Here is a 363,528-nt window from a genome sequence, read left to right as displayed (position 1 = left end):
TTCTGGTCCCGCTCCTACTTCGCCGGCTCGTGCGGCGGCGCACCGCTCAGCATCGTCCGCCAGTACATCGAAGGCCAGAAGCGGCCCACCTGACCTCACCGAGGAGGCGCAGCGAACTCCGGCGCTGCGCACCTCCGACCCGAGCACGCGTTTCCCTCCCCGGCTGAAGCCGAGGATACCCACCCAAGATCACGGATGGATCTGGCCCGCGGCGAGGTAGTTGGCGGCCCGCCAGTGAGCGTCCAGGGTGCGCAGTTCGTCGTCGGCCGGCGGGGTTGCGGTCCGGTGGTCGGCGTGCGGCATGGGTGACTCCACGAGTGGTCGGGAGCTGGTTCGTCGAACGGACGGGCCGGCGCGATCGCCGCCGTGGCCGACGAGCCCGCGCGGGGGCCGGCGGGGGACGCGCGGACGGGCGCCGGCCGTGGCCGGTCAGTCGTGTGCGACGACGGCGACGGGTGCGCTGGCGTGGTGCAGGACGGCGTGGGTGACGGAGCCGATGCGGACGCCGAGCGGGTTGCGGTGGATCCTCCGGCCCACGACCACCAAAGACGCCTCCCGCGAGGCTTCGACCAGCAGAGCGGCGGCGGAACCCGAGCGGGAACGCTCCACCACCTCGACCGCGGGATACTTCTGCCGCCACACACCCAGTACCTGGCTCAGGGCACCGGCCCGCTCCCGCGCGTACTCGTCGTACGGATCCACCTCGGCGGCCATGCCGGCGACGGGGGTGAACGGCAGGTTCCAGCCGTGGACGAGGTGCAGAGGGGCGGCGCGGTAGGCGGCCTCCTCGAAGGCGAACCGGAGCGGCTCGTCGGACGGGTGCTCGGTGTCGAGCCCCAGTACCACGGGACGGAACCGGGTTGCCGCCGACGGGATGCCCACGGGGTCCTTCTCGTGCTCGTCGGCGGCCTGCTCGCCGGTACGCACCAGGATCACCGGCCGTACGGCGCGGGCGACGACGGCGAGCGACACCGAGCCGAGCAGGAACCCGCCGACTCCGCCCAGCGCACGCGACCCCAGCACGAGCAGTTCGGCGTCCTCGGCCACTTCCGCCAACACGTCGGCGGGCCGTCCGGCGCGGTGCTCGGCGGTCACCTCGACACCGGGGTGTCGCAGCCGAAGGCCCTCTGCGGCCTCCCGCGGAATCCTCGCGATCCAGTCCTGCCGGGTCTCGGTGCCCAGCAGCGGGGCCCGCATCAGGACGTCGGGTACGGGCTCCCGGACGTGGACCAGCGTGAGCGGCAGGCCGCGCAGCCGGGCCTCGCGGGCCGCCCACTCGGCGGCGGCCCGGCTCTCGGACGAGCTGTCGAGACCGACGGTGACGGGGCGGGGCATGGTCTCCACCTCCCGAATCGTGGATCACGGGGCTCGGGAATGTTCCGAATCCGCTTCCAGCCTGGTGCCGCGGAGCCTCGGGGTGGAGGGGCCGTAGGTCCCCGGCCGGGGGCCGACCGGTGTCGGCGAACCCCCCGGTGAGCACTGTCACCCGTTCAAGCGGGGTGGCCCGTTCAAGCGGTGTCGCCGTTCAAGCAGTCTCGCCGTTCAAGCGCTGTCACCCATTCAGCTGTCACCCATTCAGGTGTGCGGGACGACGGCCACCGGGCATCGGGCGTGGTGGAGCACCGCGTGGGTGACGGAACCGATGTGCGGGCCGAGACGGGTGTTCCGCGTCCGGCGCCCCACGACGAGAAGGGAGGCACATGCGGAGGCGTGCACCAGTTCGGCGGCGGCCCGCCCCTCGGCGACGGTCTCGGTCACCAGAACCCGGGGGAACTTCTCACACCACGGGCGGAGCGCCGCCAGCAGGACCTGGTCCCGCCCGGTGAGCGGTTCCCCGGCGGGAGCCGTGTCCGGCGGGCCGTCATCGGCGTGGGCCGGGACCACGCCCATGGCGTGGATCACGCGCAGCCCGGAGCCGCGGCGGCGGGCCGACTCGAAGGCGAACCCGAGCAGCTCGTCCGAGAGGTGCTCGGTGTCCAGCCCGAGGACGACGTCGCGGTAGGGGGTCTCCGGGATCTCCTCGGGCGAGACGCCGTCCAGAGCGGGCAGATGCTCGTCGGCGTTAGTCTCACCTGCACGGACGAGCACCACGGGGCACGATGACCGGGCGAGGACACGCTGGGACACGGACCCGAGCGCGAACCCCGCGATCCGGCCGAGGCCATGCGATCCGAGCACCAGTACCTCCGCCTCCTCGGCGACCGCGAGCAGGACGGTGACCGGGGAGTCGGACAACAGCACGTCCTCCACTCGCAGCCCCGGGTGCGCGGCGCGCACGCTGGCGGCCGAGCGCCGCAGGGTGCGCTCGGCGACATGGCGGCGCGCGGTGTCGGCGGACACAGGGGGCACCGACCCCGGCTGCCCCCTCCAGGCGTGCACGAGGCGCAGCCCCGCGCCACGGCGCAGGGCCTCCCGGGCGGCCCAGTGGGCGGCCGCGAGGCCCTCGGCCGTCGCGTCGACACCCGCGGTGACATGCTGAGCCATGGTGCGCACCTCCAGCGCATGGCCTGGACGGCCCGACAACCGGGCCGAGGGCCGGGCGGTCCGTGACCGCAGCGGGAACGCGGCCCCACGCCGACAAGCGTCGGTCTCCCTGCCCACCGGGGGGCGCTCCTTCGAGGACCAGCATGCTCCGTGCGCAGCGCACCGACCACCGGGAGAAGCCGATGCGGGTGCGTGAGGAGGAAGGCATGGTGGGGGCACGGGGCCGGTCGGCCCTAGTGCTCGCGGTCATCCCTGGGTGACGATCGTGGCCGAGGGCGGTCCGCAGCCCGTTCGTCGCAGCGAGAAGGAGAGGTCCCGATGGCCGAGGCGCTCACCTTCACCGAGCAGAACCCGATCCGGGTCTTCCTGCTGGACGACCACGAGGTCGTCCGACGCGGCCTGGCCGACCTGCTGGACGCCGAACCCGACATCTCGGTGGTCGGTGACGCCGATACGGTGGAGCACGCGCTCGCCCGCGGCCCGGCGCTGCGACCGCACGTCGCGGTCCTCGACGTACGCCTCCCGGACGGCGACGGCATCACCGTCTGCCGCGAGTTGCGCAGCCGGATGCCGGAGCTGGCCTGTCTGATGCTGACCTCGTTCGACGACGAGGACGCGCTGCTCGACGCGATCATGGCCGGAGCCTCGGGCTATGTGCTGAAGCAGATCAAGGGTTCCGACCTGGTCTCGGCGGTACGCACCGTCGCCTCCGGGCAGTCCATGCTGGACCCGGCGACGACGGCACGGCTGATGCGCTCGCTGCGCGCCGAACCCGACGAGCAGCCGGCGGTCGCACCGGAGCTGGCGAGCCTGTCGCCGCGCGAGCGGGAGATCCTCGCGCTGATCGGAGACGGGCTTACCAACAGGGAGATCGGCCAGAAGCTCTATCTGTCGGAGAAGACGGTCAAGAACCACATCTCCCGCCTGCTGGCCAAGCTGGGTGTGCAGCGCCGGGTCCAGGCCGCGGTCCTCGCCTCCCACCTCGCCACACCGGCGCCCGGGGGCGGCCCCGCCCGGTGAACCGGGGGCGTGCGGCACCGCCGGGGCGCGGGGGCCGCCGGGTGCGACGGGCCGTCAGTCCTGTTCCGGCCATACCGGGACGTGCCACACCAGCCGCGTCCCGCCACCTTCGCGGCGCTCACCGACGGTGAGGCTGCCGCCGAGGGCGACGGCCCGTTCCTCCAGGTTCCGCAGCCCGCTGCGGCGGGCCCCCTGCGGCACCCCGCAGCCGTCGTCGGCCACCGTGAGCGTCAACGCACCCGCGGCGAGCCGAAGATGCACGTCCACATGGCCCGCCCCGGAGTGCCGGGCGGCGTTGCTCAGGGCCTCACCGAGGACGGCGATCACCTGGTCGGCGACGTCGTCGGGAACATCGGTGTCCACGAGTCCCTCGATCCGCAGCGCAGGGGTGAAGCCGAGGGAGGCGGCCGACGCCGCCACCGTCGCGGACATCCGGGCCCGCAGACCCGTCTGCTCCTCCGCCCGGCTGCCATGGGTACGCAGCCCGAAGATGGTCGACCGGATGATCTTGATGGTCTCGTCGAGGTCGTCGACGGTCCGCGACAGCCGTTCGGCGGCCTCGGGGTGGTCGACGAAGCGCTGGGTGCTCTGCAGCGTCATACCGGCCGCGAACAACCGCTGGATCGCGAGGTCGTGCAGATCGCGGGCGATGCGGTCACGATCCTGGAGCAGCGCGATCTGCTCGGCGTCCCGGCGGCGCTCGGCCAGCTCCAGTGCCAGCGCGGCCTGCCCCGCGAACCCGAGCAGCGGGCCGGCGTCGGTGTCCGTGAACGGGGTACGGCCCGCCGTGCGCCCCAGCAGCAGCACCCCGAGGGACTTGCCGCTGGCCACCAGCGGCACACCCAGCACGGGCCCGAGCCCGGCCCACAGGTCGGAGTCCCGGACGATCCGGGCGTCCTTCTGGATGTCCGCGCTCACCACCGGCTCGGTCGTGCTCAACGCGGCCTCCACGAAGCCGTCCTGTCCGGACACCATGAGGCCCCGCCGCCGCTCCGCCCCCAGACCGACCGCGAGCAGCGGCCGCAGCACGGATTCCCCGGCCACCCGCTCGGCGATCATCCCCACATCGGCGGAGACGATCCCCCGCGCCTGTTCGACGATCATCTCCAGCACGTCCGGGCCCGGGGCGCCGGACAGCAGGGCGCTGGTGACCTGGGAGCTCGCCCTGAGCCAGCGCTCGCGCAGCCGCGTCTCCTCGAAGAGCCGGGCGTTCTCGACGGCGACGCCCGCGGCCACCGCCAGCGTGGACAGCACCGCCTCGTCCTCCGCGTCGAACCCCGCGGCACCGCGCTTCTCGGTCATGTAGAGGTTTCCGAAGACCTGGTCGCGCACCCGGATGGGCACACCGAGGAAGGAGTGCATCGGGGGGTGGTGGGCCGGGAATCCGTAGGAGGCCGGATGCTCCGAGAGCTCGGCGAGGCGCAGCGGCTCGGGATGCCGGATCAGCTCCCCGAGGATGCCGTGCCCGCTGGGCAGCGCCCCGATCTCCGCCCGCCGCTCCTCGCTGATGCCGACGGTGTGGAACTCCGAGAGCATGCGGTCGTCACCGATCACGCCCAGCGCGCCGTACTCGGCGTCCACGAGGGCCACGGCCGCCTCGACGATGCCCCGCAGCACCTGCGGCAGGTCCAGTTCCCGTCCGACGGACAGCACGGCCTCCAGCAGGCGGTGCACCCGGTCCTGGGTGCCACGCGCCGCATCGATACGGGCCTGCAGCTCGTCCAGCAGCTCGTCCAGCCGCAACTTCGGCAGATGCTGCTCCGACCGCCCCGGCCCTTCGCCGCCCATCGCTTCCTCCGACCGCATCACGCAGACAAAGTGCGGACCGCCAGCATCTCTCGAACCCTCACGATACTTGCTGACGGCCTGCCCGAAGAGCACCACTCCGTGACCCTTTGGCCAGAAACAGCCGAGCCGAGGTGCCGTCGCCGCCCGGCGGGCGCGTTGCACCCAGGGACCTGACTGCTTTGCACCTAATGTGCTTGGAAGATGACCATGACCGGGACCTGGGAGGTGTGGTGGCGCAGACGGACGGCCCGGCGGACGGGCCGGGGCGAGGGCGCGCGGCGCGCGCCGTCGTGCTGGGCAGCCGGCCGTCGCACTCCGTACGCGCCCCCCGGCGCGCCCCGTCCGCCCCCACCACGGCGGCCGAGCGCACGGTCCCCTGGCTGCGCGTCGCGGCCGCCTACGCCTGGCGCCTGATCCTGGTCGGGATCGTCGTCTACGGCGTCTTCACCATCCTCGGACGCTTCCAGCTCATCGCCGTGGCCCTGTTCCTGGCGCTCGTCATCACCTCGGTGCTGCGGCCCGTCGCCGATCTGCTGAACCGGTGGCTCCCGCGGTCCCTGACGGTCGCCGTCGCCCTGATCGGCAGCATTCTCGTCCTGTTCACGATCCTCGCCCTGGTGGGTGACGCGGTGGCGGGCGAGTCGGCGAAACTGGCCGACGAATTCCGCGGCGGCATCCGGCAGATCGAACGTTGGCTCGAACGCCCACCGTTCCGGCTGAGCCCCCGCAAGCTCTCCGATCTCCAGCAGCAGATCGTCTCCTACCTGTCCGCCCACCGGGCGAACCTGCTCAACAACGCCATCAGCGGCCTCAGCAGGATCGTCGAACTGGTCACCGGAGTCGCGCTCGCGCTCTTCTCCTCGGTGTTCTTCCTCCACTCCGGCGAACGGCTGTGGCGCTGGACGCGTGACCAGTTGCTGCCCCGGACCGCACGAGCGGCGTGGGACCGGGCGGGGCACGCGGCCTGGCGGACGTTCGCCGGGTACACCCGGGGCATCATCATCGTCGCCGGCAGCAACGCCGCACTCGTCGGTATCGCCCTGTTCGCGCTGCGCGTACCGCTGGCGCTGCCGCTCACTCTGCTGGAGTTCTTCGCGACATTCGTGCCGCTGGTCGGCTCGCCGGTCGCGCTCGCCGTGGCCACGGTGGTCGCTCTCGCCGGCCGCGGCCCGCTCACTGCGGCGGCCGTGCTGCTGCTCATCGTCGTCATCGGCCAGATCGAGGGACATCTGCTGCACCCCCTCGTGATGAGCTGGGCGGTCCGTCTGCATCCGCTCATCGTCGCCGTGTCCGTCATCGGGGGCAGCATCGTCGCGGGCGTGGTCGGGGCCGTCGTGGCCGTCCCGTTCATCTCCGTGGTCTGGGCGGTCATGCAGGCGCTGCGGCCCGCGCCCTCGTAGCGTCCGGACCTCCGGCAGGGGGCGGGCCCCACCGTCGCGTGCCACGCTGGCCGGAGGGGGCGAGGTGCGCCGGCCGGACAGCACGGGAGGCGATATGGGCCCCGACGAGCCGACCAGGGCGGAACACGCACAGGCACAGGGACAGGAAGAGGGACAGGGACGGGGACGGGGACACCGCCGGGAACCCGGAGGCGCCGGCGGGCTGGGGCGCAGGGGCTTCCTCGGAGTGTGCGCCGGCCTGGGGCTCGCCTCGGCCGCGGCCGCCGGCTGCGACACGGCCCCTTCCGCGGACCGGCGCTCCCGGGGGACCTCGTCGCGGCCCGAGACGGAACAGGGCCGCACGGGGACCGCCGACTGGCGCATCCACTCCCCCGGTCCCGCCGCATCCATCGCCGGTTACGCCGAACGGGTGAGTGTGACACCGGGCGAGGAGTGCCGTCTGTACGTGTCGACGACCGCGTCGTCCTTCCGTGTCTCGGCCTTCCGCGTCGGCTGGTACGGCGGGGCCGGAGCCCGGCTCGTCTGGTCCTCGCAGCGCATTCCGGGCCGCGTGCAGTCCGCCCCCCGCCTGCTGTCCGGCACCCGCACGGTCCGCACGGACTGGCGGCCCACCCTGACGTTCGGCACCGAAGGCTGGCCGGAGGGCGCGTACCTGCTGCGACTGGACGCGGACAACGGTCATCAGCGCTATGTCCCGCTGATCGTGCGCTCCGTCCGGGGCGCGGGCCGGACCGTCCTGATGCACGCCCCCGCCACCTGGCAGGCGTACAACCGGTGGGGCGGCTACAGCCTCTACAACGGGGAGTCCGGCGCGTATGCCACCCGGTCCCTGGCCGTCAGCTTCGACCGGCCCTACGACTCCGACGGTGCGGAGAAGTTCCTGGTGTACGAGCGGGCGGCGGTGGTCCTGGCCGAACGGATCGGCATCCCCCTCGCCTACACCACAGGCCCGGACGTGCACCGCGACCCGGCAGTGCTGAGCGGGGCGGCCGCCGTCGTCTCCCTGGGCCACGACGAGTACTGGACCCCGGAGCAGCGCCGGCATGTCACCGAGGCCCGGGACAACGGCACCAACGTCGCCTTCCTCGGCGCCAACACCTGTTTCCGCCGGGTCCGCCTCGAACAGGGCGACTCCGGGCCCGGGCGCACGGTGGTCTGCTACAAGACCGACGTCCGGGCCGACCCCTGCTACACCTCCCGTCCCGCCCTGGCGACGACCGACTTCCGCGAGGCTCCGTCGGCCGACCCGGAGTCGTCGCTCACGGGCGTGCTCTACGAGGGGTATCCGACGGACGCGCCGTACGTCGTACAGACGGCCGACCACTGGCTGTACGAGGGAACGGGTGTCCGTCCCGGGGACGGCTTCGCCCACCTGGTCGGCGTCGAGTACGACCGGGTCATCCCGGGTTCGCCCGTCCCCGCACCGCTGGAGATCACGGCGCACTCCCCTCTCGTGTGCGGCGGCCGGCGCAGCCACAGCGACTCGGCCTACTACGCGGTCCCGAGCGGCGCCGGCGTCTTCGCGACCGGCACCATGCGCTGGGTGGAGGCCCTGATGGCCGGCACCCCCGACGGCGGCCGCGACCACGGCATGGACGCCCGCACCCGCACCTTCGTGACCCGCACGACGGAGAACCTCCTGCGCGCCTACGCGCTGGGTCCCGCCGCACGGCACCGCCCCGTGCCACGCCCGAACGCCGGCGAGGTGTACCGGGGCCGCCGCTGAGGGGCCGTCAGGGCCGGGTCACCACGCTCCCCGCCGGACCAGGTGGCGGCGGATCCTCCCGGTCGGCGTCCGGGGCAGCGACGGAACGAAACTGACGCCCCGGGGCACCTCAGGGGCGGCGAGGTGCTCGCGGGCCAGGCAGATCAGGTCGGCCTCCAGGCCGACGGGGATAGGGGTGACGGGCACGACGAAGGCGCGCAGCCGGGGCGCACCGTGGTGGTCGGTGACGGCGGCCACCGCGACCTCACGCACCGCCGGATGCGTGCGCAGCAGTTCCTCGACCCCCAGCGGGGAGACGGCGATGCCGCCGACGGTCTCCAAGTCGTCCGCGCGGCCCAGATGGGTGAAGGTGCCGTCGGGTTCGCGGCGCGCCCGGTCCCGGGTGCACAGCCAGCCGCCGACGAGGGCGCGCCCCGTCTCCTCGGCCCGGTTCGGGTAACCGGGCGTCACCGTGGGCCCCCGGACCCACAGTTCTCCCTCCTCGCCGTCCGGCACCGCATTCCCCGCGGGGTCGCGCACCTCGACCTCGTAGCCGGGCACGGGGCGGCCGACGGTGCCCGGGCGGTTGTCGTCGACGCCGTTGGCGCAGAAGGCGTGTCCCGCCTCGGTGGAGCCCAGCTGCTCCAGGACGGGGGCGCCGAGCAGGGCGGTGACGCGGCGGGCCAGTTCGGCGGGCAGGTGCTCGCCGGACGAGACGGCGGCCCGTACGGACGCGAAGCATGCCTCGTGCCCGTCCGCCCGCTCCTCGACGAGGGCCGCGTACTGGGCGGGCACCGCGTACAGCAGGGTCACCCGGTGCCGTGCGACGAGTTCGTCCACGGCGGCCGGATCCGGACGCCGGTCGGCCAGCACCGCGGAGGAGCCGGAGAACAGCGGGAAGACGAAGGCGTTGCCGAAGCCGTAGGCGGAGAAGAGATGCGCGAGGGACAGCGTGACGTCGTCCGGGGTGAGGCGCAGCAGTCGCCGTGCGATGAGGTCGTGGTACGCCTTCGGGTCACCGTGTCCGTGCACGACCGGCTTGGGACGGCCGGTGGTTCCGGATGTGTACTGGATGTAGAGAGGGGTGTGCGCGTCGACCTGGTGCGCGAGGACGGTGGGCGGGGCGTCCCGGGTGAGCTCGGCCAACCGGTCGGCGCCGAGGCGGACGCGGCGCGGGAAACGGTCGCCGAGGCCGGCTCCGGTCAGGCACAGCAGGGGTTCGCTGTCCTCGGCCGTGAACTCGAGGTCCGGCGGGGTGAGCCCCGGGTTGACCAGGACGGCGACGGCGCCGAGGCGGGCGACGGCGAGGAAGGCGGTGACCCAGGCGACGGAGTCGGGGAGGGCGAGCAGCACCCGGTCGCCGGGGCCGACGCCGTGCTCGGCGAGCACACCGGCCGTCCGGGCCGCGAGGTCGTGCACCTCGCCATGGGTCCAGCGGCGGTGCCTCTGATGGAAGGCGGGGCGGCCGGTCCAGGCGCGCCGCTCGGCGAGTGCGGCGAGCTGGGCCGCGAGGTTGCCGGGGGCCTCGGCGCCGGCGGGGGTCAGGGCGGCCCTGGGCGTGGTGACGGTCATCGGGCCGCCTCCTCCTCGGTGGCCGGCGCGCTGGTGTGCTCGCGGTGGGCGCGCATCGCGGCGGCGGTCTTCAGCAGCATCTCCTCGTACTCGGCGCCCGGGTCGGAGTCGAGGACGATCGCGCCGCCGGCGCCCACGTGCATCAGGCCGCCGGCCAGTACGGCGGTGCGGATGACGACGCCGAGGTCCGCGCCGCCGCTGCATCCGAAGTAGCCGAGGGCCCCGGAGTAGACGCCCCGGGCCTCGGTCTCCAGCGTGCTGATGATCTCCATGGTCCGCAGCTTCGGTGCGCCGGTCACCGAGCCGGCGGGGAAGCAGGCGCGGACGCAGTCCACGGCGTCCGTTCCCTCCCGCAGACGGCCCTCGACGGTGGAGACCAACTGGTGCACGGTCGCGCAGGTCTCCGTGGCCATGAGCCGGGCGACCCGTACCGTCCCGGTCTCGCAGACCCGGCCCAGATCGTTGCGGAGCAGGTCGACGATCATCAGGTTCTCGGCGCGGGTCTTGTCGTCAACGGCCAGCGAGTGCCGCAGCCGTGCGTCCTCCGCCGGGTTCGAGCCGCGGGGTGCGGTGCCCTTGACCGGCCTGGCCTGAGCGACGCCGTCCCGGGTGATCCGCAGGAAGCGCTCGGGGGACGAGCAGGCCACGTCGAGGTCCCCGAACCTCAGGAGAGCCGCATACGGCGCCGGGTCGACGCGGCGCAGCACCCGGTAGAAGCCGTGGGCGTCGTCCGGTGCGGGCAGCCGGGCGGCGTTGGTCAGGCAGATCTCGTAGCTGGTGCCGGCCTCCAGTTCACGCCGGCATGCCTCGATGTCCGCGAGATAGGTCGTACGGTCGCGCACCAGCCACGGCTCGGCGGCGCCCGCGTCCGGCTCGGCCGGGTCCGGGTCGTCGGCGGGCTCGCCGGAGGAGACGAAGGTGAGCTGGGCCATCGCGCCGTCGAGCCAGTCCGCGGCCTCTCGGGTGGCCCCCGGGTTGTCCTCCGCGACGCACACCGCGTAGGTGGCGCCTTCCTCGTGGTCCACGGCGATCAGCCGGTCCGCGAACAGCCAGCAGGCGTCGGGGGTTGGGGCCCGGTGCCGGTTCGGCGAGCCGCAGTCGGCCTTGGTCTCGTAGCCGACATAGCCGACGTAGCCTCCGGTGAAGTCGAAGGGAAGGCCCGTCGCGTCGACATGACGGGTCGCCAACTGCCGCTTGAGATAGTCGAAGACGTTCGCGCGGACCCGGCGCACCGGCCGTCCCTGCCGCTCGATCTCGCAGACGCCGCTGTCGACGTCGTAGCGCACGAACTCGGCGAGCGGGCCGGTGCCGTCCCCGAAGAAGGAGAAGCGGGCGAGGCCGGGCTCGACGCGTGAACTGTCCAGCCAGAAGGCACGGGGGGCGTCGGCGCTCATCCGGGCGAAGGCCGCCTCGGCGTCGACGGCCGTGTCGAGCCGGCGGTAGTGCAGCCGGTGGGCGGGACGGACGGTACGGCGGGGGCGGGGCGCGGCGGCCGCGGACGCGGGGATGGTGGTGTTCTTCGTACGGGGGCTGCGGGCCCGCTCGGCGGTCAGATTGCGGAAGTTGACGAGCATGCGGTGGCCGTAGTCGGTGAGCACCGACTCCGGATGGAACTGCACGCCCCACAGGGGGCGGTCGCGGTGCCTGAGGCCCATCACCACCCCGTCCTCGGCCCAGGCGGTGGCCTCCAGGGTCTCGGGCAGCGGCTCGGCGACGGACAGCGAGTGGTAGCGCACCGCGGTGAAGTTCTGCGGCAGACCCTGGAACAGGTCCCGGCCGTCGTGCCGGACCGTGGACAGGTGGCCGTGCCGGGGCCGCGGCGCGGGCGTGACGCTGCCCCGCTCCCCCACCGCGATGCCCTGATGGCCGAGACAGACCCCGAGCACGGGTATGCGGGACCGTGCGATCACTCTCGCGCCGATGCCGAAGTCCCGCGGCTCGGCCGGGTGTCCGGGTCCCGGCGACACCACCACGTTGTCGAACTCCGCCAGATCCGGAAAGGCGTCGGCGGGGGTGTCGTTGAGGACGACCACCGGTTCCTCGCCGTTGACCTCGGCGATCAGCTGGAACAGGTTGTACGTGTATGAGTCGTAATTGTCGATGAGCAGGGTCTTCACCCGCCCACCTCCCTCGTGTCGGTCTCGGGCCTGCCCGGGGCCGCGGCGCGGTCGTCCGCAGCACGGCCCACTCCCCGAGTGGAAGTCCGCCTCGCGGCCCGGCACCACCTGATGAGCGACGGCGGCGGTAACGGGATCCCTGAGGTCACACCGTCGAGTACGCAGGGACGGCGGGCCCTGTTCAAACCCCGGGTGGGCTCAGCAGATCCTCGGCAGTTGCTCCCCGATCGGCAGGTCGACCACCCGGGTGCCGCCGAGGCCGGTACGGGCCACGACCATGCCCGGATGGTCCGCCACCGCCTCGCCGATGATCCTTGCCTCCGCGCCGAGCGGATGCGCCCGCATCGCCTCCAGTACGGCGTCGGCGTGCCGGCGCGGCACGAACGCCACGAGCTTGCCCTCGTTCGCCACGTACATCGGATCGAGGCCCAGCACGGCGCAGGCGTTGGCGACCGCCGGCGGGATGGGGACCTCGCGCTCGGTGATGACGACACCGGTGCCCGAGGCGGTCGCGAGCTCGTTCAGGGCGGCCCCCAGTCCTCCCCGGGTGGGATCGCGCAGCACATGCAGGTCCGGGGTGACGGCGAGCATGGCGTCGACCAGTGGGCCGAGGGCCGCGCAGTCGCTCTCGATCTCCACACCGAACTCCAGGCCCTCGCGAACGCTCATGATCGCCACACCGTGGACGCCGATCGGGCCGCTGACGATCACGACATCGCCGGGGACGACCCGCTGCGGCCGCAGGTCGACGCCCGCCGGGATCAGCCCGATACCGGCCGTGTTGATGAAGATCCCGTCGCCGTGCCCGGCCTCCACGACCTTGGTGTCGCCCGTCGCCACCTCGACCCCGGCGGCCCGCGCCGCCGCGCCGAGCGCGTCGGCGACCCGGGCGACCGTGTCCAGTTCGACGCCCTCCTCCAGGATGAAACCGCAGGAGAGGTACGAGGCCCGGGCGCCGCTCATCGCCAGATCGTTGACGGTGCCGTTGACCGCGAGGTCGCCGATGCTGCCGCCGGGGAAGAACAGCGGCCGCACCACGAAGGAGTCGGTGGAGAACGCCAGGCGCAGTCCGCCCAGCGACAGCGCGGCGGCATCGCCGAGCTGTGCCAGGGTCTCTCCTCCGAAGGCGGGCGCGAAGACGTCCCGGACCAGTTCCGCGGAGAGCGCCCCGCCCCCGCCGTGGCCCATGACGACGCGGGACTGGTCGTACAGCGGAGCGGGGCAGGTCCAGGACGCCGGGTCCACGGACGGCATGCGCAGATCGGTGGTGTCAGACAACGGGGGTCGCCTCCCGGGGCGCGGGGGTGATGTCCAGGCGCCGGTAGAGGTAGTACGCGGCGCAGGCGCCCTCGCTGGAGACCATCGTGGCTCCGAGCGGGGTGCGCGGGGTGCACAGAGTGCCGAACGCCTCGCACTCGTGCGGTTTGATCAGGCCCTGTAGGACCTCTCCGCTGCGGCACTCGGCGGGTTCGCGGGTCCGGATGCCGTCCACCGAGAAGCGGTGCTCGGCATCGTAGTCGCGGTACTTCGGGGAGAGCCGCCAGCCGCTGCCGGGGATCACACCGATGCCGCGCCAGGAGCGGTCGGTGACCTCGAAGACGTCCTCCAGCATGGCCTTGGCGGCCGGGTTGCCTTCGGCGCGGACGGCACGCGGGTAGGCGTTGTCGACGGTGTGCTCGCCACGTTCGAGCTGGGCCACGGTCCGGCGCACGCCCTCGAGGATGTCCAGGGGCTCGAACCCGGTGACCACGATCGGGACGCGGAAGCGCCGCGCCAGTTCCGGGTACTCGTCGACGCCCATCACGCTGCACACGTGCCCCGCGGCCAGGAAACCCTGGACGCGGCAGCTCGGCGACCGCATGATCGCCTCGATGGCGGGGGGCACCCGCACATGGGACACGAGCATGCTGAAGTTCCGGATACCGAGCTTGCGGGCCTGGTGGACCGTCATCGCGTTGGGGGGCGCGGTGGTCTCGAAGCCGATACCGAAGAACACCACCTGCCGGTCCGGGTTCTGCTGGGCGATCCTCAGCGCGTCGAGCGGGGAGTAGACGACCCGGACGTCGCCGCCCGCCCCCCGCACCTGGAACAGGTCCCGTCCGGTGCCGGGCACGCGGAGCATGTCGCCGAAGGAGCAGAAGACCACCCCGGGGCGGGAGGCGATCTCCAGCGCCTTGTCGATGACCTCCAGCGGGGTCACGCACACGGGGCAGCCCGGACCGTGGATCAGCTCGACCTCTGCCGGCAGCAGTTGGTCGATGCCGTGCCGGATGATCGAGTGCGTCTGGCCGCCGCAGACCTCCATCAGCGCCCAGGGCCTGGTCACCGTGGCGTGGATCTCGTGGAGGAGCCGGCGTGCCAGCTCCGGGTCCTGGAATTCCTCGATGTACTTCACCGAAGCGCCTCCTCGCTCCCGGGCGGGAGCGTTCCGTTCGCCTCCGCCGCCGTTTCCCAGGGATCGCCGAACTCCTCCTGCAGCATGCCGAGGGTTTCGAACAGTTCGAGCGTCTGTTTGGCCGACTCCTCGTCGAGGCGCTGCAGGGCGAAGCCGACGTGGACGATGGCGTACTCGCCGACCTGGATGTCGGGCAGGTACTCCAGGCACACCTCCTTGACGACCCCGCCGAAGTCGACGGTGGCCATCCGGGTGCCGTCGCGTTCCTCGATGTCCAGCACTTTGCCGGGTACCGCCAGGCACATGGGCCTCTCCTCGCTGTGGATGGTGCGTCGCCCGGCACCGCCGGGACGGTAGGTCAGTCGGGGGCCGCGGTCCGCTCCCCCGCGCGGGCTGCCACCATGAGCTGGCCGAGGGCCAGGCCGCCGTCTCCCGGGGGCACCTGGTGATGGCGCAGCACGGTGAAGCCGTCGGCGCTCAGGGACCGGGCGCAGGCCGAGGAGAGCAGGGAGTTGAGGAACACGCCGCCGGTGAGGGCGACCGTGTCCGCTCCGTGCAGCTCCCGGGCCCGTACGCACATGCCGTGGACTAGGGCCGCGACAGCCCGGTGGAAGCGGACCGCGACCAGTTCCGCCGGTGCGCCCGCGCGCAGGTCGTCGACGATCGCCGCGATCACCGGCGCGGGATCCGCCCGCACCGGGCCGCCGTCCGGCTGCGGGGGCCCGAGGGCGAACGCGTAGGCCGCGGTGTCCCCGGCGGGTGCGCGCAGCGCGGCCGCCTCCAGTTCCACGGCGGCCTGAGCCTCGTACCGGGACCGGTGACGGACGCCCGCCAGGGACGACACGGCGTCGAAGAGCCGACCCATGCTGGAGGTTGGGACGCAGTTCAGGTTGCGCTCCAACTGCCGCCGGAGCACGCGGCGTTCGTCGGCCGGGCAGGCGGCCGCGCAGGGCAGGTCGGGCGACCAGTCGATCCCCGTCCGGCGCAGCTGCGCGAGGGCCGTGCGGTACGGCCGGTGCACCGCCGCGTCGCCCCCGGGCAGCGGCGCATACGCCAGGTGCCCGAACCGGGTGAAGCCGTCGTAGTCGGCGAGCAGGAACTCCCCGCCCCACACCGCCCCGTCGTCAGCCGGTGCCGTCGAAGGCGACACCGAGGACCGGGACGCTGCCGTCGAGCCCGTGTTCGGCCATCGCGGCGGCGACATGGGCGTGATGGTGCTGGACACGGACGACGGGGCGGCCCGCCGCGTTGCGGACCGCCCATCGGGCGGACCGGTAGGCGGGATGCCGGTCGGCCGCCAGGAGCCGCGGCCGCACCGGGGTGATCGACTCCAGTTGCGCCACGGCGCGTTCGAAGGCCCGCTGGGTGGCGAGGTCGTCCATGTCGCCGATATGGGCGGAGAGCCAGGCCCGGCGGCCCGCGCCCAGGCAAAAGGCGTTCTTGAGGTCGCCGCCGACGGCGAGGGCCGGGCGCACCTCGAGGGGAAGGGGCAGCGGCAGCGGCGCGTAGCCGCGGGCACGGCGCACGAGGAGCGGCCGTCCGTCGCACACGCGCACCACGGAGTCGTCGCAGGGCACATGGATCGGCCGGTCGTGGGTGAGCCAGGCGTCGGCCAGGTGGGCCAGGCGCTCCAGCGCCTCCGCGTCATCGGTGACGATGGGCTCGCCGGAGAGATTTCCGCTGGTCATGACGAGCAGGCGGGGGCCCTCGGGGTCGCCGGGAAGGCCGAACAGCAGGTGGTGCACGGGGGTGTACGGCAGCATGATGCCGAAGTCGGGGCTGCCGGGCGCGACGCCTTCGGCCGGCCGGAGGCCCCCGGGCACGGTCGGGCCGTCCGTGCGGCGGCGCAGCAGCACGATGGGCCGGGTGGTGGCGGTGAGCAGGGCGCGCTCCTCGGGGTCGAGCCGGACGAGGGGCTCGATGTCCTCGACGCTCGCAGCCATGACCGCGAAGGGCTTGTCCCCTCGGGCCTTGCGGTGCCGCAGCCGTTCCACGGCCGCGGGATCGGTGGCGTCGCAGGCGAGGTGATAGCCGCCCAGGCCCTTGACCGCCAGGACGGCGCCGCCCGCCAGGAGCCGCCGGGCCGCGGCGATCGGATCCCCGTCGGTGACCGGGCTCGGCTGCCCGGCTTCGTCGGCTCGGCGGACGAGCAGAGCGAGCCGCGGGCCGCAGTCCGGGCAGGCGACCGGCTGGGCATGGAAGCGGCGGTCGGCCGGATCGGTGTACTCGCGGGCGCAGCCGGCGCACATGGGGAAGCCGGCCATGGTGGTCTGGTCCCGGTCGTAGGGCAGGCCGGTGACGATGGTGAACCGCGGGCCGCAGTGGGTGCAGGTGACGAACGGATGGCGGTGGCGCCGGTCGCGGGGGTCGGCCAGCTCGCCGAGGCACGCGGCACAGGTGGCCGTGTCCGGCGGGATCAGGGCCCGGGTGGGGCCGTCCGCCCGGGAGGCGAGGATGGTGAAGGCGGAGTCGCCGGTGGCGGGCACCTCCTGGTGGTGGACGGAGTCCACCCGGGCCAGCGGAGGCGCGTCCACGGCGATGCGGTCGCAGAACCGGGCGACGGCAGCCGGGTCACCCTCGACCTCCACGACGACGCCCTCGGGGGTGTTGGTCACATTCCCGGACAGGTCCAGGGCGGTGGCCAGGGCGTGAACGTACGGCCGGAAGCCGACCCCCTGCACCACGCCCTGGACGGTGACCCTCCGGCGCAGCGGCGCGTGGACCGTGACGGCCGCCGGGGGCGGTCCGCTCACGGGCGGGGCTGCGCCATGGCAGCGGTGCCGTTGGTGTGGTCCGCGTCGTCGGCCGAGTGGTCGTGCGCGAGGTCGGTGTGGTCGCCGGCGTGCTCATGGGTGTGCGGGTGCGGCTCGCGGGCCATGACGGGGCTGTGGACGGGAGCGCCGGCGGCGGCGGCCAGGGCCCGGTCGAGCAGAAGTCCCACCCCCAACTCGCGGCGGGCCGAGGTCAGCAGCACCTCCACCCCCGGGTTGACCCGTTCCACGTTCGCGCGGAACGCCGCCTCGTCGAAGCCGACCGCCTCGGCGATGTCCGTCTTGGTCACCACGACCAGGTGGGCCAGTCCGAACGCCGTGGGGTACTTGAGGGGCTTGTCCTCGCCCTCGGTGACGGAGGCGAGCACCACGCGCAGCGTCTCGCCCAGGTCGTAGGAGGCCGGACAGACGAGATTGCCGACGTTCTCCACGAACAGCAGCCGGACCGGGGTGGGCAGCCACCCCTCCAGGTGGCCCGCCAGCATTCCGGCCTCCAGATGGCACAGACCGTCGGTGAGGATCTGCCTGACCGGGACGCCCGAACGCGCGAGGCGTTCCGCGTCGTTCTCGGTGGCGAGATCGGCCGTGAGCGCCGCGACCGGCACGGCCCTGTCCCTGGCCTCGACCAGTTCGCGTTCCAGAAGGGCGGTCTTGCCGCTGCCGGGGCTGGAGAGCAGGTTGACGACGGTGGTGCCACGGGCCGCGAGTTCGGCGCGCAGGGTGTCCGCGGCCCGGTCGTTCTTGGCGAGTACGGCCTGGTGCAGGTCGACCACACGGCACATGGTTCAGCGCTCCTCGGGGATGGGTTCGCGGGTGGGTGCGGGCGTCCGGCCGTCCTCCCAGCGCACTGCGACGATCTGCAGTTCACGGCCGGACAGCAGATCGGTGCTGCCCCCGTCGCAGCGCGGACAGCTCAGCAGCGGCGGCATGCCGACGGCCCATTCGTGTGCGCACGGTGCGCAGCGGGCGCGTCCGGGCACGAAGTCGGTGACCAGTTCGGCACCCTCAAGGACGGTGCCGGCGCAGGCCAGCTCGAAGCAGAAGGACAGGGCTTCGGGTACTACGCCGGCCAGCTCGCCCACCTGGAGCCGCACCTCACGCACCGCCGTGATGTCACCGGCCCGCCCGGCCGCCTCTTCCACCTGGCCGATCACCGCCAGCGCGATGGACATCTCGTGCATGGGTCTCCGTCCCGGCGGGAGGCCGGGGAGCCGCCCCAGGGGACGGAGCGTGCGCGGCCCGCCGACGTCCATTAGAGGTGAGGCTCCCCCGCCTCCCGGACCGGCACGCCGGTGCCTCGGGGGCCGGTACACCGTTCGCCGCAACGGCCGGACCGGCGGGCCGATGGGGACCGGTCCGGTCAGAGTGCGGTGTCGTCGACCAGGGCCTCGGGCGCGGGGGCGCCCGGTGCGTCGGCGCGCAGGATCTCCTCGATCAGCCGGACGGCCCTGGGCACCGCGTCGGACACCGCCGGGCTGAGGCCGATGCGCTCCTCCACGGAGGCGGGCTCACATCCCACCACCACCGTGCGCCGGGGCGGCTGCCCGCCCGTTCCGGCGCAGAGTGTGCCCAGCAGGGCGAGGACGGCGTCGGGGGTCATCCGGTGGCCGTCCATCGGCGCGGCGGGCACACCCTCCGCCGCGGCCTCCTCGTGCTCGATCACATACAGGGTGCCGGGGTCCCCGCCGCGCGCGGTGGCGTCCACCATGACCAGGGTGTCGTAGCCGTCGAGGAGCTGGTAGGCGAGGTGCACTCCGCGCACCCCGATGTCCAGGACCTCGACGTGTCCGGGCAGCCGGCGTCCGCCCAGCGCGCGGACGGTCTCCACGCCGAAGCCGTCGTCCCCGAGGAAGACGTTCCCGATGCCGGCCACCAGGACCTTGCCGTGGGCGGTGTCAGGGCTCATTCCTCGTCCTCCAGGGGTGTCACCTCGTCGGTCCGGAAGTACAGGAAGCTCCCCTGCTCCCGCCGGATGTCGGCGCCCGGGTCGTCCTCCACCGTCACCGCCAGGTGCACCGAGCCGTCCACGTCGTGCAGCACGGACTCGACGGTCGCGATACGGCCGCGCAGGAACAGGTCCTGTGCGTCGGTGCGCCGCAGACCGGGGTGGAGCCGCACCCGGCTCCCGGCGCGCACGGGCCGGCCGTCCACGACGACCTGGCCGGGGGCCGGGTCGACGGCCGCCCCGTCCGCCGGGCCCCACCGGGTGTCCGGGCGCACGATCCCGTACTCGTCGGGGAAGCCCTCGTACGACGTGCCGGCCTGCTGCGGGGTCGCGGCCGGATGGTCCCCGAGCATCACCGGCGAGGACAGCACCACGTCCGCACGGCCGGGTTCACCGGCGAGGACGGGCCAGGTGTGGAGATTGCGGCAGGCGGCGATCGCGTCCTTCGCCCATTCGGGGGGATCCGTCATCGACAGGAACGATCCGGAGCCGAGCCCCAGCAGGAGGTGGGTGGCCACCAGGGAGCGGGGCAGCGCGGCGCCCCGGTCGGCGGCCTCGCCCTCCTCGGGGACCCAGGGGCTGGTGTTCTCCACGACGGCGGTCAGCCGCAGGACCCGGAAGGGGCCGTCGAGCCGGCGTGCCGACAGCCGCAGCGCTCCGCTGATCTCCTCGTACCGGCGCAGCAGACGGCCGGCCGTCCGGCCGTCCCCGTCGAGGACCGGCTCGCTCTCCTCCTCGGCCGGGCGGGCGAAGGCGACCGTGACGCCGTCGCCGTCGACGAGTTCGGCCGGTGTCACGACCGCTTCGACGCGCTCCTCGGTGCCCTCGTCCCGGGGGACGAGCACGCGGCCGTCCAGCGGGAGTTCGGCAACCGTGGTGAAGGTGCCGTCGTCGAGGGCCCGCTGCACCGTGCGGCGCCGGACGCGCAGGAAGCGCAGCTCGACCGCCAGGGTGGCGTCCGGCCCGGTTTCCATCAGGCACTCGGTGTGCTGGAAGTCGTACTCCTCGCGGTCGGCGCCCCAGGCGGGTGGTACGAGTACCCCGGACTGCCGGCGCAGCCGGTGCTCGCCGGCGGAGCCGGGATACGGGTGCAGCGCACAGCCCTCGAAGAGGACGGTGTCGGCGACCCGCCGGGCCAGTGCGAGGCGTGCCTCCGTCTCCGGGGCGAACACGGTCACGCTCACGGAGCGGTCCTTTCGGGCGTCGGCGGGCCGCTGAACGCGGCGCGGAGGCGGCGGTCTCGCGCGGCGCGGCGAGGGAGGGGCCGCCGATTCCCGTCCCTCGTGGGTCCTGCCATCAGTCGTGTGGCCGTGAGGTGGCGCCCTCGGCGGGCGCCGCGTCGACCGCGCCCCTCGACCCGGCCGGATCCCTCGCTGTCCGCATGCTCGCGGCGACGGCGAGATGCGGGGGCGTGCACGACGGTGTCTCCTTGCGGACGAAGGCCCGCCGCAGTGCGTGGTAGGGGGCACCCGGGTGGTGGAAGATCCGGTGCATCCTGGCCAGCTCCCGCTCCCGGAAGGCGGCCAGCGGTTCCTTGCTCTCCTGGCAATCCAGTTCCGACTTCTTCATCGCGATCCGGGAGCGCGTTCCCGGATGTGCCGCCAGCCGGGCCGCCAGCCGGCGGACCTCGGCAGTGAAGTCCTGCGGCCCGCACTCGAGCACCTGGTCGACGAGTCCGAGCCGCCGGGCCGTCGCGGCGCTCACCGGGAGGGCCTCGTGCAGGAGCCGGTCGGCCATCGTGGCGCCGACGCGGCGGGGCAGCGTGTACGTCCAGTACTCGGAGCCGTACAGGCCCATCAGCCGGTAGTGCGGGTTGAGGACGCAGCCCGCGCGGCACCAGACCTCGTCGGCCGCGAGGGCGAGCATCACGCCGCCGGCCGCCGCGTTGCCGCCGAGCGCGGAGACGACCAGCCGGCCCGTGGTCCTCAGGACCGCCTCGACCAGGTCGTCGATGGCGTTGATGTTCGCCCAGGACTCGGCCGCGGGGTCGTCGGCGGCCTCGATGACGCCCAGGTGGATGCCGTTGGAGAAGAAGTCCCGCCAGCCGCCCAGCACCAGCACCGAGGTGGGGCGCGCGCAGGCGTCCCGGTAGGCGGCCAGCAGGCGGCGGCACTGGGTGGTGCTCATGGCGCCGCCGGGGAAGGCGAACGAGAGGAAGCCGACGCCGCCCTCCTCGCGGTACCGGATGTCCGTCCAGGCCGGCCACGGGGCGTCCGGGGCCACCGGCAGCTCGGGCAGCGGGGGCAGCCGGCCGCCGAGTGCCCGGACGGCGGGGAGTTTGACCGGGCGCGGCTGCCCCGGAACGCGCCGGCGTCGCAGTTCGGGGATCCACACGGCACCGTCCCTGGTGGCCCGGCAGATCGCCCCGGCCCTGGTGGCGAGCAGTTCCCCAGGGGCCCCGCGCAGGCCCTCCTCGGGGTGGCCGCCGTGCAGGTACCACTCCTCGCCGAGCAGCACGTCGAGCACGCCGGGCTGGGAGTCGGCGGACCGCAGTTTGCGCACGACGGTCCACGTCGCATCGGTGTCCCAGTCGATCCGCCTAACGCTCTGGTCCAGGTACGGGCGGCTTCGCGCCGGGCCCTGCGCGAGCGGGGTGTAGGTCCCGGAGGCGAAGCGCTCCACGGCCAGCAGAACGGCCGCGAGGGCCGCGTCGGCGATCTCGCCCCGGTACAGGTCGCTCTTGGACACCGGTGGCACGGGGCACGCGACGGACGCCCACACGGCGCCCGCGTCCATCTCGTCCTCCGCCTGAAAAACGGTCACACCCCACCGAGTCGCGCCTTCCAGGACGGCCCAGTCCAGGGAGGACGGCCCGCGGTCTCCGACGGGGCCCGGGTGGACGACGAGGCACGGGTAGGCGCTCCACACCTCCCGGGGAATGGCCGTCTTCAGCATCGGCGCGAGCACGAGGTGCGGCGTGTGCCGCCGTACGGTGTCCGCCAGGGGGACCCCCGGCAGGGCGAGTTCCACCGTCACGGTGTGGCCCCGGTCGCGCAGCTCGGCGTGGACGCGCTGGGTGAGGCTGTTGAACGCGGTGGCCACAAGCAGGATGTGCACGGCGGACTCCCGACGGACTCCCGGCGGACGGTGCGGGCGGAGTTGCCCGGCCGACTGTGATGGTCGGCCACGGCCGCCCCGGGGTTCCGCAGACTGGCTCCGAAGTCACTCGAAAGTGGGCGTGGCGCGCCCACTCGGCGGCGAGAGCGGCAGGCCCTCTCCCGGCGTCGCGCTCGGCCCGCACCGGCGTCCTGTTCCACCTCCCGTCCGCCTCGCAACCGGGGAACGCACCGTCACGGTGTGTGCTGCTCTCGCCTCCCGCGCCCGGGAAGTGTAGACATGGCACATGGTCCGACTCCTGTGTCGAACCGGCTCCCGGTCGTCCCGTCGTCGTAGCGGTCTGCGCGGCCCCCAGGCGCAGAGCTGCGTCGACCTGCCCTCACCGGGTGCCCCGCAGCCGCCGCACCCTGCGCCGGCCGGGGAGCAGCGGGAGACGGACCGGCGGCGCCCGGGTGCCCTCTCGGCGCTGCGGTCGGCGCTGACCGGACGCAGCGTCGCGGGACAGGTCTTCGTGCTGCAAGTGGTCATCGTGCTGCTGCTGGTGATAACCGCGGTGGCGGCGCTGCTCCTTCAGGTGCGGCGCGACACCGCCCAGGAGGCCCGCAACCGTTCCCTCGCCGTCGCCGAGGCGTTCGCGAACGCGCCGGGCACCCGCGAGGGCCTGTCCAGCCCCGACCCCACGGCCGTACTGCAACCCGCCGCCGAGGCCGCCCGCGCCACGGCGCATGTGGACTTCATCGTCGTCATGAACAACCAGGGGGTGCGCTACACCCACCCCGTGCCGGAGCGTATCGGCCAGCAGTTCGTGGGGAACATCGAGCCGGCGCTGGCCGGTGACACCGTGACCGAGGAGATCGACGGCACCCTCGGCCGGATGGTGCAGGCCGTCGTTCCGGTCAAGGCGGTCGACGGCAGAGTCCTCGGCCTGGTGTCGGCCGGTGTCACGAAGGAACACGTGGGCGGGGCCGCGGACCGGCAGCTGCCGCTGGTGCTGGGCGCCGCGGCCGTCGGGCTGGCCCTGGCCACGGCGGGGACGGCGCTGGTCAGCCGGCGGCTGCTGCGCCAGACCCATGGCCTCGGGCCGAGTGAGATGACCCGGATGTACGAGCATCACGACGCGGTGCTGCATTCGGTCCGCGAGGGTGTGATCATCCTGAGCGGCGACGGTGATCTGCTGCTCGCCAACGACGAGGCGCAGCGTCTGCTCGCCCTGCCCGACGACGCAGAGCGACGGCATGTGACCGACCTGGGACTGCCCTCCGACACCGCCGCTCTGCTGGCCTCCGGACGGGTCGCCACCGACGAGGTGCGGCTGGTCGGGGACCGGCTGCTGGCCATCAACCAGCGGCCCACGGACCGGGGGGGAGGTCCGCCCGGGAGTGTGGCCACCCTGCGTGACTCGACGGAGCTGCGCGCCCTGTCCGGCCGGGCCGAGGTGGCGCGCGAGCGGCTCACCCTGCTCTACGACGCGGGTGGGGCCGTCGGGACGAGCCTGAACGTGCGGCGCACGGCGGAGGAGCTGGCGGAGCTGGCGGTCCCCCGGTTCGCCGACTTCGTCACCGTGGATCTTTTCGACGCGGTGCTGGACGGTGAGGAACCGGAAGCGGGGTCCCCGCTGTGCCGCACCGCGTCCTGCGGGATACGCAACGACGCCCCCCTGTACCCGCTGGGGGAGCGGATCCAGTTCGTTGCGTCCTCTCCGCAGGCCCACAGCCTCCGCAGCGGCAGGGCCACGCTGGAACCCAGGCTCGGGGAGGCGCCGGGCTGGCTCGCGCAGGACTGGGACCGCACCACGTCGGTCGTGGCGTACGGCATCCACTCGCTGATCACCGTGCCGGTGCGGGCGAGGTCGCTCGTTCTGGGCGTCGTGAACTTCTGGCGGTCCGAGAAGCCTGAGCCCTTCGACGCGGAGGACATGGCCCTGGCGGAGGAGTTGGTGGCCCGTGCCGCGGTCGCCATCGACAACGCCCGCCGCTACACGCGTGAGCACAGCATGGCGGTGACGCTGCAGCGCAGTCTGCTGCCGCGGAGACTGCCCGAGCAGGGCGCCCTGGACATCGCCTACCGGTACCTTCCGGCGCACGCCGGGGTGGGCGGCGACTGGTTCGATGTGCTGCCGCTGTCCGGCGCCCGGGTGGCGCTGGTGGTGGGCGACGTGGTGGGACACGGCCTGCATGCGGCGGCCACGATGGGACGGCTGCGCACGGCGGTCCACAACTTCTCGGCCCTCGATCTGCCGCCCGACGAAATCCTCGGTCTGCTGGACGAACTGGTGGCCCGCATCGACCAGCACGAGACGGCCGACGACGGGAGCGCGCCCGTCACGGGCGCGACGTGTCTGTACGCGATCTACGACCCGGCGACGCGGCGCTGCGCCATCGCCCGCGCGGGACATCCGCCGCCGGCCGTGATCCCGCCCGACGGCCGGGTGCACTTCCCCGACGTGCCGGCCGGTCCGCCGCTGGGGCTCGGCGGTCTGCCGTTCGAGACGGCAGACCTGGAGCTGGCGGAGGGCACCCGGCTCGTCCTCTACACGGACGGGCTCGTCGAGGATCGGGAACAGGACATCGACGTCGGACTTGACCTGCTGAGCACCGCCTTGAGGGAGGCGGGGCCGTCGCCCGAGGACACCTGCCGGGCGGTCCTCGACGCCCGGCTGCCGTCCCGGCCCAGCGACGACATCGCCCTGATCGTCGCGCGCACCCGGGCCCTGACGGCCGAACAGGTGGACGAGCACCATGTGCCGATGGATCCGGCGGCCGTCGGGGAGGTACGCGCGGCGGTGACACGGCGGCTGGCGGAGTGGGAGCTGGAGGAGCTGACGTTCACGACGGAGCTGATCCTCAGCGAGCTGGTCACCAACGCGATCCGTTACGGCAGTCCCCCGGTCCAAGTCCGGGTGGTGCGCGGCCGCAGCCTGATCTGCGAGGTCTTCGACGGCAGCAGCACCTCTCCGCATCTGCGCTACGCGGCCATGACGGACGAGGGCGGACGCGGCCTGTTCCTCGTGGCGCAGCTGGCGGAGCGCTGGGGGACCCGTTACACGCCCAAGGGCAAGGTCATCTGGGCCGAGCAGCCGCTTCCCTGAGAAGGGCGGCGGCCCGACACGGTCCCGGCCGATCCGGAGGGGCAGCGGCCTGGCGCGGTCCCGCCCGACCTGGAGTCCGGCTCTGCGAAGTCGTCCGACCCTACGAACCTTTCGCTTGACGGGTACCCATCACCGGTGACTTCTGATAGGAAACCTTCCTATCAGTGCAGCCACTCCCCACCCCTCTTGGAGTCCCCGTGGTACATCCCTCCCCCGACGCCGCAGGCCCGAGGGCCGCGTCCCGGCGCACCGTTCTCGCTCTCATCGGAGCGTCCCTGGCGGCCGTGCCGCTGCTGAACTCCCCCTACGCCTCGGCGGCTCCCACGGCCGCCAGGGCCGCGGGGCTCGACGACCCGGCGAAGAAGGAGATCGCCATGGAACTGGTCTCCAGCGCGGAGAACTCCTCCCTCGACTGGAAGGCCCAGTACAAGTACATCGAGGACATCGGTGACGGCCGCGGCTACACCGCCGGCATCATCGGCTTCTGTTCCGGCACCGGCGACATGCTGGACCTGGTGCAGCTCTACACCGACCGCAAGCCCGGCAACGTACTCGCCAAGTACCTGCCCGCGCTGCGCCGGGTGAACGGCAGCGACTCGCACGCGGGTCTCGACCCGAACTTCCCCAGGGACTGGCGCAAGGCCGCGCAGGACACGGCGTTCCAGCAGGCGCAGAACGACGAGCGCGACCGGGTGTACTTCAACCCCGCCGTCCGGCAGGGCAAGGCCGACGGGCTCGGTGTGCTCGGGCAGTTCACGTACTACGACGCCATCGTCATGCACGGCGACGGTGACGACCCGACGAGCTTCGGCAACATACGCAGGCGCGCGCTGCGCACGGCGAAGCCGCCGGCGCAGGGCGGCACCGAGGTGGCGTACCTCAACGCCTTCCTGGACGCGCGGGTGTGGGCCATGAAGCAGGAGGAGGCCCACAGCGACACCAGCCGGGTCGACACCGAGCAGCGGGTCTTCCTGCGCAAGGGCAACCTGAACCTCGACCCGCCGCTCGACTGGAAGGTGTACGGGGACAGCTACCACATCGGCTGAACCCGGGCACCTACCGCAACAGGGCCACGGTCAGCGGCCGGAACCCCACCCGCGACCGTGCGCCGTCCGCGGCCCAGGTCACCTCGACGCCGTCGTCGCCGGCCACCACCGCGGCGACGGCGTCCGCCGACGGCCCGGGCCCGGGCCGTCGGCGTGAGAGCGGCCAGGCACACATACACCGACGTGCCGCCCGCCGCCCCGCTCAGCCGGGGCACCCGGGCCCAGCGGGTGCAGGCCGTGCCCTGGGGCGCGGGCACCGGCTCGGGGCCCTCGTCCCAGCCGTACAGCCCGTGCAGCGCCGACAGAACAGGCTCCCGGGGGCCGGTGGCCCAGCATGACGGGCCGGGTTGTACGACCGCTCGCGTTCTGTCCGCTGCGGCCGGGCTCCTGAGGGGGCGTCAAGCGTCCAGATCGTCCGCGTACCGGCGGAAGCCGTGGCGCTCCCTGTGCAGATCCCACAGGGCGTCCGCCAGTACGGCAGGATCCTTCCTGGGATGGCCCGGGATGATCGCGCCGGGCACGACCAGCTGGGCGACGTGGATGCCGTCGGCGGCGAGCACATCGTGGAGCAGATGGCCGTAGGCGCTCTCGGCGGCGAAGGCGATGGACGTGCCGGCGCGGTCGGGGTGCGGGACGGCCGCGGTGCCGCCGTTGACGAAGAGGACGGTGCCACGGCCTAGAGCCCGCATCCCGGGCAGCACATGCCGCACGGCCGTCACGGGGCCGTACACCGAGAACTCCACCGGGCCCAGCAGGTCCTCGGGGCCGGTCTCCAGGACGGGCCGCATGAAGTCCGGAGGCGGGAGGGGGCTGTACTGCAAGACCTCGACCGGCCCCAGAGCCGTGGCCGCCGCGTCCAGTGCCGCCGCCAGGGTCTTCCGGTCGCGTACGTCGGCGGTGAAGCCCCGGGCCCGCACGCCTTCCTCGGCGAGTTCCGCGGCCAGGGCGTCGAGGCGGGCCCGGTCGCGGGCGACGAGGGCGACGTCGTGTCCCTCGCGGCCGAACCGCCGCGCGACGGCGGCGCCGAGACCGAAACCCGCTCCGACGATCGCGATGGTGGTCATGGTCCGGTCCTCCGCCTCCTCCATGGACGACGGTCCGCCGCCACGGCGACCGCCCGGCGCCCCTCGGCCTGGGCCCCCACCCACTGCACCCCGTGCGCACCGCCGTCCGCAACCCGTCGTGCCCCGGCGCGCCCGAGGTCGCCGACGGTCGCGCGTAGCCTGGACTCATGGTGGCGAGGACCGCCGAACAGCATGTCGTCCTGCCCGTGGCCGAGGCGCGGTGGCTGAGCCAGACCTTCGTCCACTGGCCCTACGAGCCGTGGATCGTGCAGGACCTGCTGCCGTCGGGCCTCACGGTGGACACGTACGAGGACGCTGCGTGGGTCGGGTTCACGCCCTTCGTCATGTCGGCGCTGCGGCCCGGCGGTCTGCCGCCCCCGCGGTGGTCCTTTCCGGAAACCAACCTGCGCACCTACGTGCGCCGCCCCGACGGTCTGGACGGCCTGTGGTTCCTCTCCCTGGACGTCGGCGCGGCCGTCATGCTCGCGGCCCGGGCCATCGGCGCGCCGTACCACCTCGGCGCCCTGACCGTGCACGTCGGGGACGGCCTCGTGCGGTACGCCGGGGTCCGCCGCGGGGGTTTCCCGTCCTACGGGCTCACCGTGCGGCCCGGTGCACCGGTCGCCCCCGGCGCCCGGGACGTATGGCTGACCTCCCGGTGGCGTGCCTTCACCCGCACCGGCCGCGTGCTGTGGCAGACGGCCGTCGACCACGAGCCCTGGCCGTTGTACACAGCCGACGTGGTGGACCTCCGCCAGACGCTGACGGCGGCGGCCGGTCTCCCTGCGCCGTCCGGCCCTGCGGTGCTGCACTACGCTCCGCGCGTCCGCGCGGTGCGGTTCGCGCCGCCCCGTCCGTCCCCTGCGGGACCGCTGAGCGCCGTGTGCGCCACCGTGCGACGACACCGCTAGCCGGGCCCGCCGTCCCGGCCGGGGACGTCCGGTCCGCCCATCAGGGCCTCGTCCGCCTGGTCGAGCGCGTCCGCCGACGCATGGACCCCGGCGCGCACCCGGTCACGCGCGGCCGCTCCCAGGGCCACGGCCCCCGCCACGTAGACGCAGCCCAGCAGGGCCGAGGCGCGCGGGCCGGGCAGTTTCGACTCCAGTGCCCGCAGCGCGGTCTCGTGCGCCGACCACAGCGCGAGGACGCCGCACACACCGGCGGCGCCCAGCAGCGCGCCTCCCGCGCCGATCCGCCGCAGGGCGGCCCTGACCTCACTCTGTGCCGCGAGGATCTCGTGACGGACCAGCTGCGCGGTGTCCTGGGCCAGTCGCGCCGCCGCGTCGCCGACCCGGACCCTGCCGTCCGACGAGTCGTCGCCTTGCACCTGCATAGCCGCCGCCTCCGCTCGCTGCCAACCGGTTGCCGGGTCCGCCGACATCGAGAGCGACGGCCGGAGTCCTCTCCGCAGTACCCCGTCATGCCGCCCCCTCACTCACCCGTATGCACCCAATACGCGCTTTACACACCAAAAGGTGTGATGGTTGTAAACCAAAGCACGACCACTGTTAGTCATCGAGGAGCCACGGTGAGCGACTCTGACCAGGGGCGCGGAAGCGCACATGAGGCGGGTTCCGCGTTCGAGGAGGCCTGTGCCGTGGCGGACGCCGTCCTCTACGAGGGGTATCTGCTCTACCCGTACCGAAGGTCCTCCCCCAAGAACAGAGTGCGCTGGCAGTTCGGCATCCTCGCGCCGCGGGCCTGGGCCGAGGCACACGGCCCGGTGGCGCCCGGCCTCTCGGGGTCCGTGGAGTCCTGGCGGCAGCAGACCGAGTGCCTGATGCGGGCCGGACCCGATGCCGTGCTGCGGGTGCGGGTGCGCTATCTGCAGACGCAGGAACGGAGCGTCGAGCGCCGGACCCAGGACGGCCGCCATGTGCCCGTGGACGGCATGGAGGCCGCCGGCACCGTCCATCTCGCCTTCGACGAGGCGGTGCCACGGGAGAGGGACCTGCTCGTTCCGCTGGTGGACCTCCTGGCGGCGGAGCGGGGGTTCGACGTCGGGGCCCCCGGCGGCGAGGAGACCGAGCAACTGCCCGAGGACGTGGGACGCCTGGTGCGCCGACGCCGTCCCGTTCAGGCGCGGACGACGCTGGGTGCCGAGCGGCTGCCCGGACCCGGCTCGCTGTACCGGCTGCGGGTGTGCACGGAGAACACCGGCCGGTCGACGCCGGCCGGCGCGCGGCGTGAGGAGGCCCTCGGCCATGCCCTCATCGCGGCGCACACCCTCATCGGCGGCGCGGGGGTGAGCTTCTTCTCCTCCATCGACCCGCCCGACGAGGTCGCGGCGCTCGTACGCGACTGCCGGAATCTGCACACCTTCCCGGTGCTGGCCGGCGAGGAGGGATCCAACGGCCTCGTACTGTCGTCGCCGATCATCCTGCCCGACCATCCGCAGGTGGCGCCGGAGAGCCCCGGCGACCTGCACGACGCGGCGGAGATCGACGAGATTCTGACGTTGCGGACGCTGCTGCTCACGGACGAGGAGAAGCGGGAGGCACGCGCCACCGATCCGAGAGCCGCCGGGATCCTGGACCGGGTGGAGACCATGCCGCCGGAGGTGTTCGCGCGGCTGCACGGAGCCATCCGCTCCCTGACGCCCGCCGCTGTCCCGGATGTCCCGGACCAGGAAGGGGTGTCATGGACGCCATCGAGTTGCTGAAGCGTGACCACCGGATGGTCGAGCAGCTGTTCCGCGACTACCACTCCGCCGCTTCCGGCGGCCAGCGCCGGGCCGTGGTCGAGACGCTGGTCCGCGAGGTGTCCCGGCACGCCGCGGTCGAGGAACTGATGGTCTATCCGCTGGCCAAGAGGGCTCTGCCGGGCGAAGTGCAGGAGGTCGAAGAGCACCTGGCCGAGCACATGGCGGTGAAGAAGACGCTTCTGGCCCTCGACAAGCTGTCGGTGGACGACCCCCGCGAGAGCGAACTCGTCGAGCGGCTGCGGCAGGAGATCGAGGACCATGTGCGCGAGGAGGAGGGCGAGCTGCTGCCGAGGCTCCGCGACGCCGTGTCCCAGACCGATCTGGACCGGCTCGGGGAGCTCCTCGCCCAGGCGAGGCAGACCGCGCCGACCCGGCCGCATCCGCACGCACCGGACGAGCCTCCCGCGCTGTCGCTCGCCGGGCCGGTGGCCGCGGCCTACGACCGACTCCGGGACCGACTGCAAGGGAGGCCGAGGACATGACCGTCGAAAGCGGGACCACGGAGGTCAGCCAGCAGCCCACCAGGGCTGAGGACAGGCAGGGGTTCGACGAGGTCCATATTCTGTGGATCTCCGAGGGCATGAGCTGCGACGGCGACACCGTGTCGATGACGGCGGCGGGCCAGCCGGGGATCGAGGACGTCGTCCTCGGACTCGTGCCGGGCCTGCCGAAGGTGAACCTGCACAACAAGGTGCTCTCCCCCAGCCTGGGCGGCGAGGACTTCCTCGCCCCCTACCGGGCGGCGGCACGCGGCGAGCTGGAACCGTTCGTCCTGGTCATCGAGGGTTCGATCCCCAACCAGAACATCATCGAGGGCGACGGCTACTGGACCTCGTTCGGCAACGACCCGGAGACCGGCGACCCTCTCACCCTGAACTGGTGGATCGACCAGCTCGCCCCCAAGGCCTGGGCGGTCGTCGCCGCCGGCACGTGCGCCACGTACGGCGGGATCCACGCGATGGCCGGCAACCCCACGGGCTCCATGGGCCTGGCCGACTATCTGGGCCGGGACTTCAAGTCGAAGGGCGCGCTGCCGATCGTCAACGTGCCGGGCTGCCCGATCCAGCCGGAGAACTTCATGGAGACGCTGATCTGGCTGCTGTACCACGCGGCCGGATCGGCGCCGCCGCCCCCGCTGGACCACATGCTGCGGCCGCAGTGGCTGTTCGGGAAGACGGTGCACGAGGGCTGCGACCGCGCCGCGTACTACGAGCAGGCCGACTTCGCCCGGGACTACAACTCGCCCAAGTGCCAGGTAAAGGTGGGCTGCTGGGGTCCGGTCGTCAACTGCAACGTGCCCAAGCGCGGCTGGATGGCGGGCGTGGGCGGCTGCCCGAACGTCGGGGGTGTCTGCATCGGCTGCACCATGCCCGGCTTCCCCGACGCGTTCATGCCGTTCATGGACGAGCCGACGGGCGCCACCTTCTCGTCCGCTCTCATCCGGCCCTACGGGGCCGCGATCCGCAGGCTGCGCGGCCTCACCAACATCGCCGTCAACCGCGAGCCCCGGTGGCGCCACAACAAGGCCGCGTTGACCAGCGGCTACGACCCCTACTGGCGCCCCTGAGAAGGGGCGAGCACAAGAGCGAGGAAGGCTCGGACATGACGGCAACCGAGGCGCGGGGCACAAAACGCAAGCCCGCGCAGATCGTGGACATGTCGTGGGATCCGATCACCCGGATCGTCGGCAATCTCGGCATCTACACGAAGATCGACTTCGCCAACCGGGAGGTGGTGGAGTGTCACAGCACTTCATCGCTCTTCCGGGGCTACTCCGTCTTCATGAGGGGCAAGGATCCGCGCGACGCGGGCTTCATCACATCACGCATCTGCGGAATCTGCGGTGACAACCACACCACCTGTTCCAACTACGCGCAGCAGATGGCCTACGGCGTCAAACCGCCGCCGCTCGCCGACACCATCGTCAACCTGGGCGAGGCGGCCGAATACATCTTCGACCACACCATTTTCCAGGACAACCTGGTCTTCGTGGACTTCTGCGAGGCCATGGTCAAGGCCACCAATCCGAGCGTCCTGGCCCGGGCGGAGCGCACCGAGGCCCGCAGTGGCAGCATCCACGGCTACCGGACCGTCGCCGACATCATGCGCGCCTTCAACCCCTTCGAGGGCGAGGTGTACAAGGAGGCGCTGAAGGTCAGCCGGATCACCCGGGAGATGTTCTGCCTGATGGAGGGACGCCACGTGCATCCCTCCACGCTGTATCCGGGCGGGGTCGGCACGATGCCGCAGCCGACCACGTTCACCGACTACCTCTCCCGGCTGATGCGCGTCCTCGACTTCGTCAAGAAGGCCGTCGCGATGAACGACGACGTCTTCGACTTCTTCTACGAGGCGCTGCCCGGCTACGAGGAGGTGGGCCGCCGCCGGATCATGCTCGGCTGCTGGGGCGCCTGGCAGAACCAGGACGTGTGCGACTACCGCTACGAGACGATGAGCGAGTGGGGCCGGGCGATGTATGTCACCCCCGGCGTCATCGTGGACGGCAAGCTCGTCACCAACGACCTCGTCGACATCAACCTCGGCATCAGGGTCCTGCTGGGCAGTTCGTACTACGAGGACTGGGCGAACGAGGAGCCGTTCGTCACCCGTGATCCGCTCGGCAACCCCGTCGACATGCGCCACCCGTGGAACCAGACGACGGTCCCGATGCCGCAGAAGCGCGACTTCGACGGCAACTACAGCTGGGTGATGAGCCCGCGCTGGTACGACAAGAACTCCGGTGAGCACCTCGCCCTGGACACCGGCGGCGGCCCGCTGGCGCGTCTGTGGTCGACCGCGCTGAACGGGCTGGTCGACACGCCGTATGTGAAGGCCACGGGGCACAGCGTGCGGATCTCGCTGCCGAAGAGCGAGCAGCTGCCGGAGATGACCCTGGAGTGGGAGATCCCCAGGTGGAGCAACACTCTGGAACGCGACCGGGCCCGGCCTTACTTCGTCGCCTATGCCGCCGCCATGGCCTTCCAGTTCCTGGAGCAGGCGATGACGGCCGTCCGCGCCGGTGAGACCAAGGTCTTCGAGAACTACGAGGTGCCCGACGAGGCGATCGGCTGCGGCTTCCACGAAGCGGTACGCGGTGTGCTCTCCCACCATCTGGTGATCAAGGACAAGAAGATCGCGAACTACCACCCGTACCCGCCGACCCCCTGGAACGGCAGCCCCCGGGACATCTACGGCACCCCCGGCCCGTACGAGGACGCCGTCCAGGGCCAGCCGATCTTCGAGGAGAACGACCCGGACGACTTCAAGGGCGTCGACATCATGCGCACCGTGCGCAGCTTCGACCCCTGCCTGCCCTGCGGTGTGCACATGTACCTCGGCAAGGGCAACACGCTGACCAAGCTTCACTCGCCCACCTATGGGGCGGCTCATGCCTGAGACGCCCGAGAGCACACGGCTCGACGAGGCGGCGGTCGCGGAGCGGCTGTCGCGGATCGACCGGCTGCTGGAGCAGGTCCAGGGCGCTCCCGGCCCGATGACCGGCGCCGCGATCGAGGCGGTGCAGGCCCTCACCGAAATCTACGGCGAGGCCCTGGCCCGGGTGCTGGACGGTGCCGACGACGGTCTGGCCGACCGTATGGCCGGTGATGAGCTCATCGGGCACCTCCTGGTGCTCCACGGCATCCATCCGGAGCCGCCGGAGCGCCGGGCCGCGCGCGCCGTCGCCGGTCTGCGGCCGGCGGTGCGCGAGCGCGGGGGTGAGATCGAACTGGCCGCCGTGGAGGAGGGAGTGGCCCGGGTACGCGTCTCCGCCAAGGGGTGCGGCACCTCGTCCGCGGCGCTGGAGGAGGCGGTCCGCGAGGCCGTGCTCACCCTGGCACCGGAGCTCTCCGGTGTCGAACGCGCACCGGGGGACGAGGGGCGCCGGACCGCCTTCGTCCCGGTCGAGTCGCTCACCCTGCGCCCGGCCTCCGCCGGGGGGCGGTCATGACCTCCGGCGCGCTGGCCCGTGTCATCCGCTCCGCAGCCGACCGGCGACCGGACGCGGAGTTCTGTGACCTGTGCGGCGCAGAGGCCCCGTCCGGACACCGGCATCTGTGGGACACGGTCGAGGAGGCGGTGCTGTGCGCGTGCCGGCCCTGCTCACTGCTCTTCGTCGAGGAGGGGGCGAGCGAGGCTCGCTACCGGCTGGTGCCACGGCGCAGAGTGCGGCTTCCCCCGGTGGACACGCAGGGGCTCGGTGTCCCGGTGGGGCTGGCCTTCTTCGTGCGCCACGCGGACGACACGGTCAGCGCGCACCTGCCCAGTCCCGCGGGAGCCGCCCGTTGGGAGGCGGACCCGGCGGCCTGGCACGACGTCGTCTCCGGCTGCCCTCCGCTCGCCACCATTGCATCGGAGGTGGAAGCGTTGCTGGTGAACACCGCCCACTCCGCGAAGGAGTACTGGATCGCTCCGGTCGACGACTGCTTCCGGGTGGTGGCCATCGTCCGACGGGAGTGGCGGGGCCTGTCCGGCGGGAGCCGGGTGTGGCCCGCCGTCGAGCAGTTCTTCGCGGAGCTGACCGAACAACCGCAGTAACGGCAAGGAGCAGACGATGGGAAACATCCGTGTAGGCAGACCGCAGGTGAGTCCCGATACGCCCCGGCACGTCACCGGGCTGCACCAGGGCAACAAGGGCCCGCACAAGCGGCAGACGGGCCACCACAAGGACGGCACGGCCGACGCGCGCCGCTCGACCGGTGTCCACTGGAAGGCGCACAACGCGATTACGAAGACCATGCCGAACCTTCCCCCGGGATGACACGGCATCCGTGGCCGCGCCCGGTGCGGGCGCGGCCTCCCGGACGAGAGGAGTTGGGAATGACGGCCAAACGGGTGCTGATCGCCCAGGGGCTGCTGCTGGGAGCCGCGGCGCTGACGCTGCTCGCCAGGGAGATGCCCGGGCTGGTGCGTGAGCTCAGGATCTGGCGGATGGTGGGAGTCCGCGCCGGCTCCCGGCACGCGGGCTGAACGGCCCGCCGCCGGACCTCGCGAGCGTCACCGCGGACCCCCTCCGGACGCGCCCCACCGTGACGGGGCGCTCCGTCGCCATGCCCTGGGACCCTGCGGGTGCCGTCGCCGTGCGCGGTGGTGAGCGGGTCACAGGCGGCGACGGGCGTCGCGTCAACTGCTGTGCGGAAAGGGGGTTGGGCGGTGCTGTCCCCCGAATGGCCCTCTCTGCCCCGCGCGGACGGCTCGGACGGGGTCTCCTGGAAGGGGAGAGGCATCCGTCAAAGGAGCCGATCATGTATGAGATGTGTGCGGGTCCCGAAAGGCCCGGCGGCGTGCTGGTGTGGCACGTCATGGTCAAGCAGTCCACAACCACCTTGTGCGGCCAGAGACTTGTGGAGACGGTGGACGCGGCCGGCGCCCAGCGGGCCGGTCACTGTTCGGCGTGCATGGCGTCGTTCGCGAAGTTGATGACGGCCCCGCCCGAAGCCGGTCCCTCGGCCGTCGCGACCCACTAGGTACCCGCCGTCAGGGCGCGGACCCCGGGGGGAGGCGGCCGGCCAGTTCCTCCCCGGACCCGACCCACACCGGTTGCCGCCGGTGGATCGCCTCGGCCACGAGGTCCGCGGGTTCGTCGGCCGGCCGGATGCGGCACAGCGGGGCCACGCACTCCGGGGGCAGCCCGACGCTCGCGTCCACGACCAGGACGTCCGTACCGGGTTCCGGCAGGACGAGCACCCCGGCATGCGCGCCCAGGCTGTCCACGGTCCGGGCCAGCATGTGATCCAGCAGGTCCCGGACGGTGGCCGTCTGCACGTCCTCGCCTGTGCCCGTCGCTTGCACTCACTTCGGGAGTGTGCGTGTTCTGCATGCCAGGTCCCGTCGTCGACATTCCGTCGTCCGCCCGTAGGGCGGGGCAGGCGGGAGTTCGACGACAGGACCTGGGCGGGGCGCGCGCGGTCGGTGCCCTGCGGCGTCACGTCAGGAGTGGTCGGGGGGCCGCACCCAGCCGAGGGAGCGCTCGACGGCCCGCTGCCAGTACTCGTACTCCTCCTCCCGCCGTCCGGGATCCATGTCCGGCACCCACTTGGCGGCCGTGTGCCAGTTGCTGCGCAGGACCTCCAGGTCCGGCCAGTAGGTGGCCGCCAGCCCGGCGGCGTAAGCGGCACCGAGGGAGACCGTCTCGGCGACCATCGGTCGTACCACGGGCACGTCGAGTACGTCGGCCAGGAACTGCATCAGCAGGTTGTTGGCCGTCATGCCCCCGTCCACCTTGAGCTGCCTCAGGGCGAGCGAGGAGTCGGCGTTCATGGCGTCGACGACCTCCCGCGTCTGCCAGCCGGTGGCCTCCAGCACGGCCCGGGCCAGGTGGCCCTTGGTGATGTAGGAGGTGAGGCCGACGACGACGCCGCGGGCGTCGCTGCGCCAGTGGGGTGCGAACAGACCCGAGAACGCAGGGACGATGTAGCAGCCGCCGTTGTCCTCGACGGTGCGCGCCAGCGTCTCTATCTCGGGTGCGCTGTTGATCAGGCCCAGCCGGTCGCGGAACCACTGGACGAGCGAGCCGGTGACGGCGATGGGGCCCTCCAGTGCGTAGACCGCGGGCTGGTCATCGATCTTGTACGCGACGGTGGTGAGGAGTCCGTGCCGGGACCGTACGACGTCGGTGCCGGTGTTCATCAGCAGGAAGCTGCCGGTCCCGTAGGTGCATTTTGCCTCGCCCGGCGAGAAGCAGGTCTGTCCGAACAGAGCCGCCTGCTGATCACCCAGGGCGGCCGAGATGCGCACGCCCGGGAGCACCTCGCGGGCCTCGCCGTAGACCTCGGCCGACGCCCGGATCTCCGGCAGCATCACACGCGGTACCCCGAAGAAGTCCATCAGCTCCCGGTCCCAGGTCAGCGTCCGGATGTTGATCAGCATGGTGCGGCTGGCATTGGTGGCGTCGGTGATGTGCAGGCCGCCGTCCGCGCCACCGGTGAGGTTCCAGATGAGCCAGGTCTCCATGGTGCCGAACAGCACGTCGCCGTCCTGGACGCGGCGTTCCAGCCCGTCGACGTGGTCGAACAGCCAGCGGATCCGGGGCGCCGAGAAGTAGGTCGAGGGCTGGAGACAGCAGCGTTCGACGAAGAACTCGTCCCCCGGCCGGTCCCGCAGTCCGTCGACCAGCCCGGCCGTACGGACGTCCTGCCAGACGATCGCCCTGCCGAGCGGAACCCCGGTGCGGCGGTCCCAGAGCACCGTGGTCTCCCGCTGGTTGGCGATGCCGATGGCGGCGATCTGACCCGCGTCGATATCGGCGTTCGACAGTGCCTCCGGCACGATGCGCTGCAGATTGTGCCAGATCTCCATCGCGTCGTGCTCGACCCAGCCGGGCCGGGGGAAGTACTGCTGGTGCTCCCGCTGGGCAACCGACACCAACCGCCCCCGGTGGTCGAACAGAATGCAGCGCGTGGATGTGGTGCCCTGATCGATGGACATCACATACCGTTCAACCATGATCGGGCCTGCCTTCCGATGCGTCATGGCGGTGCGGGACCTACCAGCGGGCCGCGCCGAGATCTCTGGAAATCGCCCGAGAGGCCTCCCGGAGCAAGGTGATGAGGGCCGGCTGGGGCCGGCCTTGGGTGTCACAGAGCCGCTCGACCGGCCCCGACACGCCGATCGCTCCCACGACGAGGCCGCCCTGTCCCCGGATCGGCGCGGCGACCCCGGCTTCTCCCATGCTCATTTCCTGCACCTCGGCGCCCCAGCCGAGGTCCCGGACCTCGGCGAGCGCCCGGCTGAGCTCATCGGGGTGGACCAGGGTGTGCCGGGTGTACGCCTCGAGACCGGCTTCAAGCAGCGGATCGACCGGGGCGGCACCGAACGCGAGCAGGACCTTGCCGAGGGAGGAGGCGTGCAGCGGCAGCAGGGTGCCCACGTCCAGGGTCTGGAGGGTGTCGTCCGGCCGGAACACGTGGTGGACGACGAGCACCTTGCCCTCCAGGGGCGTGCCCAGCCGGACGGCCTCCCCGCTGCGGGCGGCCAGGGCGTCGGCCCAGTTGATGGAGCGGGAGCGCAACTCGTTGACGTCCAGGTAGCTGGTGCCGAGGTGCAGCAGCGCGGCTCCGAGCTGGTACTTTCCCGTGGCCTCGTCCTGTTCCACGAAGTCCACGTGCTGGAGGGTGCGCAGAATGCCGTGGGCGGTGCCCTTGGCCAGTCCCAGCGACGACGCGACCTCGCCCAGTCCCAGACGCCCGGAACCGCCGGCGAGCAGACGAAGAATCGCCGCCGCCCGTTCTATGGACTGGACCGGGCCGGCCATGAAGCGATCATAGTCCGGTTTGCCGCGATTCAGCATGCCGTTCGACAATGCCGACCCTTGTTCATTGACGCGCCGCGTTTGTCTCCATAGCGTGCGCTGACATCCGGTTTCAACGACCGGCCGCGTTTTCGGAGAGGAGGGCCCATGACAGCAGTGCAGCTCGACACCGCGCCTTGCGAGGGAGTCGAATACGTCTTTCATCTGCCCTACGCGCCCAGGGCCGTCTCTGCCGTACGCCGACGTGTGCGCGCGGTTCTCACCACCCTGCAGCTGCCCGCCGATGCCGCCGAGAATGTGCTTCTGGTGGCGTCGGAGCTGCTCACCAACGCGTTGGTGCACGCACTGCCGCCCGCGACACTGCGGCTCAGCCGGGTGCTGGTGGACGGGGACGCCGCCGTGCGCGTCGAGGTGACCGACAAGGGGCCCGCCAGGCCGTCGGGGATCCCGGGCCGTCCCGTCGACCCCGACGAGCACGGCCGGGGCCTCGGGATCGTCACCACGCTGTCGGCGCGGTGCGGCGTCCATCTGCACCCGGACGGCACCTGCCGGTGGGCGGAGGTGCCCGCCGGGTGAGCGCGGCCGGCGCGGGCCGGCCGCCGGGAGTGCTCAGCTGGTCCGCGGGCCGCCCGCGGCGAGCGCCGGAAGCAGCCGCTGAGCGTTGTCGCGGTTGATGCAGCGGCGCTGATGCGCGTCGAGGGCCGGGTCGTCGTCGAGCGCGGGAGCGGTGACCCCGGTGACCAGGTGGGAGGGGGTGGGGGGCCAGTCGCTGCCGTACAGGATCCGGGACGGGCCTACGGCGGACAGCAGGCTCGGCGTGGCGGAGGGGGACATGGGGCCGGCGGTGTCGTAGTAGAAACGATGCAGGTAGTCGCGTACCCGCGCCGGTTCCACCTTCGGTGTCAGATGACCACTGAACACTTCCACGCGGCTGGCGATGTAGGGCAGGAAGCCGCCCCCGTGCGGAAGGATGAAGGTGAGCTTCGGGTAGCGGTCCAGTGTTCCGTTGAGGATGAGGCTGAGGGCCGCGCGGGTGGTGTCCATCAGGAAGTCGCAGACGAACGGTGGTACGCCGTCCAGTTCGGTGTCCCCACCGGGGACCTCCATGGGATGGGTGCTGATCACAGCCGAGCGTTCGTTGAGTTCCGCGAGAAGCACGTCCTGGGACGGATGACCGAGATGCACCCCTCGCACACTGGTACGCGCGCTGACCCCGACCGCCCCGAGCTCGTCCATGCCATGGCCGACCGACCAGAGCGAGAGCTCCGGACTGTCGAGAAAGACAGGGGTGTAGAACGCGAAGCGATCGGGGTGAGCGCGGACGAGGTCGCTCGCCGCCTGGAGGGCGACGCGCGCGCTCTCCTTGCGGGCCTTCGGTTCCTGGAGGCGTCCCAGCATGGCCACGGTGAGCACGCTGGTCCGGATGCCGGCCCCGTCCATCAGCGCGAGGGCGCTGCCGACGTCCCACCGGGTCCACGGGGGCAGGTTCCCGCGGCGGACGATGTCGTTCTTCTCCGCCCAGTCGATCCATTCCGGCGCGGTGTAGTGGTGGTGCACGTCCACTCGTGCCCGGCGCGCGTCACCGTCCGCCGGCGTACCGGATTCCTCGCCGGTCGCCGGGGCGGGGTTGGTGGCCGTCTGCAGTGAAGTCATGGGCGGGGCCCCGTTTCTGTCGTCGCGTCAGAGCGGTTGCGCTTGCGGACGGCCGGTCCTTCAGCGCCCGAGAACCTGACGGAGAACGCCGGTCAGCGTCTCTTCCCCGTCCGCCGGCTGCGCATCGGCCCGCCAGGCCACGAAGCCGTCGGGGCGTACGAGGACGGCGCCTTCCGGAGTCGTGCCGTGCACCGAGGCCCAGTCCGCGCCGTCACCGGTGTCAAGGTCGAACTCCGCGCCTTCGCCGACGGTGTACGCCTCGAGCGGCACGTTGAGTCGCGCGGCCACCGTGCGGGCGGCGTCGCGCCACCCCGGACGTGCGCAGAGCAGGACGAAGGAGCGCTCGTACATGTCGATGGTGGACAGCGTCTCCCCGTCACGCGTGACCCACATGTGCGGCGCGCGGGTTCCCGGGTCGGCGCGCAGGCACAGCCGGTCCGGGATGAGGGGCTCGTCCACCGCCGCACCGACCACCGCGCCCGAGACGTACCGGTAGCCGAGCGCCGTGGTCATCAGGTCGGCGGCGTCGTTCGATGCCGTCCTCGCCGAGTAGCCGGGGTGCTGCTCGCGAGCCGCCTGCACCGTGGCCCGTGCACTGGTGACCTGGGCCACCGGCCGGCGCTCGGGTTCGTAACTGTCCAGCAGCGCGGGGCCCGCCCAGCCGCGCAGTACCGCGGCGATCTTCCACGCGATGTTGTGCGCGTCCTGGATGCCGGTGTTGGAGCCGAACGCGCCGGTCGGCGGCATCTCATGGACGGAGTCACCCATGAGGAAGACGCGTCCGTCGCGATAGCTGTTCGCGACGCGGTCCGCCGCGTGCCAGGGTGCCCTGCCCGTGATCTCGACGTCCAGGTCACGCACGCCGGCCGCGGCCCGGATGTGCTCGATGCACCGGTCGTCGGTGAAGTACTCCATGGTCTGTCCGCGCTCGGGGAACCAGGGCACGTGGAACACCCACTGCTCCTCGTTGTCCACGGGCAGCAGCACTCCCTCGCCGGCGGGGTCGGTGACGTAACACACCACGAAGAGCTGGTCCCCCGCCACCTCACGCAGTCTCTTGCTGCGGAACGTGACACTGATGTTGTGGAACAGGTCACCGGATCCGGAGTGTTCGATGCCGAGCCGCTGACGCACAGGACTGCGAGGGCCGTCGGCGGCCAGGAGGTAGTCCGTGTTCACGGTCCAGGTCTCACCGGACACCCTGTCCTGCACGATGGCCCGCACCCCGTCGTCGTCCTGGGTGAAGGACAGCAGTTCCGTGTTGAAGCGCACGTCTCCGCCGAGGTCCCGGGCGCCTTCCAGCAGCACGGGTTCCAGATCGTTCTGGCTGCAGGCGCAGCGGACCGTCGAGCACACATCGGCCTCGGGCGCCCTGCCCGTGATCCGCGCCGAGAGCCAGCGCCGGTTTCCGCTGTGCAGCGTGTCCACCTGAAGGATCCCGTGGTTCTTGGACAGCGTGGCCGCGGCCTTCCGGATGGCCGGCTCGAGACCCGCGGTCCGGAAGAGCTCCATCGTCCGCATGTTGTTGCCGCGGCCGCGCGGATGTGCGGACGTGGCCGCATGACGCTCGACGACACGGTGCTGGATGCCGAGGCGTCCGAGGAAAACTGAAGCGGAAAGACCGACGAGAGATCCCCCGACGATCAGGACGGGCACATAGTCGTTCCCGCGATTTTCCATCGCGTGTTTCTCCTCTGCGGTCAGCATCTCCGTAAGACGGCGGCCGAGGACTTTCGTGGCTCGCGCCCTGTTCTTGTGCCACGCCATGGCGGGCGATACGCAGCAATCACTCGTACAGCGGCAACGACTTCCGTCGGACGCCTGGCCCATGGCCACTTCGGGCGAATCGCGTTTACGGCCGCGATCCCAGAGGGGATTGGTTGACCCTAAACTCGCAGACCTGCTGTCCCGTGGCCGGGGCGGGAGTCTCCAGAAAGGCCGAGAGAATGACTCAGCTCGACGAACGGGACACTACGGACGCCGCGGAACAGGCGGCCTCGGCGGCGTCACGCGGCTCGGCCGCGTATCGCGCGAACCCCTATCCGGTCTACGCGTGCCTGCGCGACTCGGCCCCGGTGTGCCGCCTTTCCCCTCCGCACGGGGTGGACACCTTTCTGATCACCCGGTACGACGACGCCAAGGCCGCCCTCACGGACCCGCGCATCAGCAAGGACATGTACGCGGCCATGGACGCGTACCACACCATTTTCGGCGACTCGTCCGTCGCGCTCGACGACAACATGCTCTTCTCTGACCCGCCCAAGCACACCCGGCTGCGCCGCATCGTGAACAGCGCGTTCACCCCGCGTCGTATCGAGTCCCTGCGACCGCGCATCCAGGAGATCACCGACGAACTGCTGGATCGCCTGTCCGCGGATGGACCCGTCGATCTGCTGCCGACCTTCGCGTTCCCGCTGCCGCTCATCGTGATCTGCGAACTCATCGGCATTCCCGAGGAGGAGCGGGAGGAGGTACAGAAGTGGTGCGCCGTCGTGGCGCGCACCGGGTTCAGCAAAGAGGACAAGGAAAAGCTGGCGGTGGCGGAAGGGGCGCTGCGGGACTACTTCGCCGACATCATCGCGCGAAAGCGCCGGGAAGCGACCGACGACCTTCTCGGCGCGCTGATCCGGACGCAGGACGAGCAAGGGGCCATGAATGACGGCGAGTTGCTGTCGACGCTCTGGGTGCTGCTCTTCGCCGGGCACAAGACGACCGCGTACCTCATCGGCAACGCCGTCTTCAATCTGCTGACCCATCGCGACCAGCTGCGGGAGGTCCTGGCCGATCCGGAACTGCTGCCGAACGCCATCGAGGAGGTGATCCGCTACGAGGGCTCGGTGGAGAACGCCACGTTCCGGCATGCGCTCGAGGACATCACCATCAGGGACACCGTCATTCCCAAGGGCTCTCTCGTCCAGGTCGCGGTGGCCTCCGCGAACCGGGATCCGGAGAGGTTCGAGGCGCCGGACACCTTCGACGTGAAACGCCAGGGCCTGCAGAGCGCCCATCTCGGCTTCGGCAGTGGTCCGCACTACTGTCTCGGTGCGCCGCTGGCCAGGATGGAGATGCGCATCGCGCTGACCTCGCTGTTCGAGAGGTTCCCGGACATCGAGCTCGCGACGTCCGCACACGAGGCGGAGTGGCTCAAGGTGCCGTTCCCCGCGTTCCGTGGACTGGAGAAGCTGCCCGTCGTACTGGACCCGTCACGGCTCCTCGCCGACTGAGGCCGGTTGGGGCGGCGGCTCTCCCGGGCGGTGTCGCCGCCGCCCCCCGGCTCTACGGCGGTCCCCGGACGGTGAACGGTCGCGCTCACCCTTGGTGGTCGTGCCGGGCGGCCGTACCGCCCACCGTGGGCAGGCCCTCACTGGTCACGAAGTAGAACACGGGCAGCACGACGAACACCGCGAGGGCCAGCAGCGGTGTCACCAGCACCCCGGCCGCTCCCGCGAGGACGTAGGCCAGCGCCCCGGCCCAGGAGCGCAGCAGGCCGTGGCGCACATAGGTGGGTTCCACGTCGTGGGCCGTCAGTTCGGGGTGCCGGGCGAGCCGGTGGTAGAAGGCGGCCCAGCTCAGGCACATCGCCGCGGCGAGCCCCGCGTACAGGGCCACGGCGACCCGGGCGTCGGTGCCCGCCGTGTCGGCCCGCAGCGCGTCGGCGACCACGACCGTGGGGAAGGACAGCGCCCCGGTGGTGAACAGCAGGAACAGGTTGGCCGCGTGCAGTCCGCGGTCCATGCGGGCGATCCGGACGAAGGCCTGATGGTGGTTGAGCCAGACGACCGCCACGTAACTGAAGGAGGCGAAGTAGCCGAGGTAGGCCGGCCATTGCTCCGCCAGGGCGCGGCCCAGCGTGCCCGGCTGGTGGGGCGGATCGTTGAGGCCGAGGACCAGAAGGGTGACGGCGATGGCGAACACGCCGTCGCTGAAGGCTTCGGCGCGCGTGGTCTCCGAGCGGGAGAACTTTGCTCCGCCTGTGCGGGGAGCTGACACATCGGCTCCTGACGGGGTCGATCACTGGGGCGGTGGGGTTCCCGCGCAGTCGGACGATACCTGTTACCCGCACGGAGGGCCGTCCACCGTTCCACCGGCGGAGAGCGGCCACCGTGCAACGCACGCATCGGCTGGGCGGCTCCCCCGGGCTGCCGGAGGAGCCGCGGCGGTGACGGGAGCGCTGCGTCACTCGCCCGGGGCGAGGGTGTGCGCGAGAAGGCGCGCGGTGTCGCGGATCAGCGCATCGTCCACCGGCGCGTCCTCCGAGGGCTTCGACGACAGCACGGCCAGCACGATCGGGGTCTTCCAGGTCGTCCAGGCGACGCCGATGTCGTTGGCGGACGCGTAGCGTCCGGTGCCCGTCTTGTCCGCGACGATCCAGTCCCGTGGCAGCCCGGCGCGGAACCGCCGGACGCTGGTGGTGTTGCCCTTCAGCCAGGTGACGAGCTGCTCGCGGTCGGGATCGTCGAGGGCGCGCCCCAGTGTCAACCGCTCGTAGCTCCGGCCCATGGCCTCCGGCGTGGTGGTGTCGCGCAGGTCGCCGGGGATGGCGGAGTTCAGGTCGGTCTCCCAGCGGTCGAGCCGGCTCACCCGGTCGCCGATCGAGCGGAGGAACCGGGTGAGGCCCTGCGGTCCGCCGATCTGGCGCAGCAGGAGGTTCCCCGCCGTGTTGTCGCTCTGCTGGATCGCGGCCGCGCACAGGTCGCCCACCGTCATGCCGGTGTCGAAGTGCTGTTCGGTGATCGGGGAGTTCGGCAGTCGGTCGGCCGGTGGATAGTGGATCACCTTGTCCAGCGGTGCGCAGTGGGCCTGGTCGCGGAGGATCGCCGCGGCGGCGACCGTCTTGAACGTCGAGCACATCGCGAACCGTTCCTGTGCCCGGTAGGACACGACCTGTCCGGTGCGTACGTTGCGGGCGTACACGCCGAGGCGCGCGGCGTACTGCCGCTCGAGGTCCTGTAACCGGCCTTCCATGCCGCGCGGTCCGGAGTAAGCCGCCGCGGATGCGGACGACGCCATCACGGCAGGGGTGAGCACGGCTGCCGAAGCGGCGAGGCCGGCCTTGAACAGGCCGCGCCGCGGCAGGGGGCTGACGCTGGTCATGCGCAGAGATCTCCCAGGTGTGCGTGGTCGATACTTCGGAGTTTCGATCTTCGACGAGGGACAGCGAAACAGCTGTGCCGCCTCCATGTCCAAGAGTGAACTGTGAGCGTGGCATGACCTTTTGATATGAATTGCAGGGTGGATCTGCTCGCGCACCTCGAGGCGTATGTGGCGGCGGTCGACGAGGCGAGCTTCACGCGCGCCGCCGACCGGCTCGGGATCGCCCAGCCGTTGCTCAGCCGACGCATCAAGACACTCGAAGCACACTTCGGCGGCCTGCTGTTCGACCGCTCGCGGCGGCAGGTCACGACGACCGAGCTCGGGGTGCTTCTCCTGCCGTACGCCCAGGACGTGCTGGACCGGGCCCAACGGCTGCGGCACGTCGCACGGTCGGCCCGGGAGTCGGCGGTGTGTGCCGTCGGGGTGCCCGCGGACTGCGGCCCGGCGGCCCTGGCGCGGGTGATCCGTGCCGGTGCCGAGCGCGGCACGACGATCGGCGTGCGGGAACTCCCGCCGGACGAGCGGGTGTCGGGTCTGGCCGATGGATCGCTGGAGTACGCGCTGGTCCGGGTTTCCCCGGAGCACGCCGCGCTCCGAGTGCCGCTCGGTCTGGCGTCCGCGCCGCCCGCACACGCGCCGGAGGGGGCGTCCCGCGACCCGGCCGGTACCCGGCGCCGGCGACCGCGCCCGGTCCATCTGGAGGACCTGCGGCCCCGACGCGGGCGCGGCACCACGCGCGAGCAGCGGGTCCCGGTGCCGATCCTCACGCTGGCGGAGGACCAGGTTCCGTCCGCACAGGACCGGCTCGGTCGCGCGGCCGCCCGCGCGGGGCTGCCGGAAGGCCTGGTCCGTCCGGCCGGACCGATGGCGACCGCGCTCGCCGAGACGCTCGCCGGGCGGGTGACGCTGCTGTGCGCCGAGCCGTTCGCCCGGCGGCACGGGGCCGGCTGGGCACCGCTGGGCGACGGGTCGCTGCACCGGGGTTGCGACGTGGACGCGGCACGGCGTCAGCAGGGCGGGGCGGACGTGCCGGGCTGGCTGGTCACGCTGCTGGCGGCCGCGGCCGGTGCCGCGGCGACCCGGCCGGCCACGGCACCACCGGGCGCCATGGGCGGGGAGGCCCCGTCGCGGCTGGCGGCGCGCGGATGAGCGCCCACCCGGCGTACCGCCCGGCCTATGTGGGTGACGGTGGCCTCCTCGATGTCGCCGAGGCGATCGCCGCGGACTGGGCGGCCCTCGGTGTCCGCGGATCGTTCCTGGCCCGCAGCATCGACACGGGCGAGCAACTCGGCTTCGACGTGGACGAGCCGGTGCCCCTCGCCTCGGTGGTCAAGGTGCCGCTCGCCCTCGTCGCGCTGGACCGGATCGCGACGGGGAACCTCGACGCGGCACGGCAGGTGACCGTCGACCCGGCGACGAGCAGTGTCGGGCCGACCGGACTGGCGGCGTTCCGGCATCCGGCCACCGTGGCCGTCGGCGACCTCCTTCTGCTGATGCTCTCGGTGAGCGACAACGCCGCCGCCGAAGCGCTGCTCGACCTCGTAGAGGTGGAGGAGGTCGACGCACGTCTGCGCGCGTGGGGGTGTCCGGGCCTACGGGTACGGCATCGGCTCAACCGCATGTACGAATGCGCCGCCGGCGCCGTCGGCGACGACTTCTCCCCGGCTCTGGAGTTGGCCATCCATGACGACCGCTCGGGGCGGCACACCATCGAGACGCTGGATCCGGCCCACGCCAACATCGGCACCGCCACGTCACTCGTCGACCTGCTCCAGCGCGTGTGGCGGGACGAGATCGCCCATCCCGACGCCACCGCGGAGCTGCGCCGGCTGATGGAGACCCAGGTGTTCACCCACCGGCTGGCGAGCGACTTGCGCGCGGACACGCTCCGGGTGAGCGGCAAGACCGGGACGTTCCTCCACCTGAGACACGAGATCGGCGTGGTGGAGTCCGAGTCCGGCGACCGGGTGGCGGTGGCCGCGCTCACCCGCTCCGACCGCCGGGCCGGACTGGCACCGGACATCGACCTCGCGATCGGGATCGGTGCACGCCAGGCCTTCGAGGCGTTGCGCCGCAGAGGTGGGGGGCAATCCGTGACCCCGGGGCACGGAAGTCGCCGTCCGTGGTCCTGAGAATCACACCGACCCGGCGTTGCTCGGGGGATGCGGCGGACGCATCGGCACCGCAGCCGCCGGGGCCGGCAGCGGCGGCAGCGCCGGCTCTTCCACCCACGCCGTGAACAGATCGTCCAGGGGCCGGCCCGCGCAGCGGGCGGCATGCGCGGTGAAGGCGCCAGTCCTCACGACCCCGCCCCGGTGGGCGGCCGCCCAGCCGCGCAGCATCCGGTGGAACGTCTCCTCGCCGACCGCGCAGCGCACGGCGTGCAGCACCAGCCCGCCGCGTTCGTAGAGACGGTCGTCGAACATCCGCTTGCGGCCCGGGTCGGACAGCCGCAGGTCCTGTGGCAGCGAGGACAGCTTCCGGTGTGCCGCCGCGGCGAGTTGGGCGGCCGTGGGGCCCCCCGACCGCTCCGACCAGAGCCACTCGGCGTACTTCGCGAAGCCCTCGTTGAGCCAGATGTGCCGCCAGTCGGCGACGGACACGCTGTTGCCGAACCACTGGTGCGCCAGCTCGTGCGCCACCAGCCGCTCCGAACCTCGTGCGCCGTCGACGTGGTTGGAGCCGAACAGCGACAGCCCCTGCGCCTCCACGGGGACATCGAGTTCCTCCTCGGTCACCACCACCGCGTACTCGCCGAATGGATACGGGCCGAAGAGTTCCTGGAACAGCTCCATCATGGCGGGCTGGCGCGCGAAGTCCCGGGAGAACTGCGGGAGCAGACGGGCGGGGAGGTGCCCGTACTGCGGCACACCGTCGTCGCCCGGATCGCCGAGCAGCACGGTCTGGAACCGGCCGATCACCAGTCCCACCAGGTAGCTGGAGGTCGGTGCCGGCTGCTCGTACACCCAGGTGGTCGTCGACGCCTTCGTCGTCCGCGTCAGCAGGCGCCCGCCCGCCACCACCGAGTACGCCGACGGTGTGGTGACGGAGATCTGGTACGACGCCTTGTCCGCGGGGCGGTCATTGCACGGGTACCACGACGGCGCTCCGACCGGCTGGCTCGCCACCAGCGCCCCGTCCTCCAGCTCCTCCCAGCCGATCCCGCCCCAGGGGCTGCCGACCGGCTTCGGATTGCCCGACCAGTGGACCTCGACGGTGAACGCGGCACCCGCCCGGATGGGCTTGGGCGGGCGGATGCGCAGCCGGCCGCCGCGGTGCGTGTAGTGCGGCGCCCGGCCGTCGACCCGGATGCGGCCGATCCGGAAGTCGGCCAGATTGAGCTGGAACTCGGTGAGCGGGGCCCGGCCCGCGATGGCGCCCAGCCGGGCCGTCCCGGTGAGCCGGTTGGGGCCGGGGCGGTAGTCCAGCGTGAGCTCGTAGCGGTTCACCCGGTAGCGGGGGTCGCCGCTGGCCGGGAAGTAGGGGTCCGCCGCCTCCACCTTCTGCTGAGGGCTCACTGCTGCTTCTGCTCCCTGCGCTGTGCTCGTACGTCGTGCGGGTGCCCCGTCACCCGGCCCGGACCGAGTCACGTCGCTCGCTTCCGGGGACGCCATGCCTCGATCGGGTTGCCCAGCCAGCGGGTGTCGTCGGGCACCGACTCCGCCGCCATCACAAGCGAGGCGGGACCCAGCGTGGTGCGGGCCCCGACCGTGCTGCCGGGCAGGACGATTCCGCCAGGACCCAGCGTGGCGCCCGCGCGGAGGATCACAGTATCCGTCCGCAAGATCCGGTCATGGAAGAGGTGCGTCTGCAGCACACAGCCACGGTTGACGGTGGACCCGTCCTCCAGCGTCACCAGATCCGTCTCCGGCAGCCAGTAACTCTCCACCCACACACCCCGGCCGATCCGGGCGCCGAGTGCGCGCAGCCAGAGCGTCATCAGCGGCGTGCCCGGCACCGCCCCGGCCAGCCACGGCACGGCCACCACCTCGACGAACGTGTCCGCCAGTTCGTTGCGCCAGACGAACGAGCTCCACAGCGGGTGCTCCTCGCTGCGGTGCCGGCCCACGAGCAGCCACTTCGCCACGACGGACACGGCACCGGCGGCCAGTCCGGCGGCGAGGAGCACCATCCCGCACAGCGGCCACGCCCAGTCGCCGAGCGCGCTGAGCGCCGCGGCCGTCAGCACGGCGAGTGCCGAGGAGCAGAAGACGGGCACGATCCTGCACAGTTCCACCAGCCCGCGCGCCCAGAGCAGCCCGGCCGACGGGTCGTAGGTGCGGCTCCGGTCGCCGTCGGCGGCCGTGCGGGGCAGCTTCACCGGCGGCAGTCCCAGGTAGGAGCTGCCCTTCTTCGCCTTCTTCGGGGTCGCCGACAGCACCCCCACCAGCCCGCCGTCCGGCACGCTCCGGCCCGGCGCGGTCATCCCGGAGTTCCCGAGGAACGCCCGCCGCCCGATCTCCGCGCGCCCGATCCGCATCCAGCCGCCGCCCAGTTCGTACGGTGCGGTCAGCGTGTCGTCCGCCAGGAACGCCCCGTCGCCGACCGTGGTCAGACTCGGCAGGGCCAGTACGGTCGACACCTCGGCGCCCCGGCCGATCCGCATGCCCAGCAGGCGCAGCCACACCGGGGTGACCAGCCCGGCGTACAGCGGGAACAGCGTCTCGCGCGAACGGTCCATGAGCTGGGTGACCGTCCAGGCCTGCCAGCCGATCCGGCTGTGTGTCGGATAGGTGCCCTCCCGCAGCCCGAGACTCGTCAGCCGTACGGCGATCAGGAGCAGCAGCGCGTACGTCAGCCCGAAGGCGAGCGTGGCGGGAACCAGCGCCACGGCGGCCCCCCGCAGGGCCCCGCCGAGACCGGCGGCCGGATCGACGAACAGGTGCGCCACGAGGAGCGCCGCCGCCCCCGCCGGCACCGGCAGGGCCGTCAGCGAGAATCCGCTGACGCCGTACATGGCCCGCCACCAGGTGCCCCGCGGCGGCCGCTGCTTGGGCCAGTTGCGCTTGGCCTTGCCGAGCTTGACGGCGGGCGCGCCGGCCCAGCGCTGTCCGGTCGGGATCTGCCCGGCGACGGCCGAACCGGGTGCCACCTCGGCGCGCTTGCCGACCCTCGCGCCCGGGAAGAGCATGCTGCGCGTGCCGACCACGGCGTGCGCGCCCACCTTGACCGGGCCGATCTCCAGCTCGTCGCCGTCCAGCCAGTACCCGGCCAGATCCACCTCGCGCCCGACGGAGGCGCCCCGGCCCAGCTTGAGCATGCCGGTCACCGGCGGAAGGGAGTGCAGATCCGCGTCCGGGCCGATCCTGGCGCCCAGCGCCCGTGCGTACCGTTCCAGCCATGAGCCCGTCAGCGAGGTCGCCCCGCTGAACTCGGCGAGCCGTTCCGCGGTCCACAGCCGCAGGTGCACACCGCCTCCGCGCGCATGGCGGCCGGGCTTGACGCCCCGCAGCAGCAGCCGGGCCCCGCCCGCCGCGATCGCGAGCCGCCCCGGCGGGCTGAAGAACAGCACCGCGCCTGCCGCGACGGCCCACCACGAGGTGGTCGGCGCCCACGGATACGGACCGAACCAGTGCAGTATGTTCCCGAACGCGGCCAGCGCCACGGTCCAGCGCAGCCCCAGCACCGTGAACAGGGGGACGAGCACGAGGAGTTGCAGTGCCCCGGCCCGCTTCGGAACGGGCCTGACCACGCGCTCGGCGCCGTCGTCCTGTGCCGACTCCTCCAGATGGCGGGCCAGTTCGCGCAGGGTCGGCCGCTGGTAGATGTCGAGGACGGCCACGCTGGGGTGGCGGAGACGCAGACGGGTGGTGAGCTGGGCGGCGGCCAGGCTGTTGCCGCCGATCGCGAAGAAGTCGTCGGACGCGTCGGCCACCGGGATGCCGAGGACCTCGGTCCACTGCTCGGCGAGCCAGGCCTCCGTGCCGTAGAGCCGGGCGGCGGGGCCTTCCAGGCCCTCCAGGGGCCAGGGCAGCGCATTGCGGTCGACCTTGCCGGAGGTGCGGGTCGGCAGGTCCTCGACCGGCGCGAGCAGCGGGACGAGCGCGGCGGGCAGTTCGGCGCGCAGCCTGTCGACGGCCGCCGCGTGGTCCCACCCCTCCTGGGTGACGACATATCCGACGAGGAGCTGATTGCCGCTGCGGGCGGTCCGCACCGCGGCGGCGGCGCCGGCCACCCCGGGCAGGGCCTGGAGTGCGGCATCCACTTCGCCGAGCTCGATCCGCCGCCCGCCGAGCTTGATCTGCTCGTCGGCGCGCCCGAGGAAGATCAGGCCCTCGGGCTCGGCCCGGACGAGGTCCCCGCTTGCGTAGGCGCGCTCCCAGCCGAGGGACTCCAGGGGTGCGTACTTCTCCGCGTCCTTCTGGGCGTCGAGGTACCGGGCGAGCCCGACCCCGCCGATCACCAGCTGTCCGCTGCCGCCCATCTCCACCGGCCGCCCGGCGTCGTCCACGACGGCCAGCTCCCAGCCGTTCAAGGGCAGTCCGATGCGGATCGGCTCCTCACCGGTGAGCAGTGCGGCGCAGGCCACCACGGTCGCCTCGGTCGGACCGTAGGTGTTCCAGACCTCGCGTCCCTCGGTGACCAGCCGTTGCGCGAGTTCCGGCGGGCAGGCCTCGCCGCCGAAGATCAGCAGACGGACGTCGTTCAGCGTCTCCGGCTCCCAGAGCGCCGCCAGGGTCGGGACGGTCGAGACGACGGTGATCTCCTGGTCGACCAGCCAGGGGCCGAGGTCGGCCCCGCTGCGCACCTGCGAGCGCGGTACGGGTACCAGGCAGGCCCCGTGCCGCCAGGCCAGCCACATCTCCTCGCAGGAGGCGTCGAAGGCCACGGAGAGGCCCGCCATGACCCGGTCGCCGGGCCCGATCGGCTCCTCCTTCAGGAAGAGGTCCGCCTCGGCGTCCACGAACGCGGCGGCGCTGCGGTGACCGACGGCGACGCCTTTGGGCTTGCCGGTGGAGCCGGAGGTGAAGATGATCCAGGCGTCGTGTTCGACGCCTGGGCGGGCCGCGGGGACGCCGGACGGGTCGTGGACGGTCAGCCGGTGCCCGGCGCCGACGACCGCGCGAACCTCCGCCTCCCCGAACACCAGATCGGCCCGCTCGTCCGGGTCCTCGGCGTCCACCGGGACGTAGGCGGCTCCCGCGGCGAGCACGGCCAGGATCGCCACGTACAGGTCGTTGGTGCCGGACGGGACGCGCACCCCGACCCGGTCGCCGAGGCCCACCCCGGTGTCCGCGAGGCGCCGCCGGAGGGTTTCGACCTCGGCCGCCAGGGACCGGTAGGTCAGGCAGCGGCGGCCGTCGTCGAGGGCCGGTTCGTCGGGGTACTCCCGTACCGTGGCCTCGAAGACGTCCACGAGGGTGCGTGACGGGGCGGCGGGGGCGGCGGAGAAGCGGGCGCGATCGCCGAACTCGGCGCGCACCTCCGCGTCGGACAGCGCGAGTGCGGGGCCTTGCTGGAGGGCTGCCATCAGGTCCTCACGTGTCGTTCCCGGAACGCTCCGGGGCGCTGGTGGGCCCGCAGGGATGCCTGGGGATCTTCCGGTCCAGCTCCAAACAAGCGGGCAATTTTAGTACGGGGAGGGACACGGGCCGGTCCGTACGCCCTCCGAGGGACTGCCCGGAGTGCCCGGAAGCGGAGATTCCGGTGTCCTGACGGTGTCCTGACGTGGGGATGTGTCACCGTGACGAGATCTGCCCCACACCCACGCTTCCGGCCCGCTTCAGGCGAGGCTGCCCTGTTCGCAGACGTGCCGGGCGACCTCGCGGAGCTTGACGTTGTGCTGCTGGGAGTAACGGCGCAGCACGTCGAAGGCCTGCTCCTCGGTGAGGTGGTGGCTGCCCATCAGGATGCCCATGGCTTCACCGATGACGTGGCGGGTGGCGATGGCCTCCTGGAGCTGGGCGTGGGTGCGGGCGCTGGAGAAGGCGACCGCGGCGTGGGAGGCCAGCAGCCAGCCGGCCGTCTCGCTGGCCTCGGAGAACGCGCCGGGCGTGCGGGAGTAGAGGTTCAGCGCACCGAGGTCCTCGTCCTCGGTGAACAGCAGGAAGCCCATCATGCTCCCCAGCCCCAGCTTCCGGGCCTCGGGGACGTAGGCGGGCCACCTCCGTTCGCCGGAGAAGTCGGCGATCCGGAAGACGCGCTCTCCCACGGAGCTGCGGGCGGCGTCGAAACAGGGGCCTTCACGGAGGCGTTGCTGGAGTTGGTCGCTGTCGACGACCAGCTGGTCGGTCGGGGCGAGGCTCTGCACCTGGTTGCCACGCAGGACGAGGATGCCGGCCGCGTCGCAGCCCTGGACGAGTCCGGTGGCCGAGGCGGTGATACGGCCCAGCGTGGCGTTCACGGATTCCTGCGCCAGGAGGTCACGCGCCATGGTCGCCATCTGCTGGGCGAACGCACGCCAGTCCATGCCGTCTCCCTCTCACGCGCGCCCGTGAACCTCACCACACACCTACCGTCTCACCGGTGAGACGTGGCCGGGGACATACAGGGGAGCTTCCGGCGCCGCGTCACGCGATCGGCCCGTGGAACATGCCGGCGCGGCCGCTTTGCGCGGCTGGCAGCCGTCAGCCGTCACACCGCCGCGCCTCCGCGCAGGACCGGCCGTCCGGGAGATGCACCTTCGCCCACTCCCCGAGCTCTTTGAGCGCCGGCTCCAGCGCGGCCCCCGACTCCGTGAGGCGATAGCAGACCCGTAGTGGCGGGCCTTCGTCGACCTCGCGCACGACGAGCCCGGCGGCGCCGAGTTCCGTGAGGCGGTCGGAGAGCATGCGTTCGCTGAGGCCCGGAATGGCGCGGCGCAGGGCGGCGAAGTTCGCCGACTGCTCGATCAGCACGGCCACGATCGGGCCGGTCCAGCGTTTGCCGAGCAGCTGGAAGACGCGGGTGATGCCGTCGTCCACCTGCTTGCACGCTTCGGTGCCGTGGCTCTGTTCGACCGTCATGCCCGCCAGGATACTGCGCCCCCGTACGGGGGTGAAAAAAAGTAAGCACCTATGTTATCTATAGTCGAGTACGAAAGCTTAGGGCTCAGAGGCCCGCCACCGGCGGGTGCCTCTGCCCTCCGTTTACTGGGAGATCCCGATGGCCACCCTTCTGCACATCGATTCGTCCGTTTTCCCGGCTTCCGCCTCCGCGTCCCGGGCGGTGACGGACACCTTCCGCAAGGTCTGGGAAGAGCAGCACCCCGGAGGCGTGGTGATCTACCGGGACCTCTCCGCGGACCCCGTAGCGCACATCAGCGCCGACGCCCACACAGCCGGGTTCGCCGACCCCGCCGCCCACACACCGCAGCAGGCCGGCGCCTTCGCCGAGCGCGTGCAGCTGATCGAGGAGCTGGAGCGGGCGGACGCCGTGCTGATCGGCGCCCCGATGTACAACTACTCGATCCCCTCGACCCTCAAGGCCTGGCTGGACAACGTGATCCTGTTCGGCCGCACCGCAGGCGAGAGCCCCTCCGCCAAGGGCACCCCGGTCACCGTGGTCGCCAGCCGCGGCGGCTCCTATGCACCGGGCACGCCGAGGGAGCCGTTCGAGTACGTGCAGAACTATCTGACGGCGGTTCTCGCCGACACGCTCGGCCTCGAGCTCGACTTCATCGTCCCCGAGCTCACGATGGCCCCGCACAACCCGGCCATGTCCGAGCTGGTGCCCCTCTTCGAAGCCTCCCGCGAGCGCGCTCTGCAGGCCGCGGCGACCAAGGCCAAGTCCCTCGCCGAGCGCCTCACCGCCTGAGCGGGCCGGATCACGCAAGCCGCAGTCCCGTCTCAGCCGTCCCTTCCTCGGTGAAGGGCGGCCGAGGCGCGCTGCTCCTCGCCCGGCGATTCCGGGTAGAGGACGATGCCCAGGCAGAAGCTGACGGTCGCGTCGCCGAGCGTGAGGGCCGGCTGCGAGGCGATCGGCGGGCCTCCCTGGTGGCACAGCCCAGCAGGAGGAGCAACAGCGAACCGGCGGCGAAGCCATAGGCCTTCCAGGCCAGGAAGAACGCCGCCGCCCCCTCCTAGGACATGGTGTTCATGGCGGACTTGACCAGCGCGGCGGTCAGCGCGTCGCCGATCGCGGCCGCGGCGGCCAGGCAGGCCGCGCGCCGGTCCGAGGGGCCGGCGCAGCCCGGCCGGCGCGAGCAGGGGCTCCGGCGCCACCCACGACGACGAGCGCCGGCACCCACCCCCGCACCCGGAAGACCGCGCTGCCGGCCAGGAGAGCCGGCGGAAGCTCCAGGATGAACAGCGGCTGGACCGCCGCCAGAGTCCCCGCGTTCAAGGCCAGCGCCCGGAAGAGCGCGGCGAGACGACCCCCGGGATGCCCCCGAACCAGACCGGGCTGTGCAGCAGCTGCCGAACACATGACACCCCTCGGCGGGGGGCGCCGCCCGGGACGCCGGCTGTGGAACCTTTGGGTCCGCAGCACGTGTCTCACCGACGTCCCGGGAGGGCGCACTAGGCGATGACCATCAGCAGGTCGCCGCCCTCCACCTGCTGCACGGAGTCGACGGCCAGGCGGCTCACCGTTCCGGCGACGGGCGCGGTGATGGCGGCCTCCATCTTCATCGCCTCGATCGTCGCCACCGTCGCGCCCGCCTCCACCTTGGCGCCCGGCTGCACGGCCAGGGTGACGACCCCCGCGAACGGTGCGGCGACGTGCCGGGGGTCCGACTTGTCGGCCTTCTCCGCGGGCGGAAGGTCCGAGGCGACCGAGCGGTCACGGACCTGGAGGGGCCTGAGCTGGCCGTTGAGCGTGGCCATCACCGTGCGCATGCCGCGCTCGTCCGCCTCGCCGATCGCCTCCAGTTCGATGAGGAGGCGTACGCCGGGTTCGAGGTCGACGGAGTGTTCCTCGCCGGGGCGCAGCCCGTAGAAGAAGTCCTTGCTGGGCAGGACGCCGGTGTCTCCGTAGGCCTCGCGGTGGGCCTGGAACTCCTTGGCCGGTCCCGGGAACAACAGCCGGTTGAGAGTGGCCCTGCGGTCCTTGTCCAGGCCCTCGCGGTCCTCCTCGGTCAGTTCGGCGGTCGGCTTGGCCTCGGCGCGGCCCTTGAGGGCCTTGCCGCGGAACGGTTCGGGCCAGCCGCCGGGCGGGTCGCCCAGCTCGCCGCGGAGGAATCCGACCACCGAGGCCGGGATGTCGTAGGCGCCCGGCTCGGCGGCGAACTGCTCGGGGGTCACGCCCGCGCCGACGAGGTGCAGCGCGAGGTCGCCGACCACCTTGGACGACGGAGTGACCTTCACCAGACGGCCGAGGATGCGGTCGGCGGCCGCATACATGGCCTCGATCTCCTCGAACCGGTCGCCGAGACCCAACTCCCTTGCCTGCACCCGCAGATTGGACAGCTGTCCGCCGGGGATCTCGTGGTCGTAGACGCGCCCGGTGGGCGAGGCCAGTCCCGCCTCGAAGGGGGCGTAGATGCGGCGCACGGCCTCCCAGTACGGTTCCAGGTCGCAGGCCGCCCGAAGGCTCAGCCCGGTCGGGCGCTCGGAGTGGTCGGTGGCGGCGACGATCGCGGACAGGGACGGCTGGGACGTGGTGCCCGCCAGGGAGGCCACCGCCCCGTCCACGGCGTCGACGCCCGCGCCGATCGCGGCCAGATAGGTGGCCAGTTGACCGCCGGCGGTGTCATGGGTGTGCAGGTGCACCGGGAGGTCGAACTCCCGCCGCAGCGCCGTCACCAGCCGCGTGGCCGCGGGTGCCCGCAGCAGCCCCGCCATGTCCTTGATCGCCAGGACGTGGGCTCCGGCTTCGACGATCTGCTCGGCGAGCCGCAGATAGTAGTCCAGCGTGTAGAGCTTCTCGGCCGGGTCGGACAGGTCGGCGGTGTAGCACAGGGCGACCTCGGCGACGGCCGTGCCGGTCGCGCGTACGGCGTCGATCGCGGGCCGCATCTGTGTGACGTCGTTGAGCGCGTCGAAGATGCGGAAGATGTCGATGCCGGTGCGGGCGGCCTCGTCGACGAAGGCATCGGTGACCTCCGTCGGGTAAGGGGTGTAGCCGACGGTGTTGCGGCCGCGCAGCAGCATCTGCAGGCAGATGTTGGGCACGGCCTCGCGCAGCCGGGCCAGCCGCTCCCAGGGGTCCTCGGCCAGGAAGCGCAGCGCCACGTCGTACGTGGCGCCGCCCCAGCATTCCAGGGACAGCAGCCCGGGGAGGGTGTGGGCCACGACGGGGGCGGCGGCCAGCAGGTCCTTGGTGCGGACACGGGTGGCCAGGAGGGACTGGTGGGCGTCGCGGAAGGTGGTGTCGGTGACGGCGACTTCGGTCGACTCGCGCAGCGCGCGGGCGAATTGCTCCGGTCCGAGTTCGGTCAGCCGCTGCTTCGAACCGGCGGGCGGCCGGACATCGGACGGGACGTCCGGCAGCTTCGTCGCGGGGTCGACCAGGCGCGGGCGCGCGCCGTGCGGCTTGTTGACGGTGACGTCGGCGAGGTAGGTGAGCAGGCGGGTGCCACGGTCCGCGGAATGGCGGGCCGTCAGCAGGTGCGGGCGTTCCTCGATGAAGGAGGTGGTGACGTGTCCGGCCCGGAAGTCGGGGTCGTCGAGGACCGCCTGCAGGAACGGGATGTTGGTGGCCACGCCGCGGATGCGGAACTCGGCGACCGCGCGGCGGGCGCGCCGCACGGCGGTGGCGAAGTCACGGCCCCGGCAGGTCAGTTTCACCAGCATCGAGTCGAAGTGGGCGCTGATCTCGGAGCCGACGAACGCGGTGCCGCCGTCGAGCCGGATGCCGGAGCCGCCGGGCGAGCGATACGTGCTGATCGTTCCCGTGTCGGGGCGGAACCCGTTGGACGGGTTCTCACTCGTGATCCGGCACTGCAGGGCCGCGCCGCGGACGTAGACCGTGTCCTGGGAGAGGCCGAGGTCGGCCAGCGACTCCCCCGAGGCGATCCGCAACTGCGCCTGCACCAGATCGACGTCGGTGACCTCCTCGGTCACGGTGTGCTCGACCTGGATGCGCGGGTTCATCTCGATGAAGACATGCCGGCCGTCGCGGTCGACCAGGAACTCGACGGTACCGGCGTTGCGGTAGCCGATGGTGCGGGCGAAGGCGACGGCGTCGGCGCAGATACGGTCCCGCAGCGCGGGGTCGAGGCCGGGAGCGGGGGCCAGCTCGACGACCTTCTGGTGCCGGCGCTGTACCGAGCAGTCGCGCTCGTAGAGGTGGATGACGCCACCCTGGCCGTCGGCGAGGATCTGCACCTCGATATGGCGCGGGTCCACGACGGCCTTCTCCAGGAACACGGTCGCGTCCCCGAACGCGGACTCGGCCTCGCGGGAGGCCGCCTCGATCGCCTCCCGGAGCTTCGCAGGCTCCTCCACCCGCCGCATGCCGCGCCCGCCACCGCCGGCGACCGCCTTCACGAACAGGGGGAAACCGACCTCCTCGGCGGCCGCGAGGAGTTCGTCCACGTCGTTGGAGGGACGCGAGGAGCCGAGCACCGGCACTCCGGCGGCGCGGGCCGCGGCGACGGCACGGGCCTTGTTGCCGGTCAGCTCCAGGATCTCGGCGCTCGGGCCGATGAACGTGATCCCGGCCTCCTCGCAGGCGCGGGCCAGATCCGGATTCTCCGAGAGGAACCCGTATCCGGGATACACGGCGTCCGCCCCAGCCCGGCGCGCGGCGCCCACGATCTCCTCGACCGACAGATAGGCGCGCACCGGGTGGCCCTTCTGGCCGATCTCATAGGCCTCGTCGGCCTTGAGGCGGTGCAGCGAGCCGCGGTCCTCGTAAGGGAACACCGCCACCGTTCCGGCGCCCAGTTCATAGGCCGCGCGGAACGCTCGTACGGCGATCTCACCACGGTTCGCCACCAGTACCTTGCGGAACATCAACGGTCCCTTCTCATGTGTGCGCCGGGTCGGCGCGTGCAGAGCGTTGCCATGCCGACACCGGTGCCGGGCCCGCGCCCGGAGTGCGACCGGCCGGTCCATCATCTGCCCGTCATCGACGGTCACGTATCCATTCCGGCGACCGCTGGGACGACATCCACGTTGCCGGAAGCCGCACCTCACCTGCGGTAGGTCGGCCACGTTGCCGGTCGGGAAACGGTGGCACCCTACTCGAACACGGGGCCTGGAACAGTGGCAGGATTCCGCGCGTGATCAATAACACGAAGGTGAACTGCCGTCCCCGGGGGAGGCGCACCCTGTGGTTCTTCGTCGGGCTCGGTGCGTCCGGGGCGGTGGCGGCCGTGGTGCGCGTGGCGTATCGGGGCAGGGTCCTGGACGTATGGCCGGGGCTCGGTCTGCTCCTCGCACTGATGGGTGTCGCGTCGCTGCACTGGGTCGTCGCGCAGGTGAGCGCCGACGCGTACGGCCTGCACTCCCGGACGCTGCTGCGCCGGCGGAGCGTGCCCTGGGGCGACGTCGCCGACCTGCGCGTACGTCTGCGGCATGCGAACACCTCCCGGATCCATGACAGCCGTCGCGTCATCCTGGTGCTGCGCGACGGACACAAGAGGCTTCTGCCCCTGCCGCGGAGCTGGGCGTCCGACGACCCGGACTTCGACGCGACGCTGGAAGCGCTCCGCGCGCTTCACCGCCGCCACGGAGCCCCGGAGTCGAGCCACCTCTCCGTCGTGTCGTACCGCACCGCCGGGCACGGCTGGCTCGGTTCGCTGGCCCTGTGCGTGCTGCTGCTCGCCGGCGCGGGCGTCAGCGCCTGGTGGGTGCCCCGCTCCGCGTCGGACGAGCGGGCCTGGCAGTCGGCCACCCCGTGCGCCGCCGAGACGCCCGGCACGGACCGAGGGGGATCCCGCCTGCTCGAGCGAGACCGAGAGCATGGGAGAGACTGCCTGTCCACCGTGCCGGCCGTGATCGCGCGGGTCGAGGCCCGTCAGCCCAAGCAGCGCAGCCTGCTGTATTTCACCGGCAGCCGGCCGCTGGAGCGGCTCGAGGTGTCCTATGAGGCCGCCGAGGACTTCCAGGCGGGCGACAGGGTCCAACTGACCGTCTGGCGCGGCCGGGTGACGAAGGTCTCGGGAGAGGGCCATGTGTGGCGCGAACACATCACCACGCCCGGGGAACTGGCCGTCATCGCGGCCCTGCTCACCCTTGCCGCGGGCTACCCCGGCGCCCTGCTCCTGCTGCGCCTGCGCGGGCGGCGGCTGCCCGACGACGAGGTCCTCCCGTCGGCCCTTCCGTTCGCGGCCGTGCTCGCCGGTACCGCCCTGTGGCTGCTGCCGCTGTGTCATCTGCACCCCACGGCCCCGCTCTCCTCTCCCGTGACGGCCACCTGGGCGGCCGTGGGCTCGCTGGCCACCGCGGGCCTGTTCGTCTGGGCCTGGCGCGCCACCCGGGTCCGTATGCCCGGGTCGGCCGGGACCGGAGCGGCCGGAACGGCCGAGGAGTCGGCCGAGGAGTCCGCCGAGGGGCAGGAGGAGGTGTTCCTGGCCGCCCGCTTCCTGGAGGACACCGACTACAACCCGCACGGCTTCGGCACCCACATCGTCATCGGCGGCGGCGACGGGCCCGCGGTGACGCCCCACCCCGGACCGGGCCGGTTCGCCGCGAGACGGATACCGGTGGAGCGGCTCACCGTGAAGAACGTACGGCGCGTCCGGGGCGGCGACGGCGACACGGTCTCCAGAAGCTGGCACATCGCCGAACTCGACGACGCGGGCGAGCCGGTCCGCCTCGCGGCCGCTCCCGCCGACCTGACCCGCATCATCCGCGAGCTCGCGGTCCGCCCTCCGACACCGCCTGCTGTGACGCACCACACACAGCAAAGGGCAAAGTGATGCTCAGCACGGTGATCGATCCGCGGGATGCTCCCGTACTCCTTGGCGGACAAGTCGTTCGCGTCTGGAGGCAGTATGCCCATTTCCCGGAACCTGGCAGGAAGCGTCTTCGTGGCCGGTGCGCTGGGCCTGACCCTCACCGCCCTCGTCTACCCGGCCATGCTCGGCGTCCAGACCACGTCCAGCTCCCCGGATCGTGTCATCGCCAACACCCGCTACGGGCCCCTCACCGAAACGGATCGCGACTTCGTCGTCAAGGTGCGTTCCGCCGGGCTGTGGGAGTACCCGCTGGGCGAAATCGCGCTCAAGAAGGGCTCGACGCCCGAGATGCGGGAGGCCGGCAAACACCTGATCGTCGGCCATGCCGGGCTCGACGCGATGTGCCGCAAGATCGCCCCCGAACTGGGCGTCACCCTGCCCAACCAGGCCACCCCGCAACAACAGCAGTTCGTGGCGACCTCGAATGCCCAGTCCGGCAAGGAGTTCGACTCGACGGCGGCCAACATCATGCGTGTGACCCACGGCCAGATCTTCCCAGCCATCGCGAAGGTACGCGCCACCACGAAGAACACCCTGGTGCGTCAACTCGCCGACCTGGCCAACGACACGGTCCTCGACCACATCACCGTGCTGGAGAAGACGGGGACGGTCAATTTCGACCAGGTCCTCTTCCAGCAGAGCACCCCGCCCAAGCTCCCCAAGGACCAGCTCACCCCGCCCCCGCCCCAGCCCGGCGCACCGATGGTCGTCCTCACCCCACGCCCCGACCTGAACGTGCACACCGCCTCCCCCACGCCCAGCCCGGCGGTCGGCTGACACGCGCGACGGCCGACGCCGTCCCCTCCCCGGGCGCAGGGCCGCCGCGGACGCGAAACGGCCTCTCCTTCGCGATCGTCACGGTGCGGCGTCGTGGCCCGGGGCCGGCCGATGCTCGTCGGCGCGGGCGGCACGGCGCACCCGGCGCAGTTTCCATGCGAAGGCTCCTGCGGAGGCGCCGAACAGCACACCGGTGATGGCCAGCCACCGCCCGAGGTAGACGCTTTGGGACAGTCCGGTGGCACCGGAGTAGGGGGCGGAACGAGCGAAGATGAGGGGGAACCAGACGAGCAGGAGCACTCCGGACAGGAAGGCGGGGACGCGCAGGAAGTTGGTCCATGGCAGTCGCGGTACGCGGGTGGTGCGATGTCGCAGCACGGCGGGAGCCGTCAGGTCGGCGAGCGAGTACAGCGGGAGCAGGATCAGATCGTGGACGATCGCCGCGCCGACGAACCAGACCGCCACGGCGAGCGGCCGGACGGCGAACAGACGCACCATGGCGTAGGCGGTGAGAGCGAACGAGCAGATCAGGACGAGCAGGTGCAGCGGATGGGAGCCGTACCAGCGGATGAAGCGTGCCATGGTCACGTCCTGAAGGTGAGCCGGTGCACCCACTTGGTGTTGTTCACCCCGGGGTTGGCCGGGACGATGACGCGGGCCGGGTAGCCATGGTCGATCGAGAGGTCTGCGCCGTTGACGCGCAGAGCGAGCAGCGATCGAGGGTCATGGATCTGATTGCCTCGCAGCACCACCGAGCTGTAGGGGCCGGGCGGCTGGACGGATTCCACCAGGACGCTCGATGCGTTCGGCAGCCCGGCCAGGGCGGCCAGATCCGTGAGCCGCAGGCCGCTCCAGCGCTGGTCGGGGGTGGACCATCCCTCCACGCACGCGATGGGCAGCGCGGCGTTGTGGTGGCGCATCACAAGGAGCTGCTCACGGGTGAAGACCAGGGCCGGACCGCGGCCGAGGACGTGCAGCCGCCAGTCCCGGCCGATGTGTGCGGAGGTGACACCGACGGCCGCGGCCGTCTTGTTGATCTGGAAACCGTTCGGGCCGCTGCCCGGGACGCGGTTGTGCGGCGCGAGCAGGGCGCTCTCGCGCAGCCGGCCGCCGATGCTCTGTCCGGCCGTGACCACGAGCAGGAGCAGCGATCCCGCTCCCACCATCCCGACCGCACCACGACGGGTCATGGTGGGTGCCTGAGGGGCGGTCGGGACCAGGCCGTCGGGGTCGGGGGGCTCGGGCCGGGTATGGGCGAGGTCGGTGCGCAGCTCGCCGGCCAGGCTGCGTGAGCGCAGGGCGCGCCGCATCCGGCCGAGCCGGATGCCGGCATGGACGACGAAGGCGGCGATGAACACCCAGGCCCCGTAGAAGTGCAGGGTGTAGAAGGAGCCCGGGAACACGTAGAAGAGCTGGACGTTGAAGATGCCGGTCACGAACTCGAAGATGACCCCGCCCACCAGTATCAGCAGGGAGAGCCGTTCCAGACCGTGGGCGACGGTCCGCACCGGCGGCCACTCGAACAGCTTGGGAATGACGGACCACAGCTTGGCCAGCAGCACAGGCACCAGCGTCACACCGAGCGTGACGTGCACACCCTGGGTCAGCCGATACAGCCAGTACGGGTGCGTGGGCCAGTCGAAGAGGTAGAAACCCAGTACCCCCTTGTCCGGGGTCTGATCGTTGAGCGGGCCCAAATCCGGGTTGTACGCGGCATAGGAGAGCATCCCGGTGATGAAGATCAGGGGGATGCCGATCAGCAGAACCAGGCCGAACACGGACGTCAGCCAGGGACCGCGGATCGGGCTGCGCCAGAACTCGGGCCGGAAGGGCCCCGGCGGTGGGGGCGTCTGCCCGACCCGCCGCGCGACGGCCCGGACACCGGCGGCAGCCCGCTCGATGAGAGCCGCTGTGGTGGCGCGGGCGCGTCTGAGGCGTTCCCGCGCGTGCCCCTCGTCCGCAGGGGGCTTCGGCCCGCCGGACGCACGCGAGGCCGGCGGCCGTCCGTCATCGCCCATCGGCCGTCTCCTCCGTCTACGGGCGCCTCAGGGCCGCCGAGCGCATGGCGCCGTCAGCGCCAGGCACGGTGAGCCCCCGCACACTCTCAAACTGGCACAGGTGCGATGGGCCGGCCGCGTCCGGCGTATACACGGATGTATGCCGCCAGCCGAACGGCCGAACCGGCGCTCGGCACCCGTCACGGATCCTCGGGCCACCGCCTCATGATGGTCGGGTGCGACGGCTCAGCGAACGGCACCACGCCTTCGCCGGGCCAGACCGCACCCGGCTGAGCTGGGAGCTTGCCCGGTTCGTTGTGGTCGGTCTCGCCTCCACGGTGGCCCGGGCGCTGCTGCACCGGGCCGGGGGCTGCACTGGTCTTGGCCCGTGGCGTCCTGGTGACCGGTATGCGCTTCCCGGTACTGCGGCTGGTCGGCTTCCGGCGCCGCCGCTGATGCGGCGGCGCCGTACGGGGTCGGTGCCCCGGCGCGCCCCGCCGTGGCGGCCGGTCCCTCAGGCTGGCCCTCGACGCCGGGCCGACGCTGTGCGTCCACAGGATGCAGCACCCGGGCTCCCGGGTTCGGCGAGCGACTCCCCGGGATGCGGCCGGCGTCCTGGATACGCGTCAGGTGCACGTCCGGCACCCGCCACGGCGCCGCTCCAGGAGCTGCCGTGCCGGGGCAGCCCGCAGGCAGACCCCGAGCGCGACGCACACGGCGGCCGTGCCGTACACCCACGCCTGGAGAGTGAAGCCCGGCAGCAGTCGGCCACCGAGGTAGAGGACGGTGCCGGCGGCGGTGACGGTCAGCCACTCCCAGCGGCCGTCGAGGGCGACCAGGCCGACGACGAGGAGCGAGTACCAGGGGTAGCTGGGCGAGACCAGCAGCAAGGCGGTTCCGGTCAGCAACAGGGCACCGCGCCAGGGGCGGGCCGGGTCGCCGCGCCACCATATGTACAGGGCGGTCAGCGTGAGCAGCACGATGACGGCCGCTCCCGCGGCCGCGTCCGGCAACAGCAGCCGCAGAAGCGCGAACCGGTGCACGTGCCCCGGCTCGTAGCCCTCCTCCTGGAGGTAGCCGGGCAGATAGCCCAGGACGCCCGTACCGGAAGCGACGACATAGGGCAGGTAGGCGAGAGCGACAGCGGCGAGCAGGGCCGAGACCACGCGCACCACGCGCGCCGGGTTGCGTTGACCGGACAGAGCGCCGGGCAACGCCAGAACGGGCAGCAGTTTCACGGCGGTCGCGGCGCCGAGGAGTGCGCCGCGGCGGGCCCCCGCGCCGGCGGTCCCGAGGGCGAGCACGGTGAGCAGGACGCCGAGGGTGTCGACATGGGCGTTGTTGACCGCTTCGAAGGGGACGGCCGGACACCACCCCCACAGCGCTGCGCGGGCCGGGGCCCGGGCGGGGTCACCGCGTCGGCGCAACACGAAGAGCAGGGCGAGGGTGGTGCCGAACGCCAGGACGGCGCCGCCGACCTGCAGCGGCTTGTGGCGGCTGTCCGGTGGTGAGAGGACGTGGACGGTGAAGAACCACACCTCGGCGACGGGCGGGTAGATGGTGGGCACGGTAGGGCGGTTGATGCGGACGCACAGCCCGCTGTCCGTACGGGTCAGTCCCCACTCGTGGCAGGAGCCTTGGGTGGGGAACAGCCAGTCGTCACGCAGCCGGGCGAGTTCGGGTGCCGCGGGCGGGTGGGCGTACGGGGATACCCCGGCGGCCTGGACCCGGCCGTCCCAGGCGTAGCGGTACATGTCGTTGCTGGTGCGGGGCGGTGCGGCGAGTGCGGCCAGGGCCACGGCGGCCGCACCGGCCAGGACCAGTCCGGTGGCGGCGCGCGCCGGGGCTTTGCGTACGGCCCACACCGCGGCGGCGAACAGCACCCAGGCGACGGCGTACCGGGCCAGCAGGCGGCCGGGGTCGCTCTGGTTGTCGCCTGCGCGCACCGTCTCGGCGACGACGATGGTGAGTGCGGCGAGGAGAGCCGCGGTGACGATGGTGCTGATGCGGGCCGTTGTTCGCTTCATAGGTGCGGCGGGCCCGCTGGACGGCGACTGGGTGGATCGACCGTGTGGAGCTGCGGTGTCGCTCATGGGTGTGTGGGCCCTCCGGCGGCAGTGGGGTGCTCGTCGCGATGCCCGGGCTTCGGGCTGTGCAGTTCCACGAACGGGCGGCCCTCGGCCGTCCACCGGCCGGTCAGGACCCATCCCGCGGCGTCGGCGGCACGCAGCAGGGCGGTGGTGCCGAGGCGGGCCCACGGAAAGGGGCGGCCATGGCGGCCGTGGGCGTCCTCCACGCGTACGGTGAGGCGCTCGTCCACGTCGTGCGGGACGGCCTCCGCCAGCAGGCGCCCACCGGGTGCGACCACGGCGCGGAGGCGGACGAGCAGGGCGATCGGGTCACCACCGATACCGACGTTGCCATCCATCAACAGGGCGGTGCTCCAGTGGCCTTCCCCCGGCAGGCGGTCGAAGACGGACCGGCGCACGGCAGCACCCCCGCGCTGTCGGGTCCCGGCCACTGCGGCCGGGCTGACGTCCACGCCGAGCGCCCGCACGCCCCGGGCAGCCAGGGCCGCCACCAGACGTCCCGGTCCGCAGCCCACGTCGAGAACCGGGCCGGAACAGCGGTGCAGAATGCCGGTGTCGGCGGCGTCGGGCGCGACGCACCAGCGCTCGACGTCCAGCGGCAGCAGGTCCCCTTCCCCTCCGGCGTTGCCCGGGCGGGCCGGTGGTGACAGGCGGCGCAGGTAGAGCGGGCCACGGCCGGTGCGCAGGGCGTGAGCGTAGGGGTCGTCCGTCCACGCCTCGCCCGGCTCCGCGGGCCCGTGCCGATCGGCGGGACGGATCTGCGTGGGCAGCCGGGCGGGCCGTGCGGCCACGGTGTGGGGTCTCGGTCGGGCCGCGGTCTGTGTCATCCCCTCGGCGAGGGCGGCGTCCGTACCGCTTGCCGTACCGCTTGCCGTGCCGCTCACCGCCCGGCCCCCGCGAGCGAGTTCAGGGTGGCGGCGAAGCGCGAGCCCGGCGGGCAGCAGGCGGCGACCTCGGCGGCGTCGGCGGCGGTGTCCACATCGCGCAGCACCGGCAGGTCGCTCACGCTCAGCCCCGCCTCGACGAGTCGGCGGCGCTGGATCGCCCCGGTACGGTCGGTGGACATCGGCACCCCGCGCACGAGGGTCGCGGCGTGCGTCGGGTCGGCGAAACCCAGCGCCCAGAATCCGCCGTCCGCGGCCGGACCGAACCAGGCGTCGTGGCCGTCGCGGCCGACCGTCGCGACGAGGTCCGCGGTCAGTTGGGGGGTGTCCATGCCGACCAGGAGGGCCGGTCCACGGTCGCAGTGGGCGAAGGCGGTGGCGATCCGCTCGTCCAGGCCGCCGGACCCCTGGGACACGAGGTCGAAGCCGGGCGGCAGCCAGGGACCGGGAACACCGTCGAGTACGAGGACGCGGCGCCGTGCAGGGGCCTTCAGCACCGTGTGCAGGGTGTCGGCGAGGGCGGCCTCCGCCAGGGAGGCCGCCTCCTGCGGCGTGTAGGGCGGGGTGAGCCGGGTCTTGACCCGCCCCGGGACGGGGTCCTTGGCGATGACCAGAAGCGTGACCGGGCCCGTGGCCGGAAGCCGGGCGCTCATCGTCCGGCTCCCGGGGTGATCGCCGCGGACGCCGGGTCGGTGGCGGGCCGCTCGGCGAGTACGGCGCGCATGTCCCGTACCGCCTGCCAGGTACCGCGCCAGGTGCCGGTGACCTTCGAGCGGCCGGTGCGCGGGCGGTAGGGCACATCCCTCTCCGCGACCCGCCAGCCCGCGTCGGCGGCGCGGACCACCATCTGCAGCGGGTAGCCGGAGCGCCGGTCGGTCAGGTCCAGGGCGAGCAGGGGCTCGCGGCGGGCGGCGCGCATCGGGCCCAGGTCGTGCAGGCGCAGTCCGGTACGCCGGCGGATCAGGCGCGCCAGCTCCAGGTTGGCCAGGCGGGCATGCAGGGGCCAGGCGCGGGGTGTGACGGGCCTGCGGCGGCCCAGCGCGAGGTCGGCGGAACCGTCGAGGACGGGCCCGGCGACCGCGGGCAGCAACGCGGGGTCGAGGGAGGCGTCGCAGTCGCAGAAGCAGACGACGTCGGCCGTGGCGGTGGTCAGGCCCGCGTGACAGGCGGCGCCGAAGCCGCGGCGCGGTTCGTGGACCACATGCGCCCCGAGGGCGCGGGCGATGTCGGCCGAGCCGTCGGTGGAGCCGTTGTCGACGACGATCGCACGCCAGCGCGCGGGGATGCGGTCCAGCACCCACGGCAGGGCCTCGGCCTCGTCGAGGCAGGGAAGCACCACGTCCACAGGAGCGGGCGAAGAGGGGGATGTCTCGATCACTCCACTCACCCTACGGGGATGAAATGGACAAAAGGGATTTGGTGACCTTACGGATCGCTGACGCCCGCCGCCACCCCCGTCGGCGGCCGGACGCCGGTGCGAGACTCGGTGGCGTGAAACGCGTACTCGTCGTGGACGACGACCCCACCGTCTCGGAGGTCGTCGCCGGCTATCTGGACCGGGCGGGCTTCGCCGTCGACCTGGCCGCCGACGGTCCCGCCGCCGTGGCCCGGGCCGCCGCCGAACCCCCCGACCTGGTGGTGCTGGACCTGATGCTGCCCGGCCTTGACGGACTGGAGGTGTGCCGCCGCATCCGTGAGAACGGCCCGCTCCCTGTGATCATGCTGACGGCGCGTGGCGACGAGGAGGACCGCATCCTCGGCCTGGAGGTCGGTGCGGACGACTACGTCACCAAGCCCTTCAGCCCCCGCGAACTCGTGCTCAGGGTGGAGTCGGTGCTGCGCCGCGCCGGAGCACTGGCCGCCGACCGGGCCGCGCCGGCCGAACCCTGGCTGCGCGCGGGCCCTCTCGCCCTCAACCCCCACGCTCGCCGCGCCACCCGCCACGGCGCCGAACTCGCCCTGACCATCCGGGAGTTCGACCTGCTCGAGTTCTTTCTGCGCAACCCGGGACAGGCGACGAGCCGTGAGGAACTGATGCGACGGGTGTGGGGATGGGAGTTCGGTGACCTGTCGACCGTCACCGTCCATGTGCGCCGCCTGCGCGAGAAGATCGAGCATGACCCGGCGCACCCCCGCCTGATCAGCACCGTGTGGGGCAGGGGCTACCGCTTCGACCCTCCCCCGGCGGACGGAGCCGACGATGGTGCATGACACCCTTCTCATCGCGCTGTACGCGGCCATCGGCGCGGCCGGCGCCGGGCTGCTGGGCACGGGCGCCCTGCGACTGCTGCGCAACCGCTCACTCGCGCTGTCCCTGGCCGTGGTCGCCGCCGTGACGGTCGCGGCGATGCTCGCCGGAACCATGCTGGTGTCCTGGGCCATGCTCCTGTCCGACCACGATCTGTGGGTCGTGACGATGGTCTGCTCCATCGCGGCGGTCGTCTCGCTCGGGGTGGCACTGGCGCTCGGCCGCAGCGTCGTCCGCGGCAGCAGAGCCCTGGCCGAGGCGACCCGCGCCCTCGGCGACGACGGCCACTTCACACCGCCCACCGCCGCACTCACCTCCGAACTCGCCGAGCTCAGCGGCGAACTCGCCGCCACCAGCGCCAAGCTCGCCGCCTCCCGGGAGCGGGAGAAGGCCCTGGAGGACTCCCGCCGCGAACTGGTCGCCTGGATCTCCCACGACCTGCGCACCCCGCTCGCCGGGCTGCAGGCCATGACCGAGGCCCTGGAGGACGGCATGGTCGACGACCCGAGCGTCTACCACGCCCGCATCCGCGCGGAGGTCGAGCGCATGAGCGGCATGGTGGGCGACCTGTTCGAACTCTCCCGGATCCAGGCCGGCGTCCTGGCCCTGAACATCACCCGGATGTCGGTCTACGACCTCGTCGGCGACGCGCTCGCGGGGGCCGACGCCCTGGCCAGGGAGCACGGCGTACGGCTTGTCGGCGACGGAGTCGAGCCCGTCCCGGTCCACGTCGACGGCCGCGAGATGTCGCGCGTCCTGGCCAACCTGCTCGTCAACGCGATCCGCCGGACGCCCACCGACGGCACGGTCGCGGTCTCCGCCCGCCGTGAGGTGGACAGCGTCGTCGTGTCGGTGACCGACGGCTGCGGTGGCATTCCGCCGGAGGACCTGCCCCGCGTCTTCGACACCGGCTGGCGCGGCACCGATGCACGGACCCCGCCGGGCGGAGCAGGTCTGGGGCTGGCGATCGTGCGCGGGATCGTGGAGGCGCACAAGGGGCGCGCGGCGGTGTCCAATGTGTCCGGCGGCTGCCGTTTCGAGGTCCGTCTGCCCGCGGCCGTCTGAGGAGCCCCCGGGAAAAGACCGGGCCCTGCCGGCAGGGCCCGGTCCTTCGTCTTCGCCGGGACCGGCATCCGGCCGCGGGGATACTCAGCCGGCCCGCAGCGGGGCCGTCGCGAACTCCGCCATTCCCTCCGTGAAGGCGACTTGCGGCTTCCAGCCCAGGTCGTCGCGCAGCCTGCGCGAGGAGGCGGTGATGTGGCGGACGTCGCCGAGCCGGTACTCGCCCGTGACCACCGGGGCCCGTCCGCCGTGCGCCTCGGCCAGGGCGGCGGCCATCTCCCCCACCGTGTGCGGTTCGCCGCTGCCGACGTTGTACGCCCTCGCGGTTCCCGCCGGCAGATCGGGCAGCCCGTCCAGAGCGGCGAGATTGGCCCCGGTGACGTCGCGTACATGGACGAAGTCCCGCCGCTGGCCGCCGTCCTCGAATACGCGCGGCGCCTCACCGCGCTCCAGCGCGGACCGGAACAGCGAGGCGACGCCCGCGTACGGGGTGTCACGCGGCATCCCGGGCCCGTACACGTTGTGGTAGCGCAACGCGGCCACCCGCCCGCCCACCGCGCGCGCCCACGCGGCGGTGAGGTGTTCTTGCGCGAGCTTGGTGGCGGCGTAGACGTTGCGCGGATCGAGCGGGGCGTCCTCGGCCACCAGTCCGGGGGCGAGCGGCTCACCGCATCGGGGGCAGGGCGGTTCGAAGCGTCCTGTCTCCAGGTCGGCCACGGTGCGCGGCCCCGGCCGTACGGCACCGTGCGACGGGCACTCGTAGCGCCCCTCTCCGTAGACCACCATCGAACTCGCCAGCACCAGACGCCGTACCCCGGCCTCGGCCATCCCGGCCAGCAGCACCGCGGTGCCCAGGTCGTTGCAGCCCACGTAGGCGGGGGCGTCCGCGAAGTCCTTGCCGAGCCCGACCATCGCCGCCTGATGGCAGACGGCGTCCACTCCCTGCAGGGCTGCGGCCACGGCCGCCGTGTCGCGGACGTCCGCCTGTCTGAAGTCCACCCCCTCGGGGACCGGCGGCGGCGTGCGGTGCGCGGCGGGCAACAGCGCGTCGAGCACGCGCACCTCGTGCCCCGCGTCGGTGAGGGCGGTGACGACATGCGAGCCGATGAAGCCCGCACCTCCGGTGACCAGGATCAACATGCCACCGACCGTACGGCCCCGGATCCGCCTGGCGACCGTACAACGCCGGGATGTCAGGGGTTCGTAAGCCTTCCCGCCGCAGGCCGGGCGTTGTCGGGCGCCGAGGCAACCACCGTCAGCAGGCCGAAGCCCACGGCGAAGCCGAGCATGGTGAACACGCCCCGTGGCCAGAAGATGTGGCTGTCGACGAACGACCAGCACGCCGTCAGCACCACCGCGGCACCGGGCAGCACCCGCACACCGTGCCGCCGCACGAGAACGGCACAGGTGGCGACGGCGGCGACCGTCAACGCGTACACGCCTGCCCGGCCCAGCTCGTCGCCGGTCGCGAACAACCGCCCCACCGCACTGTGCGTGTCGCTGCCCGCCACCGTACCGGCGGAGATGCCGGCCACCGCGTCCAGTCCCGTGTAGTAGGCGGCGTAGCAGAAGCAGCCGGCCCAGGCGAGTACGGTCAGGGCGCCGTCGACGTCGCGGCCCGGCCTGCCCCACAGCGGCACCAGCAGACCGAGTATCAGCAGGGGGAAGGCGGGCAGCAGGACGATGTGCAGAGCGGCCCAGTGACCGGCCGTCGCCGCCGTCAGATGACGCGGATGCATCAGACCCGCCGCGGCCAGCAGCAGCGGCGGCGCGGTCACCAGTGCCGTCGTCCGAAAGATTCGCATCGCGCCACCGTACGAGCCCGCCAAGCCCGCCACCGCCTCTCCCGCAGCTGCGTAAGACACCCGTAAGACGGCCCGCCGGGCCGGAGTGCGGGCGAACCTACTTGGGTGGTCGACGACGGCTGCGGCGAGTTGCCCGCGCGGCCGGCAGGAGGGCCGTGACCACCGCCACCGCCAGCAGCGTGAGCAGCCAGTTTCGCGGGTAGTCCAGCGGCAGAACCGAGGAGTTGGCCGGCTTCCCCGGGCGCAGCATCACCGGCAGGGCGACCGCCGTCAGGGCGCCCGCGACCAGCAGTGCCCTGCGAACCGGCCCACGCACACCTCCGCGGACGAGCACCCACCCGATGAGCAGTACCAGGGGTGCGATCAGGGCGTCGTGCAGCACCACCGCCCCACCGAGCCAGACCAGGGCACCGCTCAGGTCACGCACGTCCAGCAGCAGGGAGACGCCGACGCCCATCAGCGCCAGACCGGCCACGGCCGTGAGCAGCCGCATCACGCCCACCCTCATGACAGCACCTCCAGCCGACCCACCCACTTGGTCTGGAGGACGCCGGGACGGTTCGGGGCGATCAGGCGTGCCGGATAGCCGTGATCGGGGGCGAGTTCCCGGCCGTTCAGGTGCAAAGCGAGCAGGGTCAGTGGGTCGCGGGCGTACTCGTGCCCCATCTCGGAGACTCCGTATCCGCCCCGCGTCTGCAGGGACACCACTCGGACGCGGGCGTGCGGCGGGGCGCCCGCGAGCGCCAGGAGGTCCATGACTCGTACGCCCGTCCAGTGTGCCGACTTGCTCCACCCCTCCACACAGGCGATCGGCAACTCCGCCTCGTGCTGCGGCAGGCCACGCAGTTCGTCCAGCGTCAGCGTGAACGGCCGCGGCCCGGCCACCGTCAGGCGGTAGTGCTCGGCGGAGATCCGTCCGACTCCCGCTGCGGCGGCGGTGCGGTTGACCGGCAGGCCCTGCGGGCCGTGGTCCGGGTGGCGGGGTGCGAGCAGGGTGAGGTCCTTCAAGGGGGTGAGGGACTGGCCCACCGTGGTCACCGTGACCGCTCCGGCCGCGGCCACCACCGCGGCCAGCAGGGAGCGGCGGTCGGGCCCGTCCTCCTCCGGCAAGGCCAGGGTGCCCGGCGACCGCCGGCTCCAATGGGCCCGGATCTCGGGGGCCTTGACCGCGATGTGCAGTACGAGCGATCCGGCCACCAGCCAGGCCACGGCGTAGTGCACCGGCACGAAGGAGAACGGCCATGGATACCACTGCGTGGTGTTCAGCAGGCCCGTGGCCACTTCGAAGACGGCCGCCGCCACCAGCACGGCCACCGACAGCCGCTCCAGGGCGTGCCTCACCGACCGCACCGGCGGCCAGACGAACAGCCTCGGGTACACCGCCCACAACTTGGCCAGAAGCAGCGGAATCGCCGCGATGCCCGAGGCGACATGCAGCCCCTGCGTCAGCCGGTATCCCCACACCGGGCGGCTCGGCAGGCCGTCGGCCGCCCATGCCGGCGGGTGCTGCATCACATGACTGATCAGACCGGTGACGAAGCACACCACGAAGGCGACGCCGAGCAGCCGCCCGATCGAGGTCGCCGTGCGGGCGTCGTGCAGCCTGCCCTTGAACACCGGTGGGAAGAAGCGCGATCTCATGCCTCCCATCACAGTCGCCGCAAGGCCGCCGCGGAACGCCCGAACCCCTTACGGAAGCCGGACATCTGCGAGCGGGAAGGCGTCCGGGCCGGGCTGGACGCGCCGCGGAGGCCCGGAGCTGCTCGGCGGGGATGAGAACACGGTGGCCGGTGAACCGGCGGGCCAAGTGCCGCAAATGTGGGGCAAGTGAACACCGGACCCGGCAGATTGTGAAATGCGCCACACCAGCTGCGGCAACTATGCGCCCAGCTTAGTAGACACCGCACCGGCGACATATGAGACTTGTCCGCATTGGCCTGGGTCCCTATCGCACCTCGCCCCGTGGGCCGCCCCATCGCCGGCCCTTTCGCTCCTCTTCGAATCCCGGAAGTTCCTGACGGAGCGGCAGGCTCTTCGCGCCTGCCGTCGAGGCCGGGGCGGCACGTTCCCACGCCCCCGACAAGGGCCGCGGCTTCTACGAAGCGAGGTAGTAGAAACGCCCTTTGCACCTGTGTACGGCCGTCCCAAGAATGACGACGCCAGCCGCACAAGGGGCGTCCGCGACTACCGGGTGAGGTCACGCATGGGTGAGCACCGCAAAGAGAAGCGTTACCGGCGAATAGTCATCGCCGCCATCGCTGTGGGCGCCGTGGGCGTGCCTCCCGTGGCCATGGCCTGCGTCCACTGGCGCGACAGCGGAGAACATCGGTCACGCGCCGGGAGGCATGCGGCCGATGCCGCGTGGAACAACGCCGGCCGTAACGTCTCCGGAAATCCGGACGAGGCCACCCCGTGGTGGACATCGAAGACTGCGACCGCCCTCGCGAGCACCCCGGCGAAGCCCGCACCGAAGAAGACGGCCGCCCCGAGGAAGACAACCGCACCGAAACCCAGGGCCACCGCCCCCAGCCCCGTCAAGACCACCGCCTCCGCGACGCCCGCCTCTCCGAGCGCCCCGAAAGCCACCGCCACGGCGTCCGGCACCGTCGCCCGCATCGTGCAACTCGTCAACGCCGAGCGCAGCAAGGCCGGTTGCTCGCCGGTGACCCTCAACGCGACCCTGACCAAGGTGGCCCAGGCACACAGCGAGGACATGGCCTCGCACCGGAACATGTCACACACCGGGTCCGACGGCTCCTCCCCAGGCGACCGGATCACGCGTGCCGGCTACAGCTGGAGCACCTACGGCGAGAACGTCGCCTACGGTTACGCCACTCCCGAGCAGGTCATGGCGGGATGGATGTCCAGCCCCGGCCACAGGGCCAACATCCTCGACTGTGCGTTCAAGCAGATCGGCGTCGGACTCGCACAGCCCGGCGACTACTGGACCCAGGACTTCGCAACCGCCCGGTAGCCGATGTGGCAAGCTGTCCTCGGCCGTGGGCGGGCAAGGCGGCCGCGGCGGCCTCGAGGGGATCTCAGCGTGCGACAGGACGGCTTCCGTGCCGAGGAGATCGACACCAGCAGGCCGCATCCCGCACGCATCTACGACTACCTGCTGGGCGGCAAGGACAACTACGCCGTGGACCAACAGGCCGGCGACGAACTCGCCGCCGCCGCACCCGAGGTGCGGATGGGCCTGAGGGCCAACCGTGACTTCCTCCGGCGCGCCGTCCGTCATGTCGTCAGCGGCGGGGTCCGCCAGATCCTCGACATCGGCACCGGGCTGCCCACCTCACCGAATGTGCACGAGGTCGCCCACGAGGTGGCGCCCGACGTGCGGGTCGCGTACGTCGACAACGATCCGATCGTCAAGGCACATGCGGACGCGCTGCTCGGCGGATTGGGCGCGACCGGCGTCGTCCTCGGCGACCTGCGCGACCCGCGGGCCATCGTCGGCCATCCCGGCGTCCGCGAAGTCATCGACTTCGGCGAGCCGGTCGCCCTGCTCCTGGTGGCCGTCCTCCACTTCCTCACCGATGCGGAGCGGCCCGGGCAGGTCGTCGCCACCCTGCGGGACGCGCTTCCGGCCGGAAGCTTCCTGGTGCTTTCGCACGCCACAGGCGACTTCGCCGACCGCAGTGACGCCCAGGCCGTCTACAACAAGGCCACCGCCACCCTGAACCTGCGGTCGCGCGCAGAGGTCGAGCGGTTCTTCACCGGCTTCGAACTCCTGGAACCCGGCCTGGCCCAGGTCCCGTTCTGGCGCCCGGAGACCCTCCGCCGGCGGGATCCGAGGAGATCGGCTTCTACGGGGGCGTAGCGCGCAAGAGGGCCTGAACCAGGCCGGCGCGACTGGCGGGGCCGGTGGCCGTCCACGCCGCCCTGCCGCGGCGCTCCCGCACCGCCGGGGTCACCAGCGATATGCCGAGCCGCTCCGGTACGACGAGTCGCTCGCCCAGAAAATCGAACACATGATTGAATTCGGCCATGCGACCGATTCCCGACGACCTCGCCCAGGCCCTTGAGGAGTGGCACGCCACCTACCGCCGGCTCGCCGCACGTCCGGGCACAGCCCTGCGGCGGCGCCTCCTCCGGCTGTCGACCGGGGTGATGTTCCACCCGCACTGGGAGAACGGCCGTGGAGCGGCTGCCCGGTCGGCCCTGTACGCCGCCGGGCGGGGAGGAAAGAGCTGACGATGAGCGGGCTCATCCCCTGGAGGGATGGTGCGCGCCATGTCCCTGCTGCCGCCTGACCCGTCCCGGCTCCGGGCGATCCTTGACCATCTCGACCGGCAGATCACCGAGAACGAGACCGTCGGCATCTATCTGCGGCTCCAACGCGACGCCGTACGAGAGGCCCTCGCCCGCACGGACCGCGGACCGCGGCAACGCGGGCCGCGTGTGAAGGACGCGACGACGCTGCCCGGCTTCGCCCTTCCACCGCCGAAAGCCGGATACGTCGTACAGCAGAAACGCACCCCGAACGGGCCCGAGCCCGCCCTGATCCACCTGACCGGCTGCACGATGACCGAGGGCACGGTTCACCCGGTCAGGGCCGACGAGGCGCGGGCCGCGCTCACCGACCCGAACGTCACCGCGTGCCACTTCTGCCGCCCGGACAGCGAGTTGGGCATCGACCTGGCGTGAGCACACGGCCCGCGGCACTGCGGTGTGTGCTCATGGCCGGCCTCTCCGTGCGGGTCAGGCGTGCAGATGGGGCAGGCGCCGCTCCAGCCACGCAGGGAGCCACCAGTTGGCACGCCCGAGGAGGAACATGCTGGAGGGGACGAGGACGAGGCGGACGAGAGTGGCGTCGAGGACGACACTGACGGCGAGACCGAGAGCGAGCATCTTCACCACGACGGTGGGTGAGGCGGTGAAGGAGAGGAAGACGGCGGTCATGATGAGGGCCGCGCTGGAGATGACACGGCCGGTGGCCGCCAGCCCGGTCCCGACGGAGCGTGTGTTGTCGGCGGTGGTGTGCCAGACGTCGGCGATACGGGAGAGCAGGAAGATCTCGTAGTCCATCGAGAGCCCGAAGACGATGGCGAACATCATCATCGGGACGTAGGACTCGATCGGCACCGGTTCGTGCAGGCCGAGCAGGCTGCTGCCCCAGCCCCATTGGAAGACGGCGGTGAGAACGCCGTAGGAGGCGGCGGTGGTGGCCAGGTTGAGCAGGACCGCCTTGAGCGGGATGACCAGGCTGCGGAACACGGTCATCAGCAGCAGGAAGGCCGCGGCGAGGACGGTGGCGATGATGACGGGCAGGCGCTGCCGGACGGTGTCGCGGAAGTCGACCTGGGCGGCGGTGGTGCCGGTGACGTAGCCGCGGGCGGTGGTGCCGCGGAGGGCGTCGGGGAGGGTGTGGTCGACCAGGGTGGTCACCAGGGAGCTGGTGGTCTCGTCCTGAGGGCCGTGGGCAGGGGTGACGGTGGCCGTCAGAAGCCTTCCGTCCGGGCTGGGCCGGAGGCTGGTCGCATCGGCGACATCCGGCGTGTTGTGCAGGGCCTGCTGCACGGTCGTGGCCAGGCTCGACGCGCGGGTCCGGTCGGCGCCGAGATCGATGACCACGGCCAGCGGCGCGTTGGCGCCGGGACCGAACCCGGGCCCGGTCGCGTCGGCGACGAGATCGTAGGCGGTGCGGCTGGTCGTGCCCGAGGGGTCGGCGCTTGCGTCGACGTGGCCCAGGCGCATGGACAGGGCGGGAACGGCGAGGAGAGCCAGCACCGCAGTGCCGGCGGCGAGGTATCGCCAGGGGTGCCGGGCGACGCGGGCGGCGTAGCGGTGCCATCCGTCGCGGTCACCGGAGGTTTCGGCGACCGGCCGGCGCAGTGCGAACCGGTCGATGCGGCGGCCGGTCAGGCTGAGAGCGGCGGGGACCAGGGTGACCGCGGCGGTCGCGGTGATCACGACGGCGATGGAGGCGGCGAGACCGAGCTTGCCGATGAAGGACAGGCCGCAGGCATAGAGGCCGAGCATGGCCACTACGACGGTGATGCCTGCGACCAGGACGGCGCGGCCGCTGCCGGCGGTGGTGCGGGCGGCGGCGGTCACCGGGCCGTGACCGTCGATCAGGTCCTGCCGGAACCGAGTGGTCAGGAAGAGGGCGTAGTCGATGCCGACGCCGAGACCGATCATGGTGGCCAGGGTCGGCGCCGCGGTGGCGAAGGACACGGTCCCGGCGACGATGCCGACGACTCCGATGCCGGTGCCCACCGCGATCAGGGCGGTGATCAGGGGCAGCAGTGCGGCGAGGATGCTGCCGAAGGCGAGGAGCAGCACCAGCAGGGCGGCTGCTATGCCCACCAGTTCGCTGAGCCGGTCGTTGGCGGGCTGCCGGGTGACCGGGTCGAGGTCGCCGCCGTACGAGACCTGCAGGTGCGCGTCACGGGCCGGCTCCGTCGCCCGGTCCAGTTGCCCGGTGTAGTCGTGGCCGAGGGTCTTGGCCTGCACATCGAACCGCACGGTGGTGTACGCGGTGTGTCCGTCCTCGCTGACCACCAAAGTGGAGGCGGACGTCACATGGGGCAGCTTCCCGAGACCGCTCACCGAACGGCTCACCGACGGCCTGGACATCACGGCTTCGGTGTCGCTGTGGAAGACGACGCGGCCGCTGGAGCTGCCGGCGCCGGGCGAGTGGGCTGCGAGCAGGTCGGCGCCGGTGCTGGACTGCGTGCCCCGCAAGGTCACCTGGTCACTGAAGACGGGTGCCGCGACATGCCGGCCGGCCAGCGCTGCCGCCAGGGCCAGCAGCCAGCAAGCGATCACCACGACGGGGTGGCGGGCACACCACCCGCCCAGCCGGGTGAGCCTGCCGACGGGTTGCTCGGGGGCGGGCGATATCGGTGTCTCGAGGTCGGGTTGCGCGCGCACGGCAGGCTCCAGCGTCCGGTCGGAGGGGTTGCTGGAGGCGACGGTAGACCAAAAGTGTCACGACTGCCATTTGTCATGAGTGACAAGTTATGCTGATGTCATGCCCACCGATGAACCCGCGCCCGCCCCAGGACTGCGGGAACGCAAGAAGGACCGGACCCGACAGCAGTTGCGTGCCTGCGCCGCCCAGCTCTTCGCCGAACAGGGCTTCGCCGACACCACCGTCGCCGAGATCGCCGCCTGCGCGAACGTGTCCACCCGCACGTTCTTCCGCTATTTCGACAGCAAAGAAGACCTGCTCCTGCCCGACGGGATCGAACTCTTCAGCGCCGTCGAACAGGCCCTGGCACAACGCCCGTTGGAGGAACCACCGCTCGACGCGGTCTACAACGCCCTGCTGGCGGCAGCCGCCCTCTTCCGGAGCACCAGTCTGACCGCCCTCACCCACCCCCTGGACGGAACCGAACAGCTGATCGCGGCTCGGCTGATCCAGGTCTTCGCCGAGTTCGAGGAGCGCCTGACTCGTCTGGTCCTCGACCGGCTTCCCCCCGAGACACCGGACGCCGACCTGCACGCCGCGGTGGTCGCCGGCGCCGCACTCGGAACCGTCCGCGCCATCCTGCGCACCCAGCGCGGCCGCCGCGCCGCCGGCACGCACCGGCCGGCCGTCCTGCTCCCTCAGGCTTTCGAGATCCTGCGACAGATCGGACACACCGCTCCATGAACCGCCGACGCCTCCTGCTCGCCGTCACGACGGCCGTCGTGGTCATAGCGCCGCTGACCGGCAGCGTCGTGGTCACGGACCGCACCGAGCAGCGCATCAGCCGCGCCGCCGCATGCCGCCTCGCTCCCGTCGGCCACGTCAGCGCCACCCTCGACAGCCCGCTGGCGTCGGTGAACCTGCTCCGTGGAAGCGTCGGCGACGTCGACATCCACGCCAGCGGCCTCAAGCGCCGCGGCATGTCCATGGCCCTCGACGCCCATCTGCGTCAGGTCACCACGAGCGGCGCCACCCATGGCGGTGACGCCACCCTGACCATCCCCTACGCCGAACTCGCCAAGCGCCTCCCCGGCAACGGCAGTAACGGCACATCATGGACACCCGGCACGGACGGCAAAGGGCTGACCCTCACGGGCAACGCCGGAAGCCTGGGTGTGCCGGTCACCGTCCACACCGACATCACGCTGGAGGCGGGCAATCTCGTCGTCACGCCCACCGAGCTCACCGCGCTCGGCCGCACCCTTCCCCTCGACGCCCTGCCCGGCGCCGCCGACGGCACCCCACTGGCCCAGCGCCTGAAGCCGCGCACGGTCCCTCTTCCCGCCCTCCCCTCCGGAGTACGGGCCACCAGCGCGCAGGCGGGGGAAGACGGCCTCGCCCTCCGGCTCGACCTGACCCCCGGCGTCACCCGCTCCCACGCCAAAGCCACGGACGGCTGCGCGGCGGTGTGACGCCGGTATGACCCAACCGCCTTCTCAGAACGCGGAGTTGGCGAACCAGTGGGCCAGCAGCTGCTCGTCTCCCTCGTGAGCAAGGGCCTCCGCCTCGTAGGGCAGGCGGCCGTAGACGAGCAGCAGCAGGTCGGCCGCGGTTCCCTGGACGGTGGCGTCGGCGGTGCCCACGGTGGGGTCAGCGGTGTCGAGCCCGAAGCCGTCGGGCCGCAGGCGGACGAGCCAGGCGTCGCCCCCGTCGGTGGTGCGGAAGCGGATGGTCTTGTCGGCGCCGCGCAGGTTGGCCAGGTGGGGGGCGAAGAAGGTGGCGTAGGGCAGATTGACGAGGAACTCATCGATCCCGTCGACCGCCACCGGGCGGTCGATCGCGGGCCGGAGGCCGAGTGCGACCTCGGCGTCGACCCGGTGCACCAGGGTCTCGAAAAGCATCCGGCGCGCCCAGAAACGGGCGTGCTGATCGGCTCCCCACGCCCACATCGGCAGGTTCGGGTCGGTGACTGCGAAGGCGTCCGCGGCCACGGAGGCGCTCTCGGCCAGCCAGTCGGGGTATCCGTCCTCCCGGTCCGGGAGCCGGAGGTCCACTTCGCGCGTGCGCGGGGGCTCCTGGATGCGCGCCCGCAACAGGACCGAGAACCAGCGCTGGACACTGCCTGTGTGCTTGACCAGGTCGGCCAGTGTCCAGCCAGGGCAACTGGGCACCTCCGTAGCCAGGTCGGCGTCCTTGACCGCCGCGACGAACCGGGCGGTCTCCTCCGCGACCGCCGAGCGGTGGTCGACCGGGCTGGACTCGGAGGCGTGATCGGTGTGGTCAGACATCTTCATCGTGACATCCTTTCGGAGAAACCGCGGGTGCGCCCGACGACGGGTCACACGAGCTCGACACCGGATTCCGCTTCTGCAGGCGCCGCCGTCCCGGACTCCGTTACCTTCCTCAGCACGGGCGTACGAGGCGCCTGCGCCGACTTGATTCCGACCAGGGCAACGGCGACGACCAGGCCGAAGGCTGCTCCGGCGATCGCGAAGCTCATCGTGAACTGGCTCTCCTGGGGCAGGGCCGGCATTCCGTCCGGGAGCGGGATGGTCTTCGACGCCAGCAGCGAGGTGATCACCGCGCTCGCCACGGCGCTTCCGACCGAGCGGGAGATGGAGTTGATGCCATTGGCGATGCCGGACTGGTGGGCGGGGACGCTGGCGACGATGAGCGCGGGCATGGCGGCGTAACCGAAGCTGATCGCCAGCCCGATGACCATGCCCGCGCCGATCACGGAGGCCGTCGCATCGTGCGCGACGCTCAGCCAGGTGAAGCCGACCACGCCGAAGCAGGCTCCTACGGCCAGGGTCAGGCGCGCGCCGAGCCGGCGCACCAGTGCGCCACCGAACTGGGCACCCACGAGCGAGACCAGCGTGGTGGGAAGCAGATACACGACGGACGCTCCGAGCACGGAAGCGCCGAAGCCGTAGCCCGCGACGTCTTCGGGTATCTGGACGAGATACGAGACGCCGATGAACTGCGCGAACATCGCGAAGCCCAGGAGCAGCCCGGCCAGGTTGGTGAAGAGAACGGGCCGGTGGGCGAACATCTTCATGTCCACCATGGGTTCCTTGACCCGGTTCTCGGCGACGACCCACACAGCCGCCATGGCGACCGCCCCGACGAAGCAGCCGAGCGTACGGCCGGACGTCCATCCCCACTCGTGCCCCTGCGAGACAGGCAGAAGCAGCAGCACCAGCAGCGTCGCGAGGGTGACCGCTCCCAGCCAGTCCGTCCGCCCGCCCGTCGTCGCCCGGGAAGCGGGCACCGTGAACAGAACACCTGCCAGCGCCACCACCGCGAGCACCACCGCGAGCCAGAAGACCCGGTGGTAGTCGGGGTCGGAGCCACGGGTCAGAAGCCCCGCGCCGACCAGGGCGAGCCCGCTGCCGAACGCGAGCGTGCCACTGACCAGGGCCATGGCGCCGTGCAGCTTCTCCGGCTTGATCTCTTCGCGCAGCACGGAGAGGGCGAGCGGAAAGATGGCGGTCGCCGCTCCCTGCATCACTCGGCCGACGATCAGCCATGTCAGCGAGGTGGTGGTGGCGGCGAGCACCGAGCCGGCGATCATCACCAGCAGAACGCCGACGAGGGTGGGCTTCTTGCCGTGCTGGTCGCCGAAGCGGCCGAGCAACGGGGTGAAGACGGCAGCCGACAGAAGTGTGGCGGTGGTCACCCAGCTGACGTTCGCCGTGGTGGCGTGCAAGTCGCTCTGGATGATCCCCAGGATCGGGACGACCAGGGTCTGCATCATCGAGACGACCATCGCGGCAAGGCCGAGCACCAGGACGACCGCGGTGTCGGCCGAGGGCCGCCGGGCCGCCGCATGCTGCGCATCAGACACGGAATCTCTTCCCTAAGTGAGACCTCGACGAACTACTTAAGAACGTCGAAGCTTGAGATCTTCAAGTAATACCGAGACCGTAGCCAGCGATATTTGAGATCGTCAAGTTTCCGGGGGTAAGGTGACGCGCATGACAGGATCCGCCCACGTCGGCCCCGACCAGCTCATGGAGCTGCTCTCGGCGTCGCTGGCTGCCTACTACGGCGACTTCACGGTCGCCGCCGCGAGCGAGAACCTCACGGCCAGCCAGGGCAAGACACTCAACGTGCTGCGCCGCGGGCCCGCCTCCATGAGCGTCCTGGCGACCACGCTGACCTGTGACGCCTCCAATATGACCGGGATCATCGACCGGCTGGAGAAGCGCGGCCTGGTGCGCCGCGAGCCCAATCCCTCTGATCGGCGCGTCAAGAACGTCGTCCTGACCGCGGAGGGCGAGCGGGTCATCAACGTGATCCGCGGGAAGATGCACCACACACTCGACGGTCTGAGCAGGCTCGACGAGCAGGAGCGGGACACCCTGTACGCCCTGCTGGAGCGCGCCTTCTCAGCGCAGCCCGCAGCCACCCGCCCCTGAAAGCGCCTGCGGGCGGGCCCCCAGGGGCGAGGGGCTCCACCACGGTGGTGGTACGGGGCGAAGCCGCCCGCAGCGAGACGGCAGCCCGCGGCACGCACGAGCTGCCGCCAGCGTTCTCAGGTGCCGGCAGGCTCGACGAGCAGGAGCGGGACACCCTGTACGCCCTGCTGGAGCGCGCCTTCTCAGCGCAGCCCGCAGCCACCCGCCCCTGAAAGCGCCTGCGGGCGGGCCCCCAGGGGCGAGGGGCTCCACCACGGTGGTGGTACGGGGCGAAGCCGCCCGCAGCGAGACGGCAGCCCGCGGCCGACACGGGCTGCCGCGAGCGTTCTCAGGTGCCGGCAGGCTTGCCCGGACCGGGGACGGTGCGGAAACGGAACGGCTCCGGGTCGCGGTCGACCTGGATGAACCAGCACTCCCCGGTGCCGTCCCCGGTGAGGATCCGCAGCACCGTGTCCGCCACGACCTGAGCCGGGATGATCGGCAGCCCCTGCTCCGAGAGCATGTCACGCAGCGGATCGATGATCCGCGACTCGGCGAACCCGGGGCAGACGGCGTTGAAGCGCACGTTCTCCGCGGCGAGTGCCGGTCCCAGGGAACGCGTAAGTCCCACGACCGCATGCTTGTTGGCCGCATACAGGGGGTCGAGCGGTACCGCCGCCAGACCCGCGAGGGACGAGGTCGCCACGATCGCCCCTCCGCCGCGAGCCCGAAGCGCGGGCAGGACCGCATGGGTGCCGAAGACCACGCCGTCGAGGTTGGCCCCCATCGCGCGGCGGTAACGCGCCGGGTCGAAGTCCTCGCCGACGCCGCACCCGGTGGCCACCCCGGCGTTGAGCAACGCGATGTCGACGCCGCCGCACTGCTCCCGGGCGAAGTCCACCAGCGCACGGTTGGCGTCGAGGTCGGAGACGTCACAGGCGCGGAAATGCCCGCCGACCATGTCGGCCACCTCGCGGCCGCCTCGCACGTCGAGGTCCGCGACTACCACCCGCGCCCCCGCCTTGCCCAGCGTCAGCGCCATGGCCCGGCCCAGTCCGCTGGCACCCCCGGTGACGATCGCCACCTTGCCGCGCAGCGCGGAGCCGTCCGTCTCTCCGGGCCGGTCGGCGGCCCTGCTCTCGCCGGAGATCACGCCAGCTCCAGAACGAGCTTGCCCACGTTCTCGCCGCGGAAGAGCATCTGCAACGTCTCGGGGAAGTCGTCCACACTCCCCCGCACCACGTGTTCCTTGACCCTGATACGGCCGGCGCCGATCCACGCGGAGATCTCCTGCGCGGCCTGCGCATAGCGCTTGGCGTAGTCGAAGACGACGAAGCCCTCCATGCGGGCGCGACGCACGAGCAGCGAGAGGTAGTTGGAGGGACCCTGGACCGGCGTGGCGTTGTTGTACTGGCTGATCGCACCGCAGACCACGACGCGCGCGTGCATCGCCAGCCGGGTCAGGGCGGCGTCGAGAATGTCTCCGCCCACGTTGTCGAAGTACACGTCGATGCCGTCGGGGGCCTCCCTGCGCAGCGCTTTTCTGACGTCTTCGGCGCGGTAGTCGATCGCCGCATCGAATCCCAGTTCGCCGGTGAGCAACGCGCACTTCTCCGGCCCTCCGGCGATGCCCACGACCCGGCAGCCTTTGGCCTTCGCGATCTGACCCACGATGGTGCCGACGGCGCCGGCCGCCCCCGACACCACCACGGTCTCGCCCTCCTTCAGGGCCCCGACCTCCAGCAGGCCGAAGTAGGCGGTCATGCCCGGCATGCCCAGCGCGCCCAGATACGTCGAGGCCGGGGCGAGGGTAGTGTCGACCTTCATGGCGCCCCTGCCGTCGGAGACCACGTACTCCTGGACTCCGAACGTGCCGACCACGTGATCACCGGGCCGGAAGTCGGGATGGCGGGATGCGGTGACCTCGATGACCGACCCGGCGCGCATGACCTCGCCGATGCCCACGGGCGGCAGGTAGGAGGGACGGTCGTCCAGCCAGCCCCGCATCGCCGGATCCAGGGAGATGACGCGCGTCCGGCCCGCGAAGCGGCCCGGGCCCGGCTCGTCGACGGGACCCGAACAGTGCTCCCAGTCATCGGGTTTCACCTCGCCCACGGGGCGGGCTGCCAGACGTATCTGGCGGTTGGTCACAGACATCGCGCCTCCTGTCGTTCGCGGCTTCGCCGCAGAGTACCGACCAGTAGGTATGTCACGTGTGTGAGGTTTACCACACACCGGATCGCGTGCATTCCAGTCAGTCGGCATCGTGCGCCGACGGCCCCTGTTCCTCCCGCTCCCCCGGTGACCGGTGACCAGTGACCGGTCACCGGGGGGCGGTCCCCAAGGATCAGGGCATGGACCGGGACCGCCCCCGCCGGATCACTTCGTGAGCGGGCCGAACTCCTCACGGGTGTCCACCGGCTTGCCGAACAGCTGCCACCGCTCGCCCTTGAACCGCATCAGCTGCATCGTCTCCAGCGGGAAGGCGTCGCCGGGACCCGTGGACATGGTGACTCCGGGCAGCAGCATGCCCACCTTCACGTCCTTCAGATTGCGCACGGCGTCCCGCAGCCCCTCCCTGGTCGGACACTTCATGGCGTCCAGGGCCTTGTGCAGGCTGGAGGCGACGGCCCAGCCATAGGCGTTGAACTGGTTGGCCGGGTCGGCGTCGGGCGCGTACCTGTGCAGGGCGTCCCTGTACGTCTTCACCTCCGGGTCATCGGCCCACTGCGGGTCGGCGGGGTCCTTGAAGTAGGTCGCCGAGACCACGCCCTGGACGTTCTTGAACCCGACGGGCTGGAGCACGGCGGCGGACGAGGCCACGTTGTTCAGGATGTGCAGCGGGTTCCACTCGGTGTCCTTGGCGTCGGCGGCAAGCGCCTGGCTGCCGAACTTGGGCGTGGTGACGTCCAGGAGCACGTCCGCCTTGGAGCGGGAGAGGCTCGCCATCTGTGCGGACACGGAAGGGTCGGTGACCTCGTAGCTCTCCTCGGCGACCACCTTGACGCCACTGCCGGCGACGGCCTTCTTGAACCCGCCGAGCAGGTCCTTGCCGAAGTCGTCGTTCTGGTAGAGGACCGCGACTTTGGCCTTGGGCCGCTCGTCCTTGAGGTACTTGGCGTACACGCGGGCCTCGGCCACGTAGTTGGGCTGCCACCCGATGGTCCATGGATGCCTGTCGTCCGTGCCCCAGACGGAGGCGCCGGTGGCGACGAAGGGCTGCGGCACCTTCTGCCGGCCGAGGTAGTCCCACACGGCCGCCGTGGAGGGGGTGCCCAGGGTCTGGAACACGGCGAAGACCTTCTCCTGCTCGACCAGCCTGCGGGTCTCCTCGACGGCCTTGGGCGGTTGGTAGCCGTCGTCACGGACGACGAACTCCACCTTGCGGCCGTCTATGCCGCCCTGGGCATTGACGTACTTGAAGTAGGCGGCCACACCCTTGCTGATGGTGCCGTAGGCGGAAGCAGGTCCCGACAGCGGGTACACCCCGCCCAGCTTGATGGTCTTGTCGGTGATGCCGGTGGTCTGCTGGCCCTTGCACGCGCCACCGGCGGCGGTGCTCTGGTCGTTCTGCCCGCGCTGGCTGCTGCAGGCGGTCGCGGTGAGAAGGGCGGCGGTCGCGGCCGCGGCCGCCCGCAGAGCGGTCGTCTTGCGCATGTGATTCATTCCTTTTCCGTGCGGGGCGGTGCGCCCACGGGGTCGGCATCGACAGCTGCGGGTTCCGCGGGGGTGAGGACCGCGGCGGGCCCGGGTTCGGCCAGGGACTTCGGGTTCGCGCCAGGTGCGGACGGGGCCCCGGGCGTTCGGTCGAGGGTGGCGGCGCGGGTCGCCCGACGGGCGAGAGCACCCCGGACACGGCCCGGCAGACCGGCCAGTCCCGTCGGGGCCGCGAACATCACCGCGATGATCAGCAGGCCGAACACCACTCCCGGTGCCGCCTCGCTGACGTCCTGGGACACGCTTGGCACGTACATCACGAACGCCGCCCCCAGCAGGGGCCCGTACAGCGAGGCGAGCCCGCCGACCACCAGTCCGGCCAGCAGCGTGATGGACAGAACGAAGCTGAAGGAGTCGGGCGAGACGAAGCCGATCACCCAGGTGTACAGACATCCCGCGACGCCAGCGAACATCGCGCTCCAGGCGAAGGCGAGGGTCTTGTGCAGGGACAGCCGCACGCCCATGACCTCGGCGGCGCTCTCGTTGTCCCGCACGGCGAGCAGTGCCCGGCCGACCCGGGACCGCAGCAGGTTGCGGGCGAGCAGCAGGACGACCGCGGTGACGGCGAGGACGGCGAAGTACATCCACTGGTCCTCCGCGAGCCCGCTCCACGCGGGCGGCTCCAGTTTGTCCACGGTCAGGCCCATGGAGCCGCCCGTCACCGATTGGAGCCGCTTGAGCAAGGGCGGCAGGAACACCGCGAACGAGAGGGTGACCAGGGCCAGGTACAGCCCGCGCAGCCGCAGCGCCGGCACCCCGAACCCGAGGCCCAGCACGAAGCAACCGGCGGCCGCGACCGGCAGTGTGGCCAGGTGGCCGGTGTCGTACCGGTCGAGCATGACCGCCGCCGTGTAGGCCCCCGCCGCGAAGAACGCGCCGTGCCCGAGCGAGATCTGCCCGCCGAAGCCGACCAGCAGGTTCAGGCCGGCCAGCGCCACGGCGTACAGGAGGACCATGGTCAGCTGGAAGACCTGGAAGGGGGCGAAGTAGAACGGTGCGCCGACGGCGGCTGCCGCCGCGAGCAGCCCGGTGAGCGCGGCTCGCAGCCGCCGGGCCCGGTCGCTGCCGAGTGCCGCGGTGATGGTGCTCATGCGCGCTCCACCGCCGCCCGTCCGAAGAGGCCCTGGGGCCGCACCAGCAACACCGCCAGAATGATCACGAGAGGGACGCCCACCTTCAGATCGGCACCGATCACGTCCACGTATGCCCCGGTCAGCGTCTCGGCGACGCCCACGAACAGGCCGCCGACGACCGCGCCGACCGGACTGTCGAAGCCCCCGAGGGTGGCCGCGGCGAACGCGTAGATCAGGACTCCGCCCATCATGTTGGGCTCCAGGAACAGCACGGGGGCGACGAGCACACCCGACAGCGCGCCGACCGTCGCGGCCAATCCCCAGCCGAGCATCAGCACCCGGCCCACCCGGATGCCCGACAGCCGGGCGGAGGAGGGGTTGCAGGCGACCGCCCGCATCACGAGGCCGACGGAGGTGTGCTGGAACAGCAGATAGAGCAAGCCCATCACGACGGCCACCACGCCGATGATCCCGAGCGTCGACCAGTCCACGCGCACCCCGGCCATCTCGATCCCCCCGTCGGGGAACGGCTGGGGGAAGTCCTTCACGGTGAACGACCAGATCAGGCCGGCCATCGCGTTGACGAAGATGAAGAGGCCGACCGTGACGATGACCACGGTCAGCTCGGGCGCGCCCTGCACGGGGCGGATGACGATCCGCTCGACCAGCATGCCGCCGGCGAAGGACACGACGAGGGTGACCGGCAGCGCCAGCCAGAACGGCATCCCGGAAGCCACCAGTTGCCAGGCGACGTACGTCGAGAGCATGGCCAGCTCGCCCTGCGCCAGGTTGACGATCCCCGTGAACCGGTGGATCAGTACCAGGGCCAGCGCCAGGCTGGCGTACACCGCGCCGGAGCCCAGTCCCTCCACCACTTGCCGGAGAAAATCGGTCACGGCGTTCACCCGGCCTTCCGGGAGCGGACGGAGACGCCGAGATACACCTCGGCGACCTGCCCGTCCTCCCGGATCTGTGCGGCGGGTCCGGACAGCACCAGGCGGCCCGCCTCCAGTACGTGGGCCCGGTGCGCGATGCCCAGCGCGAGCTGGGCGTTCTGCTCGACGACGACCACGGTGGTGCCTTCCTCCTCGTTGACGGCCCGGATGATCTCGAACAGCTCACGGGTGACCAGCGGCGCGAGTCCCAGGGACGGCTCGTCCAGGAGCAGCAGCGAGGGACGCAGCATGAGCGCCCTGCCGATGGCGAGCATCTGCTGCTCCCCGCCGCTGAGGCTGCCGGCGGCCTGACGCGACCGCTGGCGCAGTCTGGGAAAGTAGTCGTGGATCCTCTCCAGGTCGGCCGCCACGGCCGCACGTTCGGCACGGCCCCGCCGCCGGGGACCGGTGCGAAGGTGGGCGCCGACGCGCAGGTTCTCCTCGACCGTCAGGTCGTTGAAGGTGCCCCGGCCCTCGGGCACATGGGCCACGCCGATCCTGGCGGTCTGCTCCGGCGAGCGGCCCAGCAGTTCCGTGCCGTTCAAGGTCACCGAGCCGCGGCCGCGGACCATGCCGCACAGCGCCCGCAGCGTCGTCGTCTTGCCCGCGCCGTTGGGTCCGAGGATCGCGCACACCTCGCCGCGGGCGACACGGAAGTCGAGGCCTTGGAGCACGCGGGCCTGACCGTATCCGGCGTGCAGGCCCCGGACCGTGAGGAAGTCCGGCTCCGCGCCCGGCGTCGCCTCGGTGCGGTCGGTGGTGGGCTCGCTCATGCGGCCACCCCCAAGTACGCCTCGACGACCGCCGGGTCACGCTGGATGTCCTCCGGCGAACCCTCGGCGATCTTGCGGCCGAAGTCGAGACAGACCACCTTGTCGCACAGTCCCATCACGAACCCCATGTGGTGTTCGACCACCACGAGCGTGAGGTCGAACTGCCGGCGCACCGAGCGGATCAGATCCGCGAATCGGTCGACCTCGCCGTGACTGAGCCCGTTGACGGGTTCGTCGAGCAGGAGCAGCCGGGGTCGTACCGCAAGCGCCCGGGCGAGTTCGACCCGTTTGAGCGTGCCGAAGGGCAGCCCCGAGGCGGGGTGGTCGGCGACGTCCGCCAGGCCGAGCTGCCGCAGCAGGTCGTCTGCCTGATCACGTAGTTCCCTCTCCTCCCGCCGGACGCGGGGCAGCCGGAGCGCCGCGGCGAGATGTCCGGTGCGCCCCCGGCTGTGGGCGCCGACCATGACGTTCTCCCGGACCGTGAGCCGCGGGAACAGGCCCAGGTTCTGGAAGGTGCGGGCGATGCCTCGCCCGGCCACGGCGTGCGGCGGAAGGGCCAGCAGGTCCTCGTCCGCGAACCGCACCTCTCCCGCATCGGGAGTGCAGCGCCTGGTGAGGCAGTTGAACAAGGTGGTCTTGCCGGCTCCGTTCGGCCCGATGAGCCCTACGGCGGTGCCCGGCTCGACGGTGAACGCGACACCGTCCAGTGCCGTGATCCCGCCGAAGCGCACGGTGATACCGTCGACCGTGAGCATGAGTGACGCCCCTTCCGACGTGCTGGGGGGTGGGCGAGCGTCACAGTAGGTGGGGGCGTTCCAGGCGCACATTGGGTGTGAGCACCCAACTTCTCGGTCGCCGGGCTGTGCGCCGCGCACAGGTTCCGGGAGATGTCTCACGCCGGGCCTGTTGACGGAGCACGAAACGGCGGCGACGATCGGCGCCATGCCTCGCGGCCTTCCCCTGGGCACCCCCCAACTCTCCGAACCGCTCCGCCGGGAGCGGCACCGCATCCTGCACGCCGTCCACGACCGGGTCGAGGAGGTGGCGGAGACCGCCGTCGATGTGATGCGCGCGGAGATCCCGTCGTACGCACTGCAGGACGAACGGTTCTTCGACGACGTACGAGAACAGGTGCTCGAGCACTACCGGATGCAGCTGGCGGCGCTGGCCGGCGACCGGGACATCGCCCCGGAGGACCTTGTCTTCAGCCGCGCGGCAGCCATGCGCAGAGCACGCGCGGGGTTCGCCCTGGAGGACTGGATCAGTGCCTTCCGGGTCGGTCGGCAGGTGCTGTGGGACGCGCTGCTGGACTGCGCAGGCACGTCCGCCGAGGCCCAGCAGGCCGCGCTGTCCCTCGTCACACCGCTGATGCGGTACGTCGACTACGCCAGCACCCATGCCGCGCAGGCCTACGTGGAGTACCAGCAGCACGTGGTGGCGGACGCGGACCGGGAACGCCGGGATCTCCTGGACCAGCTCCTGGCCGGCGTGGCACCGACGCGCGGTCCGCTGTTCGCCGCGGCGCAGGCGTACGGCGTCGGACCCCGCTCCGCGATGATGGCGGTCGTGGCGGTGTGCGTCGGCGACACGCGCACCGGGGACCTCGTCTCGGCCGAGAACGGGTATGCCACCAGCGCGTCGATCAGCGTCGCCGGGCCCTGGGCCGGCAGAACCCTGGTCGTCGTGCGCCACGGCGAGGTGGTGGCCGTGCCCGTGGTCCGGGCCGGCATGAACGCGGAGGACATCTGCGCCCACTTCGAGGCCGTGCAGCAGCGGCTCGCGCGGGAGGGGACCATGCTCTCCATGGGCATCAGCACGGTCGCCCGGGGCGCGTCCGAACTGCCGCGCGCCTACCAGGAGGCGCGGGCCGCCCTCGATCTGGTGTCCAGCGGGGGCGGGGTGGCGGCGCTGCCGCGGCTGTCGCCGTTCGAGTACCTGGCGCTGCGCGCCGACGATCTCGCCCGCCAGCTGGTCGATCCGCGCGTGCGTCTGCTGCTGGAGGAGGACCGCAGACGCGGCGATACGCTGGCCGCGACCATCCGGGCCTTCGCGGAGGCGGACCTCAATCTGCGGCTGGCCGCCGACCGGCTGCGGGTGCACCACAACACGGCGCACTACCGGTTGCGCCGGATCGAGGAACGCACCGGCCGCAATCCGCGCCGGATCGCCGACCTCCTGGAACTACTGGTCGCCCTCGCCATCCGCGACGGGGCCGCGGAAGGGGATTGCCAGTGAGCGGCGTGATGAGGTCTGCCGGGGCGGCACGTCGGCTGCCGGGCGGACAGGGGGACCCGGGCGTGCCGGAGGGGGACACCGGGCAGAACCGAACGGTCCGGCGTGCCCTGCTGGACGCCGCGCTGGAGGTGTTCACCGAGCGTGGTTACACCGACGCCGGACTCACCGAGATCGCGGCGCGCTCCGGCATCCCGGTGGGCAGCCTCTTCCAGCACTACGGCGGAAAACGCGGGCTCTACCTCGCTCTGTGGGAGGAGTTCCGGGAGGAGCAGGAGCGCCGGACCTCGGCCACACTGGCCGCCGAGCGCAGCCGTGGAGTGGACGACCCCATCGCCCTCTTCGTGGCCGGAGCCAGGGCATACCTGGACGGCGCCTGGGACAACCGGCGGCTCGGCAGTCTCTTCGCACAGGACGACGGCCCCGCGGGTTTCGACGCGCTGCGCCGCCAGTGGGACCGCGCGTGGGTACGGCGGAACGCCCGGCTCCTGGAGGTGGACGAGCGGCGACGTGCCGGCCGGGTGCGGGTGAGCGTGCTGACCACCGTCATCGGAGGGGCGGCGCGCGAGCTGGGTGACTGCGGGGACGAGACGGAGGCCCGGGAGATCGTGGACGAGGTGTGCGGCATCCTGATCCGTCTGTCGGTCAGGCGCTGATCCCGAAGCGTTCGGCGAGTTGGCGGCGGGTGTCGGTGGCGCTGGTGTGCAGGACACCCCCGATTCCGATCCGTGCCGCTCCGTCGAGGTTCTGCTGCAGATCGTCGATCATGACTGCCTCCTCGGGGCGGATGCCGAGGCGTTCACATGCCAGCGCGTAGATCCGCCGGGAGGGCTTGCGGATCCCGACCTCGGCGGAGATGACGACCACATCGGCGACGGCGGTGAGGTCGACGCGGTCGTAGGTTCCGGTACCGAACGCATTGGACACCAGCGCAACGGGGTGGCCGGCGATTCGAAGATCAGCGAGCAGCGCGAGCATGTCCTGGTCGATCGACATTCCCGTTTGCATCCGGGCCGTGAGCCCCTCGGCCGTGACATCGGCGCCGTGGGCCCGGAGACGCTCGGCGAATCCTCGCTCGAAGGCTTCGGTGTCGATACGACCGCACTCGTGGTCGGCCAGGAGGGTGCGTGACGGCTGGTCCCGGCCGAGGAGGTCCAGCGGCAGGCGCGGGTCGACGCCGAGAGAGGCGCCGAAGTCGGTGAAAGCCTGCAACACACTGGAGGTGATGACCCCGCCGAAGTCCACAAGTACCGCGGTTCGCTTCTCTGCCACCAGGTCGGACACGGTATACACGCCTCTCTCTCGGGGTCGGCGCACGGGAATGCCGAGTTCGGGCGACAGGAGTGCTCGCCGCCTTGACAACCCGTTACGCTACCTGAAGGCTACCGACCAGTCGGTATGGGTAGGTGGATCGTGACCAAGCTGAGCATCTCCTCCGCCGCGGGCGTGTTCGACGCGATCGTGGCGGGCCCACCCGAGGGCCGCCCGGTGCTGCTTTTGCACGGCTTCCCGCAGACGGGGCTGGTGTGGCGACGGCAGATCGCGGCGTTGGCCGCGCACGGCTACCGGGTGGTGGCACCCGACCAGCGAGGGTACTCCCCCGGCGCCCGCCCCCAGCGGCCCGAGGACTATCGCATCGGCCTTCTCGTCGACGATGTGGTCGCGATCACCGAGGAGTTGGGCTGGGCGGCGTTCGACCTGGTCGGCCATGACTGGGGAGGCGCGGTGGCCTGGTGGACCGCTCACGCCCACCCCGGCCGCGTACGCACTCTGACAGTTGTCTCGACCCCGCACCCCGGCGCACTGGCCACCGCCCTGCGCACCGACCAGGATCAGCGCAAACGCTCGCACTACATGATCGACTGGCGCGAAGCACCCGCGACCGAAGAACGCATGCTCGCCCACGACGCCCAGGAGCTTCGCGGCCTCTACGCCGGAAAGGTTCCGCAGGACAGCGTGGAGGCCTACGTACGGCACCTGTCCCAGCCGGGCGCTCTCACCGCGGCGCTGAACTGGTACCGGGCCGGCCGTCCGGACGGCGCGATCGGCGTCATCGGCGTGCCCACGCTGTACGTCTGGAGCACCGAAGACATCGCGTTCGGCCCGGCGGCCGCACAGGAGACCCGGCGGTGGGTGGACGGGCCGTACCGGTTCGAGATCCTCCGGGGCGTCAGCCACTGGCTCCCTGAAGAGGCGCCGGAGTCGCTGAGCAGCCTGCTGCTCGAACACCTGCGAGCGCACGGCGAGTACGGAACCGCAGTGAACCCCCTGTCCGCCGACCCCCCGCAGAGGTGACCCCGTGAAGTCAGCGCGCGCGGCCTGGCGCCGCCTCGAGCCCGTGCACGGCATGATCTACTTCGTCCCCGAGGGAAGGCGACGGTACGCGGACCTCGGACTGAACGGACGCGCCGGGTACTTCGCCTCCCGGAGCGCCGCGTTCGGCCGGGCATCCGCCGAGCTGATCATCTCGACCTTCTACAACTTCAACCCCGATGCCGTACGGCAGGCGGTCGACGGAGTCTGGGACGCTACGACACCGCAACAGGTGCTGGACGCGCGGTACGCCGCGGCGGGCGAGGCCCTGCGGCGGGCGGGTATCCACGAGCTTCCCGGCTTGGACGAGGTCCTGGACCTGACCCGCCGGGCCGCCGAGGCCGCCTGCGAACATGCGCAGGGCCGCCCGCTGTTCGCCGCCCATGCCGCACTGCCCTGGCCGGAGGAGCCGGTACTGCGGCTGTGGCACGCCCAGACGCTGCTCCGGGAATTCCGCGGAGACGGCCATGTCGCGTGCCTGCTGAGCGAGGGCGTCGGAGGGCTGGAGGCCCTGATTCTGCACGCCGCCACCGGTGAGGTTCCGGTCGGCTTCCTCAAGGCGAGCCGCGCATGGCCCGAGGAGCAGTGGACCGGCACCCAGGAGCGCCTGCGCGAGCGAGGTCTGCTCGACGGCGACTCCCTCAGCCCGGAGGGCGTACGCCTGCGCGGGCACATCGAGGACCGCACCGACCGCCTGGCCCTTCCCGCCTACGCCGCCCTCGGGGACGTCGGCTGTGAGCGTCTCTGCGAACTCGCGAGCCCCTTCGGCCGCGCCGTCGCCGAAGCCGGCCTTCTCAGACTCGGCTGACCGGGTGCGCCGCGTCTGAGACGAGCCGACCGGCTGTGAGCTGCCTCACCCGGCAGTGTCGGTTCCCGCGCGCAAATCGCCTGGTCGGCGCCCCTCTCCCCCATCCGGCGACCGCCTGTTGGCCGGATACGTCAGTAATCTGTCATTGCAGCCAGTGGGATTCCCGATACAGGCTGTGACCGTGTTAGAGCGACGTGTTGTGGTGGTGGTGTACGCGGGCGCGATGGCGCTGGACATCACCGGTCCGATTGAAGTGTTCGATACCGCAAACCGGCTCCTTCCCCCGTCGGCGGGCCCTTACCGGGTCGAACTGGTCTCCGCCGACGCACCACTGGTGCGCACGAGTTCAGGAGTGAGCGTGGAAGCCTCGCCCCTGGAGGCGGGGCGGGGACCGATCGACACGCTCCTCGTGCCGGGCGGATGGAGTCTCAGCGAGGCGCTCCGGGACCAGACGCTGGTCTCCTGGATCGGCCGGGCGGCGGCCCGGTCGCGCAGGGTCACCTCCGTATGCGGCGGATCGTTTCTGCTGGCCGAGGCGGGCCTTCTGGACGGCAGACGCGCCACCACGCACTGGGCGTACTGCGAGGCGATGGCCCGCCGCTATCCGGACGTGAAGGTGGACGCTGAGCCGATCTTCGTCTGGGACGGCCCCTTCGTGACCTCAGCAGGCGTGTCGACCGGGATCGACATGGCGCTGGCGCTGGTGGAGGCCGACCACGGTGCGGCCCTCGCGCTGGAGACGGCGCGGTTTCTGGTGCTGTTCCTCAAACGGCACGGAGGGCAGTCCCAGTTCAGCGCCGTCCTCGACGCCCAGTTGGCCGATCATCCGCCGATCCGCGCGGCACAGGAGTGGATTCTGGACAATCTGCACAATCCATTATCCGTGGCCGACATCGCCCGGCGGGCCAACATGAGCCCGCGAAACTTCGCCCGCGTCTTCAGGCGCGAAGTGGGCACGACCCCTGGCCAGTACGTCGAGCGGACGCGTATCGCCCGCGCGCGCGAACTGCTGGAAACCACCGATCTGACGATCAGCCAGATAGCGGGCCGCTGCGGATTCGCCGCCCCGGAGACCTTCTTCCGCTCCTTCGGACGGACCCTCGGACTCACCCCGAAGGAGTACCGGCACCGCTTTCAGGTCATCTCGCCCTCCGGTCTCATCGACCGGCACCACGAGACGCACAGGAGTCCCGCATGACCACCACGACCTCCGACCTGCCCGAGGCGGGGACGGTACGCCTGGTCGACTACCTGGCCGGGGAACTCGCCAGGGCGGGCGTCACCCACGTCTTCGGCGTCGGCGGCGCGAACATCGAGGATCTGTATGACGCCGTTCACCGCGGCGGCAGGGTCCGCGGCGTCGTCGCCAAGCACGAGTTCTCCGCCGTCACGATGGCCGACGGATACGCACGAACCACCAGGCGCCTGGGCGTCGTTGCCGCCACCTCGGGCGGAGGGGCGATGAATCTGATACCGGGCCTGGCCGAGGCGTACGCCTCCCGGGTGCCCGTGCTGGCCCTGGTGGGCCAGCCGCCGACCGGCCAGGACGGCCACGGGGCTTTCCAGGACTCCAGTGGCAAGGGTGGTTCCTTCGACGCCCGGGCGGTCTTCACACCGGTCTCCCGGTTCTGCGCCCGGGTCGAGGACGCGGACTCGCTCATGGAGTTGCTGCCCCGGGCGATGGCGGCAGCACAGGGCGAACCGCCGGGTCCGGCGGTGCTGCTGCTGCCCAAGGACGTACAGCAAGCGCAGATCCGGTTACCCGGCCGCGGCCCGGTGCCGGCACCGGGCAGTCCGACGCCGGGCGTGCCGCTTCCGGTGTCGATGCCCACGCCCACGGTGTCGGCGGCACGGCTCGACAGCGCGGCCCTCACCGCCGTGTCGGACACCCTTCGCGGGGCTGACCGCGTCCTCGTCATCGCCGGTGAAGAGGTCGCCGCCGCGGACGCGCGTGCGGAACTGGCCGAACTGGCCCGCCGCCTCGGGGCGTGGGTGGCGGTCACGCCCGACGCCAAGGATGTCTTCGACAACCGTGATCCCCGGTTCGCCGGAGTGGCCGGGGTGATGGGCCATGCCAATGTCGAGACGTGTCTGCGGCGGGCCGACGTGTGCGTGCTGGTCGGTACCCGACTGCCTCTTCTGGCGCGCGGCGGCCTGGACCAGGCCCTGGCCGCCACCGAAGTCGTGTGCCTCGGTCCCGAGCCTCCGTTCGTGCCGGCCGGCACACTGGGCGGAAACCTGCGGGACGCGCTGCGCGCGGTGACCGGCCGACTCCCGCCGCGCTCACGTGCCTGTCCCCGGCACGCCGGTCCCCTCCCCGTAGTGCCGATGCCGAGCCCGGTTTCCCAGGCCCGCGGGCGAACCATCCCCTACGCCCAGGCGGTCGCCGCGGTGGAGGCGGCACTCCCGGGGGACGCGCATGTCTTCGTGGACGCGGGGAACGCAGGGGCCAGCGCGGTCCATCTCCTCCCGGCGCCGCGGCACGGCCGCTTCGTGGTCGCGGTCGGCATGGGCGGCATGGGCTACACCTTCGGTGCCGGCATCGGCGCCGCGCTCGCCACCGGGCGACGCACCTATGTACTCGCCGGCGACGGGTCCTTCTTCATGCACGGGATGGAAGTGCACACGGCCGTGGAGCACGCCGCGCCCGTGACCTTCGTCATCTTCAACAACAACGCCCACGCCATGTGCGCGGTGCGCGAGGAGTTCCTCCAGAACGGCACCCGCGGTGACGACCTGTTCGGCCGGACGGACATCGCCGCCGGGGTGGCCGCTGCCTTCCCGTCCCTCGACGTCACCGGAGCCGATGACCCGGCGCAGTTGCGCAGGGCACTGCTGCGCAGCAACACGAGCACCGGCCCGGCCTTCGTCGCGCTGGACTGCGACCCGGGGGAGATCCCTCCGTTCCTTCCCTTTCAGTCCTTCACCCGAGCCACCGACAGCACCGAACGCCCCCACAGCAAGGAGAATTCAGATGAGCGAGGAGTCGTCCACGTTGGCTGACATCCCCGGCCTGATGCGGTTCGAGAACGCCGGCAAGGAGGAGCTGACCGCCCACTGCATGGAGCTCACCCACGCCGTCTACCCGCACCATCAGGTCTACGGGCGGTACTGCACCATCCACGAGTACGTCGACTGCCCCCCTGAGCTGACCTACGACTACCTGCGCCAAGGCCACCACCTGGAGGAGTGGACCTACAGCCTGCGGAACTTCGCGCCCGCCGGCACGCCGGGGCTGTGGGTGGGGCACGACCTGCTCGAGGAGGACACCCGGATCTACTGCAAGGTCGTCGCCAACCCGGAAGCCATGACCGTGGACTACCACTGCTCCTGGGACCAGGGAGAGCAGCTGTGGATGATCTACCTGATGCGCGTCGTGCCGGCCCGTCTGGTGCTCGACAAGCCGGGATCGGTGATCACCTGGACCAACTGCCGGCACCCCTACTACGACGCCAACCCGCACCCTGAGATGACGCCCCGCCCGGACCGGCCCTGGGTGGGCGACTACTGGGACCTGTTCTACGCGGGGCACACCGTGGAGATGAACAACCTCAAGGCGATCCTGGAACACCGCCACCGCAATGGTCTGCCGGTCGGCGTGGCTCCGGCGACGGCGGTGGCGCGATGACCACGGTCAGTCTCACGGACGTCGCAAGCTATCTCCCCGGTGAGCCGGTACCCGCGGAGTTCTACACCGAGTACCCCGGAGCCGAGGACAAGCTCCGCAACCACCCCATGTTCAAGGTGCCGTCGTCACGGCATCACGTGGCACCGGACGAGACCAACGCGGACATGGTCGAACGAGCGGTACAGCCTCTGATCGAGCGGCACGGCAGGGAAGAGATCCGAGGTGTCGACGTGCTGTTGGTGCACAGCCAGTTGCCGGACCTGCCGTTCGTGGGCGCCGGCACCGAGGTGGCACGCCGGCTGGGCCTGAACCCGGAGTGGCTCGTGGACGTGGCCAACGCCGGCTGTGCGTCCTTCGTGTACATGCTGAAGCTGGCCCGGCAGATCCTCACCACCACCGATGCGAAGACGGCGCTGATCTGCAATGCGCAGAGCGCCGCCGGTCAGTGCTTCACCCAGTCCGAGGTGCGCGGGCTCGCCCAGGCCGCGATTCCGGGCGACGGTTGCGGCGTGGGATATGTGACGACGTCGGCCGGCACGCCGGTTCTCGACGTGGAGACCCGGCACATCGGCGAGTACGCGGGGGACATGACCGTGGCGGTCGACGACGGCCGCAAGTACTGGGAGCCGGGAAAGTCCCAGCTGCGGATCGGATTCACCGACTCCAGCCTCGCCAAGGTCCTCGCACGCGGAAACCGGCTCGTCCCCGAGGTGGTCACGGACCTGTGCCGGCGGATCGGCGTGGCAACCACCGACATCGACGTCCTGATCACCAACCAGCCCAACCGCACCTTCCTGCGGAACTGGCGAGAGGCGTTGCAACTGCCGGCCGAACGGCACCTGAACACCTTCGAGCAGTACGGGAATCTGTTCGGAGCGGCGATCCCGATCACCCTGGACCGCGCCATCCGGTCACGGCAGGTCGAGGACGGCGACCTGGTGGTGCTCGGGGGTTTCGCCCACGCGGGCGACTTCGCCGGTGCCGTCGCCGTCCGCTGGCAGGGCGGCGGGGATGCCTGATGGGCGTCCCCGTGCTGCACCGGCTGGCCCTCAACGAGAGCCCGTACCCTCCGCTGCCCTCGGTGCGGAAGGCGATGCAACAGGCCGTCGCACAGGCTCACCGGTACCCCCAGTTCTATCCCGACGACCTCACCGAGCGGATCGCCGCATGGTGCCGGATGGCCCCGGACCACGTCGTGGTGGGCAGCGGATCGGTGGGCGTGGCGCTGCAGTTGCTTCAGGCGGTCGTCGAACGCGGCGATGCGATGGTCTACGCCTGGCGGACCTTCGACGCGTATCCGCTGCTGGCCGCCATGGTCGGCGCCCGGCCCGTTCCCGTACCCCTGTCCCCGGACGGACACCAGGATCTGGGCGCCCTGCTCGCGGCGCTCGACGACCGTACCCGGGTTGTGGTGCTGTGCAATCCGCACAACCCCACGGGAAGCCTCGTCACCGCGGACGATCTGTCGGCGTTCCTGCGACTGGTGCCCCGGCATGTCACCGTGCTCCTCGACGAGGCGTACGTGGAGTTCGCCCGCGGCGCCGACCTGCCGGATACGCCCGCGCTCCTGCGCGCACACCCCAACCTGCTGGTCCTGCGTACCTTCTCCAAGGCCTACGGCCTCGCCGCCCTGCGGGTCGGCTACGGACTGGGCGCCTGCGACCTGGTGGCGCGGATCCGTCGGCAACAGCTGCCCTTCGGGATCAACGCGGTGGCAGCGGCGGCGGTGGAGGCCTCACTGCGGGCCGACAGCGAGTTGCGCTTACGTGTGGACACCCTCGTCGCCGAACGCGAACGGCTCCGGCACGCCCTGCTCGACCTCGGCTGGCACGTACGCCCGGGCCACGCCAATTCCGTTTGGCTCGCCGCCCCCGATCCGATCGACGAGGGCGCCGCGGCACTCACCGACGCCGGTGTCCAGACGCGCCACTACCCCGGCGAGGGACTCCGGCTCACCGTCGGCAGCCACGAGGCCAACGACGCCGTGCTCGCCGCGCTGGCGGGAGTGAGGCGATACGAGGCGCCGGGCGGACGTGCGTCGACGGCACGCCGGACGGGATGCCCGCCCCGTACCTCCGTGGCCCGGTGAGCGCACAGCGGCCTGGTGGGTGTGCCGTCGCCCGCACGGCGGCTGCCGGTCCGGCCCGGCGTCCTCGAGGTCGCCCGCCCGGGTTCTGAGGCAGGCGGAGCAGTTCGGCGCATGTGTGGTCGCCCCGCCGGGGCGACCACACGCGAGTCCGACTACAACGTCGACGGCTGCGGGTGGGTCGGGGACGGGGCCGGGACGGGGTGGGCCGCGACCGGGGCCCGGAAGCCCTTGATGAGCATGACCAGGGCGAGGCAGACCTCCCAGGCGAACACGGGGACGGCCGCGAGCGCGGCCCAGACCGAGATCTGGTCGATGAGGCCGAACATCTGAGCAGCTCCCGAGGCGAAGACCAGCGGACCGCCGATGAGTCCCAGCACGGGGATGAACCGGGGCACGAGCCGGGACCGGTACAGCAAGTGGGCCAGGAGCACGGTGTTGGTTCCGCACACCAGACTCGGACCCACCAAGAAGGTCCAGTTGTGGAGGGCGACCATCGCCTGCCCGAGAGGGACGGCGCCCGAATGGGGGGCGAGATCGCGGCGGAGGGTCACCAGGGCGAGCATCGGTACCACGCCGACGGCGACGACGCCCGCTTCCAGGGTGCGCAGCCCGACATAGCCGAGCGCCACTGCTTCGCTCGTGCGCTTGACGACGGGAAACAGCGTGACGGCGGTGCCGACGATCGACAGCGCCAGCACCACCTCGAGAAAGGCCCCGAGGATCACCGGCGCCTGTGCTCCCGAGCCGGTGATGAAGCGGGGGTGGTCGAGGGCCGGCCCGTACAGGACCAGTGCCGTCACCGATGTGATGTGGGTGACGAGGAACAGGACACCGGCGACGGCGGCGCTTCTTCGAGTGGATGTCATGGCGACCTCTCGACGGTGGGCGAAGGTGTACGGCGTACACCTCCGGAGCCAGCGAGGCTAGGTGTACGCTGTACACCGTGTCAAGCGACCGAGCGCCCCGCCCCGCACCGGCCCAGTCGGACGCCACTGCCGAAGCCGCCCGGCCGGCCGGCCGGGCACGACTCAGCCGGGGCCTCGTCCTGCGCACCGCGGTCGCGCTCGCCGACAGATCCGGCATCGACGCGGTGAGCATGCGCCGGCTGGCGCAGGAGCTCGGGGTGGTGCCGATGGCGCTCTACAAGCACGTGGCGAACAAGGAGGAGCTGTTCGACGGCATGGTCGACGTCGTCATCGGGGAGATCGCCCCGCCCTGCGAGGACTCCGGCTGGAAACAGGCGGTCCGACGACGCGTCCTCTCAGCGCGGCAGACCCTGCTCCGTCATCCATGGGCGCCGCAGGTGATCGAGTCCAGGACCGCCCCCTCACCGGCGGTCCTGGACCATATGAACTCCCTCATCGGCACCTTCCGCGCCGGGGGACTCTCCGCCGACCTCACACACCACGCGATGCACGCGCTCGGCAGCAGGATGTGGGGCTTCACCCAGGAGGTGTTCCCCACCGCTCCGCCGCCCGCCGATCCGGAACTGCGCGAGATCGTGTTCCGCGACCTCGCCGTGCGCTACCCGCACATCGTCGAGATCGCCACCGCGGGCGCCCACGACCCCGGCTCCGTCGTCGGCAGCACCTGCGACGACCAGTTCGAGTTCGAGTTCGCCCTCGACCTCCTCCTCGACGGAGTCGATCGGCTCCACCAGCGGTCCTGGAGCTCCGCGCAGGCGCGCGACCGTGACGGGTGAACCGCGAACCCGAATTCACGGGTGGTCATGGTGCCGGTGGACCACTGTGGCCACCCGCCGCATCCGGTAGCCGCCGTCGTCAGCCCGTCGGCACGGTGCCAGGCAGGCCGAGCGCGGCGGACACATGGCGCCAGATGGAGGTGAGCGCGCCGTCCAGCGTGACCGTGGGATCGCGCAGCATCAGGCGGATGCCGTAGCCGTCGCTCAGGGACAGCACAAGCGTGCAGAGGTCGTCCACGTCGGTCGGCGTGAACTCGCCGGACGCGATGCCACGGCGTACCGCGTCGGCCACCCAGGCGTGCAGCTGCGCGTACAGGTCCACGGCATAGGCCCGGGTGGCCTCGTCGCGCAGCGCCCGGACCCACAGTTCCTGCCAGAGCCGCCAGTCCTGGTGCAGTTCCGGATCGGTCGGCAGCAGGTTGCGTACGATGCGGGCCAGGATGACGGCCGCAGGAGCCTCCCCCGCGTCGCGTTCCACGTCGACGGCGGTGTTGGCGAAGGAGTGGGTCATCGCCTCGGTGAACAGCTTCTCGCGCGTGTCGAAGTGGTAGTGGAGCAGCGCCGTGGACACGCCGGCCCGCTCGGCGACCATGCGCATCCGGATCTTCTCGAAGCCGATCTCGGCGATGACCTCGCACGCCGCGGTCAGGATGCGCTCGCGCGTGTCAGCCGTGCGCACCTTGGTCGACACCCTACGGCTCCCCTCGTTCGGTGGTCGTACGCCATGGCCATTTTCCCTCACGGCCGGCCCAGCGGTATCGCCGCCCCGGGACGGGGCTTTGCGTACGTGTGGAAGCCGCGCCCCGACTTCCGTCCCAGCAGGCCCGCCTCCACCATGCGGGACAGCAAGGGCGGTGGTGAGTACAGCGGCTCGCGGAACTCCGCATAGAGCGACTCGGCGATGGCGCGCGTGGTGTCCAGGCCGATCAGGTCCGTCAGGGCCAGCGGGCCGAGAGGGTGCGCACAGCCGAGGACCATGCCCCGGTCGATGTCCTCGACGGTCGCGCTGCCCGACTCCACCATGCGGATGGCGGCCAGAAGGTACGGGACGAGCAGCGCGTTGACGATGAATCCGGCCTTGTCCTGGGTCCGGACGACCTCCTTGCCGAGGGTGCCCGTCACGAAGTCCTCGGCCCGTGCCGCGGTCTCGGCCGAGGTGAGAAGCGACGGGACGAGTTCGACGAGCCGCAGGACCGGTACCGGGTTGAAGAAGTGCACGCCGACGACGTGGTCGGGGCGGCTGGTCGCGGTGGCCAGCCGGATGACCGGGATGGAGGACGTGTTGGTCGCGAGGATGGCGTCGTCGCCGGTGATCACGGAGTCGAGGCGGGTGAAGACGTCGAGTTTGAGGTCCTCGTCCTCCGCCACCGCCTCGATGACCAGGTCGTGGCCCTCCAGGGCCTCGATCTGGTCGACCACCGTGATCAGGGCCGTGGCCGCCTCGCGCCGCTCGGCGCTGAGCCTGCCGTGCGCGGCGGCCCGGTCGAGTGAGCGGGTGATGCGCCACAGGCCCGCCCGGGCCGCCTCGGCGTCGCGTTCGACGACCGTCACCGGCACGTCGGCACGCGCACAGACCTCGGCGATGCCGGCCCCCATCAGGCCGCAGCCGACGATTCCCACGCGCTCGATGTCGGTCATCCGTCTTCCCTTTCCCGTCCGGGCTGTCTCGGGCCGCCTGGTCCGGCGGATCAACCGACCGGCAGGTCCAGAACGCCCGTGCCCCGCTTGATGAGTTCGTTGGCGATGATCAGCCGCTGGATCTCGGAGGTGCCCTCCCAGATCCGGTCGACGCGCAGTTCGCGGTAGAGCCGCTCGACGGCGTACGAGCGGTCGTAGCCGCGCCCGCCGTGGATCTGCACACAGCGGTCGATCACGCGGCCCGAGGCCTCGCTCGCCGAGAGTTTGGCGATGGCCGCCTTGGCGTGCAGCCTCTTGCGGTCCTCGACCGAGGCCTGGTCGATCTCCCAGGCGACCTGGTGGGTGTAGGCCCGGTTGACGGCGATGTCCACGGCGCAGTCGGCGAGCATGCCCTGGATCAGCTGGTACGAGGCGATCGGGGCGCCGAACTGCTCGCGCTCCACCGCCCAGTCACGGGCCAGCTCCAGTGCCCGTTCGGCCGCGCCGATGGTCCGGGCCGCGATCATCAGGCGCTCCTCGGTGAACCAGGAACGGGTGATGTCGTAGCCCTCGCCGATGCCGCCGAGCACGGCGTCGTCGCTCACCTGGACGTCGGTGAAGGTGAACTCGGGGTGCTCGTAGACGAAGGTGTGCATGAAGCGCGGCACGCGTGTCATCTCGATACCGGGGGTGTCCTTGTCGACGAGGAACAGCGTCGGTGCGCGCTCCGGGCCGGCCGCGGCGAGCACGATCACGAAGTCGGCGTGGTCGCCGACGGTCACGAACCACTTCTCGCCGTTGAGCACCCAGCCCCGGTCGTTCTTCGTGGCCGTGGTGGCCGGGTTCTGCGGGTCCGATCCCGCGCCGGGCTCGGTGACGGCGTAGCAGTCGCGCCGCTCGCCCCTGATGACCGGGACGAGGAAGCGCTCGCGCTGCTCGGGGGTGCAGAACCTGAGCGCGTTGGCGGGCCGCCACACCATGTCCCACAGGGCGCCGGTGAGCCGCCCCAGCTCCTCCTGCACGGTGACCTGCTCGGCGATGGTGAGTCCGGCGCCGCCCCATTCGGCCGGCATGTTGACCGCCTGGAGGCCGGACTCGAGCACCGCGTCACGGATCTTCGCGTGGACGTCGGAGGGCAGGCCGTTGTTCTCCTCGCACTGCATCTCGTAGGCGGCGATGAAGTCGGTGAGGGCACGTGCGTCGGCCTTGAGCCGTGCCTGGCGCGGGGTGAGGCGGAAGTCCATGGATGTCCTCGCTGTTCGGTGCGGGTTCGGGGGTTCCCGGCGGGAGTTGGTGGCGGGGGTTCAGTGCGTCGGCAGGGCCAGCGCGCGGGTGCCGCGCTTGATGAGCTCGTTGGCGATGATCAGGCGCTGGATCTCGGAGGTGCCCTCCCAGATCCGGTCCACGCGCAGCTCGCGGTACATGCGCTCGACGGGGAAGGTGCGGTCGTAGCCGCGTCCGCCGAAGATCTGCAGACAGCGGTCCGCGACCCGGCCGGCGGCCTCGCTGGCGGCGAGCTTGGCGGTGGAGGCCTTGGCGTGCAGCGTCTTGCGGTCGGTGTCCGGCTGATCCGCCTCCCAGGCGACCTGGTGGGTGTACGCGCGGTTGACGGCGATGTCCACGGCGCAGTCGGCGAGCATGCCCTGGATCAGCTGGTACGAGGCGATCGGGGCGCCGAACTGCTTGCGCTCCACGGCCCAGTCACGGGCGAGTTGCAGGGCGCGCTCGGCCGCACCGACCGTGCGTGCCGCGATCATCAGGCGTTCGTCGGTGAACCACTCCTTGGTGAGCTCATAACCGTTGCCGACTCCGCCGAGCACGTCCTCGTCCGCCACGAACACGTCGGTGAAGGTGAACTCGGGGTGCCCGTTGACGGCGGAGTGCATGAAGTGCGGGACCCGTGTCATCTCGACGCCCGGCGCGGTCCTGTCCACGAAGAACAGCGTTGGCAGCCGGTCGGGTCCCGCGTCGGCCTGCACCAGCAGGAAGTCGGCGATGTCGCCGCAGGTGACGAACCACTTCTCCCCGTTGAGCAGCCAGCCTCCCTCGGTGCGGGTGGCGGTGGAGGTGCCGGAGGACGGGTCCGAGCCCGCGCCCGGCTCGGTGACGGCGAACGCGTCGAACTTCTCCGCGCGGATCACGGGCAGCAGGTACTTCTCGCGCTGCCGCTCGTCGCCGTACGCGAGGACGTTGGCGGGCCGCCAGGGGATGTCCCACAGGCAGTTGGTGACCTTGCCGAACTCCTCCTCGACGATGACCTGGTCGAGGAGGCTCAGACCGGCTCCGCCCCACTCGGCCGGCATGTTGATGGCGTAGACGCCGGCCTCCATCGCGGCCCGGGTCAGTTCGGCGACGAGCTGCTGCGGCAGGGGCCCGCCGGCCTGCTCGGACTGGTCCTCGTAACGCATCAGCAGCCGGGCGTACTCGGCGGCGCGACGCTTCAGGTCGGCCTGCTCGGGGGTGTAGCGCATGTCCATGGGGGCCTCTTCGGTCGGGGGAACGGCGTGCGGCTGGGTCAGGCGAGTACGGCGCGGGAGTCGAGGGCGAGGACGCCGCGGGGGCGTACGAGAAGGGGGTTGACCTCCAGCTCGGCGATCTCCGGGTGGGCGGCGGCGAACGCCGTGATCGTCTCGACGGCCGCGGCCGCCGCGGCGACGTCGACGGGCGGCTTGCCGCGCACCCCGTCGAGGAGGGCGGCGGTGCGCAGTCCGCGCAGCAGGTTCAGGGCGCGGTCGGCGGGCACGGGTGCCAGGGTGAAGGCGACGTCGTGCAGTGCCTCGGCCAGCACTCCGCCCAGGCCGACCATGGCGACGGGGCCGAAGTGCGGGTCCCGGTTGACGCCGACGATCAGCTCGATGCCGTCGGTCAGGTCCGCCATGGCTTCCACCGAGTAGGAGGGGGCGCCGAGCCGCGCGTGCATCTCGCGGAAGGCGGTGAGCAGTTCGCCGGGTCCGGCCAGGCCGAGTGCCACTCCGCCCGCGTCGGACTTGTGCAGCAGATGGAGGGCCTTGAGGACATAGGGCCCGGTGAACTCCTCCGTCACGGCCAGCAGTCCGGCCTCGTCGTGGATCTCGCACGCGACGGGGAAGGCGAGTCCTGCCTCTTCGAGGGCCCTGCGCGTCTCCATGTAGCCGCTCTCGCCCAAGGGGAGTGCGGGCCTCGGGAGAGGCAGGACGCCGGCGCGCGGTGTGCCGGGTGCCGTCGCCGCGAGGGCGCGGGCGGCGTCCTCGGTGGCGGCGAAGACCGGGATGCCGGCCGCGGCGAGGGTGCGGCAGCTCGGGGATTCGGGATACATGGACTGCACCACCAGCGGCTTCGCCGTGGCGCGGTGCCGGCCGGCGATGAGCCGCGCGGCCGCCTGCTCCCCGTCCGCGAGCACCGTGCCTCCGCCGCCGAGCCCGCCCTCGGCTGCCGCATAGCCGCCGAAGTAGCCGGTCATCAGGACGGCGTCGACCTCCTCGGCCGCAAGCAGTGCGTCGACGGTCTTCACGTAGGAGCCGGGGTCCTGCTCGCCCATCCCGGCGAGGTCCACCGGGTTGGCGACGGCCGACTGCTCCCACAGGGCCTCGCGCAGGTGCTGCCGGGTGGGCTCCCGGAGTTCGGGCACGGTCAGACCGGCCGCCTCCACGCAGTCGGCGGCGATGACACCGTGGCCGCCGCCGTCCGTCAGCACGGCGACCCGTCGGCCGGCCGCCCGGCGTCCACCGTTCAACGCGGCCAGCCCGACGGCCAGTTCGCGGGGGGTGGCGACGAGTTCCACACCTGCGTCTCGGCAGGCCGCGGTCACCACGTCGGCGGAGGTCGTCAGCGCCCCGGTGTGCGACTGGGCGCTGCGCGCCGAGGCGTCGCCGCGTCCGGCGGTGAGCAGTACCACGGGTTTCCCGGCCTCGGCGGCCGCCTCGGCGAAGGCGCGGCCGTCGGCGAAGTCCTCGGCGTAGACGGCGATGGCCCGGGTGCCCTCGTGCCGGGCGCAGTCGGCGAGCAGGTCGACGAGGGTGACGTCGGCCTGGTTGCCGAGCGAGACGAAGCGGGAGAAGCCGAGTCCGTGCGAGGCGAAGCGGAGCTGGAGTTCGAGGGCGAGGTTGCCGCTCTGGCTGAGCAGCGCGATGCCGCCGGGCGTGAAGGTGTCGGAGGCCAGGAAGAGGTCGGTGGTGTTGTCGGCGATCCCCAGACAGTTGGGCCCGACCATCACGGCACCGGCCGCGCGCACCCGCTCGGCGACGGCGTGCTGGCGTGCCCGCCCCGCGTCACCGGTCTCGGCGAAGCCGGCGGTGATGGCGACGATCGCCCGGGCACCGCACCGCAGGGCCTCGTCGACGGCGTCCTCGAAGCCGGCGGCGGGCACGGAGACCACGGCCAGATCGACGGGCTCGCCGATCGCGGTGAGGCTGGGGGCGGCGGTTCGGCCGAGGACCGTGCCGCCGCGCCGGTTGACCAGGTGCACGGGCCGGCGGCCGTCGGCGCGGATGGCCTGGGCGGCGATGGCGTGGCCGTATTTGGCGGGGTCGTCGCTGGCTCCGACGACGGCGACGGACACGGGGTCGAAGAGTGCCGACAGATCGCGTCCCATGTCACTTCACCAGCCGCAGAGCGGAGTTGGGGCAGGCGGCGACGGCGGCAGCGGCGGCTTCCTCGCCGTCCTGCGGGACGGCGCTCTCGCGCACCTGCGCATATCCCCAATCGTCCAGTTCGATCAGCTCGGGCGCGGGTTCCTGGCACAGGCCGTAGCCCTGGCAGCGGGTGGAGTCCAGCAGGAGTTTCATGGTGCGGTCCTTTCGGTGCGCTGGGTGAGGGTGCGGGGCGAAGGCCGGGCCTCGGGTCAGGGGACCGGAACCGTGAATCGGCGCCCGTCCTCCGGTGTCCCGCCTTGACAGGCGGCGCAGACGGAGCCGCTGTGGGCGTGGACGCGGTCCGGGAAGTGGGCGAGAAGGGTGCCGACGACGCGGGCGGCGGCGTCGAGCAGCCCGCAGGCCCCGCGACCGGGCAGTTGCCGGGACCAGCGGTGCAGCTTGTCGGCCGTGTCGCCGCCGGCCTCGCCGCGTGCGACGGCCGTGAGGGTTCCGGCCAGCGCCCGGGTGCCGGCGACGCAGACACCGCACTGCCGGGCGCTCTGCGCCGCGAGATAGGCGGCGGCTTCGGTGGCGACGGCGACCGGGCAGTCCCGGGGGTGCAGGAAATGCAGCGCTCCACAGCCGAGGGCGGCGCCGGCCGTGTTCAGGCGGTCGTGGTCGAGCGGCAGGTCCGTCCAGCCGTGGCCGTACAGGCCACCGAACAGGCCGCCCAGCAGGACCGCCCCGGCTCTGCCGTGCCCGCACAGGTCGGCGAGGACCTTCAGATGCGTACCGGCGGGCACCTCCACCAGGGCGGCGGCGCCATCGCCACCCGAGAGGGTCACCAGATGGGTACCGGCAATGGCAGCGGCGGCGTCGGGACGCGAGTACATCACCGCGACACGGGCCAACGTCTCGGCGTTGGCGACGAGGGTGGGGGCGCCACCCACACCGCTCTGGAACGGGCGCGGGGGTTTCGCCGTGGGGAGTGCCGGGCCGCCCTCGATACGTCGTACGACCGCGGTCTCCTCCCCCGCCACGTAGGTGTGCTCCGCGCGGACGACGTCGATGCGCAGATGGGGGGGACACTCGGCCAGTGCCCGGCACACGGCCCGCTCGGCGTGGGCGTCGGAGAGATACACAAAGCCGCGCTCGGCACCGGTCATGGCCGCGGCCAGCCGGATGCCGTCCAGCACGACGTGCGGCCGGTGACGCAGCAGCCACCGGTCCTTCACCGACCCCGGTTCGCCCTCCTCGCCGTTGGCCACGACCACGGGCGGGCCGGGTGCGTCGCGGACGGCGCGGAGCTTGACCGCGGCGGGGAATCCGGCCCCGCCGCGGCCGCGCAGGCCCGCCGCGGCGATCCGGTCGAGCAACCGGTCGGTCACGGTCAGTGGCGCGTAACCGCCGGCGGCCAGATAGGTGGAGATGTCCTCTGTGCCGCCGGGCATCCGGGCACCGGAGAGCAGCGGGTCGAGGAGGCCGGGCCGACCTTCGGGGAGGAGGGAGAAGACGCCGGTCATGCGGTGCTCCTGGGCTCGGAGTGGCCGAAGGGGGGCTGGAGGCAACAGGGGTCCGAAGGCCCAGAGGGGCCGAAGGGGCCTGAGGGATCGGTGCCGTTACGGGATCTCAGCCGCGCCAACGCCCCTTCCAGATCCCGCCGCTGTGTGGCCGTTCGTGCATAGCCCGCCCCGGGCAGGCCGATCAGCATGCGGTGGTGATCGAGGACGACCTCGCCGGCCACCAGCGCCGCCCGTGGGTCGGCGGTGGCGGATCCCGCGGCGGCCTCGACGACCAGGTCGGTGACTTCCCGCAGGTAGCGCAGCCAGCCGCGCTGGGTGCCGCGCAGCACCAGCCGTTCGACGCGGTGCCGCTCGGCGGCGACGAGGGCGGCCGGCGGGCGGGCGTCGGCCGGGGCCCGCAGGGCGGCCACCGCGGTGGGCAGTTCCTGTTCGGGCTCCGGTGTGAGGCCGAGCCATACGAGACTTCGGCGAGCGCTCATGCGTGCCTCCGGGTTCGCACCGTTTCCGGGTCGTGGCCCGGGGAACGGGGGTGGCGCGGCAATGACGTGGTGGGGATGCTCCGGTGCCGTGACGCGCGGTGCGAGGAGCTGTGTGGGTGTCCGGATCCGGACGCCCGGTGTGACGCGGACGGTGATCCGCGGGCTTGCGGCGTACGTCGGGGGGCTTGCGGCATACGTCTGGGAATCCGTCTGCGGGACCCGGGCCATCCGCCTGCCACGACACTAACTAACTAATTAGTCAGCTCACAAGTCTTGACTTGCCCCGGCAGCGAGCCCACTCTGACTAACCAATTAGTCAGCCGGATGCGCGGCAGGTCCGGGTAGTCGCACCTGCCGCCTTTCCGGGCACAGCCTCACCGCCCATCGCCGCCGCCGCGGCGCGGAGGAGGACCGTATGCACCCCCCGACCACCCGGGCAGCCGGCGTCGTCGCCCCTGTTCCGCCGGGGCCGCCCCTCGAACGCCCCGGGGAAGCGCTTCCGGCGCGCTACTACACGGATCCGGCCATCTCCGAGGCCGAGACGGAACGCATCTTCGCCAAGTCCTGGCAGCTCGTCTGCCACGAATCCGATCTCCCCGGCCCCGGCGCACGGCTGACCGCCACCGTCGCCGGCCGGGAGGTGCTCGTCGTCCGCACCGAGGACGGCGGCCTCGCCGCCCACCTCAACGTCTGCCGGCATCGCGGCACCCGCCTGGTCAGTGCCCCCGAACCGTCGGGCAAGGCGATCCGCTGCCCGTACCACGGCTGGACCTACAAACTGGACGGACGGCTGGTCGGCGCCCCCGAGGCGCGCCGGATCCCCTGCCTCGACAAGCCCCGGCTCGGCCTGTTCCCGGTCAATGTGGAGTCGTTCCTCGGCTTCGTCTTCGCCAACCTCGACATGGAGGCCACTCCGCTCGCCGAGAGCTGCGCCGGGCTCGCCGAGGCCGTCGGCCGCTATGCCGGGCCCGGCCTCGTGCCCGTCGGCAAGCACCGTATCCACGACCTGTCCGGCGGCGAGGAGCAGAACGCCAACTGGAAGGTGATCGTCGACAACTACCTCGAGGGCTACCACGTCCCCGTGGCCCACCCCGCGCTCATGCGTCTTCTCGACTACCAGGCGTACACGGTGGACGTGCGGGAGAACTACGTACTGTTCGAGTCCCCGCTGCGCGACAAGCCCTCCTCCAACTGGACCGAGCGGCTCTACCAGCGGCTGGCGACCCCGATGCCGGGCCTGACCGAAGCCGACCGGCGCGTGTGGCGCTACGCCGTGATCTACCCGAACACGCTCATCGACTTCTACCCTGACCACGTGCTCGCGTGGACCGCCCTGCCCACCGCCCAGGACCGGGCGGCGATCCCCGGCGCTTTCTACACCCGGCACGGGGAGAGCGTCCGCACCCGGCTGGCCCGGCGGCTGAACATCCACATCGGCTGGGTCACCAACGACGAGGACGCCGAACTCGTGGAGCGTGTCCAGGCCGGCCTGCGTACGCCCGGCTTCGAGCCGGGTCCGCTGTCGCAGCGCGAGGCCGCCGTCGGCTGGTTCGCCCGCCGGGTCCGGGACGACCTGGCAGGGGACGCATCGTGACGCCCGCCGGCCAGGCGGCCTCGCCGCGCCCGCACGCCGTACGCCTCCCGTCGTCCTTATCCGGCACCCGCTGACCCACGACGCACGCACCCTCCCCAGACCGGTCTTCACTACGGAGTCAGGGCCTCCGTGAGCCGACCAGCCGGTCCCGCCCTGGAGTTGCGCCGTTCCTCGACGGAGAGGACGTCCGATGTGCCCCGAAGTACTCCCACCGACCCGACGCGCCGCACTGCGAGCGGGTGCCTGCGGCCTGCTCGGCGCCGCAGTCGGTGGCTGCGGCTTCATGCCCCCCAAAACGCCCGACGCCCAGCAGCTCGCCTCGGTCCGGGCGCGCGTCGACGGTGACCTCGTCTACTTCAACTGGGCCGACTTCGTCGACCCGTCCGTTTTCAAGGGATTTCAGAAGGAGTACGGCGTCAAGGTCATCCAGTCGAACTTCGACTCGATGGAAGGCATGGTCGCCAAGCTCAACGCGGGCAACCGCTACGACATCATCTTCCCCACCGCCAAGTGGGCCCAGCGTCTGGTCCGCGGCGGCCGGCTGCGCCGTATCGACCACTCGCAGCTCAGCAACGCGCACGCCATATTCGGCAGGTACGCCTATTTCGCCGACCCCTGGTACGACCCCGGCTCCGCGCACACCGTTCCCTTCACCGCCTACAAGACCGGCATCGGCTGGCGCCGGGACAAGATCGGCGAGCTGACCGGATCCTGGAAGGACCTGTGGAACGACAAGGCCAAGGGCAAGGTCTTCCTGCTCGACGACCGGGACGAGGTGCTCGGCATGGGCGCCCTCGAGCTCGGCCTGAAGGTCAGTACGGGTGACAGGGACGACCTCGACCGCATCACCTCCCTGCTGGGCACCCTGCGACCGCGGCTGCGCGGCTTCTCCAGCGACAGCTACAACAACCTCCTCAACGGCAACGCGGTCATGACGCAGGCCTGGAGCGGTGACATGGCCGCCATGCTCAACCAGGCCAAAGACCCCTCCGTGTTCGGCTTCGAGGCCCCCAGGGAGGGCACTCCGATCAACTCCGACTGCTACGCCATCCCCTGGAACGCCCCGCACCCGGGCACCGCGATGCTGTTCATCGACTACATGCTGCGGCCGGAGAACGTGAAGAAGAACATCGAGTACATCGGCTACCCGATGCCGGTGGCCGGCTCCGAAAAGGTCTACGCCGAGCTGGTCAAGCCCTTCCCCGAGTGCCTCGTCACCGAGGACGACCTGAAGGCGGACCTGTTCTTCCGCAACGGCAGCCGCGCCGCGGAGGATGCCCGCGACACCGCCTGGACCCATGTGAAGGCGGGCTGACATGGCACTGCTCCGCTTCTCCTCGCGCACCCGTCGGCGCGGCGCCGACGGCAGCCGCATGTGGACCTGGTTCATGCTGCCCGGCACCTTGTGGATGACCGGGTTCCTGATCGCCTCGCTGGTGCTCGTCGCCGTCCTCGCCGTAGGGACCACCGACGACCTCGGCAATCCGCGGTTCGGCTTCGACCTGTCCGGCGTACGCGCCCTGGCCGACCCCGCCTACACCGAAGTCCTCGCCCGCTCCTTCGGCTACGCCCTGCTGACCTGCGCGATCTGTCTGCTCGTCGCCTACCCGGTGGCGTACACCATCGCCCTGTACGGCGGCCGCTACAAGCACGCGCTCATCGCCGCGATCGTGGTGCCGTTCTTCGCGAACTACCTGGTCCGCATGTACGGCTGGTCGGTGGTCCTCTCCGACGACGGACCCGTGCTGCGCGCCCTGCGCGCGGCGGGACTGGCCGACGGGAGCACGAAGATCCTCAACACCGGTGCCGGCGTGGTCGCGGGACTCGTCTACGGCTTCGTCGTCTTCATGATCATCCCGCTGTACGCGGCCCTGGAACGCCTCGACGTCTCCCTCATCGAGGCCGGCCGCGACCTGTACGGCGGCCCGGTCCGCACCTTCTTCTTCGTCACGCTGCCCGCCACCCGGCAGGGCGCGACGGCCGGGCTCGTCCTGGTCTTCCTGCCCGCCATGGGCGACTTCGTCAGCGCACAGCTCATGGGAGGACCGGACCAGATCATGATCGGCAACCTCATCCAGGACAAATTCTTCCAGGGCCAGAACTGGCCACTGGGCTCGGCGCTCACGATGCTGCTGATGCTGGTCCTGCTGATCGGGATGTTCGGCTATCTGCGCCGTACCCGCAAGGACGAGGCGGAGGCCCGCCGATGACCCTGCTGCGCCTGCCCTCAGCCACCGCCCCCGCCCGTCCCGCCGCCCGGAGCCGCTCGCGGCGCGGCCGCGCCGACCGCAAACCGCGCGTCCTGATCGCCGTCACCGCCATGTTCTTCGCGCTGCTCTACCTGCCCATCGCGGTCGTGGCCCTGTTCTCCTTCAACTCCAAGAAGTCCCTGACCGTCTTCGGCGGGTTCAGCCTTCGCTGGTACCGCGCCTTCGTCCACGACGACGTGATGATCGCCTCGTTGGGCACCAGTCTGCGGATCTCCCTGGTGGCGATGGCCGGTTCGGTGGTCCTCGGCGTCGCGCTCGCGCTCGGCCTGGTCCGCTGCCGTACCCGGCTCGGCTCGCTGGCCGGGCTGATCATGCTGGTGCCGCTGATCACGCCGGAGATCGTGACCGGGGTCGCGTCGATGCTGCTGTTCAAGGGACTGGGCGTGGCCCTGTCCACCGGCACGGTGATGCTCGCCGAGATCACCTTCTCCATCTCCTACGTCACCGTCATCCTCCGCTCCCGGGTCGCCGCGCTGAACCCGGAGGTGGAGGAGGCCGCCATGGACCTCGGCGCCACCCGCTGGCAGGCGGTACGCCTGGTCACCCTCCCGGCCCTGCTGCCCGCCGTACTGGCCAGCGCCGTACTGATCTTCGCGCTGGTCTTCGACGACTTCGTCCTCGCCTACTTCACCACCGGCGTCGACCCCCAGCCGCTGCCGGTGCGGATCTACTCGGCGATCCGCTTCGGGGTCCAGCCCACCATCAACGCGGTCGGCACGCTGATGCTCGCGGGATCCGTCGCCCTGATCGCCCTGGCCCTGTTCATCCCGCGCCTCTTCGGCCGCCGCGGCGGCCTCGACATCCTCTCCGGGGAGTGACTTCCATGGACGCGACCCCCGCCGTCCGGCTCGACGGAGTCTCCAAGCAGTTCGCGGACTCCTACGCCGTCCACCACCTCGACCTCGACATCGAGGCCGGCCACTTCTTCTCCCTCCTCGGCCCCTCCGGCTGCGGCAAGACCACCTCGCTGCGCATGATCGGCGGATTCAGCGACCCCACCGAGGGCTCGGTGCTGCTCGCCGGTGAGGACGTGACCGCGCTGCCGCCGAACAGGCGCAACGTCAACACGGTCTTCCAGAGTTACGCCCTGTTCGACCATCTGAGCGTCACCGACAACGTCGCCTTCGGGCTGAAGCGCAAAGGAGTCGCGAAGGCCGAGATCCGCCGGCGCGTCGGCGAGATGCTGGAACTGGTCCAGCTCGACGGCCTCGCCGACCGCAAGCCCCGTACCCTCTCGGGCGGCCAGCGGCAGCGCGTCGCTCTGGCCCGCGCGCTCGTCAACCGGCCGGCCGTGCTGCTCCTCGACGAGCCGTTGGCCGCCCTCGACCTGAAGCTGCGGCGGCAGATGCAGGTGGAGCTGAAGCAGATCCAGCGCGAGGTCGGCATCACCTTCGTCTTCGTCACCCACGACCAGGACGAGGCGCTGACCATGTCCGACCGGATCGCCGTGATGAACGAGGGGCGCATCGAACAGTGCGGCACCCCCGAGGACGTCTACGAGCACCCGGCCAGCCGGTTCGTCGCCTCCTTCATGGGTACGTCCAACCTGATGACCGGCACCTACCGGGCCGGCGAGGTCGCTCTCGACCAGGGCCCGGCCCTGCCGGTCGGCCCGCGGACCGGCATCGCGGAGGGAGCCGCCGTCAGCGTCTCCCTGCGCCCCGAGAAGATCTGGCTGTCCGACTTCGAACCGGGCATGGCGACGCTGAGCGGGGTGATCCGCGAGACCGTCTACAGCGGCCCGACCACGACCTACCTCCTCGAACTCGCCCCCGGTGTCACCCTGTCCGTGCTGGAGCAGAACACGGCCCGCGCGCGCATGGAAGACCGCTGGAGCGGCGGCGAGACGGTGGAGTTCGGCTGGCGGCCGGAACACTGCCTGGTCCTCGCCTGACCCCACCCGCCTTCCCCTCACGAAAGCGACTCCGATGCATCACGACGTGATCGTGCTCGGCGCCGGGCTCGCCGGGCTCGCCGCCGCCCGGGACCTGGCAGCCGCCGGCACCGACGTGCTCGTCCTAGAGGCCCGGGACCGCGTCGGCGGCCGGGTCGAGCAGACCCGTACCGCCGACGGCCGTACCGTGCAACTGGGCGGCGAAGTGGTCGGCCGGGGCCACACCGCGTACGTGCAACTCGCCAAGGAACTCGGCCTGGAGCTGGTACCCAGTTACGTCGCCGAGCCCGGCCTGATCACCCGGTCCACGCCCGAGGGCCTCTCGGCCGGCGATCCACCGCACTGGTTCGGCCCCGCCGACATGGCCCGGCACGAGCAACTCGGCGCGGAGTTCAGCCATCTGGCCGCCACCGTCGACCCCGACGACCCCTGGTCGCATCCGGAGGCGGCGGCACTTGACCGGCTGTCCGTGGCCGACTGGCTGCGCTCCCGCCACGCCACGCCCGCCGTGGTACGCCTGTGGGACATCGGTCAACTCGCCCTGGCAGGAGGCTCGTACGAGCGCATCTCGCTGCTCGCCGCACTGCGCAAGAGCGCGGCGGTCCCCGGCTCGGGCACGGGCGACTACGACTACGACGACTGGGAAGGACTGCGGCTGGCGGAGGGCTCGGCGACGCTGGCCGAGATCATGGGCCGCGAGCTGGGACCATGCGTCCGCCTCGGCTCGCCCGTCGCCGCCGTGGACATACGACCCGGTCGTTGCACCGTCCGTCTGGTCACCGGCGAAGTCCTCACCGCGACGGCGGTGGTGAGCGCCCTGCCGGTGGGACCGCTCCGTTCCGTCTTCGTCACCGGCGTGAGCGAGGACCGCCTGGCGTCGCTGCACCGCCAACGGCACGCCGTGGCCGCGAAGTTCGCCGCCGTCTACGACCGTCCCTTCTGGCGTGCCGACGGTCTGAGCGGCCTGTCCGAGGCCGAGGGGGTCCTGGGCAGCACCTGGCCGCAGAACGAGGGCGTCCTGTCGGCGCTGATCCCGCCCGAGCGCTACGGCGTCCTGCTGGGCACCCCTCCCCCACTGCGCACTCCCGAGCTGCTGGCCGAGATCGCCGCCATGTTCGGCGACCAGGCACTCCGGCCGACCGCCTGCCACCTGCGGCTGTGGGGCACCGACCCGTGGACCCAGGGGTACGTCACCCAGTGGCCGCCGGGCGAGGTCATGGCGGTCGGCCCGCTGCACGGCACCCACGAACCACCGTTCTACGTCTGCGGCTCGGACCAGTGGGTCGCCGGATACATGGAAGGCGCCGTCCGCACCGGCCGCGCCGCCGCAGAGGAGGCACTGCGCCGTGGCTGAGTCCGCTCCCCTCACGACGGTCCTGAACCACATCGGCGGCAAGGAACTGCCGGCAGGATCCGGGGCCACCCTGCGCCTGACCGACCCCGCCACCGGGCTCCTGCACGCGACGGCCCCGCTGTCCGGCGCCGAGGACGTGGACGCGGCCTGCCGGGCGGCTCAGGAGGCCCTTCCCGGCTGGTCGGCCACGACTCCGGCGCAGCGGCAGACGGCCCTGCTGCGCATCGCCGACGCGGTGGAGCGCCACGCGGGTCCACTGACGGATGCCGAGGTCGCCGACACGGGCAAGCCGCGCGTCCTGTTCCTGGCGGACGAACTACCCGCCATCGTGGACGTACTGCGGTATTTCGCCGGAGCCGCGCGGAACCTGCCGGGCGCCGCGGCCGCCGAGTACACCCCGGGCCGCACCTCCGTCCTGCGCCGAGAGCCGGTCGGCGTCTGCGCTCAGATCACCCCCTGGAACTACCCGCTGATGATGGCCGTGTGGAAGATCGCACCCGCGCTCGCCGCCGGCAACACCGTCGTGCTGAAGCCCTCCGACACCACGCCGTCCTCCGCCGCGCTGCTGGCCGGGCTGGCCGCCGAGCACCTGCCACCCGGCGTGCTCAACGTCGTGTGCGGGGACCGTGACACCGGGCGCTCCCTCGTCGCCCACCCGCACGTCCGGCTGGTGGCCGTCACCGGAAGTGTCGGCGCCGGACAGGAGATCGCCGCCGCGGCGGCCGCCGATCTCAAGCGGCTCCACCTGGAACTGGGCGGCAACGCACCCGTGCTGGTCCATGAGGACGCCGATCTCGACGATGCGGTGGAGCAGTTGTCGGCGCTGGCCTTCTACAACGCGGGGCAGGACTGCACGGCCGCCACGAGGATCCTGGTCCACCAGCGGATCCACGACGCCTTCCTGGCAGCCTTCGCCGAACGGGCCGAACGGCGGACCCCCGGAGCTCCCGACGAGGAACACACCGACTTCGGTCCCCTCGCCAACGCCGCCCAACTCGCCACGGTGGGCGGGCTGCTGGATCGGCTCCCGGCCCACGCCGAGGTGATCGCCGGCGGCACGGCCCTGGACCGCCCCGGGTTCTTCCACCGGGCCACAGTGGTATCCGGGGTCCGGCAGGAGGACGAGATCGTGCAGAGCGAGGTGTTCGGCCCGGTCGTCACCGTCCAGCCCTTCACCGAGGAGTCCGAGGCCTTCCGTATGGCGAACGCCGTCCCCCAGGGGCTGGCCGCGAGCGTGTGGACCCGCGACCACGACCGCGCCATGCGCGCGAGCCGTGCGCTGCACACCGGCATCGTCTGGGTCAACACCCACGGCACCACAGTGTCGGAAATGCCGCACGGCGGCGTGCGCCACTCCGGCTGCGGCAGCGACCTGTCCCTCATCGGCCTGCTCGACTACACCCAGGTCAAACACGTCATGCTGTGACGGACAGGGCACGAGTCCTCGCGGCTCATGGCCGCCGGGCAGGTCCGGTCGAAAGACCGCTCCTCAGCCGTCGTACGGCATGACCTTGGTGACCTTGCCCTGGGGGTTCGCCCGGAGATACCCGGACTGACCGTAGGCGTTACTGAGGTAGACGGACATCCCGGCAGGGCTGTCGAACACGTCGTCCGGCGGGTTCAGCACCAGGTAGCGGGTGCTCACATCGTCGACCTTCAGCTTCCGCTCGCCTTCGGACAGCAGGTAAGGCAGCTTGTCCCAGTCGAAGCCGTCCAGGCTGACGGACTTCGTCCCGCCGCTGAGCGAGCCGCTGATGATGCCCTTCTGTACGCCCTCGCCGGGACGGTAGGTGTACGAGTCGTACTTGGCGTCGCTGCCCTTCACCATCAGATCGGCGGAGACGTACCCCGGATAGACCGTGAGAGATCCGAACCGGGTCCGACCGGTCTCCTCCTTGAGCGCGTTGATCGCGGTGCGGATGCCGGCCGGAGTCAGCAGGTTCGTCGTCGTGCCGGTCCGCCCCTTCGCCGAGGGCGTGACCTCGACGGGGGCCGAGCCGACGGACGAGGGCGACTTGGCGGCGGGATCGCCGGACGTGGAGGACCCGGAGGATCCGGACATGTGGGAGCCTCCGTCCGGTATCAGCGTCCAGACGAGGACTCCGGCGAGCGCCACTCCGGCCACGGGCAGGGTCACCAGCGCCCAGCGCCGGCCACGGTCCGGCCGCACGGGCACGGTGAGGGACACGGGGCGCGCGCCCTGTGGGCCGGGGGACGTCGTCGGCGTGGCAGGTGCGGCGTAGGGTCCCGGGGGCATCGTCGGCGCGGGCCCGAATCCCGTCGGTGCGGATGCGGGGTGGGGAGCCTGTGTCGCCGGCGGCGCCTGCAGCCGGTAGGAGGCGGGCGCCTCGGCCTCGCGGGCGGCGCCGTCCAGCATCCGCTCCAGCTCCTGGGCATCGGGCCGTGCCGCAGGGTCCCGCACGAGCACCCGTGTCAGGACGTCCCGCAGCGGACCCGCCTTCACCGGCGGCGGGATGTCATCGCTGAGGACGGCGGCGAGCGTCGCCAGTGTGGTACCCCGGCGCAGCGGGTGGTGGCCCTCGACGGCCGTGTAGAGCATCATCGCCAGCGACCACAGGTCCGACGCGGGGCCACCGTGCTTGCCGGAGACACGTTCCGGCGCCATGTAGTCGGGTGTGCCGATGACCGACCCGGTGGCGGTGAGGGCGGTCGACTCGCGGATCGCGGCGATGCCGAAGTCGGTGAGCACCGGACGGCCGTCGGTACGTAGCAGAACGTTGGCCGGTTTCACGTCGCGGTGCTGGATTCCCGCCTGGTGTGCGGCGCGCAGCGCGGCCAGCACCTCGCGTCCGATGCGCGCCGCTTCGCCCGGGTTCATCGGCCCGCGCGCGAGGCGGTCGGCCAGGGAACCGCCGGTGACGAGTTCCATGACGATCCATGGGTAGCTTCCCGGGCCGCCGTCGACCACATGATGGATGGTCACCACATTGGGGTGATCGACACGGGCCAGCGCACGCGCTTCCCGCAGGACCCGCTCCCGCAGCAGCCTGGCGGCCTCGGGGTCGTACTCGGCGAGATCGGGATCGGGTGGCCGAACCTCCTTGACGGCCACGTTCCGATGCAGCACGAGGTCCCTGGCGCGCCAGACCATGCCCATGCCGCCGCCGCCGAGCCGTGCCTCCAGCTCGAACCGCCCGTCGACAACGCGTCTACCGCTGTTGTCGCTGCCTGCTCCACTCATGCGCGGGAGCTTAGTTGCCGCGGCCGGGTGAGGTGGCGCGGCCCCCGGCCCTTCCGAGTCGCTCCGGCTTGCGGGCATGCTCGTGTGAGCCCTGTATGCGCCCCGGTCCGCGCAACGACAATGCGCCATGCCCGTGGACGGTTGGCCGGTTCGTGCCTCCCGTCGGTCAACGCCCCAGGAAGGCAGGTCGGCTGCGATGCTGTTGCGACTTCCCACCACCGTGTCCGAGGCGCAGGAGTGCCTGGTCGAGGGAGCCGTGCCCGTCGGCGGGGCGACACTGGTGTGGGCGGACTGGCAGCGGGACGGGTTCCCCGAGCTGGCCATGTCGCTGCGCGGTCTCCCGGAGGCCAATGTCGTCGGGGGCGGGGCGCTGGGGGCCGCCGTGGTGCTGAACCGGATCGACGAGCGGGTACCGGACGTCATCCGCCTGGCTGCCGCCGCGGTGGGGACCGGCGCCGTACGTCGGACGGCAACGGTAGGCGGCAATCTCGTGGGCAGCGCGCTGCGCTGTCTGCTGCCGGCGGCTCTCGTGCTGAATGCGCGTGCGTCCATACTGGGCCCAGAGGGCGTCCATGAGGCCGACCTGGCCGAGGTGGTCGCGAAACGCCCGCTCCTGCTGAGCATCCACTGGTGCGAACCCGTCGCCAGCGCCTACCGCAAGCTGCCCGCCGCAGCGGGCGGACCTCCGCCGCTCGTCGTCGCCACCGCTCTGCACGCCGAGGGCGCCGGCAGCTTCCGCCTCCGTGCCGCCGTACGCGACGGGTACGACGTCATCAGCGAGAGCATCCTGTGCGACAGCGGCGGCAGCGACAGCGGCGGCGGCGAAGAGGCGCTGCGCGCCCTGCGCAGGACGGGGCTGGGCGATCTCCCCGGCGACGCATGGGAGATCGTCCGCCGGCAGGCCACAGACCTACTGCGCCCCTTCGGCGTTCGGTGACGACGTCGCCTGCTCGACGGGTCGGCCGGCAGTCCCGCGAGCCAGCAGCAGGAGGGCGTCGACCAGGTCTTCCGCCGGGCTTCCCGTGGCCAGACGGCGGAGTTGCAGACCCATCACCAGGGCGACCGTGGTGGCCGCGAGGCGTTCGGCGTCCGGTACGCCCAGCGCGGTGAGGATGCGGGTGGCGAGCCGGTCGTAGGCTCTGAACGCCTCCGCTGCGGCCTCCCTCAGTCGCTCGTCGCGCCCGGCGTGGATGTACAGCTCGAAGGGCGCGAGATGGGCGGTGTCGAGCGCTGTCCCACACGCGACCTGGCCGGCCAGGGACGCCGCGTCCTCGACGTCGATGGCCTCGGTCTGGCACTGGTCGGCCAGTTCGGTGAAGTACCGGGCCTCTTCGCGTACGAAGTACAGCAGACTCTCCCGCAACAGGTCGTGCTGGGTCTCGAAGTGGTATGTGACCGAGCCGAGTGACAGTCCGGCTTCCTTGGCGATCCGCCTGTTGGTGACCGCCGCGACCCCGCCCTCACCGATGATCTGCAGGACGGCGGTGATGATGCGCTGACGCGTCGTGGCGGAGGTGGCGGTGTTCGGCATGCCGCTCATTGTTCCATCCGCCTGCTGGTGGACAGTCCCCGGCGGCCCTCCCTATTGTTCGTTCGAACGAACAGATCGGGAGGGTAGTCGTGCACATTGCCGGAGCAACTGTTCTACTGACCGGAGTCACGGGCGGTATCGGTGGCGCGCTCGCCGCCGAGCTGTCGGCTCGCGGGGCGCACCTCGTTCTCACGGGCCGACGGCGCGAAGCGCTGGAACCGCTCGCCGATCGCTACGGCGCGCGGACGATCCTGGCCGACCTCGGCGACGCCGACGATGTGCAGCGCCTGGCGCAGGAGGCCGCCGGTACGGACGTCCTCGTCGCCAACGCGGCGCTGCCCTCCAGCGGCGACGTGCTCGACTACACGCCGGAGCAGATGGATCGGGCGCTGGCGGTGAACCTGCGCGCGCCCGCCATGCTCGCGCGACTGCTCGCTCCCGCCATGGTGGCCGCCGGGCGCGGGCACATCTGCTTCGTCGGTTCGCTGTCGGGGATGGCGGCCACCAAGTCGTCGTCCCTGTACACCGCGACGAAGTTCGGGCTGCGTGGCTTCTCGCTGGCGTTCCGCCAGGATCTGCACGGCACGGGCGTCGGCGTCTCGATCGTCCAGCCGGGCTTCGTACGGGAGCTGGGCATGTTCGCGAACACCGGGTCGGCGACGCCCGGCGGCGTACGCACCGTCGCGCCGGAGCGGGTCGTCAAGGGCGTGATGCGCGCGATCGAGCGAGATGTCGCCGAGGTCAATGTGGCCCCGCTGGAGCTGAGGTTCCTCACCAAGATCGCCTCCCAGTTCCCGGGGTTCTCGGAGCGCGTGCAACGGCTGGCGGGGGCGGAGCGGACTCTGGACACGATCGTGGCGGCACAGCGGTCGAGCCGGTGAGCAGGCGACCGTGAGCGTGGTGTCCCGTGCCGGGATCCGGGATGCGGCATAGGACGGTGGAGCCCACCGCTTCACGCCGCATCCCGGCCGTCAATGGGCCCTGAACGGATCTCGGTTGCGTCCCGGCGTCAGAGTTTGGCGCCGAAGTCCTGCGTCCACCAAGGACCTCCCGAACCTTTGTGGATGCCCACCCCGATGTTCTTGAACGAGCAGTTGAGGATGTTGGCGCGGTGGCCGGGGCTGTTCATCCAGGAGTCCATCACCGCCTGCGGGGTCTGCTGGCCCCGGGCGATGTTCTCCCCGTACGTGGACCAGCGGTAGCCGGCGGCGGTGATGCGCTGCCCGGGATCGGCACCGTCCGGGTTGGTGTGCTCGAAGAAGTTGCGGGCGGCCATGTCGTCGGAGTGGCCCTGGGCGGCCTGCTCCAGTTGCGGGTCCTCCGTCAGCGGACCGCAGCCGGCGGCCGCCCGCTCCTTGTTGACCAGGGCGACCACCTGCGCAACGGTGCCCGACGGGGCCGCCTGCGGAGTACTGGCCGCACTCTGCGTCGGCCGAGCGGATCGCCGGGGAGCCGGCACGCTCTTCCGGGTGGGGTGCGGGCTCTTGGAGGCGCTCGCCTTCTTCGATGGCGACGCGGACGGCGAGGGAGACGTGGAGGCCGACGGCGAGGTCTCGACGGCGCTCGATTCCGAGAGGTCCACTGCTGGTGCGCCTGCGGTGCGCGCGGCGGTCGCCGTCTGGGACCCGGTCCCGGAGTCCGTGCCGAAGTACCAGAGGCCGCCGCCGGCCACACAGGCCGCCACGACGGCACCGCCGACGGCCCGGCGCTGGATGCGCCGACGCCGACGGGCCTCGCCACGGGAGGTCGCCCGGCCCCGCGCGGCACGGTGTCCGACCCCCGGGGTCGATCCGGCGTTGCCCTCGGACGCGTGGAGCCGGGACGCCGAGCCGGCCGGGGCCATCCCGTCGGAGACGGAGCGCACGCTCGCGAGCAGCGCGGAGGACGGCGCAACCAGCGCAAGGCCGACGAGCAGCCCCTCTACGGGCAACAACCCGCTCCACAGGCCGGAGCAGCGCGCACAGCCGCGGGCGTGCCGGGCTATTCGCTTGCGCCACAGCGCCGAGGGCCGGCCGTCCCAGGAGGCCGACATGCCACGCAGTTCCTCGCACGGCGGCTGAGCGTCGAGCGCCCGCACGACCACGCGGGCGGCCTCCAGTTGCGCCTTCATCCGCTGCACCCGGACCGCCGTGTGCTGAGGGGACAGCTCGAGCGCGGCGGCGACCTCCGCACGGGTCAGCTCGCCTGCGCACTCCAGCCACCACAGCGACAGCAGCCCTCGATCGTCCGCCTCCAGCCAGCGTGTCGCGCGCGCGGTCTCCTGGCGCTGACCCGACAGCTGTAGCTGCACCATGGTCAGGTCCACGAAGTCGGCGCCCGGATCGGCGAGGTCCTCGGCCTCCTCCACCGCGACCGGGGCGAACTGCCGGTCCTGCCAGTGCTTGCGGACCTGGTTCATCGCGATCGCCACGAGCCAGGAGCGGAAGCTCTCGGGCGTACGCAGACCGCCCAGCGCGTCGAGGGCACGGAGCATGGTGTCCTGCACGACGTCGTCGACATCGGCCGAGCCGTTCAAAGCCCGCCCCACGATGTTGTAGACCAGCGGAAGGTACGCACTGACCAGGGCGTCCTGAGCCTCCGGGTCGCCCGCTCGCGCAGCGGTCACCAGTGCCGCCGACTCCACCGTGTGCTGTGTGCTCATCAAAAGCTTCCCTGTCCTCGACGCCGAACGTTTCTGTCCGATACCTGGGAGATCGCTCGATGAGCCACGGATAACAGTTCTTCGGACACTCGTTCCACGAGAGGTTGACCCCACCGTCTCAGCGACGCAATGGGAGATGTCACATCGGGGATGACAGCGCGCCGCTGCAGCGGAGCAGCGTGGGCTAAGGGTGCCCGATGGTATGGCGACCCTGCTGCCCGAACGTCCCAAGTCGCAGGCCGTGCCCGGGGAACGGCACCGACCCCGAAACGTAATCCACAGTGGGCTTACCGGCATCCCAACCAGTCGGTATCGTGCGCGAACCAACCTCCCCTAGTGCAACTGCACGACTCCGAGCCGTAGCGGAAGGCCAGGCGATGACATACGCCGACGAGAACCGGTACCCACCCTCAGCAACAGGATGGCCGCTGCCCCACACCGCGCCCCAGTCATACGGACCCGACTCCTACGGGCGCGACCCCTACGGGTACGACTCCTACGGGCACGACGCCGCTCCGTACGGGTCGTACGGCCGAGCCCCTTGGGACCAGTCGTACGAGCACGAGACCGACCGGCGGCGTGCCGACCTCGCCACCCTGCGTTCGGCCTACCGCCTGCTCCGCCGGATCTCGACACTCACCGCACTCGGCTCCTTCGTGGTGTACGTCGTACTGTCCTGCTATGCGCCGGGTCTGATGGGGGCCAAGATCACCGGAGAGCTGAGCCTGGGAATGGCCCTGGGCGTCCTGCAACTCGTCGTCACCTTCGCGGCGGTCTTCTGGTACGGGCGCAGCGCACAACGCTCCGTCGATCCGTTGGCCCGCACCGTCAGGGAGCGGGTGGCCCGCACCGGCCGGAACGCGGGGGTGGCGGGATGAACGACTTCAGTTCCGGGACCCAGGCCACCGTCCTCATCCTGTTCACCACACTGGTCACCGTCACGCTGCTGATGTGCGTGATGGCGGGACCGGACCGCGACGACCTGACGAACTTCTACACCGGTTACCTGTCGCTCACTCCGCTCAAGAACGGCCTGGCGATCGCGGGCGACTACATCTCCGCGGCCACGGTACTGAGCACCGCCGGCATCATCGCGCTCGCCGGGTACGACGGCTACGTCCTTGCGGTCAGCACCGCCCTGTCTCTGGTGCTGCTGATGTTCCTGATGGCCGAACCCCTGCGCAACGCCGGCAAGTTCACCATGGGCGACGTCCTGGCCCGCAACATGCCCGGACGGGCGGTGCGTATCGCCGCCTGCGTGGTGACGCTCTCGGCGACCCTGCCCTTCCTGGTCGTCCAGCTCTCCGGGGCCGGGTCGCTGCTCACCTTCATTCTGAACATCCCCCATCTGGCGGGTGCCAGGACGGTGTGCATCGTCATCGTCGGCAGCCTGATGATCATTTATGCGGCGATCGGCGGCATGAGAGGCACGGCGCTCATGCAGATGATCAAGATCGTGCTGCTGCTCGGCACCAGCGTCGTCGTCGCCGCTCTCGTACTGAACCGCTTCGACTGGAGCCCCGGCGACGTCCTCAGAGCCGCCCAGGCCGGCAGCGGCGCGGGCCCCGCCTATCTCCGGCAGGGCCTTCAGTTGGGCACCTCGGCCGTTGACCGGCTGGACTTCGCCAGTCTCCAGATCACCGTGGTCCTCGGTGTGGCCTGCTTGCCGCACATCACGATGCGTCTGTACTCCGCGCGGGACGTGCCGGCCGTGCGTCGCTCCATGTCGTGGGCGGTCGGCACGGTCACCACGTTCTGCCTGCTCGTGATCATCATGGGGACGGGCGCGGCGGCACTGGTGGGATCGCGATACATCACCGCGGCCGACCCGCACGGCAGAACGTCGGTGCTCATGCTGTCGCAGGTGCTCGGCGGCGCCCGCGGCTCCCTGGGCGCGACGATTCTCTACTCGGCCGTGGCAGGCATGGTCTTCATCACCCTGCTGTCGTCGGTCGCAGGCATGACCCTGGCCGCGGCCTCGTCGCTCGCCCACGACCTGTTCGCCCATGCTGCGCGGCGCGGACAGGCCGAGCCGCGTACGGAGATGACGGTGGCGGCGTGGACGAGCGTGGCCGTGGGGACCCTTGCGATCGCGCTGTCCACCCTGGTCGAGAACTGGGACGTCGCCGTGCTGACCACTCTGGCCGTCTGCATAGGCGCATCCGCGGTGGCACCCGCACTCACCTATTCCCTGTTCTGGCGAGGATTCACGCGCACCGGCCTGCTCGCCACCCTCTACGGCGGCGCGGCCTGCGCGCTGCTGCTCATGGTCTTCTCCAAGGCCGTTTCGGGCACGCCGGCCGCCGTCTTCCCGCACGCCGACTTCCACCTGTTCCCCATGCAGTCCACCGGACTGGTCTCCATCCCGTTCGGTTACCTGGCGGGGTGGCTGGGCAGCCGTCTGGACCACCGGCGCCGCGCCGCCGACAGCCGCGAGCACCGGCGCCTGTACGAGGAGAGCGAGGCCCGGCTGCTCGCCGCGGCCGAATGACCACGACGACGGGGCGGGCTACACCAGCGGGCTGGGTGCCGCCGCTGTAGCCCGCCCATGGCCCCCAGCCGGACCGAACGGTCCGCCAGGGCCCGCGTCGGTTCCTCCCCGACGCGTCACCGGATGAAGCAGGTTCACTGACGCAGGGGCGGGGAGGTGAGGCACCATCACCTCGCCCGGTGACGACGAGACCCTCGCGACCCGGGGGATTACGGCGGCCGTGGCGGTCCGCTCGTGCCGGGCCTCGTGGATGTCCCCAGCTCGCGCGCCGCCAGGGCCCAGCTCAGCTCCACCGCGGTGTCGGGAGCGTGAAGGCTGGTTCCGGTCAGCTCCTCGAAACGGCGCAGCCGGTAGCGGACGGTGTTGACATGGACGTGTGCGCTGCGGGCGACTTCGCGGATGTTCCGTCCCCTCTCCAGGTATCCCCGCACCGACTCCTCGATGAGCGCGCCGAACTCCCCCTCCGCCTCCAGCGGGCGCAGATACCGGTCGAGCAGCAACTCGGCGATGTCCGGTTCGGCGACGACCGCCACCCGCCAGGACAGATCGCTCAAGTCGTACACGCCGCGCAGACCGTACGCACGGGCGGCTTCCAGCAGCCTGCCGGCAGCACGGAAGGAACGGTGTACCGCGGCCAGGTCCGTCGACGGGCCGAGCCCCGCCGTCACCTCCAGCTCACCGATGTCCGGCTTTGCCTCGACGACTCCGGCGACAGCCTCGTCCAGCACGGTGAGCAGCGCACCTCGCCCGCTTCTTCGAGCGTGGGACTCCAGGGAGCGTTCCAGCACGTCCGGACCGGCGCCGCCGTTCGGGACAGCCCTGATGGCGCGGTACGGCCGCGACAGGTCCAGACCGTAGATCGCCGCACCACTGTGGATCTCCGCCGCGCTCAGCGTCCCGTGGAGCAGTCCACGCAGGAAGTCGGCGCGGCGGCGGGCGTCGAACAGGGCGGAGGCGACCTCCGCCTGCCGGTGGACGGCGGCGATCTGCAGGCTCGCGACGTCCGCGAGTTCCCACAGGCACTTGGTGCGGTCGACGATGAAGCCGGGGTCCAGCCCCCGTTCGGTCGCCTCGGCGATGAACAGATCCCGTATCGCGCTCAGCGCCCGGCGGAAGGCGCGGAGCCCGTCGCCGAGCGGCACACCTCGGGCGACCCGGTCCCGGGCCACATCGGCTTCGCCGAGGTCCTCCGGCGCGGGAACCGTCCCCTCTCGCACCACCGCGAGAGCCCGCTGGAAGTGCCGATGCCAGATCTCGTCCAGGAGTTCGCGCGGGACCGCGCGGTAGGACGGGATGTGGTCCGTCAGCTCCGTGTGCAACCGCCCGGCCACGTGCGACTGCTGCGCGGTCATCGCGGCGATGACCCGTTCGAGGGGCACCGCCGCGCTCGACTGCCCGGGCATGGCCTCACCTCCGCCCCTCCGGAACCGGCCGTTGTGCACCTGCACAATACGCCGCCCTCCGGCCTTGGCCGGGGAGCCGTCGACAACCCCCCGCCTGCGAAAGCACAGTGGCACGGCGGCGGAAGGAGCCCATCGGTGCGCACCGGGCAAGGCGCCGATCGACTGTGCTCAGACCCGCCCGAGCCCTACCGACCCACCCTGCCGAACAGTGCGGAGACCGCCATGACAGACGAGTACCATCCCCGCCCCCGACACGCCGCCCCCGACACCGGCCCGCGCCTCGCGCCGCTGCCCGAGGACGGCTGGGACCCGTCCGTCCGGGAACTGCTCGCCTCGATTCCCCGGGACGCCGACGGCCACCTCGCCCGCATCTTCACCACCTTGGTGCGGCACCCCGGCCTCTTCCGGCACTTCCTGCCGTTCGGCAGTCACCTGCTGCGCAACGGCCGCCTGCCGGACCGGACCCGGGAACTGCTGATCCTGCGCACCGCATACAACACCCGGGCCGGTTACGAATGGGGGCGGCATGTACCGCTGGCCAGGGCCTCCGGGGTCACCGAGGAGGAGATCCGGCGGATCGGCGCGGGCCCGGACGCCCAGGGGTGGGCGCCGTCCGACGCCCGCCTGCTGCGTGCCGCCGACGAACTGCACCGGGAGGCGTGCGTTTCCGCTGCGACCTGGTCATCGCTCGCCGCCGACCACGATGAGGCACAGCTGATCGAAATCACCATGCTCGTCGGTCAGTACCACATGGTCGCCTTCTTCCTGAACTCCGCCGGTACCCGGCTCGAACCCGCCTACGCCACGGAAACCCTGCCCGCGCCCACCGGGGCCGGCGCGGACACGGTGGAAGGGGTACGAGGCGATGCCTGAGCCCCGGCACACCGCGACGCGCCCGGCCGGCCTCCTGACCGGCCGGAACGTACTGGTCATCGGCGCGGGCACCCGTCCCAGCGACGATCCGAAGGCCCCGGTGGGCAACGGACGGGCGGTGGCCGTGCTCGCCGCTCGTGAGGGAGCCTCCGTGGCCTGCGCCGACGTCTCCCCTTCCGCCGCGGCGGCCAGCGCCGCCCTGGTCGTTGAGGAAGGCGCCCGTGGCCTGCCCCTGGTCGGTGACGCCACGGATGCCGGCCAGTCCTCGGCCATGGTCGCCGATGCCCTCCGAGAACTCGGCGCGCTCGACGCGATGGTGGTCAACGTCGGTATCGGCCTCGGCGCGGGCCTGGCGAACACCTCACCGCAACAGTGGGAACGCGTGCTTTCACTCAACCTGACCGCCCCCTTCCTCGCCGCCAAGTACGGCTTGCCCGCGATCGCCGACGGGGGCTCGATCGTCTTCGTCGGTTCCGTGGCCGGGCTGCGTGCCGCCACCGATTCGCCCGCATACGACAGTTCCAAGGCGGGCCTGTTCGGACTCACCCGCCATGTCGCCAAGGAGGGTGCGCCGCGCGGGATCCGCGCCAACCTGGTCGTCCCCGGCCTGATCGACACCCCGATGGGCCGCGAGGCGTCAGCCCGGCGGGCGTCTCGTTCCGCCTCGTTCACCCGCATACCGCTCGGGCGCCAGGGCACCGCCTGGGAGGTGGCCGAAGCCGTCACCTTCCTGCTCTCCGACCGTGCCTCCTACATCACCGGGCAGAGCCTGGTGGTGGACGGAGGGTTGAACGCCGTCTGAGCGAGTGGCCGCCGGTCCGCTCCGCGAGCCGAGGGCGGTCCCCGCGGGGCAGAGGTCGGCCACTACGCCGCCTCGCTTCTCCTGGGCTGGTTCTCCCGTTCGCAGTGCCCGGCGCGGTCCGGGCGCCGAGCCGAGCGGACCGGCGGCCCGCCCGGCTACCGCACGGCCCCGTCCCGGCGCGGACGACGACGGCCACTCCCCCGCCGGACACCGACGGCCACTCCCCCGCCGGACACCGGCGTCACGCCGAGACGCTGTCCGGTCGCTTCGCGGTCGGCCACCCGGAAACGATAGAAAGGGGATATGCGTCGAGTTTCGGGCCGATCCGGGCATGAGGCGTCTGATGAGTCCATGCGGACTCCTCGGCCCGGTCCGCCCCGTCAGGGAGGAGAAAAGCGGCGCTCACGCTCGCTGCTGAGCGTGCACAGCCTCGCCGGCCAGGTCTTCCTTCTGCAGCTGGCGGTCGTGGTGCTGCTTGTCGCCGCCACCCTGGTGGTGCTCGTGGTGCAGGCTCGACGCGACGTCATGGCGGACGCCCGCAACCGGACGCTCACCGCGGCGCAGACGTTCGCGAACTCCCCGGGGCTCGTCGCCGCACTGAACAGCGCGAACCCGACCGCAGTGCTGCAGCCGCACACCGAGGCGGCCAGGAAGGCCGCAGGCGTCGACGCCATCATCGTGTACGGGCTGAACGGGGTCACCCTCACCCACAGCGACCCCGGTCAGATCGGGAAACGCATCATCGGGCCCTACGCGAAGGCGGCCACGGGCAAGCCGTTCACCAGTACTTTCAAGGGCTCACTGGGGCTCTCGGTGATCTCGGCGGTCCCCGTCAGGGGCCCCGACGGCTCGGTCGTCGCCATCGTCTCCGTACCCGTCACGGTCGAGAAGGTGCAGCACAGGGTGAACCGGCAGCTGCCGTTCCTCTTCGGCGGCGCCGCCACGGCCCTCGGCTTCGCCGCCGTCGGGTCCGGTCTGGTGAGCCGGCGGTTGCGGCGGCAGACCCATGGTCTGGGGCCGACCGAGATGACCCGGATGTACGAGCACCACGACGCGGTCCTGCACGCCGTGCGGGAAGGGGTGCTGATCATCGGCGGTGACGGCCGGCTGCTGCTGGCCAACGACGAGGCACGGCGGCTGCTGGACCTGCCGACGGACGCGGAAGGGCGGCACATCACCGGTCTGGGCCTTGATGAGGATCTCGCCGGACTGCTGGCCTCCGACCGCCCCGCCACCGACGAGGTGTACCTGGCGGCCGACCGGCTGCTCGCGGTCAACAAGCGGCTCACCGCTCCTCACGGACCCGTCGGCAGCGTGGTGACACTCCGGGACACCACCGAGCTGCGGGCCCTCTCCGGCCGGGCCGAGGTGGCGCGCGAACGGTTGAAGTTGCTCTACGACGCCGGACTGCGGATCGGCACCACGCTGAATGTGAAGCGCACGGCCGAGGAACTGGCCGAGGTGGCGGTGCCCCGGTTCGCCGACATCGTCACCGTCGAACTGCTGAACCCGGTCCTGGAGGGCGAGGAGTCCTCCGGTACGGCCCCCGTGATCACCGAGTTGCGCCGCAGCGCCGTCGCCGGCCTGGACACGGACGATCTCCTGCACCCCGTCGGCGAGCTGATCCCGTTCATCCCGGTCCACCCCGTCTCCAAGGCGATGGCCGAAGGCCGGCCGGTCCTGGTCGAGGACCTGAACGCCTCCGACGGCTGGCGCGCCCAGCACCCCGAACGTGCCCAGCGGATCCTCGACCAGGGCATCCACTCACTGCTCGTGGTTCCGTTGCGGGCCCGCGGCATGGTGCTGGGAGTGGTCGACTTCTGGCGCGCGAGGGGCTCTCCGCCGTTCGAGGAGGAGGACGTGTCCTTCGCCGAGGAGCTGGCCGCGCGGGCGGCGCTGTGCATCGACAACGCCCGCCGCTACACCCGCGAACACACCATGGCCGTCACCCTGCAGCACAGCCTGCTCCCGCGCGGGCTGCCCGAACAGTCCGCCCTCGACGTGGCCTACCGCTACCTGCCGGCCCAGGCCGGGGTGGGCGGGGACTGGTTCGACGTCATCCCGCTGTCCGGCACCCGGGTGGCGCTGGTCGTAGGCGATGTCGTCGGCCACGGCCTGCACGCCGCGGCGACCATGGGCCGGCTGCGTACCGCCGTGCACAACTTCGCCAGTCTGGACATGCCCGTGGAGGAGCTGCTGGGCCGGCTGGACGAACTGGTGGCCCAGATCGACGCCGAGGAGGCCACCGCGGAGGACGGGCAGGGGACGATCACCGGGGCGACCTGCCAGTACGCCGTCTACGACCCCGTCTCCGGGCGGCTGGCCCTCGCCACTGCCGGCCATCCGGGACCGGCGGTGGTCCGGCCCGACGGGTCCGTCCACTTCCCTCAGCTGCCGGTCTCCCCGCCGCTGGGTCTCGGCGCCGGCCTGCCCGTCGAGACCGCCGAGCTCACCGTGCCCGAGGGTTCCCGGCTGGTGCTCTACACCGACGGACTGATCGAGGACCGCACCCGCGACCTGGACGCCGGTCTGGAGGCGCTGCGCAGTGCCCTGACAGGGCCCGACCGCACGCCGGAGGCCACCTGCACGGCGGTGATGACAGCCATGCTGTCCGACCGGCCCAGGGATGACATCGCGCTGCTGGTGGCCCGCACGCGCCGGCTCGGACCGGCGCAGGTCGCCCAGTGGGACGTGGCCCGTGACCCGGCGGCGGTGGCCCCGGTGCGCACCGCCTGCGCCCGCCGGCTGACGGAGTGGGGCCTGGAGCAGGTCGCCTTCACCGCGGAGCTCATCCTCAGCGAGCTGATCACCAACGCCATCCGCCACGGCGGCGAGCCCATCGCCGTCCGGTTGCTCCGCACGGTGCCGATCAGCGGCACCGCCGCGGGAACCCTGATCTTCGAGGTCTCCGACGGCAGCAGCACCTCGCCACGGCTGCGCCGGGCGAAAGTCACCGACGAAGGCGGCCGCGGACTGTTCCTGGTCGCTCGGTTCGCCGAACGCTGGGGGACCCGCTACACGCCCACCGGCAAAGTCATCTGGGCCGAACAGTCTCTCCACGACGGCGCCACGCCGGAGGCGGAAGGAGCCGGCGAGACCCTGCTCGGCCAATGGGACGACACGGCACTGTGAGGAGAGCGTTCAGGTCCCCTGCCACTGCGGTCGCGCACGCCGCGTTCCGGCCCGGGCGTGGCCGGGGGCGGGGCGGGCGGAGGCCGCGTTCCGCCGGAGGAAAAGCGCTGATCGCACGCTTCCCGGGCGGGATTCCGCCATCGAGGCGGCGGGTAGCCTGACCTCGATGACCACGTCGCCCTGCGCAGTGGACCCACCTGCGACAGCTTCCGCAACTCCACGACCGGCCACGGCGGCATCGGGCATTTCTCCGGTGGTCCGACGCATCCTGTAACAAGCAGACATCCTTGGTGACGACCTCGTCCCGCCACTCCTGGAGCAGTCGTGACTACACCCCGTGCCCGAGCAGCGGCCGTCCTGGGCTGCTTCGCTCTCGTGGCACTGGGGCTGAGCGCCTGTGAGAACACGCCGGCCGACAGACTCGCCAAGCCCGCGGAGGCCACCTCCGCCGAGCACGTGGGCGGCATGCGCGCACTGATCGCCGCAGCGAAACAGGAGGGCACGCTCAGAGCGATCGCGCTGCCGCGTGACTGGGCCGACTACGGCAGCCTGATCGACGGATTCGAGAAGAAGTACGGGATCAAGGTCATGGACGAGGATCCGCTGGGCCACAGCAACGACGAGATCGACGCCCTGCGGACCAGGGGGAACCGGCCGACTGCTCCCGACGTGATCGACGTGGGCGATACGTTCGCGCGGAACGCGGCGGCGCAGAACCTGCTCGCGCCGTACAAGGTCGCCGCTTACGACTCCATCCCCGGTAATCAGAAGGACCCGAAGGCCCGCTGGTACAACAACTACGGGGGCTACATCTCCATCGGCTGCGACGCCAATCGGGTCAAGCCCTGTCCGGAGACCTTCGCCGATCTGCTGAAACCCGCCTACAAGGGCAAGGTGGCACTCGAAGGCGACCCGCCCCGATCGGCTACCGCCTTCGCCAGTGTCTACGCGGCCGCGCTGGCGAACAACGGGTCGTTCGACAACGTCCAGCCCGGTCTCGACTTCTTCGCCAAACTCAAGAAGAACGGCAACCTGATCCCGCTCGACTCCAACTTGGCAACGGTCGAGGGCGGCCGGACCCCCATCAGCATCAACTGGGACTACATCAACCTCAACTACGCCGACCAGCTCCGCGACAAGGGCGTGAACTGGCAGGTCGCGATCCCCTTCGACGGCAGCTTCGCCCAGTACTTCGCGCTGGCGATCAACAAGAACGCCCCGCACCCGGCGGCTGCCCGCCTGTGGCAGGAGTACCTCTTCAGCCCAGAGGGCCAGAACTCGCGGCTGCGCGGCTACGCTCGCCCGGTGCTCATGGACGCCATGAGGCGGGACGGCACCCTCGACAAGGCCGCCGCCGCACGACTGCCGACGGTTGAGGGAACGCCGCAGTTCCCGACGGACGCGCAACTGGAGAAGGCGAGGGAGACGGTCACCCAGGGCTGGGAGAAGGCCGTCTCCGGCTAGGTGTGCTGTCCGGACAGGTTGGTGACGCGGCCGGCTGGGGCATGACCGCAAACCGTCGCCGGGTCGCGCGGCCCGTGATGAAGGAGATCTGCCGTGTGCGGCCTCCGATCACGGGCGGCGGTCGGCAAGGACGCAGAACTCGTTCCCCTCTGGGTCGGCAAGTACGACCCAGCTCTCATCGCCCTGGCCGACATCGGCGTGTCGAGCACCCAGGTCGAGCAGGCGACGGACCTCTTCATCCTGCTCCCTGTCGGTTGGGTTGATGTCGAGGTGGAGCCTGTTCTTGACGGTCTTGCCCTCGGGCACGAGCGCGAATGTCAACGTCGGTGGCACCGGGCCAAGGCGCTTGTTGCCTCCAGGCACCACAGGGGAGCCGATTGTGACAATTCCGTCGCCTTCGTCTTGCACCTCGTAGTCAAGGACCGAGCACCAGAACCGGGCGAGACCGCGGGGATCGGCACAGTCGATCGCAAGCTCGGTGAACTTACTGGTCATGTCGGGACCTCCCGGTCAAGCAGCGGGTCCGCCAAAGGCCACACGCCGACGATTTCCCCCGCGACGGAGATGATGGAGATGAGGGGTGAGGCGGGCGATGGTGTGGTGCCCGCCTGCCCGATCGCCGTCCTGGCAAGATAGCGGCATGGAACGTGTGCTTGGAATCGGTGGATACTTCCTGCGGGCCGCCGACCCGGCGGCCCTGAGCGCGTGGTATCGCGATTGCCTGGGCCTGGACGCCGATGAGACCGGCCTGTGGCGTCAGGGAGCCGGGCCGACGGTGTTCGCGGCGTTCGAGTCCGATACCGACTACTTCGGGTCCCGCGCCCAGCAGACCATGCTCAACTTCCGGGTCCGGGACCTGGACGCGATGCTCGCTCAATTGCGCGCCAAGGGAGCGGACGTGGCCGAGGAAACGCAGGAAATGGACGGTGTCGGTCGATTCGGCTGGGTCACCGATCCCGAGGGCAATCGGATCGAGCTCTGGCAGCCCGCCTGACCGCCGCGTCTTCACGCAGGCGGTGACGTGCTGGTGGACCACCGGGTTGCCGAGGTGTGACCGGTGGTCAGGCCCGGCCGGCCGCCTGGTCCCGGCCTGCGTCCAGGGCTGCGCCCTGGGGAAAACCCCCGGCAGTTCAGGGGGGCGGGCCTAGTGTGCATACGGGGGCTGGCAGGCTTCTTCGGGTGGTACGGCGATCTCCAGAATTTCCAGCATGACGATCTCCCCCGATGCCTCCGTTGCAACCCGCCACTCCGCCGTTGATGCGGGCACGTCGCGCCCCGGTGCCGGCAGCGACTTCGCCGGACTGTCCCAGCGGATCGCCGAGGCCGGCCTGCTGAAGCGGCGCCCCGGCTACTACACGGTGCGGCTCGGTCTCGTGATCGGGTTGTTCGCTGCCGGCTGGGGTGCGTTCTTCGCCCTCGGCGACACCTGGTGGCAACTGGCGATCGCCGCCCTTCTTGCGGTGGTGTTCGGACAAATAGCCCTGGTGGCCCACGACCTGGCCCACCAGCAGATCTTCCGGCGGCGCCGGCACAGCGAGATCGGCGGACGGCTGTTCGGCAACCTCGCCATCGGCATGAGCTACGGCTGGTGGATGAACAAGCACACCCGCCACCACGCCAACCCCAACCATGAGGAACTCGACCCGGACGTCGCCCCGGACATCCTGGTGTGGTCCACCGAACAGGCCCGCGCCAGCCGGGGTCTTGCCCGCCACCTCGGTGGTCACCAGGCACTGCTGTTCTTCCCGCTGCTGACACTGGAAGGCTTCAACCTGCACGTCGCGAGCGTGCGGGCGCTGCGCTCACCGCTCATGAAGAACCGGCTGCTGGAGGGCGCTCTGCTCCTGCTGCACATAGCCGCTTTTCTCTCCGCCCTGTTCCTGGCGCTCTCACCGGGCAAGGCGGTGGCGTTCCTCGCGGTGAACCAGTGCCTGTTCGGCGTCTACCTGGGCTGCACCTTCGCACCCAACCACAAGGGCATGCCGACGATCACCGGTGGGCGGCAACTCGACTTCCTGCGACGCCAGGTCCTGACGTCCCGCAACGTGCGCGGCGGCTGGTTCACCGACGTGATGCTGGGCGGACTCAACTACCAGATCGAGCACCACCTGTTCCCGAGCATGCCCACGGTCCATCTGCGCCGGGCCCAGGTGATCGTGCGGCGGTACTGCGCCGAGATCGGGGTGCCGTACCACGAGACCGGACTGATCCGGTCCTACCGCGAGGCGCTGACGCACCTGCACCGCGTGGGAGAGCCCATCAGGCGGCAGCGCAGGGCGTGAACAGCGGCAGGAACGTGCCTCGGCAGCCTGAAGATCGGGCGCTTCGGCGCGGAGAATCCGGGTCCGTCGAGGCAGACCGCCACACAGCCGGCACTCGTGCGGCGACCCGGTGTCGATACCAGGTGCCTTCCGCGGCGAAGAACCTGCAGCCGGCATCCAGAGCCCGAGTATTGACTCGGAAGGCGGCACTGGCGATCCTCATGGCGCAGAGTTTGTGTAGGACATGACAAATCAGTGCGCGGGCGCCTCCGGGCCCTGACCTCCTTGCCGGTCGGCCGCGCATCCCGCCGACCGAGGGACGTGGGCCGTGGCCATGACGGGACTCCCGTACCGCCGACGCAAAGGCGTCACCGTAGTGTCGCTGTTCCTCCTCGTACTGGCCGTCGTGCTCGGACCCACCCCGAGTTCGGCGGCCGGAAACGAGTGGTGGGTCCCGAGCGCGCGACCGACGCCGGACTCCCAGATCAACGTCACCGGCGAGCCGTTCGCGGGCACCAACGCCAAGGGCGAGGTGCGCGGGTTCGTCGACGCCCATGACCACCTCTTCGCCAACGAGGCCTTCGGTGGGCGTCTCATCTGCGGCAAGACGTTCTCCGAGGCCGGGATCGCCGACGCGCTCAAGGACTGCCCCGAGCACTACCCCGACGGCTCGCTGGCCGTCTTCGACTTCATCACCAAGGGCGGTGACGGCAGACACGACCCGGTCGGCTGGCCCACGTTCAAGGACTGGCCCGCCCACGACTCGCTGACCCACCAGCAGAACTACTACGCGTGGGTGGAACGGGCCTGGCGCGGCGGCCAGCGGGTGCTCGTCAACGACCTCGTCACCAACGGCGTGATCTGCTCGGTGTACTTCTTCAAGGACCGCAGCTGCGACGAGATGACGTCCATCCGGCTGCAGGCGAAGCTGACGTACGACCTGCAGGCCTACATCGACAAGATGTACGGCGGCACGGGCAAGGGCTGGTTCCGGGTCGTCACCGACAGTGCGCAGGCCCGCGAGGTCATCAAGCAGGGCAAGCTGGCGGTCATCCTGGGAGTGGAGACCTCCGAGCCCTTCGGCTGCAAGCAGATCCTGGACATTCCGCAGTGCGACAGGAAGGACATCGACGCCGGCCTGGACGAGCTGTACGCGCTGGGCGTGCGCAGCATGTTCCTGTGCCACAAGTTCGACAACGCGCTGTGCGGAGTCCGCTTCGATTCGGGCGGGCTAGGAACGGCCATCAACGTCGGGCAGTTCCTGTCGACCGGCACTTTCTGGAGGACCGAGAAGTGCACGGGCCCGCAGCACGACAACCCCATCGGCTCGGCCGCAGCGCCGGGGGCCGAGGCGAAACTCCCGGCAGGTGTGGGCGTCCCCTCGTACGACTCGGACGCGCAGTGCAACGTGCGCGGGCTCACCGACCTCGGTGAGTATGCCGTACGCGGAATGATGAAACGCAAGATGATGCTGGAGATCGACCACATGAGCGTCAAGGCCGTCGGCCGCGCGCTCGACATCTTCGAGTCCGAGTCCTACCCAGGCGTGATCTCCTCGCACAGCTGGATGGACATGAACTGGACCGAACGGGTCTACGCCCTCGGCGGTTTCATCGCCCAGTACATGCACGGCTCCGAGGGGTTCGTGGCCGAGGCCAACCGCACCAAGGCGCTGCGGGACAAGTACGGCGTCGGCTACGGCTATGGAACGGACATGAACGGTGTCGGTGGCTGGCCGGGTCCCCGCGGAGCCGACGCGCCCAACAAAGTCACCTACCCGTTCCGCAGCGTCGACGGAGGCTCCCTGATCGACCGGCAGACCACCGGTGAGCGCACCTGGGACCTGAACACCGACGGAGCCGCTCACTACGGCCTCGTCCCGGACTGGATCGAGGACATCAGGCTCGTCGGAGGCCAGGGCGTGGTGAACGACCTCTTCCGGGGTGCCGAGTCCTACCTCGGCACGTGGGGAGCGACCGAGCGGCACCAGGCGGAAGTCAACCTCGCCAAGGGGGCGCCGGCCACAGCCGGTTCGACGGAGTGGAACCCGTTCATCAGCTATGCGCCGAGCCGCGCCGTCGACGGCACACGGGACACCCGCTGGGCCAGTGGCTGGAGCGACAACCAGTGGCTGCGGATCGACCTGGGCTCCGCTCACCGGGTCGGACGGGTCACGCTCGACTGGGAGCGCGCGTACGGGAAGTCGTACAGCATCGAGCTCTCGACGGACGGCGCGAACTGGCGGACGGTCTGGTCGACCACCACCGGCGACGGCGGCCTTGACACCGCTCGTTTCACCGGCACACCGGCGCGCTACGTCCGCATCACGGGCACGGAGCGTGGCACCAGGTGGGGATACTCGCTGTACGAGGTCGGCGTCCACAGCACCTGACGCCGGTTTCACCGGCCCGCGGCGGGAGCCCGCCCGCAACCGGGCTCCGCCGCCGGTGCGGACGTGGGTGTCAGGCCTGATGGCCGATCACAGTGCGGGGCCCGCCGCATCGCGGAACGCCCCCGTGCCCTTCGCGGCGCGGGGGCCGAAGTGGAGGAGCTCCCAGAGCGTCCGACCTCGAGCGATATCGGTCCGGCCGGCGTGTGTGTGCTCGACGGTGACGTCGCCGATGAACCGGTGGTAGGCACCGGCGTTTCCCAAGTCCAGCAGAAAGGCGTCCTTGCGGTGCTGGAAGGTCACCGCGTACGAGGCGGACTCGGGACCGGTCCGGTACGTCAGCCGCTTCGCGACCGGCACTCCACTCTGCTCGTTGACCACCATGTCGTCCTCGGAGAAGGTCAGGCTGTCCGGGCCGACGGCGGAGGCAAGGACCTTGCCGGATTCGGCGACCAGGAATGCCGGCATCTCCGCCTTGTCGTAGGCCTCGTTGGTGACGAACATCAGCGTGACGACGGTGTAGTCACCCACGCAGGCCCGGCCCCAATACCAGTGGTCGAGCACTTTCCGCGGGGCGACGTTGCCCCAGTTGTGGTCGTGGTAACCCACACCGGTCAGCCGCTCGGTGCGGCCGCCGCGGACGAGGGTGACGTCTGCCGCGTTCCTTGTCGCGACCGGCAGCCAGGCGATGTAGTGCTCCTCGTTCTCGCCGAAGAACACGTGTCCCGTCTCCGGGCGCCACGGCGGTGCCTCCGGCGTGAGCGTGATGTCGGCGACGACGTCGTCGATCTCGACGTGGACCGTATAGCCGTCTTCCGGACCGCCCTTGAACGTGCCGGCTCCGATCTTCACGTCGCAGCCGTGCGTCGACGCCCGGAACGCACCGGGCTCCTCGGTGCACATCTTGTCGATCCTGGTGCCGTCGGGGAGGGTCAGGGTGAGCAGGACGAAAGGAGTCAGCGGCGACTTCGGGGAGACGTAGGGCGGCTTGGTGTGGAACTCGACCGTCAAGGTCGATCCGTCCTCCAGATGGGCATCGCAGTACCACCACTCCCAGGTGCCCTCGGCGCCGCCCGTACGCAGGCCGTCCTCCCACGGTTGGATGACTCCCGGGGTGATACCGAGCCGCTCATAGTGCTCGGGTCGATCGCCGATCACGGCGCGCATGAGTTTCCTCCGATGTGTGAATGGGTCTTCCTTCGCTGCGTCGCAGGGTCAAGCGCCGGTGAAGACGGGCGCGCGGCGCTCGATCAGCGCGCTGATGCCCTCCCGTGCGTCGCCACTCGCCAGCAGACGCCGTCCGGCCTCGCGCAGCCGCTCCGCCGACTCGGCGCTCGGTTCGGCGAAGGCGGCACGGGCGTCGGCGAGGGTGGCCTGGACCGCCAGCGGCGCCTGTTCGGCGATGCGCCGGGCGAGCGCCACGGCCCGTTGCAGCTGCCGGCCCGCCGGTACGACGTCCTGCACCAGGCCGAGGCGCAGGGCGTCGGCGGCGTCGAACTGGTCACCGGTGAGGAGGTAGCGCATCGCTTGACCCCATCCGAGGCGCTGCGGGAGCCGTCGGGTGGCGCCGCCGAGCGCGATGATGCCGCGGCTGACCTCCTGCTGCGCGAAGACGGCGTCGTCCGCAGCCACGCAGAGATCGGCGTTGAGTACGAGTTCGAGTCCGGCGGTGAAGCAACGACCGTGGACGGCCACGACGACCGGCTTGGTGGCGGGCTCGCCCCAGATTCCCCAGGGGTCCCTGCCGCCTTCCGGAATGATGGTCGTGTCACCGGCGGCGAGGCGCGGGGCGAGCGATACGAGGTCGAGGCCACCGGTGAAATGCCGGCCCTCGGCATGGACGACACCGACGCGCAGGTCCGGGTCGTCCGACAGTGTCGCGTAGGCCGTGGACAGTCCGGCTATCACTTCGGCGTCGAACGCGTTGGCCTTCTCCGGACGGTTCACGGTGATCAGGAGAATCGGTCCGTCGCGGCGAACCAGGACCTTCTCGCTCCTGCCCGCGTCGTCCGTACTGCGGTGTGCTCCTGTGGTGGGCATGGCGCACACCGTAGGAGGCCCCGTATCAGCGATCGCGACACTGGGCGTAGCGTTCGCGACATGAAGGTCGGAGTGATAGCTCTTCCCGGGTGCTGGGACTCCGGGCTCACCACGGTCCTGGACGTCCTGCGCACCGCGGACGCGGCTCGTCGCCATGTGGACCGGGACATTCCGCGCATCACGGCCCGGACGGTCACCGAGGGCGAGGAGCCGGTGCCGACGGCGGGCGGCCTCCTCGTACCGGCCGGCCTGACGCTCGGCGACGCCGAGGCACTGACCGAGTTGGACGTGCTGGTGATCCCCGCCACGGCGCCCAACGATCCCGCCGGTGTCGTCGGCACGCTCGCGCAGGAGGAGGTACGGCGGCTACGGGGGGTGTTGCGCGACTGGGCGATCGACGGCCGCGAGCTGGCAGCCGCCTGCACCGGCACCTTCGTCCTGGCGGAAGCCGGGCTGCTGGACCACCGGCGGGCCACGACCAGCTGGTGGCTCGGCGACCTCTTCCGGCAACGCTATCCAAAGGCGGAGCTCGACATGGGCCGGATGGTGGTGCGGGATGGCCCGATCGCCACCGCCGGGGCCGCCTTCGCGCACATCGACCTGGCCATGAGCCTAGTCTCGCGGGTCAGCCCGCAGCTCGCGGAGTTCACCGCGAGGACACTCCTCATCGACGACCGCCCGGCACCCAGCGTCGAGGCGGCGCGGGGCCACCTGGCCTCTGTCGACCGGTACGTGACCGCGTTCGAGGAGTGGATCCGCGCCAATATGGAGCGGGACGTCGGTGTGGCGGACGCGGCCGCCGCGCTCGGGACCACGCGGCGCACCCTGGAGCGCCATGTCCGGAGCCGGCTGGGCCTCTCCCCGTATGCCCTGATCCGGCGGCTGCGTGTCGAGCGTGCGCAGCATCTGCGGCGTACGACCGGCCTGAGTCTGGATCGGATCGCTTCCATGGTCGGCTACCGCAACGCGGCGAGTCTGCGCTCCGCGCTCCGCGCGGCAGCCCGGCAGGCGACGGACGCGGCACGCTGAGCAGACACGAGAGGAAACCTTCCCGTGCCCGCCGCGGTGACCTCCCGCTCCGTCATCGCCCTGGGCGCCGGAACTCGGAATGCCGCTGTGTGTGGACGCGCAGCACAGGCCCGCCGGCAGCCGCCGAGCGACGTGCGGGCGTGCCGCGCGGCGGGGAGGAGGTCCGAGCCTCGCGCTCACCGCCCTGGCTGGATGCAGTACGCCGGCCCGCCGCCTGGTCACTGCGCCAGGCGCCGGGCCGAGAGGATGGGAGTCCGACTGGGGTGTGCCCCCACCACGGAGCGCCTTGCGCACTGGAGTCGCTTCAAGGCGCCCCGGGTGGCCGACAGGTCGGTGGTCGGTCAGGGCAGGCCGGCGGCGTCCAGCCCGGAGCGCAGCAAGCCGAGCAGATCGGCCAGCGCTGCCCGTGGGTCCGGTTCGAGTGTGACGAGCATCGCTGCGTCGACGACGAATCGGGCCACTGCACGCGTCCGCAGGTCGGGAGCCTCCAGGCCGCGGTCGGCCGCGAGCGCGACGGCCAGGGTGTCCGCGTGCCGTAGCCACATCTGCTGCCAGTAGGCGCGCAGTGCCGGGGTGCCATGCACAAGCGCGAGGAACGCCTCGAACTGTTCCCGCTGCTGCGGTTCCGCCCATGGCAGCGACAGCAGGTACTCCTGCACCGCGTCGAGCACGTCACGGCCAGGGGAGCGCTGACTGACGGCGGCGACGAGGCCCGCGGCGATCTCCGGCTCCAGGTCGAAGAGCAGCGCTTCCTTGCTACGGAAGTAGGAGAACAGAGTCGGCACCGAGACCTCGGCGGCATCGGCGATCTCCGCCACGGTGACGGCGTGGTAGCCGCGTTCGAGGAAGAGCCGCAGGGCCGCGTCGGCCAGTGCCCGGCGGCTGCGGGCCTTCTTACGCTCCCGCAGGCGAGGCGCTGGGCGGTCCGGTTCGGTCACGCGTCGAATCTAGCAGGTTCCAATAGCACCACAGATTCTTAAGTGGCTTAAAAACTTCAGTGGTTGAAGTGCCGTCAGCCGTTGTGCTTCACTCGTGCCGCCGGCCCCGGGGTCGGTCCACGGACCGGATGGGTTCCGAAGGGTGTGATCAGCCGTGTCCATGCGCTCGCCCCCGACGGGTGACACGTGGCAGCCGCCCAGTGGTGAAGAGGCCCGGAAAGTCGCCCGGTCGGCCGTTCAACACGAGCCGAACCCGCCGAAGACGGAAGCAGGAGCCTCGAAACGAGGGGACACCCTGCCTGACAGTCGGGCTGCGGTGAAAGGCGCAGGCGGGAAACCGGGTCGAGGCTCGGCGGCGCCCGTTTGAATTCCGTCCGCCATCCATTGCGTCGGTCCGAGGTCCGACGGCAACCCGGCCGGCCCTCAGGAGGGTTCCGCAGCGAGGCCACCCACGATCTCGTGCCCGCCGTCCGGCAGCGCGGCCCTCGAAATACCCCGCTCGCGTGCACGCTGCTCCGCGACGGATGCGGCATGTGGCAACCGGCCGCTGCAACCCGGATGTCAATCGCCGCCTGGGCGGACCACCGCCCACTGCCGAGGCACCGTCACGGCGAAGGAGGAACCCCCAGCACCTTCCGCTATCACCCGACTCGCGAAAGGAGTATCAGATGCAGTGCGATGGAGATTCTCGCGGGAATCGGCTTGAATCGCCCAGGTCATCCTGCGATGTGTGCGGCAGCGGAATTCGCCGAGGCTCCGCTGATGACGTAAGGAGCAGGAAGAAGCGTCCGCGATACTGCTCGAACGCCTGCCGTCAGCGGGCCTACCGCCAGAGGCTCAAGGGCGACGGAATGAGCGCTTCCACTGCGACCGGAATAGCGCGTTTGAGCAGTTTCATCGGCCGGACCGATGAGCTGGTGGAGCTGAAGCGGCTGCTGCGCGCCACGCGACTGCTGACTCTGACAGGGCCCGGGGGCGTGGGCAAGACACGCCTGGCCTGGGAGATGGCTGCGCTTGAGCAGCGCGGCGGACGCTGTCAGGTCAGCCTTGTCGAACTGGGGTCGGCGGCAACGGGGGAGCAAGCACGGCAGCGGATCATCGAGGCGCTCGCGTCGGCCGGGGAGCCGCATGTCCTGACGGTGGGGGCAGGGGGCGCGGTGGGCTCCGACCGTGATCGGCTTCTGGTGCTCGACAACTGTGAGCATGTGCTCGACGCCTGCGGACGGGCCCTCAGCACGTTGTTCCCTCGCCATCCGGGCCTGCGGGTCGTGGCCACCAGCCGCGAACCATTACGGTTGCCGGGCGAGACGGTGTACTCGGTGGGCGGTCTCTCCCTGCCGGATTCCGATGGTGGCGGATCACTCGCAGGCCTGCTGCGCTCGGACGCCGTCCGGCTCTTCGTCCACCGGGCGCAGGCCGTCTCCTCCGAATTCCAGCTCACCGAGGACAACGCCGTACACGTCGCCGCGTTGTGTGCCAGGCTCGACGGGCTGCCGCTGGCCCTCGAGCTGGCGGCCGGCCTTGTGCGGGCCTTTCCGCCAGGTGAGATTCACCATCGGCTGGACGACCGCTTTTCCCTTCTGACATGCGGATGGCGTACGGCGGATCGGCGTCACCAGAGTCTTCGCTCGGCCATCGAATGGAGCTATGACCTGCTGACGAGTCAGGAGCAGAAGCTGTTCCGGTCACTGTCGCTGTTGCCGGGCGGGTTCGGGCCGGATGCCGCCGCGGCCGTCGCCACGGACGACGACATGCCCGCGTCGGCCGTGCCACGGCTGCTGGCCGGTCTCGAGGCCAAGTCCCTCATCGTCCCCTGTGCCGGCCCGACGGGTTCCGCCCGGTTCCGAATGCTGGAGTCCATCCGGTGTTACGGGCACGAACGGCTCCGTGCCGAGGGCGAAGAGGCGCGGGCCTACGAGCGTCTCGTGGACTGGATGGCGGAACTCGCGCGTCCGTTCCGGGAGGCAGCGCTCACACCTGCCCGGACCTGCCGGGTGCTGGACGAGGAACGCGACAACCTCACATGTCTTCTGCAGTGGTTGAGCGTGGGAAGCGACCCGCGCCAGCTCCTCCTCGCCGGGGCACTGGCCCTCGTGGACATCAACCGGGGGTATGCGGGCGAGTCCCGGACGATGCTGGCGGGCGCGTTGGAGCGTACGGGCCCGGGAGCGGGCGACCGCAGCATCGCTCTGTGCATGCAGGCGCTGCTCACCGCGTGGGAAGGGGACGCCGGCGAAGCGGTGCATCTGGCGCTCCAGGCAGTGACGCTCGAGCGCCGGCGCCCGCACCGCCGCGATCATCTGCTCTGCCGCTTACTGCTGGTGCTGAGCCTGGCCCGGACACAACGAGGTGACCAGAGCTCGAGGGCCGATCTCGAGGAGTGTGTGGAGATCAGCCACCGGGTCGGCGATCGCGTCATGACCGGGTTCTGCCTGAACCTCCTCGCCTGGCAGCTGCTTCGCGGCGGCGATACGGTGCAGGCGGAGCGGCTGGTGGACGAAGCCCTCCCGATCCTGCGGGGCGAGGCCAATCCGGTCCTGCTACGAGTGATCCTGCACACGGCCGGTGTCCTTGCCCTGGAGCGGGACGACCTCGATGCGGCGGAGGCGTACTTCGACGAGGCGCTGGGTGACACGGACCACGTGAGCGACACGGCTCACCTGGGCGCAGCCGGCCCCGCGCTCTGGGGCCTGGCTGTCAGCGCAGTGAGAAGCGGGCGATTCGAGCGGGCGCTGCGGCTGTTCGCGGCCGTCGAAAGGCATGGCGCGTCCGCGGCCCTCGTCATACCTCCCTGGTTCCGGGCACAGGTGGAGGAGGCGGCGGCCACAGCGCTCGGGGCGCTGCCCAAGGCACGGGCCGAGGGTGCGCTTGCGGCGGGGCGCCGGCTGGGTCCGCGGGAGATCGTGGACTACGCGCGCGACGGACGGCGGGGAACTGCACCCGGTGGGGACGACCCGCTCAGCCCGCGCGAACGGGAAGTGATCGCCCTGGTGGCCGCCGGACTCACCAACCGGCAGATAGCGGCCCGGTTGTATCTGTCGGTCCGCACCGTCGAGACACACGTCCGCAATATCCGCAACACACTCGGCCTGCGTTCCCGCACCCATGTCGCCGCATGGTCCGCAAGGCGGGCGCAGGCCGTGCCCACGCACGCCGAAGGAAAGGCCGGGGCCGGGTTCGTGGCGTGACGGCGGTCGTCGACCGGGGATCGTGTCCGCCGTTTCGCCGGTGAAGAACCGGACCCGAGTCAGATGCGCCGGGGCGAGGACTGCACGGCGGTCGGCGGATTCATGAGCTGAGTCGAACGCCGGAGGATGGGAGCGGTTGCAGGCCGATGTCTCGGCACGACGGGGCGGCAGGGTGAGGCCGATGTCCGCGTGACGTCTGCGTAACGGTGGGCATTGCCGATGCGGCGGCCGTCCGGGACGAGGAATCTTGGTGCGCAGGACGATCCCATGGCGGTGACCGAACGGCAAGGCTCCGCCGGCGGATTCGGCGCCGCCTTGTCCGTGCGATCACAGGCGTGTGGGGGTGGTCGCGCCGGAAGCGGATCGTTCTCCCCGTCCAGGCACTCTCCGAGGAGTTGTCGTGCGTATTGTCATGTCCGCATCCCGTATCGCCGTGGCCACCGCAGCCGTGGTGGCCGCCGTTTCGGCGGTTGTCCTTCCCGCCACCTCTGCCGGCGCCGTGACCGCCGAGCACGCGGCAGTCTCGGCCGACTTCGTCGTGAGCCAAGCCCAGTTCCAGCAGATGTTCCCGAACAAGAACCCCTTCTACACCTACGCCGGGCTGCGCAACGCGATGAACTCCTTCCCCGCTTTCGCCCACACCGGCAGCGACACGGTCAGGAAGCAGGAGGCGGCGGCCCTCCTGGCAAACGTCAGCCACGAGACCGGCGGCCTGCGTTACACGAAGGAGCAGAACCCCGCCAACTATCCGCACTACTGCGACGCGAGCCGGCCGTACGGCTGCCCGGCCGGCCAGGCGGCCTACTACGGGCGCGGACCGATGCAGCTCAGCTGGAACTTCAACTACAAGGCGGCGGGGGACGCGTTGGGCGTCGACCTGCTGCACAAGCCGAACCTCGTCGAGACCGACGCCACCATCTCGTGGAAGACCGCGCTGTGGTACTGGACCACTCAGGCCGGTCCCGGCTCCATGACGCCGCACAAGGCGATGGTCAGCGGCGCCGGATTCGGCGAGACGATCCGCAGCATCAACGGCGCGCTGGAGTGCAACGGCCAGAACCCCGCCCAGATGCAGGACCGGGTCAACCTCTACCGGCAGTTCACGCAGACCCTGGGCGTCACCCCCGGTGACAAGCTGACCTGCTGAACGTGCCGGTGGTGACCACGGCCCGTCACCACAACACACCACCCGCGCCCACCGGGGCCACCGCGGGCAGGCGATGCCCTTGACCCGGAGGCCGGCACGGTAACCGGCCTCCCCACCGCCTTGCTGCGGGTTGCCTTCCCGCGCCGTTCGGAATCCGCTCGATGACGTCTTACGACGAGGAATCATGCGCAGAACACCTCTGAAAATCCCCCTGCGACTCCCCTTGACCACCCTCCTCACCGCCCTGGTCGCCGCGGTCGCCGCAGTCCTGATGCCGGCCACGCCGAGTACCGGCGCGGGCACGGCCGTTCCGCGCTCCGCCGCACCGGTCGCCGCGGCGGCGGTCAACCACACGGTCACGTTCGTCAACAACACCGGCAGGAAGATCTGGATCGGCAGCGATGTGAACGCCGACGGGTCCAAGAACTTCACCAGGCTGCCGGTCCTGGAGGCCGGCCAGTCGGCGACGGTGACCGTTCCCGAGACGACGGCGCCCGGCCACTGGCGCGGAAAGTTCTTCGCACGCATGGGATGCACCGGGACGCCGGGCAGCACCTTCCACTGTGCGGTCGGGGACTGCGGCAAGTTCGCCGACCACTGCGCCAAGGACACCGGAGAACAGCCCACAAGCCTCGCGGAGTTCAACTTCGACCCCGAGGACGCGATCGCTCCCTGGTACGACGTGAGTTACGTGAACGCGTTCTCGGTCCCGATCACGATCGCCCCCCGGAACGTGGGCTCCGGCGGTGGCGGGTGCGACACGATGGGCTGCGCGGAGAACCTGCTGCCGAACTGCCCCACGGCCGATCTGACGCGCTGGGCGGACGGCAAACCAATGCTGTGCACCAATCCCGACCGGGACGCCAAGACCGCCTACAGCGACATGATCGCCTCCCATTGCCCGAAGGCCTATGGGTGGTCCCGGCAGGACCAGGAGCCGGGCAACAAGGTGATGCAACAGTGCAGCAAGTGCAGCGGCTTCCTCGTGACCTTCCACCGCGCCTCGTGACCGCAAAGGCAATCCGGCCCTCCTGACCGTGAATGCCACTTGACGAGAAGGCCGGACGACAGAGGAAGAAGCCGTGCGAAAAATACCCAAGATACGCGGACTCGCCGTGATTCTGGCGGTGCTGGCCCTGCTTGCGACCGGCAATGATGCCGCCACCCCCACTGACCCGGTGAACGCGTCCTCCGCCACGGTGAAGAAGAAGGGCGTCAGCGCCTGGAACTTCACCGGTGTCACCAGGACGCTGACCGACTCGAAAGCCGGTTGGTTCTACACCTGGTCCTCGGGCAGGCAGCAGATCACGCCCCCGCCCGGTGTCGAATTCGTGCCCATGATCTGGGGCAAGGACTCGGTGACCGACGCGGAACTGGGCGAGGCCGAACAGCAGGGGAAGACGCTGCTCGGGTTCAACGAACCCGATATGCCGGGACAGGCGAACATGACCGTGCCGCAGGCACTCGCACTGTGGCCCCGGCTGCAGTCGACCGGCATGCGGCTCGGAGCACCCGCGGTCGCCACCGGCGCCGACCGCGCAGACGGCTGGCTCGACCGCTTCATGAAAGGCGCCGCCAGCCGTCACTACAAGGTCGACTTCATTCCCGTGCACTGGTACGGCGGGGACTTCGACACCCCGAATGCGACCGCCCAGCTGCGCAACTACCTCCAGGCCACCTACAACCGCTACAAGAAGCCGATCTGGCTCACCGAGTATGCACTGATCGACTTCTCGACCGGCACGCCCAGATATCCGACGCAGGCACAGCAGGCCGCGTTCGTGAAGCAGTCGACCGCCATGCTGCAGGGGCTGCCGTTCGTCGAACGGTATGCGTGGTTCACCCTCTCCACCAGCCGCGGTGACGGCACCGGGCTCTACAACGGTGCGTCGGCCACCGAGGTGGGCGCCGCCTACCGCGCGGCCGGCTGAGAAACAGCCCCACCCTGCATCCGACAACAGCCGTGCCGGCTCTCGCATGCCGCCACGGACAGGAAGCACATCGCTCCCTTCACCGATCCACCACGACGTCGAACAACGCCATACGAAACGAGGAACGAGCATGAGCAAGCGCACACTCTACGCCCCGCTGACCACCGGAGCCGTCACATTGACCGCCATACTGGGGCTCGCTCCGGCGAGTTCGGCTGCGCCCGCCACCCCGCAGGCCGACAACTGCTGGGCGACGCACTACGGTCCCATACCCGCCGGAGCCCTCACTGCCAGCGGCGAGGTCTTCGACAACAACAAGAACACGGCGGCGACCTCGCTGACCCGCAATCCCCAGCTGCCGTTCGGGACCCGCGTGCAGGTCACCAATGTCGCGAACGGCAAGTCACTCGTGGTCCGCATCAACGACCGCGGAACCTTCCAGCAGACGCCGCAGGAACCGAAGTGCCTCGACCTGACCGACGGTGCCTTCAGCCGGCTCGGCGGCAGCCTCAACCCCGACGCAGGCCACATCGTGGTCAAACAGAAGGTCCTGAACTGATCCCGGGCTCTCAGATCCGCTGCGACCAGATCAGCCATGCCCTGAAAAGCAGGACCTCATGACCGCCATCAGGCAGAAGACAGCAGCCGGACTGGCCACACTCGCGGCCGGCTTCGGTCTTGTGACCCTCGCCGCGTCCGCAGGGGTGGCCGCTCCCACCGCGCCCGTCATCAACCCCTGCAACGCACACCAGATCAGTCCCGGGAGCCACCTCTTCGTCCGGCTCCAAACCGGTGACGAAGGGCTCTGCTTCACCGGCCAGGGCACCACGACGGACGTCCGGAACCTGACCCCGTTCGAGGCGATCGACCTCAAGCCCGCGGACGGCAAGCTCATGCAGGTGACCCTCACATACGTCACCGCGATGGGTGAACAGAAGGACAAGACCCTCAACCGTGAGGGCCAGGTCTTCAGGTTCCCCGGCTACTCCTTCCTCAAGAAGGTCGTCATCAAGCCCCTTTGATGACCGGCGGCACCTGACGGGCGGGGGCCTGACCGGCGGTGCCGGATCCCTGGCGGCCCACACATTCCGATACGCCACCCGAGACACCGGCGAACCGCGGGTTCTCTCCGGCCGGCACGGAAACCACTCGGCGCGGCCGTGAAAGACGGCGGCGGCCGCGCCGAGTACCGCCCACCCGCCGTGCGCCGCCTGGGCCTTCGTACCGCCCGACGACGCGGGGCTCCGACTCCCCGACAACGTTCCGCTGGGCTGCAGTGCCCCGCCCTGGTTTGGAGACAACCATGTCAGTCCCCCGACACCTTGTGACGATCCTTGCCGGTGCGGTGGCGTCCGCCGCGCTGCCGGCCACTCCCGCGTCGGCGGCCGCCGGCCCTGCCTCGATGCGGTCGGAAGTCATCAGGCTGACCAACGCCCAACGTATCCAGGCCGGTTGCCCGGCGCTCACTAGCGACACCGCACTCACCAAAGCCGCCCAGAGCCACACGGCCGACATGGCGGACCACGACTTCGTCGACCACACCGGCTCCGACGGCAGCAGCCTTGTGGACAGGGCCCAGGCGGCCGGCTACACCGGCTGGAGCGCCCTGGCCGAGAATGTCGCCGCCGGGCAGACCACCGCGGCCGACGTGGTCAACTCCTGGATGAACTCCCCTGGCCACCGGGCGAACATCCTCAACTGCTCGCTCAAGCAGATAGGCGTCGGCTACGTGACGAAGCCGGGCAGCACCCATGGCACCTACTGGACCCAGGACTTCGGCGCGAAGTTCTGAGCCGGCTGTGCAGTCCCCCTTCCCTCGGGGGCCGCGACTCGGAGACATCCGTCCGACGTCGCCTCGTGGGCGGTCGGCACGGTCGACCGTTACGCGGGGAGCGGGTCCTCCGGCCACCGGAGGCAGACGGAATCGGCCGCCTGCGCGAAGGCCAAGGGGCCGGGGGGCCGGGGAGCGTCACCGCCTCGTCGGCATCGACTCGCTCCGCAACGCCGACGGGAGGCTCCCCCAGCGGCAGTGGCCGGTGCCCAACCAGGCGGAAGGGTGACTCCGCCGCGTTCAGCGGGATGATGAGCTACCAGGGCACCGTCCGTGCGCTGTCCAGCCGCACCTGCAAGGGGGCGCGGTGACGCGGGGGCTTCCCCGTCGTTCCCGTTGAGGTTGATCGCGATGCGCAGGGCGCCTTCGACCGGCACCCGATACCGCTGTGCGGCCTTCTTCGACACGCAATCCATGCCGCTGGACGAGCCGGTCTGCCTGAGCCCCGACAGGCCCACCGCTCCTGCGCCACCAGCGACCCGAGCTGCCCCGGCTGCCTCGCGGAGACACGGACCGCGAGGCAGCCAGGCGCGCGATCGGTGAGTCAGCCTTGGACGACGAACGTCTTGGCCTTACCGGAACGGCTGGAGCAGGACTGCTTCTCCTGAGCGGTCATCTTCCTGGACTTGACGACCACCGCGTTGCTCTGACCGTCCGTCCCGTTCGGGGCAGGCCCCGTGACTACGTCGGGGACGAACCAGAAGTAGTGGCCCCACTTCCGGTCGTCGTAGTGCGTCTGCCATGTGCCGGAGACGGTCTGCATCACCTGCGCACGGGAGATCCAGCCCACTTCACCGGGTTTCACCGTCATGTTGACGGAGCTGGTCTCCGAGTGCGTGCTCGACCAGGTGTGGCTGTAGGTCGCCGTCACGCTGAGGTCGATGATTCCCGCTACCTTGCCGCCGGCGGTCACGGATACGCCCGCCGAGTCCGTGGAACCGATTGTGTCGGACCAGGTCATCGACTGGGTGGCGGGCGACGAGCTGCAGTTGTAGAGCGAGTCGGAGACCCGGTGGAAGTCTCCGAGATACGCCTGGCCCAGCTTGGGGTCGTTGAAGGTGCACTTCCCTGCACCCGAGTCGCAGTCGGCTATGAGCTGTGCCCGGGTGGGCTGATCATCGGCCGAGGCCGGAACGGCTATCGCCGCGACCATGCCCAGGGCAGCCGCCGAGAGCGCCAGCATCCTTCCGCCGTAGCGCATCCTGCGGTTGTTCGCCATAAATGTGCCTTTCGCTGTGCATGAGGGGGGTCGGCGATCGCAGGGAGAGCGACTGACCAGTCACCGCGACCACCGCCGGTTGCGATCCAACAGACGCAACAACTGACTTATCTACACCACCAGTTGCTGAAATCCCAGCCGTGGGCGACCTTCTGCCTGTTACGGTCAGCGGCTCTTCAGCGGTCTCTCATCCGTACCGGGCGGCCACTGCCCGCTTGCGGCCCTCCGGTGGTCTCGTCGTGCCGGCGCCCGGATGGTGACGGACGTCGCGAGACCAGTCGGAGGTGGACGCCTCGTGCTCCGCGAACCAGGATTTCCCGGGCTCGGCGAGCAAGGACCAAGACTTCGCCGGCGGTGCTCATGCCCCGGCCGTGCGACGGGCCACTGACGCCGGTAGTCGACGCGGATGCACGGGCCGTTCGGCCGTACCGCCCTCGAAAGGGGCTGCTGCCCCCGGCGATGCGGAGACCTGTACCTGCCAACGCCACAATGCGGCATTCGATGCGTCCGGCAAGAGGGACGAGGAGTGCCTCTCGGCAGCGGACTGGCCGGCATGGCCTTGGGCGCCACTCGTCTCCCCTGGAAGGACCGGGTCGGCAGGAGGCCCGTCACCCTGGTCGGTCTGGCCGTCGCGGCAGGCGGTATGACGGTTTCCTCGGCCAGCGACCGCGGTGGTGTGCCCGCCGGCTCCCCGAAGGCTGCAAACACGCACCGGTGTCGCAGGTTCAGCGCTCCATTAGGTGCCAGGCCACGGCCACACAACTGTCCGCATCCGCTTGTCACGTCAGCGGGGCGATCATGATGATCAGAAAAAGCAGCCTTTTCTCGCCTGTCTCAGAGGCCGAGAGAGTCGTCAACCATTGAGCCTGACCCCAAACCACTTCGGACATCGAGTTCCTGTTGCGCGGGGTGTTCTGCGTGTTCTCGTGGTGGTGCGGTCTGCGGTGCGCCACCATACGGATGCCGGCACGTGCTCGACACCAGCAAGGCAAAAAACTCGAGAGTAGCAGCCAGCAGAAGGAAACACCGAGACAGGAAGAAGGACGGACGTGTCCCGCAGCGAAAGCGAGAACCCAGTAATCCCCTCCCCGACCCCCACACCGACTCGCCCCAAGACGAATCGGGACTGGTGGCCGAATCAGCTGGACCTCCAGGTTCTCCACCGGCACTCGCCCCAGTCCAATCCGATGGGCGAGGACTTCGACTACGCAGAAGAGTTCGCGACCCTCGACCTCGACGCGCTGAAGCAGGACGTCTTCGAGGTGATGACGACGTCACAAGACTGGTGGCCTGCCGACTACGGCCACTACGGTCCGCTCTTCATCCGGATGAGTTGGCATGCCGCGGGAACGTACCGCATCGCCGATGGCCGGGGCGGCGCCGGCGCCGGTGCTCAGCGTTTCGCCCCCCTCAACAGCTGGCCGGACAACGCGAGCCTCGACAAAGCACGCCGTTTGCTCTGGCCGGTCAAGCAGAAGTACGGCCGGAAAATCTCCTGGGCCGACCTTCTGGTCTTCGCCGGCAACTGTGCCATGGAATCGATGGGTTTCAAGACGTTCGGGTTCGCCTTCGGGCGAGAAGACATCTGGGAACCCGAGGAAATCTTCTGGGGGCCCGAGGACACGTGGCTCGGAGACGAGCGCTACAGCGGCGACAGGGAACTCGTCGGCCCTTTCGGTGCCGTGCAGATGGGCCTGATCTACGTCAATCCGGAGGGGCCCAACGGTAACCCGGATCCGTTGGCCGCCGCCCGGGACATTCGCGAGACATTCGGGCGGATGGCAATGAATGACGAGGAGACGGTTGCGCTCATCGTCGGCGGCCACACGTTCGGCAAGTGCCATGGCGCGGTCGATCCCTCGTACATCGGCCCAGAACCCGAGGCGGCTCCCATCGAGCAGCAGGGCCTCGGCTGGAGGAACACATACGGCAGCGGCAAGGGCGCGGACGCCCTCACCAGTGGGCTCGAGGGCGCGTGGACCTCCGAGCCGACGAAGTGGGACAACAGGTACCTGGACAACCTCTTCGGGTACGACTGGGAACTCACGACGAGTCCTGCCGGTGCGAAGCAGTGGACTCCCACGGATCCGTCGGCCCAGGGCACTGTGCCCGACGCTCATGATCCGTCGAAGAGGCACGCTCCCATGATGCTGACGACGGACCTCGCGCTGAAGGTGGATCCGATCTACGGGCCCATCGCGAAGAGCTTCCACGAGAACCCGGACAAGCTGGCGGTGGCGTTCGCCAAGGCGTGGTACAAGCTGCTGCACCGCGACATGGGCCCCCTCTCGCGTTACCTCGGCCCGTGGATTCCCGAGCCTCAGCTGTGGCAGGACCCCGTCCCCGACGTCGATCACGACGTGGTCACGGCCGAGGACATCGCCGCCCTCAAGGGCAGGATCCTCGCCTCGGGACTGTCCATCTCCCAGCTGGTCACCACCGCTTGGGCGTCGGCGGCGAGCTTCCGCGGCACCGACAAGCGTGGCGGGGCCAACGGGGCACGGATCCGGCTCGCGCCGCAAAGGCACTGGGAGGTCAATGACCTGCCCGAGGTGACGGAGGTCTTGCAGACCCTCGAGCAGATCCGGCACGACTTCAACCTCTCACAGGCCGGCGGAACGAAGGTTTCGCTCGCCGACCTGATCGTCCTGGGCGGGTGCGCGGCCGTCGAGCAAGCCGCCAAGAACGCCGGGCACGACATCACAGTCCCGTTCACACCGGGGCGCACGGACGCCTCCCAGGAGCAGACCGACGTGGAGTCGTTCGCCGTGCTCGAACCCACCGCAGACGGGTTCCGCAACTACCTCCGGGCGGGAGAGAAGCTGTCTCCGGAGACTCTCCTACTGGACCGCGCCAACCTGTTGACCCTGACCGCTCCCGAGATGACGGTTCTCATCGGCGGCATGCGGGCCCTGAATACCGGCTTCCAGCGAACCCCACACGGCGTCCTGACCCACCGGCCGGAGACATTGACCAACGACTTCTTCATCAACCTGCTCGACATGGGCACGGAGTGGAAGGCGTCGGCCTCGGCTGAGGACGTATTCGAAGGCCGAGATCGTGCCACGGGCGAGGTCAAGTGGACCGCCACCGCCGTCGACCTCATCTTCGGTTCGCACTCCCAGCTCCGAGCCGTCTCGGAGGTCTACGCGTCCCGGGACGCGGGAGAGAAGTTCGTGCGTGACTTCGTGGTCGCATGGGACAAGGTGATGAACCTCGATCGGTTCGACCTCGCCTGAACCCGACGTCCCGGTCGGCCGCTCATCGGCCGACCGGGACATCCTCGCCCAACTGGTGAGAGGAAGTGGCGCACATGGCCTCCGGATCTGTACGCAACCGTCAAGCCGCGCCTGCCGACGTCATGGAGCCCGGTTTCGCTGCTTCCGTACCCGGCACGAGAAGAAAGCTCCGCGGCAAACCAGCTTCCTTGGATGAAGGCCCGGTGGCGGTTGCGAGCTTCATCCGCGGGACCTTCTTGCAGCTTCTGGTTCCTGCCTCGCGTCTTGAGCGCGTGGCAGTTCGGGCAGAGCGCGATCATGACTTCGGGGATGTCCTGCACAGTCCTGGCCAGGCCGAAGCCGACATCGCCCGGCGCCTGGGCATCTGGGCGGTGCAAGGCAGCGACGCGCCCGGCGGGGCACGAGCGGACCTGGCGGCTCGACTCCGCAGGGCGGATCGTAGGCTTCGGCCATGAACGAGATCCAGGCCGCAACCCCCCGTCAAGCCTTCGAGCTGCTGATGGCCGGCAACCAGCGATTCGTCGCGGGAACCCCCGAGCACCCGAACCAGGACGCCGCCCGCCGTACCGAGCTCGCCGCGTCCCAGCGCCCGTTCACCGTGCTGTTCGGATGCTCCGACTCCCGCCTGGCCGCCGAGATCATCTTCGACCGCGGACTGGGTGACCTGTTCGTGGTCCGCACCGCCGGCCAGGTCATGGGACCGGAAGTGATCGGCAGCATCGAGTACGGCGTCGACATACTGAACTGCCCCCTGGTCGTGGTCCTGGGCCACGAGGCGTGCGGTGCCGTCGGGGCCGCCTGCGCCGCCCTGGAGGACGGGGTCGCCCCGGCCGGATACGTGCGCGACGTCGTCGAGCGGGTGACACCCAGCGTGCTCTCGGCCCGGGCCGCCGGTCGCGTGAAGAGCGAGGAGATCCTGGACGAGCACATCCGGCACACCGTCGACCTCCTGCTGGACCGCTCCCGGCTGCTGGCCGAGAAGGTCGCCGCCGGACAGGCCGCCGTGGTGGGCCTGTGCTACGGCCTGGCCGACGGCACCGCACGCCTCGTCGCCACCCGCGGCCTCGGCGTACCCGCCGTCACGGCACCCTGACTGCCGCAGCGCCCACAACATCCAAGGCGGCCACGGCCGTCCGTTCCGGGAGGCGGCGACCACGGATGCGACTGGTCACTTATGAGGGCCGGGGACCGGCGGCGCGGCGGAGCCGGTTGGCGATCGCCAGTCCCAGCCCCTCCTCCACCGGCACGGACGCGATGATGAGGTCGCACCCCTGCTGGTCGAGCTCGCGCAGGAACCCGTACAGTCCGTGTGCGTATGCGGCCATCGAAGAGGGGACCGTCACCACGGCGTGCGCCTTCACCGGAGCGTCGGCGAGGAAGGCGGGAAGAAAGACGCCCACCCGGTGCCCCAGCTCCTGGGCCAGCCCCGCCTCGGCGACGACCTTCTCCGGCTCGACGAGGACGACCCGCGCCCGCGGCGCGTAGTGCGACGGATGCTGGCCCGGCACCCGCACACGGCTCGTCGAAGGAACCTCAAGCGGGCACCCCAGCACCGCTTCGAGGTCCTCGCGCGTCACCCCGCCCGGCCGCAGAATGCTCGGGGCATCACCCGTGACATCGACGATGGTCGACTCGACGCCGACCTCGCAGGGGCCGCCGTCCAGCACGAAGTCGACGGCCTCACCGAGCTCGGCACGGACATGGTCCGCCGTGGTGGGGCTGACCGAGCCGAAGCGGTTGGCGGACGGGGCCGTGACACCGCCGCCGAAGGCCGACAGCAGCGCGAGCCCGACGGGGTGGTCGGGCACGCGCACGGCCACCGTCTCCAAACCACCGGTCGCTTCGAGGGGCACGCGGGGACCGCGCCGCAGGACCAGCGTGAGCGGCCCCGGCCAGAAGTGCTCGGCCAGCAGACGCGCCGTCGCAGGCACGTCCTCGACCCAGTCATCCAGATACTCCGCGCCGCCAAGGTGGACGATCAGCGGGTGGGAGGACGGACGTCCCTTGACCCGGAAGATACGCGCAACGGCGGCGGGGTCCTCGGCGTTGGCGCCCAGACCGTAGACGGTTTCGGTCGGGAGGGCCACCAGGCCGCCAGCGCGCAGCACACCGGCCGCCTTCTCGATATCACTGGTACTTGCCGTCACGCTGGCAATCCTCCCACTGTTCCGCCTCTCTCCTTTGTGTGGAGACCGGTCCAGGCTCATGGAGCGACGACCCATCGGGCGGCATCGCGGGCAACGCGAGTGGCGGCGTACTGCGTTCCGGCGACGAAGCGCATCATGGGGCCGAACATCGGGGCGGCCAGCGAACCAGTGACGTACAGCCCAGGCACGGATGTTTCGAACATACTGGTCAGCTGAGGGGCCTTGGAGCCGGGCACGCAGACGATGCGCCGCCGTAGCGTAGGGGCGAGAAACGCGAGCGCGTCGATGTCGAGGCGGTAGCCGGTGGCGGCCAGCACATGGTCGACAGCCAGACCCTCCGAACCGCCCGGCCCGGCCAGGCCCAGGAGGGCCATGGAGCCGGACGCCTCGGCGCGGGTGACGCGGCACGAGGTGCGCACCGGCACGACATCCTCGACCCGGTCGCGCAGCCACCAGCCGCCTGAGGGCCCCAGCGCCCGGCGGAACAACAGCAGCCGGGCGGCCGCGGGGAGCCACCGCACCCCGCCTGGTGCCCGGCAGACCGCGGCGAGCATCCAGCCCGTCCCCAGGGGTGAGGCGGGCTGCGCAAGCCGCTGCGGCCAAGGCCGCCTCGGCTGCGGAACCGACCCCCACCGAACGCGCCGCTCCCGCACGAGCACCTCCACCTGGGCTCCGGCCTCATGCAGCAGCGCGGCGCTCTCCAGCGCGGACTGGCCTCCTCCGACGACCGCGATCCGCTGTCCGGCATACCGCGACAGGTCGCTGTGGTGGCTGGTGTGCGACACCAGGGCCCCGGCTCCCGCTCCTTCCGGCGCGAGGCGCAGCAACTCCTTCGGTATGGATGCCAGGCCGTTCAATCCGGTCGCCACCACGACGGCCGCCGCCGTCAACTGCCGGCCGTCGTCGAGTCTCACGGCGAACCCGGAAGAGCTTGGGGCGCGGTCGACGCCGGCGACCCTGGCCGGTTCCACGTCGCCGACGTACCGCTTCTGGAACCACTGCCCGTAGCGCACGAACACGTCGCACGGGATCGGCGTCAATTCCGTCAGCTCCGACTCACCGTGCACCCTGCGGAAGTCCGCCAGCCGTCCGCCCGGCTCGGGTGCAGACAGGTCGGTGGCGTCCGGGGTCGACTTCAGGAACATCCCCGTGGCCATGGCATGCCGCCAACTGCCCATCACCTCCCCGAAAACCCGCACTGCAACCCCGGCGGCCCGCAGATGAGCGGCCACCGACAACCCGTACGGGCCAGCCCCGATCACCACCACCGGAAGCCCTCCGGGCCCGCCGACCACCCGCTCGTGAGCAGGGCGCTGCCCCGGAAGCGACTGCGTCACACATCCCCCCACCGATCAGCCCACCGCCCTCCCCAGGGCAGCGCGACACCTCGGAACGCCACGGCGGCCAACGGACCACCGCACGCGATCCCCCTCCCGCGACCGAGTGTTACCCATCATCCGCAGCCCGACCAGGATTTCAGCACACCTTGACCGAACCTAGCCAAAGCACCTGGGATCCTGGGAAACGTAATGTCCACGGACCTTGCAGGCGCTTCGCGCGAACTCGCCGCCGCACTCCGCGCCGCCCTGTACGGAGCCCTGGAACCTTTGGCCCGCGCCATCCCTCCCGCACCCTGAGTGACATGCGCAGCGGCCCCGCCTGGGCGGGGCCGGGGGGTGCTCGATGCGTGAGCGTCGCTCTCGGACCTGGCCGCTCTTGTCTGTGCAGGTCATCAGGCGCTGCTTCCAGCGGCACGTGGCTGCCGGGCCGCGACTGGGGCGTGCCCGCATCTTCTCAGCGCCTGGTGCAGGTTCGAGTCCCACCGGAGGGTGTCACTGAGCGCTTCGGCCGGCCAGTTGAGCGTGGACCGTGGGGCAGCTGTAGCCCCTGGTTTCGTCGCTGAGGAATGCGGGGCGCTACGAACCGCTCGGGCCGCCGGCGTTCTTGACAATCACTGTGTCGCCGACCCGGCTGAAATCGTAGAAGCGGTGGGCGTCCGCCGTGCTCAGGTGGATACAGCCGTGGGAGGTATCCGCCTGGCCGATGGCGTGGTCCCAGGGCGCAGCGTGGACGAACACACCAGCGCTGGTCAAGCGCACCGCCCAGTGGACCGTGAGGGCGTAGTAGTTGGGATCACGCGGATTGCACGTGATGTTGGCGCTGCACGAGGTCATCCTGATGACCTCGTTCTTGCCCAGCACATGGAACGTTCCGGACGGCGTGCGGAAGTGGGACTTTCCGAAGCCCACAGTGAAGGTCATCACCGTCCGGCCGTGATCCGTGACGGTCATCCGGTGAGTCGCCTCGTCGATCGTCGAAACGTGGCCCGCGGAGGAGGGCTGGGCGGGACCGGCGCCCAGCGTCAGGACGGCCGCCAGGGCACCGACCAGTGCGAGCCGGGTGGCTTCACGGAGGCGTGAGCTTGAGGCTTGGCGTCGGCGTGCCATATCTGATCACCACCGCTCTCGTGCATAGACCAGCATATTCTCCTCTGTTCCTCGCATCGAGGTGGCCTCGGGATGCTTTCACGCGACAAATCAAACAGGTGATTGAATTCGAGGATGCGGGGCCGGGAGGGGGGCCGGTGATCTTGATGCCGGACCGGCTGATCGCATGGCTGGTGCATAAAACCGGTCGAGGTCAGCTGACCGCCTTGGCCGCCGCTCTCGCCCTCGCCGCGGCCTTGCCTGATGTGAGAGAAGTCGGGATCGGTGTGAGACTGGGCGCGGAAGGGGTGATCCCCGTGTCCGACCCACCGCACGCGTCCGCCGGTCCGGACACCACCGTCGACGAGAATCGGCTGGAAGAGCTGATCAGCAAGGCGCAGACGGCTCTGCCGGTCGAACTGTCCGCCCTGGCGAACGAGTGCGCCTCGGCCCTCGGCCTGGACACCGCGCTGGTCTACCTCGTCGACCTGCAGCAACGGCTGCTCATCCCGCTGGACGAGGCCTTGGAGCCGCTGCCGGTGGACGGCTCGGCGGCCGGCTGGGCGTACCGTACGGTCTCCCCGCGGCTGACCGACGCCGACGACGGCTCGATCGTCTGGGTACCTCTGGTCGACGGCGCGGAGCGGCTGGGCGTGCTGGCGGTGCGGACCGCCTCGCCCGACGAGGTACGGCTGAGCCGCGGCCGGATGCTGGCCCATTTGTTCGCCATGCTGATCACCTCCAAGCGCGCCTACAGCGACTGGCTCGCCGCCCGCACCCGCACCGCGACCATGCGGTTGCCCGCCGAAATGCTGCGGGCCTTCCTGCCACCCCGCACCATCGGCAGCAGCAGGTGCATCTCGACCGCGGTCCTTGAACCGGCGTACGACATCGCCGGCGACGCCTTCGACCACTCAGTGGTCAAGAACGTGCTGCACACCATGATCCTCGACGCCATGGGGCACGATCTGACCGCCGGCCTGACCACGTCGGTCGCCATGGCGGCGGCGCGCAACGCCCGCCGGGGCGGTGGCGACCTGGCCGACGTCGTCGGCTCCGTCGACCAGGCGCTCGCCCGGTGGCTGCCCGACCAGTTCTGCACCGCCGTGGTGTGTCGGCTGGACGCCGAGACCGGGGTGCTGCGCTGGGTCAATTGCGGTCATCCCCCACCGCTGCTGATCCGTGACGAGCGGGTGCTCGCCGGGGCGCTGGACAGTCCCCCACAGCCGCCGATCGGCCTGGCCGGCCCACTCGCCCCGGCAGCCCGGCACGTCCACGAGACGACCCTGGAACCGGGCGATTGCATCCTGCTCTACACCGACGGTGTCGTGGAGGCCCGCGACACGGGCGGTGCGGAATTCGGCCTCGACCGGTTCACCGACTTCATCATCCGCTCCTCCGCCGCCGGACAGGCCCCGGCCGAGGTGCTGCGGCTGCTCATCCACGCCATCCTCGATCACCAGCGCAATCAGTTGAGGGACGACCTGACCATCATGCTCTTCGAATGGCGCCCGCAGCACTGACGCGTGCTCAGCCACTCCTCGGGGCCGTCCGCGCGGTCAGCACGGTGTATGACGGACGTTGTTCCGCCCGAGCGGTACGTCCTCCTCCCGAGCCGTTCACCCGTATTCCACGGCCGCGTCCAGCAGCCAGTCCGTCAGGTAGGCGGCGAAGGAGGAGCGCACCAGTACCCAGAAACCGGCCCTGGCTTCGTCGCGGGCGACCAGGACGACCTGCGTACGCGCCAGCATCGTCTGGGCGCAGCGGCCGGGGCCGAAGGCGCGCGGGTGGAGGTCCAGTGGGCAGCCGTGGGACAGCAGGTCGCGGGCGCGGGGTCCGGTGACCAGGATGGTGGTGCGCTGGGCGGAGACGTCGATGACGGAGACGGGGCCGTCCCCGGCTGCCATGCGGATCCGGCTCTCCAGATCCCGCTGGGCGCCGGGCCGGCCGACCACCAGCCATTCGTCGGGGCCGAGCCACACCGCGGTCAGGTCCGCGGCGCGCACGACGGTGTTGGGTTCCAGGGGGAGTTGGAGCCCCAGGGCGAGTCCGACGGCGTCCGCCGCCGGGCTCTTCCCGTCGAGGCGGACGTTCACCTGGGCCAGGAAGGGGAGTTCGGCCAGGCGGACCGCACCCCCGGAGGAGCGCGTCGCGGCGGCCAGGCGGTCGGCGGCATGCGCCAGAGGGCTGTGCTGCCGTGCGGTCAGGGCGGTGTCAGCCATCGCGGCGGGCTCCCTCGGGGTCGTAGAGGACGGGGCTTGCGACGGTCACCGGAAGCATCCGGTCGCCGACGGGTACGTACAGGCGTTCACCGATACGGTCCCGGCCACCCTTGATCAGGGCGAGCGCGAACGTCCGGCCGAGCGCCGCGCTGCGGTAGCTGGAGGTGACATGGCCCAGCATCGGGACCGGCGGGGCGGGCAGTTCGCTGTCGGCGACCAGGTGGGTGCCCTCGGGGAGGAAGACGGCCGGGTCCACGGGGAGCAGGCCGACGAGGTGCTTGCGGTCGGGGCGGACGGTGTCGGCGCGGGCGTAGGAGCGCTTGCCGATGAAGTCGGGCTTCTTCTTCGACACCGCCCAGCTCATGCCCAGGTCCTGCGGGGTGACCGTGCCGTCGGTGTCCTGACCGATGATCGGGTAGCCCTTCTCGGCGCGCAGGACGTGCATGGTCTCGGTCCCGTACGGGGTGATGCCGTACGGGGCACCGGCCTCGTACAGCGCCTGCCACAACGCGAGGGCGTCCCACGGTGACACGTTGATCTCGTAGGCGAGTTCACCCGAGAAACTGATCCGGCACACGCGCGCGTCGATGCCCGCCACGGTCGTCTCCCGCCACGCCATGAACGGGAAGTCGTCGTTGGCCAGGGCGAGTTGCGGCGCAAGTGAGCCGAGGAGCCGGCGGGAGCGGGGACCGACCAGGGCGACGGTGGCCCACTGCTCGGTTACGGAGGTGCAGTGGACGCGCAGTTCGGGCCACTCGGTCTGCAGCCACTCCTCCATCCAGTCCAGAACGGCCGCCGCGTTGCCGGTGGTGGTGGTGACCAGGAAGCGCTCCTGGGCAAGCCGGATGACGGTGCCGTCGTCGAAGACCATGCCGTCCGGGCGGCACATCACGCCGTAGCGGATCATGCCGGTCTTCAGGGTGCTCATCATGTTGGTGTAGAGCAGGTCGAGGAAGGCCGCGGCGTCCGGGCCCTGCACGTCGATCTTGCCGAGGGTGGAGGCGTCCATGAACGCGACGCCCTCGCGGGCGGCACGGCACTCGCGCAGCACGGCGGTCTCCATGTCCTCGCCGTCCTGCGGGTAGTACCAGGGCCGCTTCCACTGACCGACGTTCTCGAAGAGGGCGCCGTGCTCGGCATGCCAGCCGTGCAGGGCGGTCGTGCGGATCGGGTCGTGCAGCGCGCCACGGTCGCGGCCAGCGAGGGTGGCGAAGGAGACGGGCGTGTAGGGCGGGCGGAACGTCGGCAGGCCGAGCGCGGAGATGTCCACGCCGAGGAGTTCCGCGACGACGCCGCTCGCGAGAACGCCGGCTGTCCTGCCCTGGTCGTTGGCGGTGCCGGCCGTGGTGTAGCGCTTGGTGTGCTCGACCGAGCGCAGGCCCGCTCCGGTCGCGCGGGCCAGGTCGTCGACGGTGACGTCGCGTTGGAGGTCGACGAAGCGGGGTGCGCCGGCCGGTGCGGGAACGGCGAAGACCTGCATGGACGGCGACTGCGGCCGGACGGCGACCGCGGGCAGTGCGGGAGCCTCGGCGGTGTATCCCTCGGCTTCGACGGCACGGAGGCCTGCCGCCGCGCCCTGGGCGAGCACTGCGGCGAGGTCGAAGGTGCCGGCCGCGCTGCCCGCGACCTCCAGCGCCTGACGGCAGGTGTCCGGGACGAACGTGCCGAGCACCTCGTCGTGGCGGAGCCTGCCGCCGGCCTGGCTGAACAGGTGCGCCACGGGGTTCCAGCCGCCGGAGACCAGCAGGAGGTCGACGGCGAACTCACGCTGCCCGGCAAACTCTCCGTACGGGGCGACCGTTACGGCGGTGAGGCGGGCATCGCCCTCCGTGCCGGTGACCGCGTGGCCTGTCAGCACCTCGATCCCGGCGGACCGGGCGCGATCGGCCCACTCCCCCGGTGCGGGGCGCGTGTCGACGATCGCCGCGATCTCGACGCCCGCTGCCGCAAGGTCGAGGGCGGCGGGGTAGGCGCTGTCGTTCGTCGTGAAGACGACGGCGTGGCGGCCGGGGGCGACTCCGTGGCGGTTGACGTACGTGCGGGCCGAGGCGGCCAGCATCACGCCGGGGCGGTCGTTGTCCCCGAAGGCCAGCGAGCGCTCGTGGGCACCGGTGGCGAGGACGACTCGGCGGGCACGGATGCGCCAGACGCGTTCGCGGGAGACGTTCTCGGGGGCTTGGGCGCCCAGGTGGTTGGTACGGCGTTCGACGGCCAGGAGGTGGTTGTCGTCGTAGTAGCCGAAGACGGTGGTACGGCGCAGGACGCGCACCTCGGGGGCCGCGTCCAGCAGGGCGGCGGTGGCCGAGACCCAGTCGAGGTGTTCGGCCGTGCCGAGCAGGCTGCCGCCGGGCTCCGGCTGGTCGTCGGCGAGGATGACGCGGGCGCCGCTGCGTGCTGCCGCGGCTGCCGCCGCGAGGCCGGCCGGGCCGGCGCCGACGATCAGCAGGTCGCAGTGGGCGTGTACGGCGTCGTAGCGGGCGGGGTCCGGTTCGGTGGCGAGGCGGCCCTGGCCGGGCAGGCTGCTCGCGACCAGGCCGTCGTACAGCTCGACGGTCGTCGCCGGGAGCATCGGCTCGGGGAAGGGGGCCTCGATCTGGACCACCGCGTTCGGCTCCTCGACGCCGGCCGAGAAGATGCCGCGGGGACGGCCGAGCTTGATGCTGGTCGCTGCCGCGATGACGCCGTTGGCAAGGAGGGCGGAGGCGAGGGTGTCGCCGCGGAATCCCTCGTACCAGATGCCGTCGAAGGTGAAGGTCAGGGGATGGTTGCGGTCGATTCGGCCACCGTCGGCCAGGCGGAAGGGCTGAGTCTCCCCCGTCCCGCCCCTTCCCGGGTCCGACTGGCCCGTCCCCTTGACCGCCGCCGGGGGCTGCGCCGCCGGACTCCCGGCGCCCTGGACGGGCTCGCCCTGGAACTCCCCCAGAGGGGGTACCCCCGGACGGGCGGCTGGACCTGTCGGCCTCGCCTCGAACGTCGCCGGACGCGACTCACCCGTCCTGTACACCGCGAGAATCTCGTTCGTCGCCGTGTCCCGCACCGCGTTGAACCACCGGCGGCATCCCGCCGCGTGGCTCCAGCGCTCGGCGAACGGCCCCTTCGGGTTGTCGCGGAAGAACAGGTACCGCGCCCACTCCTCGTCGGTGAGGGCGGCCGGGTCCTCGGGGTAGGCCACGTGCGCCTGGCCACCGTAGTGGAACTCGGCCTCGTCGCGGGGCCCGCACCACGGGCAGGGGATGAGCAGCATGTCGTTCGGCTCCCTTGAGGATCCCTAGTGGGCCACCGCGGCCGCGCCGTGCTCGTCGACGAGCGCGCCGGTGGTGAAACGGTCGAGCGAGAAGGGGGCGTTGAGGGCGTGGGGGGTGTCGTGGGCGATGGTGTGGGCGTAGACCCAGCCGACGCCCGGGGTGGCCTTGAAGCCGCCCGTTCCCCAGCCGCAGTTGAGGTAGAGGTTGTCGACGGGGGTGAGGCCGACGATCGGTGAGGCGTCGGGGCTGACGTCGACGATGCCGCCCCAGGTACGCAGCACGTGGGCGCGGGCGAAGACCGGAAAGAGCTCCAGGGCCGCGGACATCTGTTCCTCGATGATGTGGAACGCGCCGCGCTGCGTGTAGGAGTTGTACGCGTCGATGCCCGCGCCCATCACCAGCTCGCCCTTGTGCGCCTGGCTGACGTACACGTGGACGGCGTTGGACATGACGACCGTCGGGTGGACGGGCTCCAGGAGCTCGGAGACCAGTGCCTGCAACGGGTGACTCTGCAGCGGGAGTTCGATGCCCGCCATCGCCGCCAGCACCGAGGTGTGGCCGGCCGAGCAGAGGGCCACCTTGCCGGCCGCGATCGGGCCCAGGGTGGTCCGGACGCCGACCACGCGGCCCCCGACCACGTCGAGACCCGTGACCTCGCAGTTCTGGATGATGTCGATCCCGGCCGCATCCGCCGAGCGGGCGAAGCCCCAGGCCACGTAGTCGTGTTTGGCGATGCCGGCGCGCGCCTGGTAGGTGCCGCCGAGGACCGGGTAGCGCACGTCGGGTGAGGTGTTGACGATCGGGCAGACCTCTTTGACCTGCTCGGCGTCGAGCCATTCGGCGTCCACGCCGTTGAGTCGGTTCGCCTCGACGCGGCGCACGCTGTCGCGGACGTCCTGGAGGCTGTGGGCTAGGTTCAGCACGCCGCGCTGGGAGAAGAGGATCGGGTAGTCCAGCTCCTCCTCCAGCCCTTCCCACAGCTTGAGAGCGTGTTCGTAGATACCCGCACTCTCGTCCCACAGGTAGTTGGAACGGATGATCGTGGTGTTGCGGGCCATGTTGCCGCCCGCGAGCCAGCCCTTCTCCAGCACGGCGACCTTGGTGATGCCGTGGTTCTTCGCCAGGTAGTGGGCGGTGGCGAGGCCGTGCCCGCCGCCGCCGACGATCACCACGTCGTACGACCTCTTCGGTTCGGGCGTGCGCCAGAGCCGGTCGGGGTGGTCCGGGAGGTCGGCGCCTGGGGTGCTGGGGCTCATCGGGCGTCTCCGGCTTCCGAAAGGTGCGGGTAGAGCGGGTGCCTGGCGGCCAGGGCCTCGGTGCGGGCGCGCAGCGCGGGGACGTCGGGCTCGGGCCGGAGGGCCAGGGCGATCACGTCGGCGACCTCGGCGAAGTCCTCCTCGGTGAAGCCGCGGGTGGCCAGGGCGGGGGTGCCGATGCGCAGGCCCGAGGTCACCATGGGCGGGCGTGGGTCGAAGGGGACGGCGTTGCGGTTGACGGTGATGCCGATCTCGTGGAGCAGGTCCTCCGCCTGACGGCCGTCCAGGGAGGAGCCCCGGAGGTCGACCAGGACCAAGTGGACGTCCGTGCCGTCGGTCAGCACCTTGACGCCCGCCGCTGCGGCATCCGGCTGGGTCAGGCGCTCGGCCAGGATGCGGGCGCCGGCCAGCGTGCGGGCCTGGCGCTCGGCGAACTCGGGCGACGCCGCCACTTTGAAGGAGACCGCCTTCGCCGCGATGACGTGCTCCAGTGGGCCGCCCTGCATTCCGGGGAACACCGCCGAGTTGATCTTCTTGGCCAGGTCGGGTTCGTTGGTGAGGATGACGCCGCCGCGGGGACCGCCGAGCGTCTTGTGCGTCGTGGTGGTGACCACGTGCGCGTGCGGGACGGGGCTGGGGTGGAGCCCTGCGGCGACCAGGCCCGCAAAGTGGGCCATGTCGACCATGAGGAGGGCACCGACCTCGTCGGCGATGCGGCGGAAGGCCGCGAAGTCCAGCTGCCTCGGGTACGCCGACCAGCCCGCGATGATCATCTTGGGGCGGTGCTCCTTGGCGAGCCGCTCCACCTCGTCCATGTCCACGAGGTGGTCCGTCTCGGCGACGTGGTAGGGCACGACGTCGAGCATCTTGCCGCTGTAGTTGAGGCGCATGCCGTGGGTGAGGTGTCCGCCGTGCGCGAGGTCCAGGCCGAGGACGGTGTCGCCGGGCTGGAGGAGGGCGAAGAAGACGGCGGTGTTCGCCTGGGCGCCCGAGTGCGGCTGGACGTTGGCGTAGCCGGCGCCGAACAGGGACTTGACGCGTTCGATGGCCAGGCGCTCGATGACGTCGACGTGTTCGCAGCCGCCGTAGTAGCGACGGCCGGGGTAGCCCTCGGCGTACTTGTTGGTCGCGACCGACCCCTGGGCCTCCATCACGGCGGACGGCGCGAAGTTCTCGGAGGCGATCATCTCCAGGGTGGACTGCTGGCGGTGCAGCTCTGCGCGGAGGGCGGCTTGGACCTCGGGGTCCAGCTCCGCCAGGGGTGTGTTCAGCGCGTTCATACCGTGTTCGCGTTCCTCTCGGCGGCCTCGACGACGTTGGCGAGCAGCATCGCCCGGGTCATGGGGCCCACGCCCCCGGGCATCGGCGCGAGCCATCCGGCGACCGTGGCGGCCCCCGGGTGCACATCGCCGGCCGGCCCGTGGTCGGTGCGGGTGATGCCGACGTCCAGGACCGCCGCGCCGGGGCGCAGCATGTCCTTGGTGATCAGTCCGGGCGAGCCGGCCGCCGCGACGACGATGTCCGCCTCGCGCACGTGCCAGGCCAGGCCCTTGGTTCCGGTGTGGCACAGGGTGACGGTGGCGTTTTCGGAACGGCGGGTCAGCAGGAGTCCGAGCGGACGTCCGACCGTGATGCCCCGGCCGATCACGCACACGCGCGCTCCGGCGAGCGGCACCTCGTACCGGCGGAGGAGTTCGACGATGCCGCGCGGGGTGCACGGCAGTGGTGCCTCGACGCCGAGGACGAGCCGGCCGAGGTTGACGGGGTGCAGTCCGTCGGCGTCCTTGGCGGGGTCCATGCGCTCGAGTACGGCGCCCGCGTCCAGGTGGCGCGGGAGCGGGAGTTGCACGATGTAGCCGGTGCAGGCCGGGTCGGCGTTGAGTTCGTCGACGATGTCCTCGACCTGCTCCTGCGTCGCGTCGTCGGGCAGCTCGCGGCGGAGGGAGGCGACGCCGACCTGCGCGCAGTCCCGGTGCTTTCCGGCAACGTAGGCGTGGCTGCCCGGGTCGTCGCCCACCAGGACGGTGCCGAGGCCCGGCTGCCATCCGGTGGTGGCGGTCAACTTGGCCACGCGATCGGCGAGTTCGCGGCGGATGGCGGCTGCGGTCGCCTTGCCGTCCAGCAGTTGTGCGGCCACCGGCGGTGCTCCTTTTCCAGGGCTAACCACGGAGACGGGACATGGTCGGGTCGAACAGAGGCTCCTCGGCGACGACCGCCTCGACGCGCTGGTCGAAGTAACCGATGTGCACGGTGGTGCCCGGGGTGGCGAGCTCCGCCGGGAGCCAGGCGTAGGCGATGCCCTTGCCGATCGTGTAGCCGTAGGCGGCGCTGGTGACGTAGCCGACCGCGCGGTCGCCTTGGTACACCGGCTCCTTGCCCATGACGACGGACCGGGGGTCGTCGATGGTGAGGCAGGTCAGCCTGCGGCGGACGTCGGCCCTGCGGCGCTCGAGTGCCGCCTTGCCGATGAAGTCGTCCTTGTCGAGCTTGACGGCGAAGGCGACGCCGGCCTCGTAGGGGTCGTGCTCGTAGGTCATGTCGGTGCCGAAGGACCGGTAGCCCTTCTCCAGGCGGAGGCTGTTGAAGGCGCCGCGGCCCGCGATGATGCCGCCGAGCGGCCGGGCCGCGGCCCAGAGGGTGTCCCAGAGCTTCTGGCCGAGGTCGGCGGTGGTGTACAGCTCCCAGCCGAGTTCACCGACGTACGACAGGCGCATCGCGGTGACGGGGACGCTGCCGATGTGGGCGCGCTTGGCGCGGAAGTACTTGAGGCCTTCGTTCGAGAAGTCCTCGTCGGTGAGGGGCCCCAGCACCTTGCGGGCGAGCGGGCCCCACAGGCCGATGCAGCAGGTCCCGGGGGTGATGTCGCGGGCCTGGACCGTGCCGTCGGCGGGGAGGTGGCGGGTGAACCAGTCGAGGTCCAGGTTGCCGTTGGCCCCGACCTGGAAGAGGTCGGGGGCCAGGCGGGCGACGGTGACGTCGCTGCGGATGCCGCCGTCGTGGCCGAGGAGGAGGGTGTAGGTCACCGAGCCGACCGACTTGGCGACCTTGCCGGTGCACAGGCCCTCCAGGAAGTCCGCGGCACCCGGGCCGCTCACCTCCAGACGCTTGAGGGCCGTCATGTCGTACATCGCGACCGTCTCTCGGGTGACCTGGGCCTCCGCGCCGACGATGGGCGACCAGTAGCGGGCGGCCCAGTCGTTGGGGGTCGGGATGGTGCGGCTCTCGGTCAGCGGGGCGTTGGCCTCGTACCACTGCGGGCGCTCCCAGCCGGCCGCCTCCAGGAAGAAGGCGCCGTGTTCCTGCTGGCGGGTATGGAAGGGGCTGGTGCGGATGGGGCGCGGCTTCCCGGACGGCTGGAGCGGGTGGAGGATGTCGTAGACCTCGATGAAGTTCTGGCAGTCGCGGGCCAGGACGTACTCCGGGGAGAGCTGGTGCGGCTCGAAGCGGTTGACGTCGCACTCGTGCAGGTCGAAGGAGGAGCAGTGGCCGTCGACCAGCCATTCGGCGACGGCCCGGCCGACGCCCGCGGAGTGGGTGACCCACACGGCCTCCGCGACCCAGAAGCCCTTGACGTCCGGTGACTCGCCGAGCAGCGGGTAGCCGTCGGTGGTGAAGGAGAACAGGCCGTTGATGCCCTCCTCGACCTTGGCCTCCTTCGTCGCGGGGAGCAGCGACCGGGTCTCGGTCCAGGCGTCCTCGAAGTCCTCCTCGGTGAACTCGAGGACGGACGGCATCTCCTCGGCCTCGTCGACGGAGAGGATGTCGTCGGCGGAGACGGGCATCGGGCGGTGGCCGTAGTAGCCGATGCCGATGCCGTCGAAGCGGTCGCGGTAGTAGAGGTCGGCGTCCTGGTGGCGCAGGATGGGGCGAACCGCCTCTTCCGTCTGGCCCGCGAGGGCCGGTACCGGTCCGGTCCAGGCGAGCTGGTGGGCGAGCGGGGTGAGTGGGAGGTTCATGCCGACCATGCGGGCGATCTTCGGGCCCCAGATGCCGGCGCAGCACACGACGATGTCGGCGGGGATCTCGCCTTGGTCGGTCAGGACGCCGGTGACACGGCCCTCGTTCTGCCGCACGTCGAGGACTTCGTGGCGGGCCAGGAAGCGCACGCCGCGTTCGGTGGCCCGGCGGATCTGCGCCTCGACGGCGAGGACGGCCTTGGCGAGGCCGTCGGTGGGGACGAGGAGGCCGCCGAGGATCTTGTCGCGGTCGACCAGCGGGTGCTGCTCGACGCACTCGTCGGGGGTCAGCAGGCGAGCCTCGATGCCCCAGGCGGTAATCCAGCCGTGCCTGCGGTGGAGTTCGGCGAGGCGCTCTGGGGTGGTCGCCACCTCGAGACCGCCGACCTGGAGGAAGCAGGGCTTGCCGTCGACGTCGAGGGAGCAGAACTTCTCGACGGTGTAGCGGGCCAGCTCGGTCATGGTCTTGGAGGGGTTCGTCTGGAAGACCAGGCCCGGGGCGTGCGAGGAGGATCCCCCCGTGGCCGGGAGTGGGCCCTGGTCGACCACGGTCACTTCGGTCCAGCCGCGTGCGGAGATCTCGTCCGCGAGGGCCGCTCCCACGACGCCCGCTCCGATGATGACCACTCGGGGTCCCGCCATCGCCCAACCTCCGAACTCGAAACCGGTCCAGTTGCTGTCTGCGCAACTTGGTTCAGGTTGCGCAACTCAATGTGCCTGCCTCCGAGGAGGGGTGTCAAGGGGGCGCATGGCGTCGGTGAACAGCGCGAAAGACCAACGGGCCCGGCAGGCTGCACTGGCAGCCTGCCGGGCCCGTTCAGGGGATTTAGGGGTCGCCGACGCGTCACCGCTCCACGGCAGGAGACGGTGACGGCGGCAGCGACCGGGACGTGTCCCCGCCCGCTACTTCAGCCAGGCGTCGACCTTGTCGCGGTTCGCCTCGACCCACTTCCTGGCGGCCGCTTCGTCGGACATCTTGTCCACCGCGATGTACTTGGCCACGGTGTTCTGCTCGTCGTTGGTCCAGTTGAACTTCTTGACCAGGTCGTACGCCGGGCTCCCGGACTTGGCGAACTTCGCGCTGACGATCTTGTCCAGGTCGTAGACGGGATAGTCGCAGGCGACCTTCGCTGCGTCGGCGTCGCAGCCCGTCGTGTACTTGGGAAGGTTGACCTTCACCAGCGGCACCTCGGACAGGAACCACTGCGGCTCGTAGAAGTAGCCGATCACCCACTGCTTGTTCTTCTCGGCCGTCCGGAAGGCCTGGATGAGCGCGGTCTCGCTGCCCGCGTACACCACCTTGTAGTCCAGCTTCAGGTTCTTCACCAGCGCCGCGTCGTTGGTGACGTACGACGGGTCGCCGTCGAGCAGCTGACCCTTGCCGCCCGACTCGGAGGTCTTGAACTCGGACGCGTACTTGTTGAGGTTCTTGTAGTCGGTGATGTCCGGGTGTGCCTTGGCCAGCCACGGCGGCACGTACCAGCCGATGATGCCCTTGTTGCCGGTCTGCCCCGCCTCGACGGCGGTCTTCTGCCCGGTGATGTACTTCTTCTTCAGATCGTCGTGGCCCCAGTTCTCCAGGACGGCGTCGACCTCGCCGGTCCCGAAGCCCTGCCAGGCGATCTCCTCCTTGAGGTCCTTCTTTTTCACCGTGCAGCCGAGGTCGTGCTGCGCGACGTACGCGACGACCGCCGCGTCCGCCTCGTAGCCCACCCACGGGTTGACGGCGAGGTTGAACGTGCCGCACTTGCCGCCCGAGCCCTTCGAGCCCGCGGAGGAGGTGTCACCGACCTTCGCCCCTCCGCATGCCGTGAGGGTGAGGCCGAGGACGGCCAGGCCGGCCGCGCCGGCTCGCCAGTGTCTTGCCATGGTGTCCTGCTCCTTAAGCCCTGGTGCGTCGCGCCGCAGCCTGAGTGATCCGGTCGAACATGACTCCGAGCAGTACGATGGCGAGTCCCGCCGCCAGCCCCTTTCCGTACAGCTCTCCCTGCGAGAATCCGGCCACGACGTCGTAGCCGAGGGCGCCGGCCCCTACCAGGCCGCCCACCACAACCATCGACAGCACGTAGATCAGCCCCTGGTTCGTCGCGAGAGTCAGGGCGCCGCGTGCCATCGGCAGTTGGACCTTGGTGATGATCTGCCAGGTGTTGCACCCGGCCGAAGTGGCCGCCTCCACGGTGGACTCGGGAACGTTCCGCACACCGTCCGCGATGATCTTGATGGCGACGGGCGCCGCGTACACGACGGCCGCGACGATCGCGGTGAACCGGGTGGCGCCGAAGAGGGCCAGGAACGGCACGAGATAGACGAACGGCGGCATGACCTGCGCGGCGTCCAGGGTGGGCCGCACCAGCCGGTCCACGAACAGGCTGCGTCCCATCCATACGCCGAAGACGGCGCCGAGCAGCATCACCAGCACCGTGGCCACGGCGGTCGAGGCGAGTGTCGTCATGCCGTCCGACCACAGGCCCGTGCCGACGAGCAGCCCGACGCACACGGCGGCGGTCACGCCGGCGCGCCATCCGCCGAGCACCGCGCCGAGCGCGACCAGAACGGCGCCGACGAGCCACCACGGGGAGTCGGTGAGCAGCGTCTGGAACGGGTTGAGCAGGCCGTTGGTGATGGCGTCCCGAAGGGCGTTGGTCAGGCCCGAGAGATGGTCCTGCAGCCAGAGTGTCGTGGTGTCGGCCACGCTCGCGATGTGACTGCCGGTGGTGCCGTTGCCGGGGAACTCGGCCGCCCAGACGAAGGTGTGGGACAGGTAGACCAGTACGGCCACCGCGACCCCGCCCGCCACCAGCAGCGGCCTGCGCCACTTGAGGAGGCGGCCGCTCCGGCGGCGGGCCGCCTCGGCGCGTCCGGCCGCCGCCGTGGTGACCCGGTCGAGCACGATGGCCATGACGACGATGGCGAGGCCGGCGTTGAAGGCGGTGCCGACGTCGAGTGACTGCAGGGCCTGCACGACGGTCTTTCCGAGGCCTGGCGCGTCGATCAGGGCGGCGATGGTCACCATGGCCAGGGCGGCCATGATGGTCTGGTTGACGCCCATGACCACCGTGCGCTTGGACATCGGCAGCAGCACTTTCAGCAGTTGCTGCGACCTGGTCGTGCCGAGCGAGTCCGCCGCCTCGACGGTGGTCTCCGGTACGGAGCGGATGGCGTGCGCGGTGATGCGGATGGCGGGCGGTGCCGCGTAGATCACCGTGGTGATCACGGCGGAGGCTCCGCCGATGAGGAAGATCAGCGTCAGCGGAGCGAGGTAGACGAAGGCCGGCATCGTCTGCATGAAGTCCAGGAAGGGCGTCATGATCCTGTTGAACCGGTCGGAGAGCCCCGCCCACACACCGAGCGGAATGCCGATGAGCAACGCCACGAAGACCGCCGACAGGGTCAGCGCCAGCGTGTCCATGCTCTCCTGCCACAGGCCCTGCAGCCCGAAGAAGGTGAAGCCCGCCACCGCCAGGAGGGCGACCCGCCAGTTGCCCACGGCCCAGGAGACGTAGCCGGTGAGTCCGACGACGCCGAGCCAGCCGATCTGCGGGACCGGGCGGCTGCCGGTGGGCTGGGAGATCAGGGACTGGACGAACGTCACCAGGTTGTCGATGGCCAGGCGGATCTCGTTGAAGAAGTACAGGAAGAGCGGGTTGGAGTTGCGGTTGGCTCCGATGGTGTCGTTGACGTCGTTCAACCAGTGGTGCAGACCGGTGAGGTCGGCGGCGGCGAGGGTCAGCGTCTGCCGGCCGCGCAGCACGACGAAGAGCACCAGCCAGGCGACCAGGATCGCCGCCGACGCCATGCGGCGACTGACCTTGCGGGCAGCCGGCGCGGCCGCCGCCGGCTGAACCTTGTCGGCCTTCTCGGGCTTCTCCACGGCTATGGCCATCACACGCCGCCTTCTTGTCCGGCCACCACCGCGAGAATCTCCTCATCGCCCACGATGCCGAGCAGCTTCCCGTCCTCGACGACCTTCACCGGCTTCTCGGCGGCGAGCACCGCACGGGTGGCCTCGCGCACCACGACGTCCGGGCCGAGCTCGGGGCCGTCGAGGGCATCGTCCGGCTGCGCGGGGCGCATGATCCAGCGCAGGGTCAGTACGTCGCCGCGCGGCACATCCTTGACGAAGTCCCGTACGTAGTCGTCGGCGGGGGCGCCCACGAGTTCGTCGCCGGTGCCGCACTGGACCATCTTGCCGTCGCGCATGATCAGGATGCGGTCGCCCAGCTTCAGCGCCTCGGAGAGGTCGTGGGTGATGAAGACCATGGTCTTGCCCACCTCGTGGTGCAGGCGGATGACCTCGCTCTGCATGTCCCGGCGGATCAGCGGATCGAGCGCGGAGAACGGCTCGTCGAAGAAGAGGACGTCCGGGTCGCCGGCGAGGGCGCGGGCGAGACCGACGCGCTGCTGCATGCCGCCGGAGAGCTGGTCCGGGTAGGAGTTCTCGTATCCGGCGAGACCCACCAGTTCGACGACCTCCAGGGCCCTCTTGGTGCGCTGGGTCCTGCCCATGCCACGGATCTCCAGGCCGAACGCCACGTTGTCGACGACCCTGCGGTGCGGCAGCAGCCCGAAGTGCTGAAAGACCATGGAGAACTTGCTGCGCCGCAGTTCGCGCAGCCGCTTGGGGTCGGCGCCCCGGATGTCCTCGCCCTCGAAGACGACCTCGCCCGCGGTGGGTTCGATCAGCCGGGTCAGGCATCGCACCAGGGTGGACTTGCCGGAGCCGGACAGACCCATGACGACGAAGACCTCACCGGGTGACACATCGAAGTTCACGTCGCGCACGGCGGCGGTGCACCCGGTGCGGTCCATGAGCTCCCGGCGGGTGAGTCCGCACAGTTCCTCTGAGTCCGGTACCTGATCGGCCTTCGGCCCGAACACCTTCCACAGCCGGCGCACGGAGATGACCGGGGTGCGGTCCTGGGGGTCCTGGGACGTGTCGCGCCGCTGCGACACCTCGGTCTGTGCTGGGGTCACGATCGACCTCTTTTCGGCGTTCAGCCGCGGAACCAGTGCTGCGGCCGGGGTTGGATGTTCTGCCAGACGTGCTTTGGCTCTCGGTATTCGTCGAGTCCGGTCGGTCCCAGTTCCCGGCCCACGCCCGAGTGCCCGAAGCCACCCCATTCCGCTTGCGGCACATAGGGGTGGTAGTCGTTGATCCACACCGTGCCGTGACGCAGCCGCCGGGCGACCCGTTGGGCCTTGCCCGCGTCCTGTGTCCAGACGGCTCCGGCGAGTCCGTACTCCGTGTCGTTGGCGATGCGGACGGCGTCGTCCTCGTCGTGGAAGCGCTCGACGGTGAGCACGGGGCCGAAGGACTCCTCGTGCACCACGCGCATGTCCTGGCGGCACTCGTCGAGGACGGTGGGCGGATAGTAGAAGCCGTTCGCCAGCGCGGGGTCGTCGGGGCGCTCGCCGCCGCAGCGCAGTACGGCGCCCTCGGCGAGGCCGGCGGCGACGTACGCCTCGACCTTCTCCCGGTGCTGGGCGGAGATCAGCGCCCCGGTCTCCGCCTCGGGGTCGAAGGGGCCGCCGAGGCGGATCAGCCGGGCGCGGCGTACGACCTCGTCGACGAAGGCGTCGTGGAGGGAGTCCTCGACGATCAGCCGGGCGCCGGCCGAGCAGACCTGCCCGGAGTGCAGGAAGACGGCGGTGAGCGCGAAGTCCACGGCGGTATCGAAGTCCGCGTCCGCGAAGACCACGTTCGGGTTCTTGCCGCCGAGTTCCAGCGCGACCTTCTTCACCGTGGCGGCGGCGGTGGCCATGATGTGCCGCCCGGTCGCCAGGCCGCCGGTGAAGGACACCATGTCGACGGCCGGGTCCTCGCAGAGCGGGGCGCCCACTTCGGGGCCGCTGCCCAGGACGAGGTTGGCGGCACCGGCCGGGAGCCCGGCCTCGTGCAGGGCCCGCATCAGCAGGATCGAGGTGGAGGGCGTCAGCTCGCTGGGCTTGAGGACAACGGTGTTGCCCGCGAGGAGGGCGGGCGCGACCTTCCAAGAGGCCTGGAGCAGGGGGTAGTTCCAGGGGGTGATCAGTCCGCAGACGCCGACGGGCTCGTAGGTGACCCGGCTGAGGGCGTCGTCACGGCCGGTGTCCACCACCCGGCCGGCGCTGGTGCCGGCGATGCCGCCGTAGTAGCGGAAGCAGGAGACGACGTCGGCGATGTCGTACTCGCTCTCGACCAGGCGCTTGCCGGTGTCGAGCGACTCGGCGCGGGCGAACTCCTCGGCGTCGCGCTCGATGATGTCGGCGGTGCGCAGCAGGAGCGCGCCGCGCTCACGTTCGGGGGTGTGCGGCCAGGGGCCGGTGTCGAAGGCCCGCCGGGCCGCGGCGATCGCGGCCTCGGTGTCGGCCCGGGTACCCTCGGGCACCTTCGCGACGAGCGTGCCGTCCGCCGGACAGCGGATCTCCCGGTGACCGCCGGCCACCGCAGCGCGCCATTCTCCGTCCACATACAGATCTGCCACGCGCCGAGCCCTTCGAATGGAATTCGTTGCGCATTGTGCATTGAATTGCTTGTGGTGGAACACCCTGGCCGAATGAGCTGACGTACGTCAAGGGGTTGGCGGATCCCGATTCGGTCATCGCGGCAGATGCCCCGGCACTCTTGACCGCGGGCGGCGCGGACTCCAGTCTTGTTGCGTATCGCTCACCACGTTGTGCAATACGCACCAAGGGAGGCTCCATATGTCCCCTCGACCGCACCCCGGCCGTGAGTACGTCCTCACTCTCTCGTGTCCGGACACGGCCGGACTGGTCCACGCAGTGAGCGGCTTTCTCGTCAGGAACTCCGGCAACATCCTGCAGAGCCAGCAGTTCGATGATCGACTCCAGGACCGTTTCTTCATGAGAGTCCACTTCGACGTTTCCGATCCGAACGTCGATCTGGAAATACTGCGTTACCGATTCGGCCCGGTCGCCGAGGCCCACGGGATCACCTGGACCCTCCGGGACGCCGCGACCCCGACGCGGACGCTGATCATGGTGTCGAGGTTCGGCCACTGCCTCAACGACCTGCTCTTCCGCTGCCGTAGCGGCGCCCTCAACATCGAGATCCCGGCCATCGTCTCCAACCACCGCGACTTCGAGGGGCTGGCGGAGACCTACGGCATCCCCTTCCACCACATCCCGGTGACCAGGGACGCCAAGCCCGAGGCGGAGGCGCGCCTGCTGGAGCTGGTACGTGAGCTGAACGTCGACCTGGTGGTCCTGGCCCGCTACATGCAGGTCCTCTCCGACGACCTGTGCAAGGAGCTGGAGGGGCGCGCCATCAACATCCACCACTCGTTCCTGCCGAGCTTCAAGGGCGCGAAGCCCTACCAGCAGGCCTACGAGCGCGGGGTGAAGCTGGTCGGCGCGACGGCGCACTATGTGACGCCCGACCTGGACGAGGGCCAGATCATCGAGCAGGACGTGATCCGGGTGGACCACTCCCTGGACGCCGACGATCTGGTCACGGTGGGCCGCGACGTGGAGGCACAGGTACTGGCCCACGCGGTGAAGTGGCACACCGAGAGCCGCGTCATGGTGGACGGGAACCGCACGGTGGTCTTCCGCTGAACGACACATCGACGGGGGGCGGGGCCGGAGTCCGGCCCCGCCCCCCGTTTCGTGTCCGCCCTCAGCCGCCCAGCCGGTCCAGCAAGGCGCGGCGCCATCTCTCCGTCTCGGCGATCTGGTTGAACGTAAAGACATGCAGGCCTGCCACTCGTGCCGAGGGCCGGGCGAGCGCCTCCGCGCAGCGGTCGAGCAGCCTCTCGGGCACGTACCCCCCGGGCGTCGCGAACCGCAGGAACCAGGACGCGTGCTTGGTCAGGAAGCGCGTGGACTCCCCCACCCCGATCTTCGTCGCCATGGACAGCAGCTTGGCGCGCTGCACCGGTCCGGCGACGCCCACGTGCACGGGCAGCGTGACGTCACGGCGCCGTATACGGGCGATCCAGTCGCCGAGCACACGCGGATCGAAGCACAGGTTGCTGACGATGTACGTGGCGTGCGCGCGCTTGTCCCACATCGCCTGGATGGTGATGTCGTCGTGGATGAACGGATGACTCTCCGGGTATCCGGTGATCCCCAGGTGCGCGAAGGGCCCGCCCAGCTCGTCCAGCCGGCGCAGCACGGGCAGCGCCCCGCCGTACGGCCCGGCCGGCGGGTCGGCGTCGCCCGCCGGGACGAAGACGTCGTCGACGCCCACCGTGCGCAGCCGCTCGACGACGTCCTTCAGGTGCGTGTCGTCCCGCAGCAGCCGCGCGGGCACATGCGGGACGACACGGTAGCCGTGTGCCGTAAGCCGCTCGGTGAGGCCGAGGGTCGGTTCCAGGCCCTTGACCGGCGAAGCCGTGACCGTGACCACGATGTCGCGCGGGACATGGGCGAGGACCTTCTCCTCGGTCGCCTTCGCCGGCAGCACCTCGTAGCGGACGCGACCCAGCAGCGCCCGCAGGGCCTCGGCGCCCAAGGCCTACCCGGCCTGCTTCCGGGCGTCGCGGTGGCGGTAGTACGCGGCCTTGGAGGGCGCCTCCGGCTCCTTGCCGAGGATCAGGTCGGCCGCCTTCTCAGCGATCATCATCACCGGCGCGTAGATGTTGCCGTTGGTGACGTAGGGCATCACCGAGGCGTCGACGACCCGCAGCCCCTCCAGGCCGTGCACCCGCATGCTCAGCGGGTCGACGACCGCCATCTCGTCGGTGCCCATCTTGCAGGTGCACGAGGGGTGCAGGGCCGTCTCGCCCTCCTTGGCGACCCACGCGAGGATCTCCTCGTCGGTCTCGACGGAGGGTCCGGGCGAGATCTCACCGTCGTTGTAAGGGGCGAGCGCCGGCTGGTTGAGCAGCTTGCGGGCCACGCGGATCGCCTCGACCCACTCCCGGCGGTCCTGCTCGGTGGAGAGGTAGTTGAAGCGCAGTGCCGGGTGTTCCCGCGGGTCCTTGCTCTTGATCTTCACGGAGCCGACGGCGTCGGAGTACATGGGCCCGACGTGCACCTGATAGCCGTGGCCGCCCGACGGCGAGGAGCCGTCGTAGCGGACCGCGACCGGCAGGAAGTGGAACATCAGGTTGGGGTAGTCCACGTCCTCGTTGCTGCGGGCGAAGCCGCCGGCCTCGAAATGGTTGGTCGCGGCCGGACCCTTGCGGAAGAGCCACTGGAGCCCGATGAAGGGGGCACGCCACTTCGCCATGTACGGCTGCATGGAGACGGGCTGCTTGCAGCCGTACTGGACGTACACCTCCAGGTGGTCCTGCATGTTCTCGCCGACGCCCGGCAGGTCGTGGACGACGTCGATGCCCAGGGCGGACAGCTCGGCGGCATTGCCGACGCCGGAGAGCTGGAGCAGCTGGGGGGAGTTGATGGCGCCACCGCACAGAATGACTTCATCGGCGCGGACCTGCCGGACCGGGCCCCGGCCGCGCTGGTACTCGACGCCCACGGCCCGCTTGCCCTCGAAGAGGACCTTGGTGACCAGGGCGCGGGTGGTGACGGTGAGGTTGGGCCGCTTCATGGCGGGCTTGAGGTACGCCTTGGAGGCCGACAGCCGACGCCCGCGATGGACATTCCGGTCGAACTTCGCGAAACCTTCCTGCCGGTAGCCATTGACGTCGTCGGTGGGGGCGTAGCCCGCCTCCTGGGTGGCCTTGAGGAAGGCGCCGAACAGCGGGTTCGTGGCGGGGCCGCGCTCGAGGACGAGGGGGCCGTCGTGGCCGCGGAACTCGTCGTCGGGGTCGGCCGCGAGACAGTTCTCCATCCGCCGGAAGTAGGGCAGGCAGTGCGCGTAGTCCCAGGTCTCCATCCCGGGGTCGGCGGCCCAGCGCTCGTAGTCCATGGGGTTGCCGCGCTGGAAGATCATGCCGTTGATGCTGCTGGAGCCGCCCAGCACCTTGCCGCGGGCGTGGTAGATACGCCGGCCGCCCATATGGGGCTCGGGTTCGGACTCGTACTTCCAGTCGTAGAAGCGGCTGCCGATGGGGTAGGTCAGCGCCGCGGGCATGTGGATGAACACGTCCCAGGGGTAGTCGGACCGGCCCGCCTCCAGCACGAGGACCCGGTTTCCGGGGTCGGCCGAGAGCCGGTTCGCCAGTGCGCTGCCGGCTGATCCACCGCCGACGATGACGAAGTCGTAGTGCAGGGGAGCCATGGTGCCTCGTCTCGCTCGCGCCGTCGATACGCGGGGCATGCTAATACGGGTATCGCTATACGCACTAGGTTGCGAACCACGCAACCTGCAAGGTCTTCGTTTCCGCGGGGTTACTTGCTAGTGCGTTGTTTACTGCGCGTATAGTTCCGCTATGAGCAACTACAGCCCGGACACCGAAACGAACAGCTCGCAGTCCGGCGGGGTGCAGTCCGTCGACCGGGCCATCAGCGTCCTCGAGATCCTGGCCCAGCGCGGCGAAGCCGGCGTGAGCGAGGTGGCCGCCGAGATCGATGTTCACAAGTCGACCGCGTTCCGTCTGCTCGGCGCCCTGGAGGCGCGCGGTCTCGTGGAGCAGTCGGGCGAGCGTGGCAAGTACCGGCTCGGCTTCGGCATCGTACGCCTGGCCGGGGCGGTCACGGGACGTCTCGACATCACTCAGCAGGGCCGTCCGGTCTGTGAGCGCCTCGCAGAGGAGATCGGCGAGACGGTCAACATCGCCGTCATGCAGGAGCACTACGCGATCAACCTCTATCAGGTACGCGGCCCGGCCGCCGTCGCCGCGCACAACTGGGTCGGCGAGCTGACCCCGCTGCACGCCACCTCCAGCGGCAAGATCATGCTGGCCCACCTGCCCGCCAAGGAGCGCGCCGCACTGCTGGCGGATGCGGGCCTGAAGAAGGTGACCCCCCACACGATCTCCTCCAAGGCGAAGCTCGAGAAGAACCTCGCCGAGGCCCGGGAGCGCGGCTACTCCTGGACGCTGGAGGAGCTGGAGATCGGGCTGCACGCCATGGCCGCGCCGATCCGTGACCGGGAAGGCCAGGTCATCGCGTCGATCAGCGCCTCCGGGCCCTCGTACCGGTTCACCGAGGAGCGCATGCACGAGCTGGCTCCGGTACTGGTCAAGGGTGCGGAGGAGATCAGCCACCGCATGGGGTACCTGGGCTGAGGGCACCGGTACACACCCCGCCGAGCGGCCCGCGTGCGCCGGCGCGGGCCACGGGCGCCCCACCCCTGCTCTACTGCGGCTGCCCCGTACCGAGACGCTCGTGCACCCAGTCGTGGAAGGCGCCGATGTGGTGCTCACTGGGCACGAGCACACCGCCCTTGGCGTACAGCCGCGAGCTCATGCCGGGCTGGGTGCGCTCGCAGGCGTCGAAGTCCTGGCGGTTGACCCGGTCGAAGAGCTCCACGGACCGGCTGACGTCCTTGCCGCTCTCCACCACGCCGGGCAGGTAGAGCCAGTCGCACTCGACGACCGTGCGGTCGACGGCCACCGGGTACATGCGGTGGAAGATCACATGGTCGGGCACGAGGTTGATGAAGACCTGCGGCTTGACCGTGATCGCGTAGTACCGGCGGTCCTGCTCCTCGGACACCCCGGGGATGCGGTCCAGGCCCTCGGAGCCGTCGACGGTGAAGCCCTGGATCTCCGCACCGAACTCGGCGCCGTGGCCGACGTAGTACTGGGCGGCGTAGCCGTCGGCGAACTCGGGCAGGACCTCGGTGAGTTCGGGGTGGATCGTGGCGCAGTGGTAGCACTCCATGAAGTTCTCGATGATGAGCTTCCAGTTCGCCTTGACGTCGTAGACGATCCGCCTGCCCACCGAGAGGTTCGCGATGTCGTAGCGCTCGATCGACTCCACGTCGCCGAGGCGGCCGACGACCTCGCCGACGACGTCCTCCTCGAAGGCGGGCGGGTCCTCCGCCAGGCAGACCCAGACGTAGCCGAGCCATTCACGGACGGCCACGCTCACCAGGCCGTACTCGGTGCGGCCGACGTCGGGCATCTTGGTGAGGTTGGGTGCCGCGACCAGCTTGCCGTCGAGGTCGTAGGTCCAGGCGTGGTACGGGCACTGGAAGGCACGCTTGACCTCGCCCGTCCCATCGGTGCAGAGCTTGGCTCCGCGGTGGCGGCAGACGTTGAAGTAGGCGCGGACCGAGTTGTCCCGGGCCCGGGTGACGAGGATGCTCTCGCGGCCCACGTCGACGGTGCGGAAGGCTCCGGGCTTCGGCAGGTCCGATGCCCGGGCAACGCAGAACCACATCGCCTCGAAGATGCGCTCCTGCTCCTGGGCGAAGATGCCGGGGTCCGTGTACGCGGAGCCGGGGAGGGTGGCGATCAGGCTGTCCGGCAGGTTTGTCGAGGTCAACGCTGCACTCCTCGGGAAACGTCGTGGAAAGGTCAGTCACGCGCCGGGAAGAGCGACTTCGAACGGCGTTGTGTATGAGGCAACGCTGCGTGTTATATGCAACGCAGCATGAGATGTCGCAGGCACGGTGTCAAGACGCGGCGGCGGTGAACTGCTTGCGCCAGCGGGTGAAGAGCCGCGGTTGGTTCATCCCGAGCACGGCGACCGGCCTGCCGGCCCGCCGGTAGACGGCCAGGAAGCTACGGTCGTCGGTCGTACCCTCCTCGACCGTCACGCTGTCGGCCCCGGCGGCGTGGCCGACGAACTGGATCTTCACGCCGTACTGATCGGACCAGAAGTACGCGGGCCGGGGCGCGCCCGGTTCCGTTGCACCGTGCGCGAGCAGCGTGGCCACGGCGGCGTCGGGCCGTTCCAGCGCGCCGGTCCAGTGCTCGACCCTGCGATGGATGCCGGTGTGCGGGTCGTACCAGTTGGCGCAGTCGCCCACGGCGACCACCCCGGCCAGACTGGTGCGGCCGTCGGCGCCGCACTTCACGCCGTTGTCGAGTGCGACACCGGACCCCTGCAACCACTCGACGCAGGGACGCGCGCCCACGCCGACGACGACGGTGTCGGCCGGAACGCTGCGGCCGTCCTCCAGCAGCACGGCATCCACCCGGCGCTCCCCGCTCAGTCCCTTGACCCCCACTCCGCACAGCAGTTGCACGCCGTGGTCTGTGTGAAGAGCGGAGACGATGCCGCCCATCGCCTCGCCGAGCGGTCCGGCCAGCGGTGTCGGCGCCGCCTCGATCACGGTGACCTCGAGGCCGAGAGCGTAGGCCGTGGAGGCGACCTCGGCGCCGATGAAGCCGCCGCCGATCACCACCAGCCGTCCGCCCCGGGCCAGTTCGTCCCGCAGGGCGCGGGCGTCGTCGAGGGTGCGCAGCGCGTGGACTCCGGCGAGGCCCTCAGTGCCGGGCAGGGTGCGGGCGGCCGCGCCGGTCGCTATGACCACGCCGTCGGCGCGTATCTCCCGGCCGTCGGCGAGCCGGATCGCCCGCTCGGTGCGGTCGAGTCCGGTGGCGCGGACGCCGAGCACCCACTCCGCCCGGAGGTCCTCGTCGTCCCTCTCCAGTGCCAGGTCCGCTTCGCCGATGGCACCGGCCAGGAACTCCTTGGACAACGGCGGCCTGTCGTACGGGCGGTGGGGCTCGTCGCCGATCACGACCAGCCGGCCGTCGTACCCCCGTTTCCGCAGCGAGCGCGCGGCCGAGAGCCCGGCCAGCGAGGCGCCCACCACGGCCACGGTCCTCACGCGGGGCCTCCGGCCAGGCGGGAGGCGATGCACGGCGGCAGGTTGGGCGCCTCCGTGGACAGCCGCACATAGACCGTTCCGTCCTCGACGACGACCTCGTGTGTGCGGACCGGGAGCTTGGCCGGCGGGGCGTCCACGGCTCCGGTCCTCAGGTCGAACTTCGAGGCGTGCAGCGGGCATTCCACCTCGCAGCCCTCCAGCCAGCCGTCCGCAAGCGAGGCGTCCTGGTGGGTGCAGGTGTCGTCGATGGCGAAGAGCTCGCCGTCATCGGTGTGGAACACCGAGACCGGCGGGTCGATGTCGAGCCGGTGGGCCTCGCCTCGCGGCAGATCCGCGAGACGGCACGCGGGAATCATCATGACACCTCGGTGCGTATAGCGAAACGGATTGCGATTAGCGCAACGTCAGTCTGGGGCCGCGCCAAACCCTTGTCAAGGCGTCCAAGCGTCGGTTCGAGGCGGCTTCGACGGCGGTTCTCCACGCACGCCGAAGCACCCCCAACCACTGAGGTGAGCAGGGAGAACAGGCGCCGGACAGGGGGCACGACGGCCTCGCCGCCGGCGGCGGTGCACAGGACACCGTCACCGGGGCGAGGCCGTCGCCGGGCGGTCAGAAGCCGCGGTCGATCCACTCCTGGAGATGCGGCGCCTCGGCGCCGATGGTCGTGGTCTCGCCGTGACCGGTGTGCACCACCGTGTCGTGCGGCAGCGCGAGGAGACGTTCCCTGATCGATTCGATGATGGTGGGGAAGTCGCTGTACGACCTTCCCGTCGCCCCGGGACCGCCCGCGAAGAGCGTGTCGCCGCTGAACAGAGCGGCAAGTTCCGGTGCGTACAGACAGACGGCTCCCGGGGCGTGGCCCGGGGTGTGCAGCACGGTCAGCCGGACGCCCGCGACCGCGACGGTCTGCCCGTCGGCCAGCTCGCCGTCCGGCGTCCGGTCGGGATGGGTGTGTTTCCACAGCGGCAGGTCGCCGGCGTGCAGCAGGATCGGGGCGCCGGTGCGGGCGGCCAGATCCGGTGCGGCGTCGATGTGGTCGTTGTGCGCGTGGGTGCACACGATCGCGCGCAGAATGCGTCCGCCGAGGGCCTGGACGATGGCGTCGGCGTCATGAGCGGCGTCGATGACGACCGCCTCGCTGTCGTCACCGACGATCCACACGTTGTTGTCGACGGCCCAGGTACCGCCGTCCAGGGAGAACGTCCCCGAGGTGACGAGGCGTTCGATGCGGGCGCCTGCCATCAGAGGATCACCACGGAACGCAGGACGTCACCGTGGTGCATGCGCTCGAAGGCCTTCTCGACCTCGTCGAGCGCGATGGTCTCTGTGACGAAGGCGTCCAGGTCGAGGCGGCCCTGCAGGTAGAGGTCGATGAGCATCGGGAAGTCGCGGGAGGGCAGGCAGTCGCCGTACCAGGACGACTTCAGCGACCCGCCCCGGCCGAACACGTCCAGCAGTGGCAGTTCCAGCTTCATCTCCGGGGTCGGTACGCCGACCAGCACCACCGTCCCGGCGAGATCGCGGGCGTAGAAGGCCTGCCGGTACGTCTCCGGACGGCCAACCGCCTCGATGACGACATCGGCGCCGAACCCCCCGGTCAGCTCGCGCACCGCGTCGACCGCGTCGGTCTCCTTGGAGTTGACCGTGTGGGTCGCGCCCAGCCTCTTCGCCGTGGCCAGCTTGCGGTCGTCGATGTCCACCGCGATGATCTTCGCCGCACCCGCCAGATTCGATCCGACGATCGCCGCGTCGCCCACGCCGCCGCAGCCTATGACCGCCACGCTGTCACCGCGTCCGACGTTGCCGGTGTTGATGGCCGCGCCTATGCCCGCCATCACCCCGCACCCCAGCAGTCCGGCGGCGGCCGCCGACGCGGCCAGGTCCACCTTGGTGCACTGCCCGGCCGCCACCAGCGTCTTCTCGGCGAAGGCTCCGATACCCAGAGCCGGCGAGAGTTCCGTGCCGTCGGTCAGGGTCATCTTCTGCTTCGCGTTGTGCGTGCTGAAGCAGTACCAGGGCCGTCCGCGCAGACATGCACGGCACTGGCCGCACACCGCGCGCCAGTTCAGGATCACGAAGTCACCGGGCGCCACGTCCGTGACGCCCTCGCCCACCGACTCCACCACCCCCGCCGCCTCGTGCCCCAGCAGGAAGGGGAAGTCGTCACTGATGCCGCCCTCGCGATAGTGCAGATCGGTGTGGCAGACGCCGCAGGCCTCGATCTTGACCAGTGCCTCACCCGGGCCGGGGTCGGGCACGACGATCGTTTCCACACTGACGGGGGCGCCCTTGCTCCGCGCGACGACGGCACGGACCTGCTGAGACATGGCCACTCCTCGGCTGACAGAGGGTCGAGATGTTGCCTATTACGGTACGCATCTCGTCTTTCGCAACACAGCATCGCGGAGAGCACAGCAGCGGTCAAGAAGCCGTCACGCGATACGACGCATGGCCGCGCAGGGGTCGGCCGAGCGAGGGCGGACCGCGTCGGCGAACACCTCCCCCGCCGGGCCCGTGCAGCCCCTTGCGCTGGGGCAGCTTCCGAAACAACGGCCGGGGCGGCCGGCCTTTGCGGCACAGGCCCCGGCGAAGAGACGGCCAGGCCCGCTCTCCGCCGGCCTCACTCCCGCCGGTTCACCGCTGTGTTCGGCCCGTCGGGCAGTGGCAAGTCCTCCCTGCTGCGCGCTGGCCTCATCCCGCGCCTGCGCAGCCCGGAGGCGACAGGTCCGCAGCCGGCCGCCGTACGCGTCCTGGATCAACGAAGCACGCGACCGCCTGCGTCTTCATCGACAGCTCACCGAAGCCGCACGGACGTGGGACGGCCTCAACCGTGATCCGGGCGCGCTGTATCGCGGCACCCGACTCACCGCGGCCGAGGAGGTCTTTCGCCTCACGGACGTCGAGAGCGATCTCACGTCGGTGGAGCGTGACTTTCTCACCTGCAGCTCCACAGCCCGCCGTCACGAAGAAGAAGCAGCCGGCCGCACCACCCGGCGCTTGCGCCAGTTCACTGTGGCCTTGTCGATCCTGCTCGTGCTCTCCCTTACCGCGGGACTGATCGCGTGGCAGCAGTTCCGGGCCAGCGAGCATCAGCGGCACGAGGTGCTCACCGCACAACGGATCGCCCTCTCACGCCAGCTCGCCACAGAGTCGGACGGTCTCCTGGGGACCAATCCTGACTTGGCCTCGCTCCTGGCGGTCAAGGCCTACCAGACCAGTCCGACAAAGGAAGCCACCGCCAGCCTCATGGCCGCCGCAGCCCTTCCACTCCGGCGCCGTCTGACCGGGTACGCCGTGGCAGTGGAGTCAGTGGCGTTCAGCCCGGACGGCCACACCCTCGCCAGCGGCGACGGCGATGGGAAGGTTCGGCTGTGCGACGCGATGACGGGCAAGCTGCGTACCACCCTGAGAACTCCCGGCGGCGTGGAGTCGGTGGCGTTCAGCCCCAACGGCCGCACCGTGGCCACCGGCGAGTTCGATGGGAAGGCCCGGCTGTGGGATACGGCGACGGGCAAGTTGCGCACCGTCCTGAGAACTCCCGGCGGCGTGGAGTCGGTGGCGTTCAGCCCGGACGGCCATACCGTGGCCGGCGGCGGGTTCGACGGAGTGCGGCTGTGGGACGCAACCACAGGCAAGGTACGCACCACCCTGACCGGGCACACCGACACCGTGGAGTCAGTGACGTTCAGCCCGAACGGCCACACGCTGGCCACCGGCGGGGACGATGGGAAGGTTCGGCTCTGGGACCTCGCGACCGGCCGACTGCGCACCACCCTGACCGGCGCATGGCGCGGTTCGAGGCCTCAGACAGACCCGAAAGGGGACTCCGAGGCCGTGGAGTCGGTGGCGTTCAGCCCGGACGGCCACACCCTCGCCAGCGGCGGGGACGACAACGACAGCGCAGTCCGGCTGTGGGACGTGGCAACCAGCGGTCTGCGTACGACCCTGACCGGGCACCCCGGCGGCGTGGAGTCGGTGGCGTTCAGCCCCAACGGCCGCGCCCTGGCCAGCGGCGGGGACGATGGGAAGGTCCAGCTCTGGGATGTCTCTCTTTCTGATCCTCTCTCCGCGATGAGGAAGATCTACCAAGCAGTCCACAGGACCTTCACTCGAAGTGAGCGCTCAATGTACCTGGCGGGCCAATCCTCCGGCACGCCCGCTTGAACTACGCCATCCGGTCGGTATCACGGGGGTACAACCGAGGTCCGCCTCGCAGCCCCCGCGACCACGACCTTCTTGGGGGACTCGCACTCGCGCCGTCCCTTGTGGTTCTCGAACGCCCACGACCGGGCCGGACGCTAGGAACCGGGCTCCGTCCCCGGCGGGATCGTCGGCTCCACCGCGCGACGCAGTGCGCGAGCGGCCTGGGAGTGCGGTTCGATCCTGTCCAGCGCGTCGGCCAGCCGCTCGTAACCTCCGGTCTGCTTCTGGCAGGCCCGGGCGATCTCGTAGAGGAGAGGACGCAGCGGGATGGACAGGTTCACGGAGCTCACGTCGAGCCCGGACTCGGCTAACCAGACACCGCGGACCGACGGTTCCCGCAACGAGACCGCCTGTGCCAGAGCGTCCACCACAGCACGTAGGGGCAGTATCCCCTCGCCGGGAAAGACGGGGTGCGCGGCAGTGCCGGGAACACCGGGAGGGTAGACGGGTCGCCGCTCGGACTCCCGTAATGGGGCGGCGGCCACCCTGAGGAGGACCTCCCGGGAGGCCACCTCGTCCGGTCCGCCGATGCGGACGTCGGAAATCTCGCGGAGTCGGCTGGGTAGAGGCCGTTCCAGGCCGGGGTGAAGGAGGATCGGGAAGAGACGCCGCCAGTCGGACGACCCGTCGGAGAGCGCCTCGTCGAGGAGGGTCTCCGTCATGTCGCCGGTGGTGAGGTACTCCTCGGAGAGGAGGACGATCACTTTTCGGGCGCGCCGCAGTGAGTTCCGTAGGACATGGACCGTGTCTCTGCTGTCTGGCGAAAGCACGTGCGCGTCGACGTCGTAACCGGCACGCCGGAGGTGGTACGTCACCCAGCGTCCCCACGCGGCGTCGGCCTCCGCGTCCGCGTGGCTGACGACGATGTCGACGGGCCGCAGCACGCTGCGGCCGAACAGCGGGACCACGGTCCGGGCGGCTTCCGCGGAGATGACGGGGATCTCCGGGCGCGTCACGGCCCTCGCGACCTCCAGGGCCACCTCGCGCACCAATTCCCAGTAGTCATCGCCGGCCGGGCCGTCGGCGGGCACCGTGTGGAACAGGCCGTGCTTCTCGTACATGCTGCCGAACGCCTGACTGACGTACTGGTATTCGTCTACGCCATCGGGCCACGGCTTGGGGCCACGCCGCCAGACCAGGCCGATCAGGTGACGGGCTCTGCCTCCCTGGCGCTCGTGACGGCGGATGCGTTCGACGAAGACCGCCCACTCGCGTCCGCACCAGTCGCTCCCGAAGTAGCTGGCCGAGTAGAGGGCGATCATGCAATGGGCCCTGCGGGCGGAGTTCCAGATCCGGGGACGCCACCGTTCGCTCGGCTCGATGTCCTCCACATCCATGAAACCCGCGCCGGGGTGGTCCTTTCCCAGGAGGCCGCGGACCTCGGACTGGATGTCGTGGTGGAACCGCTGCACCCGGCTCCGCAGTTCGTCCTGCTCCGAGTAGCTGAGGAAGTACCAGCAGGGACTGTCTTCCGTGTCGGCGGCGGGGTCGTCGGCGTGAAGGCGGTCTCGCCCCGGCGGGAGCGGCCCGTTCACCGACGGTCCCGCAGGCGCTCGATCTCCTCTACGATGCGGCGGGCCTCCTCCAGCCCACTGTTGTCGGGCTCCAGCATCTCCAGTGCGCTGACCGCGGCCGACAGCGTTCCCGGCGTGGTGCTGCACAGGCGGACGACGCCCGTGAGGTGGGTCCGCAGCGTCGGGTACTCGGCGAACGGCAGCGGCGTCGACGTCAGATCATTGATCAAGTCGGTCCACAGCTTGCGCGACGCGGTGTCGGCGAGCAGCGGTGACTCCGCGAGGGTGGCGACCAGCCGGCTCTGCAGGACGGCCGCCCGCCCGGCCGCTCCTGGAGCTGCGCCGGGGTAGGAGGGCTCGTGGTTCTGCTGCCGGGGACGCCTCAGGACGTACTGCAGGATCTCACGAGCCGCCTCCGCGTCCAGTCCCTGCAGGGCGGGTGTGAGCCCGACGCGCAGCACGTCCGGCACCATGCCGGGATCGACCGGCTCCACAAGGAGGGGGGCGAGGCGTCCGTGCGCGGTGGCTGCCGCCACCTCGCTGGACGACCAGTCGGAGTGCGCCCACGAGGGCGAGGCCAGGTAGCGCGGGGAGAGCAGCGTGATGACCACGTCGACGTGCCGCAGGGCGTCCTCAACCTGGCGCACGTAGCTCTCCCCGTCACCCACCGCCCCCGTGCTCTGGCGGACGTCGTGCCCCCATCCTGAGAGCTCCCAGGCCACCCACTCCGCCCAGGAACGATCGTCCGAGGCGAAGCTGATGAACACTCTGGGTTGGTCGCTCGCGGCTCCAGACGGATGAGGGATCGGGGCGACGGGAGTCCAGGCCCGCGTGGAGGCGTCGCCGGGGCTCGCGCCGGGATGCGTGCCACGCAGGGTGCGCTCGGCGCGGGGCGAGGAGAGCACATACCACTCCGTGACCGCAGTCTCCTCGTTGTTCGGGGACCCTGGCGTGTGCGGAGTGTCCCGGTCGCCGAGGGCGGCCAGTACCTCCACGAGCCGGGAGGCCGAGGTGATCGTGTCCGGGTGGTCCTCGCCCAGCACCCGGCGCCGCCGGAGCAGTACCTCCTCACCCAGCACGCGCGCCGCGTCCCACTCACCCAGGGCGGCCAGAGCGTCCACGAGCCGGGAGGCCGAGGTGATCGTGTCCGGGTGGTCCTCGCCCAGCACCCGGCGCCGCCGGACCAGCGCCTCCTCACCCAGCACGCGCGCCGCGTCCCACTCACCCAGAGCGCTCAGGTTCTGCACCAGATCCGTCGCGGCGTCGAGCGTTCTGGGATGGTCCTCGCCTAGCACCCTGCGCAGGCGGGCGAGGGTGTCCTCGTTCAGCGTCCGGGCCGCTTCCACATCGCCCGACTCCACCAGCCGGCCCGCCAGGTTCATGGCGCTGTCCAGAGTGTCGGGATGGTCCTCGCCCAGAACGCGCTGCCGCCTGGACAGGGTGTCCGCGTCGAGTTCCCTGGCCCGGTCGTGTTCACCAGCCTGGCTGCAGGCACGGGCCAGGTAGGTAGCGGTCCACAGCACATGGACGTCATCGGGGCCTAGTTGCCCGCCCCAGACCGTGAGGAGATGTTCGAGACGGGGCAGCGCGGTTTGGACCTGGCCGCGATCCATCAGGTACCAACATGCCTCGCGCGCCGCGGAACGACCCTCCGCGGTGGTGAGAGCGGCGGGATCCGCGGCAAGGAGATGGGGGAGCACGGCAGGCCAGGCACGTTGTGTCTCCTGATCGGTTGCGTCGTCGGGAGTGGCGGCGACCAGCAGCGCCTCGGCCGCGTACGCGGCGGCCTCACGCTCGTCCTCACTCATCTGCGCACGGACGACCGCGTGCGTCAGCGGGTGCACCTGCACGGACCCGTCCTGCACCCGGGCCAGCCCGGACTGAGCCAGCGCGCGCAGTACCTCCTGCATCTCCAGTCGGCTGTCCAGGACGGTTCCAAGCAGCGGCACATCGGGGTCCACGCGGGCGCAGGCATGCAGCGGGAAGGGTTCGGGTGCCAGGAGTGCGCACGCCCGCAGCAGTGCCGCGGCAGCCGGATGGGCGGTCCTCAGGCGCTCTGTACTCAACCGGATCTGCCCGGCCAGCGACACCGGGTAGGTGGCCGGACGGCCATGCTGCAGCACGGTGTCGACGCTGGCCTCGAACAGGTTCAGGAACCTGTCCACGCTGATCCCGTCCCCTACCAGCGCCGCGGCCTGCGCCAAGGCCAATGGCAGGTCCTCCAGCGCCTGCGCCAGCCGGCCGGCGTCGTTCACGGACAGCTGCGGAACGCGCGCCCGGAGCAGCGCGACCGACTCCTCACGCGCGAAGGTGGCCACGTCCACCGGCACGGCCCGGCCCTCCCAGTGCGGATTGCGGGACGTGATCAGCACGTGCCCGCCGCCCTCCGGTAGGTACGCGTCGACAGCCTCCGGATCTTCGGCGTTGTCGAAGACCAGCAGCCACCGTTCGCGCGTGCGCAGCTCGTCCGCGAGCGCGTCCATCGCGTCCGCGACGGGTGTGCCCTTCTCGGCCGCACCGGTCTTGACGGCCAGTGCCGCCAACCGGTCAGGAATCAGCGCCGGTTCCTCCGCGCTCACCCACCAGGCCAGTTCGTACTCTCCAGCGAATCGGTGCGCGTACTCCACGGCCAGTTGGCTCTTTCCCACACCCCCACGTCCGCACAGCACACGCAGTGCCCCCCGTGGCCCGGCCGTCAGAGCCTCTCGCAGCGCCACCAGCAGCGCGTCCCGCCCGATGAAGTCCGGATTGCGCCGCGGCAGGTTCCACACCCGGGGCAGCCGCCCGGGCAACTTCGGTCCCGGGCGCGGCGCGGAGACCGAGCCGGGGAACGCGGGAGGCGCTGTGGGCCGGCGCCGGGGCCCCATGACCGCGGTGAGCAAGGTCTCGCGCGCCGCATCCTCGTCCAGCCCTGCGAGGGAGGCCATTACAAGCGTCCGCAGGATCGGCGGCACCGCCGTGCCGTCGATGCGGATCGGCACCAGTCGCCGCCTGGCGGCCAGCACGGCTCCCCACTCCGCCGTGGTGAACCGGTCCTGATCGAAGTAGGCGGCAGAGAACAACGCCACGATCCGCCCTCGGTCGATCGCGCTCTGCATCTTGAGGACGAAGTTGTCGCCGGCCGCCCAGTCCCAGCGGTCCAGCTCAACCGACCACCCGGCATCCAGCAGTTGCCAGCCCACCCACTCCGCCCAGGCCCGGTCCGGCCCCGCGTAGCTGATAAACACGCGCTGGCTGTCGTCGTTCTCGGTCATCCCCGCCCGTCCCCGCCCACGACCTGCGATCAGGACAACGACCCTAAGACGGAAGGGTCCCGACAACCTCCGCTTCACAAGAAACAGAAGGCATGACTCCGGTTGCAGGCCCACAGCCCCGACCGGGCAGAGTTCGTCATTCGCCTCGACCAGCCCGACCCCGTCGAGTACTGCCGGTGACCACCCACCAGATGCCGATGCTCGAGAACGTCATAGGGACGCGCCAGGAGCTAAAGTAACCGCCGTGCTGCCCGTGCGGCTGCTGCAAGTACCCAACTCGCCTCAGCCCCTCCCCGTTCGTATTGGGCAGCCGCCGTACCGACACCCAGACACGGTCCACCTACCTGCCCCGCCTCCGCGCGCTCTCTATGGAGCACCAGCCTGCGCGATGCAGACGCCTTCACAGTCCTGATGGCGGCCGGGCCCGGGGCGCGTGGCGAACCCTTCTCCGAAGGAGGGTTGCCGAGAATCTGCGCGTCACGTGGGGTGCCCCCCAACCGACAGGGGGGAGAAACGCCGTCCGTGTCGCTATGGCTGCTCGACCAGGTATTCCACTTCTGACACGAGGGACTCTCCGTAGCGCATCGCCGACCCCAGCACGCGTAGTCGCGCGTACTGCTCCTGGGAGAGCTTCGCGCCAACCCGGTGCCCGGTCTCGGAGATTGCTCTCAGCAGCAGTCGGAACGCCAAGTCGGGCGTGCAACCGGTGGCGCACCGGACCAGGGCGTGCCGGATGCCGTCCGGCAGGATTCGGGCCTGGTCGATCTCGGCCAGGACCGCGTCCAGGATGTCGGCACCGTGCTCGGTGTCGGCGCCCGGGGGCACCGCGACGACGTCGCTGAGCGGTCTGACCCGGGGCAAGGACGGCAAGTGGAAGGTGTTCTCCTTCGCCGAGAACGGCGCCACGGCCGACCCGAACGCCATCAGGAACGCCATGGACGACCTCGCCGCGACCGTCAACGGCTGCTGCGCGTAAGCGTGCCGCTTGTCAGACGTGGCCACCGCACCACCCGGAGGCTACAGCTCATTCCGGGAGTCCGTCGGTGGCCACCAGCGACGCTGAGGGGAAGCTCAGAGGCCACCCAGCTTGGTTACCGGCCGACCGGGTTGACGTAGGTACCCGGGTGGGTGGCTCCGTCCTGCTTGAGGATCTGGCCGCCGAACGGCCACTTCAGGGTGAAGTGCGTCGTCTCGTTCGGCGGGGTGACCAGGAACTTCGCCGGAACGAACTTCTCGTTCTGCGGCGTGGACTTGGCCACCGGGAGCAGGGTGATGCTGAAGTCCACCGTGTCCCCCTGCCTCAGGGTCAGCTTTTCGGGCTTCTTGGAGGAGCGCGCCAGCGACCAGGTGCCGTCGGTCTTCTGAGCGCCGACCATGTCGACCCCGGCGAAGCCGGACAGGGTGCAGGTGTGCTTGCTCCGGTTGGTGAACCAGATGTACGCCTCGGTCTGCTTCGCGGTCTGCCCCATCTCCGGCTTCGCGTCATCCCCCATGGCGAAGCCGGCCTTGAGGTCGGCGGTGTGGCAGCGGGTCGGCTCGGCCTTGGCGGGGGCGGCCGAGGCCGGGATGGCGGCAGCGGCAGTGCCGGCGACGACGACGGCCGCAAGGGCCACGGCGGTCAGCTTGCTCTTCATAGTGTTTCGGGTTCCCCTCGAATACGAATCGGCACGCGAGGTCAGTGCGCGCCTACGCGCCTGAAGACGTGCAATGCCTGGGGGGAGGTTCGGTGTGCCGGGGAGCCTTTTCCCGCCATTCGGGCTTCCCACTGTGGCCGCGAACCTCGCCTCTTCCCCGGTCGTCTTCGGTGCGTCCGAGGACCGCCGCCAACTCCCCCACTGCAACAGCCCGTCCATGGCAATGGTCAGCATCCCGACGACGGCCCAGAACTCGGTAGTGGCCCCTGCACCGCCGACATGGTGGCCGCACGCACTCCCGCGCCCAGAACTATGGTGTCCCACCACATACGCCTCTGACCTGCCCGTTCCTACGGTGTGGCGACACGCAAACGTCCCCCGTCGAACGCCAGGAAGTGGTGCCGATGTCGTCGCCCGCAAGCGCTCCGCCAGCCCCGACCAGCCTCCCCCGCATCGTCGCCGCCAGCCTCATCGGTACCACCATCGAGTGGTACGACTTCTTCCTGTACGGATCCGCCGCCGCGCTCGTCTTCAACAAGCTGTTCTTCCCGGACTCCGACCCTCTGGTGGGCACCCTCCTTTCGTTTCTGACGTACGCGGTGGGGTTTGCCGCGCGGCCGCTCGGTGCTCTGGTCTTCGGGCACTACGGTGACCGGCTCGGGCGCAAGAAGCTGCTGGTGCTGAGCCTGCTGATGATGGGCGGGGCCACCTTCGCCATCGGTCTGCTGCCGACGCACGCGACGGCCGGCACCGCCGCCCCCGTGCTGCTCACCACACTGCGGCTGGTGCAGGGGTTCGCGCTCGGCGGCGAGTGGGGCGGCGCCGTACTGCTCGTCTCGGAGCACGGCGACGCACGGCGGCGCGGCTTCTGGGCCTCCTGGCCGCAGACCGGGGCGCCGGCCGGCCAGCTCCTCGCCACGGGTGTGCTGTCCCTGCTGACCGCCGTGCTCTCCGACAGCGCGTTCGGCACCTGGGGATGGCGCATACCGTTCCTGCTGTCCGGAGTGCTGGTGGTCGTCGGCTTGTGGATTCGTCTGTCTGTCGATGAATCGCCTGTATTCCAGCAGGCTTTGGAGCAGGCCGAGGCCCGGAAGGCGGCCAAGGACGCCGACGCGGAGAAGCTGCCGCTGGTGTCCGTTCTGCGGCACCACTGGCGGGATGTGCTGGTCGCGATGGGCGCGCGGATGGCGGAGAACATCAGCTACTACGTGATCACCGCCTTCATCCTCGTCTATGCCACCACGTCGGCCGGCGTGTCCAAGCAGACGGCCCTCAACTCCGTGCTGATCGCGTCCGCGGTGCACTTCGCCGTCATCCCGGCGTGGGGCGCGCTGTCGGACAGGATCGGCCGCCGGCCCGTGTATCTGCTGGGCGCGGCCGGAGTCGGCCTGTGGATGTTCCCGTTCTTCTCGCTCATCGACACCGGCGGCTTCGGCAACCTCGTCCTCGCCGTGACCGTTGGTCTGGTGCTGCACGGGGCGATGTACGCACCCCAGGCGGCCTTCTTCTCCGAGATGTTCGCCACCCGCATGCGGTACTCGGGTGCGTCCATCGGCGCCCAGTTCGCCTCCGTGGCGGCCGGCGCCCCGGCCCCGCTCATCGCCACCGCACTGCTGTCCGACTACGGCAGTTCCACGCCGATCGCCCTCTATGTGATCGCGGCCGCCGTGCTGACGCTGGTCGCGGTGGGCGTCGCGAAGGAGACACGCGACCGCGATCTGGCGCGGGTGGACGACCCGGCGGACACCGCATCCGCGGGGACCCGGACGGCGGATGCCCGTACCGCCTGATCCCCCGGTTCCTCCCTCCGGTCCCGTGCGTCGCGGCGTACGGGACCGGTGCGCGTCCGGGTGGGGGGATTCGACGGGTCGGCCCCCATGCGCGGTGCGACCGGGGGGCCGTCCGCGGGTCCGGGGTCAGCCGTGGGGCGCCGACGACAACCGGTGCAGGCGCAGGGCAAGCTGTATCTCCAGGGCGCGGGCCGGGCACTGCCAGTCGTCGCCGAGGAGCCGGCTCACCCGCTCCAGTCGCTGCGCCACCGTGTTCACATGGACATGCAGCCGGTCCTTGGTACGGGCCGGGCTCATCCCCGACTCGAAGTAGGCGTCGAGGGTGCGGACGAGATCGGTCCCCCGCCGGTCGTCGTAGGCGACGACCTGGCCGATCGTACGCTCGACGTACCCCGCGATGTCTCTGTCCCCGGCGAGCAGCAGCCCCAGGAAGCCGAAGTCCTCCGCCGCGGCACCGTCGCCCGCCCGTCCCAGCAGGCGCAGGGCCTCCAGGCAGCGCTGCGCCTCCGTGTAGGCCGCGGCCACCCTGTCCGGGCGGGCGGCGAGGTTCTCGACGGGGGCGGAGGCACCGACGGTGACCGCTTCGTGGACGGCGGTGCCCAGCTGACGGGCCGTGCGGCGGGCCAACCGGGTTGCGGTGGCGCCGCCTTCCAGAGGCAGCAGCAGGACCGTACCGCCGTCGCGGGCGGCCGCGAGCCCGTGACGGGTGGCCGCGAGGTGGGACGCGGCGGACGCCAGACGGCGGCGGGCGGCCGCCTCCTGGTCGGCGTCGGCCGCTGCGCCGTCGAGGCGGGCGGCGAGCACGACATGGGTGGCGTCGAGATCGGCGCGCAGCCGCGAGGCACGCTCGCGCAGGACGCGTGGGTCGCGGTCACGGGCGTCGAGGAGGTCGTCCAGCAGCTCGCCGCGCACGCGTTGTTCGGCATCCACTGCCGAGCGACGGGCGAGCAGCAGCAGGGAGGTGACCATTGCGGCACGCTCGAGGGTGCGCTGGTCGACCGGGTCGAGTCGTGGATGGCCGCGCAGTACCAGCGCGCCGAGCAGTTCGCCGCCGGCCGCTACGGCGGCGACCCAGTCGTCCCCGCGCCGAACCGCATGACCCTCGGCGCGGGACGCTTCCAAGGCCGCGGCGGGGGCGGCGTCCGCCTCGGCGAACTCGACCGTGCCGTCGAGGACTTGGGAGACCGCCGCGGCGACGTCCTGGACGCCGCCGCCGCGCAGGACGAGTTCGGCGAGCCGGTCGTGCACATCGGAGGCCCGCTCGATGACCGCGCTGCGGTCACGGATGATCTCGTTGGCGCTCGCGAGCCTGTCGAGGGCCGAACGGGTCTCGGTGAGCAGGTTCGCGGTGTCGATGGCCGCGGCGGCCAGCGCGGCGAACGAGCCCAGGAGGGCGATCTCCTCCCGCTCGAACACCCGGGCACGCCGGTCGGCCGCGAACAGCACCCCGATGACCTGCGGGCCGATCATCAGGGGCACACCGAGGATCGCCACGAGCCCTTCGTCACGGACACCGGAGTCGATCGTCCGTGTGTGCTGGAAGCGGCCGTCCTGGAAGTAGTCGGGCGTCACATAGGGGCGGGCGGTCTGCGCGACGAGTCCTCCCAGTCCCTCGCCCATGCCGAGGCGCAATTGCTGGAAGCGCGCGGCGACCGAGCCTTCGGTGACCCTCATATAGGTGTCGCCCGCAGCCTCGTCGTGCAGGGTCAGATAGGCGACGTCGGTGCTCAGCAGCGACCTGGCGCGCTGGACGATCGCCGAGAGGACGGCGTCGAGGTCACGCAGGCCCGCCAGGTCGTGGGCGGTCTCGAAGAGTGCGGACAGCTCGGCTTCCCGGCGGCGCCTGCCCTCCATCTCCGCACGCACACGCAACGCGAGACGCTTCGCCTGTTCGAGCGCGTCGATGCGCTCGGGAGGCAGGCCCTCGGCGCGGGCGAGCAGCACCGGCTGCTCGTAGGCGTCGGCCGACGCGCCCCGGGCCAGGAGCTCCAGGAACGGGGCCTCGTCATGGGTGCCGGGGGGTGCCGCGGACTGTACGTGATCGCGTGACATGCCCCCAGGATGGCCCACCACAGGGCCGGCTCCACCGGCCCTGTGGACAACTCTTGGCATGCTCCCGCTCAGTGGGCGGTCCAGCCGCCGTCGAGGACCAGCGAGGTACCGGTGATGAAGGAGGCCCCGGGGCTGCACAGATAGGCCACCGCCTCGGCGACCTCCTCCGGTTCGATGAGCCGTTTGACGGCCGTGTCCTGGAGCAGCACCTCGGACAGCACGCGCTCCTCGGGGATTCCGTGCGCCCTCGCCTGGTCCGCGAGCTGCTTCTCCACGAGGGGTGTGCGCACATACGCCGGGTTCACGCAGTTCGATGTGACACCGTGGGGCGCGCCCTCGAGGGCCGCGGTCTTGGAGAGCCCTTCCAGCCCGTGTTTGGCGGCGACGTAGGCCGACTTGAAGGCCGAGGCGCGCAGCCCGTGGACCGACGACACGTTGACGATACGGCCCCATCCCTGGCCGTACATATGGGGCAGTGCTCCGCGGATGAGCCGGAACGGCGCCTCGAGCATCACCGTGAGGACGGTGTGGAAGACATCGGGCGGGAACTCCTCCAGCGGCCGCACCAGTTGGAGTCCCGCGTTGTTGATCAGGACATCGGTGCCGGCGGCGGCGAGTTCGGCCGCGTCGAGGTCGGTGAGGTCGAGGCCGTGCGGCTCGACGGTGCCCGGAAGGCCGTCGGCCGCTTCGGCGAGGTCGTCGAGGCCGGCGGCGTCCCGGTCCACCGCTCTCACCTTGGCCCCGGCGGCCGCCAGCCGCAGCACGCAGGCGCGGCCGATGCCGCCGGCGGCACCGGTGACGAGGGCGGTGCGACCGCCGAGATCGAGCGAGAGGGCGTGGGGGGCCGACAGGGGGCGGGGCTCGGTCATGTGTCAACCCTAGACAGCGCCCCACCCACGCCTCATATGGTCAACACCCACACTTCACAAGAGATTAGTGGGGTCAAACCATGTGGGTGCGTCCGACAGCGCTTGCTTGATCCGCAGCAACGCGAGCTCGTCCATCGCCGGCAGCGCGTCCACCGGGAACCAGTCCACGTCGAGCGACTCGTCGTCATTGACACGCGCCTCGCCCCCGACGGCGCGGCAGCGGAACGTGATGTCCATGTACTGGCACGTGTCGCCGTTCGCGTACGTCACCGGGGTCAGCGCCTGGACGAGGACGACCCGCTCCGCGACGCACCGCACGGCCGTCTCCTCGTGCACCTCGCGCACGGCGCAGGCGGCAGGTTGCTCGCCCGGGTCCGGAATGCCGCCGATCAGCGACCACCGCCCGCTGTCGGCCCGGCGCCCCAGCAGGACTCGGCCGTCGTCGTCGAAGACCACGGCGGTGACGCCGGGGAGCCAGAGCAGCTGATGGCCCGCGGAGGCGCGGATGGTTGTGATGAATTCGGGAGTGGCCATGGGGAGACCCTATGGGGCCGGTGCAGAGATCTTCGTGTCCTCCGGGCGGACATCCTGGACGGCGCGGTCGCGGCGGCCGCGTGCCGCCGACGCCATCGCCCAGGCGAGCCCGCCCAGCGCGATGACCACGAGCACCGCCTCGGGCAGGGTGCCGAGCCGTGTGGCGGGGGTCTCGGAGGAACGCAGCGGCACCTTCTGGACCAGCGAGTCGGCCACGAACATCCCGGTCCGCTGGGTGATCTTCCCGTCCGGCATGATGACCGCGCTGACGCCGCTGGTCACCGGGACGGTGACGGTCCGGCTGTGCTCGACCGCGCGCACCCGGGACATGGCGAGCTGCTGGTAGGTCATCTCACTGCGGTCGAAGGTCGCGTTGTTGCTGGGCACCGAGATCAGCTGCGCGCCGTCCGTGACGGTCGAGCGCACCGTCCAGTCGAAGGCGGCCTCGTAGCAGGTGACCAGTCCCACCTTGGCGTCCGCCATGCTGAACACGCCCGGCTTGTGGCCCCGGCTGAAGTCCTGGCGCACCATCGACGTCCAGTTCTTGTTGATGGCGCCCAGCAGCGGGCGCAGTGGGAGGTATTCGCCGAACGGCTGGACCTGCCGCTTGTCGTAGCTGTCGACCGGGCCCTTGTCCGGGTCCCACAGGATCTGCTCGTTGTAGAGCTTGCCGTCACGCTCGACGACACCGCCCACCGAGACGGGTGCGCCGATCGCGCGGGCGGCCCCGCTGATCACCGCGGCGGCATCGACGTTGGCGAAGGGGTCGATGTCGGAGGAGTTCTCCGGCCACAGCACCAGGTCGGGCCGCGGGACCTTGCCCGCCTTGACCTTCTCGGCCAGGCGCTCGGTCTCGCGCGCGTGGTAGTCGAGAACGGCGCGCCGCTGGGCGTTGAACTCGAGCCCCGAGCGCGGCACGTTGCCCTGGATGAGGGCGACGGTCGCGGTGCCGTTCTCGGCCTTGTCGCTGACCAGGGAGCGCGCGGCGACGGCGCCCACCACGGGAACCGCGACACTCAGCAGGGCCACGACGGCGGCTCCGCGCCGAAGGACGCCGGCATTGCGCCGCCCGTCCGCGACCACGCGTACGGTCTCGGCGAGACCGAAGCCGCACAGTACGACGGCGAAGCCGAGCACCGGGGTGCCGCCCACCGCCGCGAGCGGCAGGAAGACGCCGTCCGCCTGGCCGAAGGCGATCTTCCCCCAGGGGAAGCCGCCGAAGGGCACACGCGCGCGTGCCGCTTCTCCCGCGATCCATATGGCGGCCGCCCACACTGGCCAGGCGGGGAGCCGGGAGGCCAGCGTGATGCCCGCGCCGACGAGCGCGACGAAGGCGGCCTCCACCGCGACCAGAGCGAGCCAGGGGCCGGAGCCGACCTCGACGCCGGTCCATACCAGCAGCGGGAGCAGAAAACCGAGGCCGAACAGATAGCCGAGGCCGAGGCCCGCCTTCCAGGTGCGGCCGCGCAGGGTCCAGCCGAAGACGGCGAAGGCCGGGAGGGCCAGCCACCACAGGCTCCGGGGCGGAAAGCTGACGTAGAGCAGCACTCCGGAGAGCGCGGCTGCGGCGGCCGGAAGGAGGCGCCGTACCCGGCGGGCACCACGGGGTGCGGGTGCGGCCTGGGGTTCGAGCTGTTCCGGCTCGCCCACGGGAGTTGCGGTGACGGTCACCCGGGGAGTCTACGGCGCGTGACCAGGCCCCGGACAGCTCGGTCCATACGGCTCCCCATGGCTTCCGCCTACATTTATCCGTTTTGCTCCACCCTCCTGCTGCAACGTTTCTGCGCAACTCGTCCACAACCCGGCGCATCACCCGTTACGGTGTGCGCGGGCCTCTGACGTGCGGCCGCACACGGCCGGGACGTGGGGCCCGGCACAAGGGGGCGGCGGGGTGGGATCCACGGGAGGGGCGGCGGGGTGGGATCCACGGGGACGGAGTCCGCGGCCGGGGTCGCTGACGCGGAAGACGAGAGACGAAACGTTTCGGATGCGGCGGGCGTCCTCCTGCTCGCCGCATGCGCGGCCTGGTCGCTGATCACGGCCGCCGCGCACGGCGGGCGGCCCGAGGGCATCCTCCTTGCGGTGCTGGCAGTCACCGCCGGCTACGCCTCCGGGCGCATCTTCGGGGCTCTGCTGCCGGTGGCCGCACCAGCCGTGGGCGCCCTGCTCGGTGTCGGGTTCGCCATCGCCGCACCGCACGCGATGCCGGGCCCGCAGCCCCTGGCCCCGCTCGGACACAGCGGCGCGGTCGCCGCCCTGCTGACGCTCTCCTCGGGAGCGGCGTGCTGCGCGGCATGGGCGGCCCGGGGCCCGGCGCCGCAGTTCGCGCTTCGCCTGTCCGTCCCCGGGATCGCGGGGGTGGCGGCGGCACTGGGCTCAATGACGGGCCTCGTCGCGTCCATCGGCGTACTGCTGTACTCGCTCACCGCGGACCGGACACGCCATCGCGCCCGGGTTCTGACCGTGTTCGCGCTCGTGGCGACCCTGGTGACCGCGGCGACCTGGGCCATGGCCGGGAACGTCACGCCCGGCGCCCCCTCGGCGCTCCTCGAGGACCAGCTCGGCGGGCACCGAGTCCTGCTCTGGCGCGACGCGCTCACCCTGGCCCGCGAGCATCCGGCGCTCGGTGCGGGGCCCGGGCTTTTCGGCGAGCTGAGCCCCGTGGCCGCCCAGTCGCTGCTGCCCGACGGCAAGCCCCATTCCGCACCCCTGCAGCAGGCCGCGGAACAGGGACTGATCGGGCTGGCACTGCTCACGGCCGTCTTCTGCTGGTTTCTGCACGCCCTCCGGCGCACACAGCGGCCCACACCGATCGCCCTCACGGCGGGCGCGGCTCTCACCGCGCTGGCGGTCATCGCATCGGTCGGCGACGCGCTGAGCTTCACCGCGGTGACGGCCGGCGCGGGCATGCTGGCCGGAATCGCGACGGCGCGACCGCTGTGGGACGGCGAGGGGCCGGGCGGACAGCACCCCAGGAACCGTGCGGAGAGCAGCCGATAAATAGGGAGTGACCAATGGATAAGGAGTAAGGGGATAGATAAGGAGTAGGGGGAGGCGGCAGGGTCCCCGTTCAGTGCGTGGCGCCCGGCAGGCTCGGATGCAGCCGGGCCCGGATGACCCGTACCGCGGACTCGGCGTTGTCCACGGTGATCGTGAAGGTGTGGCCGTCCCACAGGCGCAGAACGACGCCCTCACCACGTCGTACGACGACGGCCGTGCCCTTCTCGGGGCGCCAGCGGTAACCCCAGCCGCCCCACTGACGCGGAGTGACCCGGGGGACGAATTCGGCTCCGGCGACGAGCGAGAGAGGGATGCGGCGGCGCGGAACACCGATGTGGCCGCAGCGCACCTCGAGACACTCCTTGTCGACCTTCACGGCGACATGCACGAAGGCGAGCGTGCCGAAGAGGACCAGCAGTCCGGCCGCGATACAGCCCACGACGGACATGACCAGCGGGAGGATGCCGGACGACCACGCGGAGTCGACGGCGAGCTCGATCCCGAGCGCCATGCAGGCGGCACCGACGAGCGCCGCGAGCCACTGGGCACGGTTCGTCGCGCGTCCGGTCCAGATCTCCGACTGCGGGGCCCTGTCACCGTCCAGGTGGTCCCTCATGCCTTGAGGGTACCCATGTTTCGGAGTGCGGGCATGGTGTTGCACAGCGTCACCGGTCCGGGTAACGGCCGACGAACGCGAGCCGGGCCCGGGCCGTCCTCACCCGGCCGTGCTGACCGCCTGCAGGAGCTTGCCCTCGTGGTACGCCAGCGCCGCGGCCGGCAGCACACCCTGGCGTCCGCTGAGCAGCACCGTCAGTCCGGCACCCTCGGTGGCCTGCGGGGCCACGTCCGCGCCGAGGCGGCGCAGCGCCTGCGCGGCGACGGCGCCGGCCGAACCGTGCAGAACGAGGGGCGGACGGTCCGGCTGCTGCACGGCGGCGCGGATCCGCTCGGCGACCAGTTCGTAGTGGGTGCAGCCCAGGACCAGGGTCGTCACCTCGGCCGGCGTGCGCGCCGCGGCCGCGGCGACGGCCGCGTCGATCGCCGCGTCGTCAGCCTTCTCCACGGCGTCCGCGAGCCCGGGGCACGGGACCTCGGTGACCTCCACTCCGTCCGCGAACTCCCGGATCAGTCCGCGCTGGTAGGGGCTGCCGGTGGTGGCGGGCGTCGCCCAGATGGCGACCGGTCCGCCGCCCGCCGCGGCCGGCTTGATCGCCGGGACCGTGCCGATGACCGGCAGACCGGGTTCGAGGAGGGCGCGCAGCGCGGTCAGGGCGTGAACGGACGCCGTGTTGCAGCCGACGATGAGGGCGTCGGGCCGCTGGGCGGCGGCAGCCTCGGCGACGGCCAGGGCCCGCTGGGTGAGGTCCTCGGGGGTGCGCGGCCCCCAGGGCATGCCGTCGGGGTCCAGCGAGAGCACGAGATCTGCGTCGGGCCGAAGACGCCGCACCGCCGCGGCGGCCGGCAGCAGTCCGATTCCGGAGTCCATCAGCGCGATCTTCACCCGGAAACCATAGACGATGGGCCCCGACGGCCCTTCCCTTGGGGCAGACTGCGACGGGTGAGTGCCCTTGTGTGGATCGCCCTCGTTTCACTGGCCTCCTGGTTGTGGCTGCTCGTCGGTCAGGGCTTCTTCTGGCGTACCGATCTACGGCTGCCGCCGCGCCGGGAGCCGGAGTCGTGGCCGTCCGTCTGTGTCGTCGTACCGGCGCGGGACGAGGCCGCGGTCCTCCCCCGCAGCCTCCCGTCGTTGCTCGGGCAGGACTATCCCGGACGGGCCGAGATCTTCCTGATCGATGACGGCAGCTCGGACGGCACCGGAGAGCTCGCCCGGACACTGGCCGAGCGGCATGGCGGACTGCCGCTCACCGTCGGCTCCCCCGGCGAGCCTCCCGCGGGATGGACGGGCAAGCTGTGGGCCATGCGGCACGGAATCGCTCTCGCACGCGCGCGTGCCCCCGAATACCTTCTTCTGACGGACGCGGACATCGCGCACACGCCCGACAGTCTGCGGGAACTGGTGGCGGCGGCGCGGAGCGGCGGTTTCGACCTGGTCTCGCAGATGGCCCGGTTGCGGGTCGACAGCATGTGGGAGCGGCTCGTCGTGCCCGCCTTCGTGTACTTCTTCGCACAGCTCTACCCGTTCCGGTGGATCGCGGTGCGGGGATCGCGGACCGCGGCAGCCGCGGGTGGCTGCGTGCTGCTGCGTACCGAGGCGGCCGAGCGCGCACGGATTCCCGACGCCATCCGGCAGGCCGTGATCGACGACGTGGCGCTCGCACGGGCGGTCAAGGCCGAGGGCGGCCACATCTGGCTGGGGCTGGCCGACCGGGTCGACAGCGTGCGTCCCTATCCTCGGCTGCACGATCTGTGGCGGATGGTCTCGCGCAGTGCCTACGCGCAGTTGCGGCACAGTCCCCTGCTGCTCGTCGGCACGGTGCTCGGACTCGCGGTCGTCTACCTGGCGCCCTCAGTCGCGCTCGTTGCGGGACTCGTCAAGGGGGACATGGCGGCGCTGGTGGCCGGCGGGCTCGCGAAGCTGGTGATGACGGCGACGTACATCCCGATGCTGCGTTACTACCGCCAGCCGCTGTGGCTCGCGGTGCTTCTGCCGGTCACCGCCCTCCTGTACCTCCTGATGACGGTCGATTCGGCCGTGCAGCACCACCGGGGGCGCGGTGCGGCCTGGAAGGGCCGTACCTACGCCCGTCCCGACGCGGCGCTCGACGAACGGTGAGCGGCCGGGGCGGACGGGCCGGTCACTTCCTGCCGGGGGTCCACTTCATGCCCCAGCCATAGGCGCCGTCGATCGTGCGCTGGGGACTCACGCCCCGCTCGGTCACCAGATAGCGGGCCTCGCGCTGAACGACCAGATCACCTCCGGTGTTCGTGATGAGGGCGAGCGCACACACGGTCGAGGGCACCGTGCACTCGTCGAGGAAGAACTCGATCGGGGCGCCGTGCTGCGGGCGGAGCGTGACCGTGGCGTGCAGGTCGGCGAAGGAGCGGGCGCCCTGGTAGATGGTGACGAAGACGAGGATGCGCCGGAAACTCTGCTTGTGGTCGAGATTGACGGTGAGGTTCTCGCCGGTCTCCACGGCCCCGGTTCGGTCGTCGCCGTCGAGGTGGATGTACGGCGGCCGGTGCAGCGACCCGAAGGCGTTGCCCAGGGCCTGGACGACCCCCTTGCTGCCGTCGGACAGCTCGTAGAGGGCACACAGATCCAGGTCCAGGTCCGCATGCTGGGCCACCGCCCGGCCGCGCTTGCTGCCCCATCCCGAGAACTGTTTGCGCATCTGCCAGTTGAGGTTCACCCCCAGGGTGCCGGAGGTGCCGCCCTGCTTGGCCAGCGAGACCGAGGGGGCCTGCTTGGTGAGTGTGACCTTGGTGAGGCGGACCGGGGCGGACGGGGTGGACGGGGGGTCCTGAGGCGGGAACGGCGCGCCGTAGGCGCCCGAAGGGGCCGGGGCGGTCATCGGCGGTGAGGGCGGGGCCACCGACGGGACCGGCGCGGTGACCGGCGGGGCGGTGTGCTGCGGCTCGTCCACCGTGATCCCGTAGTCGGTGGCGAGACCCTCGAGCCCGCTGCTGTAGCCCTGTCCCACGGCCCGGAACTTCCAGGAGCCCTGGCGACGGTAGAACTCGCCGAGCACGAAAGCGGTTTCGACGGTCGCCGTGGGCTCGAAGCGCGCCACCTCCGTGCCCTGCCCGGCGTCGAGCACCCGGATGGAGAGACCGGGCACCTGCCCAAACGTTCCGCCGTCGGTGGAGGCGGCGAGCACCACCGTCTCGATCGCGGGCTCGACGCGCGCGAGGTCGACGAGGAGCGTGTCGGTCACCTGGCCATCCAGGTCCCGCTTGCCCTCGTGGCGCACGGCCCCGGAGGAGTGGGCAGGCTGGTTGTAGAAGACGAAGTCGCCGTCGGTGCGGACCTTCCCGGAGAGCAGCAGGAGCGCCGAGGCGTCCGCGTCCGGGACGCCCGGTCCGGACCGCCAGCCCAATTCGACGCGCAGAGCCGTCGCCGGCACCTGAAGGTTGGATCCTTTCGGCATTGACATGTCCGCCCCCATCGTGTGTCGCTCCGCCGGGAAGGGATCCGGGCGGTCGGTCGCATCCGTCCCGGCCAACCTATTCTTCCGGGTGCCCAACTCCCACAACCCCCACCGAAGACCGGTGCTCAACCGCCGGTAACCCCCACGGAACTCGGTCTTTACGCGATCCGAACCACGAATGCTGCCCTTTTTTGCCGAGTTCGCTCGCATTGGGGATCCGGCGTCACCCCGGGCACGGAAAACAACCCTCTTATCGGTCTCCCCAACCAGCACATCGTGGGCTTACCTTATGTGCCATGACCTCCCCCCGCTCCACCTATGGCGGCGGTTACTACTCCGCGTCGCCCTTCCCGGACACTCCGATCTACGACAGGCTCGTCGCCGAGCGGGGCACCCCGCAGATCGCACCGATCCGGGTCCCCTCCGCGTACGACACGCCGGGCAGCAACCTGCCCGCTCTGCCGTCGGCGCTACCCGCGCTGCCGGCCGGACCGTCCTACCAGGCCCCGGCCTACGGCTACCCCCAGACCCCGCAGCCCGCGCCCCTGCAGCAGGCCCCGACCGCGTACATCCCGCAGCAGGCGGGCCCGCGCGGCTATCCGGGCCCCCAGCAGATGCAGCCGCCGCGCCCGATGGCCGCCGGCACCGGCTACGAGGCGATGCGCCCTGCGGCGCCGCGCCCGGCTCCGGCGCCCTACCAGGATCCGTACAACAACGGACAGCAGTACCGCGGATACTGATCCACCTCGTACGTGAGGCCGTCGATGCGCGATGGCACGATGGCCTCATGTCGACACCAGTGCTGCACTCGATTCACGTCCACCCGGTCAAGGCACTGCGGGGTCAGGACCTCCCCGAGGCCGAGGTGGAGCCATGGGGGCTGGCCGGGGACCGGCGCTGGGCGCTGATCGACGAGGCGGGCAAGATCGTGACCCAGCGCGAGCGGCCACGCCTCGCACTGGCCGCCGCGGCATCCCTGCCCGGCGGCGGTATCCGGGTGTCCGCCTCCGGCCGGGAGCCGCTGAGCGTTCCCGTGCCCGAACCGGTCGGCACGACGACCGCGGCCTGGCTGGGAGAGAAGATCGAGACCGTCCCGGCCACCCCCGGGGCGAGCGAGTGGTTCAGCGCGTACCTCGGTGAGCGCGTGACCCTTGTCCACCTCGACGACCCCGCGCACCGCCGACCCATCGACGACCCGCCGTACGGTCTCCCGGGCGAGACCGTCACTCTGGCCGACAGGTATCCCCTGCTGCTCACCACGCTCGCCTCCCTGCATGCCCTCAACTCCCTGATCGCGCAGGGAGATCACCCCGACGAGGGCCCGCTGCCCATGAACCGGTTCCGGCCGAATGTCGTCGTCTCCGGCACGGCGCCCTGGGCGGAGGACGACTGGGAGCGGATCGCCATCGGCGAGGTCGAGTTCCGGGTCGCCAAGACGTCCGGGCGCTGTGTCGTGACGACGACCGACCAGGCGACCGCCGAACGCGGCAAGGAACCCCTGCGCACCCTCGGCCGGCATCGGCGCATCGGCGGCAGGCTGATCTTCGGCCAGAATCTGGTGCCTCTGACGTGCGGCACGGTGCGCGTCGGCGATCCGGTCGTACTCCTGGGATGATCCGCGCCGCGAGCGCGGTCCGTGATGCGTCCCGTGGACGGGAACCCGGACAACCGGCGCGGTCGTTGAGTCTGTGTGAGACATTCATGAGAGGCCTGTGAGGGGCGGGGTGGGGGACCACCCTCTCTCTTCACCGGCCGCGCACAGAAGCGGCGTGCACGGGGGTCATGACGGACGCTGAAGGGGGTGCGGGACGGTGCGAGCAATCGGCGGCCTGTGGCGCTGGCGGCGCAACCCGCTGCGCCGTACGACCGATCTCGTCGAGGCCTGGTTGGCGCTGGTCGCCCTGGTACTGGCCCTTGTCGCCGCACCGGTGGCGGGAGTCGTGATCGGGACCCTCGCGCAGAACTCCTTGCAACGATCGGTACGGGAGCAGCACCGCACCCACCATCTGGTCACGGCCACCGTCGTCAAGCGACTCAACCGCGCCCCGATGGAACCGGATCCGGAGTCGCCCACGAAGCGGCAGAGACAGAGCCGCGTGCTCGCCGACTGGACCGCCCCCGACGGCACCGCGCGGCGCGGCACGGTTCTGGCGGACCTCGACTCCCCTCACCGGGGAGACCACTTCGCCCTCTGGACCGACGACCACGGCCGAATAATGGCCCGCCCGTTGGACAGCGCCACCGCGACGACGCAGGCGGTACTGGCGGGCTTCGGCACGTCCGCGGCGACCGTGGGGCTCATGGAAGGCGGCCGCCGCCTGATCGTCTGGCGTATGGTCCGGCGCCGGTACGCCCGCTGGGATCAGGCATGGGACAAGGCCGGGCCGGACTGGGGCCGTACCGGAACGGGCAGTTGACGGCCTGCGGGCTCCGGTCAACCAGCCGCGTCCACGCACGCTACGGTGGACCGACCGGGCTGTTCGGCTGCCCGGCATCTTCGCGAGAACCCGCGTGAGCAGAGGTGGGGGCACAGCAGCGCCATGGCACAGGGCACGGTCCAGGTGACGCACACCGGCACCTCGCGGTGGCGGCGCCGCACGGGTGAGTACGCATCGCTCGCCGCCGCCCTGGAGGCCGCGGGCGACGGCGACGTCCTCACCGTCGCTCCCGGCACCTACCGGGAGAACCTCGTCGTGCAGCGGGCGGTGACGCTGCGCGGTCCCGAGGGCTCCCCCGGCTCCGTGCGCATCGCGCCGGCGGACGGTGTGCCGCTGACCGTGCGGGCCTCCGCCGTGGTCCAGGACCTGCATATCGAGGGCCAGGACGCGGCCGCCCCCGCGCTTCTGGTGGAGGGGGGCGCCCCGGAGCTGGCGGACATGCGGATCACGACACGGTCCGCGGCCGGCATCGAAGTCCGCGGCGGCGCGCGGCCCACGGTCCGCCGCTGCACGGTCGACAACCCGGCCGGCATCGGCATCGCCGTCGTCGAAGGCGGCGGCGGGGTTTTCGAGGAGTGCGAGGTCGTGGCGGCCGCCCAGTCCGGCGTCGCGGTCCGCGGCGGTGCGCACCCACGCCTGGAGCGCTGCCGGGTGCACCACACCTCGGGCGCGGGTCTGTCCGCGACCGGCGAGAACTCCACACTGGAAGCGGTCGGTTGTGAGGTGTACGAGGTCCGGGGCTCAGGGGTGCAGATCACGGGGCATGCCACGGCCCATCTGACGGACTGCGACGTACACCGGACCACCGCGGACGGCGTCACGCTCGACACCGACGCGGTGCTGACACTCGCCGACTGCCGTATCCACGACATCCCGGAGAACGCGGTCGACCTGCGTTCCCGTTCGGTGCTCACGCTCACCCGCACGACGGTGCGGCAGTTCGGGCGCAACGGCCTGTCGGTGTGGGACCCGGGCACCCGCGTGGACGCCAACCAGTGCGAGATCTTCGACAGCACCGGCGACTATCCGGCGGTGTGGGTCAGCGACGGAGCCACCGTGGTCCTGGAGGCCTGCCGGGTGCACGACGTGCCGGATGCCCTGTTCGTCCTCGACCGCGGCTCACGCGCGGACGTCGTGGACAGCGACCTCACCCAGGTACGCAACACCGCGGTGTCGGTGAGCGACGGCGCCACCGCGCAGCTGGACGACTGCCGGATCCGGGACGCGGCGACGGGTGCCTGGTTCCGGGACCACGGCAGCGGCGGCACGCTGTCGGGCTGCACCATCGACGGCACCCAGACGGGCGTGATCGTCACCAAGGGCGCCGATCCCACCATCGAGCGGTGCACGGTGACCTCGCCTGCGGAGGCGGGCTTCTATGTCTCGGCCGGCGGCCGGGGCACCTTCCTGAACTGCCGGGTCACGGGCAGCGGTGGCTACGGCTTCCATGTGATCGACGGCTGCCGTGCCACGCTGAGGAAGTGCCGCACGGAGCGCTGCGCGCGCGGAGGCTACGAGTTCGCGGACGGCGGCCCCGGCGCGCCCGGTGGCGGCGGCGCGATCGTAGAGGACTGCACCAGCGACGAGAGCGCCGGACTGAGGCCGGTGGTGGCCCAGGAGACCGCCGTGCAGCCGACGGCCCAGTCGGCCGGTCTGCTCGGGGCGATCCCCGGCCAGCGCACCACCGAACAGGAGCCCTTCGTCCCGGCCGCCCCCGAGCCGGGGAAGCCGGCGCGCACGTCGAAGGCCGTGCTCGGGGAACTCGACGCGCTGGTGGGCCTGGAGAGCGTCAAGCGCGAGGTGCGTGCGCTCACCGACATGATCGAGGTGGGGCGGCGTCGGCAGCAGGCGGGTCTGAAGGCGGCCTCCGTGCGGCGGCATCTGGTGTTCACGGGCTCTCCCGGCACCGGCAAGACGACGGTCGCCCGGCTCTACGGCGAGATCCTGGCGTCGCTCGGTGTGCTGGAGAAGGGCCATCTCGTCGAGGTGTCGCGGGTCGACCTGGTAGGCGAGCACATCGGCTCCACCGCCATCCGTACCCAGGAAGCCTTCGACCGGGCGCGCGGCGGAGTGCTGTTCATCGACGAGGCGTACGCGCTGTCTCCGGAGGACTCCGGGCGCGACTTCGGGCGTGAGGCGATCGACACGCTGGTGAAGCTGATGGAGGACCACCGGGAGGCGGTCGTGGTGATCGTCGCCGGCTACACGGCCGAGATGGAGCGGTTCCTTTCCGTCAACCCCGGTGTGGCCTCCCGCTTCTCACGGACGATCACCTTCGGTGACTACGGGCCCGAGGAGCTGCTGCGGATCGTGGAGCAGCAGGCAGAGGAGCACGAGTACCGGCTGGGCCCGGGAACCACCGAGGCGCTGCTCAAGTACTTCACGGAGATCCCCAAGGGGCCGACGTTCGGCAACGGGCGCACCGCACGACAGACCTTCGAGGCGATGGTGGAGCGGCACGCCGGCCGGGTCGCCCAACTCGCGGAGCCCACTACGGAGGACTTGACCCTGCTCTACCCGGAGGATGTGCCGGAACTTCCCTGACCGGCGCCTCCGGGGCCCTCGTCGTCCGGACCGGGAGCGGCGGATCCGGACTCGGCCGGCTCCGAGGGCTCGCGCCCGCTTCCCTCAGGCGGACCAGGCGGGCCGGAGGGCGCGCTTGCAGGATCTCCGCCCGGACCCGGCGACGGGCCGGGGGGACGCGGGCCGGGCAGTCCGGGCCGCAGTCGCGCCAGCAGCCGTGCGCGTTCCTCGGCGAACGCCGGGTCCGCCTGATAGTCGCCGTGCCCGAGAATCGGCGCGGGCAGCGGATGACGTGCGCTGCGGCCGTAGGCGAGCGGGTCCCGGAGCGGTGCGCGGTCCACCTGCGGGCCGCACTCGCCGGGCAGCCGAATCGGCCCGCCGATCGGGTCCGTGGGGCGGTGGAGATTGCGCCAGCAGTCGACGTCGCGGTGCAGGGAGCTGAGCGCGGCCGGGCCGAAGTACGCCGGGAACCAGCGGCCGTACAACCGCTCGAGTGGTGAGCCGTAGGTCAGCAGGCCCACCCTTCTGCGCGCGGAGGGCTTCAGCTGCCAGGCCGCGGCGGCCGCCAGCACGCTGCCCTGGGAGTGGCCGGACACCACGATCCGCCCACCGGTACGCCGCGTCCAGGTGGCCATCCGCCAGGTCAGGTCCGGTACGGCTCGCTCGGCGTAGCAGGGTGGGGCGAAGGGGTGGGCGGCGCGCGGCCAGAAGGTGCCGACATCCCACAGGATGCCGACGGTGCGGCGCGCGGAGGTGTCCTTGTAGGCGCGGCGGCCCCAGGTGACGAAGAGGAGGAAGCCGACACCGATCAGCCAGGAGCCGAGCGTCTGCGCGGTCTCGGCGGCGCCCCGGACGAAGGGGGCGCGGCGTGCGCGGCGCCCGCCGGCGTGTCGTCGGTGGCTGAGGCACCCACCAGGGCGACCGTGCCGAGAAGCAGGGTCATCGCGGACATGACACCGACGACGAGCGGGGCCCGGTCGGTGAGGGTGGCCATCGCGCGGGTGCCCGCGATGCGCAGGGTGCGGGCCGTGTCCGTGGGCTCGCCCGGGTGGTCGCGTTCGACCTCGGCTGCTTCGGCGCGCCGAAGCAGCCAGGTGCCCCTCGCCAGCCGGCCGGCCAGGCCCAGCAGGACGAGCAGCAGCGGCGGGATGGTGGACGCCTGCCAGGTGAGCAGGACCGGCGGGCCGTCCAGCGAGTGGCCCGTGCCGTCCAGCCAGTCGGCGACGCGCTGGGCCACTCCGCCGGACATCACCCCGCCGAGCGCACAGGCCAGCAGCGCGACGGCGGGTCCCGCCAGTCCGCGCACCGCGGTGCGCGTGTCGGGGTGGGCGCGGTACAGGACGTGCGCGACGACGCCGAGCGCCAGGACGAGAAGGCCCTGCGCCAGGGTCAGCGCGCCGAAGGCCGAGGCGCCCGGCAGCCGTCCCTCCGACCGCCGGCCGGGACGCGACCAGCCTGCGTAGACCATGGCCACGGCGAGCAGCGCCAGCGCGCCTGCGGGCAGCAGTCGCACCACCGCCCGGTCGAGTTGCTGGTCGAGCCGGCTCTCGGTGCGTCCCCGTCGGCACACCACCGCCACCACCAGCACCGCGAGGGCGACCAGAGCGGCCTGGAGCAGAAGACCGAGTGAGCGCAGCGCGACCTCGCCGTGGCGGTGGTCGCCGTGTGCGGCGGAGACGGTGAGCGCGGCGGCCACGGTGAGAAAGCCCGCGGCGGTGTGGGCGGCGCGGAGCCGGGCCACGAGGCGGCGCCCGTACCAGAACCCTGGGCGGCCGAGCGCGGGGCGGCGCGACTGCTCGTCGGGCTCCGGCGGGCGAGGGATCGGCCGCTGGGACTCGTAGGCGCACCATGTGCGGTGCGACAGGTACCAGAGCAGGCCGGTGAGCGCCGTGGGCACCAGGGCCGCCAGGGCCAGGCGCCGTCCGGGCGCGCTCCACCAGCCGCCGTCGGAGCCGGCAGGAGTGAGAAACCCGAGCCAGGCGTGTCGGCGGGCGCATGCGCGGGCGCCCGCGCACTGCCAGGCCGCCAGGTCCATGGCCACCTCGCAGGCGGCGGCCACCAGAAGCACGGTCAGGGTGAGCCCGATGAGCCGCACGATCAGCCCGTACAGACGGATGGTCAGCGGCCGGTCCCTGGTCGTGGGCCGCATCCAGTGGGCCAGGTTCGCCACCATGAACGGCAGCAGCAACAGCCACAGGGCGCGTGTGGCGTTTCCCGAGGTGAGATTGCACCAGACGTACGCCTCGGGCACGGGGCGGCCGTGCCGGTTGCCCGGCTGCCGCTCCGCATCGGCGTCGTCGGCGCGCCGGTACACGGCGGCCGTGTCGTCGCCGGTGATCCGGACCGCTCGTGGATCGCCGAGCATCTCGTCGGGCGTGGTGCCGCCGACGCCGTGGACCAGGAGTTCCAGGGCCGTCGCGGCCTCCGCGGACGCCTGCCCGGCGGCGTCGCGTTCCCCCTCGTGTTTCCGTGCACGTTCCACTGTTCCGCACTTCCCCCGTGCCGCGTACGGTGTGTCCGCAGGCAGAGGATCTCCTCCTGCGCGGCGGTGCACACCCGTTGTCACGGAATCTCCCCGATACGTGTGACGACGAGGCCGGCGGACGGCAGCGTCCGGGGTGCGGCGCACCGGCGCGTGCGGGGGACCGGCGGACGGGAATGTCCGTGATGCGGGCGGTGGCGCCTGCCGTGACCACCCGTGCGAGGATGAGACGTCCTGGGCGCCGGTGACGGGAGAATGGCCTCGTGGCAGCCGGTACGGACGGCCTTTCGGCAAAGGTTCGGGTGAATTCGGGATGAAGGAGAACGGAGCGGACGTGAGTGAGAATCAGAACCTCCTCGCGGAGCAGCGCCGAGCCCTGATCCTGGAGGAGGTACGGCGGCGCGGCGGCGTCCGCGTGAACGAGCTCACCCGCAAGCTCGGTGTCTCCGACATGACGGTCCGTCGTGACCTCGATGCGCTCGCCCGCCAGGGCGTCCTCGAGAAGGTGCACGGCGGCGCGGTGCCGGTGGTGGAGGCGAGCACGCACGAGCCGGGTTTCGAAGCCAAGTCGGGTCTGGAACTGACGGCCAAGGAGGACATCGCGCGGGCCGCGGCGGAGCTGGTCACACCGGGCACGGCGATCGCCCTGTCCGGCGGTACGACGACATATGCGCTGGCCCACCACCTGGTGGACGTGCCCGAACTGACCGTCGTCACCAACTCGGTGCGGGTGGCGGATGTCTTCCACTCGGCTCAGCGCACCTCGGGACCGCGGCAGGGTGCCGCCACCGTCGTGCTGACCGGCGGCGTGCGCACACCGTCCGACTCGCTGGTGGGGCCCGTGGCCGACCAGGCCATCGCCTCCCTCCACTTCGACGTGCTGTTCCTCGGCGTGCACGGGATATCGGTGGAGGCGGGTCTGTCGACGCCGAACCTCGCGGAGGCGGAGACCAACCGGCGGCTCGTGCAGTCCGCACGGCGGGTCGTGGTGGTCGCCGACCACACCAAGTGGGGCACGGTGGGCCTGAGTTCGTTCGCCGCGCTGGAGCAGGTCGACACACTGGTGACCGACGCGGGGCTGCCGTCCGAGGCGCGCTCGGAGATCTCGGAGCATCTACGGCGGCTGGTGGTGGCCGGGGAGACCGGGGACGCTACAGACATCTGACGGTACGCCGGTTAGGGTGACGCCGCCCCGGACCGACCCGTGTCCGCGCGGGGCGCCGGTGCCCTTCGAGGAGGTTGTCGCCCATGGCTCGCCGTCTGCGCCCGGTGGAACTCGACTTCACGCGGACCGCTCCCGTGCGGCTGGTGTTCGCCCGGGAGATCGCCGCGCCCCCGGAACAGGTCTTCCGGGCCCTTGCGGAGGACGTCTCCGGCTGGAGCCAGTGGTTCGCCGCGGTGACCTCGGCCCGCCCGGTCGACGGGGGCGCGGGCCGCGAGGTGCGGCTCACGGGCGGCACCCGCTTCCGGGAGACGGTCGTCGCGGCCGCGCCGCACGAGGTGTACGCGTACCGGGTCGACGAGACCAATGTGCCCGGCATCCGCGCGCTCCTGGAGGAATGGCGGCTGGCCCCCTCCGGCACGGGCACCCGGGTGCAGTGGACCTTCGCGGCCGACGGGCCGGCGGTCTTCCTGTTTCTGCTGAAAGGGGCACGCGGGGGGCTCGGGCGCGCGTTCGGGGGCGCCGTGAGGGCCCTGGACCGCAGGCTGGCCTCGGGGGGTGGCGCGCCGGGGTCAGCCCGGCCACACCCCGGTCGCCAGCAGTGACGTGATCGCCGCCGAGTACGGCGCGATGTCGAGTCGCTGCTCGGCGAGCCACGCGTCCGAGTAGTACTTGTCGAGGTAGCGGTCGCCCGGGTCGCACAGCAGGGTGACCACGCTGCCCGTGCGCTCCTCGGCCACCATCTCCGCGACGATCTTCAGTGCGCTCCACAGCCCGGTACCGGTCGAGCCGCCCGCCTTGCGGCCGATGGCCCGCTCCAGGGCCCGTACGGCCGCGATGGCGGCGGCGTCCGGGACCTTCATCATCCGGTCGATGGCGCCGGGCACGAAGCTGGGCTCCATCCGGGGCCGGCCGATTCCTTCGATGCGTGAGCCGCTGTCACAGGTGACGCCCGGATCGCCCGTCGTCCACCCGGCGAAGAAACACGAGTTCTCCGGATCGGCGACACAGATGCGGGTGTCGTACCCCATGTAGTGCACATACCGCGCGATGGTCGCCGAGGTGCCGCCGGTGCCGGCCGTGGCGACGATCCACGCGGGCACCGGGAACCGCTCCAGCTCCAGCTGGCGGAAGACGGATTCGGCGATGTTGTTGTTGCCGCGCCAGTCGGTGGCCCGTTCGGCGTAGGTGAACTGGTCCATGTAGTGGCCGCCGGTCTCCGCCGCGAGGGCGGCCGAGGCCTCGTACATCTTGCGCGGGTCGTCCACGAAGTGGCACTGCCCGCCGTGGAATTCGATGAGCCGGCACTTCTCGGCGCTCGTCGTGCGCGGCATGACGGCGATGAAGGGCACGCCGATGAGCCCCGCGAAGTACGCCTCGGAGACGGCCGTCGAACCGCTGGACGCCTCGATCACCGGGCGCCCCGGACGGATCCAGCCGTTGCACAGTCCGTAGAGGAACAGGGAGCGGGCGAGGCGGTGCTTGAGGCTGCCGGTGGGGTGTGTCGACTCGTCCTTGAGATACAGGTCGATGCCCCAGTGGTCGGGCAGCGGGAAACGCAGGAGGTGCGTGTCGGCCGAGCGGTTGGCGTCGGCCTGCACCTTGCGCACGGCTTCTTTGAGCCACGTACGGTACTCGACGTCGCTGCGGTCGACGTCGAGCGTCTCGCCGGGGCGGGTGATCTGGGGGGTGCTCACGGCGGGGCTCCTTAGCGGGGTGTACCCGAGGCCGGGTTCACACGGTCGGACGCCTCGCATCATAAACACCTTTGACACACCTTCTCACCTGCATAAACGCATCTTTGAGCAGCCCAAAGGCGTCCCTTGCGCCGCCCTCTGCGCGGCGGCGGAAAACGGTGGGGGCGCATCCGAGCGAGTGCGCCGGTTGACCGGCGCCACCCCGCCGTGCGCACTGGTGCATGGCGCCGGGTGCGGGCAGACTGCACGGCGGGGAACGCCGGTCGGTGCAGCCTGGCGTCACCGGGGCACCGGCCTGCGCGGAATCGGGTACTCGATCCCGACCGGACTCGATCAGCGCCACGCCGGATTGCGACCCGCGCGGGATCCGAAACGGGCACAGCCGAACGGACGAGGGGGCAGGGCATCATGGCGGAACCGGAGTTCACGGCCACCGGTGTGCGGATCGGGAAGCGACTGCGGTCGCTCACCCGGGCCGGGGAGGTCCGGATCAGCGACGGCAGGCTGCGTCTGCTCACCAGTTACGGCAGCGTGATCGACAGTGCGCCGGTGCAGACGGTTCGCGCGTCGAAACCCTGGTTCGCGCCCGAGGACCGGGCTCTGGCGGACCTCAACGGCACCCGGTATTCGCTGACCCTCGGCGAGCACGACCCCGCTCCGGGGCAGCCGGGGCCGCCGTCGGCGCGGCGGTTCATCGAGGCGGTGCGCAGGGCGGCCGGGCGAGGCGGCTGACCGGGCGCGAGTTGCGGTGTATCACCCGTTGGGTCACGCTGGTCTCACATCACTCTGGGTTTACCGGCGATCACGCTGAAGAACCAGCCCGCCGGTACGACAGCGGGCGGCGCACGAAGCCGTACCGCACCAAGCGGCCGGAGTACTCAGCCGGCACAGCAGGCGGCGGGTACGCCCAGCCCTCCTGCTGGATCCGATCTCCGTCTTCTTCCGGACCTCAATTCGGGGAGTCGCAGCCGTGATCAGCCAGCCAAGCAGGCACTGCACGGTGGAGCTCCAAGCCCTGCCGTCGCGGATCGGCCAGGTCCGCAGAATCGTATCGGCGCAGTTGCGCTACTGGCACCTCGATCCCTTGATAGAGCGGGCATCCCTGGGTGTGACGGAGCTGTTGACCAACGTCCACCTGCACGCACAGCCCGACAAGACGTGCACCGTGGAGATGGAACTGCTGCTCGACCGGCTCACGGTCTCGGTGCACGACCACGACCCGCGCCTGCCGGAACTGCGCGCGTCGGATCCGACCGCCACCAGCGGACGCGGCCTGGCGATAGTCGCCGCGATCGCCGACAGCTGGGGCGTGCGACCGGACGGCGACTCGGGCAAGGTCGTCTGGTTCGCGCTGCCCGCGCCGTCACCGGCGCCGACCCGCCCGCTCTTCGGCCTCACGCCGTACGAGAGGGCCCTCGAGGCGCCCGCCCGTGCGCTCGCGGTCGACGAGCGCAGGGCGCGACACGCTCCCGCCCGGTCCGCCGTTGCCGGCTGACCGGGCGGTGAGGTCCAGGACCGCGCGCTGCCGCCTCGGGTCCGGACCTCCTGCCGCACCGACTGCGCTGCCGGGATCTCCGCGACGGTCTTGCGATACACCGACCACGCCATCTGCGGGCAACTGTGCAGTCCTTCGCAGCGGAGTAGCAGCATGACGGTCTGTGGATACATGCCGACGTCGGACCATCGGGGCCGGCCCATCTCGCGGTCGATGTAGCAGAACAGGGCGGCGGGCGCGCCGAAACAGTCCCAGTTCGCGAAGCGGCCCGCTGACGCGTCTCCCAGTCCTCACGCGCAATGCCGAGTGCGCTGTAGCGCTCATGGCCGAAGGCGGATCGGCGCTCGTGGTAAGGGGACTTCGGTGTGGCCGGGTACATCTCGTACTCCCGCTCGTCCCAGGGGTGCCCTGCGGCCACGCGTTCGCCGACGCGCCTCTTGAGCTCGGCCAGCGGCCGGCCGGTCAGCACAGATACGCCAGGGCTGGAGGTTCGACCCGGACGGCGCCCAGGCCGCGGCGGAGAGCACGCGCTCCGGCACCTCCCTCGAGACTTGCCGGCTGGTGAATCCACGCACCGCTCGTCGGCTCGGGACCGCCTCATACACGTCCAGGATCATCTACCTCCCTCATCTGCTCCGTGTGACCACTCGTGGACAGACAACGGAAAGCCGAGTCCGCCCACCCGTACTGGCGCGTCCAACGCTGTGCGCCTGCGGTCGAATGATGCGACGTCGACCGGCGGGTCCCACCGGAGAGCCGCGCCGCACCGCCGATGCGGAAGGCGTCGAGCCCGGCGGCGCGCGAGGCGGGCAGTCGGCGAGGTGGGCGACGGGGTGGCTCTTTGCGTCTGCGCTCAGAGGGTGAGAGGGTCAGGAGAGCCAGTCGGTGTAGCGGGTGGGGGCGAGGTGGGCGTGCTCGTCGGTGAGGACGTCGCCCTTGACGACGGCGAACATGCCGGCGGTGGGGTCGGTGACGACCGTGCGGTTGTCGCCCTTGTGGGACAGGGTGATGCGGCCCAGCTCGTCCAGGGAGAAGATCTCGGGGCCGGCGATGTTGCGAATGCTGTTCAGCGGGGCGCCTGCGGCTACCCGTGCCACCGCGTCGGCCACGTCCTTGGCGGCGATCGGCTGGATCGGCGTGGCAGGCAACCGGACAGTGTCGCCGTCGGCGGTCCAGGACATGACGGCGTCCATGAACTCCATGAACTGTGTCGCCCGGACGATCGAGTAGGGGACCGGGCCGGCCGCAAGGATCCGCTCCTGGAGCACCTTGGCCTTGTAGTAGTCCAGCTCCGGCACCTGGTCCGCCCCGACGATCGAGAGGATGACGAAGTGACCGACGCCGCCCTTGTGGGCCGCGGCCAGGAGGTTGTCCATCGAGGTCTGGAAGAAGGCCGGGGAGGCTTCGTCGAAGGTCGGGGAGTTCGTCAGGTTGACGACGACGTCGGCTCCCGCCACCGCCGCGTCCAGTCCCTGGCCGCTGATGACGTCGACCCCGGTGGACTTCGAGTGGGGTACCGCCTCGTGCCCGGCGGCGTTCAGGTCAGTGACGACCTGCGATCCGATCAGCCCGGTACCGCCGATGACTGCGATCTTCATAGTAGGGTGCCTTCCTCAAAATTATGTGGGCAAATATGACATATAGGGCGCCATGCGGATGGGGCAACATGCACCTCGATCGACCGAGGAGGGGCGGCGTCAGAGACCGTCGACGAAGGTGACCGTCTCGTCGAGCGGGGCCCGGCCGGTACGGCCGTCGCATGCCGTGGCGTCTTCGAACCCGATCGACATGCCGCAGAAGAGGATGAGCTCGTCCGGGGGTGACAGGACCTCCGCGACGGTCCTGTGAAACTTCGCCCAGGCCATCTGCGTACAGCTGTGCAGCCCTTCGGCGCGCAGCAGCAGCATGACGGTCTGCAGATACATGCCGACGTCGGACCATTGCGGCCGGCCCAGGTCGCGGTCGATATAGCAGAACAGTGCAGCGGGCGCGCCGAAACAGCCCCAGTTCGCCGAAGCGGCCCGCTGGCGCCCCTCCGTGTCCTCGCGAGCGATGCCGAGGGTGCCGTAGCGCTGCTCACCGAAGGCGGATCGGCGCTCACGGTAGGGGGACTTCAGTGCCGGTGGGTACTGCTCGTACTCCGGCTCGTCCCAGGGGTCGCCTGTGGCAAGGCGCTCAGCGGCGCGCTTCTTGATCTCTGCCAGCGCCACGCCGGTCACCGCGTAGGTGTGCCACGGCTGGAGGTTCGACGCCGACGGCGCCCAGGCCGCGGCGGAGAGCACGCGCTCCAGCACCTCCCTCGGGACATCCCGGTCGGTGAATGCGCGCACCGCCCGTCGGCTCGCGACCGCCTCGTAGACGTCCACGATCATCCGACTCCTCACCTGCTCGACGCCCCCACTTCCGTTACAAGCGAGATAGTATCACTCAATACCATCTCGTGTATAACTTCCGTGAGCACGAATCCCCAGACCTTGGTTCCCAGCCCCGGGCACTGCACTTTGGAGAAGTCCATGGCCACGCTGCTACACGTCGACTCATCCGTCTTTCCCGGCGAGGCGTCCTCGTCCCGTTCGGTCACGGCCGCCTTCCGCAGGACCTGGGAGGAACAGCTCCCGGAGGGCACGGTGATCTACCGCGACCTCGCCACCGACCCTGTCCCGCACATCACTGCCGACGCCTGGTCCGCCGGATACGCCGCCCCCACCGAGCGCACCCCGGAGCAGTCCACCGCGTTCGCAGCGCGCATGAAGCTCATCGAGGAACTGGAGCAGGCGGACGCCATCCTGATCGGCGCCCCCATGTACAACTTCTCGATCCCGTCGACCCTCAAGGCGTGGCTGGACAGCGTCCTCCTGCTCGGCCGTACCGCCGGCGAAGCCCCCTCCGCCCAGGGAACCCCGGTGGTCGTGGTCGCCAGCCGCGGCGGCTCCTACGCGCCGGGCACCCCACGCGAGGGCTACGAGTTCGTACAGAACTACCTCGAGGCCACCCTCAAGGGCACCCTCGGACTGGATCTCGACTTCATCGTCCCGGAACTCACCATGGCCCCCCGCAACCCGGCCATGTCCGAACTGGTTCCCCTCTACGAGGCCTCCCGCAAGCGCGCCTTCGACGACGCGACCGCCAAGGCCAAGGAACTCGCACAGCGCCTCACGGCGTAACCCCTGGCCGTAGACGCCGTGTGACGTCCTGGGCCGAAGCGTCACACGGTGTCTACGTCAGCTGCCATGCGTGCGGTGGTGAACAGCAGACCGCCGGCCGGATATACCGCGCGACGGCGGTGCAAACTGCGAGCGGCCCGGTCCCCGTCGGCGACGCCTGACCGACGCCTGACCGACGCCCGTAGCCGGGGCCGGCACATCGCGACGATGCCTGCGGCCCTCAGAGCCGGGTTCGTTGCGAAAGCCGCATGAGGCGAAGTGCGCCCACGTGGCAGGCAACCAGTGCGCGGGCGCGCTTACGCCTCGCCGCCTGCGGGATAGGCGATCCGGGTCAGCAGATCCGTCAGCTTCTCGGGCTCGCCCGGACTCAGGTCGGCAACCAGACGCTCAGCCAGCGGCTCCGCCGTCACATGGGCTGCATCGAAAATCTCCACGCCCTGAGGCGTGATTTCCACCGCCCGCGCTCGCCGGTCCCCTGGAACGTTCTTGCGTACAGCCAGCCCCCTACGCTCCAGATCGTCCACAATCCTCATGATGGCCGCCTTGTCAGACCCTGTCGCGGCCGCCAAGTCCCGCTGCACCGTGGGCCCACGGTCGACGAGCACGATCAGCACGGCAAAGTGCCGCAACTCGATGCCGAGCGGCCGAAGCGCCTCCTCCATCACGGCGGCCGCGCGCCAGTGCGCCCGGCGCAGCAGCAAGCCGAGAGCGAAAGGCGAGGTGTCCCCGGGGCGGTCGGTCACGCGCGAGGGGGTGGTTCCGGGAGAGACGTCGGCGGCCATGAGGCCAACATTACGCCACCCACTCATTCGATACGGTATCGCCTGAAACTAAATATGGCTCGTCTGCCACGCGGCATGCCAGTTCCCGGGCCTCCGATGTCGCGTCAGCCCGGACTGTCACAGCGGTATTCCGGGCCCTCCCCGGCGCGGTGGCGTTGGTGACCCCGCAGCTGATCTACGCGGACGTCAACGCGGAGTTCTCGCGCATCCGGGGCAGGACCCGCGAAGTCAAAGCCCGGAACCGTTGGTGCGGGGCGTCCCGCAGTGACCGGGTCCCACATGAGACGAGTTCCTAGAGCCCTGCCAGTGCCGCCGGCGGGTCGTCGAGCACCGGCTGCCACGCCAGCTCGGCCGCACCCACCAGGCTGTTGTGGTCGAGCGTGCACGGGAGGATGGGAACGCCACCGCTGCGGCCCCACAGGCTGCGGTCGGCGACGACGGCGCGCAGCCGCTCGGGGTCGGCGTCGAGCAGAGTGCGGTGCAGTCCGCCGAGGATGATCCGGTCCGGGTTGAGGATGTTGACCAGTCCGGCAAGTCCTAGGCCGAGACGGTCGATCAGGACCTCGACGGCGGTGCGGACGGCCGGGTCGGCGGGATGCCCGTCCTGGATCAGGTCGTTGGCCTGTTGGAGCAGCGACACCTCGGGGCCCGGGTCGCGGCCGGCCGCCGTCAGGAAGGCCAGCGGATCCGCCTCCACGTCCAGACAGCCGCGGCTGCCGCAGTGGCAGGGGCGCCCCTCGGGGTTGACGGTGAGGTGTCCCACCTCCAGCGCGAGCCCCGAACTCCCGGTGTGCAGCCGCCCGTCGAGCACCAGCGCACCGCCCACGCCCCGGTGGCCGGTGGCCACGCACAGCAGGTCCCGGGAGCCGCGGCCCGCGCCGTGACGGTGTTCGGCGAGCGCCGCGAGGTTGACGTCGTTGGCGGCGAACGCCGGTCCGGTGATGCCCGCGGCGCGCACCTGCTCGGCGAAGATCTCCCGGACGGGCGCGCCCGCCGGCCAGGCCAGGTGCAGCGGGTTGAGCGCGAGCCCCTCCGGTTCGGCGACCGCGGACGGCACGGCGAGCCCCGCGCCCACACAGCGCCGACCGGTTTCGCGCAGTAGCTCGGCGCCCGCCTCGACCACCGAGCCGAGCACCTTGGCCGGGTCGGCGTCGACGGTCTCGCAGCCGGGCGCGGTGGCGACGATCCGGCCGCCGAGCCCGACGAGCGCGGCCCGGAAGCCGTCCGCGTGCACCTGGGCGGCGAGTGCCACGGGCCCGTCGCCGGCGACCTCGAGCCGGTGTGAGGGCCGGCCCTGCGCACCGGAGGCGGCGCCCGGATGTGCGTCGACCCGGATCAGACCGAGTGCCTCCAGTTCGGCGGCCACCGCTCCGGCGGTGGCCCGGGTGACGCCCAGCTCGGCGGTCAGCACGGCACGCGTCGGCGCACGTCCGGTGTGCACCAGCTCCAGCGCGGGGCCGAGCGCACCGCGCCCCCGGTCCAGCCGCGTCCGTGTGTTCCCTTCCCCTGCCGTCCGGGGGGCCGCCTTGCCAGTCATGAGGGCGAGTCTCCCATGATCCGCTCCGGGTCCGGCCCGAGGCCACCGACCCGCAGAGTGATGTTCAGCCGGCCCGTCAGCCCGAGCGAGGGCGGTGCCGTGCCCGGGCGGACCCGCGGCACTCCGTGGTACGCGAGCCGTGCCGGGCCGCCGAAGACGAACAGGTCTCCGCTGTGCAGCTCCACGTCCGTATAGGGGCGCGCCCTGGTCTCGGTGTTGCCGAAGCGGAACACACAGGTGTCGCCGAGGCTCAGCGACACCACGGGGGCGGCGGACTTCTCGTCGCTGTCGCGGTGCATGCCCATGCGGGCGTCCGCGTCGTAGTAGTTGATCAGGGCGATGTCGTAGGGCTCGGACGGCACGGCCCCAGGGCCGAGGGCGGCCTCGACCGCCTCCCGGGCCAGCACCGCCAGCCAGTCCGGGAGCGGCTTGACGGGGGCGCCGTCGCCGTCGACGACGGTGCGGGCGTAGCCGTACGGGTACCAGTGCAGGCCGAGACACACCTGGCGGGAGGTCATGGTGCCACCGCCGGGGGTGCGCACGGTCCGCAGTCCCGCGGGCGGCCGGGCCCACTCCCGGCAGGCTTCGAGGAGCCGGTGCTGCCGGTCCGCGTCCAGCCAGTCGGGCACGTGCGCCGCGCCGGGTGCGACCTGTACGCGGCTTCGCGGGAACAGCTCGGCGTCCATGGCCCCATCATCACGTATCCGGCCGGAAGGGCGGAGCCGCGCCAGGGCCTCGGGCGAGAGCCTGGCCGCCGTCCCGGCCGGCGGGATCCCCGACTGGGCCGCGGCACTTCGGCGGTGGGCGACGGCTCGGCAGGCGGCGGCCGCGGACAGGCGTCGGACGGCGGCCGAAGACGGGAGGCGACGGCGGTCGCGGACAGGCGTGGGCGGCGGCCGAAAACGGGCGTGGACGGTGACCGGCGACAGGCGCTGAGCTGCGGCTCCGCTAGCCTGGACGCACGATGAACGACCGTATGACCACGCCGTGGGGCGCGTACACGCTGACCCGCTTCCCCGAGGATCCCCGCGACCGGCTGCGTGCCTGGGACGCGTCCGACGCGTATCTGCTGCGGCATCTCGCGGCGAGCGGCACCCCGCTCGGCGGTGCGGTCGTGGTGCTCGGCGACCGGTGGGGCGCGCTCACCACCGCGCTCGCCAAGCACCGCCCGACGCAGATCAGCGACTCGTTCCTGGCCCGCGAGGCGACCCGCGCGAATCTCGACCGCAACGGCGTCGGCCCGGACGCCGTACGGCTCCTGACGACGCAGGACGCCCCGCCGTCCCGGATCGACGTCCTGCTCGTGCGGGTCCCGAAGAGCCTCGCGCTGCTCGAGGACCAGTTGCACCGGCTGGCGCCCGGTGTGCACGAGGGCACGGTGGTCGTGGGCACCGGGATGGTCAAGGAGATCCACACCTCGACGCTGAAGCTGTTCGAGCGGATCCTCGGCCCGACCCGTACCTCGCTCGCCGAGCAGAAGGCCCGGCTGATCTTCTGTACCCCCGACCCGGCACTCGAACCGGGCACCAACCCGTGGCCGAACCGGTATCGACTCCCCGACGGCATCGGCGCGTTGTCCGGCCGCACCGTCACCAACCACGCCGGTGTCTTCTGCGCCGACCGCCTCGACATCGGGACCCGGTTCTTCCTCGGGCACCTTCCGCAAGGCCGGGGCGCCGAGCGCATCGTGGACCTCGGCTGCGGCAACGGAGTGGTCGGTCTGGCGGCCGCGCTGGGCGACCCCGGAGCCGAGGTGCTGTTCGTCGACGAGTCGTACCAGGCGGTGGCCTCGGCGGAGGCGACGTACCGGGACAACGCGGAGGGGAAGGCGGAGTTCCGGGTGGGGGACGGCCTGTCCGGGGTGCCCGCCGGAAGCGTGGATCTCGTCCTCAACAACCCTCCGTTCCACTCCCATCAGGCGACGACGGACGCCACAGCGTGGCGCATGTTCACCGGGGCGCGGCGCGCCCTGCGGCCGGGCGGCGAACTGTGGGTGATCGGCAATCGCCATCTGGGCTACCACGTGAAACTGCGCCGTCTCTTCGGCAACGGCGAAGTCGTCGCGAGCGATGCGAAGTTCGTGGTCCTGAGGGCCGTCAGGGCATAACGGGGCATGCGGCCGACCCGAGGTGGATGACCGTCTCCCGCACCGGTGGGAACGCCACCGGTGCGGCCCTGTCAGGACTCGTGCACGGGTGAGTGCTCGCCGCCGTCCCCGAGCACGGTGATCAGGCGGGCCACGGTCCGCACCATCGCCTCTCTTCCCACGCCGAGATAGCGGCGCGAGTCGGCCGCCTCGGGGTGCGCGGCAAGGAACTGCCGGATCGCGCCGGTCATCGCGACGTTCAGCGCGGTACCGATGTTGACCTTCGCGATGCCGCCCGCGACGGCCGCCTTCAGCTCCTCGTCGGGCAGCCCGGAGGAGCCGTGCAGGACGAGCGGTACGTCCAGCGCGGCACTCAGCCGCTTGAGCAGGCCGTGGTCGAGCGCGGCCGTGCGCGTGGTCATCGCGTGTGTACTGCCGACGGCGACGGCGAGGGCGTCGACGCCGGAGTCGGCCACGAACGCGGCGGCCTGACCGGGGTCGGTCCGGGCGCCGGGAGCGTGCGGGTCGGGCGGCGGCTCACCGTTCTTGCCCCCGACCTGCCCCAACTCCGCCTCGATCCAGAGCCCTTGGGCATGCGCCCAGTCGGCGGCGGCACGCGTGACGGCGAGGTTCTGCTCGTACGGCAGCCGGGCCGCGTCGTACATCACGGAGCTGAACCCGGCACCGGGCGCCTGCCGGAGCAGGCCGTCGCTGTGGACGTGGTCGAGGTGGAGGGCGACGGGCACCGCGGCGCGTGCGGCGGCCTCGGCGGCCGCACGGGCGAGAGGGAGCAGACGTCCGTAGCGGAACTTGACCGCGTTCTCGCTGACCTGGAGCACGACCGGGGCGTCCACGTGTTCGGCGCCCGCGATGACGGCCTCGACGTGCTCGAGGGTGATGATGTTGAACGCGGGCACGGCACGGCGTGCCGCGGCGGCAGCGGCGATCAGCTCACCGGTGGCTGCGAGGGGCACGGCTCCTCCTTCTCACCGGGACCGCTGCTCGGGGCCCGGACCCGGACCCGGACCCGGACCCGGACCCGCGCTCGGACCCGGACGCGCGCCCGGACCCGCGTTCGGGGTGAGGACCACCGAGCGGGTCAGATGGCGCGGCCGGTCGGGGTCGAGCCCCCGGGCGGTGGCGAGGGCGACGGCGAGGCGCTGGACGCGGACGAGTTCGGCGAGCGGGTCGAGTTCACCGGCCACCCACAGTCCGCCTGTGTCCCGCACCTGCCGGGCGAGCCCCTCGGGCGCCTCGCCGAGCATCCAGGTGGCGGTGCCGCGGGCGGTGATGCTGATGGGGCCGTGCCGGTACTCCATCGCCGGATAGGCCTCCGTCCACGCCCGTGCGGCCTCACGCATCTTCAGTCCGGCCTCGTGCGCCAGCCCGACCGTCCAGCCGCGGCCCAGGAAGGTGAACTGTGTGCAGTCGGCCAGCCCCTCGGGCAGCGGGGCCCCCAGTGCGGTACGGGCGTCGGCGGCCACGGCGTCCGTGTGCAGGCCGAGGTGGGCCCGCAGCAGGGTGAGCGCGGAGGTGGCGAAGCGGGTCTGGACGACGGACCGCTCGTCGGCGAAGCCGAGCACGACCACGTCGTCGGCGGACTCCGTCACGGGCGTGCGGGGGGCGGCGGTGATCGCGGTGATCCGGGTCCGCCCCCGGAGCCGGCCGAGGAGGTCGAGCACCTCGGTGGTGGTGCCGGACCGGGTGAGGGCGACGACCCGGTCGTACCGGCGGCCGTGGGGGAACTCGGAGGCGGCGAAGGCATCCGTCTCGCCTTGTCCGGACCGCTCCCGCAACGTGGCGGCGGACTGCGCCATGAACAACGACGTCCCGCATCCCACGATCGCGACCCGCTCCCCCGCCTCCGGAAGCGCCCTTTTGTGCGCCGCCGCCTCCGCGGCTGCGCGGGTCCAGCACTCGGGCTGGCTGCTCAGCTCGTCCTCGACATAGGTCATGCCCACCCCTTCCAGAGGCGCACGAGCGCTGTGCGATTTCCTGCAAGATATAGGCAGCTTTCAAACAGGATCAAGCATTCGGACGGGAGTGCCGGTGCGCTAGTGTCACGGCAGCGGCCGAGGATCGGAGGCCGGGGAACGGAGACACGCGGATGTCGCGCGACGCCCGCTGGAAGGCACTGCTGGAGCTGCTCGTGGAGCGGGGCCGGCTGGATGTCGAGGAGGTCGCGGCCGAACTGCGGGTCTCCGCCGCGACCATCCGCCGCGACTTCGACCAGCTCGCGGAGCAGCAGATGCTGGTGCGCACCCGGGGCGGTGCCGTGGTGCACGGCGTCTCCTACGAGCTGCCACTGCGCTACAAGACGGCCCGCCGTGCATCGGAGAAGCAGCGCATCGGCCAGGCGGTGGCGCATCTGGTCGCTCCGGGAGAGGCGGTGGGCCTCACCGGAGGGACGACGACCACGGAGGTGGCCCGCGCCCTGGCGGTGCGCGCGGACCTGGCGACGGGCTCCCCCGCGCTGACCGTGGTCACCAACGCACTGAACATCGCGAACGAGCTGGCCGTGCGCCCCCAGTTCAAGATCGTGGTCACGGGCGGGGTCGCGCGCCCGCAGTCGTACGAGCTGATCGGCCCGCTCGCGGACGGGGTGCTCGGCCGGATCACCCTGGACGTGGCCGTGCTCGGTGTGGTGGCCCTCGACGTCACGCATGGCGCGGCGGCGCACGACGAGGCGGAGGCCGCGATCAACCGGCTGCTGTGCGAGCGTGCCGAACGTGTGGTCGTCGCGGCGGATTCCAGCAAGCTGGGGCAGCGCGCGTTCGCGTGGATCTGCGGAGTGGAGTCGGTGGACACGCTGGTCACCGACACGGCGGCGGGAGCGGACGTGGTGCGGCGGTTCGAGGAGGCGGGCGTGCGCGTGGTGACGGTCTGACGCACGCCGGGACGGACCCCGCGAAGGACCCCGCATCCGCCCGCTCCGCTCCTCATGCCCCCTCCCTCCCCCACGCCTAAGCTGGGACCTGCAGTCGGGCGTGCCGGGTGCTCAGGGAGGCTGTGATGGCCGAGACACCGCGTGATGCATGCGCGCCCGGAGGCTCCCGGTACCTGCCGATCGCCGACCACGGGCTCATCGGTGACCTGCGCACCGTCGCCCTGGTGGGCACCAACGGCACCATCGACTGGTACTGCTGCCCGGCATTCGACTGCCCGAGCGTGTTCGGGTCGATCCTGGACGCGGAAAAGGGCGGGTCCTTCGAGCTGACCGCGACGGTGCCCGGCCGGACCAAGCAGTTCTACTTTCCCGACACCAACGTGCTGATCACGCGGTTCTTCACCGAGGACGGCGTCGGGGAGGTACAGGACTTCATGCCCGTCGGCGAGGGATGTGTCGAGACCGAGCGCCACCGGCTGATCCGGCGGGTGCTGTGCGTGCGCGGCTCCATTCCGTTCCGGGTACGGGTCGCCCCGCGGTTCGGGTACGGGGCCCAGCCGCACATCCTCCGTCTGCTCGGCGACGTGGCTGTCTTCGAGTCCGAGAGCCTGACACTGGCCCTGACCGCCACCATCCCCCTGGAGGGCGACGCCTGCGACGTATGGGCGGAGTTCAAGCTCGCCGAGGGAGAGTCTGCGGTGTTCGCACTGGACCAGCTCTGTGACTCGCTGCCTCCGCGCATGTGCGCGCGCCTGGAGGCGGAGAGGCAGTTCGCCGGCACCGTGGCGTACTGGCGGCACTGGCTGTCCGCCTCTCGCTACCGCGGCCGGTGGCGCGAGATGGTGCACCGCTCCGCCCTCACCCTGAAGCTGCTGACCTATGCTCCGACCGGCGCGATCGTCGCCGCCCCCACCACCAGCCTGCCCGAGCAGCTCGGTGGCGAACGCAACTGGGACTACCGCTATGTCTGGGTGCGGGACGCGGCCTTCTGCGTCTACGCGCTGCTGCGGCTGGGGTTCACCGGCGAGGCCGCGGCGTTCATGACCTTCGTGACCCGGCACATCATCCCGGGGGACGGCGGGCCGTCCGGACCGCTGCAGATCATGTACGGAATCGACGGCCGGACCGACCTGCCCGAGCGCGAACTCGACCATCTGGACGGCCACCAGGGATCCGCACCGGTGCGTGTGGGCAACGCCGCCGCCGACCAGCTCCAGCTCGACATCTACGGGGCCCTCATCGACTCCATCTATCTCTACGACAAGTGGGCCCAGCCCATCTCCAGCGACCAGTGGGACCAGGTCTGCGCCCTGGTGAACTGGGTCTGCGACCACTGGGACCAGCCCGACGAGGGCATCTGGGAGACCCGCGGCGGCCGTAAGAACTTCCTGTACTCGCGGCTGATGTGCTGGGTGGCGATCGAACGGGCCATCCGGCTCGCCAACCGCCGTGGCCTGCCCGCCGATCTGCCCCGCTGGCGGCAGTGCCGGGACACGATCTACCGGCGGATCATGCAGCGCGGCTGGTCCGACGAACGCCGGGCCTTCGTCCAGCACGAGGACGGCGACGTGCTCGACGCGGCGCTGCTGATGATGCCGCTGGCCAAGTTCATCGCGCCCACCGACCCCAAGTGGCTGTCCACACTGGACACCCTCACCCAGGACCTGGTGTCCGACTCGCTGGTCTACCGCTACGACCCACAGGCGAGCCCCGACGGCCTGCGCGGCGACGAGGGCACGTTCTCCATCTGCTCGTTCTGGTACGTCGAGGCGCTGGTGCGGGCGGGCCGCCTCGACGAAGCGCGGCTCGCCTTCGAGAAGATGCTCACCTATGCCAACCATGTGGGCCTGTACGCCGAGGAGATCAGCCACGCCGGTGAGCAGCAGGGCAACTTCCCGCAGGCGTTCACGCACTTCGCGCTGATCAGCGCGGCGTTCAATCTGGACCGGGCCCTGGGCTGAGCCGGCCGTCTTCGAACGCGCTCCCTACGTGGGGTCGGCGTAGCGCAGCAGTACGCCCACCCCCTCGCGCAGCCGCAGCTGCTGCTCGGGCACCACGACCAGTTCGGCCCTCGTGCCGACCAGGGCACGGGTCAGGGCCGCGTCGGCGCGTTCCTCTCGGACGTCCTCTACGCCGTAGGAGCGCAGTTCCTGTTCCGAGAGGGAGAGTTGTCCCGGTTCCGGACCGACCCACAGTCGCAGCGTCGACTCGGGATGGTTGTTGAGGAACAGGGCCTTGACCCGACCGCGCTGCAGGGCTGATACGGCGGCGGAGAGGCCCTCGGCCGACGCTCCGTCGCGTGCCTGCTGTGCGAGGAAGGCGTCCAGCAGGGCCCGGTCGTGCGCCGCCATGCGTCCGCCGAAGAGGCTTTCGAGCCGGTGCTCGAGCAGCGCCCGCCCGGGCTGGGACTCACCGGCGCCTTCGACCGTGGTGACCTGGCCCTGCAGGAAGGCGGGGAGCCGGTTGACGAGGATGCCCCGGGCCCAGACGTCTCCCGCGACGACCACCGACTCGCCGTCGATGCGCCGTACGTGGCCCTCGAGTTCCCGGCCGATGACCTCGGCGGCGTGCAGCCAGTCGGCCACGGGGACCTCCTCGTGCAGACGGTATCCCGACATGACCTTGGTCAGAGGCCAGATGCCGGCCTCGGCGTCGATGCGCACGGTGCCGCCGGCGTCGGTGGAGTGACGGCCGCCGTAGTGGACGTGAACCGCGAGGTACGGGATGCCAGGCGCGTGCTGGACGATCAGCGGCATGGTGTCCGGCAGGGTTCCGAAGCGTGCCGTGTCCCGTGCGGGAGGGGCGGGCAGCTCATCCATCAGGGCCAGCCGGCCGTGTGCCGTGAACACGGCCTGCCCGTGGGTGCCGGGGACGTCCGTGTCGCAGCCCACCATACGCGCCACCGTGGTGATGGAGTCCTGATCCGCTCCTTCGGACATCAGAGCGTCCCGCAGATGCCGCCAACGCAGTTCCACGGCGGCGTCGGGGTCGTCGATGTCGCGAGAAGTGTCCAGATAGACCGACGCGAAGGGGCCGGGCTGTTTGTACAGAGGTTCCAGAAACGAAAGTCTCATGGTTGCTCCCCGGCACCCCGTCGGCGCCTCCGGGCGGGAGGCCGCGCTCTCACGACGCCTACAGGCAGGGCCGTCGCCGTTCACCTCCGCGAGAAGTCCACTGCGATCACCTTCCATGGTGCATGCCTCCCCCCGACCGGGCGACTCCGTCGCATCGTGCTCGGGGACGCCGGTTCGAAAGCCCGGCCTCTTCGGTGGCCGCCGTCACTCCGGGACGACCAGCCGGCCGGTCTCCCCGGGCTGGAGCCGCACGGCGCGGTCCGGCAGCCGGATGTCGATGGGAGAGCGGTCGGACGACGGCACGGCGATCTCCAGTCGGCCCCGCTCCAGCCGCAGCCGCACTCCCCAGTGCCCCTGGTACCGGATGGCGAACCCGTACGACGACAGCTCCGGCAGCGGCACGGGATCGAGCCACAGGGCTCCGGACCGGGTCTCGAGCCCGGTCAGTCCGCGCTGGACGAGGTCCAGGGTGCCCGCCATGGCGCCGAGGTGGATGCCCTCCCCGGTGGTGCCGCCCTGCACGTCGGCGATGTCGCCGCGCAGGGTCTCCTGGCAGAACGCCCACGCCTCGGCGCGCCGGGCCCGGGCCAGGACCCAGCCATGGACCAGGCCGCTGAGTGTGGACCCGTGGCTGGTGCGGGCGAGGTAGTAGTCGACGGTGCGGCGCCAGTTCTCCTCGTCGAGCCGGTGGCCCAGGCGTCGGAAGAGGGCCTGGAGTTCGGACGGGGCGAACAGATAGCCCAGCATCAGCACATCGGCCTGCTTGGACGCCCGGTAGCGATTGACGGAGTCGCCCTCCGCCTCCAGGATCCGGTCGAGTCGCCGGATGTCGCCGTACCGCTTCCGGTAGCCGTCCCAGTCGAGTTCGGCGAGGTCTCCGTAGCCCTCGAACTGGCTGATGACGTCGTCGTGGAACGGCACGTGGAGCGTGCGGGAGACCTGCTCCCAGCGGTCGAGTTCGCCGCCGTCCAGGCCGGTGCGCTCGACGAGCTCGAGGCGCCGGGGTTCGGGCAGGGCGTGCAGCAGCTCCAGGGTGCGGGTGAGCACCCAGGCGGCGGTGACGTTGGTGTACGCGTTGTCGTCCAGGCCCGGCTCGGACGCGCCGGGATAGGCGTCGTGGTACTCGTCCGGGCCGACCACGCCACGGATGCGGTGCCGCCCGAGGGTTCTGTCGTAGGTGGCCGAGTCCGCCCAGAACCGGGCGATCTGCAAGAGCATCTCGGCGCCCTTGGTGTGCAGGAACTCGCCGTCGCCACTGGCCTCGCAGTACTGCCACACGTTGTACGCGACGGCGGAGCCGACGTGCCGCTGGAGCCGGGTGTGGTCGGGCAGCCAGCGCCCTGAGCGCGGGTTGAGGTGCAGCTCCTGGGTCTCCTCGCGTCCGTCGCTGCCGCTCTGCCACGGGTACAGCGCCCCGCGCCGGCCGATCGCGCGGGCGGCGGCCCGGGCGCGGTCGAGGCGGCGGTGGCGGTAGTGGAGCAGGGCACGGGAGACCTCGGGGAAGTGCAGGTTGAGGTACGGCAGCACGAACAGCTCGTCCCAGAAGACGTGCCCGCGGTAGGCCTCTCCGTGCAGGCCCCGGGCGGGTACGCCGACGTCGAGGTCGGCGGTGTGCGGCGAGAGGGTCTGCAGGATGTGGAAGAGGTGCAGCCGCAGCACGCTTCCGGCCTCCCCGGGGATCTCGAGGTCGGCCCGCCGCCACAGCAGGCGCCAGGCCGTGCGGTGGCTTTCCAGCAGCGCGGCGAAGCCGGGGGCCTGGCGGACACGGTCGATCGCAGCCCGCAGCGGGTCGCTGATCGCCGGGTCCCGGGAGGTGTGCAGGGCGACGGTCTTGTCGACGGTGACGGTCCGGTCGGGCACCAGATCAAGGCGCAGTCCCTGGACGACGCGGGGGAACGGATGCCCGGTGACGACGGGCACGTCGGCGGTCAGCCTGCCGGCCAGGCCGATCCGGATGTCGGAGGTGCGCGTACGACAACGCAGCCAGACCGTGTCCGCGGCGTCGGCACCGGTGTGCACATGGGTGAGGTGGCGGCCGTCCAGGTCTCGGTAGCGCGCCACACCGGCATTGGTGACGCCGCCGTCCAGTGCGGCCTCGACCTCCAGCGCGACGGCGCCCCCCTCGGCCGTGAACTCGGTACGGAAAGCCGCCACATGGGGGTCGGCCATGTGCACCAACCGCTGCTGGCGCACCCGCAGCGCTCGCCCGTCGCCTAGCCCGTACCGGGTGCGACGCTCCAGCAGTCCCGTGGACAGGTGCAGGACCTGACCGTGGTCCAGCACGATCCCCGTGTCCGGAGTGATCCACGGCCGCCCGGGGAGGCGGAAGCACAGCGGCAGCCAGTTGGGAAGGTTGACCATGTCCTCGTTCTCGACCCGGCGGCCCGCCACGAGTGAGGTGAGCCTGTTGTAGCAACCGGCCACATAGGTGCCGGGGTAGTGCACCTCGTCCGCGGTGCACTCGGGGAGGGCCCCGCGAGTGGCGAAGTAACCGTTGCCGAGCGTGCACAGGGACTCCCGCAGGCGTTCCTCGACAGGCTGATAACCCTCGTACTGCCAGGTCCAGCCCGTCACTGCGGCGCTCCTCCCGCGAGCGGTCCTCCAGGGCGTACGACGGTGTCGGCACCGGCACCGGTCTCGCGCCGGAGCCCGGGCCGCCGCGCGATCCGCCGGCAGCCGTCATACGGTGTCGCCACGTGGCCTCGAACCGCCTGGTGACCGGCAGTCGGGCAGGGAGGGTGATCGTGAAAGTCCGGGCGGGCGGGCGCACAGTCGAGGAGAACCGCGCGCAGTCTCGAGGATTCCCGGCATCCGGCGACCGCGGAGGCCACGGACGCCCACCGGGCCGCCGGGGCGGTCGCCCTCGTCACACGGTGACCCGGCGCCCGGTGATGCCAAGCGGCTCGATACGGATCCACAATTCACGCTGTCCGCCCGCCCAAGGCATGCTGTACGCCTGCTCCTCGAGCCGCTGTACGGTCTCGGGATCCGTCACGGCTTGGGCGTGGCCGCTCACCAGGACGCTCCAGCCCTGGCTCAGGGCTCCGTCGAGGTGGTCGACCTCGAAGGCCACTTGAGAGCCCGAGGCCTGCGCGGGTACCGCTTGGGGGTGCGTCCTGAAGACGAGCGCCCCCTGGACGACGCTGTAGTTCACGGGGACGATCACCGGCCCTGAGGCGGTGTCCATGGCGAATCTTCCCACACCGTGCGTCGAGAGCAGCTCCCGGCACTCCTGCGCGGTCAGTTCCGTGAACTTCGGGCGTCTGCCCGCCTGCCCCAGGCCCTGCGGAAGATCGACGTCTCCGCCGGAGAGGTCCCGGACGGTGGTCCGGAGCGCCCCGGCCAGCCTCAGGAGGGAGGCCGCGCCGGGCGCGGCGGTGGGCTGCTCCTCCAGGTACTGGAGGTAGCTGGAAGCCATACCGGCCCGGTCGGCCGCTTCCTCTCGGCTCAGTCCGAGTTCCTCTCGGCGCAGGGCGATCCGGCGGCCGAGGTCGCCCGTAGGACGCCCTCCTCCGGTGTTCGACGCCTCCTGTGCGGCCATGGCCCGTCACCTCCGCTCAGGGTCTGCGCAGCCGGTCGTCGGCGATGCCGTGCGGCAACCGCCCGGGGGACGGCAGGCGGGAGTCATCGTAACGGCAGGTGAGCTGGTCGATCACCGTGACCACGCCGTCGATCTGCCTGGTCATGGAGACGGCGATCTCCGTTTCGCTCTTTCGCTCCAGCCGGCCGGTGAGGGTGACCACGCCTTCGACCACGAAGACATCGATGGTCCTGGGTGGCAGCCGAAGCGTGCGGGTCAGCACTTCCTCGATCACCTCGCCGCGGATCTCCGCGTCGGGCCGCAGAAAGACCTGGAGCAGGTCCCGGCGGGTGACGATACCGACAAGCCTTTCCTCCTCGTCCAGTACGGGCAGCCGCTCCACATGCCGCTGCGCCATGGTCCGCGCGGCTTCGGCGATGGTCTCCTCGGCGTGGACGGTGACGGGAGGCGCGGTCATCAGCTGACCGGCGGTGAAGGCCCTGGACTTCGCGGCCTGTCTCCGGGCCCTGGGCGTCAGCCCGGCGAACCGGAAGCGGGGCCTCGGCTCGTCCGCGTCCAGGGCTTCCGACTGCCTGGTCACCAGGTCCGTCTCGGAGATGACGCCGATGACCTTGTCGTCGTCGTCCACGACGGGCAGTCCGCTGATCCGGCGTTCCGAGAGGAGCCGCGCGACCTCCTTGAACGGAGTGCGGTACTCGGCCCGGACGACATCCATGGTCATCACGGAGCCGACCTTGTTGTGTTTCATATCCGTTCCCTCCTCTCCCTCCTCAGCGGAGTCGGCGCAGATACGGGTCCTGGTGTCTGCGGGGAAGCAGGCGTACGCGTGTGAAGGTTTTCCGGTGACATCTCGGCGTAGAACGCCCACAACCGCTCGTGATCGCCCGGTTGCACGGGCCGGATGCACACGCTGCTACCGTCCGCGAGCGGGTCGCGGACCAGAGGGGCAGCTGGGCGTGTCGTCCGTCATCGCATATCGCCTCCCAGCCCCTCGGCTCTCAGCTCTCAGCTTTCGGCTTTCGGCTTTCGGCTCTCGGCTCTTTCGAGGATGCGGCTGTTGCGATCGTGATCACATGGGCTGCCCGGGGTGGGACGGGGGCCGGTCGGCCCTCAAATCGGCTGGAGATTCCGCACGGCGTCTTCGGAGACGCGATTCGGAGCGGGCCTCAGGGCATGCGCTCGGCGAGGACGAGACCGCACGTGCAGGGCCGGTCGGCCCATGTGTTCACGCGACCGGTCGCCGAGACTGGTGACGAGACCAGGGAGCGCCTCGTCATCGGCCGGCGACCCCTCACCCACCCAGCTCAGTGGCGGTCACCATGTCCGATGTCACCACCACCGACTTGTACGAAGTGACCATGGCCCTGTCCTATCTGCGGGAAGGCATGCGCGCCCCGGCGACCTTCAGCCTCTTCGTCCGTGATCTGCCGCCCGGCCGGGGGTTCCTGGTCGCGGCGGGCCTGGAACCCGCACTCGACTTCCTGGCCCGCTACCGCGTGGAACGCGCGGACGTCGAGGAATTCGCGGCAGCCCTGCGCCGGCCGCCCGAGGACCTGGAGCCGCTGCTGGGGCTGGCCTTCGAGGGTGAGGTGCGTGCCGTCCCCGAGGGCCACGTCGTCCTCGCGGGTGAGCCGCTGCTGGAGGTGACCGCGCCGCTGCCCCAGGCACAGCTCGTCGAGACGTACCTGCTCAACCTGCTGTGCCATCAGACGGCGGTGGCGTCCAAGGCCGCCCGCTGTGTCCTCGCGGCGGCCGGACGGCCCGTCGTGGACTTCTCCCTGCGCCGCACCCACGGCCCCTGGGCCGGTCTGCAGGCGGCCCGGCTGGCAGCATTGGTGGGCTTCGCGGCCACCAGCAACGTGGCGGCGGCCGGCGCCCTGGACTTTCCGGCCTCGGGCACGATGGCCCACTCCTACGTGGAGGCGTTCCCCGGCGAGGAGGAAGCGTTCCGAGCCTTCGCACGCACGCATCCGGGACCGGTCACGTTCCTCGTCGACACCTACGACACCGAGGCGGGAGTCATGGCCGCCGCCCGTGTTCTGCAGGAGATCCGGCGAGGGCCGGGGTGCGCCGTCCGCCTGGACAGCGGGGACCTCGGCGAGCTGGCCCGGCGGGCGCGGGCCCTGCTCGACGCCGCCGGACTGGCCGACGTCCGCATCGTCGCCAGCGGCGGGCTCGACGAGTACGCGGTCGCGGAGCTGGTGCACGGCGGGGCCCCGATCGACGCGTACGCGGTGGGCACGAAGGTGGGCGTGGCGGCGGACGCGCCGTACCTGGACGCGGCGTACAAGCTCGTGGAGTACGACGGCCGCCCGGTCATGAAGCTGTCCACGGCGAAGGTGACGGCCCCGGGCGGCAAGCAGGTCTTCCGCCGCCCGGGACAGCCGGATGTCATCGGGCTGCGTGAGGAGGACCCGCCGGACTCGGCACAGCGGCTGCTGCGCACCGTCATGCGCGACGGCCGGCGTACGGGGCCACCCGACCGGTGGGAGTACGCGTGTGCGCGCTGCGCCCACGACATCGCCGATCTTCCCGCCCCGGCCCGCAGAATCGACCGCCCGGAGCCCTGGCGCCCGGTCGTGTCACCGGCGCTGGAAGACCTGACGTCGCGGGTGCGCGGGGAGATCGCACGACGGGTCCGCCCGGAACACCTCGAAGTGCCCGTTGGCGGCGGGCACTCCGGTCGCAGGCTCTCAGCCTCGCTTCCACCGTCGTCCCGAAGCGCCCACTCCTCGCCGCGTCCCGGGCCCTTCGGGTGATTCGCGGCATCTCCGGGTGTCGCACGCCGTCGCGGGGCTGAGGGGGGAACACCTTGATGTCTGACCGATCGCACGACGTCGCGCGGGCCGCCACCGCCGGCCCCGGCAGCGTGCCGATGTCAGGAGGACTCCGTGGAGATGCCCTTCATCACCGAGTGCGCGGTGGAGTCGTGCTCGTACAACGTCGGTGCCGCATGTCATGCGCTGGCCATCACCGTGGGTGATCCTCCGCACGCCCAGTGCGACACATTCTTCGTCACCGCCTTCAAGGGCGGCGATCCGGCTGCCGCAGGACAGGTCGGAGCGTGCAAGATGACCGATTGCCGGCACAACTCGCGACTCGAGTGCCAAGCGGCCGGCATCGCTGTCGGCCCGGGGCGGCAAGGCGCCGACTGCCTGACCTACAGCCCACGCTGAGGAGGCTGGGGATGCAGGTCTCCGAGGCGATGAGCACTCCCGCGGCTGCCGTCCCCCTGCGGACCTCTCTGGGAGAAGCGGCCCGGCAGATGGGCGAATACGGAGTCGGTTCCGTACTCGTCGTCGAGGGCGGAACACTGCGCGGCATCGTCACCGACCGCGACCTGGCGGTGCGGGGGCTCGGCCGTGGCCTGGACAGCGGAACCCCGGTCGAGGCGGTGATGTCGCCGCGGGTCATCACCGTGGGCATGGCCGACGACGTCGACGTGGCGTATCGGATCCTCCGCCGGTGCGGTGTGCGCCGCCTGCCCGTCGTCGACGGGCAAAGGGTCGTGGGCATGCTGACGGTGGACGACCTGTTGCTGGACGTTTTCCAACGACTGGCCGATCTGCTCGGCCCGGTCGCCTGGAGCATCCTCGAAGAGCCTCCTGGGCCGCCGTCGACGGACAGCCCTTCCTATGGCACGTGAACCGACCCGAGCAGGCGGCCCAAAGGACTCCGGTGCCTGGATTGCGACACCGACAGGGTGCCCGACGTGGGGGATCGCAACGGCCGGCAGTCCGGTGACGGCATCCGCAGGTGCGGCGGTCATCGGGATCGGCAACGAGTACCGGCGGGACGCCGCTGTCGGGCACGCAGTGTCCGACACCGGACGCCCCGCTGCGCTGAGCGACCGCCGGACGCCTCAGCACCACCCACGGGCTCGGTCTCGTCGAGACGGTGCACCCCGCCCGGATGCTGGGGCGCTGCCCCGGGCGTCTTGTCATATACGCGGTCGAAGGAGCCGATCGATCCCTGGGAGCGGGGCTGACGGCCGCCGTCGCCTGGGCGGTGCCGCCGCTGGCGGAGGTCATCGAGGCGGAGACGTTGTGCACCGGCCGAGGCCGCACGCCATGGGAGGGCCGCCGACTGACGCGGCAACGTTCAGCCGCCACACCGAGGCTCGGCGATCCAGGGAGCGATCGAGGAGGATCTGCGCGTGCTCGTCCAGTCCGCCCTGACCCGGGGACGGACGTCCGACGCCGAGCTCGCCCGCCTGTGCGAACGCGCCATCCGCAACCACGACCCGTGCATCTCATGCTCGGCCCACTTCCTGGACCTGGACATCGAGCGCGTTTCGGGCCGTTCACCAGGCCCGGACGGCCGTGAAACCACGGTGCAACCGCCGTGAAGCCAGCCACCGGCACGCTCTGCGCATGACCTCACACACCGCCGCCGGCCCCGCTTCCACAGGCTCCTGCCCCGTCCACCTGACGCCCGGGCTCGTCGAGGACCCCGTCGGCGCCTACGCGGACTTCCGCAGTCGCGAGGAGCTCCCCGAAGTGGTGCTGCCGGGCCTGACGACCCCCGTGCGGCTCGTCACCCGCTACGCCGATGTCAAGGCCGCCCTGACCGAACCCCGGCTCGTCCGGGACCGGTCCAGGGTCCCCGGCGGAGCCGACGGCGCCGACCCGCAGGCGGAACTGGTCGAGGCCGCGCTCGGCGGCTTCCCGGCCGAGTACGTCAGGTATGTCTCCGGTCATCTGGCACTGCTGGACGGCCCGGAGCACGCCCGGTTGCGCACTCCGCTGACCCGGGCGTTCACCGCCCGGCGCATCGCGGCCCTGCAATCCTTCGTGGAACGGACGGCCGAGGATCTGCTGCGCGGGCTCGCGGAGCGGGGCGAGGCGGATCTGCTGGGCGAGTTCGCCTATCCGCTGGCCACGGTCGTCGTCTGCGAACTCGTCGGCGTGGACGAGCCCGACCGGGACCGGGTGTGCGCGTGGATCCACGACTTCGCGTACGGCGACGGCAGCCGCACGGTGGACGGGCTCGTCGGCATCGTGGAGTACACCAAGGAGCTGATCGCCCGACGGCGGGCCGAACCCACCGAGGACCTCGTCTCCGCGTTGATCGGGGCGGGCCGGGACGGCGGGGAGCCGCTGACCGAGGACGAGCTGGTGTCGGTGGTCTTCCTGCTGATCAGCACCGGGATCACGCCGCCCGCCCTGTTCCTCGCCCATGCGGTTCTCGCCCTCTTCGACCACCCGGAGCAACTGGCCGCGCTCCGCTCCGATCCCGCACTGCTGGAGCGCGCGGTTCCCGAACTGCTGCGCCACGTCAGCCTCGTACGCATCGGCGCCTCGCTGTACGCGACCGAGGACTTCGAGTTCGCGGGGACCGCCCTGAGGAAGGGGGAGACGGTGACCGTGGCGCTGCTCGCCGCCGACCACGACCCGCGAGAGTACGGCCGGGCACCCGAGCGCCTCGACGTCTCCCGGAAGTTCGGCCGCGGCGAGGACCATCTCGCCTTCGGTCACGGTGCCCACTACTGCCTGGGCGCCGCCCTGGGCCGTCTCGTCACCTCGGTCGTGCTCGACCGGGTGCTGATCCGCCGCCCGGACACCGCCCTCGCGGTGCGGCGGGACGATCTGGAGTTCGGGCACTGGCCGGGCGACGGGTTCCACCTGCTGCGGCTGCCGGTGCGGTTCTGAGGGCCGGGGCGTTGTCCGTCGAACGCGGCACGTACGTCCCCTCGCCGGGGCTCCGTCCGGCACACTCGGCCGCATGGAGACTGCCGAGTTCATAAAGGCCCTGGACCGGGAGGGGCGGCTGCTGGCCGCCGCCGCGGAGGAGACGGGTACGGGGGCGGAGGTGCCGACCTGCCCGAAGTGGCGGGTGCGGGATCTGCTGCGGCACACCGGGATGGTGCACCGCTGGGCGGCGGCGTTCGTCGCCGAGGGGCACACCGCGTACCACCCCGACGGCGGGCTGCCGGATCTCGACGGCGCGGCGCTCGTCACCTGGTTCCGCGAGGGGCACCGCCATCTCGTCGGCACCCTGTCCTCCGCCCCGCCGGACGTGCGGTGCTGGCACTTCCTGCCGGCGCCCTCGCCCCTTGCCTTCTGGGCCCGGCGGCAGGCGCACGAGACGGCCGTGCATCGCTTCGACGCGGAGTCGGCGCGCGGCGGGACGCCCACCGCGGTCGGCACGGACTTCGCGCTCGACGGCATCGACGAGCTGCTGCTCGGCTTCCACGCCCGCGACAGGAGCAGGGTCCGCAGCGAGGTGCCCCGGGTGCTGCGGGTGCGGGCGACGGATGCGGACGACGCCGTGTGGAGCGTACGCCTGTCGGCCGGGCCGCCCGTGGCCGAGCGGGAGGGCACGGGGAACGCGGACTGTGAAGTGGCCGGGCCCGCGGGCCGGTTGTATCTGGCGTTGTGGAACCGGCTGCCCTTTCCGGACGTGACGGGTGACGCCTCGGTCGCCGCCCTGTGGCGCGAGAGGTCCGCCGTCACCTGGAGCTGAGCGCAGGGCTCAGTCCGTCAGCATCCTCGTCAGCACGGCGCGGTGCACCGGCAGCGCTTCCCGGTGCACGGCGCGCCCCTTGGCCGTGAGAGCCACGCGTACGCCACGCCGGTCCTCCGCACACATGGCCCGCTCGACCAGCCCGTCCTTCTCCAGGCGGGCGACGAGCCGCGACAGAGCGCTCTGGCTCAGATGGACCCGCTCGGAGATCTCCTGGACGCGGTAGGCGTACGTGCCGTCCGGAACCGAGTCCTCGGACAGCAGGTCGAGCACCTCGAAGTCGCTGGCACACAGGCCATGAGCGTGCAGTGCGCGGTCGAGTTCGCACTGGGTGCGTGCGTGCAGCGCCAGGATGGCGCGCCATCGGTTCACGAGCGCCCGCTCGGCCTTGCTCACAGCCGCCATGGCCGCACCGTAGCAAAGAACCCGCTTTGTTGCACCCGAATTAAATGCGCTTGCATTGAATGCATACGCATGCAAGTCTCTGGGGCATGACCTCTCCGCTCACCACCCCCGCGTCCGAGGGACGCTGGACTCCCCGGCTGTGGGGCACCCTGCTGGTGCTCTGCGCCGCGATGTTCCTGGACGCACTGGACGTGTCGATGGTCGGCGTCGCCCTGCCGTCCATCGGTTCCGATCTCCATCTGACGACGTCGACCCTGCAATGGGTCGTCAGCGGCTACATCCTGGGATACGGCGGACTGCTCCTGCTCGGCGGACGCACCGCGGACCTGCTCGGCAGGCGCCAGGTGTTCCTGGTCGCCCTGGCCGTCTTCGCGGTGGCCTCTCTGCTGGGCGGGCTCGTCGACTCGGGGCCGCTGCTCATCGCCAGCCGCTTCGTCAAGGGCCTGAGCGCCGCGTTCACGGCACCGGCCGGCCTGTCCATCATCACCACCACCTTCGCCGAGGGCCCACTGCGCAACCGGGCCTTGTCGATCTACACCACCTGCGCGGCCACCGGCTTCTCCATGGGCCTGGTGCTCTCCGGTCTGCTCACCGAGGCCAGCTGGCGCCTGACCATGCTGCTGCCCGCGCCGATCGCACTGATCGCCCTGCTCGCGGGCCTGAAGCTGCTGCCCCGCAGCGAACGGGAGAAGGACCACAACGGCTACGACATCCCCGGCGCCGTCCTCGGCACCGCGTCGATGCTGCTGCTCGTCTTCACCGTGGTCCAGGCACCACAGGCCGGCTGGGCGTCCGCCCGTACGCCGCTGTCCTTCCTCGCCGTCGCCGTTCTCCTGACGGTCTTCGTCGCCGTCGAGCGGCGCTCGGCCGGCCCGCTGATCCGGCTGGGCGTGCTGCGCTCGGGCACCCAGATCCGCGCACAACTCGGCGCGATGGCCTTCTTCGGGTCCTACGTCGGCTTCCAGTTCCTGGTCACGCTGTACATGCAGTCGCTGCTCGGCTGGTCGGCGCTGCACACGGCGCTCGCCTTCCTGCCCGCCGGGGCGCTGGTGGCCGTCTCCTCGACGAAGGTGGGCGCGATCGTCGACCGCTTCGGGACCCCGCGGCTGATCGCGGTGGGCTTCGGACTCATGGTCGTCGGCTATGCGCTGTTCCTGCGCGTCAGCCTGCACCCCGGCTACGCGGCCGCCATCCTGCCGAGCATGCTGCTGATCGGCGCGGCCTGCGCACTGGTCTTCCCGTCGCTCAACATCCAGGCCACCAGTGGCGTCGAGGACCACGAGCAGGGCATGGTCTCCGGTCTGCTCAACACCTCGGTCCAGGTGGGCGGCGCCATCTTCCTGGCCGTGGTGACGGCGGTGGTGACCGCCGACGCGCCCGCGCACCCCTCGCCCCAGGCCGTGCTCGACAGCTACCGGCCCGGTCTGATCGTGGTCACCGGCATCGCCCTCGTGGGCCTGCTCATCACCCTCCCGGGACTGACCGCGCGCCGGTCGCAAAGGTCCCTGGTGGTGGCCGGGTCCCTTCCGCAGGAGGTGGACGCGGAGCCCGTGGCGGCCCGCGACTAGGGGGAAACCTCCCCGTGTGCGCCCGGCACGGCTTTCTTGCCCCGCCGGGCGCACGCCTGTCTGACTCGACGCATGGAGAACCACGGGGGACGTTCACCTGCCGCCCGGCCACGGCGCACCCAGGCCGAGCGGGATGCGATCACGGTCGAGATCGGCTACGCGCTGTGCAGTGCCGCGCTCGCGGCGGCCCTGCTGTTCGGGGCCGTGGCGGGACCGGTGTTCGCGTTCGGCCTGGCGGGCGGTGCACGGCGCACGCTCTTCGCCTCCGGTGCCGTCGCGGCCGCCGTGCTCTTCGTCGCCCGGGTCGTCAGCGTGCTGGTGCGCTTTGGGCGAGGCGCCGGGAGTCAGCCCAGCCAACCCGGTCGCACCAGCCCCGACTCGTAGGCAAGCACCACCAGTTGAGCCCGGTCACGGGCACCCAGCTTGACCATGGTGCGGCTGACGTGGGTCTTCGCCGTGAGCGGGCTGACGACCAGCCGGCGGGCGATCTCGTCGTTGGACAGGCCCATCCCGACCAGGGCCATCACCTCCCGTTCCCGCTCCGTGAGGGCGGACAGTGAGGTGGCGGCCGCGGGCTGTCTGGAACGGGCGGCGAACTCGGAGATCAGCCGCCTCGTCACACCCGGCGAGAGCAGAGCATCGCCCTCGACCACGGCCCGTACGGCGCGCAGCAGTTCGTCCGGCTCGGTGTCCTTGACGAGGAAGCCGGACGCCCCGGAGCGGATCGCCTCGAAGACGTACTCGTCGAGTTCGAAGGTGGTGAGCATGACCACCTTCACCGCCTCCAGGTCCGGGTCCCCGGTGATCTTGCGGGTCGCCACGAGCCCGTCGACCAGCGGCATGCGAACGTCCATCAGTACGACGTCGGGCCGCAGCTCGCGCACCCTGCGCACCGCCTCCTCGCCGTCGGCCGCCTCCCCCGCCACCTCGATGTCCGGCTGGGCGTCCAGCAGCGCCTTGAACCCCGCCCTGACCAACGACTGGTCGTCGGCGAGCAGTACACGGATCATCGGTCCTCCCGGCGCTCGACGGTCCCCCCGGAGGACGCCCTCAGGGGCAGCACGGCGAGCACCCGGAACCCTCCGTCGGCACGTGCGCCCGCCTCGATCGTGCCGCCGAGCGCGGCAGCCCGCTCCCGCATCCCGGCCAGCCCGTTGCCGCCGCCGCCCGCGTCGGCGCCGGTCGCGGGCCCGTCGTCGTCGATGCGGAGTCGGAGCGCCCCCGCCCCGGTGCCGACGTGCACGCGCGCCTGCCGCGATCCCGAGTGCCGTACCACGTTGGTGAGCGCCTCCTGGACGATACGGAAGGCGGCGAGATCGGTGCCCGGGGCGAGCCGGGGCGCCGCGCCCTCGACGGTGACCGCCAGCCCGGCGCTCGCGGCCTGCTCGACCAGTTCGGGCAGCCTCCCCAGCCCGGGCGCGGGCGCGCGGGGCGCGTCACCGGACGTGCGCAGGGTGTCGAGCACCTGGCGCACCCCCCCCCCGAGCGCCTCCTTGCTGGCAGCCTTGATCGTGGTGAGCGCCGTGCGCGCCTGCTCCGGGTCGGAGTCCAGCAGCGCGAGGCCCACTCCCGCCTGGACGTTGATCACGGAGATGCTGTGCGCGAGGACGTCGTGGAGTTCGCGGGCGATGCGCAACCGCTCCTCGTCGGCGCGCCGCCGCGCGGCCTGCGCCCGTTCGGCCCGCTCGCGCGCCCACTGCTCGCGCCGGACGCGCACCAGTTCGGCGACCGCCACGAACGCCACCACCCAGGTGGCGATGACCGGCTCCTGTACCCAGGAGGCGGCCGCGTCCCCGGGCGGCGGCAGCCACCGGTACAGCCAGTGCGACACGAGGACATGCCCGGCCCAGAACATCCCGACGGCCGTCCACGCCGCCACGCGACGCCCGGCGACGAGGGCGCCGAAACAGCCGACGGCGACGGTGAGGAAGACCGGGCCGTACGGGTATCCGGCGCCCAGATACACGGTCGCGGCGGCGGCCGTCACGAACGCGACGGGCACCGGACGCCGCTGCCGCCACAGCAGTGCCCCCGCGGCCACGAGCAGCAGCACATGGGCGAAGACATCGAGGTGTGCGCGTTCGCCCTGGCGGTCCTGGGCCGCGAGATGGGTACCGACGACCACCAGTACGGTGAGCAGCAGGGTGGAGCGCCAGGGCAGACGGGAGCCGCGGGCCTCGTCGTCCCGGCGGCTCCCCCACGGCGGTCCAGCTCTCCACGGCGATCCCGCTCTCCCGGGCGGTCCGGGCGACCACGGCAGTCCGGGCCGACGCCGCGGGCCTGCTGCGCTCTGCTCCTCCATGACGTTCACGCTAGACGCAGCCGACGGCGGGAGACGTCCGCCGGGAGAGGTGATCACGTGTACTCCCCGGGGAGTACCGCCCGGCGGCTCCGGGAGGCGGCTGCTACGGGAAGACCAGGCCCACACCGTGAGCCAGCCGGGCCGCCGCGTGCCGGAAGAACTCCTCCCGGTCCTCCACGACCCGGTTGAACTGCCCGAACACCTCGAATCCGACCAGCCCGAACAGCTGCGCCCAGGCGGCGACCCCGGCCGTCACCACCTCGGGCGGCAGATCGGGGGCCAGGTCGTCGGTCATGCGGCGGGCTTCGGGCTCGAGTTCGGCGGGCAGCGGGGTGCGGGCCACGCCGCGCTGCCGGTGGGCGTCGCGCACGATGCCGAACAGCAGCACACCCACGCGGCTGGCGGCCGGGATGGTCGTCTCGGGCGCGGAGTACCCGGGCACGGGCGAGCCGTAGATCAGCGCGTACTCGTGCGGATGCGCGAGCGCCCACCCGCGTACGGCCTCGCACACGGCGACCCAGCGCTGCGCGGGGGCCATGTCGCCGGCCCTCGCGTCCGCGGCCTCGGCCGCTTCCCCGAGGGCGTCGTAGGCGTCGATGATGAGCGCGGTGAGCAGGTCGTCGCGGCTGGGGAAGTAGCGGTAGAGCGCGGACGAGACCATGCCCAGTTCACGGGCGACGGCGCGCAGGGAGAGCCTGGGCGCACCCTCCGCGGCGAGCTGTCTGCGGGCCTCGTCCTTGATGGCGGCGGTGACCTCGGTCCTGGCGCGGGCGCGGGCTCCTCGGGGGGTGCTCATGTCGGCAGTCTGCCACGATTCCGGAGCAGTGCACACAACCGAGAGCACCGCACTGATCAGTGAGCACTGCTCTTGCAATGGATCACCGATCTCCCCCAGACTGTCGTTCAGCGAGAGCAGCGCTCACAGTTTTCCGCCCCTGGAGGATGGTCATGTCCACGCACGTCCGCAAGCCCGGCTGGTTCACCGTCAACGTCTTCAACCGCGCCGTGGCCTGGGTGACCCGCCGCGGCATCAGCGTCTGGGGCTCCCGGGTTCTGGCGGTCCGCGGCCGCAAGAGCGGCGAGTGGCGCACCACCCCCGTGAACCTGCTGACCGTGGACGGACAGCAGTACCTGGTGGCGCCCCGGGGCCATGTGCAGTGGACCCGCAACATGCGCGCGGCCGGGGGCGGCGAACTGCGTCTCGGTAAGAACGTGGACGTGTTCACGGCCACCGAGGTCGCCGACGACGACAAGGTCCCGCTGCTGCGCGCCTACCTCAGGCGCTGGAAGGCGGAGGTCGGGGTGTTCTTCAACGGTGTCGGCCCCGACTCCCCGGACGAGGAGCTGCGCCGGATCGCCCCCGACCACCCGGTCTTCCACCTCACACTCGGGAACTGACCTCGCCCTCCACGGGCTCCCGGTCCAGCGCGGTCAGGGCGCGCTGGGCGATCGGGCGGGTGCGGACCATCTCCGCCAGGGAGGAGGACCCCTGGGTGATGTCCTTGAACGCCTTCCACGCGGGGCGGAAGCCGGTCAGTGCCGCGTGGATGAGACCGGGGCGCCGCTCGAACACCGCCAGCAGCCGCTTGCCGACACTCATCTCGACACCCAGGCCGGCCTTGATCGCGAACGCGTAGTTCAGGGCCTGGCGCCGCGTGTCCACGGCATCGTGCGCCTCGGCGATCCGGACCGCCCACTCCCCGGCGAGCCGCCCCGACCGCAGCGCGAAAGAGATGCCCTCACGCGTCCACGGCTCCAGCAGCCCCGCCGCGTCCCCGCACACCAGCACCCGCCCCCGCGACAGCGGCGAGTCGTCGGCACGGCAGCGGGTCAAGTGCCCCGAGGAGATGCTCGGTTCGAAGCCGGCGAGCCCGAGCCGGGCGATGAAGTCCTCCAAGTACCGCTTGGTGGCCGCGCCCTCACCGCGCCGGGAGATCACACCGACCGTCAGCGCGTCACCCTTCGGGAACACCCAGCCGTAGCTTCCGGGCATCGGACCCCAGTCGATGAGCACCCGCCCCTTCCAGTCCTCGGCGACGGTCTCCGGTACCGGGATCTCCGCCTCCAGGCCCAGGTCCACCTGGCCGAGCTTCACCCCGACATGGGCCCCTATCCGGCTGGCGCTTCCGTCCGCGCCCACCACGGCATGTGCCAGCAGCGTCTCGCCGCCCTGCAGCACGACGGCGACCGTGCGCCGGTCGGGCACCGCGGAGCCGTGCTGCTCGACCCGGGAAACCGTCACGCCCGTCCGCAGTTCCGCGCCGGCCTTCTGCGCGTGCTCGACGAGTTGCCGGTCGAACTCGGGACGGTTGATCAGCCCGAACAGCATCTGCTTGGAGCGGCGGGTGCGGGTGAAGCGGCCGTTGTTGGAGAAGGTGACCGCGTGCACCCGGTCACGCAGCGGCAGCTCGAAGCCGGGCGGCAGGGCGTCGCGCGAGGGGCCGATGATGCCGCCGCCGCAGGTCTTGTAACGGGGCAGCTCCGCCTTCTCCACCAGCAGCACGCTGCGTCCGGCGACGGCCGCCGCGTAGGCGGCCGAGGCTCCCGCGGGCCCTGCGCCCACCACGACGACGTCCCACACCCGCTGCACGCCGTCCGCCGAAGAGTTCTCGCTGCTCACGATGGTCTACTGCTCCCGATCAAGCCGACTGCCGCACCTGTCCCCCGCATCCTACGGCGGACGTCGTCGCAGGCCACTGTGGGAGGATCGGCGGCGTACGTGCACGGCACACCGGTACACGCGGACCCCCGCGTGATCATCCGTACACAGAACCACACACCTACACAGCAGTACCCGTCGGTGCCACGTCGCACCTCAAGGAGCGTTCCCATGTCGTCGAATCCGGTCGCCGAGACCATCGCCTCGCTGATGCCCAGGGCGAAGGACGAGCTCACCGAACTGGTGGCCTTCAAGTCGGTGGCGGACTTCGGCCAGTTCCCGAAGAGCGAGAGCGAGGGCGCCGCGAGCTGGATCGCCCAGGCACTGCTCGCCGAGGACTTCCAGGACGTGGCGCTGCTGGACACCCCGGACGGCACACAGTCGGTGTACGGGTATCTGCCGGGCCCCGAGGGAGCGAAGACGGTCCTCCTCTACGCCCACTACGACGTGCAGCCGCCGCTCGACGAGGCCGGCTGGACCACACCGCCCTTCGAGCTGACCGAGCGCGACGGCCGGTGGTACGGGCGTGGCGCCGCCGACTGCAAGGGCGGCGTCATCATGCACCTGCTGGCGCTGCGCGCACTGCGGGCGAACGGCGGCGTGCCCGTCCATGTGAAGGTGATCGTGGAAGGCTCCGAGGAGCAGGGCACGGGCGGTCTGGAGCGGTACGCCGAGGAACACCCCGAGCTGCTGTCGGCCGACGCCATCGTCATCGGCGACGCGGGCAACTTCAGGGTCGGCCTGCCGACCGTCACCACCACCCTGCGCGGCATGACCCTGGTCCGCGTCCGCATCGACGCGCTGGAAGGCAATCTGCACTCCGGCCAGTTCGGCGGCGCGGCCCCGGACGCGCTCGCCGCGCTGATCCGCGTCCTGGACTCGCTGCGCTCGGAGGACGGCTCGACGACCGTCGACGGGCTCATGGGCGACTCCGGCTGGGAGGGCCTGCGGTACGACGAGGAGCAGTTCCGCAAGGACGCCAAGGTGATCGACGGTGTGGAGCTGATCGGCTCCGGTCCGGTCGCCGACCGCCTCTGGGGCCGCCCCGCCGTGACCGTCCTCGGCATCGACTGCCCGCCGGTCGTGGGTGCGACCCCGTCCGTGCAGGCCAGTGCCCGCGCGCTGATCAGCCTGCGGGTGCCCCCGGGCGTGGAGGCGGCCGAGGCGACGAAGCTGCTCCAGGCCCACCTGGAGACCCACACACCGTGGGGCGCCCGGGTACAGACGGAGCAGATCGGACAGGGGCAGGCATTCCGGGCGGACCCCTCCGGGGCGGCGTACTCCGCGATGGCCGAGGCGATGGCGGTCGCGTACCCGGGCCAGGAGATGCAGTACGCGGGGCAGGGCGGTTCCATCCCGCTGTGCAGCACCCTGGCGTCGCTCTATCCGCAGGCCGAGATCCTCCTCATCGGTCTGAGCGAGCCGGAGGCACAGATCCACGCGCTGGACGAGAGCGTGTGCCCGCAGGAACTCGAGCGCCTGTCGGTCGCCGAGGCCCTGTTCCTGCGCAATTACGCGGCGAGCTGATCGGCTCCGCCCAAGGCAGAGGGCCCTCGAATTCACCGAGGGGCCGGGGGCCCTCTTTACGGTCGTCCCCATGGACGTCATCGAGCTCCTGCCGCGTCTGCATCTGCTGCGCTTCGCGGTAGGTCAGGCCTATCTCCGGTGCGACGACGGCGGGGTTGATGCTCATCGACTCCGGTCCGAAGGGCTGCGGTGCGGCGATCGTCGAGGCGATCACGGCTCTGGGGCAGGACCCTTCGCAGGTGCGGCGGATCGTGTTGACCCATTTCCACGAGGACCACGCGGGCGGGGCGGATGAGATCGCCGCACGCAGCGGCGCGGACGTGTTCGCTCACCACAGCTGCGCGCCGATCGTCCGCGGCCGGAAACCCGGCCCGGCGCCGGTCTTCGAGGACTGGGAGCGTCCGCTTCACGCGGCGGCCGCCGCGCTCCTGCCCCAGGGCGACCCCCTCCGTCCGGACCGCGTCCGCGATGTGTCGGACGGCGACGTCCTCGGCTTCGGCGGCGGGGCCCGGGTCGTCCACGTCCCCGGCCACACCCACGGCAGCATCGCGCTGCATCTCGCGCATCAGGGTCCGCTGTTCACGGGCGACGCGGTCGCGGTGTCGCCCGTCGACGGCGGCGTACTGCTCGGAGTGTTCAACCTCGACCGGGACCGGGCCGTGCGCTCGTTGCACCGTCTCGCGGCGCTCGATGTGGAGGTGGCCTGTTTCGGGCACGGTGACCCGGTCCTGGGACGGGCCGGGGACGCGCTGTGCAAAGCGGCGGACAGGTACGACGCCCCGCGCCGAGGACACGGGACGGCTCGTCAGCCGACCGGGACACCCGCCTCCAGGTACAGCGCCGCGCCTCGTTCCCGGGCCCGCAGTGCCCAGCGGAGGCGTTCGTAACGCACAGGTGGAAGGAGATCGGCCGCTTCCGCCTCCGTGACGAACCGCCAGGCACGCAGCTCCGGCCCGGGCAGCAGCACGCGCTGGGCTTCGGCGCCGTCGAGACGGCCGCCGTCGAAGAGGAGGCGCAGTCCGCCGTAACCGGGGGGCACGGGGCACTCCCAGTCGACGACCAGGAGGCGGGGAACCTCCTCGAGCGTGATCCCGGTCTCCTCGGCGACCTCACGGATGCCGGCGCGGGCAGGGGCCTCGCCGGGCTCGACGACCCCGCCTGGGAACTCCCAGCCGGCCTTGTAGGTGGGGTCGACGAGCAGCACGCGGTCCTGTTCGTCGAAGAGGAGCACACCGGCGGCGAGGGTCTCGGAGGTGGGCTCGGGGGTCTGCACGATGTCGCTGACGGGCGCGTCGCCGGTGCGCACGGCCTCGGAGATCCGCAGGGCGCTCTCGTACGGGGTCAGTGTGCTGGTGTCGACAAGGTGGGCGTCGGCGGCGAGCCAGGCGGCGAGGGCGGCGCGGTAGGGCTCGATGTGGTCGTAGGACCACTGGCGGATCCGCATCTCGCCGTCGGGCAGCTCCGGTGGCACCTCCCGGTCGGCTATCCGTTCGCGCAGGATCGTTTCCGCCGGGGCGAGCAGCACATGACACACGGAGATGCGCCTGGCGGCGAGACCGCCGAAGATCTCGTCGCGGTACTCCTGGCGCAGCAGGGTCATCGGAACCACGAGGACACCGCCGAGTTCGGCGAGCATGGCCGCCGCGGTGTCGATCACGAGCCGTCTCCAGATCGGAAGGTCCTGGTAGTCGCCGACCTCGGCGAGGCGTTTGGGCGGCAGCAGATGCGTGAGCGCTGCGCCGATGACCTCCGGATCGAAGAGCGTGCTGTTCGGGATCAGCTCGATCACTTCCCGTGCGGTGGTGGTCTTCCCCGCACCGAACGCGCCGTTGATCCAGACGATCATTCATACTCCAGGACGGAAAGGCCGCCGAACGGCGGCGGTCATCTGACAAGAGATCATCTGGGAGAGGCGTGGGAAATGGCGCCGCCCACAGTCCCGCCCCCACTACTTCCTTCTCCCACACGCCCTGCAGATACTCCACGATCCGCCCCTCCATGGCGACCGTCACTTCCCTGTGGACACCCCCACGGCCGGCGGCACGCTCCTCTGCGCCGCCCCGAATCGGGTACCCATGGTTACGGTCGACGTGGGTGCCCAACAGCGGCTTACCGGCCATCGGGACGAAGGGCCCGAGGCCCTAAGGGGAGGCGAGGAGCGCCTCATGCACCTCAAGTGGCGACGGCGGTATCAGGCGGGTTCTCCACGGGTCGTACTCCGGTGCCGCGAGAACGCCTTGACGGCGCGGTGAACGACAGCGACCGGGGCGCAGGGCACGCCGCACGGCCCAAACGGGACGCCCTGCGCAACAAGGACGACGGATCGGCCTCTTCGTCGATTTCCCGGTCACCAGGCACGGTCTCACCGCCGTGCTGCACTCCGGCGAGGCCGGTTTCGAGACGCTGGACGCCTGCTTCCCCGACCGGCTCGTGCCCGTGTGTGCCCAGCTGATCGCAGCCGCAGCCGTCGATCCGCGCCCGGGCCGCATGCCGCGGCGCCGGCGCCCCTGTCGACAGGGGCGCCGGCGCCGCGTCTTCGGCTCCCCCTCAGCCGTTCTGGCCCAGGACGCCGTCGTCCGTGGCGAGGCCGTCCTGGTCGATCGTGTGGTCGACCGTGCTCAGGGTGTCCTTGACGTTCAGATCGCCGACCGTGTCGCGGTCGGCCGCGTGGGAGGGGGTGACGGCCGCCACGACGAAGCCGGTGGCAAGCGAGGCGAGGGCGAGCATGCTGCGCTTCTTCATGACCGGTTCAACTGCTTCCACCGGCCGCAGGTCACGCCCCCTCGACCGGTCAGTACCCCGGAGCCCAGTCCAGCAGCTCCGGCCAACCGCCCAAGGAACCCTCCGCCCTCCCGTGGAGGTAGTTGCTGCCCCTCATGCTCTCCCGCAGCGAGGCGGGCGTGCTCTCCTCACGGAACAGCGCGTCGAGCCAGGCCGGTTTGGGCTTGAGCTGGGCCGCGGCCGACACCACGGGTGCGCAGAAGGCCGGTTCGCACAGCATGTGCCGTATCCAGCGTTCCTGGTCGACGGGTGCCAGCCGGGTGCACAGGTCCCCCAGGAAGACCGCCCAGGGCCGGGCGATGTCGCGCTTCCACTTCACGTTCTCGGGCTGCACCCGGTGCATGGCCTCCACGATCGTCGCCGTCAGGCGGGCCGCCTCCACGGGGTCCTCGGAGACGAGGCGCTCCATGAGGAACCCCAGGGACCGGAAGATCTCACTCACCGTCCCACTGCCGAGATTCGACCGCACGTCGTACCCGGCGCGCTCGGCCAGGCAGAGCGCGAAGGCGACGATGCCTTCGGCGCGGTGGAGTGCTCCGAGATGGGCGTGCGCCTGGGTCAGCAGCATGCGGGCCTTCGACTCATGGCTGATGACCTGCTCGGTCGCCCGGGACGGCGGCTGGGACCGTGCCGCCCGGCCCGCCTTGAGCAGCGGTCTGAGGGCGCGCAGCAGCACCGCGGGAGCGTTCGTGTCCCAGACGCGGGCCGGGACGGTCACCGTGGCCAGCTCCAGGAGGGCGTTGCGCAGATCCTGGGCCGCCGCGGCCTCCCAGGCCCGTACGATCTCGTCGGTCGTCGGGTGGTCGTCGAAGCCGAGTTCCAGGTGGACCTTCCAGAGGATGAAGCCGTGCCGGCGGATGTCCGGTGTGCGGTCGGCGACAAGACGGTGCCGGTACTCGATCAGTGCCTGACGATGCGAGGGCGAGAGCCATTCCCGGACCGGAGGGGCCTCGTCGGCGTCGGACCGCACGGCCTTCGCCATGTCCCCCAGCGTCTGGTGGAGCACCTCCGGGCATGCCGCGGTCCGCGCGTAGACGATCAGGCGGTCGATCAGTTCGGGGTGGTGGGGCACCGCGTACTGCAGCCGGCCGACCATGTTCTCCAGCGCGGCGCGCCCTTGCCTCGTGCCGCGCAGCGTGTCCTGGACCTCCCGGTCGCCGACGAGGGCGGTGAGGGCGGTGCGTGCCTCGGCGTGTCCGGCGGTGGCGGCGGAGATGAGGAACGAGCTCAGGCCCGTGTTGCTGAGCCACAACGACCGCTCCGGGTCGGCCGGCCCGGGGCGCGCCTCGGGCAGCAGCGTCAGGAGGGTCTTTGCGGGCAACCGCGCCTCCTGCAGGGCGTTGCGCCACAGCCACCTCTCGTCCTTGCCGCCCAGCGGCGCGTTCTCCTCGCACGGCAGCGCCCGCAGTGCCTGCGCGCAGCGTCGGCGCGCCTCGAGGGTGAGGGGGCCTTCGGTCTCCGGCGCGGCCTCCGTGTCATCGACGGTGGTGCGCGGGTCCTGCCGGAAACGCTCCGCCCGCCCGATGAGCGACTCCGTCAGGACGCCGTAGCACACGGCCAGTTGGTGCGCCGGGTCGCGGGTGGACAGGACCACGTCCAGGTAGTCGGCCGGATCGACGGCGAGTCCGCTCAGTACGGCGGCCGTGTGCATACGCAGCGTCGTCCTCAGCGCCAGGACGTTCGTGCGGCGCCGGCGCCCGTCCACCGCCGTCCGGTGCCCGTCGATCCCCAGCCATCTGCGCAGTTCCGGGAAGACCTCCTCGGCCCTCGGGGCGCTGTTGAGGAAGAGACTGCCGAATGCCCGCTCGAAGGGCACGGTGTCCTGTTTGTCCGGATGGAGGTGTTCGAGTCCCTCCATGAAGGTCTTGACGGATATCCGGACGAGCCGTGGCGGAAGGGGCCAGCGGGCCATCCGCACCAGCAGGTCGGTCAGCAGGGCGAGCCTGCCGGTGCCCACGGCCGTCCGCCAGAATGCGGCGGCCAGAACGACGGCGCGTTCCTGGTTGGCCGGCACTACGGCGTCGAGCAGCCGAAAGGCGGCCTTTTCGTTGTGGTGAAGCTCGTTGGCGGGCAACGAGTGCAGCCACTCGAAGCAGCCTTGGCTCCGGGTGAACGCCTCGACGGCCACGGCGTCCTGGGTCGCGAGCCGCACCAGCGCCTCGATCACGCCCTTCCTGACGCGTTTCCTGTCCCGCTCCCCCGCCCACAGCAGGGCCAGGTCGTCCAGTGGCCGGCGGAGGTCCGGGTGGGTCACGGACGGCAGCAGCCGCAGGAACCGGTCGATCAGCGGGGTGTCGGCGCGCTTCAGCGCGCCCGGCACGTTCTCGCGCACCAGCGGGCCGGGTTCCTTGAGCTTGGCGTACACCCGCAGCCCCATGCCCAGCAGAGCGGGATCGTCGGCGGCGAGCCAGTCGGCGAGTGCCGCGTCGGCCCGGTCCTTGGAGAAGGTCTCGCCACCCGCTTCGGGAAGCCGTCCGGCCATCAGCAGGACCTCGCCGGCCACCTCGCCGAAGTAGAGGTCCGCCGGGTCGCGGGCGACCCTCCTCATCAGATCGTCGACGGCCGAGCTGCCACAGGCGAGCACGCCCCGGGCCGCCGCGTGCTCGAAGAAGGTCTGGTGGAAGAACCAGAGGTACCCGGTCTGCTCCCGGATGGAGAGCACCCCCCGGGAGCGCAGCGCCTCCACGGCCGACGGGACGTCGGGGCCGTCCGGTACGGCGGATCCCCGAGTGCGGGCCAGCTGGGCCTCGATCCCGTCCTCCAGCACGGCCCGCCGGACATCGAGCCGGCTCGAGGCGAGGATCAGTCGCGCGGCGGCCCTGGCGTGCGCGGACAGGTCGGCCGAGGGGAGGGCGGTCGAGGTCCGCCAGGCCCGCTGGTCGCTGACCACCCGGCGCTTCCAGAACCGGTCGTACAGGTGAGGCGTGTCCACGTCCTCTTCGGGCACGGCGGGCGCGTACAGCTCGAACAGGAGGCGCAGGGCGAAGGGGTTGGCGCACACCTCCCGCAGCGCGCGGCCCAGCGAGGCGGCGTTCGTGACCCGGTCGACGACCTCTTCGGTCGACGCGGCCCCGTCCAGTCCGTCGTAGAAGCCGCGGGCGTAGCTGCGGACGGCCTCGGGCCACTCGCCGGCGTCGTAGGACGCGAGGACCCTGGTCCTGACGTCCACTCCCGCCCGAGCCGCGGCGGTGGTCAGGCGCTGGGCCTCCACGGGGCGGCAGGTCAGGAGCGTGGGCAGGGCCAGACGGTCGGCGGTGCGCACCAGGTCGGCGACGAGGGCGCAGGCGTCGTCACTGTGCATGAGCAGGTCTACGGTGTCGACCAGGAGAACCGTCCCCGGTTCCCGTCGGGCCGCCTGCTCGACGGCGCGCAGGACCACCTCGGGCGCCAGAACACCCCTGCGCCGGGCGGAGGAGCCGCCGTGCCGTGTCTCGTAGAGTCCGGACAGCAGGCTGCTGGCCCGGATGAACAAGGGACGCTGTCCCTGTTCGGCGAAGCGGCGGTGGATGCTCCAGACGAGGCTCGTCTTGCCATAGCCCGCCTCGCCCACCACCGCCGTACATCCTGGGCTCTCCAGGGCCGCGATGACGTCCTTCTCGATGGTGCGCTGTACATACAGCCCATGGGAGAGCAGCAGGTCGTGGCCCAGGGGATGCACGCCGACGATCTCGGCCTCGGCGGCAGCGGCCTGCGAGCTGTGCCATAACTCCGCCAGCTCCGGTGGGTCGCCGCCCTGTCGGCCGCCCGGCGACGTGTCGCGCGGCGGCAGCACCGGCCGGGGTCCGAGCTCGGGCTCGAGCTCATACGGCTGCTCGAGCAGATAGCGCAGGAGTTTCTCGGCGCCCCCGCGGGCGAGAGGATCGACCAGGAAGGGCGGTACGGCCGCGGCCAGGAGGTAGGCGGGCAGCTCGTCCGGCGAACGTCCCGGCAGCACGACGGTGAGGACGCGGCGGTGCCATGTGCGGGGGTGCCGGTACACATAGTTCTCGAGCAGGCCCGTCTCCCAGGCGACCCCTCGGCCGACCCCCGGTGCCTCGGTGCCTTCGGCCCGTCGTTTATAGGCAGGGGAGGCGATCACCAGGACGAAGTCCGCCTCCTCGGCCTCCTTCAGCATCCAGCTGGGCCAGTTCTGGCGCTGTTCGGCGGCCACGCGATCCAGCTGCGCGTCCACATGGTTCTTCCGCAGCAGGACGTACAGTTCCCGCACCTGCTCGGCGTGGGCCCCGCCGTCGTCCTCGTGCGCGTAGGAGATGAACACCCTTGGCGCGTCGGATGGTTCGGTACGCGTCATGAGCAGGCACCCTACCGCTCACGACCCCCTTCCCGTGCCCCGCCGAGCGCCGGGTCCCGGCGTCGACACGACCCTCAAGCCCGGTCGCGCCCATGGGGCAGGAGGCTCTGGACCCGCCCCGCGGCATCCTCTTCCCGAGCGCCTTCCAGCAGGAGGCAGAGCCCCTGCCCGGCTCGTACCATGCGGGGGCCGAGCGGCAGTCCGGAGGATTCGGCCCGGTGACATCCCTGGACGACGTACTCGGCCGCCGCCTCGTCCTGGTTCAGGAGCATCATCAGGCGCGCACGGGCCCACAGCAGTTCCGCGTGCGCCAGTGCGTCGGCAGGGTCCTCGCTCGAGGCCATCTGCTCGCAGAGGCGAATCACCTCCCCGAGTCTGGCCCCCGCTTGGCGGACGAGGCGTACGAGATGCCGCCTGAGGTCGGGGGATTCATAGCTGGTGAAGACCTCCAGACCCCACGTGGCCGCATCGCGCAAGCCCTTGAGGAAAGAGGAATCCAAGGCAACGCGTACTTCCGCGGAGGCATCGCCCAACCTGAAGACGAACTCGCCCAGGACCGATTCCGTGCTGCCCAGCGCATGCGTGGGCGATGCGAATTGGATGACGCGACCTTTGACTTTGATGGGACGCTCGTCACCGGAGCGATACAGAGAACCCTCCACCATGGGGAAGAGTATCCCGACGTCGAGATCGTAGTGCCGCGGCACGGGCTGCCACCGCAGAAGGGCGAATTCCAACGTGTAGGACCGGCGCTCCTGAGGACGGAACACGGCGTCCAGTTCGTCCATCAGAGATGCCGGATCAGCCACCACGCTCCCAGAGCCACGGCCAGGGCCACGGCCAATGCCCCCAGCGCCGACAGAACTCGGCGTTTCGTTCCAGCCTGGGCGATGCTGTCCCGGCGCGGCGCCGGGACGCGGGCTTTTCCCAGCTGTTCGACCACCTCCAGCTCACCCTCGTGGAGGAGGGCGGCCACCTCGCCGGACAACGACGACGCCGCGCGACGCGCGCCGTCGGCGGTGAGCAGAGCGTGCGTGGTGAAGGCGTATCCGGTCTGCTCCTCGGCCAGAAGGCGCCGGGCGCGTGCCATGAAGGCCTCGCTCGCCGTCGCGTCGTGGACGCTGCCCGCCCACGACCCGGGAATGTCCTTCCCCGCCTTGTCCTCTTCCGACCCCTCGGCGGCTTGTCTGAGCGTGGCGAGCAACCGGTGTTCGACGTCGTCGTGCGCACCCGTCATGAGCGCGTCCACGAGATCCCCGGGAAAGGCTCCGTCCAGGGCGTCACCCAGGCGGGTCCGTTCACCGTCGTCCAGTCCGCACCGCACCATCCACAAGGCGAGTCCGTGCTCGCGGTGCGCATCCTCCACCACCACCGTGTGCCGGATCCGTGTGCCGAGCACGTCGGTGCGCCGCGACGGGATGCCGCTGATGAGCAGATTCGCGCCGCCTGCCTCATTCCGGTGGACGATGACCTCCTCGCTTTCCAGGAGGACCCAAGGGGTGAGCGCATCCCACCACGGCTCGGCCGGGGCCTCACCGAGAAAGGCGTAGTCATGTTTCCGCATGGTGCCGCGGGTCATCAGATAGGCGCGCATCGGGCCGCTCACCACTCCTCCACTCGCTCGTCGGCGGGCCGCTGGGCCATGCGTTTCAGTACCGCTGTCAGCTCTTCCTGGTGCCGCGCGGCATCGGCCATGATCTGTTGGCTGGACAGGCGGGTGCTCCTGTTGGCCAGCGCCTCCCCGAAGAGGTAGTAGTCCAACGCCCCCCAGAACCCTTTGGTCTCGAGCTTGCGCCCCAGCGCCAGTTCGTAGACGCCCCTGGCCGCGTCCGCTCGCCGCTGCTCCGCGGCGTCCTGGCCGGAGACCACGCATCGGCACAGCTCCCGCATGACGGTTGCGGCGGCCTTGGGCCGTACTTCGGGCGGAATCTCCCGGAATCGGTAGTGCCCGCGAAAGTCCAGGGTCCGGTCACCGTCGTCGTCCACCTCGACCCACTCCGCCTCCATGAGGTCCACGCAGCCGTAGGTGTCGATGGGCGAGTAGACCACCCGTACGCTGCGATCCTTCGCTTCCTCCTGGACCGCACCGACGATCGTCTTGTACTTTTCCCGGACGAGTTGCCGCAGTCTTCCCGCTTCTCGCCCTTTGCCACCGTTGTCATCGAAGTACTTTTCGCATTTCAGCGGCGCGAGAAGGAGTACGGCCGGCTCATCACGGTGCTCGGGCCGGTTGCGGGCGCGTGCCCATTTCCGGGCCGAGGCCTCGACGTCCTCGAGGCCGAGCAGGTCCGCCACCGCCCGGCGCTGCGCCGGAGTGACCGCTTCCATCAGCACGGCGGCGTCTACGGGCACCAGCAGCATCAGGCTCTCGGTGATGTGCCTCTCGCACTCGGCCCAGCTCTCCTTGGCCTGGGGGACTTGCGCCCGCTTGGCGGGGTCGAGCCAACCGCCCGGGTAGTCGAGGATGCTGAACGGGATGCCCGGCCTGCTGTCCCCGAATGCCTGAAGGCTCACTTGATACAGGGCCTTCCCCTGGCTGCCCCTCAGGGACGCCGCGTCGAACTCGCGCGATTCGATGGCTCGCCGGAGTTCCTTGCGGTTCTGGCGGACCCGCACCTCGGTTGTCTCGTCCAGGACGAGGCTGATTCCGCTACCGGCCAGCATGGATTCCGTCTCGGCAAGGACGGCGGTCAGCAAGGTCGTCTTCCCGACTCTGGACGGGCCCACCATGGACGCCTTGAACGACAGCGTCATCGTCGGCTCCCCTCTGCCGCGGGGTGCCGCGGATCCACGTCATCGATCAGGCGGCGCAGTTCCGCCACCAGGCCGCGCACACGGCGCACTTGAACCGTCACCGCTTGAGCCCCTGCGCCGTCGGAGGGCCACATGCGGTCCTGGAACTGCCCCACGAGACGTCTGAACTCCACCTCGGACTGCTCCGAGCGCACGAAGGAGTCCTCGAACTGCTCGCCGTACGCGAACAGCGCCTGGGCCGCGGTCGCCGGCTCACGGGCGAGGACCGCTTGAGCGTCGTAGGCGGCCTGCCGGGCCAGTTGAGTGATCCTCTCCAGCAGGAGTTCGGCGCCCTCGGCGGTGCGGGGCACCGCGAGCAAGGTGGTCGGACCGTCCGCGCCCGCCGGATCGTCCGGTTCGGGGAGGAGTACGCCGAGGGCACGGCGCAGATGGGGCAGCACCCGAGTGTGGTAGTCGAGCCGTACGTCCAGCGCGGAGTCGAGCGTCCCGGCCAGCACAGGGCAGGGGTCGTACGCGTCGTGCAAGACGCGGGCGAGGGCCTGCAGGTATCCCTGGGGCCGGACGACGTCCGCGTCGTGGGAGGCGTCACGGACGAGGAGCGCCAGCTTGGAGCCCAGTGCGTCGACCAGGCCCGCCCAGTAGTCCTCCCGACGTTGCGTCAGCACGTCGTCCACCGCGGCGAAGCGGCGCGCCATCTCCACCCGCACCCGGTTGAGCTCCGTGGATGCGAAGGGCAGCGACGCCCGGTCCACACGCAGGCGGTTCAGCGCCCGTTCCCGCCACGCCTCGGCGCCTTCGCCGAAGCCGTCGAGCGCCCAGGAGCGGACGTCGTCGTGCACCTCCGCGACACGCTCGAGGAACTCGGTGTCGTCGAAGTCGTCCGCGGCACGAGCCTTGAGGGTGTCGACCCATGCCTGCAGCGAAGCCGCCACTTCCTCACGCAGCCGTTCGGCGCGGTTGATCGTCTGTTCCGCCGATGTGGGCACCGCCAGGGTCCGGAGTACGGCGGTCCAGGCAGCCAGTTCCGTCGCGATCGCGTCCGTGCGTTCACGGCACACCGCGATCGCGTCCGCGATCACCGCCTCGTCCATGCGCGGCAGAGCGGTCGCCAGGTGCTCCAGAACCGGTCGCAGCACCCGGTCCCGGACCACGTCGCGGTCGGCGCCGTCCTCGAGCACCACCCAGTAACCGCGGTGCTCCTCGTTCCCGTTGAGCCGTTGCGTCAGGTCGTCCTCAAGGGCGCGGATGTTCTCGGGAAGACACATCCCCGTGTTGACCAGGATCATGGTGAAGTCGCGTACGTCCGCGACGGTGCAGACGCTCGCGATGAGCTGGAGGGCGCGGGCGTCCTCCTCCGCCCACATGGCATTGGTGTCGGTCGGCCGCTTGACGACGATGACGAAGTCGACGTCGTTGCGCAGGCCGTCGAGATGGTGTGCCTCGGCCTCGGGGACCAGTTCGCCGAGACCGGGCATGTCCACCAGACCCAGCGCTGTCACTTCGTCGATCGGGAAGGCACAGGTGATCGCCGCGTCCCGTACGGCAAGGTACGGCCGCTTCACCGGCGGCGCCGCACCACCCTCCGGATAGGCCACCCACTCCCTGATGTCCGAGAGGTCCACCGTCCGGACCTCGCCGGTCAGACAGTGCCGGTAGGTGCCGAGCGCCTCCTGTGCCTCACGGACGCGGGCCAGCATCGGGGCCAGCCGGGGCTGGTCCGCCTTGCCCGCTGCGTCAGCGGGCGGCGGATAGTCATAGAGCGCGAAGGCCGACAGGTCACCCGGCGCGGGGTCCAGGCCCAGTTCGGCGTGGTAGGGAGCGATCACCTCCCTGAGGAACGACCTCTCGGTGTGCATGGTCAGCAGTGCGCCGCGGTCGGTGGCCGAGTGGTAGATCCGGCTGCGCACGGCGGTGACCGGCTGGCCGCGGCCACTGGGAATCTGCTGGTCGTCGAGCCCGGACAGCGACTGCAGCACCGTGCTCTTGCCGTTGCGGGCACGGCCGCTCACACCGATGTTGACGGTGTTGCGGCCGACCCTGCTGCGCACCCCGGCCAGTACGTCCAGGCAGTCCTGCACCGCTCGCTCGATCGCCTCGGTGTCGAGCGAATCCAGGGCGGCGTGCGCCGGCCCCTGAGGACCGGCCGCGCCGGCACTCCTGGTCGCGTCACGCAGTTCCCTTGCCAGTTGCCGAATCCGGGTCCACCGCTCCATCTGCTCGTCGACCACGGGCAGATGCTCCCGCCGTCGACGCAGCACGGCATCGAGACTTTCCTTGATATCGCTCACGGACGAGCCGCCCCCCTTACGCAACCCGTGTACGCGCGTACGTCCCACAGGCGCACCGGCTCCATGCCCCCACAGCATGGCCGTGATCGCCGGATCGCCCCCGAGACGGCCACCGTAGGAGAGACGCCGGGCCGGCCGCAGCGAAATCGACGTGCTACCGCCGAAGACAGCCGATCCGGTCATAAAGAGCGAACTTCAGGACTGAGGGAGGCTCAACTCGTATAGGAAACTGTCAAGTAGTGGGCGGCAACGGTCAGGATCGGTCATGTCGACCATGCGGGAGTGCGACGTTGACGAAGTGTCACCATGCGGGGCCCGACGGTTGGGGCCGTCACGTCGCGACGCCCGCCGCCGGCACGCTGTTCCGGCCCCCCAGGGCCGCCGCGGCCGCACCCACGAGTCCCGCGTCCGTACCCATCAACGCGGGTGCGACGGTCAGACCACGTACGAAGGAGAGCGTGGCGTAGTCGGAAAGGGCCCTGCGCAGGGGCGTGAACAGCGCCTCGCCCGCTTTGCCGACTCCCCCGCCGATGACCGCGATGTCGATCTCGACGAGTGTCGCCGTCGCGGCGATCCCCGCGGCCAGCGCCTGTGCGGCCCGTTCGAAGGAGGCCACGGCCACCGGATCGCCCTGACGCGCTGCAGCGGCCACCGCGGCGGCCGAGGTGTCGCCGTCGGGGCCGGGCCGCCAGCCGCCCTCCAGGGCGCGGCGCGCGATGTTCGGCCCGCTCGCGATCCGTTCCACACAGCCGCGCGAACCGCAGGGGCACGGATCTCCGTCCAGGTCGACACTGATGTGCCCGATGTGGCCCGCGTTGCCGGTCGGGCCCGGGTGCAGCCGCCCGCCCAGGACGAGACCGCCACCGACCCCGGTCGACACCACCATGCAGAGGGCGTTGTCATGGCCGCGGGCCGCGCCCTGCCAGTGTTCGGCGGCCGTGATGGCCACGCCGTCGCCGATCAGCTCGACGGGCAGGCCGCCCGTCGCCGCGCGGACCCGCTCGACCAGCGGGTACCCGCGCCAGCCCGGCACGTTGACGGGGCTCACCGTGCCCGCGGAGGCGTCCACCGGCCCCGCGCTGCCGATCCCGACGGCACGCGCTCTGCACCAGAGCGGGGAGAGCGTCAGCTCCGCGATCACGTCCGCCACGGCGCCCATCACGGTGTCGCCGTCCTCCTGCGCGGGCGTCGCGCGCTGCGCGCGCACCAGGATCCGGCCATGGCCGTCCACCAGTGCCCCGGCGATCTTGGTGCCGCCGATGTCGAGGGCGGCCACGAGGTCGGTGTGCATCAGTGTCAGCGCTCCCAAGGCTTGAGTCGTACCGGAGTGGTGCCGGACCGGACGCACCGCGGTGGTCACCGCGCGGTCCGGGCCCCCGGCCGGGTACGGGCAGGAGGCGCCCCTGGGGGAAGGCGCAGGCCGGAGATTGCGGTGGACAGTGTCTCCCGCATCTGACAACGTTGTCCAGGCTCTATGCTCGACGCCACATCCTCATACAACCCCATGGACCGACGCATCCCCGTGGACGACAGGACAGGACAGCGCATCGTGCCCGAGACCGCCCGCAGAGGAGACCGCGTGTCCGGAACCCGCTACGGCAATCGCCCGACCATGAAGGACGTGGCAGCGCGAGCGGGAGTCGGCCTGAAGACGGTCTCCCGTGTCGTCAACGGCGAGCCCGGGGTCACTCCTGACACCGAGCGGCGGGTCCAGGAGGCCATCGAGGCGCTGGGCTTCCGGCGCAACGACAGCGCGCGGGTCCTGCGCAAGGGCCGTACCGCGAGCATCGGTCTGGTTCTGGAGGATCTCGCGGACCCGTTCTACGGACCGCTGAGCCGCGCGGTCGAGGAGGTCGCCCGAGCCCACGGCGCCCTGCTGATCAACGGCTCCAGCGCCGAGGACCCGGAGCGCGAGCAGGAGTTGGTGCTGGCGTTGTGCGCTCGCCGGGTGGACGGGCTGGTCGTCATCCCGGCCGGTGGCGATCACCGCTATCTGGAGCCCGAGCTGAGGGCGGGCGTCGCCACGGTGTTCGTGGACCGTCCGGCCGGGAGGATCGATGCGGACGTGGTGCTGTCCGACAGCTTCGGCGGCGCCCGTGACGGGGTGGCCCATCTCATCGCGCACGGCCACCGGCGGATCGGCTTCATCGGTGACATGCCGCGCATCCACACCGCGGCCGAACGGCTGCGCGGCTACCGCGCCGCCATGGAGGACGCCGGGATACCCGTCGAGCGTTCCTGGATGTCCCTCGGCGTCACCGACCCCCAACGGGTGCGCCGGGCCGCCGAGGAGATGCTCTCCGGTCCGGCTCCCGTGACCGCGATCTTCGCCGGCAACAACCGGGTGACGGTCACCGTCGTGCGCGTCCTGGCCGAGCACGACCGTCCGGTCGCCCTGGTCGGCTTCGACGACTTCGAGCTGGCCGATCTCCTCAAGCCCGGCGTCACGGTCGTCGCCCAGGACGCCGCCGCCCTCGGCCGCACGGCCGCCGAGCGGCTCTTCCGCCAGCTCGACGGCACGCTCGTCACCCCGGAGCGCATCGAACTTCCGACCCGCCTGATCACCCGCGGCTCGGGCGAACTGCCGCCCGCGGACTGACGGGTGGCGCACGAACGACGGCAGCCCGCCCGACGTGGTCCAGGCGGTGCCGGTGGACGGGTGGGAGCCGGCGCCGCCGGAACCCCCGCCTCGGCACGGTCCTACGGGGCCGACGCCGTGAGGTCGCCCCGCCGCGGCATCGCGAAGCCCTGCAGATCCGCTCGGGTCAGGCCGGTCGCCCGGGCGACCTCGGCCACGTTGAGCGCGCCGCAGTCCAGCCCGTGCAGCAGATACCCGCTCAGCGCCTTGGCGGTGGCCGGCTCGTCCATGACGTCGCCGCCGGTCCGGTCCACGTACCGGACCAGCCGTGCCGCGGCCTGTTGGAAGCCCTCGCGGTAGAAGGCGAAGACGGCCGCGTACCGGGTCGGGAGGTGGCCGGGATGCATGTCCCAGCCCTGGTAGTAGGCGCGCGCCAGCGCCCGCCGGGTGAGCCCGTAGTGCAGCCGCCAGGCCTCGTGCACCTTCTCGGTCGGGCCGACCGGCAGGACGTTCGTGGAGCCGTCGCACACCCGCACTCCGGTGCCAGCGGCCGCGACCTGCATGACCGCCTTGGCGTGGTCGGCGGCCGGGTGGTCACTGGCCTGGTAGGCGGCGGACACGCCGAGACAGGCGCTGTAGTCGAAGGTGCCGTAGTGCAGCCCCGTGGCGCGTCCCCCGGCGGCCTGGATCATCCGCGCGACGGTGGCCGTGCCGTCGGCGGCGAGGATGGCCTGGCTGGTCTCGATCTGGATCTCGAACCCGATCCTTCCGGGCTCGAGGCCGTGCGCCTTCTCGAACTCCTCCAGCAGCCGCACCAGGGCGGTGACCTGCTCGGGGTAGGTGACCTTGGGCAGGGTGAGCACGAGGCCCCGGGGCAGGCCGCCGGCCTCCATCAGGCCCGTCAGGAAGATGTCGAGCGTGCGGATGCCCCGGTCGCGTACCGGCGCCTCCATGCACTTCATACGGATACCTGTGTACGGGGGCGCCGTGCCGTCGCGGTGGGCCTGCGCGATCAGCCGTGCCGCGCGTGCGGCGGCCTGGTCCTCCTCGGCGTCCGGCCGTGCCCCGTAGCCGTCCTCGAAGTCGACGCGCAGGTCTTCGACCGGTTCGCGCTCCAGCTTCGCGCGCACGCGGTCGTGGACGGGCTCGGCGAGGTCGTCCGGGAGGCCGAGCACGGCGGCCAGCGCCGCGGCGTCCGGGGCGTGTTCGTCCAGGGCGGCCAGGGCCCGGGCGCCCCAGGAGCGGACGGTGTCGGCGGCGAAGGCGTCCCCCGGGACGTAGACCGTGTGGACGGGCTGACGCGTGCCCGGGTCACCGGGGTAGCGGCGCTCCAGCTCGGCGTCGACCGGGCCGAGAGAGGCACTGATCTCCTCGTGTACGGCACCCCCGAGGCTGGTCGCCACCCGCTCCTGCCGGCCCTGGCCCATCCCGCACCCTCCCACTTTCCGCTTCACGGAATCAACAATCCGTTGAACGAAGCTATCCGTGGCAGTTGCCGTGGGTCAACACCTTCCGGGCAGGGGCCGACGCCCGTCGGATACGCGAGCACCCTCTCCTTCAGGTGCGACACTCCGCGCGCCTTTGCCGTGTTCACGCCCATCTCATCCGGCTCTGTCACACTACGGGGCGCAGGGCTCGTCCGGCACCCGCCACAGAAGGAGCCTCCCGTGCCCCACCTCAGCCGCGTCACGCGCCGCCTGGGACTCAGGACCGCCCTGGCGGCCGCAGCCGCCCTGCCGGCGTCCAGTGCGGCACCGTCCCCGCGGGGTGCCCAGGCCGCGGCCCGGCACGACCGCCATCTCGAGGTCATGTCGTTCAACCTGCGGTACGCGAGCGCCACCGAGCCCCACAGCTGGGCGGTCCGCCGCCCGGTGATGCGCGCGCTGCTGTGCCGCGAACGGCCGCATGTCATCGGCACCCAGGAGGGCCTCTACCAGCAGGTGCGCGACATCGCGACGGACCTCGGGCCGGAGTACGCGTGGATCGGCACGGGCCGTGCGGGCGGCAGCCGCGACGAGTTCGTGGCCGTCTTCTACGACAGGCGCCGGCTGACCCCGGTCGAGTACGACCACTTCTGGCTCTCCGACACGCCCGATGTGATCGGCTCGAACACCTGGGGTGGCGCCTGCATCCGCATGGTCACCCGGGTCCGCTTCCGCGACACCCAGCCGCCTGCGCGGGAGTTCTACGTCCTCAACACCCACCTGGACAACAAGAGCCAGTACGCACGCGTGCGTGCGGTGTCCCTCATCGCCGATCGCATCGCCGGACTGGACCGCTCCCTGCCGCTCGTGGTGACCGGCGACTTCAACGCGGCAGCCCACAAGAACCCCGTCTACGACACGCTGCTCGGCGCCGGTCTCGTGGACACCTGGGACACGGCGGTGGAGCACACCGCGCCGTACGGCACGTTCCACGGCTACCGTCCGCCACGGCCGTACGGCGATCGCATCGACTGGATCCTGGCCACGCCCGGAGTGACCGCGCACTGGGCGTCGATCAACACCTTCGCGCCGGACGGCCGGTTCCCCAGCGACCATCTGCCGGTGCAGGCGTCCCTGACCCTGGGATGAACGAGGCCCCCGCGACCGCAACGGTCCCGGGGGCCTCGTACCCGCGAAGTCGCTCAGCCCTTGCGGGCCTTGACCTCCTCGGTCAGCTGCGGCACGACCTCGAACAGGTCGCCCACCACGCCGTAGTCGACCAGGTCGAAGATCGGGGCCTCGGCGTCCTTGTTGATCGCCACGATCGTCTTCGAGGTCTGCATACCGGCGCGGTGCTGGATCGCACCGGAGATACCGGAGGCGATGTACAGCTGCGGCGACACGCTCTTGCCGGTCTGGCCGACCTGGTTGGTGTGCGGGTACCAGCCCGCGTCGACGGCGGCACGCGAGGCACCGACGGCCGCGCCGAGGGAGTCGGCGAGCGCCTCGATGATCGCGAAGTTCTCCGCGCCGTTGACACCACGGCCACCGGAGACCACGATCGCGGCCTCGGTCAGCTCGGGACGGCCCGTCGACTCACGCGGCGTGCGGCCGGTGACCTTGGTGCCGGTCGCCTTGGCGGAGAACGTCACCGCGAGCTCCTCGACGCTGCCGGCGGCCGGGGCGGCCTCCACGGCGGCCGAGTTCGGCTTGACCGTGATGACCGGGGTGCCCTTGGCGACGCGGGACTTGGTGGTGAAGGAGGCGGCGAACACCGACTGGGTGGCCACCGGGCCCTCCTCGCCGGCCTCCAGGTCGACGGCGTCGGTGATGATGCCGGAGCCGATGCGCAGCGCCAGACGGGCGGCGATCTCCTTGCCCTCCGCGGAGGACGGCACCAGGACGGCGGCCGGGGACACGGCCTCGTAGGCGGCCTGCAGCGCGTCCACCTTCGGGACGACCAGGTAGTCGGCGTACTCGGAGGCGTCGTGGGTGAGCACCTTCACCGCGCCGTGCTCGGCGAGCGCGGCGGCCGTGTCGGCGGCACCCGTGCCGAGGGCGACGGCGACCGGCTCGCCGATGCGCCGGGCCAGGGCCAGCAGCTCCAGCGTGGGCTTGCGGACGGCACCGTCCACGTGGTCGACGTAGACGAGAACTTCAGCCATGGGAATGGATCTCCTTGCGGATTGCGAAGTCAGGGGCGGTCAGGCTGAGGAGCCTTAGATGAACTTCTGGCTCGCGAGGAACTCAGCGAGCTGCTTGCCGCCCTCGCCCTCGTCCTTGACGATGGTGCCCGCGGTGCGCGCCGGGCGCTCGGCGACGGCCTGGACCGCGGTCCAGGCGTTCTCGAGACCGACCTCCTCGGCCTCGATGTCCAGGTCCGACAGGTCCCAGGACTCCACCGGCTTCTTCTTGGCCGCCATGATGCCCTTGAAGGACGGGTAGCGCGCCTCGCCCGACTGGTCGGTGACCGAGACGACGGCCGGCAGGGACGCCTCCAGCTGCTCCGAGGCGGCGTCGCCGTCACGGCGGCCCTTCACGGTGCCGTCCTCGACGGAGACCTCGGACAGCAGCGTCACCTGCGGCACGCCCAGGCGCTCGGCGAGCAGCGCCGGTACGACACCCATGGTGCCGTCGGTGGAGGCCATACCGGAGATCACCAGGTCGTAGCCGGCCTTCTCGATGGCCTTGGCCAGCACCAGCGAGGTGCCGATGGCGTCGGTGCCGTGCAGGTCGTCGTCCTCGACGTGGATCGCCTTGTCGGCGCCCATCGACAGGGCCTTGCGCAGCGCGTCCTTGGCGTCCTCCGGGCCCACCGTCAGCACGGTGACCTCGGCGTCGTCGGCGTTCTCCGCGATCTGGAGCGCCTGCTCGACCGCATACTCGTCCAGCTCGGAGAGCAGACCGTCCACGTCGTCCCGGTCGACGGTCAGGTCATCGGCGAAGTGCCGGTCGCCAGTGGCGTCGGGCACGTACTTCACAGTGACAACGATCCTCAAGCTCACGCCGGCTCTCCTACTGCATCGTCATTTCTGGGCTGCCTTCTTTCAGGCAGCATAGGCGCCTGAAGCGGCCGATCCCGGTCGGGGCGACCCCGCGCTCCGAACGAAATATTACTCGTCAGTACACCCAGTACCTGCCCGCTAAGCAAGCGCTTTGAACTGTGACCTTGGCAACGCTGTGTAACCGGCCAGTAGGTTCAGTCACGCAGCCGGTTGAAGCGCCCCTGGTGGTAGAGCAGCGGGCGACCGGCGCCGGAGGGGTCGCCGTGGACGACCTCGGCGACCACGAGGCGGTGGTCACCTGCGGGCACCCGGGCCACCACGCGGCAGACGAGCCAGGCGAGCACGTCGTCCAGGACGGGGACTCCCATGGGGCCCTCGCGCCAGCTGGTGGGTGGGCCGAAGCGGTCGGCACCACTGCGGGCGAAGGTGCTGGCCAGCCCCTCCTGGTGCTCGCCGAGTATGTGCACGCCGACATGCCCGGCCTCGGAGACGGCGGGCCAGCTGGAGGCACCGATGCCGATGCCGAACGAGACGAGGGGAGGCTCGACGGAGACCGAGGTGACAGAGGTGGCGGTGAAGCCGACCGGGCCGCCGTCCCTCCGGGCGGTGATCACGGCGACCCCCGCCGCATGCCGGCGGAAGACCGCGCGCAGGAGGTCCGGGGAAGCGATCCGAGCGGGGTCGAGGCCGGGCGTTGCCGTCATGGAGTTGTCCTTCTGCGAGGTGACGTGGTGGCGGATCCGTGGCTGCTCAGCAGGCCGGACAGCGGGCGCTCGCGGTGCGGGCCAGGTCCACGTGGACACGCTGGAAGAGAAGGAGTTCCTGGGGCATACAGTCAGACTGACGATAGGTGGTGGGCGCAGTCAAGCGCGTCCCGGGATCCGGGAGATGCGTCACCGGCCGCCGCACCGTCGCCTCCACCCGGCCCCGAGCGGCCCGGCAGCCTCGGCCGGGGCGTCACACGGCCTCGCCCAGGGCGGCGATCACGTCCGCCTTGCGGGGCTGCCCCGTCGCCCGCCGCACGATCCGCCCGTGCGCGTCCAGCACGAGCACGGTCGGTGTCCTCACGATGCCGAGCGCGCGGACGAGTTCGAGCCGCTGCTCGGCGTCGATCTCCACATGCGCGACCCCCGGCACCATCCCGGCGACCTCCGTGAGGACCCGCCGTGTGGCCCGGCAGGGAGCACAGAAGGCGCTGGAGAACTGCACCAGCGTCGCCCGCCTCCCGAGCCCCTGGCCCAACTCGGCCGCCCCGAGCCGCCGTCCGTCGTCCCGCCCGCGCACTCTCACTCTCCCGCTCAGCCGTCGGTGCCCCGCTCCTTGGGTGCCCGCCTGGGTGGCACCCCGACGCACCACGAGTCCGGTCGTCCTCGATTGCAGCGTTCACAGGACTGCAAGGATTCCCGGGCTCTCCATCTTCGCCTCCGTGACCGGCATGTGGCGGCACGCAGGGAACAAGAGCATATGAAAAGCCCATGACGGGGCATACGGCTGACGTGATGAGGATCTCGCCGCGCGCGGGCACCAGGACTGGCCCCACGTTCGTTCTTCGGGCACGATCTGCGAGACGCCGTAAACCTACGGCTGCGTAACTTCCGCCGGGAGCCCCTGCCCAGGCTGACAGAAGGGTCCACCCCGCCCATGGCTGAGCTCGTATACCGTCCCGTCATCGGTCTCGCCCTCACGATGTTCAAGGCATGGGACCTGAAGATCGACTGCAAGGGATCCGAGAACATCCCGCGCTCGGGCGGTGCGGTGCTGGTGAGCAATCACATCAGCTATCTGGACTTCGTCTTCAACGGCCTGGCGGCCCTGCCGCAGAAGCGCCTGGTGCGCTTCATGGCCAAGGAGTCCGTCTTCCGGCACCGGATCTCCGGCCCGCTGATGCGCGCCATGAAGCACATCCCGGTGGACCGCAAGCAGGGCGAGGCCGCCTACGCGCACGCCCTGGACTCGCTGCGGTCGGGGGAAATCGTCGGCGTCTTCCCCGAGGCGACCATCTCACAGTCGTTCACCCTGAAGGGCTTCAAGTCGGGCGCGGTGCGCCTGGCCCAGGAAGCGGGCGTCCCGCTGGTCCCGATGGCGGTCTGGGGCACTCAGCGGCTGTGGACCAAGGGCCACCCGCGCAACTTCAAGCGCAGTCACATCCCGATCACGATCCGGGTCGGCGAGGCGGTCGAAGCCTCGCGGGACACGTATGCGGGTGTGCTCACCCGTCAGCTGCGCGAGCGCGTCCAGGAGTTGCTGGAGGCCGCCCAGCGCGCCTACCCCGGGCGCCCCAAGGGTCCGGAGGACACGTGGTGGGTGCCGGCCCACCTCGGCGGTACGGCGCCGACCCAGGAGGAGCTGCGCACCGCCGAGGCCCGCTGAGACCGATCAGGCGGGGGCGTGCACGGTGATCCGCGCCCCGGGGCTGAACTTCTCCAGCAGTTCGGCCAGTTCGGCGCCGGCCCGCTCCACGTCGGCCACCGGCATCGGCGTGAGGCTCTCCAGCAGGAAGACCCCTGAGGCCGACTCCTCGGTGAGCCGGGTGCGGGGCCCCTGGCGCCAGTTCCAGCGGCGGCAGGTCACACCCGCCTCGTCGCGCCAGACCACCTCACCCGGGTCCGGGTGCTCGACGGTCTCCTCGCCGCCCGCTACGGTCACGAAATCCTCGTCGCCCGTGGCCCTGACGAGGTGCATGGCGCCCTGGACGAGATCGAGGTCCTCGCCGCCGACCGGGATCAGATGGGCCACGCTGACGGCGTTGTAGACGTCGACGAGCACATTGATCCTCGGCAGTCCAGCGTCCGACAGGGCTCGCCTGGCAAGCGCCTCGGCCGAGTTACGGGTGCGGGACGGCTTGGTACCGAAGGCCGTGTACACCTCGCGCCAGGCCGCCATGTGCGGATCCTCGTGCGGAGCACGTCCGTCCAGTCGTACGGCGAGGCGGCGGGCCGCGTCGTCGAGCAGCGCGGACGTCTCCTCGGTGCTGGGCCCGTTGACGAGTCCGTCGGCCTCGATCGCCAGGTGCGTGAAACCGGGAGCGAGGGCGCGCACCCCGTCGGACACGGTCAGGGAGAGAGTCATCGCCTGCCTCAGAGTGCGGTGGGGAGCGTCTTCCAGAGGGTCTCCCGGTCGGGGGCGGCTCGGAGGGCACGCAGCACGGCCGGGTGGGGTTCAGCATGCAGGACGGGATAGTCCATTTCGTTGGACTTCTCGTCGGGGGTCCAGGCCAGTCGCTCACCGTGGAGGGAGAACCGGGCGTCCACTCCCGGTTTGTTCCCGCGGGGATCCTGCCGGTGCCAGGCGCCATGGAACCGCACGGCGACCAGTCCGTGCACGAGATGACCGACGTCGTCGTCGTGCACCAGCCGCTGGTAGCACAGCGCCGTCGGGATGTCCTCGGCACGCAGCAGCGCGGCCAGGGCGTGCGCCTTGGCATGGCAGATACCGGTGCGGAGCCGGAATACGTCGGAGGCGCGCCAGGTGACGCGCGGATCGCCGCTGTCGGCGGAGTGCGGAATGGTGTCGCGCACGAACTCGTAGGCCGCTTGCGCATAGGCATACGAGTCCGCCACCTGTCCGGCCAGCTGGGCGGCCGCTTCACGCACCACCGGATGGTGGTGGTCGATGACCTCGTCGGCAGCCAAGTAGGCGGATAGGTCGGTCGTTTGCTGGATCAGCTCCATGTTCGCAGAGCATAGGAATGCGACCGACCGATGGTCAATGACCTTTCGATCAGCCGCATACCTATGCATCAAGCGAGGTGCCGCCGAGAGGACGCCTAGCGCGCCATCTCCTCCTTCAGCGCGGCCAGGAACCGGTCCACGTCGTCCTCGGTCGTGTCGAAGGCGCACATCCAGCGCACGACACCGGCGGCCTCGTTCCAGAAGTAGAACCGGAACCGCTGCTGAAGACGCTCGCTCACGTCGTGAGGGAGCCTGGCGAAGACCCCGTTGGCCTGCACCGGGTAGAGGATCTCCACCCCATGGACGGCCCGCACGCCCTCGGCGAGCCGCTGCGCCATCTCGTTGGCGTGACGGGCGTTGCGCAGCCACAGGTCCTTGGCGAACAGAGCCTCCAGCTGCACCGACACAAAGCGCATCTTCGACGCGAGCTGCATGGACAGCTTGCGCAGATGCTTCATATGGCTGACGGCGTCCTGGTTGATCACGACGACCGCCTCGCCGAACAGCGCGCCGTTCTTCGTCCCGCCGAGGGAGAGAATGTCGACGCCGACCGCGTTGGTGAACGTGCGCATCGGCACGTCGAGGGAGGCGGCCGCGTTGGCTATCCGGGAGCCGTCCAGGTGCACCTTCATGCCGCGCGCGTGGGCGTGCTCGCAGATCGCGCGGATCTCGTCGGGCGTGTAGAGGGTGCCCAGCTCGGTGCTCTGGGTGATCGAGACGACCTGCGGCATGGCACGGTGCTCGTCCTCCCAGCCGTGCGCCTGCCGGTCGATCAGCTCGGGCGTGAGCTTGCCGTCGGGCGTGGGCACGGTGAGCAGCTTCAGGCCGCCCATGCGCTCGGGGGCTCCGCCCTCGTCGACGTTGATGTGCGCGCTCTCCGCACAGATCACCGCGCCCCAGCGGTCGGTGACGGCCTGCAGCGCGACGACGTTCGCGCCGGTGCCGTTGAACACCGGGAACGCCTCGGCCGTGGAGCCGAAGTGACTGCGGATGATCCGCTGGAGGTTCTCGGTGTAGACGTCCTCGCCATACGCGACCTGGTGCCCGCCGTTGGCCACGGCCAGGGCGGCGAGCACCTCCGGGTGGGCCCCGGCGTAGTTGTCACTGGCGAAACCGCGGACCTCCGGGTCGTGACGGCGACGCGCGTCGGTCTTGGGAGGGTTCACGGCTTCTCGGTCAGCCACAGACGTTTTCCGTTCACTTCCGCGGCGGGCTTGCTCCAGACGTCGGTGATGGCCTCGGCCAGGTCCTTGACGTCCGTGAAGCCCGCGAACTTCGCGTTGGGACGGTCGGCGCGCATCGCGTCGTGCACCAACGCCTTCACCACCAGGATCGCAGCCGCCGACGTCGGGCCCCCCTCGCCCCCGGCCTTGCGGAAGTAGTCGGCCATGGCCAGCGTCCACGCCTCGGCGGCGGCCTTGGCGGCGGCGTAGGCGGCGTTGCCCGCGGCGGGCTTGGTCGCGCCCGAGGCGCTGATCAGGACATAGCGTCCGCGGTCGCTGCGCTGCAGCGCCTCGTGGAACGCCAGGGAGGTGTGCTGCACGGTGCGAACGAGCAGCAGTTCGAGGAAGTCCCAGTCGTCGAGGCTGGTCTTGGTGAAGGTCTCACTGCCGCGCCAGCCGCCGACCAGGTGCACCAGTCCGTCGACGCGTCCGAAGTCCTTCTCGACATGGGTGGCCCAGTCACGGGTGGACTGGAGGTCGAGCAGGTCCACCGTGTCCCCGGTGACGGTGGCGCCGCCGAGGGCGTAGCGGGCCGCGTCGACAGCCTCCGCGAGCCGCTCGGGGTCGTTGTCCGAGGCGACGACGGTCGCCCCCGCCTCGGCAAGCCTCAGCAGTGTCGCCCGGCCGGCGGCTCCGCCCGCGCCCGCCACCGCGATCACCGCGCCACTCAGTGGCCCGTTCCCGTTCCGCATCGTCCTCGCCTCCCGAACAGCGTCCGCCGCATCAGCCGTACCCACGGCGCGGGCGCTCACGCGGCGACTCGCTCGGCGGTCTCCGCGGTGATGCCCTTGGTGGAGGCGATCACGTTCTTGAGCTTCTTCTGGAGCGCCTCATAGAACATGCTCAGCGGAAACTCGTCCGGAAGCACGTCGTCCACCAGCTTGCGCGGCGGCTGGGTCAGGTCCAGGGCCTCGGGACCCTTGGCCCACTTGGAGCCGGGGTGCGAGGCGAGGTAGGTGGAGACCAGCTCATAGCCGGCGAACCAGTGCACGAGCTTCGGGCGGTCGATGCCGTCCCTGTAAAGGTTCTCGATCTCGGCGCACAGCTGGTTGGTGACCTGCGGAGCGCGCTCCCAGTCGATGGAGAGCTTGTTGTCCGTCCAGCGGACGACGTCGTGCTTGTGCAGGTAGGCGAAGAGCAGCTGGCCGCCGAGGCCGTCGTAGTTGCGCACGCGGTCGCCGGTGACCGGGAAGCGGAACATGCGGTCGAAGAGCACCGCGTACTGCACGTCACGGGCCTGCGGGACGCCGTCCGCCTGGAGCTTCACGGCCTCCTTGAAGGCGGTGAGGTCACAGCGCAGCTCCTCCAGGCCGTACATCCAGAACGGCTGGCGCTGCTTGATCATGAACGGGTCGAACGGCAGATCGCCGTGGCTGTGGGTGCGGTCGTGGACCATGTCCCACAGCACGAAGGCCTCTTCGCAGCGCTTCTGGTCGTGGACCATCGCGGCGACGTCCTCGGGCAGCTGGAGGCCCAGGATGTCGACGGCGGCCTCGGTGACCCGGCGGAAGCGGGCGGCCTCGCGGTCGCAGAAGATGCCGCCCCAGGAGAATCGTTCCGGCGCCTCGCGCACGGCGATGGTCTCGGGGAAGAGGACGGCGGAGTTGGTGTCGTAGCCCGCGGTGAAGTCCTCGAAGGTGATGCCGCAGAACAGCGGGTTGTCGTAGCGGGTGGCCTCCAGCTCGGCGAGCCACTCCGGCCACACCATGCGCAGGACGACCGCTTCGAGGTTGCGGTCGGGGTTGCCGTTCTGCGTGTACATCGGGAAGACGACCAGGTGCTGGAGGCCGTCCCGGCGGTCGGCGGCGGGCTGGAAGGCCAGCAGCGAGTCGAGGAAGTCGGGCACCTGGAAGCCCTCGTCGGCCCACCGGCGCAGGTCCTTCACGAGCGCCTCGTGGTAGGCGACGTCGTGCGGCAGCAGCGGGGAGAGCGCCTCGACAGCCGCCACCACATCGCCGACGGCCTCTTCGGCGGCCGCACGCTCCGGGGCGCCCTCGGCGGCGAAGTCGATCGAACCGTCCTTGGCCTGCCATGGCCGGATCCGTTCCACGGCATCCTTGAGCACGGGCCAGGCCGGGTGGTCCACCACCTTGTCTTCCGGAGGAACCTGCCCCTCCGAACCCACCTGCACAAGAATTTCCGTCATGACCCATCCTCCACGGAAGAACCTTAAGTAAGGACACCGTATGCGGGGACGGTTTCTTCCAGCAAGAGGGGGATCGGGAAATTATCCTGCCCATCCCCACCCTCACCGCTCTTTTTCCTGTCGGCAACCAAACCAAGCGTGACATCCGCCATACGCCCTCCGCCACCCGGAGCCACGGACCGCTCGCGGGCGGCCGTACTGCTTTCGGCCATACCGGTGAAGCGAAGGGCTGGGAGGAGGACCGGGCCCCGGTTCGTCAACAGCGGCGTGACGCGCCCACCCGGGAGTGACACCCGGTCGGCCCTGCGGGTCCGGATTCGCGCCACGCCGTGCGCCCGTCGACCCGTGCAGGAGCGGGTTCACCGCACACCGGGGCCGTTAGGCTGCGCCCAGCCGCGACGGTGCGGGAACGCCTCGCGGCAGCCGAGCCGCCGTCGACGGAAGCGAGTTGAACCTTGAACTTCCTCACCATCGGTCACCGCGGAGTCATGGGTGTCGAACCCGAGAACACCCTCCGGTCCTTTGTTGCCGCGGAGCGCGCGGGCCTCGATGTGATCGAGCTCGATCTCCATCTGAGCAAGGACGGCGCTCTCGTGATCATGCACGACGCCGAAGTGGACCGTACGACCGACGGAGCCGGCCCGATCGCCGAGAAGACCGTCGCCGAGTTGCGCGCACTCGACGCGGGCCGCGGTGAGCGGGTCCCCGTCTTCGAGGAGGTCCTGGACGCGGTGAAAACACCGCTCCAGGCGGAGATCAAGGATGTGGCGGCGGCCCGGGCACTGGCCGAGGTGATGCAGCGCCGGGACCTCGTCGGCCGGGTCGAGGTCTCGTCGTTCCACGCCGAGGCGATCACCGAGATCGCCCGGCTCGTACCCGGTGTGCGTACCGCGCTGGTCGCCAGCCGCTACGGCACCGACGTGGTGGAGGACGCCGTCGCCGCCGGTGCCCGGACGGTCTGCCTCAACATCCGCCGGCTGACCCTGGAGGTCGTCGAGCACGCGCGGAAGGCGGACCTGAGGGTCATCGGCTGGGTCGTGAACACCCTGGACCACCTGCGGCTGGCCCGGGCGCTGGAACTGGACGGCGCGACCACCGACTACCCGGAGATCAAACGCACCGGCCGCTTCACCGCCTGAGGGGCCACCGCCGCGCCGCTCGCCGTACGCCCGCCCGGCCACCGGGCGGACGTCGGAGCCGGATTCAGTGCAACGGCTTGACCAGCAGCTCGAACTCCAGGTCGTCGCGCTGCGGGATGCCGAAGCGCTCGTCGCCGTACGGGAAGGGGCTCATCCGTCCCGTACGGCGGTAGCCGCGCCGCTCGTACCAGGCGATGAGGTCGTCCCGCACGGAGATGACCGTCATATGCATCTCCGTCACGCCCCAGTCGTGCTGGGCCATCCGCTCCGCCTCGGCGATCACCGTCTTGCCGAGACCCGCGCCCTGGAGTGCGGGGCTGACCGCGAACATGCCGAAGTAGGCGTGCTCCCCGCGGTGTTCCAGCTGGCAGCAGGCGACGATCGCCCCGTCGCGCTCGACCGTGAGCAGCCGGCTGTCGGGCGACTTGATGACCTGCAGCACGCCCTCGGGGTCGGTCCGCTGCCCTTCCAGGATGTCCGCCTCGGTCGTCCATCCGGCCCGGCTGGCGTCGCCGCGGTACGCCGACTCGATCAGCGTGACCAGCGCGTCCACGTCGGCCTCGGTGGCGTCGCGGAAGGTCAGACCGGTCGTGGCGGTGGCGGCGCTGTCCATGGGCTGCTTCTCCGATTTCAGTGGCGCGGCGCGGGCACCGACGAGCGTAACGCCCCCGCTAGGCTCCGTTTGCATGGTCCACGTATTGAACAGCCGCGTTCTCCTGCGCCCCACCGACCCCGGGCGTTCCCGCGCCTTCTACGGCGAGAAGCTCGGGCTCGCGGTCTACCGGGAGTTCGGTACGGGACCGGAGCGCGGTGTCGTGTACTTCCTCGGCGGCGGCTTCCTGGAGGTGTCGGGGCGCGGTGACGCACCGCCTTCCCCGGCGCTGAAGCTCTGGCTGCAGGTGCGGGACATCGCGGTCGCGCACGCCGAGCTGGCCGACGCGGGCGTCGAGATCGTGCGACCGCCCGTGAAGGAGCCGTGGGGCCTGATCGAGATGTGGATCGCCGACCCGGACGGCACCGAGATCGTGCTGGTGGAGATCCCCGTGGACCACCCGCTGCGCCACCGCCCCGGGATCTGATGCCGCCGGCCGGGCGGCGGCATAGCCTGCTGAGGGGGAACGCAGGGCGGGAGGCACCCCATGAAACTCGAGAAACCGGTGACCGGCGGACCCTGCTGGGCGGAGCTCGGGACCAGCGACCTGGAGGGGGCCAAAAGGTTCTACACCGAGCTGTTCGGCTGGCGTCCCGAGACGGACCCCCGGCAGGAGGCGGGCGGATACACGGTCGCCCACCTGGGTGACGCGGCGGTCGCGGCCCTCGCCCCGCTGTACCGGCAGGCGCAGCCGGTCGCCTGGAACGTGGCGTTCTCCGTGGACGACGCCGACGGGGCGGCCGATGCGGTCGGGGCGGCCGGCGGCACGGTGCTCCTGGGGCCGGTGGACGTCCACGACGCGGGCCGCTTCACGGTCGCCCTCGATCCGGGCGGCGCGGCCTTCCAGATGTGGCAGCCGCGGTCCTTCGCCGGTGCGGGACTGTTCAACGCCCCGGGTGCGCTGGGCTGGGTGGAGCTGCTGACCCGCGCCCCCGAGAGGGCCACCGACTTCTACAAGACGGTCTTCGGCTGGACCGTGCACCCCTCCGCGGACTACACGCAGTGGGGCGTCGACGGCGCCGACTTCGGCGGCATGGTGACCATGGGCGACCGATTTCCACACGAGGTGCCGGCACACTGGCTGCCGTACTTCGCGGTCGAGGACGTGGACGCCATGACGTCCGTCGCGACGGAGGCGGGCGGGCGCGTCCTCATGGAACCGGCCTCGGTGCCGGACGGCCCACGCATCGCCGTTCTGAAGGACCCGCAGGGCGCGGTGTTCGGCATCTACGCGGCCGGTCAGGAGGGCTAGGGGGTTTCGTTCGGGTGGGTTCGGGTCGGTTCGGATCGGGCCGTGGCGTCCGGCGCGGTGCATCGCAGGGCGGAGGGCAGCCCGCGTACTGGACCTAACTCGGGTGGTCCGGCAACGCGGCAAGGCGCCGTGCCGGGCGTCGTGGACCCGGGCTGATCCAAACGAACCGCCCTGGGCCCGCACCTCGCGGGAGCTGCGGGGACGACTTCGCGTGGAGTAGCCGGAAGCCGCCGATGGGGAGGCCGTCGGGTGTGCCGGGGCCTCCGCGGACCCGAGCGGGCGGGCGCCCGGACCCGGGTGCGCGCTCAGCCGCGCGGCGCGCCGAGCCGTCCCTCGAGCTGGACGAGCAACTCCCCGAGCAGCGCGGCGAGTTCCGACTGCTCGCGGTCGTCGAGGCCGGAGAGGACGGCCGTCTCGTACAGGAGCTGCTCGGGCAGGACGGAGTCGACCAGGTCGCGGCCCGCCTCGGTGAGGCGGAGATGGGCGACGCGGCGGTCCCGGTCGTCGCCGCGCCGCTCGACCAGGCCGCGTTCGGTGAGCTGCTTGAGGCGCTTGGTGACGGCGGCACCGGAGGAGAACGTCTCGCGGGCGATCTCGCCGGGGGTCAGCTCGTGGCCCGTGCGCCGCAGGGTGCCGAGGACGTCGAACTCGGGCCGGGTGAGCCCGGCGCGGCGCAGCGGCGCGTCCTCGGCCTGCTGGAGCAGGGCGGCGCACCGGTTGACGCGGCCGATGATCTCCATGGGGCCGGTGTCGATGTCGGGGCGGACGGCGTGCCACTGGCGCACGACGGCGGCGACGGTGTCGCTCGCCCCGCCGCGCCCGGCCACTCCCCCGGCCACGGGCTGCCCCGTCGCGGCACCGGCGGCCGTCCGTCCGCCGGTGTCGTCGCCCGGTGCCGCCGCCCGTCCGTTCCCTGCCGTCATGCGCGTGCGCCTTCCGAGGTGTGCAGTCCCTGCCGTCGTACCGTCGCGGCGAGCGTACGGTGTCCGGCCTGTTCGGCGCGCAGCACCCGCTCCTCCGGCAGGGCGCGCTGCCACCACTCGCCGGCCGCCGCGTCGGCCGCGGCACGCAGGTCCACCACCGCGGCGGCGAGGCCGCGGCGCGCGGCCTCCAGGGCTCCCGGTTCGGGGTGCTCCGCGGCCACCACACCGGCCGCGCGCACCCGGGCCCGCTCCAGGACCGCAAGGGCGGTTTCGATGCGGTCGCCGGCGCGCCGGTTGGTGACGACGACCGCGGCGACGAAGCCGGCGAGCGCTCCGACCAGGGTGTCCAGGACCCGGTCGGTCATCAGCGCGCCGGGCTCCTGATAGCGGGAGAACTCGGTGATGAGCAGGGCCATCGGGGTCACGCAGACGCTGCCGAGCCAGTAGTTGCGGCTGATCAGCGCTTCGGCGCCGAAGTTGAGGGCGAGGCCGCACAGCACGAGGGCCGGCCGGCTCTGGTGGGCGAGCGGGGCGACGGCCGCGAAGAGCAGGACGCCGACGAGGTTGCCGACGACGCGCTGGATCCCCCGGCTCCAGGTGAGGGTGACGTTGGTCTGGTAGAGCGAGGCGGCGGTGACCAGGGCCCAGTAGGGGCGGCCGACGCCGAACGCCAGCGAGGCGTATCCGGCGAGGGCGCAGCCGAGGGCGGTGCGCAGGGCGAGGGGGGCCAGTGGGCCGAGCCTTCGGTGCACCGGGCGCGGCGGGCTGTCGAGTTCGGCCTCCACGCCGAGGAGTTCGTCGGCGGCCTCGCCGAGGTCGTCCGGCTGCGGGACCGGCCCGGTGCCCCGCACGGCACGGGCCCAGTCCCGAAGCCGGCCGGGGTCGCTGTCGGCGGGCGCCGCGAGTGCGACCTCGGCACGGACGACAAGCCGCTCGAGGGCACGCCGCGGTGCCGAACGGGCCCCGGTGGACAGCAGCGAATGCCAGGCGCCGTGTACGGCGGCCGCGGCGCCGGCGCGGGCGGCGGCCGTACGGGTTTCGGCGAACGCCGCGGCCGCGGTCAGCGCGTGCGCGGTGGCCCGGCGCTCGGGTCCGTGGGGCCGCAGGAGGCCGGGGGCCATGCCGACGATCCAGGACCAGGCGCCCGCCGCGGCGGCGAGGCCGAGATGGCCGGGCACGTGGGCGAGGGTCCCCGGGACGAACAGGGACGCCGAGCTGATGAAGGTGAAGATCACATTTCCCGGCGGCCCGATCCGGGTCGCGTCGCACAGCACCTTCTGCACGGCCGCGAGCAGGGCTCCCACGGTCACCAGCACCACCGCGTTCGTGGTGAGCGAGGCGGCGAGCAGGGCCACGGCGAGGCCGCCGAGCATGCCGAGGACGACCAGGACGAGGGTACGGGCACGGGCCGCGTACGGGCGGCTGTGCCCGTAGAGCGCGCAGAGCGAGCCCGCCATGGTGTAGGCCGCGAGGTCGAGGCGGCCGAGGGCGAGCAGGATCAGGTTCGGCGGCGCGACCGCGGCGACCACGCTCAGCGCGGGTTTGAACCAGATCTCCGATGGCTGCCCTAGGCGCAGGAGGCCGGACAGGGGAAGAGGGCGCACACGGGAGGTTCTCGGGGTCGCACTGCTCATGGCCATAAGTTTAACAGGTGTTTTACTAGTAAAAGGACTGCACGCTCGGGCGTCCTCACCTGTGTCGCGTCCCCCGCGCTCCCCCGCCGTACCCCTGTGCGCTCGCTTGCGCACCGTCGGTGACGGGCATGCCCCCACCGTCCGTCGCTGAGTCGAGCGGGGAGGTGCGCAGTGCACGGACCGGCTTCGCCCGGCTGGCTGCTGGTCGCGCTGTGCGCGGCGACCGGGGCCTACTGTCTGCTGCGCATGCGCAGCACCGTCGAGGAGCAGCGCCGGACCGCGGGAGGCGAGGCGCTGATGGGGTTCGGCATGGCGGTGATGGCCGTGCCCGCGGCGGTCGCGACGCCGCCGCGGGGGTTCTGGTTCGCCTACGCCATCGTCTTCGGCGGGGCGGCCCTGCGGGCCCTGTGGGAGGCCCGGGAAAGCGCCCATCATCTGCACCATCTGATGGGAGTCGGCGCGATGGCCTACATGGCGGCCGCGATGGCCGCCTCGCCCGGACACCACGGTCATGGAGGCATCCCGCCACTGACCGGGGCGCTCGTGCTCTACTTCGCGGTGTACGTGCTGTGGTCGGGGATGGGTCTGGTGCCGGTCGCCGCGGTGGCCACGGCCGGCGGCGCGCGCCCCGTGGGCTGGGGCGACCGTCCCGAACTCGCGCGGGTGTGCCGACTGTCCATGGCCATCGCGATGCTGGCGATGCTGTTCGCGCTCTGAAGCGTGCGACACGCGGGCGCACCGTGCCGACGCCGGCCGGCGCGACGGAGCCGCTTGGAGCTGCATGGAGCCGCACGGAGCCGTTCACCGGTCTGGCACGACCCAGCGGTACCGAGCCCTTTACGGGCGGTTCGACCAAACCGTGGTGTGCGTCACTTTGCCGGGACAGTACGTATCCCGTGCCGCCGCCCGGCTCATAGGCTTCGGCCCATGATGGTCCCCGCGGCACTGCTGCTGCTCGGCGCCCTGACCGCCGTGCTCGCTCCGCGGCTGCTCGCCCGGGCGGACTGGCCGGACCGGGAACCGGTGGTCGCCCTGTGGGTGTGGCAGTGCGTGGTGGCGGCCGTACTGGTGTGCTGCGCGCTGTCGATGACCCTCAGCGCGGCCGCGGCCTGGGCTGCCGTGCGGGGTCACGTGTTCGCCTCCGCCCCACACGGTGTCGTGGACGCCTACGCGCTGGGCACCGGAAGCCCGTGGGCCGCGACGACCGCCGTGATCCTGGCGGGCGCCGGGGTGTGGAGCGCTGCGATGCTGGTACGGGAGGTCGTACGGGCACAGGCGCGCCGTCGGCGCAGCCGGGCCGAACTGCTTGTCCGGGCTCCGGAGTTGCCCGGCGAGGAACCCGGGACCGACCGGCTGGTCGTCCTGGAGGGTGAGCGCCCGGACGCCTGGTGGCTGCCCGGGACCACGCCCCGGCTGGTCGTCACCACGGCCGCGTTGCGCCGGCTCAAGGGCAGGCAGCTGGACGCGGTGCTCGCCCATGAGCAGGGCCACGCGCGGGCCCGGCACGACTGGCTGCTGCACTCGTCGGCCGCACTCGCCAACGGGTTTCCTCAGGTGCCGGTGTTCGCCGCGTTCCGCGACGAGATGCACCGGCTCGTCGAACTCGCCGCGGACGACATGGCCTCGCGCCGCCACGGCCGCCTCACCACCGCCCTCGCACTCGTGGAACTCAACGAGGGCCGGGGGGTGTTCGGGCCCTGTCCCACGCCGGGGACCCATGTACCCCAGCGTGTCCACCGTCTCCTCACTCCCCCGGACCGGCTGCCGGCGGCGCACCGGCTCAGGCTGACGGCGACCGCGGCGCTGGTTCCCGTGCTTCCGGTCCTGGTGGCGTTCGTGCCGGGGCTGCGGGCTCTGGGGTAACCGGCGCGCGGGGCCGGACACCGGCCGGCCCCGAGCCCCCCCGCGTCGGCACGAGCGCCATGTGCCTCCGGTGCCTGTCGAGTCAGCACGTTCCGCACGACAGCGGCCCTGGACCTGTGCAGAGGCGTGCCTGACCCGTGCAGAAGGGTGCTTGACCCATGCGGTTGGGTCGCGAAGGATCGGCCCCATGGCGATCAAAGGTGTGCTGTTCGACTTCTCCGGGACCCTGTTCCGCATCGAATCGACCGAGTCGTGGCTGCGCGCCGTGGTGACGGAAGCCGGACTCGCCCTGCCGGAGGGGGAGTTGGCCCGCGCGGCCGAGCGGCTGGAGTCGGCGGGCGCGCTGGCCGGCGGCGCCCTTCCCACGGCTCCGATGCCGGACGACCTGGCCGCCCTGTGGGCGGTCCGGGACCGTAGCGCCGAGGCACACCGAGCCGCGTACACCGGCCTCTCTCGTCAGGTGCCGCTGCCGGACCCGCGGCTCCATGACGCCCTGTACGACCGTCATATGACGCCGGCCGCCTGGCGGCCCTACCCCGACACGGCAGAGGTGCTCGGCGCGCTGCGGCAGCGGGGGGTGGCCGTCGGTGTGGTCAGCAACATCGGCTGGGACCTGCGCCCGGTCTTCCGCGAGCACGGTGTCGCCCCCTACGTGGACACCTTCGTGCTGTCGTACGAACACGGGATCCAGAAGCCGGACACCCGGCTGTTCGCCCTCGCCTGCGACGCGCTCGGCCTCGCCCCGCAGGACACGCTGATGGTGGGGGACGACCGCAGCGCGGACGGCGGCGCGGCGGACCTGGGCTGCGCGGTGCACTTCGTCGACCCCCGCCCGGTTTCCGAGCGCCCGGACGGGCTCCGTCCGGTGCTGGACCTGATCGGCTGAGCCCCCGGCCGCTCTCAGCTCTCGTAGTCCTCGACCTGCGAGGCCGGGCGGACGCGGGCGTCGTCCGGGTTCTCGCCGAACTCGGCTTTCGCGCGGCGCTGGCGCAGCAGGTCCCAGCACTGGTCGAGCGCACGTTCCAGTTCGACGAGCCGTTCCTGCTCCGTCTCACTGTCGATCCGACCGGACCGCAGCGCGTCACGCAGGCCACGCTCCTCGTCCACCATCGCCGAGATACGGGCCAGGATCTGCTCTTGGTCCATGAGTGAACGCCTCCTCGGGGACTCCTGCCCACTCTAGGGACGGTCGAGCGCCTCTGCGACACATGGCGTCCAGGCCGCGCGGCCCGTAAGGGAGCGGAGGGTGGGCACGGCGTCACCGGCGGCCGCCCTGGACCATCCCCCGCGTGGCCCAGGGCAGACGCCACCCGTACCGGCCCCGCCGGGGCACGGTCCGGATGCGCTGAGTATAGTTGGCTGACAGCCAGTCAACGCAGGAGTCCAGGATGTCCCCGCGCAGCGCCTCGGTCAATGAAGAATTGCGGCGGCGTTCCCGCGAACGGCTGCTGCAGGCGGCGGTCGAGCTGGTCAGCGAGCGTGGCTACGACGCGACGACGCTGGGCGACATCGCGGACCGCGCCGGCTCCGCCCGTGGCCTGGTGTCGTACTACTTTCCGGGCAAGCGACAGCTCCTCCAGTCCGCCGTGCACCGGCTGATGCACCGCACCCTGGAGGAGGCCCTGGAGCGTGAGCCGCGCACCGAGGACGGCCGGGAGCGGTTGGCGCGGGCCATCGACGCGATTCTCGCCCTGACGGCCCGTCATCCGGTGCTGATGCGCCAGCACATGGCGGGGATGCTGCAGGCGGAGGGGTTCGTGCAGTGTCCCGAGCAGCAGCGGCTCGCGGAACTGCTGCGGGAGACGGTCGCCCGGCACGGGTCCACGGACCCCGTGACCGATTACCCGAAGCTGCGGGCCCTGTTGATGGGCGCGGTCTACGCGGCCCTCGTCCCTGGCGCCCCGATGCCGCTGCCGGTGCTGCGGGCGGAGCTGTTCCAACGGTACGGCCTGGACCGGCGGTTGGGGACCCCGCCGGATTCCGAGGGCGCACGCGGGCCGTACGACACGGACCTGTCGCGGTTCTTCGCGACGGAGAGCCGGAGTCCGGAGAGGGACGGCCAGGACGGCAGGGCCTAGCGACGCGGTCCGGTCGCGTCCGCGCCCTGCGGCCGGGCAGTCGGCCGGCGCGCCCCGGTCAGCGGCGGTTGTGACGCGGGGTCAGCAGTCCGGCGTCGCGCGCCCCGCCGATCAGCTTCAGCGATCCGCGGCGGCTGCAACCCGTCGCGTACATCACCGCGAGCACCGGGTCGGCGCCCCGCCCCTGGGCCGCGAGGTACTCCTCGGCGACGCGGCGCATCCCCTCGGGGCCGGGCGGCCAGGCGGGGCGGTCACGGCCCACGAGCGCTCCGGAGGACTCGGACGGCGGGGCGGGGCCGGTGCCGCAGGCCTCGAGCAGGGGCTCCTCGATCCAGTCGACGAGCGCCGTCAGATCGTCGAGCGACAAGGGCGGCTGGGCCCTCACCTCCTCGATGCCCAGGCAGCCACCGGCCGTCACGGCGAGCACGTCCACCCGTCCGCCGTCGGGCAGATCGAGCCGTACGGCGAACCACGACGTGACGTTCCCGCACTCCTGCACTTCCCAGGCGGGCCACACGGACACCGGCCCGTCCGAGGGGAAGCCAGATCGGAAGTGATCGGAAAAATCCCCAAAGGACGCTTCCCACATACACGCAACGTAAGCGGGCGATCACATACCATGCCAAGAGCCACGCACGGCAGGGACCCGCTCCGCACCCCGTCGGCCCAGCGCCGCGACCGCCTCTCCCCTCCCGCCGTGCGCGGTGCAATGCTGGAGCCACCAGCGATCTCCTCAGCGAGGGAGTTCCGCCGTGCTGCATGTCGCCGTCGTCGGCTCCGGGCCGAGCGGGGTCTACACCGCCCAGAGCCTTGTCCAGCAGGACCCAGAGGTACGCGTCGACGTCCTCGACCGGCTGCCGTGCCCGTATGGGCTGGTGCGGTACGGCGTGGCGCCCGACCACGAGAAGATCAAGTCGCTGCAGAACAACCTGCGCGCGGTTCTGGAGCACGAGCGGATCAGGTTCCTCGGCGGTGTCGAGGTGGGCGCGGGCGGCGTGCCCCCGGCCCGGCTGGGCGAGCTGTACCACGCGGTGGTCTACTGCGTGGGGGCCGCGACCGACCGCCATCTCGGCATCCCCGGCGAGGAGCTGCCCGGCAGCTGGTCGGCCACGGAGTTCGTGTCCTGGTACAGCGCGCACCCGGACTCCGCCGCCGACGGTTTCGTGCTCGGCGCGCGGTCGGCCGCGGTGATCGGTGTCGGGAACGTCGCGGTGGACGTGACCCGGATGCTGGCCCGGGGGGTGACGGAGCTGAGCCCCACCGACATGCCGCAGGCGGCGCTCACGGCGCTGGCGGCCAGCGAGATCACGGAGGTCCACATGGTGGGGCGGCGCGGCCCCTCGCAGGCCCGGTTCACCACCAAGGAACTGCGGGAGCTGGGCACCCTGCCGGACACCGAGGTGATCGTGGACGAGGAGGAGCTGGCACTCGACCCGGGGTACCGGGACCCGTCCGGGCTGCCGGCCACGCAGCGCCGGAACGTGGAGGTGCTGCGCTCGTGGGCGGCGGCACCTCCGCGGGGAGCCCCGCGCCGGATCCGGCTGCGGTTCTTCCTGCGGCCGGTGGAACTGCTCGCCGCCGGGGGCGCCTCCCCGCCCGAGGGGAACCGAGACCTCGGGGGACGTCGCGTCGGCGCGGTGCGCTTCGAACGCACGGCCCCTGACCGGCACGGCGGAGTCGAGGGCACCGGGCGCTACGAAGACGTGGAGGCCCAGCTGGTGCTGCGTTCGGTCGGCTATCGCGGAGTGCCCCTGGAGGGGCTGCCGTTCGACGCGCAGAGCGGCACCGTACCGCACCGCTCGGGACGGGTGCTGCGGGACGGGGCCGTCTCACCGGGCGAGTACGTGGCCGGGTGGATCAAGCGGGGCCCGACAGGCGTGATCGGCACGAACCGGCCCTGCGCCAAGGAGACGGTGACCTCGCTGCTCGAGGACGCCCCCGGCCTTGTGGGCCGGGAGGTGCCCGAGGACGCGCTCGCCTGGCTGCGGTCGAACGGGGTCAACCCGGTCGAGTGGCCGGGGTGGCTGGCGATCGAGCGGGCGGAGGCGGAGCTGGGGGTCTCGCTCGGCCGGTCGGTGGTGAAGCTCCCGGACTGGCAGTCCCTCATGACCGCCGCCCAGCGCGACACACAGCGGCAACCACCTCGCGACCAACAACCTGTCTGACCGACCTGCCGTCTTCCTCCATGACGCCGGCCGAGCAGGCTGCCGGCCACGGACGGTCAGCCCGTCTTGCGGCCCCACATGGGGCCGAACCGCGCCCAGGCCGCGTCCCACTCGGCCATGCGGCGCCGTTCCAGGCGTTCCCGCACGATGCGCCCGCCCATGCACGGAACCGCGGCGACACTCATCCCGACCAGCACCCCGGCCATCGCCGCGCGCACCCCGGCCTCGGACCGGGAGGCGGGCCGGGTCACCAGAGAACCCGCGCCGTCCGTCCACACGGTGACGGCCGTACCCGTACTGCTGCCGGCGGCCACCCGTGCCCGGCCGGTGTGGGACCGGCCATCGGTCCCGGTCCAGCGCACATCCGCCCAGACGCGCCCCGCGCCGGACGCGGTCGCGGTGGTCGCCTTCGGCGCGTCCTCGGTGAGCAGCGCGACGACCGGGCGCCACTGGGCCCGCTCCCGGGCCAGTCCCTGCTCCACAGAGTGCGTCGCCGCCAGCCCCGTCAGCACCCCACCGACCACGGTCACCACCCACACGGTGAGCACGACCCAGGCCTCCAGCGCATCACTGCGGCGCCGCAGCGGATTGCGCCGCCAGCGCCACCCCCACACCCTGGGGCCGCGGAACGCCGTCATCGGTGGCAGCCGCCTCATCGATGCCCTCCTCCTCACGCACACACCGATACCCCCGACCGCCCTCCCATACGGGTGCCGGGCCGCCGCTGCTCATATGACGTGCGCCGCGCCGCCGGATTCTTGGACCCCGAAACGCCGGCGCCGGGCCGCCGCCCGCGGGTCCACACCCGGGCGGCTCCCTCTCCGTCTTCCGGCAACACGGACCCTGACCTGCAGGGACGAGACGTCCAGGGGTGATTGTCAGTGGCGGGGTGCAGACTGGCCGGTGTCTGGAACAACGACGTTTCGGAGGTGGCCGGCATGGCCGAGGTACTGCTCACCGTGGGCACACGCAAAGGACTGTTCATCGCGCGGCGACGGGGCGGCGCATGGGAGTTCGACGACGGTCCGTACTTCAACGCGCAGGCGATCTACTCGGTCGCCATCGACACCCGCGGTGCGACCCCGCGCCTGCTGGCCGGAGGGGACAGCGCGCACTGGGGGCCGTCCGTATTCCACTCCGACGACCTGGGCCGCACCTGGGCCGAGCCGGCCCGGCCTGCCGTCAAGTTCCCCAAGGACACCGGTGCTTCGCTGGAGCGCGTGTGGCAGCTGCATCCCGCGGCCGCCGAGCCGGACGTGGTGTACGCGGGCACGGAGCCCGCCGCGCTGTACCGCTCGGAGGATCGCGGCGAGAGCTTCGAACTGGTGCGACCCCTGTGGGAGCACCCGACGCGTGACAGATGGGTGCCGGGCGGCGGTGGCGAGGGCCTGCACACGGTGGTGACCGACAAACGGGACGCGAAGGCCGTGACGGTCGCCGTGTCGACGGCCGGGGTGTTCCGGACGCGGGACGGAGGCGCCGGCTGGGAGCCGTCCAACTCCGGTGTGTCGGCGGTCTTCCTGCCCGATCCGAACCCGGAGTTCGGCCAGTGCGTGCACAAGATCGCGCAGGATGCGGCGGTCCCGGACCGGCTGTATCTGCAGAACCACTGGGGGGTGTACAGGAGCGACGACGGAGGCACGCACTGGACGGACATCGGGAGCGGGCTGCCGTCCACGTTCGGATTCGCCGCGGCCGCCCACCCGCACCGCGGGGGCACGGCGTATGTCTTCCCGATCAACGCGGACGCGGACCGGGTCCCCGCCGACCATCGCTGCCGAGTCTTCCGGACGGCGGACGCGGGCAAGAGCTGGGAGCCGCTCACGGCCGGGCTGCCCGGCGAGCCCCACTACGGCACGGTTCTGCGGGACGCCCTGTGCACGGACGACGGGGACCCCGCGGGCGTCTACTTCGGCAATCGCAACGGCGAGTTGTACGCGTCGGCGGACGACGGCGACAGTTGGCGGCAACTCGCGTCCCATCTGCCGGACGTGCTGTGCGTACGGGCGGCGGTGATCGCCTGATCCGACACTGGCAGGACGGCAACCCTTGAGAGGAAGGACTTGCGTTCGGTCATATTCCGCTACCTCATGGCCTGTTCATGACTCACACGATCATTCCCGGTCGCCCTCGAGCCACCGGTTGATCGTCGGCGCGCGCCCGGCAGTAGGGTGACGCCCGTGGCACCACGACCGTTGCATGAGATCGTCGAACCAGGCTGGGCCAAGGCCCTGGAGCCGGTGGCCGGAAGGATCGCCGAGATGGGCGACTTCCTGCGCGCGGAGATCGCCGCGGGGCGCACCTACCTCCCCGCGGGACCGAACGTCCTGCGGGCCTTCCAGCAGCCCTTCGACGACGTCCGCGTCCTGATCGTCGGACAGGATCCCTACCCGACACCGGGACACGCGGTGGGACTGTCGTTCTCCGTCGCTCCGGACGTCCGTCCGCTGCCCGGCAGCCTGATCAACATCTTCCGCGAGCTGAACACCGACCTGGGCCTGCCCCAGCCGTCCAACGGCGATCTCACCCCGTGGACCCAGCAGGGCGTGCTGTTGCTCAACAGGGCACTGACCACGGCCCCGCGTCGTCCGGCGGCACACCGGGGCAAGGGCTGGGAAGAGGTCACCGAGCAGGCGATACGGGCACTGGCTGCGCGCGGAAAGCCACTGGTGTCCGTTCTGTGGGGCCGTGACGCCCGCAATCTGCGGCCGCTGCTCGGCGATCTGCCGTCGGTGGAGTCGGCGCATCCGTCCCCGATGTCGGCGGACCGGGGGTTCTTCGGCTCACGCCCGTTCAGCCGCGCCAACGACCTGCTGCTGAGGCAGGGGGCACAGCCGGTGGACTGGCGTCTGCCGTAACATCGCCGGGCCTCGGCGGATCGGTGCAGGGCACCGCCCGGCACCGGGCCGACCGCGCCGGGCGGGGACGTCAACGGCGGGCGGAAGACGGGTGTTAGGGGCCGTCTGCCGGGCGACCGCGCGAGCGGGGCGCTGTTCGGCCCGGTGACCGGTGCCGTGCGGATGGCACTCGCGCTGGCGGAGGGCACGCTCGAACCGCCCTACGACGAACGACTGCTGTACGTCGCGTCCGAAAAGGGTGGGTCATCCCTCTTCCCGGGAACGGGATGTCGTCACGGGGGAACGACGGGAAGGTCACACGGTATCGATCACTGCTCAACCGTACGTAACTCATCAGACAAAACCGGACGGATACCGCTCACCTGCCCCCTCCCCGAACAGGGGAGCCCACAAAACCAGTAGCATGCGGCGCCATGAGCTCCCCCACTGGGCCCGCATCCGGCCTGCCTGTACGAATGCCGCGACCCCGCCAGCCCGGGCGGCACCGCCGTCCCGAGCCGCTGGCGGCTCCCGAAGGCGCGCCCGCGCTCGTCCTCGCGGTGCCCGGCACGCCCAGCGCCGCCACGCGCAGCCTCGCCGAGGAGGTCGTGAGCATCGCGCGTTCCGAGCTGCCCGGCCTGGACGCCCGGATCGGTTACGTGGACGGGGACGAGTCCGAGTTCCCCACGCTGCAGTCCGTTCTCGCGCAGACCGCCGAGGAGCGCACCGCCCGCTACGAGCAGGCGGTCGCCGCCGGCGTGGAGGCCAAGAGGCCCGAGGGCCCCGTCGCCGTCGTGGTGCCCCTGCTGGCAGGTCCGGACAGCGCGCTGCTGCGCCGGGTCCGCCAGGCCGTGATGGACAGCCGCGTCGCGGCCGACCTGACCGATGTGCTCGGCCCGCACCCGCTGCTCGCCGAGGCGCTGCACGTGCGCCTGTCCGAGGCCGGCCTCGCCCGCGCCGACCGGGCCCGGCTGTTCACCGTGGCGACGGCCGCGGACGGCATCATCCTCGCGTCGGTGGGCGGCGAGGAGGCCGTGCAGGCGGCCGGTATCACGGGCATGCTGCTGGCCGCGCGGCTCGCCGTGCCGGTGATGGCGGCGGCGCTGGACCAGGAGGGCTCGATCACGGCCGTCGCCGAGCAGCTGCGCTCCGCGGGTTCCCAGCAGCTGGCGCTCGCCCCGTATCTGATCGGTCCGGAGCTGGAGGCGGGTCTGCTGAACGCGGCCGCCGAGGAAGCGGGATGCCCCGCCGCCGAAGCCCTCGGCGCGTACCCGGCGATCGGCAAGCTGACGCTCGCCAAGTACATGACGGCGCTGGGTATCGCCCCGCAGCAGCCGCAGGGCGCGCCGGCCCGCTGAGCCCCGCACAAGAGCACCTGCACGACCAAGGGCCCGTTTCCCTCAGGGGGACGGGCCCTTCGCCTTGCGGAGGCTGGTCAGCCGAAGACGACACAGGAGGCCGCCGGGGCCTCCACCGAGCCGCCCCGCCTCGGCAGGCCCGTCTCCGGGTCCGGCGCGAACCAGGTGACGTCCCCGGACCGCTCGTTGGCGACGTAGAGGAACCCCTCCGACAGGGCGAGCGCACGCGGCCAGACGCCCCCGCACGGCACCGCGGCCACCGGCCCCAGCCCTTCTCCCTCGATGGCGAGCACGGACAGCAGATCCTGACCCCGGGTCGCGGTCCACACGAAGCGCCCGTCGGGTGAGACGACGATCCCCGACGGGTAGGCCTGGCCCACGGGCCGGTCCGGCAGCACGCACGTCTCGGTGACCGGCTCCAGAACCCCGGCCCCGGCGTCCCAGCGGCACACGATGACGGTCGGCGTCAGCTCGTTCAGGACGTAGGCGCGGTCCCCGTCCGGATGGAAGGCCAGATGGCGCGGCCCCGACCCGGCCGGCAGCGGGATCTCCCGATGCAGCCGTACAGTGCCGCGCTGAAGGGCGCACACCTGGACGGAGTCCGTGCCGAGGTCGACGCTGACGACCCAGCGGCCGCTCGGATCGGGCTGCACCTGATGAGCGTGGGGACCCTGCTGCCGCTGCGGGACCGGCCCCGAGCCCCTGTGCCGGAGCACTCCGGACGCCCGCTCCCCCAGGGTGCCCCCGGCGGCGAGGGGGACGACGGTGACACTGCCGGAGCCGTAGTCGGCGGTCAGCGCATGACCGGCGTGCACGCTCAGATGCGTAGGCCCGCTGCCGACGCGGACCGGCGGACCGGCGGGCTCGATCCGGTCGCCGTCGAGGCGGTACGCGGCGACCGCGCCGTCGGGCGTCTCGCTGACCGCGTACAGCATGTCCCCGGACAGCGCCAGATAGGACGGGTCGGGCAGCCCGTTCAGGGCGTCGAGCACGGTCAGCGCTCCGCTGTCCGGAGCCACGGCCGCCGTGAGGATGCCGCGCCCTCCCGCTGTCGTGAACGAGCCGATGTACGCCCGCCGCGCGCCGCCGTCCGCCACTGCCGTCCCCTCTCGCCGACATGCTGCCGGGACGACGGTAGCAGCAGGTCTAGACCAAAAGCGGGGATCCGTCAGGCCTGGACGGGCGAGGCGCCGCGCAGCGGTGTGGCCAGAGCGAGCAGGGCCCGTTCCAGGCCGTGGAGGTGGCCGAGGGCGCGCTCGGCGCCCGGGTGGTGGCCGGGGGCACTCGTGGGCACTGGGAGGACGCGCTCGGGGACCGCGCCGAGCAGCGTCTCCACGGCGGTCTCGACACGGAGGCACGCGGCGGTCAGCCGGGCGTCGTGCGAGGCGTCCGGATCCGCGGCGACGGCCACCAGGCCGCGCGTCTCCCGGGCGCACATGTCGAGCAGGGCGAGCACCTCCAGGGCCCGGGCCTTGCGGGCCCGCAGCGGGCTCAGCGGGTGCACCAGCGGTGCCAGGGCCTGACGGACCCGCGCGAGCAGCGCTTCCAGTTCGGCGGCGCGGGACGCGGGGTCCGCCTCCGCGTCGCCCGCGAGCCTGCGTGCCGCCGCGGCGGTGCAGCCGTGGACGGCGTGCACGGCCCTGCGCACCCACCGGTCGGTGACCGCGTGGGTGGTGATCGGCAGCACGAGCGCCACGGCGAGCGCGGCGCCGAGCGCCCCGGCGCCCGTCTCCGCGAGGCGCAGGCCGAGCAGACCGGGGTGCAGGACACCGAGCAGGCCGTAGAGCAGGCCCGCCATGACGGTGACGAAGAACATCATCCAGCTGTAGGAGGGCGCCGCCGTGTAGAAGATCCCGAACACACAGACGGCGATGAGCACGGCCGTGGGCACGGGGGCGCCGTGCAGCGGTACCGCGACCAGCAGTCCGGCGAAGATGCCGGTCACCGTGCCCACGACGCGCCGGAAGCCGCGGACCAGTGTCTCGCCGCGCGAGGCGGTGTTCACGAAGATCCACCAGGCGGTGCCGACGGCCCAGTACCAGCGCTCGTGCGACAGCAGCTGGCCCGCGGCGACCGCGAACGCGCAGGCGGCCGTCGCCTGGAAGGCCTGCCGTGTGGCGGGCCGGGCCAGCCCCCGACCGTCGAGCGGTGCGGGCGCGGCCGGCAGTGGCGTGCGGCGCTCGACGCACCACAGGCCGAACCGCACCGCCGCCGCGGCCCCCAGCGACAGCGCCACGGCCGCGGACAGCTCCGGAAGCAGGTCCGGGACCGCGCGCAGGAACTGCGCGATGAAGAACGTCATGAAGGCGAAGATGCCGAGCGCGTTGCCCCGCGGTCCCCAGCGGCGGGCGTACACACCGGCGAAGACCACCGCGAGCCACACCGCGTCCCGCACCACCGGCACCGTGTGCAGGGCGCTCGCCAGGGCGAGGACGGGAAGTCCGGCCACGGGAAGCAGCGCGGTGGTGACCGCCTGGCCGCGCACCGTCGGATCGGCGACCGTGAACAGCGCGAGGAGCGCGGCGAGCCCGCCGGTGATCGAGGCGGGCAGGGACAGCCCGGCCGACTCGCACACGGTCACGGCCAGGCCGATGCCGAGCACCGCGCGCAGCGAGACCCGCAGCCGGAAGAGCCCCGGGTCAGGAGCCATGAACATCTTCTTCACCGTCGGAAATCCGCCCCCTGCATCTGCTTCGTCCATCAGGACATGGGAATGGCGCCGCGGGCACGGTTTCCGGCTTCGTCACCGGTCCTGCGCTACGCGGCGCCATTGATAGCCACAAGGAAAGCATCAGCGCGGCAGTGGCTCAAGCGGCGCACTCTCCACAGGACCATTGGTACAGTCGTGAAAGTTCCAGTGGCATGCAAGAAAGGCCAACGGACCATGGCCGTCGACGAACTCGACACCCGCATCCTCCGGCTGCTGCTTCAGCAACCGCGCACCAGCGTGCGCGAGTACGCGCGGATCCTGGGCATCGCCCGCGGCACGCTGCAGGCCCGGCTGGACCGTCTGGAGCGCGATGGGGTGATCACCGGTACGGGCCCTTCCCTGTCCCCCGCCGCGCTCGGGCACCCGGTGCTCGCCTTCGTGCACATCGAGGTCACGCAGGGACACCTGGACGACGTGGGCGACGCGCTCGCGGCCGTGCCGGAGATCGTGGAAGCGTTCTCGATCACCGGCGGCGGCGATCTGATGACCCGGGTCGTGGCGCGGGACAACGAACACCTGGAGGACGTCATCCAGGCGCTGATCAGTCTGCCGGGGGTCGTCCGCACCCGCACGGAGGTGGCGCTGCGCGAGCGCGTGCCGCACCGGCTGCTTCCGCTGGTGGAGTCGATCGGCCGCACGGCGGCGACCTGACCGCCCCGGCCGGGCACGTCGTCCCACCCGCCGCCACGGCCGTCAGGGTGAGCGAGCCGCCGCGAGGGGGTTCGGTGGCGCGCGTCTACGAACGGCCGCGGGGCTTGCCGCGCCGATTGCCCTGGGAGCCGCCGGAGCCGCTTCGCGGGTTCCTGGCCGTCGGCTTCCCCGTCTTGCCGGTCCTGCCCGTCTTACCGGTCTTGCCGTTCTTCGCCGCCGCGGGCTGGCGCCGGACACCGGCCGCGTCGGGGCGCTCCCGCTTCGGCTGCGCGGCGGCCTTGGCCGCAGTACGCCCCCGGGTGCTGTTCACCGTCCGCCCGCGGACGATCCCGATGAAGTCCTCGACCAGGTCCGTGGTCGCGTCCTCGGGCCAGGAGAGGGCGACGGCCGACTGGGGGGCGTCCACCACGGGCCGGTAGGTGAGGTCCCGGCGGTGGTACAGACGCGCCAGCGACTGCGGGACGACGAGCAGCCCCACCCCTGCCGCCACCAGCTCGATGGCGTCCTCCGTAGTGGCGGGCCGCTCGAACGCGGGCTGTCCCGGCGGCTGCTCCCAGCCCAGGACGTCGTCGAGGGGGTGGAACACGACCTCGTCGGCGAGATCCCCGATGGACACCTCGTCCACGGCGCTCACCACGTGGTCCTTGGGGACCACCACGACCGTCGTCTCGGTGTAGAGCGGGATCGCACTGAAGAACGTGCGGTCCACCGGCAGCCGCACAAGCCCGGCGTCGGCCGCGCGGTCGCGCAGCGCTTCGGGGGCCTCCGCCGCCGGCACCTGGAGCAGGGTCAGGGGGACATCGGGTAGGCGCTCGTTCCAGATCCGCACCCACTTGGCGGGCGTCACCCCGGGGACGTACGCGAGCCGGAACGAGGGGGATGCTTCCGAGCCTGTCACCCCGCCAGGTTACCGGCCGTGGTCAAAGGGCCAGAACACGGCCGATAGTCTGGACACCATGAAGTCGCACCAGACCACCCAGACGATGAAGCCCGCGACCGCGGCGAAGAAGCTGGGTGTGTACCTCCCCGCCACCCCTGCCGAGTTCCAGGAGGGTGTGGTCTCGCGCGCCGAGCTGGACGAACTCCAGGCGAATCCGCCGGAGTGGCTGCGCGAGCTGCGACTCAACGGCCCGCACCCCCGCCCGGTGGTGGCGGCGAAGCTGGGCGTGTCCATCGCGGGTCTCGCGCGCGGCGGGGTCACGGAACCCCTCACCACCGAGCAGATCGAGGCCCTCAAACGGGACCGGCCCGAGTGGCTGGAGAAGGAACGCGCCACTCAGGCCGAGGTCCGCAAGGAAGCCTCCCGTATCAAGAAGCGGAACGCCGAACGCGCCGAGCGGGACGCACGTTCCTGACGTTGGTCCGCGACCGCCCTCGTGCGGCCGCACAGGACCCGCCCGTCGGGTGGTCAGGTGGCGCCGGAGCCGCCGCTGCCGAAGGAGCCGCCGGAGCCGCCGGAGCCGCCGCTCCAGCGGGGGCGCTCCTGGTTCTCGCTGCGGGTGGTTCCGGTGGGATGCAGCTCGTGCGGGGTCAGGCGTTGGCTCTCGTTCTCGGCCCGGGGCACCTCGTTCGGCTTTCTGACTTCCCGGGATTCCATGACGGGTCCGCCGGGCGGTGGCTTGGGGTGATCGGAGGGCCGCGGCGGGGCGGGTTCGCGGCGACGCACCCGGATTCCGAGCCGGACGGCCCAGATCAGGGCAGCGACGATCACGAGGCCGCCGATGAAGGCCCCGAGCACGGCCCAGGCGGCGTTCGAGGCGGCGAGCGTTTCCAGGGAGATCGTCATCATGGCGCCCCGGGTACCCGTGCCCGGGATTTGAACACGTCACCGGGGCCCGGATACCAGCGCACCCCCGTCCCCGGGGAGAGAGCGCGATCAGGGAAAGAGCGCGATACCGAGGACGACCAGCACGACCACCAGGACGACGATCCCCACCGTCACCCAGGGCCCGCGGTGCTTGGCCGGTGCCTTGGGCTTGCCCCCGCGGGGCCGGTCCTCCTCCAGTGTCGGGTGGGCCGGGCGGTCGCTCCGGTAGAACTCTTCGTCGTGTCGTTGCTCTGTCATCACCACTCCTTCGAGGTGGGCCCGTGTGCGTGTCGCGGGGTGGGTTCCCCGTCGGTGCCCCGGGAATCCGCCTCTACCGGTGGCAGCGCCCCGGTCCGCAGCGCCGTGTGTCCACCGCGCCAGGCCGCGAGGAGGCGCGCGGCGAGCCGGTCCTCGAGAAAGCCGGTGGCCCGGATGCCGAAGACGACGTCCGTCTCCAGGCCGGGCTCGCTCTCCAGCAGCCCGCCGACCACCTCGTGGCGTACGACCTGCTCGTGTACGGCGTCCGCCACCACGTGCTCGTCGTAGAAGCGCACGGCCGCCTCACCCGCGCCGACCCGGCGCAGGGCCTCGGCCAGCCGGCGTGAACCGGGGGACGAGGTCACCTCGACGGCCGCGAAGTGGCCGGTCAGCGCGCCCCTGAGACTGCGGTGCAGGCCGAAGAGCGACATCAGGTTGACGGTGGCGAGCAGCTCGGCGGGCGCCGCCTCCAGGTAGTAGCCGTAGGCCGTGCGCAGTCCCAGTTCCTCCATCAGGTCCGCGAAGAGGCCCGCGTGGATCTCATCGGCCCGTCCCGCCCCGAACTCGTCGAACTCCACGGCCGCCATGGCCGCCTTGGCGCGGCCGTGCAGGCGGGGGATCACCCAGGCGTGCGGGTCGGCCTCCTTGAGGTGGTACAGCGACCGCAGCGCCGCGTACTCCCGCAGGTGCTCCGGCCGGCCCTGGTTCCTGAGGAAGTGGGAGACGCCGGTGCCGTCGTCGCCGACCGGTTCGACCTGGAGTTCGTCGAGGGCCTCCTGGGCGCCGGTGTCCACCGGGACGTCGGCGCGGAGGGCGGCCAGGAACCGCTCCTCGAGGGCCCGGCGGAAGGCGAGGAGCGCGGGGTCCCACTCACAGTCGTCGTCGACTCCGGCGAACCCCTGGTAGTGCAGTTCGTACAGCACGTAGAGCGCGAGCTGCAGGTCCTCCCCGTACGGACCGCCTTCCTCCGGCGGGACGGGCGACGGCGGGGCGACCCTGTCCCGCAGGGCGGCCACCACCGCGTGCGACAGCGGTCCCCTGGCATCCGGCAGGGGCGGGCTGCACCGGCGTGGTTCGAGCCGGGTGATCGTCACTCGAGCGCCTCCGTTCCTCCCGGCAAGGGGTCGTCAGCGGGCTTCCCACGGCGGCGGTGGCTGGTGTCGCACCAGGGGTAGGTACGGCTGCGCCGGCAGGTGCAGATGGCCACGACGAACCGCCGGCTCACCACCGGCTCGCCGTCCGGGCCGATGATTTCCACCGGTCCCTCGACCAACAGCGGACCGTCACGGTCGGCGCGGATACGGCACACGCGCTCGCGCCCGCGCGGCGCGGTGTCAGGTCCGCGCCGCGCGGTGTCACATTGGTACGGCGGCGCGGTGTCAGATTCGTGCGGCGCGGCGCCACGCTCGCGCGGTGCGGTGTCACCTTCGTACGGTGTGGCGCCACGTTCACGCGGTGCGGTGTCACCTTCGTACGGTGCGGTGTCACGTTCGTACGGCACGGATGATCACCAGCTCTTCCACCATGTCGGCGGCCGTCAGTCCGCGCCCGCGCAGCCAGGTCAGCCGGGAGCGCAGCACCCGGCCGTAGGGCACCTTCGCGCGCTCCGTGACCATGGCGCTCAGTCCCGCACAGGTCAGCCGTTCGAGCGTGTCCTCCACCCCGCACAGCGCGGAATGCACCAAGAGCAGGACGCCACCCGGGCGCACCAGCGTGGTCGCGGCATCGCAGATGCGGTCCAGCAGCATGCGGCCGTCCCATCCGGCGTCCCAGGCACGCGCGGCGCCCCGGGGGGCCTTCCGTCCGGGGGACGGCACATAGGGCGGGTTGCTGACGACGAGGTCGAAGCTGCGTCCGGCCACGGCCGAGGTGAGATCACCGCGGCGCACGCTGATGTTCTGCCTGCTGAGCAGGGCGTTCACGCGGGCCGCGAGCACCGCCCGCCAGGAGATGTCGACCGCGGTGACGCGTGCGCCGAGCCGCGCGGCTTCCAGGGCGAGGACGCCGGTACCGGTACCCAGGTCCAGGACGTCCGCCCCCGGGGCGAGCCGCTCCCTGAGCAGGGCCCGGGCCAGCAGCCAGGTGTCCTGCTGGGGTTCGTACACGCCCGGTGGGACCCACGCGGGGGACAGCGGGGTGGGACAGTGGGCTTCGACCGTCATCGGCTCCTCCGTGGACGACACGCAGCCCCGAGTCCCCAGCTGTGTCTGATCGACACGTGGAGCCGCAGGAGGCGCCGATCACACGCTGAGGGCGTCTTGGCCGCCCGCGGCGACAGGTGCGTGGGGGGCGCGGAGCGCGCCCGGGACGCTCGCCGTCAGCCCCCGGTGGCGAAGCCGGGGAACAGGGTCATACCGCCGTCGACATAGAGGGTGGCGCCTACGACGTAGTCGAGCAGGTCGGAGGCGAGCACGCCGACCGCCCGCGCGATGTCCTCCGGTTCGCCCACCCTGCCGTACGGGATGAGCTTCAGCAGGCTCTCCTCGGCGTCGGCGGTGTCCCAGGCGCTGCGGTTGATGGGGGTGCGGATCGCCCCGGGCGCGACCCCGTTGACCCGGATCCTGTGCGGTGCCAGCTCCTGGGCCATGGTTTCCATCATCATCAGTACGCCGCCCTTGGAGGCCGCGTAGTTCACATGGCCCGCCCAGGGGATGATCTGGTGGACCGAGCTCATACAGATGATCTTCCCGGCGGACGACGACACCTCGGGGACCACGCCTCTGCGCAGAAACTCCTTGGCCGCCTCCCGCGCGCACAGGAACTGCCCGGTGAGGTTGACGTCCAGCACCTTCTGCCACTGGGCGAGGGTCATGTCCGTGAGGCGAGCGTCCCGCTGGAGACCGGCATTGGCGACCAGGATGTCGACGGTTCCCAGCTCCTCGACCATCCGGGACACCATGCGGACGACCTGGTCCTCCTGGGAGACGTCGGCCTCGTGGGCGTAGGCGCGTACGCCGAGGGCCTCGATCTCCCGCACCACCTTCTCCGCGGCGTCGGCGTCGGAGACGTAGTTGACGACGACGTCGGCGCCCATCCGGCCCAGACCGATGGCGGTGGCCTTGCCGATCCCCGAGTTGGCACCTGTGACCAGCGCCTTCTGCCCCTTCAGCAGCGAAGGACCGCTGAGATTCCGAGTGTCGTCCACGCTGGTGCCCACGCCTGCCTCCCGTCGGTACTGCCCCGGAACACGGCCGGGACCACCCGGTCCTTCGGCCGGCCACCCCTGACGACATGACGCCGACCATCCATGACCCCATCACTTCGGGCGTCGGTCGGCGCCCCGCGAAACCCGACTTCGCCGCGGCTTCACTCCTTCGGTGTGGCGGAAGGAGGTCCGGCCGAAGGGCGCCTGATCGGCGGGGCGGTGGCCCCGAGCCTCGGCCGGTGCGACTCGCCGCGCGGGGCAACACCTCATGGATCACATTGGGAACATGGATCGCTATCCGCCGATCGCCGATCACGGGCTGGTGGGAGATCTGCAGACCGCCGCCCTGATCTCAGCGCAGGGCGTCGTGGACTGGTTCGCCGCTCCGCGGTTCGACTCACCCAGTGTCTTCGCGTCCCTGCTGGACCACGAGCGCGGGGGCTACTTCCGTTTGGCACCGGTGGGCGGGGACGGCGGGACATGGCGGCAGCTCTACTATCCGGACACCGCCGTGCTGGTGACCCGTTTCATGTCGGCCGACGGCGTGGGCGAGGTGATCGACTGCATGCCCGCCAAGCGTCCCCACCGGGCCGGAGACCGCCACACTCTGGTCCGGGCCGTGCGGACCGTGCGCGGCACGGTCCGCTTCGACCTGGAGTGCCGTCCCCGGTTCGACTACGCGCGGGCCGCTCACACCCTCGAACTGCGGGAGCAGGCGGCCTCCTTCCACTCCCCCGGCATCAGCGCCCATCTGCAGAGCACCTTTCCGCTGCGGCGCGACGGCCAGGACGTCACCGGCACGCTGACCCTGAAGGAGGGTCAGGTCGCGGCCGCGGTCTTCACCGTCTGCGGGCCGGGCGGCCCGGCGCCCCAGCCGCCCACGGCGGAGCAGCTGTCCGGCGAGATCTGGGACACCATCGGCTACTGGCAGGGATGGGTGCGCACCTGCCGCTACCGAGGGCGGTGGCCGGACATGGTGCACCGCTCGGCCATCACGCTGAAACTGCTCACCTACGCCCCCACCGGCGCCCCGATCGCCGCGGCCACCATGGGTCTGCCGGAACGGATCGGCGGGGAGCGCAACTGGGACTACCGCTACACCTGGATCCGGGACGGTTCCCTGTCCGTGCGCGCCCTGCTCGACCTCGGCTTCGTCGAGGAGGCGAACGCCTTCGTCCGCTGGCTGGGAGACCGGCTGCACGACCATGCGGGGCCCGGCGGGGAGCCGCTCCAGATCATGTACCGGGTCGACGGGGACCCCGATCTGCCCGAGGAGATCCTGGAACACCTCGAGGGCTACCAGGGCTCCCGACCGGTCCGGGCCGGAAACGCCGCCGCCGACCAGCTCCAACTGGACATCTACGGCGAGGCCCTGTACGCGATGTCCGAGAGCCGCAAGGTCGGCACGCATGTGGGCTACCACGGCTGGAAGGGACTCAGCCGGACCCTGGACTGGCTCGCCGGCTCCTGGGACCGGCCCGACGAGGGCATCTGGGAAACCCGCGGCGGCCGCAAGGACTTCACCTACAGCCGCGTGATGTGCTGGGCGGCGTTCGACTGCGGTCTGCGGCTGGCCCAGGAATGGCGCCGGCCGGCTGACACCGCGCTGTGGACCGCGGCCCGCGACACCATCTTCGAGCAGGTCATGGAGCGCGGCTGGAGCAAGGAGAAACAGGCACTGGTCCAGCACTACGACGGTGAGGTCCTGGACGCCTCGCTTCTGTTGCTCCCCCGGGTGGGCTTCCTCGCGCCCCTGAGCCCCGGCTGGCTGAACACCCTGGACGCCATCGACCGCAAACTGGTCTCCGACAGCCTGGTCTACCGCTACGACCCGGCCGCCTCCCCGGACGGGCTGCGCGGTGCGGAAGGCACCTTCAGCCTCTGTACCTTCCTCTACGTCGATGCCCTGGCCCGCTCGGGCCAACTGGGCAAGGCCCGCTACACCTTCGAGAAGATGCAGACCTACGCCAACCACGTCGGCCTGTTCGCCGAGAAAATAGGCCCGGGCGGGGAGCAGTTGGGCAACTTCCCCCAGGCCTTCACCCATCTCTCGCTCGTCATGGCCGCCTCCTCCCTCGACGACGCCCTCGACGAGGCCGCCGAGCGGCCCATGGCCCCGCCGGAAGACGAGGGAGCGCCCCCATGGCGCATCACTCCGGCATGAGCGATCCGCTCGGCTTGATCCGGTCGCGGGCCCCGGGGCCCCGAAACCCGCATGCGCCGCCGCGCGCGGCCGTGGAATCATGCGGCGGTGATCCACCGTCTCGAACCGCTGGTCGTCCGGCACACCCACCGCCTTCCCACTCCCACGGGGCCCACGGGGCCCATGGGGAAGGGCGACGTCGCAGCGCGGCAGTTCGACGCCGCGCTGATGTCCGTGGGCTTCAAACTCTCGGCGGACCTGCTGGCACACCTGTCGGCCCTGTCCGAGAACACGGTCGTCGACATCGCCGTGCGCACCCTGGGCACCGTCCGGGAGATGGTCGGGGACCATGTGCGGCACAACGTCTACTTCATCGACTTTCCGGCCAACGTGCCCGACACCTTCGACTTCTGGATGGGGTGCATCGCCGACGCGCTCGCCGACGACACCTCACGCGATCGCACAAAGGCCCAGCTGGACAGCGGTGTGGTGGATCTGCTCACCCTCCCGTCCTACGGCAACTACCGTCACACCTACGCCGAGGTGCTCGCCGCCCACGACGAGCTGATCGCGGCCGCGGGCGACCGTATGACGGTGCTGTGGCGAGGCGGCGACCTGGCGGACGAGATCACCGCCCTGTACCTGGCGCTGGCCGGCAGCCCCACACCGCTCGGCGACGCCGAGCTGGACGACCTGCGGATGCTCGCCGAGCACTGCGTGCGGGGCCCCCAGCCCGGGGCGATACCCGTCCGGGAGACCCGCGCCGTCGTCAACCAGGCCCGCCTGAAGGTGGGTGCGGATCTCCTTCTGGACACCGTCACCGATGTGCTCCGGCTGGCCTGCGCGCTGTCGGGCGGTGATGTGACCCTGCAGGCACCGACTCGGTTTCGCGCACTGTCCCGCCCCGTCCGGCGCGCCCTGATCGCGGGCCTCGACACCGTCGCCGCCGCGGCCCCGGCCAAGCTCGCCGACGTCGCCGCGCACCGCGAGGCCTGGAAGCGCCTCGGTGAGCGCCTCCATCCGCACGAGTACCCGGACCGGCCGCATGCCGCCGAGGTGTTCGCCGTCGCCCGCGGTGAGCGGACCGCGCGGTCCTTCGACAGTCGGGTCGAGGAACTGCTCGACGCCGGCGACGTCACCGCGGCGGCGGAGTTGCTCAAGTCCGCGCCCGGCAGGCTGTTCCGCGCCCTGGACCGTCTGCTGCGCACGGCATCCACCCGGGCCGAGCGCGACGCCGTCGTGGCCGCCGCCGAGCAGGTCGCCCCGCTGGTCTCCGGCCGGGTGGTGCTGTCGGTCCGTGAGCACCTGCACAACCGCGCCGCGGAGGCCGGCAAGAGCCGGGTCTTCGTCAACCGCCACGGCCGCGCCTGGGTCACTCCCGACACCCGGCCGACCGTGCGAGCGCCGGAGCGCACACGTCTGGTCACCGCTCTCGACGCCGAGATACGCCGACGTCTCCCGGCCCCCGGCCATCTGGTGGTGGACCCCCAAGTCCTCGACGTCGCGCTTCCGCTCAGCGGCAGGGCGACCGCGCCCGGCCTCGGCGTCCTGCCCCGCGGCTCCCGCTGCCCGGTCGACGGCGAACTGCTGCGCTTCTTCGTCTACTGGAAGCAGACGTCGCGCAGCACCGACTACGACCTGTCGGCGCTGACGCTGGACGCCGACTACGCCACCCTGTCCTGGCTGTCGTACACCAACCTCACCGATGTCGAGGGGGAGCACTCGGGCGACATCACCGATGCCCGCGACGGCGCCTCGGAGTTCATCAACCTGCGGCTGGGGGCCGTGCGCGGCACCTTCGTCGTGCCGCAGGTCAACATCTACTCGGGTGAGGGCTTCGAGGAGACTGAGGAGTCGTTCTTCGGCTTCATGCTGCGCGACGCCGAACAGCGGGGCCGCCCGTTCGAGCCGCGCACCGTGCGCATGAAGTCGGAGCTGCGCGGGCCGGGCCGCGTCGCGCTGCCGCTGGCGTTCCACCGCGGCCGTGACGGGCGGTGGCGCGCCAGGTGGCTTCACCTCTACCTCAAGGGCCATCCGTCGGCCAACCGGGTGGAGGAGAACCGGGTGTCGGTCGCGACACTGGTGCGCGGCATCGTGGAGCACGATCCGCTGACGGTCCGGTACCTCGCCGACCTGATGGCCGAGGGCGGCACAAGGGTGACGTCCTGGGACGGCGGGACGGTCCCGGACGGTCCCGTCACCTACATCGGCCTGGAACGGCCCGAGGGACTGCCCCCTGGCTCCCGGATCATCACCCCCGGAAATCTCCGCGACCTGATCCCGGACTGACTGCTAGTGTCGATCCTGGCGAGGCCATGAAGGGGCTTCCTTCTCATTCCTCTCTGAATCCAGTCCCTTCGCTCTCCTCGCCCTAGACGTTCGCACATCCGTCCCGGTGCCTCAGGCGGCCACGGCGCTGCCGTGCCCGCTTCCGTCGCGGTGGATCGGCGTGCCCGAGCCGGTCAGCGGGACGCCGGTGCCTCCCCGCCGGGCCGCCACGATCTCCGCCGCTATCGACAGGGCGGTCTCCTCGGGCGTGCGCGCACCGAGATCGAGGCCGATCGGCGACCTCAGCCGGGCCAGCTCCCGCCCGCTCACGCCTGCTTCACGCAGCCGCCCGGTCCGGTCCTCGTGAGTGCGGCGCGAACCCATGGCGCCGACGTACGCGACCGGCATCCGCAACGCCGCCTTCAGCAGCGGTACGTCGAACTTGGGATCGTGGGTGAGCACGCACAGCACCGTGCGTCCGTCGGTCGTGGTGCGCTGCAGATAGCGGTGCGGCCAGTCGACCACGATGTCGTCGGCCTCCGGGAAGCGTGCCCGTGTGGCGAAGACGGGGCGGGCGTCGCACACGGTCACGTGGTAGCCGAGGAACCTGCCCACCCGCACGAGCGCCGCGGCGAAGTCGATCGCGCCGAAGACGATCATGCGGGGCCGGGGCACGCTCGACTCGACGAACAGGGTGAGACCTCCGGGGCAGTGCGATCCGTCCTCCGAGAGGTCGACCGTGCCGGTTCGGCCGGCGTCCAGCAGGGCCCGGGCCTCGGCCGCCGCAGTCCGGTCCAGCTCCGGGTGGCCCCCGAGACCGCCTTCGCGGGATCCGTCGGAACGGACCAGCAGGGTCCCGCCGAGGAGTTCGGCCGGGCCCCGGACGATCCGGGCGACGGCCACCGGCTCGTCCCGTACGGCGGCCGAGAGCGCCGAGCGGAACACCGCGGCGGCCGGCGATCGCGCGTCGATCGGGGTGACCAGGACGTCGAGGACACCGCCGCAGGTCAGTCCGACGGCGAAGGCGTCCTCGTCGCTGTAGCCGAACCGTTCCAGGACGGTGTCGCCGTCGCTCAGCGCCTGGCGGCACAGCTCGTACACCGCTGCCTCGACACAGCCGCCGGAGACCGAGCCGATGGCCGTTCCGTCGCTGTCGACGGCGAGGGCGGCGCCGGGGTCGCGCGGCGCGCTGCCGCCGACGGCCACCACGGTGGCCACGGCGAAGGACCGGCCCTCCTCGGCCCAGCGGTTCAGCTCCTCGGCGAGGTCAAGCATGCGCCGCTCCGGTACCGGCCGACAGGACGCGGTCGGGCCGGATCGGCAGGCTCCGGTGGCGGACGCCGGTCGCGTGCCAGACCGCGTTGGCGATCGCCGCCGCGGCGCCGACGATACCGATCTCGCCGATGCCCTTGATCCCGACCGGGTCGTCCGGGTCCGGGTCGTCGATCCAGTCCGCCTCGATGAGCGGCACGTCCGCGTGCGTGGCGACGTGATAGCCCGCGAGGTCGGCACCCACGTGACCGCCCGAGGCCGGGTCCCGGACCGCCTCCTCGTGCAGGGCCATGGAGATGCCCCAGATCATGCCCCCGAGGAACTGGCTGCGCGCGGTGAGCGGGTTGACCACGCGGCCTGCCGCGAAGATCCCGAGCATGCGCCGCACCCGTACCTCGCCGGTGGTGACGTCCACCGCGACCTCGGCGAACTGCGCCCCGAAGGAGTGCCGTTCCTTTTTCGCGAGGGCGCCGATGGCCTCGGTGGTGTCCGACCGTACCGTGATCCCCGCCGGGGGGATGTCCGCCCCGAGGGCGAGTCGTTCCCGCAGTTCGTCGGCCGCGATCGTGACGGCCCAGGACCAGGAGCGGGTGCCCATCGAACCGCCGGCGATCATCGCCGGTCCGAAGTCGCTGTCACCGATCCGCACCCGCACACGGTCCGGCGCCACGCCGAGCGCATCGGCGGCGACCAGGGTGAGCGCGGTGCGCGCGCCCGTTCCGATGTCCGAGGCGGCGATGCGCACGGTGAAGGTGCCGTCCGGCTCGGCCGTGAGGCCCGCCGTGGACGGTCCGGCGCCCGCCGGGAAGGAGGCGGCCGCGGTGCCGGTGCCGAGCAGCCAGCGCCCGTCACGCCGCAGCCCGGGGCGCGGATCACGGTCCGCCCATCCGAACCGGCGGGCGCCCTCGCGGAAGCAGGTGAGCAGATTGCGGCTGCTGAACGGCAGTCCGGACACGGGACCGCGCTCGGGCTCGTTACGTGCGCGCAGCTCGATCGGGTCGATCCCGCACTTCTCGGCGAGTTCGTCGAGCGCCGCCTCCAGCGCGAACGACCCCGGTGCCTCGCCCGGCGCCCGCATCCAGGTCGGGGTCGGCACGTCGAGCCGTACGACCCGGTTGGCCGTGTGATGGGCGTCGGCGTCGTACATCACCCGCGCCGGTGCGGCGCCCGGCTCGACGAATTCGCGCACGGTCGAGGTGATGTTCAGGCAGCGGTGTTCCAGCGCGCGCAGCCGCCCCTGGGCGTCGGCGCCGAGCCGGACCCGCTGCGTCGTGGGGCTGCGGTAGCCCGCCAGGGAGAACATCTGGCGGCGGGTCATGACCACCCGGACCGGGCGTTGGAGGACGGTCGCGGCCATCACGGCTGCCACCTGGTGGGCGCGGATGCCCTTGCTGCCGAAGCCTCCGCCGACGTGCTCGGACCGCACCCGCACCGAGGCCGGGTCCAGCGAGAACAGTTTCGCGAGGTCGCCCGCGACCCAGGTGGTGCCCTGGTTGGAGTCGACGACTTCCAGTCGGCCACCGTCCCAATGGGCCGTCGCCGCGTGGGGCTCCATCGGGTTGTGGTGCTCTTCGGGGGTGGTGTACTCGGCGTCCACGACGACGGTGGAGGTGGCGAGCGCGGACTCCAGGTCGCCCTTCTCGGCCACCGCCGGCATATGACCGTCCACCGGGTAGGCGTCCGGACGTCCGGCGGAGAAGGCGACGTCGTGCGGTTCCTGCTCGTAGTGCACCACGAGTGCTTCGGCGGCTTCCCTGGCCTGCTCGGACGTCTCGGCGACGACCAGCGCGACCGGCCAGCCCCGGTGCGGCACCCGGTCGTGCTGGAAGAGGGCCGCGGACGGATCCGGCGGGACTCCGAGCAGACCGACGTAGTCGCTGTCGAGGCGAGGGGCGTTCTCGTGGTGCAGGACGGTGAGGACGCCCGGCATGCCGAGGACGGGGGCGGTCTCGACCGAGCGGACGCGGCCGCGGGTGACGGTGGACAGCGCCAGCCAGCCGTGGGCGAGTCCGGCGAAGGGGATCTCCCCCGCGTAGCGGGCCGCTCCGGTGACCTTGTCCCTGCCCTCCACCCGGGTGTGCGCCGTACCGACGGAGCCCCGCGCCGTCGTGGTGCCGTTCGTGGTGCCGGTCGTGGTGGTGGTCATCGGGCGGCCTCCTCGGCGAGTTCGGTCAGCACGGCCACCACGAGATTGCGCATCAGCGTCACCTTGTATCCGTTGTGGGGCAGCGGCCTGGCCGCCGCCAGTTCGGCGTCCGCGGCGGCGGCGAACGTCCCGGCGTCGGCCGGTGACCCGGTCAGCACCCGCTCGGCGGCCCGGGCCCGCCACGGCCGTGACGCGACCGCTCCGAGGGCCAGACGCGCCTCGTGCACCACGCCGTCGCGAACGTCGAGCGCGGCGGCAAGGGAACCGATCGCGAACGCGTACGAGGCGCGCTCCCGCACCTTGCGGTAACGGGAGCGGGTGGCGACCGGGGCAGGCGGCAGCGTGACGCCGGTGATCAGCGCGCCCGCCGGCAGGGCCGTCTCCCGGTGCGGGGTGTCGCCCACGGGCAGATAGAACTCGGTGAGCGGCACCTGCCCCGGCCCGTCCGTGGTCTCGTACGAGACCACGGCGTCGAAGGCCGTCAGCGCCACGCCCATGTCCGAGGGATGGACGGCCACGCAGTGGTCGGAGGCCCCCAGGACGGCGTGGTTGTGGTGTTCGCCCTGGAGGGCGGGGCAACCGCTGCCGGGACGCCGCTTGTTGCAGGGGCCGGTCACGTCGGTGAAGTAGCCGCAGCGGGTGCGCTGGAGCAGGTTGCCGCCGAGCGTGGCCATGTTGCGCAGCTGCCCGGAGGCGCCGGCCAGCACCGCCTGCGCGAGCGCCGGGTAGCGGCGGCGGACTTCGGGGTGGGCCGCGAGGTCGCTGTTGGTGACGGTCGCGCCGATGCGGAGGCCGCCGTCCGGCGTCGACTCGACCCGGTCCAGCGGGAGTTCACGCACGTCGACGAGGCGGGCGGGCCGCTCGACCCCGGTCTTCATCAGGTCGACGAGGTTGGTGCCGCCGGCGAGGAAACGCGCGTCCGGATCGGCGCCGAGCAGTGCGACCGCACCGGCGACGTCGGACGCCCTCTGATAGCCGAACTCCCTCATGCGACCGCCTCCGCGGCCTCGCCGGTCTCCGCCTGGACCGCGGCTGCCCGGGCGACGGCCTGGACGATCGACACATAGGCGCCGCACCGGCACAGGTTGCCGCTCATCCGTTCCCGGATCTCGTCGGCCGTCAGGGGCGCTGGGCCCGCTTCGGGGCCTACGTCGTCGGTGACGGCGCTGGGCCAGCCCGCAGCGTGTTCCTCGATCACCGCGATGGCCGAGCAGATCTGCCCCGGCGTGCAGTAGCCGCACTGGTAGCCGTCGAAGTCGAGGAACGCCTGCTGGACCGGGTGCAGCCGCTCACCGTCGGCGACCCCTTCGATGGTGGTGATCTCGCGTCCCTCGGCCGCCACCGCGAGGTGCAGACAGGAGACTGCCCGGCGCCCGTCGAGCAGGACGGTGCACGCACCGCACTGCCCCTGGTCACAGCCCTTCTTGGTACCGGTGAGATCGAGGCGCTCGCGCAGGGCGTCGAGCAGGGTGGTGCGGTGGTCGACGGTCAGCGTGTACTTCTCGCCGTTGACGTTCAAGGTGACGGCGCTGTGCGTCGGCGAGGGGGCTGGGGCCATGATCAGCCTTCTTTCGCATATCCGGTACCCGGAACGCGTTCGAGGGAGGGGCGGTCCGGCAGGCAGACGATTCAGGAGACGGGGAGATGGCGCTTGTACGGGGCGGTGCTCTTCGGGAACATGCGCGAGGCACGTCAGGAGTTCCGGCGGCGACGGCCTGGGCCGGTGGCGCCGACCGTCTCCGCCGCTATGGTGGAGTCAACCGGACAGCTGTCCGCTCCATGGAGAAACGTAACGGACAGCTGTCCGCTTAGCAAGACCGGGTTCGGCCAGAGCCTGGGAGGAGGACGAGTGCAGCAGAAGAAGGACACGCCTCAGCGCTCGGACGCGCAACGCAATCGCGAACGCATCCTGGACGTGGCACTGGCCGAGCTGACTCACTCCGCGGAGGTCCCGCTGAGCGTGATAGCCAAGAAGGCGGGCGTCGGGCAGGGTACGTTCTACCGCAACTTCCCCAGCCGTGAAGCGCTCGTTCTCGAGCTCTACCGCTATGAGATGCAACAAGTGGCCGACAGCGCGGCCCGGTTGCTCGAGAGCCGGGAGCCGGACCGGGCCCTGCGCGAGTGGATGGACCGCCTCGCCGAGTTCGCCATGGCGAAGGCCGGACTGGCGGACGCGATCCGCCAGGCCACCAGCGCCCCGGGGGGCCTGGCGAAACCGGGGCACGCCCCGGTCACCGCCGCGGCCGAGCTCCTGCTCCGCGCCAACGAGGAGGCGGGCACGATCCGCCCGGGCGTCACCGCGGACGACTTCCTCCTGGCCATCGCCGGCCTCTGGCAGATCGACCCCAGCGGGGACTGGCAGCCACGGGTCACCCGGCTCCTGGACCTCGTCATGGACGGCCTGCGCGCGGGAGCGCCGGGCAGGTGAGCGCCACCGCGGTTCGGGGAGCGCGAGGCGAGCCGCTTGCGGCGGTGATCCCGGCACAGGCGAGCGGCTCTGTCGACACGGTCGGAGCCGGCGGACGGTAATTGCGTCGACAACGCCCGTGCGCGCCCGGCAGAGTGGGCCCGCGTGACGAGCAGTGAGCTGTGGACCCAGGCGAACGCAGAGCGCTACGACGCCGAGGAGACCGAGATGTCCTCGGCTGCCGTTCTGGAACCGACTCTCGCCTTCCTCGCCGAACTCGCCGGAGACGGTCGGGCACTGGAGTTCGCCATCGGAACCGGACGGGTCGGCGTCCCGCTCCGGGAGCGCGGCGTGCCGGTGGTGGGCATCGAACTGTCCGAGCACATGGCGGCGGTCCTGCGGCGCAAGATGGACGAGCGCACGCTCCCGGTCGCCATCGGGGACATGGCCACGACCGTCGTCCCCGGCGAGTTCACCCTGGTCTATCTCGTGTACAACACCATCTCGAACCTGCTCACCCAGGACGAGCAGGTCGAGTGCTTCCGCAACGCCGCACGTCACCTGACGCCCGGCGGGCGATTCGTCATCGAGCTGGGCGTGCCGCCGCTGCGGCTTCTGCCGCCCGGCCAGGCCGCGGTGCCGTTCGACGTCTCCGAGCGGCATCTCGGCTTCGACACCTTCGACCTGGTCGAGCAGATTCTTGTCTCCCACCACCTCACCCGCGACGGCGACGACGGCAACTACCGCCGCGACAACTCCCGGCACCGGTACGCGTGGCCGGCGGAACTCGACCTGATGGCACGGATCGCAGGGCTCGAGCTGGAGCGGCGCGTCGCGGACTGGGACGGGGCGCCGTTCACCCAGGACTCCACGAAGCACATCTCCGTGTGGCGCAAGCCGGCCTGAGGCCGTCCCACCACCGTGCCGTCCGCGTGAACCGGCGCTGCCGGCTGCCCGCCCACGGGTCTGCCTCCTCTCGGCTCAGAGGCTGCCGGTGACGCGGAGCGCGTCGCCGGTGTCCAGGCCGACACGGGAGGCCAGGGCGAGGGCGTCGTCGAAGGTGACGTCCCCTCCCGCCAGACGGACGGCGGCCAGGCCGGGCGGGACGCTGCCGTGGTCGAGCAGCGTGGCCCACTGCTGCCGGGCAAGAGCGAGATAGCGCAAGTTCGCCAGGCCGGCCAGGGCGGTCAGATCGGGGATTTCGGCGCCGGACAGGTCGAGTCCGTGCAAGTTGGGGGCGGTACGCAGTGGGGTGAGGTCGACCGGCGCGGTGGCGTTCAGGTCGAGGGAGGCAAGGTGCCGGTGGCCTGCGAGCGGAGTGAGGGCACCGCCGTCGAGGGTGACACGGAGGGACTCGACGGGCAGATCGCGCACAGGCGTCAGGTCGGCCGTTGTGGAGCGGTTGAGGTGCAGGCGGCGGAGGCCGGGCGCGGCGGTGAGCGGGCTGAGGTCGACGATGCCGGTGGCGTCGTTGATATGGATGGCCTGAAGGGTGGGCGGAACCTCGTCGGGGATGCCGCCGATGATCTGCCGGGTGCCGACGTCGCAGGCACCTCGCAGGGAGATGTAGTCGTCGTACTTCTCGTAGGAGCCCTGCTCCAGCAGGTCCAAGTGCCGCTGGAGCAGCGAGGTGATGGAGTCGGCGACGTACACGGGGCCGTCGTCGTAGTCGCGGCCCGTGGCGATGACCTGGCCCGGTCGTCCGTCGCGGGCCGGGTCCATGTCGACGGCGAGGTAGTTGCCGTCCTCGCTGGTGGCGAAGCGGATCCATCCCGGGTGGCCCCCGCAGCGGCGGACGGTGTCGCCGGGGGTGGTGTCGAAGACCACGGCGTCCCATTCCAGGTCCCAGCCGAACCAGGGACGGTCCTGCCACTCGCGCCGGTCGGTGTACTCGGCGACCAGGCTCTCCAGTGACAGCCATGCGTTGTTCTCGATCAGGCAGCGGTGCCGGTATCCGATACCGTCGCCGTCGGCGATCAGGTACAGCGCCCGCAGGTCGGCGGGCAGCGGGCGCCCGATGCGGCGTTCGGCCTCGTCGAGCGCGGCCACGGTGACGGGCGTCGGCAGTTCCTCGGCGTGTCCGAGGATGGCGGCGCGCCGCTCGAGGTAGGCGCGAAACCTCGTCGCGGCCAGCTCCGGGTCGCCGGCGGGGGCCGCGGTGCCCGCCTGCTGACGCAGGCCTGGCTGCGGCAAGCGGTAGTCGGGGTCCAGGACGACCTCGTACCCGCCGCCGTGTCCGGTCACGCGGCCCACGGCGTCCCTGAAGGTGACGAGCCGGTATTCGCCGGAGGGACGGCAGTCGATCTCCCAGCTGACGGGGTCCCAGCCGCGCTCCTCCCGTATCACCTCCGCAAGCCGCATCAGTCGGGAGTGCATCTCGGGCAGCCGCATGGGCGCGCGCGTCCCCGGGACGGTGTAGCCGCCTGTCATTCCGCTTCCGCCACCGCCCGCGCGCCCCGAGATCACGGCCCGTGCCCATCCCTTCGGCGCGTGCGTGACGATCTGCTCGGCCATGCCGCGGGCGGTCTGCTCGATCATGTGCTGCTGCTCCCGTTCCCTCGATGTGCCGGCCATCCTGGCAGGGACCACTGACAACGGCCGCCGGACCAGCTGTCCGGCGCACAGCTGTCGCACCTCTGGGGATCACTCCATCCGTTCCATCAGCCCCCACCCGTCCCACAGCCACTTCCCAGCGACGGCATGAGCACCATGCGCAGGGCAGACAGCCGTCAACCGATCCCGCTGTTCGCCAACAGCCGCAGCAGGTCGTCCGCTACTGTCCGCCGCAGCTCGTGGCTGACGTCCTCATCAGGGCGCCTGATGCGCCTCGAACTTGAGCGGGGTCAGTTCTGGGCGGTGGGCCGGATGACGATCTCGTTCACGTCGACGGTTGCAGGCTGTTCGATGGCGAACGCGGTGGCTCGGGCGATCGCCTCCGGCGGGATCGCGATCCGGTTCCGCATCTCCACTATCTGCGCTCGGACCTGCGGATTCGTCGATGCCTCGGCAAAGTCGGTCCCTACTGCGCCGGGCGAGACGGTGGTCACCCGCAGGGAATCACCGGCCTCCTGGCGCAAGCCTTCACAGATGGCGCGGACCGCGAACTTCGTACCGGCGTAGACCGCCATGGTCGGCACGATGCGAAATGCGGCCGTGGAGGCGATGGTGATGAAGTGGCCCGCGCCCTGGGCCCGGAAGACCGGCAACGCCGCGCCGATTCCGTGCAGCACACCCTTCACGTTGACGTCGATCATCTGGTCCCACTCGTCGACCCGCAGATCGTCCAGAGGCGAGATCGTGCCGACTCCCGCGTTGCTGACCAGCACGTCGAGCCGGCCGAATCGCTCGCCGGCCAGTGCGACCAGGGCGTGCAGGTCGTCTCGTCGCGTCACGTCCGTACGGGTCTGCGCGGCCGTGCCACCCGACTTCTCGATCCGCGCCACCAGTTCCGCGAGGCGCTCGGACCGGCGCGCACCCAGGACGAGCCGCGCGCCTCGCTCGGCGAGCAGCAGCGCGGTCGCCTCGCCGATGCCGCTGCTGGCTCCCGTGATCGCCACGACCTTGCCGTCGATTCCCGACACGATGTCCGCCTCTTCCGTCCGAAATACCGGTAGCCGGTGACCTGCAGAGGTCATCGGTGAGAGCTGCGCCTCCCTCGTGGGATCCAGTCTGTGAGGTCTTTAGCCTGGTATCCAGACCGTGTTCATTCTGGAACCAGGGGTGCCATCCACCGTGCAGACGCAGCCGAATCAGCGCAGTGAGCTGGGCGCCTTCCTTCGCAGCCGCCGAGAGCGAATCACCCCTGACCAGGTCGGGCTGCCACACACCGGCCGACGGCGGACCCCGGGCCTGCGCCGGGAAGAACTCGCGCTGCTCGCCGGGATCAGCGCCACCTGGTACACCTACCTCGAGCAGGGCCGGGACATCCGCGCCTCGGACCAGGTGCTCAACGCCCTCGCCTCGGCGCTGCAGTTCGACCGGTACGAGCGCGGTCATCTCTTTCAGCTCGCCGGTCACGCGCCCACGGCCGAAACCGAAGAACCCGAGCCGCTCGCCGCCGAGGTGGCAGCCGTCCCGCTCCTGCTCCAGCCGCACCCGGCATACATCATCGGCGGCAACTACGACGTGCTCAGCTGCAACCGGGCGGCTGACGAGCTGTTCCCGCACCTCACCGCGGCGGCGGACCGGCCGGCGAACTTCGCCCGCTGGGTGTTCCTCGAACCTGCCGCCCGGACCGTCCTGGTCGACTGGGAGCTCGAGGCACGCGGCCTGCTCGCCCGGCTGAGGACACTGGCCGGACGCCACCCGGGCGACACCCGGTACACCCGGCTGATCGACGAGCTGAACGCGGGCAGCCCCGAAGTGCGTGCCTGGTGGCCGCAGTACGACGTGCAGCCCCGGCACGGCGGACGCAAACGGCTACGGAGCCCTGGACGCGGGGTGATCGATTTCGCCTACACCGCCTTCCACCTAGCCGAACAGCCAGACCAGACTCTGGTGATCTACTCCGAGAAACGGGAATCGGCTGATTGAGCTCCGCCCCCGGATCAGTACGCCCGAGGCCATCGAGTGGGACCTCCAGCCGGGCGACGTCATCGGGCCTGATCCGACTTGTCCAGACTGCGCAGGCGGCTTTCATCTGGCCACAGGGCAACGGCTACAAGTGCTCCGATGCTCAGCTACTGCCGCACCGATAACCCCCTACTCCAGTAGTGGGGTGCGTAGCGGGCAACGCAGCCTGATAGACGGCGAAAAAATGATGTGAGCCCCGGTGCACGTCGAAGGTGACAACGGGGCTCAACGGACTACGGTGGCGCACGCGTGGCTCGTGGACCTGCCATCAGCGCCTCCGCTCAAGCCAGCGGAGGATCCGGAAGGCCAAGAGCCGGGCGTCACGCCGACGTTCGCGGTCACGTGACCAGACGGCTGGCAGGAAGATCCCCGTGACCGCGACAAGCAGGACCACGGAGACAACTACCCCCACGTATGGGATGGCTGCGATCGCAAGCGAGGCGGTACCTCTGCTCAACTCGACCGGCAGCCACCGGCTCACGGGTTAGCCGTGTTCGCCATATACACATGATCCTTTCTGTTCGCGATTGCGCCCAATTTCATTCACGGTCGCATGCACTCTTTCCAATCCTGACTCGACTTGAACTCGTGAACGTGTCCGCAACCTGTGCCATAGGCACCCCCTCGGGCTGGAAGGCTGGGTACAGTCCCCCTCGCGGCCGTCCGGGGACCTCCCTCTTGTACGGAAGACCTCAGTTGGGCGGCAGCCTCCGAGGGGCTCACAGCGGCATATGGGGTGTCACCGTCGAGAGTCACATGGCGAACGAGACCCTCTTATGCGGCCACTGTGAGCGGCCCTCTCGCGCGAAGTGTCGCATGCCGGAAAGTCGTTGGTAGCGAACGAACCCATACGAGAAGGAAGGTTGTCGTTTTTGACGTCAGCCAGTCGAATCTTGAGCTAAAAAGCGAGCCTAGTGAACGGTGCGTTCTGAGGCGCTCTTGTGAGGGATGGTTGAGCGCGACAACCGATGACGTGAGGCGTAAGCTCCTTCGCGATCGGCACCAGCACGCACCCGCCCGCACTTGGGCACCGCTCCCCCGCGTCGGCGCACCGGGCCGGAGGTAGGCAAGAACGGGCACGGGTCGCGCCTCCTGCGCAGCCTTCTTCGGGTACCAGCCAGAAGCAGCCGGCGTGAAAGGCTCGCGCTATGCGGCGTCTTGCTGCATCCTTTCAGCGTCTACACGAAGTTGAGACGTCGACTACCGCTCCCTCGTCCACCGGGTCCCGGACTGCAGTGGGCAGTGCTGGACAACCAACGCGCAGGTCAGCATCACCGAGTCAAGGTCATGCGGGTCTTGATCGCGTTCGGGACGAAAGCGTCGTCGGAGCTGAAGCACACTGCGATTCGCCCAGTCCATGGCGCAACGGCGCCGGCAAGCATCATGCTGAGCCTGGTTACTTGCTCCACAACCTCGGAGGGGGAAGGCCGGCTATGGAGTGGTGGGCCGCGTGCTTATGGGGGCTCACGGGGTCCTCAGCAGTCGAGGCGCTCGACCTCTATCGGGCGATCCAACGCGTTAAGGGCTACCCCTGGAGGATGCCTGATGAGATACCCCTCGGCCCATACCTTGTCGCGATCATCATCCGAAACGCCCTGGGTGCCGGGTTAGCTGCAGGGTTTGGAAGCTCAGGTCAGATCGCAGGACCGCTCGGCGCAATTGCAGTCGGTATCGCGGCACCGAAGATTGTGGAACAGCTCCTGCGCCAGGGCATGGCTCATCCAAACGTACATTCTGTACCGTCCCGCATCCCGAATGCGGGTTCCATGCCTCCCAGCGCGTCAGCCGTGGCAGAGCCGACCTCGTCTGCTGCCCTCGTCGAGCGGCAGGAGCCCGCGGTCGAAGGAGAGGCCGGTGTCATCTAAGTCCTTCGTTGAGCAGGTGCGTGCCTCAATCGCTCGTGATTCGGACGCCTTTCGCCCAGCCACGCTGCCAGTGCGCGGGCAGAGCTTTGTGAGGCAGGTGATCGCGGCTCTGGCCCAGATGCCGACCGTTGCCCTCCCTACTGCACCGAATCGCACAGATCTCCATCGACTCCCTCCGCCCCGGGAGAACATCCCGCCAGTAACAGACACCACAGGTCGTGCCGCCGGCAGCACCCAAGAGGCCACCACACAATCGGCCAGCGGAGCCACCGGTATCGGTGACACGGAGGACGCCCGCCTCTGGCTGCAACGCGCAGCCGACGCCGGAGACACCGTTGCGATGTTCAATCTCGGGGTTCTCCTGGCTGAACGGGGCGACACCGAGGGCGCACACGCCTATTGGCAGCACGCAGCCGACGCCGGACACACCGGAGCCATGTCCAACCTCGGCGTCCTCCTTGAAGAGCTGGGTGACACCGAGGGGGCACGCACCTGGTACCAACGCGCAGCCGACACCGGACACACCGGAGCCATGTCCAACCTCGGCGTCCTTCTCTATGAGCAGGGCGACCCGGCGGCCGCACGCGCCTACTGGCAACGCGCAGCCGACGCCGGACACACCGGAGCCATGTTCAACCTCGGCGTCCTTCTCTATGAGCAGGGCGACCCCGGGGCCGCACGCGCCTACTGGCAACAGGCAGCCGATGCCGGAGACTCAGACGCCATGTCGGACCTTGGAGTCCTCCTGGCTGAGCAGGGCGACATCGAGGGCGCACGCACCTGGTACCAACGCGCAGCCGACGCCGGACACACTGCCGCCATGTTCAACCTTGGTGTCCTCCTGGATGAGCAGGGCGACATCGAAGGGGCACGCATCTGGTACACACACGCAGCAGGCGCCGGACACACTGCCGCCATGTTCAACCTGGGAGTTCTCCTGGTTGAGCAGGGCGACACCGAGACCGCACGAATCTGGTACCGGCGCGCGGCGGTTGCCGGGCACACCGGAGCCATGTCCAATCTCGGCATTCTCCTACGCCAGCAGCGTGATACCGAGTACGCCTCTGCCGTGGTCGAGTGGCGTACCTCGGGGGACCGTCCCTGACGAGCTCGTGCACGTTGGCGGTGAGGCGTCGAGCCCTTGATCGTTGTCATGGTTGTGTGGTTAGCCGTGGGTGCCGGTTGGAAGCACCGGCTGTGTTCATCGACCGGTTGCCGGCCACCCTCGTCATCTCCGTCACGGGGCCACCCACGACGTGCCGGCCTGCCGGCTCGGTGTGGACCGCTCCACCATCAACCGGGCCATCGGCGAGGTGCGGCCCCTGCTCGCCGAGCGGGGGTGGACCATCAGCCCCGACGTGCGGCTGCGGACCCTGGCCGAGGTCATCGACCGTCTGGGCGCGACCGGAAAGACCGGGTAGCGGGCAACCTGTCAAGGATCGCCCGCTGCCCCACGTGCTGACGTCGGTCAGCCTCTCCGCTGGAAGGCCGGCCGTCCAGCACACAGCTGTCGGCCGAGGATCGCAACTCCTCGGGCCCGTCAGTGCGCAGGCCGCAAGGTGGCGGCCCGAAGAGCGCGACGGCTACTGGCGCGGCCGTTCGAAGGTGAGCAGCAGGCCCTCGACCGCGCCAGGCCCGATGCGGCCCTTGACGTCGGCCGACGTTATCGCCTTCAGCCCCCAACCGTCCTCGGCATGCTTGTTGAGAACCTTCTCCAGCTTGTCGGAGTCCAGGGCATCGCCGATCAGCGACTCCCGGAAAGTGACGACCTTGTACTCGTACGTGTAGGGCTGGCTCATGACTGCGGGGCTCTCCTGCGGGGTGGGTGCTGCGGTTGCCGGGACCAGTCAATCACCGTTCGACGCTGAACGGGCCGCGAGGTTCCACGGTTGGGGCAGCTTCGCGGTGGCGATGCGGGAGAGCAGGTGGAGCATGAACGACATCGTCCCGGAACTGGTGGTCACGGGCGGCTCACGCACGAGCCAAGCGATACTCGGTGCGGCCGGAATTCGACGCTACAGCCCGCTCACGAGCATCAGCCCAGGAAGCTCAGCCGCACCTTACGGTGGGGATTGTCCCGGTTCGTGTCCACCAGGCACACCGACTGCCAGGTTCCGAGCTCGAGCCGGCCGCCGACGACCGGGAGGGTCGCGTGGGGCGGGACGAAGGCCGGCACGACATGGTCACGGCCGTGGCCGGGGCTGCCGTGGCGGTGCTGCCAGCGGTCATCGGCCGGGAGCAGCGTATGGAGTGCGGCCAGGAGGTCGTCGTCGCTGCCGGAGCCGGTCTCGATGATCGCGACGCCTGCGGTGGCGTGCGGCACGAAGACGTTCAGAAGACCGTCGCGGCCCGCTGCCGCCTCACGCAGGAAGGCCTCGCAGTGCCGGGTGAGATCGACGACCGTCTCACCGGAACCGGAGGCGATGTTCAGGACGCGGGTGCTGAAGGCATCGGACATGTCTTCATCCTCACCCATGCCACCGGGTCCACACCTTGCCGAGCGCCCGGGAAGATCTCCACCCCCGGCGCGGTTGGTAGAACCGTGAACAACATCGAGGTGCAAGAACTCGACGTGGTCGTCATAGGCGCCGGTCAGGCCGGACTGTCCAGCGCCTATCACCTGCGGCGCACCGGTTTCGAGCCGGAACGCGACTTCGTCGTGCTCGACCACGCTCCCGGGCCGGGCGGCGCCTGGCAGTTCCGCTGGCCCTCGCTGACGTTCGCGAAGGTCCACGGGATGCACGCGCTGCCGGGCATGGAGCTGACGGGCGCGGATCCGGCGCGGCCGTCGTCCGAGGTCGTCAGCGAGTACTTCGACCGCTATGAACACGCCTTCGACCTGCGTGTACGGCGGCCGGTCGACGTCCGGGCCGTGCGCGAGGGCACGGGCGGGCGGCTGCTGGTCGAGACATCGGCCGGGGCCTGGGCGCCGCGGGCGCTGATCAACGCGACGGGGACCTGGGATCGCCCCTTCTGGCCCCGCTGTCCCGGGCAGGAGACCTTCCTGGGGCGGCAGTTGCACACGGCCCAGTACCCCGGTCCACAGGAGTTCGCCGGACGACGGGTGGTCGTCGTCGGTGGGGGCGCGTCCGGTACCCAGCATCTGATGGAGATCGCCCCCTATGCCGCCGCGACCACCTGGGTGACCCGGCGTGCTCCGGTGTTCCGGGAGGGTCCGTTCACCGAGGACGTGGGGCGGGCGGCCGTCGCGCTCGTGGAGGAGCGGGTGCGGCAGGGGCTGCCGCCGCGGAGTGTGGTGTCGGTCACCGGGCTGCCCCTCAACGACGCCGTCCGGCAGGCGATCGCGGACGGGGTCCTGGACCGCCAGCCGATGTTCGACCGGATCGTGCCGGACGGGGTGGAGTGGGACGACGGGCGGCATGTGGACGCCGATGTGATCCTGTGGGCGACCGGCTTCCGGGCGGCGATCGACCATCTCGCCCCGCTGCGGCTGCGTGAGCCGGGTGGCGGCATCCGGGTGGAGGGCACCCGCGCGGTCTCCGACCCGCGGATCCACCTGGTCGGTTACGGGCCGTCGGCCAGCACGATCGGCGCCAACCGGGCGGGACGCGCGGCCGTACGGGACATCAGGCGGCTGCTGGCGGGTGAAGCGGCCGCCGTGGCCTGAGGGAGCGGTGGTGGCGGTGTCACCGCCGGGCACCTGACGGGTGGCCGCGGTTGCGCCGCGCGTGTCTCCTACTTCCCGGCGCGCAACCGGTTGAATTCGGCGACGTTCCGCTGCTGCTCCTCGTAGCTCGCCGTGAACCGTGTGTCGCCCGGCTTGACCGTGACGAAGTACAGCCAGTTGCCCGGCGCGGGGTTGAGCGTGGCGCGCATCGCGGCCTGACCCGGATTGGAGATCGGTGTCGGCGGCAGGCCCGTGCTGCGGTACGAGTTGTAGGGACTGTCGATCTTCGTGTCCCTCACGGTGGTGTGGAGCGTGGAGCGCCTCAGCGCGTAGTTGAGGGTGGAGTCCATCTGGAGCGGCATGCCCCGCTCCAGGCGGTTGAAGACCACTCGGGCCACCTTGGCCATATCGTCCTTGGTCGCCGCCTCGGCCTGCACGATGCTGGCGACGGTGACGGCCTGGTAGCCGGTGAGGGTTCGGCGCTGGGCGCCCGCGGTGATCGCGCCGCCGCCGAGCCTCTTGTTCGCCAGGTCGACCATGTATCGCAGTACGGACTCCGGGGTCGCCCCCTCGGGGAGCGGATAGGAGGCAGGGAAGAGGTAGCCCTCGGGGTTGCCCCGAGCGGCCCGCGGAAGCTTGAGGTGTGCTTTGGGCAGGGACTTCTTCGTGGAACCCGGCGGCAGCCGCAGGGCCTTGTCGACCGCCGCGTAGACCTGGCCCGCGCGCCAGCCCTCCGGGATCACGAGGCCGGTGCCCGGGGCCTTTCCGTCGCTGCGCGACGTCACCAGCGGCACCGCCACGGCGGCGGCCGCCACGGCGAGCCCGGTCGCGACGAGGGCGGCCCGGCTGCCTCGCGTCAGTCTCGTCTGCTTGCGTGGCGGAGTGATCGTCTGCATGGGCGCACAGTATCCCGGCAATAGTCAAAAAACTGGCATATCGTCACCTTGTCGACTCCAGTCGGGCGTCCCGCCGGACAAGGGCCGCATACCGGCCGTCGAGCTCCAGCAGCTCCTCGTGCGTGCCCCGTTCGACCGTGCACCCGGAGTCGAGGACCACGATCTGGTCGGCCGCCCGGATGGTGGACAGCCGGTGGGCGATGGTGAGCGTGGTTCGGTCGGCCGACAGGGCGTCGATCGCTTCCTGGACCGCGTGCTCGGTCCGGGTGTCGAGGGCGCTGGTCGCCTCGTCGAGAATGAGGACCGGCGGATCGCGCAGGATGGTGCGGGCGATGGCGAGCCGCTGCTTCTCGCCGCCCGAGAAGCGGTGTCCGCGCTCACCGACGATCGTGTCGTACCCGTCGGGCAGTCCCGCGATGTGGTCGTGGATCTGGGCGGCCTTCGCCGCCGCGTACAGTTCCTCGTCGGTCGCCTCCGGCTTCGCGAAGCGCAGGTTGTCGGCGACCGAGGCATGGAAGAGGTAGGTCTCCTGGGAGACGACGCCGACCGCCCGAGCGAGCGTGTCGAAGTCCAGGTCCCGGACGTCGACTCCATCGAGCGTGACCCGCCCGCCCGTCACGTCGTACAGCCGCGGCACGAGATAGCTGAGCGTGGACTTTCCGGAGCCGGTGGGGCCGACGACGGCGAGACTGGTGCCCGCCGGAACGGTGATGTCGATGTCCTTGAGGATCGGTCCGCTCTTGTCGTCGTAGTGGAACTCGACGTCCTCGAAGCGGATCTCGCCCTTGATCCGGTCGAGACGGACCGGATCGTCGGACTCGGTGATGTCGATGGGCAGGTCCAGGTACTCGAAGATGCGCTGGAAGAGCGCGAGCGAGGTCTGGATCTGCACACCGGTGGACAGCAGGCTGACGGTCGGCCGGAAAAGGCCCTGCTGGAGCGAGACGAACGCCACCAGCGTGCCGATCGAGATGGACGGACCGCCGAGCCGGAGCGCGATGCCCGCGGTCCAGTAGATGACGGCCGGCATGGCGGCCATGACGATCGTGATCACGGCCATGCGCCAGCGGCCCGCCATGTTCGACTTCACCTCGAGGTCGACCAGGCTCTCGGACTCGCTCGCGAAGGACTCGGTGAGCGAGTCGGCCCGGCCCATGGTGCGGCCGAGCAGGATGCCGCTGACCGAGAGCGACTCGGTGACGGTGGCGGCCATCGCGGCCATCTGCTTCTGACGCTGGGTGGCGATCTTCTTGCGTTCGTTGCCGACCCGACGGCTGATCCAGACGAACAGCGGCAGCAGGAGCAGCGAGACGACGGTGAGCCGCCAGTCGAGGGCGACCATCGCGACGATGGTCGCGACCACGCTGGTGAGGTTCGAGACCAGGGAGGTCGCGGTGGAGGTGACGGTCGCCTGCATGCCGCCGATGTCGTTGGCGATGCGGGACTGGACCTCGCCCGTGCGGGTGCGCGTGAAGAAGGCGAGCGACATCCGCTGCAGCCGGCCGTAGACGGCGGTGCGCAGATCGTGCATGACGCGCTGGCCGACCGTCGTGGAGATGAGGGTCTGCAGCACACCGAAGACGCTGGTGACGACGGCGCTCAGGATCATGCCGAGGGCCAGCAGGCTCAGCAGTCCGGTACGGCCCTGCGGAATCGCGACGTCCAGAATTTCCCTGAGCAGGAACGGCGTGGCGACGGAGACCAGCGACGCGGCGCCGACGAGCAGGCCCACGACGGCGAGCCGGCCGCTGTACGGCTTGAAGAGCCTGAGGATGCGGCGCACCTGCCGCGGTTGTTCGGACGGGCCGTCAGAGGACGGGGTCCAGGCGGGTTGATCGGGATGCATGGGCTCCTACGGAGGTCGGGCAGCGCTCGGCATGCGGCGGCGCTGCGGGCGTCGGAACGGTGATGCGGGATCGGGACGGCAGCAGTGCGGACGATCCCTCACGGATCTTAGCTCATTGTTACCTATACTCACAATGAACGACGTCCTGATATTATTCCTGTATGACCCTTGCCGACCCCGACGGCCTGCTAGCCGAGCAACTGCTGCGGCTCACCCGCCGCGTGCACCGCATCCAGAAACGTCATCTGGAGCGGTGCGACCTGGGTATCACTCCGGCCCAGTCACGGCTGCTGCGCACGCTCGCCCACTTCGGGTCGCCGCCCCGCATGGCGGACCTGGCCGAGCGTCTGGAAGTCGTGCCGCGGGCGGTGACCACGCTGGTCGACGGCCTGGAGGCGAGCGGCAGGGTGCGCCGGGTGCCCGACCCCAGCAATCGGCGGGTGATCCGGATCGAGGTCACGGACCAGGGCCGAGAGGCGCTGCGCGCGGTGCGCGGCGCCCGCAGATCCGCTGCCGAGGAGATCCTGGCCCCTCTGACGGACGAGCAGCGCGAGGTGCTCGGAGGTCTGCTCGACACGCTGATCGACGGCGGTGAGACTCCCTCCGCACTCCGAGGGGAGCAGCGCTGCTGACCGCCCGCGCAGACGCCTGAACCTCCCGCACCGCACACGACGGACGGCGCTCCCGCCCCGTACCACCGGAGCGAGAGCGCCCGACTCCCTCAGCAGCCGTCGCGGTCCTCGGTGAGCACTCCCTGAACCGTCGTCAGCCGCCGGTCGTAGCAGCCGCGCGAGCCGTACAGCCGGTGGCGCTCGCTCGTCGTGCCGACCGCATGCCGCCGGTCACGCGGCACATTGGTGGTGTAGGCGGCGTCCCCGGTGTAGGTGTCGTCGAGCCGGGACCACGCGCCGCGCCGGCCGTCGCGGGTCTCGACGAGCGAGGCCCGGTCCCCGAGCGTCAGGACGGTGCGCAGCCGGCCGTCCGCGCCGATGGTCGTGGAGCCGTTCATCGTGTACGTACGGTGGGTGCGCGTCGTGCGGGCCGGGCCCGGTCCGTCGACGGTGACCGACTCGTCGTCCGTCCAGGTGGCGTCGAGACCGTCCATGTCCTCGCCGTCGGTCCAGCGGTGCACGGAGGTGTTCGCCAGTGTCCGGCTGACGGTCGTGGTGACCCGGCCGTGCGAGGTGTCGACGTATCCCGCGACCGTGAGCCGGTGACCGCCCTCGGTGTCCAGCCGGTTCTCCGTGCCCGGGGTGTACACCGGGGAGCCGACGGGATCGCCCGCCTGATGGACGGTGAGCTTCCCGGTGACGCGAGCGCTCTTCGCGTCCTGCCACACCAGGATGTTCACGGGGGTGCTCCAGCCCGTCTGCCCGGCGGGCACACCCACGACGGAGACCTCGACCCGGTGCGGTCGGCCGTCGTCGAGGATCCCGGCGAACGGCGTGAGGTCATAGGTGATCGGCTTGACGTCGAAGGCGCGCGGCCCCGGGATCACGTACCAGAGGAAGGGGTTGGACCAGCCTCCGGTCCACACGGTCGGGAACGGCGCCGCGATACCGGCGAGCCGGCCGTCGACCGTGACCTGCACCTCCCGGTAGGGGCCGCCCGTCGCCTTGCAGGAGTACGGCGCCGAGTCGGGCACGGTGAGGTACCAGAACTCCTCACAGCCACCGCCCGAGCCGGTGGCGTACACCTCGGCGACGACGCGTTCGCTGTTGCGGGGCGTGGTCAGGGTGCCGTCCTGGAGGGTGAGGACACGGTCGGGGGCGTGGGCGGCCCTGCCCGTGTAGAACGTGAGCGTGACTTTGACGTCGATGACCCCGGTGTAGGTGTCGTCGACGACGTTGCCGATGAGCATCTCCACATCACGGCTCGTGCGGAACGTGTCGCTGTAGCGGGTGACGTCCTTCTCGACGGACCACTCGATCCCGTCCGGCGACGGCTCCGGCGTGGACGTACGGAAGATCTCGACCCCGCCGACGTGCAGATAACCGAGGCGGTCGAACTGCCGTCCCTTGACCTTGCCGTCGAGGCGCAGCACGACCTTGCTCCAGCGCTCGCCGCAGCCGCTCGACGGGGTGTATGTGCCCCGGTAGGGGGTGAAGTCCCGGAACTGCGTCTCGGCGAGGGTGACGTCGCACGACGGCGAGTTCGGCCGCGCGACCGGCGGGGCCGCGGTCAGCGGGTCGTGCCAGTCGGTACCGAATTCGGCGGGCGGAGTCACGGCGGCCGAGGGGTTTCCGGCCGATGCGGGGCCCGCCCCGAGGAGGAGACTCACCGTCAGCGCCACGCCGGTGAGCATGGACATGATTATCCGGCTTCTCATGTCCCGTGTTTCTACGGGGAGTCGACGCGGCCCGCAATGAGTACCCCCGAACACTCGATCGCGGTGCACCCGCATCCGGCCGACCGACTAGGCTTTCAGGGCCTGCCTGTCCCCCATCACCACCACGGGATGCCGGTCCGGGTCGAGCGTCCGCAGCAGGTACTCCATCCCGGATTCGGGCAAGGTGACGCATCCCGACGTACCGTCACCGTGGTCCACGTGCAGCCAGATGCCGCCACCCCTTTTGTCACCCTCGGGCCGGGTCGGATCGGTCGGCGGAGTGCCTCTGAGCCGGTTGTAGTCGATGGCGATGACGTAGTCGAAGTCGTGCAAGTGCGCCTCGCCCCAGCTCTGCGGCACCCGGTAGGACTTTCCCTGGTCGTACGGAAGACGGGCGCCCGGGTCGTCCAGGGTTCCACCAGCATCGCTGAGCGTGAACACCCCGACAGGGGTCCGCAGATCGTTCTCGTGATGGTCCGTCGTCCAGCCCTTCCGGCCGTTGTGGCCCTGCCACTGACCGGCCTCGTACCAGGCGTCGTCATCGTCCTTCTCATAGAGCACGAGGGTGCAGTCCGGCGAGTCCTCGCCCTCCCCGTAGACCGCCAGAACCTGGCGCGAGGCCTCGGGGATGAGCCGGTGCAGCCGGGCGCCGACGCCCGGAACGCGCCCCGGGTCGGCCGTGGGATCGGATGTTGCGGGAGGACTCGGATCCGCCTGATCCGGAAACGTCCGTCCGGCGGATTGCTCGTCCGACGACGGCACACCTCCTCCGGCAGCCCCCGGATCCGAGGGCGGCACATCTCCCCCGGCAGCCCCCGGACCCGACGACGACACATCTCCCCCGGCAGCCCCCGGGCCCGCCGACGGTCCGGCTCCGCGCGCAGCCCCCGGATCCGCCGACGGCGTAACGCCCCCTGCGGGCTCCGGATCCCTCGACGGCGCGACGCCCCCCGCGGGCCCCGGATCCGCCGATGCCGCACCTCCCCCGGTACGCCCCGGATTCGCCGGGAGAGCGGACGCTCCGCCGGCACTGTTTCCCGGGCCGCCGCCCGCCACCGCGTGACCGCCGGCTTCCCAACCGCCGCACGCCGACAGGGACATCACCAGCACGCCGCAGGCCGCCGCCACGGCTCGCGTGCGCACCGCACCGCACACCTCACCCGTACTCATGCGACATATCGTCACATTATCTTGTTAATAAGTGCGTTCCTGTCCCGGCTTTTCACCCGCCTGCCACAGGGGCCGGATCCGGTCGTCCGAGCGGGAAAACCGTTTGCCTTCACCCACCCTCCGAGGCGACTCTGTCACGGCTTGTCACGGGCCCGCGCGACGTGCGGGGACACGCGCCGACCCGTGCACCGCACCGCAGCCCCGTCCAATCCCTGACTCGAGCCGCTGGGACGCCATGCAGATTCAAGACCTTCCGTATCCCGACCCGGGTGTACCGGACGCCCGCTCGGGTCCCCGATTCCTGTGGTGGCTCGGCCGGAACCAACTCGGCGGACAGCTCAAGGCACTCGCCTGGGGGCTGCTGCACTTCATGTCCGTCTCGGGAATGCCGTTCTGTGTCGGTCTCGCCGTCCAGGCGGTCGTCGATCGCTCAGGCGTCCGGCTCGCTCTCACCGGAGGGCTGCTTGTGCTGTGCGGCGCGGGCATCGCGCTGGGCGACACCATGCTGCACCGCACCGCGGTCACCAACTGGATCACCGCGGCCGCGCGGGTCCAGCAGCTCCTGGCCCGCCGGACGGCCCAGCTCGGCTCCGCCCTGACCCGACGTGTCGCGGCCGGTGAGGTCGTCGCCGTGTCCACCGGCGACGTCGAGAAGATCGGCTGGTTCGTGGAGGCCGCCTCCCGCTTCAGCGCGGCGGCCCTCACCGTCGTGGCGGTCTGCGTCGGGCTCGTCCTGTACCAGCCCGCGCTCGGTGTCATCGTGGCCGTGGGCGTGCCGGTGCTGGCGCTCGCCGTGCTGCCGCTGCTGCCCCGGGCGACCCGGCGGGCCGACACCCAGCGCGAGAAGGCGGGCCGGGCCACCGAACTGGCCTCGGACACCGTCGCGGGTCTGAGGGTGCTGCGGGGCATCGGCGGCGAGGAACTGTTCCTGGAGCGCTACCGCAGGGCCTCCCAGGAGGTCCGCACCGCGGCCGTGCGAAGCGCCAGGATGTGGTCGCTGATCTCGGCGATCCAGGTGCTGCTTCCGGGGCTGCTGATGATCGCGGTCGTCTGGCGCGGCGTGCAGCTGGCGCAGGAGGGCCGGATCGCCGTGGGTGAGCTGGTCACCGTGTACAGCGCCGTCATGCTGCTCACCTACCCGCTGCGGCACTTCGAGGAGATCGCCATGGCGTACTCCTTCTCACGGCCGTCCGCCCGGCGTGCGGCCCGGGTGCTGGCGCTGCAACGGGCCACGGAACCCACCGGTTCCCACGAGGCCGGCGTACCGGAGGGGGACCTGTACGACCCGCGGACCGGACTGCTCGCGCCCGCAGGGCGGCTCACGGCCGTGGTCTGCGGCGACCCGGACGCGGCGGGCGTGCTGGCCGAACGGCTGGGCGGACACCCCGCGGAGCGGGCGGAGACGGACGTCTCGGTGCTTCTGGGCGGTGTGCCGCTGGACCGGCTGCCGCTCGACTCCGCCCGCACGGCGGTCCTCGTCCAGGACAAGGACCCGGTGCTGTTGTCGGGCACTCTGCGCGAACTGCTCGACGTACCGGCCTCGGGCACGGTCGGCGCCCGGGAGGCGCTGGCCGCCGCGCAGTGCGGCGATGTTCTGGACGCCCTCGTACAGGGGTCACCGGGGGCCGCGGACCCGATGGAGGCGCGGATCACCGAGCGCGGCCGGTCGCTGTCCGGAGGCCAGCGCCAGCGGCTCGCCCTGGCCCGGTCGCTGATCACCGACCCGCAGGTTCTCGTCCTGGACGAACCGACGTCGGCCGTCGACTCGCACACCGAGGCGCGGATCGCCGAGGGGATCCGGAAGCTGCGGGCAGGCCGTACCACGGTCGTGTTCACCTCGTCGCCGCTGCTCCTGGACCATGCGGACCCCGTCGTGCTGGTGCACGAAGGCGTGGTAGCGGCGGTCGGTCTGCACCGTGACCTGCTGCGCAGCGAGCCCCGGTACCGCGCGGTCGTGACCCGGGAGACCGACGCCGAAGCCGCCGCACCCAACGACGTGCTCGTCGAACTGGAAGAGCTGGACGAGCTGGACGAGCTGGACGAGCTGGAAGGAATCGAGGAGAGCGCATGATCGGCGTTGCGCCACCGGCCTACGACCCGGCGGCCCCGACGGCGGCGAGCACGCTGCCGGTCGGCGCCCCCGCGACCGTACGCGCCTATGTGGCCGAACTGTTCCGCCGGCACCGCCGGGCCTTCCTGCTCCTGATCGCCGTCAACACGGTCTCCGTCATCGCGTCGATGGCGGGTCCCTACCTGCTGGGCGGCCTCGTGGAACGCCTGTCGGGCGGCGCGCGCGACCTTCATCTGGAGCGCACCGCCGCGCTCTTCGCCCTCGCCCTGGTGGTCCAGGCCGTGTTCGTACGGCTGGTGCGCCTGCGCGGGGCCGTCCTCGGCGAACGCATGCTCGCCGATCTGCGTGAGGACTTCCTGGTGCGGGCGGTGGGGCTGCCGCCGGGGGTACTGGAGCGGGCCGGGACCGGCGATCTGCTGTCCCGGATCACCACCGACATCGACCGGCTGGCCAACGCGATGCGCGAGGCCGTGCCGCAACTGGCCATCGGCGTGGTGTGGGCGGCCCTGCTGCTCGGCGGTCTGACCGTCACGGCTCCCGCGCTCGCCCCGGCCGTCCTCGTCGCGGTGCCCCTGCTGGTGATCGGCTGCCGCTGGTACTTCAGGCGCGCCCCCTCGGCCTACCGCTCGGAGGCCGCCGGATACGCCGCCGTGGCCGCCGTCCTCGCCGAGACCGTGGACGCCGGACGGACCGTGGAGGCCCACCGGCTCGGCACCCGGCGCATCGAGCTGTCGAACCGGCGGATCAGGGAGTGGACGGCCTGGGAGCGGTACACCCTCTGGCTGCGGTCGGTGCTCTTCCCGGTCATCAACATCACGCATGTCACGGTCCTGTGCTCGGTTCTGATGATCGGCGGCGTGTTCGTCCTGCGGGGCTGGATCGACGTCGGCCAGCTGACGACGGGCGCGCTTATCGCGCAGATGCTCGTCGACCCGGTCGGCCTGATCCTTCGCTGGTACGACGAGCTACAGGTCGCCCAGGTGTCGCTGGCCCGGCTGGTCGGGGTGCGGGACATCGAGCCGCAGGCGGGTGACCCGTCGGTGGCCCCCGACGGGCGGGACGTCGAGGCCGACGAGGTGCGCTTCGGCTACCTCCCGGGAGTCGAGGTACTGCACCGCGTCTCCCTGAACGTCGCGCCCGGCACCCGGCTCGCCCTCGTCGGGCCCTCCGGCGCGGGCAAGTCCACGCTGGGCCGGCTGCTCGCCGGGATCTATGCGCCCCGCGAGGGCCGGATCACCCTCGGCGGCGCCGAACTGTCCCGGATGCCGGCGGAGCGCGTGCGCTCGCACGTGGCCCTCGTCAACCAGGAGCACCACGTCTTCGTGGGCTCCCTGCGCGACAACCTGCTCCTGGCACGCACCCACGCCGTCGACGCCGAGCTGTGGGCCGCGCTGGCCGCGGTGGACGCGGGCGGCTGGGCACGCGCCCTCGACGACGGCCTGGACACCGAGGTGGGCTCGGGCGGCCTGGCGCTCACCCCGGCGCAGGCACAGCAGATCGCTCTGGCCCGGCTGGTGCTCGCCGATCCGCACACCCTGGTCCTGGACGAGGCGACCTCCCTGCTGGACCCGCGTGCGGCCCGCCATCTGGAGCGCTCGCTGGCCCGGGTCCTGGACGGCCGGACGGTCGTCGCGATCGCCCACCGGCTGCACACGGCCCACGACGCCGATGTGATCGCCGTCGTCGAGGACGGACGGATCAGCGAGCTGGGCAGCCACGACGACCTGGTCGCCGCGGACGGGGCGTACGCGGCGCTGTGGCGGTCCTGGCACGGCTGACCCCTGCACGCCGCGCATCGGCGCCCTGCGGAGGGTGGCCCCGGTGCCGGTTCCCCACCGGCCGTGCCGGCCTCCTCCCAGGCCCCACACCGCCGCGTCACCCCTGCCGTTGCGCAGTGGCGACGGGGGGTGGAAGGCTGGATCTCGGCAGCGGCAGGGGGCCGTGCCCCGAACCCTCCGGTTCCGTACGGCGTGGCCCGCGCCCGGCAGTCACCGTGTCCGCCGCCGTGCGGTGGCGCCCGGTCCGTCCCGACACCTGGAGGTAACCCGTGGACAGCACCGACGGTTGGGGTGACGACGTCTACCAGCCCGACGGATCCGAGGTGCAGGACGACGCGGGGCTGCTCGACGCCGAGGACACCCTGGAGAACGACGGAGTGAGCAACCCGCTCGATCGCGGCTGGTCGCCCCCGGAGCGGCCGTGGGCGGTGGACCATGTCGGCGTGACCGCGGCCGAGGGGCACTCCGGCGAAACGCTGGACCAGCGCCTCGCCGAGGAGGTCCCCGACATCTCGGTCCCGGACGGCGACGACATCGGGGACTGGGCCGACGGGGACGGCGAACCCCTGGACAACGAGGTCGGCGGCCCCCGCTCCGGCCGTCTCGTCGCCCCCGACGAAGGGGCGCACGAGGACGAGGAGAGCGGGCTGATCGCCAGCGATGTCGGCATCGACGGCGCCGCGGCCTCGGCGGAGGAGGCGGCCGTGCACATCGTCGACGAGGAGTACGGCTGACCCATCGGCGTCCGCCCCACCCGAGGAGCAGCCATGCAGCAGGACAAGCACCCCGACTACCACCCTGTGGTCTTCCGCGACCGCTCCGCCGGATACGCCTTCCTCACCCGGTCCACCGCGACCAGCGACCAGACCATCGAGTGGGATGACGGCGAGACCTACCCGGTCGTGGATGTCGAGATCTCGTCCGAGAGCCATCCCTTCTACACGGGCAAGGCACGGACGGTGGACTCGGAGGGGCGGGTCGCGCGGTTCGAACGGCGGTACGGCGGCGCGGGACGGACGGCCGAGGGGAACGAGACGGGCTGAGCCGGCCCGCTGAGCGGCCCAGGCCCACCGGCTCGGCCGCAGGTGGGCCCGCGCCGACGCGCCTGCGGTGTCGCGCGTGGCGCACCGGCAGCCGGAGGGCCGGGCACGAGCGGCAGGGCCCGGGGCCGGGCCGACAGACCACGCCAGCGGGCCGACGGACCAGAACGGTCGGCTGCCAGGCCCCGACGACGGGCCGACGAACCACGACGGCGCGCCGCCAGGCCCCGACGACGGGCAAGGCGAACGCCACCGTGCCGGGGCAGCTCTCAGATGACGTTGAGCGCCGCCGCGCAGCCGACCCCGCCGAGGAGCATGAACACCGGCATCAGCACCTTCAGCTCGACCCAGCTGCCGGCCCGGAACCGCATCACCTTGGGCGGGCCCACCGGGTACCAGCGCTTGCGGCCCACCGGTATCGGCCAGAGGATCGGGCAGCCGGAGACCGTCAGCGCGTCCCCGATGTCGTGGACCAGCGCGCCCAGGACGATCGGCAGGCCGAGCCACAGGTACTGCTGGCCGGGCGCGGTGAACAGCCAGTCCGAGCCATTGCCCGGTTTGTCGAGTATGCCCGCAAGGATCCAGGCGCTCGTCGCGGCCAGCAGCCACACCAGCACATCGCTGCTCGAACCGCGCGCCGCCCGCCACAGCAGCCCCTCGATGGCCAGCACCATATGCGCGAAGAGGATGGCCAGCACCGCCCACCGTCCGCCGGTGATGGCCGCGACCGAGGTGCCCCCGCCGATCAGCACAGCCCACAGCCAGGTGTGGGTGAGCGTGCGGTGACCGCCGGTCCGGCGCGCGTCGCCCTGTTTCCTGGTCGCCTTGTACACGGCGTACGACAGCTTGTCGACGATCTCGCAGACCCAGCGGGAGAGGGGGCCGAAGGCCCGCGAGATGGTGGCCGCCTTGTGGTCCAGGTCCGGGGCCAGGGCGGCACCTGCGCAGATCAGCGCGCCGACTAGGAGCACCGGCCAGGGCATCGGGTGCCCGGCCGCCGCGGCGGCCGCCCCCACCCCGAGCCAGGCCGCGGCTCCCGACAGTGAGTGTGCTGGTCCCATCATGGCCGCTTCCCGCCCCATTCCTTTTGCAGCGCTTCCCGGTTGCCGCCGTGCGCTGACGCGTCATCGGCGCCACAGCGTAGCGTTCGTGATCTTCGGGGGGACATCCGATTCCCCCATCGGGTGGGAGGCCAGGCAAGATGGGGGCGTGACCCTCATCGATCAGCTCCCGCAGACCGCAGACCCCGACGCCCTCTACGAAGCCTTCGAGTCGTGGGCCGGGGAGCGCGGCCTCACCCTCTATCCGCACCAGGAGGAGGCGCTGATCGAGGTGGTCTCGGGAGCGAACGTGATCGTGTCGACTCCCACCGGCTCCGGCAAGAGCATGATCGCAGCGGGCGCCCACTTCGCGGCGCTCGCCCGGGACGAGGTCACGTTCTACACCGCGCCGATCAAGGCGCTCGTCTCGGAGAAGTTCTTCGAGCTGTGCAAGGTCTTCGGCACCGAGAACGTCGGCATGCTCACGGGCGACGCCTCCGTCAACGCCGACGCCCCGGTGATCTGCTGCACGGCCGAGGTCCTCGCGTCCATCGCGCTTCGCGACGGCAAGCAGGCCGACGTCGGCCAGGTCGTCATGGACGAGTTCCATTTCTACGCCGAGGGGGACCGCGGCTGGGCCTGGCAGATCCCGATCCTCGAACTGCCCCAGGCGCAGTTCATCCTGATGTCGGCGACGCTCGGCGACGTCTCGATGTTCGAGAAGGACCTCACCCGCCGCACCGGCCGCCCCACGGCGGTGGTCCGCTCGGCGACCCGTCCGGTGCCGCTGTCGTACGAGTACCGGCGCACCCCGCTCACCGAGACGCTCACCGAACTGCTCCAGACCCGGCAGGCCCCCGTCTACATCGTCCACTTCACCCAGGCGCAGGCGGTGGAGCGGGCTCAGGCGCTGATGAGCATCAACATGTGCTCGCGGGAGGAGAAGGACCAGATCGCCGAGCTGATCGGCAACTTCCGCTTCACCACCAAGTTCGGTCGCAACCTCTCGCGTTACGTGCGGCACGGCATTGGTGTGCATCACGCCGGCATGCTGCCCAAGTACCGCCGCCTGGTGGAGAAGCTGGCTCAGGCCGGTCTGCTGAAGGTCATCTGCGGCACGGACACCCTGGGCGTCGGCGTCAACGTCCCCATCCGGACGGTGCTGTTCACTGCGTTGACCAAGTACGACGGAAATCGCGTGCGCACCCTGCGCGCCCGTGAGTTCCACCAGATCGCGGGCCGCGCCGGCCGTGCGGGCTTCGACACGGCAGGCCTCGTCGTGGCCCAGGCGCCGGAGCATGTCATCGAGAACGAGAAGGCGCTCGCCAAGGCGGGCGACGACCCGAAGAAGCGCCGCAAGGTGGTGCGCAAGAAGGCCCCGGAGGGCTTCGTCGGCTGGACGGAGAACACCTTCGAGAAGCTCATCGAGTCCGAGCCGGAACCGCTCACGTCCCGCTTCCGGGTCACCCACACCATGCTGCTGTCGGTGATCGCCCGGCCTGGCAACGCCTTCAAGGCGATGCGCCATCTGCTGGAGGACAACCACGAGCCGCGCAAGCAGCAGCTGCGGCACATCCGGCGCGCGATCGCGATCTACCGCTCGCTGCTGGACGGCGGAATCGTGGAGAAGCTCGACGAGCCGGACGCCACCGGCCGTATCGTGCGCCTCACCGTCGATCTCCAGCAGGACTTCGCGCTCAACCAGCCGCTGTCGACCTTCGCCCTGGCCGCATTCGAACTTCTCGACCCCGAGTCCCCCTCCTACGCTCTGGACATGGTCTCCGTGGTCGAGTCCACGCTGGACGACCCGCGGCAGATCCTGGTCGCCCAGCAGAACCGGGCGCGTGGTGAGGCCGTGGCCGCGATGAAGGCGGACGGCGTCGAGTACGAGGAGCGCATGGAGCGGCTCCAGGACGTGACCTACCCCAAGCCACTGGAGGAGCTGCTCTCCCACGCGTACAACACGTACCGCAAGAGTCACCCGTGGGTCGGCGACCATCCGCTGTCGCCGAAGTCGGTGATCCGCGACATGTACGAACGGGCGCTGTCCTTCACGGAGTTCGTCTCCTTCTACGAACTCGCCCGCACCGAGGGCATCGTGCTGCGCTACCTGGCCAGCGCCTACAAGGCCCTCGACCACACCGTCCCGGACGACCTGAAGTCGGACGACCTGGAGGACCTGATCGCCTGGCTCGGCGAGATGGTGCGCCAGGTCGACTCCAGCCTCCTGGACGAGTGGGAGCAGCTGGCCAACCCGGAGGAAATGACGGCTGAGGAGGCCCAGGAGAAGGCCGACCAGGTCAAGCCGGTCACCGCGAACGCGCGCGCCTTCCGCGTCCTGGTCCGTAACGCCATGTTCCGCCGTGTGGAGCTCGCCGCCCTCGACCAGATCGAGGAACTCGGCGAGATGGACGCCGAGGCCGGCTGGGATGCCGAGGCATGGGGCGCGGCCATGGACAAGTACTGGGACGAGTACGACGAACTCGGCACCGGCCCCGACGCCCGTGGCCCGAAGCTGCTGATGATCGAGGAGGAGCCGGCAAACGGGCTGTGGCGGGTCCGCCAGGCCTTCGCCGACCCCAGCGGCGATCACGACTGGGGCATCAGCGCCGAGATCGACCTCGCGGCCTCCGACGCGGAGGGCCGCGCCGTTGTCCGTGTGACCGACGTCGGCCAGCTGTGAGCACAGGAGAAGCCCACTCATGACAAACCCAGCCGAAAGGCTCGTCGATCTGCTCGACCTCGAGCAGATCGAGGTGAACATATTCCGCGGTCGCAGCCCCCAGGAGTCCCTGCAACGGGTCTTCGGCGGCCAGGTGGCCGGCCAGGCATTGGTCGCGGCGGGCCGTACGACGGACTGTGAACGGCCGGTGCACTCCCTGCACGCGTACTTTCTGCGCCCGGGCATCCCGGGCGTGCCCATCGTGTACCAGGTCGAACGGATCCGTGACGGGAGGTCCTTCACGACCCGCCGGGTCACGGCCGTACAGCAGGGCCGGACGATCTTCAATCTGACCGCCTCCTTCCACAAGCCTGAAGAGGGGGGTTTCGAGCACCAGTTGCCGCCGGCCCGAGAGGTCCCGGACCCGGAGTCGCTGCCGACGGTGGCGCAGGAGGTGAAGGAGCATCTGGGCGCGCTGCCCGAGACGCTGGAGCGGATGGCCCGGCGCCAGCCCTTCGACATCCGCTATGCGGACCCGCTGCGCTGGACCGCCGAGGACATAAAGGGTGCCGAGCCGCGCAGCGCCGTTTGGATGCGCGCCGTGAGCCCCCTGGGGGACGACCCGCTCGTACACACCTGCGCGCTGACGTACGCGAGCGACATGACACTCCTGGACGCCGTCCGTCTCCCCATCGAACCCCTGTGGGGGCCGCGCGGTTTCGACATGGCGTCGCTGGACCATGCCATGTGGTTCCATCGGCCGTTCCGCGCGGACGAGTGGTTCCTGTACGACCAGGAGTCGCCGATCGCGGTGGGGGGCCGCGGTCTGGCCCGGGGCCGTATCTACGACCGTCACGGGCGTCTGCTCGTCTCGGTCGTCCAGGAGGGACTGTTCCGCAGACTCCAGCCGTGACGCCGGGGGGCGGCCCTGGTGCCCGGGCGATGGTGCCCGCCGTACCAGTCAGGTCTCTCTGCGCCGGAGCCACCCGAGCATGACTCGCGACCGCGTCGGTCCCGGTCGGGTGGCCGAGTGCTGACCGGGCGGGTCGGTCCGGGGAAGGATCGCGTCGTCGGCGGGCGCGGGCGGGCACACAGGCACGGTGAGCCTTCCGCCCGGCGGCACCGACGCCACCCTCGGTGCGGGCCGGTGTCGTCGGGCCTCGGTCAGCGCCTGCGCCAGCTCGGCCCGGAGCCATTCGATCTCGTCGGGATCCTGGGCCGTCATGATCCGTGCGGCGATCGGGGCCGCCGGCGATCCGGGCGCCGGGTTTCCGGGCCGGGCGGGCCGCAGGCGGTCCAGATGGGCCCGCTCGTGTGGATCAGGGACGATCTCCGCCATCCGGACCGTATCCAGCAGGGACGCCACGACGGCGGCCTTCGCCCATGGGTCCCCGGCCTGGCGCAGCTCGAATCCGATGTGGCGTCCGCGCCAGTTGCGGGGCCGCAGATCCACTCCCGCCTCCAGCTGGCCGCGCAACCCCTCCGGTGTCCGGCCCGTCAGCAGCCGGGCGTTCTCCCGTGCTGCGGCGAACTGCCGTACCTCCTCCGCGAGATACAGCCAGACCACGGCCCGGTAGCGGTTCACGTACCACTTCACCGGGATGACCAGACCCAGGCGGGCGAACCGGGTGAACCTGCCGGGGGTGACTCCCATCAGCGCCGCGCCGTCCCTGGTGCCCACCGTCTCGACCCACCCGCGCAGCGCCTCGGGGAACCCTTCCTCCGCACGCACACGGTCGATCTCCGCGCGTGGGACCCTGCGGCTCCCTCCTGCCTCGTGCGGAACGGTGCGTACGCGCCCGAGCCGCACGGCGAGGTCGAACTCGCCCCGCCTGAGATCCAGTTCCCGTGCCGCGCGGCTCGGCGCCAGCGTGGACGTGCTGGAGGTGCGCCCTGTGAAGGTGCCGGCAGCTTCGGCGCGGGCGGGCGTGATCGTGTTTCCGGACATGGCCGTCTCCCCCGTGGAATCCGTCGCGGACACCCTGCGTATCCGCCTGGAAAAGACCGTAGCCGGATCGCCAGATCTCGGAGACTGCCTGTGGATAACTCCGCCGAGTGCCCGTTTCCACAGGTCAAGCGCCATATGGACGCTGCTCGCAGGCGTCGGTCTCCCCGGCGTCGGGGGCGGAGTGTGCCTCGGGGTCAGGGATCCACGGTCGGCGTCTGATCCCGCTGCCGCTCGTCCACGGCCAGGTGCTCGCCGACTTGGTTCACGAGCAGCGTCATCTCGTACGCGATCTGCCCGATGTCGGCCTCGGCAGCGCTGAGTACGCACAGACAGCTTCCGGCACCGGCCGCGGTGACGAACAGGATCGCGTCATCGAACTCGATCATGGTCTGGCGGACCTGGCCCGCACCGAAATGGCGGCCCGAGCCCTTGGCCAGGCTGTGCAGCCCCGACGACACCGCGGCGAGATGCTCGGCGTCCTCGCGCCGCAGCCCGGTGCTCGTGCCGGTCACCAGTCCGTCGTTGGACAGCACCAGGGCATGCCGTATGTGCTCCACGCGCTCGGTCAGGTCGTCCAGGAGCCAGCCGAGCCCGGTGTTCTGCGCCATGGTCCTCTCTCCCCGTGATGTCGCTCCCCCTGGCCGGAGGATCCGGTCAGCCAGCCTTCACCACGGGCGCCCTGGCGGCAAGCAGGATGGACGCATGGCACAGAAGATGACCGACGAACAGTGGCGGGCCTTCGTCTCCCAGGGCACCCGCACCGGGAAACTCTCCACGGTCCGCGCCGACGGCAGTCCGCACGTGGCACCCGTCTGGTTTCTGCTGGACGGCGACGATCTGGTCTTCAACACCGGGAAGGAGACGGTGAAGGGCAGGAATCTGGCCAGGGACGGGCGGGTCGCCCTCTGTGTGGACGACGACCGCCCTCCGTACGGCTTCGTCGTCTTGCAGGGGCCGGCCCGCTTGTCGGAGGACCTCGACGAGGTGCGGTACTGGGCGACCCGGCTCGGCGCCCGGTACATGGGCGAGGAGCGGGCCGAGGAGTTCGGCGCTCGCAACGGCGTCCCGGGAGAACTCCTGGTCCGCGTGCGGATCGAGAAGGTCCTGGCGTACGCGGCAGTCACCGAGTAGCCGGTCAGCTCACGGAGTCGAGCAGCCGGGCGGTGTGCATCCGCCCGGCATACTCGACGAGGCGGATCAGCACCTCCTTGCCGGAGTCGCGGTCCCGCGCGTCGCAGAGCACCACGGGCGTGCCCCGGTCGAGGTCGAGGGCGCGCGACACGTCGTGAGCGCCATAGGCGCGGGCTCCGGCGAAGCAGTTGACGGCAACCACGAACGGGATGCGCCGGTGCTCGAAGTAGTCGACCGCTGGGAAGCAGTCCTCGAGCCGCCGGGTGTCCGCGAGCACGACGGCGCCGAGGGCACCCTGGGAGAGTTCGTCCCACAGGAACCAGAAGCGGTCCTGGCCAGGAGTGCCGAAGAGGTAGAGCGAGAGCCCGGACCGGATGGTGATGCGTCCGAAGTCCATGGCGACCGTCGTCGTGACCTTCTGGTCCACACCGTCGGTGTCGTCCACGCACTGGCCGGCTTCGCTCAGCAACTCCTCGGTCCGCAGGGGCCTGATCTCACTGACCGCGCCCACAAGGGTCGTCTTGCCCGCGCCGAATCCGCCGGCGACCAGGATCTTCAACGCCAGGGCGGCCGTCTCGGCCTCGGGGGCGTCGGAAAACTCGGAGACCATCGATCACTTCTCTCGGGAGTGCCGACAACCGTCGACGTCAGTACATCTGTGCGGGTTCAGCATCATGACAAGTACGCTTGGCCTTCGAGGGGTTGGACCGCTAATTGACCGATCTGACCGGTTCTCGCCCATTCGGTGCTCGAACGGATGCTCAACTCGGCGCGCACCCCGACCCTTGTGGTTACGGTTCATCGCTTCACAGCGCCCTCAGCCCCGCGATGACCTCGCGCAGAATCCGTTCGTCGGGCAGTTGGGCCGGCGGTACGGGGCGGCTGACCCGGACGTGCCCCAGTTCCAGCAGATCCCCAACGAGGACCCTGACGACGCCGACGGGCAGGTCCGTGCCCGCGGCGAGTTCTGCGACGGACTGCGTCTCGATGCGGCACAGGTCCAGCAGGGCGCGGTGCTCGGGGCCCAGCGAGGTGGGATCGTCGACATCGGGCGCGCCTGCCTCCAGCGAGACGAGGGCGATGAGGTCGAAGCGCACGCCTGCGGGCCCGGGCCTGGTGCGGCCGCCCGTCATCGCGTAGGGGCGGACGAGCGGCCCTGCCTCGTGGTCGTACCACTGGCTGCCCGGCCGCTGCTCGACGTCTGTCCTGTCCTCGGTCATCCCCGACCGCCTTCGGTTCTCATCCGGCGGCCGGCGGATGCGCGGCCACCCGGGGCGGTGTGTAGAGGTGTTCGCCGACTCGTTTGACCAACCGGGCCATTTCGTAGGCCACCAGGCCGATGTCCGCCGTGACGGCGGTGAGAACGGCGAGGCAGGAGCCGTCGCCCGCGGCAGCCACGAAGAGGAAGCCCTCGTCCATCTCCACCAGGGTCTGACGTACTCCGCCCACATTGAAGTGGCGTCCCACGCCCTTGGCGAGGCTGTGGAACCCCGACGCCACGGCGGCCAGATGCTCCGCGTCCTCGCGGCTGAGACCGGTGGACGCGCCGACCGACAGGCCGTCGTTCGAGAGCACCACGGCGTGCCGCACCTCCGCCACGCGCAGCACCATGTCGTCAAGCAGCCAGTCGAGTTCGCTCGACCGCTGGTCGGCCCTCATGCTCGGGTCCTGGATCATGCGGGGTCTCCTTCACTGCTGTCACCGAGGGGGCCTGTCGTGCGACCGGGGGCGCGGCCCCCGCCACGGGCCCATCCGTCGCGGTAGGCCGCCAGGCGGTCCCGTACCAGTTCGGGGGTGCGCTCGTCGTCGCGCCGTGCTCCGGGCGCACCCGGGATCTGCTCCTGGGGGCGCTGTCCGCGCAATTGAGGGGCGAGGCTCGCCTGACGTACCCGGCGCGGTAGGTCCTCGGAGGTATCGGAGTCGTCCGCGGCCCGGTGCAACCGCAGGGTGGCGACCCCGGGCGGCGGGGCTCCGGGCGGGGTGCCGGCAGGCGCCTCCCTCCCCGCCTGGGCCAGCGCGGGCCGCTCCGCGGCCTGTTCGACGGGCTCCTTGCGCACCGCGTTCGTCGCCACGCGCGCGTACTCGCGTTCCTCGTGCCGTTCGGCAGTGGCGACAGGCGGGGAGGGTGCGGTCGCACCGTTGTGCAGCAGGGTGGTCGGCAGGAGGACGACGGCGGTCGTGCCGCCGTAGGGCGAGGGGCGCAGATGCACCTTGATGCCGTGCCGTGAGGCGAGCCTGCTGACGACGAAGAGGCCCAGCCGGTCGCTGTCGAACAGATCCAGGGCCTCGGACTGCTCGATGCGCCGGTTGGCCTCGGCTAGCGTTTCCTGGCCCATGCCGAGTCCCCGGTCCTCGACCTCGATGGCGTATCCGGTACCGACGGGCTCTCCACTGACGCGCACACGCGTGTGGGGCGGCGAGAACTGGGCGGCGTTCTCGATGATCTCGGCGAGGAGGTGGGTGATGTCGGCGACCGCCGTGCCGATCACCGAAGCCTCGGGGAGTTGCCGTACCTCCACGCGCGCGTAGTCCTCGACTTCTGAGACGGCCGCACGGACGACGTTGGTCAGTGAGACGGGCATGCGCCAAGCCCGGCCCGGTGCGGCTCCGGAGAGGATGATGAGACTCTCGGCGTGACGGCGCATGCGCGTGGTCAGGTGGTCGAGACGGAACAGGTCGCTCAACTCGTTCGGGTCCTCGGAGCGGCGCTCCATGCTGTCGAGCAGACTGAGCTGGCGGTGCACCAGCACCTGGCTGCGCCGGGCGAGGTTGACGAAGACCCCGGAGATGCCGCTGGCGAGTTCCGCACGTTCGGCGGCGGCGCGCAGGGCGGCACGGTGCACGGTGCCCAGGGCCTCGGCGACCTGTCCGGTCTCGTCCTCGGCGGGCGGCCCGGGCGGCGCCTCGGCGTCAACGTCGATCTCCTCGCCTGTGCGCAGCTTCCGCATGGCCTGCGGGAGTTTGTGCCGGGCGATCTCCAGTGCGCTGTTGCGCAGGCTGACCAGTTCGACGACGAGTCCGCGCCCGATGCGCACGGAGATGACGAGCGACGCCACGACGGCGACGAGCCCCAGGAGGACAGCGGCACCGGCCGGGCTGAGCAGCCCGCGGGTGAACAAGTCGGCCCTCCGTACCACGCCTCGCCCCGCGTCGGCCTCGATGGTCCGCATGCCGTCCTGCACACGCGCGTGAGCGGGGTTCCAGACGCCTTCGGGAGCCGCGTCGACGGCCGCCCTGCCCGGCCGGACGGTCAGGATCCTGTCCTCGGCGGCGCCGACCTCGGCATACGCGCCGCCCTTCGCGAGCCGGTCCCAGGCGGCGCTTTCGCCGCCGCTCAGGTCGGCGACCGCTGAGGCGGTCAGCGTGCGGCGCGTGTCGACGGCTCCGGTCAACAGCCGCAGACGCTCGCCGTCCAGGGTCCCCGCGAGACGGGCGCTGGAGAGCACCGCGTCCTCCTGGGCGAGCGACTCTCCCGCACGGGAGAACTCGAGCAGTACGCGCGCGTCGGATCCGAGACCGGCGTCCTGGACACCGGTGAGGGCGCCGCTCACCGAGAAGGCCGTGGCGATGGTGCCGGTGTACTGCCCGTACGTCTCGTCCCAGCCGCTCCGGTGGGCGAGCACGTCGCTGCGCAGGGAGCGCAGGCGTTCGACTCCGGTGAGAAAGGCCTCGAGGCGGACGGGCACCCCGGAGGGGAGGTCGGCGCCGTCCGCGACGGTGTTGTGGCGGCCGAGCCGCAGCCTGGCCGCCGCCTCGTCGGTCCGCGCTGCCAGATCCTTGAGGTCGCCCTGCTGTTCGGCCGCGGGGTTGGTGGCGTAGCGCACCGCGGCCGCGCGTTCGCTCTGCAGGGCGGTGACGGCGTCGGCGAGCGGGGCGCGCACGGTGGAGTCCACCTGTTGCAGCCGGCGCAGCCGGGCGACGTCCTGGGCGGTACTGACGGTGGCGTACGCCCAGAGGGCGAGCAAGGAGATCACGGGCACCATCAGCAGGCAGACGATCTTCGCCCGGACGGTGCGGGGACGTATGCGCCAACCCCCTGGACGTACGGGGGTGACGGACGGCTCGGCGCCACCGGTCTCAGCGGTCTCGACGCGCTCGTCGGCCGGCGGGCCGGCATGTGCGCGCCGGCCCCGGACGGGGGGCTGGGCCGGCGCCTCGGCGGCGGCCGCGGGGGTCCTACGGGGTGTACGCATGGCCTCCTCGCTCGTAGTGGGTCGGGACGTGCCGTTGCGGGGCCCGGTGTCAGCGGGCGACGCGCTCGACCGGTCGCTGGGCCGAGGCGGAGGCCTCGCGCTCGCCCGCGGTCGGCGACAGTGCGACGAACGCCGAGGTCAGGAAGAGATAGGAACCGAGACCGACGGCGAGGGGGAAGATGAACTGCATCGCCGCGGCCCCCGGCAGGGCCTGCCTGGACGGGTCGACATGTACGCTCACCGCGAACATCCCGGTGTAGTGCATGCTGCTGACCGCCGCCCCCATGACGAGCGAGGCGACGGTGACGGCGACGGGTGACTTGATGTTGAGGCCCGCCCACAGGGCCGCCGTCGCCGCGACCACCGCGATCAGGACGGAGGCCGCGACCAGCACCGGGTCGTAGCGCACCGCCCCGTGCAGCCGCAGCGCCGCCATGCCCAGGTAGTGCATGCTCGCCACGCCGAGGCCGGTGGTCAGGCCGCCGAGGAGCAGCGCCCGGGTCCGGTCCCGGCTGTAGCCGACGGCGAAAACGCCCACCCCGACGACGATCACGGCGACGAGCAGACTGAGGATGGTCAGCGGCACGTCGTAGCGGATCTCGGTACCGGTGACGCCGAAACCGAGCATGGCCACGAAGTGCATGGTCCAGATGCCGGTGCCGATCGCGGAGGCCGCGGTGAGGAGCCAGTTGCGACGCGACCTGCCGGTGGCGCCGAGCGCTCGGACGGTGCAGCGCAGCCCGAGGGCGGCGCCCATGCACGCCATCACGTACGACAGCACGGGGGTCAGCCAGCCGAATGTGGCATGGTCCAGGTGTCCCATGGCCGCAGGACGCTAGCCCCGGCGAGGGGGCACAAAGGGTGCGCATTTCGAAAAGTGTTGGAATCTGACCTGGACAGGCCCTGGAGCGATCGCCTCACGTTCGTACATGCGCGCAGGGGTGTCCCTCACGGAGGTGAGGAATCATGCGGAACATGAGCGACGACCACACACACGTCCAGGAGTTCTTCGCCGCGCGGGCAGCCGACTGGGACACTCGGTTCCCCGACGACGGCCCGGCCTACGCTGCAGCGGTGACAGCTCTCGGGCTGCACGAGGGTGACCGCGTGCTCGACGCCGGGTGCGGCACGGGCCGGGCTCTGCCGCCGCTGCGCGCGGCCGTCGGTCCGTCGGGAGTGGTCCTCGGCGCGGATCTCACTCCGGCGATGCTGGAGGCCGCCGCACGGTCCGGACGGGACCGCGACGGACGGCTGCTGCTCGCCGACGTGGCCGCGCTGCCCTTGCGCACGGAGTCCCTCGACGCGGTGTTCGCGGCGGGTCTCATCGCCCATCTTCCCGACCCGCTCGGGAACCTGCGGGAGTTGGCTCGCGTGGTGCGGCCCGGCGGCCGGCTGGCGCTCTTCCATCCGATCGGCCGGGCGGCCCTCGCGGCCCGCCAGGGCCGGCAGATCACTGCCGGCGATCTGCGCGCCGAGTCCAACCTGCGCCCTCTGCTGGCGGATTCCGGCTGGCGTATGACGTCGTACGTCGACGAGGACGCCCGCTTCCTCGCCCTGGCCGAGCGGAAGGGCTGAACTGGGCACGGTTCACGAAGCGGTATCGCCTGCTTGTGGACCCCGACCCACCGTCGAGGTCACCGCTCAGCCCAACCGGGAGGCGACGGACTGCACCCGGATCACTCGGCGGGGGTGGCCGCCGAATCCTGTTCCCTGCGGACCGGGCAGCCTCTCACACCGGGGACGGGACGGGTGCCGAGATCGGCGATGCGATAGCCGTTGGGGTAGCCCTTGATTTCCCAGTTCTGCCTCGCGAAGTGCGGAGCGCGGCGCGGCGGCATCAGACGGACGATACGGCCGCGGGCGCGGACCGCACGGCGCACCAGCGCACGCGTGACCGCACTCGGCGGCTCGTACCGGAAGGCACCGAGGAGTGAGTCGCCCAGCAGGGCGAGCGTCGTACGGCGGAGCAGGGGTGCGAGCGGGCTCGGATACCAGGAGGCCATCAGGTCCAAAGTGGCGTCGGACACCTGCCGGGCCGCCGGGTCCCAGGCGAAGTGGGCCGCCTCGTAGGCATCGAGGCAGGTTTCGAACTCCTCGAACGTCTCCGGAATGTCCTTGATGCCCATGTGCCGGCCCAGGGTGCGGTAGTGAACGGCGGAAGCGACGGCCTCGTGACGGGACAGTCTGCGCCATCCGTAGGCGTCGATCCACCGTTTGGGCATCACCACGAAGGTGCAGAGCACATACCGCATGTCGTCGTCGCTGATGTCGTAGCTTCGGTGCATCTGGTTGATGCGGCGGATGGCGGTCCGGCCCTCCTCGCTGTCGAAGCCGTACTCGACGACGGTGTCGAGGAGCAGCGAGGTGTCGTCGTATCTCTTCTGCGTACGATCTGTCAGCTCCGCGGTCTCGGCGAGCAGCCGGCCGATGGAGGGGACGGCGTACGTGCGGTAGAGGGCCAGCTCGAGGGCGCGCGTGTAGTCCCAGGGGAACTCGTAGGCGGCGCTGAGCCGATAGATCTCCGGCGCGTCCTTCTCGGGATCCAGGCGCCGGATCCGTTCGAGCCGCTCGAAGCGCTTCACCGTCCGTCCCCCTTCCGCCACCGCGTTCCAACTCTACGTGGAAGAGCGCGGGCGGCATGCGAACAAGAAGACCGCGGCGGCACGGGAGCGCGACGAGGCGCCATCGGCGGCCGCGCGCACGCCGCTCGGCCCGTCCACCGCCCGAGTCGGGTCGCACTCGACCGTTTCGCCCCGTTCCAGCCGGAGAACTGCGGTTCCTCGTGTGATTCGCACTCGTGACAACCGGCTGGCGGGCGCATTAGGGTGCGCCGACGAACGAACCCACAGGAGGACGGCATGGCCGGGACGGACGAGGACGCCGTCGCCGCCGAGGACGACGCGCTGTATGTGCTGACGGCGGCTCTGCTGACACCCGCGCAGTTCCCGAGCGTGCTCGGCGACGACTATCCGGCGGCCTGTGCGGCGCTCGACCTGCCGCCCGTGGCCGACGGGTACGGCCTCGTGCTCGGCCAGGACGGCGACGGTGCGCGCTGGACCGTGGTCATCGACGACGTGTCGCTGGTGGCCGTGGCTATCGCCTCCTGGGACTGCGGCATGGAGTACGAGCTGTCGCCGGACGAGCGCACGGTCGTCGCCGCACTGCCGGGGTGGCCCCTGGCGGTGGCCGTCGCGGCCCCGGGTCTGCCGGCGCCGCACGACCCAGCTCCCGGGCTCACCGACCGCGAGCCGCTCTCCCCGCCGGACACCCAAACCTGGGGTCCGGCGCAACGGCGCCTGGGGGCCGACGCGGTCGCGCTCCAGTGGTCGGTGTGGCGCGAGCAGCTCGGCGACGACTTCTTCGCATCCGCAGAGCCTGCGGTACCGGACGGGGAAGAGGCGGAGAACGCCGACGACAGCGGTGGCAAGAAGGCCGGCGCCGATATCCGCCGCGCCCTCGCGGAGGCACATGCCTACGTGGACACTCCCCCGCCGCTGGGCCGTGTCCGCTCCTCCTTCGCACCGGGCGACGCCCGCACCCTGCGCGCGGACGGGCCCGGCTGGTCCATGGTGGCCAGAACCGACGACATCGCCTTCTTGCTGCTCGACGGGAAGCCCGGCGAGGTGGTCCCCGTGGGCCGCGGCGCGAAGTTGCCCGGACTGCTCGAGGCGCTGGACAAGTTGGCGGTCCGCCCGGCCTGAGGGGCGGAACCGGAGACGGGGCGGAGGACGCCGTGGGCCGGCGCAACGCCGTGGCCTGGCGCAGAGCACCGGGCGCCGTGGCCGGGTCTGGGGCAGAGGACCGGGCACCACACGGTGGTCGCGCGTAGCACTGTCGACAAAGCGCAGCGCGACGGACAGAGCGCAGCGCGGCGGACGGGACATCCCCGTTGGCGCGAACGGTGGGAGATGCGTCCTCGGCCCCCACACGCCCGTCGGTCTCCATGTGGCCCGCGCCCATGGCCGAAGAGCTTCTGTGGTCGCAGCATGGGCAGCCGTTCCACTCCCGTCGTATCCCGGAGGCTTCCGTGCGCCTGTCCCGAAGCATCGCTCTCTGCGCCGCCGCTCTGCTGACCTCGGCTCTCACCGGCCCCGCGGCGGCCGCCGGCGGTGACCGCTGCGACCGGCAGGAGCGGGTGCGGGTACCGGGTGCGGCGCTCCAGCGGAGCGCCTGTCTGGACGATCTGACGACATCCGGGCTCGCGGGGACTCCGTACACGGACCTGGCCGACCAGGCCGGCCTGACCGCCAGGGAGACCCGCAATCCGTCGGGCGTTGCGGGACTGCAGATCGACGGGTACTTCCCGGACGACTCGTCCACCAACACCACGCACGGCTGGCGGCACGACGCCCAGTTCGTGATCCGGCTGCCCGACCGGTGGAACGGCGGCCTCGTCGTGACGGGAGCCCCCGGTACCCGCAAGCAGTACGCGACCGACACGGCGATCTCCGACCGGGTGCTCGCCCAGGGCTATGCGTATGCGGCGACCGACAAGGGCAACAGCGGGCCGGACTTCTACCGCGACGGGACCCGGCCCGGCGATGCCGTCGCCGAATGGAACCGGCGCACGACCCAGCTCACGCTCGCCGCGAAGCGTGTGGTGGCCGAGCGCTACGGGCGCGCTCCCCGGCGCACGTACATGACCGGCATCAGCAACGGCGGCTACCTCACGCGCTGGCAGCTGGAACACCACCCCGAGCTCTACGACGGCGGCGTGGACTGGGAGGGCGCGCTGTGGACGGTGGAGGGTCCGGGCCTCCTGACGTCACTGCCGGTGGCCGTGGCCCGCATACTTGGCTCGGCCCGGGACGAGGATCTGTACGCCGCGGGATACCCGCGTGGGTCGGAATTCCTGTGGCCGTACCACGAGAGGGCGTACTGGGGTGTCACCCAGAAGATCTACCGCGCCGAGTTCGACCCCTCGTACGACGCCGCGTGTCCCGGTCCGTCGGCCGGGTCGACGGCGGAGCAGATCCTTGCCCCCTGCCCCTCGGACGCGGCGTACGACTATGCGGCGCGGCCCGCGTCCGTGCGGCGCGCGGTGGCCCGTGTCGCGCTCACCGGGCGGATCGGCAGACCACTGATCACGCTGCACGGCGACCTGGATGTGCTGCTGCCCAAGGCCACGGACTCGGACGTGTACGCGCGCATGGTGCGGGAAAGCGGGCGAGGACCGCTGCACCGCTTCTACACCGTCCAGGGCGGTACCCACGTCGACGGGCTGTACGACTCCTTTCCCGATCGGCTGCGGCCGATCCTGCCCTGCTACCGCGCTGCCTTCGATGCGCTCACCGCGTGGGTGGAGCGGGGCGAGCGACCGCCCGCGGACCGTACCGTCGGCAGGCCCGCGGGTGGCGACGTGGTCGACTCCTGCGCCTTGGCGGGGCAGGCGGCGGACCGCTAGGGGGCTTGGATCAGCCCGGGTCCGCGGCGTCCCAAACGAAACCCCCTGGTCCTCAGCGGCCGAGTTCCTTGCGTGTCACCCGGCGCAGCCTGCGCCGCTGGGACGGGTCCAGGGTGAGGTACGCGGCCGTGGGGACTCCCACGATGATCAGGAGGACAGCCCACCAGGGGAGCCATATCCACAGGAGGAGTCCGACGAGCACTCCCCCCGTGGCGATCTTCGCGTTCTTCGACATGTGCCGCCTCCTTCGCGGTCAGTGCCGCTCTCTGCTGGGAGAACGGGTGCGTCCTGCGCGCGGTTCCCGGCCGTGACCCTGAGACGGCCCTGAGACGACCCTGAGGCGGATCCCTCACTCACCACTGAGAAACCCGCTCGCCCGTCCCTGACCGGCCCGCCCGGTCTCTGCAGGCCGCCGGGCCCGCCCGTCTCTGCAGGGCGCCGGGCCCGCTCATCTCTGCAGGGCGCCGGGCCCGCTCATCTCTGCAGGGCGCCGGGCCCGCTCATCTCTGCAGGGCCGCCCACCCCGTGACGGGACTGTTGGGTGTCCCGTGCAGGCTCCTGACAGGTCCACCTCGATCATCCACGACAGGCCCACTGGACGCACGCCCGCGCAGGTGTCGGGCGCGGTTCCCCAGGCCGGGCGTCGACCCGATCGACGGCCGACGCCTCGCGTTCACCCGGCCGTCGCGCGGTGTTCCGCATCGGGGCCAACTCTGGCCGCTGTCAACGAACTTGTGCCCCAGGAGGCCCCGATGTCCCCGCATGCAGCCGGTCGACGCCGTGTGCACCGCTCAGTCGCGGCGAGCGTACCGCTCGCAGTCCTGGCCGCCCTCGCGGTCACCGGCACCGCGAGCGCACACGGCGACCAGCCGGAGGTGACGCGCACCGCCACGCTCGGGGAGATCCCGTTGGGCGCGTTCAGCAACGCGTTGCTGCCCGGCACGGTGGGGGACGACCACGGCATCGACCTCGGCGGGATCGGCAGCGACATCTACCCGGCAGGCCGCAAGGGCGAGTTCTGGACCGTGACGGACCGGGGTCCGAACGGCCAGATCAAGGTGGACGGCAAGAAGCGCCGGACCTTCCCGGTGCCCGGTTTCGACCCGGCGATCGTGAAGATCCGCGTCTGCGGCAACAGCGTGAAGGTGCTCGCTGCGATCCCCCTCACCACCTCCTCCGGCAAGCCCGTCACCGGGCTGCCCAACCAGCGGGGCCGGGACGAGGCGCCGTACTCCTACGACGCGCAGAAGGCGCTCGCGTACAACCCGGACGGCCTCGACACCGAGGGTGTGGTGCGGGCCGAGGACGGCAGCTTCTGGCTCGTCGACGAGTACGGACCGTCGCTGATCCATGTCTCCGCACGTGGGGAGGTCCTCACGAGGTACGTGCCCAAGGGCCTGAACCTGACCGGCACCGACTACCCGGTTGTCGAGGCGCTGCCGTCCGTCCTTCTGCACCGGAAGGGCAACCGTGGCTTCGAAGGACTCGCCCAACTCCCCGACGGGGATCTGGTGATGGCCCTGCAGAGCCCGCTGTCCCTGCCCGACGGCACCGCGGGGGACGCCTCGCGCACCACACGTCTGCTGCGCTTCTCCCCGAGGAAGCGGGCCGTGACCGCGGAGTACGCGTACCGGTTCGACCCGGTGAACGTCGTGGACCCGAGCGAGGACGACACCTCGGAGCTGAGGATCTCCTCCGTGGTGGCCGTCGGAGGTGACAGGCTCCTCGTCGAGGAGCGCACCGACAAGGCGGCGCGGCTCCAGCTGGTCCGGCTCACGCGGAGCGCGGACATCCTGGGTGGCCCCTACGACGACGACACCACCTCCCCGTCCCTGGAGCAGTTGGAGGACCCGGCCGCCTCCGGCGTTCCGGTGCTGGACAAGCGACTGGTCGTCGATCTCGGCAAGGTCGAGGGCGTGCCCGGGAAGATCGAGGGCATCGCGCGCGTGGATCACCACACCCTCGCACTCGTCAACGACAACGACTTCGGGATGACGGACGGTTCGGGCGCGTTCGACGCGCAGGGCCGGCTGGTCGACAGCGGCATCGAGACGACGGTCGTGTACGTGCGGCTGCCGAAGGGGGTCTGAGCGCGTCGCCGTCCGCCACGCGCGTGTGCTCCGCACATCGGGCGCACGCGCGCGTGGCGTACGCGGCGGTTCCGCCGCTCACTACCGCCCCGGACGGCGCTTGGTCACGGCGTTGCCGCCACGTCCGCGAAAAGCGACTCGATGCCGCTCGGGACGGCGGTCGGAAAGCCGCTGGGCAGTGCGCTGGGGAACCCCGACGGCAGCGTGGTCGGCAGGCCCGAGGGCAGCCGTGAGGGCAGTGCGGTCGGAAATGCGGTCGGGATGCCCAGGGACGGAGCGGCCGACCGGCTCGTGCTCCCGGGACTCGGCTTCTCCTTCGGGGATCCGTCGCCGCTGTGCACCATCAGGACCAACGCGATGATCCCCAGCGCCACGATCACGGAGAGCACGAGGAAGAGGGCCGGGCGGCGCGGGCGGCCCGACGGCGGGTCCGGCGGCATCCCGTCACCGCCGCCCCACGACGACCGGCCGCCACCCCACGACGACCGGCCGCCACCCGACGACCCGTGACCGCCGCCGGGCGGCGGACCGTAGCCCCCGGGAGGGAAGCCATGTCCTCCGGGTGGCGGACCGGTTCGGTCGTCGTCCCAGGGCGGCGTGTCTTCCGGCGGGCCGGGTGGCATCGGCGGCATAGCCATACCGTCAAGAATCGCCCCCAACCCGCCATGATGCGACCCCTACCCGGCAGTTGATGCGGACTCATCTGACGGATCGCACGGTTCCGCGGCATTCCGTGCCGGGGCCGGCAGAGGAGGACGAGCCCCGGTGATCAGTCGCGGGCGCCGAGCAGATGGTCCATGGCCAGCTGGTCCAGGCGCTCGAAGGCCATTCCGCGCGCGGCGGCCGCCGCTACGTCGAACTCCTCGAAGGCACCGCGGTCCGCGAGCAGCGCCTGCAGCCCGTCCGCGGCGGTCGGCTGCGCCAGCTGGTCCAGGCGGGACGCGCGCAGGGCCTCCCGGACCTCGGGGTCCGCACGGAAGGCGGCCGAACGCTCCTTCAGGATCAGGTAGTTGCGCATGCACCCCGCCGCCGACGCCCACACGCCATCGAGGTCCTCGGTCCGCGGCGGCTTGAAGTCGAAGTGGCGCGGCCCGCTGTAACCGGCGCTCTCCAGGAGATCGACCAGCCAGAAAGCGGCCCGGAGATCGCCCGCTCCGAAGCGCAGGTCCTGGTCGTACTTGATGCCGGACTGGCCGTTGAGGTCGATGTGGAAGAGCTTGCCCGCCCACAGGGCCTGAGCGATGCCGTGCGGGAAGTTGAGCCCGGCCATCTGCTCGTGACCCACCTCGGGGTTGACGCCGTACAGCTCCGGGCGCTCCAGACGCTCGATGAAGGCAAGTGCATGACCGACCGTCGGCAGCAGAATGTCACCGCGCGGCTCGTTCGGCTTTGGTTCGATGGCGAAGCGCAGGTCGTAGCCCTGGGTGGTGACGTACTCACCGAGGAGGTCGAAGGCCTCCTTCATCCGGTCGAGTGCGACCCGCACATCCTTGGCAGCCCCGGACTCCGCGCCTTCCCGGCCGCCCCAGGCGACGTAGGTCCTGGCGCCGAGTTCCACCGCCAGGTCGATGTTGCGGATGGTCTTGCGCAGCGCGTAGCGGCGAACGTCGCGGTCGTTGGCGGTGAAGGCGCCGTCCTTGAAGACGGGGTGGGTGAAGAGGTTGGTGGTGGCCATCGGCACGGTCATCCCGGTCGTGTCGAGCGCCTGACGGAATCGCTTGATGTGCGCTTCGCGCTCGCTGTCCGGGGACCCGAAGGGGATCAGGTCGTCGTCGTGGAAGGTCACGCCGTAGGCCCCGAGCTCGGCGAGGCGCTGCACCGTCTCGACCGGGTCCAGGGCGCGCCTGGTGGCGTCGCCGAACGGGTCCCTTCCCCGCCAGCCGACGGTCCACAGGCCGAAGGTGAACCTGTCCTCGGGGGTGGGCTGGTGGCTCATGCCGCGGCTCCTTGCTCGCTGGGACTATTTCGTCATGGCGATTAACAAATTAGTATGCGGAGGCGTCTCTGGGAAGAGACGGTGTGTCCCCCTACGGGGACTGCGTACGGTGACAAGGGGCGGACCCGGGGCCGTCCCTGCCCCGGCACGCCCCGCCGGCAGGCCAAATCCCGCGAGCCGCGGAAGAGGGAGAGCCCGATGTCAGCAGCCGAGGGTCCGCTCGTCGTCGGGGTGGACTCATCCACCCAGTCCACCAAGGCCCTGGTCGTCGACGCATCGACCGGACGGGTGGTGGCGAGCGGTCAGGCACCGCACACCGTCTCGGCGGGGCCGGGCCGCGAAAGCGATCCCCGCCAGTGGTGGGAGGCCCTGTGCGAGGCCCTGGACCAGTGCGGAGAACCGGCTCACGAGGCCGCCGCCGTGTCGGTCGGCGGCCAGCAGCACGGTCTGGTCACCCTGGACGCACACGGCGACCCGGTGCGCCCGGCCCTGCTGTGGAACGACGTACGGTCCGCTCCGCAGGCCCGCCGGCTGGTCGAGGAGCTGGGCGGCCCCAAGGTCTGGGCAGAACGCACCGGAAGCGTCCCCGGCCCGTCCTTCACGGTCACGAAGTGGGCCTGGCTGGCCGAGCACGAGCCGGAGGCCGTCCGCGCGACGGCGGCCGTACGGCTGCCCCACGACTATCTGACCGAACGCCTCACCGGGCGGGGCACGACGGACCGTGGTGACGCGTCCGGCACGGGCTGGTGGGCATCGGCGACCGAGGCGTACGACGAGGAGATTCTCGCCCATGTGGGCCTGGACCCGGCCCTGCTGCCGCGCGTGGTCCGGCCCGGAGAAGTGGCGGGTACCGTGCGCGACACCCATGACCTGCCCTTTTCGAAGGGCACCCTGGTCGCCCCGGGCACCGGTGACAACGCCGCGGCCGCGCTGGGCCTCGGGCTGCGCCCCGGGACTGCGGTACTGAGCCTCGGCACCTCGGGCACGGTGTACGCCCTCTCGAAACGACGCCCCGCCGACCCGACCGGGACCGTGGCGGGCTTCGCGGACGCACACCGCGACTGGCTGCCGTTGGCCTGCACCCTGAACTGCACACTCGCCGTCGACCGGATCGCCACCCTGCTGGGCCTGGACCGTGAGGCCGTCGAGCCGGCTATGGGAGTGACACTGCTCCCCTACCTCGACGGCGAGCGCACCCCCGCCCTCCCGCATGCGTCGGGCCTGCTGCACGGCCTGCGCCACGACACGACCGCGGAGCAGCTGCTCCAGGCCGCCTACGACGGCGCCGTGCACTCCCTGCTCGGCGCTCTCGACCTGGTGCTCGACACGGATGTGGACGGCATGGCTCCGCTGCTGCTCATCGGTGGCGGCGCGCGGGGAGCGGCGTGGCAGGAGACCGTACGACGCCTCTCGGGGCGTCCCGTGCAGGTGCCCCAGGCCAGGGAACTCGTCGCCTTGGGCGCCGCCGCGCAGGCCGCCGGACTGCTGACCGGTGAGGACCCCGCCGCCGTCGCCCGGCGCTGGGACACCGCCCGTGGCCCGGTGTTGGAGGCCGTGGAGCGGGACGAGGCGACCCTGACCAGGATCGCCGGGGTACTCTCCGACGCGGCGCCGCTGCTGGAGCGGGAACCGGAACGGCACCGGCGGGATCCGAGGGAGGCATGACCGCACCACTGCACGAGACCCATCCGTCCGGCCCCGGCCGCCGGCTGCCCGACACCCAGCAGGGCATGCGCCGCCGCAATCTGGCGCGGGTCATGCACACCGTGAGCGCCGAGGGGCCCCTGTCGCGCGCCGCGGTCGCCTCACGGATCGGGCTGACCCGGGCGGCGGTCTCCACCCTGGTCGACGAGCTGATCAGGTCGGGGCTGCTCGAGGAGCTGGGGCCGGAACGTCCCGGCCGGGTGGGACGCCCGGGTTCCGCCCTGGCCGTCAGCGGACACGGCCCGGCGGGGATCGGCGCGGAGATCGGGGTGGACCACCTGGCGGTGTGCGCGGTGGATCTGCGGGGGATCGTACGGGCGCGGGCGGTGCGGCACGGCACGAACCGGGGCCGCTCCCCGCAGCCGGTGCTCGTCGAACTGACCGGCCTGGTGCGGCAGGTCGTCGCCGAGGCGGAGCGGGAAGGACTGTGGCCCGCGGGGCTGGCGGTCGCGGTGCCGGGTCTGGTGGCGCGCGACGCCCGGACCGTGGTCCGGGCCCCCAACCTCGACTGGCACGACGTCGACCTGGGCCCGCTCCTGCCGCCGGAACTGCCGCTGACCGTGGACAACGAGGCCAACTTCGGCTCTCTGGCGGAGCTCTGGCTCGGCGACGACACACCACGCGACTTCCTGCATGTCTCGGCGGAGATCGGCATCGGTGGCGCCGTCGTGGTGGACGGGCGGCTGCTGCGCGGCACCCGCGGTTTCGCGGGCGAGCTGGGCCATGTGCCCGTGCGCCCGGAGGGACCGCAGTGCGCGTGCGGCGGGCGCGGCTGTCTGGAGCAGTACGCCGGCGAGGAGGCGGTGCTGCGTGCGGCCGGGCTGTCACCCGGCGAGGACCGCGTGGCGCTGCTGGCCGAACTCGCCGCGCAGGGCGACCAGGACGTACGCCTTGCCCTGCGCGGCGCCGGGACCGCACTCGGCATCGCGCTGACCGGTGCGGTGAACCTGCTGGACCCGCAGGCCGTGGTGCTCGGCGGAGCGCTGGCCGCGCTCGCCCCGTGGCTCCGGCCCTCCCTGGAACGGGAGTTGGCGCGCCGAACGGCCGGACCGGCGTGTGCCGTGACCGTCTCACGGCTGGGTCCGGAAGGGCCGCTGCTGGGCGCCGCGCACTCGGTGGTGCGAGCGGTGCTCGACGATCCGGCGGCGGTGGCCGGGCGGAACTGAGGGGCCCCGAGCCGCCGCCCGGACCTCGATGACCGGACCTCGATGAATCGGGGCGCCCTCCCTCCAACGGGTGGCGGAGTTTTCCACAGTTCCCACGTTGTCCACCGAAGACACCGGGCTCCCCCGGAGCGACCGCCGGGCACCGTAACGTGATGCACGCAAGACGCAGCCGCCGGGCGGCGGTTGCGTGCGAGTCGAATCGGGGGGGTTCACATGACGGGCGAGACGGGTCACGTTTACGACGGCGACCGCACATGCGGGAGCCGCGCCGATCGGGCAATCACCGGGCGCACACGCGAGGCGACACGAGATCCACACCCGGACACGCGAAACGACGGCCGCGCCGGGGCGTTGAGTACACGAGACACGAGATCGATACATTTCGGAACTTCGGGTACGGAAGGCGCTCTCCTCATGAAACGAGTCGAGTCGCAGCAAGCCGGCTCCTTGACGAGCAGACGACGGTTGCTGAAGGGTGCGGCCCTCGCCGCGGTCCCCTATGTGCTGCTCCCGTCGGCTCCGGCGCGCGCCCGTCCCCGGACCGTCGACCACGCCCCCGCCGACTGGCTCTCGGCGGACTCCGCCAACTACACACCCGCGGACCGGCCCGCGAGCCAGCCGCTGGACCGTGTCGTCCTCCATGTGACGCAGGCGACCTACACCAGCACGCTCGGCATCTTCCAGAACCCGCGGAAGAAAGTGTCCGCGCACTACGTCGTCCGGTCGGCGGACGGGCACATCGCCCAGTGCGTCCGCGAGCACGACATCGCCTGGCACGCCGGCAACTGGGACTACAACACACGCAGCATCGGCATCGAGCACGAAGGGTGGGTGGAACGGCCCGGGTACTTCACGGACGCCCTGTACGAGGAGTCGGCCAGGCTCACGGCGGCCATCTGCACGCGGTACGGCATCCCCAGGGACAGAGCGCACATCATCGGGCACTACGAGGTCCCCGGGACGGACCACACCGATCCAGGGCCGAACTGGGACTGGGCTCGCTACATGAGACTTGTGAACCTCGCCTGACAGCCTGAGTCGGGGTCCGCGGTGGTTTCTTCCGTCTCGTTCGCGTGGATCGCTGTCCGGACGGTTGTCGGCGTCCCCGCCGGGAGTGACGATGTCCCCGACCACATCGCCGTCCCGGGAGGCCGCCTTGACCGATCCGTGGGTGGCCCTGGAGCCGGGGGCCGATCCCGTCGAGCGGGTGCGGGAGCTGCGCCGCGCCCATGAGTCGTTCACGGCGGCGGGGACGGTCGCGCGGAAGGTACGTCCGGTGGTGGCTGACTCGTGGCGGCGCTCGGCTCGGGCGGGCGTGGGGCCGGACGGCACCGCTCGCGTGGAGCTGTCCGACGGTGACCTCGGCTCCTACCGGGCGGAGCACCCGTTGGCACGCGTGATGCCGCTGATCCGCGAGTTGGTGGGCCCGTTCGCGGCGGACGGCGAGCATCTGCTGGCGGTGTGCGACGCGCAGGGAAGGCTGCTCTGGGTCGAGGGTGATCCGGCGACACGGCGGCGGGCCGACCGGATGAACTTCGTACCGGGGGCGCGCTGGGCGGAGTCGGCGGTGGGGACCAACGCACCGGGGACGGCCGTCGCGGTGGACCGGCCGGTGCAGGTGTTCGCGGCCGAGCACTTCATACGGCGCGTCCAGCCGTGGACGTGCGCGGCGGCGCCCGTGCACGATCCGCGGACCGGGCGGGTGCTCGGCGCGCTGGACATCACCGGTGGGGACGGGCTCGCGCACCCGCACAGTCTGGGGTTCGTCCAGGCGGTGGCGCGGGCGGCCGAGTCGCAGCTGGCGCTGCTGTCACCGGTCAGGGCCCCGGCGGACACGCTGGAGCTGACCGCGCTGGGCCGCGATGAGGCACGGCTGCGCACCCGCGGCCGGCAGATCCGGCTCAGCCGCCGCCACAGCGAGATCGTGATGCTGCTGGCCCGGCACCCCGAGGGGCTGAGCGGGGACGGGCTGCTGTGCGCGCTGTACGAGGACGAGTCGGTGACACCGGTGACGCTGCGCGCCGAGCTGGCACGCCTGCGCCGGATACTCGGCCCCGGTCTGCTGGCCTCACGCCCCTACCGGCTGACGGCCCCGGTCGACTCCGATGTCGCGGTGGTGGAGCGCCGGTTGGCGGCGGGGGCGTTCGCGGAAGCCGCGGCCGCGTACCCGGGACCCTTGCTGCCGGGTTCGCTGGCACCGGCGGTGGCGGTGCTGCGGCGAAGGCTGGCCGATGGGCTGCGGACGGCCCTCATCGCCCACCGCGACCCCGATCTGCTGGCGGACTGGGCTCACACACCGTGGGGAGAGGACGACCTCGACGTCTGGCGGGCGCTCGCGACGGTGCGGCCGACGGCGGCCGTACGGGCGCGGCTGGACGAGCTGGAGTCGGAGCTCGCGGCACCGGCGGGATGGGCGCGTCCGGCGGGACCCCGCTGAGGTGCCGGGAACTCGCTGAGGAGCCGGGCGGCAGCTCCCGGAGGTCCGGAGGGCGCGGCGCAACGTACTCGCAACGTCCGCGCGCCTAGCCTCGCGCCGAGAGCTGCCCAACGGCGGGCAGCGCCTTCCCGGGAGGCAGACCCGCATGACCCGTTACGCAGCGCCCGGCACCGAGGGCGCGATCGTCTCCTACCAGGCCCGCTACGACCACTTCATCGGCGGTGAGTACGTGCCGCCGGCCCGCGGCCAGTACTTCGAGAATCCGACGCCGGTGAACGGACAGCCGTTCACGGAGGTCGCCCGGGGCACCGCGGAGGACGTGGAGCGCGCGCTGGACGCGGCACACGCCGCCGCGCCCGCCTGGGGCCGTACGTCGGTGACCGAGCGCTCCGACATCCTCCGGAAGATCGCCGACCGGATGGAGGCCAATCTGGAGCGGCTCGCGGTGGCCGAGAGCTGGGAGAACGGCAAGCCCATCCGGGAGACCCTGGCCGCGGACATCCCGCTCGCCATCGACCACTTCCGCTACTTCGCGGGCGCGATCCGGGCGCAGGAGGGTTCGCTTGGCGAGGTCGACGACGACACCGTGGCGTACCACTTCCACGAGCCGCTCGGTGTGGTCGCGCAGATCATTCCCTGGAACTTCCCCATTCTCATGGCGACATGGAAGCTCGCGCCGGCCCTGGCGGCCGGCAACGCCGTCGTCCTCAAGCCGGCCGAGCAGACCCCGGCGTCCATCCACTACTGGCTGAGCCTGGTCGCCGACCTGCTGCCGCCGGGTGTGGTGAACATCGTGAACGGGTTCGGCGTGGAGGCGGGCAAGCCGCTGGCCTCCAGTCCGCGCGTCGCCAAGGTGGCATTCACGGGCGAGACCACGACAGGCCGGCTCATCATGCAGTACGCCTCCGAGAACATCACCCCGGTCACGCTGGAACTCGGCGGCAAGTCCCCGAACATCTTCTTCGACGACGTCTGGTCGGCGAACGACGACTTCCGCGACAAGGCGCTGGAAGGCTTCACGATGTTCGCGCTCAACCAGGGCGAGGTGTGCACGTGTCCCTCACGGGCCCTGGTGCAGCGAGGGCACTACGCCGAGTTCATGGAGGCGGCCGTCGCCCGCACCGAGCTGATCAGGACCGGGCACCCGCTGGACACGGACACGATGATCGGTGCCCAGGCCTCGAACGACCAGTTGGAGAAGATCCTCTCCTACCTGGACATCGGCAAGCAGGAAGGCGCGAAGGTCCTCACGGGCGGGGAACGCATCGAGCACGACGGCGAGTTGAAGGGCGGCTACTACGTCCAGCCGACGATCTTCGAGGGCGACAACCGGATGCGGATCTTCCAGGAGGAGATCTTCGGGCCGGTGGTGTCGGTGACGTCGTTCCACGACTTCGACGACGCCATCAAGATCGCCAACGACACGCTGTACGGGCTCGGGGCCGGGGTGTGGACTCGTGACGTCAACACCGCGTACCGCGCGGGCCGCGCCATCCAGGCAGGCCGCGTCTGGACCAACTGCTACCACGCGTACCCGGCCCACGCCGCGTTCGGCGGCTACAAGGGCTCGGGCATCGGCCGCGAGACCCACAAGATGATGCTGGAGCACTACCAGCAGACGAAGAATCTTCTGGTGTCGTACTCGCCGAAGAAGCTGGGCTTCTTCTAGGCCCGGAAGAGGGCGCCTGACCCGCGCAAGACACCCGCCAGGCGCCCTCCACGGCGCGCAGCTGCGCGCTCCGGAGGCCAGCCAGGATGTCAGCGGCCGGTGAAGACGGCGTCGCGGCGTTCGACGAAGGACTTGACGCCTTCGGCGGCGTCAGCGGAGGTCATGAGCCGGGCGAGGTCGGGCTTGAACTGGGCGATGGCCGCGGCGTCCCCTTGCTCGCGGGCCTGGTGGGCCGAGGCGAGGGCGGCGCGGACGCCGAGCGGTGCCGAGCGTTCACTGATGACACGTGCGATCTCCTTGGCCCGCTCGGTCGCCGCGGTCCCGTCGGGCAGGACTTCCTGGATCAGACCGATGCGGTGGGCCTCGGCGGCGTCGAACTCCTCGCCGGTCAGGATCCAGCGCATGGCGTTGCCCCATCCGGCTTCGCGGGGGAACCGGAAGGTGGCTCCGCCGAAGGGGTAGATCCCGCGGCGGACCTCGAGCTGGCTGAAGCGGGAGTCCCGGGCCGCGACGCGGATGTCGGCGGCCAGGAGCAGTTCGATGCCCGCGGTCATCACCCAGCCCTGCGCGGCCGCCACGAGGGGCTTGGACCACGTTCCGTCGCGCCGCCAGGGGTCGCGGCCGCCGGTCGGGATCTCGAAGCCTCCCGAGGCGAGGTCGCCGCCGACGTCCTGCATGTCCAGGCCGCCCGTGAAGTGGTCGCCGTGGCTGAACAGCACTCCGCACCACAGGTCGTCGTCCGATTCCAGCAGTCCGTAGGCGATCGACAGCTCGCTGATCATCTGCCGGGTGAAGGCGTTGCGCTTGGCCGGGCGGTTCAGGCCGATCAGCAGCACGTGTCCGTCCCGCTCGACCGTGACGGTGGGGACGTTCTCAGGCGTGGCGCTCATGGTTCCTCCAAGGTGCGTGTCGAGGCTCGGTGTGGCCCGGGGGCCGCTTCCTGGCGCTCGTGCCGGTCAGCACGGCGAGGGCACCTCCCGCGATCGCATCGGTCCGCGCAGCGCGGCGACCCACTCTTCGGGCCAGGGCGCGCTCCTGGCGCCACTGTGGTGGTTACGGTCGCTGTGCGCGGTCACATACCGGCGGCGCGCGGCCCGGCGCCGCGGCAGTCCCCGGAACTCCTCGCCCCACACCTCGAAGACGAAGGTCATCGAAGCGGTGCCGATCCGTGCCAGCTCCACGACCGTGCACACGTCCTGGCCGAAGAAGAGCGGTGACTCGAAGTCGACCTCGTAGTGGACGCGCGGTGCGACCGGGAAGTAGTCGTGAAGACCCACCTCGTCCATGAGAGAAGCCTCTGCCGCCTCCACGAATCGGACAACCGCGCTGTTGTGGTAGATGCCCCCCCGCATCGGTGTCGATCCACTCGACTCGCGTCCGGTGGACGCCGTACGGGTTCCGGGACTGGAGCGGGGTGTCTGCCACGATCACCTCCCGCCTCTTCCGCGAGATCCAGACCCAGGGCTACCCGGGACGAACCCCACAAGCGGTACGACGCTACCTCCGTCCGCTTCGCACCGGCCTCGGCTCGATCCGGTCGCCGGCCCCGGTACTCAAACCGCAACAGGTCACCAACTGGATCATGTGGACCCCGCAGCACCTGCGCGACGACGAAGAACGCCAGCTGGGTGAAGTACTCAGCCGATGCCCGGAGTTCACAGCCGCCCGCAGCCACGTGCATGCCTTCGCGCGCATGGTCTGCGACCTCGGCGGAAACAGCCTGCCGGCATGGACAGACGCCGTCCACGCTAACCACGTACAGATCACTCGCCTGCATTTGGCTGCTGGCAGCGTGGGCGCCGGCCCCTGCGGACAGGATGACCGAGCCGGCCAGGAGGCCGGAGAGGGTTGCAGAGGTGGTGGGGGTGGCTGGGGCTTGTCGAATTCCCTTGACTCAAGTCAGCAAGGGCGGTGGTCTGCAGGTCGTACGCCCTGATCTTGGTCGGCTACGCCACCAAGCGGGGTGTCATCCATGGACTAACCCGCAGGAACGGACTACCAGCCTGCTTCGCGAGTGCGGGTGATACCGGGACCCCGAAGTGGTTGGGGGCGCAGGCTCAGTCGGCCGTCGTGACTGCGTCCCTGATGAGTCGGTGAGCGGCCTCGTCGGTGCGGGCGGCGTCATGGGTCACCAAGCGGTCCTGGCACAGACCGCGCAGGCCGGACACGAGGAGCGTGGCCCCTGCCCGCGCCTGCTGCGGCGGGTGCCCCAGCCGGACGTA

Annotated in this window: 314 protein-coding genes and 10 pseudogenes; 145 read left to right on the top strand and 179 right to left on the bottom strand. The window is 71.2% G+C overall.

Annotation, left to right across the window (positions count from 1 at the left end):
* Positions 1-93 (top strand): transposase (locus LZ604_RS14460; RefSeq protein WP_234515494.1); only part of this gene is annotated, 93 nt, incomplete at its 5' end.
* 336 nt (positions 94-429) lie between these two features.
* On the opposite strand, the gene LZ604_RS14455 is transcribed toward LZ604_RS14460, so the two are convergent.
* Positions 430-1,335, bottom strand: coding sequence for a universal stress protein (locus tag LZ604_RS14455; RefSeq protein WP_234515493.1), 906 nt, complete (start codon positions 1,333-1,335; stop codon positions 430-432).
* Positions 1,336-1,575: 240 nt separating this feature from the next.
* Positions 1,576-2,484, bottom strand: a complete 909-nt coding sequence (locus LZ604_RS14450; RefSeq protein WP_234515478.1) for a universal stress protein — start codon at positions 2,482-2,484, stop codon at positions 1,576-1,578.
* A gap of 318 nt (positions 2,485-2,802) precedes the next feature.
* Here LZ604_RS14450 and LZ604_RS14445 point away from each other — a divergent pair, with 318 nt between their 5' ends.
* Positions 2,803-3,504 (top strand): response regulator, encoded by a 702-nt coding sequence (locus tag LZ604_RS14445; RefSeq protein ID WP_234515477.1) that lies wholly within the window; start codon positions 2,803-2,805, stop codon positions 3,502-3,504.
* Positions 3,505-3,558: 54 nt separating this feature from the next.
* Here LZ604_RS14445 and LZ604_RS14440 read toward each other — a convergent pair whose 3' ends face one another.
* Positions 3,559-5,310, bottom strand: coding sequence for a sensor histidine kinase (locus LZ604_RS14440; RefSeq protein ID WP_308283585.1), 1,752 nt, complete (start codon positions 5,308-5,310; stop codon positions 3,559-3,561).
* A gap of 212 nt (positions 5,311-5,522) precedes the next feature.
* Here LZ604_RS14440 and LZ604_RS14435 point away from each other — a divergent pair, with 212 nt between their 5' ends.
* Together LZ604_RS14435 and LZ604_RS14430 are read left to right on the top strand one after the other, a co-directional pair.
* Positions 5,523-6,692 carry an AI-2E family transporter gene (locus LZ604_RS14435; RefSeq protein WP_234515476.1) on the top strand — a complete coding sequence of 390 codons (1,170 nt, stop codon included), beginning with the start codon at positions 5,523-5,525 and terminating at the stop codon, positions 6,690-6,692.
* A gap of 94 nt (positions 6,693-6,786) precedes the next feature.
* Complete coding sequence (locus LZ604_RS14430) at positions 6,787-8,418, top strand: N,N-dimethylformamidase beta subunit family domain-containing protein (protein WP_234515475.1); 1,632 nt, start codon at positions 6,787-6,789, stop codon at positions 8,416-8,418.
* A gap of 18 nt (positions 8,419-8,436) precedes the next feature.
* Here LZ604_RS14430 and LZ604_RS14425 read toward each other — a convergent pair whose 3' ends face one another.
* The 11 genes and pseudogenes from LZ604_RS14425 to LZ604_RS14375 all read right to left on the bottom strand — a co-directional run bounded on the left by LZ604_RS14425 (position 8,437) and on the right by LZ604_RS14375 (position 22,254).
* A complete protein-coding gene (locus tag LZ604_RS14425) occupies positions 8,437-9,969 on the bottom strand; it encodes an AMP-binding protein (RefSeq protein WP_234515474.1) in 1,533 nt (510 codons plus the stop codon).
* Positions 9,966-12,086, bottom strand: a complete 2,121-nt coding sequence (locus LZ604_RS14420) for a chorismate-binding protein (RefSeq protein ID WP_234515473.1) — start codon at positions 12,084-12,086, stop codon at positions 9,966-9,968. The genes LZ604_RS14425 and LZ604_RS14420 overlap by 4 nt, the downstream gene beginning before the upstream one ends.
* 198 nt (positions 12,087-12,284) lie before the next feature.
* Positions 12,285-13,364, bottom strand: a complete 1,080-nt coding sequence (gene hypE / locus LZ604_RS14415) for a hydrogenase expression/formation protein HypE (RefSeq protein WP_308283584.1) — start codon at positions 13,362-13,364, stop codon at positions 12,285-12,287.
* The gene (hypD, locus tag LZ604_RS14410) at positions 13,357-14,481 is read right to left on the bottom strand and encodes a hydrogenase formation protein HypD (protein WP_234515472.1); all 1,125 of its coding nucleotides are present in this window, start codon (positions 14,479-14,481) and stop codon (positions 13,357-13,359) included. The genes hypE and hypD overlap by 8 nt, the downstream gene beginning before the upstream one ends.
* A complete protein-coding gene (locus LZ604_RS14405; protein ID WP_234515471.1) occupies positions 14,478-14,786 on the bottom strand; it encodes a HypC/HybG/HupF family hydrogenase formation chaperone in 309 nt (102 codons plus the stop codon). Before LZ604_RS14405 ends, hypD begins: the two co-directional genes overlap by 4 nt.
* A gap of 53 nt (positions 14,787-14,839) precedes the next feature.
* Positions 14,840-17,234, bottom strand: a pseudogene (gene hypF, locus LZ604_RS14400) (carbamoyltransferase HypF).
* Positions 17,231-18,034, bottom strand: a complete 804-nt coding sequence (gene hypB, locus LZ604_RS14395) for a hydrogenase nickel incorporation protein HypB (RefSeq protein WP_234515470.1) — start codon at positions 18,032-18,034, stop codon at positions 17,231-17,233. The pseudogene hypF and the gene hypB overlap by 4 nt, the downstream one beginning before the upstream one ends.
* 3 nt (positions 18,035-18,037) lie before the next feature.
* Complete coding sequence (locus LZ604_RS14390) at positions 18,038-18,433, bottom strand: hydrogenase maturation nickel metallochaperone HypA/HybF (RefSeq protein ID WP_234515469.1); 396 nt, start codon at positions 18,431-18,433, stop codon at positions 18,038-18,040.
* A 179-nt stretch (positions 18,434-18,612) separates the two neighbouring features.
* Positions 18,613-19,158: a hydrogenase maturation protease gene (locus LZ604_RS14385; RefSeq protein WP_234515468.1), complete on the bottom strand. Its 546-nt coding sequence runs from the start codon at positions 19,156-19,158 to the stop codon at positions 18,613-18,615.
* Positions 19,155-20,381, bottom strand: a complete 1,227-nt coding sequence (locus LZ604_RS14380) for a hypothetical protein (RefSeq protein ID WP_234515467.1) — start codon at positions 20,379-20,381, stop codon at positions 19,155-19,157. The genes LZ604_RS14385 and LZ604_RS14380 overlap by 4 nt, the downstream gene beginning before the upstream one ends.
* Positions 20,382-20,493: 112 nt before the next feature.
* Positions 20,494-22,254: an enoyl-CoA hydratase-related protein gene (locus LZ604_RS14375; protein ID WP_234515466.1), complete on the bottom strand. Its 1,761-nt coding sequence runs from the start codon at positions 22,252-22,254 to the stop codon at positions 20,494-20,496.
* A 286-nt stretch (positions 22,255-22,540) separates the two neighbouring features.
* Here LZ604_RS14375 and LZ604_RS14370 point away from each other — a divergent pair, with 286 nt between their 5' ends.
* Entirely contained in the window at positions 22,541-25,342 is a 2,802-nt protein-coding gene (locus LZ604_RS14370; protein ID WP_234515465.1) for a SpoIIE family protein phosphatase, read from the top strand.
* 197 nt (positions 25,343-25,539) lie between these two features.
* Positions 25,540-26,388, top strand: coding sequence for a chitosanase (locus tag LZ604_RS14365; RefSeq protein WP_234515464.1), 849 nt, complete (start codon positions 25,540-25,542; stop codon positions 26,386-26,388).
* Positions 26,389-26,398: 10 nt separating this feature from the next.
* On the opposite strand, the gene LZ604_RS14360 is transcribed toward LZ604_RS14365, so the two are convergent.
* Both LZ604_RS14360 and LZ604_RS14355 read right to left on the bottom strand, forming a co-directional pair.
* Positions 26,399-26,563: a hypothetical protein gene (locus tag LZ604_RS14360; RefSeq protein ID WP_234515463.1), complete on the bottom strand. Its 165-nt coding sequence runs from the start codon at positions 26,561-26,563 to the stop codon at positions 26,399-26,401.
* Positions 26,564-26,786: 223 nt separating this feature from the next.
* Positions 26,787-27,452, bottom strand: coding sequence for an SDR family NAD(P)-dependent oxidoreductase (locus LZ604_RS14355; RefSeq protein ID WP_234515462.1), 666 nt, complete (start codon positions 27,450-27,452; stop codon positions 26,787-26,789).
* A gap of 167 nt (positions 27,453-27,619) precedes the next feature.
* On the opposite strand from LZ604_RS14355, the gene LZ604_RS14350 reads away from it, so the two are divergent.
* On the top strand, positions 27,620-28,363 hold the full coding sequence (locus LZ604_RS14350; RefSeq protein ID WP_234515461.1) for a YqjF family protein: 744 nt from the start codon (positions 27,620-27,622) through the stop codon (positions 28,361-28,363).
* On the opposite strand, the gene LZ604_RS14345 is transcribed toward LZ604_RS14350, so the two are convergent.
* A complete protein-coding gene (locus tag LZ604_RS14345) occupies positions 28,360-28,785 on the bottom strand; it encodes a phage holin family protein (protein WP_234515460.1) in 426 nt (141 codons plus the stop codon). The genes LZ604_RS14350 and LZ604_RS14345 overlap by 4 nt on opposite strands.
* Before the next feature lie 147 nt (positions 28,786-28,932).
* On the opposite strand from LZ604_RS14345, the pseudogene LZ604_RS14340 reads away from it, so the two are divergent.
* The 9 genes and pseudogenes from LZ604_RS14340 to LZ604_RS14300 form a co-directional block, all read left to right on the top strand.
* A pseudogene (locus tag LZ604_RS14340) lies at positions 28,933-30,060 on the top strand (hypothetical protein); the annotation flags it as partial.
* 32 nt (positions 30,061-30,092) lie between these two features.
* Positions 30,093-30,638 carry a hemerythrin domain-containing protein gene (locus LZ604_RS14335; protein WP_234515459.1) on the top strand — a complete coding sequence of 182 codons (546 nt, stop codon included), beginning with the start codon at positions 30,093-30,095 and terminating at the stop codon, positions 30,636-30,638.
* Positions 30,635-31,723, top strand: a complete 1,089-nt coding sequence (locus LZ604_RS14330) for an NADH-quinone oxidoreductase subunit B family protein (protein WP_234515458.1) — start codon at positions 30,635-30,637, stop codon at positions 31,721-31,723. The genes LZ604_RS14335 and LZ604_RS14330 overlap by 4 nt, the downstream gene beginning before the upstream one ends.
* A 35-nt stretch (positions 31,724-31,758) precedes the next feature.
* Positions 31,759-33,552, top strand: a complete 1,794-nt coding sequence (locus tag LZ604_RS14325; protein ID WP_234515457.1) for a nickel-dependent hydrogenase large subunit — start codon at positions 31,759-31,761, stop codon at positions 33,550-33,552.
* Positions 33,545-34,105 (top strand): NifU-related iron-sulfur-binding protein, encoded by a 561-nt coding sequence (locus LZ604_RS14320; RefSeq protein ID WP_234515456.1) that lies wholly within the window; start codon positions 33,545-33,547, stop codon positions 34,103-34,105. Before LZ604_RS14325 ends, LZ604_RS14320 begins: the two co-directional genes overlap by 8 nt.
* On the top strand, positions 34,102-34,692 hold the full coding sequence (locus LZ604_RS14315; RefSeq protein ID WP_234515455.1) for a DUF5947 family protein: 591 nt from the start codon (positions 34,102-34,104) through the stop codon (positions 34,690-34,692). Before LZ604_RS14320 ends, LZ604_RS14315 begins: the two co-directional genes overlap by 4 nt.
* A 16-nt stretch (positions 34,693-34,708) precedes the next feature.
* Entirely contained in the window at positions 34,709-34,915 is a 207-nt protein-coding gene (locus LZ604_RS14310) for a hypothetical protein (protein ID WP_234515454.1), read from the top strand.
* A 59-nt stretch (positions 34,916-34,974) separates the two neighbouring features.
* Positions 34,975-35,124: a hypothetical protein gene (locus LZ604_RS14305; RefSeq protein ID WP_234515453.1), complete on the top strand. Its 150-nt coding sequence runs from the start codon at positions 34,975-34,977 to the stop codon at positions 35,122-35,124.
* 275 nt (positions 35,125-35,399) lie between these two features.
* On the top strand, positions 35,400-35,621 hold the full coding sequence (locus LZ604_RS14300) for a hypothetical protein (protein ID WP_234515452.1): 222 nt from the start codon (positions 35,400-35,402) through the stop codon (positions 35,619-35,621).
* Positions 35,622-35,631: 10 nt separating this feature from the next.
* Here the strand turns inward: LZ604_RS14300 and LZ604_RS14295 are convergent, their stop codons facing one another.
* The 3 genes from LZ604_RS14295 to LZ604_RS14285 all read right to left on the bottom strand — a co-directional run bounded on the left by LZ604_RS14295 (position 35,632) and on the right by LZ604_RS14285 (position 38,407).
* On the bottom strand, positions 35,632-35,919 hold the full coding sequence (locus tag LZ604_RS14295) for a hypothetical protein (RefSeq protein ID WP_234515451.1): 288 nt from the start codon (positions 35,917-35,919) through the stop codon (positions 35,632-35,634).
* A 165-nt stretch (positions 35,920-36,084) separates the two neighbouring features.
* The gene (gene glpK / locus LZ604_RS14290; protein WP_234515450.1) at positions 36,085-37,599 is read right to left on the bottom strand and encodes a glycerol kinase GlpK; all 1,515 of its coding nucleotides are present in this window, start codon (positions 37,597-37,599) and stop codon (positions 36,085-36,087) included.
* A gap of 40 nt (positions 37,600-37,639) precedes the next feature.
* Positions 37,640-38,407 (bottom strand): IclR family transcriptional regulator, encoded by a 768-nt coding sequence (locus LZ604_RS14285; RefSeq protein ID WP_234515449.1) that lies wholly within the window; start codon positions 38,405-38,407, stop codon positions 37,640-37,642.
* 144 nt (positions 38,408-38,551) lie between these two features.
* Between LZ604_RS14285 and LZ604_RS14280 the strand changes: the two genes are divergently transcribed.
* Positions 38,552-38,980, top strand: coding sequence for an ATP-binding protein (locus LZ604_RS14280; protein WP_234515448.1), 429 nt, complete (start codon positions 38,552-38,554; stop codon positions 38,978-38,980).
* Between the two features lie 33 nt (positions 38,981-39,013).
* Here LZ604_RS14280 and LZ604_RS14275 read toward each other — a convergent pair whose 3' ends face one another.
* On the bottom strand, positions 39,014-40,057 hold the full coding sequence (locus LZ604_RS14275; protein WP_234515447.1) for an amidohydrolase family protein: 1,044 nt from the start codon (positions 40,055-40,057) through the stop codon (positions 39,014-39,016).
* A gap of 60 nt (positions 40,058-40,117) precedes the next feature.
* Positions 40,118-41,737, bottom strand: a complete 1,620-nt coding sequence (locus tag LZ604_RS14270) for an FAD-dependent oxidoreductase (protein WP_234515446.1) — start codon at positions 41,735-41,737, stop codon at positions 40,118-40,120.
* 266 nt (positions 41,738-42,003) lie between these two features.
* On the opposite strand from LZ604_RS14270, the gene LZ604_RS14265 reads away from it, so the two are divergent.
* Positions 42,004-43,281 carry a cytochrome P450 family protein gene (locus LZ604_RS14265; RefSeq protein WP_234515445.1) on the top strand — a complete coding sequence of 426 codons (1,278 nt, stop codon included), beginning with the start codon at positions 42,004-42,006 and terminating at the stop codon, positions 43,279-43,281.
* A gap of 85 nt (positions 43,282-43,366) precedes the next feature.
* Here LZ604_RS14265 and LZ604_RS14260 read toward each other — a convergent pair whose 3' ends face one another.
* Both LZ604_RS14260 and bla read right to left on the bottom strand, forming a co-directional pair.
* The gene (locus LZ604_RS14260) at positions 43,367-44,047 is read right to left on the bottom strand and encodes a TMEM175 family protein (protein ID WP_234515444.1); all 681 of its coding nucleotides are present in this window, start codon (positions 44,045-44,047) and stop codon (positions 43,367-43,369) included.
* A gap of 186 nt (positions 44,048-44,233) precedes the next feature.
* Positions 44,234-45,151 carry a class A beta-lactamase gene (gene bla / locus LZ604_RS14255; protein WP_234515443.1) on the bottom strand — a complete coding sequence of 306 codons (918 nt, stop codon included), beginning with the start codon at positions 45,149-45,151 and terminating at the stop codon, positions 44,234-44,236.
* A 126-nt stretch (positions 45,152-45,277) separates the two neighbouring features.
* On the opposite strand from bla, the gene LZ604_RS14250 reads away from it, so the two are divergent.
* Together LZ604_RS14250 and LZ604_RS14245 are read left to right on the top strand one after the other, a co-directional pair.
* The gene (locus LZ604_RS14250) at positions 45,278-46,300 is read left to right on the top strand and encodes a LysR family transcriptional regulator (RefSeq protein ID WP_234515442.1); all 1,023 of its coding nucleotides are present in this window, start codon (positions 45,278-45,280) and stop codon (positions 46,298-46,300) included.
* Positions 46,297-47,283 carry a serine hydrolase gene (locus LZ604_RS14245; RefSeq protein WP_234515441.1) on the top strand — a complete coding sequence of 329 codons (987 nt, stop codon included), beginning with the start codon at positions 46,297-46,299 and terminating at the stop codon, positions 47,281-47,283. The genes LZ604_RS14250 and LZ604_RS14245 overlap by 4 nt, the downstream gene beginning before the upstream one ends.
* 3 nt (positions 47,284-47,286) lie before the next feature.
* On the opposite strand, the gene LZ604_RS14240 is transcribed toward LZ604_RS14245, so the two are convergent.
* The 4 genes from LZ604_RS14240 to LZ604_RS14225 all read right to left on the bottom strand — a co-directional run bounded on the left by LZ604_RS14240 (position 47,287) and on the right by LZ604_RS14225 (position 54,096).
* Positions 47,287-48,669 carry a M1 family metallopeptidase gene (locus tag LZ604_RS14240; RefSeq protein WP_234515440.1) on the bottom strand — a complete coding sequence of 461 codons (1,383 nt, stop codon included), beginning with the start codon at positions 48,667-48,669 and terminating at the stop codon, positions 47,287-47,289.
* Between the two features lie 68 nt (positions 48,670-48,737).
* Entirely contained in the window at positions 48,738-52,622 is a 3,885-nt protein-coding gene (locus LZ604_RS14235) for a Pls/PosA family non-ribosomal peptide synthetase (RefSeq protein WP_234515439.1), read from the bottom strand.
* Positions 52,623-52,874: 252 nt separating this feature from the next.
* Positions 52,875-53,561, bottom strand: a complete 687-nt coding sequence (locus tag LZ604_RS14230; protein WP_234515438.1) for a GAF and ANTAR domain-containing protein — start codon at positions 53,559-53,561, stop codon at positions 52,875-52,877.
* Between the two features lie 157 nt (positions 53,562-53,718).
* Positions 53,719-54,096: a winged helix-turn-helix transcriptional regulator gene (locus tag LZ604_RS14225; RefSeq protein ID WP_234515437.1), complete on the bottom strand. Its 378-nt coding sequence runs from the start codon at positions 54,094-54,096 to the stop codon at positions 53,719-53,721.
* Positions 54,097-54,235: 139 nt separating this feature from the next.
* Between LZ604_RS14225 and LZ604_RS14220 the strand changes: the two genes are divergently transcribed.
* Complete coding sequence (locus LZ604_RS14220; protein WP_234515436.1) at positions 54,236-54,886, top strand: FMN-dependent NADH-azoreductase; 651 nt, start codon at positions 54,236-54,238, stop codon at positions 54,884-54,886.
* 704 nt (positions 54,887-55,590) lie between these two features.
* Here the strand turns inward: LZ604_RS14220 and LZ604_RS14215 are convergent.
* On the bottom strand, positions 55,591-58,968 hold the full coding sequence (locus tag LZ604_RS14215) for a pyruvate carboxylase (protein WP_234515435.1): 3,378 nt from the start codon (positions 58,966-58,968) through the stop codon (positions 55,591-55,593).
* A 269-nt stretch (positions 58,969-59,237) separates the two neighbouring features.
* Here LZ604_RS14215 and LZ604_RS14210 point away from each other — a divergent pair, with 269 nt between their 5' ends.
* Both LZ604_RS14210 and LZ604_RS14205 read left to right on the top strand, forming a co-directional pair.
* Positions 59,238-60,878 (top strand): PH domain-containing protein, encoded by a 1,641-nt coding sequence (locus LZ604_RS14210; protein ID WP_234515434.1) that lies wholly within the window; start codon positions 59,238-59,240, stop codon positions 60,876-60,878.
* Positions 60,879-60,953: 75 nt separating this feature from the next.
* A complete protein-coding gene (locus LZ604_RS14205) occupies positions 60,954-61,694 on the top strand; it encodes a DUF4142 domain-containing protein (protein ID WP_234515433.1) in 741 nt (246 codons plus the stop codon).
* A gap of 78 nt (positions 61,695-61,772) precedes the next feature.
* Here the strand turns inward: LZ604_RS14205 and LZ604_RS14200 are convergent, their stop codons facing one another.
* The 6 genes from LZ604_RS14200 to LZ604_RS14175 all read right to left on the bottom strand — a co-directional run bounded on the left by LZ604_RS14200 (position 61,773) and on the right by LZ604_RS14175 (position 68,043).
* Complete coding sequence (locus tag LZ604_RS14200) at positions 61,773-62,276, bottom strand: hypothetical protein (RefSeq protein ID WP_234515432.1); 504 nt, start codon at positions 62,274-62,276, stop codon at positions 61,773-61,775.
* 2 nt (positions 62,277-62,278) lie between these two features.
* Complete coding sequence (locus LZ604_RS14195) at positions 62,279-63,712, bottom strand: molybdopterin-dependent oxidoreductase (protein WP_234515431.1); 1,434 nt, start codon at positions 63,710-63,712, stop codon at positions 62,279-62,281.
* Positions 63,713-64,317: 605 nt separating this feature from the next.
* Complete coding sequence (locus LZ604_RS14190; protein WP_234515430.1) at positions 64,318-65,784, bottom strand: glycosyltransferase 87 family protein; 1,467 nt, start codon at positions 65,782-65,784, stop codon at positions 64,318-64,320.
* Complete coding sequence (locus LZ604_RS14185) at positions 65,781-66,608, bottom strand: methyltransferase domain-containing protein (protein ID WP_234515490.1); 828 nt, start codon at positions 66,606-66,608, stop codon at positions 65,781-65,783. The genes LZ604_RS14190 and LZ604_RS14185 overlap by 4 nt, the downstream gene beginning before the upstream one ends.
* Before the next feature lie 53 nt (positions 66,609-66,661).
* A complete protein-coding gene (locus tag LZ604_RS14180; RefSeq protein WP_234515429.1) occupies positions 66,662-67,318 on the bottom strand; it encodes a TIGR04282 family arsenosugar biosynthesis glycosyltransferase in 657 nt (218 codons plus the stop codon).
* Positions 67,315-68,043 carry a glycosyltransferase family 2 protein gene (locus LZ604_RS14175; protein ID WP_234515428.1) on the bottom strand — a complete coding sequence of 243 codons (729 nt, stop codon included), beginning with the start codon at positions 68,041-68,043 and terminating at the stop codon, positions 67,315-67,317. Before LZ604_RS14175 ends, LZ604_RS14180 begins: the two co-directional genes overlap by 4 nt.
* 113 nt (positions 68,044-68,156) lie before the next feature.
* On the opposite strand from LZ604_RS14175, the gene LZ604_RS14170 reads away from it, so the two are divergent.
* Both LZ604_RS14170 and LZ604_RS14165 read left to right on the top strand, forming a co-directional pair.
* Complete coding sequence (locus LZ604_RS14170) at positions 68,157-68,876, top strand: response regulator transcription factor (RefSeq protein WP_234515427.1); 720 nt, start codon at positions 68,157-68,159, stop codon at positions 68,874-68,876.
* Positions 68,866-69,978 carry a sensor histidine kinase gene (locus LZ604_RS14165; protein ID WP_234515426.1) on the top strand — a complete coding sequence of 371 codons (1,113 nt, stop codon included), beginning with the start codon at positions 68,866-68,868 and terminating at the stop codon, positions 69,976-69,978. The genes LZ604_RS14170 and LZ604_RS14165 overlap by 11 nt, the downstream gene beginning before the upstream one ends.
* Positions 69,979-70,062: 84 nt before the next feature.
* On the opposite strand, the gene LZ604_RS14160 is transcribed toward LZ604_RS14165, so the two are convergent.
* The 4 genes from LZ604_RS14160 to LZ604_RS14145 form a co-directional block, all read right to left on the bottom strand.
* Complete coding sequence (locus LZ604_RS14160; protein ID WP_234515425.1) at positions 70,063-71,115, bottom strand: NAD-dependent epimerase/dehydratase family protein; 1,053 nt, start codon at positions 71,113-71,115, stop codon at positions 70,063-70,065.
* A 53-nt stretch (positions 71,116-71,168) separates the two neighbouring features.
* The gene (locus LZ604_RS14155) at positions 71,169-71,780 is read right to left on the bottom strand and encodes a hypothetical protein (RefSeq protein ID WP_234515424.1); all 612 of its coding nucleotides are present in this window, start codon (positions 71,778-71,780) and stop codon (positions 71,169-71,171) included.
* A gap of 97 nt (positions 71,781-71,877) precedes the next feature.
* A complete protein-coding gene (locus LZ604_RS14150) occupies positions 71,878-72,288 on the bottom strand; it encodes a hypothetical protein (protein ID WP_234515423.1) in 411 nt (136 codons plus the stop codon).
* Positions 72,285-73,421: a molybdopterin-dependent oxidoreductase gene (locus LZ604_RS14145; protein ID WP_234515422.1), complete on the bottom strand. Its 1,137-nt coding sequence runs from the start codon at positions 73,419-73,421 to the stop codon at positions 72,285-72,287. Before LZ604_RS14145 ends, LZ604_RS14150 begins: the two co-directional genes overlap by 4 nt.
* Before the next feature lie 562 nt (positions 73,422-73,983).
* Here LZ604_RS14145 and LZ604_RS14140 point away from each other — a divergent pair.
* The gene (locus LZ604_RS14140; RefSeq protein ID WP_234515421.1) at positions 73,984-74,754 is read left to right on the top strand and encodes a CAP domain-containing protein; all 771 of its coding nucleotides are present in this window, start codon (positions 73,984-73,986) and stop codon (positions 74,752-74,754) included.
* Positions 74,755-74,823: 69 nt separating this feature from the next.
* Positions 74,824-75,620, top strand: a pseudogene (locus LZ604_RS14135) (SAM-dependent methyltransferase).
* On the opposite strand, the gene LZ604_RS14130 reads toward LZ604_RS14135, so the two are convergent.
* A complete protein-coding gene (locus LZ604_RS14130) occupies positions 75,590-75,772 on the bottom strand; it encodes a hypothetical protein (RefSeq protein ID WP_234515420.1) in 183 nt (60 codons plus the stop codon). The pseudogene LZ604_RS14135 and the gene LZ604_RS14130 overlap by 31 nt on opposite strands.
* Here LZ604_RS14130 and LZ604_RS14125 point away from each other — a divergent pair.
* Together LZ604_RS14125 and LZ604_RS14120 are read left to right on the top strand one after the other, a co-directional pair.
* Positions 75,771-75,977 carry a DUF8825 domain-containing protein gene (locus LZ604_RS14125; RefSeq protein WP_234515419.1) on the top strand — a complete coding sequence of 69 codons (207 nt, stop codon included), beginning with the start codon at positions 75,771-75,773 and terminating at the stop codon, positions 75,975-75,977. The two genes, LZ604_RS14130 and LZ604_RS14125, sit on opposite strands and share 2 nt — an antisense overlap.
* Before the next feature lie 39 nt (positions 75,978-76,016).
* Positions 76,017-76,430 (top strand): DUF6233 domain-containing protein, encoded by a 414-nt coding sequence (locus tag LZ604_RS14120; RefSeq protein WP_234515418.1) that lies wholly within the window; start codon positions 76,017-76,019, stop codon positions 76,428-76,430.
* A 54-nt stretch (positions 76,431-76,484) separates the two neighbouring features.
* On the opposite strand, the gene LZ604_RS14115 is transcribed toward LZ604_RS14120, so the two are convergent.
* Positions 76,485-78,659: an MMPL family transporter gene (locus tag LZ604_RS14115; RefSeq protein WP_234515417.1), complete on the bottom strand. Its 2,175-nt coding sequence runs from the start codon at positions 78,657-78,659 to the stop codon at positions 76,485-76,487.
* Positions 78,660-78,759: 100 nt separating this feature from the next.
* On the opposite strand from LZ604_RS14115, the gene LZ604_RS14110 reads away from it, so the two are divergent.
* Positions 78,760-79,383 carry a TetR/AcrR family transcriptional regulator gene (locus tag LZ604_RS14110; RefSeq protein ID WP_234515416.1) on the top strand — a complete coding sequence of 208 codons (624 nt, stop codon included), beginning with the start codon at positions 78,760-78,762 and terminating at the stop codon, positions 79,381-79,383.
* Positions 79,380-80,111, top strand: coding sequence for an LmeA family phospholipid-binding protein (locus tag LZ604_RS14105; RefSeq protein WP_234515415.1), 732 nt, complete (start codon positions 79,380-79,382; stop codon positions 80,109-80,111). The genes LZ604_RS14110 and LZ604_RS14105 overlap by 4 nt, the downstream gene beginning before the upstream one ends.
* Positions 80,112-80,135: 24 nt before the next feature.
* Here LZ604_RS14105 and LZ604_RS14100 read toward each other — a convergent pair whose 3' ends face one another.
* The gene (locus tag LZ604_RS14100; RefSeq protein WP_234515414.1) at positions 80,136-80,933 is read right to left on the bottom strand and encodes a maleylpyruvate isomerase family mycothiol-dependent enzyme; all 798 of its coding nucleotides are present in this window, start codon (positions 80,931-80,933) and stop codon (positions 80,136-80,138) included.
* 44 nt (positions 80,934-80,977) lie between these two features.
* The gene (locus LZ604_RS14095; protein ID WP_234515413.1) at positions 80,978-82,486 is read right to left on the bottom strand and encodes an MFS transporter; all 1,509 of its coding nucleotides are present in this window, start codon (positions 82,484-82,486) and stop codon (positions 80,978-80,980) included.
* Positions 82,487-82,616: 130 nt separating this feature from the next.
* Here LZ604_RS14095 and LZ604_RS14090 point away from each other — a divergent pair, with 130 nt between their 5' ends.
* Together LZ604_RS14090 and LZ604_RS14085 are read left to right on the top strand one after the other, a co-directional pair.
* Positions 82,617-83,060: a MarR family winged helix-turn-helix transcriptional regulator gene (locus LZ604_RS14090; protein ID WP_234515412.1), complete on the top strand. Its 444-nt coding sequence runs from the start codon at positions 82,617-82,619 to the stop codon at positions 83,058-83,060.
* A 44-nt stretch (positions 83,061-83,104) separates the two neighbouring features.
* Entirely contained in the window at positions 83,105-83,272 is a 168-nt protein-coding gene (locus LZ604_RS14085; protein ID WP_234515411.1) for a hypothetical protein, read from the top strand.
* A 116-nt stretch (positions 83,273-83,388) separates the two neighbouring features.
* Here LZ604_RS14085 and LZ604_RS14080 read toward each other — a convergent pair whose 3' ends face one another.
* From LZ604_RS14080 to LZ604_RS14050, 7 genes are all read right to left on the bottom strand, one after another.
* Positions 83,389-84,192 (bottom strand): SDR family NAD(P)-dependent oxidoreductase, encoded by an 804-nt coding sequence (locus LZ604_RS14080; RefSeq protein WP_234515410.1) that lies wholly within the window; start codon positions 84,190-84,192, stop codon positions 83,389-83,391.
* Positions 84,189-85,196: an NADP-dependent oxidoreductase gene (locus LZ604_RS14075; RefSeq protein ID WP_234515409.1), complete on the bottom strand. Its 1,008-nt coding sequence runs from the start codon at positions 85,194-85,196 to the stop codon at positions 84,189-84,191. Before LZ604_RS14075 ends, LZ604_RS14080 begins: the two co-directional genes overlap by 4 nt.
* Positions 85,197-85,418: 222 nt before the next feature.
* Positions 85,419-86,696, bottom strand: a complete 1,278-nt coding sequence (locus tag LZ604_RS14070) for an ABC transporter substrate-binding protein (protein WP_234515408.1) — start codon at positions 86,694-86,696, stop codon at positions 85,419-85,421.
* A gap of 5 nt (positions 86,697-86,701) precedes the next feature.
* Positions 86,702-87,847: a branched-chain amino acid ABC transporter permease gene (locus LZ604_RS14065; RefSeq protein ID WP_234515407.1), complete on the bottom strand. Its 1,146-nt coding sequence runs from the start codon at positions 87,845-87,847 to the stop codon at positions 86,702-86,704.
* Positions 87,844-88,725, bottom strand: coding sequence for a branched-chain amino acid ABC transporter permease (locus LZ604_RS14060; protein ID WP_234515406.1), 882 nt, complete (start codon positions 88,723-88,725; stop codon positions 87,844-87,846). Before LZ604_RS14060 ends, LZ604_RS14065 begins: the two co-directional genes overlap by 4 nt.
* 5 nt (positions 88,726-88,730) lie before the next feature.
* Positions 88,731-89,537 carry an ABC transporter ATP-binding protein gene (locus LZ604_RS14055; protein ID WP_234515405.1) on the bottom strand — a complete coding sequence of 269 codons (807 nt, stop codon included), beginning with the start codon at positions 89,535-89,537 and terminating at the stop codon, positions 88,731-88,733.
* Complete coding sequence (locus tag LZ604_RS14050; protein ID WP_234515404.1) at positions 89,534-90,292, bottom strand: ABC transporter ATP-binding protein; 759 nt, start codon at positions 90,290-90,292, stop codon at positions 89,534-89,536. Before LZ604_RS14050 ends, LZ604_RS14055 begins: the two co-directional genes overlap by 4 nt.
* A 151-nt stretch (positions 90,293-90,443) precedes the next feature.
* On the opposite strand from LZ604_RS14050, the gene LZ604_RS14045 reads away from it, so the two are divergent.
* Positions 90,444-91,772, top strand: coding sequence for a PucR family transcriptional regulator (locus LZ604_RS14045; RefSeq protein WP_234515403.1), 1,329 nt, complete (start codon positions 90,444-90,446; stop codon positions 91,770-91,772).
* 8 nt (positions 91,773-91,780) lie between these two features.
* Positions 91,781-92,425 carry a TetR/AcrR family transcriptional regulator gene (locus LZ604_RS14040; RefSeq protein WP_234515402.1) on the top strand — a complete coding sequence of 215 codons (645 nt, stop codon included), beginning with the start codon at positions 91,781-91,783 and terminating at the stop codon, positions 92,423-92,425.
* On the opposite strand, the gene LZ604_RS14035 is transcribed toward LZ604_RS14040, so the two are convergent.
* Positions 92,415-93,041 carry an HAD family hydrolase gene (locus LZ604_RS14035; RefSeq protein ID WP_234515401.1) on the bottom strand — a complete coding sequence of 209 codons (627 nt, stop codon included), beginning with the start codon at positions 93,039-93,041 and terminating at the stop codon, positions 92,415-92,417. The genes LZ604_RS14040 and LZ604_RS14035 overlap by 11 nt on opposite strands.
* A 138-nt stretch (positions 93,042-93,179) precedes the next feature.
* Between LZ604_RS14035 and LZ604_RS14030 the strand changes: the two genes are divergently transcribed.
* The 7 genes from LZ604_RS14030 to LZ604_RS14000 all read left to right on the top strand — a co-directional run bounded on the left by LZ604_RS14030 (position 93,180) and on the right by LZ604_RS14000 (position 100,607).
* Complete coding sequence (locus LZ604_RS14030) at positions 93,180-94,064, top strand: alpha/beta fold hydrolase (protein WP_234515489.1); 885 nt, start codon at positions 93,180-93,182, stop codon at positions 94,062-94,064.
* 4 nt (positions 94,065-94,068) lie between these two features.
* Complete coding sequence (locus tag LZ604_RS14025) at positions 94,069-94,890, top strand: SCO6745 family protein (RefSeq protein WP_234515400.1); 822 nt, start codon at positions 94,069-94,071, stop codon at positions 94,888-94,890.
* Between the two features lie 181 nt (positions 94,891-95,071).
* Positions 95,072-96,088: a GlxA family transcriptional regulator gene (locus tag LZ604_RS14020; RefSeq protein WP_234515399.1), complete on the top strand. Its 1,017-nt coding sequence runs from the start codon at positions 95,072-95,074 to the stop codon at positions 96,086-96,088.
* The gene (locus tag LZ604_RS14015) at positions 96,085-97,893 is read left to right on the top strand and encodes a thiamine pyrophosphate-binding protein (protein WP_234515398.1); all 1,809 of its coding nucleotides are present in this window, start codon (positions 96,085-96,087) and stop codon (positions 97,891-97,893) included. Before LZ604_RS14020 ends, LZ604_RS14015 begins: the two co-directional genes overlap by 4 nt.
* On the top strand, positions 97,865-98,518 hold the full coding sequence (locus LZ604_RS14010) for an SRPBCC family protein (RefSeq protein WP_234515397.1): 654 nt from the start codon (positions 97,865-97,867) through the stop codon (positions 98,516-98,518). The genes LZ604_RS14015 and LZ604_RS14010 overlap by 29 nt, the downstream gene beginning before the upstream one ends.
* A complete protein-coding gene (locus tag LZ604_RS14005; RefSeq protein ID WP_234515396.1) occupies positions 98,515-99,537 on the top strand; it encodes a 3-oxoacyl-ACP synthase III family protein in 1,023 nt (340 codons plus the stop codon). The genes LZ604_RS14010 and LZ604_RS14005 overlap by 4 nt, the downstream gene beginning before the upstream one ends.
* The gene (locus LZ604_RS14000; protein WP_234515395.1) at positions 99,537-100,607 is read left to right on the top strand and encodes a histidinol-phosphate transaminase; all 1,071 of its coding nucleotides are present in this window, start codon (positions 99,537-99,539) and stop codon (positions 100,605-100,607) included. Before LZ604_RS14005 ends, LZ604_RS14000 begins: the two co-directional genes overlap by 1 nt.
* A 152-nt stretch (positions 100,608-100,759) precedes the next feature.
* Here the strand turns inward: LZ604_RS14000 and LZ604_RS13995 are convergent, their stop codons facing one another.
* A complete protein-coding gene (locus tag LZ604_RS13995) occupies positions 100,760-101,473 on the bottom strand; it encodes a DUF4386 domain-containing protein (protein WP_234515394.1) in 714 nt (237 codons plus the stop codon).
* A 77-nt stretch (positions 101,474-101,550) separates the two neighbouring features.
* Between LZ604_RS13995 and LZ604_RS13990 the strand changes: the two genes are divergently transcribed.
* Positions 101,551-102,309 (top strand): TetR/AcrR family transcriptional regulator, encoded by a 759-nt coding sequence (locus tag LZ604_RS13990; RefSeq protein WP_308283581.1) that lies wholly within the window; start codon positions 101,551-101,553, stop codon positions 102,307-102,309.
* A 79-nt stretch (positions 102,310-102,388) separates the two neighbouring features.
* On the opposite strand, the gene LZ604_RS13985 is transcribed toward LZ604_RS13990, so the two are convergent.
* The 8 genes from LZ604_RS13985 to LZ604_RS13945 are packed head-to-tail and all read right to left on the bottom strand — an operon-like array spanning position 102,389 to position 110,478.
* The gene (locus LZ604_RS13985; protein WP_234515393.1) at positions 102,389-103,000 is read right to left on the bottom strand and encodes a TetR/AcrR family transcriptional regulator; all 612 of its coding nucleotides are present in this window, start codon (positions 102,998-103,000) and stop codon (positions 102,389-102,391) included.
* Positions 103,001-103,047: 47 nt separating this feature from the next.
* Positions 103,048-103,947: a 3-hydroxybutyryl-CoA dehydrogenase gene (locus tag LZ604_RS13980; RefSeq protein WP_234515392.1), complete on the bottom strand. Its 900-nt coding sequence runs from the start codon at positions 103,945-103,947 to the stop codon at positions 103,048-103,050.
* Between the two features lie 50 nt (positions 103,948-103,997).
* A complete protein-coding gene (locus LZ604_RS13975; protein WP_234515391.1) occupies positions 103,998-105,170 on the bottom strand; it encodes an acyl-CoA dehydrogenase family protein in 1,173 nt (390 codons plus the stop codon).
* Between the two features lie 60 nt (positions 105,171-105,230).
* Positions 105,231-106,403, bottom strand: a complete 1,173-nt coding sequence (locus LZ604_RS13970) for an acyl-CoA dehydrogenase family protein (protein ID WP_234515390.1) — start codon at positions 106,401-106,403, stop codon at positions 105,231-105,233.
* Between the two features lie 38 nt (positions 106,404-106,441).
* Positions 106,442-108,496: an acetate--CoA ligase family protein gene (locus tag LZ604_RS13965; RefSeq protein WP_267971331.1), complete on the bottom strand. Its 2,055-nt coding sequence runs from the start codon at positions 108,494-108,496 to the stop codon at positions 106,442-106,444.
* Position 108,497: 1 nt separating this feature from the next.
* Positions 108,498-108,689 carry a ferredoxin gene (locus tag LZ604_RS35710; protein WP_267971330.1) on the bottom strand — a complete coding sequence of 64 codons (192 nt, stop codon included), beginning with the start codon at positions 108,687-108,689 and terminating at the stop codon, positions 108,498-108,500.
* A gap of 56 nt (positions 108,690-108,745) precedes the next feature.
* On the bottom strand, positions 108,746-109,999 hold the full coding sequence (locus LZ604_RS13950; RefSeq protein ID WP_234515389.1) for an NADH-ubiquinone oxidoreductase-F iron-sulfur binding region domain-containing protein: 1,254 nt from the start codon (positions 109,997-109,999) through the stop codon (positions 108,746-108,748).
* Positions 109,996-110,478, bottom strand: coding sequence for a hypothetical protein (locus LZ604_RS13945; RefSeq protein ID WP_234515388.1), 483 nt, complete (start codon positions 110,476-110,478; stop codon positions 109,996-109,998). The genes LZ604_RS13950 and LZ604_RS13945 overlap by 4 nt, the downstream gene beginning before the upstream one ends.
* Before the next feature lie 415 nt (positions 110,479-110,893).
* On the opposite strand from LZ604_RS13945, the gene LZ604_RS13940 reads away from it, so the two are divergent.
* The 7 genes from LZ604_RS13940 to LZ604_RS13910 all read left to right on the top strand — a co-directional run bounded on the left by LZ604_RS13940 (position 110,894) and on the right by LZ604_RS13910 (position 119,016).
* The gene (locus LZ604_RS13940; protein ID WP_234515387.1) at positions 110,894-112,072 is read left to right on the top strand and encodes an aromatic ring-hydroxylating oxygenase subunit alpha; all 1,179 of its coding nucleotides are present in this window, start codon (positions 110,894-110,896) and stop codon (positions 112,070-112,072) included.
* 283 nt (positions 112,073-112,355) lie between these two features.
* Entirely contained in the window at positions 112,356-113,387 is a 1,032-nt protein-coding gene (locus tag LZ604_RS13935; protein ID WP_234515386.1) for a polyamine ABC transporter substrate-binding protein, read from the top strand.
* A gap of 1 nt (position 113,388) precedes the next feature.
* Complete coding sequence (locus LZ604_RS13930) at positions 113,389-114,282, top strand: ABC transporter permease (protein WP_234515385.1); 894 nt, start codon at positions 113,389-113,391, stop codon at positions 114,280-114,282.
* Positions 114,279-115,160, top strand: a complete 882-nt coding sequence (locus LZ604_RS13925) for an ABC transporter permease (RefSeq protein WP_234515384.1) — start codon at positions 114,279-114,281, stop codon at positions 115,158-115,160. Before LZ604_RS13930 ends, LZ604_RS13925 begins: the two co-directional genes overlap by 4 nt.
* A 5-nt stretch (positions 115,161-115,165) precedes the next feature.
* Positions 115,166-116,236, top strand: coding sequence for an ABC transporter ATP-binding protein (locus LZ604_RS13920; RefSeq protein ID WP_234515383.1), 1,071 nt, complete (start codon positions 115,166-115,168; stop codon positions 116,234-116,236).
* A gap of 34 nt (positions 116,237-116,270) precedes the next feature.
* Complete coding sequence (locus LZ604_RS13915) at positions 116,271-117,590, top strand: flavin monoamine oxidase family protein (protein ID WP_234515382.1); 1,320 nt, start codon at positions 116,271-116,273, stop codon at positions 117,588-117,590.
* Complete coding sequence (locus LZ604_RS13910) at positions 117,583-119,016, top strand: aminobutyraldehyde dehydrogenase (RefSeq protein ID WP_234515381.1); 1,434 nt, start codon at positions 117,583-117,585, stop codon at positions 119,014-119,016. The genes LZ604_RS13915 and LZ604_RS13910 overlap by 8 nt, the downstream gene beginning before the upstream one ends.
* A 63-nt stretch (positions 119,017-119,079) precedes the next feature.
* On the opposite strand, the gene LZ604_RS13905 is transcribed toward LZ604_RS13910, so the two are convergent.
* Positions 119,080-120,792 carry a serine/threonine-protein kinase gene (locus tag LZ604_RS13905; protein WP_234515380.1) on the bottom strand — a complete coding sequence of 571 codons (1,713 nt, stop codon included), beginning with the start codon at positions 120,790-120,792 and terminating at the stop codon, positions 119,080-119,082.
* Between the two features lie 196 nt (positions 120,793-120,988).
* On the opposite strand from LZ604_RS13905, the gene LZ604_RS13900 reads away from it, so the two are divergent.
* Positions 120,989-121,729 (top strand): FAD binding domain-containing protein, encoded by a 741-nt coding sequence (locus LZ604_RS13900; protein WP_234515379.1) that lies wholly within the window; start codon positions 120,989-120,991, stop codon positions 121,727-121,729.
* On the opposite strand, the gene LZ604_RS13895 is transcribed toward LZ604_RS13900, so the two are convergent.
* Complete coding sequence (locus LZ604_RS13895; RefSeq protein WP_234515378.1) at positions 121,703-122,323, bottom strand: TetR/AcrR family transcriptional regulator; 621 nt, start codon at positions 122,321-122,323, stop codon at positions 121,703-121,705. The genes LZ604_RS13900 and LZ604_RS13895 overlap by 27 nt on opposite strands.
* A gap of 89 nt (positions 122,324-122,412) precedes the next feature.
* Between LZ604_RS13895 and LZ604_RS13890 the strand changes: the two genes are divergently transcribed.
* On the top strand, positions 122,413-123,204 hold the full coding sequence (locus tag LZ604_RS13890; RefSeq protein WP_234515377.1) for an SDR family NAD(P)-dependent oxidoreductase: 792 nt from the start codon (positions 122,413-122,415) through the stop codon (positions 123,202-123,204).
* A gap of 128 nt (positions 123,205-123,332) precedes the next feature.
* On the opposite strand, the gene LZ604_RS13885 is transcribed toward LZ604_RS13890, so the two are convergent.
* Positions 123,333-124,964: a sigma-70 family RNA polymerase sigma factor gene (locus LZ604_RS13885; protein WP_234515376.1), complete on the bottom strand. Its 1,632-nt coding sequence runs from the start codon at positions 124,962-124,964 to the stop codon at positions 123,333-123,335.
* Positions 124,965-125,341: 377 nt separating this feature from the next.
* On the opposite strand from LZ604_RS13885, the gene LZ604_RS13880 reads away from it, so the two are divergent.
* Both LZ604_RS13880 and LZ604_RS13875 read left to right on the top strand, forming a co-directional pair.
* On the top strand, positions 125,342-125,842 hold the full coding sequence (locus LZ604_RS13880) for a DUF485 domain-containing protein (RefSeq protein WP_234515375.1): 501 nt from the start codon (positions 125,342-125,344) through the stop codon (positions 125,840-125,842).
* Positions 125,839-127,455 (top strand): sodium/solute symporter, encoded by a 1,617-nt coding sequence (locus tag LZ604_RS13875; RefSeq protein ID WP_234515374.1) that lies wholly within the window; start codon positions 125,839-125,841, stop codon positions 127,453-127,455. Before LZ604_RS13880 ends, LZ604_RS13875 begins: the two co-directional genes overlap by 4 nt.
* Before the next feature lie 209 nt (positions 127,456-127,664).
* Here LZ604_RS13875 and LZ604_RS13870 read toward each other — a convergent pair whose 3' ends face one another.
* A complete protein-coding gene (locus LZ604_RS13870; protein WP_234515373.1) occupies positions 127,665-128,858 on the bottom strand; it encodes a PucR family transcriptional regulator in 1,194 nt (397 codons plus the stop codon).
* A 222-nt stretch (positions 128,859-129,080) separates the two neighbouring features.
* Between LZ604_RS13870 and LZ604_RS13865 the strand changes: the two genes are divergently transcribed.
* The 4 genes from LZ604_RS13865 (at position 129,081) to LZ604_RS13850 (ending at position 135,129) form a co-directional block, all read left to right on the top strand.
* Entirely contained in the window at positions 129,081-129,731 is a 651-nt protein-coding gene (locus tag LZ604_RS13865; protein ID WP_234515372.1) for a carboxymuconolactone decarboxylase family protein, read from the top strand.
* Complete coding sequence (locus tag LZ604_RS13860) at positions 129,724-130,533, top strand: SDR family NAD(P)-dependent oxidoreductase (RefSeq protein WP_234515371.1); 810 nt, start codon at positions 129,724-129,726, stop codon at positions 130,531-130,533. The genes LZ604_RS13865 and LZ604_RS13860 overlap by 8 nt, the downstream gene beginning before the upstream one ends.
* 351 nt (positions 130,534-130,884) lie before the next feature.
* Complete coding sequence (locus LZ604_RS13855) at positions 130,885-133,665, top strand: SpoIIE family protein phosphatase (protein WP_372482136.1); 2,781 nt, start codon at positions 130,885-130,887, stop codon at positions 133,663-133,665.
* 324 nt (positions 133,666-133,989) lie between these two features.
* Positions 133,990-135,129, top strand: coding sequence for an ABC transporter substrate-binding protein (locus LZ604_RS13850; protein WP_234515370.1), 1,140 nt, complete (start codon positions 133,990-133,992; stop codon positions 135,127-135,129).
* Between the two features lie 108 nt (positions 135,130-135,237).
* On the opposite strand, the gene LZ604_RS13845 is transcribed toward LZ604_RS13850, so the two are convergent.
* Complete coding sequence (locus LZ604_RS13845; RefSeq protein WP_234515369.1) at positions 135,238-135,624, bottom strand: VOC family protein; 387 nt, start codon at positions 135,622-135,624, stop codon at positions 135,238-135,240.
* A 145-nt stretch (positions 135,625-135,769) separates the two neighbouring features.
* Between LZ604_RS13845 and LZ604_RS13840 the strand changes: the two genes are divergently transcribed.
* The 3 genes from LZ604_RS13840 (at position 135,770) to LZ604_RS13830 (ending at position 139,782) form a co-directional block, all read left to right on the top strand.
* On the top strand, positions 135,770-136,123 hold the full coding sequence (locus tag LZ604_RS13840) for a VOC family protein (RefSeq protein ID WP_234515368.1): 354 nt from the start codon (positions 135,770-135,772) through the stop codon (positions 136,121-136,123).
* A 214-nt stretch (positions 136,124-136,337) separates the two neighbouring features.
* Complete coding sequence (locus LZ604_RS13835) at positions 136,338-137,411, top strand: fatty acid desaturase family protein (RefSeq protein WP_234515367.1); 1,074 nt, start codon at positions 136,338-136,340, stop codon at positions 137,409-137,411.
* A 313-nt stretch (positions 137,412-137,724) separates the two neighbouring features.
* The gene (locus LZ604_RS13830; protein ID WP_234515366.1) at positions 137,725-139,782 is read left to right on the top strand and encodes a galactose-binding domain-containing protein; all 2,058 of its coding nucleotides are present in this window, start codon (positions 137,725-137,727) and stop codon (positions 139,780-139,782) included.
* A gap of 87 nt (positions 139,783-139,869) precedes the next feature.
* On the opposite strand, the gene LZ604_RS13825 is transcribed toward LZ604_RS13830, so the two are convergent.
* Together LZ604_RS13825 and LZ604_RS13820 are read right to left on the bottom strand one after the other, a co-directional pair.
* On the bottom strand, positions 139,870-140,946 hold the full coding sequence (locus tag LZ604_RS13825; protein ID WP_234515365.1) for a carotenoid 1,2-hydratase family protein: 1,077 nt from the start codon (positions 140,944-140,946) through the stop codon (positions 139,870-139,872).
* 48 nt (positions 140,947-140,994) lie between these two features.
* On the bottom strand, positions 140,995-141,819 hold the full coding sequence (locus LZ604_RS13820) for a crotonase/enoyl-CoA hydratase family protein (RefSeq protein WP_234515364.1): 825 nt from the start codon (positions 141,817-141,819) through the stop codon (positions 140,995-140,997).
* 60 nt (positions 141,820-141,879) lie between these two features.
* Between LZ604_RS13820 and LZ604_RS13815 the strand changes: the two genes are divergently transcribed.
* The gene (locus LZ604_RS13815) at positions 141,880-142,848 is read left to right on the top strand and encodes a GlxA family transcriptional regulator (protein WP_234515363.1); all 969 of its coding nucleotides are present in this window, start codon (positions 141,880-141,882) and stop codon (positions 142,846-142,848) included.
* A 341-nt stretch (positions 142,849-143,189) separates the two neighbouring features.
* Here LZ604_RS13815 and LZ604_RS13810 read toward each other — a convergent pair whose 3' ends face one another.
* Complete coding sequence (locus LZ604_RS13810) at positions 143,190-143,786, bottom strand: TetR/AcrR family transcriptional regulator (RefSeq protein WP_234515362.1); 597 nt, start codon at positions 143,784-143,786, stop codon at positions 143,190-143,192.
* An 884-nt stretch (positions 143,787-144,670) separates the two neighbouring features.
* Here LZ604_RS13810 and LZ604_RS13805 point away from each other — a divergent pair.
* The 7 genes from LZ604_RS13805 (at position 144,671) to LZ604_RS13775 (ending at position 151,844) form a co-directional block, all read left to right on the top strand.
* Positions 144,671-146,974, top strand: coding sequence for an ATP-binding protein (locus LZ604_RS13805; protein ID WP_234515361.1), 2,304 nt, complete (start codon positions 144,671-144,673; stop codon positions 146,972-146,974).
* Between the two features lie 412 nt (positions 146,975-147,386).
* On the top strand, positions 147,387-148,121 hold the full coding sequence (locus LZ604_RS13800) for a chitinase (protein WP_234515485.1): 735 nt from the start codon (positions 147,387-147,389) through the stop codon (positions 148,119-148,121).
* Positions 148,122-148,305: 184 nt separating this feature from the next.
* A complete protein-coding gene (locus tag LZ604_RS13795; RefSeq protein WP_234515360.1) occupies positions 148,306-149,130 on the top strand; it encodes a thaumatin family protein in 825 nt (274 codons plus the stop codon).
* A gap of 73 nt (positions 149,131-149,203) precedes the next feature.
* Complete coding sequence (locus LZ604_RS13790) at positions 149,204-150,052, top strand: glycoside hydrolase family protein (RefSeq protein ID WP_234515359.1); 849 nt, start codon at positions 149,204-149,206, stop codon at positions 150,050-150,052.
* Positions 150,053-150,182: 130 nt separating this feature from the next.
* Complete coding sequence (locus LZ604_RS13785; protein ID WP_234515358.1) at positions 150,183-150,611, top strand: septal ring lytic transglycosylase RlpA family protein; 429 nt, start codon at positions 150,183-150,185, stop codon at positions 150,609-150,611.
* A gap of 58 nt (positions 150,612-150,669) precedes the next feature.
* Positions 150,670-151,074 carry a hypothetical protein gene (locus tag LZ604_RS13780; protein ID WP_234515357.1) on the top strand — a complete coding sequence of 135 codons (405 nt, stop codon included), beginning with the start codon at positions 150,670-150,672 and terminating at the stop codon, positions 151,072-151,074.
* Between the two features lie 281 nt (positions 151,075-151,355).
* On the top strand, positions 151,356-151,844 hold the full coding sequence (locus LZ604_RS13775) for a CAP domain-containing protein (RefSeq protein ID WP_234515356.1): 489 nt from the start codon (positions 151,356-151,358) through the stop codon (positions 151,842-151,844).
* A 583-nt stretch (positions 151,845-152,427) separates the two neighbouring features.
* Here LZ604_RS13775 and LZ604_RS13770 read toward each other — a convergent pair.
* Positions 152,428-153,102, bottom strand: a complete 675-nt coding sequence (locus tag LZ604_RS13770; RefSeq protein ID WP_234515355.1) for a hypothetical protein — start codon at positions 153,100-153,102, stop codon at positions 152,428-152,430.
* Positions 153,103-154,151: 1,049 nt separating this feature from the next.
* On the opposite strand from LZ604_RS13770, the gene katG reads away from it, so the two are divergent.
* The gene (gene katG / locus LZ604_RS13765) at positions 154,152-156,341 is read left to right on the top strand and encodes a catalase/peroxidase HPI (protein WP_234515354.1); all 2,190 of its coding nucleotides are present in this window, start codon (positions 154,152-154,154) and stop codon (positions 156,339-156,341) included.
* Positions 156,342-156,792: 451 nt separating this feature from the next.
* Entirely contained in the window at positions 156,793-157,434 is a 642-nt protein-coding gene (locus tag LZ604_RS13760) for a carbonic anhydrase (protein ID WP_234515353.1), read from the top strand.
* 79 nt (positions 157,435-157,513) lie between these two features.
* Here LZ604_RS13760 and LZ604_RS13755 read toward each other — a convergent pair whose 3' ends face one another.
* The 3 genes from LZ604_RS13755 to LZ604_RS13745 form a co-directional block, all read right to left on the bottom strand.
* A complete protein-coding gene (locus LZ604_RS13755; RefSeq protein WP_234515352.1) occupies positions 157,514-158,488 on the bottom strand; it encodes an L-threonylcarbamoyladenylate synthase in 975 nt (324 codons plus the stop codon).
* A gap of 56 nt (positions 158,489-158,544) precedes the next feature.
* Positions 158,545-159,750 carry an FAD-dependent oxidoreductase gene (locus LZ604_RS13750; RefSeq protein WP_234515484.1) on the bottom strand — a complete coding sequence of 402 codons (1,206 nt, stop codon included), beginning with the start codon at positions 159,748-159,750 and terminating at the stop codon, positions 158,545-158,547.
* A 654-nt stretch (positions 159,751-160,404) separates the two neighbouring features.
* Complete coding sequence (locus tag LZ604_RS13745; RefSeq protein ID WP_308283586.1) at positions 160,405-160,800, bottom strand: L,D-transpeptidase; 396 nt, start codon at positions 160,798-160,800, stop codon at positions 160,405-160,407.
* A 431-nt stretch (positions 160,801-161,231) separates the two neighbouring features.
* Here LZ604_RS13745 and LZ604_RS13740 point away from each other — a divergent pair, with 431 nt between their 5' ends.
* A complete protein-coding gene (locus LZ604_RS13740) occupies positions 161,232-162,437 on the top strand; it encodes a PP2C family protein-serine/threonine phosphatase (protein WP_234515350.1) in 1,206 nt (401 codons plus the stop codon).
* Between the two features lie 96 nt (positions 162,438-162,533).
* Here the strand turns inward: LZ604_RS13740 and LZ604_RS13735 are convergent, their stop codons facing one another.
* From LZ604_RS13735 to LZ604_RS13690, 10 genes are all read right to left on the bottom strand, one after another.
* Positions 162,534-163,136, bottom strand: coding sequence for a sarcosine oxidase subunit gamma (locus tag LZ604_RS13735; RefSeq protein WP_234515349.1), 603 nt, complete (start codon positions 163,134-163,136; stop codon positions 162,534-162,536).
* Entirely contained in the window at positions 163,129-166,380 is a 3,252-nt protein-coding gene (locus LZ604_RS13730) for a sarcosine oxidase subunit alpha family protein (protein ID WP_234515348.1), read from the bottom strand. The genes LZ604_RS13735 and LZ604_RS13730 overlap by 8 nt, the downstream gene beginning before the upstream one ends.
* 24 nt (positions 166,381-166,404) lie before the next feature.
* Positions 166,405-167,637, bottom strand: a complete 1,233-nt coding sequence (locus LZ604_RS13725; RefSeq protein WP_234515347.1) for a sarcosine oxidase subunit beta family protein — start codon at positions 167,635-167,637, stop codon at positions 166,405-166,407.
* On the bottom strand, positions 167,634-168,917 hold the full coding sequence (gene glyA, locus LZ604_RS13720; RefSeq protein WP_234515346.1) for a serine hydroxymethyltransferase: 1,284 nt from the start codon (positions 168,915-168,917) through the stop codon (positions 167,634-167,636). The genes LZ604_RS13725 and glyA overlap by 4 nt, the downstream gene beginning before the upstream one ends.
* The gene (locus LZ604_RS13715; RefSeq protein ID WP_234515345.1) at positions 168,914-169,774 is read right to left on the bottom strand and encodes a bifunctional methylenetetrahydrofolate dehydrogenase/methenyltetrahydrofolate cyclohydrolase; all 861 of its coding nucleotides are present in this window, start codon (positions 169,772-169,774) and stop codon (positions 168,914-168,916) included. Before LZ604_RS13715 ends, glyA begins: the two co-directional genes overlap by 4 nt.
* Positions 169,775-169,796: 22 nt before the next feature.
* Positions 169,797-172,235, bottom strand: coding sequence for a GcvT family protein (locus tag LZ604_RS13710; protein ID WP_234515344.1), 2,439 nt, complete (start codon positions 172,233-172,235; stop codon positions 169,797-169,799).
* Positions 172,236-172,496: 261 nt separating this feature from the next.
* Positions 172,497-173,462, bottom strand: a complete 966-nt coding sequence (locus LZ604_RS13705) for an ABC transporter substrate-binding protein (RefSeq protein ID WP_234515343.1) — start codon at positions 173,460-173,462, stop codon at positions 172,497-172,499.
* A 13-nt stretch (positions 173,463-173,475) separates the two neighbouring features.
* Positions 173,476-175,476, bottom strand: a complete 2,001-nt coding sequence (locus LZ604_RS13700) for an ABC transporter permease (protein ID WP_234515342.1) — start codon at positions 175,474-175,476, stop codon at positions 173,476-173,478.
* A complete protein-coding gene (locus LZ604_RS13695; protein ID WP_234515341.1) occupies positions 175,476-176,567 on the bottom strand; it encodes a quaternary amine ABC transporter ATP-binding protein in 1,092 nt (363 codons plus the stop codon). The genes LZ604_RS13700 and LZ604_RS13695 overlap by 1 nt, the downstream gene beginning before the upstream one ends.
* A gap of 20 nt (positions 176,568-176,587) precedes the next feature.
* Positions 176,588-178,057, bottom strand: a complete 1,470-nt coding sequence (locus tag LZ604_RS13690) for an aldehyde dehydrogenase family protein (protein WP_234515340.1) — start codon at positions 178,055-178,057, stop codon at positions 176,588-176,590.
* Between the two features lie 220 nt (positions 178,058-178,277).
* On the opposite strand from LZ604_RS13690, the gene purU reads away from it, so the two are divergent.
* Entirely contained in the window at positions 178,278-179,150 is an 873-nt protein-coding gene (purU, locus tag LZ604_RS13685; RefSeq protein ID WP_234515339.1) for a formyltetrahydrofolate deformylase, read from the top strand.
* A 61-nt stretch (positions 179,151-179,211) separates the two neighbouring features.
* Here the strand turns inward: purU and LZ604_RS13680 are convergent, their stop codons facing one another.
* Both LZ604_RS13680 and betA read right to left on the bottom strand, forming a co-directional pair.
* On the bottom strand, positions 179,212-180,048 hold the full coding sequence (locus LZ604_RS13680; RefSeq protein WP_234515338.1) for a methylenetetrahydrofolate reductase: 837 nt from the start codon (positions 180,046-180,048) through the stop codon (positions 179,212-179,214).
* A 3-nt stretch (positions 180,049-180,051) separates the two neighbouring features.
* A complete protein-coding gene (betA, locus tag LZ604_RS13675; protein WP_234515337.1) occupies positions 180,052-181,722 on the bottom strand; it encodes a choline dehydrogenase in 1,671 nt (556 codons plus the stop codon).
* Positions 181,723-181,873: 151 nt separating this feature from the next.
* Between betA and LZ604_RS13670 the strand changes: the two genes are divergently transcribed.
* Entirely contained in the window at positions 181,874-182,671 is a 798-nt protein-coding gene (locus LZ604_RS13670) for an IclR family transcriptional regulator (RefSeq protein ID WP_234515336.1), read from the top strand.
* Positions 182,672-182,741: 70 nt separating this feature from the next.
* Here LZ604_RS13670 and LZ604_RS13665 read toward each other — a convergent pair whose 3' ends face one another.
* The 5 genes from LZ604_RS13665 to LZ604_RS13645 all read right to left on the bottom strand — a co-directional run bounded on the left by LZ604_RS13665 (position 182,742) and on the right by LZ604_RS13645 (position 187,496).
* Positions 182,742-183,875, bottom strand: coding sequence for an aromatic ring-hydroxylating oxygenase subunit alpha (locus LZ604_RS13665; protein ID WP_234515335.1), 1,134 nt, complete (start codon positions 183,873-183,875; stop codon positions 182,742-182,744).
* Positions 183,876-184,005: 130 nt separating this feature from the next.
* Complete coding sequence (locus tag LZ604_RS13660; RefSeq protein WP_234515334.1) at positions 184,006-185,169, bottom strand: NAD(P)/FAD-dependent oxidoreductase; 1,164 nt, start codon at positions 185,167-185,169, stop codon at positions 184,006-184,008.
* Complete coding sequence (locus LZ604_RS13655; RefSeq protein ID WP_234515333.1) at positions 185,166-185,528, bottom strand: bifunctional 3-phenylpropionate/cinnamic acid dioxygenase ferredoxin subunit; 363 nt, start codon at positions 185,526-185,528, stop codon at positions 185,166-185,168. Before LZ604_RS13655 ends, LZ604_RS13660 begins: the two co-directional genes overlap by 4 nt.
* Before the next feature lie 250 nt (positions 185,529-185,778).
* Positions 185,779-186,411 (bottom strand): MBL fold metallo-hydrolase, encoded by a 633-nt coding sequence (locus LZ604_RS13650; protein ID WP_234515332.1) that lies wholly within the window; start codon positions 186,409-186,411, stop codon positions 185,779-185,781.
* Positions 186,411-187,496: an S-(hydroxymethyl)mycothiol dehydrogenase gene (locus LZ604_RS13645; protein ID WP_234515331.1), complete on the bottom strand. Its 1,086-nt coding sequence runs from the start codon at positions 187,494-187,496 to the stop codon at positions 186,411-186,413. Before LZ604_RS13645 ends, LZ604_RS13650 begins: the two co-directional genes overlap by 1 nt.
* A 288-nt stretch (positions 187,497-187,784) precedes the next feature.
* On the opposite strand from LZ604_RS13645, the pseudogene LZ604_RS36240 reads away from it, so the two are divergent.
* Positions 187,785-187,982 (top strand): annotated as a pseudogene (locus tag LZ604_RS36240) (nSTAND1 domain-containing NTPase); the annotation flags it as partial.
* A gap of 205 nt (positions 187,983-188,187) precedes the next feature.
* On the top strand, positions 188,188-189,333 hold the full coding sequence (locus LZ604_RS13640) for a WD40 repeat domain-containing protein (RefSeq protein ID WP_234515330.1): 1,146 nt from the start codon (positions 188,188-188,190) through the stop codon (positions 189,331-189,333).
* Positions 189,334-189,467: 134 nt separating this feature from the next.
* Here LZ604_RS13640 and LZ604_RS13635 read toward each other — a convergent pair whose 3' ends face one another.
* From LZ604_RS13635 to LZ604_RS13615, 4 genes are all read right to left on the bottom strand, one after another.
* Complete coding sequence (locus LZ604_RS13635; protein ID WP_234515329.1) at positions 189,468-190,907, bottom strand: TIR domain-containing protein; 1,440 nt, start codon at positions 190,905-190,907, stop codon at positions 189,468-189,470.
* Positions 190,904-194,140, bottom strand: coding sequence for an FxSxx-COOH system tetratricopeptide repeat protein (fxsT, locus tag LZ604_RS13630; protein ID WP_234515328.1), 3,237 nt, complete (start codon positions 194,138-194,140; stop codon positions 190,904-190,906). The genes LZ604_RS13635 and fxsT overlap by 4 nt, the downstream gene beginning before the upstream one ends.
* Positions 194,141-194,668: 528 nt before the next feature.
* The gene (locus LZ604_RS36235; protein WP_372482134.1) at positions 194,669-195,142 is read right to left on the bottom strand and encodes a hypothetical protein; all 474 of its coding nucleotides are present in this window, start codon (positions 195,140-195,142) and stop codon (positions 194,669-194,671) included.
* Positions 195,143-195,231: 89 nt separating this feature from the next.
* Positions 195,232-195,774: a DUF4232 domain-containing protein gene (locus LZ604_RS13615; protein ID WP_234515326.1), complete on the bottom strand. Its 543-nt coding sequence runs from the start codon at positions 195,772-195,774 to the stop codon at positions 195,232-195,234.
* Positions 195,775-196,178: 404 nt separating this feature from the next.
* Here LZ604_RS13615 and LZ604_RS13610 point away from each other — a divergent pair, with 404 nt between their 5' ends.
* Positions 196,179-197,564 (top strand): MFS transporter, encoded by a 1,386-nt coding sequence (locus LZ604_RS13610; RefSeq protein ID WP_234515325.1) that lies wholly within the window; start codon positions 196,179-196,181, stop codon positions 197,562-197,564.
* A gap of 126 nt (positions 197,565-197,690) precedes the next feature.
* On the opposite strand, the gene LZ604_RS13605 is transcribed toward LZ604_RS13610, so the two are convergent.
* From LZ604_RS13605 to lnt, 4 genes are all read right to left on the bottom strand, one after another.
* The gene (locus LZ604_RS13605) at positions 197,691-199,616 is read right to left on the bottom strand and encodes a helix-turn-helix domain-containing protein (RefSeq protein WP_234515324.1); all 1,926 of its coding nucleotides are present in this window, start codon (positions 199,614-199,616) and stop codon (positions 197,691-197,693) included.
* Positions 199,617-199,684: 68 nt separating this feature from the next.
* Positions 199,685-200,485 (bottom strand): 3-hydroxybutyrate dehydrogenase, encoded by an 801-nt coding sequence (locus tag LZ604_RS13600; RefSeq protein ID WP_234515323.1) that lies wholly within the window; start codon positions 200,483-200,485, stop codon positions 199,685-199,687.
* A gap of 54 nt (positions 200,486-200,539) precedes the next feature.
* On the bottom strand, positions 200,540-201,019 hold the full coding sequence (locus LZ604_RS13595; protein WP_234515322.1) for an NUDIX hydrolase: 480 nt from the start codon (positions 201,017-201,019) through the stop codon (positions 200,540-200,542).
* 9 nt (positions 201,020-201,028) lie between these two features.
* A complete protein-coding gene (gene lnt / locus LZ604_RS13590) occupies positions 201,029-202,690 on the bottom strand; it encodes an apolipoprotein N-acyltransferase (protein WP_234515321.1) in 1,662 nt (553 codons plus the stop codon).
* A gap of 246 nt (positions 202,691-202,936) precedes the next feature.
* On the opposite strand from lnt, the gene LZ604_RS13585 reads away from it, so the two are divergent.
* Positions 202,937-204,019, top strand: coding sequence for an O-antigen ligase family protein (locus LZ604_RS13585; protein ID WP_234515320.1), 1,083 nt, complete (start codon positions 202,937-202,939; stop codon positions 204,017-204,019).
* A 70-nt stretch (positions 204,020-204,089) separates the two neighbouring features.
* Here LZ604_RS13585 and LZ604_RS13580 read toward each other — a convergent pair whose 3' ends face one another.
* A complete protein-coding gene (locus LZ604_RS13580; RefSeq protein WP_234515319.1) occupies positions 204,090-204,635 on the bottom strand; it encodes a hypothetical protein in 546 nt (181 codons plus the stop codon).
* A gap of 99 nt (positions 204,636-204,734) precedes the next feature.
* Positions 204,735-205,520, bottom strand: coding sequence for a glutamate racemase (locus tag LZ604_RS13575; RefSeq protein WP_234515318.1), 786 nt, complete (start codon positions 205,518-205,520; stop codon positions 204,735-204,737).
* Between the two features lie 69 nt (positions 205,521-205,589).
* On the opposite strand from LZ604_RS13575, the gene LZ604_RS13570 reads away from it, so the two are divergent.
* Positions 205,590-206,753 carry a glycosyltransferase gene (locus LZ604_RS13570; RefSeq protein ID WP_372482138.1) on the top strand — a complete coding sequence of 388 codons (1,164 nt, stop codon included), beginning with the start codon at positions 205,590-205,592 and terminating at the stop codon, positions 206,751-206,753.
* A gap of 22 nt (positions 206,754-206,775) precedes the next feature.
* Here the strand turns inward: LZ604_RS13570 and LZ604_RS13565 are convergent, their stop codons facing one another.
* Positions 206,776-208,074 (bottom strand): TerD family protein, encoded by a 1,299-nt coding sequence (locus tag LZ604_RS13565; RefSeq protein ID WP_234515316.1) that lies wholly within the window; start codon positions 208,072-208,074, stop codon positions 206,776-206,778.
* A 290-nt stretch (positions 208,075-208,364) separates the two neighbouring features.
* Between LZ604_RS13565 and LZ604_RS13560 the strand changes: the two genes are divergently transcribed.
* The 4 genes from LZ604_RS13560 (at position 208,365) to LZ604_RS13545 (ending at position 213,050) form a co-directional block, all read left to right on the top strand.
* Positions 208,365-208,808: a DUF6643 family protein gene (locus LZ604_RS13560; RefSeq protein ID WP_234515315.1), complete on the top strand. Its 444-nt coding sequence runs from the start codon at positions 208,365-208,367 to the stop codon at positions 208,806-208,808.
* 47 nt (positions 208,809-208,855) lie between these two features.
* Positions 208,856-209,683, top strand: a complete 828-nt coding sequence (locus LZ604_RS13555) for an MOSC domain-containing protein (RefSeq protein ID WP_234515314.1) — start codon at positions 208,856-208,858, stop codon at positions 209,681-209,683.
* A gap of 196 nt (positions 209,684-209,879) precedes the next feature.
* The gene (locus LZ604_RS13550; protein ID WP_234515313.1) at positions 209,880-210,485 is read left to right on the top strand and encodes an Rv1733c family protein; all 606 of its coding nucleotides are present in this window, start codon (positions 209,880-209,882) and stop codon (positions 210,483-210,485) included.
* 123 nt (positions 210,486-210,608) lie between these two features.
* Positions 210,609-213,050, top strand: a complete 2,442-nt coding sequence (locus tag LZ604_RS13545) for a right-handed parallel beta-helix repeat-containing protein (RefSeq protein ID WP_234515312.1) — start codon at positions 210,609-210,611, stop codon at positions 213,048-213,050.
* Here LZ604_RS13545 and LZ604_RS13540 read toward each other — a convergent pair.
* A pseudogene (locus LZ604_RS13540) lies at positions 213,020-215,511 on the bottom strand (hypothetical protein). The gene LZ604_RS13545 and the pseudogene LZ604_RS13540 sit on opposite strands and share 31 nt — an antisense overlap.
* Before the next feature lie 334 nt (positions 215,512-215,845).
* On the opposite strand from LZ604_RS13540, the gene LZ604_RS13535 reads away from it, so the two are divergent.
* The gene (locus LZ604_RS13535) at positions 215,846-216,676 is read left to right on the top strand and encodes a DeoR/GlpR family DNA-binding transcription regulator (protein ID WP_234515311.1); all 831 of its coding nucleotides are present in this window, start codon (positions 215,846-215,848) and stop codon (positions 216,674-216,676) included.
* Positions 216,677-216,759: 83 nt separating this feature from the next.
* Positions 216,760-217,278, top strand: a complete 519-nt coding sequence (locus LZ604_RS13530; protein ID WP_234515310.1) for an SRPBCC family protein — start codon at positions 216,760-216,762, stop codon at positions 217,276-217,278.
* On the opposite strand, the gene LZ604_RS13525 is transcribed toward LZ604_RS13530, so the two are convergent.
* Positions 217,246-218,370 (bottom strand): PLP-dependent cysteine synthase family protein, encoded by a 1,125-nt coding sequence (locus LZ604_RS13525; RefSeq protein WP_234515309.1) that lies wholly within the window; start codon positions 218,368-218,370, stop codon positions 217,246-217,248. The genes LZ604_RS13530 and LZ604_RS13525 overlap by 33 nt on opposite strands.
* A 408-nt stretch (positions 218,371-218,778) precedes the next feature.
* On the opposite strand from LZ604_RS13525, the gene LZ604_RS13520 reads away from it, so the two are divergent.
* On the top strand, positions 218,779-219,102 hold the full coding sequence (locus tag LZ604_RS13520; protein WP_234515308.1) for a hypothetical protein: 324 nt from the start codon (positions 218,779-218,781) through the stop codon (positions 219,100-219,102).
* 238 nt (positions 219,103-219,340) lie between these two features.
* Entirely contained in the window at positions 219,341-219,865 is a 525-nt protein-coding gene (locus LZ604_RS13515) for an ATP-binding protein (protein ID WP_234515307.1), read from the top strand.
* A 320-nt stretch (positions 219,866-220,185) separates the two neighbouring features.
* Here LZ604_RS13515 and LZ604_RS36230 read toward each other — a convergent pair whose 3' ends face one another.
* The 3 genes from LZ604_RS36230 to LZ604_RS13500 all read right to left on the bottom strand — a co-directional run bounded on the left by LZ604_RS36230 (position 220,186) and on the right by LZ604_RS13500 (position 222,231).
* A complete protein-coding gene (locus LZ604_RS36230) occupies positions 220,186-220,482 on the bottom strand; it encodes a nitroreductase family protein (protein WP_372482133.1) in 297 nt (98 codons plus the stop codon).
* 252 nt (positions 220,483-220,734) lie between these two features.
* Positions 220,735-221,463, bottom strand: a complete 729-nt coding sequence (locus tag LZ604_RS13505; protein WP_234515306.1) for an SDR family oxidoreductase — start codon at positions 221,461-221,463, stop codon at positions 220,735-220,737.
* Positions 221,464-221,562: 99 nt separating this feature from the next.
* Complete coding sequence (locus tag LZ604_RS13500) at positions 221,563-222,231, bottom strand: nitroreductase (protein WP_234515483.1); 669 nt, start codon at positions 222,229-222,231, stop codon at positions 221,563-221,565.
* A 147-nt stretch (positions 222,232-222,378) separates the two neighbouring features.
* Between LZ604_RS13500 and LZ604_RS13495 the strand changes: the two genes are divergently transcribed.
* Complete coding sequence (locus LZ604_RS13495) at positions 222,379-223,029, top strand: FMN-dependent NADH-azoreductase (protein ID WP_234515305.1); 651 nt, start codon at positions 222,379-222,381, stop codon at positions 223,027-223,029.
* A 296-nt stretch (positions 223,030-223,325) separates the two neighbouring features.
* Here the strand turns inward: LZ604_RS13495 and LZ604_RS13490 are convergent, their stop codons facing one another.
* The 3 genes from LZ604_RS13490 to LZ604_RS13480 form a co-directional block, all read right to left on the bottom strand.
* Entirely contained in the window at positions 223,326-223,811 is a 486-nt protein-coding gene (locus tag LZ604_RS13490; protein WP_234515304.1) for a MarR family winged helix-turn-helix transcriptional regulator, read from the bottom strand.
* A 292-nt stretch (positions 223,812-224,103) separates the two neighbouring features.
* The gene (locus tag LZ604_RS13485; RefSeq protein ID WP_234515303.1) at positions 224,104-225,348 is read right to left on the bottom strand and encodes an ROK family protein; all 1,245 of its coding nucleotides are present in this window, start codon (positions 225,346-225,348) and stop codon (positions 224,104-224,106) included.
* Positions 225,345-226,034 (bottom strand): alpha-ketoglutarate-dependent dioxygenase AlkB family protein, encoded by a 690-nt coding sequence (locus tag LZ604_RS13480; RefSeq protein WP_234515302.1) that lies wholly within the window; start codon positions 226,032-226,034, stop codon positions 225,345-225,347. The genes LZ604_RS13485 and LZ604_RS13480 overlap by 4 nt, the downstream gene beginning before the upstream one ends.
* 278 nt (positions 226,035-226,312) lie before the next feature.
* Here LZ604_RS13480 and LZ604_RS13475 point away from each other — a divergent pair, with 278 nt between their 5' ends.
* On the top strand, positions 226,313-227,455 hold the full coding sequence (locus tag LZ604_RS13475; protein ID WP_234515301.1) for a methyltransferase: 1,143 nt from the start codon (positions 226,313-226,315) through the stop codon (positions 227,453-227,455).
* A gap of 71 nt (positions 227,456-227,526) precedes the next feature.
* Here the strand turns inward: LZ604_RS13475 and LZ604_RS13470 are convergent, their stop codons facing one another.
* Both LZ604_RS13470 and LZ604_RS13465 read right to left on the bottom strand, forming a co-directional pair.
* On the bottom strand, positions 227,527-228,408 hold the full coding sequence (locus LZ604_RS13470) for a class II fructose-bisphosphate aldolase (protein WP_234515300.1): 882 nt from the start codon (positions 228,406-228,408) through the stop codon (positions 227,527-227,529).
* 12 nt (positions 228,409-228,420) lie between these two features.
* A complete protein-coding gene (locus LZ604_RS13465; RefSeq protein WP_234515299.1) occupies positions 228,421-229,389 on the bottom strand; it encodes an SIS domain-containing protein in 969 nt (322 codons plus the stop codon).
* A 152-nt stretch (positions 229,390-229,541) separates the two neighbouring features.
* Here LZ604_RS13465 and LZ604_RS13460 point away from each other — a divergent pair, with 152 nt between their 5' ends.
* Positions 229,542-230,321, top strand: a complete 780-nt coding sequence (locus tag LZ604_RS13460) for a DeoR/GlpR family DNA-binding transcription regulator (RefSeq protein ID WP_234515298.1) — start codon at positions 229,542-229,544, stop codon at positions 230,319-230,321.
* 125 nt (positions 230,322-230,446) lie between these two features.
* Positions 230,447-232,282 carry a glycoside hydrolase family 15 protein gene (locus LZ604_RS13455; protein WP_234515297.1) on the top strand — a complete coding sequence of 612 codons (1,836 nt, stop codon included), beginning with the start codon at positions 230,447-230,449 and terminating at the stop codon, positions 232,280-232,282.
* A gap of 24 nt (positions 232,283-232,306) precedes the next feature.
* Here the strand turns inward: LZ604_RS13455 and LZ604_RS13450 are convergent, their stop codons facing one another.
* The 4 genes from LZ604_RS13450 to LZ604_RS13435 all read right to left on the bottom strand — a co-directional run bounded on the left by LZ604_RS13450 (position 232,307) and on the right by LZ604_RS13435 (position 237,684).
* Positions 232,307-233,395 carry a baeRF2 domain-containing protein gene (locus LZ604_RS13450; protein WP_234515296.1) on the bottom strand — a complete coding sequence of 363 codons (1,089 nt, stop codon included), beginning with the start codon at positions 233,393-233,395 and terminating at the stop codon, positions 232,307-232,309.
* A gap of 204 nt (positions 233,396-233,599) precedes the next feature.
* Entirely contained in the window at positions 233,600-235,969 is a 2,370-nt protein-coding gene (locus LZ604_RS13445; RefSeq protein ID WP_234515295.1) for a glycoside hydrolase family 65 protein, read from the bottom strand.
* 292 nt (positions 235,970-236,261) lie between these two features.
* Positions 236,262-236,936 (bottom strand): helix-turn-helix domain-containing protein, encoded by a 675-nt coding sequence (locus tag LZ604_RS13440; RefSeq protein WP_234515294.1) that lies wholly within the window; start codon positions 236,934-236,936, stop codon positions 236,262-236,264.
* Positions 236,937-236,952: 16 nt separating this feature from the next.
* Positions 236,953-237,684, bottom strand: coding sequence for a CBS domain-containing protein (locus LZ604_RS13435; protein WP_234515293.1), 732 nt, complete (start codon positions 237,682-237,684; stop codon positions 236,953-236,955).
* 571 nt (positions 237,685-238,255) lie between these two features.
* On the opposite strand from LZ604_RS13435, the gene LZ604_RS13430 reads away from it, so the two are divergent.
* The 6 genes and pseudogenes from LZ604_RS13430 to LZ604_RS13405 all read left to right on the top strand — a co-directional run bounded on the left by LZ604_RS13430 (position 238,256) and on the right by LZ604_RS13405 (position 243,401).
* The gene (locus LZ604_RS13430) at positions 238,256-239,695 is read left to right on the top strand and encodes a nicotinate phosphoribosyltransferase (protein WP_234515292.1); all 1,440 of its coding nucleotides are present in this window, start codon (positions 238,256-238,258) and stop codon (positions 239,693-239,695) included.
* Positions 239,696-239,833: 138 nt separating this feature from the next.
* Positions 239,834-240,112, top strand: coding sequence for a DUF1540 domain-containing protein (locus LZ604_RS13425; protein ID WP_234515482.1), 279 nt, complete (start codon positions 239,834-239,836; stop codon positions 240,110-240,112).
* Between the two features lie 11 nt (positions 240,113-240,123).
* The gene (locus LZ604_RS13420; RefSeq protein WP_234515291.1) at positions 240,124-240,582 is read left to right on the top strand and encodes a CBS domain-containing protein; all 459 of its coding nucleotides are present in this window, start codon (positions 240,124-240,126) and stop codon (positions 240,580-240,582) included.
* Positions 240,583-241,065: 483 nt separating this feature from the next.
* A pseudogene (locus LZ604_RS13415) lies at positions 241,066-241,284 on the top strand (Ni/Fe hydrogenase subunit alpha); the annotation flags it as partial.
* A gap of 25 nt (positions 241,285-241,309) precedes the next feature.
* A complete protein-coding gene (locus tag LZ604_RS13410) occupies positions 241,310-242,587 on the top strand; it encodes a cytochrome P450 (RefSeq protein WP_234515290.1) in 1,278 nt (425 codons plus the stop codon).
* Positions 242,588-242,660: 73 nt separating this feature from the next.
* On the top strand, positions 242,661-243,401 hold the full coding sequence (locus tag LZ604_RS13405) for a maleylpyruvate isomerase family mycothiol-dependent enzyme (protein ID WP_234515289.1): 741 nt from the start codon (positions 242,661-242,663) through the stop codon (positions 243,399-243,401).
* A 9-nt stretch (positions 243,402-243,410) separates the two neighbouring features.
* Here LZ604_RS13405 and LZ604_RS13400 read toward each other — a convergent pair whose 3' ends face one another.
* Positions 243,411-243,806: a MarR family winged helix-turn-helix transcriptional regulator gene (locus LZ604_RS13400; protein WP_234515288.1), complete on the bottom strand. Its 396-nt coding sequence runs from the start codon at positions 243,804-243,806 to the stop codon at positions 243,411-243,413.
* Positions 243,807-243,892: 86 nt separating this feature from the next.
* Between LZ604_RS13400 and LZ604_RS13395 the strand changes: the two genes are divergently transcribed.
* The gene (locus LZ604_RS13395; RefSeq protein WP_234515287.1) at positions 243,893-245,374 is read left to right on the top strand and encodes an MFS transporter; all 1,482 of its coding nucleotides are present in this window, start codon (positions 243,893-243,895) and stop codon (positions 245,372-245,374) included.
* Positions 245,375-245,446: 72 nt separating this feature from the next.
* A complete protein-coding gene (locus LZ604_RS13390; RefSeq protein ID WP_234515286.1) occupies positions 245,447-245,758 on the top strand; it encodes a DUF6332 family protein in 312 nt (103 codons plus the stop codon).
* Here LZ604_RS13390 and LZ604_RS13385 read toward each other — a convergent pair.
* From LZ604_RS13385 to LZ604_RS13375, 3 genes are all read right to left on the bottom strand, one after another.
* On the bottom strand, positions 245,719-246,384 hold the full coding sequence (locus LZ604_RS13385) for a response regulator transcription factor (RefSeq protein ID WP_234515285.1): 666 nt from the start codon (positions 246,382-246,384) through the stop codon (positions 245,719-245,721). The two genes, LZ604_RS13390 and LZ604_RS13385, sit on opposite strands and share 40 nt — an antisense overlap.
* Positions 246,381-247,676 (bottom strand): sensor histidine kinase, encoded by a 1,296-nt coding sequence (locus tag LZ604_RS13380; protein ID WP_234515284.1) that lies wholly within the window; start codon positions 247,674-247,676, stop codon positions 246,381-246,383. Before LZ604_RS13380 ends, LZ604_RS13385 begins: the two co-directional genes overlap by 4 nt.
* Positions 247,677-247,779: 103 nt before the next feature.
* A complete protein-coding gene (locus tag LZ604_RS13375; RefSeq protein WP_234515283.1) occupies positions 247,780-248,472 on the bottom strand; it encodes a TetR/AcrR family transcriptional regulator in 693 nt (230 codons plus the stop codon).
* A gap of 152 nt (positions 248,473-248,624) precedes the next feature.
* Between LZ604_RS13375 and LZ604_RS13370 the strand changes: the two genes are divergently transcribed.
* Positions 248,625-249,074, top strand: coding sequence for a nitroreductase family deazaflavin-dependent oxidoreductase (locus tag LZ604_RS13370; protein WP_234515282.1), 450 nt, complete (start codon positions 248,625-248,627; stop codon positions 249,072-249,074).
* Here LZ604_RS13370 and LZ604_RS13365 read toward each other — a convergent pair.
* Positions 249,058-250,296 (bottom strand): geranylgeranyl reductase family protein, encoded by a 1,239-nt coding sequence (locus tag LZ604_RS13365; RefSeq protein WP_234515281.1) that lies wholly within the window; start codon positions 250,294-250,296, stop codon positions 249,058-249,060. The genes LZ604_RS13370 and LZ604_RS13365 overlap by 17 nt on opposite strands.
* Positions 250,297-250,506: 210 nt before the next feature.
* Between LZ604_RS13365 and LZ604_RS13360 the strand changes: the two genes are divergently transcribed.
* Positions 250,507-251,862, top strand: a complete 1,356-nt coding sequence (locus tag LZ604_RS13360) for a dipeptidase (protein ID WP_234515280.1) — start codon at positions 250,507-250,509, stop codon at positions 251,860-251,862.
* Positions 251,863-251,932: 70 nt separating this feature from the next.
* Positions 251,933-252,749, top strand: a pseudogene (locus tag LZ604_RS13355) (MBL fold metallo-hydrolase).
* Here the strand turns inward: LZ604_RS13355 and LZ604_RS13350 are convergent.
* On the bottom strand, positions 252,668-253,708 hold the full coding sequence (locus LZ604_RS13350; RefSeq protein ID WP_234515279.1) for an NUDIX hydrolase: 1,041 nt from the start codon (positions 253,706-253,708) through the stop codon (positions 252,668-252,670). The pseudogene LZ604_RS13355 and the gene LZ604_RS13350 sit on opposite strands and share 82 nt — an antisense overlap.
* A 473-nt stretch (positions 253,709-254,181) precedes the next feature.
* Here LZ604_RS13350 and LZ604_RS13345 point away from each other — a divergent pair.
* Positions 254,182-254,328: pseudogene (locus LZ604_RS13345) on the top strand (TetR family transcriptional regulator); the annotation flags it as partial.
* 81 nt (positions 254,329-254,409) lie between these two features.
* Here the strand turns inward: LZ604_RS13345 and LZ604_RS13340 are convergent.
* The 7 genes from LZ604_RS13340 to LZ604_RS13310 all read right to left on the bottom strand — a co-directional run bounded on the left by LZ604_RS13340 (position 254,410) and on the right by LZ604_RS13310 (position 265,267).
* Positions 254,410-254,604, bottom strand: a complete 195-nt coding sequence (locus LZ604_RS13340) for a hypothetical protein (RefSeq protein WP_234515278.1) — start codon at positions 254,602-254,604, stop codon at positions 254,410-254,412.
* Between the two features lie 49 nt (positions 254,605-254,653).
* Positions 254,654-258,934, bottom strand: a complete 4,281-nt coding sequence (locus LZ604_RS13335; RefSeq protein WP_234515277.1) for a TIR domain-containing protein — start codon at positions 258,932-258,934, stop codon at positions 254,654-254,656.
* A gap of 74 nt (positions 258,935-259,008) precedes the next feature.
* On the bottom strand, positions 259,009-259,722 hold the full coding sequence (locus LZ604_RS13330; RefSeq protein WP_234515276.1) for a hypothetical protein: 714 nt from the start codon (positions 259,720-259,722) through the stop codon (positions 259,009-259,011).
* Complete coding sequence (locus tag LZ604_RS13325) at positions 259,722-260,540, bottom strand: hypothetical protein (RefSeq protein WP_234515275.1); 819 nt, start codon at positions 260,538-260,540, stop codon at positions 259,722-259,724. Before LZ604_RS13325 ends, LZ604_RS13330 begins: the two co-directional genes overlap by 1 nt.
* Positions 260,537-261,688 carry a hypothetical protein gene (locus tag LZ604_RS13320; protein WP_234515274.1) on the bottom strand — a complete coding sequence of 384 codons (1,152 nt, stop codon included), beginning with the start codon at positions 261,686-261,688 and terminating at the stop codon, positions 260,537-260,539. The genes LZ604_RS13325 and LZ604_RS13320 overlap by 4 nt, the downstream gene beginning before the upstream one ends.
* Positions 261,685-263,976, bottom strand: coding sequence for a hypothetical protein (locus LZ604_RS13315; protein WP_234515273.1), 2,292 nt, complete (start codon positions 263,974-263,976; stop codon positions 261,685-261,687). Before LZ604_RS13315 ends, LZ604_RS13320 begins: the two co-directional genes overlap by 4 nt.
* 331 nt (positions 263,977-264,307) lie before the next feature.
* A complete protein-coding gene (locus LZ604_RS13310) occupies positions 264,308-265,267 on the bottom strand; it encodes an ROK family protein (RefSeq protein WP_234515481.1) in 960 nt (319 codons plus the stop codon).
* Between the two features lie 213 nt (positions 265,268-265,480).
* On the opposite strand from LZ604_RS13310, the gene LZ604_RS13305 reads away from it, so the two are divergent.
* Positions 265,481-266,575 (top strand): LacI family DNA-binding transcriptional regulator, encoded by a 1,095-nt coding sequence (locus tag LZ604_RS13305; protein ID WP_234515272.1) that lies wholly within the window; start codon positions 265,481-265,483, stop codon positions 266,573-266,575.
* 101 nt (positions 266,576-266,676) lie between these two features.
* Here LZ604_RS13305 and LZ604_RS13300 read toward each other — a convergent pair whose 3' ends face one another.
* The gene (locus LZ604_RS13300; RefSeq protein ID WP_234515271.1) at positions 266,677-267,981 is read right to left on the bottom strand and encodes a DUF6986 family protein; all 1,305 of its coding nucleotides are present in this window, start codon (positions 267,979-267,981) and stop codon (positions 266,677-266,679) included.
* Positions 267,982-268,221: 240 nt separating this feature from the next.
* Here LZ604_RS13300 and LZ604_RS13295 point away from each other — a divergent pair, with 240 nt between their 5' ends.
* A complete protein-coding gene (locus tag LZ604_RS13295) occupies positions 268,222-269,127 on the top strand; it encodes an endonuclease/exonuclease/phosphatase family protein (RefSeq protein ID WP_234515270.1) in 906 nt (301 codons plus the stop codon).
* A gap of 53 nt (positions 269,128-269,180) precedes the next feature.
* Here the strand turns inward: LZ604_RS13295 and LZ604_RS13290 are convergent, their stop codons facing one another.
* The 4 genes from LZ604_RS13290 to LZ604_RS13275 form a co-directional block, all read right to left on the bottom strand.
* Positions 269,181-270,143 (bottom strand): electron transfer flavoprotein subunit alpha/FixB family protein, encoded by a 963-nt coding sequence (locus tag LZ604_RS13290; protein WP_234515269.1) that lies wholly within the window; start codon positions 270,141-270,143, stop codon positions 269,181-269,183.
* Between the two features lie 54 nt (positions 270,144-270,197).
* Positions 270,198-270,983: an electron transfer flavoprotein subunit beta/FixA family protein gene (locus LZ604_RS13285; RefSeq protein ID WP_234515268.1), complete on the bottom strand. Its 786-nt coding sequence runs from the start codon at positions 270,981-270,983 to the stop codon at positions 270,198-270,200.
* Positions 270,984-271,177: 194 nt separating this feature from the next.
* Complete coding sequence (locus LZ604_RS13280) at positions 271,178-271,687, bottom strand: flavin reductase family protein (RefSeq protein ID WP_234515267.1); 510 nt, start codon at positions 271,685-271,687, stop codon at positions 271,178-271,180.
* A gap of 253 nt (positions 271,688-271,940) precedes the next feature.
* Entirely contained in the window at positions 271,941-272,339 is a 399-nt protein-coding gene (locus LZ604_RS13275) for a TlpA family protein disulfide reductase (protein WP_234515266.1), read from the bottom strand.
* A gap of 285 nt (positions 272,340-272,624) precedes the next feature.
* Between LZ604_RS13275 and LZ604_RS13270 the strand changes: the two genes are divergently transcribed.
* Positions 272,625-273,353 (top strand): lysophospholipid acyltransferase family protein, encoded by a 729-nt coding sequence (locus tag LZ604_RS13270; RefSeq protein ID WP_234515265.1) that lies wholly within the window; start codon positions 272,625-272,627, stop codon positions 273,351-273,353.
* Between the two features lie 6 nt (positions 273,354-273,359).
* Here LZ604_RS13270 and LZ604_RS13265 read toward each other — a convergent pair whose 3' ends face one another.
* The 5 genes from LZ604_RS13265 to LZ604_RS13245 all read right to left on the bottom strand — a co-directional run bounded on the left by LZ604_RS13265 (position 273,360) and on the right by LZ604_RS13245 (position 278,023).
* Positions 273,360-274,052 carry a B3/B4 domain-containing protein gene (locus LZ604_RS13265; protein ID WP_234515264.1) on the bottom strand — a complete coding sequence of 231 codons (693 nt, stop codon included), beginning with the start codon at positions 274,050-274,052 and terminating at the stop codon, positions 273,360-273,362.
* An 8-nt stretch (positions 274,053-274,060) separates the two neighbouring features.
* Positions 274,061-274,654 (bottom strand): transglutaminase domain-containing protein, encoded by a 594-nt coding sequence (locus tag LZ604_RS13260; RefSeq protein ID WP_234515263.1) that lies wholly within the window; start codon positions 274,652-274,654, stop codon positions 274,061-274,063.
* 95 nt (positions 274,655-274,749) lie between these two features.
* A complete protein-coding gene (locus LZ604_RS13255; protein WP_234515262.1) occupies positions 274,750-275,820 on the bottom strand; it encodes a threonine aldolase family protein in 1,071 nt (356 codons plus the stop codon).
* Positions 275,817-276,569, bottom strand: coding sequence for an SDR family NAD(P)-dependent oxidoreductase (locus LZ604_RS13250; protein ID WP_234515261.1), 753 nt, complete (start codon positions 276,567-276,569; stop codon positions 275,817-275,819). The genes LZ604_RS13255 and LZ604_RS13250 overlap by 4 nt, the downstream gene beginning before the upstream one ends.
* A gap of 56 nt (positions 276,570-276,625) precedes the next feature.
* Positions 276,626-278,023, bottom strand: coding sequence for a DUF6421 family protein (locus LZ604_RS13245; protein WP_234515260.1), 1,398 nt, complete (start codon positions 278,021-278,023; stop codon positions 276,626-276,628).
* A 455-nt stretch (positions 278,024-278,478) separates the two neighbouring features.
* Between LZ604_RS13245 and LZ604_RS13240 the strand changes: the two genes are divergently transcribed.
* The gene (locus LZ604_RS13240) at positions 278,479-279,162 is read left to right on the top strand and encodes a glycerophosphodiester phosphodiesterase (protein WP_234515259.1); all 684 of its coding nucleotides are present in this window, start codon (positions 278,479-278,481) and stop codon (positions 279,160-279,162) included.
* A 64-nt stretch (positions 279,163-279,226) separates the two neighbouring features.
* Here the strand turns inward: LZ604_RS13240 and LZ604_RS13235 are convergent, their stop codons facing one another.
* Positions 279,227-279,775: a GNAT family N-acetyltransferase gene (locus tag LZ604_RS13235; RefSeq protein WP_234515258.1), complete on the bottom strand. Its 549-nt coding sequence runs from the start codon at positions 279,773-279,775 to the stop codon at positions 279,227-279,229.
* Between the two features lie 73 nt (positions 279,776-279,848).
* Between LZ604_RS13235 and LZ604_RS13230 the strand changes: the two genes are divergently transcribed.
* Both LZ604_RS13230 and LZ604_RS13225 read left to right on the top strand, forming a co-directional pair.
* On the top strand, positions 279,849-280,241 hold the full coding sequence (locus tag LZ604_RS13230; RefSeq protein WP_234515257.1) for a VOC family protein: 393 nt from the start codon (positions 279,849-279,851) through the stop codon (positions 280,239-280,241).
* 60 nt (positions 280,242-280,301) lie between these two features.
* Positions 280,302-281,066: a VOC family protein gene (locus LZ604_RS13225; RefSeq protein ID WP_234515256.1), complete on the top strand. Its 765-nt coding sequence runs from the start codon at positions 280,302-280,304 to the stop codon at positions 281,064-281,066.
* Between the two features lie 305 nt (positions 281,067-281,371).
* On the opposite strand, the gene LZ604_RS13220 is transcribed toward LZ604_RS13225, so the two are convergent.
* The gene (locus LZ604_RS13220) at positions 281,372-281,989 is read right to left on the bottom strand and encodes a MarR family winged helix-turn-helix transcriptional regulator (protein WP_234515255.1); all 618 of its coding nucleotides are present in this window, start codon (positions 281,987-281,989) and stop codon (positions 281,372-281,374) included.
* Positions 281,986-283,623 carry an FUSC family protein gene (locus LZ604_RS13215; protein WP_234515254.1) on the bottom strand — a complete coding sequence of 546 codons (1,638 nt, stop codon included), beginning with the start codon at positions 283,621-283,623 and terminating at the stop codon, positions 281,986-281,988. The genes LZ604_RS13220 and LZ604_RS13215 overlap by 4 nt, the downstream gene beginning before the upstream one ends.
* A 171-nt stretch (positions 283,624-283,794) precedes the next feature.
* Here LZ604_RS13215 and LZ604_RS13210 point away from each other — a divergent pair, with 171 nt between their 5' ends.
* The 3 genes from LZ604_RS13210 (at position 283,795) to LZ604_RS13200 (ending at position 286,372) form a co-directional block, all read left to right on the top strand.
* Entirely contained in the window at positions 283,795-284,340 is a 546-nt protein-coding gene (locus tag LZ604_RS13210) for a DUF5134 domain-containing protein (RefSeq protein ID WP_234515253.1), read from the top strand.
* Between the two features lie 210 nt (positions 284,341-284,550).
* Positions 284,551-285,486: a M56 family metallopeptidase gene (locus tag LZ604_RS13205; protein ID WP_234515252.1), complete on the top strand. Its 936-nt coding sequence runs from the start codon at positions 284,551-284,553 to the stop codon at positions 285,484-285,486.
* Between the two features lie 187 nt (positions 285,487-285,673).
* A complete protein-coding gene (locus LZ604_RS13200; protein ID WP_234515251.1) occupies positions 285,674-286,372 on the top strand; it encodes an HAD family hydrolase in 699 nt (232 codons plus the stop codon).
* 14 nt (positions 286,373-286,386) lie between these two features.
* On the opposite strand, the gene LZ604_RS13195 is transcribed toward LZ604_RS13200, so the two are convergent.
* Entirely contained in the window at positions 286,387-286,632 is a 246-nt protein-coding gene (locus tag LZ604_RS13195) for a DUF2630 family protein (protein WP_234515250.1), read from the bottom strand.
* A gap of 242 nt (positions 286,633-286,874) precedes the next feature.
* Between LZ604_RS13195 and LZ604_RS13190 the strand changes: the two genes are divergently transcribed.
* On the top strand, positions 286,875-287,564 hold the full coding sequence (locus tag LZ604_RS13190; RefSeq protein WP_234515249.1) for a TetR/AcrR family transcriptional regulator: 690 nt from the start codon (positions 286,875-286,877) through the stop codon (positions 287,562-287,564).
* Positions 287,565-287,622: 58 nt separating this feature from the next.
* On the opposite strand, the gene LZ604_RS13185 is transcribed toward LZ604_RS13190, so the two are convergent.
* Positions 287,623-288,087 (bottom strand): DUF6214 family protein, encoded by a 465-nt coding sequence (locus LZ604_RS13185; protein ID WP_234515248.1) that lies wholly within the window; start codon positions 288,085-288,087, stop codon positions 287,623-287,625.
* Between the two features lie 229 nt (positions 288,088-288,316).
* On the opposite strand from LZ604_RS13185, the gene LZ604_RS13180 reads away from it, so the two are divergent.
* On the top strand, positions 288,317-289,729 hold the full coding sequence (locus tag LZ604_RS13180; protein WP_234515247.1) for an FAD-dependent oxidoreductase: 1,413 nt from the start codon (positions 288,317-288,319) through the stop codon (positions 289,727-289,729).
* Positions 289,730-289,785: 56 nt separating this feature from the next.
* Here the strand turns inward: LZ604_RS13180 and LZ604_RS13175 are convergent, their stop codons facing one another.
* Positions 289,786-290,367 carry an Rv1733c family protein gene (locus tag LZ604_RS13175; protein WP_372482137.1) on the bottom strand — a complete coding sequence of 194 codons (582 nt, stop codon included), beginning with the start codon at positions 290,365-290,367 and terminating at the stop codon, positions 289,786-289,788.
* A 243-nt stretch (positions 290,368-290,610) separates the two neighbouring features.
* Between LZ604_RS13175 and LZ604_RS13170 the strand changes: the two genes are divergently transcribed.
* From LZ604_RS13170 to LZ604_RS13160, 3 genes are all read left to right on the top strand, one after another.
* Positions 290,611-291,753 carry a WD40/YVTN/BNR-like repeat-containing protein gene (locus tag LZ604_RS13170; protein WP_234515245.1) on the top strand — a complete coding sequence of 381 codons (1,143 nt, stop codon included), beginning with the start codon at positions 290,611-290,613 and terminating at the stop codon, positions 291,751-291,753.
* A 156-nt stretch (positions 291,754-291,909) separates the two neighbouring features.
* On the top strand, positions 291,910-292,587 hold the full coding sequence (locus LZ604_RS13165; protein WP_234515244.1) for a uracil-DNA glycosylase: 678 nt from the start codon (positions 291,910-291,912) through the stop codon (positions 292,585-292,587).
* Positions 292,588-293,000: 413 nt separating this feature from the next.
* Positions 293,001-293,924 (top strand): sirohydrochlorin chelatase, encoded by a 924-nt coding sequence (locus tag LZ604_RS13160; RefSeq protein ID WP_234515243.1) that lies wholly within the window; start codon positions 293,001-293,003, stop codon positions 293,922-293,924.
* Between the two features lie 77 nt (positions 293,925-294,001).
* Here LZ604_RS13160 and LZ604_RS13155 read toward each other — a convergent pair whose 3' ends face one another.
* Together LZ604_RS13155 and LZ604_RS13150 are read right to left on the bottom strand one after the other, a co-directional pair.
* Positions 294,002-295,021 carry a lactonase family protein gene (locus LZ604_RS13155; RefSeq protein ID WP_234515242.1) on the bottom strand — a complete coding sequence of 340 codons (1,020 nt, stop codon included), beginning with the start codon at positions 295,019-295,021 and terminating at the stop codon, positions 294,002-294,004.
* Between the two features lie 71 nt (positions 295,022-295,092).
* A complete protein-coding gene (locus LZ604_RS13150; protein WP_234515480.1) occupies positions 295,093-296,580 on the bottom strand; it encodes an FUSC family protein in 1,488 nt (495 codons plus the stop codon).
* A gap of 228 nt (positions 296,581-296,808) precedes the next feature.
* On the opposite strand from LZ604_RS13150, the gene LZ604_RS13145 reads away from it, so the two are divergent.
* Positions 296,809-297,285, top strand: coding sequence for an Lrp/AsnC family transcriptional regulator (locus LZ604_RS13145; protein ID WP_234515241.1), 477 nt, complete (start codon positions 296,809-296,811; stop codon positions 297,283-297,285).
* An 85-nt stretch (positions 297,286-297,370) separates the two neighbouring features.
* Here LZ604_RS13145 and LZ604_RS13140 read toward each other — a convergent pair whose 3' ends face one another.
* Positions 297,371-298,183 (bottom strand): LysR substrate-binding domain-containing protein, encoded by an 813-nt coding sequence (locus LZ604_RS13140; RefSeq protein WP_234515240.1) that lies wholly within the window; start codon positions 298,181-298,183, stop codon positions 297,371-297,373.
* 58 nt (positions 298,184-298,241) lie between these two features.
* On the opposite strand from LZ604_RS13140, the gene LZ604_RS13135 reads away from it, so the two are divergent.
* Entirely contained in the window at positions 298,242-298,640 is a 399-nt protein-coding gene (locus LZ604_RS13135) for a DUF5997 family protein (RefSeq protein ID WP_234515239.1), read from the top strand.
* A 53-nt stretch (positions 298,641-298,693) separates the two neighbouring features.
* Here LZ604_RS13135 and LZ604_RS13130 read toward each other — a convergent pair whose 3' ends face one another.
* The 6 genes from LZ604_RS13130 to LZ604_RS13105 all read right to left on the bottom strand — a co-directional run bounded on the left by LZ604_RS13130 (position 298,694) and on the right by LZ604_RS13105 (position 302,462).
* Entirely contained in the window at positions 298,694-299,074 is a 381-nt protein-coding gene (locus LZ604_RS13130) for a DUF6479 family protein (RefSeq protein WP_234515238.1), read from the bottom strand.
* Positions 299,075-299,161: 87 nt separating this feature from the next.
* A complete protein-coding gene (locus LZ604_RS13125) occupies positions 299,162-299,350 on the bottom strand; it encodes a hypothetical protein (protein WP_234515237.1) in 189 nt (62 codons plus the stop codon).
* Complete coding sequence (locus LZ604_RS13120) at positions 299,350-300,444, bottom strand: iron-containing redox enzyme family protein (RefSeq protein ID WP_234515236.1); 1,095 nt, start codon at positions 300,442-300,444, stop codon at positions 299,350-299,352. Before LZ604_RS13120 ends, LZ604_RS13125 begins: the two co-directional genes overlap by 1 nt.
* Positions 300,441-300,659, bottom strand: a complete 219-nt coding sequence (locus LZ604_RS13115) for a CDGSH iron-sulfur domain-containing protein (protein ID WP_234515235.1) — start codon at positions 300,657-300,659, stop codon at positions 300,441-300,443. The genes LZ604_RS13120 and LZ604_RS13115 overlap by 4 nt, the downstream gene beginning before the upstream one ends.
* Before the next feature lie 175 nt (positions 300,660-300,834).
* The gene (locus LZ604_RS13110; RefSeq protein ID WP_234515234.1) at positions 300,835-301,512 is read right to left on the bottom strand and encodes a HemK2/MTQ2 family protein methyltransferase; all 678 of its coding nucleotides are present in this window, start codon (positions 301,510-301,512) and stop codon (positions 300,835-300,837) included.
* Between the two features lie 155 nt (positions 301,513-301,667).
* Positions 301,668-302,462 carry an SDR family oxidoreductase gene (locus LZ604_RS13105; protein WP_267971340.1) on the bottom strand — a complete coding sequence of 265 codons (795 nt, stop codon included), beginning with the start codon at positions 302,460-302,462 and terminating at the stop codon, positions 301,668-301,670.
* 319 nt (positions 302,463-302,781) lie between these two features.
* Here LZ604_RS13105 and LZ604_RS13100 point away from each other — a divergent pair, with 319 nt between their 5' ends.
* Entirely contained in the window at positions 302,782-304,659 is a 1,878-nt protein-coding gene (locus tag LZ604_RS13100; RefSeq protein ID WP_234515232.1) for a glycoside hydrolase family 15 protein, read from the top strand.
* A gap of 87 nt (positions 304,660-304,746) precedes the next feature.
* Positions 304,747-306,927 (top strand): TerD family protein, encoded by a 2,181-nt coding sequence (locus LZ604_RS13095; RefSeq protein WP_234515231.1) that lies wholly within the window; start codon positions 304,747-304,749, stop codon positions 306,925-306,927.
* A 111-nt stretch (positions 306,928-307,038) separates the two neighbouring features.
* Here LZ604_RS13095 and LZ604_RS13090 read toward each other — a convergent pair whose 3' ends face one another.
* Genes LZ604_RS13090 through LZ604_RS13075 form a run of 4 tightly spaced genes read right to left on the bottom strand, consistent with a single transcriptional unit; the run spans position 307,039 to position 311,882 of the window.
* A complete protein-coding gene (locus LZ604_RS13090) occupies positions 307,039-308,181 on the bottom strand; it encodes an XdhC family protein (protein ID WP_234515230.1) in 1,143 nt (380 codons plus the stop codon).
* Positions 308,174-310,324: a xanthine dehydrogenase family protein molybdopterin-binding subunit gene (locus LZ604_RS13085; protein WP_234515229.1), complete on the bottom strand. Its 2,151-nt coding sequence runs from the start codon at positions 310,322-310,324 to the stop codon at positions 308,174-308,176. Before LZ604_RS13085 ends, LZ604_RS13090 begins: the two co-directional genes overlap by 8 nt.
* Positions 310,321-311,313, bottom strand: coding sequence for an FAD binding domain-containing protein (locus LZ604_RS13080; RefSeq protein WP_234515228.1), 993 nt, complete (start codon positions 311,311-311,313; stop codon positions 310,321-310,323). The genes LZ604_RS13085 and LZ604_RS13080 overlap by 4 nt, the downstream gene beginning before the upstream one ends.
* A complete protein-coding gene (locus tag LZ604_RS13075; RefSeq protein ID WP_234515227.1) occupies positions 311,310-311,882 on the bottom strand; it encodes a 2Fe-2S iron-sulfur cluster-binding protein in 573 nt (190 codons plus the stop codon). The genes LZ604_RS13080 and LZ604_RS13075 overlap by 4 nt, the downstream gene beginning before the upstream one ends.
* A 291-nt stretch (positions 311,883-312,173) precedes the next feature.
* Here LZ604_RS13075 and LZ604_RS13070 point away from each other — a divergent pair, with 291 nt between their 5' ends.
* Positions 312,174-312,752: a TetR/AcrR family transcriptional regulator gene (locus LZ604_RS13070; RefSeq protein WP_234515226.1), complete on the top strand. Its 579-nt coding sequence runs from the start codon at positions 312,174-312,176 to the stop codon at positions 312,750-312,752.
* A gap of 144 nt (positions 312,753-312,896) precedes the next feature.
* Positions 312,897-313,637, top strand: coding sequence for a class I SAM-dependent DNA methyltransferase (locus LZ604_RS13065; RefSeq protein WP_234515225.1), 741 nt, complete (start codon positions 312,897-312,899; stop codon positions 313,635-313,637).
* Positions 313,638-313,712: 75 nt separating this feature from the next.
* Here LZ604_RS13065 and LZ604_RS13060 read toward each other — a convergent pair whose 3' ends face one another.
* Together LZ604_RS13060 and LZ604_RS13055 are read right to left on the bottom strand one after the other, a co-directional pair.
* Complete coding sequence (locus LZ604_RS13060; RefSeq protein WP_234515224.1) at positions 313,713-315,305, bottom strand: SMI1/KNR4 family protein; 1,593 nt, start codon at positions 315,303-315,305, stop codon at positions 313,713-313,715.
* Between the two features lie 269 nt (positions 315,306-315,574).
* Positions 315,575-316,312, bottom strand: coding sequence for an SDR family oxidoreductase (locus LZ604_RS13055; protein ID WP_234515479.1), 738 nt, complete (start codon positions 316,310-316,312; stop codon positions 315,575-315,577).
* A gap of 151 nt (positions 316,313-316,463) precedes the next feature.
* Here LZ604_RS13055 and LZ604_RS13050 point away from each other — a divergent pair, with 151 nt between their 5' ends.
* Positions 316,464-317,264, top strand: a complete 801-nt coding sequence (locus LZ604_RS13050) for a helix-turn-helix transcriptional regulator (protein ID WP_234515223.1) — start codon at positions 316,464-316,466, stop codon at positions 317,262-317,264.
* Positions 317,265-318,276: 1,012 nt separating this feature from the next.
* Here LZ604_RS13050 and LZ604_RS36225 read toward each other — a convergent pair.
* A pseudogene (locus tag LZ604_RS36225) lies at positions 318,277-318,440 on the bottom strand (LacI family transcriptional regulator); the annotation flags it as partial.
* Between the two features lie 717 nt (positions 318,441-319,157).
* Here LZ604_RS36225 and LZ604_RS13045 point away from each other — a divergent pair.
* Complete coding sequence (locus LZ604_RS13045) at positions 319,158-320,273, top strand: tetratricopeptide repeat protein (RefSeq protein WP_234515222.1); 1,116 nt, start codon at positions 319,158-319,160, stop codon at positions 320,271-320,273.
* A gap of 172 nt (positions 320,274-320,445) precedes the next feature.
* Positions 320,446-320,589, top strand: a complete 144-nt coding sequence (locus LZ604_RS36220; RefSeq protein WP_372482132.1) for a hypothetical protein — start codon at positions 320,446-320,448, stop codon at positions 320,587-320,589.
* A gap of 162 nt (positions 320,590-320,751) precedes the next feature.
* Here LZ604_RS36220 and LZ604_RS13035 read toward each other — a convergent pair whose 3' ends face one another.
* Positions 320,752-320,967, bottom strand: a complete 216-nt coding sequence (locus LZ604_RS13035; protein WP_234515221.1) for a DUF4177 domain-containing protein — start codon at positions 320,965-320,967, stop codon at positions 320,752-320,754.
* 236 nt (positions 320,968-321,203) lie between these two features.
* On the bottom strand, positions 321,204-321,626 hold the full coding sequence (locus LZ604_RS13030; RefSeq protein WP_234515220.1) for a secondary thiamine-phosphate synthase enzyme YjbQ: 423 nt from the start codon (positions 321,624-321,626) through the stop codon (positions 321,204-321,206).
* An 84-nt stretch (positions 321,627-321,710) separates the two neighbouring features.
* On the opposite strand from LZ604_RS13030, the gene LZ604_RS13025 reads away from it, so the two are divergent.
* Positions 321,711-322,796 carry an NAD(P)-binding domain-containing protein gene (locus LZ604_RS13025; protein WP_234515219.1) on the top strand — a complete coding sequence of 362 codons (1,086 nt, stop codon included), beginning with the start codon at positions 321,711-321,713 and terminating at the stop codon, positions 322,794-322,796.
* A gap of 68 nt (positions 322,797-322,864) precedes the next feature.
* Here the strand turns inward: LZ604_RS13025 and mltG are convergent, their stop codons facing one another.
* Entirely contained in the window at positions 322,865-323,692 is an 828-nt protein-coding gene (mltG, locus tag LZ604_RS13020; protein WP_234515218.1) for an endolytic transglycosylase MltG, read from the bottom strand.
* A gap of 43 nt (positions 323,693-323,735) precedes the next feature.
* Positions 323,736-325,538, bottom strand: a complete 1,803-nt coding sequence (locus tag LZ604_RS13015; protein WP_234515217.1) for an ABC transporter ATP-binding protein — start codon at positions 325,536-325,538, stop codon at positions 323,736-323,738.
* A 161-nt stretch (positions 325,539-325,699) separates the two neighbouring features.
* On the opposite strand from LZ604_RS13015, the gene LZ604_RS13010 reads away from it, so the two are divergent.
* A complete protein-coding gene (locus LZ604_RS13010) occupies positions 325,700-326,170 on the top strand; it encodes a MarR family winged helix-turn-helix transcriptional regulator (RefSeq protein ID WP_234515216.1) in 471 nt (156 codons plus the stop codon).
* A gap of 89 nt (positions 326,171-326,259) precedes the next feature.
* Here LZ604_RS13010 and LZ604_RS13005 read toward each other — a convergent pair whose 3' ends face one another.
* Together LZ604_RS13005 and LZ604_RS13000 are read right to left on the bottom strand one after the other, a co-directional pair.
* Complete coding sequence (locus LZ604_RS13005; RefSeq protein WP_308283580.1) at positions 326,260-327,867, bottom strand: peptide-N4-asparagine amidase; 1,608 nt, start codon at positions 327,865-327,867, stop codon at positions 326,260-326,262.
* Between the two features lie 87 nt (positions 327,868-327,954).
* A complete protein-coding gene (locus LZ604_RS13000; RefSeq protein WP_372482131.1) occupies positions 327,955-328,629 on the bottom strand; it encodes a L,D-transpeptidase family protein in 675 nt (224 codons plus the stop codon).
* A gap of 643 nt (positions 328,630-329,272) precedes the next feature.
* On the opposite strand from LZ604_RS13000, the gene LZ604_RS12995 reads away from it, so the two are divergent.
* The 4 genes from LZ604_RS12995 (at position 329,273) to LZ604_RS12980 (ending at position 333,929) form a co-directional block, all read left to right on the top strand.
* The gene (locus LZ604_RS12995) at positions 329,273-331,108 is read left to right on the top strand and encodes an ABC transporter transmembrane domain-containing protein (RefSeq protein WP_234515213.1); all 1,836 of its coding nucleotides are present in this window, start codon (positions 329,273-329,275) and stop codon (positions 331,106-331,108) included.
* On the top strand, positions 331,105-332,886 hold the full coding sequence (locus tag LZ604_RS12990) for an ABC transporter ATP-binding protein (protein WP_234515212.1): 1,782 nt from the start codon (positions 331,105-331,107) through the stop codon (positions 332,884-332,886). The genes LZ604_RS12995 and LZ604_RS12990 overlap by 4 nt, the downstream gene beginning before the upstream one ends.
* 269 nt (positions 332,887-333,155) lie before the next feature.
* On the top strand, positions 333,156-333,620 hold the full coding sequence (locus tag LZ604_RS12985) for a DUF5709 domain-containing protein (protein WP_234515211.1): 465 nt from the start codon (positions 333,156-333,158) through the stop codon (positions 333,618-333,620).
* Positions 333,621-333,653: 33 nt separating this feature from the next.
* Positions 333,654-333,929, top strand: a complete 276-nt coding sequence (locus LZ604_RS12980; RefSeq protein ID WP_234515210.1) for a type B 50S ribosomal protein L31 — start codon at positions 333,654-333,656, stop codon at positions 333,927-333,929.
* A gap of 266 nt (positions 333,930-334,195) precedes the next feature.
* Here LZ604_RS12980 and LZ604_RS12975 read toward each other — a convergent pair whose 3' ends face one another.
* Complete coding sequence (locus LZ604_RS12975; protein ID WP_234515209.1) at positions 334,196-334,990, bottom strand: metal-dependent hydrolase; 795 nt, start codon at positions 334,988-334,990, stop codon at positions 334,196-334,198.
* A 145-nt stretch (positions 334,991-335,135) separates the two neighbouring features.
* Between LZ604_RS12975 and LZ604_RS12970 the strand changes: the two genes are divergently transcribed.
* Complete coding sequence (locus tag LZ604_RS12970; protein WP_234515208.1) at positions 335,136-337,649, top strand: DEAD/DEAH box helicase; 2,514 nt, start codon at positions 335,136-335,138, stop codon at positions 337,647-337,649.
* A 19-nt stretch (positions 337,650-337,668) separates the two neighbouring features.
* The gene (locus tag LZ604_RS12965; protein WP_234515207.1) at positions 337,669-338,541 is read left to right on the top strand and encodes an acyl-CoA thioesterase; all 873 of its coding nucleotides are present in this window, start codon (positions 337,669-337,671) and stop codon (positions 338,539-338,541) included.
* Between the two features lie 48 nt (positions 338,542-338,589).
* Here the strand turns inward: LZ604_RS12965 and LZ604_RS12960 are convergent, their stop codons facing one another.
* On the bottom strand, positions 338,590-339,576 hold the full coding sequence (locus LZ604_RS12960; RefSeq protein WP_234515206.1) for a DUF6397 family protein: 987 nt from the start codon (positions 339,574-339,576) through the stop codon (positions 338,590-338,592).
* A 194-nt stretch (positions 339,577-339,770) separates the two neighbouring features.
* Positions 339,771-340,184 (bottom strand): roadblock/LC7 domain-containing protein, encoded by a 414-nt coding sequence (locus LZ604_RS12955; protein ID WP_234515205.1) that lies wholly within the window; start codon positions 340,182-340,184, stop codon positions 339,771-339,773.
* Between the two features lie 94 nt (positions 340,185-340,278).
* On the opposite strand from LZ604_RS12955, the gene LZ604_RS12950 reads away from it, so the two are divergent.
* Positions 340,279-340,707 (top strand): PPOX class F420-dependent oxidoreductase, encoded by a 429-nt coding sequence (locus LZ604_RS12950; RefSeq protein ID WP_234515204.1) that lies wholly within the window; start codon positions 340,279-340,281, stop codon positions 340,705-340,707.
* A 4-nt stretch (positions 340,708-340,711) separates the two neighbouring features.
* Here LZ604_RS12950 and LZ604_RS12945 read toward each other — a convergent pair whose 3' ends face one another.
* The 5 genes from LZ604_RS12945 to LZ604_RS12925 all read right to left on the bottom strand — a co-directional run bounded on the left by LZ604_RS12945 (position 340,712) and on the right by LZ604_RS12925 (position 345,723).
* Positions 340,712-341,317, bottom strand: a complete 606-nt coding sequence (locus tag LZ604_RS12945) for a GTP-binding protein (protein ID WP_234515203.1) — start codon at positions 341,315-341,317, stop codon at positions 340,712-340,714.
* A gap of 196 nt (positions 341,318-341,513) precedes the next feature.
* Positions 341,514-341,927 (bottom strand): DUF742 domain-containing protein, encoded by a 414-nt coding sequence (locus LZ604_RS12940; protein ID WP_234515202.1) that lies wholly within the window; start codon positions 341,925-341,927, stop codon positions 341,514-341,516.
* 19 nt (positions 341,928-341,946) lie between these two features.
* Positions 341,947-342,384 carry a roadblock/LC7 domain-containing protein gene (locus LZ604_RS12935; RefSeq protein ID WP_234515201.1) on the bottom strand — a complete coding sequence of 146 codons (438 nt, stop codon included), beginning with the start codon at positions 342,382-342,384 and terminating at the stop codon, positions 341,947-341,949.
* Positions 342,381-344,900, bottom strand: a complete 2,520-nt coding sequence (locus LZ604_RS12930) for a sensor histidine kinase (RefSeq protein ID WP_234515200.1) — start codon at positions 344,898-344,900, stop codon at positions 342,381-342,383. The genes LZ604_RS12935 and LZ604_RS12930 overlap by 4 nt, the downstream gene beginning before the upstream one ends.
* Positions 344,901-344,949: 49 nt before the next feature.
* Positions 344,950-345,723 (bottom strand): MHYT domain-containing protein, encoded by a 774-nt coding sequence (locus LZ604_RS12925; RefSeq protein WP_234515199.1) that lies wholly within the window; start codon positions 345,721-345,723, stop codon positions 344,950-344,952.
* A 152-nt stretch (positions 345,724-345,875) separates the two neighbouring features.
* Here LZ604_RS12925 and LZ604_RS12920 point away from each other — a divergent pair, with 152 nt between their 5' ends.
* On the top strand, positions 345,876-346,475 hold the full coding sequence (locus LZ604_RS12920; RefSeq protein WP_234515198.1) for a class I SAM-dependent methyltransferase: 600 nt from the start codon (positions 345,876-345,878) through the stop codon (positions 346,473-346,475).
* A gap of 101 nt (positions 346,476-346,576) precedes the next feature.
* Here LZ604_RS12920 and LZ604_RS12915 read toward each other — a convergent pair whose 3' ends face one another.
* Complete coding sequence (locus LZ604_RS12915) at positions 346,577-347,482, bottom strand: oxygenase MpaB family protein (protein WP_234515197.1); 906 nt, start codon at positions 347,480-347,482, stop codon at positions 346,577-346,579.
* A 276-nt stretch (positions 347,483-347,758) separates the two neighbouring features.
* Between LZ604_RS12915 and LZ604_RS12910 the strand changes: the two genes are divergently transcribed.
* Together LZ604_RS12910 and LZ604_RS12905 are read left to right on the top strand one after the other, a co-directional pair.
* A complete protein-coding gene (locus LZ604_RS12910; protein ID WP_234515196.1) occupies positions 347,759-348,601 on the top strand; it encodes a hypothetical protein in 843 nt (280 codons plus the stop codon).
* A 326-nt stretch (positions 348,602-348,927) separates the two neighbouring features.
* Positions 348,928-350,304, top strand: a complete 1,377-nt coding sequence (locus tag LZ604_RS12905) for a tannase/feruloyl esterase family alpha/beta hydrolase (protein ID WP_234515195.1) — start codon at positions 348,928-348,930, stop codon at positions 350,302-350,304.
* A gap of 52 nt (positions 350,305-350,356) precedes the next feature.
* Here LZ604_RS12905 and LZ604_RS12900 read toward each other — a convergent pair whose 3' ends face one another.
* The gene (locus LZ604_RS12900) at positions 350,357-350,539 is read right to left on the bottom strand and encodes a tail-anchor membrane protein (RefSeq protein ID WP_234515194.1); all 183 of its coding nucleotides are present in this window, start codon (positions 350,537-350,539) and stop codon (positions 350,357-350,359) included.
* Positions 350,540-351,056: 517 nt separating this feature from the next.
* Here LZ604_RS12900 and LZ604_RS12895 point away from each other — a divergent pair.
* Complete coding sequence (locus tag LZ604_RS12895) at positions 351,057-352,394, top strand: esterase-like activity of phytase family protein (RefSeq protein ID WP_234515193.1); 1,338 nt, start codon at positions 351,057-351,059, stop codon at positions 352,392-352,394.
* Between the two features lie 104 nt (positions 352,395-352,498).
* Here LZ604_RS12895 and LZ604_RS12890 read toward each other — a convergent pair whose 3' ends face one another.
* Positions 352,499-352,834: a hypothetical protein gene (locus LZ604_RS12890; protein WP_234515192.1), complete on the bottom strand. Its 336-nt coding sequence runs from the start codon at positions 352,832-352,834 to the stop codon at positions 352,499-352,501.
* 329 nt (positions 352,835-353,163) lie between these two features.
* Positions 353,164-354,330 carry a xylose isomerase gene (xylA, locus tag LZ604_RS12885; RefSeq protein WP_234515191.1) on the bottom strand — a complete coding sequence of 389 codons (1,167 nt, stop codon included), beginning with the start codon at positions 354,328-354,330 and terminating at the stop codon, positions 353,164-353,166.
* A gap of 198 nt (positions 354,331-354,528) precedes the next feature.
* Between xylA and xylB the strand changes: the two genes are divergently transcribed.
* The 5 genes from xylB (at position 354,529) to adh (ending at position 361,306) form a co-directional block, all read left to right on the top strand.
* Positions 354,529-355,995, top strand: a complete 1,467-nt coding sequence (gene xylB / locus LZ604_RS12880) for a xylulokinase (RefSeq protein WP_234515190.1) — start codon at positions 354,529-354,531, stop codon at positions 355,993-355,995.
* The gene (locus tag LZ604_RS12875) at positions 355,992-357,200 is read left to right on the top strand and encodes an ROK family transcriptional regulator (protein ID WP_234515189.1); all 1,209 of its coding nucleotides are present in this window, start codon (positions 355,992-355,994) and stop codon (positions 357,198-357,200) included. The genes xylB and LZ604_RS12875 overlap by 4 nt, the downstream gene beginning before the upstream one ends.
* Positions 357,201-357,614: 414 nt before the next feature.
* Positions 357,615-358,229: an N-acetylmuramoyl-L-alanine amidase gene (locus LZ604_RS12870; RefSeq protein ID WP_234515188.1), complete on the top strand. Its 615-nt coding sequence runs from the start codon at positions 357,615-357,617 to the stop codon at positions 358,227-358,229.
* A 91-nt stretch (positions 358,230-358,320) separates the two neighbouring features.
* Positions 358,321-359,637 carry a GAF domain-containing protein gene (locus LZ604_RS12865; RefSeq protein WP_234515187.1) on the top strand — a complete coding sequence of 439 codons (1,317 nt, stop codon included), beginning with the start codon at positions 358,321-358,323 and terminating at the stop codon, positions 359,635-359,637.
* 145 nt (positions 359,638-359,782) lie between these two features.
* The gene (gene adh / locus LZ604_RS12860; RefSeq protein WP_234515186.1) at positions 359,783-361,306 is read left to right on the top strand and encodes an aldehyde dehydrogenase; all 1,524 of its coding nucleotides are present in this window, start codon (positions 359,783-359,785) and stop codon (positions 361,304-361,306) included.
* Positions 361,307-361,395: 89 nt separating this feature from the next.
* On the opposite strand, the gene LZ604_RS12855 is transcribed toward adh, so the two are convergent.
* Positions 361,396-362,196, bottom strand: coding sequence for a crotonase/enoyl-CoA hydratase family protein (locus LZ604_RS12855; RefSeq protein WP_234515185.1), 801 nt, complete (start codon positions 362,194-362,196; stop codon positions 361,396-361,398).
* 66 nt (positions 362,197-362,262) lie between these two features.
* Entirely contained in the window at positions 362,263-362,592 is a 330-nt protein-coding gene (locus LZ604_RS12850) for a hotdog domain-containing protein (RefSeq protein WP_234515184.1), read from the bottom strand.
* 71 nt (positions 362,593-362,663) lie between these two features.
* On the opposite strand from LZ604_RS12850, the pseudogene LZ604_RS36560 reads away from it, so the two are divergent.
* Positions 362,664-363,071, top strand: a pseudogene (locus LZ604_RS36560) (ISL3 family transposase); the annotation flags it as partial.
* Positions 363,072-363,528: the final 457 nt, after the last annotated feature.

The organism is Streptomyces glomeratus, from assembly GCF_021462825.1.
Taxonomy (GTDB): domain Bacteria; phylum Actinomycetota; class Actinomycetes; order Streptomycetales; family Streptomycetaceae; genus Streptomyces; species Streptomyces glomeratus.
Note: the sequence above shows the minus strand (reverse complement) of the source record. Positions and strands in the feature narration are given on the sequence as shown.

Excerpts from the sequence above, each read along its gene's own strand:
- LZ604_RS14280 (WP_234515448.1), top strand. The coding sequence starts at position 38,552 with ATGACAGCAGTGCAGCTCGACACCGCGCCTTGCGAGGGAGTCGAATAC.
- LZ604_RS14450 (WP_234515478.1), bottom strand. The coding sequence starts at position 2,484 with ATGGCTCAGCATGTCACCGCGGGTGTCGACGCGACGGCCGAGGGCCTC.
- LZ604_RS13580 (WP_234515319.1), bottom strand. The coding sequence starts at position 204,635 with ATGAGGGACCACCTGGACGGTGACAGGGCCCCGCAGTCGGAGATCTGG.
- LZ604_RS13865 (WP_234515372.1), top strand. The coding sequence starts at position 129,081 with ATGACAGACGAGTACCATCCCCGCCCCCGACACGCCGCCCCCGACACC.
- LZ604_RS13555 (WP_234515314.1), top strand. The coding sequence starts at position 208,856 with ATGTCGACACCAGTGCTGCACTCGATTCACGTCCACCCGGTCAAGGCA.
- LZ604_RS14165 (WP_234515426.1), top strand. The coding sequence starts at position 68,866 with ATGGTGCATGACACCCTTCTCATCGCGCTGTACGCGGCCATCGGCGCG.
- LZ604_RS13615 (WP_234515326.1), bottom strand. The coding sequence starts at position 195,774 with ATGAAGAGCAAGCTGACCGCCGTGGCCCTTGCGGCCGTCGTCGTCGCC.
- LZ604_RS13930 (WP_234515385.1), top strand. The coding sequence starts at position 113,389 with ATGGCACTGCTCCGCTTCTCCTCGCGCACCCGTCGGCGCGGCGCCGAC.
- LZ604_RS13085 (WP_234515229.1), bottom strand. The coding sequence starts at position 310,324 with ATGACCACCACCACGACCGGCACCACGAACGGCACCACGACGGCGCGG.
- LZ604_RS13440 (WP_234515294.1), bottom strand. The coding sequence starts at position 236,936 with ATGGCCGCACAGGAGGCGTCGAACACCGGAGGAGGGCGTCCTACGGGC.
- bla (WP_234515443.1), bottom strand. The coding sequence starts at position 45,151 with ATGACCAGCGTCAGCCCCCTGCCGCGGCGCGGCCTGTTCAAGGCCGGC.
- LZ604_RS14100 (WP_234515414.1), bottom strand. The coding sequence starts at position 80,933 with ATGAAGATGTCTGACCACACCGATCACGCCTCCGAGTCCAGCCCGGTC.
- LZ604_RS14270 (WP_234515446.1), bottom strand. The coding sequence starts at position 41,737 with ATGGAAAATCGCGGGAACGACTATGTGCCCGTCCTGATCGTCGGGGGA.
- LZ604_RS13975 (WP_234515391.1), bottom strand. The coding sequence starts at position 105,170 with ATGGACTTCCGCCTCACCCCGCGCCAGGCACGGCTCAAGGCCGACGCA.
- LZ604_RS14385 (WP_234515468.1), bottom strand. The coding sequence starts at position 19,158 with ATGAGCCCTGACACCGCCCACGGCAAGGTCCTGGTGGCCGGCATCGGG.
- LZ604_RS14315 (WP_234515455.1), top strand. The coding sequence starts at position 34,102 with ATGACCTCCGGCGCGCTGGCCCGTGTCATCCGCTCCGCAGCCGACCGG.
- LZ604_RS13110 (WP_234515234.1), bottom strand. The coding sequence starts at position 301,512 with ATGACGGTCGAAGCCCACTGTCCCACCCCGCTGTCCCCCGCGTGGGTC.
- LZ604_RS13825 (WP_234515365.1), bottom strand. The coding sequence starts at position 140,946 with ATGCGCGCCGTGATCGGCGATCGACCCGAGCACTATGAGCGGCTCGGT.
- LZ604_RS14235 (WP_234515439.1), bottom strand. The coding sequence starts at position 52,622 with ATGGCAGCCCTCCAGCAAGGCCCCGCACTCGCGCTGTCCGACGCGGAG.
- LZ604_RS13225 (WP_234515256.1), top strand. The coding sequence starts at position 280,302 with ATGAAACTCGAGAAACCGGTGACCGGCGGACCCTGCTGGGCGGAGCTC.
- LZ604_RS13270 (WP_234515265.1), top strand. The coding sequence starts at position 272,625 with ATGGCTGAGCTCGTATACCGTCCCGTCATCGGTCTCGCCCTCACGATG.
- LZ604_RS13815 (WP_234515363.1), top strand. The coding sequence starts at position 141,880 with ATGAAGGTCGGAGTGATAGCTCTTCCCGGGTGCTGGGACTCCGGGCTC.
- LZ604_RS12850 (WP_234515184.1), bottom strand. The coding sequence starts at position 362,592 with ATGGACGAGGTGGGTCTTCACGACTACTTCCCGGTCGCACCGCGCGTC.
- LZ604_RS14075 (WP_234515409.1), bottom strand. The coding sequence starts at position 85,196 with ATGTCTGTGACCAACCGCCAGATACGTCTGGCAGCCCGCCCCGTGGGC.
- LZ604_RS14000 (WP_234515395.1), top strand. The coding sequence starts at position 99,537 with ATGGGCGTCCCCGTGCTGCACCGGCTGGCCCTCAACGAGAGCCCGTAC.
- LZ604_RS13370 (WP_234515282.1), top strand. The coding sequence starts at position 248,625 with ATGTCCACGCACGTCCGCAAGCCCGGCTGGTTCACCGTCAACGTCTTC.
- LZ604_RS13485 (WP_234515303.1), bottom strand. The coding sequence starts at position 225,348 with ATGACTGGCAAGGCGGCCCCCCGGACGGCAGGGGAAGGGAACACACGG.
- LZ604_RS13995 (WP_234515394.1), bottom strand. The coding sequence starts at position 101,473 with ATGACATCCACTCGAAGAAGCGCCGCCGTCGCCGGTGTCCTGTTCCTC.
- LZ604_RS13530 (WP_234515310.1), top strand. The coding sequence starts at position 216,760 with ATGGCTCGCCGTCTGCGCCCGGTGGAACTCGACTTCACGCGGACCGCT.
- LZ604_RS12960 (WP_234515206.1), bottom strand. The coding sequence starts at position 339,576 with ATGTCCGGAAACACGATCACGCCCGCCCGCGCCGAAGCTGCCGGCACC.
- LZ604_RS13490 (WP_234515304.1), bottom strand. The coding sequence starts at position 223,811 with ATGGCCGCCGACGTCTCTCCCGGAACCACCCCCTCGCGCGTGACCGAC.
- LZ604_RS12900 (WP_234515194.1), bottom strand. The coding sequence starts at position 350,539 with ATGTCGAAGAACGCGAAGATCGCCACGGGGGGAGTGCTCGTCGGACTC.
- LZ604_RS13650 (WP_234515332.1), bottom strand. The coding sequence starts at position 186,411 with ATGGCAGGCGCCCGCATCGAACGCCTCGTCACCTCGGGGACGTTCTCC.
- LZ604_RS13480 (WP_234515302.1), bottom strand. The coding sequence starts at position 226,034 with ATGGACGCCGAGCTGTTCCCGCGAAGCCGCGTACAGGTCGCACCCGGC.
- LZ604_RS14245 (WP_234515441.1), top strand. The coding sequence starts at position 46,297 with ATGAGCGCCCACCCGGCGTACCGCCCGGCCTATGTGGGTGACGGTGGC.
- LZ604_RS13220 (WP_234515255.1), bottom strand. The coding sequence starts at position 281,989 with ATGACGGCAGGGAACGGACGGGCGGCGGCACCGGGCGACGACACCGGC.
- xylB (WP_234515190.1), top strand. The coding sequence starts at position 354,529 with ATGTCAGCAGCCGAGGGTCCGCTCGTCGTCGGGGTGGACTCATCCACC.
- LZ604_RS14440 (WP_308283585.1), bottom strand. The coding sequence starts at position 5,310 with ATGCGGTCGGAGGAAGCGATGGGCGGCGAAGGGCCGGGGCGGTCGGAG.
- LZ604_RS13380 (WP_234515284.1), bottom strand. The coding sequence starts at position 247,676 with ATGGAGGAGCAGAGCGCAGCAGGCCCGCGGCGTCGGCCCGGACTGCCG.
- LZ604_RS14355 (WP_234515462.1), bottom strand. The coding sequence starts at position 27,452 with ATGACCACCATCGCGATCGTCGGAGCGGGTTTCGGTCTCGGCGCCGCC.
- LZ604_RS14405 (WP_234515471.1), bottom strand. The coding sequence starts at position 14,786 with ATGTGCCTGGCGGTACCCGGCAAAGTGCTGGACATCGAGGAACGCGAC.
- LZ604_RS13360 (WP_234515280.1), top strand. The coding sequence starts at position 250,507 with ATGTCGTCGAATCCGGTCGCCGAGACCATCGCCTCGCTGATGCCCAGG.
- LZ604_RS13175 (WP_372482137.1), bottom strand. The coding sequence starts at position 290,367 with ATGACGGCGTTCCGCGGCCCCAGGGTGTGGGGGTGGCGCTGGCGGCGC.
- LZ604_RS14160 (WP_234515425.1), bottom strand. The coding sequence starts at position 71,115 with ATGTTGATCCTGGTCACCGGAGGTGCGGGCTTCATCGGCTCGCATGTC.
- LZ604_RS13560 (WP_234515315.1), top strand. The coding sequence starts at position 208,365 with ATGACCTCCCCCCGCTCCACCTATGGCGGCGGTTACTACTCCGCGTCG.
- LZ604_RS14040 (WP_234515402.1), top strand. The coding sequence starts at position 91,781 with ATGAGGTCTGCCGGGGCGGCACGTCGGCTGCCGGGCGGACAGGGGGAC.
- LZ604_RS13965 (WP_267971331.1), bottom strand. The coding sequence starts at position 108,496 with ATGGGACGCGATCTGTCGGCACTCTTCGACCCCGTGTCCGTCGCCGTC.
- LZ604_RS13770 (WP_234515355.1), bottom strand. The coding sequence starts at position 153,102 with ATGGCGAACAACCGCAGGATGCGCTACGGCGGAAGGATGCTGGCGCTC.
- LZ604_RS13945 (WP_234515388.1), bottom strand. The coding sequence starts at position 110,478 with ATGAGCGCTCGCCGAAGTCTCGTATGGCTCGGCCTCACACCGGAGCCC.
- LZ604_RS13195 (WP_234515250.1), bottom strand. The coding sequence starts at position 286,632 with ATGGACCAAGAGCAGATCCTGGCCCGTATCTCGGCGATGGTGGACGAG.
- LZ604_RS12965 (WP_234515207.1), top strand. The coding sequence starts at position 337,669 with ATGACAAACCCAGCCGAAAGGCTCGTCGATCTGCTCGACCTCGAGCAG.
- LZ604_RS14015 (WP_234515398.1), top strand. The coding sequence starts at position 96,085 with ATGACCACCACGACCTCCGACCTGCCCGAGGCGGGGACGGTACGCCTG.
- LZ604_RS14220 (WP_234515436.1), top strand. The coding sequence starts at position 54,236 with ATGGCCACCCTTCTGCACATCGATTCGTCCGTTTTCCCGGCTTCCGCC.
- LZ604_RS13145 (WP_234515241.1), top strand. The coding sequence starts at position 296,809 with ATGGCCGTCGACGAACTCGACACCCGCATCCTCCGGCTGCTGCTTCAG.
- LZ604_RS12890 (WP_234515192.1), bottom strand. The coding sequence starts at position 352,834 with ATGCCGCCGGACCCGCCGTCGGGCCGCCCGCGCCGCCCGGCCCTCTTC.
- LZ604_RS13520 (WP_234515308.1), top strand. The coding sequence starts at position 218,779 with ATGGCGGAACCGGAGTTCACGGCCACCGGTGTGCGGATCGGGAAGCGA.
- LZ604_RS14360 (WP_234515463.1), bottom strand. The coding sequence starts at position 26,563 with ATGTGTGCCTGGCCGCTCTCACGCCGACGGCCCGGGCCCGGGCCGTCG.
- LZ604_RS14350 (WP_234515461.1), top strand. The coding sequence starts at position 27,620 with ATGGTGGCGAGGACCGCCGAACAGCATGTCGTCCTGCCCGTGGCCGAG.
- LZ604_RS14215 (WP_234515435.1), bottom strand. The coding sequence starts at position 58,968 with ATGTTCCGCAAGGTACTGGTGGCGAACCGTGGTGAGATCGCCGTACGA.
- LZ604_RS13465 (WP_234515299.1), bottom strand. The coding sequence starts at position 229,389 with ATGACCTATGTCGAGGACGAGCTGAGCAGCCAGCCCGAGTGCTGGACC.
- LZ604_RS13410 (WP_234515290.1), top strand. The coding sequence starts at position 241,310 with ATGACCTCACACACCGCCGCCGGCCCCGCTTCCACAGGCTCCTGCCCC.
- LZ604_RS13395 (WP_234515287.1), top strand. The coding sequence starts at position 243,893 with ATGACCTCTCCGCTCACCACCCCCGCGTCCGAGGGACGCTGGACTCCC.
- mltG (WP_234515218.1), bottom strand. The coding sequence starts at position 323,692 with ATGCAGACGATCACTCCGCCACGCAAGCAGACGAGACTGACGCGAGGC.
- LZ604_RS13880 (WP_234515375.1), top strand. The coding sequence starts at position 125,342 with ATGACATACGCCGACGAGAACCGGTACCCACCCTCAGCAACAGGATGG.
- LZ604_RS14265 (WP_234515445.1), top strand. The coding sequence starts at position 42,004 with ATGACTCAGCTCGACGAACGGGACACTACGGACGCCGCGGAACAGGCG.
- LZ604_RS13075 (WP_234515227.1), bottom strand. The coding sequence starts at position 311,882 with ATGGCCCCAGCCCCCTCGCCGACGCACAGCGCCGTCACCTTGAACGTC.
- LZ604_RS13455 (WP_234515297.1), top strand. The coding sequence starts at position 230,447 with ATGGCCGAGACACCGCGTGATGCATGCGCGCCCGGAGGCTCCCGGTAC.
- LZ604_RS13670 (WP_234515336.1), top strand. The coding sequence starts at position 181,874 with ATGAGCAACTACAGCCCGGACACCGAAACGAACAGCTCGCAGTCCGGC.
- LZ604_RS13250 (WP_234515261.1), bottom strand. The coding sequence starts at position 276,569 with ATGCGGAACGGGAACGGGCCACTGAGTGGCGCGGTGATCGCGGTGGCG.
- LZ604_RS13760 (WP_234515353.1), top strand. The coding sequence starts at position 156,793 with ATGAACGAGATCCAGGCCGCAACCCCCCGTCAAGCCTTCGAGCTGCTG.
- LZ604_RS12855 (WP_234515185.1), bottom strand. The coding sequence starts at position 362,196 with ATGAGCGCCACGCCTGAGAACGTCCCCACCGTCACGGTCGAGCGGGAC.
- LZ604_RS14300 (WP_234515452.1), top strand. The coding sequence starts at position 35,400 with ATGTATGAGATGTGTGCGGGTCCCGAAAGGCCCGGCGGCGTGCTGGTG.
- LZ604_RS14185 (WP_234515490.1), bottom strand. The coding sequence starts at position 66,608 with ATGACACAGACCGCGGCCCGACCGAGACCCCACACCGTGGCCGCACGG.
- LZ604_RS14320 (WP_234515456.1), top strand. The coding sequence starts at position 33,545 with ATGCCTGAGACGCCCGAGAGCACACGGCTCGACGAGGCGGCGGTCGCG.
- LZ604_RS13725 (WP_234515347.1), bottom strand. The coding sequence starts at position 167,637 with ATGAGCCCCAGCACCCCAGGCGCCGACCTCCCGGACCACCCCGACCGG.
- LZ604_RS13080 (WP_234515228.1), bottom strand. The coding sequence starts at position 311,313 with ATGAGGGAGTTCGGCTATCAGAGGGCGTCCGACGTCGCCGGTGCGGTC.
- LZ604_RS14050 (WP_234515404.1), bottom strand. The coding sequence starts at position 90,292 with ATGCTCACGGTCGACGGTATCACCGTGCGCTTCGGCGGGATCACGGCA.
- LZ604_RS13320 (WP_234515274.1), bottom strand. The coding sequence starts at position 261,688 with ATGACGCTGTCGTTCAAGGCGTCCATGGTGGGCCCGTCCAGAGTCGGG.
- LZ604_RS13545 (WP_234515312.1), top strand. The coding sequence starts at position 210,609 with ATGGCACAGGGCACGGTCCAGGTGACGCACACCGGCACCTCGCGGTGG.
- LZ604_RS13010 (WP_234515216.1), top strand. The coding sequence starts at position 325,700 with ATGACCCTTGCCGACCCCGACGGCCTGCTAGCCGAGCAACTGCTGCGG.
- LZ604_RS13905 (WP_234515380.1), bottom strand. The coding sequence starts at position 120,792 with ATGAGTGGAGCAGGCAGCGACAACAGCGGTAGACGCGTTGTCGACGGG.
- LZ604_RS14455 (WP_234515493.1), bottom strand. The coding sequence starts at position 1,335 with ATGCCCCGCCCCGTCACCGTCGGTCTCGACAGCTCGTCCGAGAGCCGG.
- LZ604_RS13420 (WP_234515291.1), top strand. The coding sequence starts at position 240,124 with ATGCAGGTCTCCGAGGCGATGAGCACTCCCGCGGCTGCCGTCCCCCTG.
- LZ604_RS13245 (WP_234515260.1), bottom strand. The coding sequence starts at position 278,023 with ATGACGGAAATTCTTGTGCAGGTGGGTTCGGAGGGGCAGGTTCCTCCG.
- LZ604_RS13845 (WP_234515369.1), bottom strand. The coding sequence starts at position 135,624 with ATGACCAGTAAGTTCACCGAGCTTGCGATCGACTGTGCCGATCCCCGC.
- LZ604_RS13205 (WP_234515252.1), top strand. The coding sequence starts at position 284,551 with ATGATGGTCCCCGCGGCACTGCTGCTGCTCGGCGCCCTGACCGCCGTG.
- LZ604_RS36230 (WP_372482133.1), bottom strand. The coding sequence starts at position 220,482 with ATGATCCTGGACGTGTATGAGGCGGTCCCGAGCCGACGAGCGGTGCGT.
- LZ604_RS12945 (WP_234515203.1), bottom strand. The coding sequence starts at position 341,317 with ATGGTCTCCGAGTTTTCCGACGCCCCCGAGGCCGAGACGGCCGCCCTG.
- LZ604_RS12930 (WP_234515200.1), bottom strand. The coding sequence starts at position 344,900 with ATGCGTACACCCCGTAGGACCCCCGCGGCCGCCGCCGAGGCGCCGGCC.
- LZ604_RS14425 (WP_234515474.1), bottom strand. The coding sequence starts at position 9,969 with ATGACCGTCACCACGCCCAGGGCCGCCCTGACCCCCGCCGGCGCCGAG.
- LZ604_RS13135 (WP_234515239.1), top strand. The coding sequence starts at position 298,242 with ATGAAGTCGCACCAGACCACCCAGACGATGAAGCCCGCGACCGCGGCG.
- LZ604_RS13100 (WP_234515232.1), top strand. The coding sequence starts at position 302,782 with ATGGATCGCTATCCGCCGATCGCCGATCACGGGCTGGTGGGAGATCTG.
- LZ604_RS13030 (WP_234515220.1), bottom strand. The coding sequence starts at position 321,626 with ATGTCCGATGCCTTCAGCACCCGCGTCCTGAACATCGCCTCCGGTTCC.
- LZ604_RS13860 (WP_234515371.1), top strand. The coding sequence starts at position 129,724 with ATGCCTGAGCCCCGGCACACCGCGACGCGCCCGGCCGGCCTCCTGACC.
- LZ604_RS12865 (WP_234515187.1), top strand. The coding sequence starts at position 358,321 with ATGTCCCCGACCACATCGCCGTCCCGGGAGGCCGCCTTGACCGATCCG.
- LZ604_RS13460 (WP_234515298.1), top strand. The coding sequence starts at position 229,542 with ATGTCGCGCGACGCCCGCTGGAAGGCACTGCTGGAGCTGCTCGTGGAG.
- LZ604_RS13375 (WP_234515283.1), bottom strand. The coding sequence starts at position 248,472 with ATGAGCACCCCCCGAGGAGCCCGCGCCCGCGCCAGGACCGAGGTCACC.
- adh (WP_234515186.1), top strand. The coding sequence starts at position 359,783 with ATGACCCGTTACGCAGCGCCCGGCACCGAGGGCGCGATCGTCTCCTAC.
- LZ604_RS12895 (WP_234515193.1), top strand. The coding sequence starts at position 351,057 with ATGTCCCCGCATGCAGCCGGTCGACGCCGTGTGCACCGCTCAGTCGCG.
- LZ604_RS12990 (WP_234515212.1), top strand. The coding sequence starts at position 331,105 with ATGATCGGCGTTGCGCCACCGGCCTACGACCCGGCGGCCCCGACGGCG.
- LZ604_RS14305 (WP_234515453.1), top strand. The coding sequence starts at position 34,975 with ATGACGGCCAAACGGGTGCTGATCGCCCAGGGGCTGCTGCTGGGAGCC.
- LZ604_RS12975 (WP_234515209.1), bottom strand. The coding sequence starts at position 334,990 with ATGATGGGACCAGCACACTCACTGTCGGGAGCCGCGGCCTGGCTCGGG.
- LZ604_RS13735 (WP_234515349.1), bottom strand. The coding sequence starts at position 163,136 with ATGGCTGACACCGCCCTGACCGCACGGCAGCACAGCCCTCTGGCGCAT.
- LZ604_RS13215 (WP_234515254.1), bottom strand. The coding sequence starts at position 283,623 with ATGAGCAGTGCGACCCCGAGAACCTCCCGTGTGCGCCCTCTTCCCCTG.
- LZ604_RS14145 (WP_234515422.1), bottom strand. The coding sequence starts at position 73,421 with ATGAGATCGCGCTTCTTCCCACCGGTGTTCAAGGGCAGGCTGCACGAC.
- LZ604_RS13600 (WP_234515323.1), bottom strand. The coding sequence starts at position 200,485 with ATGACCGAGCCCCGCCCCCTGTCGGCCCCCCACGCCCTCTCGCTCGAT.
- LZ604_RS14310 (WP_234515454.1), top strand. The coding sequence starts at position 34,709 with ATGGGAAACATCCGTGTAGGCAGACCGCAGGTGAGTCCCGATACGCCC.
- LZ604_RS13505 (WP_234515306.1), bottom strand. The coding sequence starts at position 221,463 with ATGAAGATCGCAGTCATCGGCGGTACCGGGCTGATCGGATCGCAGGTC.
- LZ604_RS12920 (WP_234515198.1), top strand. The coding sequence starts at position 345,876 with ATGAGCGACGACCACACACACGTCCAGGAGTTCTTCGCCGCGCGGGCA.
- LZ604_RS14230 (WP_234515438.1), bottom strand. The coding sequence starts at position 53,561 with ATGGACTGGCGTGCGTTCGCCCAGCAGATGGCGACCATGGCGCGTGAC.
- LZ604_RS14445 (WP_234515477.1), top strand. The coding sequence starts at position 2,803 with ATGGCCGAGGCGCTCACCTTCACCGAGCAGAACCCGATCCGGGTCTTC.
- LZ604_RS14190 (WP_234515430.1), bottom strand. The coding sequence starts at position 65,784 with ATGAGCGACACCGCAGCTCCACACGGTCGATCCACCCAGTCGCCGTCC.
- LZ604_RS14090 (WP_234515412.1), top strand. The coding sequence starts at position 82,617 with ATGACAGGATCCGCCCACGTCGGCCCCGACCAGCTCATGGAGCTGCTC.
- LZ604_RS12925 (WP_234515199.1), bottom strand. The coding sequence starts at position 345,723 with ATGGGACACCTGGACCATGCCACATTCGGCTGGCTGACCCCCGTGCTG.
- LZ604_RS13700 (WP_234515342.1), bottom strand. The coding sequence starts at position 175,476 with ATGGCCATAGCCGTGGAGAAGCCCGAGAAGGCCGACAAGGTTCAGCCG.
- LZ604_RS13435 (WP_234515293.1), bottom strand. The coding sequence starts at position 237,684 with ATGAAACACAACAAGGTCGGCTCCGTGATGACCATGGATGTCGTCCGG.
- glyA (WP_234515346.1), bottom strand. The coding sequence starts at position 168,917 with ATGAACGCGCTGAACACACCCCTGGCGGAGCTGGACCCCGAGGTCCAA.
- LZ604_RS14195 (WP_234515431.1), bottom strand. The coding sequence starts at position 63,712 with ATGGGCGATGACGGACGGCCGCCGGCCTCGCGTGCGTCCGGCGGGCCG.
- LZ604_RS13875 (WP_234515374.1), top strand. The coding sequence starts at position 125,839 with ATGAACGACTTCAGTTCCGGGACCCAGGCCACCGTCCTCATCCTGTTC.
- LZ604_RS13870 (WP_234515373.1), bottom strand. The coding sequence starts at position 128,858 with ATGCCCGGGCAGTCGAGCGCGGCGGTGCCCCTCGAACGGGTCATCGCC.
- LZ604_RS13405 (WP_234515289.1), top strand. The coding sequence starts at position 242,661 with ATGGAGACTGCCGAGTTCATAAAGGCCCTGGACCGGGAGGGGCGGCTG.
- LZ604_RS13780 (WP_234515357.1), top strand. The coding sequence starts at position 150,670 with ATGACCGCCATCAGGCAGAAGACAGCAGCCGGACTGGCCACACTCGCG.
- LZ604_RS14055 (WP_234515405.1), bottom strand. The coding sequence starts at position 89,537 with ATGAGCGAGCCCACCACCGACCGCACCGAGGCGACGCCGGGCGCGGAG.
- LZ604_RS13300 (WP_234515271.1), bottom strand. The coding sequence starts at position 267,981 with ATGGGCCAGGGCCGGCAGGAGCGGGTGGCGACCAGCCTCGGGGGTGCC.
- LZ604_RS13565 (WP_234515316.1), bottom strand. The coding sequence starts at position 208,074 with ATGTCAATGCCGAAAGGATCCAACCTTCAGGTGCCGGCGACGGCTCTG.
- LZ604_RS13595 (WP_234515322.1), bottom strand. The coding sequence starts at position 201,019 with ATGGCCACTCCCGAATTCATCACAACCATCCGCGCCTCCGCGGGCCAT.
- LZ604_RS14140 (WP_234515421.1), top strand. The coding sequence starts at position 73,984 with ATGGGTGAGCACCGCAAAGAGAAGCGTTACCGGCGAATAGTCATCGCC.
- LZ604_RS13340 (WP_234515278.1), bottom strand. The coding sequence starts at position 254,604 with ATGAAGAAGCGCAGCATGCTCGCCCTCGCCTCGCTTGCCACCGGCTTC.
- LZ604_RS14005 (WP_234515396.1), top strand. The coding sequence starts at position 98,515 with ATGACCACGGTCAGTCTCACGGACGTCGCAAGCTATCTCCCCGGTGAG.
- LZ604_RS14150 (WP_234515423.1), bottom strand. The coding sequence starts at position 72,288 with ATGAGGGTGGGCGTGATGCGGCTGCTCACGGCCGTGGCCGGTCTGGCG.
- LZ604_RS13190 (WP_234515249.1), top strand. The coding sequence starts at position 286,875 with ATGTCCCCGCGCAGCGCCTCGGTCAATGAAGAATTGCGGCGGCGTTCC.
- xylA (WP_234515191.1), bottom strand. The coding sequence starts at position 354,330 with ATGAGCCACCAGCCCACCCCCGAGGACAGGTTCACCTTCGGCCTGTGG.
- LZ604_RS14155 (WP_234515424.1), bottom strand. The coding sequence starts at position 71,780 with ATGCGAATCTTTCGGACGACGGCACTGGTGACCGCGCCGCCGCTGCTG.
- LZ604_RS13230 (WP_234515257.1), top strand. The coding sequence starts at position 279,849 with ATGGTCCACGTATTGAACAGCCGCGTTCTCCTGCGCCCCACCGACCCC.
- LZ604_RS14205 (WP_234515433.1), top strand. The coding sequence starts at position 60,954 with ATGCCCATTTCCCGGAACCTGGCAGGAAGCGTCTTCGTGGCCGGTGCG.
- LZ604_RS13060 (WP_234515224.1), bottom strand. The coding sequence starts at position 315,305 with ATGGCCGGCACATCGAGGGAACGGGAGCAGCAGCACATGATCGAGCAG.
- LZ604_RS13150 (WP_234515480.1), bottom strand. The coding sequence starts at position 296,580 with ATGTTCATGGCTCCTGACCCGGGGCTCTTCCGGCTGCGGGTCTCGCTG.
- purU (WP_234515339.1), top strand. The coding sequence starts at position 178,278 with ATGTCCCCTCGACCGCACCCCGGCCGTGAGTACGTCCTCACTCTCTCG.
- LZ604_RS13200 (WP_234515251.1), top strand. The coding sequence starts at position 285,674 with ATGGCGATCAAAGGTGTGCTGTTCGACTTCTCCGGGACCCTGTTCCGC.
- LZ604_RS14430 (WP_234515475.1), top strand. The coding sequence starts at position 6,787 with ATGGGCCCCGACGAGCCGACCAGGGCGGAACACGCACAGGCACAGGGA.
- LZ604_RS13925 (WP_234515384.1), top strand. The coding sequence starts at position 114,279 with ATGACCCTGCTGCGCCTGCCCTCAGCCACCGCCCCCGCCCGTCCCGCC.
- LZ604_RS13900 (WP_234515379.1), top strand. The coding sequence starts at position 120,989 with ATGCTGTTGCGACTTCCCACCACCGTGTCCGAGGCGCAGGAGTGCCTG.
- LZ604_RS13830 (WP_234515366.1), top strand. The coding sequence starts at position 137,725 with ATGACGGGACTCCCGTACCGCCGACGCAAAGGCGTCACCGTAGTGTCG.
- LZ604_RS13430 (WP_234515292.1), top strand. The coding sequence starts at position 238,256 with ATGTCCGATGTCACCACCACCGACTTGTACGAAGTGACCATGGCCCTG.
- LZ604_RS13605 (WP_234515324.1), bottom strand. The coding sequence starts at position 199,616 with ATGTCACGCGATCACGTACAGTCCGCGGCACCCCCCGGCACCCATGAC.
- LZ604_RS13895 (WP_234515378.1), bottom strand. The coding sequence starts at position 122,323 with ATGCCGAACACCGCCACCTCCGCCACGACGCGTCAGCGCATCATCACC.
- LZ604_RS13425 (WP_234515482.1), top strand. The coding sequence starts at position 239,834 with ATGCCCTTCATCACCGAGTGCGCGGTGGAGTCGTGCTCGTACAACGTC.
- LZ604_RS13980 (WP_234515392.1), bottom strand. The coding sequence starts at position 103,947 with ATGACCGACATCGAGCGCGTGGGAATCGTCGGCTGCGGCCTGATGGGG.
- LZ604_RS14390 (WP_234515469.1), bottom strand. The coding sequence starts at position 18,433 with ATGCACGAGATGTCCATCGCGCTGGCGGTGATCGGCCAGGTGGAAGAG.
- LZ604_RS13335 (WP_234515277.1), bottom strand. The coding sequence starts at position 258,934 with ATGACGCGTACCGAACCATCCGACGCGCCAAGGGTGTTCATCTCCTAC.
- LZ604_RS13385 (WP_234515285.1), bottom strand. The coding sequence starts at position 246,384 with ATGATCCGTGTACTGCTCGCCGACGACCAGTCGTTGGTCAGGGCGGGG.
- LZ604_RS13950 (WP_234515389.1), bottom strand. The coding sequence starts at position 109,999 with ATGACCGGCGTCTTCTCCCTCCTCCCCGAAGGTCGGCCCGGCCTCCTC.
- LZ604_RS12995 (WP_234515213.1), top strand. The coding sequence starts at position 329,273 with ATGCAGATTCAAGACCTTCCGTATCCCGACCCGGGTGTACCGGACGCC.
- LZ604_RS12935 (WP_234515201.1), bottom strand. The coding sequence starts at position 342,384 with ATGATCCAGGACCCGAGCATGAGGGCCGACCAGCGGTCGAGCGAACTC.
- LZ604_RS14110 (WP_234515416.1), top strand. The coding sequence starts at position 78,760 with ATGCCCACCGATGAACCCGCGCCCGCCCCAGGACTGCGGGAACGCAAG.
- LZ604_RS13260 (WP_234515263.1), bottom strand. The coding sequence starts at position 274,654 with ATGGAGCTGATCCAGCAAACGACCGACCTATCCGCCTACTTGGCTGCC.
- LZ604_RS13130 (WP_234515238.1), bottom strand. The coding sequence starts at position 299,074 with ATGATGACGATCTCCCTGGAAACGCTCGCCGCCTCGAACGCCGCCTGG.
- LZ604_RS13035 (WP_234515221.1), bottom strand. The coding sequence starts at position 320,967 with ATGAGCCAGCCCTACACGTACGAGTACAAGGTCGTCACTTTCCGGGAG.
- LZ604_RS13915 (WP_234515382.1), top strand. The coding sequence starts at position 116,271 with ATGCATCACGACGTGATCGTGCTCGGCGCCGGGCTCGCCGGGCTCGCC.
- LZ604_RS12950 (WP_234515204.1), top strand. The coding sequence starts at position 340,279 with ATGGCACAGAAGATGACCGACGAACAGTGGCGGGCCTTCGTCTCCCAG.
- LZ604_RS14370 (WP_234515465.1), top strand. The coding sequence starts at position 22,541 with ATGGTCCGACTCCTGTGTCGAACCGGCTCCCGGTCGTCCCGTCGTCGT.
- LZ604_RS12910 (WP_234515196.1), top strand. The coding sequence starts at position 347,759 with ATGGCCGGGACGGACGAGGACGCCGTCGCCGCCGAGGACGACGCGCTG.
- LZ604_RS13290 (WP_234515269.1), bottom strand. The coding sequence starts at position 270,143 with ATGGCTGAAGTTCTCGTCTACGTCGACCACGTGGACGGTGCCGTCCGC.
- LZ604_RS12980 (WP_234515210.1), top strand. The coding sequence starts at position 333,654 with ATGCAGCAGGACAAGCACCCCGACTACCACCCTGTGGTCTTCCGCGAC.
- LZ604_RS13645 (WP_234515331.1), bottom strand. The coding sequence starts at position 187,496 with ATGTCTCAGCAGGTCCGTGCCGTCGTCGCGCGGAGCAAGGGCGCCCCC.
- LZ604_RS35710 (WP_267971330.1), bottom strand. The coding sequence starts at position 108,689 with ATGAAACTCCTGCTGGACTCCACCCGCTGCCAGGGCTACGGCCTGTGC.
- LZ604_RS14330 (WP_234515458.1), top strand. The coding sequence starts at position 30,635 with ATGACCGTCGAAAGCGGGACCACGGAGGTCAGCCAGCAGCCCACCAGG.
- LZ604_RS14125 (WP_234515419.1), top strand. The coding sequence starts at position 75,771 with ATGCGACCGATTCCCGACGACCTCGCCCAGGCCCTTGAGGAGTGGCAC.
- LZ604_RS14070 (WP_234515408.1), bottom strand. The coding sequence starts at position 86,696 with ATGCGCAAGACGACCGCTCTGCGGGCGGCCGCGGCCGCGACCGCCGCC.
- LZ604_RS13855 (WP_372482136.1), top strand. The coding sequence starts at position 130,885 with ATGCGGACTCCTCGGCCCGGTCCGCCCCGTCAGGGAGGAGAAAAGCGG.
- LZ604_RS13785 (WP_234515358.1), top strand. The coding sequence starts at position 150,183 with ATGAGCAAGCGCACACTCTACGCCCCGCTGACCACCGGAGCCGTCACA.
- LZ604_RS14225 (WP_234515437.1), bottom strand. The coding sequence starts at position 54,096 with ATGACGGTCGAACAGAGCCACGGCACCGAAGCGTGCAAGCAGGTGGAC.
- betA (WP_234515337.1), bottom strand. The coding sequence starts at position 181,722 with ATGGCTCCCCTGCACTACGACTTCGTCATCGTCGGCGGTGGATCAGCC.
- LZ604_RS14275 (WP_234515447.1), bottom strand. The coding sequence starts at position 40,057 with ATGACTTCACTGCAGACGGCCACCAACCCCGCCCCGGCGACCGGCGAG.
- LZ604_RS13400 (WP_234515288.1), bottom strand. The coding sequence starts at position 243,806 with ATGGCGGCTGTGAGCAAGGCCGAGCGGGCGCTCGTGAACCGATGGCGC.
- LZ604_RS13940 (WP_234515387.1), top strand. The coding sequence starts at position 110,894 with ATGCACCCCCCGACCACCCGGGCAGCCGGCGTCGTCGCCCCTGTTCCG.
- LZ604_RS13610 (WP_234515325.1), top strand. The coding sequence starts at position 196,179 with ATGTCGTCGCCCGCAAGCGCTCCGCCAGCCCCGACCAGCCTCCCCCGC.
- LZ604_RS13705 (WP_234515343.1), bottom strand. The coding sequence starts at position 173,462 with ATGGCAAGACACTGGCGAGCCGGCGCGGCCGGCCTGGCCGTCCTCGGC.
- LZ604_RS13330 (WP_234515276.1), bottom strand. The coding sequence starts at position 259,722 with ATGGACGAACTGGACGCCGTGTTCCGTCCTCAGGAGCGCCGGTCCTAC.
- LZ604_RS13970 (WP_234515390.1), bottom strand. The coding sequence starts at position 106,403 with ATGGACATGCGCTACACCCCCGAGCAGGCCGACCTGAAGCGTCGCGCC.
- LZ604_RS14105 (WP_234515415.1), top strand. The coding sequence starts at position 79,380 with ATGAACCGCCGACGCCTCCTGCTCGCCGTCACGACGGCCGTCGTGGTC.
- LZ604_RS13800 (WP_234515485.1), top strand. The coding sequence starts at position 147,387 with ATGTCCGCATCCCGTATCGCCGTGGCCACCGCAGCCGTGGTGGCCGCC.
- LZ604_RS13350 (WP_234515279.1), bottom strand. The coding sequence starts at position 253,708 with ATGATCGTCTGGATCAACGGCGCGTTCGGTGCGGGGAAGACCACCACC.
- LZ604_RS14200 (WP_234515432.1), bottom strand. The coding sequence starts at position 62,276 with ATGGCACGCTTCATCCGCTGGTACGGCTCCCATCCGCTGCACCTGCTC.
- LZ604_RS13495 (WP_234515305.1), top strand. The coding sequence starts at position 222,379 with ATGGCCACGCTGCTACACGTCGACTCATCCGTCTTTCCCGGCGAGGCG.
- LZ604_RS13710 (WP_234515344.1), bottom strand. The coding sequence starts at position 172,235 with ATGGCGGGACCCCGAGTGGTCATCATCGGAGCGGGCGTCGTGGGAGCG.
- LZ604_RS13125 (WP_234515237.1), bottom strand. The coding sequence starts at position 299,350 with ATGACAGAGCAACGACACGACGAAGAGTTCTACCGGAGCGACCGCCCG.
- LZ604_RS14345 (WP_234515460.1), bottom strand. The coding sequence starts at position 28,785 with ATGCAGGTGCAAGGCGACGACTCGTCGGACGGCAGGGTCCGGGTCGGC.
- LZ604_RS13475 (WP_234515301.1), top strand. The coding sequence starts at position 226,313 with ATGAACGACCGTATGACCACGCCGTGGGGCGCGTACACGCTGACCCGC.
- LZ604_RS14325 (WP_234515457.1), top strand. The coding sequence starts at position 31,759 with ATGACGGCAACCGAGGCGCGGGGCACAAAACGCAAGCCCGCGCAGATC.
- LZ604_RS13730 (WP_234515348.1), bottom strand. The coding sequence starts at position 166,380 with ATGCTGCTCATCCCCTGCCCGTGGTGCGGGCCCCGCGACGAGGCCGAG.
- LZ604_RS13795 (WP_234515360.1), top strand. The coding sequence starts at position 148,306 with ATGCGCAGAACACCTCTGAAAATCCCCCTGCGACTCCCCTTGACCACC.
- LZ604_RS14065 (WP_234515407.1), bottom strand. The coding sequence starts at position 87,847 with ATGAGCACCATCACCGCGGCACTCGGCAGCGACCGGGCCCGGCGGCTG.
- LZ604_RS14250 (WP_234515442.1), top strand. The coding sequence starts at position 45,278 with ATGAATTGCAGGGTGGATCTGCTCGCGCACCTCGAGGCGTATGTGGCG.
- LZ604_RS12955 (WP_234515205.1), bottom strand. The coding sequence starts at position 340,184 with ATGGCGCAGAACACCGGGCTCGGCTGGCTCCTGGACGACCTGACCGAG.
- LZ604_RS13920 (WP_234515383.1), top strand. The coding sequence starts at position 115,166 with ATGGACGCGACCCCCGCCGTCCGGCTCGACGGAGTCTCCAAGCAGTTC.
- LZ604_RS13265 (WP_234515264.1), bottom strand. The coding sequence starts at position 274,052 with ATGACTCTCTCCCTGACCGTGTCCGACGGGGTGCGCGCCCTCGCTCCC.
- hypB (WP_234515470.1), bottom strand. The coding sequence starts at position 18,034 with ATGTGCCGTGTGGTCGACCTGCACCAGGCCGTACTCGCCAAGAACGAC.
- LZ604_RS13305 (WP_234515272.1), top strand. The coding sequence starts at position 265,481 with ATGGACCGACGCATCCCCGTGGACGACAGGACAGGACAGCGCATCGTG.
- LZ604_RS14120 (WP_234515418.1), top strand. The coding sequence starts at position 76,017 with ATGTCCCTGCTGCCGCCTGACCCGTCCCGGCTCCGGGCGATCCTTGAC.
- LZ604_RS13655 (WP_234515333.1), bottom strand. The coding sequence starts at position 185,528 with ATGATGATTCCCGCGTGCCGTCTCGCGGATCTGCCGCGAGGCGAGGCC.
- LZ604_RS12875 (WP_234515189.1), top strand. The coding sequence starts at position 355,992 with ATGACCGCACCACTGCACGAGACCCATCCGTCCGGCCCCGGCCGCCGG.
- LZ604_RS12940 (WP_234515202.1), bottom strand. The coding sequence starts at position 341,927 with ATGACCGAGGACAGGACAGACGTCGAGCAGCGGCCGGGCAGCCAGTGG.
- LZ604_RS14285 (WP_234515449.1), bottom strand. The coding sequence starts at position 38,407 with ATGGCCGGCCCGGTCCAGTCCATAGAACGGGCGGCGGCGATTCTTCGT.
- LZ604_RS13775 (WP_234515356.1), top strand. The coding sequence starts at position 151,356 with ATGTCAGTCCCCCGACACCTTGTGACGATCCTTGCCGGTGCGGTGGCG.
- LZ604_RS13160 (WP_234515243.1), top strand. The coding sequence starts at position 293,001 with ATGAGCTCCCCCACTGGGCCCGCATCCGGCCTGCCTGTACGAATGCCG.
- LZ604_RS13840 (WP_234515368.1), top strand. The coding sequence starts at position 135,770 with ATGGAACGTGTGCTTGGAATCGGTGGATACTTCCTGCGGGCCGCCGAC.
- LZ604_RS13005 (WP_308283580.1), bottom strand. The coding sequence starts at position 327,867 with ATGAGAAGCCGGATAATCATGTCCATGCTCACCGGCGTGGCGCTGACG.
- LZ604_RS14010 (WP_234515397.1), top strand. The coding sequence starts at position 97,865 with ATGAGCGAGGAGTCGTCCACGTTGGCTGACATCCCCGGCCTGATGCGG.
- LZ604_RS13390 (WP_234515286.1), top strand. The coding sequence starts at position 245,447 with ATGGAGAACCACGGGGGACGTTCACCTGCCGCCCGGCCACGGCGCACC.
- LZ604_RS13280 (WP_234515267.1), bottom strand. The coding sequence starts at position 271,687 with ATGACGGCAACGCCCGGCCTCGACCCCGCTCGGATCGCTTCCCCGGAC.
- LZ604_RS13015 (WP_234515217.1), bottom strand. The coding sequence starts at position 325,538 with ATGCATCCCGATCAACCCGCCTGGACCCCGTCCTCTGACGGCCCGTCC.
- LZ604_RS13835 (WP_234515367.1), top strand. The coding sequence starts at position 136,338 with ATGACGATCTCCCCCGATGCCTCCGTTGCAACCCGCCACTCCGCCGTT.
- fxsT (WP_234515328.1), bottom strand. The coding sequence starts at position 194,140 with ATGACCGAGAACGACGACAGCCAGCGCGTGTTTATCAGCTACGCGGGG.
- LZ604_RS13235 (WP_234515258.1), bottom strand. The coding sequence starts at position 279,775 with ATGGACAGCGCCGCCACCGCCACGACCGGTCTGACCTTCCGCGACGCC.
- LZ604_RS13935 (WP_234515386.1), top strand. The coding sequence starts at position 112,356 with ATGCCCCCCAAAACGCCCGACGCCCAGCAGCTCGCCTCGGTCCGGGCG.
- LZ604_RS13310 (WP_234515481.1), bottom strand. The coding sequence starts at position 265,267 with ATGCACACCGACCTCGTGGCCGCCCTCGACATCGGCGGCACCAAGATC.
- LZ604_RS13450 (WP_234515296.1), bottom strand. The coding sequence starts at position 233,395 with ATGAGACTTTCGTTTCTGGAACCTCTGTACAAACAGCCCGGCCCCTTC.
- LZ604_RS14335 (WP_234515459.1), top strand. The coding sequence starts at position 30,093 with ATGGACGCCATCGAGTTGCTGAAGCGTGACCACCGGATGGTCGAGCAG.
- LZ604_RS14180 (WP_234515429.1), bottom strand. The coding sequence starts at position 67,318 with ATGAGCGCCCGGCTTCCGGCCACGGGCCCGGTCACGCTTCTGGTCATC.
- LZ604_RS13885 (WP_234515376.1), bottom strand. The coding sequence starts at position 124,964 with ATGAGCACACAGCACACGGTGGAGTCGGCGGCACTGGTGACCGCTGCG.
- LZ604_RS13820 (WP_234515364.1), bottom strand. The coding sequence starts at position 141,819 with ATGCCCACCACAGGAGCACACCGCAGTACGGACGACGCGGGCAGGAGC.
- LZ604_RS14130 (WP_234515420.1), bottom strand. The coding sequence starts at position 75,772 with ATGGCCGAATTCAATCATGTGTTCGATTTTCTGGGCGAGCGACTCGTC.
- LZ604_RS12870 (WP_234515188.1), top strand. The coding sequence starts at position 357,615 with ATGAAACGAGTCGAGTCGCAGCAAGCCGGCTCCTTGACGAGCAGACGA.
- LZ604_RS13090 (WP_234515230.1), bottom strand. The coding sequence starts at position 308,181 with ATGCTTGACCTCGCCGAGGAGCTGAACCGCTGGGCCGAGGAGGGCCGG.
- glpK (WP_234515450.1), bottom strand. The coding sequence starts at position 37,599 with ATGGTTGAACGGTATGTGATGTCCATCGATCAGGGCACCACATCCACG.